We start from the raw sequence: 461,373 nt of genomic DNA on the forward strand, positions 1-461,373 counted from the left end.
GAACCGTGGTCCAGATATCCAGGTACGGTGAGGCGGTGATTTCCCGGGGAATCCACTGGAAGAGCCCTGAGACGTCCTTGAGGGGTTTCAATGAGGTGGAGACCACTACGAAGAGCGGGATCGCCACCCAGAGGGACAGGATGGTCAGGACTATGGTCCTGAGGATCCGGAAGTTGCGTGTCTCAATCATTGTCGGCTCCCTTGGGCAGCACCATGCGGATGTAGAAAGCGGAGGCAATGAACAGGGCGATCAGCAGCAGTACGCTCATTGCGCCGCCCAGACCGAAGTTCCAACTGCCGAAGGAGTTTTGGTAGATCAGTGGGGAAATAAGGGTGGCTTCCTTGGGAGACGTGGCTCCGAACAGGACGAACGGGACGTTGAACTGGTTGAAGGTCCACAGCGACATGACCATGAGCAGCACCCCGTTGGCCGGGCGGACCATGGGCAACGTGATGCGACGGAACTGCTGCCAGAGCGTAGCGCCGTCAATGGCCGCTGCCTCATAGACGTCAGTGGGAACGTTCTGCAGGGCAGCCATCAGCATGAGGAACGCGAAGGGCCACAACTGCCACACGTTCACAATCACCATGGCTCCGAAGGAGTTCTGGCCCAGCAGCCAGAAGGGGCGTTCGTCGCCGAAGAGGTGAAGGGTGTCCACCAGGATCTGGTTCACGGCACCATCGCGCTGGTTGAACATGAAAGCCCACGCGATGGTTCCGACATATGCCGGGAGTGCGTACGGGACCAGGAAGAACGTGCGAAGAAGTGCGCGTCCCCTGAAGTTGGAGGACAGGAAAACCGCGCCTGCCATGCCGAGCACCCAGGAGAAGCCGACCACCAGGATGGTGTACCCCAGCGTGCGGCCAACCGTGCTGAAGAAGGCCTGACCGATGGTGCTGTCCGGGTTGAGGCCGTTGATGAAGTTCTGCAGCCCTACGAACGGCGCGTTGAGCCAGTTGGTGAGGTTGAGCTGCGTCAGGGAGATGAACGCGATCCAGATGCCAAGGAGCATCGGTCCGATGTGGATCAGGAGCTCAAGGATCGCGGCCGGAAGGATCAAGCCGTAGGGGAGGAATGAGCGAAGCCGTTTACGTACCGGCGGTGTGCTTGCTGCCCGTTTTTGGCCGGGCTCGGGATCAACGGCAGCGGGGCTGCCTGCAGCGGCCGGGCCGCTGTCCAATGCTGAATGGGACATGGAAACTCCTTTGCCGGAGCGGGGACGCCACGTTGTGGTGGCGTCCCCGCTCATGAGGCTTGGTTACTGGGCCGCGGCCATCTGGTTGTTGGCGTCCTTGAGGGCCGCCCGGATGTCGTCTTCGGAAACAGTTCCCGTTGCCGCCTTGGCAAAGAGGTTCTTGATTGCCGTGCCGGTGAGGGTCTCCATCTGACCCTCTTTCGCGATCAGCGGCATGGGCAGGGAGTGGTTGGCCAGGGCGTCATTCTTGGCCTTCACTTCTTCGGTCTGGAAGGCAGGATCGCTCGAAGCCGCGGTGACTACGGGCAGCGAGGAGTAGGCCTTGTTGAGGGCAATCTGCTCTTCGTCGCTGGTCAGGAACGCGGCAAGCTTGATGGCGTTTGCCTTGTTGTCGCTGTTCTTGAAGACGCTGAGGTTGATACCGGCCACGTGGCTCTGTGTGCCACGCTCACCGGTAGCTCCGGCGGTCATCATGGGGATCGGGGCTACGCCCCAGTCCTTGAAGTCGCGCGCTGCGAAGTTCTTCAGCGGGCTCTGGTCAAACATCATGGCGGCCTTGCCGTTGATGAGGTTGTCCACCTTTTGGCTGCCCTGACTCAGTTCAGCGTCCGACGGCGACATCACCTTGTCCGTGGCCATCAAGTCCACGAACTGCTTGACTCCCTCAACCTGGGGATCGCTGTCGAAGGTGGGCTTTCCGCCAGCGTCGAACAAGGTGCCGCCGTTTTGCAGGCCACGAACGAACGCTTGGTGCGAGTTGGCGGAAACGGATGCTCCGGCTGCGGTGAAGCCCCACTGATCAGGCTTGCCGTCCCCGTTGGTGTCCTTGGTGAGCTTCTTGGCGTCAGCCACAAACTCGTCCCAGGTTGTGGGGGCCTTCTCGATGCCGGCTTCCTTGAACAGCTTGGTGTTGTAATACATGTTGTAGGCCAAACCGTAGAGCGGCACAGACGTCGGGGTCTTGCCTTCCGCGCCACCTGTCGACCAGCTGGTCTTCAGGAAGCGGTCCTTGCCGCCAACGGCCTCCAGCAGTTCACCTTCCACGGGCTCAAAAGCGCCCGTCTCCTGCAGGGTCACGGCCCACGTGTTTCCGATGTTGAGGACGTCGGGGCCGTCGCCACTTGTGACTGCTGTAAGAATGCGGTTGTAGAGGTCTGTCCAGCTGATGACTTCCAGCTGTACCTTTACTCCGGTTTTTTCCGTAAAGCGATCCAGGGTGGGCTTCAGCTTGGCCGCGGTGTCGTCCAGGCTGTTGCCTTGATCCGATGCCCAGTAGGTGATGGTGTCGCTGCTTGCTTGTGGGCTGCTACCGCCGCCACCGCAGGCGCTGAGACCCAGTGCCAAGGCTGCCGTCGCGGCAACCGCCGATAGGACTTTCAGGGGATTCTTCATGATGCTCCGGTTTTCTCGTCGTCGAGCTGGTGCTGGCTGAAACTAGGCTGAAAGGGTTGCTGCCGTGGGGTCCCAATCCTCGGGTAGGGCTGGAACCTGGGCGGCGGAGCTTTCCACATCCACGAAGGCGCGGTTGTCGATTGACTCTGCGATGGAGGCCATGGTGTCCAGGATGTGGAACGCAAGTTCACCCTGGGCGCGGTGTGGCCGGCCTTCACGGATGGCGCGGGCCATTTCCAGGACGCCCGCGCCACGGCTGGCAGTTGAGCCAATTGAAGGGACGGTTGTCCAATCGTCGGAACCGAGCGCGCAAATCCTGATGTCGCCGTCGAAGTTGTTCGGGTCCGGCAAAGCGATGGTGGCCTCGGAACCCGTGATCTCCACGAACCCTGCGCGCTTGAGCGGGGAATCGAAGCTGAAGATGCTCTGGGCAGACTCACCGTTCTCGAACTCCAGGATGGAGCTGACGTGCGTAGGGACCGTGACGTCGAACGTCTCGCCTGCCTTGGGACCCGAGCCGATCACGCGTGTTTCGCGGGACTTCGAACCGAAAGCGGCTACCTTGCGGATGCTGCCGAAGGTCTGCACGAGCGTGGTCAGGTAGTAGGGGCCGATGTCGAACAGGGGACCCGCGCCGTCCTGGAACAGGAATGCGGGGTTCGGGTGCCAGGATTCCGGGCCCGGGGACTGCATCAAGGTCAGTGCTGTCAGGGGAGTGCCGATGTCGCCGCGTTCAATCATCCGGCGGGCAGTTTGGAGGCCGGCGCCGAGGAACGTGTCCGGTGCGCAACCCAGCCTGAGGCCCGCTGCGTCCGCGGCCTTTAGCAAGCCCAAGCCACTTTCGCGGTCCAAGGAGAAGGGCTTTTCGCTCCAGACGTGCTTGCCTGCGTTGACAGCCTGCGTGGCAACTTCCACGTGGGCAGCGGGGATGGTCAGGTTGATGACAATCTCCACCTCGGGGTGGCCGAGGACAGCGTCGATGCCACCGTGCACGGGGATGCCGTACTCGTTGGCTCGGGTGGCTGCGGCCTCTTCGAACAAGTCACCGATCGCCACAACGCGAACATCGGGGAAGCTTGTGAGGTTGTCGAGGTACTGCTTGCTGATGACACCTGCGCCGATGATGCCGACGCCAACGGGCCCTGAACCTAAGGGGGTTGACATCAGAGAACCAAAGGCCGCTCCTGCTGCGTTGCTCATGCGGACACCTTCCCAGCGCTGAGGTAGTTGTAGCTGTCTTCCACGGCGTCGAACATGTCGCCTTGGAAGTCGTCCAGTTCCACGACCGCTGCTTCAAGTGATCCGGCAGCGTTCAAGACGTCCCAGATAGGCATCTGACCGGCACCAACGGCGAGCTGGCTCGACGGATCGGGGGTTACGGGACCGTCCTTGATGTGGATGAACTTGACCCGATCACCAAGCCGGGCCAGGAGTTCGGCGGGATTCTGACCACCGACTGCAGCCCAGTACGTGTCCAATTCAAGGACGACCTCGGGGTTGAGGTGGTCGGCCAAGTGTTCGATTGCCGTTTTGCCGTCAATGACGGACTCAACTTCCCACCAGTGGTTGTGATAACCGACGCGGACACCGTATTCGGATCCCTTGGCGGCAGCCGCGTTGAGCTGTTCCGCGGTTGCTTTGATGTCTTCGATCGTGTTCCAGCGCTCGATCGGGACATGCGGGTCAATAACAGTTCCGATGCCCAAGTGCTTTGCAGCAGCAAAGATTGCGTCCTGGTCATCGCTGAGCAAAGGAGCGTGGCCGGACGGACCGGTGAGGTTGTTCTCCGTCAATGCCTGCTTGAGTTCTTCGGCCTTGGCAACGAAACGGTATGGCTCAACCATGGTGAAGCCGATCTCGGCCAAGCGCTGGATGGTTCCCGCCAGATCCTCTTCAAGGGCCTTTCGGACCGTGTAGAGCTGGATCGAATATGACACTGTCTCTCCTCGTCGTTGTGGGTGGAGGCAAATTGATGCCGTTGATTTCCGGCATTCAAGGGGATTGATGTGCTGCTCCTCACAACCTAGGGGGACTTTTGCCGAGCGTCAAGCAAAAGTTGAAATATGGCCGACAAACTTCTGCCGCATGACACGCATAAGCAATCGTGCTTCACTAATGGCATGACCTCAGCACCCGGACACCACGGCGGAAAAGACGCCCCCGCGCAGGACGCCGGTAACCTTTCACGTGCCGGGGACCTCTTCCAGCTCCTGCGGGACGGCCAAGCCCGGACCCGTGCTGAACTTGCCCTCACCACAGGACTCGCCCGCTCCACCGTCGCCTCCCGCATTGACGCCCTGATCGGATCCGGCCTCGTAGGGCCCGCCGGGGAGGCCACATCAAGTGGCGGAAGGCCGCCGTCGCGCTTTGCCTTCAACCCCGCCGCCCGCGTGGTCCTGGCCGTCGACGTCGGAGCGACCCACGTGATTGTGGCCGTCACCGACCTTGGTGGAAGTGTCCTGGCCGAACGCAGGCTGACGCAGGAAGTCGCCGCGGGTCCTGATGTTGTCCTTGGCCAGGTCATCAACGCCGGACGTGCGCTGCTGACCGAAGCCGGTCGTGAACTTGGCGACCTCGCCGGCATTGGCATCGGACTGCCCGGCCCCGTGGAACACGCGACCGGACGGCCGGTCAAGCCGCCCATCATGCCTGGCTGGGACGGATTCGACGTCGTTCCTTATGTCCAGCGCTCGCTGCCGGTTCCCGTGCTGGTGGACAACGACGTCAACATCATGGCGCTCGGCGAACGCACGGCATACTGGCCCGACCACGAGAATTTCCTGTTCATCAAAGTGGCCACTGGCATCGGCGCAGGCATCATCAGCAGTGGTCAGCTACAGCGCGGCGCCAATGGCACTGCCGGCGACCTCGGCCACGTACGGGTGCCCCGTGGCGACGACGTCCTCTGCCGCTGCGGCAACTACGGGTGCCTCGAAGCGCTCGCCTCAGGTCCCGCCGTCGCCCGCCAGCTCAAGGCTCAAGGTCTCGAAGCCGCCACGGGCGCAGATGTCCTACGGCTGGTGGGCGAAGGAAATTTGCAGGCCATCCAGGCGCTGCGGCAGGCGGGACGGGACGTCGGCGATGTGCTGGCCACCGTGGTTAACCTGCTCAATCCGTCCATGATTATCATCGGCGGCAGCGTGGGAGAGGCCGGCGAACACCTCGTTGCCGGCATTCGCGAGGTTGTCTACCGTCGTTCACTGCCGTTGGCCACTACGCACCTTCGGATCGGTATTTCCATGGCCGGTGATCGCGCCGCAATCCTGGGCGCCAGCCAGATGGTGACGCAGTACGTGCTCTCGCCGGCAGTGATTGAAGCCACGCTCCAAGCCACGGGATAGAGGCCTTTTGTGACGGGATGGCCGGTGAGGGCGTGATAGCAATGAAGGTGATGAAAACGTTTCCCGCAGCCCTCCCGCGCACAGCATGAACCAGTTCCTCGCCAAAGTTCCAAGGGGTTGGTTGATCCTCGCGTGCATCGGCCTGATCGCGCTCAACATGCGCGGGCCGTTCGTAGCAGTGGCCCCCGTGGTGGGTTCGCTGCAGGCCGACCTGGGATTCTCACCTGTTGAACTCGGCCTGTTGACCGGCATCCCTGTGCTCTGTTTTTCGCTGGCCTCGCCGTTGGCCTCCTTGGCTGGCCGGCGCCTCGGTGCCGAATTCGCGGTGATGCTTACGCTGCTTGGCGTACTGGCCGGCGTCGTGATCCGGTCCAGCGGCGGTGGCGTGCCGGTGATGGTGGGGACGGTCATCATTGGCGTGGCTATTACGATCGGCAATATCGCCGTGCCGCTCATCATCCGCCGGGACTTTGCCCCACGGCGCCAAGCCACCGCGATGGGCGTCTATACGGCCGCCTTGAATATCGGATCGTTCCTTACATCCGTGGCTACTGCGCCGCTCGCTGAATGGTTGGGCTGGCGGCTTTCCCTGGCCGCGAGTGCCCTTCTGGCGTTGGCAGCCATCCTGTTCTGGATCCCGACTGTTGGATTCCGGCGCGCGCTGGTTCCGGCTGCGGTTCCTGCGCCCGATCGCTCTGCATCCGCTGCGGTTGCTGGAGTGGGCTGGCTCACCGTGGGCCTGACGATTGGCTTCGCGGGCCAGGCGTTCTCCTACTACGGCATCACGGCGTGGCTGCCGACCTTCCTGTCCGACGAGCTCGGCATGGGCGCCGCCGAGGCCGGAGCCGGATCATCACTGTTCCAGATCTTCGCGATAGTGGGCGGGCTGGGCGTGCCACTCTTGGCCCGCTTTGCGAGTACGACGACGGTGGCCGTCACCTTGAGTGCGTTATGGCTGACGGTTCCCGTGGGCTTGCTGCTGGCACCCGGTTTGTGGTGGATGTGGTCTTCGATGGGCGGCGTTGCGCAGGGTGGCGGCATCACGGTCGTGTTCATCGCCATCATCAAGTTCGCGCACTCCCAGGCGGCCGCGGGGAAGATGTCCGCAGTTGTGCAGGGTGTGGGCTACTTGGTTGCAGCCTTGGCGCCAACGGTCATCGGCTACGTCCACGCTGTGTCCAGCGGCTGGACCGTGCCGCTGCTGGTGATCCTGGGTTCGGTGCTCGCGTTCTGCGTGTGCATTACATTGTCCGTGCGCTGGGTGGCCCGGCAGCGGTAGGTGCGGGCCGGCGTCGGGGTGTGCCGTGGTGTTGCGCCCGTTTCGGGGGTGCGCTGCGGAATGTGCCGTGCGCACGGCATGGTGTGCAGCGGATCATCGAAATGGAACGAGCTGGCAGCGGTAGGTGGGGGCCGCCGTCGTGGTGTGTCCGATGCGCTTGCCCGTTTCGGGGGCTGGCTGCGCATTAGACGGTAGGAAGCGTCTTGTGTGCAGCAAGCCATCGAATGGGTCGGCCTTTCGCCGTGCCTGCCCGATTCGGGGGTGCGCTGCCGAACGTGCCGTGCGCACGGCATGGTGCGCAGCCAACCATCGAAACGGAGCGAGCGAACCGTCGAGGTGGCATGGAGAAGCCCCGCTGCTGGGCTGCCTCCCCGACCATCGGGGTCACTTGTTGCGAAGAGTGCAGGCAGCCCAGCGTCGGGGCTTGGTTTGTCGCTACCTTTTCAGGTCAGTAGCCCTAGGCGGCGACGAGTTCCTCTTCCGTGGCCTCTTCTCGGGCCTCGGTGAGGAAACGGGCGTAGGCCGGGATGGTCAGGAAGGTGGGGAATTCCTCGGCCAGGGTGACTTCTTCGAAGATGGCGCGGGCGTCGGCGAAGCGGTCTCCGTCGAAGCGTTCCAGCCGGGCGAATTCCTCGTCCAGCATGTCCTGAACCCATTCTCGGCTGATGATGTCGCCGTGATCGGTGATGGCGTGTGAGTGGATCCACTGCCAGAGCTGGGACCGGGAGATCTCGGCGGTGGCGGCGTCTTCCATGAGGTTGTGGATGGCCACGGCTCCGTTGCCGCGGAGCCAGGACTCGATGTAGCGGATGCCTACTTCGATGTTCAGGCGTACGCCGGCTTCGGTGATGGTTCCCTCGGTGCTGGCGATGTCGATCAGGGCGCGGTCGTCGGGGGTGACGTCCTCGCGGGAGCGCTCCAGCTGGTTGGGGCGGTCGCCGAGAACTGAGTCAAAAACTTCGCGGCAGACCGGCACGAGATCCGGGTGGGCCACCCATGAACCGTCGAAGCCGTCGTTGGCTTCACGGGTTTTGTCCGCACGGACCTTCTCGAACGATGCCTGGTTGGCGGCTTCGTCCTTGCGGTTGGGAACAGCGGCAGCCATCCCACCGATCGCCATGGCCCCGCGGCGGTGGCAGGCCCGCACGAGTTGTTCGGTGTAGGCACGCATGAACGGCTGGGTCATGGTCACCTGGCCGCGGTCCGGGAGCACGAAACGCGGTCCGCGGGTGCGGAAGTTCTTGATCAGGGAGAAGATGTAGTCCCAGCGACCGGCATTCAGGCCCGAGGCGTGATCGCGGAGTTCGTACAGGATCTCCTCCATCTCAAACGCGGCCGTGATGGTTTCGATCAGGACCGTGGCGCGGATGGTGCCCTGCGGAATGCCTAGCAGGTCCTGCGCCAGGACGAAGATGTCGTTCCACAGGCGAGCTTCGAGGTGGTTCTCGATCTTAGGCAGGTAGAAGTACGGTCCCTTGCCTTGGGCCAGCAGGCGGCGGGCGTTGTGGAAGAAGAACAGCCCGAAGTCCACGATGCCACCGGCGATCGGCTTTCCGTCGATCAGCATGTGCTTCTCGGGAAGGTGCCAGCCACGCGGACGGACCACGATGGTGGGCAGGTCCTCGGCAGCCTTGAGCTTGTACTCCTTGCCCTCCGGGGACGTGAAATCAATGCGACGCTCCAAAGCATCGGTCAGGTTCAGCTGGCCCTGGATGACGTTGCGCCACGTCGGCGTCGAGGAGTCTTCCATGTCAGCGAGCCAGACCTTCGCACCCGAGTTCAGGGCGTTGATGGTCATCTTCTTGTCCACCGGACCCGTGATCTCCACGCGGCGGTCCTCCAAACCCGGAGCCGGCGGAGCAACGCGCCAGGAAGGATCGTTGCGGATGCCCTCGGTCTGCGGGAGGAAACGGGGATCCTGGCCGGAAGAAATCTGGTTCCGGCGGGCATGCCGGGCCTGCATCAGCTCCTGACGACGATCGGCCGTAGCCCGGTGCAACTTGCCGATGAACTCAAGGGCGTCCGGCGTCAAAACCTCGTTCTGACGGCAAATGGGCTGAGCCGTGATCGTGATGCCATTAATAGTGAAGTTGTCAGTGAAGCTGTTCATTTCAAAACTCCTAAGAAAAGGTTCGACGGCGGCACTTGCCTGGGTTGGTGGGGCCGGGAAGAGAAATCCTCCGCGTGCTATTCCCCGTCCCGGCCGCATGGCCTCGCGGGGCTCGGCCGACGTCCGGGACAGGGCCCCTTTTACGCACGCTTCCGGATTCCCCTTCCCGGCCGATGGCGGTGAGTGCCGCCGTCGTGCCCTGTGGTGAGCGAAGCGAACAGCTCACCTGGGCGTGTTGGTTAATGGAACTGGCCCTCTTCGGTCGATCCGACCAATGCGAGGGTGGATGCGTTCGGGTTGAGCGCAGTAGCGATATCGTCGAAGTAGCCGGTGCCGACTTCGCGCTGGTGCTTGGTGGCGGTGTAGCCGCGGGACTCGGAGGCGAATTCCTTTTCCTGGAGTTCGACGTAGGCGCTCATGCCTTCACGGGCGTAGCCGTGGGCGAGATCGAACATCGAGTAGTTCAGGGCGTGGAAGCCGGCCAGGGTGATGAACTGGAACGTGAAGCCCATGGCACCGAGTTCGCGCTGGAACTTGGCGATGGTGGTGTCGTCCAGGTGCTTGCGCCAGTTGAAGGACGGGGAGCAGTTGTAGGAGAGCATCTGGTCTGGGAAGTCGGCCTTGACCGATTCGGCGAACTTGCGGGCAAGCTCCAGGTCCGGGGTGCCCGTCTCCATCCAGATGAGGTCGGAGTACGGCGCGTAGGCCTTGGCGCGGGCGATGCAGGGTTCGATGCCGTTGCGGACCTTGTAGAAGCCCTCGGCCGTACGTTCACCAGTGATGAATTCCTGGTCGCGCTCGTCGACGTCGGAGGTGATTAGCGTTGCTGCTTCGGCGTCGGTGCGGGCGATAACGACGGTTGGAGTGCCGGCGACGTCGGCCGCGAGGCGGGCTGCGTTGAGGGTCCGGATGTGCTGCTGGGTGGGGATCAGGACCTTGCCGCCCAGGTGGCCGCACTTCTTTTCCGATGCCAGCTGGTCTTCCCAGTGAACACCCGAAGCTCCGGCGGTGATCATGGACTTCATGAGTTCGTAGGCGTTGAGCGGGCCACCGAAGCCGGCTTCGGCGTCGGCGACGATCGGGACGAGCCAGTCTTCAACCGTCTTGGCGCCCTCGGCGTATTCGATCTGGTCTGCGCGGAGCAGCGCGTTGTTGATGCGGCGGACAACCTGGGGTACCGAGTTGGCCGGGTACAGGGACTGGTCCGGGTAGGTCTGGCCCGAGAGGTTTGCATCAGCGGCGACCTGCCATCCGGAAAGGTAGATGGCGCGGAGGCCGGCCTTGACCTGCTGAACGGCCTGGTTGCCGGTCAAGGCACCGAGGGCGTTGGTGTAGCCGCCGGTGGGAGCTTCCTCGGTCAGCTGCTTCCAGAGCTTTTCCGAACCGCGACGGGCCAGGGTGTGCTCTTCGGAGACGCGACCACGGAGGCGGACAACGTCGGTGGCCGAGTAATCACGGGTGACGCCTTCCCAACGCGGGTTGGCGGACCATTCAAGTTCCAGCGCTGCTGCCTGCTGCTCTGCAGTCTGTGCCGATTCTGCTGGTTCAAATGATGCGGTCATTGCATTCTCCTAATATCCAAGCGGGGCTCCCCGGGCCGGCCTCCGCTGCGCCGTTGCTGCATCGGCCGGCTCACCCGGGGTCTGTATTTCCTTTTCGTAAGACCTACTTTTCTGCACTTACAACAGGCTTTCTAGAGGAAAACTATGGAAAGAAATGCACTTCTTCGCGTATTCTCAAGAAATGTCCCCTGTGAGCTGGAATCGCGAAGTCGCGCCGCCGTCGTCGTCCACGACGTCCCCCGAACTGGACGTCATTAGCCTCGGCCGCCGCGTGCGCCATCTGCGCAAGCAAGCCGGCCTGACGCTGGACGACTTGAGTGCCGCCGTCGGGACTGCGCCAAGCCAGTTAAGCCTGATCGAAAACGGTAAACGCGAACCCAAATTGGGACTCCTTCAGCAGCTTGCCGCGGCCCTCAACGTGAGCATCGATCAGCTTCTGGGGGCCGAGCCGCCCAGCCGCCGCGCGGCCCTGGAAATCGAGCTGGAACGATACCAACGTGGACCCCTGTACGAGTCGCTGAATCTGCCGAAAATCCGCATCAGCTCGCGGCTTCCGCTGGATGTGCTGGAGTCGCAAGTGGGGCTGCTTCAGGAGCTCGAGCGCAAGCTAAATGAGCAGGTCGCGACGCCGGAAGAAGCGCGCCGCGCGAACGGCGAGTTGCGTGCCATGATGCGCGAGCGCGGTAACTATTTCCCGGAGTATGAGGCCGAGGCACAGAAGGTGCTCAAAGGGGTCGGCTACACCACTGGGCCGCTCAGCCAGCATGTCATTGCGGACATCGCGGAGAACCTCGGATTTTCGTTGCACCACGTGGGCGATTTGCCCCATTCCACACGGTCCGTGACGGATTTGAAGAACCGCAGAATTTACCTAACGCAGAACCAGCGCCAGGATCACGATCCGCGTTCGGTGCTGCTGCAGGCGCTTGGCCATTATGTCCTGGGGCATGAAACTCCGCGGAACTACGGCGATTTTCTGGCACAGCGAGTGGCCACCAACTACTTCGCCGCGGCTCTGCTGTTGCCCGAGCATGCCACCGTTGAATTCCTCCAAAAAGCCAAGGCAGCGAAAGAAATCGCTGTGGAGGACATCCGCGACGCCTTCGCTGTGTCCTACGAGACCGCCGCCCACCGCTTCACCAACCTGGCCACCAAGCACCTGGGCATCACCACGCACTTCCAGAAGACACACCAGTCAGGCATCATCTACAAGGCCTACGAGAACGACGGCGTGACCTTTCCGCAGGATCACACGGGCGCCATCGAGGGGCAGCCGTCGTGCAAGGCCTGGACGTCGCGGGCAGTGTTCGACGTGCCGGACAAGTTCAGCGCGTACAGCCAATACACGGACACGCCCTCCGGTACTTACTGGTGCACGGCCAGGACCGAGCGCTCTGCCGCTGGTGAGTTTTCCTTGAGTATTGGGGTGCCGTATAAGCATGTGAAATGGTTCCGTGGGCGCGAGACCACTGCCCGTGCTACCTCGACCTGCCCTGACCCGAACTGCTGCAAGCGGCCACCTGCCTCACTCGCGAACGAGTGGTCCGGCAACGCCTGGCCGTCGGCGCGGGCTCATTCGCATCTGCTGGCTGCCATGCCTCCGGGTGCGTTCCCCGGCGTGGACGAGACCGAGGTGTACAGCTTCCTGGCGGCCCACTCCGAGCGCTGATGCTCTCTCACGTCCTGCCTGCTTTTCCCCGATGCTCGGTCACATCCTGCGGGTTTTTCCCCGATGCTCGGTCACATCCTGCGGGTTTTTCCCCGATGCTCGGTCACATCCTGCGGGTTTTTCCCCGATGCTCGGTCACTTCCCGACCGTTTTGGCGGGATGTTCTCTCACCTGCTGGCGACATCACCGTCACGTGATGCGGCAAGCAACTGCTCGGTGTGCTCCCATAGCTGCCTGCACAAGTTTGGATCATCTGCCGGGTGAACTGGCGTGAGGCGCTTCGTGTTCCGCCTTGTGTAGTAGCCGCCGCTTATTCCTGAGAATGTGGAGTCGCTGGCCAGTTTGATGATGAGGCCTGCGCCGCGTTCGGGATCCCCAATATGAAGATGAGCGAGGATCTTCTCCAGCAGGGGGGCGAACCTGAGTTCCCGCCCTAGGCCCGTAACGTTGAAACCAGGGTCTACGCAGTTGGCACTGACTCCGGTCCACTCCAGACGTCGGGCCAATTCCAACGTGAACATGATGTCCAAAAGTTTGCTTTTCCCATACACCGCAGAAGAGCCTCGCGCGGAAAAAGGGGCAGTATCGGTGAGATCCCCAGGGAGAGCCAGGGATCCATGCCGACGTGACGCCTCCGAGGCGACATTCACGATCCGGGCATTCGGTGTGGCTTTGAGGGAGGGAAGCAGTGCCTGCGTAAGTATCCACGGTGCCAAGTAGTTGACGGCCATCATCTCCGGAAACCCATCCGCCGTGATGCGCTGCTCGAAGGCGTGGAGGCCAGCGTTGTTTATCAGGACGTCGATCTGGTGGTACCGCTCTGCCATCTGACGGCCGACGCGTCGGACATCTCCCGTGCGCGAGAAGTCCGCTGTGAAGAAATCCACTGAAGTCCCAGGTGCCGAGAGTTCGATTTCGGCCGAGACTGCCGCAGCGCGCTCGGCATCCCGGGTAGTCAGCGCCAGACGGGCGCCCCGTCTGGCCAATTCGATGGCTACGATGCGGCCCAAGCCGCTTGTTGCTCCTGTCATGACAATCAGAGGTGTGGAACGCAAAGGTTTCTCCTTCGGCAGGGCTTCGAGGCGGCTGGGATATAGTGGGGATTTCCTAACCATAAGGAGTTAATGGGGAAATGTCCATCAGTTCCAGTGTTCCCAACGACGACAAGAATTCAGGCCGCCGCGATCTCGAACTCGCCCTCGGCTCAGAATTGAGCGCCCTTCTGAGCGCATCAAGGGTTCTTACCGAGCGGAGTGCTGCGGCATTTCACCCGGATCTCCAGCCTGCTGCGTTTCACCTCGCTCGATGGCTCTTCTCTTACGGGCCGGCAAAGCCAAGCACCCTGGCAGAGTCCGTTGGGATGGACCGAAGTTCCACCAGCAGCCTGATCCGGTCCATGAAAGCACTCAACCTGCTCAAGGGCACGCCCGACCCCAGTGACAAGAGAGCCGTCATCGTGTCGCTCACTTCTGAAGGAGAGGCCCGGGTAAAGAAAGCCCTGGATTTGCGTGGAACTTCGTTTTTCGACCGAATCAAGGACTGGAACGACACCGACGTCGAGACCCTCGCCAGACTACTCCACGCCTTTAATCACCCATCCGGCAAGAGCTCAGCAGAAGATTGGTAGCGCTCGCTATAGGAGTGATGTGAGAGAGCATCGGCCGGAACGGGGCGGGATGTGAGAGAGCACCGGCCGCAACGGGCCGGGATGTGAGAGAGCACCGGCCGCAACGGGCCGGGATGTGAGAGAGCGTCCGGGAGAAGGCATCAGGATGTGAGATAGCGTCCGGGAAAAGGCATCAGGATGTGAGAGAACGTCGGCTAGTGAACCAGTCGCGCCACGAGCACTGCCGCAGCCTCAACGACGTCGTCGGCCTGCCGCTTGGATGAACTCAAGGCGACCTCGTGTCCGGCCAGAGTAATCATGTCCGTGATGACAGCGACCGTGAGCTTTCCCAGGGTGTCGTCGCTGGCTCCCAGCAGCACGGAGTTTTGCCGGACCCACTCGCGTCCACGTTCACGTCGCAGTACCTCGAATCCCGGGGGAGTGTCGCCCTCGATGAACACCCGCTCCAATGCGCGGTGTGTCCAGGTGTAGTCGAAGTAGCTGCGGCTGCCCACGTTGAACAGTGCCAACGGATCGTTTTCGCCTGACTTCCTGGCCTTTGCTACAGCCGCGGCGACGAGCCTCTCATGTTCATTTTGATAGTCGTCCCAGAGCGCCAGGAAGAGTTCGGTCTTGCCGCCGAAATGGTGATAGAGGCTGCCAACACTTGACCCGGAACGGGCTACGACGTCGGAAATGCTGGCATCGGTGAAGCCGTGCTCACAGAAAACTTCCCTGGCCGCATCCAGGAGGTTTCTTCGGGTGGCGGCTGTCCGGGTCCATTGCCACGAGCCGGCATGGACTGCCGCGTCGGAGGTTTTGCGAACCAAGGATGCTCCCTTCGCCGCGACATGCTGTTTGCCGGAGTGTCGTCGGGCTTCTTTCTGGAATCGTACCTTCACCGGATCTGAAAGTTACAGCAATCAAACCCCTTGACCGTCAATCAAGTAAAGGAAACAATCTTAGAAGCTCGTTCTAGAAATATGTGTTGCGGTATGTATCCGAATGCTGCGATTTTTGACGTCAAACGCCCCGAAACCCGGGTGCCGTTTTCACCGTCGCGCTGCAACTGGTTGAATCGCTATGAGAGAGCGCCAACTGGTCGCACGCCAAACAAAGCCAGAGAGGAACGCGGCCTGATGTCCGTTTCAAGCAAGTCGTCCGGGATCACGTCGAACAGGTGGTTCAAACCCGTCGTCGTTACCGCCATAGCTTTGGTGGTGGCGCTGGTCCTGGTGCTTATCGCGCAGTGGCTCCGGACGATGCAACCCGTCCAGCAGTTCCTGGTGGACTACCCCGGACACTCAGCGATCCCCGAAGGCACCCCCACAGGCTTCCCGGCCTGGCTCGGCTGGCAGCACTTCCTGAACATGTTCTTCCTGGTCCTGATCATCCGCTCTGGGTGGCAGGTCCGGACCACCACAAGGCCGCCGGCGTATTGGACCCGGAACAACAAAGGCTTCATCAAGACCAAGAACGCACCGGGCAAGATCAGCCTTGATCTCTGGTTTCACCTCACGCTGGATGCCTTGTGGGTGTTGAATGGCATCATTTTCATCGTCCTGCTGTTCGCGACCGGCCAATGGCTGCGGATCATCCCCACCAACTGGGACGTCTTCCCCAACGCTCTTTCCGCAGCACTGCAGTACGCCTCGCTGAACTGGCCCATTGAAAACGGCTGGAACAACTACAACAGCCTTCAGCTCCTGACGTACTTCGTCACCGTCTTCATCGCCGCCCCGCTGGCCATCATCACGGGCTTGCGGATGTCCGGTGCGTGGCCGAAAAAGGCGGCGATCAACAAGTACTACCCGATCGAGCTCGCCCGCCAGGTCCACTTCCCGGTGATGATCTACTTCGTGGCGTTCGTGATCGTCCACGTCACCTTGGTCCTGGCCACCGGCGCGCTGAACAACCTGAACCACATGTACGCCTCGAACAACGATTACAGCTGGTGGGGCTTCGGCATTTTCGCCGCCTCAATCGTCTTCACGGCGGCCGCCTGGTTCCTTGCCCGCCCGCTGTTCCTGCGACCGGTCGCCTCGCTGATGGGCAAGGTCTCGCGCTAGCGGGGTCCGCCCTGCCATAGGGCATCAAACGGAGCACCCGAGGACACGCGGTTCTTGATGCCGGCTGTTACGAACGCCTTGGCGGTGCGGGCAGCTTCCAGTGGCGTGACGCCCTTGGCCAATTCAGCAGTCACGGCAGCAGCCAGGGAGCAACCGGCACCCGACACAGCCACGTCGCCAACCTTAGGACTGCGCAGGACTTCCAGCGTCTCGCCGTCGTAGTAAACGTCGACGGCGTCAGGGCCTTCCAGCCGCACCCCACCCTTGGCGAGGACTGCTGCGCCGCTGATCTCGTGAATGCGAATGGCAGCGGCTTTCAACGATTCTTCGTCCGTGATGCTCAGTCCGGACAATGACTCGGCCTCGAAGTGATTCGGGGTGACGAAGGTAGCCAGAGGCAGGATCTGCGCTTTCAAGGCCTGGTCAGTATCCAAGGCGTGGCCCGGCTCCTGTCCCTTGCAGATCAGGACAGGGTCAAGGACCACATTCGCGAAAGAGCCGCCGGCCAACGCCTTCTCCACTGTGCTGATGGTTGCCGGGCTGCCGAGCATGCCAATCTTCACCGTGTCCAAAACCGAGGGGGCGCCGGAAGCGGGACCGTAGGCCGCCGTCGTCGCTTCCAATTGGTCGGCGATGACCTCCTGGTCAACCGGCACGAAGCGGTGGTTCCAGCTGTCCTGGGGGTTGAAGGAAACGATGCATGTGAGGTTCGCGATGCCGAAAACCCCCAGTTCCTGGAAGGTCTTGAGGTCGGCCTGCGCGCCGGCGCCGCCGGTCGCTTCGGAGCCGGCGATGGTCAGTGCAATGGCAGGGGCAACGGCTGAAGTCATGTCTTCCATCTTGCCAGCTGCCTGGCGGGGCGCCGATTTCGTGCCGGCGCCGTTAGCGACTGGAAATGCAAAGTCCCTCAGCCGTGCAAGCGGCGGTAAGCTGCCTCGGCGGCTGGGTGAAGGGGCACGCCGGCGGTGTTGATGAGCGTCTCAGGGCTGAGGAACTGCACGCCGGTGCTCGTCTTCGGCACCAGGTCCTGTGCCTTCTCTGCCAACAGTCTCACGGCCTCCGAAACCACGTGATCGGCCAGGTCGCTGCGGCAAAGGAGCAGGTTCGCTACGCCCACGGTCCAGGTGGCAGCTGCGTCCCCGTAGCTCTTGGCGGGGATCAGGACGCGATCATAGAAAACGCCATATTGTTCGCGCATGGCCTTGATGTGCTCGGAGAGGTCGATCAGTCGGAGGCCAATGTCATTGGCAGTGGATGCGATGGCAGCGGTTGGCACACCGCCAGACCAGAAGAGGGCGTCAATGGAACGGTCGCGTAACGCCGCCAACCCTTGGTTCAAGCCGAGGTTTACCTGCTTGAGGCCCATGCTGGCCGGCGCCGCGGAGAGGATGCGCGGAACGGTCAGTGACGTCCCGGAGCCCACCTCGCCAACACCGGCTGTCTTCCCAGCCAGGTCGGCGAAGGAGCGCAGACCGCTGTCCTCCCGCACGATGCAGTGAACGTAGTTTTGGTAAACCTTTCCGAGCGCCACAAGATTCCCGCCGGGTTGTCGGGTGGCCGCAGCCTGGGCAGCTGCGTCCGCGAGCGCGACGGCGAACGTTGCCTCTCCGGACAACACCCGGCGGATGTTCTCCAGACTCCCGCCAGTGGTCAGTGGCACGGCCGTTTCGGCTACACCCTCGCGTTGAAGCAATTCCGCGAACAACGTTGCGAATTCCAAGTAAAAGCCACCTGGTTCACCGCCGGCGACCGTTAGCTTTTGCGGCTTCTCCTCGGGGGTGCAAGCGGTCCAGACCGGCAGCAGTAGCCCAGCCAAACCAGCTGACAGTCCGGCTCTGAGCACAGCCCGCCTTGGCATGGTCCTGCTACTCATCCGGGCCTCCGGGAGGCTGCCGGAATTCAAGCCGTGCCGTCAATCCGTGTGGTTGTCTTCCCTCGAGCACAAGCTCACCGCCGTTCGCATGCGCCAAACGGTCCACGATCGTCATGCCCAAACCGTTTCCTGCGATCTTGCTGTGCTGCGGCGCCCGCCAAAACCGCGTTGTGGACGCGGTGCGTTGCTCGGCGGAAAGCCCGGGACCGTCGTCGGAAATCTCAACGGCGACCCCTCCTGGCGTCCGCTTCATTGCCACCGTGATCCGGGCGGCGGGGGCGTACTTGATGGCGTTGGCCAGAAGCTCACCCACCATGTGTGCCAGCTCGTCCGGATTGCAGGCGAGGTGGAGCGGTTGCTCCGGCTGCGCCAGCATGATCGTCGAGCCAGCGCGTTCAGCAGCCGGCATCGCCCGCTCCACTTCTCCCTGCAGGACGGGGAAGGGGTCGATGACGGTGTGGTGTTTGTGCTCAGCTTCCTGCTGCACGCGCGCCGAGCCCTCGAAGGCGCGGTGTTCCGCCGTCGCCAGCTTCAGCACGCCGTCGAGAATTGCCTCCACGCGCTCAAGCTCAGCAACTACGCCGGCTGCCGCGGCTTTTTCTGGCTCGGACTTCAGTGCCAGCTGCAGCAGATCGATCCGGAGCCGCAAGGCACCCACTGGATTCCGTAGTTCGTGCGATGTGTCGGCGATGAGTTGGCGCTGCGAATCGATGCTCTCGGTGACAGTGTTGGCCATCGCGGTGAACGAACGGCTCAGCTCCCTCAGCTCGGGTGGGCCGGCGTCGGGAAGATGGGTCGTTTTGCCCGTCGTCTCAAGTTCGTGAACGGCTTTGCTCAGACGATGGACCGGCCGCAGGACCCAGCCGGTGAGGCGGGCCGCTGCCAGGAGGAGGAGCGCACCGAGCGCCACCGCGGCAAGCCCGACGACGAGCCACCGTTCCCGTAGTTTCTGCCGGGCCGCTTCGGGGTTGACTTCAAGGACGGCCTCACCAAGTACCTGGCTGGCTGTGCCGAAGGACCTTGAGATAACCTCCGTCCCGGATCCGAAGGGCCTGAGCGGGCTGAGCGTGGTGTCGCTGAGGTTCAAGCTGGCCCGGTTCAGTGCGTCACGGACTTCGGCACGGTCCTCGTTGAGGCTGCCCGAGCGCACTGTCTGCTGTTGGAGGCGGATCAGGATCCCCTCGCTGTAGAGCTCTGAGTAGCGGTCCATTTCGCGTTGCAACTGGGTGGTGTCGTTGTCCACGGAAGCGTCGTTGGCGAGCTGGGCGAAGCGGTTCAGGGAGGTGACGCGGTTGATCTGGAGTTCCTGGGTGAGCTCCCGGCCTGCCGACGTCAGTATCACGCTGGAAACGGTGACCACTATGAGGACTGCGATCACGCTCAGGATGGCCAGGACACGGATTTTCACGGCTGCTCGACGCGGTAACCGACCCCGCGGACGTTGATGATGAAGCCGGGTAATTGGAGCTTGGACCGGAGGCCGGTGAGGTGCACATCCAGCGAGCGGGAATTTGCGAGGAAAGCATCACCCCAGAGGGCATCGAGGATCTGTTCCCTTGTCACTACTGATCCCGCATTCCTTGCCAGGAGGCTGAGGAGTTCGAACTCTGTTGCGGTCAGCGAGAGTTCCCTTTCGCCCACAGATGCCATCCTTCGGTCCAGATCCACATTGACGTCTCCCACCTGAACGTTGTGGGGCGCCGACTGCCCGGTACGGTTAGTACGGCGCGTCACTGCCTCGATCCTCGCCAGCAATTCCACGAGTTTCACAGGTTTGACCAGGTAGTCATCTGCCCCGGAACGAAGACCCAGGACCACGCTGCGCTCGTCGTCGCGCGCCGTGAGGATCAGGATGGGAATTTGCGTGACCTGACGCAGTTTCCGCAGGACGTCCAGGCCGTCCAAGTCCGGCAAACCGAGATCGAGCAGGATCACCTCGTGGTGCCGATGCCCCAGGAGTGCGTCCTCGCCGCGGGATACCCTGGTGGCTTTGTGGCCGGCGGATGCAACGGCAGCGCTCAAAGCGGACGCCATCGCGTCGTCATCCTCGACGATGAGCACGTGCACTGTGTGATCCTTTGCCGCTTGGTTGGTTGGTGGGTCTGTGCCCGATGGTTGGGCGGGGTTGGTTGACGTTGATGGTTGATGGTTGATGGTTGGAGGCCCGATGGTCCGTCTTGGAGATTACTCCCTTCCTCCCCGATCCGCCTTCCAGCGCCGGCGCGCCCCCGGTTCCCAACCCGCCGTCGTACGCTCTCTCACGTCGTGCGCCGTTTGGCAGGACGTTCTCTCACGTCCTGCGCCGTTTGGCGGAACGTTCTCTCACGTCGTGCACCGTTTGGCGTGCGGTCGTATGGTTTTGTGAGACAGCTTGATGGGAGCTTCAGTTCAGATGACCACGCCCAGAAGAAAATACGATGCCGCTTTCCGTGAGGATGCTGTGCGGCTTGTTTTGTCCACGAACCGGTCGGTGAAACAGGTCGCCGAGGAGATCGGGGTGAAGGAAAGCACGCTGGGGAACTGGCTGCACAGGCATCGAGAGAGCCACCAGGGCGCCGCGCCGGTCCTGCCTGAAGAACGGGGGCCGGTGCCGTGGGACGAGCACCGGAAGGCACTGGCCGAAAATGAGCGGTTGAAGGCCGAGGTCGAGTTCCTGGGAAAAGTCAGCGCCTTCTTTGCCGCGAAGCAAAAGTAGAGGACTTCTACGAGTTCATCGAAGCGGAGAAGGCCAACTATTCCGTGGTGTGGCTGTGCCGGGCGTTGAAGGTCTCCCGGGCCTCGTTCTACCGGTGGCGCGCCCCTGCCGGGCCCTCACCGCGTGCCGTGCGGCATGAGGATCTGGTCACCGCGGTTACCGGCCTGTACGAGAAGGAAAATGGCCGTGCCGGCCGTGACCAGCTGACGCTTTTGCTCAACGCGGCCGGGACCAAGGTCTCCGCCCCCACCGTCGGGGCGATCATGCGAGAAAAGGGCCTGCGGGCCATCCGAACCCGGGCCTGGAAGAGGACCACGGTCCAGGACCCGCAAGCCAAGACCGCCCACATCGAGAACCACATGCTCGATGAACAGGGCAAACGCGACTTCACCTCCGCAGTGCCCGGGACCCGTCTGGTCGGAGACATCACCTACCTGCGCACCGGCGAGGGCTGGCTTTATCTGGCCACCGTCATCGACCTGTTTTCGGGCATGGTCATCGGCTGGTCCATGGCTGCCCACATGCGGGCAAGCCTGTGCACCGCAGCCCTGCAGATGGCACGGAACCACGGCCGTTTCGCCGAGCATGGTGTGGTGTTCCACTCCGACCGTGGCACCCAATACACCTCTGACGAATTCCAAGAATGGTGCGGCCAGAACGGGGTCACCCAGTCCATGGGCAAGGTCGGGGTGTGCTGGGACAACGCGGTCGCCGAGAACTTCTTCTCCCACCTCAAAACCGAGTTCTACCACCACCACGGATTCGGCTCCAGACTCGCAGCCCGGACCGGAGTGATGGACTACATCGAAGGCTGGTACAACCGCCGCCGTCCCAACCGCAGGGCCGGCGGCATCCCACCGGCCGCCGCCCACGAAAACCACCACAACCGCGCCCAGGAACCCCTGGCCGCCTAACACCAACGAAACTGTCTCAAAAACTTGACGAGCGCAGGCGGAACGTTCTCTCACGTCGTGTGCCGTTTGCCGGAACGTTCTCTCACGTCCCGCGGCCGCCGGGTTAACGTTGCGAGGCCCGCTCTGCGCCCCTCGGAGTGACCAAAGAGCGCAGAACGGGCCTCACAAGCGGTAGGGTTAGGCCTTGGCGAGATCCTTCTTGTCCTCGTCGGCGTCGCGCGAATCAGAGCCTTTCGCGGCGAATGCGCTTCCCTGCTCGGCGTCCAAGTGCGTGGCCTTCTTGTTCTTCAGCGCGAAGATGTACACCAGCAGCGAGATGAAGATCGCGGCAGTCACGTACGTGAAGAACATGTCCACCTGCCCAGCCTTCTGCAGAGCGGCGCCTATCAGCGGGACCGTGCCACCGAACAGCGAGTTCGCGATCGCGTATCCAAGACCAACACCCAGGGCGCGGATCGATGCCGGGAAAAGCTCAGCCTTCACGAGCGCATTGATCGACGTGTAGCCACCCACCATCAGCAGACCGCCGAGCATGAGCAGGAACGCCATGAACGGATCCTTGGTTCCGGACAGCGTGGAGAGCAACGGCCACGTGAACAGTACGCCCGTGACCCCGAACCAGATGAGCAGCGGTTTGCGGCCAATCTTGTCCGAAATCAAGCCATAGACCGGCTGCAGCAGCATGAAGATGAACAAAGCCCAGAAGTTGATGACGGAGGTATCGGTCTTGGCGATGCCGGACGTATCATTCATGAACTTCAGGATGAAGTTGGTGTACGTGTAGAACGCCACCGTGCCACCGAGCGTGATGCCAATGCAGATGAGCAGCGGCTTCCAGTGCTTGGTGAACAGCAGCTTCATGGTCCCCGGCTGTGCCTCGCCTTCAACCTTCACGTGGGCGGCGCGGAGCTGATCGGCGGACAGAGTTTCTTCCATCGAGCGGCGAAGCCAGAGGACAACCAATGCAGCCACGCCACCGATCGCGAAAGGAATCCTCCAGCCCCAAGCAGTCAGGTCTTCCTTGCTCATGGTGTTCTGCAGGATCACGAGCACCAGGAGGGCCAGCATCTGCCCCCCAATGAGTGTTACGTACTGGAAGCTGGAGAAGAAGCCGCGGCGCTTGGCGGTGGCAGCCTCAGACATATAAGTGGCGCTGGTGCCGTATTCGCCGCCGACTGAGAAGCCCTGCACAACCCTGATGAAGACCAGCAGGATCAATGCCCAGAGCCCAATCACGTCCTGGGTTGGCAGTATCGCAATGGCGAAGGAACCGGCCGACATCATGGTCACACTGAGGGTCAGCGCAGCCTTGCGGCCCTTGCGGTCGGCGTAGCGGCCGAAGAACCAACTGCCGATTGGACGCATGAGGAACGACGTCGAGAAGACCGCCATAGCTTCGAGGCCAGCCTGCAGATCGTCCGAGGAGTTGAAGAAGTGCGACTGGAAATACGCCGCGAAAACCGTATAGACGTAGAGATCGAACCACTCCACGAGGTTGCCCGCGGAGCCTTTGAGGATGTTGCTCACGGCCTTGCGTGTCTGTGCGGCCTCGCTGAGGGGCGCAGCTTGTTGGGTGCTCATCAATGAACCTTCCTGGACGGCGCCTGCGATGGCAGCCGTGTCTTGCATGAGTTCGTTCTGTCCATGAAGCTCTTGCTCATGGCGTCCTTGCGCATGGCTCTTCGTCGACTAAGAAAGGTCCTCCATGGGTGAAGAGGACATAATCCAAACTATTGGTGATGCAGGGCACAGCCAACGCCGGAAGCGATTTCCTAACACTTCCTTAGGTTTCAAGCCCCTGAACGCCACGAACGCCCTGAACGTTCGACGGCGGTTTGCGGCTTTGCTTTGATCCCGCCTTTGCGCTGTGGTCCCTTCCGGATGTTCTCTCACATCCTGTGGCCTTTTGGCAGTTCCTCTGTCACGTCCTGATCGGTTTGGGCGGATGTTCTCTCACATGCTGACCGCTTTCGGCGGATGCTCTCTCACGTCCCGTTCGCTTGCTGCCCAAAAGAACGCACCGGGTTACTGTTCAGGCATGGCGACTTTTTCTCAGCCATCCCCAAGCCCCAGGCTCACGTTGAGGAGGCTATTCAGGAACCTGCCACTCCCGCCGGGCCAAGTGACCGGAATGACCGTGATGGTCCTTCTCGGAAGGGCTAGCCCGTGGTCGTTGCCGGGGTCCGACACGCTTCACCGGATGGTGGGTTCCGGGCTGCTGGTGATTGGCGGTGGGCTGAATGCCTGGGCCTTGGCCGAACGAGACCGCCGCTCGACGGGCAGTTTCGATTTGGAGAGGCCTGAGGAACTCGTGACAAGCGGCCCTTATGCATTGACCCGCCATCCTATGTACGTGGGGTGGTGGCTCATCCATTTGGGCGCGGGGACACTCGCCGGTTCATCATGGGTGGTGGTGACCCTGCCGGTCGGAATGCTCGTGGACCATTTGGGCGTGCTGCGTGAAGAGGCTGCGCTCTTGGAGGTCTTTGGACGCGCTTACACCGAATACTCGAAAAGGGTTGGCCGCTACCTCGGCACAAGATCACGACGCCGATGACTGCTGAGCACGTCGGATGTGAAAGAACATTGCCCGGAAAGCGTCGGGATGTGAGAGAACGTTGCCCGGAAGGCGGTGATTATGTGAGAGAAGGCAGGTCGTTGACGCGAACGATTTTCCAAACGGAAAGGCGCGCGATTCCTGCAGCGACGGCAATGCTCAAGGGAAAGGCCCATGCTGAGGGATTCCAAAACCCTCCGAAGGGGACACTCACAAGAGCCGGCGTCGCAAAGAAGGCAGCGACATGAATCCATTGATTTCGGATGCGTCGCAGCGCCAGTCCCAGCAGCGAGCCAACTGCAGCGGCGGCTCCCCATGTTGGCAGGGCACTGAAGGCGAACAAAACGACGCCCCATGCTGGGTTTGATAAGGCAAAGAGGACGCCAAAGACAAGGTGTGACATCAAGATCCCGATGATCAGGGCCTTCCAGCCCAAAACCACAAGATCCTTTGGTCCGTAGATCCAGACTTCCGAACGGGCGGTCAGACTCATCACTTGCCCCCCGCGATCGCGTTGAGCGCGCCGCCCAGAGCTGGATAGGAGAAAGTGAAACCCGCATCGACTAACTTCCGGGGTTCGACCCACCGGCTCTTCAACACCAGTTCCGCCTGTGTCCGGATGAGGACAGCTCCGGCTTCGAGCAGCCAAGCTGGCGTCGGGAGCCCACACGGGACACCTATACTCTGCCGAATAAGCGACATCAGTTCGCGGTTATCCACGGCATATGGCGTTGCTGCGTTTACTGGACCAGTAAGTGCAGACTGCCCGTGGACAAATGCCACCGCGCGGAACAGATCCTCCACGTGAATCCAGCTGAACTTCTGCGTGCCCGCCCCCATACGCCCACCTAAACCAAGCCGGGCCAGATTTCGAAGAGGAGTCATCACGCCACCGCCCGGACCGAGAACGATCGCAATGCGAAGCGCCACCTTCCGGGTATCCGGAACATGCGCAGCAGCCAACTCGTCCTCCCACGCACGGGCCACGTCTACAGAGAACCCGCTGCCCAGCTCACCCGATGCTTCAGATTGTGGGCCGTCCTCCGCATGCCGATAGATCGTGCCAGTGCTGGCGTTGATCCACGTCCCAGGCGGGTAGGCGCATCGAGCAACGGCTCGGCCCAGGACACGAGTTGTCAAAACCCGGGAGTCCACGATCTCCCGGCGGTTCCGGTCGTTGTAGCGGCAATTCACGGATCGTCCGGCGAGGTTCACCAGCAGTTCGGCGCCGTTCAGCACCTTGGCGATGGCGCCGTCGTCGTTCCATGGAGCATCAGTTGAAGCATCCCGCCCGACCGTCCGAACTTGCCAACCCTCAGCAACAAAACGATGCCTGAAGTAGGTGCCGATGAACCCGGTAGCGCCCGCAAGTGCCACTGTCCGCTCCATCACGAGCCTTCCTTCACGCTGCGGACGAGTCCCAGAACGTCGTCGAATACCTTGCCGACGCCAGGAATCTTCGCCAGCGACAACCCCCTCGCTACCAAGGGCGCGGCACCGTCGATCAGTTTCCGTGTGCGGCGTTGGCCCTCGGATTTGTCGTAGACCCAGAAAAGGGCGACACCCATATATGCAAGCCACAGCAGCTCCGGTAGATCTTCACGCAGTTTCTTGGCGACGGCGGGGGAGGAACCGTCGACGGCGGACCGGAAGATCGCAAGCGAAGCCTCGCGGGCGGCGGTGGACGCCTCGCCAAATGGATTGACTGGCGACGTCGGCCGGATCGCCGTTGCGATGAAATCTGAGCCGAACTGGTGATAGGGCGCCATGACGTCGACGCCCGTGTGCAGCACGGCTTTCAGTCGACCGGCGAGATCGTGGACGTCGTTGAGAACCTGTGCCGCAACCTCCGCATGCTCGTTCTGGACTTGGATATACAGCTCCTGGACGAGCTCATCCTTCGATGCGAAGTAGTAGTAGGCATTGCCGACGGAAACTCCCGCCTCCTGTGCAATCGCGCGCATGGTGGTCTTCTCGAAGCCGATTTCGCGGAACATTTTCAGTGCGACGTCGGCTACAAGCTGCCGGGTCTGTTCGCTTTTCGTTGCCATGGCGCTGCTCCTCAAACCGAGTTTTGAACGTGTTCAATAACGAGTATAGCCGCAAATTTGAACATGTTCAGAAAACGTTCGGAAGGAAGCCGGTTGGATGTGAGAGAAGATCGGTGGGAACCGGTCAGGATGTGAGAGAAGATCGGTGGAAACGGGTCAGGATGTGAGAGAACGTTGGTGGGTGGGACAATAAAGCTGGTGTCGGGCTGAGCCCCACCAACAACAGTGCTAATACAGCCGGGTGCCTGAACCAACAGCGCCCGCGCGAACCACTACGAAATGGATGACCCATGCCCTCGCCTTCCGGCTCCAGCACCCTGAGCAAGCCTGCACCCCGCTTCGCTTCGATCGGATCCCCGTACTTTGGCATCATGCTCGCCATCATGGCCGTGGTGCTGATCCTGTCCAATATCGGCGCATCCAAGGGCGTCGTGCTTGGTCCGATCATCACCGATGGCGGATTCTTCCTGTTCCCCCTGGCCTACATCCTGGGCGACGTTATGAGTGAGGTCTACGGCTTCAAGGTGGCACGCAAGGCCATCATTACCTCCTTCGCTCTCTCAGCCTTCGCTTCACTCTGCTACTGGGTGATCATCGTGCTGCCTGGCTTCACGGATGAGTACGGAACCGCCAAGCAAGCGGCTATCGAAGGCGCACTCGGCCCCGTCCCGCAGATCGTGCTCGCTTCGCTTCTGGCCTTCCTGGCCGGCCAGACCATCAACTCGTGGATCTTAGTGAAAATGAAGGAGCGCACGGGCGAGAAGACCTTGTGGGCACGGCTCATGGGCTCATCCGTTGTGGGCGAATTCGTGGACACCTTGATCTTCTGCAGCATCGCGGCCTCGGTCATTGGCATCACTGACTTTGGCATGTTCGCCAACTACGTTCTAGTGGGCTTCGTCTACAAGACTGGCGTGGAGTTCCTGTTCGTGCCGATCACCGTGTTGGTGGTCGGCTATATCAAGAAGCGCGAGCCGAGCTACGGGCCGGTCGCAGCCTAAGGAACCCCGCGAGACCTGCCACGCCAACCGGAGCTACGAGTAGTACCGGCCCAGCGTCTCGGCCTTGAACTCGAAGAAATCCCCGGACTCGATGGCCAACCGCGCATCGTCCACCATCTTCACCACGAAGCGCTCGTTGTGGATGGAGATCAGCGTTGCCGAGAGCATTTCCTTGGCCTTGTACAGGTGGTGGATGTACGCGCGCGAATAGTTTCCGCACGTGTAGCAGTCGCAGCCATCCTGCAGCGGTCCGAAATCGGCCTTATAGCGGGCACCGGACAGATTGAACCGACCGGACGGGGTATAGAACGCGGAGTTCCGGGCCACGCGGGTGGGTGAGACGCAGTCGAACGTGTCGGCGCCGTTCTCGATTGCCGTGAAGATATCGTCCGGCTCGGAAATGCCCAGCAGGTGCCGCGGCTTGTTCTCAGGAAGTTCCTCATTGCACCACCGTACGATGGTGCCCAGGTTCTCCTTCTCCAAAGCACCGCCGATCCCGTACCCGTCAAACGGCATGGCCCCGAGGTCCTGGCAGGCCTTTCGACGGAGGTCCTCGTACTGCGCACCCTGAATCACCCCGAACAGCGCCTGGTACGGCTTTCCGGCCCGGGAAACAGTCAAGCGAGCATGCTCTTCCAAACACCTCAAAGCCCAGAGCCGCGTCCGTTCCAGCGATTCCTCCTGGTAGGCCCGCGAGTTTTGCAACGTGGTCAGCTCGTCGAACGCGAACATGATGTCAGCCCCAATCTGATGCTGGACCTGCATGGAGATCTCGGGGGAGAAGCGGTGCCGATCCCCGTTGAGGTGCGACTTGAACCACACGCCGTCGTCATCAATGTGTGCCAGTCGTTCCTTGCCGGGCGCCACCGCGTCATCAGGGCCGGACGTGTCCACATTCTTCATGTCGATGACCTTCTTGAACCCCGAACCCAGGCTCATCACCTGGAATCCGCCGGAATCCGTAAACGTGGGGCCGGACCAATTCATGAACGCGCCCAGCCCGCCGGCGGCGTCGAGGATCTCAGGGCCCGGCTGCAGGTACAGGTGGTAGGCGTTGGCCAGCACTGCCTGCGCACCGAGCCCGGCAATGGACTCGGGCAGCACGGCCTTGACTGTTGCTTTAGTTCCGACGGCGATGAACGCGGGCGTCTGGATGGTTCCGTGCGGGGTGGTGATGGTTCCGGTCCGGCCCAGGAAAGTGCCGCCGTTGGCGTCGAGCAAGGCGTCCGACGGCGAACACGTTTCGGTCAGGCGCTGGCCCACCGAAAACGAGAACTCGGATTGCCGTGAAGAAAGACCCGGCAAGGCAGTGGACGGAGGAGACGAGGGCAGGAAAGCGGAAGCTGGCACGCTAACAAGTGTGCCAGCTTTACCCCGGGTAACCTGCGGAACCCTTCCTACGAGCTGTAGTTCTCATCCTTCCACTTGTCCCAGGATGACCTGATGTCCGCCAAGGTGTGAGCCCCCAGATCGTACGTGGAGGCAATCACCATGGAACCGCCGTCGGGCCTTTTGTCAGGGATCGGCAGTTGCTCGGCAACGATCAGCAATCCATCGCCGTGCTCTGCGTAGCTGTGAACAGTGAGCCCCACCTGGTGCCGGCTCTTGAACCAGACCTTGCCCGAAATCTCTTCACCGGTGGAAAGTTTGAGCGAATACTCGTCGCCTACCGGCGGGAGGTCGCCAAGCCCCAGCTTTTCGATGGCGAGGCCACCACTTCCCGGAAGGGACACGAAGTGGGTGCGCCGCTGACCATGGGGGTGTCTCTCAAGGGCGAAACGGAGTTGTTGCAGGAACGTAAGCCAGCCCTGCGTGATGTCCTCGTCCCATTCCGCCCACTCGGAGTCATGGTCCAGCGCGGCGCGCGTGACTTTGACTTCGGTGCCGCCGGAAACGGGGTGGAGCTCAAACTCATCCCCGGCGTGGACAGTCAGTTTGGTGTGATCCGCATTTTCCACAACATCCGGGTGAAAGTAGATCTGTTTGATTTCATCGGCGAGGTCATCGGCTTCCCATCCGTGCCATTGAGCCACCAGGGAGGGTTCGCGCAGCATTGTCCAAACCTGCTGCGCGTCGGCATTAATCACAACGCTCAGATTGTTCGTCATGGCCCCGAATCTACCGCCGTTCGCGTCCGTAATACAGGTCTTGAAGTTTACAAGTGCCGGGACTAGGCGGGTAGGACAGGGCACTGCTCTTTCAGGCCCGCACAGCATCCAGTTCGACCCCGATGCGCCGGCCGAGTTCCTCTTCTCCGAGTGTCTCGGATCCACCGTGGGCACGCAGGAACAGCAACGACTCAAGGCGGAGGAACCGCCATTCGCGCTCGGCTTCGTGGTTGCCGTTATCGATCGCGCGGAAGATTTCCTTGTCGTACAAATTCGGTTCGTTCAGGGCGCGTTGGCGGACCTTCGCGGCGATTCGGGCCTTGAAGGGGTCTGTTTCCTCAGACTCATGGGCGCGCAGCAATTTCTCGTACACGGCCCCGCGTTCGGTTTGTCCACCCTCCCGGCAAATGAAGCTGGAGAGTGCCAGGGCGCGTTCGATCGACGCCCAGCGGTCGGGGTTGCCGTCAAAGGGAAGCACGTTCAGGAGATCCGCCACAGCCAGGGCGTTGTCCGGATCGCGCAGCACGATGCAAAGATCGAACGCCAGGTTACTGAGATCCCGGAGGCAGCTGCCGGATTTGGTGTTGATGCCCTTCGCCAGCCTTTCGGCGAGTACTTGAACGCCGTTTTTGCCCTTGTGATTGGCGACGGCGGCCCGCACCACGGCTTCTGGCGTCCCGTCCGGCTCGGGGATCAGCGCGAGCTCTTCGGGGACCGGCGTGGTAACCGCAGGCGGCGTTTCCGGGCGTGGGGGAACGACGACGGCGGAACCCGCTGCTGCGTCAGAGTCGCCTTCCAGCGAGGTGCTGGACTCCTCGCCATCTTCAGATTCAGGCTGGCGGACGGCGGCTTCGGGTGCGGCCGAGCCAGCCGAAGCTCCGTCACCCACTGGCACACTGGAGCCAACAGCGATCCGCACCGTCCCGCCGTCGACCCTTGTCACCAGCAGCAGCGCGGGAACGCCATAATCATCGTTCTGGACCTCGATACTGCCGATTTCCTCGGCGGGCCCGTCTCCGGGCAGGAACACAAAGTCTCCGGGTTGCAGGTCCCCAGCCTGCTTTTCGCGGTATTGCTGTGAGGCTGGGCTGTGAGTCATCGGAAGTCCTTTGGTTCTCTTGCGGTCCGCCGTCCAGTCTACAAACTCCAGCCGCCGCAGGACGCGGGACCCGCTAAAGGACGATGCCGAACTATAGGACTATGCCCGAACTAGAGGACGATGCCCGAGAAAGCCAGCGCCTGGCGGACGAGGTTGCCGCGACCGCCCTCGAACTCCTGTTGAACGTCGTCACTCAGGACTTCCTGCGGCGTCATCCACGTGAGTTCCAGGGCGTCCTGGCGCGGTTCGCATTCGCCGGTGACGGGGATGATAAAGACCAACGACACCGCGTGTTGACGGTCGTCGGTGAAGCCTGTCTGGGACGGCGCGGGGAAGTATTCGGCCACGGTGAAGGGAACAGGGCTGATGGGCAGCTGCGGGAATGCGAGGGGGCCAAGGTCCTTTTCCATGTGCCGCAACAGGGCCGCCCGGATGGTTTCACGGTAAAGCACGCGGCCGGAGACGAGGTAGCGAACCATGTTGCCGTCGGCGTCGCCCTGGAGGAGGGAACCGACTTCATTGACGTATCCGAGCGGATCCAGGCGAACGGGGACTGCCTCCACGTAGACCATGGGAAGGCGGCCGCGGGCTTCGAAGAGGTCTTCGTCGGAAAGCCAGCCTGGATACGGGTCGGGTGTACGTACGCTCATGGTTAAGTTCTACCGCATCCCCAGCCGAACTTCCTTGGCAGCAGCGCCGTGGCTGCGGGGTTACGCTCTCGGCTGTATTACGCGGCCGGGACTGGTGACTTCTCCACGACAACCGACGCCGGCGCCGCGCCGCTCACAGCATCCGGGTTGGCGACGTACAGGACGTCTTCGGTGATCCTGGCCTCGATGCCCGCAGCCTTGAGGCGCTCCAGCAGTGGTTCCAAATCGCCGTCGTACTCAAACGCGAGGTCCCCGTTGGTGGCGTCCGCACCGTGGATGACGCGCAGTATGCCGCCGTTCTTGGTGGTGAAGGTCGCCGATTCGTCGTCCTCCGTGCGTGGCCGGGCTCCGATGTTGCGCAAAACATTTGCGGAGAACGCCACCAAAGGGCTCACCCACGTCCCTGCCACCGTGAGTGCCGGGTCGGCATCAGTGGATGTGGCCCAGCTGCCATCTGCTGCCCGTCGCGCGGGGAAAGCAAAGAACTCGAAACCGTCATCGGCCGAGATCCGCACCGTGGGCCCGTAGGAGGCCTGATGAAGCTCTGCTTGGCTGCCCTCTTCCTCAGTACGGCGTGCGAACTCCTCCAAGTTCCCTACCTCGACACTGAAGATCGTGTAACCATCCAGTGGGTGGCCGTGCTCCAGCCGGCCCATCGCGAGGCGACCCGAGCCGGCGTCGAACTCTTGCCAGTCGCCGTCGTCCACCGTCTTCACCAAACCCAGCGCCTGCAGCAGCGTGGTCCACTGCTCAAAGTGCGATGTGTAGTGGATGGGGCGGGCTCGCAACATGGGTCCTCCTGGGCTGGCTTCGCTGGCACTCCGGCTTCTGACCTCCACACTATGCGGTCGGGTTTGCCGCAGAATGAATCCATGCCCATCGAGCTTGAAGAATTGATCGTCAAGGACGCGGCCGAATGGCGTGCGTGGCTTGAGGCGCACGCTGCCGACAGCCCAGGTGTGTGGCTTGTCCTGCACAAAAAAGGTGGGACCGTCACGGAGCTGGATTACGACGCCGCGCTGGACGAGGCGCTCTGTTTCGGCTGGATCGACGGCCAATCAAAAAGCCGCGACGCCTACAGCTACTTCCAGCGCATGACACCCCGGGGGCGCCGGAGCATCTGGTCAGCACGAAACGTCGGGCACATCGCCCGCTTGGACCAGGAAGGCAAGATGACCGCAGCGGGATGGGCCGCCGTCGACGCCGCCAAAGCCGATGGGCGTTGGGAAGCTGCCTACGCCGGTCCTGCGGATTCCGTGGTTCCTGATGATCTCGCCGCTGCCATCGCGGCTGTCCCGGAGGCGCAGGCCATGTTCGACGTCCTGACGTCCCAGAACCGCTTCGCCCTCATACACAGGACCAACCTTGTCAAAAGGGCAGACACGAGGGAGCGGAAGATCGCCGGTTTTGTGGAGATGCTTGCCCGGCACGAGGCGCCATACCCTCAGAAGAAACGCCCGGCTTCGGAGCCCAGGCAGGCTTCCCAGCCCGGATAGCTCAGGCCTCAGGCGCGAACGCCACTCCTTCACCCACGACGCGGAGGCTGAGCTCCGTGCCGGGCTTGGTGATGGACGCATTCCAGTGCCGGATGGTGATGATCTCGCCTCCGCCGGGGTAGCGGTGGCCATTTCCGGATAGGACGCCGTCCGCTGCGGTGTACGCGCCGAGCCTTATTCGAACAGTCGTTTCGGGACCGAAGTAGTCCGTGTCCACAACCACGCCTCGAATGGGGCCGTCGGGTGCGATGCGGATCTGCTCCGGGCGGAGCATGAGCTGCACCTTGCCCTGTGCTGGTGGCCGGCGGACGGGAATCCCGCCCAGGGAACAGGTGGCCAGGGACCCTTCCATCCAGGCATCCAGGATCACGGCGTCGCCGAGGAACTCTGCTGTGGCGCGGTCGGCTGGGCGCGTGTAGACGACAAAGGGGTTGCCGATCTGTGCCAGCTTTCCGCCGCGCATGATGGCAACTTGGTCGGCAAAGGAAAGAGCCTCGGCTTGGTCATGCGTTACAAGGATGGTTGTCACGCCTGCCGCATTGAGCACCTTGGCCACCGCTCGCCGCGTAGCTACGCGAAGCCCGGCGTCGAGTGCCGAGAACGGCTCATCCAACAGCATGAGCTCCGGTTCGCGGGCCAGGGCACGTGCCAGGGCAACGCGTTGTTGCTGCCCGCCGGACAACTGGTGCGGGCGCCGCTTCGCCATGGAGCCGTCCAACGACACCATTTCGAGCAGTTCCTGGACGCGGGAAGCAACGGCCCGGCGGCCGCCGTCGAGCTTTCCGGAATCCAAGCCAAAAGCGACGTTCTGTCCCACGGTCAGGTGTGGGAAAAGAGCCCCATCCTGGGCGACGTATCCCACCTGCCGTTTGTGCGCAGGGAACCACACACCATTGCCCGCAACCGTTGAGCCGTTCAGGGAAATAGTCCCGGTGTCTGGGTGCTCGAAGCCAGCGATCAAGCGAAGCAGCGTAGTTTTGCCCGAGCCGGAAGGACCAACAATGGCCGTGGTTCCGCCCTTGGCCACGGAAAGATTGACTCCCTTCAGCACAGCCTGGGAACCAAAATTCTTTGTGACCTCAGAGATGTCCAAGTGCGTGTTGGTGGTGGGCACAATGGACGGCGCCACGCGGGGTGACGGGAGCCTGGGTGGAGATTGTTCGGTCACTGTCCGGCCACTTTCTTGGACTGTTGGAAAAGAAGGTAGGTCATCGGGGCGGAAAGCACGATCATCAGCAGCGCATAGGGTGCGGCGCCTGTGTAGTCGATCTCGCTGCTCTTGCTCCAGAACTCTGTTGCCAGGGTGCGGGTTCCATTGGGCGAGAGCAGAAGGGTTGCCGTGAGTTCGTTGACGATGGCCAGGAAGACAAGCGCAGCCCCGCCTGCCGCCGCCGGTGCGGTGAGCCGCAAGGTCACCCTGAAGAAGGACACCAGCGGAGCTTTGCCAAGGGATTGAGCGGCTTCATCGAGCTCTTTGGGGGCCTGGGCCAGTCCGGAGCGGATGTTGACCAGCGCCCGTGGAAGGAAGAGGAGAACATAGGCGGCCACCAGCACGCTGGCACTTTGGTAGATGCCGGGAACTGCGCGGATGCTGACGGTGACGAAGGCGAGGCCCACCACGATTCCGGGCAGGGAGCTGGTGACGTAGTTGGACAGTTCAAGCATCTTGCTGAACCAGCTGGGATGCCGAACCGCCAAGTAGGCCATGGGAAAGGCAACGATCGTGGTAACTGCCGCGCCGGCAGCGCCGTACAGGAGGGTCTGCAGCAGCGCGGGCAGGAATTCGTCGGCGGCCCATACCTCGGCACCTCCGGCAGAAAGCCAGCGCAGGACGAACCAGACAGGAAGGCCAAACGCCAACCCTGTCAGGGCAAGCAAAGCGAGCTGCGCCGGAGCTTGGTATCCGCCCAGGGGCGCCCGAGTTGCTTTCGCTTGGGCGCCTGAGCCAATCCGCGCGTAGCGGGCGGTCCCTCGGCTCTTGACTTCGGCAAGGAGAAGAAGCAGGCAGAGGAAGACCAGGACGCTGGCCAGCATGTTTCCGGCGGCACCGTTGAACGTCGACTGGAACTGGACCATGATCGCCGTCGTGAAGGTATCAAAGCGGATCATTGCGAAAGCGCCATACTCGGCGAGGAGGTGCAAGGCGACCAGCAACGCACCTCCGGTCATTGCGATACGAAGCTGCGGGAGCACTACCCGGAAGAACACGGCCCAGGAACCAAGGCCAAGCGACGCGGCAGATTGTTCGATCGCCGGATCCAAGCGCCCCAGCGTGGCGGCGGCGGGAATGTAAACCAAAGGGAAATAGGAGAGGGTGGCGATCAGCACGCCGGACCAGATGCCCTCCATTGAAGGTACGGCCGATACCCATGCGTAGCTGTTGACGAAGGCGGGAATGGCAAGCGGTGCCGCCAGTGCAACTGCCCACCAGCGGCTCCCGCGTAGCTTGGTGCGCTCAACCAGCCAAGCGCCACCCACCCCAAGAATGAGGCACAACGGCACTGTCAGGACCATCAACATGACGGTGTTCAACAGCAGCTCGCCTACGCGGGGGCGAACAATGAGTTCGACGGCGGTGTCCCAGCCTGTCGCTGCCGTCATGAAGATGACGTAGCCCAGCGGCATCAGGGAAAACAGTGCGATCAACACCGCCAGCAACGACACCGTGGAAACGCCGAATGGCGGGCGAGGACGTTTGCCCTTGCCCGCCGTCGTCGTGCTCCCTGCCGACTGTGGAATGTCGGGAGCCGATAGATCAGTGCTCACAGAATTACAGGAGTCCTGCCTTGGTCATCAGATCGGTGACCTTTGTGGAGTTCAGCTTTGCAGGGTCAACGGTAGGTGCCTGCAGCTCCTTGATGGGCACAAGCTTGTCATTGGCATCCACCTGCGAGGCGATGGCGTACTCGAACGAGGTACCGGTCTTCAGGATTTCCTGGCCCTTCTTGCCGGTGATGAACTTCAGGAATGCCTGGGCATCCGCTGCCTTCTTGGACGACTTCAGGACACCGCCGCCGGAGACCGAGAGGAACGCGCCCGGATCCTGGTTCTTGAAGAAGTACGGTGTGACGTTCTTGGAGTTCTCGCCGGTCTTGGCCTGGTCGCCATAGTAGTAATAGTGGTAGATCAGGGCGGCGTCCACTTCACCGGCGTTGACGGCCTTCATGGCCGTGCTGTTGCCCTTGTAGGCTTTGAAGTTTTCCTTCATGCCCTTGAGCCACTCTTCCGTGGCGGCTTCGCCCTTAAGCTCGAGCAGCGCTGCGACGATCGCCTGGAAGTCAGCACCGGACGGTGAAGCGGCCCACTTGCCCTTCCACTCCGGGTTCGCCAGGTCCAGCATCGACTTGGGCAGCTTGTCTTCGCTGATCTTGTTTTTGTCGTACACCAGGACGGTGGAGCGGGCTGCGATGCCGGTCCACTTGCCCGTGGAAGGACGGAATTCAGCGGGGACCTGATCCAACGTGGCCTTGTCCACGTCCGCAAACAGTCCTGCATTCTCAACCTGCGCCATTGCGGGGGAGTTCTCCGTCAGGAATACGTCTGCCGGAGAAGCAGCACCTTCCTGGACGATCTGGTTGGAAAGTTCGGTATCCGAGCCCTGCCGCATGGTGACCTTGATGCCGGTTTCCTTGGTGAAGGCGTCCACCCATTCCTGGGTCAGGCTCTCATGCTGCGCGTTGTACACCGTGATGCCATCGCCCGAAGCGGCCGCATCGGACGGTGAACCCGAGGCGGCAGGGGTGCCGGCATTGGAGCCACAGGCGGTGAGGCCAAGGGCGGCGGATGCGAGCAGGGCGATGCCCGCCAGCGCGTTTTTGGAGAGCTTCATAAGGGCTTCTTTCTGCGAACAAAGACACAGAGTGCCAAGCTTTGGGCTTGTTCCGTGTGAGCGGGAAGGTTTGGGGGAACCCGCTGAGAAAAGCGTAGGTTAGGCAAACCTATGCTTCCAAAGCCTGAAGGGCTTATGTGACAAGGATCACAACAATTACGGAACTATTGCGTGCCGTAATTGCTAGCTCGCCAACGTGGCTGCCGCCTCCAGCGTCATCCAGGCCTGCAGTTGGGTGGAAAGCTCGACGGCGGTCCCCGCCGGATACGTCTCACTCGCCGGGCGCAGGGGGTTGGGGGAGAAGGTGAGGCCTGGACTTTTCGGATCACTGCGGGACTCCGTGCGGCCGTCCCAGAAGGCCCCGGCTGTGCTGAATACGAGGCCCCTGGCTGCCTTGCGCGTGGTTTCCGGGAGACGCTGATCCCTCGCGGCGAGTGCAAGGTAGCGGATCAGGATGCCGGTAAAGAGGCCCCCATCCCCGGTTCCATCACCGTGAATTACTTGCGTGCCGGGCATCGTGAGCTCCCTTGCAACGGCCTCGATCAGATGGGCGGCGCGGTCCAGGTTCTCCACTCCGCCCAGTTCCAGGAGTGCCCCAAGGATTGGCCCTTGGTTGTAGGTGTAGATCGCATCTTCGAGGATTACTTGCCCCTTGCGCAGCCGTAATCCGTCGAGATAAAGGCCTCGATCGGGGTGAAGGAGCTTACCGTTCAGCCAATTCACCAGGGCTTGAGCCCTCTCACGATGATCGGTTCGTGCGAAGTAGAGGGCCACAGGGGCCGTTGCCGGGGTGTTCTTGAAGTCCCTCTTGGTACTCCAGAATGTTCCGCCACCCAGGTCGTCCGTGGAGGCTGAGTCGAATTGAAGCGTCAGCTTCCGGCGGATGTATGCATTCCGGCGACGTCCGGGCTTTCGCGTCTCCTCGGCCAGCTTTTCCAGCCGAAGCGTGGACAATGCCAGCCAGGCCATGTCGTCGTAGTAATTGTTGACGTACCGGAAGAAGTTTCTGAGCCGGATGGTGGTGACCAGCCGGGAAGCGAGCCGTCCCGCGCTCGGGCGGGAGTCGCCGTCGAACCTCGTTTTGGTGGCCAGTTCGCGGAGGCCAGTGTCCACCAGGCAGTCGACGTAGTGCGCCTGCCACCAGTAGTGCCATGGACCGAGAAGGCTGCGGATGCCCCTGGAGGGGGTGCTGATGGCGCCGATGTGGGTGCCTGGGAGGAAAAGCAGCCGTCGACCGAAGGCGCGTGTGACAGAACGAGCGGCCTCATCTGCGCGAATGGCCCACATTGCCGCCTCCGTTGCAGGTGGTTGCTGGCCGGCGGGATTGCTTTCGGTGGGCATGGAACCAGCCTATCGGGGGCCCAAGGTGCGCCGGATCACAATTCCAGTTAACATGCATTAACGGATTTGAGTTCTGCATCAAGGAGGATGGATGGACATCAAGGGCACGGTCGCGCTGGTCACCGGCGGGGCGTCAGGCTTGGGCGCGGCAACCGCTAAGCGTTTGTTCGACGGCGGAGCGTCGGTGGTGCTGGTGGACCTGCCAAATTCTGCCGGGGAGGATTACGCGGCGGAGTTGAACACCATTGGCTCGGCGGCTGGCTCGAACAGAGCTGGCTCGAATGCCGCGGGTTCCGCTGCTGGGGACTCAGTTCCACGGGCTGTCTTTGCCCCCGCAGACGTGACCAACGAAGCCCAGGTCCAGGCCGCCGTCGACGCCGCCGCTTCGCTGGGAACCCTGCGGATCGTAGTTAACTGCGCAGGCATTGCCACGCCGGGCAAGGTCCTGGGCCGTGAGGGTGTCCTGCCCCTCGAGGCATTCAACAAAGTCATCCAGATCAACCTCATTGGAACCTTCAACGTCATCCGCCTGGCAGCTGCGGCCATGGTGGAAAATGAGCCGGTCACTACCGAATTAGGCGGCCCGGAACGCGGAGTCATCATCAATACGGCGTCCGTCGCCGCTTTCGAAGGGCAGATCGGCCAGCCAGCCTATGCCGCATCCAAGGGTGCTGTTGCGGCGATGACACTGCCCCTGGCGCGCGAGTTCGCCCGCTCCCTGATCCGGGTTGCCACCATTGCCCCCGGCATCTTCGAGACTCCGATGATGGCCGGATTGCCGCAGGCGGCCCAGGAGTCGCTCGGCCAGCAAGTACCCCACCCTGCACGGCTCGGCCGTGCGCCCGAATACGCCAATCTTGCCGCCCACATCGTCGAGAATGCCATGCTGAACGGCGAGACGATCCGGCTGGACGGCGCCATCCGCATGGGCCTGAAATGATGGGGGACTACAGCGGAGGGCCGGCTCCCGCGGGTTCGGGGCGCTACATACCGGCGTCTGAGGCGGACCTGCCCACGGCCGACTTCTTCGACTTTGAGTCTCTCCTGAGTGTCCAGGAACAGCGGAAACTCAACGAGCTCCGCTCCTTCCTTGCCGCCGAGATCGCGCCCTACGCCGGACAGTGGTGGGATAAAGCTGAGTTCCCCGAACACATCCTGCCCAAGCTTGCGGCCCTTCGGCTCAGCGCTCCAGCCCAGCGCGGCTACACACACTTGTTCGCCGGGCTGGTCATTGCCGAGATGACACGGGTGGACACCTCCATCGCGACGTTCTTCATGGTCCACCACGATCTCTTCGTTGAATCGCTTTACGACTTTGGCAGCGACGCCCAGCAGGACAAATACCTCGACGACGCCTCAAACCTCCGCACCACAGGCGCCTTTGCGCTCACCGAACCAGAGCACGGATCCGACGTCGCGGGCGGTATGCAGACAACAGCACGCCGTGTGCAAAGGGCGGAGTCCGACGGCGGCGATTACTGGGTGATCAACGGCGCCAAGCGCTGGATCGGCAACGGGACGTTCTGCGACTACATGCTGGTGTGGGCCAAAGATGAAAGCGATGGCGCTGTACGGGCATTCATCGTTGACGCCTCGCTACCGGGTATCACCCGGAGCCGGATTGAGAACAAGATCGCCCTGCGGACAGTGCAGAATGCCGACATTCTCTTCGAAGACGTCCACGTCACGGAATCAGACCGTTTCGCAGGAATCAGCAGTTTCGCGGACACGAACCACCTCCTGCGCGGCTCACGGATCATGGTTGCCTGGCAGGCAGTCGGCCAGCAGTTGGCAGCCTTCGATGTCGCGCGGCAGTACGCGGTGGAACGACTGCAGTTCGGTAAACCCCTTGCCCGGTTCCAGCTGATCCAACAGCACCTGGTGGACATGCTCGGCAACGCCGTGGCCAGCATGGGAATGATGGTGCGGATCGCCCAACTTCAGGAGGGCATTTCCCGCGACGCGCAAGGTGCCCGGCACGGCGGTGCCGACATGTCACAGGTGGCTCTGGCAAAGGCCTACTGCAGTGCACGGATGCGTGAAAGTGTGGCCTTGGGACGCTCCATCCTGGGCGGAAACGGTATCGTCACCGACTACAAAATTGCCAAGATCTTCGCCGACGCTGAGGCCATCTTCACCTACGAGGGCTCATATGAGATCAACTCATTGATCGTGGGCCGTGCAGTAACTGGTGTCTCTGCCATCGTCTAGCCAGCCGCTGTCCGGGTTCCCGGCGCTTTACTCCTGAGGGATCTTTTCGCCAGCCTCAACGCGGACGTCGATGGAATTTCCGCGGACCGGCATCGGGCAGGTGCCATAAGGGGTAAAGGCGCTGGGGTAGTTGATGGCGCGGTTGAAATCGATCACCACAGATCCATCAGGGCGTGGGCGGGGAATGAAAACCTTCCGCCACTCGTCCGTGGTGTCGCCGTTGGTTTCATCATGGAAGGTCACGTTCAAAGCGCCGAGTTTCTCTTCCTCAGCATGAAGTCGGACTTCATGGGCAACGCCAGGAACCCGGAACACTACCTCCCCGACCGAACGATGAACGCCGTCCACCAAGGGGTTGGCCGTTCCGATGGGTACATCCACGGGCTGGTCATAGGGTTCGAACCGACCCTGAATCACCCAGTCCGGGTTGTATTCGTAGGTCGGAACCCCAGTGAAGTCCGTAAAAACAGGCGAGCCCGCATCTCTGGTCCGGATGGCATACTTGTCCGCGCGCATCGCAAGCTCCACCACCACCTGCTTGCCGTCTTCGCCGCCGTACTGCACCCACATCAGGGACTCTTCATCCTGCAGGGTTGCCGTCACGGTTCCATCAACGCTTTCGCCGGTCTCAACGAGGGTCAGGCCGTCCTCGCTGGTGGCCGTGAGGGCTGCAGCCCTGCCATCCGTTGACCACAGGCCCGGGGCAAACTCGACTTCTGCCGGCTCCGACTCGAGCCATTGAAACGACGTCAGCGTCAGCCACCCGTGGTCCGACGCCAGTGCTGCATTCCTAGACGTTCGGAACCGCTCCCAACGGGCAAGCTGGGCGTCTGTTGCAGTCGTGGGCGAGCTCATGATTCTCCTCGTCAGATGTGAGCCACGGTTGGGCGGCTTTGCAATCTCCTCAACTATGCGCCGCACCGGTGCATTCCCGGAAGCGTGCAGCATTGAGCGTGGAACCCCGACCATGCGTCCGGATGCGTGCAACCCTATGCGTGCAACGATGGGCCGCGCATCGTGTGGGCGGCCCATCGTTTGCTTGAGATCGCCATGCGCAGTGGAGCCTATGAGTCCTTGCTGTCTCGCATGGCTATCGGGATGTCAGTGGCCATCCTTTTGCTATTTAGTGCTGACGACGAGCCGATCGCCTGACGCCCAGGAAAGCGAGCAACGATCCCAAGGCCAACAGTGCAGCGGCTGCGTAGATGAAGGCTGGGCTTTGAGCGCCAGTAGTGGCCAGGGGTTCTGGTTCTGCAACTTCTGCGGGCTGAGTGGGCTGGTCAGTGGCTACAAGTACCGGACTTGTGGTGCTGGCGCTTGGGCTGGGTGTTGCGGTGCTGGGGCTCGGCGTCGGCGTGGGTGTTGTTGTCGGCTTGGGTGTTGCGGTGCTGGGGCTCGGCGTGGGTGTGGGTGTTGCGGTGGTGGGGCTCGGGCTGGGCGTGGGTGTTGTTGTCGGCGTGGGTGTCGGTGTGGGTGTTGCGGTGGTGGGGCTCGGCGTGGGTGTGGGTGTGGGTGTTGCTGTGCTGGGGCTCGGCGTGGGTGTGGGTGTGGGTGTTGCTGTGCTGGGGCTCGGCGTGGGTGTGGGTGTGGGTGTTGCTGTGCTGGGGCTCGGCGTCGGCGTCGGCGTCGGTGTCGGTGTGGGGCTTGCCGTTCCGTTGCCTGTTCCGTCAGCGCGCGTCCGCCGGGTCTCGGCCCCAACGGGGGTTTCCTCGCCTGCAATAGTCACGGTTCCGCTGTTGGTGTAGACGTCCAGCTTCTTGTCGGTCACTTTGGTGACGACGAACAGCTCCACCCGTTCGCCCTTGGGCAGGCCCGTCCATCGCACCGTTGCTTCTTGGGGAGTGCACTCGACAGTTGCGGGGTATCGCTCGTTGTCCATTGGCTCGGTGATGTTTCCGGAGCTGCTGACAACCTTGCCAACCCGTGGAGTGATGTGGTCACAATCGATTTCCATGCCAGCGGAAGGCGTGTCGGTGACAACGACGTCGTTTGATTCTGAAGGCATCGGAGGCATGTAAAAGATGGATTCAAGTTCAGTTTGGGGAGCGTCGGCCCACCACATGGACTTCCCCGCCGAAGTAGGGGGAGCGGGATCGCAGTCTTTGGTGCATGGACCATCGACATTCACAGGCACGCGTACCACTGTGGATCCCACGGTGAAGTTCAGTTCCGTCGTTTCGCCGGTGCCCGGCTGCACAGCATATTGCGTACTGAAATTGCACGTCCCACCCACATTGTTGGGATGGTCCGCCACGAAGTCGGTCAACGTGAAGACCACTTGTCCGGCATCGTTCGCTGCTGCCTTGGCGACCGTTACGCCGTCGGCGTTGTCAAGATCAAATGACGCGGCACCAAACCATCGAAGCTCTGGCGGTAGTTGGAGGTTGAAGGTATCGCCCGGTTGCGAGTTGTCAGGAACGGACCACTGACAGGTCAGGTCTACTTGGTCCCATTGGTTCGTAACTACTGAATCCGTGCTGATGGTGACCGCCGCACCCGGGATCACGGCAGCATTGGCTGGCCCTGCCGACCAGGCGAGCCCGAACGCTGTCACCACAACAGCCAGTAGCGCGGCCACCAAGGAGGCAGACTTTAGATGGAGCTGATTCTTCATGTGTTGGATGGTCCTTCGAATGCGGAAGCGTGTCTCGTCGCATGGTGAGTGGCGGCTCAACGCTGTTCGTGACGGCACCAACAGGCTTCACTCACATTGCCTCGGGAATGTAGTCCTGGGGCGCGGGCTCTGAAGAGGCATTTGCCAACGGGAAGAACTGCATGCGCGCGGGTCGCAGGGCTCCTTCGCCCAGGCTTTCCATGGCAGTCCTGCACTCCATCAGTTGCCCAAGGTTGTTCGCCGAGAGAGGTAACAGCACGTGGACAGCAGAATTCTTGTACATGGCAGTAGCACCTGTCCCGTGCAGCTGCCGTTGAACAGTTTCTCCGAGCCGCGCCAGCAGGGTCCAGCGATGACTGCGGCTCTCAAGGGGCTGGGGCAGTGACAGGATCGCAAGGGCGTAAGGGTGAGAACATGCCGTTCCAAAAATGGAGAGTTCGTGGATTTGTCGCTGGAAATGGGCTTGCGTGGCCAGGCCCGTCTCAACGTCCGTGCACGAAATCGCTGGTGCAGAATCGGCGGCCTCTGCCCATCCCTCAGCCAAGGATTGGAGAGCCTCTATATCCATGTTCCGGTCTGCCGCGAGGAAGAGGGCGCGGAAGTCCGTCATGGTTTCGCTGATTCCAACGCCGTTCCTAGCCCGCGCCGCGCCCAAGGATCTTGCGGTAGGAGGTGGAACATTGGCTCGAGTTGCCAGCGATGTCACCACCGTGCGGACCTCAGGCAGGAACCAGTCTGCGGGGAACCGCCAACCATTCTGATAACTGGTGGTCTGCCATCTGCGCATCAACAGGTGTCGGGAAAATGTACATTCGGCGAATGATTTTGTCCGGAACGATGTCATATCCGAATAGTGCGTCCGACTAAGGATTCATGACGAAAAGCGGTGGAAGGATCTCTTTGGTAAAGAGCCTATACAAATTCGCGTCATGACTTGAGCTTGATGCGCACTGCGTATATATGGGCACGATTTTATACGTTGTGGGGCTGCCTTAAATGGCATCCGGGACAGGTACTGACAACGCTTCCAGCGCGGGAGTTGAGAGCGATGGTCATCTTATCGGGTTGGTGCGGGGCGGTGACATGTCCGCATTCGACGAACTGTACGAACGCCACATGTCCGTCGCGTCCACAGTGGCCCGGCGAAACGTGGACAATCCAAGTGACGCCGAGGATGTTGTGGCCGAGGCTTTCCAAGCCGTATTGCAGAGCCTGGTTGCGGGACGGGGGCCGGACACCTTCTTCAGGGCGTATCTGCTGTCCACTGTCACCCGTCTGTCACATCATCGGAACCGGAAGGCCGGGAGGTCGCTGCCCAGTAGCGATGACGCAATTCTTGACCGTACGCTGCCGGATCCCGATGCTGTAGTCAAAGCCTTCGAATCCCATACGGTCGCAAAGGCATTTCGCGCCCTTCCCGAACGGTGGCAGGCCGTGCTGTGGTATCTGGACGTGGAAAGAATGAAGCCAGCGGCGGTGGCGCCGCTTCTGGGTCTGTCCGCGAATGCCGTGTCAGCACTGGCGCTTAGGGCACGGGAAGGCCTGAGGAGGCAATACCTGCAGGCCCATGTGGCGGAAGAACCGGACAGCGACTGCGCTGGATTCGCGTCGAAACTCGGTACCTTCATTCGAGGTGGACTTTCAAGGATTGCTGAACGCAAGATGCGTCAACACCTTAATGGTTGCTCGAAATGCACCGGCGCTCTCTCGGAACTAAAGGACGTTCAGGGAACCATGAGGGCTGTGCTTATTCCGCTGGTGACCGGCGTACCTCTCGCCACCTTGGCAGCCAAGGGTGCCGGACTGGGTTTCCTGGGAGGGCTGGTCCCCATCAAGGCAGCGATAGTGGTCCCGGCTATCGGGCAACCAGCGGTAATGGCCATGGTGGCGGTAGCAGGATTGGGCCTGGCTCTAGGCGCGGTTGGAATCGTTGGTCGCTTGACGCCGGATGTCCCCATGGAGCAGTTGGCCATTGAGACAAGTTCCTCCCATCAGGAGTCATTCGTAGGGACTCATGCCCCCACTCCCACAGCGACGCCGATGCCGAGCCTGCCATCGCCGGTGTCGCCAGCTGCGGTTGAGCCAGCGCCGTCAAGCGCCGGGCATGAGGGCTCAAACGCTGGGGCCGAACCCTTGGTCGCCGCCCCGGTACCTTCCGGCATGGAATCCCAGCCGCCCTCGCAACAATCTGTTCCTTCGCCGGACCCCGCCTCATCAGCGGCAACTGCCCTTCCCGCGTCACTTGTAGCGGTGACAGCCTCGGTGCGGATACCAAAGGACCATGGTTCCGGCATGACGGCCATGGAGGTGGACTTTGGGATCGGCGGTTCACAGTCCCTGGGACCGGCCAAAGCCGTGTTCTCTGTGGAGCCGGATGCACGGATCCAGGAGAGTTCATTGATTGCTCCGGAAGGGTGGTCGTGCTCGATGGAGGGGCGGACAGCCGTCACGTGCATTACAGGTTCGGCACGGCGGAGCGACCTCCATTTTCAGGTTTCAGCCCAGTCCAAGCGAAAAAAGGGCGCCGGTGTCCTGACATATTCCTTGAGTGGAAGTGGTCTTGAAGCTGGCGAATTTGTGCACAAATACTGACCCCGAATCACTGCTGGATACAGCGTCACGAACCTATTGCTCAGGCCACTACCTCAGAGGCGGTGCCCCGAGAGGGCAGTCGCCCATTTATCTGTGCAATTTAGGGGAAATATGAAAGCGACGTTGTTGGCCGCTGCGGGCTTGCTGGGCGCGTTGGCGGCGGTTTGGGCTTTGCTCCCGATCGGTCAAAACTGGTTCGTTCGCAGGTTCAGCTCGCCGCATGGCCTCCGATGGGCCATGGCAAGTTTGGGCGCCCTGTTGCTGCTGTCCCTGGTGGGATGCGCAATGGGGCCGACGCAGCGCCCATGGCTTGAGGTTGTAGTCCTGCTCGCAGGAGCCGGGTTGATTGTGGGCTTTCTTGTCGCGCCAGCCTTCAGGATTCACCATGGTGTGGCCATTCAGCCTCGAAGGGTGCTGGCCATAGGAGCGCACCCTGATGACCTGGAATTGGCTTGCGGTGCCACCCTCGCCAAATTGGCCGATGCCGGGCATGAAGTCCGAACCATGGTTATGAGCTCGGGGGGAAAGGGAGGAGACAGCGCCATCCGTCTCACCGAAGCCGCATCGGGCTCGGATTTCATGGGTGCGTCCAAGGTCCATGTCCACGACTTTACGGACACCAGCCTCGCGGAACATGGGGATGAAATGGTCCAAGCGATTGAAGCCGTGATGGCCGATTTTCGCCCTGACGTTGTGATTACCCATTCCCGTAACGACTACCACCAGGACCATCAGGCCGTACACAGTGCGACTATGCGGGCCGCCCGCCAGCACTCCTCCATCCTGTGCTTCGAGAGTCCTTCATCCACACGGCAGTTCGATCCCAGTGTCTTCGTGGATATCGCGGGGTATGTGGACGTGAAGATTCACGCCGTTGCCATGCACCGGAACCAAAAGGGCAAGCCGTATATGAGTGCAGAAAGAGTCCGCAGCCTCGCAGCGTTCAGGGGCTCGCAAGTGAAGACGACATATGCAGAGGGTTTCGAACCTGTTCGACTACTTGGCTCTGCCGTAGGGGAGTTCTGATGGTTCGGGTACTCGTAACAGGCGTTGGAGGGCCAGCTGGCTCCTCCTTGGCGGGTCAGCTGAGGGAACTGGGACATTGGGTCCTGGGCGTTGATATGCAACCGGTCCACGGTTCAGCGGCTGACATGGTCTCCTTGGTATCGGCCTCCAGTTCTCCCGACTACCTGTGGGAGTTGCGGGGACTCGTGGCCGCCCATGGCATCGAGCTCGTGGTGCCAACCGTCAGCGATGAACTCGTGCTGGTTTCCGAAGCCCGGCAAGGCTTCGCTCCTAATGTCGAGGTCCTCATTGCCGACCCCGCACCTGTTCGAATCGCGAATGACAAATTCTTCACCATGAGGTGCCTTGCCAATGCAGGCGTCGCTGTCCCCGATTTCGGGCTCCCCGGCGATTTCGCCTCTGTCAACCAGGCGATGGCGCGGTTAGGGGGGTCCCTGGTGGTTAAGCCCAGAATTTCGCGCGGTGGACGTGGGGTCCAGATCCTGGAAATGACTGCCGACGGCGGCCGGAACGCGGCCCGCGTCTGGTCCTCCTTGGACGATTCCTGGATCGTGCAACGATTCGCGCCTGGAACGGAGTACGCGCCCGTGGTCCTCCACAGCAGGCCGGAGCCGGGTCAGGACGATCTTGTGGTGGTGTTGGAGAAGACAGAACTCAAAGAGGGGCGGGTGGGTAACGCCGTGTCCGTCAGGAGGATTGAGGGAGCCGAGAGTGCCGACGTGGCTCAATTGGCTGATTCAGCCGTGACCGCGCTCGGATTGACTGGACCTATCGACGTGGACGTGCGCCGTCTGCAGGACGGAAGTCCGGTGGTACTGGAAATTAACGCGAGGTTTGGCGCAAACAGTGCGTTCGCCCCCGAACTCCTGGAGAACGTTCTTGGCCGATATGTGGCCGGTCGATTGACCGGAAGGCTTGCGTGACAGCTCTTGATGCTGCCCTGGCGTTTGTCCAGGTTGGAGGCGTGCTGATTCTCAGTTTCGGCGTTGTCAAAATTGTCTATGTGCCGCTGGCCTTGTATTTCAACCGGCTTTACCGTTCCAACTCTGCCAAGCATCGTTATTCAGTCATCACTGACCGGCCGTTGGTCTCGGTGATCGTGCCCGGCTACAACGAGGCCGTGGTGATCACCAGTTGCGTGGAGTCGATCCTTGCCAGCCGCTACCTTCGTCTGGAAGTGATTCTGGTGGACGACGGTTCCACTGATTCCACCGCCAGCATCATGGCCGGGCTTGCAGATCAATATGATCGGGTGCGATTTCTCTCCCAAACGAACGCGGGGAAGGGAGCTGCGCTCAACTATGGCATCGCTAAGGCCAATGGCGACATCCTGATGTTTGTCGATGCCGACGGAATTTTTGCCCCTGACACACTGATGCGCATGCTCGAGGGTTTTGATCACACCAAGGTGGGAGCGGTGTGCGGCGACGACCGGCCGGTTAACCTGAATCGCGTTCAAACGATGATGCTTGCCGTTCTAAGCCATGTCGGGACCGGCCTGGTCCGCAGAGCCTTGTCCTTGTTGCATTGCCTGCCAATCGTCTCCGGGAACATAGGTGCCTTCCGCCGTGACGTAGTCCAGCTGGTAGGCGGTTTTCACGAGGACACGCTCGGTGAGGACCTTGAGCTTACTTGGCGTGTCTATAAGGCCGGCTACCGGGTAAGGTTCCAGCCCTCAGCGCTGGTTTATGCCGAGTCGCCGTCAACGATGGGCGGGTTGTGGCGGCAGCGCGTTCGGTGGTCGCGGGGCTTGCTGCAGACCCTCCGGATGCATATCGGGATGCTTGGGCGGAGGCGTTACGGCTTGTTTGGCATGTTCCTTTTGTTCAACGCCATCACCATGGTGGTGATCCCTATGCTGCAACTAGCCATCTTGGCGGTGCTTCCTTTCCTGTACCTTGCTGGTTCGGGTCCCGTACCCGCTGAAGTCCTCGCCATTCTTGGTTGGTTGGGATTGTTTGTATCCCTCGCGCTGATCGTCTTCTCCATTGGCCTCAACAGGTCATGGAAGGATCTTCGTTTTCTGTGGACGTTGCCACTGTGGCCCCTGTACTCGGTATTCGTTGGACTGGCTTTAGCCAGCGCAATCGTCAAGGAGATCCGCGGTAGCCCTGCCGTGTGGAACAAGTTGCAACGGACCGGCGTGATCTCCGTAACTGCCGCCGAGGCCAGCCCCCGTTACGAGGCAGGGGTATGAAGGCTATTGGACCTCCGACGTTCGTTGCCAGGCTAACTGCCTCGTTGGTGGCCTCGATCCTCGTTGTTGCATTCTCGGGCGTCACCGCCTGCGCACGAGAACCGGAGCATCGTCCCGTGGACCGCATGGTAAATCTTGGCTTTGAGGACGTCGTCAACGAGGACACCTCGCACCTTGTTGACTTGGCGGAGCGATTGGACGCAGTGAACGCAACAGCTGTATCGATTTCCGTAGGACGCACAGACTGGACGGCTTTTCCCTGGTCCGGCCACGCAGAGGCCAGATCTTATGAGGTTTCCAGCACGAAAAGAGACTTCGTAGGGGAGTCGATCGCAGCTTTGGGGGTGGCGCATGACGGCAAGGAACGTGATGTGATCCTCACGATCGATGTCCTGTTGGACCGTGCGCTGAGTGAGGACCCCTCCCTGGCAGGACGAAATATCGCTGGAGAGCCATCCAAGTCCTTCGCCAGTGTGTCGTCCCTGCGGCACGGCAAGGCAGGCGCCCGCTTGGCTTCCTTGGCTGCCGCCGTCGCGAAGAAGTACCGGCCCACAGCCGTGAATCTCACGGAATTGATGTTCGATGATTTCACCTTTGGCAGTGAAGACTTCGATGACTTCAAAGCCACCACCGGTGAAGATGACTGGCCCCGGAACCACGAAGGCGGCATCGACCAGTCAGATGCCCGGATCAACACGTGGCGGAGCGAAGCCATGGCGGACATCGTGCGGAGGGTGGGAGCCGCCGTCGAACCCTATAGTGTACGACTGGAAATGGACGTCCGGTCGCCGCGGGATTCACCGTCGGCGGATCGCGCTGACAGCGGCCATGACTACGACCTCTTGCTCAAGCAGCTCTACCGGCTCCACGTTTGGGAGTACGTAGGACTCAATGCAGAGCGCTCGCCGCAGACGAAGGACCTCGCTGAAGCCCTGACCCGCCGCGCGGGCGACCGCATGTCGTTGTCTATCGGGCTGTGGTCCGATGACGGCACGATCTCTGCGGAAAGGTTCGGAACGGCCTTGCATGAGGCTGTTCGGGGCGGGGCCACATCCGTGTCGGTGACACCCGCAAGCCTCATGGACGCCGGGCATTGGGAGGTCTTGCGGAAAGCCTGGGCCCGGTAATTATGGGCTGTCCGGTGCTCACCCCGGGGGCGTACCCTGAGCGCATGGGCATGGAATCCGTGATGGCGGCAGTAGTGAGCCTTGCACTGATTGTGGGGTCGGTTTGGGCTGGCACACGGCTGGTGCAGAAGGGTGTTTCCGCGAAGGGGGCAACCGGCACACTCGGGAGTGTCCTCTCCATGATTGAACCAGCCACAGGTGCGCCGACCAAGATGGAGGCGGCGGCAGCACGCAAGGAAGTGCGGCAGCGAAGGCACGAGAAATTGGTGGCCGGCCCGGGCACCGCAGAGGCCGAACTGTTCGCCGGGAAGGTGGTCCTGCCGCCGTCGACGAGTAAAGCCGCTAAGCAGCAATCCGGTGACGCCAAAATCTGAGACGTATTCCCGCAGTAGAGTCCCGTGCGGGTAAGATCCCGTAGGAAACATTAGTAACCCGGCTCACAGTATCCAGCGCAGTGTACGAGCCAAACCAGATCCCGAAGGTAAGTATCTATGGTTCACACTGCCCATCAAGACACCGATCTCGCTGCAGAACTGCGGGCCGATGTGCGCCGCGTTTCCACCCTGTTGGGTGAGTCCCTGGTGCGCCAACACGGCCCGGAACTGCTGCAGCTCGTGGAGCAGGTCCGCCTGCTGACCAAGGAATCCAAAGAGGCCGCACGGGGCGGAGCCGACGCGACCGGTCCCTGGAGCGCGCACGACGTCGTTGCCCAGGTCCGCGAGTTGCTCGCCTCCCTGCCTCTGGACCAGGCGACGGATCTGGTTCGTGCCTTCGCGTTCTATTTCCACCTCAGCAATGCGGCCGAGCAGGTCCACCGCGTCCGTGGGCTTCGGACCAGGCAGGAGAAGGACGGCTGGCTTGCGAAGGCTGTCACGGAAATCGCCGGCCAAGCTGGGCCGCAGGTCCTTCAGGACGTTGTGAATGAGCTGGATGTTCGGCCCATTTTCACGGCACACCCCACCGAGGCCTCCCGACGTTCAGTGCTGGACAAGGTCCGCAAACTCTCCGACGTACTGGCCCAGCCCACTGAAGAGGGAACGTCTGCCCGACGCCGGCAGGATCGCCAGCTCTCGGAAATCATCGACCAAATGTGGCAGACGGATGAGCTTCGCCAGGTCCGGCCAACGCCCGTGGATGAAGCGCGTAACGCGATCTACTACCTGAACAGCATCCTCACCGATGCCATGCCAGAGATGCTGACTGACCTTTCCGAACTCCTCGCCGAGCACGGCGTGGTGCTGCCCGCTGCCAGCGCGCCACTGCGCTTCGGATCCTGGATCGGTGGCGACCGCGATGGAAACCCCAACGTCACTGCGGCCGTTACGCGCGAAATCCTGCAGTTGCAGAACCAGAACGCGGTGCGGATCAGTATCGCGTTGATCGACGAGCTGATCTCGGTCCTGTCCAACTCCACCGCCTTGTTCGGGGCCGACCAGGAGCTGTTGGACTCGATCGACGTGGATCTCAAGAACCTGCCCGGTCTGGACAAGCGCATCCTGGAGCTCAATGCCCAGGAGCCTTATCGACTCAAGCTCACGTGTATCAAAGCCAAGCTCATCAACACGGGCCGCCGAGTTTCCGCCTCGACCTACCACGAGCCCGGCCGCGACTACGCCACCACAAGTGAGCTGTTGGCCGAGTTCGGGCTGCTCGAAGAGTCGCTTCGCAACCACGCCGCGGGGCTTGTTGCTGACGGTGCCTTGGCCCGTGTCCGCCGTGCGATCGCCGCCTTTGGCCTTCACTTGGCAACTCTGGACATCCGTGAACATGCCGATTACCACCACGACGCCGTCGGACAGCTCGTGGACCGTCTTGGTACCGAGAAGCCGTATGCCTCCTTGACCCGCGAGGAACGTTTCGAATTCCTCGGTGCCGAGCTGGCCTCACGCCGTCCGCTCTCCGGCCATCCGATCAAGCTCGAAGGCACTGCGGACGGCACCTACGACGTCTTCCGGAGCATCCGCCAGGCCCTGCACACTTATGGTCCGGACGTCGTGGAAACGTACATCATTTCCATGACCCGGGGCGCCGATGACGTCCTGGCCGCCGCTGTGCTGGCACGCGAGGCCGGTTTGATTGACCTCTTCGGGGCCAAGCCGCATGCCAAGATTGGCTTTGCTCCACTGCTGGAAACCGTGGAGGAGCTCCGCGCCTCCGCTGAGATTGTGGATCAGTTGCTCTCTGATCCGTCCTACCGTGACTTGGTCCGTCTCCGCGGCGACGTCCAGGAAATCATGCTCGGGTACTCCGATTCCAACAAGGAATCCGGTGTCATGACCAGCCAGTGGGAGATCCACAAGACCCAGCGGAAGCTGCGTGATGTGGCTGCCAAGCACGGCGTGAGGGTCCGCTTGTTCCATGGCCGTGGTGGTTCCGTGGGCCGTGGCGGTGGTCCGACGTATGACGCCATCATGGCCCAGCCCAATGGTGTGCTTGAGGGCGAAATTAAGTTCACGGAGCAGGGCGAGGTCATCTCGGACAAGTACTCCCTTCCCGAGCTTGCCCGCGAGAACCTTGAGCTGTCCTTGGCAGCTGTCATGCAGGGTTCTGCCTTGCACCGGACTCCCCGTACGTCCGAAAACGAGCGCGAGCGCTACGCCAACGTCATGGAAACCATTTCCGATGCTGCCTTTGCGCGCTACCGGGCATTGATCGACGACGCCGATCTTCCGGCCTACTTCCTGGCGTCCACACCGGTGGAGCAGCTGGGTTCCTTGAACATCGGATCACGTCCCTCCAAGCGTCCCGATTCCGGGGCCGGCCTCGGTGGGCTCCGGGCCATCCCGTGGGTGTTCGGTTGGACGCAGTCGCGCCAGATCGTTCCAGGTTGGTTTGGCGTGGGCTCGGGTCTGAAGGCTGCACGCGAAGCCGGTGACGCTGACCAGCTCATGGAAATGATGGACCGTTGGCACTTCTTCCGTTCGGTGATTTCCAACGTCGAAATGACCTTGGCCAAGACGGACATGGAGATTGCGGGACACTACGTTTCTTCCTTGGTTCCTGAGGAGCTGCACCGCTTGTTCCACATGATCCGGGACGAGTACGAGCTCACAGTTGCCGAAATCGAGCGCCTGACCGGGGAGCTCGAGCTCCTTGATGCGCAGCCCACCCTGAAGCGATCGCTGGAAATCCGTGATCAGTACTTGGATCCGATCAGTTACCTGCAGGTGGAACTGCTTCGCCGCGTGCGCGAGGAATCGGTGTCCGGCGCGGAGATCGATGAACGGCTCCAGCGCGCCATGCTGATCACCGTCAACGGTGTAGCCGCCGGCCTGCGCAACACCGGCTAACGCTCTCTCACATCCGGCTGGTTTTTCCGGATCCTTCTCTCACATCCGGCCGGCTTTTCCGGAATGCTCTCTCGCCCCACGAAGCGTCAACGGGGCCGGGGAGCGTTCCGGCTTAAAGCAGCTGCGCCTGGGCGTTAAGGTTGTTGGATGCCGTCGTTCCAGACCAAGTTAAAGATCACTGGCCTCAAGCCTGGCAACCCTCCCGAATCGGTCATGGCGGCGGCCATCGAAGCTTTGGAAACCCGCCATCATGTGGAATCGAACCAGCTGGACATCGTGGGCGGTGTCCCGCAGCTCAGCCTCCGCTTCACCGTGAACGACCGCGACTATACCGGTGAGAACGACGAAGCCCGGACCTCGGCTGCCATGATGCGCGACGCCGTCGAACGCGTTGCGCTGACCGGGAGCCTTTACGTGCTGCGCCGTAGCCGTGGTCGCTGGGCGCCGATCTAGGCGAACGTCATTCCGGTTGGGGCACGTCGCCATCGAAGGGTTCATCCACTGGTGAGCGGCTCCCGCGCCGTCGTGTGACAATCAGTCCGACCACCACACCGATGACCAAGCCGACGCCCACCCCAATCAGTGAGCTGGCCCAGAATGGCAGTTTGGTCGCTGAGCCCGTGAAGTAGCCCAGGCCCACCTGCCACACGGCCCACAGCACGGCGCCCAATCCGGCGCAGAGGCTGAAACCACGGACTGAGACGTTGGCGATTCCGGCTGCGGACGAGGTTGCGAGCCTGCCGCCAGGGACGAAACGGGCGCCGATGATAGCCCCATAAGTGGAGGATCGGCCTGCCTTGGCGATTGCCTCATGGATTCCACGGTGGACTTTCCTGCCCCATGCCCAGCGATCCAGTACATGGCTCACCCGCCGCTTAAACAGTAAGTAGACAGCCATGTCTCCGAGCCAGGACGCGAAGGCCGCGAGCAGCAGGATGAGCCAGAAATTGGCGTGTCCGTCGGCTGCCAGAGCTCCACCGGTGATGACCACCATTTCGGACGGGATCGGCGGGAAGATGGCATCGCCCAGCACCATGGGAACGATCCACAAGTAAATTGCGGATCCCCACGTCTCGGGGGCGATGAAGTCCATTGGCACAAGGTACCGCACTTGCCGCTCCGGCCGCTCGGCGGGAGACTGGCGCAATGCAGATCGAAATCTTGCACGGGGACATCACCATGCGCGACGTCGATGCGATCGTCAACGCCGCCAACTCTTCACTGCTTGGTGGAGGGGGAGTGGATGGAGCGATCCATCGGGCCGCCGGGCCAGAACTGCTTGAGGCCTGTCGCGAGGTTCGTCGCAGCAAACTGCCGGACGGGCTGCCTGTTGGGGCCGCCGTCGTGACGCCCGGATTCGGGCTCCCGGCGCGCTGGGTGATTCATACCGTGGGCCCCAACCGGCACGCCGGGCAAACCGATCCCGCGCTGCTAGCCTCGTGCTTCCGCGAAAGCCTGAAAGCCGCTGTGGAGGTGGGTGCGCGGTCCGTCGCTTTTCCCGCGATCAGCGCCGGGATCTATGGTTGGGACGCCCGCGAGGTCGCCGAAGTAGCGCTCGACGCCGTGAGGTCGTTCTCATGTGAGTCTTCAGCTGGTGCCACGACCACCACCGGACTTGAGTTGGTGGAGTTCGTGCTGTTTTCGGAGGACACGACGGCGGTCTTCCGGTCTGTGTTTGAGTCCTGAGCCTCCGCTGGGCTGCTCCCGCTCAGGCAGGTCACCGGGATGACGAGCACGTTGAACACAGCACCTGTGGCGTCGTTGAGAGCAAGGTCAGCCGCGTGCTTCGCTGAGCTCCAGTTGGCTACGGTATTCCACGCGCTCCTTGGTGATGGGATCCACGAAAGTGATACCGCGGGCCAACAATTGAAGCGGCTTGCTGTAGTCGTCCGGGGCCTTGTCCAGCAGGTCCGGGTAGAAGGCGTCGTTGACGATGCCCAGACCCAGCGATGCCATGTGCACCCGGAGTTGGTGTGTCTTTCCGGTGTGCGGCTCCAGCCGGTACAGCGCGCGCTGGTGAGTCCCGGCGTCGAACGTTTTTGTCTGTTCAATACGCGTTTCGGCGTTCGGTTCGCCATCGATAACTTCGGCGAGCAGATAGCTGCGGGACTTGGTCATCCGGTTGCGGACCACCACCGGAAACTCGACGGCGGGATGGCCGTCAGCAGGCGCCGCGGCGGACACGCACTCGTATTCCTTCTGGACCTGTCGCTTCTCAAAGAGAACCTGGTACCGGCCGCGGGTCTCGGGGTTGGTTGAGAGCAGCAAAATGCCAGCGGTCATTCGGTCGAGGCGGTGCATGGGGATGAGGTCCGGCAGATTCAGCAGGTTCCGCAGACGGACCAACGCGGACTCTTGGATGTACGTGCCGCCGGGCGTCGTAGGCAGGAAATGCGGCTTGTCCACCACGAGGATGTGTTCGTCCTGATGCAGGATGTTGATTTCCACGGGTAGGCGGGTTTCCGGCGGAAGTGTGCGGTAGTACCAAATGAAGGTGTGGTCCTCGAGCTTGGTGCTCCTGTTCAGGCGCACACCGCCTTCGCCCACGATTTCGCCGGCGTCGAAACGGTCCTCGATGCCCTGGGGGTCGATATGTCCCCAGCGGTGCATCATGTAGTCCATCGCAGTAGCCCACGGCCCCTCGTCCGGGAGGCGCAGACGGGTCGCGTTTACGCCGTCGCGCACGGGAAGGGGGGATTGCATCACCGGACAATTCTACTGTGGCTCCCACAACGCAGCTCTAGCCGACGATAAAATAGTTCTTGACAATAAAAGTTGTCGGTGAGCATACTTGAAGCATGTTGGACATCGAAGTGATTGAGGACGCAGCGGCGGCAGAGGCCTCGTTGGACCCTATCCGCACACGCATACTTCAAGAGCTGGCGGAGCCGGGCTCGGCCACTCAACTGGCCGCCAAGGTGGGGTTGCCCCGGCAAAAGGTCAACTATCACCTCAAAGCTCTCGAGCGGCATGGCTTGGTGGAGCTTGTGGAAGAACGCCGGAAAGGCAACGTCACGGAGCGCGTTCTTCAGGCGACGGCGGCCTCGTACCTGATCTCGCCCGTCGCGTTGGCTTCGGTGGCCCCGGATCCGCAGCGTTTCTCCGACAGGTTCTCCGCCTTCTGGCTCCTGGCGCTCGCCTCCCGCACAGTCCAGGAAATGGGCAAGCTTATTTCCGGTGCGGCCGCTGCCAAGAAGAAGCTCGCAAGCTTCGCGATCGACGGCGAAATTACCTTCCGCTCAGCCGCAGAACGCGCCGCTTTCGCTGAAGAGCTCGGCGTGGCGGTCACGCGGCTCGTCGATAAGTACCACGACGGCGGTGCTGCCGCAGTGGCGGGCGGCGCACGAAAGCACCGGCTCGTCGTCGTACTTCATCCAACACTCAAGACACCGTCAACGGAAAAAACAGCAGAAAAGGAACAAGGCAATGACTGACAACCGGAAATTCGAGATCGTGGCGGACGCCGAACTGCCGTGCACTCCAGAGCGGGTGTGGCAGGCGGTTACCAAGGACACGGCGGCCTGGATGTTCCCCACGGATCAGTGGCCCGATGTGAAAACCGTCGAAGAATACCCCAGCCACCTTGTGTCGCGGATGGAGGGTCCCAATGGTTGGTTCAACCAATTGGAGCACGTCCTGGAGCCCGTCGAGGGCGGCCGCGCCAAGCTGCACTATGTCCACAGCGGCATCTTCGCCGACAACTGGGAAGAGCAGTACGACGGCGCCAGCAAGCACACGGAGTTTTACCTCCACACCCTGGGCCAGTACCTGCAGTATTTCGATGGGCAGCCCGTGGTCTTCACGGATATCCAAGCGCCGGCTTCTTCGCAGACTCCGGATGGATTCGTGCAGCTGAAAAGGGCTTTGCGCGTGGATGGCGTGTCAGCCGGTACCCCGTTTGACGTGGACGTCGACGGCGTGGGTCGGCTGAGTGGCGAGGTGGACTTCTCCAATGAGAACTTCCTGGGCCTGCGCACCTCCGACACGCTGCTCCGTTTCTTCGGCAGGAATGCTTTTGGTGCGCCGGTGGGCATGACCGTGCATGAATTCGGTGGCTCGGGGGACTCCGAGCTGACGGCGAAGGCGTGGGGTGCGTTCCTGGAGAAGGTGTACGCGTAGGGTCACCTTCCGGGCGTGCCCCAAGTAGGTAGCAGTAGATGCCGTTTTGAACGTTCAGAACGGCATCAACTGCTACCTACTTTTGGGCTTAAGGGGCCCAGGCGCGGGCGACTGCTTCGAGGGAGGCGTCATAGATCCCGGCCCAGTCCGTTTCGGGTTCATTCATCCGCGCCAGCTCCAGGCTGACGAGTCCGTGGACCTGCCCCCAAATGGCCATTGCAACGAGGGAGGGGTCCTCGGAACGGATCCTCCCGGACGATTGGGCGGCGACTACTGCGTCCACCAAGGGGAGCATCGAGGCTGAGGCGACCTCCGGCGTCGGGCTGCAATCCACATACGCGGCCAGCGCGCCGCTGAACATGAGCCGGTAAAGCGCCGGATGTTCCAAAGCCCAGACGCGGTACGCCCGGCCCAGGCCACGGAGTCCGTCTTTGGCCGCACGCTGCTGCGACTCCCCGAAGGAGCGAAAACCGTCGTCGACGGCGGCCGTCAAGAGTTGCGATTTCCCGCCGAAGAGCGAGTAAATCGCCGAGGTGGAGGTGTCTGCGGCCGCGGCGACGTCGCGGAGAGTGACACGAGCGGGACCTTCGCGGTCCACGAGCTCCGCGGTTACTTCCAGGAGCCGTTGCTGAACGTGCTGATCATGAACAATGGGTCTTGCCATGTCTCCAAGTGTTTCATAACATCGTTTCATAACAACGTTACGAAACTGGGAATCCAAGGTTTCCCAACCAAAGGAGCGACATGGCACAGGAGATCTTTACTGGACGCTTTACGGCCGATATCGGGCGCGAAACAATGACTGTCTTCCTGATCGGAATGCGGGCCAACCGCTGGTGGAAGATGGGCAAGGTGGCGCGGGTAGCATCAGCCATGCCCACGATGATGCGGCATCTTGCCGCCAATCCCGAGGCCGGGTTGCTCGGCAGCGAGCAATGGTTTGGGCGCACCACCATCCTGCTCAGCTATTGGGAAAGCCCCGAGCATCTGAGGCGCTTCGCAGCGGACCGTGATTCACCGCACCTGGGTCCGTGGCGGAAGTTCATGAAGGAAATCTCCGGCAGCGGGGACGTCGGGGTGTGGCACGAGACGTACCAGGTACCGGCGTCGGGCATTGAAGTGGTGTACAACGGCATGCCGCTTTTTGGCTTGGCTAAGGCCACCTCCCATGTTCCCGTCGGCCCCGGAAGCAACACGGCGAAACAGCGCATGGGTTCAGCTGCTGGCGTGGCGCCCAAGTAGCGGGTGAGCGGCTCTTAGGCGACTGCGACGGCGGGTGGCCGCCCGGCCTTGAGGGTCCGGCGGAGTTGGGGAGAGGCGTCGAGCTTGTCCTGGGCGGCGCGCAAGGCGCTCACGGCGAATTCGAGCTGCGCTGGTGGCAATGTATAGGGGACGCGTAGGTAATGCTCGAAGGCGCCACCCACTCCGAACCGCGGTCCGGCTGCCAAACGAAGCCCGAAATCCGGCGCCAGCACAGTGAGAGCAGTGCTGCAGGCTGTGGGCAGGCGGCACCAAGCCGTGAGTCCGCCGCGGGGCCTTTCCACCTCCCATTCCGGCAGGTGTTCGGCAAGCAGTGCGAGCAGGGACTCCCGGTTGTGACGCAGCTCGTGCAGGCGGGCATCGAGCGGTTCGGCGAATGACCTCACCAGTCGCGCGGCAGCCAACTGCTCAACCACGGGTCCACCGAGGTCCATGGTGGTCCTGGTCGCCACGAACCGGGTGATCATCGCTTCGTCCGCCCGGATCCAGCCCGTCCTGAGTCCGGCCCAATGCGACTTGCTGAGCGAGCCGATCGAAACGACCCTGGCACTGAAGGCTGACATCGGCGAGGTCTTGACGGCGTCGAGGTTCAATCCGCGCAATGTCTCGTCCACCACCAGCACGGTCCCGGCGGCAGCGGCCGCCCGGGCTAAACGGCGGCGCTGCAGATCGGACATGATGCGCCCTGTGGGGTTGTGGAAGTCAGGGACAAGGTAGGCCATTGCGGGGCGCTGCTGGTTCATCGTGGACACCATGGCATCAACGTCCCAAGCAGGGGAAGCGTGGGGTGGCAACCCGACAGGCAGCACTTTGCAGCCCGCCGCCCGTATGGCATCCAGGGCGTTTGGATAAGTGGGGTGTTCCACCAAAACCCTGTCCTGCTTTCCCACGAGGGTATGGAGAACTACGTTGAGGGCGTGCTGCGCACCGGATGTCACCAGGATCTGATCCGCGGTAGTGGGTACTCCTTCCGCGGCATACTTCTCCGCGATTGCCTGCCGCAGGGCTGGCACTCCAAGGGCGTCGTACCCGAAACCGGGGAGCAGCGCAGGCAATTCAGTGAGGGCATCAGCGAACGCCCGGTGGACAACTTCACCGGCCGCCGGAAGCGATGCGTATGCCAGGTCCAGGAGTCCTTCAGGCGCAGCAAGGCCCGGAACGCTCACAGGTGCGTCGCGGTGGGGGATGCTTGTCCGGCCGCGGCTGCCTTGGCCTGCGGTGAGGAAACCTTGTTCGCGAAGGCTCGCGTAGGCCGCAGTGACAGTGGTGCGGCTCAGGCCGAGCGTCTGCGCCAGCGCACGCTCACTGGGTAGTGCGACGTCCAGCGGAATGCGCCCATCCATCACCAGCAAACGCACGACGTCGGCCAGCTCGCGGTAGGCGGGCAGGGCGCCGCTACTCCAAGAGCCCAGGAGGCGGACGAGTGCGGTGGGGTTCAATGAGCCTGGCATAGGACCAGTATTCCAAACTGGCTATGGAATACAAGGCCAGTTTTCCGCGACCATGGATTCATGATGATCCGAAGAATCACGCAACTCCTGATCGGCCTGGCGATGTACGGCATCTCGCTGGCCATGTTCATCCGCGCCGGTCTTGGCCTTGACCCTTGGGACGTCTTCCACCAGGGCGTTTCGGAAAAGACCGGATTCAGCATCGGGGTTGTGGTGATCGCGGTCAGTTTCATCGTCCTCCTCCTCTGGATCCCCCTGCGGCAAATGCCCGGATTCGGAACCTTGGCAAACGCGGTCCTTGTGGGAGTCTTTGCTGATCTGGGCTTATGGCTGATCCCGGAGTTCTCACACCTGGGCGGACAAATTGCGATGCTGGCCGGCGCGGTGATCCTCAATGGGATCGCGTCCGCTTGCTACATCGGGGCACGCCTTGGCCCGGGAGCCCGTGATGGCCTGATGACGGGACTGGTTCGCCGGACTGGGTGGTCCGTCCGCCTTGTCCGGACGGGAATTGAAGTGGTGGTCCTTGCCGTGGGCTTCCTGCTGGGTGGGTCCGTCGGCGTCGGTACGGTGGTTTACGCGCTGGCAATTGGTCCGATCGTGCAGGTTCTCCTGCCGAAGTTCATGGTCCCGGAACGTGCCAAGGCTCCAACCCCGGCTGAAGCTACGGAAGCTGTGGAGGCCGCGCCGGCCGCCTGACGGCCAGCCGTCCCAACGCTACCCACGGACTACGGGAGTGGTTGGCATCTGGGACAGAAGTAGATGTCGCGCTCCTCGGTTCCATCTTGCGCTGCAAGGACGTCGCGGCGAATAGGCGTTCCGCAGCGCCTGCATGGCTGGCGTGCCCTGCCATAAACCCAGTAGCCGGGCCTCATCGCCCGGGGACCCAAGGTGGTCCGCAGGCCTGGACCGAGGTTCTCGCCCAGGAGTCTCTTGGCATCGTTGACGGTCTTGGCGAGATCCGGCACTGAGCCCACAGGCAACGCGGGGTGGATTCCGGAAAGGAAGCATGATTCGCAGCGGTAGATGTTGCCGATCCCGGCCAGCTTCCGCTGATCGAGGAGGGCGTAGCCGATGGGGACGTCGGGTTCAGCTTGGAGCCGGCGAAGGGCTTCTTCTTCATCCCAGTCAGGCCCGAGCAGATCAGGTCCCAGATGCCCCACGATTCGATCTTCCTCGCTGGTTGGCACCACCTCGAGGATGCCCAGTGAGAACCCGACCGCATCAGCGGAAGCCGTCCGCAGCACGCAACGCGCAGTGTGTCCTGGTTTTGTCCAGCGACCTCCCGGCGGGTAGACCATCCAACTCCCTTCCATCTTGAGATGGGAGTGGATGGTCAGCTCACGGGGTTTCCTGCTCGCGTCAGGTTCCTCATCCGCGGGTCCCACCAAACGCATGAGCAGGTGTTTGCCCCGGGGAATCACCTCGGTCATTGTCCAACCCGCAAGGTTCAGGGTGGCGAAACGCGGCACCCGGAAGTCTGAAGCTGTAATGACCTGCCCGGCCAAGGCCGCGTTGAGGCGCGCGGCTGCCCGCCAAATGGAATCTCCCTCAGGCACGGATCCGTAGCCCCTTCGGAGTTGAATACGCTCCGGCAGCCGCAAGCGCAGCAGCAATCGGCGTATCCAGGAGGTCGTGACCGTTGACCTTTTCCATGAAAAGCTTGTCCACTGCTCCGCGACGCACCACGTCCACCAAAGCTTCGGCAGCGACCGCCAGGACGGCGTCGTCATGGCTGAAGGTGAGAAGAGTCTTACCGCCGCGCTCAACATATAGGACCAACGCGCCGTCGACCATCACCACCAGCGCGCCGGCCTTCCGGCCGGGGCGGTGTCCGGAACCGGCGTCGACGGACAGTGCAGGCCAAGGCAACGCGGCGCCGTAAGGGTTGGCCGGATCCGTGGCTGCGAGTGCCAGTGCCGAGGGTTCTGACTTGGTGATGCGCGCATCTTCGGTGAAGGAACGGAGCCTGTCCACCGTTGCGGGGACGGCGAATTGGGCCGCTCCCAGATGCTCGATGAAGTAGCCACGGCGGCAACGCCCTGCTTCCTCGAGTCTTGCCAGGACTTTGTACATGAGCCCGAATCCGCCAATGATGTTCTCGGCCATGACCGATCCCCGTGTGACCACGCCATACCGATCCAGCAGAAGCTCGGCCGTGCCGCGTGCGTGGATGGTCGGGTCAAGTTCGGGCGAAGGCAGCGCGGACCAGCGTCCTACGGCTGACGGCGGGGCGGGAGCGGTGCCGGAGACGGAACCATAACGCCCGCCTGTAAGCCCGGGGGATCCCAGAAGGCCCGTACCGTGGGAGCGCCCCAACCTGCTCATTCTCGGGGCACGGGCTCGAGGTGCCTTGGCGACCTGCCGGTGAGCTGTACGTCCGCCGGCGATCATGGCCCGCACCGGAGCAAAGGTGTCGCCGGTGACGCGGCCGGCCCACACCAGGTCCCAGAGTGCCGAGACCACGGCGTCATCACTCAACACAGAGTCCATTCCGCCCGCCACCTCAGTGAGTTGGCGGAAGAAGTAGCCGCCACCTGCACCCAAGTAGTCCAGGAGCCGTTGTTGGGCGTCGCCGGGTTCGAAATCGGGGGCCGGATTGAGCGTCAGCTCGGCGGAGTCAGCCACGTGGAGGCTGATCCAGCCGTCGTTCCCAGGCAAGGCCCCAGCCCCGGCCCACAGCAACTCACCGGCGGCCATCAGTTCGTCCAACATGGCTGGTTTGTAGTCCGCCACGCGGCTCGAGAGCACCAATGGCTCCCATGCGGAAGCGGGGATGGGAACGCCTGAGAGTTGATCGACCGCCGTGATGATGCCATCGAGTCCGCGCAATGCCTGGCTCCGCGATTTCCCCGGTGCCGTCACGTTCTGCCAGGCCGGCAGGAACCGCCCATACGCGGCAGTGTCAACGGGCTCAACCTCTGCGCGCAAAGCAGCCAGCGAACGACGCCGGAGCTTCCGCAGGACCTCGGCATCACACCATTCGCTGGACGGCGGTGCGTCTGCGGACATGAGCTCTGGATTTGCCGCTTCCACCGTGCTGCTCTCCGTCGCCACGGCATGCGGCCGGAACTCACCCTCCACAACACGGCCATCGGCCGCGAGCCGCTTCAGTGCAGTATTGACGACGGCGACGCCAAGTCCCAGCCTGGACGCGGCCTCGGCTGCTGTGAACGGTCCGTGGGTGCGCGCATACCGTGAAACGAGGTCGCCCAGGGGATCGTGGACAGGCTCAATGAAGGCGAGCGGCACGCCCATGGGAAGGGGAACACCAATGGCGTCGCGCAGCCGGGCGGCATCTTCCACTGCCGCGAAACGCTCGACGCCGCCGATCGTTACCTTCAGCGCCCGGTTGGCTTTCTGGAGTGCGGCCAGGTGTGAACCGGCGTCCGACCCTTCTTCAAGACGCTCTGCCACTTCCTCGACGCTGAGTGGACCAAGGAGCCGGAGGAGGTCAGCGACACCTTCCATTCCGCGCACGCGACGGTCCGGCACCAGACGCTGCAGCTCGCGTTCCGTTGCATCGATGACCGCCGCGTCAAGAAGCTCGCGCAACTCCACCCTGCCCAAAAGCTCATTGAGCAGCGTGGAATCCAAAGCGAGGGCCGCCGCCCTACGCTCCGCCAAGGGGGAATCGCCCTCGTAGAGGAACTGTGCCACATAGCCAAACAACAGGGACTTCGCGAACGGCGACGGCTGCTGGGTAGTGGTCTCCACAATGCGCAGTTCGCGGCGCTCAACTGAGGCTGCAATGTCCTTGAGGGCGGGCAGATCGTAAACATCCTGCAAGCATTCCCGGACGGTTTCGAGCACGATGGGGAACGAAGGGTACTTCCGGGCGACGTCCAGTAATTGGGCAGAGCGTTGTCGTTGCTGCCACAGGGGTTGGCGCTTGGCGGGGTTTTGGCGTGGCAGGAGCAGCGCGCGGGCGGCACACTCACGGAACCGGGAGGCGAACAACGCGCTGCCCCCAACCTCGGCGGTGACGATCTGTTCGAGTTCTTCGGGATCGAAGAGGAACAGCTCGGCACCGGGTGGCTCGTCCTCCATCATGGGGACGCGAAGAACGATGCCGTCATCGGCGGCCATGGCGGAACCATCCAAGCCGTAGCGCTGCTGAAGGCGTTGACCAACGGCCAGAGCCCACGGCGCGTGAACAGGCATGCCGAAGGGGCTGTGCAGGACAACACGCCAGTCCCCGAGCTCATCATGGAAGCGTTCCACGACCAATGTTCGATCGCTGGGAACGATGTTTGTAGCCTGCTTCTGTTCTTCCAGATATTGCAGCAGGTTGCCCGCCGCAAAGGCGTCGAGCCCACTGGCTTGGCAGCGTTCCATGGCCGGCGCAGGATCGGCCGCGGAGAGTTCGCGGATGAAGGCCCCCAAAGCGCGGCCGAGATCAACCGGACGGCCGAGCGAATCGCCTTTCCAAAAGGGGAGCTTTCCCGGCTGGCCGAAAGCAGGGGAGACCAAAACGCGGTCGTGGGTGATGTCTTCGATTTTCCAGCTGGTGGCTCCGAGGGCAAAGATGTCGCCTACCCGAGATTCGTAGACCATTTCTTCGTCGAGCTCACCCACGCGGCGTCCACCTTTCGCGGCACGGGCGGAGGCGCTGGGGCCTTCACCATCGGCGTTGGCAGAGGACGAGGATCCTTCAACTTCCGTGCCGATGATGTACACGCCGAAGAGGCCTCTGTCCGGAATAGTGCCACCAGAGGTGACGGCAAGGCGCTGCGCCCCTGGCCTGCCCTCAATAGTTCCTGCATGCCGGTCCCAGATAATGCGTGGCCGAAGTTCTGCAAATTCGTCGGACGGATACCTGCCGGCAAGAAGATCCAGCGTGGCCTCAAATGCGGACCGGGGCAGGCTGGCAAAAGGCGCCGACCGGCGGACCGTGCTGAACCATTCCTCGACGTCGATGCTGCCCAGGGCCGTAGCGGCCACAGTTTGCTGGGCAAGGATGTCCAAAGGATTCGTGGGGATGCTTAGGCGCTCGATTTGGCCGCTTAGCATCCGTTCGACTGTGACGGTGGTGTGCAGGAGGTCAGCCCGGTGCTTGGGGAACAACACGCCCTCGGAGATCTCGCCCACCTGGTGTCCAGCACGCCCTACACGCTGCAGGCCGCTGGCTACCGATGGCGGTGACTCTACCTGAATGACCAGGTCCACGGCTCCCATATCGATGCCAAGTTCCAGAGATGAGGTGGCAACGACGCAGCGCAGCCTGCCTGACTTCAGGTCATCCTCGATCATGGCCCGCTGGTCCTTGGAGACCGAACCGTGGTGGGCGCGCGCCAAGACAGGATCTGCTCCGCTCGTGCTGCCGGCCTGGGTCATCATATGGGCCGGCGTCGCCGTGGACACGGGAGCGCCCGCTGACTTGGTGGCCGGCCCGGTGCCCCAGCTTCCCGAATCCTCTGCGTTGTCGGGAGCGCCCCACTCTCCTCCGGCCGCGGCCAGCATTTGCCGTTCGGCATAGATCTCGTTCAATCGGGCTGTCAGCCGTTCGGCCAGGCGGCGTGAGTTGGCGAAGACGATTGTGGACTGCTTGGAAAGGACAAGATCGACAATCTGTTCCTCAACATGGGGCCAGATGGATGCTTGGGGTTGAAGCCCGGAAGCAGGGCCGGAGTCAAAGGCGCCCGCAGCCCCTTGGAGGTCAGACATGTCCTCCACAGGCACAGTGACTGTGAGATTCCAGTTCTTCTTGGACGGCGGGGCCACAATTTCCACAGGGGCTTGGCCCGCCAGGAACTGGGCTACAAGCTCACGCGGCTGCACCGTAGCAGAGAGGCCAATCCGCTGGGCCGGCTTCGGTAGAAGAGCATCCAGCCTTTCCAGAGACACCGCAAGATGGGCCCCACGCTTGGTTCCTGCGACAGCGTGAACTTCGTCAATGATGATGGTGTCTACTTCGCTCAGCGTTTCCCTGGCACGGGACGTCAGCATCAAGAACAGGGACTCCGGCGTGGTGATCAGGATGTCCGGCGGGTTCGATAACAGCGAGCGGCGATCTGCCGCCGTCGTGTCTCCGGAACGGACGCCGACTGTCACCAGTGGTGCCGGGAGCCCTAATCGCTTGGCAGTTTGCGTTATCCCGATGAGCGGTGAGCGAAGGTTCCGCTCCACGTCAACACCCAGTGCTTTAAGGGGCGATATATAAAGGACGCGGGTGTTTGTCTTGGGACGCTTCGCGCGGCCCTTCCCGTCGGGGACGGACTCCAATCCGGGCAACGTATCCGACGGCGTGGAATGCAACCGGTCCAAGGCCCAAAGGAAAGCGGCGAGGGTCTTACCGGAACCAGTGGGGGCCACCACCAGGGCATGCGAGCCCGACGAGATAGCGTTCCACGCACCATCCTGGGCGGGAGTGGGCGCGGAAAAAGCGCCAAGGAACCACTCCCTGGTTGCCTGGCTGAAACGGCCTATGGCGCCGATGGACGCCTGCTGCTCCTGCATTCCTCCATCATGCCCCACGGCTCAGACAGAATAAGCCCGAGCCGTGTGCTGATGGTTAGACAGCCTGGAAGGCAGTGATGGTCAGGAGTTTGATGCCTGCGTTGCTGCAGGCATCGTGTTGCTCGGCGACGAACAGTGACGCTGTGTCGTTAGGCGGGTAGATGCGGTAACCAGCCGCCGGAACCTTGGTGCAATCGCCATAGTTTCCAGCCTGGGTGTAACGCAGTTCAGCCCACGCCGACTTCCCTGGGGCAAGCTCGATCTTGGTGACGGGCGTAGTGGTTTCACGGGTAGCGGGCTCACCGATAGGGGAGCCGTTGGCATCGGCCGTCAGGGAAACTCCGGCGAAGCCTTCCAAGGTGCAAGGCGTGGTTCCGGAGTTCGTCAGGATCAGTTTCTCGTAGATGCTCCCAGCAGCGCCGCCGCCGGTGGAATCAGTGGCGGCGGTGAGGGAACCGGCCTTGCATTGGCCTTCGGCCGCAGGCGCTGCGGAGGTCGCCGTTCCGGACGGCGAAGGCGAGTTGCTCGCGCTGGGAGAGGCCGACGTCGGAGATGCGGAAGAGGAGGTGGGAGGGGCGCTGCTGCTTCCAGCCGGGCTTGGGCTTGGCCCACAAGCAGCCAGGAGCAGCAGCGAGGCTGCGGCCGTCGTCGTCACAAGTCCAGTTTTGATGCGCTCAGTCCACATGGGCACCAGCCTTGCGCCGGGTGTGACGGGAGTCAATTGAGCCACGGCAAGGAAATTGGATTGGCGTCCGGATCGTAATCTTTCCGAACGCCAATCCTCTAAAGGTTCACGCTTTTACTTGGCGTCGTCCTTGACTGCTGCTGTCTTTGCTGACCGGCCGCGGAATAACGCGGCGCCGCCCAGGCCCAAACCAGCGATGCCGGCGATAAGGCCGGCCCAGCTGCGGGCCTGTGATCCATCGTCGGTTACCGATGACGCCTGCTCGGTGGACACCGTGCCTGCTGCGTGGTGGTCACCTTCGGCTTCGGCAGGTGTGATGGTGACGGACGGGGCCGGTGCTTTGAGCTCGTGCTCGTCTTGTCCATCCTTTGGGATCTCCGACCAGTCAGTCTGGCCCTGCTCGCAGGTCTGCAGCGTGGGGAAGTAGAGCGTCTTGCCCGCGGCGTCGGGCAGTTTGACCGAGAGAACCAAAGCATCACGAAGATGTGGGTCCAGTGGAGCCTTGGCTGTGTAGACGATCTGGCTGGTCCGCTTGGTGATGGTGGTGCCATCGTCCAGCTTCTTCGGTGCGGCTAACGTCTCCGTAACCTTCTCGACAGTCCAGTTTGGGTTGACCGTGGGCTGGGCATCGGTCAGTTCCTCGGGCAACGAGATAGCGACTTTTGTTGTGCCAAACGTGTCGCAGCCGTGGGGGATACCGAACGTCAACAGTGCGTACGAGTTGGCAGCAGTCTTGTTTGGATCGGCTGATACATGTGCGGATGCTCCGGCGAGGCCGGCCATCATCAGAACAGCGGTTCCGCCAGCGGCGGCGGTCGCGGACAGGGTGCGGCGGAGGGTGGACTTCTTCATGGGATTGCCTTTCGGGGGCGCCAGTGGCGGCGCTGGGTACGGGTTTGTGGCCCGTCACCAAAGGCGTCTGCTGAGTGCGTTGCGCTGGTGCCGGGCGGAATCAGGGAAGAACGACGACGGCGGGCGGGCCGCGGCGGCTGTCTTGCCTCAGGTTCCGCCACGGGCGGGGCAGGAAAACGTCAGGCGCGCCAACAGCGTTAGGGGAGGCGCCGGCGTCGGGCCTGAACAGAAGGGTGGGCAGCGCAACCAAAGGGCGCAGCCAGGCCGCCAACTGCCACAGGGCGGCCTCGCCCTTGGCCAGGATCACGGCAGAGCCAATCGTCGCCAGGATGTGGCCAGCGAACATCGCGGTGCCCAAAGTTGTGCCCAACTCATGCAGGTGGGGCGTCGCTGTATAGAGCAAGGGATTCAGAGATTCGGCAGCGTGGTGCGAGTTCCCTGGAGCTGTTGCCGTTACTGGACTCAAAGCCGTGAAGGCTTCGTGGAGCGCGAGCTGGCTGGTTCCAAGCAAGGCCGTCATGGCGGTGAAGTTGAGCTTGAAGCGCGTGGCCAGCGTTGCGGCCAATCCTGTCAATGCGACAAGTGCCAACAACACCACGGTAGTGGGTAGTTCCCCGCCGCCGATCACGTGAGCCCCAGCTGCAAGAAGCACTATGACGAGCGAGATCGCACCGGACCGCAACGCATGGAAGGGTGCCTTGGGCTGCGATGAGCGCACGGAGTCCTCCCTCGATCGTCTGGCTGGATACTGCCTGTTGTCAGCGTCTTGATTCTATCGGGAGTTCGGAGCCGGACTGGCCTCGGATGGGTGTCTATGTGGATACTTTGCGCGCGTGTGGGGATGCTGGCCCCGGGTTTATTGCTCTGAAAGTCGGCCCTTGGTACGCACAAACGTTGGTCCCGGTGGTTCCGGTATGCGGCTGAGATCCGCACCGGGCCGACGACGGCGGAGCTCAAGTTTCAGGCTTTCCTCGCCACGCGCCATAGCCCAGTGATGGTTGGCCGAGAACGCAGGCTTCAGGAGCCAGCTCAGCTTTCGCAGGAGTGGCTTCGCTGTGCTGACCCGCCAGTCGTAGGTGATGACGACTTCCGGACCGTCGGTTTCGAAAGTCCAGCGGCCCGTGCCGTTGAGGTCTCCCTCGGCTTTGAGCGCAAAGCCGTGCAGGGTAATGGGTTCGGTAACGGTGAGCCGCCAACGCAGGGTGTAGGGGAGCCAGCCTTTGGTGTGGAGGTCGAACGAGGCGCCTACGCCGTCCGGGTTGCCTTGCGCCACCGGCGTCACCTTGAGGTACACCGCGGGCCACCACTGTTTGAGGGTGGCCGCGTTACCGAGGACATCCACCACTTCCTCGCGCGTTCCGGCCACTCTCCAGACCGTCAGGAACTCGTAGTCGGTGCTTTTGCTGGTTCGTTGCATTGACCTGGCCATTGGTGCCTCCGCTGCTAATCGTACCGAGAGGTTGGTCTTGGCGCCTTAGCTTTCCAGAAGCGGCCCGATCTCACTTTTGGTGACACCGCTTGTGGTGAGTGCAAGGGCGGCTCGAGGTGGCAGATTCAGATTGTCATTCTCTGCCGACGATAGGCTTGGCGATTGTGTATATAGGTCATTTCGCCGCAGCTGCGGTGATTCTCGCGGTGGCGCCTGAAACGCCCGCCTTACCAATCGCCGTCGCAGTTGCGTGGCCGGACATTATTTGGCCTGCATTGGTCTTTGCTGGCAAAGAGTCGGTGAGAGTGGACCCCGACAATCCGTTGCAGTCCCGGGTTAAATTCACTTCATACCCTTACTCGCATTCGCTGGTCCTCGGTGGTGCGCTCAGCCTTGTGCCTGCACTGCTGGCTGGCGTGATCTACCAGAGTGTCCTTGTGGGTGTCCTGTTCTGGGTTGGCGTCCAGTCTCACTGGCTTCTGGATGTGGTGGTCCACCTCCGGGACCTTCCAGTTCTTGGCTGGGGGCGGAGTGATCGTCGGGTAGGTTTTGGTTTATGGAGCCGCCCCCGACTGGCATTCGTCCTGGAGTATGCGTTCTTTGCCCTAACTGTTCTTTTGGTGGCGCCTCCCTCGATGTTCGCCGGACTGCTCGGCGGAGGGTTGCTGCTTCATTTGTTCAATATCAACTCGTTCTTCGGCTTTACCAAGAAGAACCCAGTCGGCACGCCCCGACGCTTCGCTTTGCTTGCACTGGTGGGCTATGCCATTGCGATCATCTGGTTCACGATGTCCTGGCAGTAGCAGTTGCAATCGTCCACTGGACCCACTCAGTGAAAGGTTGAGGGACCTCTGAGGCGTTAGTCTGCTGGAATGGAATCCTGGCACCGTAACCGGCTGAGTGCGAACCAGGCCGGACTTCTAGAAAGCTGGCTGCCAGGTGTTCTTCTCCTCAAGGACCTCTCCTGGAATCTCGTAGATACGGCGGTCCTTGAGGTGGCGGACGATCACCATAAATACATCGTCAAAGCCGCGGGGCCGTTGAATCATCACATAGGACGTGAGATACAAGCCCACGTGGAGGGTACCGAAGCTGAATACGACACGGAAACGTATCAGCAAGCCGGGCGTCTAATGCGTGCGTTTCACGAGCAAGCCGCGCAGACTGACCCAGACTATGAGGCGGCAGCCGCTTCCAAAACGTTGTCTTGGCTGAGCACGCCCCATCGCATCGAAAGCTCTAGCGTTGAGAAAGTCCAGGCCATACTTGGCGCATATCAGCCGAAGCCTGTGGTGCTCGTCCCGACCCACGGTGACTGGCAACCACGCAACTGGCTAGTGGACGAGACCGAGCTGAGGATCATCGACTTTGGCCGCTACGGGTTCAGGCCAGCCGCCACTGACTTCTGTCGCCTGGCGGTGCAGCAATGGCGCTCCCATCCTCATTTGGAGACTGCCTTTTTTGAGGGGTACGGTTCAGATCCCAGAGACGGCGAGCTCTGGAACGTTGCGCTGCTGCGCGAGGCAGTAGCTACCGCCGCATGGGCATACCAGACCGGCCACCAACGGTTTGAGGAACAAGGTCATCGAATGCTTCGTGATGCGTTGGCCAAGTTCTAGATGACCTCACTTCCGGACCCACCCGGACTTTTCAATGGCCGCCAGGCCGGCCGCGACGATCTACCAAATTTGTTTGGTCATTCGGGCCTACCGCGAGTCTTTTCGGGCCCTGTCCTGCTGTCGTGAGACCAACCGAATGTGAATTAGATCACGCCAAAGAATAAAAGCACTAAGATATTTTGTATTAAGCCAGTTAGTTCTTGACCTTTAATCGCTAAGGAGATAGAACTGACGCAGTGCCATGATCTTCACCACATCCGGCACCTCGCCAGCCCCGCGCTTGTGGGGCAGGTTTATGGGCGAAGTGCGCTTGTCGTTGGTGTATGAAGTAGCTGGCAGGCCGAGCCTGCAATCCCGGAGTCTCGTCCATGGCAGTGGCCTTTTGAACCGCCGGTGGCTGGCGGATGCCCCACTTCGACACTGAATTCGAAGCCCTCCCAAGCTTAAGGATGTCCTGATGGAGATGAAGACCGAACTCAAGAAGCAGGAAGAGACAAGACCAAAATGGTGGGTACTTTTCCTCACTTGTGCGGCTGTAGTGCTCGATGGCTACGACACGGTCGCGCTGGGCGTATCCATACCGACAATTGCGAAAGAGTGGGGGGTTCAACCATCGTTCTTCACTCCTGCGCTCTCGCTGACCAGCGCCGGAGTCGCCCTGGGATATCTCGCTGTGGGGCGCCTCGTGGCAAAGCTGGGCACAAGGAACGTCATCTTTTCTGCCGTTGTGATCTTCACTCTTGGTTCGCTCATGACAGCGTGGTCGACTTCCATGGTGGAACTCACGATTCTGCGGTTTATAACGGGCCTAGGGTTGGGTGCCGTTCTTCCTGCTGCGGTATCCCATGCAACCGCAGTGAATCCCGCGCGTTTGCGTCAATCCATCGCAGTGGTCGTAATGACAGGCATCTCTTTCGGGGCACTCATTGCCGGGCTTACTGGCAGCGCTATCGTGGGGACCTTTGGGTGGGAATGGGTGTTCATTTTGGGTGCTATAGCCTCCGGGATTCTTCTGCCATTCTTGTGGTTCGGGCTGTCAGGTAGCGAAGCGCCAGACACGCTCAACAAAGCGCTCGAGGCTAAGCACCATGCCTCGGTTGCGCGCCTGTTCGATGCCTCCGTTCGAAGCAGAACTCTTCTCCTATGGGCCTTTTCCTTTCTCATATTCGCCGTGTTCTACGTGTTCTCGTCGTGGTTGCCGACCCTGCTCACCAGCTACGGCTTCAGCCCGGGTCTCGCACCACTGGGGTCAGCGGCTCTAGGCATCGGAAGCATCGTGGGTGCTGGCGTGCTCATTATCGGATCACGTCGATTCCGCATGACGTCCGTGCTGGCTGGAACCACGTCAGCAGCCATTATGTTTCTTGTTATTTCTGCTTTTCTCGGCCCCGACAAAACCCTGCTGCTGCTCGTCTTTGGTGGAGTCGGCCTGGGTCTCCAGGCTGGGATGATCGGCGCTACCGCGCTGGCAGTCACACTGTATCCGCAAGCAACAGTCACCGCCGGCGTCGGGTGGGCAGCTTCGCTGGGGCGACTCGGCTCCGTGGTTGGACCGATCTTCGGCGGGATCCTTATTGGATTCGGCGTAGATACCAGCTTCATAGTTCTTTCAGTGTGCGTGCCTGTGATGGTTGCTCTTGGGTTGGTCTTGGTTGTAGGGCGTATCTCTGCAACAAGAGCCGCTATTCCGAGGCCAACACACGAGGAGAAATCGAACCTGGCTTCACCTCGGATGTAGAGCACCTGTCCCTCACCGATACCCGCCATTTATGGGTGGGAGAATCGTCCCTCCGTCGACTGCGGCGTCCAGCTTAGTTCGGTCCAGCTTCCAAACGACCGTCTCACCTGAAGTGGGTCCGGTAAAAATGAAAACCGGCTGAGCATTGCCCTCCAGCCAGTCCAGGAGTTCAGGAGCCGCGAAGCCGTAGCCCTCGCTCAGCGGCCTTCCCTGAGTCAGAACGTACTCGGCGCCAGCGTTCCTTAACGACTGCAACGAGGGCAAAACCTCCCAACCTTCGTGTGGCATTAGTGCGAATTCACCGGTTACCGACGTCAACCCCACCTTGGAAGATCCGGGCAGTTCGGCGTTCATCCAATCTCGTGCGCGGACAAGCCCGTCGTCCACGACTGACCTTGCCTGTATGCCCAAACCGAGACTGAGAACTGCCACGACTGCCACGGCGGCAGTTGTGATCCTGCGAAGTCGGGGTCGCCACGAAACCACCATCGCCAGAGCCACCGGCGTTGAAACCAGGGCTGCAAGCACAACGCAGTATCCAAATTGTTCTTCTGCCGCCCCAAAGAACACTGAATAGATGCCCACGAAACCTGTGAAAAGCGAAAACAAGCCAATGACGCGCCGATTCGTCACCTGTGAGGTGGCGGCCACGGTACCGGCGAGAATCGATAGCCCCAGGAGCAGATAACTGGTGCCGAACCGGCCAGCCATGTCTATAAGCCGTTCTGTCAGGTTCACACCCGGAACTGAATTGAAGCCGGTCATTTGAACGGCTCCCATCATTCTTAGAACGCCCACCGACTTTTGTTCGATGAACTGCGGAAGCAGGCCGTTTGCTGCGATCACGCCTAGATAGATCAAATAGGGCACGGCGGAAACGACGAGGATTCGCAGAGCTGTAAGCAGTGGAACGGTTCTACGCCAGAACGTCGCGGCCACGAGCGGGACGACAGTGAACACAGCAGTCATGTCTTTGGTGACGATTGCCAGCCCGAAGACCAACCCGGCGCTGAGTTCAAGCCACAAGCGTGTGCGGTCCCACTTGCGGTCTATCAGGTGAAGGACGAGTAGCCATCCCGACAGTACAGCCAGGCCAGCTGGAGTCTCCATCATCAAGCGCCCGTCCATGCGGAGGACAAAGGGATCACTGGCCTGTATGACGGCAGCCACCGCAGCTGGTCCTACTCCGACCAGACGGCGCACCAACAGAAAGCAGACAACCACCGTCAATGCTCCGAGGACCGTGTTGACCCAGCGCAATTGCAAAGCCAGGTCCATGGGGTGGCCCTCAAGACCGAGCACGCGTATTACGAGCGCGTTCAGAGCGTACGAGGCCGGGGGATGAAGGAAAAAGGGGTTGCCGAGAATTGCTGGCATTTTCCCATCAGCAATTTCTCTGGCAAGGTCCGCGTAAGTAACCTCGTCGATAAATACATCATTCGCCCGCTGAACGCCGAACACCCGGAACAGCAGGGCCAGTAGTCCCACAAACACCGTGATCCACCAAGGATTTCGAAGCGACCTGGAAGACATGATGGCCAAGCTCCGCACTCGAAAATGGGGCGGAGATGCTTCGGCTTGATCCGGCGAGTTCATGACGCTCCTCAGCGTGGTTGGATGCGCTACATGCACGATTTTCAAAGGTAATGTATTTCTCTCGATTCAAACAATCGAGTTTTTTCCTTGCAGTTTGGTGGTGGTAAGCATTTAAAGATTTAGTCTCGATTTGATTAATTCTTTAGTTTTTCGCGTCACGAAATGAAAGTTAGGTTTAGCGGCCCCTGGACCGCTGCGAGGCTGGGTCCTTTTTGGCAGCCGTGCCCTTGAACATAAGACGCAGGCTGCTAAATTGTTCTCGATGGGGGCGCATCGGGTACTCCCTGGAATCTTCAGGGGTCCCACATGAGCATGCAGTTTCCGGAGTCAACTGCTCCATCAACCACAGAAGCCGGTGCACTGGAAGCGAAGAGATCCCGCAACGGGCGGACCGGCGTCGGCCTCTGTCTGATCTTTATCGGCCTGGCATGGGTACTGCTCTTGTGGCGCACGTATGGCGGAGCCAGTTCGGAAATTGCCGCTCTCAATGAGACTGAGCGAACAGAACTGATGATGGCTGATGCTCAGAACATCATTCTGACCGCTTTCCTGCTGGCCGTCGGAATCTGGAATGTTGCCACCCGGCGCAGCAACTCCAAAACTCCATTGGTAGCGGCACTGGTCCTGGTCGGACTAGAGCTCGTCCTCGACGTCGTAAGCGTTGTTGATACCGTAACTACCACAGGGGAGATGCCCAACGTCGTCAGCTTGATCTTTCGCGTCGCCATCCTCGCGCAAACCATCAGATTGCTGCGGTTCAAGCCGGTCAATCCGCTCCTATTGCAACTGCCGTAAGGTGCCGTCAGGAGTTCAAACCGCTGGCATGCCTCCTGCCCCCAGTCCACCAAAGAAAAGGCCCGGCAACCCTCATAAACACAGGGAAGCAGGGCCTTTCAAGTGGTGGTGACGGTGGGATTTGAAACCTCTCCTGCATCACCAGTAATACGGAAAGTTCCTAGAATTCCTCTCGATATCTTCCTATGTGAAGTGGAGCCCGAACCGATCTAGTTAGGCTGCCACAGCGGGAGAGTTTCCCACCCCTTCGGACAGCCCATGCTGTACTCCATATCCAGCACGGGGTGGCCTTCCTCCGTCAGCAGTTCGCTTGCTTTCGGGAACTTCTTAAGTTGCGTTCTCAGCGTCGCGGGCCACTGGCTGCCCGAGTCGCGGGACTTCAAGAGGTAGCTAAGAAGGGCCAGTGCGTCATAGAGGCGCTTCTCCCTTGGGAGTGCCGACAGATGCGCCAGCTCGGGGCCCACAGTTGCTGACGGCACCTTAAGTTCATAGGTGAGGATTCGATTCCATAGTCGATGATGGTGCGCGCACACATTTCGCAGCCCGTTCATCGCGAGAAGCCACTTGTGAAATCGTCTGCCGTCGGTCACGCCAAAGTACCTGGCTACAGCGGTCTTGTCGGAGTCAACCAACAAACTGAAGAGGCGAACAAGTGAACCAAAAGTCAGGATCTCGGTCGTCAGCCATATCGGGAGATCGTTGCCGTACTTGATGAGATGGTGGGCGACAAAATCTTCTTCTTTCCCCTGAGTCCGCGCCTCCCTGTAGGTCTTCAGCCAGTGGTCCCAACCCGCCTTGCCCTCGATATCCAGCGCAGTGCAGGCGCCAGTGTCCAAATGAGCGGCATTTAGGTGAGCGAACTGGGAGCGCTTCCCCAAGGTGTGAGCGATAGCGGCCCGGAAGGAGATTTCAAGATCCTGAAGTCCGTCAAGGCAGATTCTTCGTAAGTTCTGATCAAACTTGTATAGGGCTGAGGCATGTTCCAAACAAGTTCCGGGGAAAAAATCCTTGCCACGCATTTGATAGGGCGTTTCCTGCTCGGAGGCGGACGGCAGCGGCACTCGAAATGGATATGTGTACGCCTTCAGGCGAGAATAGCCGATGGTTCTTAGCGTGGTTTCCGCCGTCGACCTGTCGCCAACGTCCATGCCGCGACGCGAAAGAGTCGCTCTAAGTTCGCTGTATTGAAGGTGCGGCTTCTGGTAGGTCACACGCCATCCTAGAACGCTTGTTAAATGAAGACCGGCACTTATCAAGTCTTGATCTGCGAGCAGTCAAAGTCTGAAAGCGGTGCCGGTGTTTATGGACTTCACTATACACGACCCCCAGCCGGGGTGATGGCAGCATCAGAAGTAGCCCCAGGTAGGATCCTTCGAGGTTAGTCCTTCAACCCTCTACGAAGTTGAACAGGTTGTCAGGACAGGTGCGGGGTTATGACGTCAAGGGGATCCAACCAAAGCAAAAGGCCCCGCAACCCTCATAAACAAAGGGAAGCAGGGCCTTCTCAACTGGCGGTGACGGTGGGATTTGAACCCACGTTGGCTTTTACACCAAACAACATTTCGAGTGTTGCACCTTCGGCCGCTCGGACACGTCACCAACTGAAATAGGGTACCGGAGTTGGGGCCCGTTCCCCAAAACGAGCCACAAACGCGGCACACAGCAACACTGAGGAAACGCCGACAACCAACGCCAGCTTCCGCCCACCCCAACCCAGCGATAGATTCATAAGCATCATGACTATCTCGCGCGAACAAGAACACGAGGCCCAGGCCTACTGGGTCACTGAGTCGGGGCACGGTGAGCTGCGCCCGGAGGCCATACCAACGCCGGGCCCCAAGGAAGCCCTCGTCAGGACCCTTTACTCGGGCGTCAGCCGCGGCACGGAGCGCGTTGTGCATGAGGGGCGAGTCCCGGAGCGCGTGGCGGATCTGATGCATGCGCCGCATCAAGAAGGCGACTTCCCCGGCCCGGTCAAGTACGGCTACCTGTCCGTGGGCGTCGTAGAACAAGGCCCGGACAACTGGCTCGGCAAAACGGTTTTCAGTCTGCACCCGCACCAGGATTTCTATGTAGTCCCGACGAATCAACTCACAGCCATACCGGACGACGTGCCTGCCCGCCGTGCCGTTCTCACGGGCATCGTGGAGGTTGCTATCAATGCCCTTTGGGAAGCCGGGCCGAGGCTGGGAGACCGTGTCGCCGTCGTCGGGGGTGGCTTGGTGGGCGGCGTTCTGGCGACCATACTCCGAAAGTATCCGCTCGGCCGGCTGCAACTCGTGGATGCAGATACGGACAAGAGAGATCTCGCCGAAAAACTCAACATCAACTTCGCGCTCCCGGACGAAGCAGAGAACGATTGCGACATCGTTTTCCACTGCTCCGCATCCAACGAGGGACTCAAACTGAGCCTTCAACTTGCTGGCGACGATTCCGACGTGATCGAGCTTTCATGGTTCGCCGACAAGGAAGTCACCCTGCCGCTGGGCGAGGATTTCCACGCACGCAGGCTGACGATCCGCTCCAGCCAAGTGGGCGTGGTGGCCCTGCCGAGGAGACACAGAAGGACCAACGCCCAGCGCCTCGAACTCGCCGCGAACCAATTAAGAGATCCGGTGTTCGACGCGTTCCTGAGCAGCGAATGCCAATTTCAGAATCTGCCCACCAGCCTCGTTAAGTTGTTTGAAAAGCCTGGCGGCTTTTGCCATGTGGTCGCCTATCCAAAGCCGGAGGAGTAAGACATGTTCAGCCTGACCGTCCGACGCCATTTCATGATCGCCCACAGCCTTCCCCGCGAAGCCTTCGGCCCAGCGCAGGGCCTCCACGGTGCCACGTTCGTCGCCGAAGTGACCTTCCGCCGCACCGAGCTCAACGAGGACGCAATCGTCCTGGATATTGGCGCGGCAGGCGGCATTCTTGAGGAAATTCTTGAAGACCTGAACTACAAGAACCTCGACGAACACCCTGCGTTCAAGGGCAAGTTGTCCACCACGGAGGCGTTGGCGAAGCACATCGCCGACGCCGTTGCCACCCGGATCCAGAACACAGAGGATGGGCCGGCCCTCAGCGGTATCGACGTCGTCCTTCGCGAGAATCCGGACGCGTGGGCAGGATATTCACTGGAGCTCCCGGTCAAGTAAGTGCACATCCGCTTCCTGGTGCCGGGAAACGTCCGGCATGGTTCCGGCGGGAACAAGTACAACGCCAAACTCGCCGAGCACCTGATGGCCCTGGGCGTCGGGGTCGAGACAGTCATCGTCGACGGCGATTGGCCGGTTGGGAGCGCGGCAGACCGGCGCCGGTTCGCGGAAGTGCTCGACGGCGGCACCACAGTGATTGCCGACGGTTTGATTGCGAGCGGGGCCCCGGAAGAGGTGGCGGGCGCAGTGAGTGCAGGAACCAAGGTGTGGGTACTCTCTCATATGGCGCTGGCCGATCACCCGGATCTTGAAGCCCGGGCTCTGGCTGCAGCCTCAGGCGTTATCTGCCCCAGCGCCCACGCCGCCGCGGAACTGGAAAACAGGCATGGCCTCAAAAAAGTCGTGATCGCCCATCCCGGTGTTGAAGCGGCTGAAATTGCCAAGGGCTCGGAACCCCCGCACATCATCGCCCTCGCCGCGTTGCTGCCCAATAAGAGCCAATCAGAACTGGTGGAATCCCTCGCCACACTGAAGGACCTTCCGTGGACCGCGGCCCTGATCGGCACGGAACACGCTGACCCGGCGTACGCGACGAAGGTGAGGGCCGCCGTCGAGCGTCAAGGGCTCCAAAAGCGCATCACCATCACGGGCGAATTGACCGGAGAATTGTTGGAGGATCAGTGGCGCAAAGCCGATCTCAGCATCCTCATTTCGAAGTCCGAGGCGTTCGGGCTGGTGGTCACTGAATCATTGGCCCATGGCGTGCCGGTCGTTGTCCGGCAGGGGACCGGTGCCGTGGAAGCCCTCGGAAACACAGGAGCGGGGACGGCGCTTGACCTCACACATCCCAACAACCTTGCCAGCACCTTCCGGAGATGGCTCAGTGACCAAGAGCTCCAACAGAGCTGGCGCACTGCAGCAATCCAGGCCAGGGCCAACCTTCCCGGGTGGGACACCACGGCGGCAAAGGTTCTGAAAGCCCTCGGAACCGGCGAGGGTGCAGAATAGGGCCATGACGCCCAAAGTCCAGACCATTCCGGCCGCAACAACCCTCACCCCGGAACGCCTCCGCGCCTGGGCTTGGCACAAACAGGGTCTCGACGGGTCGCTCGCAGGAAAGACGTCCGAGGAAGTCCTCGATCACGCCGGATGGGCACGCTCGGTAGGCGGCGCCAATCCGTACCTCACCCTGTTTGCGAGGGCGGGAATCAGTCGGGAACAGGCCGACCGGGATGTCAAAGAACTCAAAATCCACGAACTCCCCACTGCCCGCGGCTGCACGTACGTACTGGGCCGGGCCGACTTTGCCTGGGGCCTGCAGATCGGCCGCGACGCCGCCGTTGCACCCTTCAAGGTACTGGCCAGACTCGGCGTGGAGCGCAGCGAGATCACCCTTCTCGAGGACCAAGTAGAGCACGCCCTGCAGGAGTCCAGCGATCCACTGGACCCCAAGCAGCTCAAGGACCAACTGGGCGATTCCGTCCGGAGCCTCGGGGAGGAAGGCAAGAAGAAGGGCGCCGCCACCACCCTGCCCACGGCCTTGGGCCTGCTCCAAGCCGACGGCCGCATCCGCCGGGTCCCCATCAACGGCCGCCTCGATCAGCAGCGCTACGCCTACACCAAGTGGGGCCTTGCCTCCAGCAAAATCGACGACGACGGCGCCCGCCGCCTCCTGCTGGAAAGGTACTTGCGCTGGACTGGCGGAGCGACTCTCAAGCAGAGCCAGTGGTTCACCGCGTTCACCGTCGCCCAGAGCAAAGCGGCGCTCGCCGGCGTCGGGGCCGTAGAAGTGCCCACAGCAAATGGTGACGTGCTGTGGATGCTGCCGGACGACGTCGAGCGCTTGGCCGACTTCCAAGAGCCGGGCGACGAGCAGATCCAATTGCTTGCCGGCACCGATTCACTGGTCCTCCACAGGCGGAATTCGGCTGACATGTTCGCCGAGGAGGACAAAGGAAAGAAGTTCCTGGACACCACGCTGGCGCTTCAGGCCGATCTCCCGGATCACCCCATTCTGGACCGGGGCAGAATCATCGGCCTGTGGCAGTACGATCCCGGCAAAGAATGCATCGCAGCCTGGACCTTTGCCAAGCCCACTGCAGCAGTCAGCAGGCGGATCGCTGAAATCGAAGCATGGATCCGCGACGAACTCGGCGATTTCAGGTCGTTCAGCCTGGACTCACCGGCGTCGCGCCAGCTACGGATCGACGCCCTCAACGAGGCCGCTGGTCTGTAACGCGCTCAGCCGGAAAGGCATTCAGCCCGAACCATACGGCCGGGTGATTGCTTCGAGGAAGTGCCCGTCCGGGTCGCTGAAGTAGATCCCGCGGCCGCCGTCGTTGTGGTTGATTTGTTGCGCACGGGAACGTGCGGGGTCGGCCCAATAGGGAATGTGTTCGGCCGTGATCCGCAAAAAGATCGCATCGAACTCCTCTTCGCTGACCAGGAAAGCGTAGTGCTGGGGCGCGATGGTTCCTGTGGCATCGAGGAAATCCAGAGTGACGCCGTTTTCCAAGGAAACAGTGACGAAGGACCACATGAGCTGTGGTGCGGGAAGCCCAAGGATGCGGGCCAGAAACGCAGCAGACGCGTGCTTGTCCGTGGCGTAGACGATGGTGTGGTTGAAAGCGATTGTCATGATTGGCTCCTTACATAGAGCTCAGGCGGGTGAGCGGTGCTCCGCTGCCGGCACACGATGTGTAGCGAAGAAGTCCCGGAGGAGCGTTGCGCATTCTTCCTCACGCACTCCTGCGTACACCTCCACCCAGTGGTTGAGCCGGCGCTCGCGGAGGATATCGAACACCGAACCTGCGGCCCCGGCTTTCTCATCCCACGCGCCAAACACGACGCGGGGAATCCGTGCCAGGACGATCGCCCCGGCGCACATGGCACACGGTTCAAGGGTTACCACCAAGGTGCAGTCCTCGAGCCGCCACCCGTCGCCGCCTTCGCCCAATTCGAGGGCATGGCGTTGCAGGGCAGCCGCGGCCTCGCGGATGGCGACGATCTCTGCGTGGGCGGTCGGGTCTCCGTGTGCTTCCCGTTCGTTGCGCCCTGAACCCAGCACACCGCCGTCGGGTCCTAGAACGACCGCGCCGATCGGCACGTCGTCCGTTTCCATCGCCAATCGGGCCTCGTCCAGGGCGAGGCCCATCCAAGCCATGTGTTCAGCGTGATACGGCTCCGTGGCGCTCATGTCTCAATGATAGTTTTGGACGATGCGCACACTCGTCGTGGACCACCCGCTGGTCGCTCACAAGCTCACCGTACTGCGGGATAAGAACACCCCTTCACCGGTCTTCCGGCAGCTCACTGAAGAACTCGTCACCCTCCTGGCCTACGAGGCCACCCGCGAGGTCAAGACACAGCCAGTGGAGATCGAGACTCCTGTCACAAAGACCATCGGCACGGCGTTCACCAAGCCGACGCCCTTGGTGGTTCCCATCCTGCGCGCTGGGCTTGGAATGCTTGAGGGCATGACCAAACTGGTCCCCACCGCTGAGGTCGGCTTCCTGGGCATGGCCCGCGACGAAGAGACACTGGACATCATCACCTACGCCGAGCGCCTCCCCGAGAACCTCACCGGACGTCAGATCTTCGTGCTGGACCCCATGCTTGCCACCGGCGGCACCTTGCGCGAAGCCATCAAGTTCCTCTTCAAACGCGGCGCCTCGGACGTTACGTGCATCTGCCTGCTGGCTGCTCCGGAAGGCCTCGCCAAGTTGGAGGAGGAGCTGCAGGACGCCAATGTGACCGTAGTCCTCGCTTCGATTGACGAGAAGCTCAATGACAAGTCATATATCGTTCCGGGCTTGGGCGACGCCGGCGACCGCCTCTACGGCGTGACCGGCTAATCCGTACGCCTCTACCGCTTTCCGGCGCACCCCGTTAGCCTGTGGCGCATGGACTGGAAACTTGAACTGGTGTTTGTCCCTGTGTCCGACGTGGATCGCGCGAAGGATTTCTACGTCAACAAAGTTGGTTTCAACGCCGATTTCGATGAGCGTCCCATGGACGGCATCCGCTTTGTGCAGTTGACGCCGCCGGGATCGGCTTGTTCCATCGCGATCGGGGAGGGCCTCAGCGATGCTCCTCCCGGGACAGCGCCATCCCTTCAAATAGTGGTGAGCGACATCAATAAAGCCCACGAACAGCTCAAGGCCAATGGCGTCGAGGTCAGCGATATCGATATCCAGGACTGGGGACACTTCGTCCATTTTGCGGACCCCGACGGCAATAAATGGGCTGTGCAGTACATTCCGCACCGGCCCAACGGCTAAGTCACAGTTCGCCGCAACCCCTGCATGGTGCGGCAGGATGGATGCATGAGCCATCCTGCCGAGCCAACCTCGCCTTCCGCACACGCCGAGCGATCGTCTACCCTAACGGTTCGTGCAGTCCTGTTCGACATGGACGGAACACTGGTTGATTCCACGGCGATCGTCGAGCAGGTATGGCTGGAGTTCGCCGAACGATACGGGCTCGACTACAACGAGATCCTGCGGACGTCCCACGGGGTGCAAGCGGGCGATACTGTGCGCCGTTATGCTCCGGCAGGAGCCGATCTTGAAGCTTTGACGGCCGAGCTGGGCGAGATGGAACGCACCAGGACCGACGGTGTGATTGCCCTTCCTGGCGCAGAAGCCCTGCTTGCATCATTGCCGGACTTGGCCATCGCGCTTGTCACGTCCGCTGACCGCATCCTTGCCGACATCCGGATGAAGGCTGCCGGACTTTCCATGCCATCGACTACCGTCACCGCCGAAGGCGTTACGCGGGGCAAGCCGCACCCGGAGGGGTACCTCAAAGCCGCAGAGTTGCTGGGCGCGGAACCGGCCGACGTCGTGGTTTTTGAGGACGCTCCGGCAGGTATCGCCGCAGCCCGCGCCGCCGGGATGCGAACCGTGGTGGTGGGCGACGCCGGAGGCGAGCTTGAGCCGGGCATGTGGCGGATCCCGGACTACTCAGCCGTAATGGTCACAGCAGTGAAAGACGACGACGGCGGTCACCTCATCACCTTCACGCTCTAGCACTGTTCGCCTTCGCTGTTCCAGCCGGTGAACCGGGAGTAGGCTGTGCGCATGTCTGCGTTGCCGGAGGCGTACGGTGCTGCACTGGAGCGGGCCATGGCGCACGCTACGGAGTGGCTTGCGTCAGTGCCCAGCCGTTCAGTCCGGCCCACGTCCGACGCCGACCAAGTTGCCGCGAGCCTTCTTTCGAGCCTTCCCGACGAAGCAACGGACGCGGCTGACGTAGTAGACGAGCTCGCCGCATTGGCGGAGCCCGGGTTGATGGCCATCCAGTCCGGACGCTTCTACGGCTGGGTCATGGGCGGGACGTTGCCCGCTGCCATGGCCGCAGACTGGCTTGTTTCGGCATGGGACCAAAACGCCGGACTCAGATTTGCAACTCCCGCTGCCGCTGCCATCGAAGAATCCGCAGCAGCTTGGCTCCTGGAACTATTGGATCTTCCGCGAGGGTCCGACGTCGGATTCACCACTGGCGCTACCACGGCCAACTTCGCGGGCCTGGCCGCCGGGCGCCAATACCTGATGGACGAGGCAGGATGGGACCTGGCGGACCTGGGCCTGACCGGCGCGCCGCTCATCACAACGTTTGCCGGCCGGGAACGGCACGCCGCCGTGGATCTCGCCCTGCGGTATCTGGGGCTGGGAGCGTGCGTGCCCGTGGACACGGACGATCAAGGCAGGATCCTGCCGGAAGCCCTTGCCGACGCCATGGACCAGCAACCCGGGCCTTCCCTCGTGTGCCTGCAGGCCGGCAACCTGCATTCCGGTGCGTTCGATCCGATGTCCGAAGCCATCGCGGTAGCCCATGACCGGGAGGCCTGGGTGCATGTGGATGGCGCCTTTGGGCTGTGGGCGGCAGTCAGCCCAAATCTGCGCGGGCGGCTGGCCGGAGTAGAGGCAGCCGATTCGTGGGCCACCGATGCCCACAAAACATTGAACGTTCCCTACGACTGCGGCTTGGCCATCGTCTCCCGGCCGGAAGCCCTTAGACGCGCCTTCAGCGTTCACACGAGTTACCTCATTGCAACGGAGACCGGACTGGGCGATCCGTTCGACAAAGTTCCGGAACTGTCCCGTAGGGCCCGCGGCATCCCGGTGTGGGCAGCGCTGCGACAGTTGGGCCGGTCCGGAGTCATAGCCATGGTGGACAGGCTTGCAGCAAACGCCCGCGCGCTGGCGGAGGGCCTCGCGGAGATCCCGGGTGTGGAAATTCTGAATGACGTCGTTTTCACGCAAGTGTCGGTCGCCTTCGGCAGTGACGACCGCACACACCGCATCACCCAGCGGCTCATGGCGGAAGGGATTGTATGGATGTCGGGTTCCTCATGGCGAGGACGTGACATCCTCCGGATTTCGGTAAGCAATTGGTCCACGGACGCAGGCGACGTCGCTGCCTCCATCGCAGCCGTTCGAGATGCGGCAGAGGCCGAACCGGAAGCATAGGCCGAACCGGAAGTATAGGCACAGTCCAGTTACGGGGCCGAGCGCGCCTTTTCCAAATATGCCATCAGCCCGGCCAACTGCTCAGCGCTCCAAGGCAGGCCGGCGCTAATTGCTTGGGTGTTTTCCTGCCAAGCCGCACGCGCTGCGGCCTTGGTGTCCTCACTGGAGTGGAACATGGAACCTATGCCGTCCCATGAACGCACCCATTCCTGGACGGAGGGGTCCGCGACGGGCCTGTTGGCTTCCACGTGCGCCAGTCCTTCTTCCACAAGGGCGGCCCACTGCTGCTTGGCGGCTTCGACTTTTTCTGCGCCGAGTTCTTCCCGCTTGTCCGCGAGTTGCTGGCGTTGTTCGGCTGTGAAGTTGTTTTCGAGCACGGTAATCATCTCCAACGTTGACATGAATTGTTCAGGGGTGGGCATGGCACGTCCGTCCATGCGTGACAACAGCTCGCCCAAACGGTTTTGGAGCGCTTGGAGTTGCCGGGCGTGCTCCTGCACATGGACCAGCTGCTGTTGGAGGAGGCCTCGAAGGGACTCCAGATCATCCTCGGGCGTTTGCAGCGCCTTGCCGATGGCAGCGAGCGGAAGCCCCAGCATCTGAAGCGATCTGATCCGGTATAGCCGGCGCAGGTCGCTCTCCGAATACCGGCGATGACCGGATGATGTCCTTTGGCTTGCGGACAGCAGCCCGATCTCGTCGTAGTGGTGGAGCGTCCGCACGCTGACGCCACATGCTGTGGCCAGTTCACCGATGCTCCACGGTCCGGTTCCTGTTGTTCCCGTCATGGGCACAACGCTAAGTCCTGACGTTACGTGAGGTGCAAGCCGTCGCCACCTGAAACGCGAAAACCGCCCCGTTCCCGCTGTCAGCTGCAGTAATCACTGCTGCGAACGGCGGAAAACGGGGCGGTAATCAGGCCCTGCACGTTTGAGCCCGCTGGGGTGGGCTCAAACCTGCTTATTGAGTTGGCTTAGTACCAGTTGTTGGCCAAGTGGAAGGCGAGGGCGGCCGAGGGGGAGCCGTAGCGTTCCTTGATGTAGTTCAGGCCCCACTTGATCTGGGTTTGGTAGTTGGTCTCCCAGTCGGCGCCGGCAGTTGCCATCTTGGAAGCTGGCAGAGACTGCACGATTCCGTAGGCGCCACTGGACGCGTTGGTCGCGGTGGTCCGCCAGTTGGATTCCTTCTCCCACAGTGTGTTCAGGGCAGTCATTTCACCCGGACCCCAGCCGTAGCTGGCGAGGATGCTGGCGGCGTAAGCTTTGGCAGCAGCGGGATCGTCCACGGCCTTGGGAACAGCTGCTGCGGCTGCGGCTGCAGCAGCGGCGGCATCGGCAGCCTGCTTGGCGGCTGCATCAGCGGCAGCCTTTTCGGCGGCGGCTTGTGCGGCTGCTGCCTGGTCGGCGGCGGCTTTTTCGGCCGCAGCCTTCTCAGCGGCAGCCTTCTCGGCAGCGGCCTGTGCAGCTGCTGCTGCCTGATCTGCAGCGGCCCTATCGGCGGCGCCCTTCTTGGCAGCAGCATCCAGGGACGCAGAGATTTCCGCTGATTTGTTGCTGACCTGGGCCGTGGCTTGCGTCTCGGATGCCTGGCTCGTTTCCGGGAGGTTGAATGCGGCGTTTGCGGCCTGGCCGAGCGATGCGACGCCCAATGCTGCGGCAACGACTCCTGCAACAACGGACATGCGCTGACCGGTCTTGCCGCGGCGGGCAGCGGTCTTCAGAACAGACTGCGATTTGGTCAGGGGAGCGTTGTGTTCGTCACGGTGACGCGCGGATGGGCGCGTCTGATCGTTGAATTCAGACATGTGTGATTACCTCTCAGCGCCTGCGGAGTTAGCTGTCGGGTTCGGATGAGGTCATCCGGCCGCGCGCGTAGCTGCGGCTTCACCCCAAGGGCAAGGAAAGTACTGTGCCCGGAGACTCTGGGTCCCCCGTCTCTGCCTCGAATGAGAACGGAACTCCGGGAAGTGGCAGAGCTCGGCGCATCCCGGGTGTGGGCCAACTATGGGCGACCCACCCTTTCGAAGGTACAGGAGGTTTCGGCTTAAGTCACATTTGGGTAACAGAGATCACGGTCACGGCGCGTCATGTTGCCTGATTCGTTATACGTGTTCGTTCGAAACTGACGGGAGTCTCAGAATGAACTCGGTGCACCCCGGCTTGGACGTTACTGCCACGCTTCCGCCGTGCGCTTGGACGATTGATTCGACGATTGACAAGCCCAATCCGGAGGTTCCTTCAGAGCCTGATCTCGCGGCGTCAGCGCGGGCAAAACGCGAGAAAACATGGCCCTGGAATTCAGGCGGAATGCCAGCCCCGTTGTCAGTGACCGTGACCACCGCGGTAGCGTCCGCGGAGAGCATGACGCCAGTGACCACTGTGGTGCCTGGATCGGTGTGCTTGCGGGCGTTGGACAGCAGATTGGCCAGCACCTGATGCAGCTGGGTTGCGTCCCCGCGTACCGTGATGGGCTCGTCGGGGAGTTGGAGCTTCCAGATGTGATCCGGTGCCATCACCTTTTCGTCGCTGACGGTCTCGATCACCAACTGGGTAAGGTCCACATCCGTGACCTTCAATGGCTGGCCTTCGTCCAACCGCGCCAACAGCAACAGGTCCTCCACAAGGGTGGTCATGCGTTCGGACTGGCTCTGGACGCGTGCCAGGGACTTCCGGCCGTCGTCCGTGAAGTTCTCCGTCATGCGGAGTAGTTCGGTATATCCACGAATGGCGGTCAGCGGCGTCCGCAGTTCGTGGGAGGCATCCGCAACGAACTGCCGGACCTTTGTTTCGCTCTCCTGACGGGCTTCCAAGGCCCTGGAAACGTTGTTGAGCATTTGGTTCAAAGCGTGGCCAACGCTGCCTACTTCTGTTCCAGGATGGGAGGCCGACGGCGGTACGCGCACAGCGAGTGCCACTTCACCGGCGTCGAGGGGAAGGCGCGATACTTTGGTTGCAACCTCCGATAGTTGCTCCAGCGGCCGCATGGTCCGGCGAATGATGACGGTACCGGCAAGGCCGATCAGCACCAGTCCGCCAAGGGAAACAAACACCATGGTCCATACCAGCGAGGCCTCGGCATTTTGCTTATCAGCCAACGGCAGGCCCGTCACAATCACGTCGCCGTAGGTGGTATTTACTGCCACCAGCCGGTAGTCGCCGTTGGACAATGAACGGTCCACAGGCCGGTTGTCACGGGGGAGTGAGAGCAGGACCTGCTTGTCTTCTGCCGAAAGTGCGACGCGGCGGCCATTCGAATTTAACAGGCCGGAGTTAATGACGGTGGAACCATCAATCCTCGCGTTGAGGGTACCGGCACCTTGGCCGCGGGCCTCCAGCGGATCCGGCCGCCCGCTTGAGGGAAAGTTCGACGGCGGCCTGCCGAAGTCATTCGCGCGGCTTGACGCCTGCTCTAGCTGCTTATCGAGTTGCTTGTTGAAGTACATGTCCATGGAGGCGTAACTCACCACTCCGACTGCCCCGCAAATCGCCACCAGCAAGGCCATGGCCACCAGGACCAATCGCGTGCGCAGATGCCAGGTGGTGGGATTGAGCCAGTTCCGCTGGGTCTTGCGGGTTACTCCTGAAAGGGTTGACAAGATTCAGTCCGCAGGCTTGATGACGTAGCCGGCGCCACGGATGGTGTGGATCATTGGCGGGTGGTTGGCTTCGATTTTCTTGCGCAGGTAGGAAATGTAGAGCTCCACGATGTTGGCCTGCCCGCCGAAGTCATAGTCCCAGACGCGGTCCAGGATCTGCGCCTTGCTGACCACGCGCTTGGGGTTCTCCATAAGGTAACGAAGCAGCTCGAACTGCGTTGCCGTGAGCTGGATGTCTTCGCCGGCGCGCGAGACTTCCCGTGTATCCACGTTCAGCGTGAGATCACCCACCACCAGTTCCGCCGTGTCCATGGCGGCAACGCCCGAACGTTGGACGAGCCTGTGCAGGCGAAGGAGGACTTCCTCCATGCTGAAGGGCTTGGTGACGTAGTCGTCCCCGCCGGCGGCAAGACCTACGATGCGGTCCTGGACAGCGTCCTTGGCCGTGAGAAAGAGCGCGGGCACTTCCGGCGCGAAGGTACGGATCCGGTTGAGGACCTCGACGCCGTCGAATCCTGGAAGCATCACGTCCAGCACCAGCACGTCAGGGCGGAAGTCCTTGGCAAGCTTCACGGCTTCTGGTCCGTCGGCTGCTACCGCGACGGACCAGCCTGCCATGCGAAGGCCCATGCTCATGAGCTCGGAGAGGCTGGGTTCGTCGTCCACCACCAAGGCGCGGATAGGAGAGCCGTCCGGGTGGGAAAGCTGGGGAAGGTTGTTCGTCATGGAGTGCGGGGATGCCATGGGACAACTCTCCATTCTTCTGGTTTGGCGAAGCTTTGCCGAGCCTGTGAGGACGCTGTGAGGTCAACACTAGCGACGTGGGAGTTCGGTGGAAGGCGTTGCGGGGCATGGCCGTCCCATGCGCGCCCTTTCTACGGCTTGTAGCAGATTTTGAGGGAAAAATTCGAGACGAGAGTGGCTTGCGATTGGACAGCAAGTGTTTCAGATCTTGAGATTCCGTCGTCTTGCGCCTGCCGGGAATCAGGAAGGGCATCATGCACCATTGGCCGAAGAAAATTCACCATAAGCCGAATATTTCTTATCGGAACCGAATGAAATGACGTTCATTTTCCGTAGTGAAAGAATTGTGATCTGCAGCACAATAGACCCTCTTGTCTCAAAATGTGGACGGTTAGGCGCTTTGTTACTTGCGTGTTGCCATTGTTACGTTGCACACTTCCAATGTGAACAAGAACTCAACAGCACCTGCAGCCGCAGCAATCTGGTCCAGCACACCCGCTGGCGACGAGACCCGCTGTTGTCGAATGCAAGCCTAACTTTCCACCCCAAAGAAGTTTCAGGCATTCGCCCCCTAGCCCAGCGTTGGGCGCCCTTCCCCAAACTCATTGCGGGGACAACCAGCATTCGAAGCCGCGATGACGGCTATTCACTTTTGAGGTAATCACTCCATGTCAGTTGCATCCGGTTACGTCCACATCTCCGTCCGAAACGCCAACAAGGCCGCTTCAAACGCAGGGCTCCGCCCCGGCTTCGGCAACCGTCCCGGCTACGCCCCCGCCCCCCAGGGCAACGGCCAGCAGGCTCCCGGCTACGTGCCACAGGGGTACAACCCCAACTCCTACGGCCAGTTGCGGGCAGTTCCCACCAACGAGCCAGCACCCATGACGGCGCCTACTCCTGTCATTGCGCAGTCTGACCGCCTTCGCCCCGTCGCCAACGACAACGTGGCCCGCGGTTTCGTGCTCTACATGGGCATCGACGAAGAGACAGCAGCAGCGGCAGGAACCTCCATCGCTAAGCTCGCCCAGGAAATCCGGGCCTACGCACAGTCCCTGGTCACCGGCGCTGAGAGCTACGCTGCAGTCGCCGTCGCACCGGCCGGGGCGCCCGGGTCCGCACTCGACGTCGTACGTTCCACTTTCGGTGACCCCACAGTCGCCGCCCGCCAGCGCACCGAGGCTGCCCGCCCGGCACCGCAGCAGGAAGCCCGCCCCTCCGGCGTGCTGATCGACCTCGCCCGCCGCGAAGTCCACCTCGACGGCGAGTCCCTGAACCTGACGTTCAAGGAATTCGAGCTCCTCAACTACCTCGTGGAAAATGGGACCCGCACGGTGGGCCGCGACGAACTGCTTGAGGGCCTGTGGCGCAACGCCGAAGAAGTACCGAACGAGCGCACCATCGACGTCCACATCCGCCGCCTCCGTTCCAAGCTGGGTCGCCTGGCCAACACGGTGCGCACCGTACGCGGCCAGGGCTACCGCTTCTACGAGCACCCCGAAGTTATCGTTTGGGCCGCTCCGGAATACTCGATCTAAGTAGCACCGCAGCCGAAAGCGCCTGTCCTGTAAGGGCGGGCGCTTTCGCTCTCGCGGGACGCTTCTGTCAGGTCGCGGGCGCTTTCGCTTTCGCGGGACGATCCCTTTGCGCCTGCGCTCATTCTTCGCGCGACAACGGCGCTTTCGGGATGCCCCGCTACGCTACAGCGCCCTCACTAAAGTGCCCCCGCTGCGCTACAGCGCCCGCACCATGCCCGGGCTTCCCTCTAGTGCTCCCGTGAGTATTGGCCTCCGCGGCGGATGGGGGTTTGCGGCTATAGGGTTGGTTCATGAGTGACCATCACATCAGGCGCCTGGTGATTATGCGGCATGCCAAAGCGGATTGGCCCATGGGGGTGCCGGACCATGAGCGTCCACTGGAGGAACGCGGACATCGTGAGGCTCCGTTGGCTGGGAGATGGTTGCTCAAGCATGGCGTGGTTCCAGACTTCATTCTGTGCTCGTCTGCGGTGAGGACCCGCCAAACCTGCACGTGGGTGTGCGATGAGCTGGGGGACAAAGCCCCGACGCCCAAGCTCGAGGACGGTTTGTACGCCGCTTCAGCGAACCGGATGTTGACCGTGATCAATCACGTCCCGGACACAGTTACCACCTTGATGGTGATCTCGCACATGCCCGGCGTCCAGGATCTGGCCATGCACCTCGCATCGCGCGACTCGGACCATGACGCTTACATGGACGCTGCCACACGGTACCCAACCAGTGCTTTGACGGTCCTGGAGACTGAGAAGTCATGGGCGGAGCTGGATGGGCAGGACGCCCGTCTGACGCACTTCAAGGTGCCACGCAAGTAGAAACGCCCAAGGTTAGCCCCGGAAGGATGGCTCAGCCCCGCACTGGTAGCTCGTGCTCTGCTGCCACCTCGCGCAGCAGTCGGACGGCATGCCGGATATTGGGGCTGGCGGTCATGGTCTTTCGGTACACGATTCCCACCGCCCGCTGCTGAATGGGGTTGACGACCGGCACGGCAATCACACCAGGTGGCAGGGGTGGCCTGCCCAGCCGAGGCACAAGCGCCACGGCCACGGCCTGCTCCACCATGGCGATATGGGTGGAGAAATCGGGATCGTAGACACGGATATCGGGGACCCGCCCAAGCCCGGCGAAGATCTGCAGAAGGGCTTCGTTGCAGATGGCACCCGCCGGCGTACTGACCCAAATTTCGTCCAGTAAGTCTTCACGCTCGACGACGGTCCGTCCTGCCAGCGGGTGGCCGCTGTTGACGAGGACGTCGGCTTGGTCCAGGCAAAGGTCCTCGTGCACCAGGTTCTCGGGAATGACCAGCGGTACGGAGTTCCAGTTGTGCACCACGGCCAGCTCAGCCTCGCCTGAGGCCACTCGTTGGACGGCCTCGCGTGGGTCCTCGGCAAGTACGCTGATCTCAAGTGCAGTATCGGTGGTCCCGATGCGTCCGAGCATAGGCCCCACCAAGCCACGGCAGGCAGTGGAGAATGCCACGAGCCGCAGCAGTCCCGAGGGCTTCGCGGGATCGGCGAGGAGAGTTGCCTGCAGTTCCTCGAGCTCGTCCATGATTCGCCGCCCGTAGCCAGCGAGGGCAAGGCCCCGTTCGGTAAGGAGTACACCACGGCCGTTCCGTTCCAGGACGGCTACGCCCGTTTGCTTCTCCAGCTTCTTGATCTGCTGGGAAACCGCTGACGGACTGTAGCCCATCACATCGGAAGCGGCCACTACCGATCCGTGCTGTTCCACAGCTACCAGAGCACGCAAGGCTGAAATGTCGATCATGAAGTAAATCTACGTGGTTTCATGCTGAATTCAACGCTGGTGCTTAAACCAGTCAAGTGCCAGAGTGATTCTTGTGAACCTTCGCCACTCCGCCCTCGCCGTCCTCGTCGCTGTCCTCTGGGGCGTGAACTTTGTCGCCATAGACTTGGGCCTCCACGCCAACGGTCGTGATGTCCCGCCGCTGCTTTTCGTCGCCTTCCGATTCCTTCTTGTCGTATTTCCGTTCATCCTGTTCATCCGCAAACCTGATGTGAGCTGGAAGGCGATCATCGGCGTCGGGCTTTTCATGAGTGCCGGTCAGTTCGGTTTGCTGTACCTGGGCATGGCGCTGGGGATGCCGGCGGGCCTGGCCTCGCTGGTTCTCCAGGCCCAGGTGCTGTTCACGATCCTGCTCGCCGCGAAGTTCCTGGGAGAGAGGCCCAGCCGCCGCCAAATGGCAGGCGTGGTGCTGGGTATCGCAGGCCTGGGAGTGGTGGCACTGGGACGAAGTGCCGTGGCGCCTGTCCTTCCGCTCATGATTGTGCTGGCGGCGGCGCTGTCCTGGGCAATCGGAAACGTAGTGGCGCGGCACTCGAAAGCGGCGTCGGGCCTTGGCTTGGTGGTGTGGTCGGGGGCCGTGGTGCCGCTCCCTTTGGCGGGATTGTCACTTGTGGTGGACGGTCCGGACACCGTGTGGGCGACCATCACGGACCTCCAAATGCCCACCATCCTGAGCGCCATCTACACGGCGGTTTTCGCCTCGCTTATTGGATACGGCATCTGGAACCGGCTCTTGACGCTCTACCCGAGTTCCGACGTCGTGCCTTTCACGCTGTTGGTTCCGGTGGTCGGCATGACGGCTGCCTGGCTGGTCCTGAACGAGATTCCCACCGTTGCCGAGATCATGGGCGGCCTGATCCTGCTGCTCGGTGTTGCCACTGCAGTCCTGGGAGCTGGGCGGAAGCGTCCTGAAGTGACCGTTGTGAGGCCGGCTCTGCGCGTCTAATCGTTCGGGAGGCACGCAGAGCGGGCCCCGCAACGCTGGGGTTTGGAGATCGCTAGCGCTTGGAGGCGGGTTTGCGTTGAGACGGAACGCCCGACGTCGGACGCTTGGCTGTCGCCGACGGAGTGCGTGGCGTTGCGGGACGCTTCGCGGAAGAGGCCTTGGCGGCGCTCGAAGGTCGAGCCGTCGAGGTAGCTGGGCGTTTGGCAGGCGCGGCTGGACGTGAGCCGGCAGCTCGTTTAGTTGCCGTTGTGGTCCTTTTGGCCATCGGCGCGGGTTGCCTGGGTCGCCTGGAACCAAACGATGGCCAGACCGCCCCCAGGAACAGCACAGCCAGGGTTCCCACCCCAGCCACGGCGGCCAGATAGAAGTAGATGTCGGAGTCCTCGGTACTTACGGCACTTCCCATGGCGTTGGCGTCCTGGTTGAACGCGAGGCCCCACATGCGCAGGAACGCGATGCTGAAGCCGATGAACAAGCTGGTGCCTGCAGCGCCAAGGAGAACCACGAGGTATCGGCGCCGGTTGAAGACCTGCACTATCGATGCCAAATAGCAGGTCAGCACCGCTCCCAGAAACAGATACAGGACCAGTTCTTCAAGGACCACGGCTGCGAGGACCAAGAGCCCGAGCGACATAAAAGCGGTTACCACCGCAAGCTTTCCGCTGTTCCCCATGTGACGCATGAGTCTAATCATCGCCGACCAGCGGGCCACGCCACGCCGTCGTAGATTGCAGTTGGATACCGTTGCCGACGGTCACCTACTTGATGACGTACCCATGCATGATGGTCATGACGGCGGCCACACTCTGTTCGCGGGTGCGTTCCGGGTTGTAGGTTTGCCGGTCGAGTCCCACCACGAAAATGGCTCCAAAAATGGCCGCCTCCAGACTGCCGCGGGCGATGGACTCGTCCACCTTGTATCCGGAGGCCACACGTTCCACCGCAGAGCCGATGACGGCGAGGAGTTCTGCCCGGAGTTCGGCGAACACAGCACTCCACTCGCCCGGCGTCCGCCAGTTTTCGCTGACCCACAGACGAGCGAAGGACGGGTATTCGTCCATGAATTCCATGGCCTGGCCCACCATGTTCTTCATGGATTCCAGGGGATCGCTGGCTTGGCCTTCGATTGCCTGGAGGCGGACCAGCATAATGTCCACGCCGTGCCGCAGCAGCTGCGCGATCAGGTCCGATTTACTGCCGAAGTTATAGTAAACCGTACCCTTGGACACGCCGGCCGCGGCCGCGATCTCATCCACGGTCACACCTGCAGCGCCACGTTCGCCGATCAGCTCCATGGACGCTTCGAAGAGGCGCTGTTTGGTGGCGTTGGTCCGGCCGGGGCGCAGCTTTTTCTCGGCGTTTCCTGCCGCGGCCCCCAGCTCTGAAGGGGCCGGCTCGGTGGTGCTCATACTGCGATCTCCGGCTTCAGCGTCTTGAGGGTCCACATCTTGTGTTTGCGGACAGCGAGAGTGGACAGCGCCGCTCCCAGCAAAGTGTATCCAAGCAGGCCCAGGACTGTTGGCCAGATCATGTTGAGTTCCCCGCCGTAGATCAGGTGCCGCATTCCCGTGACCACGTAGCCCATGGGTAGGACTTCGTGCACTACGTGAAGTGGCATGGGAGTGGTCTGCCAGGGGAACGTTCCGCCCGAGGACACCAGCTGCAGGACCAGCAGGATCAGCACCACGAACTTGCCCGGAGTCCCCATGAGCGCCACGATGCCCTGGATGATCGCACTGAACGCCATCACGGCGGCAAGCATGAACAACCACATGCCTACGGGGTGGGCGGCGTTCAAGCCGAGGCCCAGATTCACCACGAGGGTCAGGATGGTGGCCTGCAGGACCGAGACAACGAAGAACGGAAGCCAGCCCCCCACCGCGATTTTCCAGGCGCGTGCGTTGGATGCCAGCGCGCGCTGGGTGATGGGGCGCATGGCCTGCACCAACAGGAACACACCGATCCACAAGGCCAGCGTCAGGAAGAAGGGTGCCAGGCCGGCGCCATAAGAACCTGCCTTCGCCTGCGATACGTTGTCCACGGCGACGGGATCGGCGATCACTTTGGAAACATTGCTCTTCTGTTCATCGTTCGGGTTGGGGATTTCTCCGGCACCCTTGGCGAGTTCTGTGGCCAGTGTGTGAGAGCCATCGGAGGCCTTCACCGCGCCAGTGGCAAGCTGTCCGGCGCCGTCGTTGAGTTGATGGGCGCCGTCGTCGAGCTTTATGGCGCCATCCAGTGCGCTCTGCTGGCCGGCGGCCAGCGCGGACGCCCCGGTTTTCAACTGTCCGGCTCCGGCCGCTGCCTGCGATATCGCGTCTGTCAACGTTGGTGTAGCCGCGGCAAGCTTCGATGCGCCGGCGCTCACGGCAGCTGAGCCGTCCGAGAGCTGCTGGATCTTGGCGGCGTCGCCCGCGATCTTGGCCTTGGCGTCCGTAACCGGGCCGGAGGTTGCAGTGGAGTCGAAATCGGCCAGGACCTTGTCAGCCTGCTCCTGGGTGAGCACGCCAGCACTCAGCAGCCGTGCAGTGGACTCGACAACGCGATTGCGAAGGCCTTTGTCTGCGGCGTCAAGCTGCCCGACGACGTCCTGGACTTTCGCATTCAGCTCCGCGTTCCCGGCGGCTACTTGCGCGGCGCCGTCGGCGAGTTTCTGCGAATCGGCAGGCAGGGTGGAGGTCTTGCTCTTCAGTTCGTTCAGTCCTGAACTTAACTGGCTGGCGCCTGTGTTCAGCTGGACGGCTCCGTCTCGCAGTTTCGTTTGTCCCGCCACCAGCTGGTCTGCTCCGGTCACCAATTGGGTGGTGCCATCATGCAGCGTAGCTGCGCCGTCGCTGAGCTGGCCCACCCCCGTGGCGAGCTGGGACGCCCCGTCCGATGCCTTCACGATGGAGGCGTGGATGGTGCCGAAGCCGGTGAGGAGCTGGTTGGCTGTTTCCTCGCCCACCTCCTTGGCGACCGTTGAGTGCACGGCTGTGGTGAGCTTGTCCACGATGGTGCTCAGGAGGTAATTGTTGGCGTCGTTGGTGGTGACATGGAGCATTGCCTGGTTGGCGGCGTCGAAACTGCCGGGGGAGACCAGGTTGGCGGAGAAGTCCTTGGGGATGCGCAGCGCGAAGGCGTATTCGCCTGAACGGACGCCGGCATCCGCCGCTTCCGCGCTGGAAACCTGCTTCCAGTTGAAGACGTGGCCATCCACCAAGCTGTCGGCAACCTTCTTGCCGGCCTGCAGCTCGGCGCCATCCTTCGACGTTGCCCCCGTGTCCTCTACTACCAAGGCGGCGTCGATCTGGTTCAGGTTTCCGTACGGATCCCAGTTGGCGTAGAGATACACCGCGCCGTAGAGCAGCGGCACCATGGTCAGGGCCAGGATGGTCAGCTTCGGCAGGAGCCCGCCGGTCATGCGCTTGAGTTCGGAGCGGGCGAGCCGCAGAACAGTCACTTTGCAGTCCTTTGGAGGTCTTGGAATTCAGGCTCGGTTGCTTCGTCTTGAATCTCGCGGGCCGCAATTGGGGTCGGTGTCGCCTGCGCGTTGATCGCCTTTGCCGGCTCGGCGGACACTTCAGCAGCTTCTGGTTCCGGTGGGTGGGCGACCGAGTTGCCAATTACCGCTGCAGGGCCAGCCCAGTTCTGCGGGAGGGCACCGACGACGGCGACGACGGCAAGCGGCCGCCCGGCGTCGGACGCCAATGCCTCAAGCCGGGGCAGCCATGCTGCGGGATCGGCGCTGTGGCGATCGGGGGAGTCGACCACGAGGAGGTCCGTTGCCGGATCCGCCAAAGCGAGGGAAGTCAGGAGCTCGAGCCGGCGGCTGGCGGAAAGCTGTTCAATCCAGAGGCCGGCGATGTCCTCAAAGCTGTTGATCTTCAGCCACGGCTTGCTGAGCAGCGCGCCACGGTAACGGCGGGGGATGAGGGAGAGGTCCTCGGTGACGAGGTCGCGAACACTTAGATGCTGTTCAGGCTCATTGACGCCGGGCGAGTCCACCAAGGCGCTCGCCAGCCGGATCTTCTTGGTCTTGCTGTTGTTGTCCCAACTGAGGACGCCGTTGCTGGGTTTCATGCGGCCACTGAGTGCCAAGGCCAAGGCGGTCCGCTGATCCTGGCCTTCGCCAGCCACGAGCAAGAGTTCGCCACGACGGGCCTGGAGTGACGTTGCCGGAAGGAGATCGTCCCGGCGGCCGTTGATCTGGAGTTGCTGTACGGACAGCACAATGAGCCTTTCGCAGAAATGGTGTCTGCTGAAAGTCTAACTGAACTGACTGGTCAGTTCAAATAGGAGTTAAAGGCCGTACTTCTCCAAGAGACGTAACCACACCTCGCTGATGGTGGGATAGGACGGTACCGCGTGCCACAACCTGTCCAAGGGGACTTCGCCGACGATCGCGATGGTGGCGGAGTGGAGCAGTTCCGCGACCCCGGGACCGATGAACGTGGCACCCAGAATGACTTTGCGGTCCTCGTCCACCACGATCTGCGCCCACCCTTTGTAATCGGGGGAATAGAGCTGGGATCCGGAGACATTGATGGGCAACTCCACTCCGGTGACATGCTTGCCTTGGAGCAGGGCCTGTTCAAGGCTCGGGCCCACCGATGCCACTTCCGGATCCGTGAAGACGACGCTTGGAATGGCGTGCTCGTTGGCTGTGTGGGCCCACGCGCTCCAAGGTTTGGGGGCGCCGGAGAGTTTACCGTTTGCCCTTGCGACGATTGCATCACCGGTTGCCCGGGCTTCATACTTTCCCTGGTGCGTGAGCAAGACTTTGCCCGCGGCATCGCCTGCCGCGTACAACCACAGTCCGCTGGTACCATCGCTTGCCGGACCCTCCACCAGCCCACTGGCGTCCGTGGTGAGCCGGAGTGGTTTCCCGTTCTGCGGTTCAACGCCCACATTTTCCAAACCCAAATTGGCCAACGCTGGATGCCGGCCAGATGCGACCAGGAGTTTGTCGGCCGTGACGGCCTCGCCGTTGAACGTGACTGACACCGAGCCGTCGTCGTTCTTTTCCACTTTGTCCACATCAGTGTGGAGATGGACTGTTACCCCATCAGCCCGCAGCCCGGCCAGGACCAGGTCGGCCGCCTCTTCGGAGTAGCTGCTCAGAAGTCGACCACGAGCAATGAGTGTCACCACCGAACCAAGTCGGGCAAAAGCCTGGGCCAATTCGACGCCGGCCACTCCGCCTCCGAGCACCGCGAACCGCTGGGGGGATGACTTTTGCGGCAGTGGCGCCCCGGGTGGTCCAGAAGGGTACGTCCTTGAGGCCCTCAACATCCGGGATGGTAGGGGTTGAGCCCGTGGCCACAACTACGGCATGGTGCGCTTTGAGCGCATAGCTGTTGCCGTCGAGCCCGTCCACCTGGACCTCGCGCGGTCCTGTGATGCGCCCCCGCCCACGGATCAGTTCGATGCCGGCACTATCCAGCCACTCGACCTGGCTCCCGTCTTGCCAATTGTTCGTAAACCAGTCCCGGTGTTTCAGGGCCGACTGTGCGTCAATAACTCCCGTGACCGCTTCCGAAGCCCCGGGAATTCCTTGCGCCGCGTGGAGAACACTCCCCGGTCGAAGGAGTGCTTTGGAAGGAATGCACGCCCAGTACGAGCATTCGCCGCCCACCAATTCGCTTTCCACAATCACTGCCGTCAGTCCGCCACGAACCACCCTGTCCGCCACGTTTTCCCCGACGGCGCCCGCGCCGATCACAATTACGTCGAATTCACGGGAGCTCTCGGCATTCATGGGAGAAGCCTACAACTGCTACCTCTGCGTTGTGAGGCCCGGGCGGCGTGGGCCCTGGTATGGCTTTGGGGCGCAGAGTAGGCGCCGCAAGTCAGGGCTACGCGTGCATCGCGCCCTTGAACCAGCCCGTAATCGTGGCTGGGTGTGTGATCGCGGTCCCGACAACAACGGCAAACGCTCCGGCGTCGAGGGCCTGCCGTGCATGGGCCGGGGTCTGGATGCGGCCTTCTGCGATGAGTGGCTTACCCAAGTCGGCGGAAGCGATCTGCTTCAGCAAATCCAGATCCGGACCGTCGGTCTTCGGGCGCTCGCCGGTATAGCCGGACAGGGTGGTTCCGATCAGGTCTGCGCCGGCTTCAACAGCTGCCACGGCGTCATCGAAGGAACCGCAGTCCGCCATGACCAAGGCGTGGGACTCGGCGTGGATGCCAGCAACGGTGGCTCCCAGCGACAAACCATCGGGGCGAGCCCGGCGCGTTCCGTCAATCGCCACAATATGCGCGCCCGCGTTCGCTACGGCAAGCGCGTGCCGGAGCGTGGGGGTGATGAAGACGCCATCGTGACCGTCCTTCCAGAGGCCGACGACGGGAACTTCGACGGCGGCACGAGTGAACTGTACGTCGGCCAACCCTTGGACTCGGATCGCCGCAGCACCGCCGATGACTGCTGATGCCGCCACCTGTCCCGTAGTTCGCGGATCACGCATCGGCTCGCCCGGGTAGGCCTGGCAGGAGACGATCAGCTGGGAACGGAGGGCTTCGAGGCCTTCGAGGGTCAGGATCATGTTGTCTCTTTCTTCTAAAGGACGAGTTTCGCGGCACCAACGATGGCCGCGGTGTTGCCAAGGGTTGCCCGGACCACGGGGACCTCGGCAAGAGGCACCAGTAGCTCTTGGCGGAGGGCGGCTTCCATGGGCTCCCACCAGAGCCCACCGGCGTCCGCCAGTCCACCTGAAATGACTACGGTTTCAGGGTCAAGAATGTTGATGAGTCCGCCCACGGCTTGACCTGCGGCGGCCGCCCCGAGATTAATGGCACGCAAGGCAGCGGCTCGGCTGACAGTGGCGGCAGCACTGCCGTCGGGCACGCCAGCAGGAGCACCGGAAGCCAGCACGAACACGCCACGCGTATCCGCCGCCTCGCGTGAAGAACCACCAAATCGCAGGTACGACTCGTGAATGGCGGGCCCCGAAGCCACGGCCTCGACGTGCCCGGCATGGCCGCATACACATGGCAGCGGAGCCGCATCAAATGTGGCGTAGGGCGAGGCAAAATGCCCAACATGACCGCCAACAGAGTGATGCCCCAGAACAGGAGCGCCATCCACCACGAAGCTGCCGCCAACGCCTGTCCCGAACGCCACCATCAGAGAAGTGGACGTTCCAGCTGCGGCACCAAGCCAAGCTTCTCCGAGAGCATGAGCATGCACGTCGTTGACGGCCCGGACCGCCGAAGGAGACAGGGAAAGCCGGGAGGACAGCCCCGAAACAAGAGAAGTCCCGGCCCAGCCAAGAATGGCATCGGTCGCCGAAACAACAGCCCCGGAAGCAGCGTTGATGACACCCGCAGAACCGATGCCGACGCCGGAAACCGAAATTCCGGCGTCGGCAGCACGCTCCACCAAGCCCGCGATCAGCGCAGCGGTGGCGTCGAGGATCGCTTCGCCACCGGCCCGGTTCAACGTCGGAATGGTCTCCGAGAAGAGCACTTCACCAAAGCCGGAAACAACCCCGGCGGCGGTTTTGGTGCCGCCGAGGTCAACGCCGATCACGTGGGGCATGGAAGCGGTCATGGAAAACCTAGACCAGCCCGTTCCGCTCCAGGATTTCACGGATCAGCGCCGTCTCATCGGAGTTCAGGGACAGCATGGGCTCGCTCATCGTGTTGGACTCAATGACGCCCATGACCTGCAGCGCGGTCTTGAACGCTCCCAGCCCAGCGGCGCCGCCGGAGACACGGCCGTTGGGCGTGTAGACGATCTCGAAGACGTCGGCCAAACGGTCCTGCTCCAGGGCCGCACCCGCCCAGTCGCCAGCCTGCGCGGCGTCGAACAGCCGGCGGTAGCCCGCCGGATCAACGTTGCCAAGGCCCGGAACAACACCCTGGGCGCCACCAAGGAGGGCGCCGTCCACCACAACTTCGTGACCGGTGAAGATGTCGAAGTTGGGAATGTCCTTGGCCGCCAGGAGCAGCTGGCGGAACGAAACGTCGTCGCCGGAGGAGTCCTTCACGCCGGCGATGACACCATCACGGCCCAGGCGGACCAAGAGGTCCGTTGGCAGTTTGAAGTGGGTTCGGACGGGGACGTCGTAAGCGAAGATTGGCTTCTCGACGGCTGCGTGGATGCTGCGAAAATGAGTTTCAGTCTCCGCGGCGTTGCCGATGGCGTAGTACATGGAGGTCACCACGATCGCGTCAGCGCCCAGGTCCACCACTTTTCGGGCCTCCTCGATCACCCGGTTGGTGGTTTGCTCGTTGGCGCCGACGATCAGCGGGACCGCTCCGGCGTTGGCGTCGGCGATGGTGGAGACCACCAGCTCACGCTCATCATTGGTGAGGTAGGGGACTTCCCCGGAGGAGCCGAGGACGAAAAGTCCGGACACACCGCCGTCGATCAGGTGCTTGGTGACGTTCTTCAGCGACGCAGTGTCGATGCTGCCGTCGGAGTGGCGTGGTGTGATGACCGGGGGAATGACGCCCTGGAACTGAGTGGACACAGAAATCTCCGTTGTTGGTAGCTGGTGAGGGGAAAACTAGATGTGGAGAAGGCTCGGCGCGGCGCCCAGCAGCTTCTTGGTGTAATCGTTTCCGGGGTTGTCGAAGACCTGTGCGGCTGTGCCTTGCTCGACGATTTTGCCGAAGTACATGACGCAGATGCGGTCCGAAACATAGCGGACGGTTTGGATGTCGTGAGAGATGAACACCATGCCCAGGTTCAGCTGGGTCTTCAGATCCGACAACAGGTTCAGGACCTGCGCCCGGACGGAAACGTCCAGGGCCGACGTCGGCTCATCCGCCACGATGATGTCCGGATCGAGCGCCAGTGCCCGGGCGATCGCCACACGCTGGCGCTGACCACCGGAAACCTGCGACGGCGTCACGTCGGCTGCCGACTGCGGCAAGCCAACCAGCGCCAACAGTTCCTTGACCTTGCCAGCGCGGTTCGCCGCGTTCCCGATGCCGTGGATCTGAAGGGGGTCGGTGAGGATGTCCTGGATGGTCATGCGCGGGTTGAGCGCCGTAGCCGGGTCCTGGAAGACCACGGAGACCGAGCGGCCAAACTGCTTGCGCATGGCAGCGTTGCGCTTGATGGCCGGCTTTCCGTGGAACAAAACCTTGCCCGACGTCGGCGGCTGAAGTCCCACGAGAACTGATGCGAGGGTGGACTTGCCACAGCCGGACTCACCAACGATGCCCACGGTTTCGCCGCGGCTGATGGTGAAGTCCACTCCGTCAACAGCTTTGACGATGTTTGGACGGAACAGGCCACCTGTCCGTGCATGGTGATAGACCCTGACGTCCTTGAGCTCGATGACCGGCTTGGAGCCTGATTCGCTCATTTTGCGTCCTCCTTCAAGTGGCTGGCCCAATAGTGATCCGCAGCGTCGCCATTGGGAGACGGGACGGTGGTGAGGACGAGCTTTTGGTGGGGGTCGGCGTCAGCCCTGAGTGAGCGGGCCGCGAAGCGGTCGCCCGAAGCAAAGTCGCGTGGTGAAGGAACTGTGCCGGGGATCTGGTGCAGCCGGACGGCGTCGGCCTCTATGGAGAGGACGGCACCCAACAAGCCACGGGTGTACTCGTGCTTGGGATTCTGCAGAAGCTCGGAAGCCTGTGCGGATTCCACCACTTGGCCGGCGTACATGACTGTGATGCGGTGAGCCAGGGAGGCCACCAAGGCGAGGTCGTGGCTGACGAATACCATGGCAAAACCGAGTTGATCACGGAGTTCGTTGAGCAGATCCACCACCTGTTTTTGCACGGTGACATCCAGGGCAGTGGTGGGCTCATCAGCAACGACGATCTTCGGCGAGCGGGACAGGGCCATGGCAATCAGCACGCGTTGGCGCTGGCCACCGGAAAGCTCGTGCGGGTAGCTGGCGAGGGTCCTGACAGGGTCCAGTTTCACCATTTCCAGCAGCTCAGCAGGAGTCTTCCGACCGCCGCGTTTAGTGAGCTGCTCCAGCTGGTCCTTGATCTTCATGGACGGGTTTAGGGAGCTCAACGCGTCTTGGTAGACCATGGCGATCTGCTCACCGCGCAGGCCCTCATAGGCCTTGGGGTTGCTGTGCTGGGTCTTTGCGTCGAGGAGTTCCTTGCCATCAAACAGGATGGAACCGGTGACATGGGCTGTCTTGGGCAGAAGGCCCATCACAGCGAGTGAGGTGATCGACTTGCCACAACCCGACTCACCCACCAGGCCCATGGTTTCGCCTTCGCGGACGGTGAAGGAGACGTTGTCCACGATCGCGGTTTCGCCGAAGCGGCCCGGGAAACGGATGGACAGGTTCTTCACTTCAAGGACATTCCGCGCGCCTGCTGGCACCTGGGGGAGGCGGTCCGTGCGCTTGGCCTCAATGGCTGCCAGCAGTTCCAGTTCGCGGTCCAGCAGGAGGTGCGGGTTGGGGGCTGCAACGTTCACATCGGTGAGAAGAGCTGACTTGCCGAAGACTTCGGTGACGGTGCGATCGGAAGCCGGACGAACGCCGTCGAGCTCGTGTTCCTCAACCACCGACGGCTGGGCGACAGAGGTGGCAACCTCGGTGTCCACGGCCAGAACTGCGGCAGAGCCGTCATCGTCCTTAACCGCCGGGGCCTGACGCAACTTCGGGTTCACCATGGCGTCGGTGAGGCCCTCCGCGAGGATGTTCAGGGACAGGACGGTCAACAGAATTGTCAGGCCAGCGAACGTGGTGGCCCACCAGCCACCGGAAAGAACCAGATTGCGGCCGTAGGAGATCACGTTGCCCCAAGAGGGGGCGGGATCCTGAACGCCCGCGCCCAGGAAGGAGAGCGAGGCTTCCAGGATGATGGCGTCGGCCACCATCACTGTGGCGAACACCAGCACCGGAGCGGCAGTGTTGCGGACGATGTGCTTGACCAGGATGTAGAAGCGCCCGGCACCGATGACGCGTTCAGCACGGACGTAGTCTTCGCCGTATTGTGCGAGCACGTTGGCGCGGACCACGCGGGCAAGCTGGGGTGTGTAGATGATGGCGATCGCGATGATGATGGTGGGAACCGAGTTGCCAAAGGCAGCCAACAATACGGCTGCAAGGGCGATACCCGGGAACGCCATGAGGATGTCCATGAGCCGCATGATGATCTCGTTCACGGACTTGCTGGACGTCGCCGCGAAGGAGCCCAGGAGAGCACCGGCGAGGATGGCTAGACCAACCGCGCCGAGGCCGATCAAAAGTGACGACTGTGCGCCGAAGAGCAGGCGCGAGAAAATGTCGCGGCCTAGGCGGTCAGTGCCGAAGAAGTGCTCGGCGCCCGGCGGCGTGGCCGGGATGAATGTCTCAAGGGGATCATGCGGAGCGATGACTGGCGCGAAGACGGCCGCGAAGACAATCAAGATGAGGAAGAGTAGGGCAATGCGGGAGCCCCAGGGCAGGGCCTTGAAACGGATGCCCGGTGCACTTAGCCGTTCTGCGAGCTTGCTGCGCATGAGCTATACCGTCCTGATTCGGGGGTTGATGAGCAGGTAGAGAAGGTCAACCACGATGTTCACCAGAACAAAGGTGACCGAGATGGTGAGCACCACGCCCTGGACCAGATTGACGTCCAGGTTGGTGATGCCATTGAGGATCAGCTGGCCCATGCCGGGTAGGGCGAAGATCATTTCAATCACGACGGCGCCACCCAGCAGATAGCCCACGCGGAGTCCCAGCACTGTCACCGGGGTGACGAGCGCGTTGCGGAGAACATTCTTGGAAACGACTTCGCGGTAGGGGACACCGTTGCCGATGGCTGTGCGGACGTAGTCGCGGTCAAGCTCTTCGACCATTGAGGTCCGGACCACGCGGATCAGCGATGCCGATACCGGGATGCCCAGTGCCAGGGCCGGGAGGGCCATCGAGTTCAGCCAACCGCCAAAGCCGGATTCCGGCGTCGCAATTCCGCCTGACGGAAACATCGGGTTGGCGCCGAGTGCGAACCACTGGATGAGCAGGATACCTAGCCAGAACGACGGCGTGGCGATAGCGGCGATTGAGAAGACCCGGATCAACTGGTCCTGCCACTTGTCGCGGTAGAGGGCACCGAGGATTCCGAAAGCCAGGGACAGAACAATTGCGATAATGACGCCCAGGAAGGTCAGCTGGAGCGTCAGGGGGAACGCAGAGCCGATCATTGATGCGACCGACTTTGCCGGCGGGGTTGTGACGCCGAGATCGAACTGCAGCAGCTTCCCCAGGAAGCGGAAGTATTGCAGGACCAGGGGATCGTTCAGGCCATTTTCCTGGCGGTACTGCTGCTTGGCTTCTTCGCTGGCACCGTCACCGAGGGCGGAGCTGGCTTGGTCGCCGGGGGCGGCCTGCAGGACGAGGAAGACGAGCAACGTAATGCCCAGGATCATCAATGGCAATGCTGCAAGCCTGCGGCCAAGCAGACGCAATATGGTGACCAATTTGTTCTCCGGTTGGTTGGGGGTGCTGCTGGTTGTGGGGCCTGCTCTGCGCGCTACTGTGGGGATTTAGGCCGCAAAGCAGGCCTCGCAACTCAGGTTTCTAGGCGGTACGTCCGACGTCGATGAACGACAATCCGGTGGTGGGCAGCGGCTGGAAGCCCTTGAGCTTTTTCTCGTCCCAGGCGCTGGGAAGCTGGCGGTGAAGGACGGGGTACAGGGGGACCTCGTCGGAGACCATGTCCACGATTTCGGCCACGACCTTCTTGGCGTCGTCGCCGGAGGCCTGCGACCCCTTGTTCATGAGTTCCTGCAGCTTGGAACGTTCAGGAGTGGTCCAGAAGGCGCGCTTCTCCATCCACGTGGCACCGGAGTAGAACCAGCTCAGCAGGAGGTCAGCATCATTGCCGAACACGGATGGATCGCCCGGAGCCGCAACCACTGTGTAGTCACCCTTACCCACGCGGTCGCTGTAAAGGGCACCGGACTGGAGGCTCTTCACCGTTACCTTGACGCCTGGGATCTTGTTCCAGGACTCAAGGATCAGCGGTGCAACATCCTTGACCCACGCGGTGTCCGTGGTGAGGAGTTCGAACTCGAGGCTGTTGACGCCCGCTTGCTTGAGCAGTTCTTCAGCCTTTTTTGTGTCAAAACCGTAGACGTTCTTGGCCTTGACGTAATCCGGGTGGCCTTCCTGGAAGTAGGAGCTGGCGGCCTTGGCGTTGCCGAACAGGGCCTTCTTGATGATGGCCTCCTTGTCCAGGCCATAGTGCAGTGCCTGGCGGACCAGTTTGTTGTCGAACGGGGCCTTGGCGCAGTTGAACATGAGGAACAGCAGGCCGAAGGACTGGACTGATTCCACCTTGACCTTGGACTTCAGGCCGTCGACGTCCAGGTACGGAACGTCCTCGATGGCCTGGACGCGGCCGGATTGGACAGCAGTAACACGGGCCGCAGCGTCCGAAAGAAGGAGCCAGGTCATGCCCTTGGCCAGGGCAGGCTTGGGGCCGTTGTAGTCTGCGAACGCTTCGAAGACGATCTTGTCGTCCTTGACGGCGGAGACCAGTTTGTAAGGACCGGAGCCGATTGGCTTGGCGTCGAAGGCCTTTAGATCGCTGGCGAGTGCCTTGGGGACCACCTTGACCACCGAAATTCGCGGCCCGAAGCCCGGGAAGGCGTACTTGAGCGTGAATTCCACCGTCTTGGCGTCCAGAGGCTTGACGTCCTGAATGAAGGGGATGAACTGGGAGAACAACGACTTGTTCGCGGGGTCCATGACGCGGGTAAAGGAAAAGGCCACGTCTTCGGTGGTGACAGGGGAGCCGTCGTGGAACTTGGCGCCGTCGCGAATGGTCACCTGATAGGTGGTGTCGTTGATTTTCTTTGGATCTGACGCTGCCAGGGCGTTGTAGGGCTGGCGCGTGGCCGGGTGCAGCTCAATGAGGCCTTCGAAGATGTGGAGGTTGGCTGCCATCGGTGTGGCTCCCGAAGAGCTCAGCGGGTCAAAGCCTGTGGAGAGGGCGTAGGAGATGCCTGCCTCGATGATGAGGTCCTTGTTCACGACCGCGGTGTTTGCTGCGTTCCCCGTGGTGGTGCTGGCAGCGCCGCCGCACGCAGAAAGGGTCGCCGTGAACGCGGCGGCTGCACCAACTGCGCCGCTCAGCTTGAGGAAATTGCGGCGGCTGGCGTCATTGACCAGCGGCAGGCTGTTGATGGTCTTGCTCATAAAGGTGCCTCACCATTCGACTGTCGTGGGTTATCGGATGTAGGACGTCCGATGCTCGTATTGAAACTGTAAGTGTGGTCACAAGGGGACGTCAAGTGAGAGATGGATCACGGTGAGGCTGCCTGGGAAGCTGGAGCCTCGCGGGCTCCTCGCCGCCCGGGCGCCAGAAGGCGGAATTCTCAAGAAATTCCGAAGACATACCTATCAAGGAGGTGGGACATCCGATATTGTATGTTGCGAGTCACTCATTCTGCGGTGGGCATTAAGCTCGCCTCAATATTAACACCGCACTCCTTCGCATCCGAGGTTCATAGGCCTCTGCGAGAGGAGTGCATCGGCAAGGAGAGCCCATGACAACTTCCGGTGTCGTTCCGCAAGCGCGGTTCAGTGCACAGGCCCGGCTGCGTGCATTGCAGTCGGACATTATGGAACTCATCCTTGAGCGGGAGCTCGAGGCGGGTGACCCGTTGCCCACGGAGAGCGAACTTTCAATTGCCCTCGGTGTGGGGCGCAATACGTTGCGTGAGTCCCTGAAAGTGCTGCAGGCCCTGGGTGTGATCGAGATCCGCCATGGCTTCGGGATGTTCGTGGCGCCCAGCAATTTCGAGGCCTTGGCTGATGGCCTGACATTCCGGGGCCGGCTTTCCCTCCGGCACCAGGGACTTGAAGCCTTGCAGTTAGTGGACGTGCGGCAGGCCTTGGAGTCCGGGCTGATCGGCTCCTCCATCGATGTGATGACCAAGGAGCAGCTGGCGTCCATCGAGGAATCTGTGAAGCAAATGGAAGAACTCGCCGCCGCCGGCGAGAACTTCGTGGCCGCCGACGCCGAGTTCCACCGCCGGCTGTTCGAACCCCTTAACAACGAGCTGCTGATCAACCTGATGGGGGTCTTCTGGAAGGTATACCGGAAGATCCACGTAGAGATCGGCGCCGGTAACGAGGATCTGGCTAAGACGGCAGCCATCCATCGCAATATCTATACCGCCGTTGCAGCGGGAGACAAGGTGCTCTCGGCCGAGCTGCTCAACCGTCACTTCGACGGCATCCGACGCCGCATCAGCGAGGCCGTGGGGGAGTAAGCGTCCGCACCAACGCAAGGGCCGCCGTCGTACTTTTCGGAAAGTACGACGGCGGCCCTGTCCGTTTCTGCGCGCGGCTCACCTGCTGCTGCGGCCACCCAAGTAAGTCGCAGTTGAGCGCGTTTTCAGCCCTCAAAACGCGCAGTGCTGCTACGTAGTTGGGCTAACCCGGGCAAAACGGCGTAAAACAAAAGACCCGCACCGGCGAACCGGTGCGGGTCTCTATCTGTGCGCCCAAAGGGATTCGAACCCCTGACCTTCTGTTCCGTAGACAGACGCTCTATCCAGCTGAGCTATGGGCGCATTTCGTGTGATTCTCGGCGGTCTGTTTCTCTGACCCCCTCGAACCTCAATAAACTTTACAGAAGTTCATGTGAAGTTCCAAATCGAAAAGCTGTAATCTAGACAACTAGACCGGTCTATGTGACCTTCCTCACTTAAATCGCGCCTCTCTGAAACTGGAACCTTGAATTCTAGGGGTTTTTCGTTTCGTCCCCACTGGACATCTGACGTCTGACAGGGGATTGGTCTGGTCCGGGACCCCTATCGTTTAGGACACACCACTGAACCCGAGGAAGGGAACCGCAATGGGCGATCTGGCGCGACTGCCGCTGCTTGAGAAGGCACCTACTACGCATGCACGCCTGCTGGCCTGGGTTGAGGAAGTAGCCGAGCTGACTCAGCCGGACCGCATCCACTGGGTTGATGGCAGCGAAGCAGAGAACAAGAAGCTGACCGACGAACTTGTCGAGGCCGGCACCCTGAAGAGGCTGAACCCGGAAACGTTCCCGAATTCCTTCGCGGCGTTCTCTGACCCGGCCGACGTTGCCCGTGTAGAGGAGCAGACCTTCATCTGCTCCGAGAACGAGCGCGACGCAGGCTTCACCAACAACTGGATGGCCCCGGCGGAGATGAAGCAGAAGCTGCGCGGCCTGTTCGCCGGCTCCATGCGCGGCCGCACCATGTACGTCATTCCGTTCGTCATGGGCCACCTGGATGCAGAGGACCCGAAGTTCGGCGTTGAGATCACTGACTCCGCCTACGTTGTAGCTTCCATGCGCATCATGGCCCGCATTGGCACGGACGTCCTGGACCGCATCACGCAAACAGATGCATTCTTTGTTCCGGCCCTCCACTCGCTGGGCGCTCCGCTGGAAGCCGGCCAGGCCGACGTCGCGTGGCCGTGCAACACGGACAAGTGGATCGTCCACTTCCCCGAAGAGCGCTCCATCTGGTCTTTCGGTTCCGGCTACGGCGGAAACGCCCTGCTGGGCAAGAAGTGCTACGCACTGCGTATCGCCTCCGTGATGGCCCGCGACGAAGGCTGGCTGGCCGAGCACATGCTCATCCTCAAGCTGACCTCGCCGGAGCAGAAGACTTACTACGTCTCCGCTGCCTTCCCGTCTGCTTGCGGCAAGACCAACCTCGCCCTGCTGGATCCCACCATCAAGGGCTGGAAGGTGGAGACCCTCGGTGACGACATCACCTGGATGCGTTTCGGCAAGGAAGGCGAGCTCCGCGCCGTCAACCCTGAGGCCGGCTTGTTCGGCGTCGCGCCAGGCACCGGTTGGGGCACCAACCCCAACGCCATGCGTGCCATCGCCAAGGGCAACAGCATCTTCACCAATGTTGCGCTGACCGATGACGGCGGCGTGTGGTGGGAAGGTATGACCGAGGAAACTCCGGCGCACCTGACCGACTGGCGCGGCGAGTCCTGGACTCCGGACTCCGACGCCCCGGCTGCACACCCGAACTCCCGCTTCTGCACGCCGATCGACCAGATCGACATGCTGGCCGAAGAGTACTTCAGCCCGGACGGCGTGGAGTTGTCCGCGATCCTGTTCGGCGGCCGCCGCAAGACCACCATCCCGCTGGTCACCGAGGCCCGCGACTGGTCCAACGGTATCTTCATGGGTGCCACGCTTTCCTCGGAAACCACGGCCGCTGCAGCTGGCGCCGTCGGTGTTGTCCGCCGCGATCCCATGGCAATGCTGCCGTTCATCGGCTACGACGCAGGTGACTACCTGAACCACTGGGTAAACCTGTCCGCCAAGGCAAACCCGGAGCGTCTGCCCAAGATCTTCCTGGTCAACTGGTTCCGCCGCACGGCTGAAGGCGGCTTCGCCTGGCCTGGCTTCGGAGACAACGCGCGTGTGCTCAAGTGGGCCATCGAACGCCTCGAAGGCAAGGCTGACGCTGTGGAGACTCCGATCGGTTTCGTTCCGACCGGCGAGTCCATCGACCTTGAAGGCCTGGACATGACCCCGGCAGAAGTTGAGTCGGCTGTTCGTGTGGACCCTGAGGAGTGGGCAACTGAGCTCGCGTCCATCGAGGAATGGTTCGCCAACTTCGGCGAGTCGCTCCCGGCGGCACTTCAGTCCGAGCTGGCCGGTCTGAAGACCCGTCTGGGCTAGACCTCTTAGGAACAACGGCGTTCTTAAGCGAACGACGGCGGCCCGTCACCTTTTGGATGAAAGGTGGCGGGCCGCCGTCGTGCTTCTGGCGCTTTTACAGTGTTTGCGGCTCTGCCTTAGTTCGCGAGCCACACGTCGGGGCCGAAAACTTCGTAGTGGATCCGGGTGGCCGGAATCCCGGCCTCGATTGCTTCGTCGCGAATTTTCTTCATGAAGGGCAACGGCCCGCAGAGGTACAGGGAAGCGTCTGCCGGCATGTCGACTTCCCTCAGGGACATGAAGCCTGCCTTGGCGCGGTGCACTTCGTTGCTGGGCTGCGGCGACTCGAGCCAGAGCTGCAGTTCGGCGTCAATGCTTGCGGCGTCTGCAGTCATTTGGCCGCTCAAGGCCCAACTTTCCATGGAGCGTTCGGCGTGCAGGACAAGAACCTGGCGATCGGTGCAGGCCTCAGCCAGAGAACGCAGGATCGAGGCCGTCGGCGTGCACCCGATGCCCGCTGATGCGAGCACAACCGGCCCCTCGCCGTCCTTGAGGGTGATCTCGCCGTAGGGGTTGGAGATTTCGAGTACATCGCCAGGCTCGACGGCGGTATGCAGGGCGGTGGACACCTCACCACCGTCGTTTAGCTTGGTGGTGAAGATCCGGCTGGTGCCGGCGTCGCCTGACAATGAATACTGCCGCACTTGGCGCAAGCCGTCAGGGAGGGCAACCTTGACGCTCACATACTGGCCGGCCAGGGCCGGTGTTACCGGAGTGTCGTCGGCAGGTTCCAAGGTGAATGTCATGGCGTCCTTGCCAGCCGGTACCTTGGAAACCACGCGCCAGGGCATCCACATTTTATTGTTTGACTGGGAGGCATAGAGGTCCTTTTCGAGCTTGATCAGGGCGTCTGCCATAAGCCAGTAAACCTCGGTCCATGCCTCGGCGATTTCCGGTGTAATGACGTCTGACAGGTCGGCCGCGATTGCTGCGAAGAGGTGCTCGTAGACCACTCCGTACTGCTCTTCGGCGATGCCCAGTGAGGCGTGCTTGTGGGCGATCCGGGCCAGGACCTTTTCCGGGAGGGTGCCCGGGTTGTTCACCAGATGGGTGGCGAAGGCGGCGATGCTCCCGGCGAGTGCCTGTTGCTGATCACCCGAGCGCTGGTTGGAGCGGCTGAAGAGTCCATCGAGCAACTCGGGGTGCGCTGCAAAGAGACGCGTGTAGAAATCGGCGGTGATGTCACCAATACGCGAGCCCACCAGCGGAAGAGTGGCATCAATAATGGGGCGGGATTTTTCCGAGAGCATGGTTCTCCTGAGGTAGGGGCCCGGCTGGGTCATTCGGACCGTCACAATACAAGCATTTCGAATGCCTATATTTACATCTCAATTTCTACTCCTTGTAGAAAAGATGTGCAAATCGAAGCGCAGGCCTGCTCGGACGACCGGTCAGGGCAGGGGTGCGGGGGACCTGAATTCGGGCCGGAGGCCAATTGTTTGGAAGACCGGATTCATCTGCCGGGCATGAGGGAGGGATGAGATGACGACGGTGTCCAGCTCGCGATAGAACGCTTCGCGGGCCCGATTCATTGCGTGACGGAGACCGCACTCTGTGATGAGGGGGCAGTCATGGGTGGGGGACTGGCATTCCGCCGGATCCTGCCGGCTGTCCAGATGGCGAAGGAGTTGGCCAACGGTCGCTTGTCTCCCCGCTTCATTAAGGCGCGAGCCACCCAGCCGGCCTCGTTCCACATCAATCAATCCAAGGCTTCGCAATCGGACCATGGCCTTGCTGACGTGGTTGTACGGAGTTCCCACGGCGTCGGCCACAGCCTGGGTTGTCAGCAAGGTGCCCTCAGGGGCGGACGCCAACACCATAACGGCGCGGAGGCTGACATCTGCGAACGCGTTGATTTTCATGGGATCAGCCTACGTAGTCAGGTCTAGTCCACCCAGAGCGAGGGCTCGTGGGTGTCAGGCTCAAGGGCGCCGAAGTCGAACCCTTCAGTTGTGTGGACGTAGGGGATGACGGCCGCCATGACGCCGCCATCCCGGTGCTCGGCAGTGCCGTGGATGCCATCCGAGCCGTGCTCGGGAAGCGCGACATCACTTGCGATGGCCACGGCCCGGTAATCGTTCCGTCCCTGGCGAAGTAATTCCTCGACATCCGTCAACATTGCCCCCGCGTCAATGTGACCGTCTTCGTCCGGCTCTCCTGGAGAAACCATGACAATCCGCACCTCACCCTCATGTGAAAGCGTGATGCCAAAGGGGAGAAAGCCGCCGTTCTGCAGTATGTGCTCCTGGGCAGTTCCCAGTGCAGTACCCAGAATCTCCCGGAGTTCACGCTCCTGGAGGGTCTCGGTGGAATCGGCGTCGTCGATGGGCTGCTCGCTCATGTTTGCCGGTCCCTATGCCCGGACCAGAGCCAGGACGCGGTCGCGGATTTTTTCCATGGTGGGCAGGTCTTTGGCTTCGGCGTTCAAACGGAGGAAGGGCTCGGTGTTGGAGGGGCGCAGGTTGAACCACCAGCTGCCGTCCTTGGCACTGAAGGTGCTGCCGTCCATGTGGTCGATCTCGACGTCATCGTTCTGGAAATCAAGGCGGACCCGCTCGATCGCGCCTGCTTTGTCGTCGATCTCGGAGTTGATTTCACCGGAGGAAACGTAAGGCTCGTACTGACGCCCGAGTTCGGAGAGGGGACCGTCCTGCTCGCCCAGGGCTGCCAGGACATGCATGGCGGCGAGCATTCCGGTGTCCGCGTTCCAGAAATCCCGGAAGTAGAAGTGAGCAGAGTGCTCCCCGCCGAACACGGCACCTTCTTCGGCCATGACGGCTTTGATGAAGGAGTGCCCGACGCGCGTCCGGACCGCCCGGCCGCCGTCCTTGGCCACGAGTTCGGGAACGGCCTTGGAGGTGAGCAAGTTGTGGATGATCACCGGGGTCTGTTCCCCGGAAGCCTGGGCGCGGGCGATCTCCCTGCGCGCGACCATGCCAGTGATTGCCGACGGCGAGACGGGCTCGCCCTTTTCATCGATCACGAAGCAGCGGTCAGCGTCGCCGTCGAAGGCAAGGCCGATGTCGGCGCCGTGCTTGATCACGGCCGCCTGGAGGTCGCGGAGGTTTTCCGGTTCCAGCGGGTTGGCCGGGTGATTCGGGAACGAGCCGTCCAGTTCGAAATAGAGCGGGATGATCTCGAACGGCAGGGCCGGGAGGAGTTTGTTGCCGAGCACCGCCGGGGTGGTCAGCCCGGCCATACCGTTGCCCGCGTCCACGACGATCTTCAACGGACGGGAACCGGAAAGGTCCACGAGCTGGCGCAGGTATTCGGAGTAGTCCTTCAGCACGTCCCGAACACCGATCTGCCCGCGCGTAGCCGCGGCGGGGATGCTGCCTTCGTTCAGGTACTGCTCGGCGAGGGCCTGGATTTCCTTCAGGCCGCTCTCGGAGGAAATCGGTTGAGCCCCGGCCTTGGCCATTTTGATGCCGTTGTACTCGGCGGGGTTGTGGCTGGCGGTGAATGTGGCACCGGCTGCGTTCAGGGCACCGCAGGCATAGTAGAGCTCGTCGGTGGAGATCAGGTCCAGCAACTGGACGTTGGCGCCGCGGCTGGCAGCACCGTTCGCGAAGGCCTGGCTGAACTCCGGCGAGGACGGGCGCATGTCTCCGCCAACAAGGACAGTTTCACCCTCAAGGCCCAGAACGTCGATGAAGGCAGCACCGACTGCCTCGACGATTTCAGCCGTGATGGATTCCCCCACGATGCCCCGGACGTCGTACGCCTTGAAGGAAGCCGAGAGGTCGAAGTTCTTGTTCTGCTCGCTAGTCACGGGCTCAATCCTACTGTGGCAGCGCAATTGAGCATGAACCGGGGAAGCTGCTATGTGGAAAGCCAGTCCGGTGACGGTCAGTTTTCCACATAGCCGCGACCACCGGTTCTGGCTGTCAGGGGCTGCTGGAATACTGGATCCATGGCCAACAACTCCCCAAATGCTGCTGTTTCCGTGGAATCCCCTACCCGCCAGAAGGCTTTGGCTTGTCTTCGAGAGCTTGTGGGGCATCCGGAAGCAGACTTCCATGACGGCCAGTTCGAGGCCATTGAGGCATTGGTGGACGCCGGGCGCCGTGCGTTGGTGGTTCAACGCACGGGTTGGGGAAAATCCGCCGTCTACTTCGTCTCCTCATTGTTGCTGCGCCAACGGGGTGCGGGTCCCACGCTGATCGTGTCTCCTCTTCTCGCGCTGATGCGGGACCAAGTGGCAGCGGCCGCACGGGCGGGAGTCCGGGCAGTGGCCATCAACTCGGCCAACGCGCTTGAGTGGGATACTGTCCTGGCCCAGTTGGCAGCTGACCAGGTAGACGTTCTCCTCGTGTCGCCCGAGCGCCTCACCAATCCCTCGTTCAGGGAGAACCAGTTGCCCGAGCTGATCCGGAGGACCGGATTGCTCGTTATTGATGAGGCCCACTGCATCTCCGATTGGGGCCACGACTTCAGACCCGATTACCGGCGCATCGCGGATCTCATTGCCCAACTGCCCGAGTCGGTTCCAGTCCTCGCCACCACGGCTACCGCCAACTCCCGTGTGGTTCACGATATTGAGGAACAACTCGGAGACGGAGTGTTGACCATCCGGGGTGCACTGGGCCGCGAGTCACTGCGGCTCGGCGTTCTCAACTTGTCCGACTCCCGGGATCGCCTGGGCTGGCTGCTGACGCACCTGGCGGACCTCCCTGGCAGCGGAATCATTTACACGCTGACCGTCTCAGCCGCAGAGGACACTGCCCGGCTTCTTTCCGAGGCTGGACACAATGTCTTGTCCTACACCGGCCGCACGGATCCTGCCGATCGGGAGCGGGCAGAGCAACTCCTCAAGGACAACCAGGTCAAGGCGCTTGTGGCCACCTCGGCATTAGGGATGGGATTCGACAAACCCGACCTTGGGTTCGTGATTCACCTCGGAGCGCCGTCCTCGCCGGTTGCCTATTACCAACAGGTTGGCCGAGCTGGCCGAGGCGCAGCCAACGCCGACGTCCTGTTGCTTCCAGGCTCCGAGGACCGGGAAATATGGCAGTATTTTGCCACCGCATCCATGCCCTCAGCAGAAAAGGCCGACGCCGTCTTGAGGGTGCTTGGTGAGGCGAATTCGGCCATGTCCACGGTGGCGCTGGAAGCCCGCGTGGACCTTCGGCGCACGCCTCTGGAACTCCTCCTCAAGGTCCTGGCCGTTGACGGGGCAGTTGAACGCGTGGGCGGCGGTTGGCGGGCGACCGGACGGTCATGGAGCTACGATGCAGAGCGATACGCGCGTATTGCGGAAGCGCGGGTGGATGAGCAGGATTCCATGGTGGTTTACCAGGACACCGCAGGTTGTCGCATGGAGTACATCACCTCGGTGCTCGACGACGAGACCGCCGCCCCTTGCGGCCGTTGTGACAACTGTGCTGGACGCTGGTTCCCAGTGGACATCGCAGCTGCCGCGGTTGATGCAGCAGGCCAGACGCTTCGTCGAGCCGGGATCGCCGTGGAACCGCGGCTCCAGTGGCCCAGCGGGATGGACAGGCTGGGTGTGGGAGTCAAAGGCAAGATCAAGCCGGACGAAAGCATTTCCGAAGGCCGTGTCCTGGCAAGGCTGACAGACCTGGGTTGGGGTGGTGCGCTCCGCGAGCTCTTTGCCGCCGGAGCACCCGATAGGGCCGTGGACCCCGCTATGCTGCAGGCCTGCGTTCAGGTGCTGCGCGAATGGTCGGGGGCCGACGGTGGAACTGCCTGGAGCGGGGTGGGGCGCCCGGCAGCCGTTGTCAGCATTCCCTCAAGGAGCAAGCCACAACTTGTGGACTCCCTGGCGCAGGGAATCGCGGGCATAGGGCGGATGCCATACCTGGGTCAACTGCAGCCAGAGCACGGTGGTCCCACAGGATCACGTGGCGGCAACAGCGCTTACAGGCTCGCGGGAGTATGGGACCGTTTGGCCGTCGGCCCGGAACTGGCACAGGCCCTGGCAGGCATTGGTGACCAGCCAGTGCTCTTGGTGGATGACCTCATCGACAGCCGCTGGACAGTGACCGTTGCGGCGAGGGCGCTCAGGCGGTCCGGAGTAGGTGCCGTGCTACCGCTCGCCCTGGCCCAGGCGGGGTAAGGCGCGCAGGCGGGATAGCGCGGAGGCGGGGTACGGTGCGAGCGGGAAACGCTCAACCGGGATAGTGCTTCAAGGCAAGGCAGTGCGCTGAAAAGCGTCATGTTGTGAACGCTCCCACCGTGCCTCTATAGGATCGAGCAAACACGCCCGCCTGCTGCTGCGGGCCACCAGACAAGACTTGGACCGGAGCCATGAGCACAAACCCGAGCAACACCGACGTCGAAGCGGCCAATGAAACAAGTTGGCGCCCGCGCTTGGCGCTGCTGGTGGCGGCAACGTTCTTCATGGAGTTTCTCGACGGAACTATCCTCACCACGGCCATCCCCAGCATTGCGGCCGATTTCCGGGTGGCGCCTGCTGATATCAACATCACGATGACCGCCTATTTAGTGACGGTGGCTATGGGGATCCCGTTGAGCAGTTGGCTTGCCGAGCGGTTCGGCGCCCGCAGGATATTCTGCCTGGCGATATCGGTGTTCACTATTGCCTCCCTTTTCTGCGCAGTAAGCACCGACTTGACCATGCTGACGTTGAGTCGGGTGGCGCAGGGCGTGGGCGGCGCCATGATGGTTCCTGTGGGCACTCTGGTGGTTTTGCGGGGCACGCCCAAATCCGAGCTTCTCTGCGCCACCGCCTATTTGGTATGGCCAGGCCTCCTTGCCCCCGTTTTGGCTCCCATGGTTGGCGGCGCGCTCACCACTTTCCTGTCGTGGCACTGGATCTTCATCATTAACGTGCCCCTCGGCCTGGCTGCCTTCATTGCGGCACTGAGGTTGGTTCCGCGGACTCAATTTGATGCCAACCGCCGACTTGACTGGTTTGGCCTGTTGCTGACTACCTTGGGCGTGGGTTCCCTTGTGGTGGGACTGGAGACGCTGGGTGGACACGCATCCAATGTGCTGGCTGGTGTGGTGGTGACTGCCGGCGTGGTGTCCCTGGCTGGCGCCGTCTGGTGGATGAGCAAAGCAAGGGTTCCGCTGTTCAACCTCAGCGTATTTGGAACCAGGACTTTCAGGGCGACATCCACGGGCGGGTTCATTTACCGGCTCACCATCAGCTCGGTTCCGTTCCTGCTGCCTCTCATGTTTCAGGATGGATTTGGCTGGGATCCCTTGAAGGCCGGAGTTATGGTCGCCGCAGTCTTCGTGGGCAACATCGGGATCAAGCCGGCCACCACACCCCTGATAAGGCGCTTCGGGTTTAAGCCGGTGCTCGTCTTTGCATCGTTCGCGTCAGCCGTGACGTTTGCCTTGTGTGCGTTCCTTAATGCCCAAACACCCGAGCCCCTGATTTTCGCTCTGTTGCTGCTCAGCGGTGCCTTCCGATCCATCGGATTCTCCGCTTACGCCTCCGTGCAGTATGCCGATATCGTCCCGGGGCAGCTGCCCTCGGCAAACGCTATCTCCGCCACGCTCGTACAGTTGGCGGCTGCGGCAGGTATCGCCGTGGGGGCCTTGTTCCTGAGGCTGTTCGAGACAACGGATGTGCTCGGGGCGGACCACGTGGCGGCCTACAAGGGGGCCTTCATAGCCATGGCTGTCCTCATGCTGGTCAGCACAGTGGACAGCCTGACCCTGCACCGACACGCTGGCGCGGAAGTCAGCCACGGAGCCAAGCGGGGGTGACCTGGCGCAGCTACCCCCTGGAGTTAGTCCGCGAGGGTAGCAACCGCAGCGTCCACAGAATTGACAACGGAAAGTCGGTCCCGTTCCCCGCCACAACGAGATCACTGCCAAGAAATTCATCGAGCAAATTGGAGAATGACATGAAGCTCAGCGCGAAAGCTCAGCGCTCCGGCGGCCGGTGGGCAATCGAGGTACCCGAAATTCAGGGCCTCTACACGCAGGCAAAGCGCCTGGAACAGGTGGAAACGATGGTCAAAGACGCGGCAGCGCTGATGACGGGTCGTCCAGAAACAGACTTCGTCGTGGAAGTAATCCCCGAAGTCGACAAGTCGACGATGGAAGCAGTGGAGGCTGCCAACGAGTACGCCAAACAGGCTGCGGAAATGCAACGGAAGGCCACTGAGCAGGCCCGCTTTGCCGCGACCGCGATGAAGGCCTCAGGAATGACCGTTCGCGACATCGGGTCCATCATGGGAGTCTCTTTCCAACGGGCGAGCCAGATCCTCAAAGGCTCGTAGCTGGCCGGATTGGGCAGCGCTTCGACGCCGTGCATGGCGTCGTGTGAGGAATGTTGCATTGCCGTAACACGCGTTTTCAACTACTGTCAGGATCTAACGAGACGAGGTGAACGATGAGCGATATCAGCGATTGGGATGACGATCACAAGCACTCGCACACATCCTCATGCGACCACCAGCGCGCTCGCTCTCTGGACGTTGGCCCGGCGCGGGAAACCCCTGAGCAGTATGCGGAGAGAGTCGATACCATTACCAACGACCCTCACCGCATCGAGAAGCGCAAGCACATAGCTGCAGCTCTCACCGTACCGCGTCGCCGCTAGACCTTTGCTTGAACTAGTCGAAGCCGAGCATAAGCATCGTCAGTTCCTACACCTATTCTGGTGCGGTCCCATACCTTTTCGTGAAGCGAAACATCGCCGAACACCGCATCCAGAGCAGTACGCGATCGAAGTCCAATCCATCGTTCGCAACCTTCGCCCCCGTGCGAAGTATCCGGAGAGAATGCACATCTGCTACCTGGATGAGTATGAACTCGTGAAATCCGTCGCCTGGGCCAGGTTCGTAGGGTCTACGGATGGACACCATCGTGCATCGTTCTACGTACTCGCCACACACCTGCTGTTCACTCGGCAGGGCGCCGGACAACAGACGTACACGCACGTGATAGGCGATCTTATTGAGCTGGCGCAAGACGCGTCGGACTTCAAGTCTCTGACTGTCACTGCACTCGTTCATCCGGACAATGTCGCATGTAGGACGCTTCTTACACACAATCATTGGGTGCATTCGGACATGGACGTGGACGGGCTGCACGAGGAGTGGGCCCTCGTCGTGAAGGTCCAAGACTAGCCCTGGCGAGCCATTCGTTCACTGGTCCGCCTAAGGGTCACACCGCATACAGGTGTGCATTGGTGGTGGTCGCGTCGATGCTCACCTTGAGGCTGGTTAGATCATTGGGGATCGTGGCGGGGTGCCTGAGCTGGAGCGTGCCACGGGCCGGGATCGTGTGGGTTTTCGTGGACTCGCCCACCATCGATGTCACAGTTGCTCCAGCAGCGCCCGTCACCGTGGCCGTGAGCTCGCGCGTGGATCCGGGTATGTTCTGCCGGTACTGCGGGTACAAGATGGTTGCCGAGTAGGGGTTGCCTGAGGTTGCGGTGAGGATGTCGTCACGGTGACTTGTGGAGCTGTCAGCCACGGCAAGCCCGGACTTCGTCAGGACCATGACGTGGCCGGCGTCGCGCGCTGCATCGAGGTAGTCCATGGTTGCTGTGAAGTCAGCCAGAGACATATACCCGGGGGAGCCGATGTTGTTGGAGTGCCACATCATCACGACGCCGACCTTCCAGTCCCGTGATCGGTCAATCAGCGTTTTGGCTGCGGTGAGGGTGTAGGAATCGACGCTGTAGTGGATTTGGCCGTCTCGGAGGACGCCGTCGATGGGTCGGTAGTAGGAATCCATGAAGTACCCGGAGGCGAGTGCGTGATATGCCGAGATGAGTGACCCTGCGTACGTGTCGGTCCAACCGGCGATGGTGTCCGAAGGCATGTACCCGTCGTAGGACATGGCCGAGCCGCCTGGGGGTGCGAAACAGTCGATCGGAATGCGTGGCATTTTTACCCGGAGTGTCTGCAGGGCGCCGATCAGGGTGGTTTCGATGGCTGCGTCGCCTGTTGCATTGAGATGGTTGGAGCCGTGATTCCACACTTCGCCGCCGCTCTCGATGCAGTATTTTTGCATTGTCGTGAACTCGGACGGATCAATCGGTGTCCCACAGATCGACTCTGAGGTTGAGACGCGAGTGAACGGAAGTCCACGCTTTACTAGTTCCGGTAGGACCCTGGTACGAAATTCCACTGGGGCGTCGTCGAAGCGGAGGGCAATAGCACCGTTACCGTTGGTGCCTATCCGGCCACCTTTGCGAGCAGTTAGCCGCTGTTGAAGGATCGAACGACGAATGGGACCGGGATCGTTGGAACCAACGCCGTCGGCTGGCGCCCACGCCTGATCTGCACCGGCGAGGGTGCGGGCTCGTTTGAACTCAATCGGTGCGACGTCGCCATCCTCCATTGAGGTGAACGTTTGAATGCTTCCGTCGCCGACGGGGAACTTCACGAAGATTCCGGGCCGTTCGCGTGGCAGACCTAGCGCGCGGGCGACCACTACATTGGACACGACGTAGACGCCGGGGGCAATCGTGGCGAGGTCGGCGGTCGAGGTGAGTGCGGTGTCGTGCCAGAATATTGAGCTGGGCACCTCTGTCCATGCTGACGTGAGACCGCTGAGTCGGGACTGAAGGAACAGTCTGGTGCCAGACACTTCAATGGACTGGTAGATGCGAGTGAGCGCACCCGAACTACCCACCGACACCGTAGTAAGAGCGCCAGGGCGAGAACTGGGCAGACCTAGCCTCTCGGCGATCCTTCCATTGGTAACCCCATAGACACCAGACTTGAGGGCGTCCATGTCGTCTGTGGCTGCCAGCGTCCGCTGGTAAAACGACGCGCCAGCGAGCAAAGCAGCAAGCGCCGCATTCATTGCCATGGCAAGAGCATTGACATCGCCAGCATCAGGTCCACGTTCGGCTCAATGATTGGCAGGCTGTAGGGCGGCAAAGATGAAGTCACGTTGGTCCTTCCAGGGGCATGACAAAGGCCCCGACTGGTGATCGGAGCCTATCAAGACGTGAGAGTCTCGTGTCAGATAGTGGTGTCGAACTGTTGGTGTGTCTGTGGCAGAGGCTCAAGAGCCTGCCGCTCTTGGTCTGTCAGCCCGTATGGAACTGCCTTGTTGTACCGCTCAAGTGGTGTGAGTGGTCCGTGTGGGTGCCACGCCCGTGGTACCGCTTGATTATGGGAGGTTTCGCGGAGCAGGGGGTCTTAAACGCAAAAGGTCCCGGTTCGAAAACCGGGACCAATTCGCGGAGACGGGGGGATTTGAACCCCCGGTGGAGTTGTGCCCCACACTTCATTAGCAGTGAAGCCCATTCGGCCGCTCTGGCACGTCTCCATTTGCTATTGCTAGCCCACCAAGGATACGCAGAACGTGCCGTCCAGTGCAAAACCGCCTTCGATAAGCTGCCCATTTCGATGCCTCGCTGCCGGACATGCCGTTCGCACGGCATAGCGTGCAGCGAGCCATCGAAATGGAACGTCAGTTGCTCCCGGCCAGCACACGCCAGAGGAAGTGGTTGCTTCGCGCTTGGAGTGCGGCGGCCTGCCTGTTGTCCGAGGCGCCCGCATGCCCGCCCTCGAGTGCCTCGTGGAACCAGACATTCGGGATACCCATTGCCTGCATCCGCGCTGCCATCTTTCGGGCTTGGACGGGGCCTACCCGATCATCCGAGGTCGCAGTCCAAATGAAGGTTTCGGGGTACTCGACGCCGTCATGAAGCAGGTGATATGGCGAGAAGGTGCGGATGAACTCCCACTGCTCGGGCACGTCGGGGTCTCCATATTCCGCGATCCATGAATATCCTGCGGAGAGTTTGGTGTAGCGGCGCATGTCCAGCAATGGCACGCCGCAGGACACCGCACCGAACAATTCGGGGTACTGGGTCAGCATGTTGCCCACCAACAGCCCGCCATTTGAGCCGCCCACGCAACCGAGTCGACGGCGGCTGGTCACGCCGCGGGAGATCAGGTCCTGTGCCACGGCGGCAAAGTCTTCGTAGGCGCGGTGCCGCCTTTCCTGCAGCGCGGCCCGGTGCCATGAGGGTCCGTATTCGCCGCCGCCACGGATGTTCGCCACAACATATACGCCGCCGCGTGTGTGCGAGCCGGGACCGTCAGCCAAGGCAGCAGCGGAAGTGCGGCGCTCCAGCCAAGCCCTGCCAATGGTGCCACTGTAGGCGGGGGTGCGTGAAACTTCGAAGCCGCCATAGCCGGAAAGCTGCGTAGGATTCTGTCCATCGAGGACCAGGTTCTTGGATGCCACCTGGAAGTAGGGGACTTTGGTCCCATCCGCCGAGACCGCGAAATGTTGTTGGACCTCATAGTCACCATCGTTGAAGAACGACGGGGAACGCTTTACCACCGCATGCTGGCTCGCCACGCCTGCAGTCGGGTTGCCGGATGAAGCCACGCCGGATGAAGGAACCTCGCCAGCGCTGAGGGTGCCGCGGGTGAGGGTAGTGGGCGTAGTGAAACCCGTGGCGACCAACCAGTAGTCATTTCCCGCCCCGAAATCGTCTTCGTCGTCCACGGCATACGCATTGACGTCGTGAAGCGGCGGGCACGCGTCCAGTACGGTGGCGACCCAGCCGGCGTCGGAATCCACACGGGAAGGGTCCAGCACCCTGATTTCGGAAGAGACGTCGCGCAGGAGGTTGAGCAGCAGATAGTCCTTGGTCCAACTCCATGACTGCAGCGACGTGTGATCATCGGGGGTAAACAGCACCACAAATTGCCGCGATCCAGCCAAGTAGCCCTCGAAGTCCGCGGCGAGCAAGGAACCGGCTGGGTAGGTAACGCCGGAAACGTCCCAGTCCTTCTGAGGACGGAACATCAGCCACTCTCGGTGGGCGCTGATGTTCACGTCGGTGGGCGCGTCGATCGCAACCCACGAGTCGTCGCGAAGCAGCCACGTATTGCGGTTGTAGAAGTCGATGTAATCTACGGCGAAGGTCCGTTCGAAGCCCGGGGTTGAGTCGTGGGCCACGATGGCCAGCATGTGGTCTTCGGGGATGTCGAAGATCCGCTCGGCCTGGGCAAGGGATTGGCCGCGACGCAGTTTCACGCCGGTCCGGGCGTACGAGGAGGTGGTTGCAGGCAACCCCTCTGCCGTACTGGAGACCAGCAGCGTGTCCGCATCCAGCCAACTCACGTTGCCTTTTGCCGTGGGCAGATCGAATCCGCCAGCGGCAGGGTCAACAAAGGTGCGGGATTCGACGTCGAACTCGCGGTGACGGTTGGCGTCACCACCATCGGGGGACAGCGAAAGCATCGCGAAGCGGTACGTGCCCCCGTCCAAAGGACGGAGGAACCCGGCTCCATGAAACACCCACTCGACGCCTTCCGCGGCGGCGAGGGCATCGATATCCAGCAGTATGTCCCATTCGGGTGCCTCGGAAACGTAGCTCTCCCAGGTTGTTCGCCGCCAAAGACCCTTGGGGTGCTCCTGGTCCTTCCAGAAGTTGTAGTAGTAATCGCCGCGCTTGTTCACCATGGCAATCCGGTCCGTCGAGTCCAGGACCTCCAGAATGCCGGCTTCAACCGCTGCGTAGTCTGTGTCCTCCAGCAAATCCTCGGTTCGCGCGTTTTGTTCGCGGACCCAGGCCAGCTGTTCTTCGCCGTGAATGTCCTCCAACCACACGTTCTCATCCGTGGGTTCGGGTGCAATGGTCGCAGCATGGCGAGGCCCGGACTTGGTCTCCGGATCCGTGTCATTGTCAGGAAGGGGCGTCTGATCAGCTTCTGTGGTGGTCATCGCCCCATCCAAGCAACACTTTTCAACTGGAAGCAAGTCACGCAGAAGTTAGGCTTGAGCGTGGCTAAATCGCAAATCAATCGTGTTGCCCTCATTGGGGCCGGCCCCCGGGGCACAAGTGTCCTTGAGCGGTTGCTCGCGAATTGGGCTGCGGGGGCCACCAGCCGCGCAAACCGGACCGATACACAGTCCCGCACACTGCACATCCACGTTGTGGATCCTTTTCCTGCCGCGTCAGGCCATGTGTGGCAGCCGGAGCAGTCCAGGCTGTACCTGATGAACACGCAGGCGTTCTATCCGACGCTCATCCCTGAAGACCCCAAGCTCGCGCCGCCCCTCGCAGGCGGTTCCTTCGACCAGTGGCGCGCTGCCCGACGTCGTGATGGAGAGGGCCTGGACGATGCCGAAAAGGCGGAGTTGGCCACACTCGAGTCCCACGATTTTCCCAGCCGGGCGCTCTACGGACGGTACCTGCGGCAGACTTTGGCAGAGCTGCTTCAGCGAATACCCGACGGCGTGGAGGTCACCTTCCATGACACGTCGGCCGTAGCGGCACGCCCGGTCCCGGCCAGCTCAGGCATCACAACTGGGCAAGCGTTCGACGTCGAACTCGCCGACGGCTCTACGCTCACCGTCGGCTCCGTGGTCCTCGCGCTGGGGCATATCGAGTCCCGTTTGAATCCCGAGCAGCGTTCGTTCCAACGGGCGGCCGATGAACACGGCCTCCTCTATTTCCCGCCTGCACCGCCGGCCGACGTCGACTGGCAGCGGGTGCCGGATAACGAGCCCGTCCTGGTGCGTGGGATGGGACTGAATTTCTTCGATGTCATGGGCCAGCTGACTGAGGGGCGCGGGGGCAAGTTCGTCGAAGCCGGCGTACCGGGAGCCGGAGTTCTCGAGTACCGGCCCTCTGGCAGGGAACCCCGGATCATCGCAGCGTCCCGGCGGGGCACCCCGTATCGGGCAAAGGCCGGCCTGACAGGGTATTACCCCCGCAGCATCACCATGCGTTATCTGACTGAGGCAGCGGTGGACCGTTTCAGAGCAGCCGGTATCCAGCCCGGATTCGACCATGATCTTTGGCCACTGCTGCACCGCGACGCCCTGTGGGCCTATTACTCCACCCTGGCAAGGTCGCAGCCTGCCGCTATTCGCGATGCGGCGCAGTTCCTCGCAGACCTCGTGGATGCTTTGCAGCCCCACGCCCACACCACTGCCAAGTGGGAAAGCGATGTCGCAGCCTTGGTGGACAAGCATGTGGTTGCCTCCCGCCGACTCAATGTCCGCGGGCTCGCTGCGCCGTTGGCCGGCCGGACGTTCGCGTCCCGCCGGGAACTGGATCTGGCCGTAACGGCATATCTTGACGACGATGCACGACGCTCCGCACTGGGCGAAGCGGATCCCGTGAAAATGGCAATTGGCGCCCTGCACACTGGCAGGGCGATCCTGAAGTCCGTTGTGGCTGATGGTGGTATCACGGACGAATCGTGGGTCGCTGAATTGCGCGGATGGTTCGAATCGTTCGTCGAAGGCCTTGCAAGCGGGGCGCCGGCACTGCGTTCGGAGCAGCTGGCTGCTTTGGCGCGTGCCGGCGTCGTTGGTTTCGTTGGGCCGGACCCGAAATTCAGTGTGGATAGAAGCGCCAAGGTTTTCCGGGCGGTCTCGCCGTGGGTCCACGACAAGCCAGCCGAGGCGCCCACTTTAATTGAAGCGATGTCGCCGGCCAACCGGGTGGGCATGAATATTTCTCCGCTCCTGGAACAACTCATGGCCGACGGCCTTGTCCGAACCAAAATCATGATGAGCGCCGAGGGTACGCCGGTGCAGACAACCGGACTGGATGTGGAACCGCACCCGTATCGGCCTGTGGCGTCCAACGGCTCTGTGACCCGGGGGATGTATGTTTTGGGCCTGCAATTGTCGGCCACCCAGTGGGGAACAGCCATTGCCGCGGAGGCGCGTCCAGCGACAGGGAAGGCCTTCGCCAGCGGCCAGCGAACCCTGCGGGATGCGGACGAAATCGCTAGTAGCATTCTGGAAAGCTAGCTGCTTTTGCTGCACATCTGGTTCGCTATAAGGAGTTCCAAGCGCGGCTCGAGAAGGACGCCAAGCGCGCGGAGGAACCCGAGCTGGCTAAGAAGTAACGGGCCCTGCGCGGATCCTGCCGGCTGCGTCTGGTCGGGAGGCAGCCGGCAGGAACCGGGCGTTCAGTGGTTTAGCTGGCTGGCGTCATATTCTGGATCACCTTGAAGACGGCACCTGTAGGGTCCGACAACGTGGCCAACCGTCCAAAGGGAGTATCTTCTGCAGCTTCCATAACGGTAGCGCCCAGGGCTGTGGCCTGTTCCACGGTGGCGTCGGTATCGTCAACCGCGAAATACACGCTCCACATGGACGGAACCTGCTCCGGAAGGAAACCGCCAGCGTCCATAATGCCGGCCTTGGCATCGTCACCAGCGCCCAGAGTGGTGTAGCGGAACTCCGGGGTATCGCTCATGACCGCAGTATCCCAACCGAAGACGTTTTGGTAGAAGCTGACGGCCGACTCGTAGTCCTTCGCGAGTAGCTCGTGCCATGCCGGGGCACCGGACTCTGCGGCGACCTCATAGCCCTTCATTTCACCGAACTGCCAGGCTCCGATTGAGGCACCTGAAGAGTCGCCATACATGGCCATGCTGCCCTGTTCGGGAACATCCATGGGCTCGAGGTAGACCTGGCCTCCGTTGGCGGCAGCGGCCTCGGTGGTGGCTTTGATGTCGTCTGTGCGCAAGTAGGTTGACCACACATCCGGCATGGCACCCATGTCTTCCTGCTTCTGCATGATGCCCGCAACCATGCGCCCATCTTTGGAAGCTGTGATGTAGCCGCCGTACTTCTCCTGATCGCCCGTCTGGTAAGTCCAGCCAAAGAGTGCGCTGTAGAAGGACTTGGCTTTTTCCGTATCGGATGTCATCAGATCAATCCAGCACGGTGCGCCGGTGGTGATGTCAGGCGTAGGCATAAGTGAGGCTCCTGTGTTTGCTCCGCGGCGAAAGCCACGGCTGTTTGTCGGCGGTTGTGAGGACAAGCAGAACACTATGCGGGGGCTATGACAGTTTCAATGATTTTCTGGGTGTCAGTTCTCAGATCCGGATGAGAGTCCAACATCTGGCCCCGGTTTTAAGCCAAAAATGCCCCGGGTTCGTGAACCCGGGGCATCTGCTGGCGGAAGGTAAGGGATTTGAACCCTTGGTACGGGGTTACCGCACACTGGTTTTCAAGACCAGCTCCTTAGGCCGCTCGGACAACCTTCCCTGCCTAGTAGTGTTTCATAGGGAGTTGGCTGTTCCAAAACATCACGTGCTCCAGTCCCTGCCCCGGGCCTGGATGTACAAGCAAGAAACCGGGAGTTCGTCATGAAAGCCGTCTTTATTTCCGAACCAGGCGGACCCGAAGTCCTCGAAGTCCGTGACGTACCGGCACCGGTGCCGGGCGAGGGCGAAGTACTGATCGACGTCGTAGCTGCTGGCCTCAACCGTGCCGACGTCCAGCAACGCCGTGGCTTCTACCCACCACCGCCAGGGGCCTCGGAAATTCCCGGACTGGAGGTATCCGGCCGCATCGCCGCGTTCGGGCCAGGAGTCACCAAAGCCTTCTCAGTGGGAGACAAAGTAGTGGCGCTGTTGTCGGGCGGGGGATATGCCCAGCAGGTCGCCGTGCCCGCAGAGCAAGTACTGCGACTTCCCGACGGCGTAGACCTGGTCACCGCTGCGGCACTGCCCGAGGTGGCGGCAACCGTGTACTCGAACCTCGTCATGACGGCCCAGCTACAACCCGGGGAGACTGTGCTCATCCACGGCGCCACCGGCGGCATCGGCACCATGGCCATCCAGCTCGCCAAGGCGTACGGGGCAAAGGTAGCCACCACCGCCGGCTCTGACGAAAAAGTTGGCACAGCAAAGGCCTTCCTCGGTGCCGACATCGCCATCAATTACAACGAGGAAGACTTCCCTGAAAGCCTCAAGGCTCAAAACGGAGGCAAAGGCGCGGACGTGATCCTCGACGTCGTGGGCGCCAAGTACCTGCAACAGAACATCGAAGCCCTCGCCGACTACGGCAGGCTGATCGTCATCGGCCTGCAGGGCGGAAGCAAAGCCGAGATAAATCTGGGGCAACTGCTCAGCAAGCGCGCCGCTGTGATCGGCACGGCTCTTCGGCCCCGGCCGGTGGCCGAAAAGGGCATCATCATGTCCGCCGTACGGGAGTCCGTGTGGCCCATGCTCGCAGATGGCCGCATCAAGCCTCTGGTGGCCAAATCATTTCCGCTGGATCGGGTCCGCGAGGCACATGAATACTTTGATTCCGGAGAGCACGTAGGAAAGGTCCTCCTGCTCCTCTAACAGTCACAGCAGCCCCTTCCACGCAGGACGTCCGCCAACCACCCCCAGTAGCGAGGAGCCTCATGTCCATCCGGCACAGTCTGCTTGCCCTGCTTCAGGACCAGCCCCGGTATGGCTATGAGCTGCGCGTGGAATTCGAGGACCGCACGGGTGCTGCCTGGCCACTGAACATCGGTCAGGTGTACACCACGCTGGACCGGCTTGAGCGCGATGGCCTTGTCAGCAAAGACGGCGACGACGGCGGCGGCCACGTGGTTTACAGCATCACTGACGCCGGGGTCGAGGAAGTTGCGGCCTGGTTTGAGGGAGCCGTTGACCGCGACAACCCGCCGAGGAATGAAATTGCGATCAAGCTTGCGCTCGCCGTGACACTGCCGGGCGTGGACGCCTCGGCTGTCATCCAGTCCCAACGCGAAGTTTCCGTTCGCGCCCTGCAGGAACATACGCAAACGCGGAAGGCCGTCTCAGCCAACCAACGCTCCTCAGACACCGCATGGCTCCTGGTGCTCGATTCCCTGATCTTTCAAGCCGAGGCGGAAGTGCGCTGGCTGGATCTTTGCGAGGCGCGCATGGTTCAGTCGCAGGGCAACAGAGGGCTCAGTTAGTACGCCCACCGCAGGGGTACTACCGCTTATCGCAGGACCATGGGCGTTCCGGTGTCACCTGCACGTTCTGTATGTCCTCTTTGTTAGCGTGCCCTGACTGTTCAGCGCACCCGCGGCCACCACCGCAGCAGTTCTCAAGGAGGAGACACGGGCATGACCCCTGACCATACAGAACCTGACCAAACGGAACTTGACCGAACAGAACTTGATCGAACAGAAGAAGTGAAGGGCGCCGATCGTACGCTGCCCCCAACCGCCGTGGACGAGTCTGTTCTGGAGGCCGATGACCGAAGGTGGACTCCGGCGAGGATCGCAATCTGGGCGGCGATTTCCCTGCTGGGGGCCGTGGCCTGGTTCATGCTGGCATTGGTCCGCGGAGAGACCGTCAATGCCATCTGGTTTGTTTTCGCAGCCGTGTGCACCTACCTGATCGGCTACCGCTTCTACTCGAAGGTTATTGAACGGTATCTCCTCAAGCCCAATGACCGCCGCGCCACTCCGGCCGAATACAAGGCCGACGGCAAGGACTACGTCCGTACTGACCGCAACGTCTTGTTTGGTCACCACTTTGCCGCCATTGCAGGCGCGGGACCGTTGGTGGGTCCGATCATTGCAGCACAGATGGGCTATCTCCCCGGCACTATCTGGATCATCATAGGCGTCGTTCTTGCCGGTGCGGTGCAGGACTACCTGGTCATGTTCTTCTCCATGCGCCGTGGTGGCCGCTCGCTGGGCCAGATGGCCCGTGAGGAACTCGGTGTCATTGGTGGAACTGCGGCGCTCGTGGCAACGCTGCTCATCATGATCATCATCGTGGCCATTCTTGCCTTGGTGGTGGTCAACGCCCTGGGTGAAAGCCCGTGGGGCGTGTTCTCGGTGGGCATGACAATTCCCATTGCACTCTTCATGGGCGTCTACCTGCGTTATCTTCGTCCGGGCAAGGTCATGGAAGTCTCCATCATTGGCTTCGTTCTCCTGATGGCAGCCATTATTGGTGGCGGTGCCGTGGCTGGCACCGAATGGGGCGCGGCCTTCTTCCACCTGGACAAGGTCACCATCGCCTGGGGCCTCATCGTCTACGGTTTCATCGCGGCCATCCTGCCTGTGTGGTTGCTCCTTGCGCCGCGTGACTACTTGTCTACGTTCATGAAAATCGGCGTGATCGTGATGCTCGCTGTCGCCATCATCGTGGTTCGCCCGGAAATCAGCGTCCCGGCGTTCAGTGAGTTCGCTGGCCGTGAGAACGGCCCGGTCTTCTCCGGGGCGCTCTTCCCGTTCCTCTTCGTCACCATCGCCTGTGGTGCCTTGTCCGGTTTCCATGCACTCATCTCGTCGGGAACCACTCCCAAACTGATCGAGAAGGAACGTCAGACCCGCTTCATCGGCTACGGCGGCATGTTGATGGAATCCTTCGTGGCCATCATGGCGCTGGTAGCTGCCATTTCGATCGATCGCGGCATCTACTTCGCCATGAACGCGCCACTGGCACTTACGGGTGGCACGGTGGAATCCGCTGCGCAGTGGGTGAACAGCCTTGGCCTGGCCAACGTCAACATCACTCCTGACCTTTTGGCGCAGACTGCCAAGGACGTGGGAGAAGAGAGCATCATCTCGCGTTCGGGTGGGGCCCCTACCTTGGCGGTCGGCCTGGCCCACATCATGCAACAGTTCATTGGTGGGCCGGCAATGATGGCCTTCTGGTACCACTTCGCCATCATGTTTGAGGCACTCTTCATTCTGACGGCCGTTGACGCCGGAACCCGCGTGGCGCGCTTCATGCTGCAGGACTCCATCGGCAACTTCGTGCCCAAGTTCAAGGAGCCCGCCTGGCGTCCGGGCGCTTGGCTGTGCACGGCCATCATGGTGGGAGCCTGGGGCGCCGTACTGTTGCTGGGCGTGACGGATCCACTGGGCGGCATCAATACGTTCTTCCCCTTGTTCGGCATCGCAAACCAGCTCCTGGCCGCAATTGCCCTGGCGGTGTGCATGGCCATCGCGGCCAAGCGCGGGGCCTTCCGTTACCTGTGGATCGTGGCGGTCCCCTTGGCCTTCGCGGCCGTCGTCACCATTACGGCCAGCTTCCACAAGATCTTCTCGCCGGTTCCGGCAGTGGGCTACTTCGCCAACAACCAGGCATTTGCGAAAGCCCTGGCAGATGGCAAAACGCAGTTCGGGACGGCAAAGACTGTCGCAGCCATGGAAGCGGTGGTCCGCAATACTGCGATTCAAGGCGTGCTTTCGGTCATCTTTGTCGCTTTGAGCATCATTGTGATCATCACTGCAGTGGTGGCGACAGTCAGGGCTTTCCGTGCCGGTGGCGGGAAGGACCACGAGGATCCGGCCTTGCCGTCCAAGGTCTTTGCCCCTGCCGGGCTGATCCCGACCTCCGCAGAGAAGGAGTTGCTCGCTGAATGGGACGCCTTGCCGGCCGGGCAACGGACAAAAAAGGCGGGGCATCACTCATGATTTCCATGGCAAAGGGCTTTAAGGGCTTTCGAGGTTTTGCCGCGTACATGAGCTCACTCATGGGCGCAGACGCTTACCGGAAGTACCTTGAGCACTTCAGGTCCACGGGCCACTCCGGTCCTGCCATGACAGAACGCGAGTTCTGGCGGGACCGGATGGACCGGCAGGACAGCAATCCCCAGGGCCGATGCTGCTGAAGTTTCGCTACGAACGAAGTCCAAAATCCGGTCCTGGACCCTGGTTCCCGTAAACCGCATGAGAGTATGAACGGATGAGCGATCTGAACGACATTCAGCCCACGGATGAGGCTTCGGACGACACCCCCGTGGAGGGAACCACCTTGGAGGAGGGCACAGTCGCGCCCGGCGAACAGCAGCCTGGCAAGGGAGTCCCTGTCAAGGATGGCAAGCCCAGGGGCGCGAACCTCCAGGAACTCGTTGACGAACCGGCCAAGGTAATGAGGATCGGGACCATGATCCGCCAGCTCCTTGAAGAGGTGAAGAGTGCGCCGCTGGACGATGCCGCCCGGGGCAGGCTGGCAGAGATTCACGAGCGCTCCATCAAGGAACTCGAGGATGGATTGGCTCCGGAGCTCATCGAAGAGCTGGAACGCATCAGTCTTCCTTTCCCCGATGAGAAGGCACCATCGGATGCAGAGCTTCGTATCGCCCAGGCCCAGCTTGTCGGCTGGTTGGAGGGCCTGTTCCATGGCATCCAGGCTGCTGTAGCGGCACAGCAGGCCGCCAAGGCACAGATGCAACTGCGTCAGCTTCCCCCGGGAACTGTCATTGCGCCTGGTATTGTCATCGGCGAAAATGGTCAACCCCAGCGGGCCGCTGCACCGGGTGCGCCCGGCGCCGTGCCCCAGGGCCGGCCCGAAGATCCGGACCATGGCCCGGGCCAGTACCTCTGAGCTTGACTGTGGGTTTCTTTGGGGCCGTCCGGCAAGGGCGGAAGGACGATCTTGAGCTGGGTAAGGGGCTCTGGCGCCGCGCCCACGATCGCTTTCACCGCGGATTGGACCGGTACCACCAGGTCCTTGAGGGCGTCGAAGACGACCAGCTCTACAACGAGCTCGTGGAGATCGCGAATGAGCTGGCTGAGTTGTCTCCTCGTGTAAGGATCATCTGTGTCGAAGCCCAAAAGAGGGCGCCGAGCGATGGCTTGGACGTTCCTGGTTCACTCGCCGGTGTTCACCGCGCTCTGTCCAAGGCTGGAAATTCCTTGGCCACTACGGCAGAAGCGGCAGCCATGCTTCGGCTCGCCGTTGGACCCGTACCGGTGGGCGCATTGTCCGTTAGGCGCCGGGCAGAGTCGGTCTTCGAGCAGGTGGCCGACGCCGAACGCCAACTGCAGGCGCAAGGGATCCAATAAAGGAAGCGTTTGCAAATACTGGCGCTCGCCTGTATTTGCAGATTGCAAGCAGTTAAGCGGATAGCTGATCTCTGTAATATTTGGTGCCTCAGGCAACCCTTTGCTGGCAGGATGGCACACATGACTTCGTCACCAACACTTACTTTCAACGACGGCAACACCATCCCCCAACTCGGCTACGGGGTGTGGCAAGTTGAAGACGATGTAGCCGAAAAAGTTGTCCGGCAGGCATTCGAAGCGGGCTTCCGCCACATCGACACCGCAAAGATTTACGGGAACGAGTCTGGTGTAGGCCGCGCCATTGCTTCCTCTGGCCTTTCTGCCGAAGAAATCTTCATTACGACCAAGCTGTGGAACGCCGACCAAGGCTATGAGTCCACGCTGGCCGCTTTCCAAGAATCCATGGACCGCTTGGGCCTTGAGACCCTGGATCTCTACCTCATCCACTGGCAGCAGCCCAAGCAGGACAAGTTCGTGGATACCTGGAAGGCCCTCATTGAGCTGAAGAAGCGCGGCCGGGTCAGGTCCATCGGTGTTTCTAACTTCACGGTTGAGGGACTGCAGCGCATCATCGATGAAACCGGGGTTGTTCCGGCCATCAACCAGGTGGAACTTCACCCGTTCTTCAACCAGGCCGAACTGCGCGCGTTCAACGCCTCCAAGGGCATCCTGACGCAGGCTTGGTCGCCGCTTGGCCAAGGTGGGGAATTGTTGGAGAACGCCACAATGGCCCAAATCGCAGCCAAGCATGACGCCACCCCGGCCCAGGTAGTCATAGCTTGGCACCTGGCCATCGGCAACGTCGTGATCCCCAAGTCCGTTACGGAGTCCCGTATCCCGGAGAACTTCGCCGCCTTGGACGTCAAACTGAACGAGGCCGACGTCGAGGCAATCAATGGCTTGGACCGCGGTGCCGAAGGCCGCATCGGCCCCGACCCGGCGGTTTCCGACTTCGCCTAAGCCCGAAGCCTGAACCAGGTGCCCCGCTCCCTTACCTGGGGCGGGGCACCTGCCGTTAACGCGCGACGTCGGTACTCGCCTGGCCGCGCGCGGCACCTCAAATCCGCGTCAGCAAGCCGGGCGGTTGAGCACGTCGCTGGACACTCGTTGTTTGAGGAGTGAGCCATCAGGACCGGTCTGCAACTTCCGGTCTTCCACCATGACAGTTCCGCGGAGTACGGTCATGCTTGGCCACGCCGCCACCTGGTAGCCCTCCCACGGCGTGTAGTCCGCCTCGTGGAGGTCGGATGCGGTGATCCGACGGTCCACGGTGGTGTCCAGAACTGCCAGGTCCGCGTCGCTGCCAATGGCAATCACGCCCTTTTGTGGGTAGAGGCCGAGGATCTTCGCGGCATTGGCAGAGGTGATGTCAACGAAACGTGTCAGGTCCAAGCCACGCTTTGAGACGCCCTCTGTGTACGCCACTGCCATGCGCATCTCCACACCGGCGTGACCCCCGGTTGCGTCCAGGATCGTCTTTCCGCGCGTCTTGACGTCGAGGTCTGTGCAGACGCCGTCAGTCGCCAGCGTGCTGAGCGAGCCCTCCAACAGCGACTCCCACATCGAATCCCGGTCTGTTTCAGACTTCAACGATGGATAGGTGTGATAGATGGCGCCGTTCTTCTGCCGGTAATCCTCAGCGGTGAAGTAGGCGTAGTGCGGAAGGATCTCTCCATAAACAGCTTGGCCGCGTCCCCGGGCCTCGCGGATTGCATCAACGCCCTCACGGGCACTGACATGCATCAAATAGATCGGGGCCCCAACATGATGAGCCAGCGTGATGGCGCGCTGGAACGAGAGCTTCTCGGACAAGTTGTTGTGGGCATGGTGCATGTACTCGATGCCGATCTTGCCCTCGCGCTGCAACTTCTTGTAGGAGTACATAACGATGTCATCGTCCTCGGCGTGCACGGCAAGCATGGCTCCAGCAGCCGCGGTCTGCTCCATCAACCCCCACATGTTGCCCAGATCGGTTTTCTGTTTGGGCCGCGTCGGCGTCGTATTCGTCATCCACACCTTGTAACTGCCATGGCCCCCAGCTACCGCGTCGGGGATCTGCTCCAGGACCTCGAAGGGGATTTCGGGCTCCTTGAATGTTCCGTGCAGCGCGTAGTCCGTGTAGGTGGAACCGGCCCATTCGGCCGATTTCCGAGCGAACGACTCAGATAGTTCGTCGCCTGGCTTCCAGTGGGCGAAGTCCACCAGTGTGGTTGTGCCGCCATAGATGGCGCCCTCGCTCACGCGGTCAGGGCCGAAGCACATGATGCCGCTCTCGGCCGCGGTGGGAAGCACCGAGTTGGTGTGTACGTGTGGGTCGACGCCGCCGGGAACCACCAGCTGACCTTTGAGGTCCACTACCCGCCGGGCTTTGTCGGGCGTGCCAACTCCGGTGGCGCGCAGGGACACGATCTTGCCTTGGGCTATGCCGATGTCAAGGCGTTCGGCACCCGAGGGCGTGACGACCAATCCATTGGTCAGGAGGAGATCAAACATGAGAGGCCTGCGCATTCGTAGTGTCGGGAGTTTCCAAGGAGAAGGGTTCAGTGCTGAAATAGCGGGAGGCCAGCGTGACCTTGGCCGAGACCCGGGCGTTGACCAGCTGTGAAACGGACACGTCCGCGGCGGCGCTCAGCAGCATTGCGGTCTTCTCCCGCGACCATTGCCTGTCGGTTTGGAGCAGTTCCAGCATGTCGTCCAAGGCGAGCCTCGCCGCCTCATCCAGAGTGTCGCCGTCGCCAATTGTGATGACTGAACCGCCGCTGAGGACCACCGGCCGCTGGCTGCCGGTGGCCGATTTCGCTGCAGCTGGAAGTGTGGAGCGGGGAACGACTGTGCAGGAGAGCCGCACGCTGCCTTCGACCTCGACCGCCGTCAGTGAGCACTCGCCATCACCCTGCGCGGCGTGCAGGTCACCGGCGTACAGCATCGCCTCGGCTACTTGGACAGGGATCACGACGGCGGAACCTGCTGTTACGTCCTTGCAGTCCATATTGCCGCCATGGATTCCCACGGTGCTGGAGTTCGGGCCGGCGCCCACAGGTGCCACTCCGATTTTCCCCACCATGGGTCGGACAGGAATGGTTGTGTCCTCGTCGAACACAACATGCCCGTCCACGATCTCCACTACGTGGCCTGCCCGCCCGAGGCCATCAGTGAACCCGCCGCGTCCTGGCAGCGTCACCATCGCACCGCGACGGTCGATCCTGATTTCGTGAATGTCTATTCGCAAAATATCGCCCGGATTCACTCCGCGGACGGCGATCGGACCCGTGACAGGGATAGAGAGCTTTTCGTACTCCCCGGTCTCTTCGAAGAGGTCTCCGGTGAGCAGGCTGCGCGCTTCCAGCCAGAAATGCTCGCCTTGGTCGACGGTAAGTTCTGGTTCGGCTGCAGACTCAAAGAAGAGTGACGCGTTGCCAAATCCGACGCGCGGCACTTTCTGCAGCGTCTTCGTTTCGTTCATTGGTGCCTCCATTCAGGACGGGTAGACGGGGATAGCCCATTGCTGGTCCTGGGCGACCTGTCCTATCACTGCCCTCCGGTAAAGGTCCTGGAGGCTGCGGGTGAGGTCCCCGGCGGTTCCCTTGCCGATAGTGGTGCGGTCAACCGAGGCAACATGATTTACCTCTGCAGCACTGCCGCAGACAAAGACTTCGTCAGCTGAGTACAGTTCTGTGCGGTCGATGGGTCGGACGTCAACGTCCAGGCCCAATTCGGTCCGGGCAAGGTGCAGGACGCTGTCCCGCGTGATTCCCTCAAGGATGCTGTCGGTGACGGGGGGAGTGCATAACCTTCCGTGGCGGACCATGAAGACGTTGTAACCGGCGCCTTCAGCCACATGCCCGCTGTCGGTGAGAAGCAATGCCGCGTCATAGCCGTTTCGCTTGGCTTCCAACAGGGCCAGCCTCCCGTTCTGGTAATTGGCAATGGACTTGACCCTGGGTGGCATGGACCGATCGGAAAGGCGGGCCCAACTGCTGATTTGCACATCCAGGCCGGTAGCGCCGAAGTAGTTGCCCATGGGAATGGCTGCCATAAAGACTGTGGAGGGACCCGTGTCTTCCGGCTTGCCATCCTTGGAGTCGACGAATACCTGTGCCCGCATATGGAGATTGCCCCGCAGATCGTTGGCGCGAATGAGTCCAAGCAGCTGATCGCCTAGCTGGTCGATGTCCTGCGGGCCGTCAATTTCCACAACCCGCATGGAATCAATCAGCCGCTTCATATGGTCGGCCACCCTGAAGGCGTACAGTTGCTGATCCTCCTCGCTCCAATAGGCGCGGAAGCCCTCAAATACTCCGACGCCGTACTTCAGCGATGTGCTCAGCACATGGAGGCGGGCATCGGCATAGTCCACCAGCTCGCCGTCGTGGAGAAGGTACTTCACAGGCTGGGCTGGAGCTGGCTGCCGAGTGGCAACTGCGGCTGTTGCTTCTTGAAAGTCGTCCATTGTAGGTTCCGTTCCTCGTTCATCTGCGCTGGCGGCTTCATCTGCGCTGGCGGCGTCGACAGCAGCCAGCTTCATCTCAAGCGGCACTTAATCACTATATTGAAGTCACTTGGCGGCGGTGTCAATGATCCGCACGTGTCTTGTGGCGCACCTCTGGGCTCGCGTAGTCGAAGGAGTCGCAATCACCGAAGACTCTGCCATCCGGGCTCGCAGCGGCGCCAATCCGGCGATTTTCCAAAAAAGGAGTGCAATTCGTCACACTTGGCGCTACAGTCAAATTCAATAAAGTGATGAGACTTTGATATGAGGCTCTGGCCCGTCAAGGTCCGAACAGGAGCTGAACATGCACCAGCCACCGGTCCGCAGTCAGGACGATCTTCAATACATTGTGAGTGGGCTCAACCGGAGCAAGCCCGGGGATTGCCTCTCAACCACGCACGGACTCCGCGAGGAGGCTCCATGAGCATTCAAGGTCTTCCGCGCACATCGCCCGGCCTCCGAGTCACCGGGTGGGCCCGCCGGGGCCAGAACCTCTTGATGAACCGGTCCAGCACCATCATGGTTGCCCTCGCCGTAACCATCATTGTGGGGTTACCGCTGATGGCTATAGTGGCTCCGCTGCCGCACGACCCGCTACGTCCGGATACAGACGCCATTGGTATTGCACCCAACGGAACCCATTGGTTCGGAACTGATGGAAACGGCATGGATATTTTCTCCCGCACCATCGAGGCCGCGAAGCTTGACCTGCCAGTTGCGCTCGCCGCCACAGCGTTGTCGCTGGTGGTTGGCGTTCCTTTGGGTCTGTTCGCAACCAGCGGCAAGCTCGGCGATGTCATCATGCGCGTCATTGACGCCTTCGCAGCCCTTCCGATCATCGTGATCGCCGTGGTCTCCATCAAGCTCATGGGCGGCGGGCCCACGGATGTGGTCCTTGCGATCGCTATCGTGGCTGCGCCCAGATTTGTGCGACTTTCCCGCGCTGCGGCCCTGGCACTTCGGTCCGCACGCTATGTGGAGGCTGCGGCAGCGATTGGTTGTTCACCCATCCGCATCGCCTTCAACCACATCTTCCGCAACGCTTATGGTGTGGTCCTGGTGCAGGCAACGCTTACCGCTGCCAACGCGCTCGGAACCATTGCCGCATTGAACTTCCTTGGCGTAGGCGTGAAACCTCCCACACCCACGTGGGGGGCAATGATCAACGACGGTGTCAGCATGCTGATTCGCGGGGAATGGTGGGCTGCTGCCTTTCCCACCCTTGCGATGCTCCTGGCCATTGGTTCACTCAACGTGATCGCAGGGGGAATCGAAACCAAGATCGAGCGAGTGGAAAGGGCACGATGATGACAGGACTCCACGTACAGGACCTCGTGACCGAGTTCCACTCGCGGGGCGGCGTAACGCGGGCCCTGCACGGTATTTCCTTCGATGTCGGCGCCAACGAAGTCGTAGGCATCGTGGGCGAGTCGGGATCAGGGAAGTCCACTGTGGTGCGCTCGGTAATCAAGCTGCTGATGCCTCCCGGTCGTGTCATGGAAGGTACTGCCGAATTCCATGGCCAGGATCTGATCCGCTTACCGGAGCGTCAAATCCGCCATATCCGCGGCAAGGAGATCGGCTTCGTGGCGCAGAACCCCTTCAGCGCACTGAACCCCGTTGTCCGCATAGAGAAGCAGTTCGCGAACATTGCCAAGGCCCACGGGCTGAAAGCGGACGGTGAATTACGTGGCCGTGCGCTCGAATTGTTGGCTTCCTCCGGCGTCAACGAACCCGAACGCGTTATTCGTGGCTATGCGCACGAACTCAGTGGCGGCATGGCACAGCGCGTCGTCATCGCCATGGCGCTGTACCTCAACCCGCGCCTGGTCATTGCCGACGAACCGACGACGGCGCTGGACCTCACTGTGCAGCGGCAAGTGCTGGACACGCTCACGAGGTTGACGAAGGGGAGTGGCCGATCGATGTTGATCGTCACCCACGATCTTGGAGTGGTGGCCAACTACTGCGATCGCGTCCTCGTGATGTACCGCGGCCGGATTGTTGAACATGGTCCTGTGTCCGAGGTTTTTGTCCACCCAAAGGATCCTTACACCGTGTCCCTGCTTGATTCTGTCGTGCAGCCGAAAGCCGCTGTACAGCCGAAAGCCGCTGCGACTCCCACAGCAGAGCCAGGAGCCGAGAGGCCTGACGGCACACAGCCGAAGAGTGCCGACATAACGAAACCCACCGTTCTCTCCCCGTCCAGGAGTGCCTAGCCATGCCCATCATCGAACTGAAGGATGTTCGGAAAACGTTCCGAAGCCCCCAAGGGCAGCTTGTCACGGCGGTGGACGGAGTTTCACTTGCCGTCGAACGGGGCGAAACCTTGGGGATCATTGGTGAAAGCGGCTCCGGCAAGTCCACGCTGGGCCGCCTGATTCTTAGGCTCATTGAAGCAGATTCCGGAACCATCCTCCTGGAAGACGAGGACATCCGGGGCTTGTCGAAAGCACAGCTGAGGAAACGACGCCGGCGCTGGCAGATAGTCTTCCAAGAGCCTTTCGCGTCACTGAACCCCCGTTTGACGATCCGCCAGATTGTCGAGGAGCCTCTGATCGTTGCAAAGACATACGGCTCGCGGGCTGAACGTCTGCGCCGTGTCACGGAAACGCTCGAAGAAGTGGGATTGTCTCAGGAATTCCTCAGCAGGCGTCCCGCGAACCTCAGTGGTGGCCAGCAGCAACGGGTGGGAATCGCCCGCTGCCTGGTGACTGACCCGACGTTGATAGTCCTGGATGAACCGACGTCCTCGCTGGACCTGACGATCCGGGCATCAATCCTGCGCATGCTGGCCAAGCTCCAAGTGGCCAGGGGATTGACCTACGTCTTCGTGTCCCACGACATCGATACAGTCCGGCACTTTTGTACGAGCGTGGCTGTAATGCATCGAGGACGGTTCGTCGAGACGGGTTCCACGGATGACGTTCTTTCAAATCCCCAAGAGTCCTACACCCAGACCCTGATGTCCGCGGCGATGCCTCCCATTCCCTATAACCCAGGAGCCAAGGAGGCCATGGCATGATCCGCTACATCCTCTCCCGACTTGTTATTGCGTTCCTGCTCCTGTTGGGGCTCATTAGCCTGAGCTTTGGCCTGGTTTCCTTGCTCCCCGGCAACCCGGCGGTGGCCCTCCTCGGCGAGTATGCCACTGAAGCTGATATCGCCCGCATCAATGCCCAGCTTGGGTTGGACCAGCCATTTTGGGAACGCTACTTCCACTACATTGGCCGTACTTTGAGTGGGGACCTGGGGAATTCGTTCTTCACGGGAAGCTCCGTTTCGAGTGAGATCTGGACACGGTTGCCCAACACGCTTGTCTATCTTGTGCCTGGGCTTTTGCTTGCCCTGCTCATAGGCATGGGAATGGGCACCCTTGCGGCCTACCGATATGGGCGCCCGGCAGACAAAGCATTCACTGCCGGCGTTTCTGTCCTGATGGCCATGCCGGAGTTTGTCCTGGCGCTCCTTCTCCTCTTTATCTTCTACCAACAACTCCATTTGGCCCCCGCACCCTTGGGTATGTTGTCCAGCTCCGATATCCCTCCCCCCAAAGTCACGGGATCTTTGGCGCTGGATGCCATGCTCGCCGGGCAATGGGGGACCCTGCAGTCCATTTTCAGCAGGGCGGTGCTGCCGATCATTACCATGGGGTTGTTTTTTGCGGCTCCTTTTGGAAAGACCGTTCGGACAGGTCTCCTTCAAGTGCTCAACTCACCGCAGATCGAGTTTGCGAGGGCGTGCGGATTGAAGCCGCTGCAGGTATTCCGTTACGCGCTCAGCGACGTGCGCGGGGCTTTGATGACCTACATGGTGCTGTTGTTCGCTGCTGCACTGAGCGGCGCGGCAATTGTGGAAAGTGTCTTCTCCTGGCCAGGCGTTGGTGGCTGGTCATTGGACGGAGTGCTTAAGGGCGATGTACCCGTCATCCAAGGATTTGTGCTGATCATGGGTGCCACGAGCCTCCTTGGGTACGTGCTGCTGGACACCCTTATCACGCTCCTCGATCCGAGGACTCGAAACAACGTCGTCCACGGGGTAAAGCGTCCCTCGAAGCTGGGCCCTGCTGCGCAGCCAGCGGTGGAGCCCGTTGTGCAACAGGGCTAGCCCAAGAAAATCCTTGACAAAACCTTCAGATTCAATAGATTGAAGATATGTTCACTTCATTGCATACAGACAAGTTGACGGTCCTCGGCGGAAACATCCCGCTCGACGGCCGCGTGAGCTGGGTTCCAGAAGGTGCAACAGGCTTCCAGCCGTCGAACGCTTACCTCCTGACCGAAGGAACTTCCCGCCTTCTGGTTGATTCAGGTTTGGCTGTCCACAGCGAAGAGATCCTCGAGGACCTGGCGGAGCTTATTGGTGAAGGCGGGGGAGTATCCATCTTCTTCACCCGGAGCGAGATGGATTGTGTGTCCAACCTCGAACCGATCGCCGGGCGGTTCGACATCGAGCGGCTCTTCACTGGCGGGGTAATCAACCCCTTCGATGCCTTCGATGACCTGAGCCGGATGGCACTTCGAGGCAGGCGCCACCAGATCGACGCACACAGGACCGAAGAGGGTGACTCCCTTGCCCGGGCTGCCGAGATCGAGATAGCGCCCGGTCGCGTGCTCCAAGTGGAATCGCCCCTGCTGCGCCTCCTTCCCACATTCTGGGGCTGGGACGAGGAGACAGGCACGCTGTTCACCTCGGATACCTTCACGCACGGTGTTATGGATCGGCCCGACGGGCAGCGCATCATCGACTCCACCGTGGAGGACACCACCACGGTGGAACAGGTGGCCGGACACTTGTATGCGAAGTACGAGTGGATCCCGCGCTCCACATGCGAACCCCTGAGGGAATGGCTGCAGGAAAAGTTCCAAACCTTGGACCCCGAGATCATTGCCCCTTCCCGCGGTTGCGTTCTCAAGGGCCGCGACGTGGTGCGGCGGCATTTGGATTTCATGCTCGACGCCCTCACCCCGCAGTTGGTTTAGGAGAGAATCATGGAAGAACAACTCGTAGAAACGATGAGCAGCGACCTCCCACGCAGCGTCGCGAAGGGCGTCACGTGGATGAGTTCCTGCCTCCCGTTCCACTTGGCCGACCGCGTAATCCACGGCCATAACTCCACCTACTTGGTCCAGGGAGAACACTCGTCCATCCTGGTCGATACTGGCAACCCGTCCAGCTGGCCGATCATTTCAAGCACTCTGGACGAGCTGCTGGATGGACGCGAGCTGACGTACGTTTTCCCCACGCACCCTGAGCTTCCCCACACCGGAAACCTGCCCAGGCTGGTGGAGAAGTATCCGAACATCCAGGTGGTGGGCGACACCCGCGACTACCACTTGTTCTACCCGCAGATCGTTCCGAATCTCCACGCAAAGGTGCCTGGCGACAAAGTGGATCTGGGTGGGCAGGAGTTTGTGGTTGTGGAGGCCCTCATCCGGGACCTGCCCAACACGCAATGGGGATTTGCCCCTGGAGCAGGCGTGCTCTTCACTGCGGACGGCTTCTGTTACATGCACCGTCCCGAACTCGACGACGAAGACCCAGTACACCTCCCCGGCGAATGCGGTTTGACCACCGGCGAACTGCAGGTTCCCATCGCCGTCGAGAACGCCGCCTTCTTCACCGGAAGCGCCCTTTATTGGGCGCGCTTCGCAAACGACGCAGACGCAGTTTACGATCGCGTTCTTCATCTTATTGATGAACTCGGCGTCACCTCCGTGGCCCCCACCCACGGCAACTTCATCAGCAACATCCGCGACGTGGAGCCCATCATTCGGGCGGGCCACAAGCGGGCATACCGCTACGAGACTGCACAGTCGTAGCTTCCCCCCAATAAACGGAGCCACCTTCATGAAAAGTCTGCGTTTGCTCACCGGAGGCGCTGCAATTGCCCTCACCACATCCCTTGTTGCCTGCGGAGGTCCAGCCCCGCAAACTGCAGCTACCAAATCCATAGAAAACGTTGTTGTTGCCGTGGGCGCCCTGCCTGACAGCCTGACGCCGGCGCCTTGGGGAGGCAGCGCCTCGCACGTAGTGCTCAGTGGACTCGGCTCGCAACTCCTCGAATACAAGATGGGAACAAGCGACGGCAAGTCGTGCCCCGCGCCGTCCACAGAAGTATCGGGTCGCCTGGCCGAAAGCGCCAAACCAAGCCCTGATGGAACGGGCGTGATTGTCACCCTTCGCAAGCTGACGAGTCAGTTTGGAAACACCCTGTCGGCCGAGGACGTCCGATGGAGTTTCGACATCGGCATGAAGCGTCAGCCGGTTATGAAGGGGACGCTGAAGAGCAGCGGCTTCAATGTTGACAACCTGGTCAAGGTGATCGACGAGCACACTTTCCAGCTGAACACCACCGGACTTACCTCTTACACAGAAGAATCATTGCAAAACAACCTCTTCTACATCCACGACAGCACGGAAGCAAAGAAGCATGCGACGGCGGATGACCCCACCGCCAACGCCTGGCTTTCGAAGAACCTCGCCGATTACAGCGGCTGGAAGCTGGAAGAATTTACTCCCGGTGCATCCCTGACCGTGACGGCGGATCCTCAGTGGGAGGGCACTCGCGGCACCGTGAAGCGTGTATCCGTCAAGGCTGTCCAGAGCACCGCTACCCGCAGCCAGCTGGTCGAAACCGGTGAAGTTCAGGTAGCCAATGGCTTTGAATACGACCAGTACAAGTCACTGGAGAAGTCTCCGGGCGTGACTGTCATGAACTGCCCCAGCCAGACCCGCGACACCATGATGATCAACACGAAGACCGGTCCACTTGCCGATCCCAAGGTTCGGCACGCAGTCTCCATGGCTATCGACCGCGAAGCACTGATCAAGGGTGCCTACGCAGGCTTCGGTGAACCCGCAAAATCGATCTTCCCCAATGTTGACGAATCTGCGATCTACAAGTTCAACAAGGACGAAGCCAAGAAGCTGCTCAGCGAGGCCGGATACGGCAATGGCTTCCCGATGACCCTCAGCTACAGCGTTACGCGTCCGGGGCCTGTAGCGGCCAAGTCCGCGGTCCTGATCCAGTCCATGCTCAAGGAAGTCGGCATCGACGTCCAGTTGCAGAATGTGGCCAGCTCCACCGACTTCTCGACGGCGCTCATCGATGGCCGTTACCAGGCAGTGCTGTACTCGGAGCCGATCGTCATTGCCGATCCCGCCTTCTACAGCTACGCGTTCTACGGCAGTGCCGCCCCCAGCAACAGCACCGGCTGGTCCAACCCTGAATTCGATAAGGCACGCAGCGAACTCGCAGCAACTCCGGACCAGGAAACGGAGAAGCGTGATGGCCTCCTGAAGAAGATGGCCGGGCTGGTGGATGAGGGCGCAGCCATTCTGTCGCTCGTCGAGACCAGGGGAGTGCTGGTCACGAGGGAAGGTCTCACAGGCGCGGTTCCACTGACCAATGGCCAAATCTACTTCAATTCCCTGGGCCGCTAGGCCGCCAGTAGTTACGTGTGGTGCCGGTCGGTCGCCGTCGAAACCCGGCCGGCATCACCTTACAGAAGAAGGACTTCCGATGATTGAAATTTGCGGAAAGCAGGTCCGCGACACCCTGCAGGAGTTACTGGATCCAGCCACTACGGCCCTAGTGGTTATCGATATGCAGGAAGGGGCTGTCTACGCCGGCGGCGCCATCGGCGATTCCGGCCACGACCTGAGCATGATGCCTTCCGTGGCCAAGCGCTGCGGCAGGGCAATTGAGTCGGCCCGGAAGAACGGTGTTCCGATCTTCCACATCCGGGTCGAAAACCTTCCCGACGGCGCCAGCTCGCCTCCAGCGTGGCTGCGGGCTTTGTACACGGCTGCCAACGGGCGGCCGATCGATCTTGGCAGGCTCAGCCTCAAGGGCGATCCGGCTACGGAGTTTTGCGCCGAATGCATGCCCGAAGAGGGCGAAGTCATCATCACAAAGCGCCGCCCAAGCGCATTTGTAGGCACGGAATTGGCCCTCCTTCTCCGGAGCCAGGGCATTGAATCGGTCGCTCTGGTGGGTGTCTCCACAGGCGGTTGCGTCGAGGCTACCCTGCGGGACGCGGTTCACAACGATTTCTACGCAGTCCTGATCGAGGACGCTGTGGGCGCGTACGACACCGTGGTCCACGACGCTGCGCTGACTGTCATGAGGGCCCGCCACGATGTCTGCACACTGGACCAGGCCATTGAGGTTTGGGACTCGGCCGGCGCCGGCTCCTGATTCGACTGACGAGAATCATGGAGAGGAGAAGCCGTTGAATCCAGGCACAGCCCAGCGTGCGGTGGCCACCGACGCGCACCGCCTCATTGGAGACCGAGTTCACCGTTTGGCAGCAAACATCGTCCTGGACGAAAACGTGAGTTGGTGTCCGCCCGGGACCCGGACCATCCAGCCCGTGAATTGCTACCTCATTAAGGGAGACAACGGCTCAGTGCTGGTGGATACGGGTATCCGGCTACATGAAGCTGAAATCATCCAGCAGTTGGACTCACTCCTGGAACAGGGCGAACGGCTGGCTGTGGTGCTGACACGAACAGAAATGGAATGTTGCCTGAACCTTCCGGCCATCGAAGCACGGTTCAACGTCGAATCGGTCTGGTACACGGGCGGAATTACGGTGCCGAGGATGAGTGCGTCACCGCAGCGCATCATGGTCAATCCTGGAACCTCGCGTGAGGTGGAGGTTATCGATGGCCTGACGTTGGAGTTCGTGTCGCCGTTGATGCGGCTGCTGCCGACGCTTTGGATCTTCGATCCAGTCTCCAAGGTGCTCCTGACCTCGGACGGTTTCACCCATCGTTACCCGGGCAGCTCGACTGCTGAGGCGGGGCTGCAGAAATTCCAATGGTTTGCCCAGGCGGATACGAGGGACATTGCAGGGGACGTTGAAGAAGTAATCCTTCGGCGACAGGTTGCGGCCATCGGCCCCGGGTACGGGGAGCCGATCGTCGGCGCAGGCGAATCTGCCTCCGAGGCCGGCGCCCTGGCCGAGGCGATCAGGAAGGTGGGTCTTCAGTGAGTGCCGACGTTCCGGGCGCGGAGCCAACCAAGGGCCGCGTCATCGCAGAAGGGGTGTATTGGCTGGGCGGATGCCTGTCCGCCAGCGCCGAGGGACAGGAAGTCCACTACCACGTTTCGTCTTATCTGGTGATGGGCTCCGAAGCATCCATCCTGGTGGACACGGGAGATCCCGCGCATCGGGATACCGTCCTGGCCGAACTGGAGAATGCGCTTGGAAGCAGATCACTGGACTACGTCTTCCCAACGCATCCGGAAATCCCGCATGCTGGCAATCTTCCGGTTCTGTTGGAACGTTATCCGTCGGCTGTCGTCGTTGGGGACGTTCGTGATTATGCACTTCATTTCCCCGAGTATGCAGACCGTCTGACGGCCAAGCATGCTGGGGAGTCGGTCGCCCTCGGGGACAGGGAGTTCCACTTCCTTCCGGCCTACATTCGTGACCTGGAGAACACTCTCTGGGGTTACGACTCCGGTGCGGGGATCATGTTCGTTTCCGATGGCTTTTCCTACATCCACGACATACCAGGACCGGATGAGGACGATGAACCCGTGCATCTGCCCGGGCAGTGCCGTTTGCTCTCCACCGAAATGCCCGAACCGCCGTCCGTGGAACAGGCGGCGTATGGTACGGGCCGTGCCCTCTACTGGACCAAGTTCGTTGATGTGGGCACGGCGTTCCGAAGCATCGAGGAAGCCCTGGAGGACTACCCAACCAGCTTGATAGGGCCTGCCCACGGAAACGTCATTGACGACGTCCAGGGCATGCTCACGACATCGCTGGCTGCCCATCGCAAGGTTTACGAAGGGCGGAGGCTCTAAATGAACCCCCGTCACTATGATCAGCAAGGAGAGAGTCAATGCGGGACCTGATTGGATATGGGGAGAACCCCCCGATTGTCACTTGGCCTCATGGCGCCAAGGTTGCCGTCTCCTTGGTGCTGAACTACGAGGAAGGCGCTGAAAGTTCCATCGAAGCCGGTGATGAGCGGGACGAGGACGTTTCGATCTTTGGAGGGTGGTCCTCTGATCCCTCGCGGCGCAGCCTTATGAAGGAGTCCTTCTTCGAATACGGCAGCCGCGTCGGCATTTGGCGGTACCTGGGAATGTTGCGGGAGTACCACGTACCAGCAACTGTCATGGCTTGCGGAGCTGCCCTGGAACGGAACCCGGACGCGGCGCTGGCTATTGTCCGGGACGGTCATGAGATCTGTGCCCACGGCTACAAGTGGCGCGGAACCGTGGGAATGGAGCCGGATGAAGAGCGGCGCGAAATACGGAAGTCTTTGGCCGCCGTCGAGGCTGTGTCCGGAGTACGGCCGGTGGGCTGGTATGTCCGTGAGGGCATCACCGAGAACACGCGGACCATCCTGGCGGAGGAAGGCGTCCTTTACGATTCCAATTCCTACGCAGACGACCTTCCCTACTATGTGAAGGCCGGCACCCACAATCACTTGGTGGTGCCATATTCGGGTGACACGAACGATGCCCGCTTCTGGGGCAACGGGAGCCTGGGGACCGCGGAGGACTTCTTCAACGTGCTGAAGGACTCTCTGGACTGCCTGCTGATTGAGGGCGAAACCGTGCCCAAGATGATGTCCGTCGGGCTGCATTTGAGGATCGGCGGCCGGCCCAGCGTCGCCCACGGGGTGCGCCGTTTTCTGGAGTACGCCCTTGCCAAAGAGGGAGTCTGGTTCGCCACCCGCGAGGAGATCGCACGCTGGTGGATGGAGCACCCGCCTGTTGAGGCCAACGCCAGTTCGGCCGAGGCTGCTTTCGAGGGGGCGGCGTGATGGGAACAGGAGACGGGCAAACAGCCACGGTCAACATCGATCGCCTGGTGCACAACGTCCACGAGCAAGGCTTTACTGCCCTGGACAAGATAGGACTCAACGGTCAGCGCGACCAAGGCCTGGTCAGCACGCTCATTTCCCGGGACCTCAGTGGTTCTGATGATTTGTGCGTCAGCTGGGGTCGGATCCTTCCCGGTCAGCACCATCTATGCCACCATCACCCGGACGCGTCAGAGTTCTACGTTGTCCTTAGCGGAACCCCGATCGTCCATCTTGGCGACACCACGTACCGGGCAAAACCGGGCGATGGCATTTACATCCCACGCGGAACTACGCACGGACTTACCAACGATGGCTCGGAAAACGTGGAACTCGTTGTTGGCGTGAGCAAGCCTGCTGACTGGCAATTCGTCCCGGATGAGTGAGGAGGATCCACACGTGACCCAGGAACAGTCTTCGATCCTTAAACGCAGCGTTGGCATCATTACCGCCGATCCCACTCCCACTTTGCTGGCCCTCCTGGCGCACGCCGACGTGGACTTCCTGGTCCTCGATGCTGAACAGACAGGGATTTCCGTCGGGCAGTGCCGCGATGCAGTGCAGCGCCTGGCTGGCTCCGGGGTGCACGTGGCAGTGCGGGTACCGGATTTGGAACCGAACACCCTGGTGGCTTTCGCCAACACCGGTGTAGCCGAGATCGTCCTTCCGCAGGTCCGGACGGTGGACCAACTCGAACAGGCCTACGAGGCCACGAGGTATGCGCCCCTGGGATCGCGCCCCCACCAAGTAACACCCGCTTCGTCATTTGGCATGGACTATTCTTCCTCTCCGTTGCTCACCGTCTTGTTCGAGACAGCGGAAGCTGTGGAACGCGTCAAGGAGTTCGTTGACAGTGTCGCGTTTGGCGGAGGCTGGGTGGGGCCGACTGACCTGGGGGCGGACCTCCGTCGACTGGGAGAAGAGCGCCCTGAAGCCTTGCAGGAAGCCATCCAGCATGTGGTGGACATTGTTGCAGGGGCCGGTTACAGCATCGGAGTTCCGGCGCCGGCAATGGCCGCAGCGGCGACTGTTTTTCGCCGTGGCGCTGACCGTTGTGCCGTTTATTGGGAGAAAGAGGTTGCTTCCATGTTGACCGGTTACGCCGGGTTGCGGGCGGCGTGAGCAACTTTGCCAGGGCCGCTGGGGCCGTTGAATCCAGTGTCTTTAAAAAGGCATCCAAGCCAAATCATCTTCGATATACTGACGCAAAACCGAGGACTAATGAAGGAGTCGTCGTGGACGGTACGGACACAGCACAAGGCGAAGTAACCGAGTCCCTGGAACGCGACTTCTGGATTGCCCATCTTGGGGCCATGATCAAGCAGCAGCGACTCGGCCGCTTCACGGTGGAGGAGCTTGCTGAACGCGCAGGTGTCAGCGCGGGGCTCATCAGTCAGATCGAGCGCGGAATCGGCAATCCTTCCTTTGCGACGCTTCTTCGTTTGGCGAACTCGCTGGACCTTCCGCTGGCAAGCATGTTCATGGACCCCAATGAGGGCCAGGACCACATGCTGGTACGCCGGGCGGACAGGCGGCGAATCGAAATTCCTTCCCAGGGCATCATCATGGAGCTGATCGTTCCGGATTCAGAGCGAAAGCTGGGTGTCATCAGCATGACCATTCCGGCCAACTTCGAGGGCGCACACGTTCCGCATTCCCATGAGGGCGAGGAGTGTGTCATTCTGCAAGCAGGCACCCTGGTGGCGACCATCGGGGGCCAGGATTTTGTCCTTGAAGCGGGCGATAGCCTCACATACGACGCTTCCTTGCCACACTGGTGGAGCAACCAAACGAATTCGGCCGCAGTCATGCTCGCGATATCCACACCACCCTCGCTCGGCAAAGCGCACTGATCGTGGGCGTTCCTGGCCCGGCGACCAGGCTTGGCATCCTGGTCCCATCGAGCAATTCGAATGCAGAAACGCTCACAGCCTCGATCGTTGCGGAACAGCCCGACCTTGGAGTGCACTACACACGCTTCCGTCTGCCTCCAAGTCTTGATGATCCAGTTGATCTGGGCGTCCTTGGAGAGGCTCCTTCCTTGTTGAACGACGCCGAGCTGCAAGGCGTTGCTTTCCACGGCACTTCCGGCTCCTGGACGGGTATCGCCGGCGATCAGGATCTATGTGCCGGGCTCAAGTCCATGTGCGGGGCGCCGGCCACCACAGCCTCCTTGGCCGTCGTCGAGGCCCTTGCTGCATTGCAGGCAACACGCATCGGCCTCGTTTTTCCGGGGCCCGGAGGTATCGCGTCGCTGATTCAGGAGGAGTATGCCGCGCACGGCATTGACGTTAAGGGTATTTCGGTTCCAGAAGTTGTGATGACCAACCCGGAAATAGCCAGGCTTGACCAGTCCGGAGTGGTGGGGCTGATGAGGCCCGCCTTCACTCGGGACGTGGATGCCGTGGTGTGTATTGGAACCAACCTTCGCTCGGGATACTTCGTGGCCGGTCTCGAGCAGGAGTTCGGCATTCCCGTGGTGGACAGTGCTATCGCGACCATATGGCATCTGCTCCGCGTCGCCGGAGTCGCCCGCGCCATCCCGGGATGGGGAGCGCTGCTGGCTTTGGAGTAGAAGCGGCCTCGAAGCCAGCTTCGCGGTACTCCACTTAGGTGACCCTACGACGTCGGAGGTCCGCCCGCCGTCGTCTGCTCCGCCGTCGTAACCCGCAGCCAGGCATTGACGATGTCCTGCCGGGTCGCGAACCAGACATCTTTCTGCTGTGCATAGGTTATGAATCGCTCAAGCGCCACTGCATACGCCGGCCGTCCGATGAGCCGCGGGTGGAGGCCCACGCTCATCACGGAGGGGCCGCCGCGGGGGTCTTCGAGCAGCATGTCCAAGGCAGCGATCAGATGATTGCCGAACGCCGTCGCGGTGGGAAATTGCTTGAACAGCCCGGAATCGTTGGTGTCGCCTGCGTATGGCAGCACGGGAAGACGCGGGTTTCCATGACCGCTGCCCCAGTGCGGCAGGTCGTCGTTGAAGCTGTTCGATTCGTAGGTGAACCCGGTGGTGGCGAGCACCTGGCGCGTCCCCGGCTTGAGTCCATCACGCGAGTACCAGCTCGTGGGAGCCAGGCCTGTGCTGGCCTCTATCGCATTCTTGGAGGCGACGATCAGGCGCTGCTCCGCTTCGTCGTCGAGGTCTGTGTGAGTGTCCCACTGGTGCCCGTGATCTGCGATCTCATGTCCGTCGCGGACCAATGCGGCAGCGATTGGAGGGTTGAGTTGCAACGCTACTGCACAGCAGAATGCGGTGGCGCGGACGCTATGCTTCCGCAGGATCCTTAGTAAGCGCCAGATCCCAGCCCTGGAGCCGTATTCGAACGCCGATTCCAAGGTGATGTTCCGTTCCGCTGATGCCTGGGCGGGAATCCAATGTGCCGCAAGATCATTGGCCTTGTCGCCGCGGGCGATGCTGCGCTCAGCACCCTCTTCAACATTGATCACCAAGGAAACCGCCACCTTGGCATTGCCCGGCCAGCGGAATTGTGGCGGAGTTTCGCCATATCCGATGAAATCCCGCTGCGTGGGCATCTGTGCCATTGGCTTCTCCGTTCGGGGGTTCCGGCGCCGCAGCCTTACGGCTATAGTGAAGCAAACTTCGATATGATGAAACTAGTCGAGAGGGGCGGAAATGTCTACGCTCATTCGCGGGGGCACGGTCATTACGGCCTCCGGCGAGACAGTCATCGACGGCGGAGCAGTAGTCATCCGTGATGGCCGGATTGCAGATGTGCTCCGCCGCTGGGATGCAGGACAAGCATTTGACGGCGATGTCATCGACGCGTCCGGCTGCGTCGTCATGCCAGGTCTCATCAATATCCACACCCACGGAGTGACGCCCGGCCCGCTGTTCCCGAGTGCGGCAGCGGCACTGCCCGCCGAGCGATGGATGGCGAATCTCGACAGGCACCTTCTAGCCGGAACCACCACTGTCCTTAGCCTGTGTGGTTTCGCTTCGATGGACGATGTCCGCGAAGCCGACAAGCGGCATGCCGTGCACGTTCGCGGAGCGACGACGCATTTGCCACATTGCTTGCGGGCCGCTGAATTGGCGGACGGGAAGGGTCTTACCACGGAGGCGGGGGAACTCACCGTTGAGGGGATGCTCGACGACGGTGCTATCGCCATCGGGGAGCTGGGCGGTGGCCAAACTTTGGGTGGGGGTGGGCAAGACCTCGTCTACATCCCGGCAGCCATCCAAAAATCCTCCGGCATTCGAGTCAGTATCGATCAAGCCCGTCGCATAAAAGAAGCAGTCCTGGGCAGGTTTATCGATATCCGTGCCTTCGATCCGGCCGAGCTGGCCGGGGCGGCCAGGGACGCAGGACTGGCGGATGCCTTCACAGCTACCCAATTGGCCAAGCTCGTCAGGGACACGGTGATGCCATCATTTGTCCCCGCCATAGAAGGGATCCGGGAGGGCGTCCGCGCAGCATCAAAGTTTGGCGTTCCGGCCATCGTCCACAGCGCATCAGCCACTGCCAGCGTCTTAAGGGAATTGATGGTCGAACTTGAGGGAACTGGAGCCACGCTCATCGCTGCCCACGCGAACCACCCTTCCCACACGCCGGCCGAGGCCCACGAACTGGCTGTCCTGGGCAACAAAATGGGTTGGCCTGCCGAGGCTTCGGTGTTTGACCTTCTGCACCGCAGGCGAACGATTAAGACGCGTGAGCACTGGGACTTGCTGCTTCAGGAGCCCGGACTGATCTCAGTCATCGGGACCGATTATGGACACGACGGCGATCATGACGAGCTAATTTCTGCCGTCCAGGACATCGCGGCGCGTGGACATCGTTCCTTGGCTGGTGCCGTTGCCATGGCCACCTCGGCTGTGGCTGACCTCGTCCCGGGTATCGCGCCCGGAAGTGGGCGTCTTGAGGCCGGGAGAGCCGGAGATGTAGTTGTCGCCAATGCCGAGGATTTCCGCGATGTACGCGTTGTCCTGGTGGACGGCGTCAGCGTGGTCCGCAATGGGCAGCTCACCCCGGAGGCCCACCGATGAGTGGGCCTTTCAAGAGGGCGCTCCCGCTAAGCAGTCACCATCTGGCCATCCTCCGTGATCTGGTTGGATCTTCAATTGCCCAGCAGGACCTTCCAGCGCTGGAGAGCGCGTACCGCGACTTCCGGACCGGGATGGATTCCTTGAAGGCTGCCTTTGAACAGCAAATTCTTCTGGAAAAGGAGACTGGCGCAAAACGGGAGGCGAATCCTTGACCGAAGCATGGGAGCTCGGCATCGCGGAAGCAGCAGTACTCATCCGTGGCCGCCATTTATCGGCAGTTGAACTGCTCGACTCTGTTCTGGACCGTGCCCGGGCCACGGAGGAGTATGCCCAAGCCTGGGCGCATATAGACGAACGCGGCGCGCGTGAAGCGGCCCGCATCGCCGATCACCTGGCCGTCGGAGGCCAGTTCGCAGGCAGCCTTCACGGGATTCCCCTTGGAGTGAAGGACGTCATCGACGTCCGGGGAATGCCGACGGAGGCCGGCTCCGAAAGCCTCCGCGGGAATATCGCCCTGGACGACGCCGGAGTGGTACGGCGACTCCGTGGCAACGGAGCCGTGATCCTCGGAAAGCTTCAAACACACGAGTTCGCTTTCGGACAAGGAACTCCACCGTCACGAAACCCTTGGGATCCTGACCGATATGCAGGCGGCTCATCCGTTGGGTCGGGCGTAGCCGTGGCTGTGGGATCCATTCCCGGAGCGCTGGGAACCGACACCGGTGGCTCCGTCCGAAACCCGGCTGCCGTCAATGGTCTGGTAGGGCTGAAGCCAAGCAACGGCGTCGTGTCTTCCTCCGGCATCCTTCACGTAAGCCACACCATGGACCAAGTGGGACCTATTGCCCGGAGCGTCGAAGACTGCGTCGCGCTGCTGGACGGCATGGTGGAACCACACGGGACCGCCCTGCTGGGGGGACTCGTGTCAGCGCAAATCCGGGACGCTACTGCCCCGGTCAGGCTTGGGGTTGATCGCAGAATGTGGTCGGAATGGGGAGTTACGGCGGAAGTCAGGGAGGCTGTGGAAGGAGCTTTGGGCATACTCAGGGACCTTAAATTCGAGGTCGTGGAACTTCCGCTTCCCGAGCTTGACCTGGCGCTGCATGCCAGCGTGGCAATCTCTCTTTCCGAAGCTGCCCAGCATCACCGCGCCAGGCTGGGAAGCGCGGCGGAACGATACTTGCCCGCCACGCGCATCATGATCGAAACAGGTGCACTGGCTTCGGAGGAGGACATTCATCTCGCGTGGCAGGTTAGGGAGCACCTCCGGTCGTTTTTGCCGCGGGCCATGGCACGGGCCGGGGTGCAGGCAGTGGTGTCACCTACCCTTCCGGCGATCGCCCCCTTGGCCCAGGCGATGTCCTCTGAACTCACAGGCTCTCCAGACGAGGGTTCCCTATCCGCAGCCCTTCGCATGCTGTCAGCTGCAAACCTGACCGGCATACCGGGGGTTAGTATTCCCTGCGGCTTCGTCAACGGGCAGCCCGTTGGCCTGCACATTATGGGACCGGAACACGCCGATGCCACAGTGCTCGCGATCGCCCAGGCCTATGAGCGCGCCACCCAATGGAAGGGGTTTGTGCCGGTCCACACGCTGCCACAAACCGTTGCGTAGGCATCTGACAGTCGGAGTGTGCTTGGCTGATGACACGCAAATTCCCTGAGGACCCGGAAACGGGCTGAGGACGCTTGGATTTCGGGGGCGTCAGCCCGTTGGTGTGGCGCGCACTAATACGGGTGTCGCCAGCGAAAATAACGAGAACCCCCGGAAATCCTTTGATTTCCAGGGGTTCTCAACCGAGCTTCCTATCAGAATCGAACTGATGACCTTTTCATTACGAGTGAAACGCTCTACCGACTGAGCTAAGGAAGCACCGCGTTCATCACCGGTTTCCCGGGCGATCACGCAAGACATAACTGTAATAGAGGCACCGCGCCCGGGTCAAAACGAGGGCGGTGGCGGCCGTTGCGGGGATGTTCACCTGCACGTCGGGCCGGGTTCAGGCGGCCTTCTCTCCGCCGCCGGAGGCTGGGAAATCAACGATGGCCGGTTACATCCAGCCACGGAAACCAGCCGAAGGAGCCGCTCTATGACCGCGGATGCAATGACCAGGGACACCAACAACACTCCCACCCGGCTGCGGCTGGCTGTGGTGGACATGGTGGGGACAACCATTACTGACGAGGGGCGCACGGAGCGGGCCCTGTCCCGTGCCTTGGCCGAGCACGGCGTAGAACCCGGCAGCAGCCGCTTCGAGAGCATGCTCGGCTACGCGCGCGACACCATGGGCTTTTCGAAAATGGCCGTCTTCGGGGACCTTTTTGGCGACCCCACAGTGGCCGAGAGCGCAAACAAGGTCTTCGAGAAGGCTTACGACGAGTTGATTGAAGATGGTGGTATCCGCGCGATTCCAGGCGCGGAGGACGCCATTATCTGGATGCGGGAGTCCGGCATGCAGGTTTGCCTCGCCACAGGCTTTGGCCGCCACACGCAGAACATGGTCCTCGAATCACTGGGGTGGATGGGCTTGGCTGACCTCAGCTTGTGCCCGGCAGATGCCGGACGGGGCCGGCCCTACCCGGACATGATCCTGACGGCGTTGCTCGCCTTGGACTTGGACGATGTCCGTGAGGTCGCCGTGATCGGAGACACCAGCTCAGACATGCTCTCAGGAGTCCGCTCGGGCGCATCGCTGATCGCCGGCGTCCTTACGGGCTCCCATTCGGAGGCGACGCTCCGCGCAGCGGGGGCCACCGTCGTCGTGGATTCCATCAAGCAGCTCCCGCTCCTGCTGGAGAAACGCGAAGCCAGGCACCTCTAACGGCACGGCTTAGGTCAACGCGGACCTAGCACTGGAGCCCGTCCTGCGGCAGTTTGCCGTCAACAAAGTAATCGTCGACGGCGGTGCTGACGCACGAGTTCGAGCGACCGTAGGCTGTGTGGCCCTCGCCTTCCCATGTGACCAGCGCGGCGTTTTCAAGCTGTTTGCGTAGGGACTGTGCCCACTCGAGGGGAGTGGCCGGGTCTCCAGTGGTGCCGATAACGACGATAGGGGCGGAGCCCTTGTAGTCCACCGGGGCAGGTGTGCGGGTGTTTTTGTACGGCCAGTCCTTGCAGGTGACCCCGCCGTAGGCGAAGAATGCGCCGAAAGTTGGAGATTCCTGCTTGAGCCGGGCTTCCTCGGCCCTCATCCCGGCGGTATCGGTGACCATCGGGTAGTCGAGGCAGTTGATGGCCTGGAACGCGAATGCGGAGTTTGAACTGTAAGTACCATTGGCCTCGCGGTCCGCGCCGAGATCGGCAATGCGCATCATCTGGGAGACGTCACCGGAGAAGGCACTGTCCAGAGCCTGGGTTAACGCGGGCCAGCTTTGGTTGTCGTAGAGCGGGAGGAAGAGCCCGTTGACGAACTCGGTCCCGGTCACGAGCCTCCCGTCCTTGGCTGTTTGGGGGTTCTGGTCCACTGCGTTGATGAGATCCCTGATTTCCTGGACCCCGTTGTCAACGGACCCACTGAGGGGGCAGTCCTTTTGACCAAGGCAGTCGTCAACGTACGTGCGGAGGGCCTTTTCAAAGGCTTTTGCCTGCCCCGCAGTCAGTTCCTCATTGCTGATGGACGGATCAACGGCACCGTCCAATACCAGGTGCCCGACGTTCTCTGGGAACAGCGACGCGTACGTGGAGCCGAGGAAAGTGCCGTAGGAATAGCCAAGGTAATTGAGCTTGGCATCGTTGACAACGGCACGCAGGACGTCCAGGTCCTTGGCAGCACTGACGGTATCAATGTGCTCCAGGACGGGTCCGGTCTTCTCTACGCACTTCTCAGCCAGGGACTTGTTGAAGGCCAAAGCGGCGGCCAGGCCCTCGTCAGTGTCCTCCCGGAATACTTTCGCGCGGGCGGCATCGCGTTCTGCGTCTGACAGGCACGTGACCGGAGCAGACCGCTTTACGCCGCGGGGGTCGAAGCCCACCATGTCGAAGTTGCCGCGGAGTTTTTCGGTGAAGTGGGTGTTTCCCGCGTCCTTGACGAAATCGACACCCGAGCCGCCCGGACCTCCGGGATTGACCAGGATGGAGCCCTTCTTGGTGCCAGTGCTGGGCAATTTAATGGCGGACAGCGTGATCTCGGCGGAGTCCGGATTGCCGTAATCCAAGGGAACCTTGACCTCAGCACACTGGAAGCCGTCCTCACACGAGCTCCATTTCACGGACTGTGAGTAGTACTTTTCGAGGCCTTTAGGCGCGGACGCTGCAATGGACGGGTCGACGGTGCTGGTGCTCGGCTTCGCAGTTGGTGTTGGAAGGAACGGCAAGGAGCAGGCACTGAGCACCAGCACGGAAGCAAGGGCCAAACAGAGGGCCGCGAAACCCCGCCGGCCACCCCCGGCCGCAGCAGGCTGGACAGACCGGTCCCTTGAGGGGGTACCGGCGGGCCGGCGAGGTGCGGACTTCATGGATTCTCCTATTGCTGGATGAGGCTCGTCGCCATGGACTCGACCGCCAACAGCGGTGCAACGTTGGTGGTGGTAATGCGGACACGGGCCTTGTTGATCGCGTCCATCCGGGCGAGGGTCGCTTCCGGGGTGGAGCGGGCGGCGTATTCTTCAAGATCGCTCTTGAGCTCAACGTTGACCAGCTCTACGGCGTTCCCCAATTGGATGATCAGGACGTCCCGGTAGAAGGACAACAGATCTGTCAGCGTGCGGTCCAGCGAGTCCGTGATGGAGCGCTTGGCACGGCGCTTTTGGTCGTCCTCAAGCTGCCTCACCTGGCTTCGCATGGACGGTGGCAGTGTGCCCGACTCCGGTGCACCAAGGCTTGCCAGGAGCGCGATTTTTTCGGCGGCGTCGCGCTCATCATTGGAGCTGTTGGCTTCATCGGTGGCGATTTTGACGAGCTTCTCCGCCATCATCACCGCTGCCGTAACCCCACGGAGCCCAAGCGGGATGCGAACCGTTTCGAGACGGCGTTCGCGGGCGTCCGCATCCCGGGCCAGGCGGCGGGCAATCCCGATGTGGCCTTGGGCGGCACGCGCTGCCCGGTCCGCGAGTTCGGGATCAATGCCGTCGCGCCTCACGAGCAGTGCGGCGACGTCGGAGGCTGGCGGAAGGCGCAGACTAACGGGACGGCAGCGCGAACGGATGGTGACCAATACGTCTGCGGGCGATGGGGCGCACAGCATCCAAATGGTACGCGGAGTTGGTTCTTCGATGGCCTTCAACAGGACGTTGGTGGTTCGTTCCGCCATGCGGTCCGCGTCCTCAACGATGATGATCCGCCAACGGCCAGTGGCGGGGCGGTCACCAGCCTTTGAAACAAGTTCGCGGGCCTCGTCAATGGTGATGGTGACCTTTTCGGTCCGCACGAACGTGACATCAGAATGGGTCTCGCCGAGGATCGTGTGGCATGCGGCGCACTCGCCGCAGCCCCGCAAAGTGACGTCGTCCTGCTCGCAGTTCAGCGCGGCAGCGAAAGCCTTGGCAGCATTGGAACGGCCCGAGCCCGGAGGGCCGGTAAAGAGCCAGGCGTGAGTGAGGCCGGATTCGCCCTGGGCTGCCTGCTTCAGCTGGGCAACCACCGGCGCCTGGCCTTGGAGGTCGTCCCAAACGCTCACAGGTGGTTCCCTGAAACGCGTTCGCCCAGCCCGCGCTCAGCCAGCAAGGCCTCCACCCGTTCAAGGATCTGCGCCGCCAGCGAGGCAATGTCGGACTTGGCCGGCAGCACCAGGTAACCCGAGGGAGCAGCGGCTGCGAGGTCGAGGAAGGCATGGCGGATGGTGGCATGGAACGCGTCGGGTTCGGATTCCAAACGATCCTCAGCAGCCGCGCCGGCGGTGCGGCGTTCGCGGCCGTCGGAGGGCTCGACGTCGAGCAGTACAGTCAGGTCCGGATGCAGGCCTTCCGTGGCCCATTCGTTAAGGGACAACACACCCTCTGCTCCAAGCCCACGGCCAGCACCTTGATAGGCAACAGACGAATCAATGTAGCGGTCCGTGATGACCACCCGCCCTGCTGCAAGCGCCGGGCGGATCACCTGGCTGGCGTGCGCTGCACGCGCCGCGGCGAACATCAGGGCCTCCGTGCGGGCATCGATGGTGCCGTGGCCATGGTCCAGGACAAGGGAGCGCAGCTTTTCTCCAATGGGAGTCCCGCCCGGTTCGCGGGTGCGCACCACGGACAGGCCCCGTGATTCGAGGGCGTCGCAGAGCCGGGCAGCCTGGGTGGACTTGCCGGCTCCATCTCCGCCTTCGAACGCGATGAAAAGACCGGGGCTCTGAATACTCACTTGTCTAGCCTACCGATCAGGGGCAAACCGTAACGGCTTTCATCCACAGGCTCGCCCACGACTACCCTGAAACCATGAGCCTTTCCGATCAGCGTGCTGCCGATTTGTCCCCGGAAACCGTTGTGGTGGCTGCGGGCCGCCCCGAGCGTAAACACGATGAACCGGTGAATCCGCCCATCGTCCTGTCCTCCACATACTTTGGAACTGGTTCTCTTGGCGACGGCGATCGTGGCTATGGGCGCTACGCCAACCCCACCTGGGACCCGTTCGAGGACGCCCTGGGCAAGCTGGAAGGCGCTGCCCTGCCCGGCTTGCTCTATGCATCCGGGCTTGCTGCCGTCAGCTCGGCCCTCTCCTTGGTACCTGCCGGTGGCGTTGTTGTCATGCCATCACACAGCTACTCGGGCTCGTTGGTCATGGCGACCGAACTTGCGGAGAAGGGCTTCCTGGACCTCCGGATTGTGGACATTACGGACACGGACGCAGTGAAGGCCTTGATCAGCCCGGCAGATGGCAAAGCCGCGGACCTGCTCTGGCTGGAAAGCCCCACCAACCCCATGCTCGGAATTGCCGATGTCCGGGCGCTCACCGACGCCGCCCACGCTGTGGGCGCGATCGTGGTCACGGACAATACTTTCTCCACGCCGTTGGTGCAGCAGCCGCTTAGCCTGGGCTCCGACGTCGTGCTTCACTCGGTGACCAAATACCTGGCGGGCCATTCCGACGTCGTCCTGGGCGCCTTGGTGACTTCCAACCCGGAACTGCGGGCCACGCTCCTTCACCACCGCATCATCCACGGCGGCATCGCCGGCCCGTTCGAAGCATGGCTGGCGCTCCGGGGACTCCGCACGCTTGCGCTGCGGATCGAACGTTCGCAAGCATCCGCGGCAGTGCTGGCCGAGCGCCTCAGCACCCATCCGAGGGTCGAGTCCATCCGCTATCCGGGCCTACCCGCGGATCCGGGGCATGAGCGCGCCAAGGACCAGATGAAGGGCTTCGGTTCCATCCTCTGCATCCAGATCGCCGGAGACGATGCCCGCAGCGGCGCCGAAGCGGCCGACGACTTGGTCCGTGCGCTTCAGCTCTGGCTCCCGGCGACATCCTTGGGCGGGGTTGAGTCGCTGATCGAACGTCGACGCCGGCACGCAGCTGAGCCGGTCAGTGTGCCGGAGAACCTGGTCCGTTTGAGCGTCGGGATCGAGAACGTGGAAGATCTCTGGTCCGACCTTGAGCAAGCACTGAAGTCGCTGGACAGTTAGGCTAAGGGGCGTGGACGGAAAATTCTTGATCGCGATTGTCACCAACGCGGTCTACTTCATCCTTGGCTTGGTGGCCGTTGTCCTTGAACTGTGGGCTTTTGTGGATTGCCTGCGCCACCGGCCCACGCTGTTCGTGGCCGCATCCAAGCGCACCAAGACGTTCTGGTTGGCCCTTACCGGCGTTGCCTTTGCCATCGGCGCGCTGACCCTGTTGAGCGGTGGAAGCGGCCTCGGCCTGTTCGGCATCGCCGCGGTGACGGCTTCCTGTGTGTACCTTGCGGACGTCCGTCCAGCAGTCCGGGAAGCAGGCAGCGGCGGCAACCGCAACGTCGGTCCTTACGGCCCCTGGTAAACAGCCCTCGGCGCAACCGCGTCCCAGTCCACCGTAACTTCACCCAGGCGCCACCGCGACGGACCATGCTGAAGCGGCCATCCGGCGTCGCGCAGTAAGCGGCACATTCCTGTCCAGCGCTGCCGGTTGCCGAACGATGCCAGCGGCGCCGCTTCCAGCCAGGCCTTGTCCATGGCCTGCAGGAATGTATGGATGGGTTCGCCAGGCACATTGCGGTGGATAAGGGCCTTAGGCAGCCTCTCGGCCACTTCCGACGGCAGCTCGAAATTGCCAAACCGCACTGAGAAACTGAGGCTCCGGGGCCCTGCCGGATCCAGTGCCACCCACGTGACGCACCGACCGATCTCATCGCAGGTGCCATCAATGAACAGGCCGCCCGGAGCCAAACGGGATTGAACCAGCCGCCAGATCCCGGCCACGTCGGCTTCCTCATACTGACGGAGCACGTTGAAGGCCCGCACAACTATGGGGTCACCGGGAACCGGCAGTTCGAAACCACCCACGTGGAAGCTGAGCCCGGGACGTTCAAGCACCTTAGCGGTTCGCACCCTGTCAGGCTCGATCTCGATCCCGCAGACGCGCACATCCGAGCGGACGGCCTGAAGACGCTCAAAAAGTTCGACGGCGGTAGCCGGCGAGGCGCCATAGCCCAGGTCCACAACCAAAGGGTCGACGGCGGCGCGGAGCCGCCACGCCTGCGGACCGGCGAGCCACCGATCGAGGCGGCGCATACGGTTGGGATTGGTGGTGCCGCGGGTGACGTTGCCAACAGGCTTCCCACTTCGACTTCGGGAAGTACTGACCCGTTCCGCTTTTTGCACCACGGTCCCCACTTTATCCTGCAACGCGGGGTCACTTATGGCCCGTTCGGAGCCGTCTAATGGGCCATAAGTGACCTCGCGTTGAGAAACGTAACGCCCGGCAAGGCACAGGACCCCTCGGCTAGGATGAAAACCATGACTTACAAGCTGATTCTGCTGCGCCACGGCCACAGCGACTGGAACGCCAAGAACCTGTTCACCGGCTGGGTGGACGTAGACCTGAACGACCAAGGCCGCGAAGAAGCAGTGCGCGGTGGGGAACTCCTGGTTGAGAACAACATCCTCCCGGACATCCTCTACACCTCGCTCCTGAAGCGGGCCATCAACACTGCCAACATGGCACTGGACAAGGCCGACCGCGGCTGGATCCCCGTCAAGCGCGACTGGCGACTCAACGAGCGCCACTATGGTGCGCTGCAGGGCAAGGACAAGGCCCAGACCCTCGCCGAGTTCGGCGAAGAGCAGTTCATGGAATGGCGCCGCAGCTACGACACCCCGCCGCCGCCCCTGTCCGACGACAGCGAATTCTCGCAGGCACACGACGTCCGCTACAAGGACCTCGGTGACGCCCTTCCGCGCACCGAATGCCTCAAGGACGTCCTTGTCCGCCTCCTCCCGTACTGGGAATCGGACATCAAGGAAGACCTCAAGGCTGGCAAGACCGTCCTGGTCACCGCGCACGGCAACTCCCTGCGCGCCCTGGTCAAGCACCTTGATGGCATCAGCGATGACGCCATTGCAGGATTGAACATCCCCACGGGCATCCCGCTGGTCTACGAACTGGACGAGGACTTCCAGCCGATCAACCCGGGCGGCACGTACCTGGACCCCGAGGCTGCGGCAGATGCGATTCTGGCTGTAGCCAACCAGGGCAAGAAGTAGGTTCTCCGCTACTGCCGCGGCGGCTGCTCGGTCGTTCCTCCCTTGGACGCAGCTCGCCCGCGGCACCAGCTACGAAGCGGTTTTAATCGACGACGGCGGCCGGTCACCTTAGGTGACCGGCCGCCGTCGCTGTTTACGTTGCAGGGAAGCTGCTAGAAACCCTCAGGCTGCCATTCGCCGGTCACCAGGTACGTGACCTTGCGGGCAACGGAGACGCCGTGGTCGGCGAAGCGCTCGAAGTAGCGGCTGGCCAGGGCCACATCCACGGTGGTGGAAGCAGTCTCGTTCCAGTCAGGGGAGGCGATCGCCTTGAAGACGCTGAGGTGGAGGTCGTCCACGGCGATGTTGATCTTGAGGATGTCGCGGGCCACCTCGAGGTTGCGGGTCTGGAGGAGTTCGATGACCTTGGCCGTGATGTCGATGTCGTGCTGGGCCATCGCTTTGAAGGTCTGGGTCAGCAACGCCGGGATGACGGTGGCGGGGTAGCGGAGGCGGGCCAGCTGCGCTACGTGTCGGGCGAGGTCACCCATCCGCTCCAGCGATGCGCTCATGCGGAGCGAACCAACAATCATGCGGAGGTCGCTGGCAACGGGACCCTGCAATGCCAGGATGTCGATGGCACGTTCGTCGAGGCTGTTCTGCAGGAAGTCGATGCGTGCGTCTGCAGCGATGACGTCCTGGGCAAGATCGACGTCGGCGCCTTCGAAGGCCGTAGTGGCCTTCGTGATTGCTTCGTGAACCAGTTTGGAAATCTCGACGAGGTCGTCACCGACCTGGGTGAGCTCCTCCTGAAAAACCTTGCGCACTAAGGCGTCCTTTCCTTGGAAATCCCGTCCTATGGTGGGGTGCGGATTTCAAATACCATTGGCAGTCCAACCAGTAACTGTGTCAGGAGCCAGTGAACGGTTGCGCACCTTTAGATGAACGTTAGTTGAACCGCCCCCGTTTGGCACCGGATCAACACTTTGGCGAGATTCAAGAGCATAAGCTGGACACGTGGATCCGTTGCTTATAGGTGTCGTTGCAGGCTTGGTTGGCCTGTCACTGGGCGTCTTTGGCATGCTCGCTTTCAGGATCAGCGAGCGGCAGCGCAGGATCGTGGACCTGGACGTTACCGAGCCACTGCTTCCGGAAGGTGCAGCGGAGGTGCTTGCCGTCGTCGGCCGCGCGTTTGTGGTGGTCGATGCGATCGATGGCGTGGTCCGCGCGAGTCCGGCAGCGTACGCCTACGGACTGGTCCGCGGCCACACAGTGGTTCACAAGCAGCTCCTGGACATGACCGCAAAGGTCCGTCGCGATGGCGTGATCCTGGAGCAGCAGTACGAACTTCCCCGCGGCCCGCTCGGCAAGGGCACCATCGTGGTCCAAGTGCGGGCAGCCATGTTGGGTTGGGAGTACATCGTGCTCCTGGCCGACGACCGTACCGAGATCACCCGCACGGAGGAGATCCGCAACGACTTCGTGGCCAACGTTTCCCACGAACTCAAGACGCCGGTGGGTGCTATTTCGCTGTTGGCTGAGGCCCTGGAAGCCTCGCCTGACGATGAGGAAGCAGTTCGCCGCTTCGCCAAACGCATGCATAAAGAATCCGGACGCCTCGCCGCGCTGGTCCAGGACATCATTGAGCTTTCCCGTCTTCAGGGTGCAAATGTTGCCCAACAGGGCCACACGGTGGACATCAACACTGTGATTACCGAGGCAGTGGACCGCTCGCAGCTCCCGGCCGAGAGCAAGAATATCCAGATCCTGGTGGGTGGCCATTCAGATTCCCTGGTGTTCGGTGACAGGGACCTGCTGGTCACCGCCCTGCGCAACCTGATCGACAACGCCATCCGCTACTCGCCGGAGAACACCCGGGTGGGCGTTGGAGTCCGGACGCGGGAGGGGGTCGTGGCTATTTCAGTCACGGACCAGGGCGAGGGCCTCACCCCGGAGGACCAGGAACGCGTCTTCGAACGCTTCTACCGGGTGGACGCTGCACGCTCCCGGCACACCGGCGGCACCGGCCTCGGCCTCAGCATCGTTAAGCATGTTGTGTCCAACCATGGTGGCGAGGTCACCGTGTGGTCCCAGCCTGGTCAAGGCTCAACGTTCACCATCCGCTTGCCCGAGATGGAAGGCCAGGACGACGACGCCGGCCTCCCGGCTCATGCTGCGTCCACTGCTGAGTCCCCGGAGCTACCAGCGGGGGGTGCCGCCGTCGAAACCCACCACGCGACTCAGCAACCGCATCACGCGAATTAACCGCATCACGCGAATCAACCGCATTACGGGAATCAACAAGGGGCGCCGGCGGCGCCCAAGAGCAAGGAGCCAGCGCTTGAGCAGGATTTTGATAGTGGAGGACGAAGAGTCCTTCAGCGACCCCCTGTCCTACCTTTTGGGCAAAGAGGGTTTCGACGTCGAGGTAGTGGATAACGGCACCGACGCCTTGGTGGAATTCGACCGGAATGGGGCCGACCTCGTCCTGCTGGATCTCCAGCTGCCTGGAACGCCGGGCACGGAGGTGTGCCGTCAACTGCGCCAGCGTTCCAGCGTGCCGGTGATCATGCTGACCGCCAAGGACTCGGAGATCGACAAAGTGGTTGGCCTGGAGCTGGGTGCAGACGATTACGTCACCAAGCCGTACTCCTCACGCGAACTCGTAGCGCGGGTGCGTGCAGTGCTCCGCAGGCAGGGTGAACCCGAAGAGCTGATCACCTCCACCGTGCAGGCCGGACCCGTCCGCATGGATATTGAGCGCCACGTGGTGAGCGTAAACGGCGAACAGGTATCACTGCCGTTGAAGGAATTTGAACTCCTTGAAATGCTGCTCCGCAATTCCGGGCGTGTGCTCACCCGGGGCCAGCTGATCGACCGCGTGTGGGGTTCAGACTACGTAGGCGATACCAAGACCCTTGATGTCCACGTAAAGCGCCTGCGCAGCAAGATTGAGCCGGATCCGTCCGTTCCGAGGTACCTGGTGACGGTGCGTGGACTGGGCTACAAGTTCGAGCCGTAAAGCTAAGTCAGTCGGCATTTAGCCAGCAGACTGTCAAGACAACAACAAGGAAGGGTTCCGCCGAAGCGGAACCCTTCCTTGTTGTCTTTGCTTGTAGCCAGCCTGCTAGTGGCCGGCAGCTGCAGATTCGGTGGCGGTCGGCGTTGCAGTCGACGTTGCCGTGGAAGTCGAAGACGGAGTTGCCGAGGCGCTCGAGGAGGGCAAGTATTCCTTGTACTCAGGGAGCGTGCCATCAACTACGGGAACGTTGATTTTTGCGGTGTCCGAACCGCTGCGAATGGTTACCGGGCTCAGTCCACCGGGCTTGGTGCCGGCGGAGCTAAGGACCGCAGCGTCGGATTCGCTATTCAGGTACGTCTCCGAGTTCGCCTTAACGGGAATCTCCGTCTGGGCCCCATTTGCACCACTGATGGTCAGGGTTGCATCCGAGTTGGACTTGTTGAACACTGCGCCGATCACGCGGCCGGGCTGGTTCTCGCCGGAGGCGACGATCAGCATGTTGCGCAACTGCAGCTGGCCGAGATCTGCTCTGATCCCGTCCGATGCTGAGTACTGGTGGGAAGTCTGCTGGGCGTTGACGAAGCCGCAGCCGGTAACGGACAGAAGACCGACGCCGATTGCAGCCGCCGCAATTGCCAGCTTGCCGCGCTGGACAGGGTTCATCGCAGTAATGCGCACGACACCTACTCCTCAAGAGTCATTGGAACACTTTTCAGCCATAGCCTATCGGCAAAGCGGCCGAAATAAGGATTCGAGAAGGCATTGTGGCGAACGCGACCGGGAAGATCCGACGCGCAGCTTGCTTCCGTGAAGCATCTTTCGGGGCTCACGTCAAGGGGTATCGTGAGCTCGTTTGGGGCCTATTTCCCTTTATTGGCGCGGCTGGAGGCCCCGTCGGGTGCCAGTCGTATGCCTTAATCGTGATAGACTAGTCTGCGGGAAAGGGGAAAGTCCACATGGTTTTTGAGGTCGGCGAGACAGTAGTTTACCCTCACCACGGTGCAGCAAAAATTGAGGAAATCAAGATGCGCACCATCAAGGGCGAAGAGAAGATGTATCTCAAGCTCAAGGTGGCTCAGGGTGATCTGACCATTGAAGTTCCAGCAGAGAACGTTGACCTTGTTGGGGTCAGGGACGTAGTGGGCAAAGAAGGCTTGGAGCACGTATTTGACGTTCTCCGCGCCGAGTTCACTGAGGAGCCTACCAACTGGTCACGTCGTTACAAGGCAAACCTGGAGAAGCTTGCTTCGGGCGATGTCATCAAGGTGGCGGAGGTCGTTCGCGATCTTTGGCGTCGTGATCATGATCGCGGCCTTTCCGCAGGTGAGAAGCGCATGCTGGCCAAGGCGCGGCAGATTCTGATTTCAGAACTGGCCCTGGCTGAGAAGACGGACGAAGAGAAGGCAGCAAGCGTTCTTGACGAGGTCTTGGCTTCCTAAGAATTGATACCCGGTGGTGCGAAAGCGCCGCCGGGTTTCTTTTTGCCGCAAAGTAACCGCAGCAGCGGAATTACCCGGCATGTGGGTTTTCCATGCACATTCCGCATAACCTTGGGCGCATGAGTATTCCTTCCAAACGCGCTGTTACGGCGGTGATCGTGGTGGCTGCCGGCTCGGGCGAGCGCCTCGGCTACGGCATGCCCAAAGCCAAAGTTCCTCTCGGTGGTGAAACCATCCTGATGCACGCCCTTCGTGGCGTTGTCGCTGCCGATGTTGCGCGCCAGATCTGCGTTGCAGTGCCCAAGGGGGATGCGGAACTCCGCCAACTGATTGCCGGGTTCACCGTTGAACTGGTAGATGGTGGCCCTGAAATAACCGTCGTCGACGGCGGGTCCACCCGTGCTGACTCCGTCCGCGCTGCTTTGGCTGCTTTGGAAGACGGCACCGAAGCCGTGCTCGTCCATGACGCAGCCCGCGCACTGACCCCCGAGCGCGTATTCCAGCGCGTAGCCGATGCTTTGGCCTCCGGCGCCAAGGCCGTCATTCCGGCCATGCCTGTGGTGGACACCATCAAGACCGTGGCCCAGACCAGTGCTTCGGACTCCGGCATCGCCCCGGAAGTTGTCACGGGAACAGCACCCCGGGAACAGCTCAGGGCAGTTCAGACGCCGCAGGGCTTCGACCTCGCAACGTTGCGCCGCGCGCACGACGCTGCCGAGCTCTTTGATGACAAGCAGGCCGCCGCAGTCACGGATGACGCCATGCTGGTTGAGCTTCTGGGCGTTCCGGTCCACGCAGTCCGCGGGGCCAGCCAGTCGCTGAAGATCACTACGCCCCTGGATCTCATCATTGCCGAAGGCCTCTTGGAGGGCCCTCTCGGAATGCGCTGGGTGGAAGGCTGATGGCGGCTCCGCAAGCTGCAGGCCTTCCCGGACACTCGGTCCTGCCTCGTACCGGAATCGGCGTCGACGTGCACGCATTCGCACCGGAGGACGATCCCCAGCCGCTCTGGTTGGGTGGCCTCTTTTGGGAAGGCGAGCAGGGGCTGTCAGGACATTCCGACGGCGATTGCGTCGCCCATGCGGCTGCCGACGCCCTGTTTTCCGCGTGTGGAATTGGTGACCTTGGCACCCATTTCGGCACTGACCGCCCCGAGTTCGCCGGTGCCTCCGGGGTAAAGCTCCTCGGTGAGGCTGCGCGGATAGTCAGGGCCGCAGGGTTCGAGATCGGCAATGTCGCCGTCCAATTCGTAGCCAACCGCCCCAAGTTCGGCCCCCGCCGCGAAGAATCCCAAAGGATCCTGACCGAAGCCGCGAACGCACCAGTCAGCGTCACAGCCACCACCAGCGATGGTTTGGGATTTACTGGCCGCGGTGAAGGAATTTCTGCAATTGCCACCGCCCTCGTCTACCCCGTCCAAGGAGAAACCCAGCCCGGTTCCACTGAAGGTGGGCTGAATGACTAAGGTGCGTTCCGGCGTCGTGCGTTCCGCCCTACTCTTGTCCGCGAGCGTGGCTGCTGCGCTCCTGCTCGGCGGCTGTGCAGGGACGCCGAAGATGGATGTGAAGGCCAGTTGCGAGTTCCTCAACAACGACACCTTCAAGCCCGACGGCAACCAACAGCAGCAGTCCAAGCAGATCGCTGCCCACTATCACGAGATCGCGGACAAGCTGGCTCCGGAAATCGGCGATCCCATCAAGGAGATGGCCGCCATCATGGACAAAGCCGCCGCTTCCTCGCTGGGAGCAACCACTCAGGAACAGCAACAACAGCTGACCGTGCATTTCAACAAAATCGGCGAGTACTGCAAGTAGGCAGGTCACGCCGCGTCATCGGCTAATCTGGAGCGGTGACCCTGCGCTTCTATGACACCGCCTCCGCCGAAGTCCGCGACTTCGTTCCCCTCGAACAGGGCAAGGCCAGCGTGTACTACTGCGGGGCTACTGTCCAGGGCATGCCGCACGTTGGGCACGTCAGGTCGGCAATCGCGTTTGATCAGCTGACGCGCTGGCTCGAATTCCGTGGCCTTCGCGTCACAGTAGTCCGCAACGTCACGGACATCGACGACAAAATCCTGGCCAAGTCCGAGCAATCCTTCGGCCCCGAGTGGGCTGCCGAGCCGACGGCGCGGAAAGACGAGGAGTGGTGGGCTTTGGCTTACCGCTATGAGCAGGAATTCGAGAACGCCTACGAATCCCTCGGCGTCCAGCGGCCGACGTACGAGCCCCGTGCCACCGGGCACATTCCGGAAATGCACGCGCTGATCCAGCGGCTGATCGACCGCGGCCATGCCTACCCCGCACTGGACGACTCGGGAGACGTCTATTTCGACGTCCGCTCCTGGAGCAAGTACGGTTCGCTGACGCGGCAGAACATTGATGACATGCAGGGAGCGCCCGACGCCGACCCCCGCGGCAAGCGCGATGCGCGCGACTTCGCGCTGTGGAAGGGTTACAAGGACGGCGAACCCGTCACCGCCAAATGGGAATCCCCTTGGGGAGCGGGACGACCCGGATGGCACCTCGAATGCTCCGCCATGGTCACCAAATACCTGGGCACGCGCTTCGACATCCATGGTGGGGGACTGGACCTCCGATTCCCGCATCACGAGAACGAGATGGCCCAGTCCCAGGCTGCAGGCGACGAATTCGCCAATTTCTGGATGCACAACGGCATGGTGACCTACGAGGGCGAAAAGATGTCCAAGTCCATCGGCAACACGGTGAGTCCTGCGGAAATGCTTGAGTTGGCCTCGCCCCGGGTGGTTCGCTATTACCTCGGGCAGGCGCACTACCGGTCCGTACTGGACTATCGGCCTACGTCACTGCAGGAAGCAGCCGCCGCCGTCGAACGCATTGATGGCTTCATTGCCAAGGCCGCCGCGAAGGTGGGGCAGCAGGTCAGTGAGCCGACGAGCTACACCGAGGGTGCCCAGGCCGCGATGCCCACCGCCTTCGTGGCCGCTATGGACGACGACCTCAATGTCCCTCAGGCGCTGGGTGTCCTGCACGAGACTGTTCGGGCTGGCAACACGGCCTTGGCCGCCGGCGACCTGGACGCCGTCAAGGACGCCCTCTCCAGCGTCCACGCCATGACAAATGTCCTTGGCCTGGATTCCGTGAAGCGCCCGGAGGCCGTGCAAAGCCGCGAACATGCGGCCCTGGAGATTTTGGTGGAAGCACAACTCGAGGCCCGCGCCGCCGCCAGAGCACACAAGGACTGGGCCGCGTCCGACGCCATCCGCGACACGCTCGCGGCCGCCGGGGTCGTCGTCGAAGATGGTGCGGAAGGCGCTACCTGGAGCCTGAAACGCGACTGACAAACCGACGCCACCGCCGAATTGCATTGGGTCAGTAGACTGGAATGCAGACTCATTAATTTCAAGCAAGGTGGACAGAATGGCCAACCACGGTCGCCCGGGTGCAATCCGCAAGAGCAAGAAGGGCCCCTCCACGGGTACCGGAGGCCACGGTCGCAAGGCCCTCGAAGGCAAGGGGCCCACCCCCAAGGCCGAGGAACGGACCTACCACAAGGCGTACAAGAACAAGCAGCTTTCCGAGCGTTCGGCCGCCAAACGCGGTCCGGCACGCCCGGGTACCGGCGCCCGCTCCGGCCCCAAGGGTCGCGCAACTGAAGAGCTGGTCACCGGCCGCAACTCGGTCGTGGAAGCGCTGCGCGCCGGCATCCCTGCCAAGGCCCTGCACGTCGCCATCCGCATCGAAATGGATGACCGCGTCAAGGAGTCCCTCAAGCTTGCAGCCGAACGCGGTATCCCGCTCCTCGAAACCGGCAAGCCCGAACTGGACCGCATGACCGAGGACGCCGTCCACCAGGGCCTGGTCCTGCAGATCCCGCCGTACGAGTACGAAGACGCTTACGACCTCGCCGAGACCACCATCGCCAAGTGGAAGAAGGGGCACATCTCCAACGCCCCGATCTTCGTTGCCCTCGACGGCATCACCGATCCCCGCAACCTCGGCGCGATTATCCGCTCAGTCTCCGCGTTCAGTGGCCACGGAGTCATCGTCCCCGAGCGCCGGTCCGTCGGCGTCACGGCATCGGCATGGAAGACCAGTGCCGGCGCAGCAGTCCGCGTACCCGTGGCCCGCGCGTCCAACCTGAACAACGCCCTCAAGCAGTTCAAGAACATGGGCATCTATGTGCTCGGACTGGACGGCGACGGCGACGTCTCACTGCCCGACCTCACGGTAGCCACCGAGCCCGTTTGCATCGTGGTCGGCTCAGAAGGCAAGGGCCTGAGCCGGCTCGTCCGCGAAAACTGCGACCAGATCGTCTCGATCCCGATCGACTCCGCCATGGAGTCGCTCAACGCATCCATGGCTGTGGGTATCTCGCTGTACGAGGTGTCGAGGCAGCGCGCCAGCTAGTCCCCGAGGCGCCGCAAGCGAGTCAGCGAGGCGGCGCAAGCGCCATCCTCCGCGTGCTGCTCCTTCGTCGCTTTGACGCACGCTTCCGGATGCCGCTTGCGCCGCCTTTGGATCCTCTCTCACATCCCGCGGGTTTTTTACGGATGCTCGTTCACATCCCGCGGCTTTTTTACGGATGCTCGTTCACATCCCGCGCGTTTTTTACGGATGCTCGTTCACTTCCTGACCGTTTTCGGCAAGCGCTCTCTCACGTCGTCATCGTGGGGGAGCGTTTGCTGTTCTTCAGGAAAGGAGCACGACGTCGGTACCTGGCGCGGGCGGACCGGTCACCCTTTGGGCGGATGTGAGAGAGCATCGGCCAGAAGGTATCCGGATGTGAGAGAAGATCCGCCCAGAAGCCGCAGGATGTGAGAGAACGTCAGAAGTCGCGGCGGTTGGCCAGGACCGGGAGCTTCTGGCGGGCTTCTTCCACGACGGCGGGGTCGAGGTCGGCGAAGAGGAGCCCAGGTTCGCCGTCGAGGGCTTCCAGGACTTGCCCGAAGGGGGACACGACGGCGGAGTACCCCACTCCCGTTGGCGCGGCACCCTTGACCTCAACACCTTGCGTAGCAGGATCTCCTTGGCCACAGGCAAGCACGAACGTGGTGGTGTCCACCGCCCGGGCGCGGGACAGGAGCTGCCATTGATCGGCCTTGCCCGGTCCGGCTCCCCACGATGCCGCCACGATGTTCACCACGGCACCACGCAACGCGTTGGCTGTGAACAGTGCCGGGAAACGGATGTCGTAGCAGGTGGCCAAACCAAAGGTGACGCCGCCGACGTCGAACGTCACTGGGTGTGTTCCCGCCTCAACCGTGTCCGACTCCGCGAAGCCGAACGCGTCGAAGAGGTGGATCTTGTCGTAGCTGGTCTCCACGCCGGGGCCTGTGACCATGAGAGTGTTCCGCACGCGGCGCCCGCCGGAATCCGAAGCGGAGCCGGGCGTGAACATGCCGGCCACGATCACCAGCTGCAATTCGTTGGCGAGCTCGCGCACCCCGCTTGCCCAGGGGCCGTCAAGAGGTTCGGCGATATCCAGCAGGGAGTTACCGAACGCGCGCATCATTGCTTCGGGGAAAACAACAAGCTCCGCGCCGCCATCCTTGGCGCGGCGGGCGTACTCTTCCAGAAGCCGCAGATTGTCAGCCAGGTCCCGTCCGGTGATGACTTGAGCGAGTGCAACGCGCACGATTGAACCTCCAGTTCTGTCAGTCCCAGTATGGCAAGGCTGCAGTCAACCTACAGCCGCAGCGACATATTCGGGGGAGCCGATACGAATGTGCTGTTGCCCCGGCAAAGCGTTCCAGCACGTGAGCGGCCCGGAACTACGACCGCGGCCGGTACGTACCGGAAATTTGACGTGGTGCGCGCCGTCACACGGGAGGCTGACTCAGCACTCATCCTGTATGGAACTAAACTTGCAAGCAATGGTTATGCCTATTTTGGACCCAGCAGCCGCCCTGGATGCATCGCGCCCCAGGCCCTTCGGACTGAGCAAGCCCCAGCCCGACTTCTTTGATGCAGTCACCCAGCAGACAGACAACGTGAACGTTGCAGTGTTTGCACCCGACCTGGAACGCGTTGAAGTGGCGTACCAGGCACCGGGTGATGGTTGGCGGGTTCACACCCTTCCCAACCTGGAGGATGGTGTGCACTTTGGCATCGTCAGCGGCATGCCGCCGGGCACACGCTACGGTTTCCGCGCCGCTCCAGCTGAGGGCGGGCTGCCGATGTCAGTACCGGCACTGGATGTTGATGACGACGGCGAACAGTCACTGTTGCTGGATCCCTATGGTCGCGCTGTGGATCAGCGGGGCGAATTCCTCACGAGTGTCCATATGGCATCGGATTTTGACTGGGGCGACGACGCGCCGCCGCGGACACCCATGCGTACGTCGGTGATCTACGAGGCCCACGTACGTGGTCAGACGATGCTCCACCCGGACATCCCGGAGCACCTCCGCGGCACCTATGCCGGGATGGCACACCCCGTGATGATCCAGCATCTGACCGAGCTTGGAATCACTGCCGTGCAACTCCTGCCCATCCACTTCCACCTGGACGAGTCCCACCTCCAGGACCTGGGCATGACGAACTACTGGGGATACAACACTGCTGCCTTCTTCGCCCCTCACTCCGACTACGCTACGGAGGCTGCGCGGAACGCAGGCCCCCACGCTGTGCAGGACGAGCTCAAGGGCATGATCAAGTTGCTCCACGCGGCCGGCATCGAGGTCCTTCTGGACGTGGTCTACAACCACACCGCGGAAGCCGGACCGGACGGGCCCGCGTTGAGTTTCCGTGGCCTCGCGGAGAAGCGCTACTACCGGCACGATGCACATGGGCGCTATCTGGATACCACTGGATGCGGCAACACCTTGGATTTCAGCGATCCCGTGGTGGTGGACCTGGCGTTGGATTCCCTGAGGTACTGGGTGAATGATTTCCACGTGGACGGCTTCCGCTTTGACCTCGCCGTGACCTTGTGCCGGGACGCTGGCAACCAATTCGATCCCAACCATCCCTTCCTGCGGGCCATTGCCGAGGATCCGGTGCTGTCAGAGGTCAAGCTCATTGCCGAGCCCTGGGATGTGGGTTACGGCGGCTGGCAGACAGGGCGGTTCCCGCAGGGATGGTCCGATTGGAACGACCATTTCCGCGACGGCGTCCGGCGCTTCTGGCTCTCCGATCGCGCTGCCATGGAGGCTGGCGGCCAAGGCGGCTCAGTCGCGTCGTTGGCTGAATTGATGGCAGGTTCGGCGAGCCTGTTTGCGCCCTCCGGCCGCACGCGCTTGGCCTCGGTCAACTTCATCACGGCACACGACGGCTTCACGCTCAAGGACTTGGTGAGCTACGACCGCAAGCACAACGAAGCCAACGGTGAGCAGAACAGGGACGGCCACGGAGACAACCGCAGCTACAACCATGGCTTTGAAGGCCGCAGCGAGAACGAGGAAATCGTGGCGGCCCGGGCGCTGTCCGTCCGGAATCTGATGGCTACCTTATTGTTGTCCATTGGCGTTCCCATGATCACCGCTGGTGATGAGATCGGGCGCACGCAGCACGGCAACAACAATGCTTACTGCCAGGACAATCCCACGGCGTGGTTGGACTGGAGCCGGACCCAGGAAGCCAACGCCATGTTCCAGACCACCAGGGAGCTTGTGAGGCTCCGCCGCTGGTTCCTGCGCCACCAGCCCGAGAGCTTCCCGGCCCACGCGAACGATTCCAACCTGCAGTGGTTCGACGACAAGGGAAAGCGCATGACGCCCGCGCGCTGGAATGATCCCAACGCGCGCTCCATCCAGCTCCTGATGGGTCACGAGGACAGCGAAATCCGTGGCTTGATCGTGGTGAACGGCAGCAACCAGGACGTGAAGATGGTGCTTCCCGAGATCCTCAGCGAAACGGGCATCGGCAAGCGCATGTTCGAGCTCCGGTTCACAACCTCGGTGCTGCATGAACGCCGGAAGGGTGCCCTGGTGGCGTCGGGCGAGCGGGATATCCTGCAAGCCAACACCATCAACATTTACCGCACCTAGGAGTCCCCGCATGAAACGGAGCAGCAGCAAACTGCTGGCCTTCGCAGCCCTGGTGATTGCCGTCGTCGCGCTTGTGGTCGCAATGGTGGGCGGAGGCCCATTGACAGCCCCTCAAGGAGCGTTCAGCACACAAACCACGACGGCGGAGCCTGGCTCCGTGTCAACGCCGCCGTCCGTGGCAAACCCCTCTGCGCTGCCCACCATCAACGCCTCGCAGCTGCCCAAGGAAGGGCAACAGACGCTTGCCCTGATCGCGAAAGGCGGCCCGTACCCGTACCGGGAAGACGACGGAAACTTCGGCAACTTCGAAGGACTCTTGCCCAAGAAATCCAGCGGCTTCTACAAGGAATACACAGTCGAAACACCTGGTGCGTCCAACCGAGGCGCCCGCCGAATCATTGTTGGCAAGGACACGGCGAAGTACTACACCGCTGACCACTACGATTCGTTCAAGTTCATCGTCGAAGGCAAGTAGGAACCCATGAAGATCTATTCCGCAGACACCTGGACCCTCGAAGAACTTCAGGAGCAGATTTCCGACGCCGGCCGCAGGACCGTGATGGTCCCCCCGGCAGCAACAAAGCAGTCAGTCCTGGAAGTCTTCGCCCAGGTCCTGGACTTCCCGGAGTACTACGGCGTGAACCTGGACGCCCTCAATGACTCCCTGCATGACTTCGCCGACGCCCTGTCCGACGACGGCGGCACTCCCGTCACGATGATCTGGCAAGTCCCAGCGGCCTACCGAACGGACCGCTCCTTCGGCGTGGTCTGCGAAATCCTCCAAGACGCCGAACGCTACGCAGGCCGCGACCTCGCAGTCATCGCCGTCTTCGAAAATTAAAGAACGAAAGACCGCACACTCCTGCAAGGACCTCCGAGGACCCGAAGGACACGAGGCGCCACAAAAGTGGAACTGACCGCGAACCGGCTACACCCATTGGCGCCCTTTTGGGCGACCGTGACCCGGGAGCGTGCGTCAAAAGCGAGGAACGAGCTAGCACGCCGAGGGTTACGGCCGCCCAACGGGCGAAGCAAGGATCAGGCGTTCGCGATCAACCCCAGCTCGGCTTTTGAGGCCAGCGCCGAGTGCTTCGGGAACACGCGGACGGTGTAGCCGAAGGAGCCTGAGCGGTTGATGACCAGGTCGCCGTGGAAGAGGTGGCGTCCGCCGCCGAGGTTCTCCAGGGAGTCCAGTTCCGCTACGACGATATCCTCAAGCTCGTCGGATTCCTCGGCGCGTCCGAAGGCTACTTCCACGGAGACGTCGTCGGGTGTCAGGTTGTGAAGTGCCACGTAGGCGTTGACCTGCAGGGTGTCGCCGACCTGGGGTTCTTCGGAGACCCCGACGGAGTCGACGTGTTCCACGACGACCTCGGGCCAGGCGCTGCGGACCTTGGAGGTCCAGGCCGCGAGTTCCTTGGCTTCCTTGAAGGATTCAGCGGTGGCCCGACGCCCGGCTACTGCTGCGGGGCAGTAGAGGTTGTTGACGTAGTCGTGGAGCATGCGTTCGGCTGAGACTGCCGGACCCAGGTTCGCCAGGGTGTGCTTGATCATGGACACCCAGTGGGTGGGCACGGTTTCGCGGCTGGATTCGGAGGGTCCTGCTGCCCCGGCGCCTTGGGCCACGGTGGTCCCGTAGAAGCGCGGTGCTACCTGGGTTTCCAGCAGCTCATAGAGTGCGGAAGCCTCGATGTCGTCGCGTTCATCTGCGGATGCGCCGTTGTTGGCTGTGGGGATCGCCCAGCCGTTTTCGCCGTCGTACATTTCGTCCCACCAGCCGTCCAGGACGGAGAGGTTGAGTGAGCCGTTGATGGCTGCTTTCATCCCGGATGTGCCGCAGGCTTCCAGCGGCCGCAGTGGGTTGTTGAGCCAGACGTCGCAGCCGGGGAAGAGGGTGCGGGCCATAGCGATGTCGTAGTTCGGGAGGAACACGATCCGGTGGCGCACTTCGGGGTCGTCGGTGAACCGGACGAGGTCCTGGATCATTTTCTTGCCGGCGTCGTCTGCGGGGTGGGATTTGCCTGCGATAACCAACTGGATGGGGTGCTTGGGGTCCAGGAGGAGGGCCTTCAGACGCGCGGGGTCGCGCAGCATGAGCGTGAGTCGCTTGTAGGTGGGCACGCGTCGGGCGAAGCCGATGGTCAGCACGTCCGGATCCAGTACGTTGTCCGTCCAGCCAAGCTCGGCGTCGGCGGCGCCGCGTGTCTTCCACGAGGCGCGCAGCCTGCGTCGGACGTCTTCGACGAGCTGGGTGCGCAGTTGCTTGCGGAGGCCCCAGACGTCCTCGTCACTGACGTTGTAGGCGAGGTCCCAGCGGCCCAGGGCTTCGGCTTCTGGACCGAATTGTTGCCGTGCCAGGGTCGATATCCGCGGGTCCACCCAGGTGGGAACGTGGACGCCGTTGGTCACGGACGTGATGGGGATCTCGGAGTGGTCGAAACCGGGCCACAGACCGGAGAACATTTCCCGCGAAACCACGCCGTGCAGCTTGGCTACGCCGTTGGCGCGCTGGGCGAGGCGCAGGCCCATGACTGCCATGTTGAAGACGGAAGGGTTGCCGCCGTCGTAGTTTTCCCGGCCGAGTTCCAGGATCCGGTCCACAGGCACAGCAGGGGCGAGCCCGGCTTCGAAGAAGTGCTTGATCTGGAGGGTCTCGAAACGGTCGATCCCTGCCGGTACGGGGGTGTGCGTGGTGAAGACGGTGGATGCACGGCCTGCAGCGAGGGCTTCGTCCCAGGTGAGGGGATCAGTCGCGTCGGACATCGCTTCCTGGATGCGTTCGATTCCCAGGAATCCTGCGTGGCCTTCGTTCGTGTGGAAGACTTCCGGTGCGGGTGTGCCCGTCAGTTCCTGGTAGACGCGCAGGGCCTTGACGCCGCCCATGCCCAGCAACAGTTCCTGTTGGAGGCGGTGATCGCCGCCACCGCCGTACAGGCGGTCGGTGATGCCGCGCGCGGCTTCGTCGTTGGAGGGGACGTTGGAGTCCAGCAGCAGCAGCGGAACGCGTCCGACGTCGGCACGCCAAACATGAGCGTGCAGCTCGCGGCCGTTGGGAAGCGGAAGCGAAATGTGCACCGGCTTGCCCGGAACGCCGTCCTTGGAGGGCTGGCGCAGAAGCGTCAGCGGCAGGCCGTCCGGGTCCAGGACCGGGTACGTTTCCTGCTGCCAGGCGTCACGGGACAGCGACTGCTTGAAGTAGCCGGCCTGGTAAAGGAGCCCGACGCCGATCAACGGCACCCCGAGGTCCGATGCGGCTTTGAGGTGGTCACCGGCAAGGATGCCCAGGCCACCGGAGTACTGGGGGAGAACCTCGGTGATGCCGAATTCCGGCGAGAAGTAAGCGATGCAGGCCGGGGCTTCATCACCCAAGCCCTGGTACCAGCGGGGCTCGCTGAGGTAGCGGTCCAAATCGGCTGCAGCTTCCTGCACCCGGTTTACGACTTCGCCGTTGCTGGCCAGGTCCTGCAGCTGCTCCCTGCTGATGGACCCCAGGAGGGCGATGGGGTCGTGCTGCGCGGCCTCCCAGAGAGCCGGGTTAAGGCTCGCAAAAAGTTCCCTGGTGGGCCGGTGCCAGGACCAGCGCAAGTTGGTCGCCAAGCGGGCCAGGGGCCGAATGGGCTCAGGGAGGACGGTACGGACTGTAAATCTTCGAATTGCCTTCACGAGCGCCACACTAACGGACTCACATGGCAGTCGGAACTTGTTTGGGTTTCTTTTAGGTAAAAGTCATCTTGCGTCGTGAAGATGGCTCGTGTGCTTAGCATTCTTGGATTTTTGTCGCTAACGTCGTGGTTGTGACGAATACCTCGCGAACCATGACCGCTTTGAAATCCAAGACGAAAACGGACATCACCGCCGGACTTCGCTTCGGCCGGTTCCCCATCACGGCCGTCCAGCCGGTGGTTGAGGGTGGCCGGTTCCCCGCGAAGGCCCTTCCGGGTGAGGATCTCGCCATCGGGGCGACCGTCTTTCGTGAAGGACATGATCAACTCGGCGTCTCCGCCGTCCTGCTCGATCCCAAGGGCAAGGAGCGCCAGCGGGTCCGCATGGCACCGGCCAAGGATGAGCGCTGGAAAGGCCTGGACCGCTGGGAGGGTTTGCTGTCGCCGTCCGGCACGGGCGCGTGGTCTTTCGTCATTGAGGCTTGGCACGACCGTTATGGAACGTGGCACCACAACGCTGAAGTCAAAGTGGGCGCCGGCATTGACGTCGAGTTGATGCTCGCAGAGGGCGCCGCCCTCCTTTCGGAAGCAGCCGACGACGACGCCGGCCGCACCGCGGCGGAGAAGCGCACCCTGCGTGCCGCTTCAGTCGTCCTCGCCGACACCACCAAATCTGCCGAGGAGCGCCTTGGCGCCGGTTTCAGCCCAGAGGTGCTGACCGCCGTCGGACGCGTTCCGATCCGTGAGCTGGTGACGGTTTCGGAGCCGTTCCCGCTGCAGGTGGAACGTGACCTCGCGGGTCGTGGTTCCTGGTACGAGTTCTTTCCCCGCTCCGAGGGCGCGGTTTTGGATCACGCCTCAGGTATCTGGACCTCGGGCAACTTCCGCACCGCAGCCAAGCGCCTGGAGGCGGTTGCGGAGATGGGCTTCGATGTCATCTATCTGCCGCCGATCCACCCGATCGGTTTCCAGCACCGCAAGGGCCGCAACAACACGCTGACACCGGGCCCCCAGGACCCGGGTTCGCCGTGGGCCATTGGTTCCAAGGACGGTGGCCATGATGCCATTCACCCGGATTTGGGCACTTTTGAAGATTTTGACGCTTTTGTTGCCCACGCCCGCGAGCTCGGACTCGAAGTTGCACTGGACCTGGCGTTGCAGGCAGCCCCCGACCACCCCTGGGTGACGTCAAACCCGGAATGGTTCACCACCCGTGTGGATGGGTCGATCGCCTATGCCGAAAACCCGCCAAAGAAATACCAGGATATTTATCCCCTGAACTTCGATAACGATCCCGCAGGCCTTTCCAAGGAAATCCTGAGGATCGTCCAGTTGTGGATCAGCCATGGCGTGAAGATTTTCCGCGTGGACAATCCGCACACAAAGCCTGTCTGGTTCTGGGAATGGTTGATTGGAAAGATCAACAAAAAGAACCCAGAGGTAGTTTTCCTGGCCGAGGCTTTCACTCGTCCACCCATGATGCACGCATTGGGCAGGGCAGGGTTCCAGCAGTCCTACACCTACTTCACCTGGCGGAACACCAAGACTGAACTGGAGCAGTATTTCCATGAGGTCAGCCACGAGAGCGCAGCTTTCTTCCGGCCCAACTTCTTTGTAAACACGCCGGACATCCTCACGGAGTACCTCCAGTACGGTGGTCCCGCGGCCTTCCGCATCCGGGCTGTCCTGGCTGCCACGGCGAGCCCGCTCTGGGGCGTGTACGCCGGCTACGAGCTGTACGAACACCTTGCACGGCCAGGTGCGGAAGAGTACATCGATAACGAAAAGTACGAGTACAAGGCAAGGGACTGGGAAGGCGCTGCGGCGTCGGGCCGCACGCTCGCGCCGTACATCACCAGGCTCAACACCATCCGCAAGGACCACCTTGCCCTGGGCGACCTGCAGAACCTGACGTTGCACAGCAGCACGGATGACGCAACGATCGTCTACTCCAAGCACAAGACGCTGCCGGATGGCACGAAGGACACCTTGATCATCGTGGTCAACGTGGATCCGCACAGCGCCCGCGAAAGCACGGTCTCCCTGGACTTGGCGGCCCTGCAGCTGGACCCTGCGGACTTCAACGAGGACGGCCGGTTCCTGGTGGATGACTTGATCAGCGGGCAGAGCTGGTGGTGGGGTGAACACAACTACGTCAGGCTCGACGCACACGTGGAGCCCGCACACATCCTGAGCATCCGGAGGCAGCCTTAGTGAGTTTTTCTCCGCAAAACCCCAGCCAGTACTTCACTCCGAAGAACACCTTCGAGCTGAATGCCCCCGGTCTCCAGCATGATCCACACTGGTACCGCAAGGCAGTCTTCTACGAAGTACTGGTGCGGGCCTTTGCGGATGCCAACGGGGATGGCTCCGGTGACTTCCACGGCTTGATCGAGAAACTGGACTATCTTCAGTGGCTGGGCGTTGACTGCCTCTGGTTGCCACCGTTCTTCCATTCACCGTTGCGTGACGGCGGCTATGACATTGCCGACTACACCTCGGTGCTGGACGAGTTTGGCACCATCAGCGACTTCAAGCGCCTCGTGGCGGAAGCACACGCCCGCGGCGTCAGGGTGATCATCGACCTCCCGCTGAACCACACCTCGGACCAGCACCCGTGGTTCCAGGAATCCCGGAAGGACCCCACAGGTCCCTACGGCGATTTCTATGTCTGGAGCGATACGGATGAGAAATACCAGGATGCGCGCATCATCTTCGTGGACACGGAGGAATCCAACTGGACCTTCGACCCCATCCGGCGCCAATTTTTCTGGCACCGCTTCTTCAGCCACCAGCCGGACCTGAACTTCGAGAACCCCAAAGTCATCGAGGCGCTCTATGACGTAATCCGGTTCTGGCTGGACCAGGGAATCGATGGCTTCCGCGCCGACGCCGTTCCGTACCTCTTCGAGGAGGAAGGGACCAACTGCGAGAACCTGCCGGCCACCCACGCTTTCCTGCAAGATCTGCGGCGGATGGTGGATGCCAATTACCCCGGACGCGTGATCATCGCCGAGGCAAACCAGCCACCCCAGGAGGTGGTGGAGTACTTCGGCACCGACGAAGCCCCGGAATGCCACATGGCCTTCCACTTTCCGATCATGCCCCGGCTTTACTACGCCCTCCGGGACCAGAAAGCGGCTCCGATCATCCAGACCCTGCGGGAAACTCCGGAGATTCCCAAGGGCGCCCAATGGGGGACCTTCCTGCGGAACCACGACGAACTCACGCTGGAGATGGTCAGCGCGGACGATCGCGCCGCCATGCTTGGCTGGTACGCACCGGACCCCAGGATGCGCGCCAACATTGGTATTCGGCGGAGGCTGGCTCCGCTGCTGGACAATTCCCGGGCTGAGATTGAGCTCATTAACGCTCTGTTGCTCTCCCTGCCGGGTAGCCCCTTCCTCTATTACGGGGACGAGATCGGCATGGGGGATAACATTTGGCTCGATGACCGCGACGCCGTCCGCACACCCATGCAATGGAACCCGGACAGGAACGCGGGTTTCTCGGGGGCGGACCCGGGCAAGCTGTACCTGCCGGTGATCCAGTCCCTGGTCTACAACTACAGCATGGCCAACGTTGAAGCAGAGGCTGCGCATTCAGGCTCACTGCTGCGATGGACCCGGCAGATCCTCAGCGTGCGAAGGAACCACCCTGTGTTCGGCCTGGGAGGTTTCCGCCACATCGAAGCGGACAACGAGGTTGTTCTGGCCTATGTCCGGGAACTGCCAGCGGGCAATCCTGAAGGCGAGGACGCAGAGACGATTCTGTGCGTCTTCAACCTTTCTCAGCATCCCGTGGCCGCCACGCTGGATCTGCCCGAATTCGCGGGCAGAGGCTTCCGCGACATTTTCGGTGGCCAAACATTCCCGCCTGTGGGGGACAACGGCCAACTGACGGTCATGCTGGGTAGCCACAACTTCTATTGGCTGCGGCTGCGCTCTGCGTTTTCCAACCCCTCATCGCCATTTACCCAGGCGATTCCCGTGGTGTCGACCAAAGGATGAGATGAAAAAGGGAACACTTGACCCCTCGATCGAAAGTCTTCTCCGGAGCTGGCTTCCCACCAAACGCTGGTTCCCGGTGAAGAGTCCCGACTTTGCGCTGGAGCGTGTTGGCGGCTTCAACCTCCCATACCCGGAAGGTAGCGCCGGATTGCAGGTTGAACTGCTCGCCGTCACGTATCGGACGGCCGACGGCGGTCCCCGGACCGACGTTGTCCAGGTCCCGTTGAGCTTCAGAAGCCAGCCGTTGCCGGAGGCCCCCACAGCTTTGCTGGGGGAGGTCACGGACCCGGAACAAGGGCTGCGACTGGTGTACGACGCCGTCTACGACCCCGAGTTCATTACGGCGTGGTTGGATCTCATGCGGCGCGAGGGCGCCGTGGGTGACGGTCTTGCCGCGGGCCATCTCACGCGTGGCCGCGTGGCCCTTCCGGAAGGGCCCACCTCGGTCCGCGTGCTTTCCGGGGAACAGTCCAACACGTCCGTCATCATTGACGACGGCGGTTCAATGGCGATCGTGAAGATCTTCCGCGTGCTGGCGGCCGGCAGGAATCCCGAAGTGGAGCTGGGTGCCGCGCTGACAGCGGCGGGGACCACCGAGGTCCCGGCCACGCTCGGCTGGATCACGGGTTCCTGGGAGGGCCAGGGCCCAGGCGGTCCGGCCACTGGCGAGCTCACGGTTGCCCATGAATTCCTGCTGGGTGGACTGGATGCATGGAGGCTGGCTGTCGAAGCCGCTGCAGCAGGTGCCGATTTCACCAAAGAGGCCCACGAACTCGGTGCTGCAACAGCAACGGTCCACGCCAGGCTCGCGGAAACTTTCGGCACACTGGATGGCCAAACGCAGGGCGCCGACATTATTGCGACCCTGGCCCGTCGCGTCCGCCAGTCATGGGCGGAAGCGGCTTCCGCCGTCGGGCCTTATGAGGCCAATCTCGAAGAGCTGCTTGCCACGCTGCATCCCCGCGATGTGGGTCAGCTGCAGCGCGTCCACGGCGACCTCCACCTTGGCCAGATCCTCAAGGTTCCCGGAAAGAATGGGGCACCGGGTCGGTGGGCCATCCTGGACTTCGAAGGCGAGCCCCTCAGGACCATTAACGAGCGCAACACTCCCGATCTCCCCTTGCGGGATGTTGTGGGAATGCTTCGCTCCTTCGACTACGCGGCAGGAGCCGCTGTTCGTGAGAACGCCGAAGCCAAGGTGCCCTCGACATGGGCGGACGACTGCTCCACCGCGTTCCTGGCTGGTTACAGCGAAGTCATGCCGGGAACCATTGACCGCCGCTCGCCACTCTTTGTGGCATTGTGGCTGGACAAGGCCTTATATGAGGTGGTCTATGAGTTGCGGAACCGGCCGGACTGGCTGTCCATTCCGGTCAACGCATCACGGCAAATCCTCGACAACACGAGCCGCGGCAAGCACGCCGCGGCTACAGCGGAAGGTAATGAAATGACAGGCTCTGCACGCACCGAACGGCCCCGAGTTCCCCTGCATGTGGACTCCGAGACCTTGGCCCGCGTGGCAGCTGGAGCCCACCACGCACCACACTCCGTGCTCGGCGCCCACCTGGACGATCACGGCCACGTCACCATCCGGACCGTGAAGCACCTCGCCAAGTCGGTAACGGTGGTGACGGAGGCCGGACGCACTGCCATGGAGCACGAAGCCAACGGCATTTGGGCCGTCGTCCTGGATCCGCTTCAGCACGGCCATGTGCCGGACTATCGTCTGGAAGTGGTGTACGACGCCGAACCGGTCACCATTGATGATCCGTACCACTACCTGCCTACCGTGGGTGAGGTGGACCTGCACCTGATTGGCGAAGGCCGGCACGAGCGTCTCTGGGATGTCCTTGGCGCCCACATCCAGCACTACCGCTCTTCACTGAGTGAAGTAGACGGCGTTTCCTTTGCTGTCTGGGCCCCGAACGCCCAGGCGGTCCGGGTCAAGGGTGATTTCAACGGCTGGGATGGCCGTAGCCACGCAATGCGTTCCCTCGGCTCGTCCGGTGTTTGGGAAGTCTTCATTCCGGGGGTTGTAGCAGGGGCGTGCTACAAATACGAGATCCTGAGCAAGACCGGGCACTGGCTGGAAAAGGCTGACCCCTTGGCCTTCGGCACGGAAGTTCCGCCACTGACCGCATCCCGCGTGGTGGACTCCAGCTACCGCTTCAAGGACGCCGAGTGGATGACTGCGCGCGCAGAAAAGGACCCGCACAACTCACCCATGAGTGTCTACGAAGTGCACCTGGGATCCTGGCGCCTTGGCTTGGGCTACAAGGAGCTGGCCAAGGAACTGGTTGACTACGTGAAGTGGCTCGGTTTCACCCATGTGGAATTCATGCCCGTGGCAGAGCACCCCTTCGGTGGTTCCTGGGGCTACCAGGTCACGTCCTACTTTGCCCCGACATCCAGGTTCGGGCACCCCGACGAGTTCCGTTTCCTTGTGGACTCCCTGCATCAGGCAGGCATCGGTGTCCTGCTGGACTGGGTCCCGGCTCACTTCCCCAAGGATTCGTGGGCGCTGGCTCGCTTTGACGGCGAGGCACTGTACGAGCACTCAGATCCCAACCTGGGCGAACACCCGGACTGGGGCACACTGATCTTCGACTTCGGGCGCACCGAGGTGCGGAACTTCCTCGTTGCCAACGCACTGTATTGGCTCGAAGAATTCCACATCGATGGACTTCGCGTGGACGCTGTGGCCTCCATGATCTACCTCGACTACTCCCGCGAGGAAGGGCAGTGGCGTCCCAACAAGTTCGGTGGCCGCGAGAACCTCGAGGCAATTTCCTTCATGCAGGAGGTGAACGCCACCGTCTACAAGACGCACCCTGGCGCGGTCACCATTGCCGAGGAATCCACCGCATTCCCCGGTGTCACGGCACCCACCAACCACGGTGGGCTCGGCTTTGGCATCAAATGGAACATGGGGTGGATGCACGACTCCCTGAAATACATCTCCGAAGACCCCATCAACCGCCGCTGGCACCACGGCACCATTACGTTCTCCATGGTTTACGCCTTCTCGGAGAACTTCCTCCTGCCCATCAGCCACGATGAAGTAGTCCACGGCAAGGGATCGATGCTTCGCAAGATGCCCGGTGACCGTTGGCAGCAACTGGCAAACCTCCGCGCCTTCTTCGCCTACCAGTGGGCACACCCGGGTAAGCAACTCATTTTCATGGGTACCGAATTCGGCCAGGAAGCGGAGTGGTCCGAGCAGTACGGACTCGACTGGTTCCTTGCTGACATCCCGGCGCATCGTGGACTCCAACTCCTTGTCCGCGACCTTAACGGCCTCTACAAGTCAACGCCTGCACTGCATATCCGCGACAACGAACCTGCCGGCTTCCAGTGGATCAACGGCGGAGACGCCGACCACAACGTGCTGACCTTCATTCGCTGGGACCACGATGGCAAGCCGTTGGTGTGCGCAGTCAACTTCTCCGGGGGCCCGCACAACGATTACATTCTGGGAGTGCCGGAAGCAGGGGAGTGGGTTGAAGTCCTGAACACCGATTCCGAGACTTACGGTGGCTCGGGCGTCATCAACGCTGGAACGCTGAAAGCCACCTCACCTGGAACGGACGGCCAGCCGGCGGCATTGACCGTAACACTCCCGCCGCTTGGCGCGTCCTGGTTCACGCTGGCTGAGTAGTTCTTCAAGCCGAACAGTTCTTCAAGGCCAGGGAGGGTCCGGGGCAACAATGCTCCGGACGCTCCCTGACTGCGTCCGGGGGTTGTTGGGTTTGGGTGCTTAGCCGGGTTTCCGGGGTAGTTGTGGCGCCAAGGTGCCCCTCTTTGAGTGGCTTTGCCATCTCGGCTGAGTAGGGGTATAGTTAGTACCCGCGCTGGTCCCCGAGTGGAGATCGCCAAGCTGACAAGAAACCGCAAGGAAAAATCAAGTCAAGCTTGCCGATTTGACTCCGAGAGATCCAGCCGGTAAGTTTGAAAAGTTGCTCCGGAGCGATCCAGCGAAGGCTGGTGGTACTGCTTTGGAATAGTGACCTGTTGTTTGAGAACTCAATAGTGTGCCAAGTTTGTTGATGCCGATTGTTTTATTGATTGGTTGAAATTATGGCCGGGCCTCTGCGCACCCCCGTGTGTGGTGGTTTGGTTTTCAGCTGGTTTCGAATTTTGTGCAGCCGTGCCTGTCGTTATTTCCGGTGGGTGTGGTTGTGTCTGTTTGATTTGTTTTACTTCAACGGAGAGTTTGATCCTGGCTCAGGATGAACGCTGGCGGCGTGCTTAACACATGCAAGTCGAACGATGATCCCAGCTTGCTGGGGGATTAGTGGCGAACGGGTGAGTAACACGTGAGTAACCTGCCCTTGACTCTGGGATAAGCCTGGGAAACTGGGTCTAATACCGGATATGACTCCTCATCGCATGGTGGGGGGTGGAAAGCTTTTGTGGTTTTGGATGGACTCGCGGCCTATCAGCTTGTTGGTGGGGTAATGGCCTACCAAGGCGACGACGGGTAGCCGGCCTGAGAGGGTGACCGGCCACACTGGGACTGAGACACGGCCCAGACTCCTACGGGAGGCAGCAGTGGGGAATATTGCACAATGGGCGAAAGCCTGATGCAGCGACGCCGCGTGAGGGATGACGGCCTTCGGGTTGTAAACCTCTTTCAGTAGGGAAGAAGCGAAAGTGACGGTACCTGCAGAAGAAGCGCCGGCTAACTACGTGCCAGCAGCCGCGGTAATACGTAGGGCGCAAGCGTTATCCGGAATTATTGGGCGTAAAGAGCTCGTAGGCGGTTTGTCGCGTCTGCTGTGAAAGACCGGGGCTCAACTCCGGTTCTGCAGTGGGTACGGGCAGACTAGAGTGCAGTAGGGGAGACTGGAATTCCTGGTGTAGCGGTGAAATGCGCAGATATCAGGAGGAACACCGATGGCGAAGGCAGGTCTCTGGGCTGTAACTGACGCTGAGGAGCGAAAGCATGGGGAGCGAACAGGATTAGATACCCTGGTAGTCCATGCCGTAAACGTTGGGCACTAGGTGTGGGGGACATTCCACGTTTTCCGCGCCGTAGCTAACGCATTAAGTGCCCCGCCTGGGGAGTACGGCCGCAAGGCTAAAACTCAAAGGAATTGACGGGGGCCCGCACAAGCGGCGGAGCATGCGGATTAATTCGATGCAACGCGAAGAACCTTACCAAGGCTTGACATGAACCGGAAAGACCTGGAAACAGGTGCCCCGCTTGCGGTCGGTTTACAGGTGGTGCATGGTTGTCGTCAGCTCGTGTCGTGAGATGTTGGGTTAAGTCCCGCAACGAGCGCAACCCTCGTTCTATGTTGCCAGCGCGTGATGGCGGGGACTCATAGGAGACTGCCGGGGTCAACTCGGAGGAAGGTGGGGACGACGTCAAATCATCATGCCCCTTATGTCTTGGGCTTCACGCATGCTACAATGGCCGGTACAAAGGGTTGCGATACTGTGAGGTGGAGCTAATCCCAAAAAGCCGGTCTCAGTTCGGATTGGGGTCTGCAACTCGACCCCATGAAGTCGGAGTCGCTAGTAATCGCAGATCAGCAACGCTGCGGTGAATACGTTCCCGGGCCTTGTACACACCGCCCGTCAAGTCACGAAAGTTGGTAACACCCGAAGCCGGTGGCCTAACCCTTGTGGGGGGAGCCGTCGAAGGTGGGACCGGCGATTGGGACTAAGTCGTAACAAGGTAGCCGTACCGGAAGGTGCGGCTGGATCACCTCCTTTCTAAGGAGCTGCTAACAACTGTGTTGTTCGCCTGCATGGGCGGATGACGGGTTGTCAGTGTTGCCCATTGCGCAGGCGTCTGTTCTGCGGTGGGTGCTCATGGGTGGAAACATCAACGAATCAAACTTGTTTGGCATGGCCTTTACCGGTTGTGTCCTGGTGTTAGTACGGCGACCCGCGAGGGTTGTTTGGAAAGCTGCCGGGGCGTGGTTGGTGGGGTTGTGTTTGGCGCACTGTTGGGTCCTGAGGCAACAGGACCTTTTTGCAGCAATGCATTGGGGGCACTTCTGGTGTTTCTTTTGTTCCTGCTTCCGGTACTCCTTTTCCGCTGTTGTGGTGGGGGTCTGGTTGATGGGGTTGTTGTTTGAGAACTACATAGTGGACGCGAGCATCTGGAACACACACTTGTGTGTGTTCTTACAGCAATTTCTTATGAATGAACCTGGCCCTTTGTGGTCATGGTTCTCTCGAATGGATGATGCATCGTCAAACGAGAGTTTGACGTGTGTGTGGTCAAGTTTTTAAGGGCACACGGTGGATGCCTTGGCATTAGGAGCCGAAGAAGGACGTAGGAATCTGCGATAAGCCTGGGGGAGTTGATAACCGAGCGTTGATCCCAGGATGTCCGAATGGGGAAACCCCGCACAACGCTGTTAAAGGTGATTGTGTGACCCGCATCTGAACACATAGGGTGCGTGGGGGGAACGCGGGGAAGTGAAACATCTCAGTACCCGCAGGAAGAGAAAACAAGAGTGATTCCGTTAGTAGTGGCGAGCGAACGCGGATCAGGCTAAACCGTTTCCATGTGTGATAGCCGGCGGGCGTTGCATGGGCGGGGTTGTGGGACTTTCCGTACTGGTTCTGCCGGACTGGTGGGGTGTGTAGTGCAGGCATAGGTGAACGGTCTTGAAAGGCCGGCCAGAGAGGGTGTGAGCCCCGTAACCGTAATGTTGTGTACCGCCTGGAGAGGATCCCAAGTAGCACGGGGCCCGAGAAATCCCGTGCGAATCTGTCAGGACCACCTGATAAGCCTAAATACTTCCTAATGACCGATAGCGGACCAGTACCGTGAGGGAAAGGTGAAAAGTACCCCGGGAGGGGAGTGAAACAGTACCTGAAACCGTGTGCTTACAATCCGTCGGAGCCAGTCTGATTCTGGTGACGGCGTGCCTTTTGAAGAATGAGCCTGCGAGTTAGTGTTACGTCGCGAGGTTAACCCGTGTGGGGTAGCCGTAGCGAAAGCGAGTCTGAACAGGGCGAGTGTAGTGGCGTGATCTAGACCCGAAGCGGAGTGATCTACCCATGGCCAGGTTGAAGCGACGGTAAGACGTCGTGGAGGACCGAACCCACTTCAGTTGAAAATGGAGGGGATGAGCTGTGGGTAGGGGTGAAAGGCCAATCAAACTCCGTGATAGCTGGTTCTCCCCGAAATGCATTTAGGTGCAGCGTTGCGTGTTTCTTGCCGGAGGTAGAGCTACTGGATGGCCGATGGGCCCTACAAGGTTACTGACGTCAGCCAAACTCCGAATGCCGGTAAGTGAGAGCGCAGCAGTGAGACTGTGGGGGATAAGCTTCATAGTCGAGAGGGAAACAGCCCAGACCACCAACTAAGGCCCCTAAGCGTGTGCTAAGTGGGAAAGGATGTGGAGTTGCGAAGACAACCAGGAGGTTGGCTTAGAAGCAGCCATCCTTGAAAGAGTGCGTAATAGCTCACTGGTCAAGTGATTCCGCGCCGACAATGTAGCGGGGCTCAAGTACACCGCCGAAGTTGTGGATTTCACACAGTGCCCTAGCCTTCGTGGTTCAGGGGTGTGGAGTGGTAGGGGAGCGTCGTGTGGGCAGTGAAGTCGCGGTGGAAACCAGCGGTGGAGCCTACACGAGTGAGAATGCAGGCATGAGTAGCGAAAGACGGGTGAGAAACCCGTCCGCCGAATGATCAAGGGTTCCAGGGTCAAGCTAATCTGCCCTGGGTAAGTCGGGACCTAAGGCGAGGCCGACAGGCGTAGTCGATGGACAACGGGTTGATATTCCCGTACCGGCGAAAAACCGCCCATGCCAAGCGGGGGATACTAACCGCCCGGAGCCTGCCCTATCACCCTTGTGGTGTGTGGGTTTTGGCCGAGCGCGGGATCTGATCCCGGGAGGTAAGCGTATTAACAGGTGTGACGCAGGAAGGTAGCCGGGCCGGGCGATGGTTGCCCCGGTCCAAGGATGTAGGGTCAGGGATAGGCAAATCCGTTCCTGTGTGTTTCGAGCACGATCCTGAGATCTGATGGGACCCCCGCATGGGGGGATCCGGTGATCCTATGCTGCCTAGAAAAGCATCGACGCGAGGTTTTAGCCGCCCGTACCCCAAACCGACACAGGTGATCAGGTAGAGAATACCAAGGCGATCGAGAGAATTATGGTTAAGGAACTCGGCAAAATGCCCCCGTAACTTCGGGAGAAGGGGGGCCTGCCCCGTGATACAGACTTGCTCTGTGGAGCGGGTGTGGGCCGCAGAGACCAGGGGGAAGCGACTGTTTACTAAAAACACAGGTCCGTGCGAAGTCGCAAGACGATGTATACGGACTGACTCCTGCCCGGTGCTGGAAGGTTAAGAGGACCGGTTAGCCCGTAAGGGCGAAGCTGAGAATTTAAGCCCCAGTAAACGGCGGTGGTAACTATAACCATCCTAAGGTAGCGAAATTCCTTGTCGGGTAAGTTCCGACCTGCACGAATGGAGTAACGACTTCCCCGCTGTCTCAACCATAAACTCGGCGAAATTGCAGTACGAGTAAAGATGCTCGTTACGCGCAGCAGGACGGAAAGACCCCGAGACCTTTACTATAGTTTGGTATTGGTGTTCGGAGTGGCTTGTGTAGGATAGGTGGGAGACGTTGAAGCCCGGACGCCAGTTCGGGTGGAGTCATCGTTGAAATACCACTCTGGTCACTTTGGACATCTAACTTCGGCCCGTGATCCGGGTCAGGGACAGTGCCTGATGGGTAGTTTAACTGGGGCGGTTGCCTCCTAAAAAGTAACGGAGGCGCCCAAAGGTTCCCTCAGCCTGGTTGGCAATCAGGTGTCGAGTGTAAGTGCACAAGGGAGCTTGACTGTGAGAGAGACATCTCAAGCAGGGACGAAAGTCGGGACTAGTGATCCGGCGGTACATTGTGGAATGGCCGTCGCTCAACGGATAAAAGGTACCTCGGGGATAACAGGCTGATCTTGCCCAAGAGTCCATATCGACGGCATGGTTTGGCACCTCGATGTCGGCTCGTCGCATCCTGGGGCTGGAGTAGGTCCCAAGGGTTGGGCTGTTCGCCCATTAAAGCGGTACGCGAGCTGGGTTTAGAACGTCGTGAGACAGTTCGGTCCCTATCCGCTGCGCGCGCAGGAAATTTGAGAAGGGCTGTCCTTAGTACGAGAGGACCGGGACGGACGAACCTCTGGTGTGTCAGTTGTACTGCCAAGTGCATCGCTGATTAGCTACGTTCGGATGGGATAACCGCTGAAAGCATCTAAGCGGGAAGCTCGCTTCAAGATGAGATTTCCATACACAATTTGTGTGAGAGGCCCCCAGCCAGACCACTGGGTTGATAGGCCGGATGTGGAAGCGAGGACTAAAGACTCGTGAAGCTGACCGGTACTAATAGGCCAACAACTTACACCACACACAACACTGCACGCGTCCACTATGTGGTTCCCGAACAACAAAACCCGTTGCTTCCAGGAACAAAAACCACAACTAAATACACAACACCACAGGACCCTCACACCGAGGGAACACACATGTTGTAACCACAAAGCTTCCCACCCCAAACCGGCACCAAACCGGCACGGGGGTTCGGGTAACAGGGTTACGGCGGTCATAGCGTGGGGGAAACGCCCGGTCCCATTCCGAACCCGGAAGCTAAGACCCACAGCGCCGATGGTACTGCACCCGGGAGGGTGTGGGAGAGTAGGACACCGCCGGACACACATTAGGTCGAGACCCCCCAACCCACCACGGGTCGGGGGGTCTCCCGCATTAACGGCACGATCACCAAACCAGAACCAGGCAAGCCCCGACCACCACGGCCGGGGCTTCCCCTATTTAAGCCCGGTTTAGCCGTTCCAGAACCCGTTGAGTTGGTCCGCGAGGGCCCGGCCTTGCTCGTAACCGGCCTGTGCAGCCGCCGGACGCATGGAGACATCCATCGCATTGGCCCCGAACATGTGCTCGGAGCTGCTGTCGGGAATGACCGTTTCTACCCTGCTGCCGCCGGCACGTAATTCGGCGACCTGTGTTTCGAGGTGCAGGCCCCACTCCAGCGGAGTCCGCGTTCTGCCCCCAAATGGTGACAGAACCAGGACGCGTGCGTATCCGGATGCCAAGTCGGCATTCTCGGCGTTGGATCGGTATCCGCCGTCAATGTATCGGTCGTCCCCGATGCCGTAGGCGAACCCACTGGCGCAGCTGGCTGCTACAGCATCCACCAGTTCCACTCCGCTGTGACGGTCGAATTGGACCGCGTTACCCGTCCTGGCATCCACGGCAGTGATCAGCACTTTTCGTTGCGGCCATTGCAAACTTGGCAGCCGGGAGGCGACGGTTTCCCGCCACTGTCTTTGCCTTGATTCGTCCGCTGTAGCCGCCAACTCGAGCGCTGCAGCGCCCATCCGGCGACGCATATCGGCAGGATCCGTAGAGGCCTCAATGATCTTCTGTGTTCTTTCCAAATGGTCCACCACTTGCCGCGCTGGGCCAGATTGTGCTGGCTGCGGCTGCATTGGACCGGACTGCGTTGGACTGGTCTGCGTTGAATTGGCTTGCGGCGGCCGCTGCCGTTGTGGCTGGGGTGGTGCGGCAAGGACAGCTGCATATAGTTCTGAAGGACTCGCGCCAGCTATCTGTGCCGCTGCGGTGGAGCCGGCCGATGTGCCGACCGTCAAGTCGGATTTGGTCACATCCATGCCGGCGTCGAACATTCCGGCGATGACGCCGATCAGCCAGGCATTGCCCGTGGATCCGCCGCCACCAAGCACCAGCGCCCGCTCGGCTGAACGCCCAGGAATCGCGGCGGAATTATCCTGTGGTTGATTCTGGGGGGACGATGGCTGCCCGGAAGTGGTCGTCGATGTGACGGGCTGCGTTGGAAATGGTGTTGTGTTCATGGGAGTCGCCTTTCGCGAATTGCCTCTGTGGCGCTCCCGCTGGCGACTAGATCAGTCGCTAGATCGTGTACTGCGGGGGAGCACCCATTGCGGATACTGCGTTCATGGGTCTCACCTCCTGTTGTTAGATCACGATCAACGGGACTCTAACACCGCGCCAATGGGCTGCGCAACCAAGCCATCCCCCAGCACTCCGGGCTGGACATGGTTGCCGGAAGAAATGCGCGTTTCCGCACCGGTACAGTTGAGGGTCATGGACAGTATTTTCAGTCATCCCGAGCCGGAGCCCGAGCCGTCGTCACAAGACACCAATGACCTTGAACCCCTGGTGCTGACAGTGGTGGTGCCAACCAGCGTTTCTCATGCCTTTTTGGGCTTTACGGACCATCCTCATCTGTGGTGGCCCCTCGAAGAGGAGAGTGTGTTCGGCGCGGGATCGCACGTTGAGTTCGAGGAGAATCTGATCCTGGAGACGGCCGAGGATGGACGCACTTCGGTGTGGGGAACCATCGATGACTGGCAGCCGCCGTTGTCCTTCCATGCGAGCTGGTATCCGGCGAGCACGCCCCTCTGGTCCACGGAAATTAGGGTCTCGTTCCGTGCGGTAGAGGGTGGCACGGAGGTCCGGTTGGTGCATGACGGTTGGGAAGGTGCAGAGGATCCTGCTGCCAGCCGGGCATCGTATGCGGAAGGTTGGCCTCGAGTCCTGGATCGCTACGTACGGTTCATGGGCGGGACAGTTGCCTAGGGTCAGGCGACTTCGTGCTGAAGACTGGTGTCTGCTGAGGAAAGTCCGGCTGGAAATGCTTACGGATACGCCCATGGCTTATGTCGAAGGCCTGGAGGCCGCCCGGCGGCAAACGGATGCGCAGTGGCAGGAACGGGCTGCGGCTATGGCCGGCGATTCCAGCGTGACGTTGGTAGCTGACGGCGGCGTGGATGGAAGCCCGTTCTGTGGGCTGATGAGGGTTGTCCTGAAGCATCCTCAAGACCCGCAGAGGCCACTTCAAGCCATGCTGATAAGTGTCTATGTTGCCCCCGAACATCGAGGTTTGGGGTTGGCCGATGAACTCCTCCACCAGGCGTGCGAGGCCGCCCGGATGGACTTGGGTGCCAAGCTCCTGGAGTTGGGCGTCCACGAGGACAATACGAGGGCGTTGGCTTTCTACCGGCGGCACGGTTTCAACACCACTGGGGACAGCCGACCATATCCCCAGGACACGTCCAAGCAGGAACTCGTCATGGAAAAGGTCCTGGAGCAGTAGCCGTTGGTTTAGGCAGTAGTCCCTGTTTCTGGAACGAGCGACATCCTAGGCGGCGTCGTTCTTGGGCACGGCCGTGCTCGAACGAACCACGAGCTTGGTGGGGTGTTCAGTATCGGCAGGTTCAAGGACCAGGCCATTGTTGATGGCGCCCAGCAAGGTGCGCACGGCCAGTGCTCCTTGTCCCTTCGCGTCCTGGTCAATCGTGGTGAGGCCCATGACCCTCCCGAGGTCGTGTCCATCGATGCCGATGACCGAGAGGTCCTCCGGAATCCGAAGGCCGAAGTCACGCGCAGCAAGAATGGTGCCAATGGCCATCTCGTCTGATGCAGCAAACACCGCTGTCGGCCGCTCAGGCGCGCCCCCCAGCAATTGCCGGGCAGCGGCGTAAGCGCCTTCGATAGTGAAGTCAGCGGAAACGATCCATTCGGGCCGAACCTGGCAGTCGGCGTCGTTCATTGCTTTCTCGAAACCACCGCGCCGTGTCCCGGGAAGCTGGAAGTCCTGCTCGTAGGCTTCTTCGCCGGTCATGTGGGCGATCTTGGTGTGACCCAGGCCGATGAGGTGGTTTGTGGCTTGCTGTGCAATCGCGGAATCATCGATCCGGATGGTAGAAGCACCCGGAAGGGGGCCGCCGATTCCAACGATCGGACGGTGCACCGCGAGGAGTTGCTGCATCTCGTCTTCGCTGAGTTCCAAGGAGACGGCGATGACCGCGTCCACGCGCTTGCGCAGCAGGAAGTCGTTGAACACGCTGTGCCGGTGTTGGGGGTCTTCGCCGATGTTGTAGAGGGTGAGGTCGTATCCGGCACTCAGGAGCGCAGCGGAGGCACCCTCGATCACCGCTGAATAGAACCAGCGGTGGACCGAGGGCACCACCAGGCCAACGTTGTGCGTACGGCCCGAGGCCAGGCTGGAGGCGTGATAGGAGAGCACGAAACCGAGCTCGGCTGCGGCTGCACGTGCGCGTTCCCGGCTGGCGGGGGAGACGTTGCCTTTGCCGCTGAGCGCGCGTGAAACTGTGGCAACGGAGAGCCCCGATCGCTCGGCTACGTCCTTGATGCCGGTCATGCTGCTCCTCGGTGGGAAAGTTAGCTGGTTGTGAGCCAGATGCTCTCCCCCGAGCTTAGTAGACCCGCGCTAAGTAGATCCGTGCCCTGCAGATCGGAGCCCAGGGCAAGGGCACCGTCTGCCGTTGAACTGCGAAGGATTACCTTGCCCTCGGGAAGCGACAGGGGCTCGTTGCCCACGTTCATGATCACCAGGGTGTCGTCGTTGAGGTATGCGAGCGAGGACTCGGTGCAGTAATCCTCCACCCAGGCCAGGGAACCTTGGCCCAACCGACGTTCGGCGCGTTGGGCAAGCATTTCCCGGTAAAGGTTAAGGTGCGACGCCGGATCCTCCTGCTGCTTGTCCCTCGCCAATGACCCCCAGGACTCCGGTTGCGGCAGCCAAGGTTCATGGCCGTCGCCGAAACCGGCATGCAACTCCGAAGAACGCCACGGCAAGGGCACGCGGCAGCCATCGCGGCCTATCCTTTCTCCGCCAGTCCGGGCGAAGGTGGGGTCCTGGCGCATGCTCCCGGGAATGCTGGTGGAGTCAGGCAGCCCAAGCTCTTCCCCTTGGTACAGGTAGGCGCCACCGGGGAGGCCAAGCATGAACATTGTGGCCGCGGCAGCCCGCCGTCGTCCGAGTTCTTCATTGGGCTGTACGTCGTCGGCGCCGATACCGTCGCCATCGCGGGGACCAGGCCCGTCATAACCGAATCGGGTGGCGTGCCGGACGACGTCGTGGTTGGACAGCACCCACGTGCTCGGTGCGCCAACCGCGTCCAGCGAGACCAGAGAATCGGTGATGATATGGCGGAGGCGGTTCACGTCCAGACCAGCGTGCAGGTACGGGAAATTGAAGGCCTGGTGCATCTCGTCAGGCCGGACCCACTGAGCCAGCCGGGGCAGGGGATCGACATTGGCTTCGGCGCAGAGGATCCGGTCGGGGCCATATTCCTCCAGGATGGAGCGCCAGCGCCGGTAGATATCGTGCAGCGCGGGCTGTCCGAACATGGGAGCCTCGTGGCCGGGGAAGCCGTACGAGCTGTTGCCATCCGCGCGTCCACCCCAGTTGGGCAGGCCGGCTGCCTTGACCAGTGCGTGGGCAACATCCACCCGGAAACCGGAAATTCCCCGGTCCAGCCAGAAGCGGAGGACCCGCTCAAACTCGGCGTGCACAGCATCGTTGTCCCAGTTGAAATCCGGTTGCGAGGAATCAAAGAGGTGCAGGTACCACTGCCCGGGCCGGCCATCCGGTTCCACGATGCGGGTCCAGGCGGGGCCACCGAAATGGGACTGCCAGTTGTTGGGAGGCTCGCTTCCGTCAGGTCCTTGGCCGTCCCGGAAGATAAACATGTCACGCTCGCGGCTGTTCGCCGGAGCCGCGAGTGCGGCCTGGAAGGCGGCGTGTTGGTCCGAGCAGTGGTTGGGAACGAGATCTGCAATGACCCGCAGGTGCAGCCGGTTGGTTTCGTAGATCAGGGCGTCGAAGTCCGCGAGGCTTCCAAACAGCGGATCGACATCGCAATAGTCGCTGACGTCATAACCCGCGTCCCGCTGCGGTGAGCGGTAGAACGGCGAGAGCCAGACGGCATCAACGCCCAGTTCGGTGAGCTGGGCGAGTTCGTGCGTGATACCCGCGAGGTCGCCGATTCCGTCGCCATTGAGGTCCCGGAAGGACCGCGGATAAATCTGGTAGATGACCGCGGAGCGCCACCATCCGTGAGCCGCGGAGGCCGAGTGGACGGGCGTCAATGTAGCGAAAGCTGCAGAGGGCGCGGACGCCTCAACTGGGAGCAATGAATCAACAGACATGAACACATGGTAGAAGACCACGCACCCGATTGGAAACGCTTACAGTGAAAATGACCCTCCCATGACAACGTTACGGAGTGTCGTGGTTTAACAACTCGCATTTAGACATGTACGCTGTGGAAGCGCTTGCAGTTGTGAGCCGCATCACCGACGCTGCCGCTGGGCCTGGAGCCCCCGCCGTCGAAGCACATAAGGAAAGGGACACCAATGAAGGTGCACAACACCCTCGCGACTCAGACCACCCGCCGCGTCTTCGCTACCGGCGCGATCTCCGTGGTCGCAGCCCTGGCCCTGAGCGCCTGTGGCGGCACTGCCTCCACCGCTCCCAGCTCGGAAGCCGCAAAGCAGGACCTCAAAGCAGCCGGCGCCGGCACCATCACTATGTGGGTGGACGCCGAACGATCGCCGGCGTTGAAGGACATCACCGAAAAGTTCAAGTCCGACACCGGCATCGAAGTCAAGCTCGTAGTGAAGGACTTCGCTGCCGTCCGCGATGACTTCATCACTCAGGTTCCTACCGGCCAAGGCCCCGATCTGATCGTTGGACCGCACGACTGGATTGGAAAGTTCGTTCAAAACGGTGTGATCGCACCGGTGGAACTGGGCGACAAAGCCAGCCAGTTCCAGGATTCCTCCATCAAGGCCATGACCTACAACGGCGCCGTCTATGGCGTCCCGTACGCCATCGAGAACATTGCCCTCCTCCGCAACACCAGCATCGTGGACAGCAAGGCGAACACCCTGGATGAGGTAGTGGCCAACGGCAAGAAGGCCGTTGCAGAGGGCAAAGCCACGTTCCCGTTCCTGGTGGGCATGGATCCCAAGCAGGGCGATCCGTACCACCTGTACCCGTTGCAGTCCTCCATGGGTTCGCAGGTTTTCGGTAAGAACGCCGACGGCGGTTACGATGCCAAGCAGCTTCTCATCGGTGACGCTGCCGGCGTCGAATTCGCCAAGAAGCTGGCGGCCTGGGGCGACGCCGGTGAGAAAATCATCAACTCCAACATCACCGGCGACATCGCCAAGGAGAAGTTCCTTGCCGGAGAATCCCCGTACTTCCTGACGGGCCCATGGAACGTGCCGGACGTTCAGAAGAAGGGCATCAAGTTCGCAGTTGATGAGCTGCCCACGGCCGGTGGCGAAGCTGCCCAGCCATTCATTGGCGTCAACGGGTTCTTCATCAGCGCCAAGAGTGCCAATGCCCTGGCCACCAATGAATTCGTCACCAACTACCTCACCTCCGAGTCCGCTCAGGACTCCATGTACACGGCAGGCGGTCGCCCGCCGGCACTCAAGGCATCCTTTGAGAAGGCAGCCAGCGATCCCGTCGTGGAGGCCTTCGGCAAGATCGGCGCCACGGGCGTGCCCATGCCGGCCATCCCCGAAATGAGCGCCGTCTGGGCTGACTGGGGCGCCACGGAACTGGCCATCATCAAGGGCCAGGGCGATCCCGCTGAAGCGTGGACCAAGATGGCCGCGAGCATCAAGTCCAAGATCGGCGGCTGACGCCGCAACCGGTGATTCCCCCCGGTCTGCCCGGGGCCGGACGGTGCCCGCCGTCCAGCCCCGGCCCCACCGTCCGGCCCGTGCCCGCCGCAAACTGCTTTACTCCAAGGATCCAAAATGCCAAAGCCAGATCTCCACGAACTGCCAGCCAGCACAGCGAGTACGACGCGGGTGCAGCCGCCTCGCGCTGCTGCCCACCAGAACGCTGTTCACCAGAACGCTGCCCGCCTCAATGTACGAAGCGGCCGCCGGGGCCCCGACTCCCTCAAGGGCACCATCCTTAAGATCGTGCTGTTGGGCCTGGTGGATGCCTTTGCTGTGTACGTGCTGATGATGCTGTTCCTGAGCCAATCGTGGGCAGCGCTGGTTGTGTCCTCACTGGTGGTCCTGGCTATTAATTGGATCTATTTGCGCAAGGGCGGGCTGCCGGCGAAGTATCTGGCTCCGGGTGTGCTGTTCCTGCTGGTGTTCCAGGTCCTGGTGGTGTTCTTCAGCGGTTACATCGCCTTCACCAATTACGGCGACGGGCACAACAGCACCAAGGAAGACGCCATCGCGGCCATCCAGTTGACGGCTCAGAAGCGCGTCCCGGATTCCCCCGCATACAAGGCAGCAGTGCTGACCAAGGGCGGCACGTTCTACCTGTTGTTTACGGACCCCTCCGGCAAAGCTCAGATAGGCAGCACCGAGGAGCCACTCTCTGAGGTCTCCGGGGCGGGAAAGGATTCCACCGGCAAGGCCAACTCCTTGCCTGGCTACGAAACACTGAAGTTCCAGGAGATCGTGGCCAACCAGCAGGAAATCCTGAAGATTACCGTTCCCGTTTCAGAGGATCCCGCTGATGGGACCCTGCGCACCGCGGATGGCAGCACGGCCTACCAGTTCAAGCCAGCACTGAGCTACGACGCCGCCACCGATACCTTCACTGACAGCGAGACCGGCAAGGCCTACCGCGACAGTGGCAAGGGCGCCTTCGCGGACGCCAACGGAGAGACGTTGGCCACCGGCTGGAAGATCGACGTCGGCATGGATAACTTCGCCCGGGCCTTCACCGATCCGAGCCTGCGCGGTCCACTCCTGGGCGTGATCCTTTGGACGTTCACCTTCTCCGTAGCGTCCGTTGCCCTGACCTTCGCCGTGGGGCTTTTCCTGGCCATCACCTTCAACCGTGAGGATCTCCGCGGCAAAAAGGTTTACCGGATCCTGATGATTTTGCCCTACGCTTTCCCGGCGTTCCTGTCCGGTTTGGTGTGGTCGGGCATCCTCAACCCCGAGTTCGGCTGGCTCAACCAGACCCTGCTGGGCGGGGCGAACATTGGCTGGCTCACGGACCCAGTCCTGGCCAAGGTCAGTGTGCTGGTGGTCAATGTGTGGCTCGGATTCCCGTACATGTTTCTCGTTTGCACCGGGGCACTTCAATCCTTGCCAACAGAAATTGATGAGGCTGCCCGCATGGATGGAGCGTCCCCTTGGCGCGTCTTCCGCTCCATCAAGCTGCCGCTGCTGCTGGTCTCGGTGGCGCCCCTGCTGATCTCCTCCTTTGCGTTCAACTTCAACAACTTCAATGTCATCTACATGTTGACCGGCGGCGGGCCTCGCTTTGCAGACACCGATCGCGATATCGGAGCCACGGACATCCTGATCACGTTGGTCTACAAGGTGGCGTTCGGCCAAGGCACCGGTCGCGACTACGGACTGGCCAGCGCGCTCGCCATCATCATCTTCGTCATCGTGGCCACGATTTCGGCCATCAGCTTCAAGCAGACCAAAGCACTCGAGGACGTGAACTAATGAGCGAGGCACAGGTACGCACCCTCCCCACCATTGAACAGGCTCACGTTGGCGGTCCCGCACCGTTGGTGCCAAAGCGGCGTCCCTTTGGGGTTTGGTTCAAAGACAAAGGCTGGCGGCACGCCGTCGGCATCGTAACCACCATCTTTGCCGTGTTCCCGCTGCTCTATGTTTTGTCGGCAGCACTGGACTCCAACGGCACCTTGGTAGGCTCCAACGGTCTGTTCTCCAGGTTTGATACCGGCAACTTCACGGCGCTCTTCAACGATCCGAGCCGTCCCTTCGGGCGCTGGTTCCTCAATACCCTGGTGGTGGGCCTGGTGACGTCCGCCGCCACAGTCTTTCTGGGGGCGATGGCCGCCTACGCGTTCTCCCGCATGCGCTTCAAGGGCCGCCGGGTAGGACTGTTGACCCTGCTCCTGCTGCAGATGTTCCCGCAACTGCTGGCCGTCGTCGCGATCTTCCTCCTCCTCAGCGGTATCTCGCAGGTGATCCCGGCCCTGGGCCTTGGCAGCCAGCTGGGGCTCATCATGGTGTACCTGGGCGGGGCGCTGGGCGTGAACACATACCTTATGTACGGGTTCTTCAACACGGTCCCGCAGTCCCTGGACGAAGCTGCAAAGATCGATGGCGCCAGCCACATCCAGATCTTCTTCGGCATTATTCTGCGCCTGGTCACTCCCATCCTGGCGGTTGTTGGGCTGCTGGCATTCATCGGTATCTCCAGCGAGTTCGTGATCGCCAGCGTTGTCCTGACCGATCCTGACAGCCAGACACTCGCCGTCGGGCTCTATTCCTACGTGGCACAGCAGCGTTCCGAGAATTGGGGCGTCTTCGCCGCCGGCGCTGTTATCGCCGCTATCCCGGTCATGGCGCTGTTCCTCTTCCTGCAGAAGTACATCGTCAGCGGACTTACGGCCGGCTCAGTGAAAGGATGACCATGACGCTTGTCATTCCACATCACGACGGATCCGCTCTTCATGTTTCGGGTCCTGCTCCCGGACGGATTTCCCTGGGCAATATTGTTCGGCTCCGGCTGCGGGTTCCGCAGGAGTGGGGTTCCGCGTCCCGCGTTTGGGTCCGTTCCTTGCAGGACGGCGAACCACGCTACGACGCCGCGATCCGGCTCGGCACCATTGATGGCTGGGACTGGTGGGAAGCAGCCATGCTGGTGGCCAATCCTGTGGCCAAATACCGCTTCCTCCTGGAAATCGAAGCAACCAGCCGTGTCGGAACCACGTCCGGTGCTCCCACCAGCAGCGCAAGTGGGCGGCACTACTGGAACCTCAACGCCCAAGGACTTTTCAACAGGGACGTTTCTGATTCAGCGGACTTTCGCCTGACCACATTTGCCCCGGCACCGCATTGGCTGCATCGGGCCACGATGTACCAGGTGTTTCCGGACCGCTTCGCCCGCTCTGCCCAGGCCGATGAGCACCCGCTATCGGACTGGGCTGTGGGCAGCTCGTGGGACGAGCCAGTGGTGGCTACGGGGCGGGAAACGCCCATTCAGTTTTACGGCGGCGACCTGCCCGGAATTACGGACAAGCTGGACCATCTCCAGGAACTGGGCGTCGATGTTCTTTACCTGACGCCGTTCTTCCCTGCCCGTTCCAACCACCGCTACGACGCCTCTACCTTCGACTCCGTGGACCCTCTCCTTGGCGGGAACCAAGCGCTGGTGGAGCTGGTAGAGGCGGCGCATTCCCGGGGTATTCGTGTGATGGGCGACCTCACCGCCAATCACACTGGCGATGCACACGACTGGTTCGTGAAGGCGCTCGCCGATCCCGGCTCAGAGGAAGCGGGCTATTACTACTTCAACGAGGACCATTCGACGTACGAGTCGTGGTGGGGTGTGGCGTCGCTGCCCAAACTCAACTGGTCCTCGGATGCCCTCCGGCGGCGTTTCGTGACGGACGACGATTCAGTGGTTGGCCGCTGGCTCAAGCCGCCCTTCAACCTGGATGGCTGGAGGATAGACGTCGGCAATATGACCGGGCGCCTTGGCTCCGTGGACCTGAATCACGAGGTTTCACGGCTTATCGCGGAGCGGGTCCGTGAAATCAACCCGGATGCGGCTTTGTTGGCCGAGTCCACCTCCGACGCCGCGCCGGACTTCACGGGTGAGCACTGGCACGGTGCGATGACGTACTCCAACCTCACCCGGCCATTGTGGTCCTGGCTTGCGGGGGATGCGCCGCACGTAAACTTGTTCGGCTCGCCCCAGGCTGGGCCTAACAAGATCGAGGCCGAAGACTTCCTGGCCACGCATCAGGACCTCGTAGCCGGATTTAACTGGGGTGTGCGAAATAACACCATGAATGCGCTCAACACGCATGACACCGCACGTGCAGCGACAGTAATGATCGACGGCGGCCAGGAGGTTGGCGCTGTGCTCACCTTCACCCTGCCCGGCATTCCCGTCTTGTTCGCGGGAGATGAGTTCGGCCTTGAAGGTTTCAATGGCGAGGACTCCAGGACGCCCATGCCGTGGGGTTGGCAGGAAGAAAAATCCGGCCGCCCGCCTGTCAAGGATCTGCTTTCCTTCTACTCTGCGCTGGGCCAGATCAGGCGTGAGCTGCCAGCCCTGACCGAAGGTGGGGTGCGCTGGATCCACGCCGAAGGAGATGCTTTGGTATTCGTGCGTGAAACGGCCGATTCCGCAGTCCTGGTCATGGCGGCCCGCGACTCGGCGCAGTTCCCCGTGGACAACGCCGTCCTTTCCACGGCTCAACTCGAATCGCTGTCCGCCGCACCGGTGCACTGCTTTGGGAACATCTCGACGAGCCGGGGGATAGGGGGCGATGTGCTTCTGTGCGCCGACGGGATTTCAGCTGGCATCTGGACCCTGCCAGGAACCGATGTTCCCACGGTGGCGGGGCCCGCTGACTAGACTGGGAGCACTGAAAACTCTGCGAAGACTGCCGATTTGGCGTGTCCGCGGAGCTCATGTGTGAAGGGACCACCTTGTCGGACGAAACGGCTATGGCCGGAACAACAGAGGAAAGCATCAAAGGCCGCACAGTCGGCCGCCAGGAAGCTGACCAGCAAACGGACGCGAGCCAGAGCGCCTTCTTGCAGAGCTTGGCCGCCGGACTGCGGCCAGGCCAGATCGCGGAAGATGAAGCCACCCGCACGGTCTACTCCGTAGATCAAGGGCCATTGCTGGAACGGCACTTGCCGCTCGCCGTGGTCTGGGCCGAATCCGTGGAAGACGTTCAACACATCGTTCGCACTTGTGCTGCCCACCAGGTGCCAATCGTCGCGCGTGGGGCCGGGACGGGTGTCTCGGGAGGCGCGCACGCCACCCAAGGCTGCATCGTACTCAGCCTGGAACGGATGAACCGCATCCTGGACCTCAACCCCGACGACGAGACCGCCGTCGTCGAACCTGGCGTCATCAACGCCGACCTGAATGCCGCAGCCACCGAACACGGGCTCATGTATGCGCCGGATCCGGCGAGCTACAAGATGTCCACCATCGGTGGCAACGTAGCCACAAACGCAGGTGGTCTGCGCTGTGCGAAGTACGGTGTGACACGGGATTCCGTGCTGGCCTTGGACGTTGTGTTGTCCAACGGATCACTGCTCCACACTGGGCACCAGACCTTCAAAGGCGTTGCCGGATACGACCTCACGGCGCTGCTGGTGGGCTCCGAAGGAACACTCGGAATCGTCGTGAGCGTGACGGTCCGCCTGAAGTACCTTCCCCGCGAAGTCCACACCATCGCGGCGTTCTACCAGGACTTCCGCAGCGCCGCCGCAGGCGTCCTGGCAGTAGGCAAAGCCCGGGTCCAGCCAGCCATCATGGAGCTCCTGGACAATGGAACACTCATACAGCTCGATGAGATGAACGGCTCAGACCTGCAAACCCGCGGCAAATCCCTGCTGCTGATCCAAACAGACGGCTTTGGAGCAGCCGCCGAGGCCGACGTCGTACGTCAAGTACTTGCCGAAGGCGGCGCCACCGTCACTACCGAAGCCAGCGAAGAAGCCGAAATGCTCGTCGAACTACGCCGCAACAGCCGCGGCGTGGAAATGGACGACGAATTCAGGGTAGGAGAGGACATCGCTGTTCCACGCTCCCGGCTGGTGGACTTCGTCGCCGAACTCGAAGCCATGGCCGACCGCTTCCAAGTCAGCCTCAAAGTGGTGGCCCACGCCGGAGACGGAAACCTCCACCCCACCTTCTGGATGGACCGGGTAGACCCCGCCACGGATGCCGACGCCCTGGTACGTCTCAACGCTGCCCTAGATGAATCGATCCGGGTCGGCCTCGAAATGGGTGGCACGATTACCGGCGAGCACGGCGTGGGGCAGTACAAGCTCCGATGGTTGGGACTGGAGCAACCTGAGCCCGTGCGGGAATTGCAGCGGCGGATCAAGGAGCTGTTCGATCCTGCGGGGATTCTGAATCCGGGGAAGGCTATCTAGCCGCGATTCATCCCCTAACGGACTATTCACCCTCGCATGCGGGGGTGAATAGTCCGTTAGACGGGGTTCGGCCACTGTTGGCGGGCTATGCTCCGGCGTATCCTCTGCGATATGACCAACTCAACGTCTGGCGACAACACCCCCAATACCCCCGCCACTGAAGTCCTGGAGACCAACGAATGCTGGGAACTCCTCCGTGGAGTTTCCGTGGGTCGGCTTGCCGTGTGGGTGGATAATCACCCGGACATCTTTCCGGTGAATTACAAGGTGGACCACGGGACCATGGTTTTCCGCACGGGGGAGGGCACCAAGCTTCATGCCGCCCTTGGTGACGCTCCCGTTGCGATCGAGGCTGACGGTGTGGATGCGGAAACCGGAGTGGCCTGGAGCGTGGTGGTCAAAGGGCAAGCTTCCGCCGTGAAGCTGACGCAGGATGTGCTGGATACCATTGGCCTCCTCCTGTTTCCTTGGGAAGCGGGGCAAAAGGACCAGTTCATCCGCATTGTTCCATCAGACGTATCCGGGCGCCGCTTCAAGGTGACGCCGCCCGCGACCTGGTGGACCCCGCTGGATGATGCACCAACCGCCAGGGGCGAGTAACGCTCAACGCCGAAAGCCACTCTTGCCGGTTACTCAGGCCGTCGTACAATCAGGCGACGAACAAGTCAGGCGACGAACAACCGCGGGTCCAATGATGCCTTGAACCGCCCTCCGACGAGCTGTTTCCACCCGTGTATGCTCGGTTGGAACGCTGACCGGCGCCGGCCGGCGAATGGAGCGGACGCTGGCATGAAGGGAAGTTTGACAGTGGCTGAGGCGACGCCGGAAACCGGGAATGGCCGCGATGACGAGGCCCGCGCGGAACAGGTCTACCAACTGGTGTTGGAGGGGATCGTCACGGGCACCTTCGCGCAGGGTGGGCGCCTGCGCGAACGGGAACTGTCCGACATGTACGGCGTCTCACGGATCCCGGTCCGTGAAGCCATTCAACGCCTGGAGCAGGACGGCTTCGTGGCCACCTTCCCGCGCCGCGGCGCCGTGGTCCGGCAACTCACACTCACCGACGTCAACGAGCTCTTCGACGTTCGCCTTTGCCTGGAAACGTTCGCCGCGAGGATGGCTGCCACCCGCGTTGCCGAAGGCCATTCCGCAGGTCGGCTCGAGGAACTGATGGAAGCCTCCAATGCCGCCATCGACGAGGACCGCGCAGACGACGTCACTCTGATCAGTGCCGAGCTGCACGCCGAGATCGTGCGTCTCTCCGGCAACAGGCTGCTGATTGAGTCCGTGAAGCCGCTCTTCGGCCGCATGCGCTGGATTTTCGGATTGGCACACAACCGCAGCAACGAACTCCAACGGGACGAACACAAAGAGCTGTGCAACGCCATCCTGAAAGGCCGGCCGGACCTGGCCTACTCACTGGCGTACACGCACATTGAGCTCGGCCGGGAACCCGTCCTGGCAGGCCTCGCGGAGACTCTGGAGCCCTGAGTTAGTCGTCCGCGTCCGGGTACTCGTCCACTTCGTCGTACCGGCCTGACTCCTCCACCTCAGCCTCAAGGATTTTGAGCATCTCGGTGTCGGGGTTCAACATGATGGCAGCCTCGTCCCTGCGGTGCTGCAACACGGTGTCCAGATAGGACTGCACGGTCTCCGCGAGCGGGATGTAGCGATCCTGCTTCTGGCTCATGTACCAGCGGTGCTCCAGGACCTCGTGCACAACTTCGGCCGGTTCCAACTTGCCGGCAAGGTGCCGGGGAATAGACCGCACGATCGGCTCGAAGATCTGGCTGACCCAGGCGTGGGCGCTGATTTCCTCGTCCAGGTCAGGGTTGTTGTCCGCCCTGAACTGGTCCATATCGTTCAGCAGCCGGCGGGCCTGGTTCTCCTGGGCGTCCAACCCGGTGAGGCGCAGCAAGCGCCTTTGGTGATGGCCGGCGTCGACGACTTTTGGCTGCAGCTGGATGGTTGAACCATCCGCCGTGGTCTTGATGGCATATTCCTCGACGTCGAAGCCGAGCTCGTTGAGACGGCGGATGCGGGCTCCCACGCGCCAGCGCTCGCCGAGTTCAAAGGATTCCTTCTCCGTCAGCTCAGCCCAGAGCCTGCGGTAGCTGTCCATGATGAGTTCACTCGTGGCCACGGGATCGACCTTTTCCTCGATGAGCCCGCCGTCCAGGAGGTCCATGAGCTCACCGGCGATGTTGACGCGGGCGATCTCCAGATCGTACTCGCGCTGGCCCATGGACAGGTCAGGGTAGAGCTCGCCAGTTTCGGCATCCACGAGGTAGGCGGCAAAGGCACCGGCGTCGCGACGGAACAGCGTGTTGGAAAGAGAGACGTCGCCCCAGTAGAAGCCAATCAGGTGCAAGCGGACAAGCAGCAACGCCTGGGCATCGATGAGGCGCGTCAACGTGTCCTTGCGCAGCATCTGCGAGAAAAGTGCCCGGTAGGGCATGGAGAATTTCAAGTGCCGGGTGACCAATACCGGGTTCAGGGGTTTGCCGTCGGCAGTGGTCCGGCCCGTGATGACTGCCACCGGCTCAACACACGGAACATCCAGGCGTGCCAGCTTCCGGAGCATGTGGTACTCGTGGCGGGCAACGTGCTCGGATGTTTCCTTGATGGCAATGACCGATCCACCCAAGTGCGCGAAACGCACGATGTGCCGGGAAATACCGCGGGGGAGGGCAGCGAGGTTCTCGGCCGGCCAGTCCTCAAGCGCAATGTGCCAAGGCAGGTCCAATAGCTCCGGATCAGCTGCGGCGGCGGTGATGTTAAGGGACCCGATGACGCTGGCGGGCGGAGCGGTATCCTGCGCGCTGGCCGCTTCAGTCCTGGGGAGCTTGCCGATCTGCCCGTAGTCGGTCGGTTCGTCGTGCCACTGGGCTTCGTTTTGCTCGCTCATGCTTCAATTGTTCCGTACTCGCCGGTGTTGGCGTTCATTGCTGCGGGAAAGGGAAACTCAGATAGGGCGGACCATTCGACGTCGGGTGCTGCCTGGAACGTGACGCCCTGCCTCGTGAGGCGCTCACCCAAGGCGCCCAGCCGACGTCGGAAGTCACCAAGGTCCCGCACGTCCTGGGCCGACCACGCCACTTCCGCCAAGGAAACCGCCCTGGGGTACAGGAGCCAGTAGGCCTGCTGGTTGTTGCGGACGGTCTCGGTCCACAGCGGACCTTCGACACCAAGGATCCTATTGTCCTGCAGGCCGCCCTGGGCGGGATTCCAGTCGTAGTACTCGGACCAGGTGAACGGCCCGCCGTCCACCCACTCAAGGCCGATGGGACTGGTTGCTTCATACTTCTGGTCCAGGTAGGTGTTTGCCGCTGGGGACATGATCATCAAGGACCCCATGGACTCTGCCTTCTGAACCAAAGGGGGGAGGTCGCCGAACCAGTACTGCACGACGTCGCCCTCACGGAGGTCCACGGAGGCGTACTCGTTCCAGCCGACCACTTTCTTGCCGGTTTCATCGGCAATCCGCACGAACTCCTGCGTCATGCTGACATAGTGCTCGTGGTCCGTTACCAAAGCTTCGTCGCCCCCGATGTGCAGGTAGGGGCCGATAGTCATCGCTGCCAATTGTTCAAGGACTTCCCTGACAAACTCATACGTCACAGGAAGGGCCACATCCAGCGTGGACCAGCCCACTGCTGCCGAAGTGCTCATACTTGCGGCACGGCCGTCCGGGTTGAGCTGCGGTATGGCTGCAAGGGCCGCATTGACGTGGCCAGGCAGATCGATTTCCGGGACCACCAGGACGTTCCTCGCAGCGGCGTATTCCTGGATTTGCCTGTAGTCCTGTTGGGTGTAGAACCCATCCCGGCCACGGACTGGTACCGCAGTGGGGAACTCCACGGCGCCTGCTCCGCCGATTTCCGTGAGCTTCCCATAATCCAGGCCCGATGGATTAGCCTTGGGTGTCCGGATTTCGATACGCCAGGCCTGGTCATCCGTAAGGTGCAGGTGCAGGGCATTGAGCTTGAACTGGGTCATGACATCTATCTGCTCCTTCACCTCTTGGACCGTGAAGAAGTTCCGGGCGACGTCGAGCATGAGTCCGCGATACGCGAATCTGGGTGCGTCCTTAATCTCGACGGCGGGAACCACCCAGGTGCCGACGGTCCTGGTGTCCGATTCGTCCGCGCCGGTGATGGAGTGTTCAATGGCGGGCGGGATCAGCTGACGGAGCGTTTGGACTGCGTTGAAGAGGCCGGCAGGGGTTGTTGCCGTGAGGCGTGCACGGTCGACGGTGACCATCAGCTGGTACGCTTCCGGACCGCCGTCGAGCGTTTCCATGAAGTCCAGGGAGATGTCGCCCGCATTCGGCGTCTCGACGATGGGGAGAGCGAAACCTGTGCCGCGGCGAAGCAGCACAGCCAGTTGCTCTGCGACCGGGACGGCAGCTTGGCCCGCCGCGATCCGGGCAGTGGGTGCAAGCGTGAAGGCCTGACCGTCCGAGGGTGCGATGTGCGCGGGGCGGGGGATCAGGTTATCCGTGGTGTTCATGCAGTTCTTTCTGCGGAAAGGTTAACGCGAGAGCGGCCCGACCGGGAAGGGTCGGGCCGCTGTCACACTGCGGATTTTTGCCGGTGGATTAGTCGCCCAGGCGGAGTCCGGTCTTGGTGTCGAACAGGTGCACGTGGCCGGACTGCGGACGAACGAAGATGGACTCGCCCTTCATCGGGGGGCGGCGACCGTCAACGCGGGCAACGATGTCGTGGCTCTTGCCATCCAGGATGGTGTGGCCGTAGACGTAGGCATCGGCGCCGAGTTCTTCGACGACGTCAACCTCAACCTGCAGGCCTTCGCCGTTGCCGACCGTCTCGAGGTCTTCCGGACGTGAACCAACGGTAACCGTCTGTCCGTGTGCTTCTTCGAGGACGTCGCGCTTGACCGGGTAAACCGTGCCACCGAACTGGACGCCGCCGTCGACGACCGGCAGTTCCAGCAGGTTCATGGCAGGGGAGCCGATGAAGCCTGCAACGAAGACGTTCTGCGGGCGGTCGTACAGGTTGCGCGGGGTGTCAACCTGCTGGAGGAGACCGTCCTTGAGCACTGCCACGCGGTCACCCATGGTCATGGCCTCAACCTGGTCGTGCGTCACGTAAACCGTGGTGACGCCGAGGCGGCGGGTCAGGGATGCGATCTGCGTACGGGTCTGGACACGGAGCTTGGCGTCGAGGTTGGACAGCGGCTCGTCCATGAGGAAGACCTGGGGGTTACGGACGATTGCACGGCCCATGGCAACACGCTGGCGCTGACCACCGGAGAGTGCCTTCGGCTTGCGGTCCAGGTATGCCTCAAGGTCAAGAAGCTTGGCGGCTTCGCGAACACGCTCGGCGCGCTCTTCCTTGGAGACGCCTGCAATCTTCAGTGCGAAGCCCATGTTGTCCGCAACAGTCATGTGCGGGTAAAGAGCGTAGTTCTGGAAGACCATTGCGATGTCGCGGTCCTTCGGCGGAACATCCGTGACGTCGCGGTCACCGATCAGAATGCGGCCGGCGTTCACATCCTCAAGTCCTGCGAGCATGCGCAGGGAGGTGGACTTACCGCAACCGGAGGGTCCAACGAGGACCAGGAATTCGCCATCGGCGATGTCGATGTTGAGTTTATCGACGGCGGGCTTATCTGTGCCCGGGTACAGACGCGTAGCGTTATCAAAAGTAACTGTAGCCACAGTTATCAATCCCTTCACCGGCAGGTACGTGCCGGACGATCCGTAGTGAATGGTTCATTTTCTTCAGTTGAACTCCCCGGCCGTGGGCCGGGGAGGATCGTGTGACGTCGCACGGTACTGTGCGTCACATCACGTCCTAGAGTATGTCAGACTTTTGGACTTACTGCCCAAATGTTACGAAGGTCACATGTGACGTTGATCCTGCTTCATGCTTCGGCGGTGACACGGCGGCGCTCTCGCAGCAGCGCTTCCAGCAATTCCGCAACCTGCACTGGAGCTTCCACACGGTACTGCGCCTGGGTGAAATCCAGTCCCACTTTGATGCCGACGTCGTCGCCCATGAGCCTGCCGAAGGCATCCTCATCGGTCACGTCGTCCCCAGCGAACAACATGGCCGTGGCACCGGTCGCCTGACGGAGGAACTCCACTGCCTCGCCCTTGGAGGCCTTGACCACGGATACCTCCAGCACCCGTTTGCCGGTCTTCACGTACACGCCAGGATGCTCGCGCAGCACCCGCGTCGCGGCTTCGACGGCGTCTTCCGCGACGTCGTCATCGGCCATCCTTGTGTGAAGGACGACGCCGGCGGGCTTGTCTTCGAGCAGCGTTCCAGGAGCAATGTTCACGATTTCGGCCAGGACTTCGCGTACGGCAGCCAACTTGCTGCGCTGATCCTCATCCAGTTCCAGGCCGAGGGAACCTTCGCCCAGCCAAACTTCAGCTCCGTGGCTGCCGATCAGCAGCGTGTCCACAGGAGGTGAGGCGACCAGCCGCAAACTGTCCAAGGCGCGGCCTGAGATGAGTGCCGTCGTCGTGCGTGGCAGTTCGGCGACGGCTTCCAAAGCCGCGGCAGCCCTGGGCAGGGGCCGTGCATCCTCTGCGCGGTCCACGATCGGGGAGAGCGTGCCGTCGAAGTCCAAGGCCACCAGGAGATGTTCGGTGCCGGAAATGCGCCGGATGGCGTCCAACAGTTCCGGGGACAGAGAAAGGTTCTCAGCTGTCATCGCGCACTACCTTCTCCTCGAGGGCGGCCAGGAACTCCGCTGACCAATGATCGACGTCGTGGTCCAGGATCTGCTTTCGCATCAGCTTCATGCGGCGGCGGGCTTCCTTGGGGGATAGGTTGACCGCCCGGAGAATGGCGGACTTGAGGCCGTCGATGTCATGCGGGTTGATCAGGAGCGCCTGCTTCAATTGGTCGGCAGCGCCTGCGAATTCGCTCAGGACCAGTGCGCCGTCGTCCTCGGAACGCGCCGTCACATATTCCTTGGCCACCAGGTTCATTCCGTCGCGCAGCGCCGTGACCAACATGACGTCCGCGGCGAGGTAGAGCGCCACCATCTCCTCAACCGGGTAGCTGTGGTGCAGGTAGCGGACGGCAGTGTTCTGGATGGTGTCGTAGGTGCCATTGATATGGCCGACCGTGCCCTCGATTTCTTCACGCAGAAGCCGGTACTGCTCCACGCGTTCACGGCTGGGGCTCGCTACCTGTATGAGGGTGGCGTCCTCCACCTTGATGCTGCCCTCGCGCAGGAGTTCCTCGAAGGCCTTCAGGCGGTGGCCGATGCCCTTGGTGTAGTCCAGGCGGTCCACGCCAAGAAGGATGGTCTTCGGATTGCCAAGGTCCTTGCGGATCTGCTTGGCCCTCTCGATGATGTCCGGCCTCCCGGCCAACTCCCGGATCTGGTCAACATCGATGGAAATAGGGAAGGCCTGCGCCCGGGCAATGTGGGTGACCTCGCCGTCAGGGCCCTTTACATGCACTTGCTGCTGCTTGACGCTGGCGCCCAGGAAGCGGCGGGCAGAGCGCATGAAGTTGCCAGCGTCGCTGGGACGCTGGAAGCCCAGCAGGTCCGCACCCAGAAGGCCATCAATGATCTCACGGCGCCACGGCAGCTGCGCGAAGATCTCCGGAGGCGGGAAGGGAATGTGGTTGAAGAAGCCGATCTTCAGGTCCGGCCGTGCCTCGCGGAGCATGCGGGGAACCAACTGGAGCTGGTAGTCCTGGACCCACACCGTTGCGCCGTCCGCGGCATGGCGGACGACGGCGTCGGCGAACTTTTTATTTACCTGGCGGTACGCATCCCACCACGTACGGTGGAATTCCGGCGGGGCGATGACATCGTGGTACAGCGGCCAGATGGTCGCGTTGGAGAAGCCCTCGTAATAAAGCTCGACCTCGTGGCTGCTTAACTGGACCGGGACAAGATCCATCGCTTCGTGGCTGAAAGGACGGACAGTTTCATCCGGAGCGCCGTGCCAACCCACCCACGCGCCGTCGGACTTTGTCATCATCGGTGCAAGCGCAGTAACCAGGCCGCCTGGCGAGCGTCGCCACCCACCGCCACCATCGCCGTCACCATCGCTGTTGCACCGGTCGACAGGCAGGCGGTTGGACACCACCATGAAGTCGAACTTGCTCGCCGTTGGCTTCCTGGTGGGAGAGGCCCTAACGCCGTCTTCCATCTTGAGTTTTTCGCTTGCCAAATCCTGCATTACTGCTCCCTGGGGTTGCTGTGACTCACCTCCCAGCCTACCGGCGGAATCATAGACTGCAGTTGATCGTTCAACGACCGGGCAAGCATGTCAGCGGCAGAGCTCCTAGTTGGCTCCCGTAAACTGACCCCGTTGCCCCAAGCTATGCACTACCGACGTCGAGTAATCCGAGGAACTGATGAGCCCCGCAAACGAACCCCGCCTCTCCAAGGCTGAACGCACCGCCCAGGCACGGGAGAAAGCGCGCGAAATCCGCGAAGCGCAGCTGAAAAAGGAAAAGCGCAACAAGCTCCTGATCGGTTGGGGCATCGTCGTTGCGGTCGTGGCGATCCTGGCCGTCATCGCGCTGGTGGTGACCACCAGCATTCAGCAAAGCGCCCCGATCGCCGATCAGGGACCTACTCCCGCGAATGGCAACGTGCACGGCGGCGTAACATTGCTGGCCAACACCGACGTCGTAAAGTCCGATGCCTCGTCCGTGAACGTGGCGGATGTGCCTTCGGCTCCGGCAACCAAGCCCGCAACCGTGACTGTTCCTGGTGGTGAGCCCGAGGCCGGCAAGCCCGTCAAGGTGATCGCTTACGTCGACTTCATCTGCCCCGTCTGCAAGCGGTTCGAGACAACCTACGGGGAGTCGCTCACCAAGCTGCGCAACGACGGCAAGATTTCCCTCGAGTACCGCCCGCTCGGCTTCCTGGACCAGCAGTCCACCACCAACTACTCCTCGCGTGCAGCAAATGCTGCTGCATGCGTAGTGAACTCTTCACCTGAGAAGTACGCCGACTTCTTCAACCTCCTCTACGAACGCCAGCCGGCCGAAGGCAGTGCCGGTATCTCGGACAACGATCTCAAGTCCATGGCAAAGGAAGTTGGCGCGGCGAACATCGACTCCTGCATCGACAGCAAGCAGTACCGCCCCTATGTAAAGGTCGCCACGCAAGAAGCGGCAGCCATCGGCATCACGGGCACCCCCACCGTGTTCATCGACGGCAAGCAGTGGGACGGATCCACCGACCTGAACGCTGAGATCCAGACCGCGGTTGACGCCAAGGGCTAGGTTTCAGGAATTTACGACGGCGGTTGGTCACCTCGGGTTTGTGCCTTGCGTTCAACCCGGGTGGGCGGCCGCCGTCGTGATTTCCGCGAAGGGGAGTCTCTGGGCTAACCTTATCTAGCGTCGTTTTCGGCGCATGCCTCCTTAGCTCAGTTGGCCAGAGCACCGCTCTTGTAAAGCGGGGGTCGTCGGTTCGAATCCGACAGGGGGCTCCACCAACCCCTCGATTCCGGCGATTTTGTTCGGGGCGAGGGGTTTCTTGTTTTCCGGGAGGGCGCTGCGCGGACCACTATTTGGCGCTGCTCGTTTCTGCCACAGTAAAGGGCCGGGGACACCCAAATCAGGGCGTCCCCAGCCCTTTGCCGTGGCTCCGAAGTATTTGCGCGTCGTCAGAGTCCCTGTCCTATGGCACCTCCCCCTGGGGCACAGGTGTCCTGCGTTGTCGTTCACGCTGACCCTGCCGAAGCGCCAGCAGCGGAAACAGGAGGACAGAGAGCATGCCGGCCCCAACGAGTGCTGACGAGATTCCGCTTGAGATGAACCCCTGATCCCGGCCAATGGCGGTGACGGCAACGATAATCGGCAGGCCGGTTGCCCCGAAAAGCATGATCGCCCGTTTCTCCGCGAAAGTGGACCTGGGCGGGGCAGCAAGCATCGACGGCAGGCCGCGGATGATCAGCAGGAGGAGCAGGAACAGAGGGAGCAGCACCAGTGCCATGGCGCTGGACGTGAGTGCGCCGAGATCGAAATCTATGCCCGTATCGATGAAGAAGATGGGCACCAGGAATCCGAACGCGACGGCGTCGAGTTTGGTCTCAATCACCTTCCGATCCCGTTCGGGTGCGCGCGCAATGGCCACCTTCCAGAGGACGCCCGCCGCGAATGCCCCCAGCAACATATCCAGTCCCAGGACCATGCTCAGCACGACGAGCACGGTCAGGATGAACATGATGGAGCGGACAGCGAACTGGCCGCTCGTGTGGAGGGTCCTGGTGACCTGCGAGTGGAACAGCGTGTGCTGTGCCCTGGAGGCCAGGAAAATCGCAATGCCGGCAAGGAGCACAAATCCGAGCAGCACTGCCGTAGCCGGTCCCAGCTCCCTGCCGCTGAAGAACAGCGAGATTGCTATCAGGGGACCAAACTCGCCAGCTGCGCCCAATGCCGTGACGGCGGTCCCCATCGGGGATTTTGATTCACCGGAGTCGCGAAGAATGGGCAGCAATGCTCCCAACGCCGTGGAGCACAGCGCCACCCCGATGATGACCGCTGCCTCCGGTGTGGGGGCCAGGAGAAAGCCTGCGCCAACGCCCGCGGCCAACGAGATCACCCAGCCAGCGGAGGCACGGATGGCGGGACGGCCCCGGATATCGGCGAAGTCAATCTCATTGCCGGCCACAAAGAAGAGCATCGCCAGCCCGAAATCAGCCAGCGTATCCGTGAACTGGGTAGATTCGATCCACCCCAACACGCTGGGACCCAGCAGGATTCCGAGGACGATCTCGAACACCACCAGCGGCACCTTGACCGCCCGGTCAAGGAAGCGCACCGCAAGGGGTGCCGTCACAGCCAGGAGAGCGATCAGAACCAAGGATGTAGACAAGCCCTGCATCAGCGGTACCTCCGGTACCTCGGCCGCTTTTGAAGGACTCGGCCGCTTCGAAGGAAAAGTAATCCAAAGCTACCGCCACACCTTCGATGACGCCATGACACTGGTCTTTCTGTAGCTGGGCAGAGTTATCCACATGCAGGAAGAAGCGCACGACGGCGGGTCCCGGCCCGCGTTAGTCTGGTTACCTCGGCTGAAGCAAGCGGCCGCAACACCCACTGTGCGGAGTCGTTTTCCAATGTCCGATGATCCAGACCTGGGCGCCCTTGCGGCGTCTTCCTTTTCCCTGCCTAGGCTGCGAGACGGTCAACTCGCGGCCATGAATGCCCTCGCATCCGGCCGCGACGTCCTGGCCGTAATGCCCACTGGGTACGGTAAATCAGCCACCTACCAAGTAGCAGCCATGTACCTCTACAACCAAACGGGACGCCCCGCCGTCGTGGTTTCTCCGTTGATTGCTTTGCAGGAGGACCAGCTGGATGGGCTGAACGGGCAGTTGGGTGACGGCGTTGCTGTAGCCATCAACTCCTCCCGTAGTGACTCGGAGGTGGAGGACGCCTGGGAGGCAGCGGAGTCGGGCAAAGCGACTTTCCTGTTTCTTGCCCCGGAGCAGTTGGCCAAACAGGAGACTGTGGACCGCATCGCCAAACTGGACATCACGATGTTCGTGGTGGACGAGGCCCACTGCGTCTCTTCCTGGGGTCATGATTTCCGCCCCGACTACCTCGACCTGGGAAATGTCCGCGAACGATTGGGAAACCCTCCGGCGGCAGCCCTTACCGCTACAGCCTCACCGCCCGTGCGTGACGAGATTCTTGAACGGCTGGGGATGAAAGATCCGCTGGTCCTGGTCCGTGGCTTTGACCGGCCCAACATCAGCCTTGACGTGGTCCGCCACCAAGAAGACAAAGGCAAGCGAAAAGCAGTCCTGGAGCAAGTTGCCACTCTGGCCAAGGGAGGCGAGCGGGGGCTCCTGTACGCCGCCACCCGCAAGGACACCGAAAAGTACGCCGCCAAACTGGCAAAGGAAGGACTCCGCGCCGAGGCATACCACGCGGGCCGGTCGGACGCCGACCGGGAGCGCATCCATGAGCGGTTCCTGGACGATCAGCTGGACGTCGTGGTTGCCACAACCGCTTTCGGCATGGGTATCAACAAACCCAAAGTGCGGTTCGTCGTCCATGCTGACATTCCGGAATCATTGGATGCCTATTACCAGGAAATTGGCCGTTCCGGACGCGACGGGAAACCGGCCACAGCCACACTGCATTACCGCGAAGAGGATCTTGGCCTGCGGAAGTTCTTCGGTACGCATTCACCGGACCCGGATTCGCTCCTGGCAGTACTGAAGATCCTGAAAGCCGCAGGCGCTCCCGCCCCCAAGGGCGCACTCGCGGAGTTGACCGGATTCCCTGTCCGACGCCTCACCGGGCTCGTCAACCAGTTGGAGGAAGCCGGCGCTGTCACTACAGGCAAGCGCGGCATTCGGCTGGCATCCAAAGCCAAACTTTCGGCGCTCGTAGCCCGCGCCGTCGAACTGGCCGAGGCCCGACAGCGCGTCGACCAGTCCCGGCTCACCATGATGCGTGCGTACGCGGAGACGGACAGTTGCCGCCGGCAGTTCCTGCTGGGTTATTTCGGTGAGGAACTTTCGGAGCCGTGCGGCAATTGTGATGCGTGCGCCGCTGCTTCCAACGCCGGCAATGATTTCAGCAGTACAGAGGAAGAGCGCGGAGACGAACAGCATACTGGCGAAAGGGATCCATTCCCTCTGCAATCCGCTGTGATTCACAAGGAATGGGGTCCGGGACTGGTGATGAGGCATGAGGACGACGTCATCACCGTGTTGTTCGAGCAAGAGGGCTACAAGACGCTCTCCCGCAGGGCAGTTGTGGAACATGAACTTCTGAAGCCTGCTTAGATCCTGTGAGGCTCAACGTTTCAGGTGTTGAGCTCCAGCATCAGGGCGGGCAATTCGTCGGCGAGTTCGCGTGCAAGGAATCCGAGCGGGCCAAGCTTGCTGGCCAAGCGGTCGGCCGCGGCGGCGTGGAGGTGGGTTCCCCAGCAGACAGCCTGTGCGTCGCTGGTTCCACGCGCCCGGAGACCGGTGATGGCGCCGGCCAGTACATCTCCACTGCCTGAGGTACCCAAGCCTCCGTACCCGGTGGTGATCTTCCAAAGGTCCGGCTCCCCAGGCGTGTCCCCAGACGGACGTGCAATCACGCCCTGGCAGCTCACCACCGCGCCGTACTGTTCGGCGACGGCGCCAACGTCATTTTCCAAGTGGTTTACGTCCCGTCCCAGCAGGATCCCGGCCTCTGTCGGATTAGGGGTGAGAATCAGTCGGCCCCGCCAAGGTTCCAGCCTCTCCTTTATCTTCACCAGCCCGCCGAGGGCGTAGGCGTCGAGGACAATGGCCGGCCCTTCGCCTCCAAGCTCCTCCCGCTCCAACAACCTGGTGAGCAATTCCCCGGCCAGATCTGAATCATCCAGGCCGGGCCCGACCAACACGGCATCTGCCCTTTCCAAATACCTTGAGATCAGGTCCAACCCCTCACCGGTAACGGAACCATCGGCGGTCTCCGGCAAGCCCACCGCTCCACACTCCGGGAAAGCTACTCCCACCTGCACGGCCACGGACTCGGCGACAGCCAAGGTAATCTTTCCCGCCCCGGCGCGCAGGGCGGCGATGCCGGCCAGGATGGTGGCGCCTGGAGTGGTTCGCGCCCCGCCGATGATCAGCACAGCGCCGCGAGAGTACTTATCTTCCCCAGGAGCTGGCAGAGGCCAATCACGCAGAAGGGATGGCGTCACTTGCGTGGGGCCGCTGGTGCCGTTGGAATCACTGTGGGTGGACACTGGCATCTCCGGCATGCTCCGTAACCGTGACGCCCTGTTCGGTGAGATGGTCGGCCACATTGAAGCTCTCGAGCGTCCACGGTCCAGCACCAGACGGGCGCACGTACCGGGTAATCGAGGCGTTGAGCACAGTTGCACTGGCCGCGAGGTCCAGGATCTCCCGTTCGGACATCCCCTCCAGGACGTATCGGACCAGCAGGATCACCGCATCATGGCAAACGAGCATCACGCGGTGTCCCCGTCCCAGACTGTTCAGCTCGTCCAGGACGGACCGCAGACGAAGCGCGACGTCAGCCCAGGATTCACCTCCCGGGGGCCGGTAGTACAGCTTGCCCAACCAAAGGCGACGTTCTGCCTCGTCGGGGTAACGCGTTTCCACGCCTATGCGGGTAAGTCTGTCCAAAATGCCCAATTCCCGGTCCCGCAGGCGTTCATCCGTATGGACTTTCAGGGGCCAGCCAGCTGTTTGGACGGCAATTTCCGCTGTCTGAAGGGCGCGCGCATAGGGGGAGGAGACTACCGTGTCCGGGCGGATCTCCTCCGGAATCCTGGCCAGCGCCGTTCCCAGTGCCTTGGCCTGATCCTGGCCTGTACCCGAGAGGTTGACGTCCGGGTCCCGGGCGGGGACGTCAATGACCTCAGCCCGTGCCAGGCGAGCTTCCGTCGCGGCCACGTTGCCTTCGCTTTCTCCATGCCGGACCAGCAGCAATTCAACAGCCCCGGCCTCCTGCACCGCCTCTGTCAGGCCGTCGTCGTTCAAGAAAACCAACTCCTTCGCGCGCCTTGCCGAATGCAGAACACTACCCACTGCGTACCCAACGGACCAGAGAATAAACGCACGACGGCGGCCTTCCGCTCCCGCGCTGGCGGCCACCCGGCGTCGAAATTTTGTGGACAGGCGAAGAGCGTCAAGCACTGTTGTCCGGACCCACGGTGAAGTAAGTTGCTGGCATGGAGGACACATACCAAGTCATTGTTGTGGGTGCCGGATTTGCAGGTGTTGCGGCAGCCAAAAAACTAGGCCGGAAGGGCGTCCGCGTCCTGCTGATTGACTCGAATAACTACCATCAGTTCCAACCGCTCCTTTATCAATTGGCTACATCCCAGATTGGGGTTTCAGCCATTACGCGCCCACTGCGCTCCGTTTTCCGCCGCTACAAGACCGTCAAAGTCCTGACTGCGAGCATTGCCTCTATTGATGCTGCGCAACGGTCAGTCACCACAGCCGATGGCGTGACTTTGCGGACGGAGATCCTGGTCATTGCGGTAGGTGCCGTTCCCAATTTCTTCAACACCCCCGGCGCCGAGCAACATGCTTTCCCGCTGTACTCCGTTACGGACGCCACCAGGCTGGGCACCGCCATTACGCGGCTACTTGATCAGGCCGATAGAACTTCGGACGGTCTTGTTGATGTCGTAGTGGTCGGAGGAGGTCCCACCGGCGTGGAAACCGCCGGGGCCATGGCTGAAAACGTGAAGTATATGGTCCGCAAATACTTCTCTCCTGAGCTCGCTGCGCGCTGCCGTGTACACCTGGTGGATTTGGTTCCGAGAGTGTTGAACATGTTTTCCACGAAGTCCCAGCGCTACGCCACCGAACGTCTTCAGAAAGTGGGCGTCCAGTTGCACATGGGGGTGGGCGTTACCGAGGTGCGAAGCGATGGTGTGGCCCTGGCAGATGGAAGCTTCGTCCCCGCGCAGATCGTTGTATGGGCAGGCGGGTTGAAAGCTGGGGATCTCATCGCCAGTTCCGGGCTGACGCAGGGGAAAGGTGGACGTGTGGATGTTCGCCCAGACCTGACTGCCCCGGACGTGGATGGCGTGTACGTGATTGGGGATGCAGCGAACATCACCGATTCCACAGGCGCAAAGTTGCCCCAGCTCGGCTCCGTGGCCCAACAGGCCGGAAAATGGGCAGCCAGCAACATCCTCGCCGACCTTACTGGGGGTAGCCGTACTCCCTTCCACTACGTCGACAAAGGCTATATGGCCATGGTTGGACGTGGTGCTGCTGTGGCAGAACTTGGCCGCAAGCGAATCCAGTTGCAGGGCCTTTTCGCTTTCTTGTCCTGGCTCCTGGTTCACTTGGCCCTGTTGTCCGGGGTACAGCAGAAGGTCCGTGCCCTGTTTTCCTGGCTCAACGGGTACCTCCTGCACAGCCCCGCGCAGGTTGTGGTCAGCGGTCCAACCGAGAAGGAGCTCGCTGGCGTAAGTCGTCCCGAGGTACCTCCGGCCACAACCCGGCCAAGTCTGGAAAAGGAATAGGCTCAGCCGGGGATGTAACGGGACTTGTGAATGTGATGGGCCACTAAGCCCCACGCCATCAGAAGGAAGCCGCAGTATCCCAAGGGGGACGGACTAATCGGTATGGCCAACAGCATCAGCAGCACGCCAAGTGCTACTCCAAAGACGTGGCGGGCCTGGGGTTCATAAGGGCGGCGCGCAGGGATTCCTGTTTCCAGTTGCCGGGCGAAGTCCGGGTCCTGGATGAAAAGTTCCCGTTCGAGTTGCTGCAGCACCCTGCGCTCCCTTTCGTTTAGATGCATGGTTGTCCCTCCCATGTAGCGCTAAGGCTCCTCGGTGCGATCGGTGAGCCAGCCGGTTCCGTCCAGGAAATCCAGCGGCACAACAAGCTAAGCATGCTTACTAAATGCTCCGCAAGGAAAATTTTCCGAACGGTCATTCCGGCCACCGTCGACCTTGAGGACTGACTACGATGGCAAGTAGGAACCCCACTCAAGGAGCACAATGTCACTGAAAGACCGCCTCAAAGCAGACGTCGTAGGCCACATGAAGGCGGGCAACAAGACAGCGCTCACCACTGTGCGGAACGTCCTGGGTGAGATCACCACCCGGGAGAAGTCGGGCAAAACACCCGTCGAGTTGGACGACGCGCAGGTTACGTCACTGCTTCAAAAGGAAGCTGCCAAGCGTCGGGATACCGCGCGCATCTACACCGAAGCCGGGGAAGCAAGCAGGGCAGCCGCGGAAGTTGCGGAGGCTGAGATCATCGAGGCATACCTCCCCAAGCCACTAAGCCGGGAAGAAGTGGAAGGCATCGTCGACGAAGCCATCGCGGCCTTGAAAGCCGACGGGCAGGAACTCTCAATGCGTTCCATCGGCGCCGTCATGAAGCCGGTCACTGCCAAGGTTGCAGGACGCTTCGACGGCAAGACCGTAAGCGAGATTGTGCGAGGTCGCCTGAGCTAGGACGGGCGGCTGGCTCACCCTTAGCGAGTCAGCCGATCCCAAGCAGCCATCGCAAAGTGTCGGCATTGCGCACGGCGTTACCACCGCCATCGTTGTTGAAATAGGCGTACACGTCCTTGCCTGAGCCGTTCCACTCACGGATCCGATCCGCCCACCAGCGAAGATCCTCCTCCGAATACGAGCCGCCATAGAGGTGCTCAGGATCTGGTCCGTGAAGCCGGACGTAAACGAACGGCGCGGTGGCGCGGAGGATGCACGGCAGATGGGCACCGCTCATGATGCAGTAGGCGGCCTCGTGGCGTTCAAGTAATCCGTATACGTCAGGGTGGTCCCAGCTTTCGTGCCGGAACTCCACCGCCACGCGAATCCAGTGGGGTAGGGCTGCCAGGAAGTAGTCGAGGCGGGCATCATCACGGGCAAAATCAGGAGGAAGCTGGACAAGCAGCACGGCTCGTTTGTCACCCAGCTCGTGCCAGCAGCGGGTAATGCGTTCCACCCACACCTCAGGGCTGTACAGCTTTTTCCCATGCGTGAGACCGCGGGGTGCCTTGACCGACATCGCAAATCCAGCAGGCAGGCGATCGTGCCAGCTTTTGAACGCGGTGTCCCGTGGCCAGCGGTAAAAACTTGCGTTGAGCTCAACCGTGTCAAAACGCGCCACGTAATGCGCCAGGCGCTTGGCCGTGGGCAGGCCCGGCGGGTAGAGCACATTTTCCCAGTGGTCGTAGCTCCAGCCCGAGGTACCGATGCGGATACTCATGCTCTGGATGCTAGTCCTCGTGAACGCTCTTGCCGGGTCATGTCATGCGTCGGGTCGGACGCCAAGCACTACGTCGTAAGCCTCTACGCGGCGGTCCTTCACTGTGGTGGGCGACTCCAAATGGACGGCGCCCGAGGGAAGAATTCCTGCGCCCCCGTACCTCTCCATCACTTGCCACTGCGCCACCACATCCTCGCCAGCGTGGTCGGCGGGAAGCTTGGGCCAGAATGTGAAGCCTCCCGAATCCAGCAGAGCCTGCTTGTTGTAAAGGACGCATCCCCCAAGCCAAGCCACCCTGTAGGGCACCCATTCGCCTGGAGTCAGGGAAAGATCGGCGCTGAGATGGCTCAGATTGGCGGCATTATGAAGGGGCCAGCGGCCAAAGCCTGGAGTGTTCGGTCGAACCAGCTCCGCCGTTACAGGACCCTCCCATCGCTCAAATGCGGCGGTCTCCTCGGGTCTCCTGTCATCCAGATACGAGAGCCCCTGCGGTGCCATGCCTACGAAACCGCAGCCAAGTTCATCCAATGCGTGGTTCAACCGCTCAAGGACACCCGGTTCGAGCCAGACGTCATCATCGAGAAACAGGCACCGGTCCGCTGTTGATTGCTCGAGTAGAAACTGCCGATGCTCAGCCAACCCGCGCCGTGGCATATGACGGAGCAGCCTGACCGGTCGCCCTTGCGCCCGGAGCACCCGAACCATTCCAGCGACGGCAGGATGGTCCCAGTCCGGAGTGTTGGAGGATTGGTCGCTGACCACCACGCTAAAGGAGGGTTCGGATTGTGCAGCCAACCCGGCAAGTGCAACCGCCACTTCGGCCGGGCGGTTGCAGGTAGGGATGAGCACGTCCACAGCCACCGTGTCGGGGGTGTCCAGAGGCCACGCCCAATGCTCGGATGATCTCCTGCTCACAGCACACCTCCTGCCGTCAGGATCGGCATGGATTACGAAGGGTATGCCCGTATCTGTACCCATCCGGGTGGGATCTATTCCTGGCCGGCGGCGCCAGTTACCACCCATTTAGGATTGGATGGCGGCCCTGGCAATCAAAGCCTGGAGGTCTTCGGCAACCTTGGCTACTTCGCGCTGTCTGGTGTTCCGCGTCGACTTGGCTGCGTGGGGGGAGGGTCGCGTGGCGCGGGGAGAAATGCGTGTACGGGCTTCAGGACGGAACACGCCATCGCGTCCAATCCTTGGATCACGAACGGGTGCGTCGACGGTGACGCGGCCCTGGAGGGGGTCGTGGAAGAGTGGGAGATTCATGGTCCATTCCGGGTGACAGGATGTGAACCTTGATCCTGCCACATGCCCGAGCGCCGCGAAATGGACGGTTGCCTACCTGCGCTTCGGAAGACTGTGCACATGTCCATGCTGGCGTCATTCAGCCTATGGCCCGACTAATGGTCGCTATTACAACCACTGAGGCCGATAATGCCATGAGCATTATTCGCTCACTTTGACGATGCCCGGACTGGAACTAGCCCCACAGAGCCTTCTTCAGCAATGCCCTGAGTTGAGCGTTCTCCTCTTCGCTTAACGGGGCGAGCTGGGTTTGCTCGCATACCTCAAGGGCGGCGCGGGCCTTCGTGTGGATCCGACGGCCCTCGGCTGTGGAGACGATGATCTTGGCGCGCCTGTCTTGTTTTCCCTGTGCGCGCTCAACCAGGCCCCGGTGCTCCAGATCGTCCACGAGGCTCACAACCTGACTGGGGTCAAGGCTGAGGAAATCGGCGAGTTCGCGCTGGGTCGGTTCGAGTCCGCTGCAGGCGAGCGTCAGTACTGAAAAGGACCTTTCCCGCAGTCCAAAGTCGCTGAGCGCACGGTTATTCAGGACTGACCCTGTGGCGTGGAGCTTGGCGAGCAGCAGGCCGACGTCGTTCCCAATCTTCGCTGCCGCGAGGCGCGGTGTTTCGACGTTGGTGCTTTGCGGGCCCATGACAACTCCAATAATAAATAAAAACAATCGTTGACTTTTTCAATGATCCGTAATCTCATTGATCATGACAAGGATCTCACGGGGTAGTGGGATCGGCCCCACCGGCTCCGGCCGGTTACTGCATGCGAAGGAGCACGCCATGAGCTTGAACGGCAAGGTTGCAATCGTCACGGGGAGCGGACAGGGTCTTGGACTCGCTTACGCACGTGAACTCGCCCGCCAGGGTGCCGCCGTCGTGGTCAATGACGTGAACGCCGGGACCGCCGCAGAAGCAGTTGCGCTGATTGAGGCCGACGGCGGCCGGGCCACCGCCGTCGTGGTTCCGGTGGGCACCACGGATGCTGCGAAGGCGCTGGTCGCTGGAGCTGTTGAGGCCTTTGGACGGCTGGACATCCTGGTCACCAACGCTGGCATCCTGCGGGACAAGAGCCTGTTGAAGATGACCGACGAGGACTTCGACCTGGTCATCAACGTCCACTTGAAGGGCACGTTCACGTGCGTGCGTGAGGCGTTCGCGTACTTCAAGGAAAACAACGTTTCGGGCCGCATCGTCACCATTGGTTCGCCCACGGGCCAGCGAGGGAACTTCGGCCAGACCAACTACGCCGCGGCCAAGGCCGGGATCGTGGGCATGGTCCGGACGTGGGCCCTTGAAATGAAAAAGGCGGGAGTCACAGTGAACAGTGTGATCCCGGTGGCTGCCACTGCAATGACGAAGACCGTTCCCTACTTCCAGAAGGCCGTGGACGCCGAGGAACGCGGCGAGGCCATGCCGTCCTTCTTCCGTCACGACCTCGGATTCGGCACCGCCGACGACGTCGCTGGGCTTATTGCCTTCCTCGCCTCGGACGAAGCTTCCGGGATTACCGGGCAGGCGATCGGCGCCGGCGGTGACCGGCTGCAGGTCTGGACGCACCCGACGGCGGCCAGCACCAAATACCGCGACGGCGGTTGGAGCTATGAGGCGCTCCGCGAAAACGCGGGGTCCCTCTTTGGAGCGGACGTCCTGCAGAGCTACGGTGAGGAATTCCTGCCGCTGCCTGAAGAACTCCAGCCCGAGCCTGCGGCTGTAACTGCTTAGGGCCCCGCTGATCATGGCCGACCGTTACGAACTTGGCATCGACGCATCCACAGTGGATGCGATCGACATGCACGTCCATGTGGAGGTGGACAGTTGTGGGCACGGATCCCTGCCGGACGCGCTGACTGAGGCGTCGGCGAAGTACTTCAAGTCCGAGGATCGGACACCGTCCCTGGACCGGATCGCGGAGGTGTACCGCGAACTGAACATGGCCGCCGTCGTCTTTACGGTCGACGCACGGACCCAGCTCAAGCATGAGCCCAACAGCATCCCGGAACTGATTGCCGGTGCTGCCCGGAACAATGATGTGCTGATTCCGTTCGGCAGCGTGGACCCCCGTACGGGGGAGGACGCGATCACCGGTGCGAAGCATCAGGCCATTGAGCTTGGCGCCCGCGGTTTCAAGTTCCACCCCTCGTTGCAGGGCTTCGATCCGTCCAGTGAACAGTTCTACCCTCTCTGGGAAACGCTCCAGGAACTTGGGCTGCCCTGTATTTTCCATACCGGGCAGAACGGCATGGGCGCGGGGCTCCCCGGCGGGTATGGCATCAAGTTGGCATTCTCGAATCCCCTGCTGCTCGACTCTGTGGCCGCGGACTTCCCAGGCTTGCAGATCATTATGGCCCACCCCTCGGTGCCGTGGCAGGAGGAGGCGAACTCGATTGCGACGCACAAGTCCAACGTGTTCATCGACCTTTCCGGGTGGTCGCCCAAATACTTCCCGGAGTCGCTGGTCCGGCTGTCCAATTCTGTGCTGCAGGACAAGGTGCTGTTCGGAACGGACTTCCCGCTGATCACCCCGCAAAAATGGCTCGGAGCGTTCGCCGACCTGCCACTGAAGGACGAAGTCCGGCCGAAGATCCTCAAGGGCAACGCCGTCCGGCTGCTCGGGCTGGGTGGCTGAGATGACGGCGAGTGCTGTGGAACAGCGGCTCTACTCCGCAGCGGACTGGTATGACGCCGAGTCACTGTTGTCTGCTGACGAGCGTCAGGTGCTATCCCGGTTGCGGGACTTCCTGGACATCGAGGCCAAGCCCCTGCTGGCTGAGTATTGGGAACGGGGCGAGTTCCCGGAGCAGTTGGCGCAGCCCCTGATCGACCTGAACCTCATGGAACCTTTTGCGTCGCCTGCGCGTGGGATCTACCACGGCTTCCGGATCTTCGAGCTCGCACGTTCGGACGCTTCGTTGGCCACCTGGTACACGGCCCAGGCCGGGCTCTTCCGGACCGCGATCCAAGTGGGTGCCTCTGAGGAGCAGCAGCGCGAATGGCTACCCAAGGTCATCGAATTCTCGCTCAAAGGCGTGTTCTCCCTGACCGAACCGGACCACGGCTCGGACATCGCCGGCGGACTCTCCACTACAGCCCGTTTCGAAGCAGTCGCCGACGGCGGCGCTGGCCCCGATGGCGGAGCTGACGACGGCGGCTATTGGGTTCTGGACGGGGTCAAGCGGTGGATCGGGGGAGCCTCCACAGCTGACATGCTGTGCGTGTTCGCCCGTGACATCGCAGATGGGCAGATCAAGTCGTTCCTCGTGGACCGGGCCGCGCCAGGCGTCACCGTGGAGAAGATCCATGGCAAGACGGCGCTGAGAATGATGCAGAACGCACACATTACCCTCGAACGCGTGCGGGTTCCTGAGGCCATGCGCCTGCAGAACGTGAACTCGTTTAAGGACGTCGCCGCCATGCTCCGGGCTATGCGTTCGGATGTTGCATGGATCGCCACCGGCATCCAAGCTGGAGCGTTCGAAGCAGCTTTGGCCTACGTCAACGAACGTCAACAGTTCGGCCGTTCCCTAGGCTCCTTCCAGCTGATCCAGGAAAAGCTTGCCAGGATGCTGGGCAATATCACGGCGTCCATCTCGCTCGTGATCCGGTTGACCGAACAGCAAGCCCTCGGTATGTACAGGGACCAGGACTCGGCCTTGGCAAAGATGCAGACCAGCCTGATGATGCGCGAAACCGTCGCGTTGGCCCGCGAAGTGGTGGGCGGTAACGGCATCACGCTCGCCGCCGACGTCGCGCGTTTCCACGCCGATGCGGAAGCCGTCTATTCCTACGAGGGCACCCACGATATCAACGCCCTCATCGTCGGCCGCGCCCTTACCGGCGTCAGCGCCTTTACGCACTAACAGACACCTCAACCAACAGACACCTCACCAAGGAGGCAACAATGCCCAATCTCGTCGTCGATTTCGACACCCTGCTCACCATGTCGGGAAAGGATCTCGGCACTACCGATTACCGCGAGATCACCCAGCAGCAGATCAACCTGTTTGCTGACGCCACCGACGATCAGCAGTGGATCCACGTCGATCCTGAGCGCGCCAAGGACGGCCCCTTCGGCGCCCCGATCGCCCACGGATTCCTCACCCTGTCCCTGATCATCCCGTTCTGGGGCGAGCTGTTCGACGTCGACGGCGTCACCACCAAGGTCAACTACGGCCTGGACAAAGTCCGCTTCACTTCACCGGTGAAGGTCGGCTCGAAGGTCCGCATGAACGGCAGCATCGGCGAGGTCACCGAAGTCAAGGGCGGCGCCCAGATCAAAGTCAACGCCACCATCGAGATCGAAGGCCAGGAACGCCCCGCCGTCGTAGCCGAATTCCTGGCCCGCTTCTACAAGTAAACCCCTTTCAATAGACCCACCCCTCCTCTCCCAAGGAACAGCCATGTCAGGACACACTGCACTCGCCACTCCGAGCACGGCCGCGAAGCGCAAAGAAGCGCGTACGGTCATTTTGTCCAGCTATCTGGGCAGCACCATCGAGTTCTACGACTTCCTGCTGTACGCAACTGCCGCTGCGGTCGCTTTCCCCAAAGTCTTCTTCGCGGGCACTGATGAGTGGGTTGGCGTCGTAGCCGCCTACGCTACTTTCGCCGCCGGCTATGTTGCGCGGCCCCTGGGTGGCATCATCTTCGGCCACTTCGGAGACCGGATCGGCCGGAAGGGAATGCTCATCGTCTCCATGGCGATGATGGGCATCGCCTCTACCCTGATCGGCCTGATCCCTGGCGCGAGCATCATAGGCCCGTGGGGAGCTGTGATCCTGGTGGTCCTGCGCGTGTGCCAAGGTATCGCCGTCGGCGGTGAATGGGGTGGGGCTGCGCTGATGGCGTTGGAACACTCCGACCCCAAGCGGCGCGGTTTCGCAGCATCGTTCGTCAACGCGGGCGCGCCAACAGGGGCGGTACTGGGCACTATGGTCATGGGTATCTTCTCGGCGCTTCCGCAGGATGCGTTCCTGGCATGGGGATGGCGCGTGCCATTCCTGTTGTCCTTCGTGCTGCTAATCGTCGGCATGTTCGTGCGACTGCGGGTCTCCGAGAGCCCCATCTTTGCTGAAGCCGTGGCCAAGGAGGGGGCCCAAAGCACCAAACGCAAGATCCCGTTGCTGGAAGTGCTGCGTCGCCCGAAGGCCCTCATCATGATCATGTTCGCAGGTGCCGCCGGCTTCGGCCTCCAAGTTGTGCTGCCTACCTTCTCGATCACGTATGCAGTCTCCAAGGGCGCACCGCAGCAAGGCGTTCTTTATGCCTTCGCAGGAGCCTCCGCCATCTCCATCGTGTTTGTGCTCCTGGGCGGCAGAATGTCGGACCGCTTCGGGCGCAGGCCAATCATGGTCACAGGGTTGACACTCTTTATCCTCTACCTGTTCCCGATGTTCGGCATGCTCAGCTCCGGCAACATCGCCTTGATCTTCCTGGCTTTTACGGTGGCACTCATTCTGCACTCGTCCCTGTACGGGCCACTTGCAGCATTCGTCTCCGAGCAGTTCGGAACCACCAACAGATACACGGGTGCCGCCGTCGGCTACCAGTTGGCGACCTTGATCGGTGCGGGTTTCACCCCGGGCATCGTGGCTGGCCTTTACAAGGATTCTGCACAGAGCATTCTCCCCGTGGTGGTCTTCCTCTCCGTCATGTCGCTCGTCTCGATTGTGTTCATCCTGCTAACGCGGGAATCTAAGAACAACGACCTCACCTCGGTCAGTTAGGAGCACCGCACCATGGACAACAACGGAGTTGGATCCTGGCTGCACCGTCGCCGTGCCAAGTCGGGTCCCAAAACGGCCCTCGTTTCCGGGGATCGCATCCTGAGTTACACGGAGCTCGCCGACCGCACCGATTGCCTCGCCAACGCTCTGAACGAAAGAGGTGTGGTCATGGGCGACAGAGTGGCATACCTCGGTGAGAACCATTCGTCGTTTGTTGAGACCTTCTTCGCTTGCGGGCTGCTGGGTGCGATTTTCGTCCCGCTGAACACCCGCCTCGCCGCCCCTGAGCTGCAGTTCCAACTTCAGGATTCAGGAGCACGGGTCCTGATCAGCGCCGGGGCGCTTGAAGCGGTGGCCGCTGCCTCGGTGGAGGACACTGCGGTGACACACCGGCTTGTAGTGCTGCCCGACGCCGGAACCCAAGCTGCCGCGGTCAAGCCGCCATCCGGCGTCGAAAGTTATGACGAGGTACTTTCAGCGGCAGCCGGGACTCTGCTTGATGTAGCCGTGAGCCTGGACGACCCGGCGATGATCCTCTACACCTCCGGAACCACGGGCAAGCCCAAAGGCGCACTCCTCACGCACGGAAACATCACATGGAACTGTTTCAACACCGTGGTGGACATGGACCTGAGCAAGAACGACGTCGCGCTGATGATTTCACCCCTGTTTCACGTTGCCTCCCTGGATATGGGCCTGCTGCCGATGCTGCTCAAAGGTGCCACAGTGGTGCTCGAAACCAAGTTCGACGCCGGCCGCGTCCTCAAACTGATCGGGCAGCACAAAGTCACCACGCTCAATGGCGTGCCCACCACGTTCCAGATGCTCTGCGACCATCCCGAATGGTCGACGGCGGACCTCACTTCCCTGGACAAGCTCACCTGTGGAGGGTCTGCTGTTCCACAGCGCGTGTTGGACGCGTATGAGGAGCGGGGCATTGGTTTCACGAGTTGCTACGGCATGACCGAGACTGCCCCAGGCGCCACGATGCTCCCAGCCTCGAGGTCCAAGGAGAAAGCCGGTTCCGCAGGCCTGCCGCACTTCTTCACCGACGTCCGGATTGCCGACCCGATGGGTGGGCTCGCTCTTCCCGGTGCAGTGGGGGAGATCCAGATTTCCGGGCCAAATGTCATCAACGAGTATTGGAACAGGCCTGAAGCCACGGCTGATAGTTACTCTGATTCGCTGTGGTTCCGTTCAGGGGACATGGGCTTCCAGGACGACGAAGGCTTCTTGTTCGTCTCGGACCGCATCAAGGACATGATCATTTCCGGGGGCGAGAACATCTATCCGGCCGAAGTGGAAGCCGTGATCGCGGAACTCCCGGAGGTGGGAAGTGTTGCGGTCATTGGGGTCGCCGACCCCAAATGGGGCGAGGTTCCCCGCGCCATCGTGACACTGCTGGAAGGTGCTTCCCTGACCGAGGAGCAGCTGCGCTCGCATCTTGAAGGACGGCTTGCCCGCTACAAGATCCCCAAGTCCGTGGTTTTCGTTGAGGAAATGCCGCGGACTGCCAGCGGGAAGATTCGCAAGGTGGAGCTCAAGAAGCAGTTCGCGTCCTGAGCCCGGATGTTCTCTCACGTCCTGCGGTGTTTTGCCGAACGTTCTCTCACGTCCAGCGGTGTTTTGGCGGTTCTTCTCTCACGTCCCGCGGTGTTTTGCCGAACGTTCTCTCACGTCCTGCCGCTGATCCATGGCGGGGTTACTTTTGCTCCGGGATCCAATACGGCGCGTCTACGCCGGCGCCGGTGAGGTTATCGCAGCGAACAAGTTGCGTGCCGATCCGTTCGAGGAGGCAGTTGACGTAGATTGTGGGGGTTTTGTCCTCGGGGACGTCCGCGGTTGCCTGCCCTTGGGACAGAAAAACGAACGGGACGAAGAGTAGGGCGAGGCAAAGACGCCGGGCTGGGCTAACAGGTTCACGCATGGCAAGGTTCCTTTGAGTGGTGCTTGTGGGTAACTTCACTCTGCGTCGTGCCCTCATACCGGGGCATCCGGACTTCACCCTTAAACTCACCGTAAATACCCTCGGATCTACCCCATGGGTCAGCAAGGTGCGAAGCTTGAACGGTGGCTACTAGGGCCAAATCCAACGGAGCTGATCTGGTGGGCCGGGAGGATGAACTGGCTGAACTCGAGGGTATGGTCGACGCCGTGCGCGCTGGAGCGTCCAGGACGTTTATCGTGTCCGGCGACGCGGGTGTAGGCAAGACGGCATTGGTAGGGCAGATCTGTGCCACGGCTTCCCTGGATGTACTTGTTCTCAGTGGGGCAGCACTGCCGCTGACGACACTTAAAGTGCCATTTCAGGCCCTCCGTTCGGCCTTCCACGGTGCAGCCCAGCTGGGGACGCCAGTGCCCTTCGGCAGTAACGCAATGGTCGAAGCACGGGTGGAAAGTCCGCTTTTCGTTGACGAGTGGCTGACCACGCTCAGCAGTTCCAGACCCGTGCTCCTGGTGATCGATGATCTTCAGTGGTCCGACCCACAAACACTGGATATCCTGATGTTCCTCATCGCGGGGCCCGCAGACCGTTCGTTGGGCATTGTGGCCACTGTCCGTTCGGACATCCCGACGGAAAACCAGCCTCTTGAGCGATGGATGACGGACATCCGCCGGCTGCCGAGCGTGGAACTCGTGACACTTCGGCCTCTGGACAGGCCGGCAACTGCTACCCAAATCTCCCGGCTGCTGGGTGTGCCTCCGCCCCAGTCCCTGGTTACGGAGGTATACGCGCACTCCGCCGGAAACCCTTACTTCACCCGACTCCTGATCGAGGGCATGAGAGCCAACGGCAGGCGGTTCGAGGACGGCTTTCCGCCGGATCTAAGGGGTGCCGTCCTCAGATCCTGGAAGGGCCTACCTAAAGCTGCGCAACAACTGACTCGGATTCTGGCTATTGCCGGACGATCGGTAGACGCTGCTGAACTACGCACGGTTGCCAGGGGAACTATCGCCCAGGAAACAGTTTTGCCTATGCTGCAGACAGCTGCGACCGCGGGGATCGTGGACCTGCTGCCAGACGGCACTTACTGGTTTCACCATCCACTCATCGCGGAGATGCTCGAGCAGGGCATGGACGGCGAGGAGAGGCGCTCTTGGCATTCAGCTTTTGCCGATGCTTATGAGAACTCCTTGTCATTGGGACCACAGCGTACTTCCGGGACGATCGCCTCCTTGGCCGAACACCACTACCACGCTGAACGATGGGCGTCCGCCTATCAATGGACCGTTCGTGCAGCCACGGAATATGTCCACCTCGGAAACTGGGGTGATGCCCTGCGAATGTTCCGTCGGGCAGTGGAGCTCACGGACAAAGCGGGCATGGTGCCGGAGATTCTCCGTGAACTCTGGGAGCAGGTCAGGAATGCCGCATTCCGCTCCGGTGACCAGAAAGCTGAACTGGAAGCTTTGGAATCATTGATCTCACTCACCAAACCCACCGCCCAACCCTTGGAGACTGCTGCTTGGCTGGTGAGGCGGATGCACCTGTCGATGTCCACGGGAAGGTCTTTCTTTGATCTGGCGGAGATGGAGCGGGCGGTTCAGCTTTCTGCGGCTCATCCTCAAAGCTGGCAGCACGCGCTGGTTTTGGCAGAGTATACGCACGCTGCGCTGTGGCTTGACCGCGATGCCGGAGCCGAAGGCGCGGCACAGGCGCTTACGCTTGCCCGCCTGACAGGAAACCCCATACCCATGTCCTACGCGCTGACAGCCGCTGCAATGGTGGAGCTCTTCGCCAGGCACCCGGAGGAGGCTTTCAGCCTGGCAAAATCCGCAGCGGACGAGGCGCTCCGAGCCAAGGATTACTGGGGGTACCTCCATGCCGTGGCTTGGCTGGCCAACTCCCAGGAGAGCTGGATCAGCCAAGAGTACGCGGACGTTCTCCACATCGCCCGCGAGGAACTTGCCAGACACGAGGCTCCCCACTCCTACATCTCCAAGATCGCAGCGGATGAAGCCGGCAGCTTCCTCGGAATTGGCTCCTGGCGCGAGGCGCAGACGGCCTTGCGTATCGCCATCAGCCTGGACCCTGGTCCAATGGGGGATGTGAGCGCCCGATTGACGGCGGCACGGCTGGATGCATTGCAAGGACGGACGCAGGATGCTTTTGTCCATTTAGCCCGCGCTGGAGAAGTGAATGACAACACTGAGGCCTATCTCAACCTCAACTTCGCGGCGATCCGTTCAGAGGTCCATGCTCTTGCCGGCCAGCCGGAGGCCTCGCTCGAAGCTGCCATGACTGGCGCCCTGCGCCCCGGACCACCACCTACCATGTGCGAGTGGTTGCTGCCCTTGGCGGCCAGGGCTCTCGCCGATCTCGTCCAAAATGCCAAGGACGAAGGAACGCCAACCGCTGGATTTCTGTCCGAAGTGGTTCAACTTGAAGAGCGCTTTCCTCATGTTTTCAACGAGCCTGGAGAACAATCGGAGCTGTATCAACGCCAAGTATTTGCCTTCGAAAGCCTCTATGCCGCGGAACTTGGCCGTGCACGGGGAGATCACGCCAATGCCGATGCTTGGATTCACACTGCTGATGCCTGCAGGGACGCTTCCCTGGCTTGGGAACATGCCTATGCATGCCAACGCGCCGCCGAATCGCTCCTCCTGCAGGGCCACAGCGCCAAGGCCCAAGCCTCGCAGATCCTCCGCAGGGGACTTCAACTGGCGCGCGATCTTCAAGCCGTTCCCGTGCAGAGGGTTTTGGAGCAACTCGCTGACCAAGCCAAGATCTCGCTAACGCCCATCACACGGCCCAACCCTGAAGTCAGCAACCGCCATGGGTTGACGGCACGCGAGGCAACCATCCTCGACTATGTCGTTGCAGGCAGAACCTACAGGGAGATTGCTGAATCGTTGTTTATCAGCGAGAAAACGGTGAGTTCGCACATTTCCAGTCTTCTGCGGAAAACCGGCGCCTCCAATAAGTTTGATCTGGCACGGCTGGAGCGTAAGAAATCTGACGGATGACGTACGACGACGGCGCGTGGCTAGTGCCGCCGTCGAACCTCAATGGGAGTTCCATGAGAGAACATAGGCCAGAAAGGGCGGATATGTGAGAGAGCATGCCTCAAAATCGGCAGTTATGTGAGAGAACGTTGGGTTAAAAGGGTTGGTATGTGAGAGAGGGATTGGTGCGACATAATCCGCCACCGAACTAAATCCCGGTTAATTTTGTCCATTGACCTGCATAAATACCGCGGAGAGCACTACGATGAGCAACGACTCATCACTGAGTTTGGTCTCATTGCATCATTCACACCTAACCCCGGGGGAACACCGTGAGTTACCAGCAACAGCCACAGCACACCCAGCCGTATGGCGCACAGACCGGCGAACCGCCGCTGTGGGCTCCCTACTATGGCGCACCCATTGGCGCCGCTGTAAAGCGTTTCTTCAAGAAGTACACCGCCTTCACGGGCCGTGCGAGCCGCAGCGAATACTGGTGGGTGGCCCTCGCTTTGGGTGTCATCGGCCTCGTGCTTGAGTTCATTTTCCTTGGCCTGGGCACTGCTGGCGCAACCGTTTCAGCTGACGGAACATTAGTGCCTGGAGGTGGCTTTGTCGTGGGCATAATTTTGCTCGTCATTTTCGGCCTGGCAACGATCATTCCGTCCATTGCGCTGATCGTCCGCCGTCTGCACGATGGCAACTTCAGCGGCTGGCTCGCCCTCATCGGTCTGGTTCCCTTCGTGGGTGGACTGGGCCTGCTGGTACTGATGCTCCTGCCGTCCAACCCGGCCGGCCAGCGTTTCGACCAGCCCAGCGGTTTCTAGCAGCTCATGCACCCATAAGCACCATCTAAAAGGGGCGGCACGCCAAGTGCCGCCCCTTTTCATTCCCCAACGCAGAGGTCCCTAACGAGGAGTTCCCATGTCCACGAACACAACTCCGAAAAACATCAGACGTTGCGCCGTCATAGGCGGCGGGATTATCGGCGTGGCTGTGGCCCGGGAACTGGCCAACAAACTCGACGGCGTCCAGGTCACGGTTTACGAGAAGGAAGACCAGCTCGCCAAGCACCAGACCGGCCACAACTCTGGTGTAGTCCATGCGGGCCTGTACTACGAGCCTGGCGAGTTGAAGGCAACGCTGTGCCGCAGGGGAGTTGCCCTCCTTCAGGAATTCTGCGCCGCCAAAGATCTGCCGTACGAGGCCTGCGGGAAGTTGGTGATCGCCCAGACCCCCGAAGAATCGAAGCGACTGGAGGACATCTTCGCGCGGGCAACGGCCAATGGGGTGCCGGGCGCACGCATGCTGCGCGGCGACCAAATACACGAGGTGGAGCCGAACGCCGTCGGGCTTTCTGCTTTGCACTCGCCGGAAACGGCGATCGTGGACTACAGGGCCATCACGAATGCGCTCGCCGACGACGTCCGTGAGGCGGGCGGGCAAATCCGGCTTGGACAGGAAGTCGCCTCACTGGAACAGCAGGGGATCGGCGTTGTGGTCCAAACGAAGGACGGAGGCGAGCACTACGACCTTGTGGTGGCCTGCGCCGGGCTTCAATCGGACCGGTTGGCGAAAGCGACCGGGGAGTCCGCAACGCCGCGAATCGTTCCCTTCTTTGGGCAATACTTCCTCCTCGGGAAGGAAACCCGCGCACAAGTGAGGGGCTTGATTTATCCTGTGCCGGACCCCAAGCATCCGTTCCTTGGCGTGCACCTGACCAAAAGGATCGATGGCGAAATGATGCTGGGCCCCAACGCATTCATCTCCTTGGGACGCGAGGCCTATTCCTGGAAGGACGTCGATCTGCGGGACGTTCTGAATTACGCGCTGTTTCCAGGCTTCTGGAATTTTGCCCGCCAGAATGTGCCGTCGGCGGTTCGCGAATTCCAGACCGTCGTCAGTAAGAAGAAGTTCATCAAGGAGGCCGTACGCTTTGTTCCCTCATTGGAGGGTGCCACTATTCTTCCCGGCACACGCGGTGTCCGTGCCCAAGCCATGAACGCTGACGGTTCACTGGTGGATGATTTTGTGATTTCACGACGCCGGGACACGGTTTTGGTGCGGAATGCACCGTCGCCGGGGGCTACGTCGTCGATGGCGATTGCGGAGTACATCGTGCAGCAGGCCTTGCGGGACTAAGCAGGCTTTGCAGGACTAAGCCCAGCAAAGGGGGAGTTAACAAGCCCGTGACGCCGCAGAAACCAGCCCCACATGACGCCCGGATAACTTTGCCGCATGAAAGCATCCTGGTTGGCTAAACAATGCGCGAAGATCGGCTCCAAGATCGGCCAATGGATTGAGGCCGCATACGTCCTGGATTGCGTGGAACCGGCAAACGATCCCGGCGACCGAGGGGGTCACGGCCGGCCCGCCGATTGGACGTGGCTTCCGGCGCTTAGTGGGGTCACGGTTGCCAGTGCGCAGGCCATTCAATCCCACTCGGGAATGACCCGTCGTAACCCCTGAAGGTTGGCTTGAAAGCTGCTGAATGTTGTTTTGGGCACACTTTTCGTCCAACGCGGATGCTATGCCCTAAACTGCTTCACTGAGGTGCCTGAAATGGCACTATGCAGCAACGAAAGCGAACCCAATGGCTACTGATTACGACGCGCCCCGCAAGACAGAAGAAGAGACTCCCGCGGACTCGCTTGAGGCTCTTCAGGCGTCCCGCGGCACCGGTGCCCAGACTGCAGTCATCGACATCGACGAAAACGACACCGCGGAAGGCATCGACCTCCCGGGCGCCGATCTTTCCGGTGAAGAACTGACCGTTGTGGTGGTACCTGAACAGTCTGACGAATTCACGTGTTCTTCCTGCTTCCTGGTCCGCCACAGGTCCCAGGTTGCCTTGGAAAAGAATGGCCTCAAGTACTGCAAGGACTGCGAAGGCTGATCCCAGGCACTGCAAAACGTTCGAGCCCCGTCAGGCCAGAGAATGGTCGGAAGGGGCTTTTGCGTGTCCGCGGCGCTTTGTAACGCCCAGGTATCGTTATCTTCGATTACGAACCTAGGCATGGAGACCCGCAATAGAGTCCCTGAACAGGCACAAATGTCCTTTTCCATGACTCTCTTGTGACCACTCTGGAGTCGATTTAACGGTTGTGCGCCGAAGCGGCCACAACCCATCCAAACCGCCCAACGCGCTCCTACTGTTGAAGTATCAACTTCGCCTGAAGGGGGCACAAAAAATGAGGAAATTTGGAGCGGGTTTGGCAGCAGTCCTTGCGGCTGCCGGACTCGGTCTGGTGGCACCGGGGCCAGCCTCGGCATCATCATATTGCGGGATCATGTGGGGCTCGCTGGCCAAGGCCGACGCCGACATGAGCTCTGCCAACGTCACCAACGTACGTACGGGCCAGCAGACCTGTTACGACCGCCTGGTGATCGACATGACCGGCAAGGTGGCCGGCTATTCAGTGCAGTATGTCCCGGTTGTGGTTCAGGATGCTACCGGCTATCCCATCCCGGTGCTTGGTGATGCTGACCTGCAAGTGGTGGTGACGGCGCCGTCGTACAACCAGAACAACCAGCCCACGTACGAGCCGGCGGCAAAGGCGGAACTGTCCAACGTGTCCGGTTACCAGACGTTCCGACAGGTAGTTTTCGCGGGCAGCTTTGAGGGAACCACGAGCATCGGTTTGGGTGTCCGTGCCCGGCTTCCGTTCCGCGTCTTCACTTTGGACGGGCCCGACGGCGGTTCGCGCCTTGTGGTGGACGTCGCCCACCGTTGGTGAATTGAGGGAAGTCCGCCAAAACCTACGAAAGCTGCCAGTTCGCCCGGATCATTCCGGCGAACTGGCAGCTTTCCAGCGATTTCTGGCTAACGAGCTACTCGGGCACCACCAGGGCAGGGGTGTCCTTGCGGATGGTCTCTCCGCGGAAGAAGCCGGGACGGACGCGGGACATGATGAGCATGAATACCGCACCCAGGGCAAGGATTCCGATGCCGAGCACGAACACGAGCCCCACTCCGAAGATTTCCGAGCCACTTCCAAACTCCGGGGCCCAGCTGTCTACAGCGGTCTGCAGGAAGACAACGAACAGGCCGACCCCACCCAGCAGCGGGCAGAGGAGACGCAGGAAGAAGTTGCGGGCACTGGAGAACACGCTGTTCCGGAAGTACCAAACACACGCGATGGCCGTGAGCCCATAGTAGAAGCAGATCATCAAGCCAAGGGCCAGGATGGTGTCGTTGAGGACGTTTTCACTGATCACGTGCATCACGGCGTAGAAGCCGGCAGACAGGACGCCGGCCGCGACGGTGGCGAAGCCCGGCGTCGAGAACTTCTTGCTCATGTGGCTGAACCGCTCCGGCAGGGCGCCGTAGTGCGCCATGGCCAGCAGGCTGCGTGACGGCGAGGTGAACGTGGACTGCAGCGATGCGGCCGAGCTGGACAGGACCGCGAGGGACATGAGGATCGCGAACGGACCCATGACCGGTGACGCGAGGGCCGTGAACACGTTGGCGTGGTTTTCCTCGTTGTTCAGGCCGATTCCAGTGTCTCCGACGCCTGCGAACATCATGGTGGCGATGGTGACCAGGAGGTAGATGCCCAGCACGATGATGGCGGTCAGGGTGCCTGCGAGGCCGGCGGTCTTCTTTCCGTTGGCGGTTTCCTCGTTCACTGTGAGGCAGACATCCCAGCCCCAGTAAACGAAGATCGACAGGGAGATGCCGGCGGCGATCTGGCCGAAGGTCTCGATCTTGGTGACATCGAACCAGTCCCAGCTGAACGGAATGGCGGTCTCGGAGGTGGACCAGTTGGCGAACGCCATGGCCACGAAGAGGCCAAGGACCAGCAGCTGGAAGCCCACCAGCCCATACTGGACGATCTTGGTGGTGTGCAGGCCGCGATAGCTGACCCACACCGCCAAGGCAACGAAGATGAAGCATGTGGCAACGTTCAGGACCTTGTTCGAGGCGAGGTCCGCGAGCTCGGGGGAGCCCGTAACCTGTGCCAGGAAGAGGTAGAAGAAGTCCACTGCGACGCCGGCCAGGTTGGACAGGACGATGATGTTGGCTGCGAGCAGGCCCCAGCCACCCATCCAGCCCACCCACGGACCGAAAGCTTTCGTGACCCATGTGAAGGTGGTGCCGCTGTCCGGGGAATCTGCGTTGAGTTCCCGATATGCCAGTGACACCAGGATCATCGGAATGAACCCGATAAGGAAGATCACGGGCAGTTGCAGCCCGGCTTCGTTGACGGTTGGACCGAGCGCGCTGGTAAGCGTATACGCCGGGGCGATGGTTGAAATGCCAAGAACGACGACGGCGAGGAGCCCCAACTGCCCCGTCTTCAGTCCCTTGCCGCTGATCTCGTGCGACGTGCCGGCCGGGCTGCTGCCTGAGGCCGTGCTACGGATTGTCTGGCTCATGAAAGGCCCTTTCTAGATGGCCGTAGGCTGCTGCTGCGTAATGCAGTGGATGCCGCCGCCCCGGGCAAAGAGCTCCCGCGCGTCAACACTGACTACGCGGCGTCCGGGGTAGGCGTCGGCGAGGATGCGGAGTGCTTTCTCGTCCATGGGGTCATTGAAACTGCATGCGATGACCCCTCCGTTGACCACGAGGTGGTTGATGTAGCTGTAGTCCACATACCCTTCGTCGTCGGTAAGGGTTTCCGGGGCGGGAACTTCGATGATGTTCCAGTCCCGGCCTGCTGCGTCATGGGTGGTGCGCAGGAAGTCGATGATTTCCCGGGAGACGTTGTAGTCCGGGTGTTCGGGGTTCTGCTGGGAGTGGACCAACAGGGTGCCGGGGCTCGGGATCGCTGCCACAATGTCCACGTGGCCGCGGGTACCGAATTTCTCCGAGTCACGGGTGAGGCCGCGGGGCAGCCAGACCACATGGGTGGCGCCGATGGTGCGGGCCAGTTCCCCCTCGATGTCCGCCTTGGTCAGGCCCGGGTTGCGGCCTTGGTCAAGTTGTACGGTCTCGGTGACCAGGACTGTGCCTTCGCCATCAACCTGGATGCCGCCACCTTCGTTGACGATGCCTGACGGGATGTGGTGGGCATCGGCGCGAGCGCTGATCTCCGCTGCGATGAGGGAATCCTTGTCCCATGTGGCCCAATCCTGGCCACCCCAACCGTTGAAGATCCAGTCCACGGCACCCAGCTGCTTGTTGGCATCAAGCACGAAGGACGGCCCGATGTCGCGCATCCAGGCATCATTGAGTTCAGCGGTCAGTACCTCGACGCGAGGGTCGAGGTAACGCGCGGCGGTGTCGACGTCGTCGGGGTGTACCACCATGGTGACCGGCTCGAACTCAAGGATGGCGTTGGCAACGGCAGCCCACGTGGACCGCGCAGCGTGAGCTTCTTCCGCGGTGTCACCCAAGGTGTAGCCACCAGTGGGGAAGGCCATCCAGACGCGGTCCTGGGGAGCGGTCTCGGACGGCATCCGCCAGGCGCTCATGCGGACACAGCCTGGTATGGCGTGGCCTCGGCTGTGGAGCCCAGCGGGGCGTTGGGGTTGACGGGTTCCGTGAGGCGGCCGTACGTTTCCGGGCGGCGGGTGGCCAGGAACGGGAAGAGCGTGAGCCAATCCTTGCGCTGGTCCAGGTCGAGATCGGCCACCAGGACGGCGGATTCGTCGCGGGGTGCCTGGACCAGGATGCGGCCGTAGGGATCGGAGATGAAGGATGAACCGTAGAAGTTCAGGGTGCCCTCGCTGCCGTAGCGGTTGGGGGCGATCATGAAGAGGCCGTTGGCGATGCCGTTGCCCACGATGACCTGCTGCCAGAGCGGTTGAGTGTCGAAGTCGGGGTGGTCCGGCTCGGAACCAATGGCAGTGGGGTAGACCAGGATTTCGGCCCCACCCAGGGAGTACATACGGGCGAGCTCCGGGAACCATTCATCCCAGCAGGTGGGCATGCCAAGGCGTGCGCCGCCGAGTTCGGCAGGGGCGTGGACCGCATAGGCGTCCTCGGCGGCCGGGCCTTTGCGGAAGAACTTGTCCTCGTAATATCCGGCCGTGACGGGGATGTGCAGCTTGTGGGTGCGGGCCACGAGCTCGCCAGCGGGGGAGACGAGGATTGCGGTATTAAGTCCCAAGCCGTCGTCCGTGCCGTCCGGGTTCTCAGCACGCTGGTAGAGCGATGCGTGCACCGAGACGCCATACGTCCTGGCAGCCGCCGCGGCGAACGTGAAGGTGGGGCCCGTCAGCAGGTCTTCGGTGATGTCTGAGGGGCGTATACCTGCGGCCGGGTTGTTCTCCGGCCGGGTGTCTGCGGGGTAGCGGGAGAGCGTCAGTTCAGGCAGGAAAACAACACTGGCTCCCAGCTTGGCTGCGCGTTCGATTCCCTCGTTCAGATCGGCGTGCAGGACTGCTTCATCAGCGTGCCAGCGGTGCTGAACGACGCCGACCCGCAGCGGGGTGCGGGTGGACGGCTCGGTGCGGGCCAGGGAAGTCGGTGCTTCGAGGCGGGTAATTTCAATCATGGGGGCATGTACTCCGGTGAGACGACAGTCACTAAATGAATAGCGTTCATTTAGTATGGCGGTAGTCACGGCTGGATGCAAGGGGCAAAAATGAATTCCCTTCATTTCCTGCCCTTAGGAGGCGACTATCTCTTGGGCCGCGCCCTGACATGCATGCGCTCGCCTTGCTGCCCAAAGAGGGTAAGGAGCTCCACGGGTTCCTTAGTGGCGCTGGCGAACCAGTGCGGCGTCCGCGTATCAAACTCCGCCGCCTCACCTGCCTTGAGAATGAAGTCGTTTTCACCCAGGACAAGCCGGAGTTTGCCGTTGAGGATGTACATCCAGTCATAGCCCTCATGCGATTGGGGATCGGGGACTTCCTTGCCCGTGCCCCCCGGCAGGACCATCTTGAACGCCTGGATGCCCCCCGCTCGTCGTGTCAGCGGCAAGGCTGTGCCCCACTCGTGCACATGCGGCTTGAGGTGAATCCGCGGATCACCGGTTTCGGGGGCGTCGATGAGTTCTTCGAGGGGGATTTGGTGAAGCCGGGCAATGGGCAGGAGTAGTTCGAGGGTGGGCTTCCGTTGCCCCGACTCCAATCGGGAGAGCGTGCTGACCGAAATACCCGTGGCTGCCGAGGCCTCCGCCAGCGTCACATTGCGTTGGGTCCGCAGCGCTCGCAGGCGAGGGCCGACGGCGTCGAGCATTTTGCTGAAATCCGGAGTCATGGCTTCAGTTTGCCATATCAGCAAAATTTGTTGCTGCTTTCGGCATCTCCGGTTGAGCATTGAACCAGGCCGTTGTGAGAACAAAGCGAACAGGAGGCAAAAATGGAACAACAGTACGACGTCGTCATTGTGGGAGGTGGCTCAGCTGGGTTAAGTGCCGCCGTCACGCTGGGTAGGGCGTTGCGGTCCGTGCTGGTCATCGACGCCGGGGAGCCGCGGAACGCCCCTGCTGCAGGAGTGCACGGCTTCCTTTCCCGGGACGGGCTCAGCCCCAAGGAGCTCTTGGCGCTTGGCAGGGCGGAAGTTCTGCACTACGGCGGCCACATTGCTTCGGGCGTGGCTGTAGCGGCGCGTTCGACGCCGGATCCCACCAACGCTTCCGAACCCGCCTTTGAGGTGGACCTGGCTGATGGTCGGACTGTCGGGGCGCGTCGGATACTGGTGGCCACGGGCCTGACTGACATCCTTCCGGACGTGAAGGGCATCCGGGAGCGCTGGGGCAGGGACGTCCTGCACTGCCCGTACTGCCATGGTTGGGAGGTGCGGAACAAAGCAATCGGCATCCTCGGTTCCGTGCCGATGGCTCTGCACCAGACCCTGTTGTTCCGGCAGTGGAGCCCCGACGTCACGCTGTTCCTGAACGACGTCGTTGAACCGACTGAAGAGCAGTGGGAACAACTGGCGGCGAGGTCCATCAGTGTGGTGGAAGGCAAGGTTCAGTCATTGGAAGTCACGGACGATGCGCTGAGTGGCGTCGTGCTGGAATCCGGGACGGTGATACCCGTTGAAGCGGTGGTGGCTGGTCCCCGGATGGAGGCCCGATCCAGGGTGCTCGAATCTTTGGGCATTGAGGCCGTGGAACACCCCCAAGGCGTGGGACTTCATTTTGAAGCGGTTGCGCCGGGGGGAGCCACATTGGTGCCGGGCGTTTGGATAGCCGGCAACGTCACTGATCTCACTGGCCAGGTAGTGGCCGCAGCGGCGGCAGGAAACATGTCCGGTGCAGTCATCAACGCGGATCTCATGATGGCCGAAACCAAGCTGGCTGTGGCGTCGGCGGCCCGCCGCGATGAACGCCTTGTTTCACCGTGAGTTGCATTAAATAACAGTCGACTTACGGCCCTCGTGCGAGGACGATTAAGGGACAGCCACTAAGGAGGTTGGGTATGTGCTACTCGTACTATGAGGGCTATGAGAGGCGCTCGAAGAAGGACTCCGTGCGCACGCCTGAGATGCACAAGCCTGAGACGAGCAAGGATCAGGCACCTGAGGCCCCTGCCGAGAAGAGCCCGCAGACAGAAGGAACGTTGTGGACTTTCCTGGCCCGTCGTCGCAGGGAATTTGAGGTTTCAGAACCGAAGATCGACCGCATCCGCGAGAAGGTCTAGGCGTCGGTCCGGGCAAAGAACCCCGCTTAACGGACAATTCACCACCGCTCGCGGCGGTGAATTGTCCGTTAAGCGGGGTTTCCTTTACTTCGGGACGTCCAGGAATTCGAGGGCGGCGGTAACCAGTGCTTCCGTGCCAAGGGTCAGTGTTGGCTGGATGATCGGGGCAAAGAAGGGCGAATGGTTCGATGGAACGTCCTCCGGCAGGCGACCCGTCGTCGCCCAATCTTGAAAGTGGGTGGCCTCGATCCCGCCCAGGAACCAAAAAACCAAGGGCGCGCCCGCCGCCGTCGCGAGTTGCCCTACGTCTTCACTGCCTGAGACGGGGCCCGGGTCTATGATCCTTGCCGCCCCAAACCTATCGGAGAATGCTGAAGCCACCCTTCCCGCGGCCGATTCATCATTGACGGTTAACGGGAAGCGCTCCTCATAGTGGAAGTCGGGTTCCTTGAGGGAGCCTGAGGCGGCGGACTCACTTCGAACGATGCGCTCGATCGAGTTCAGGACTTTCTCCCGGGTGGGCTCGCTGAAGGATCGGATGCTGAGGCCAAGCGTTGCGGTCTCGGGAATGATGTTGTTCTTGGTTCCCGAATGGATTTGCCCAACCGTAACTACGGTGGAATCGCTGGCGGCGAGTTCGCGGGACACCACTCCCTGCAGGCGCATGATGGTTGCCGCGGCCATGAGCACTGGATCAATGGTGGTTTCAGGCCGGGAACCGTGGCCGCCGCGCCCATGCAAAGTCACGTTGAGGGAATCCGCTGAGGCCATGGCCACGCCGGGACGGATACCGAACCATCCGGCAGGAAAGGGCGCCACATGCTGGCCGAGGACCACGTCCGGTTTGGGGACCAGGTCAAAGAGCCCATCCGCCACCATTGCCTGGGCACCGCCGCCCCATTCTTCGGCTGGCTGGAAGACGGCGATCAGCGTACCCTGCCAGTCCTGCCGCTTTACCGCCAGAGCTTCCACTGCTCCCAGGAGGCAGCTGACATGTACATCGTGTCCGCACGCATGCATGACCGGCACCTCACGGCCTTCATGATCGACGCCGACTGCCGTACTTGCGTAGTCCAATCCGGTGGCTTCTTTGACGGGCAACGCGTCCATATCGGCACGAAGCATGACCACAGGTCCGGGGCCATTGTCCAGGACTCCTACGACCCCCGTCTTCCCGACGCTGCGGTGGACCAACAATCCCAAGGCCTCAAGGTGTCCGCTGATGATCCCGCCGGTTCTGAGTTCTTGAAAGGAAAGCTCCGGGTTCGAGTGGAGGTCACGGTAGAGGGCTTCAAGATCAATGCTCATGGGGAATTTTCCTTAACAGGTAGACGCCGCAGGGTCCGGCCAGTGTACCGAGGTCACCAGAGGGCAAACTTGATGCATGGAATCTTCACAAGAGATCACAACCCAACGCTCGACGGTCGAGGATTGGACCAAGGCTCTGGCGGAGTCCACTGGATCACCTGGTGGAGGCGCAGGGACCGGCGTGATGCTCGCTGTTGCAGCATCCCTGACGTCAATGGTTGCCGGTTACACGGAGGCCCCCGATGATCTGCTGGCCGAGCTGCACGCGCGGGCCCGCTCTCTCCGCGAAACCGCCCTGAAGTTGGCTGACGACGACGCGGCGGCGTCGAAGGCTTTCGGCGCGGCCTTCCGGCTTGATCCGGGCGCGGAGCGCGAGGATGCAATCCACCGTGCATCCGTCAACGCAGCCAAGGCGTCCGCGGTCCTTGGAGACCATGCCATCGAAGCCATCGAGGACCTGGGATGGCTGGCTGCCAACGGGAACCCGGCGCTCATTGCTGACGTGGTGGTGGGGTTCGGTGCCCTCAGGGCGGCCATCGCAGGAGCCCGCACCAACGTGAGCTTTGATCTTGGGTCGCTCAGATCCGCAGGCGCGTCGCTGGACGAGATCAAGGAACAGCACCCTGAATTGTGGGCCACGGTAGGCCGGCTCAGCGATGCCCTGGACCGGATTGACCAGCTGGTGGCCGCCGTAGATGCCAAGGCTGCACCTACGGACGGCCACTGATTCCCGCGGCCCCTACTGCGCTTTGGGCACCCTGCGGAGCACGACGGCGGCAAGCACTGCCGCGCCAGCCATCAATACCAGCCCAATCGCCGCAGTGATGTGGACGCCGGACTCGAAGGCTACCCGGGCGGCGGCTGTCAGCGCATCCGATAGCGGAGCGGGTAGGGCCGCAGCAGCATCCACTGCGCCCGCCAGGGTTTCACCCGACTTCCCGGCCGCCTGCGTGGACAACCCTTCCGGGATAACGAGGTTGTGTTGGTAGGACGCGGTGAGGATAGAGCCCAGCACGGCCGTTCCCAGGAGCGAACCCAGCTCGTAGCCGGTTTCGGAAATTGCGGACGCCGCTCCGGATTTGTCGGCTGGCACCGAGCCAAGGATGAGGTCGTTGGAGATAGTCTCCGCTGCGCCCACACCGACGGCCAGGATTGTCAAAGCTGACAAGAGGAATACGGGTCCACTGCCGTGGTCACCCACAGCCACCACCAAATAGCCCGCAGCGCTGAGGGTAAGTCCGCCGGCCACCACGAATCCTGGCCGGACGCGCTTTACCAGCGGGACCACTACCAGGCCGGCGATGACCGTTGCCAGGAGCGCCGGAATCATTGCAATGCCCGCTTCCATGGGGGACTGGCCCTCAACAAGTTGCAGGTGCTGGGCGAAGAAGTAGATGAAGCCCGTCATGGAGAACAGGGACAGGACGTTCGCCACGATTGCGGTACTGAACACTTTGTTCTTGAACAAAGAGACGTCCAGCATAGGGCTATGGATCCGCCGCTGGCGCCGGACAAACAGAACTCCCATCACCAGGCCGAAGACCATAAAGGCCGCTGCCGACGCACCGAATCCGTGGACAGCGAATTCCTTGATGCCGTACACGAACGGAGCCATGGTGATCACGGACAGCGCGATGCTGGGCACGTCCACACGGCCGGGATTGGCGTCCTTGGATTCGGGAATGAGGACCCTGCCGAAGGCGAGGAGGGGCAGGAGGAGGAAGGTCGCTACCAGGAAGACCGCACCCCACCAGAAGTGTTCCACCAACCAGCCACCAAAGATCGGGCCAAGGGCGGCGCCACCAGAGAATCCGGCAGCCCATACGGCGATCGCGAGCCGCCGACGGTTCGGATCAGCAAAGATGTTCCGGATCAAGGACAGCGTTGAAGGCATCAACATCGCGCCAAATACGCCAAGTGCGGCGCGGCCGGCAATCAGCCATTCCGCGGAAGGCGCGAATGCTGTAGCAGCCGAAATCGCGGCGAAGCCCGTGCTGCCGATCAGCAGCAGCCGCCGTCGTCCGATCCTGTCGCCGAGGTTGCCCATGGAAACCAGCAGCGCCGCCAACACGAGCGGGTAGGCGTCAATGACCCATAGGAGCTGCACGCCACCCATATCCAGGGAGCGGGCAATTGCCGGCAGGGCGAACGTGAGCGCGGTGTTATCGACGGCCACCAGCAGCACCGGGAACATCAGGAGTGCCAGGGCCGTCCAATCGCGCCACGGTGCTGCCTGACCCGTCAAGGTACGAGTGGAGCGGGGCGCTTGGGTTGAGGACGGCGTGAACATAAAGGTTACTGTACCGTCTAGACGGTACAGTTTCAAATTCAGCACCGCCAACCCCGTAGGGAATGATGTAGTCATGCCACGAAAGCCAGTTGCCAGGGATGCAGTCCTTGATGCCTACGAAGCCCTCCTTATCGAAGTGGGGGAGCGGGCTGCCACGCTTGACGCAGTCGCCAAGCGGGCAGGGGTCTCCAAGGGCGGACTGCTTTACCACTTCCCCAACAAGGAATCGCTGATCAGCGCTCTGTTGGAGCGCTTGGATGAGTTGGCCCAGGCAGACATCGAAAAAATGAAGACGGCGCCAGATGGCAGCGCTGCTTACTTCATCCGGACCTCACTGTGGGCCGGAACTCCCATGGATCGGGCATTCGTTGCTGCCACGAGACTGGCCGAAGTTGCCCATGAGGAGACCCGCCACAGGTTTGCCGGAATCCAGCAGCAGTGGTTGGACGTCCTGGCTGAGGATGTTGGTCCGGAGGTTGCCAAGGCTGTCAGTTACATGGGCGACGGCCTGTATTTCAACGCCATGTTCGAGGGTGGCCGGGAAGGCGGCAAGGCCGGGCGGGAGGCCGACGTCGAGATCCTGCTGGGAGTCCTGGACCGGCTCCGCAAGTAGCGGGTCATCCATTTGCGGCGACGCCCCCAACGTAGGACAATTGAGCCTTGTGGTGCGCCTTTACTGGGGCACGCAAACAATTGAATATGCCTTTGATCTGCGGCGGGAGAGTCCTGCAAGCAAGTGATGCGGGCGCCGTAGGAGCAAACCCTCCCCAGGAATCTCTCAGGCCCACGCACCGCCGCGGCGAGGCAACTCTGGAAAGTAGCAGGCCTTTTGCCGCGTCCTTTGGCGCGGAAAAGATGCTGTGCTCACCGACGGTGCAAGCGATGGTTGTGCAAGCAACACGCGGAAACTCTCAGGTCCAATACAGAGCGGGGAGGAACCCAGCCACTGTGGCGTACCCAAACGCCGCCCAAGTAATGGAGTTCCTTCGTGACGGTTAGTTCAGCCTCCACCACCTTCGTCGATCGGCACATTGGCGCCCGCCGCCAGGCCGACATTGACACCATGCTCAAGACGGTCGGCTACGACACCGTTGATTCGCTGGTTGATACGGCCGTTCCCAACGACATCCGCCAGGACGTTGCCCTCACGCTCGAAAACGCGCTCAGCGAAGTTGAGGTGCTGGCTGAGCTGCGCAAGCTTGCGTCCAAGAACAAAACTGCCGTCCAGATGATCGGCCAGGGCTACTACGACACCGTCACGCCGCCGGTTATCCGCAGGAACATCCTCGAATCGCCAGCCTGGTACACCGCCTACACGCCCTACCAGCCGGAAATCTCGCAGGGCCGGCTCGAAGCCCTCCTGAACTTCCAGACCATGGTCCAGGACCTCGTGGGCCTGCCGATCGCCAACGCCTCCCTGCTGGACGAAGCAACCGCCGTTGCAGAGGCCGTGCTCATGATGCGCCGTGCCAACAAAAACAAGGCAGCCCATGATGGGAAGACCGTCCTCGACGCCGACTGCCTCCCCCAGACCATTGCCATCGTCAAGGGCCGCGCTGAGGCCCTCGGCTTCGAGGTTGAGGTTGCTGACCTTTCGCTCGGTCTCCCGGAGGGCGTCATCAACGGCGTCGTCCTGCAGCAGCCCGGCGTTTCGGGCCGCGTGTTTGATCACTCCGCCGTCATCGCTGAGGCCAAGGAACGCGGTGCACTGGTCACGGTCGCAGCAGACTTGCTCTCCCTGACGCTCATCACCCCTCCGGGCGAGCAAGGTGCGGACATCGCCGTCGGTTCCGCCCAGCGCCTCGGCGTTCCGCTGTTCTTCGGCGGCCCGCACGCCGCGTACATGGCCGTCCAGAAGGGTCTCGAGCGTTCCATGCCGGGCCGTCTGGTGGGTGTTTCCAAGGACGACGCCGGTGTCCCCGCCTACCGCTTGGCGCTGCAGACCCGCGAGCAGCACATCCGCCGCGAGAAGGCCACGTCCAACATTTGTACCGCGCAGGCGTTGCTCGCGATCGTCGCCTCCATGTACGCGGTCTACCACGGCCCGGAAGGCCTGAAGGCAATCGCCGAAACCGCCCACGGTCACGCCCGCACCCTTGCAGCGTCGCTGAAGGCTGCCGGCGTCGAGGTCCTTCACACTTCCTTCTTTGACACCATCACAGTCCGCATCCCCGGCAAAGCGGCTGAGATCGTGGCCGCCGCCGAGGCCAAGGGCATCAACCTGCGCGGCATTGACGTTGATCTGGTGGGCATCTCTGTTGACGAGACGACAACGACGGCGGTTGTCGCCGACGTCGCGGCGGTCTTCGGCGCTTCGGTGCTCGAATCAGCAGAAGATTTCGCGCTGGAATCTTCCGTGGAGCGCTCAAGCGACTTCATGCAGCACCCCGTATTCAACACGCACCGCTCCGAAACCCAGCTCCTGCGCTACATCCGCAAGCTCTCGGACCGTGACCTTGCACTGGATCGCACCATGATTCCGTTGGGTTCCTGCACCATGAAGCTCAACGCAACCGCCGAGATGGAAGCCATTTCGTGGCCGGAGTTCGCCTCGATCCACCCGTTCGCTCCGGATTCCCAGACAGAGGGCTGGCGCGAGCTGATCACCGATCTTGAGTCCCAACTAACTGAGATCACCGGCTACGATCAGGTCTCCATCCAGCCCAACGCCGGTTCCCAGGGTGAGCTCGCCGGCCTGCTCGCGATCCGTGGTTACCACCTGTCCCGTGGCGACGAGCAGCGAAATGTTTGCCTGATCCCTGCTTCTGCGCACGGCACCAACGCGGCTTCCGCAGTTCTGGCTGGCATGAAGGTTGTTGTGGTCGCCACCGCTCCTGATGGCACCATCGACCACGTGGACCTCAAGGCCAAGATCGAAGCAAACCGGGACGCACTCTCGGCCATCATGATCACCTACCCATCCACGCACGGCGTGTACGACGCCGACGTCCGGGAAGTCTGCGACGCCATCCACGAAGCCGGCGGACAGGTCTACATTGACGGTGCAAACCTCAACGCCCTCGTTGGACTCGCACAACCGGGCAAGTTCGGCGGCGACGTCTCGCACCTGAACCTGCACAAGACGTTCTGCATCCCGCACGGCGGTGGCGGACCGGGTGTTGGCCCGGTTGCGGCCAAGGCCCACCTGGCACCGTTCATGCCCGGTGATGCTGCTTCGTGGACCGAAGGCAACGACGTCCCGATTTCGGCCTCCCGTTTCGGCTCGGCCGGCGTGCTCCCGATTTCCTGGGCTTACGTGAAGCTCATGGGTGGCCAGGGGCTCACCGAAGCCACCAAGTCCGCGCTGCTGGCAGCGAACTACATCGCTTCCCGCCTCAACGAGCACTTCCCCGTCCTTTACACAGGCGAGGGCGGGCTTGTGGCCCACGAATGCATCCTGGACCTCCGCGAGCTGACTGCACGCACAGGCGTCACTGCTGAGGACGTGGCCAAGCGACTCATCGACTTCGGCTTCCACGCTCCCACCTTGGCGTTCCCTGTTGCCGGAACCCTCATGGTGGAGCCCACGGAGTCCGAGGACCTCGTGGAGATCGACCGCTTCATCGAGGCCATGATCACCATCCGTGCCGAAATCGAGCAGGTCGCCACCGGCGATTTCACTGTTGAGAACTCGCCGCTGCGCAAGGCACCCCACACGGCTGCCGCCGTCGTAAGTTCTGACTGGGACCGCGCATACCCGCGTGAGCAGGCCGCGTTCCCCGTCCACCACCTCAAGCAGGACAAGTACTTCCCGCCCGTTGGCCGCATCGACGGTGCAGCAGGAGACCGCAACCTGGTCTGCTCTTGCCCGCCGATCGAAGACTTCGAAAACTAAAGGACGCCCTGCAAATGAACGAGAACTACACCGCTCTCTACGAAGAGCACAAGAAACTGGGCGCGTCCTTCACCGACTTCGGCGGCTGGCAGATGCCCCTTAAGTACTCGTCCGAGTTGGCCGAGCACCACGCAGTCCGCAAGTCCGCTGGCTTGTTCGACCTCTCCCACATGGGCGAAGTCTGGGTCACCGGACCGGACGCGGCGGCGTTCCTGGACTACGCTCTGGTAGGCAAGATTTCCGCCATGGCCGAAGGCAAAGCCAAGTACTCGCTGATCTGCCAGGAAGACGGCGGCATCATCGACGACCTCATCACCTACCGTCGCCCCTCTCCCGAAGAAGGCCAGGACAAGTTCCTGGTGGTCCCCAACGCGGGCAACGCTGCGGTTGTGGCGGCGGCACTGCTGGAGCGCGCGGGTGGTTTTGACGTGGTTGTGGAGGACGCCTCTTCCGAGACGTCGCTCATCGCCGTCCAGGGTCCGCGCGCCGAAGCCATTTTGCTGCGCCTTGTGCCCGCAGAGCAGCACGCCTTGGTCGCCGAACTGAAGTACTACGCCGCAGTTGAGGTGCCGTTCACGTTCGACGGCGGCACTCAGGACCTGCTCCTCGCGCGCACCGGCTACACCGGTGAAGACGGCTTCGAGATCTTTGTGTCCAACGACTCCGCTGCTAACCTCTGGCAGGCCATCACCGACGCCGCTGAAGAAGGCGAGCTCGTCCCCGCAGGCCTGGCTTCCCGCGACTCCCTGCGCCTGGAAGCCGGCATGCCGCTCTATGGCAACGAACTGTCCCGCGAAGGCAACCCCTTCGCGGCAGGGCTCGGTCCCGTCGTCGCACTTTCCAAGGAAGGCGACTTCGTCGGCAAGGACGCACTCGCTGCCCTCAAAGCAGCCGGAGCCGGCTCCACCAGTGGACGCAAGCTCGTGGGCCTCAAGGGCCTGGGACGCCGCGCTGGTCGAGGCCACTACCCGGTCCTCAAAGACGGCGCAGTGGTAGGCGAAGTCACCTCCGGCCAGCCCAGCCCGACGCTTGGCTACCCGGTAGCATTGGCCTACGTCGACGTCGAGCATGCCGAAATTGGAACTGCGTTGGACATCGACCTGCGGGGCAAGAGCGAGCCGTTCGAAGTTGTCGCATTGCCGTTCTACAAGCGCCAGAAGTAAGCGGGGGTTGTCCCGACGGGTCGCCTTTTGGCCCGTCGGGTCCGGCGACCTCTGCATGCTCGGTCGCGAAAGCGCCCGCTGAGCGGACGCGACGCTCCCTTAGACGCATGCTGCCGGTCACCGGACCCGAAGGGGCTGCGCACATCACCAGGACGCGCGGCCACTCTGGCGCCCCTCGAACCGCTGAATGCTGGGGGAGTGGCCACCTGCCGAAGGTGATTCGGCTGGATCACCTTGCCCGCAGGACATGGCTCCGTTCGACTTGGCGCCACGGCGCAAGGCTGGCTCCGCGCGATGGTTCGGATCCAAGTATGTTTTGGGTTCTCGCCAGGGAGGGCGGGCCGACGGCGGGGGAGCGGGTTCCGGGAGCGGGCGTCCAAGGGAGCGGCACGTCCGCTCAGCGGGCGTCCTCGCGACCGAGCCCGCGGAGGAACCCGGTTCCACGCCCCCAACCCAGCCAAGACTGCCGCACACGCAGCACAAAGATTTTGCCAACCAAAGAATAGGAAAACAGAATGCCCAAAGTAGCGCCCGAACTTCAGTACTCCGACGAGCACGAGTGGGTTTCCCGCGGAGAGGGGAACCTGGTGTCCGTCGGGATTTCCGAGGTTGCCACCGACGCGCTGGGTGACATCGTGTACGTTGACCTGCCCGAGGTTGGCTCCGCCGTGACTGCTGGCGAGACCTGTGGCGAGGTTGAGTCCACAAAGAGCGTTTCGGACCTGTACTCGCCGGTCACTGGTGAGGTCACCGAGATCAACGACGCCGTCGTGGGCGATCCGGCCCTGATCAACAACGACCCCTATGGTGCCGGCTGGTTGTTCAAGGTCGCCGCTGAGTCCGAGGGCTCGCTGCTCTCGGCCGAAGAGTACGCCTCCAAGAATGGCGGAGATCTGGCGTAAGGTCACTTTCGGGCCCGTCGGGGCCGGCATCCTCTGCGGCCTCGGTCGCTTGGGCGCCCGCTGGGCGGACGCGAAGCTCCCTTAGACGGTCGCTGCCGGACGCCGGTCCCGAAGGGGCCAGCGTTCAGGCGCCACCGTATCGTGGGGTTGGGATGCTCGCTTAGACGCCCGCTGCCGGACGCCGGTTCCAAGGCGCCCGTTCCTCGGCGGGGGTGAGGGATTGGGATGCTCGCTTAGACGCCCGCTGCCGGACGCCGGTCCCAAAGGGGCCCGTTCCTGGGCGCGCGGTGAGGGGTTGCCAGTCCGTTTCGGGGGTTCGCTGCCGGAGATGCCGTGCGCACGGCATATTTGGCAGCGAACCCCCGAAATGGCCACTGGAGCCCGCGGAGGACGTTGGCCCGAAGCGCCCATACAGCGCCCACTGTGGCGTAGCGTGGGATTGTAGGAACTAAATAATTCGCGACGCCGGGTTGCCGCCACAAGGGGCCGCCCGGCGTCGTTGTTCGGTCGCTTCCGCCACGAGCGGGGGAGACCATCCGCCAGGACCATCTGGCGGACCGTTTCAAACTGTATTAAGGAATCCCGACCATGGCTGTTGGTGTTTTCGATTTGTTCACCGTGGGTATTGGCCCGTCGAGTTCGCATACTGTGGGGCCGATGCGGGCTGCCGCGGTGTTTGCCGGTGAGCTGCGTGAGTCCGCCGTGCTGGACCAGGTGGCGTCTTTGCGCGTTGATTTGTATGGCTCTTTGGCTGCGACCGGCCGTGGGCACGGGACCATGACGGCCACGCTGCTGGGCCTCGAGGGTTACCACCCCGAGTTGATCCTGCCCGAGGAAGTGGAGGAGCGGCTCGCGTCGATCGCTGAGACGGGTGTGCTGAATCTGGCCGGAGCCGGTGAAGCGGGTGCCGGGGTTCAGTTGCCATATGCCGTGGAGGACATGATCCTGCATCCGTTGACCGTGTTGCCGCGGCATACGAATGGGATGAAGTTTGCCGTGGCTGATGCTGAGGGCAACGTGCTGCGGGAGGCGACGTTTTTCTCGGTGGGTGGCGGGTTCATTGTCCGGGAGGGTGAGGAGGACGCGGCCCGGGCGGAGTTGGAGGAGACGAAGGCGGAGTTGCCGTTGCCGTTCCGGACGGCTGCTGAGTTGATGGGCCGGTGCTCCTCGAAGGGCCTGGGGATCAGCGACATCATGTTCATCAACGAGCGTGCGTCCCGGTCGGAGGAGGAGATCCGGGAGGGTCTGCTGCATATCTGGCATGTGATGGAGGCGTGTGTTGAGACGTCGTTGAAGCGTGAGGGTGTGTTGCCCGGGGGTTTGAGGGTCCGTCGTCGTGCTCCTGATTGGTTGGAGCGGTTGTTGAAGGAAGACAAGGACCGCGACGATCCGAAGTATTGGCAGGAGTGGGTGAACCTGATCGCGTTGGCTGTTAATGAGGAGAACGCCACGGGCGGGCGGGTGGTGACGGCGCCGACGAACGGCGCGGCGGGGATCATCCCGGCGGTGTTGTATTACGCGTTGAATTATGCCCCGGGCATGGATCAGGCCACTCAAAAGGACAGGGATGATGTGGTGGTGAAGTTCCTGCTCGCCGCGGGTGCGGTGGGTGTGTTGTATAAGGAGCAGGCGTCCATTTCGGGTGCTGAGGTGGGCTGCCAGGGTGAGGTGGGGTCGGCGTCGTCGATGGCTGCTGCCGGGTTGGCCGAGGTGATGGGTGGTACGCCGGGGCAGGTGGAGAACGCGGCGGAGATCGCGATGGAACACAACCTGGGGCTCACGTGTGATCCGATCGGGGGGTTGGTGCAGATTCCGTGTATTGAGCGGAACGCGATTGCTGCGGCGAAGGCGATCAACGCGGCGAAGATGGCGTTGTGGGGTGATGGAACGCACCGGGTGTCGCTGGATGAGGTGATCGTGACGATGCGTGAGACCGGCAAGGACATGTCCTCCAAGTACAAGGAAACAGCGATGGGCGGCCTGGCCGTGAACGTCGTCGAATGCTGAGTCTGTTTACTGTCGGTCCCTAGTGCCATGCTGTATCCATGAGCGGGGGATACGACAGGGATTTTTTGCGGGCACGCCTTGAACTGCCCAGTCCGTCGGCAACGACGATTCTTCTGGACTACACGCATTTCTCCGTGCGCTTCCGGGTTGCCCGGAAGCTCGCGGCGATCGTGGGGGTCAACATCAGTGGCCGCGAGCTGAGCCCGCTGGCCCGGGAGGGAACCTGGCATTTCGATAGCAGGATCCCTAAGGAACAGCAGGCCGGCCCGGACGTCTACAAAAACAACGCGTTCGATCGTGGGCACTTGGTCCGTCGCCTGGATCCCGTGTGGGGCGATCCGGCCACGGCCAAAACGGCCAACCAGGAGACCTTCGTATTTACCAATGCCGCACCGCAGGTGGACGACTTCAACCAAGGCAAGGAACTGTGGGTGGGGCTCGAGGACCACGTGCTGGGTCACGCGGATGCGTATGACGCCAAGCTCTCCGTGTTCACCGGGCCAGTACTTCTCGACGACGACCTCCCGTACAGGGGCGTACAGGTTCCGCGGAAGTTCTGGAAAATTGCCGTATGGACCAACGACGCCAAGCTCGGCGCCGCCGGCTTTGTACTGGATCAATCGCCGTTACTGGGCAAAGTTGAACTGAAAAAGGCGATCGACCAGCGGCTCCTTGAAGGTGAGCCACCCCCGCTGGGGCCGTACCGGACTTTCCAGGTCCCTATCGCGCAGATCGCAGACCTGACCGGACTGAGCCTCAGTAGGCTCGCCAACGCGGACCGTCTGGTGAAGGGCCAGCGCGAACTCGGGAAGGAACCGAAAGCCATCAAGTTGGAGAGCGCTGAGCAGATCCGGCTGTAAGGGCGCGTTGGACCGGGACGGACGTCCCCTTTATATGTGTCGTGGCCAGGAGCTTCGTGACGCCCAAACATGACTATTTCTGATAAATCCCTAATGTTTCACCATTGAATTCCCGATAAACTGCCCCGTTTGATGTTCCCTCGCAAGATGATTATTTTTAGCATCAATACAGTTTCAATCGGAGCTGGGGGCCGGGAGGCAAAATGGCACGGTATCCACTGAGTCTGCTCGTGTTGGTAGTTGCATTGGCCGGATGCAGCGCCAATTCGCAGCCTGGCGGAGTGGATGCCGCGTCCTTGCCATCCGTGGACCGAGCAGCATATGCCGGCGTGCATGCAAAACTGGATCCGGCTACGGCGACCATTTCCTTGCCCATGGATGCGTACGAAGCGACGCCCGACGAATCAATGGTCATAACTGCGGCCAACATGTATGTCATCGAGGATTGCATGAAAAACGCCGGTGTCACCATGCCAGAGAAGCACGGTGATCTGACGGTTAAAGCCGACCAGTCGTATGGCGTTTGGGTTCCCGAACTTGCGGCGAAGTACGGATATGACAAGGCAATCATCCGTACCGTCCCAGGTATTTACGATTCCAGGACGAGGGAATCAGCGGACGCAAATGTCAAGAAGTACTTTGAATGCGATAACGCCACGACCTCGAATCAGATACCTCCATTCCGAAGCAGAATCGCCGGTGCGGACTCATTGCTAACAAACATTAGCAATGACTCAAATGCATTATCTGAGCGGGATCCTGACTGGAGGGAATCACGCGACGACTGGATTGCTTGCCTCAAAGATGCCGGAATTTCAATGCGACAGGACTCACCTGATGCGTGGGTGCCTTCGTACCCTTCGGACAAGCAAGGCGAAATCAGGACAGCTGTTCAAGACGCGAATTGCAAGCAGGAAACCAAGGTAATGCAACGCATCTCGGATATCCGGGCGCAGTATCAATCTGCCCTGATCGCCGCCAACCAAGCTGCCATGAACAGGCTCGCGGATGATAAGACCGAGGCTTTGGCCAAAGCGAGGACGATTCTCCGGCAACATGGCAAGGGCGCCGCTTGATGCCGTTGCAGCAAGACGCAGTAGTTAAGGTCCCACGTGTTCCGCGACTCCGGCGGATCATTGGCTTCTTGGTCATAGTTATGGCAGGAATGGCAGGTTCCTTCCTTGCCGGAAGCTACATAAAGTCACCCCAGTCTGCGACCCTCGACTCCATCAACACTCCAATCAAGGTGACCGCCACAGTGGAGCGTAGGACTTTGGCGAGCACTTTGATCATCCCCGGGAGCATGACCCCGGGAACGTCGGTGGGCATCGCAGCATCAGTACCGCCAGGGACTGAACGCGCCGTCATAACGCGCATGCTGGTTGCTGTTGGCGACACGCTAAAGCCCGGGACAATCGTTGCGACTGTGTCCGGGCGCCCTCTCATTGTCATATCAACGTCCGTCCCGTTGTATCGGGACCTGAAAGATGGTGACAACGGTCAAGACGTTTCCGCCTTGCAGAATTGGCTTCAATCCATAGGGTATCGGCCCAACATGACTGGAATATTTGATAAGTCCACCCAAGAATCCGTGGCGGCTTTGTACCGTGACGTTGATCAGTCAGCCCCAAAATCCGACGACAAGAAGGCCATGGTCCGGTGGAGGGAGTTTGTTCAAATTCCTGGTGATGAGGGCTCTGTGACGAGCATTGCTGCTTCAGGAGCCGTGCTGACGGACGATCTTTTGGTGGCTACAGCGCAAACTGCCCCGGACGTGGCCGTGGGACGGGCGTCAATTACACAGGCTGAAGCTCTCACAGTTGGCCAGGCCGTTGCGCTCGAAGCCAGTGGGTACAGCGCCCAGGGCGTCATTCAGAGCATCGGGGTTTTCGACCAAGGCAATCCGGAAAAGGGGACGCTTCCAGGAATGGACATCATCGCATCTGTTCCGGACGATCCCAACAAACCAAAGCCGGGTCAGCCAGTCTCTGTCAGCGTGAAGGAGCCGGTCCAAGAGACCCTGGCAGTTCCCCTGACCGCCATCAAACAGGATGACATCGGGACGTATGTGACCGTGCCAAGTTCGAAAAAGGACGCTGGTGAGGATACTTCGGCGGAAAGAATCGACGTGACGGTGACAGGGCAGCGCGATGGCTGGGCTGCCTTGGCCGAGACTTCGAAGCTGGAGCCTGGAACCACGGTCGACGTATCGTGAACCTGCCTGCGCAAAGGCCCGGCAGGATTCCCCTGCTCCGGTTGGAAGGCATCGGGCGCTCCTATGCAGGAGCCGATGTGCCTACTGCGGCCCTTCAAGACGTCAATCTTGAGATCTGTGAGGGTGAATTCGTTGCGATCATTGGTCCCTCAGGATCCGGCAAATCAACGCTACTGAACATTCTTGGACTGTTGGACCGTGCATCAGAAGGCACGTACTCGATCAACGGTGCAGTCGTATCACTGATGGCCGAGAAGCAGCGTGACTGGTTGCGATCGCGGATGTTTGGGTTTGTCTTCCAAGCCTCGCACGTGATCTTGGATGAATCGTCCGCACGGAACGCAGCGCTCGGCCTTCGTGTGCAAGGTGTCCGCCACCTGGACCGGGAGTTGGAAGTAACGCAGGCCCTGCTGCGCGTTGGGTTGCTGCACAGGACAAGCGTGCTCGGCAAGAACCTCTCTGGAGGGGAGAGGCAACGTCTTGCCTTGGCTCGTGCTCTCGCGACCAAGCCCAGGATCCTGTTCGCAGACGAACCCACAGGCAACCTGGACAGTGTCAATACCCAGAGCGTCATCGCGGATCTCAAGGCGTTGAATCGAACCGGGGTGACAGTCGTCGTCATTACGCATGATCCGATCGTCGCCGCCGCAGCAGCCCGCCGGATCGTCATCGACGACGGACGACTGGCAAAGCCCGACGCGCCGGGTTCCCCTGCCTCGACAGCTGTTCACGAGCCCATGGTTGGGCGCCCGGATCCAACTGAAGTTTTCTCCCCAGCCCCACTGGGGAGACGGCTCAATCTCTTGATGGATGACGTCTATGATGCATTGGCATCCCTTACCTCCAGGGCAGGCAAGGCACTGCTGCTCATTCTGGCGTTCATGCTGGGATCGGGCGGACTGGTTGCCTCAGTAGGCCTTAGCCAAAGTGCCTCCGCGCAGGTTTCCGAGCGCGTGGCCGAAGCCGCATTGGATGAAGTGCAAGCCTCAAGAAGCCCATCTGGGGTCCAACCCACGAACGCTGACATCGCAGCCTTGCGAGGTCAGAAGAGGAAAATAGAGAATCTTCACGGAGTGGTCGCGGTTGGTTTGCGAGTGGAGTTGGCGACTTCTGAATTTCGGCCCACACGCTTTCAGCCAAATAGGGGAATCCAGGAGGACGACTTCGCAGGGTCACTCCTGGCCGTGGACTCGACGTTCCTCGACATTAGCCAGGCCGTAGTTGAGCCTGCTTCTGCGTTATCTCTTCTGGACAATTCCTTCGGAAAGCCCGTAGCAATATTGGGACAAGATACGGCCGTCCGTTTAGGGATTCCTTCTGCGGGTCCGGGCCAGAAAATTTGGATCGGTGGGCAGTCCGTTCCAGTCGTGGGCATACTGCGCCAAGCCGGAAGGAACCCGGTTCTCGCAGACAGCATCATCCTGGGGATCAGCGCCTACCCATCCGCTGCTTCTGACAACCCTGTATTTGTGATCCGCACTCTCCCTGGATTTCCAGCACCATTGGCCGACGTGATTCCTTTGGCCCTCGACGCAGCTCATCCGGAGCACTTCACCGTCAACACGGTGGCAGACCTTCGTTCGCTCCGCAAAGGAGTCAACAACGACCTGGGCGTGTTGATCAGTGTCATCTCGTGGGTGTTGCTGGCACTCGCCTGTCTTAGCGCTGCTACGTCGATGTATCTGACTGTGCAAACGCGAAGATCGGAGATCGCTCTGCGGAGAGCCCTCGGTACGAGTCGCTTCAGCATTGGCCGGATGTTTATCTTTGAGGGTTTGCTGGTGGGATTGGGCGGTGGACTGGCTGGCGGAGCGGTCGGAGTGCTGGGAGTTCTGACCTTTTGCCTGGGCCAAGGGTGGACACCGGTTCTGGGGCCTGAATCAGTGTGGACCGGAGTTGCCGCTGGCGCAGCTACTGGTGTTCTTTCAGCGTTGTATCCAGCCATTGCGGCGTCCAAAGCGGATCCGGCTCAGGCTATTCGCGCCTAGTTCGAGCGGGCAACTCACCCAGAGTCGGGCTATTTTCCTCGGCCCGATAGACTTGAGGCTGCATGTCCGCATGCGCACCCAGCTTTTGAACACTGCACCAAACCCCTGAGATTGGACACGGCCACCTTGCGAGAATTTACCGCCCGCTTTGCCACCGCCGAGGAAATCGATAACTGGGACAAGCACGTCACAGCCAACCCCAATGGCGGCAACATGCTGCAGTCGGACGCCTATGCGGCAGTCAAGGATGGCAACGGCTGGCTGGTCCGCCGGCTCGTCATCGAGGCCGCTGACTACGCCAGCTACAACCTGCTTCTTGAGAAGAAGTTCCCCGTCCTTGGCCGGCTCTGGTACCTCATCAAGGGACCGGACGCAGCCGAGGTAAGCGACATCAAGCCTATGCTGAACGCCGTCGCCGCCTTGGCGAAGGAACAGAAGATGAACGTCTTCACCATCAAGATAGAGCCCGACGTCGTGGAGTCACCTGAGGTGTCCGGCCAGCTGAAGGCGGCAGGCTTGGTTAAGGCCCCGAACATCCAATCCAACGATTCCACCGCACTCCTGGACATCTCCGCGCCCGCCAATGAAGTGCTGCGGAGCATTTCATCGCGGGCCCGCAACGCTGTCCGCAGGGCAGAACGTGAAGGATGCGAGGTTCTCCCCGCCGAGCCTGGCGAGGAGACCTACCGCAAGCTCTACGCACTGATGCAGGACACAGTGAACGCCAAGGGTGCCATGCCGTTGCGGAGCTACGAGTACTACTCCCGTTTCTGGCACGAATTCTGCAGCCGTGGCCAGGGACACTTCTTCTTTGTCTACGAGGACGGCGCACCCAGCGTCGGTGCCTTTGTTATCAACTATGGCTCCAAGGCAACTTACAAGGATGGCGGCTCCACCCAGAACCGCAAGCAGTACGGTGACTCGCATTTGGTCCAGTGGGCAGCTATCCAGCGGATGCAGGATCTGGGCTGCGTTGAGTACGATTTCTGCGGCACGCCGCCTGCCGCCCGGATCAAGGACAAGACACACCCGCTGTTCGGCATGGGTTTGTTCAAAACGAGTTTCACCAAGACCGTGACGGACTTCGTGGGTTGCTACGACCTCGTCCTCGGACCAATCCGCCATAAGCTCTGGCTCAAGGGTGCAGAGCGCATCTTCCGCCGGCTGGAAACTATGCGCACAGGCGGACAATTCTACTAAAGAACCGGCACCAACCCAACACTTCAGGCCCGCCCCGGCCACCAACGGGTGCAAATCTATCTAGGTGAGGTAATTTCTTTGACTCCGATTGAGGCTGGAACCGGCATGGAATTCGTGATTCTCAGTGACGCTGATTTCGAGACATTCGCCAAGGGGCACCCACAAGGCAGCTTCATCCAGTCCGTGGATCTGGCGCGTTTCCAACGTGCCCGCGGCCAGGAAGTGGAGCTCTTTGGCGTGACCCGCGGTGGCAGCCTGATCGCTGCCGGAAAGCTCGTCTACACCACCAATCGCTTTGGCTACAAGGTCTGCGACTGCGCAAAGGGACCACTGCTGGACTACAACGACGCCGAAGCGGTGCGGTTCGTCGTCGAGCAGTTGAAGAAGCATGCGGCCTCGAAGAAGGCCGCTGAGCTGCGGATCTCACCCAACGTCAAGTACATCGCCCGCGACGAGGACGGTGCCGAGCACCCGGAGGTTGAGGACAACCGTCCACTGCTGAAGGAGCTGGCAGGATTGGGCTTCAAGCACCAGGGCTTTGACATGAATTTCGCAAACATCAACTGGATGTTCGTCAAGAAGCTGGACGGAATCGCCGATTCCGAAGAGCTCATCATGGGCATGAACTACCGCACGCGCAAGGCCATCCGGAAGGCCGAAAAGAACGGCGTTTACCTGGAGCAGGCCACGCTGGAAACCCTGGACGACTTTTACAACGCGCTGAGCACTGCCGGCGACGAAAAGGGTTTCACCTACCGCGAGCGTGAGTACTACGAGCAACTGCTCCGTAATACCTCGGATGAGTTCACCAAGCTCATGATGGCCAAGATCAACATCCCCGAATACCGGGCCTCCATCACTGAGCGCCTGGATGCCGAAGCCAAAACTCTCGCGGACCTCAAGCGCGACGTCGAGGAAACCGGCAGCAAGAAGAAGGCCAACCGCATCAAGGTAGTCCAGGACCTTGTGGACAGCTACGAGCGAAGCCTCAAGGACATCGAACGCTTTCCCGACTCGGTTGGAGTGGCTACGGTTGCGGCGATCCACTTCGCTTGCTCCGGGGATGAAATCGTGTGCGTGATCGGCGGCACTGTCCAGGACTACATCTACTTCAACGGAGCTACGTCGCTGTACTGGGGCATGCTGTTGCACGCGCTGAACAATGGCTACTCGCGTTACAACTTCTACGGCACGTTCGGCATCCAGGGCCAGGATGAAACCGGCCACGGCGGCTACGAATTCAAGAAGGGCTTCGGCGGCGAGGTGGTCCAGCTGGTTGGAGACTTCGTGGCACCGGTGAATCTGCCGGTCTTCACCGCTTACCAGGCGGTCAGGAAGCTTGCAGCTGCCGCCAAGACGGTTCTGGCAAAATTGCCGGAGCCCGGAAACCTGCTGAGGAAATTCCGGGGGAAGAACTAATCAACCAAAGCCTAAGGAGGAACGCTGCGTGACTGAACGCCCTGAGGGCTCCGGCGGCAGGCCTCACACTGACGGCTTGCCCAAGACCCAGCCGATGCGGCCATCGCAAATCCGGCAGAATGCCAATGCCAAACGCATGCTGATGCGCTTGGTGCAAGGCGATAGCCCACCTACAGCCCCCATGAACATTGTGGACCGGCTCGCGGGCAGTCCCTACGCCAACCCCACTATCCAGGTGGTGGGCGTCGACGCCTCGGCGCGTAAGACCATCGACTTCGCCTTGCACCTGGCCGAAGTCATGTTCCGCTACGGCGCAGGTGCCCTTGAAGTTGAGACCAGCATGATTGCCGTTACCGCCGCCCTTGGCTTGAAGAACGTTGAAGTGGACATCACCAACCAGTCGGTGGCCATCAACTATGCGCCAAAGGACCAGACCCCCATCACGTTGTTACGGGTGGTGCGCTCGTGGACCAACAACTACGCGGGACTTGCCCAGGTCCATCAACTGGTCACGGACATCGTGGCCGGGGGAGTGGGCCGTGACGAAGCCGTCCGTCGATTGAATGACATCGTCCGCAGCGCCAAGCCTTTCCCTCGATGGATGGTCACGGTTGCCTTCGCTGTGTTCGCGGCGGTGTTCGTGGGCGTCCTGGGTGGTGGTCCGGGCGCTTCAGCCCTCGCCTTTGGCTCCAACTTGCTGATCAGTTTGGTTGCCCGGCAACTCAGCCGCTGGCGCACCCCCGACTTCTTCATCACCATGGCATGCTCGTTCCTGGTCACGTTTATCGCCCTGATGCTGCGGTGGGCGGGTGCGGACATCGCTCCATCCATTGTGGTTGCGGGTGGAATCCTGTTGTTGCTTCCAACGGGCAGGCTTGTATCTTCCGTGCAGGACGCCATCAACGGCTTCCCGGTCACGGCGGCCGGACGATTCCTCTCCACGCTGCTCACCTTCGGCGCGATCGTCGCTGGTATCGCCGTCGCCGTCGTCGTCGGGACCCTCATGGGCAGCGAAGTCCTGGACGTCACCAAAACATTCCCCGATGCGTATCCTTTGTGGGGCCAAGCCATTCTGATCGCCATCGCCGTAGTGGCTATCGGCGTCACCGAGCAGACACAGATGCGCCTGTTACTCCCGACGGCGGCAGTCGGCTTGGTCGGCTTCTTCGTCTTGTGGGCGGCTACCACTGCGGGGTTCGGCGACCGCTTGTCGCCGGCAGTATCGGCTGTGGCCATCGGCCTGTTGGCTCGGGTAGTGGCACTGAAACTTGGCGCTCCCCAGCTTGTAGTGGCTGTTCCGGCCGCGCTCATCCTGCTGCCCGGCCTGACTATATTCCGTTCAATGTATGTATTGACCATTGAGGAAGCGGACATTCTTCAGGGCGCCGGAGGCATGCTGAATGCAGGTGCGATTGTCCTGGGAGTGGCAGCAGGAATCGTCCTCGGTGACAACCTGGCCAGGCCGCTCACGAAGGGCCTATCCAGCAACGAGCGCCGCAGGGTACGGCGCCGCTAGATCTGCGCTGGCCGCTGGATCTGACTAAATCTGTCCTACGGGAAGCTTCTTCTCGGCCTGGAAAACTTCTTCTACCCGGCCCTGAGCCCAGTAACCGGAGAGCGAAACCTGCGAACGCTCCAGGCCGCGCTCGGCGAAGAAGATCTGCCGGAGGCCCTTCATGTAGCCCCGTTCGCCATGCGCAAAGACATCTACGCGGCCGGGCAGCCACTGCATTTCACGAAGCGCCTCAAGCAGCAGTTCGCTTGATCCGGCCGGCACTCCGTTGCGCTGGAGCCAACGGAGTTCCAGTCCGGCAGGAGCAGAGATAGGCAGGATGTCCTCGGCGCTGTCCACCTCAAGGAACGCGTATCCGCGGGCTTCCGGAGCGAGAGTCTCTATGCAGGCTGCGATGGCTGGAATCGCGGCGTCATCTCCGGCGAAGAGGTGCCAATCGGCGTCGGGCGCAGGATTGTAGGCGCCGCCGGGGCCGGTAAAAATCAGAGTGTCCCCAGGTTCCGCTGCCGCTGCCCAAGGCCCTGCCAGGCCCTCGTCGCCATGGACTACGAAGTCAATCGCCAGTTCCCGTTCTTCCAGGTCCACCCAGCGGATGGTGTAAGTCCGGGTGTGCGGCCATTGCTCTCGTGGCATCGTCTCGCGGATGGCCCACAGGTCCAGTGGAAGTTGGTAATCAACGCCGGGCTGGGGAAAAACGATCTTGACGTACCGGTCCACGTATTCGTTGTTCACGTAGTCGCTGAACCCTGGCCCGCCGGCGACGATCCGCACCATGTGAGGCGAGAGCCATTCTTTGCGCAGGACCCTCAGGTTGACCTGCGGGCGTGTGGTCCGGGTGGCGGATGAAGATACGGGGAGAGCAGCCATATAGGCAAGCCTAAGCTAATTCGCGGGGTGCCAGTTGGGTATGAGTCGAAGGTTACAAGATGGGTAGTTCCCAATCGACGGGCTCTGCGCCCTGTGACGCCAACAGCTGGTTCGTTCGGCTGAACGGCTTGGAACCAAAGAAGCCACGTGATGCCGAAAGGGGACTCGGGTGCACCGAAGTGATTGCCGGTGTGCCATCCAGCAGCGGCATGACCGCTTCGGCGTCCTTCCCCCACAGAATCGCTACCAGGGGACTCCGGCGTCCCGCGCCGTCGGTGCGATGGGCTACCGCACTGACAGCCGCCGTCGTGATTGCCTCCCAGCCTTTGCCGCGGTGTGAGCCAGCGCTTCCGGCTGCGACACTCAGGACACGGTTCAGCAGCAGGACGCCTTGGTCCGTCCAGGCCGTGAGGTCGCCATGGATGCGCGGCGGGAGCCCGAGGTCGTCGTGGAGTTCACGATAAATATTTGCCAGGCTCCGGGGGATCGGCCGCGTATGCCGCGAAACGGCAAAGGAAAGCCCGACGGCGTGTCCGGGGGTTGGGTAGGGATCCTGGCCAAGGATGAGTACTTTGACGTCAGCCAATGGTCGGCGGAAAGCCCGGAGAAGGTTGGTAGCTGCAGGAAGGACGTGGATCCCTTGGGCAGCCTGAGCCGCAACAAAGGCCAAAGCCTCACGGAGTTGGCCTTCCACGGGTCGCAACGCGTCCGCCCAGTCCACGGCCATCAGCTCTTCCAAGGGTTGGTCAACAAGCTCCTCGAAGCCCCGATCGGCAACGCCGGCGGGTTCCAGGTCAAACAGTGCATCCTCACCAGTCACCCTGTCATTGTCTCCTCCAGAGCATCGGCGGTGCGAATGACAGCGTTGTTATTCGCCCGTAACATGGGGGTAGGACATTTTCCCCCAACCAGCGTCAAGGAGTGTGCCGTGGCAGAACCAGCACCGGAACCAATGGCGCCGCAGTCTACCGGTTTCGCACTTGAAGACCTGGCAGCCGAGACCCGCAGCGACTCACCTCTAAGTGACCGTGATCAGCAAATGTTGGCCTTGGAACGGCAATGGTGGAAGTACGCCGGCGCCAAGGAACAGGCGATCCGTGAGCTCTTCAATCTCTCCGCCACGCACTATTACCAGATCCTGAACGCACTTATCGATACCGAAGATGCGTTGGCCCACGATCCCATGCTGGTGAAGAGATTGCGTAGACTACGTACGTCGCGCCAACGTGCGCGGACAGCGCGCCGTTTGGGGTCCGACGCGTAAATCGCCCGGCTGATCGTCAGCAGCAACCAGCAAGGACAAGGCTTCACCATGACCAAATTTGCCAAGGATGAATTCGACCGGGTCCCACAGAACAGCTCCCGGCAGGGGGTGCACCGTGACGCCCAAGAGACAGTCCGCCCCAATTTGTGGCCGGTCTTGACAGTAGGGGCCGTCGCCCTGGTGCTGGGACTCGTAGCTTTCCTGATACTTCCGCGGCTTGGCCTGGTGGCCCCCAGCGCGTCCACAAGCGTCTCGACGCCGGCGCCCCAGCAGAGCGAAACCTCCCCTTCTGCTGCACCTACCGAATCAAGCAACGCACCCATCGCTTCCGGCGAGCCGAGCCCGGGAACCACGCCTTCAGGCGAAGCTTCGGCAACTCCTTCTGCTGCGCCGGTGGACAAGTCCGTTGCAGTGGCTGTCTACAACGGCACGGCTACGGCTGGGCTTGCCAGTCGCGTCGCGGGCCTGGTCCAAGGCGATGGTTGGGCTTTGGGATCTGTGGGGAACTGGGGCGGCCTGCCGCAACAGTCTTCCGTGGTCTTTTACAACGTCCCTGGACAGAAGGCGAATGCAGAAGCACTGGGCAAACTCCTCGGTATCACCGCGGTTGTTGAGTCTCCTGAAATACAGCAGCCTCTAGTGGTTGTTGTGGGACCTGGCTACCGGTAATTTCGCTGAATCCCGCCCGTTTTTCTGTGGTTTCAGCCTCGAAAGCTGCAACTCGGTTAAGCCTCAATAACAAAAGCCATGGTCAGCCCCTCGGCAGCAGCGCGCGGATAGTGACTGTGGTTACAGTGGATTGATTCCGGTCCGGAGATCCCGGCAACCGGTCTTGGCTACTGTGAAAGTGTGGGCATCATGGCTTTGGGAACCGTCAAATGGTTCAATGCCGAAAAAGGGTACGGCTTCATCACTGTGGATGACTCCGGCGACGACGTCTTCGTGCACTGGTCCGCTATTCAGATGGAAGGCTTCCGTGCCCTCGAGGAAGGCCAGCGGGTGGAGTTCGAATTAGGCGAAGGCCAGAAGGGTCCGCAGGCCGAAAGCGTCCGCGTTGCATAGTCCCTTCGGCCGTCACGTCAGCTAACGGCTGAAACCCCTTTGTTTATAGCGCAAAGTGGCGCTTCTGCTTGCACTCTCCCCGGTCGAGTGCTAATTATTGATTTAGCACTCCTACGCTTCGACTGCTAACTCCGGCCCGGCCTACGCCGGCGGCGGATGGCTCTCGGAACGTCAGGGGGATCAAGAAACACCTTGGTGGGGTGAGGTCCGGAGCGCGCGGCATACAGAGGCCGCAAGCAAAGGACCGTCCGTCGCGGGCACCCCATCTGACAGGTTCCTTCTTAACGACTGTCCCGAAAGGACTACCGCCGTTATGGCCAAGATCATTGCATTTGATGAAGAGGCACGCCGCGGCCTCGAGCGGGGCCTGAACATCCTCGCCGACGCCGTCAAGGTCACCCTCGGCCCGCGTGGACGCAACGTCGTCCTCGAAAAGAAGTGGGGCGCCCCCACGATCACCAACGATGGTGTTTCCATCGCCAAGGAGATCGAGCTGGACGACCCTTACGAGAAGATCGGCGCTGAGCTGGTCAAGGAAGTTGCCAAGAAGACGGATGACGTCGCTGGCGACGGTACCACCACCGCTACGGTTCTCGCCCAGGCACTGGTCAAGGAAGGCCTGCGCAACGTTGCCGCCGGCGCCGACCCCCTGTCCCTGAAGCGCGGTATCGAGAAGGCTGTTGAGGCAGTCATCAAAGAACTGCTCGCCTCTGCCAAGGAAATCGAAACCAAGGAAGAGATCGCGGCCACGGCTTCCATCTCCGCCGGTGACCCGGAAATCGGCAGCCTCATTGCCGAAGCCCTGGACAAGGTGGGCAAGGAAGGCGTCATCACGGTCGAGGAATCCAACACCTTCGGCCTGGAGCTCGAACTCACCGAAGGCATGCGCTTCGACAAGGGTTACATCTCCGCTTACTTCGTCACCGACGCTGAGCGCCAGGAAACGGTCCTCGAAGACCCGTACATCCTGATCGTGAACTCCAAGATCTCCAACGTGAAGGAACTCGTCACGGTTCTGGAGAAGGTCATGCAGTCCAACAAGCCGCTGCTGATCATCGCCGAAGACATCGAGGGCGAGGCCCTGGCCACCCTGATCGTCAACAAGATCCGTGGCACCTTCAAGTCTGTAGCCGTCAAGGCTCCGGGCTTCGGTGACCGCCGCAAGGCGCAGCTCGCCGACATCGCCATCCTCACCGGTGGCCAGGTCATCTCCGAAGAAGTTGGCCTCAAGCTCGAAAACGCAGGCCTGGAACTCCTCGGCACCGCCCGCAAGGTTGTTGTCACCAAGGACGAGACCACCATCGTTGAAGGTGCCGGCGACGCCGAGCAGATCGCGGGCCGTGTGGCCCAGATCCGCGCCGAGATCGAAAACTCCGATTCCGACTACGACCGCGAGAAGCTGCAGGAACGCCTGGCCAAGCTGGCCGGCGGCGTTGCAGTCATCAAGGCCGGTGCCGCAACCGAAGTTGAGCTCAAGGAACGCAAGCACCGCATTGAGGACGCAGTCCGCAACGCCAAGGCTGCAGTTGAAGAAGGCATCGTCGCCGGTGGTGGCGTTGCCCTCATCCAGGCTGGTGCGAAGGCATTCGCCAACCTCACCCTCCAGGGTGACGAAGCAACTGGTGCCAACATCGTCAAGGTTGCCATCGACGCTCCGCTGAAGCAGATCGCCTTCAACGCTGGCCTCGAGCCGGGCGTTGTTGCTGACAAGGTTCGCGGCCTGCCTTCCGGCCACGGCCTGAACGCTGCCACGGGTGTCTACGAAGACCTGCTTGCTGCCGGCGTCAACGACCCCGTAAAGGTCACCCGCTCGGCTCTCCAGAACGCTGCTTCCATCGCTGGTCTCTTCCTGACCACCGAGGCTGTAGTTGCCGACAAGCCTGAGAAGAACGCTCCGGCTGCCGGTGGCGACGACATGGGCGGCATGGGCGGCTTCTAAGCCTCCTAAGGTGTAGCGTCACGCTTCAGAGCAAACGACGGCGGTTCTCACCATTTGGTGGGGGCCGCCGTCTTGCTGTATCGCCCAAGTGAGTAGCAGATCAGGTCGGTCTGACTGCTCAGAACGACATGTGCTGCTACCAGTTGGGTGCTAGCACGCTTTCAGTGTCTGTGTGGTCTGGCAGGATTGAAGGCATGACGATTATTGCTGCCGCCGATGGCTCTGCCCTCGGCAATCCTGGGCCGGCCGGTTGGGCCTGGTATGTTGACGACTCCTGTTGGCGCGCAGGAGGTTGGCCCCACGGCACCAACAACATGGGCGAGCTCATGGCTGTCCTGGACCTGTTCCGTTCCACTGCCCACGTACCGCAGGAGGAACTGCTGATCCTTTGCGACAGCCAGTACGTCATCAACTGCATCACCAAGTGGATGCCCGGGTGGAAGCGGAAAGGCTGGCGCAAGGCCGACGGGAAGCCCGTCCTGAACGTTGACCTCCTGAAGGACATCGACCAAGCAATCGTCGGGCGCAAATACACATTTGAATGGGTCAAGGGCCACGCCGGCCACGACCTCAACGAGGCAGCAGACGAGCGCGCACGCGCCGTAGCCACCGCCTTCCAGCAGGGCACCGCAGCTCCAAGCGGACCGGGCTTTACAGGCTCCGACGAGGCCCTCGCCGCGCCTCTTCCTGTCCCGGCCAGAGCCGGTCGCAGCTTCCAATCCCACTCCGAACCCACGTTGTTTGGGGAGTCGGGTATCTTCGGTCAGCCGGATCTTTTCAGTGAACTGGACGAGGATACGTCCGCCCAGGAATTGCCTGCAGAGGAAATCGTGGTCGCCTTGGAGCGCGAGCTCCTACGCCCGGATGTGCGCACTGACATCGGCAGGATTGGAGTATTGCTTCATCCCGACTTTGCTGAGATTGGCATCTCCGGTCGCTTCTGGACCCGGGACGCCATGATGGTTGCCCTTGAGGAGGACCCTGGGGAGCCCATTGAGTTGGAAGTTCTAAGCGCCGATCGCCTGAGTGAGAACACTATCCTGCTGAACTACCGCAGCTTCGCGCATTCAGGTTCGGCCCTCCGCAGTTCCGTTTGGCTTTTGGACCGAGGCCAGTGGCGGCTCCGATTCCACCAGGGCACCCCCGAAAACTGACCCGACGGAAACACTGCACATCAATTCACAGCACAGGAGACAGAAAGCTTGGTGACCTGCGGGGCGGCTGCACAGGGGGAAGACAGCCGGCCCCGCAGGAGCTTATGTGAAGCAGGACCTCGAATGTGCCTTGAGCGTGCAGCCCCTAGTAGGCGAACCGCTGGGTGTTGCCCTGCTCCACTTCGAGGTAGCTTGCTGCGGCCGACGCTAAAGCCATGTTGATGGAAGCCAGCGAGGCCTCGACCTTGTTTTGCGTCAGGGACCATTCAAGGACAAGCGACTGGAAGTTGGTGGCGGCTGAGCCTCTCCACGTGGCTTGAAGCTCGTCCAGTCCGTGTTTCATGGCCTGCACGTCCGTGCAGATGCGATCAACGGTTGCTTTGACGTTGGACGACTTGAGCTGAAGGAGCTCCGTGTCGACGGAAATGACGCTCATGGGTGATGCCTTTCGACGATGATGTTCCGCTGCTCGCGGTGGTGTGCGTGGCCACAACATCGAGCCTAGGCAAGCGCCTGGGGCCGGGAAACAACCATTCGTCGCTATGTGGATAACAGCTCTTTTGATGAGCCCTTACGTGGGTAATGCCGCCTGGGGGGAACACCGGCGTTACTGGGATATTAGCTCCGCGGGCTCCTCGCGGAACGGGAGGCTGACCACCAAAGTTGCGCCGCCGCCGTCGGTCTCTTTCACCCGGACGCTGCCTCCATGCGAGCCAACGATGGCAGCCACAATGGCCAGACCGAGGCCACTGCCGCCTGTCTCGCGGGTGCGCGAGGTATCGGCCCGGTAGAAGCGTTCAAAGATTTTGTTGGTCTCGGCATCTGGAATACCGGCTCCGTGATCTCGGATTTCGATGACCGAGAAGGCGCCTTCAGGAGTGGTCCGAACACCAACTGCGAGTTCTATAGGGGTGCCCTCTGGCGTGTAGCGCAGGGCGTTGCCCACGAGGTTGCCGATGACCTGCCGGAGCTTTGCCTCATCGCCCTGAACAGGGGCTGGCGTCGGGGAGGATCCATCGAGTCCGATGAGCGTGATGTTCCGGTTGCCGGACGAGGCTTTGGTATCCACCACGGCGTCGTGCGCCAACAACTGCAGATCCACCGGCTTGAGTTGCAACGGCCGTTGCTCGTCCAGCCGGGCCAAGAGGAGGAGGTCCTCCACCATGGAACCCATGCGTTTGGCTTCGCTTTCGATTCTGCCCATGGCCGTGGCGACGTCTTCGGGGGTGGCCAGCGCGCCGTGGCGGTAAAGCTCTGAGAAACCTCGAATGGTGACCAATGGAGTCCGGAGTTCATGGGAAGCATCGGCGGCGAAGCGGCGCATCCGGGCTTCAGAAGCGGCGCGCGCCGCGAAGGAAGCCTCGATGTGGGCCAACATTGCGTTCAGCGAAGCGCCAAGCCGACCCACCTCTGTATGGGGGTTGTCGATTTCCACGCGTCGGGAGAGGTCACCTGCCGCGATGGCTGCTGCTGTCTTCTCCACGCGGGCCAGGGGCCTGAAGGATCGTGCCACAGTCCATGTAGCAATGAAGAACGCCAGAACCAGGGTCAGCAGGCCAACGCCCACCACAACAAGTACGGCGTGTTCCATGACTTTGTCCACGGGCGTCAGCGGCAGGCCGATAATCACCACGCCGTTCTGCCCGTTGGCGACGACGCCCACGGCGACGACACGCCAGTTGCTACCGGCGGTGCCACTCACTTGGAAGGGGGCATTGCCGCGTGCCTTGGCCTCGGCAGGAGTGATGTTCGCGATCGCCGGACGGTCACTTTGCAGGCCGCCGAACTGATACGGCGAAAGCCCCGGAACGTACAGGGTCAGCGAGTAGTCAGTGGGTACGGCGGGGTTCGGCTCCGACAGCTTGTCGAATGACTGCTGGTCCTGGGCCAGCGCGACGGCGGCCTTGAGTTTGTCGTCTACCTGGCCTTGCAGGTAGCTCTTGACGAGCGTCAGCGTGCCGGCGCCCGTCGCGGCCAGAGCGAGGAGGAGCAGCCCCATGATGATGGCGACCAGCTGCGACCTCAGGGACGCCGATTTCCAGCGTTGCAGCAAGGTCAGCGCTTCTCTGCCGTTCGCAGCACGTAGCCCACTCCGCGCTTGGTTTGGATGAGGGCTGCAGCATCGGGGTCGATGTCCACCTTGCGGCGTAGATAGGAGATGTACGACTCAACGATGGAGGCGTCACCGTTGAAGTCGTATTCCCAAACGTGGTCAAGGATCTGTGCCTTGGAGAGAACGCGGTTGGGGTTCAGCATGAGGTAGCGCAGGAGCTTGAACTCAGTGGGAGACAGCTCAATGACTGTGCCACCGCGTCGGACCTCATGGGCGTCGTCGTCGAGTTCGAGGTCGTCCACGCGGATCACCGCGTCGTCATCCTCAAGGGGCTGGGTCCGGCGCAGTACGGCGCGGATGCGGGCAACTACTTCGTCCAGGCTGAATGGCTTGGTGACGTAGTCGTCGCCGCCCACAGTCAGGCCTGTGACCTTGTCCTCGGTGTCGTCCTTCGCCGTGAGGAACAGGACGGGGAAGTGTTTGCCTGCGGCCCGGAGGCGACGCGTTACTGTGAAGCCGTCCATGTCGGGCAGCATGACGTCCAGGACTGCGAGATCGGGGGAGTGAAGGTCGGCGGCGGCCAGGGCTTCGCGACCATTGGATGCGGCAACGACCTCGAAACCTGCAAAACGCAGGGACGTGGAGAGAAGCTCGCGGATGTTGGGTTCGTCGTCGACGACAAGGAGCTTGGCTTCGGGGCCGTTCTTTTTCATGACACCCATGATGCTCCCAGTTTCTGTGAGTTATCTGGATGCTTTATGGGAGCGGACTGCGTGCCGCCTCAGGCTCCGAGAACGAGCCCAGCGCCGAGGGCTCCCATGGTCACGGCGATCCCTCCGTCCAGGATTCTCCACGACTTGGGCCGGGCGAAGAAGCCCCGCAGGAATCTGGCACCGAACCCCAGGGAGCAGAACCAGAGGATGCTTCCCAGCATCGCTCCGGCGCCGAACCACCATTGCAAAGCAGTGCCTTGGGCGCTGGCGAGCGAACCAATAAGTGCGATGTCCAGGTAGACGTGCGGGTTGAGCCACGTCAGCGCCAGTACGGTGGTGAGGACCGCGGCGAGGCCACGTTTGGCGTCGCCATCGGGGGAGGGCGTATCCGAAGAAACGAGCACCTGCGGGCGAAGGGCCCGACGAGCCGCAAGCACCCCATAAGTCACCAGGAATGCGGCCCCCACAAAGCGCAGAACCACGACGGCGGCAGGAGCGGCCGCGATCAGTGCACCCGTGCCAAGCACCCCCGCGGCGATAAGGAGGGCGTCTGAAAGGGCGCAGACCGCTACAACCGCGCCTATATGTTTGCCAAGAATTCCTTGCCGAAGGACGAAGGCGTTTTGCGCGCCGATGGCAACGATTAGGCCTAAGCCCGTAGCAAGGCCGAGGCCTGTGGAGTTGAAGATGTCAGAGAAAGTCACCGTTCCAAATTATGGTCCGCAAAGCATTTAGGACAGCTAATGTTTTTGATGTGCCGTAAGATTTTCTTATGCCACAGTTTCCCTCTGAACAGTTGTTAACGTTCGCCACCGTACTTTCGGAAGGCACGTTGGATGCGGCAGCCCGTCGGCTGCACATCACGCCGTCGGCAGTGTCCCAACGCCTGAAGGCGCTTGAGCAATCATCCGGAAGGGTCCTGCTCCAACGGAGTAATCCCGCGCAGGCCACCGAAGCCGGCGAAGTGGTGCTTCGCCTTGCCCGCCAGGTTGCCCAGCTGGAAGCAGACGCAGGCGTGGAGTTGGGTTTGGGCACGGACGGTCCGCAGCTCGCTGTGCCAATCGTGGTGAATGCAGACTCGCTTGCGGTCTGGTTCCTGCAAGCACTTGCCCGTGTGCCCAGCGATCTCAACATCACCTTTGACTTGCACCGTGACGACGAACAACACTCCACCTCAATGCTGCGTTCGGGGACCGTCATGGCTGCAGTCACGGCCACCCCGGAACCGGTGCAGGGCTGCCGTGTTGAGAGCCTCGGAGTCATGCGCTACCGGGCAGTGGCAGCTCCAGCCTTTGTGGATCGTTGGTTCGCGGATGGGGTGGACGGCGGCAGGCTCAACATGGCACCGGCCGTGGATTTCGACCGAAAGGACACCTATCAGTGGGCTTTCGTGGAATCGTGGCCGGGTGCTTCACAAGCACAACAGAAGGGGCCGCGACACTACGTGCCAGCGTCACAGGACTTCGGCGATGCCATTCGCTTGGGCTTGGGCTGGGGATTGATTCCGGAAGTTCAATGCGGGCCCGACATTGCCGACGCGCGCTTGATTGAACTCGCTCCCGAGCGTCCCTTTGATGTTCCGCTCTACTGGCAGCGCTGGAAGACGGCGTCAAGAGTGCTCGATGTCCTTAGCTCCACAGTCCGGGAAGTCTCTGCCGAGTACCTTCGGACGCCCTAGTACAGTCCGTTGTCAGAAACCCACTGGGCCAGGGCAAAAGATCCGAACACGCCCACGGATGCTCCTAAAAATGTCAGTGCCCCATTCCACACTGGAAACATGGCAAAAGAAGCAGCCCCCATCAGCATTCATCACAATGAAAAAGCCGCGGACGTCGAGTTCCACGTGACGTACCTGGATACAGACTCGGGCCACATCAGGCGTGAGGAATTTCCGGACCTGACCTCAGCCGAGCGCTTCGCGAGCGCGCAGCTCCACGACGCCGATTGCTGGGCCGTAGTGGATCACGTTGCAATCCAGCACGCCAGCCGCATGGTTGCCTGAGGACGTCCGCCCGCCAGCCGACCTATCCCGCCAGCCGTCCTATTCAGGCCGGTTGTGGAAATGGCCGCCGTGGACGAAGTCAGATGACACGCCTTCGTACTTCAGCAGCATCATCATTCCTTCTGCAGCATGGTCCAGGTTGTGGCAGTGATCCATCCAAATACCCGGATTGTTCGCGTGCAGCAGTAGCTCCCACACGTCGCCCGGCAGCACGTCTACGGTGTCAAGGATCAGTGGCGATCCACGGGGGGCAACCCCGTTCCTGCTGAGCACTTGAACGTGGTGTCCGTGAGGATGCATGGGATGAGGGTCAGCGGTGCGGTTAACGATCGTCATTTTTACGGTGTCCCCTTCGGCCACCTCAATGGATGGCACCAGGGGATAGGATGCGCCGTTCACCGTAAACGCGTAGCGCGGAACTCCGTCAACAAAACGGAATTGCCGGTCCAACACCAACACTTCCTCCCGGACATTTTCTGCGGGTGCCGGTGTTCCAGCCAAAGGTTCGCCGTAGTCCAACAGATCCAGTAGAGGAGTGGAGGCAAAGACGCCAGGCTGCGCTTTCTCGGGGACGTCGGGCGCCTTCTGCTGGGCGTCGTCTGCTTTCGCTGCGGCATCGCCTTCGGCAGCATCTGCATTCACCCCGTCCGGGCTGGATGGGGCCACCACGACGACGGCGCTGGCCGCCGAGTCAGAGCGGAGCGTCACCTGGGATTCGGGCATAGTGAACGTGACGTCCATCCGTGCTCCTGCCCCAATCCGCAATAGCTTCCCTGTCACCTCCTGCGGCTGGTTCACGTCCGTTCCGTCCACGGCCGCAACCTTGAACGCTGTTCCGTCCAGAAGGTAGCGCTGCGGCAGGGAATCAGTGTTGATGAGGCGTACCCGAACGCTCGAGCCCGGGACGGCCGCGTACACACTGTTACGGTCTGAGGAGCCCAGCAACCCCAGACCGCCGAGGTCGTGTCCTGCCACCACAATGTCAGTATCTGCGCGAGGCAGTGTGGGGTTGTGCACGACGAATGTGCCGTAGAGGCCCTTGCGGACACCTTCGGCTGAGTCCTGGTGCGTGTGGTACCAATATGTGCCGGCTTGGGCAGCAAGGAAGCGGTAGGTCATGGACTGACCGGGCATTACGGCGTCCTGTGTTGCCCCGGCCACGCCGTCCATGGCGTTGGGGACGTCGTAACCATGCCAGTGCAGGGTCACGCCAGCACTCACATCCTGGTTCTTTAGCTCAACTTCCATGACCTCGCCCAGTTGTGCTTCGATGCCGGGCCCGGGGAGGCTGCCAAAGGTCCACGCATCAGTGGACTCCCCGGAGGGCAAGGTTATGTGTTCCGTGCGGGCAGTGAGTTCGTAGTGCCGGACCACGGCGTTGTCAGGGATCTCTCCCACCAGGCTTGTTACCTGAGTTGTGGCCACCACTGGTGCAGCGGTGACACCTCCGTGATGACCGACGGCGGCCGCAATCACCGCGCCATCGGCGGACCGGCTACCCAGCCACGCAAAGACTCCCGAGCCCAAAGCGGTGCAGGCCATGAGTCCGGCAACTGCAGCAGCCGCCGTCGTGCGCCTGTGAACCAGGCCTCGGCCGGGTGCGGGGCTGCCGCCGGGAAGGGCGGGCGGAGCGGGAGGAGCTGGCGGAGTGGGCGGAACCTGGAACACAGGGAACAGCGCCAGCCTGGCTATCATCACGGTCCCTGCTACCAGGAACAAGAGAACCGCCAGCGTCCACGGGGCGGGGAATGGGCCGAGGACGAACATCAGGGCAAGTGAGGCAATTGCCGAAGCGGCGGCCGACACGATGGCGAGAACCGCCCATTCGTGGGTTCGGCCAGGGAGTCCGGGTTGCTCCCGCGAAGATGGTGGGCCGGTGTTCCGCCTCCTCAGCAAATACGGAACACCGGCCATCGCGGCCCAAGCCGCGGGGATGGCGGTCAAAGGCAGGCTGATGGTTGTGCGTTCGCTGGCAAACCACCAACTGCCGGCCACCAAAGCTGGGAGCAAGGCATAGCGCGCTGCCGTCATAAGAACGGCTAAGCCCAGCAGAAGAAGAGCCAAGTCGACAACGCGTGGCCTGGCTGGCCCCCTGCCAAAAGAAATGACCATCCAAGCGGCGACAATCCAGGCGCCGGCGGCAAGGATAGCCAGCACCAGGTCGACGGCCAGTAGCTGTGAGATGTTCACAGCCGCCGCTTATCAAGCTGTAGCGGAAGAGGCGGAAGCATCCGATGCTGCTGCCTTGGGTGGAAGGGGTTGGGGATTGAGTGCAAGGGCGCGGGCACGTCTGAACAACCAGTAGGACATGAAGATAATCAGCAGTCCTGTGACGGGGTGGATGGAAGCCACCCACGACCCGGAGGGCGTGATGAAATCCTCCGATGAGCCAGTGAGCATGCCACCGATGATGAAGATGAACAACTGAACCCACGTCATGAGAAAGATGCCGGCGGCGAGCCAAATAGTGCGGGACCCGGCCTTGGCGATAGCCGCGACAATGACAGCCAACAACGCCGAATAGCGCAGCACGAATTGGCCGTTGATTACGTGATAAACGCCCGCTTCGCGCTGGGCTTCAATGGTGTTTTGGAAATGGAAGTAGCCCGCGAAAAAGAGCTGGGCAAGTCCCGATAGCAGGATGATCGCCGCCAGGACCAGGAGGGTTTTACGCATAGGGAGTCCTCTGGTAAAAAATCACAGATTCTTCAAGGCCTTCGAATCGCCGGCACCCTGGCTGCGGGCTACCCCCACTGCCGACGACTGGCCGCCGGGCTGCCTGGACCAAGGGCAACTCTAAAGGGCGGAGAGCTTCACTTGGAATCCTAAAATTGCTGGAGATAAATAGCAATGCCCTGGCGATTATTCGTCGGTGGCAGCATCCTTGCCCACGTCCTTGGCGTCCATGATCCGGTAGGCATATCCCTGTTCAGCCAGGAAACGCTGGCGCTTGGCGGCGAAGTCCTGATCCAAAGTATCGCGGGCCACAAGGGAGTAGAACCGCGCGGAACGGCCGTCTTGCTTGGGCCTCAGCAGGCGCCCCAGGCGTTGCGCCTCCTCCTGGCGGGACCCGAAGGAGCCCGAAACCTGGATGGCTACTGAAGCTTCCGGGAGGTCGATGGAGAAGTTGGCAACCTTGGACACTACGAGCGTCTGGATCTCGCCCTTGCGAAAGGCATCAAAAAGCTTCTGCCGGGCTTTGACGGTGGTTTCACCCTTGATCAGGGGAGCATCCAGCCGCTCCGCGATCTCGTCCAGTTGGTCAATGTACTGGCCGATGACCAGCAGTTGCTCACCCTTGTGCGCCGCCACGAGCTGCTCAACCAGTTGGGTCTTTGTCTCGGAGGTCGCACACAGGCGGTATTTGTCGGCGTCATCAGCCATGGCGTAGGCCACGCGTTCGTCGCGGGGTAAATCGACGCGTACCTCAACGCAATCCGCCGGTGCGATGTAGCCCTGCGCTTCGATGTCCTTCCACGGAGCGTCGTAGCGCTTGGGTCCAATCAGGCTGAAGACTTCGCCTTCCCTGCCATCCTCGCGCACCAGTGTGGCCGTCAGGCCGAGCCTTCGCCTGGCCTGCAGGTCCGCCGTCATCCGGAAGATCGGGGCGGGCAACAAGTGCACCTCGTCATAGATGATCAGGCCCCAGTCATGACCGTCCACGAGTTCAAGGTGCGGGTAAAGTCCACCGCGCTTGGTGGTGAGGACCTGGTAGGTGGCAATAGTTACAGGCCTGACTTCCTTGACTGCACCGGAGTATTCGCCGATCTCATCTTCGGTCAGGGACGTCCGCTTGAGCAGCTCGTCTTTCCACTGACGTGCCGAAACCGTGTTCGTGACCAGGATCAGTGTTGTGGTGGAGGACGTCGCCATCGCGGCCGCGCCCACCAGGGTCTTTCCTGCACCACAAGGAAGAACGACGACGCCGCTGCCGCCGGCCCAGAAGTTCTCCGTGGCGAGCTTCTGATAGGGGCGCAACTGCCAGCCAGTTTCGTCGAGCAAGATCAGGTGGGGTTGCCCGTTGACGTACCCGGCAAGGTCCTCGGCCGGCCATCCCAACTTCAGGAGCAACTGCTTGAGCTGGCCTCGCTGCGAGGAGTGAACCACCACAGTCTCACCATCGATCCTGGGCCCAAGGAGTGGGGCGATCTTCTTGGCACGGATGACTTCCTCCAGCACGGGGTAGTCGTCAGTACGCATTACCAAACCGTGCTGTGGATCTTTTTCGAGGCGAAGCCTGCCGTAGCGCGACATGGTCTCTTCGATATCAATCAACAATGCATGGGGGACCGGGAAACGGGAGTACTTCAGCAACGTATCCAGCACCTGCTCGGCGTCTAGTCCCGCAGCCCGCGCGTTCCAGAGCCCAAGGGGTGTCAGCCGGTAGCTGTGCATGTGCTCGGGAGCGCGCTCAAGTTCAGCAAATGCCGCAATGGCGTGCCTGGCCTCTGTAGCGAGCTCGTGATCGACTTCCAGCAGAATGGTTTTATCGCTTTGTACTATCAGTGGACCGTCGGTCACTCTTGAATCCTCACTTGTGCAGTTCTCCTGCTGGTTCTACATCGATGATCCGGTGGATGGACAGCACACGTTCTGTTTCCTTGCCAGGATCGAAGACCCTGACGCGGCCACCGGAGACGGATACAGGAACCACGGTTTCGGTGTTCGCATTCCCCAGGCTGTCCACCACGTTCATGGTGACCGCCTGTTTGAGCCGGATGGCCTTCTGCAGCGTTTCCAGGCCGAGCTGCGTGGAGGCTTCGCCTGTCGCATCAGCCGGGACGGCGCGGTGCTGCCGTAACACCGAAAGCTGGGCTTCGACGTCGTCGTCCGGTGGGGCCGTCCGCGGAGCCGTGTAGACCGGACGCGCGCTGCCGGGCACTGCCGCTGTTCGTTTAAAGCGCACGACGGCGGGTTCCGCCTCCTGGACAGCAGGTGAGAGTCCCAGCTCGCGCAGCACACGTGCAGTCTCCTTGGGGCTGGCAGAGGACGTCAGGACGGTGGGGGCGATCCGAACAAGGCTCAGCGCAGACGTCCGGGCCTCGTGCAACAGGTCGGTGATGGCGGATTCGTCGTCGCTCTGGATGAAGCTGGCACTGGAACCGATTCGCAAACGTCCGTGTCGGGACGCTGTGTCCTGCACCAGGTACGCCAGAGGTTGGGGCACGTCTGTGGCTGAATGCTCGCGGAGGAACGACAACAGCGATTCCGCATCCTGTCCGGCGTCGAGGGCCCTGCGGATAGTTGCCGTGGAAAAACGGTAGATCGACGCCGGGCCCTGGCCCTCGGCGTCGGCCATGAGCAGCAGCGTTTCGCTGAGTTCGGGGGCGAGGTAACCGGGCGCTACTGCTGTGAGGTCCGCCTGAAGGAGGATGTGGTTGACCGCGGCCGGCAGGTGTTCACCGAGGAGGGTCATCGCCTCCTCCGGATGGCCGAGCGCGATGGCAGATCCCAACTGGGTGAAGGCCCCGGACCCCATCAAGCCCAACAAGGTGGCTTCTTCCAGGATCCCCCTCACCAGGGAGCTGAACCGGCGGGACATGCGGGGCTGCGCCCATTCCGCCCGTTGCAGCACCGCGCGCGCGTCGAGGACAGGTGCTTTGCCATCCGGAGCTGCGGCCTCAACCGTCAGTTCATTGAGGATCTCCAGGATCCTGCGCCTGACCACTGGAGCATCGGGCCTTTGAGCCTCCGCGGACAATGCATTGATGGTGCTGCCGGCGGAACCTGGATGGGATGGCGAGCCGGACGTCGCTCCCGGGAGGGGCTGGCCCACCATGGAAGGTGCCCGCTCGCTGGCCAACCAGGCGTTCACCAGCCAGAGCCACTGTTCCTGTCGCGGCAGGGAGAGCCATTCCAACTGTGGCGGCTGGATCCACGTGGAACTGTCAACGTCCAGCCGCACAAGGCCGGCCAGCGCGCAGAACTCCAGCAGGAGGGCAGTTTCGTGGACGCCGCAGCGGATGGATTCAGCCAGGCGCCGGAGCTCACGCACGCCTACGCCGCCGCTCCGGAGGGTTGCCAGCGGCTGCTCACGGACTGCGAACAGCACCTCGCTGGTGAGCCGTAGAGTCTCGGCGATGGCGCCCATCGCGGCGTTTCGCCGGAGGGCAGCACTCGTGTGGCCCAGTTCTGGAACCGGAGGGCTCAGGGTGAAGTCGTCAACGATCGCACCACCCCGCAGGGCGATGCCCACACTGTGTGGCAATTCGACGTGGCCGGCATCCAGGGGAACCAACATGCCGCGGGCCAGCAGCCAATCGACAGGCCCGACGTCGGCGCTTTCGTGGGTCACGGAGGCCCGCCGTTGAGCCTGGGGGACTGCGCCCATGGCCCAACTGCCGAACTTGTCCAGCAAGCCAACGGTCCTTTCGGGCGCCGTGGCCAGAATAGCGCGCACATTCTCGGGGCTTGACGTCCAGCGTTGCAGGGACAAGGCGGCGTCCATGGGAGTGCTGGCAGGGTGGATGTCCAAGCCACAGTGATGGAGCTCGGCTACGAGCTGAACCACCCGTTGGGCGAAAGCCGGCTGCAACCTGACCAACTCCGTGTAACTTCGGCCCAGGCCGGCCGGATAGATGCCGATCACGTCCTTCAGGCTTCCAACGGGAAGGTAGAACCGTTGCCGGGAATTCGGTTGTGAATTTGATGCCGCCGGCGGATCGGCCCGGTGAATCAACGCCAACTCCTGAAGTTTGGCGAGGATCGGTTCCAGTGCAGAGAGAGTGGACCCTGCAATGACCTTCTTCAGTCCGGCAGCGGAAACACTGTGACCGGTATCGGCATTCGTGCACAGATGGAGCGTCTCCAGAACCTGCATTTCAGGCTTTGTGAGTCGCTCCAACGCCCGTTGGACGCTGACTCGCGCACTTGCCCGGGCTGCCAAGGCAGCGAAGTCCGGGGCCATGGGAGAAATCAGGTCCGGCCGCGCGGCAAACAAGGCCCGCAGCGAGTTATCGCTGCGCGCTTCCAATTCCTTGCTGAGCGCGCGAATAAGGGACATCAATCCAACGTTACCGCCACAGGGCCGCTCGTGCGTGGCCAAGGCAAAGCCGTCCCGGTTGATTCGCTGTTGACGCCGCCTGGTTCGCTGTTGCCGACGCTTGATTAGCTATTGCCGGCGCCGTTGACGGACGGCATCCAACACCAGGACCACGGCAAGCATGAAGGCAACCGGCAGCCCATAAAGGGCGGTGGACGTGATCCACACTGGTGCCACTCCACCGTTGAAGGCGATAGCCATGACCGCACCGACCGCAGCCAGGGAAAGGACGGCGATCACGGCGGCAACGATCATCAGGGGGCGGCGGTAACCCGGGGAAGTCATGCGCCTAACGCTAGCAGCAGGGCCACACGAACCAGGCCTGTGGGCTCCTCGGCGGCCGGCATCGCGGCCCCTGCCGCAGCCAGGGTGCAGGAAAGGATCAGGAAAGGTGCAGCAACGGGTGCAGCAAGGCGCCGCAAAGCGGCGGCAAAGCATGAATAGCTGGTCCGGCAGGATAACCTTGAAGTAACAGACCAACACGGACCGTGCTGTCTCCCTCGATCCCGCAAATCCCTGCGGATGCGGTGGCGGCGCGACGTGTCTCCAAAGCAAGAACGAAGAAGGTTGATTACGTGCCCACCGGCAAGGTCAAGTGGTATGACAAGGAAAAAGGCTTCGGATTCCTCGCGGCTGAGGACGGCCAGGAGGTATTCCTGCCCAAGACATCGCTGCCCGCAGGCGTAACCGAGCTCAAAGCCGGTACGCGTGTGGAATTTGGCGTGGCCGATGGCCGTCGCGGTGCCCAGGCATTGGGCCTTCGGGTCCTGGACAAGACGCCCTCCATCGCCAAGGCCAAGCGCATGAACGCCAAGGACCTGGCGCCTTTGGTGCAGGACCTCGTGACCGTGCTGGATAACTTGTCCGGTACTTTATCTTCCGGCAAGTACCCGGAGGGCAACAAGGCCAAGGCTATCGGTATGGCGCTGCGCAAGGTTGCCGACGAGCTGGAAGCCTAGGAACTGCCATGACTTCGGAATCCGCACAGGATACACAGGCAGGAAGGGACGCGCAGGCCAGCCCTGGGGTCGTCACTGACGCCGCCCCACTTCCTGTCGCCGGGGAGAATCCTGTCAACGGGGGGAATCCTGTCAACGGGCAAGCCCCTGAAAACAGCGACACCCCTGCGCGGAAGCCGGTCGCAGCGAAGCAGCGGGCCGGCATCCCCGTGTGGCGCGTTGGCAAGCCGGATGCGTTCCTGGCTGCCGCCGTCGACGTCGCGCGGGAAGCGGTGGAGACTATCGCGAACCCGGGCGAGGTGGGTGCCCACATCGGCGCAAAGTCCGAGGGCGACCGCGTGGTCACGCATTTGTTCGAGTCGAAGCTTGCGGGATATGGCGGGTGGCAGTGGTATGCCGTGATCACCCGCAATTGCCGGTCAAAGATCGTCACAGTCAGCGAGCTTGGCCTCCTGCCTTCTGAGGATTCCATCCTGGCCCCGGAATGGGTTCCCTGGGCAAAGCGTGTCCGCCCGGAGGACGAGACGCCCCTGGTGGAGGAGACGGTAGAGGAAGTGACCGAGGAATCCGTGCAGGCTGCGGAAGACGACGCCGCCGAAGCATCCGATGCTGAAGCCGAGGCGGCCGACGAAGAGGACGACGACGCCGTCGCCCGCTTAGGGGATTAACGGCAACGGCGCCGTCCGGGAACAATCCCGACGACGCCGTTTCCTGCCTTTCGCGGAAAGTCGCGGCAGTTAGTTCTTGAGTTTTTTATTTCTTGAGCTCGCCCACGACATAGTCGATGCTGGCGAGCAGGGCTGAGACGTCGTCCGGTTCGATAGCGACGAAAGTGGCGATGCGGAGCTGGTTTCGCCCAAGCTTGCGGTACGGCTCAGTGTCCACCACGCCGTTGGCCCGCAGGATCTTGGCGATTGCCGTTGCATCGATGGAGTCGTCGAAGTCGATGGTGGCGATCACGTTGGAACGGTCCTCAGCCTTTGCGACGAACGGTGTGGCGTACTCGGAAGCCTCGGCCCAGGAGTAGATGCGGCTGGCAGAGTCTGCTGTGCGCTTGCTGGCGAAGTCCAGACCACCATTGCTGTTGAGCCACTGCACCTGTGCGTCCAGAGTCACCAGCGTGGACAGCGAAGGTGTGTTGTACGTCTGGTTGAGTTTGGAGTTCTCGATTGCGGTCTGCAGGTCCAGGAAGTCCGGAATCCAGCGGTCGCTGGCCTTGATGCGGGCGGCGCGCTCCAACGCCGCGGGGGAGAACAGGCCGAGCCACAGGCCGCCGTCAGAGGCGAAGTTCTTCTGCGGGGCGAAGTAGTAGACATCCGATTCGGCGACGTCCACGTCCAGCCCGCCGGCGGCAGAGGTAGCGTCCACCAGGACGAGCGATCCGGCGTCGGCGCCCTCTATTCGCTTGACGGGGGCTGCAACACCGGTTGATGTCTCGTTCTGGGGCCAGGCGTAGACGTCAACGCCGGCCTCTGCCTGGGAGGCCGGTCGCGTGCCGGGCTCTGACTTGATGATGGAGGATGCATCGAGGAAGGGGGCCTTGTTGGTGGCCGCAGCAAACTTGGAACCGAACTCGCCGAAGGAAAGGTGCTGGGCCTTTTTCTCAACCAGGCCGAAAGCCGCTACGTCCCAGAACGCTGTGGAACCGCCTACGCCGAGGACAACCTCGTAGCCCTCAGGTGCACGGAAGAACTGGCTGAGTCCTTCGCGCACCGAACCCACCAGGTTCTTGACCGGTGCCTGACGGTGTGACGTGCCAAGTATGGTGGTCGACGCGTCAGACAGGGCCTGGACCTGTTCCGGGCGCACCTTGGACGGTCCCGCGCCGAAGCGTCCGTCCTTGGGCAGCAGGTCGGCGGGAATAGTGATGCTGTTGTCGCTCACGTGTGGCTCCAATGGGTATCGGTTAGAGAGGGGGAGGTGGGCAGGTGGCATCGGCTGCCCCTTCGACTCCCTCATTCTGCCTGACCGGACCCACCGTCAGGAATCTGCGGTTGTCATAGTCCGCCACGTGGAATGCCGGAGCACCATGGGCATTGCGACCCAGGGAAAAATTATCCAGACTAATTCCAAATAAGCTAGGCTTGGGTTGACGTTCCTGAGGTGTCGGTTGCACACCATCCACCTTGGAGGGGACGCGGTACGGTGGAGATTACGCAAGAAATGCGTTCGAGGAGAGCTGAGCTGGATGACGGATCTGATCGATACCACTGAGATGTATCTTCGGACCATTTTGGAGCTTGAAGAAGAGAACATCGTGGCTCTTCGCGCACGCATTGCGGAGCGTCTGCGGCACTCGGGTCCCACGGTTTCCCAGACCATTGGACGCATGGAGCGCGATGGCCTGGTCATTGTTTCCAACGACCGCCACCTGGAACTGACCGAAGTCGGGCGCAAGCGGGCCACCGAAGTCATGCGGAAGCACCGCCTTGCCGAGAGGCTCCTGGCGGACGTCATTGGTCTGGACTGGGCATACGTTCATGACGAAGCGTGTCGCTGGGAACACGTCATGAGTGAACGGGTGGAACGGCGCCTGTATGAGTTGTTGGAGCACCCCACCGAGTCGCCGTATGGCAACCCCATCCCGGGTTTGGAGGCGCTTGGCGGCCTCGCCAACCAGCCCCTTGCCCGCTTGGACGTGAACCTGCTGCATGCCATGGACGGGTACGCTGCCGATTCCCGCGTAGTAGTCAGCCGGCTTGCTGAACCCATCCAGGTTGAGCCCGAACTCCTCACCCAGCTCGATGAAGGCGGAATTCGTCCAGGCGCAACTGTCTCCTTGGAACGGGTGGGGGAGTACATCTCCGTCCGCGTTCCCGGTATTGAAGGAGCACTGGAGCTGCCTCCCGAGGTAGCTGCGCACGTCTTCGTCGCTGTCAGCTGACCCTAAAGCGTGTCAGATCTCACTTTGGGGCGGCTGGCGCGCGTGTGACCTGCGGATTCCTGCGACTGGTGATATGGGGGCGTCCACAACACGGTCGTTTGGGAAGATAACGAATTTATTACTGCGGGCTTTAATCGCCTATAGTTATCTACTAGCGTCGATACCAAAGCGTTACCTGATCTGGAGCCGAGCTCTGCCAGCAGATCAGGTGTGTCATCAACTACTGGCAGAGGCGGGGGAACCACAAGCGGCTGCCTAAAGAAGCAGCCTTGGGGTGAAGTCCGCAGCAGAAGTGCCTACTAACGCAAGTCCTTCCGGGGATACCTGTGTGCCGTTTGCGCTTCGTGCGGACCGGGTCTTTGAACTCTCTGACCCGAATCCGACAGCTAACTTCGCAGGCTTTCCAGAGAGGAACAGAGTTTGACATCGCAGAACGTCAGGGGCCGTCGCCGCGCGTCCGGCCCCGCTGCTGAGCTGCGGCCAGCCCGCGCCGCAATGGAGATCCGGCCACGCGACACCCCGCGTCAGGTGCGCCGCCGCAAGAGCCCATTGCGCCAGGTAGCCGACTTCGCCGCAGCCAGTGGTGTCGGGCAGAAGGCCGGCGTCGCGCTTGCCGCCACCGGACTTGCCCTGACTGTAGGCCTGCCTGCCACAAGCCCCGTCATGGCCACATCCGAATCCGGCCAGGCCGAGGCGGCCCTCTCCGTACCGGGTGGCAGCCAACCCGAAGTTTCTGCGGCAGCCTCTGCCAAAATCGATTTCACTCGCGCAGCAGTCGCTACCGCCGCTGATCCTGACGGCAAGCTCAAGCAGTTGCTGAGCGCCCAGTCGGCGGGGAGCATCCAGCGCGCATCCTCACTTGGCACGCTGGGAAGCCCTCTGGACAAGCTGGTCACGGCATCGCCGTTTGGCTACCGCGTCAGCCCCCTTACAGGCGGCACCGGTGACTTCCACCGCGGCCAGGACTTCGTAGCCCAGTGCGGTACTGCCGTTCACGCCGCAGCCGCAGGCAAGGTCACGTTCGCAGGCTGGCATGAGTACGGCGGAGGCAACCGCGTCGTGATTGACCACGGCAACGGCCTCGAGACCACGTACAACCACCTGTCGTCCTTCAACGTCAAGGTGGGCCAGACTGTCAGCCGTGGCGATACTGTCGCGCTGAGCGGCACTACAGGCGCATCTACGGGTTGCCACCTCCACTTCGAGGTCCAGGTAAACGGTGAAGTCGTAGACCCCATGGGCTGGCTCTGAGCCAGTTGATGGTTGTCTATCGCATTCATGACACGCCCGTGACCTGAATGTGACATTCACGAATATCTGTTGTACCGTCTAAAGCGCATCGGCTTTTTAGGGGGCCGATGCACTTGAGTGGATTGCCTAGCTCTGCCACCACTCGAGGTCCGTTCGCAAAAATCGTCTGGCAGGGGCGGGGGAACCAATTTTGGCCTTCGAATCAGAAGGCCTTGGGGTTAAGTCGCAAAAGCTTCCTTGAAGCCGCGCGGCCGGATGACTCCCATCCGAATCCGACAGCTCACCTCGCAGGCATTGGGAGAGGCTACCTTCGTGTCATCACGCACTACCCCTGCGCGCCATCGCGCCGAATTGGTTCGTACGAACCCGTTGAACACCCTTTCCAAGGCTGTCTCAACCAATGCAGGCACCGTAGGCCGCCAAGCCGCCGTTCTGGCCGCAGCCTCGGGACTTGTTCTCAGCGTTGGACTCCCGGCCCAGGCCGCTGACACCGACGTTTCCAAGTCGGAATCCTCCAGCACCCAGCAGTTGGTCGCCACCGCAGTTGTTACCGCTGAGCCCACGGCAACCGTTTCCTTCGAAAGCCCCGTTGTGGCTACCAAGGAAGCCCCCAAGGTTCAGCGCGCCTCCCAGCGCACGCAGGCAGCCGAAGGCCAGACGGGCGACACCCTCGCTGCCCTGTCCTCCACGGCCAAGGATGCCGCATCCAGCGCGGCAGCTTCCGGACTCGCAGCAATTGCCTACACCGGCATTGGCCACCCCTATGTCTGGGGCGGCACTTCCCCCAACGGCTGGGACTGCTCTGGATTTGCCCAGTGGGTCTACGCCCAGGCCGGCATCAGCATCCCCCGGGTCAATGCCTGGACGGCCATGAAGCCCACCAGCACGCCGGCCCCCGGCGACCTCGTCATGCAGAACGGCGGAGCCCACGTGGGCATCTACGTCGGCAACGGCATGATGATCAGCGCGCTGAACCCCAGCCAGGGGACGCTCCTGACCCCGGTCGCAGCCACCGGCACATCCTCGTTCTTCACCCTCCGCTAGGAAAATCCCATTCGGGGTAAGCCAGCATGCCCCCCAAGTGCTGGCCGCCCATAACCCGCGTGCGTCCCCACCGTGCGCGGATACGAAAAGAGAGTAATCATGACCAGTGCAAACAAGGTTGCACGGCATAGAGCTGAGGCCCCCAAGACCAGCTCACTTGCCGTCATTGCCAAAGCTGTCAGCGACAACGCCGGTGGCGTTGGCCGTCAGGCAGCAGTGATCGCAGCTGCATCAGGCCTTGTGCTGACCAGCGGCGTGGCTGCAAATGCTGCGGATACCAATGTCCAGCGCGAATCCACGTCTGCGTCCGCCCTTGACGTGCAGTCGGTTGCCCAGGCCACCATTGCTGCCGATTCCAGCGTTGCCATCTCCTACGAGCGCCCCGTGGTCAAGACTGTCGAAGCCCCGGCTCCCGTCGTCGAGAAGGCACCTGCCAAGGAAGCTCCGGCTGCCGGCGGCACCGCTACTCTGGCGGTCAACACTGATACCTCCGCGGCCAAGGCGCCTGCTGCATCCAGCGGCCTCGGTGCAGCTATCGCTGCAGCGGCCTACGCACAGCTCGGTGTCACACAGGACTGCACCATGCTGGTGACCAACTCGCTGGCCGCCGTCGGTATTCACTTCCACGATTGGCCGGCCGGCTACCTCTCCCTCGGCCGCACGGTCAGTGCGGCTGAAGCGCAGCCCGGCGACCTCGCTTACTACGCCAACGGTGGCTACGGCGGAATGGCACACATCGCTGTTTACGTCGGCAACGGCATGGCAGTCCACGGTGGATGGAACGGATCCACCACGGCACTGTTCAGCGTGAACGTTGGCTCCGGCCCCGTTTTCATCCGCGTCAACGGCTGATCAAATACTCCACGGAACACCCCGCAGGCTCCTGCCGGCGGGGTGTTCTGCTTTAACGAGCAAGGTGTCCCGCACATGAACTTTCGCCAACACCGCAGGTGAAACGGCAGAAAAATTCGTTGATATGGCATATGAGTGCTTACCCTTGTGTTGTCGATCCACAGCCCGTACAAGCAGAGGGCAGCCGGCCCTCGTGCCCCTGACGGGTGCGGCCGTGAAGAGGTACGTGCATGCGCACACTCGTTCTGAATGCTGGATATGAACCGCTGGCGGTAGTAACCTTCCGCCGGGCGCTGGTCCTTGTGCTGACTGGAAAAGCTAGCGTGGTGGCCGAAGGCGACGAGCCTGTCGTCGGGCCACAGGAGATTCTCGGAAGACCATCCGTGATTCTTCTCAATCGCTACATCCGGCCCCGGTACAACAAGATCACTGCCGTGAGCCGCCGCGGGGTACTCCGCCGCGACGGCCATCGCTGCGCCTATTGCGGGAAAACAGCGCACACCATAGACCACGTCCACCCCAAATCCAGGGGCGGCGCGGATTCCTGGGAAAACCTGGTTGCGGCGTGTTTGAAATGCAACAACGCCAAGAGTGACCACACGCTCGCCGAGATGGGTTGGAAACTTCGTTTCAAACCTGGCGTGCCCACAGGAACCATGTGGCAGATCAAAGAACTCGAGAAACCTGCGCCGGACTGGGATCCGTTCCTGTTGCCGGAATCCGCCGCCTGATCGATTTCTGTTGCCCTCCCGCCGTCCGGGTACTCTGGGCGGATGGAGTTCAACGCTGTGATTCTGGCGGGTGGCAGGGCCACCCGCCTCGGTGGCGTGCCCAAGCCCGGATTAACGTTCGACGGCGCCAGCCTCCTTTCGCATGCCCTGCAGGCGGCGCGGGGAGCCTCCGCTGTGGTGGTGGTTGGTCCAGACACCTCTGGTATCGGCGGCGTCCTGCCTGATGGAGTTCTTAGCGCCCGGGAGGAGCCGGCCTTTGCCGGCCCTGCCGCCGCCATTGCTGCCGGTCTGGCGGCCTTTCACCACAATGGGGAGCCAGCGCCGTGGACGCTCGTCCTGGCATGCGACATGCCGCACGCCGCCAGGGGCATTGAGCCCCTATGGGAAGGACTGCGTGCGCATCCTGAAGTGGAAGGCGCAATGGCCGTTTCAGCCGACGGCCGGCAACAGCCCCTCCTGGGCATCTACAGCACCCGGGCTTTGGAAAGGGAAGTTGCGGCAGCTTCGGCGTTAACGAACTCTTCAGTGTTCCGGCTGCTTGCTAGGCTGAACCTGCTGGCCGTTACTGTTCCCGATGGGTCTACCGATGATGTGGACACGTGGGAGGACGCTGAGGCCTTGGGCATACACGACGAGCAGGAGGCGGACATGAAGAGCCAGGAAGAGACGCTCGAGGACTGGTGCCGCACACTGTTGCAGGCCTTTGAGCTTGAGGGCGTTGAAGTGGACATCAATGAAGTCCTTGCCGTGGCAGGAGTTGCAGCCCACTCCGTGGTGCGGCCTGCTGCGCCACTGACAACGTTCATCGCAGGTTACGCTGCGGGCATGGCCAGGGGGATCGGGCAAGCCGCGGACGACACCGCCATGAGCGCTGCCCTGGATCTGGCCCGCCAGGTTGCCAAGCAATACCTGGAGCCCGGGACTGAGGCGGAATGACCGAGGCCCCCGGACAGGGCCACCACCACGCGGCACACACATGGCATGAGGCCCGGCAGCGTGCCTTTGACGTCGCCGCTCCCATCCCGCCAAGCCCAGTGCCGTTGAAGGCTGCCTTGGGAAGGACATTGGCCTCGGATGCAGTGGCCATTCAGGACATGCCGCACTATGCGTCCTCCGCCATGGACGGCTGGGCTGTCAACGGAACGGGTCCATGGATTCTTGTTGAGCCCGGCCACAGACTTGCTCCCCATCAGGCCAGTCCCATCGTCACCGGAGGACTCATTCCGCCCGGCGCCAAGGCCGTTCTGCGCACCGAAAGCGGCGTTATTACCACGGACGACGACGGCCTTCCGATCCTTGCGCTCGGCGGCTTGGCGAAGCCGGGGGAGCCACGCAATGGCCAGCACATCCGCAAAGCTGCCGAGGAAGCCGCAGAAGGGGACGTGCTGCTCAAAGCCGGTACCGTCCTGAATCCTGCGCACATTGCCTTGGCTGCCCTGGCGGGCCTCGATGAGTTGGAAGTCCTGGGGAAACCCTTGGTGCGATTCCTCCTGACGGGCTCGGAAGTGGTGACGCAAGGGGTTCCCCTACCGGGGAAGGTCCGGGATACCTTCGGACCTCAGCTAGGCGCTGTCGTCGAACTCCTTGGTGGCATCGCAGGAGAGCAACTCAAGGTTGGCGACAACTACGACGACTGGCTTGCGGCTTTGCAGGACACCGAGCCTGAACCCGCGGAACCATATGCAGCACCGGAGCCGCCGGCCGACGTCGTTATTACTACAGGCGGTACCGGACGCTCAGGGACGGACCATTTCAGGAGGGCCGTGGCTGAACTGGGCGGCCGGCTGCTGATCGATGGCATTGCCATGCGCCCCGGCCACCCGGCCGTGTTGGCGGAGCTTCCGGACGGACGCTTCGTGCTGGGCCTGCCCGGGAATCCGCTGGCTGCCATGATGGCATTGTTCACGGTTGGGGGCCCGCTGCTCGCAGCGCTTGGCCACGGGAAGCTGGAGGACGTTGGCGAGGTTCCCAGCGGTGCAATGATCGACGCCGATCCTGGACGGACGCGCCTGATGCCTTTCAAACTGGTCTACGGATTGGCATCGCCCGCGCAGCATGCCGGCCCGGGGATGATGCGTGGGCTGGCGGGAGCAGATGGCGTCTTGGTGGTGCCGCCGCATGGTGTCCAGATGGGCGAACTGGTCCCGGCCTTTCCCTTGCCGTGGGGTAAACCTTTGCCCGCACCCAAGGCCGCTGAAGGAAAACCACGCAAGTCGCCGGCCCGGCAACAAAAGAAGGCCCCGTCCGGTCCTGTTGACTGGAGCGCGTTGGAAGCCTAGGGGTCGCCGGGTGGACGCAGGTGGCAACTGGGTGCCCGGGCTTGCAATGATGGACCCATGAACAGGCATGCTCCCGAACAGGACATCAATGAAGATGACCTGCAAATCCACCCGCCCAAGAAGGCTGCGGCAGGCCTCAAGGCTGTCACTGTCGCCCTTGAAAGGGGCTACTCCCAGGCAGGAGTAGCCCGCACGGTCCGCTCCATGCTCAGGGTCAACCAGCATGACGGCTTTGATTGTCCGGGCTGCGCCTGGCCGGAATCCATCACGGGACGTCGCAGTCCCGCGGAATTCTGTGAGAACGGCGCCAAGGCAATCGCTGAGGAAAGCACCACACGGACAGTGGGGGCAGATTTCTGGGCAGCACATTCCATCGCCGATCTTGAAGACAAGACCGAATACTGGTTGGGGAGCCAAGGGCGAATCGCCGAGCCTGTAGTCCTCAAACCGGGGGATACCCACTATTCCCCGATCAGCTGGACTGAAGCCTTTGCCTTGATCGGGGAGCATATCAATGCCACCACACCTGATCGCTGCGTTTTCTACACCTCCGGCCGGACGGCCAACGAGACCGCGTTCATGTACCAGTTGTTCGCCCGCAGCCTGGGCACCAACAACCTGCCGGACTGCTCCAACATGTGCCATGAGTCCTCGGGCAGCGCGCTGAACCCGACCATCGGGATCGGCAAGGGAACGGTCTCGCTGGAAGACATCCACCACGCCGAACTGGTGTTCGTGGTGGGCCAGAACCCCGGAACCAACCATCCGCGCATGCTGTCCGCTTTGCGTGACTGCAAGAACAACGGCGGAAAGATCGTTGCAGTGAACCCGCTTCCGGAAGCGGGACTGCTGAACTTCAAGGACCCCCAGTCGCTCAATGGCGTGATCGGCGGCGGCACTACTATCGCGGACGAATTCCTCAAGATCAAGGTCGGTGGCGACCTCGCTCTGTTCCAGGCCCTGGGCCACCTGCTCCTGGAGGAAGAGAAACTGAACCCGGGGACGATCGTCGATAAGTCATTTATCGGGAAGCAGACCGAAGGCTTCGAAGCGTACGCCAAGGCGCGGTCCCAGCTGGACTGGGACGAAACCGAGCGCGCAACAGGTCTGTCCCGCGAGGAGATCGTCACTGTGGCGGGGCTGATGGCCAAATCAAAGGCGACCATTATTTGCTGGGCGCTGGGCTTGACCCAGCAGCCGCACTCCGTGGATACGCTGAAGGAGATCATCAACCTGCTCCTGCTCCAAGGCAACTTCGGCAAGCGGGGAGCCGGGGCCTGCCCGGTGCGTGGCCACTCCAACGTCCAGGGCGATCGCACCATGGGTATTTGGGAGAAGCCGGGCGAAACGTTCCTTGCTGCGCTGGACAAGGAGTTTGGATTCCAGATGCCTCGCGAGCATGGATATGACTCCGTGGAGACCCAGCACGCCCTGGAAAAGGGGGAAGTAGATGTCTTCGTGTCCATGGGTGGAAATTTTGCTGCAGCCGGATCTGACACCGCAGCGCTGGAAGCCGGGCTCAAGACTGCTGGACTGACTGTGCACATCTCCACCAAGCCGAACCGTGCCCACGTGGTGCACGGGAAGACATCCCTGATCCTGCCCACATTGGGGCGCACGGACACGGACGACAAACACCCCAAGGGCAAGCAGTTCCTGTCGGTGGAGGATTCAATGTCCGTCATCCACAAGACGCAGGGCAGGCTGGCTCCGATCTCCGAGCACCTCCTGAGCGAACCGGTCATCGTTGCCCGGATGGCGCAGGCGACACTCGGGGATGATCACGGAGTGGACTGGCGCGCCATGGCAGAGGACTATGACGTGATCCGGGACCACATCTCACGTGTCATCCCGGGGTTCGAGGACTTCAACGCCAGGGTCCGGACGAAGAACGGCTTTGTCCTGCCGAACCCGCCACGGGATACCCGTACCTTCGCAACTGACATCGGCAAAGCACGGTTCTCCGTCAGTCCGCTTGAGTATCTTGAAGCTCCAGAGGGCCACTTGATCCTGCAGACGGTACGCAGCCACGATCAATACAACACCACGTTCTATGGCCTGGATGACCGCTACCGTGGGGTCTCGGACGCCAGAAGGGTGATCCTGGTCCACGAGGAAGACCTCGCTGGCCTGGGCTTCAAGGACCGTGACCTGGTGGACGTCATTTCCACTTTTGCCGGCACTGAGCGGCGAGCCAATAAGTTCCGGCTGATCGCGTACCCCACGGCCAAGGGCTGCGCTGCCGCATACTTCCCGGAAGCTAACGCCCTGGTCCACCGCGAACTTGTGGCCCGGGAATCCAACACGCCCGGCTACAAGGCGATGACTGTACGGTTCGTGAAACACCCCGAGGAGAACGGATCCTGACATGGGACGCGTGACCCAGCGCCGAAAGCTGCATAAGTTCGTCCTGGACGGATCGCCCCAGGCCCTGGAACACCCTGTCCGATACAAGGAAGACATCCTCGCGGTCGAAGAGCCCCTGGAAATCCGTCTTGGTGAAATGTCGTTCTCGGTGACCATGCGGACCCCTGGAGACGACTTCGATCTGGTGGCGGGATTCCTTGTGTCGGAGGGCATCATCTGGGAGCCGGGGCAACTGGTCTCCGAGCGTTTCTGCGCGGGGGAGGACGAGGAAGGCGTGCAGACCTTCAACGTCGTGGACGCACAGCTGCGGCCCGACGTCGAACGTCCGGACACCGGCCGTAACGTCTACACCTCAAGCTCCTGCGGCATTTGCGGCACCGACTCGATCGACGCCGTCCGGAAGTCCTCGCGGCACAGTCCCCAGGACGATGAGGTCACGGTCCCCGTAAAGGCGCTTGCTGCCCTCCCGGACCGGTTGCGTGAGGCGCAGGCGGTTTTCGCCAAAACAGGTGGCGTCCATGCCGCGGGCCTTTTCAGGATTCACGACGACGGTACTTCCGAGCTGCTGTGCCTGCGGGAAGACGTGGGCCGGCACAACGCCGTGGACAAAGTGGTGGGTTGGGCTTTGCGGGCCGGCAAGCTGCCATTGAAAGGAACGGTTCTTCAGGTATCCGGCCGGGCATCTTTCGAGCTCGTCCAGAAAGCTGCCATGGCGGGCATTCCCGTCCTTGCGGCCGTCAGCGCTCCCTCCAGCCTCGCGGCCGAGCTCGCGGACGAAACAGGTATCACGTTGGTGGGCTTCAGCCGTGGGTCGAGCCTGAACGTGTACGCGGGCAGGGACCGGATCGTGGGAGAAGAGGCTGGCTAGCGCCGCTATTCCCTGTGGATAGTCCTCGTTCACTTGGCTATTGAGCTGGAACAACGTAGATTTTATCCATCGATTGGAATCGCTGTGTCCTCGAATAACGCCGTCCATAAAGTGCCGGCTCGCCCGCCAGCCATGACGCTTTGCCACCAGCCAATGCCTAAGGGGATTTAATTGCACGACGATCGCCGGATCACTGAACAGCGTCTCGATCGATTCGTTCGGGAACGTCTTCTTCCGGCCATTTACGGCAGGTCCGTCCCACTGCAGCTCAGCAGCTGGGATGCGCCTGGAGAACCCGTGCCCGCAGCCGAGGCCATGCGCCAGCTCTTCACGCCCCAGGAGCCGGGCGCACCTTGGGGTAAGCCGTGGAGCACTAAATGGCTCCGCCTGCAGGGTGAAGTTCCAGAAGGCTGGGGTTCTGCCGAGGGGACGGCGGTGGAAATCATCGTGGACCTTGGCTTCAACAGCGACGTGCCGGGGTTCCAGTGTGAAGGCACAGCCTGGCGCGCCGATGCCAGCATCATCAAGGCCATCTCCCCACGTAACTACCACGTTCCGCTGAAGCTGCTCGGTGGCGGATTGTCCGTGGATTTCTATGTGGAAGCAGCAGCCAACCCGGATGTGTCGCAGGGTTGGTCATTTGCGCCTACTCCTTTGGGGGACAAGGCGACATCCGGAGACGAACCCCGGTATCGCCTCGGCCGGATTGCCATTGCCGAACTCAACGAGACGGTGTGGGAACTGAACCAGGACGTGTGGACACTGAGTGGTCTCATGCACGAGCTCCCCATGGAGCTGCCGCGCCGCCACGAAATCCTGCGGGCCCTGGAACGGATGCTGGACATCATGGACCCGGACGATGTTGCGGGAACGGCTGCCGCAGGCCGCGAGGCACTGGCAGAGGTACTGAGCCGGCCCGCCTATGCTTCGGCCCACGAACTCGTGGCTACCGGTCATGCGCACATCGACTCCGCTTGGTTGTGGCCTGTCCGTGAAACCATCCGCAAGTGTGCCCGTACATTCTCCAATGTCGTGGCTCTCATGGACGAGAACCCCGACTTCGTCTTCTCGTGTTCCTCGGCCCAGCAGATGGCCTGGATCAAGGAATTCTTCCCTGAGCTTTTTGTCCGCATCCGGGAAAAGGTCAGGGCCGGGCAGTTCGTTCCCGTCGGTGGCATGTGGGTTGAATCGGACACCAACATGCCCGGTGGCGAGGCCATGGCGCGCCAGTTCGTGGAAGGCAAGAGTTTCTTCCTGAAGGAATTCGACGTGGAGTGCCAGGAAGCCTGGCTGCCCGATTCGTTCGGCTACTCCGGCGCACTCCCACAAATCGTTAAATCTGCAGGTTTGCGATGGTTCCTTACGCAGAAGATTTCCTGGAACAAGGTGAACCGGATGCCGCACCACACGTTCACGTGGGAAGGCATCGATGGCACCCGGTTGTTCACCCATTTCCCGCCGGTAGACACGTATAACGCAGAGCTCCATGCCCGCGAGCTTGCGCATGCGGAACGCAACTACCGTGAGCACGGGCGCGGCACAATGTCACTGGTTCCCTTCGGTTATGGCGACGGCGGTGGTGGTCCCACACGCGAGATGGTGGCCGCTGCACACCGCACGGCAGATCTCGAGGGTTCACCCAAGGTCAGGTTGGGCACGGCCAAGGACTTCTTCACGGCGGCCGAAGCCGAGTATCGCAACCTCCCGGTGTGGGTGGGCGAGATGTACCTGGAGATGCACCGCGGAACGTACACCAGCCAAGCGAAGACCAAGCGGGGCAACCGGCGCAGCGAGCACCTGCTGCGTGAGGCAGAACTGTGGTGCTCCACGGCTGCAGTGCGACTGGGCGACGCCTATGCCTTTCCCGAAGCGGAGCTCAAGAGGCTCTGGCGGTTGGTGCTCCTCCAGCAATTCCACGACATCCTGCCGGGCAGTTCCATCGCCTGGGTCCACCAGGATGCCGAGCGGAACTACGAGGCAATCGCCCGCGATCTCGAGGCCATCATCACCCAGGCTGCTCAGGCACTTGTCGGCCAGGGAGACAGGCAGTTCCTGCTCAACGCGGCCCCACACAAGCGGGCTGGCGTGCCGGCACTCGCCGCTGCGGAAGCCGTGAAGCCGGACGCAGTTGTTGATGCCGGCGAAAAGGATGGCGGCTACGTCCTGGACAACGGAATCATCCGAGCCGTGGTGGACAGTGATGGCTTGTTGACCTCGCTTACGGATCATTCCTCTGGCCGTGAGGCGATTGCCCCCGATCAGCCCGGCAACCTGCTTGAGCTGTTCAGGGATACTCCCAATGAATGGGACGCCTGGGACATCGAGGAGTTCTACCGTCGCAACGTCACCAAGCTGACGGAGGCGGAAACCATCGATCTTGAGCGTACGGCGGCAGGCGCCGTCGTGGTGGTCAAGCGTACGGTTGGTGCCTCCACCATCACGCAACGGATAACGCTCGACGCCGGTGCGGAGTCGCTGGGGATCGCCACCACAGTGGACTGGCGGGAACGCGAAAAGATGCTCAAGATCGCCTTCCCACTGGATGTCCGGGCGGACCGCTCGGCCTCCGAGACCCAGTTCGGCCATGTGTTCCGGCCGACCCACACGAACACATCATGGGATGCTGCGAAGTTTGAGATCTGCGCACATCGCTGGATCCACGTTGCCGAGCCAGGTTATGGCGTGGCGGTCAGCAACTCCTCCAGCTATGGGCACGACGTCACCAGGGCTGTCCGCGGAGACGGGGGGACGACGACCACCGTCCGTGTCTCGCTGTTGCGCTCCGCCAGGTTCCCGGACCCTGAAGCGGACCGCGGCGAGCACACACTTGAACTGTCCATCAGGCCTGGAGCGGGGATCGGGGATGCCGTGGAGGAGGGCTACCGGACCAACCTGAAGGCCCGCTATGTCACGGGCAGCAAGCCAGTGGAACCGCTTGTGTCCGTATCCAACCCTGCCTTGGCAGTGGAGGCAGTGAAGCTGGCCGAGGATGGCTCCGGAGACGTCATTGTGCGTCTTTACGAATCCTTGGGACAACGCTCAGCCGGCGTTGTCAGGGCCAACTTTGAAGCTCATGGCGTCCAGGCCGCGGACCTGCTGGAACGGCCGGTAGAGGCCCCTGGAGTGACTGTGGGGCAGGCAGCAGCTGAGCTGGTCCTGCGCCCGTTCCAATTGGTCACGTTGCGGTTCGCCCGATAACGGCTGGCCAGCACCAAGAGGACCCGCGCCACGAGGTTTAGACGTCGTGCTGCAGCCGCTTTACGAACAGCTTGGTCCGTTCCTGCCGGGGTGCGCGCAGCACCTCGGCAGCAGGGCCGCGCTCCACCACAACGCCGCCGTCCATGAAGATGACCTCGTCTGCCACGTGCTGGGCAAAGGCCAACTCATGGGTCACGATCACCATGGTCCAGCCTTCCTCAGCGAGTTCCTTGATGACGCCCAGAACGTCACCGACGAGCTCGGGATCCAATGCCGACGTGGGCTCGTCGAACAACAGCAGTTGGGGCTGGAGCGCCAAAGCACGGACAATGCCCACGCGCTGCTGTTGTCCGCCTGAGAGCTCAAACGGATAAGCGTCCCGCTTGTCAGCCAGGCCCACCCGCTCCAGCAATCGCTCGGCTTCGGCGATGGCCTCTGCCTTGGGCCGCTTCTGGACTTGGACGGGGCCTTCAATGATGTTCTTCAGGACCGTCATGTGCGGGAACAAGTTGTAGTGCTGGAACACCATGGCGCTGCGGTCCCTCAGCGCTGCGATCTCCTTCTTGCCCACTTTGGCGCCGAAATCGATGGAGAGGCCATCAGAGGTCTCGCTCCCCGAGCCGGAGCCGGAGCCGGAAGCCGAGCGCGGACCACGACCGGTGCCGCCAAAGGTGACGGTACCGGCGTCGGGGATTTCAAGGCCGTTGAGCGAACGCAAAACAGTGGTCTTGCCCGAACCCGACGGCCCGATCAGGGCCACCACCTGGCCGCGCCGGATGTCGATATCGATGTCGCGCAGAACCACGTTGCTGCCGAAGGCTTTGGCGAGGTTCCGGGCCTTCAGGACTGAGGTGACGCGCGGTTCGCGCTGTTGAGGTGCATCAGTGGGCGACATAGCGGTCCAATCTCCTTTCCACGGCGGATTGCGCAGTGGAAAGGATCAGGCAGATGACCCAGTAAACCAGGGCTGCCTGCAAGTACAGGGCCATGAACTCCTGGCTGAACGCAGCGATTTGCTGGGCATTGCGGAAAAGTTCAGTAACCAGGATGAGGGAAGCGAGCGAGGTGTCCTTCACCAGGGAAATGAAGGTGTTGGACAACGGTGGAACGGACACCCGTGCCGCTTGCGGAAGGATAATCCGCACCAGCGTTTGGGGGTGGGACATTCCGATGGTGTGGCCGGCTTCCCACTGTCCCTTGGGGACGGAAAGAATTGCGGCCCTGATGATCTCGGCTGCGTAGCCGCCCACGTTCAAGGAGAACGCGATGATGGCGCTCGGCCAGGGATCCAGCCGGATACCAATGCTGGGAAGGCCGAAGAAGATCACAAACAGCTGCACCAGCAGGGGAGTTCCGCGGATGACCGAGACGTAGAAACGACCTATGCCGGACAGCAGCCAATTCGAGCTCAGCCGCAACAGCGCCACCACCAAGGCCAGCACCAGGCCAAACGCAAAGGAGGCCAGGGTAAGGGGGATGGTGCCCGTTACGGCCCCCGTGATGATTGGCCCGAAGGAACTCCAAATGAGGTCCCAGTTCATTTATTTGGTGACATCCGCACCGAAGTACTTTTCGGAGATCTTTACCAGGGTTCCATCTGCCCGAAGATCATCCAGCGCCTTGTCTACAGCCTTGGTCAGCTCGGTGGAACCCTTGCGGAACACCAGTGCACTCTCGGTCTTGTCCGGTGCTTCGGCGGCCACCTTCAAACCGGAATCCGGGGTGGTTTTCGCGTAGTCCAAGTAGGTGAGTTTGTCGTTGACGGTAGCGTCCACGCGTCCCTGCTGTACGAGGGTGGCAGACTGGGCCCAGCCTTCAACGGCCTGAACGTTGGCGCCGGCCTCCACGGCCATTTTGTAGAAGTTGCTGGTCAGCGACTGCGCGGTGGTCTTGCCCTTGAGGTCAGCGAAGCTGTTGATGTTGGAATTGTCCTTCTTGGTCACCACAACGCCGGTAGAGACGGTGTAGGGCTTGGAGAACTCGTACTTGGCTTTGCGCTCATCATTGATGGAGATCTGGTTGGCGATGGTATCGAACCGCTTGGCGTCCAGACCCGCGAAGATCCCATCGAATTGCGTCTCCTGGAAGCTCGCCTTCACGCCCAGCTTTTCAGCAACGGCCTTGGCGATCTCAACGTCGAAGCCCGTCAGTTCACCAGCGCCCTCGGCGTGGAAGCTGAACGGGCGGTAGGTTCCTTCCGTTGCGATGACGAGTTCGCCCTTGGATTTCACGTCGGACAAGGATGTATCGCCACCGGACTGGGCTGGAGTGGAACCGCCACCGCAGGCAGACAGTGCAATGGCGGCGGCGGCCAGGGTAGCGGCGAAAAGAGAACGGCGGGAGCGAAGGCTGGTCATGGAGCCATCTTAGTCACGGGCCACCACGGATTCCCGGCAGGAAAGGCTTGGAGGCCTGCGGAAAGGGTGGTTAAAAAGGCTGAGTGGGGGCGGTCCCCAACAGCCCGCCACCACTCATCCCCCCAATTGTGATCACGTGGGCGCCACATTCACCGGAAACCCGTTCTCTGATTCCGGTGCCAGGCTGCAACCGCGTTCACACATTCATGATTGTGCCACGATCTAATGGTTTTGTGAAAGTCTTACGCTGTGCGTCTTGCTTTCCGCCGCGCAAACGCCTTGGAAAACCAGATCCCGGCGAGCCCAATGGCCGTCGCCAGCACGGCGGAGTAGTTGATCAGGGAACGCAGCCACAGGTGCACCAGCGGGATCAGTGGGAAGAGTTGGGACACCAAAAGCAACGCCAGCCCAACGAACAGGAGGGCCGAGGCGGCACGCAGCAAGGCGGGGTAGCGGCCCATGATGGTGCGCCAGATCGCCGGCAGCAAACAGGCTGATACGTATCCAGGATAAAAGCGGCCCAGAGCCGCGTAGGCCTCCATTGAAGGTCCCCAGGTCAGTCCTGTCATTCCCGCCGTGGAGCCGCGGGTGTCCGTGATGACAAAGAAGAACGTGGTCAACGCCACCGTGATTCCGAGGACTGTCAGCCCCCAAGGGCCACGAATGGCCCGTTCCGCTGACCTGGAAGCGAAACCCATGGCAATTTTGATGCCCATCAGCAGGAACGTGCCGTACAGCAGGAACCGCAGGATCAGGTTGGTGACGTTAACCCCGCCAAGAAGGGCATCGATGGCGAGGTATGGCGCCTCGATGCTGAGAAGGATATCCAGGGTGATCAGCGCGAAAATGTAGAAGACCACCCGGTTCTCACCCCTGAGCAGGCTCGGAATCCGCGCGATGGTAATCGCCAGGCACACCAGCAGCGTTGCCCAAGGCAGGACAGCCGTCATCCGAGATTCTCCCAAATTCGTTCAGTTCGTTCGTGGTCTTGTTCTTGGCGGCGCAAGGTCTTGCCCAGCGCCTGAAGCCTCTCACCGGCGAGGGTCACCAGCTCGCCCAAGGTCATCTGGTCAAGGGCCTCCTGCCGCCCGTTGGGGGACCAACCGGCCTCCGCCTCCGTGATCAGCCCTCCAGCAACCAGCCCGCCCGCTGGTCCGACGCCGGCAGCCCGCGACGTCGCGATGGCCAACTCGGGAGGAAGCCTGTTGGCGGTCAGGTGGGCGGAGAAGTTCTGTGGCGCGATGCCGGTGGCTTCGCTGACCCGGTGCCGCAACTCGCCGTCGTCGATTGCATCCACCCAGTTGCGAACCGCGGTGGGGTGCGGTGTTGGCGACAGTCCTGTGACGGAGACGGACCCCGGTTCACTGCGTTCCACCACCGCGCGCAGCAAATCCATGGTGGCAATCTGGCTCACCAGTTCATCCGGCGTGGGCGGGACGGGGTCGCCTCGAAGATCTGCGTAGAGGTCAAACGTGGCAAGGGCTTGCACGGGATTCACGTGATAGCCCCGGCTGATGCTGACCAACGTTGACTCTGCCACCTTGCCCCGGACCAACTGTTGGGCCAGCGTTGTCCGTTTTATCCCGGAAATCCTGCAGACGTCCGCTGTGCTGGCGTTGGGTGCAACGCCGTGAAGCCAGCGTTGGAACGCCTTGGACGGTAAGGGCATGGAGCGCTTTCTGGGATATTTCAAACGGCAAGTCCGGCATCACCCACAGGGGAACCGAAGCAAAGGGTACGGATTGATTTTACGCCGACGCCACATTGAATTATGCTTGATGCTTGAACCCGTTGGTCCGTACACCCCCCAAGTCCGGACCAGCGGGTTTTTCCATGCCCGTGGGAATCACGGGTGGTGAGGCCGCGTTTCGTAAGTGAACCCGCGCTTGTTTTACCGTGCTGGTGATGTAGACGCGAGCGCCGTGGTGGCGCTGCGAGAGGAATAGAGAATGACTGCAACACTGGTGGCCAAGGATCTTGCCGGTGGTCACGGCCACCGCACGCTCTTTTCAAAGCTTTCCCTCACCGTTGCTCCCGGCGATGTGGTGGGCGTGGTGGGTGCGAACGGCGCGGGCAAATCGACGCTCCTGCGCATCCTTTCCGGCGTGGACCAGCCGCAGGAGGGGACCGTCAACCTGGCCCCGTCGGACGCCTTTGTGGGCTGGCTGCCACAGGAACATGAGCGTACCGTGGGCGAAACCATCGGGGCCTACATCGCGCGCCGCACGGGGTGCGCCCGGGCCACTGCCGAGATGGAAGCCACCGCGGAGGCCCTCGGTTCCGGGGCTCCCGGAGCGGATGACGCATACTCCCTGGCCTTTGACCGCTGGATGGCATCCGGCGCTGCAGACCTCGAGGACCGGATTCCGGCCGTGCTGGCAGACCTTGGCCTGGAGCTTGGTACCGATGCCCTCATGACCGGGCTCTCCGGCGGGCAGGCTGCCCGGGTTGCTTTGGGTGCACTGCTGCTCAGCCGCTTCGATGTTGTCCTTCTTGATGAACCCACCAATGATCTGGACCTTGATGGCCTGGCCCGGCTGGAGGCTTTCGTGCAGGGCCTGCGCGGAGGAGTGGTTCTGGTTTCCCACGACCGTGAGTTCCTGGCCCGCTGCGTCACCACCGTTGTGGAACTGGACCTCGCCCAGAATTCAGTGGCTGTCTACGACGGCGGCTACGAAGCGTTCCTCGAGGAACGTGCGGTCGCCAAGCGCCACGCCCGCGAACGTTACGAAGATTTTGCCAACACCAAGGCCGATCTTGTGTCCCGCGCACGGACCCAGCGCGAGTGGAGCTCCCAGGGCGTCCGCAATGCGATGAAGAAGAATCCAGACAACGACAAAATCCGCAGGGCCGCGAGCACCGAGTCCTCCGAAAAGCAGGCACAGAAGGTCCGCCAGATGGAGTCGCGCATCGCCCGCCTCACCGAGGTAGAGGAACCGCGCAAGGAATGGCAACTGCAGTTCAGCATCGGCCAGGCGCCCCGCTCAAGTGCCGTCGTCGCAACCCTTCGTGACGTCGTGGTCCATCAAGGCGACTTCACGCTGGGACCAGTCAACCTCCAGCTCAACGGCGGTGAGCGCATCGGGATCACCGGGCCCAACGGCGCCGGCAAATCCACTCTCCTGCGCTTGCTGCTCGGCACCCGGAAACCGGACGACGGCGAAGCCTCCATGGGCGCGTCTGTCGCCATCGGCGAAATCGACCAGGCCCGCGGACTGCTCGACGGCGGACGGCAGCTGGGCGACGCCGTCGAAGCTGTGCTGGTGGATTGGAACAGTGCGGACGTTCGCACGCTCCTTGCCAAGTTCGGCTTGAAAGCGGACCACACTTCGCGGACCGTCGATTCGTTGTCCCCGGGAGAACGAACCCGTGCTGCGCTGGCCCTCCTGCAGGCCCGTGGCGTGAACCTGCTGGTGCTGGACGAACCCACCAACCATCTTGACCTCCCCGCGATCGAGCAACTTGAAGAGGCGCTGGAAAGCTACGAAGGCGCCCTCCTGCTGGTCACCCACGACCGGCGTTTGCTTCAGAATGTTCGGCTCGATTCGCGTTGGCACCTGGAAAATGGCCGTGTCCAGGAGCTTCACCACACCCTCGGCCAGGAGAAGTAACCATGAGTATGGACCGCGTAGCGTGGAGCTCGCTTTACAACATCACCACAGCTAAGAGCGGTTCACAGCCGTTCTCCAAGGAAACGCTGAAGCGCGTGCTGGGCTTTGCCGCGCCGCACAAGGCCAAGCTCATCGCCTTCGTCATTGCCTCGATCGCGGGTGCCTTCCTCGCCGTCGCCACGCCAGTGCTCGCGGGGCAAGTGGTTGACGCCATCATTGCCAAGGCGGATGTGGCCACGGTCATCTGGCTGGCCGTACTCATCGCGATTGTGGCTGTCGGCGAGGCTGGGGTTGGCCTGGTGACGCGATGGTTGTCCTCCACCATTGGCGAGGGCGTCATCGTGGACCTGCGCACCCGCGTGTTCGACCATGTGCAGCGCATGCCCATCGCTTTCTTCACCCGGACCCGGACAGGCGCGCTGGTCAGCCGCCTGAACAACGACGTCATCGGGGCACAGTCTGCCTTCGCCGGCACGTTGTCCGGTGTGGTCAGCAACGTTGTGGCGCTCGCCCTGACCCTGGTGGTCATGCTCAACACGTCCTGGCTGGTCACTGTCCTGGCCATGGTGTTGCTGCCAATCTTCCTGATACCAGCCCGGCGTATGGGATCCAAGCTGGCCGACCTCCGACGCGAGGCGGCCGCGCATAACGCTGCCATGGGTACGCAGATGACCGAAAGGTTCTCCGCTCCCGGCGCCACACTCGTGAAACTCTTCGGCAGGCCGGACGAGGAATCCCAGGAGTTCGCTGCCCGCGCCGGCCGGGTGCGTGACATCGGCATCCGAACCGCCATGCTGCAGTTCACCTTCGTCACGGCGCTGACTTTGGTCTCGGCACTGGCCCTGGCCCTCGTTTATGGACTGGGCGGCTGGCTTGCACTTGGTGGCCAACTGGCACCTGGCGACGTAGTGGTCCTGGCCCTCCTCCTGACCCGTCTCTACGCTCCGCTGACCGCCCTCTCCAACGCGCGTGTGGAAATCATGAGCGCACTTGTCAGCTTCGAGCGGGTCTTCGAGATCCTGGATCTGCAGCCCCTCATCACGGAAAAGCCGGACGCCGTAGCCGTTCCATCCGGACCCGTCGCCGTGGAATTCCACGACGTCCGCTTCTCCTACCCGTCGGCTGACAAAGTGTCCCTTGCCTCCTTGGAAGACGTGTCCACGCTGGACACGCGTGGCGGCGAGGAAGTCCTGCATGGTGTCAGCTTCCGTGTTGAGCCAGGCCAAACCGTCGCCTTGGTGGGCTCCTCCGGCGCAGGAAAGTCCACAGTGGCCCAACTTTTGTCGCGCCTCTACGACGTCGACTCCGGAGCCGTGCGCCTTGGCGGGCAGGGACCTGGTACCGGCGTGGATGTCCGGGACCTCGGCTTTGACTCACTGCGCGACACGCTGGGCATGGTGACCCAGGACGGCCACCTGTTCCACGAAACCATTGCATCCAACCTGCGCCTGGCCCGGCCGGATGCCACGGAAGAAGACATGTGGGAGGTGCTCCGGCGTGCACGCCTGGAACCCATGATTCGGTCTCTTCCGGATGGCCTGGAAACAGTCGTCGGCGAGCGCGGGTACCGGCTCTCCGGTGGCGAACGGCAACGGCTCACCATCGCGCGTTTGCTCATCAAGCAGCCTCGCGTCGTCATTCTTGATGAGGCGACCGCCGCGCTGGACTCCACTAACGAAGCCGCCGTCCAGGCGGCCTTGGGGGAAGCGCTCGAGGGGCGTACCGCCGTCGTGATTGCGCACAGGTTGTCCACGATCCGTGCAGCGGACGTGATCCTGGTGGTAGAGGACGGCAGGATCGTGGAGCGTGGCACTCACACCGAACTGCTTGTTGCCGATGGCCGCTATGCGGAGTTGTACCGGACCCAGTTCGCGGAAGCCACGGCGGTGGCTGAGGAAGCAGTTCCGGAACTCTAACGCTGTCCGTAACTAGCTCGCATTAGTGGTTGTTCTGAGCCCTCAGAACAACCACTAATGCCAGCTACTTGGGCGGGGTGAGCAAAGGCAGCACGTGATCCGTCAGGAGCGGTGCGAGGTCCCCGGGTAGGGGTGCCGTGAGGTCCAACCAACGGATCTCGGCGATCTCGGCCGAAGGGTGCGCTTCCCAAATCCCAGGAGCGGTGAAGACCGTGGCTTCGATGTTGGTCGCGGCCTCGTTGGCGGCCACTGCGAGCCAAGCGCCCAGGGGTTCGAGGTCTTCGGGAGCAACCTCGATGCCTACTTCCTCGAACAATTCCCTGGCTGCAGCTTCTGCCGCGGTTTCGCCAGCCTCGGGTTTGCCGCCTGGATGCATGAATTTGTCCGTGCCGCGCTTGCGGACGGTCAGGAGCTGGCCCTCCTTGTTATAAACGCACACGGCGCTGACCACGATCACATCAGTAACGCTCACGCTTGCCTCCCACTGTTGATTCGGACAAGGTGTTCACTCGGACCAGATGCGATTCCAGCAGCAGATCCTTGGCCGGACCGCGGACATCCCACGTGAAACGGAACGCGTCCGGGCCTTCCCAGGTGTAGTTCACGTAGTAGTCGTCGGGATCGCACCAGTGTTTGTCCTGGTTGGCTTGCTCCGCAAAACTCATCACATGGAATGGCTGGCCATCGGGGAAGAAAACGTCCATGGAATCCGCTTCAGGGCCAGGCTTGAGGAGATATTCGCGGAACGCCGGGCCAGTGTGCGTGGGCCAGTGCATGGTTCCGTCTTCGCGGTAGTGAAGGCCGCCGTCGGGCTCTTCCGTGTAACGCACGACGCCGGTAAAGGTTCCGCGGGTGCCGGAGGCCCGGTCCAACAGAGTCCGCTCCACATTCCACGTGCCGGCCAAATAGGCACGCAAGTCCTGGATGGGCTGCTGGTGGTTCAAGTGCCCTCGATTGGAATCGAACCAACGACACCGGCTTTAGGAGAGCCGTGCTCTATCCACTGAGCTACGAGGGCCTGCGTGTCCATGGCCCGGAGTACCGTTACGACAGCTCCATGGCCGGACACGACTACAAGCATACAAGCTGCCGGGCCAGTGCCCGAACCGGGCTAGGCTGGCGGTCATGAGAGGGCATACGACAGCACGGGAAACCACCGGCACGTTCCTTCCGGACGTTCGCGCTACGCGCGCAAACATCGGCGCCTGGGCCCAGCTGAGCGTGGTCCAGTATTTCGTTGCAGAGTCTGCCGTCATCGAGGCTTGGGCCGGTCCGCAACCGTACAGCAGGGCCACCGGGTTCATCAGCGACCTGGGCGCAGTATCGTGCGGCGACTACGAGGACCGGGCAGTGTGCTCCCCTTTGCATGTGCTGATGAACGCCTCTTTTGTTGTCCAGGGCCTGGCATTGATCCTTGGTGCGGTGTTCCTGACCGCAGGGCTTTTGTGCGTGGCAGCGCGTCCGGGTGTGCATGCCCAGCGCTTCCACACCGCCACAGCCGATGACGAGCCCCGGACCCGGGTCCTGGCCAAGCCATGGATCATGGCTGTGGCCATTCGCATACTGACAGGTGTTTCCGGCCTCGGGACGGTCATCGTTGGACTGGTGCCCGAAGACGTCGGCTCCCCATGGCATTTTTCCGGCGCACTGATGTTCTTCATCGGCGGCGGCTTCGCCTTGCTTCTGCTGGGCATCCTTTGGTTCCGGCAGACGCCGATGAGCTGGTTCATAGCTGCCTGCGGCTCCCTCTGTATCGGGGCGCTCATCGTTGGCGGGATCACGGGAATGGACGTGCCGCAGCCCGGAACACTGGAACGGCTGATGGGCTACCCCGTCACCATTGGCTTGGCAACTGCCGGCCTGGTCATCGCCCAGCGCGTGCACACGGTACGAAAGGCGGCGAAGGCCCTGCGGTAATTCAGGCATGGGGACAGCGGCCGGGCCAATGAACGGGTGCGCCTGCCGGGCTGCGGGACTATTCTGACGCTATGACGACGGCGGCTGGTCCGCGCGGCGGCGACCGGGGACTTCTGCCTGACCTCGCCGGCCGGCGCGAGCTGATTGGGGGTTGGGCCGCGATCACCCTCATCCACTATTTCGCGGTGGAAGCCACTGCGATGGCTGTGTGGCAAGGCAATCCAGGTTATGACCGGCGCGCCCACGTCATCAGTGATCTTGGCGCTGCTCACTGTGGTCCCTTCAACGGTTACGAGGTGTGCTCGCCGCTTAACTGGCTCATGAATGCCTCGTTCGTGCTCCAAGGGGTTGCCATGGTGCTTGGGGCAGCGCTGCTGAGCTCGGCTGTCCTCTCTGTGGCGGCTGAGCCTGGCGCCCGGGTCATCCGGCCAAGGATGGCATCAAGCGTCGCGTCACCCGACGCCTTTCCGTGGCTTGCAGCCGGGGCCGTCAGGGTGCTGATCCTCGTGGCGGGCATAGGGCAGGCGATGGTTGGCCTGATCCCCGAAGACACCGACCTCGCCCTGCATCTGACCGGTGCGGGACTGTACTTCATCGCCGGACCGCTGTCGTTGGTGATACTGGGCCTGATATGGCTAGGGCACACGCAGATGTCATGGATAGTTCTGCTGTTCGGGGTTGTATCCCTGGGAACCACCATCTACGTGCTTGCGGTGCAGTTGCGCGTCGAGGAGCCCGGCGCCATCGAGCGCACCATGGCGTATCCGATCATCCTGGGGTTGTCCTTGGTAGGGCTGGTAGTGGCTCACCGCGTCACAAGGGAACGGAAAGCTGTCAGGGCTGTTTCGCGTTCTTCAGTCCGAGGAACACCGCCGCCACGCCGCACAGCAGGCTGATAAGGAACAGCACCCACGACGCAATGGTGACGGCGGAAGCCAGGGCAACCGAACCGGCGTCGGGCGTTTCCGCAGCCAGCATGGAATCAATGGTGACATTGGACCACAAGTGAGCCACAGCAAAAAGCAAGGGAGCGGCCCACATTGCCCAGCGCCACGATTTGCGTGCAACGTTGATGCCGATCAGCAGGAGCCAACTGAAACCGAAGATCAGCGGAAAGAGCGTGCCGGCAGTCTTATGGACGTAATTCAACTGACCGCGCGCGGCTTCGTCCATCGCGGCGCGAAGCTGGGCGACGTAGTCCTGGGAGAACCCACCGATCAGCGAATCCGGCATTGCCAGGCCGCCTGAAAGCTGCGTCATCTGGTTCAGCGTCAGCAAGTGCAGGTACCAGAACAGGAACAGGCTGGCCACTATGCCTGCAATCACAATGAGCTTGGAATTGCTCTGCGCCTTCTCTGGGGTCCGCCGCGTGGTGGGATTGATCACGGGTGGGAGGGTGTGATCGGGGACCACCGCCTTGGCTCCGTGCTTCTTGATGCGCTGCGCTGGTGTCTTGGCCATGTCATTCATTATCCCGCCACATAAGCTGGGACCATGACCACCGGCAGGCACACCGCAACTGAACTCGATCCATCACTTGATGACTACCAATTGGCCAGCGCACTGGTCCGCGAGGCAGGCCAACTGGCGCTGCTCATGCGGATGGGCGGGCTGCAGGGCACGCGCAAGACGTCAGTGTCCGACGTCGTCACGGCAGCCGATCATGCGGCCGAGGCGTATGTCCTGGAACAGTTGCAACGCTGCCGCCCCGAAGATGGCATCCTTGGCGAAGAAGGCACCTCTGTTGCCGGGACGAGTGGCCGGACCTGGGTTATCGATCCGGTGGATGGAACATACAACTTCCTGCACGGATCCACATACTGGTGCTCGGCCATTGCCCTCAAACGCGACGATTCAGACCCCTCAGATCACCGAGTCAATCCAGTTGCGGATCCTGACGTGCTGCTTGGGGCCATCTACCAGCCCGAACTGGACAAGCTGTGGCTCGGCGGGGACGAGCATCCGGCAAGCCTGAACGGCGAACCTATTTCAGGTTCCGGAGACCTCCCTGTTGGCCAAATCTGTGCAGCAACCTACATCCACCCCACCTGGTTGGCGGACCCCCGCACTGCAATGCCCTGGCATGCCGCAGCTGTCTCCGCCGCATCGCTGCGCATGTTCGGTTCAGGCTCGTGCGACCTCGGCCGCGTGGCTGATGGCGAGCTCGGCTGCTGGTTCCAGCACAGCTGCCCTGAGTGGGATTGGCTCCCCGGCAAGGCGATCGTCCGCGCTGCGGGTGGGGACACCGCCGTCGTGCAGGTCAACGGTCTTAACTGGTTCATCGCAGGAGGCCCGACGGCGGTCCGCGAGCTGAGCGGGGCCCTCACCTCTGTACCGCAGTTTGCGTAGTTCTTGATCGCCGGGGCCGTGCTCTCTTTGGGGTGGCCCTTGAGTGTCAGAGGCACCGCCTAGACTGGTAGTCACCATGGATATGTTGTTCGACCCCTACGCAGACGGCCCCTTCAACGCAGGCTCCAAAGCCGCAATCAAGGCTGCCCCGGAGCTCTCGCACGCGGGCGGCGGCGCTTCCCGCGCCCGCTTCGGTGAGGGCAGTGGTGGGTCCAGCAGTGGAACAAACGACGCTCCTGCTCCCGGTGGTTGGGGCAACCAAGGGACTGGAAGGCTTCCGTCCGCCGACGCCCTCCTCCAGGGCCTGAACCCCCAGCAGGAAGAAGCTGTGAAGCACGCCGGCAGCCCGTTGCTGATCGTTGCGGGTGCAGGCTCAGGCAAGACCCGCGTGCTGAGTAACCGGATCGCCTACCTCATTGCCACCAAGCGTGCCCACCACGGCGAAATCCTGGCCATCACGTTTACCAACAAGGCCGCCGCGGAGATGCGCGAGCGTATCGAGGCCTTGGTGGGTGGCCGGGCCAAGAGCATGTGGATCTCCACGTTCCACTCCTCCTGTGTGCGCATCCTTCGCCGCGAGGCTGCCAATGTTGGCCTGAACTCGAACTTCTCCATCTATGACTCCGCGGATTCCCTGCGACTGATCACCCTTGTGTCCAAGAATCTGGATCTGGACCCCAAGAAGTTCCCGCCCAAGGCCATCCAGCACAAGATTTCCGCACTCAAGAACGAGCTAATCGACGCCGACTCCTACGTCTCCTCGGCAAACCACAACGACCCCTTCGAACAAGCCGTGGCAGAGGTCTTCAAGGGCTACACCCAGCGCCTGCGGCAAGCCAATGCCATGGACTTCGATGACCTCATCGCGGAGACCGTCTACATGTTCCGGGCGTTCCCCGCCCTCGCGGAGTCCTACCGGCGCCGGTTCCGGCATGTGCTGGTCGATGAGTACCAGGACACCAACCACGCCCAGTACGCGCTGGTCAGGGAAATCGTTGGCCTTGGCACTGATACCGACGTCGAGCCCAGCGAACTCACGGTGGTCGGAGACTCCGATCAGTCCATCTACGCTTTCCGTGGCGCGGACATCCGCAACATCGTGGAGTTTGAAGCCGATTACCCCAATGCGCGCACCATCAAGCTTGAGCAAAACTACCGTTCCACGCAGAACATCCTCACCGCCGCCAACTCCGTGATTTCCCGGAACCCCAACCGCCAGGAAAAGCGGCTGTGGACGGCAGAGGGCGATGGCGAGAAGATCGTCGGCTACGTAGGAGAAAACGAGCACGACGAAGCCCAGTTCATCGCCAAGGAAATCGACCGGCTTCAGGACGAGGAAGGGCTGCGCCCCGGCGACGTCGCCATTTTCTATCGCACCAACGCCCAGTCACGGTCCATTGAAGACGTGCTGGTGCGGGTGGGCCTGCCGTACAAAGTGGTGGGCGGCACCCGGTTCTACGAGCGCAAGGAAATCAAAGACGCCCTGGCGTACCTGCGCGTCCTGGTAAACCCCGACGACGACGTCAACCTCCGCCGTGTCCTGAACGAACCAAAGCGGGGGATCGGCGACCGTGCCGAAGGTGCAGTCGCTGCCTTGGCTGAACGCGAGCGGACGTCCTTCATGACCGCGGCCCGCCGTGCTGACCAGGCGCCAGGCATGGCAACGCGTTCTGTGAACGCAGTCCTCGGCTTTGTGAAGCTGCTGGACGACCTCGCTGAAGTGGCTTCCGGATCCGGTGCTTCCGCTGCCCTGGAGGCCGTGCTTGAGCAGACCGGATATCTCGAGGGCCTGCGCGCCAGCAACGATCCTCAGGACGAGTCCCGGGTGGAGAACCTCGCGGAATTGGTGGCCGTGGTCCGCGAGTACGAACGCGACAACCCGGACGGTTCGCTGGGCGAGTTCCTGGAGCAGGTTTCCCTGGTGGCTGACGCTGATCAAATTCCTGATGCTCCCGGCGGAGACATTGACGCCGCGGTGGCCGAAGCCAAGCGCATGGGCGTTGTCACGCTCATGACGTTGCACACCGCCAAGGGCCTGGAGTTCCCGGTGGTCTTCCTCACCGGCATGGAACACGGTATTTTCCCGCATCAGCGTTCGGCCACGGACCCCAAGGAACTGGCCGAAGAACGCCGCCTGGCCTACGTGGGACTTACCCGTGCACGCAAACGGCTCTATGTCACGCGCTCCGAGGTCCGCAGCATGTGGGGCCAAAGCCAGTACAACCCCGCCAGCCAGTTCCTGGAGGAGATTCCCTCCGAGCTGGTGGACTGGAAACGTGAAGGCATGAGCCGGCAAGCGGCAGGTGGTGGTTGGGGAAATGCTCCAATCGGCTCCAACCGCTACGGCGGCTCTTTCTGGGGAGCAGGCACGTCCCGCGGCGTTGCCGCCAGCCCAACCGCAGGTTTCGACGCCGACGTTCCGGCCGCCGTCGCACGCAACAGGGTGCAGCCGCAAAAGGAAGTCATTTCAGTGGTGGTGGGGGACAAGGTCAACCACACAAGCTTCGGCAACGGGGTTGTGCTGGGGGTCGAGGGCTCGGGTGACAAGACCGTCGCCAAGGTGAAGTTCGACGTCGGTGAGAAGCGCCTGCTGTTGCGGTACGCGCCCCTGACCAAACTGGATGCCTGACCGAGGCTCAACTGCAGGCATGGCCGCCGCCTCGTTGACGTCTTGCCGGGTTTGTTGCCATGAGTTCAGGCCACCCCTAGACTGACGGGGCGTTGCACTGGGGCCGGCGTCGATTGTTTTGCCTTCCTTGCAGCGCCAACAAATGTTGCATTCCTGTGGGGGAGGACGCGCGTGGGCGCAATGGCTGGGCGGCATAGTTATGCCGGTAAATCTCTGAGGTTCTCGCTTGCTGTGCTCCTCGTTGGCGGCTTCGCCGGGGGCCTCGCCCTGCAGGACGCAGAGCCGGGAACGGCTGCTGATCTGCCCGCTCCGAGTAGCGTCCCCACTGCAAACCCGGCCGCCACGCCCAGCGCCAGCGCGAGTCCCAGCGCCAGTGCCAGTCCCACCGCCAGCGCGAGTCCCAGCGCCAGCGCGAGTCCCAGCGCCAGCGCGAGTCCCTCGGGCGGCGCGACAAACACGCCCAGCCCGACACCAACTGCGAGCCCTACCGAAACCCAACCACCCGCCGTCGAAAAAGTCGCCGTTGAGGCGGCAGCCCCGCTGTCGGTAAGGCTCAGCGAGGACCGCGCGTTCGTGGGCAAACCGTTTGAGGCTGAGTTGCAGGTTACCGGCGGGACCGGCCCATATACCGCTACGGCGACGGATATCCCAGCAGGTTTGGTTTTTGACCCGGTGACCCTGAGCTTCAGCGGTACTCCTACTGAGCTGTACAGCCCATCTCTGACGGTCACTGTTTCGGACTCCTCGGATCCCCGGCAAACCCTGACCGAACAGATATACATCGACATCAAAAGCTACTATCCGCCGAGCGTTTACGTGTCGGACGGAGAGCTGCTGCCGGGTATGGGCACGTTCGACGACGGTGTGGTGGGGTGGTACTACCAAGAGTTCCTCGACTATTACGGGTTGGACCGTGCGAACACCTCGATCTCAATAGTTTCCGGGCAACTTCCCCCGGGCCTGGAACTTCGCGAGTCATCGGTTTCCGGAGTGCCAACCACTCCGGGTACCTATGGATTTACTCTCCATATCCAGGACCGTTTCGGCTTCTCGGACAAGACATCCAGAATCATCGTCCATGCCTTGGGAATGCAAACCACTGGTTTTGACGTTCCGCCGGCTGTGTTAGGTGAGTCGTATTCGGCCAAGATTGCACAAGCAACCGGGGGAGTAGCACCTTATGTCTACGGCTATTCCACGCGGAGGTACTTTGCGGGCGGATTGAGCTCGAGTGATCCGTCTCCGGAGGGCCTGACGGTGGATACGAACGGGTACCTCACGGGGATACCCACGCGTGTTGGCTCTTTCCGGATTGCCGTGTGGGTCCGCGACGCGGACCAGCTGACGCAGCGCATTTTCTGGACAACCGTGACTGTTCTCGAAACGCGGCCTCCGGTCGTCGAGCAGCCGCCCGCGGTAAGTCCACCGGCGGCAGTGGAGGCTCCAGCAGCTCCAGCACCTCCGGCCGCGGTGACTCCGACAGGAGCGGTGGCGTCGACGTCGGGCGCTGAACTCGCCGAAACCGGACTGCAGTCCGGAAGCCTGAAAACCACTCTGGGGGCCGCCGTGGGCCTGCTGGTTGTGGGCGCTGGGCTGATTGTCCTGAACAGCTTCCGTCGGCGGGCGAAGCAGTCCGGTTTGAGGTCACCGGCATAATTGGTGCCATGCGACGGACTGTATTGGGGATTCTTGCCGCCTTGCTGATGGTATTGGCCACGGGCTGCTCCTTCGCCACCAAGGACCCTGACTATGTCCCGCCGGCGCCGTTGCCTCCGCTGGAACAGCTCAAACAGGTCCCCGTTACCGAGCAGACCGCCCTGGCTGCAGGCGAGGGCGTCACCGCGTTTGTGACGCCGGACCGCAACATCGTGTGCGCCATGACGTCTTCCAAGGGCGCGCACCTCAACGTGCCGTACGAGGCCAACTCGTATTCTGATGCGGCCAACAACAAGTTCGCCGTGGTGCCCGTGGTGCACTGCGAATTGGCGAAGTATGCCAAACCGGAGATCGATGACATCGCCGATGACTGCGCCGGCACAGGCCTGGGCTACCTTGGCGGCACGGTTCTCCTTTCTCCGGATAAGGCCGTCTATGGCTCGTGTCGTTCCGGCGTAACACAAATGGAGTCAGAGTTCGGGCCCAAAGGTAGCCGGAGCGGCCCCATTTCCAAGCTGCGCGAGCTGGCCGACGGGCAGAACATCGAGCGCAACGGCCTGCGGTGCTCGGCCTATAACGACGGCGTAGCCTGCGGAAATGTCTCCGGTGGCGTGGCGTTCTTTGTCAGCCGGGAGGGCTACCAGCTAATTTCCGACGGCGGCAAAACGGTCCGCGGGAACCTGAAACCGGCGTCGTGATCGCCGTCGAACAGACGATGAGCGGCCAAAAAACCGCGTCATTCTGCGGGTTTTCTACAGCCGATAGAAGTGTAAGGTTACTCACTTAACAGGTAGTGTGTAGCTGGCGGGACTCCTCAAAGGGCTAAAGTTCCGAGAGGACCTTACGCAATGTGACCGGCTTCAATCCCGGTTGTTTACCGCGTACTTTCCGCAGCTGGCTATCGCGGTCATCGCGGTTCCCGGCTGAACAGAAAACTACTTCGACGTAGAAGGACACTAAACCGTGGACCTGTTTGAATATCAGGCGCGCGATATGTTCGAAGCGCACGGTGTACCCGTGCTCGCCGGCATCGTGGCGCACACTCCTGAAGAAGCAAAGGCAGCTGCCGAGAAGATCGGCGGCGTTACTGTCGTAAAGGCACAGGTTAAGGTTGGTGGCCGCGGCAAGGCTGGCGGCGTCAAGGTTGCCAAGACCGCCGAAGAGGCGCTTGAGCACTCCACCAACATCCTGGGCATGGACATCAAGGGCCACACCGTCAACAAGGTGATGATCGCCCAGGGTGCGGACATCGCCGAGGAATTCTACTTCTCGGTCCTCCTGGACCGCGCAAACCGCAACTACCTGGCCATGTGCTCGGTTGAAGGCGGAATGGAAATTGAGCAGCTGGCTGTTGAGCGTCCCGAGGCCCTGGCCAAGATCGCCATCGACCCCGCTGTGGGCATTGACCAGGCCAAGGCTGACGAGATCGTCGCAGCTGCAGGCTTCGCTGAAGAACTGCGCGGCAAAGTGGCCGACGTCATTCTGAAGCTCTGGGACGTTTTCAAGAAGGAAGACGCAACCCTGGTTGAGGTCAACCCGTTGGTCCGCACCGGCGCAGGCGACATCATTGCCCTCGACGGCAAGGTTACCCTCGACGAAAACGCCGACTTCCGCCACGTGCACCACGCACTGCTCGAGGACAAGGAGTCAGCTGACCCGCTCGAGGCCAAGGCAAAGGCGCAGGACCTCAACTACGTCAAGCTGGACGGCGAAGTAGGCATCATCGGCAACGGCGCCGGTCTTGTGATGTCCACCCTGGACGTCGTTGCATACGCTGGCGAAAACCACGGCAACGTCAAGCCTGCCAACTTCCTGGACATCGGTGGTGGAGCATCCGCCGAGGTCATGGCGAACGGCCTGGACGTCATCCTGGGCGACTCCCAGGTCAAGAGCGTGTTCGTGAACGTCTTCGGTGGCATCACCGCTTGTGACGCTGTGGCAAAGGGCATCGTGGGTGCACTTGCTGAGCTCGGATCCGCTGCGAACAAGCCGCTGGTCGTTCGCCTCGATGGCAACAACGTCGAGGAAGGCCGCCGCATCCTGACCGAGGCCAACCACCCGCTGGTTACTCTGGCCGCCACCATGGACGAGGGCGCCGACAAGGCCGCCGAGCTCGCCAACGCAGCTAAGTAAAGGGACGCGACAATGTCTATCTACCTCAACAAAGACTCCAAGGTCATCGTTCAGGGCATCACCGGCGGTGAAGGCACCAAGCACACCGCACTGATGCTCAAGGCCGGCACCAACATTGTTGGTGGCGTCAACGCCCGCAAGGCCGGCACCACGGTCCTGCACGGCGACAAGGAAATCACCGTCTTTGGCACCGTCAAGGAAGCCATCGCTGAAACCGGCGCAGACGTCTCCATCGTCTTCGTTCCGCCGGCATTCACCAAGGATGCAGTGGTTGAAGCCATCGAAGCCGGCATCGGCCTCGTTGTAGTCATCACTGAAGGCGTTCCGGTTCAGGACTCCGCCGAATTCTGGGCACTCGCCCAGTCCAAGGTTGACGCCGACGGCAACCAGGTCACCCGCATCATCGGGCCGAACTGCCCCGGCATCATCACCCCGGGCGAAGCCCTGGTTGGCATCACCCCGGCGAACATCACGGGCAAGGGCCCCATCGGCCTCGTGTCCAAGTCCGGTACCTTGACCTACCAGATGATGTACGAACTCCGCGACCTCGGCTTCTCCACCGCCATCGGTATTGGTGGCGACCCCATCATCGGCACCACGCACATCGACGCCCTGGCTGCGTTTGAGGCTGACCCGGAGACCAAGGCGATCGTCATGATCGGCGAAATCGGTGGCGATGCTGAAGAGCGCGCTGCTGACTTCATCAAGGCCAACGTCACTAAGCCGGTTGTTGGCTACGTTGCAGGCTTCACCGCTCCTGAGGGCAAGACCATGGGCCACGCCGGCGCCATCGTCTCCGGCTCCGCAGGTACCGCACAGGCCAAGAAGGAAGCTCTCGAAGCTGCAGGCGTGAAGGTCGGCAAGACGCCGTCCGAAACCGCTAAGCTGCTGCGCGAGGTTTTCGCAACGCTCTAGTACCAAAACAACGCGGGGTCACTTATGGCCCATTCCTGAACGTGGAATGGGCTCAAAGTGACCCCGCGTTGCTCTTTAAAGCACGACGGCGGTCCCGCCCTTTCCACACGGAAGGTGCGGGGTCGCCGTCGTGCTTTAACGCGGAGCCCCTGTACCTTCATGCCCTTTGTTTGTTAGTATGTCAGGACAAACTACTTCGAAGGAGCGCGCAAGATGCCACTGGTAAGAATCGACGTCAATCAGGGTCGGTCGGCGGCGGAATTGGCCGCCATTAGCCGGGCCATCCACGATGCAATCGTCTCCGAGTATGAAATCCCCGAGCGCGACTACTTCCACATCATTACCGAACACCCGGAGGCCCAGATCGTGGCCCAGGATGCGGGGCTGGGCTTTGAGCGCAGCCCTGGAGTGCTGATGATCCAGATCTTCACGCAGGGCGGGCGAAGCCAGATGGCCAAGAGCTCGCTCTTCGAGGCTATGGCCGAAGCGCTTGGCGAGGTTGGTATCAAGGGCGAGGATGTCTTCATTGGCTACATGGAGAACTCGCCTGGCGACTGGTCTTTCGGCTTCGGGCGGAGCCAATATGTCACTGGAGAATTGGCCATCCCGCGCAAGTAGATGCAGTCCGTGTCATGTTGTAAATATGTCAGTACAAACCTTTGACAGGACATGAAATCTGGGGCAAAGTAGTCATGTGGCCCCGCTCACTGAGGGGTGGCAAGGCATTGGGGCCCAGCGCTCAAAGGTTCAGAGTTCACAAGAGAAAGGTCAACGATTATCGTGACCCACGAACTGCTTACGATCGGGCGCATCAGCGTTGATATCTACCCGAACGATATTGGGGTGGATCTGGAGGATGTGAGGTCCTTTGGCAAGTATTTGGGAGGTTCCCCCTCCAACGTGGCCGTCGCTGCTGCGCGCCACGGTCGCCGTGCCGGTGTGATTACCCGCACGGGCGATGACGCATTCGGAAAGTATCTGCACCGGGAACTGCACAAGTTCAATGTTGACGATTCGTTTGTCTCCCCGGTGAAGGAGTACCCGACGGCGGTGACTTTCTGTGCCATCAAGCCGCCTGAGGATTTCCCGTTGTACTTCTACGGACGTTTCCCCACGGCGCCGGACCTGCAGATCAAAGCCGAAGAACTCGATCTTGAGGCCATCAAGGACGCGGGCATTTTCTGGTCCACGGTGACTGGCCTGTGTCAGGAACCCAGCCGAAGTGCTCACCTCGCCGCCCACGAAGCCCGGCCCCGGACTGGTTTGAAGGAAGGCCAGTTCACCATCCTGGACCTGGACTACCGGCCGATGTTCTGGGGCTCGGAAGAGGAAGCCCGCGCGGAAGTCGCCAAAATCCTCCCGCACGTTACGGTCGCGATCGGCAACGATAAGGAATGCGCTGTTGCGGTAGGGGAGGGGACGCCGGACGAGCAGGCAGACCGCCTGCTGGCCGCCGGTGTCGAGATCGCCGTTGTGAAGCTCGGCCCCGAAGGCGTCATGGCCAAGACCCGCACCGAGCGTGTTGTCTCGGCCCCTGTGCCGGTGGAAACCGTCAACGGCCTGGGCGCCGGTGATTCCTTCGGTGGGGCTTTCTGCCATGGGCTGCTGTCCGGTTGGCCGCTGTCCGAGGTCCTGGATTACGCCAACGCTTCCGGTGCAATCGTCGCCTCCCGGCTTTCCTGCGCGGATGCGATGCCGACGCCGGATGAGGTCACCTCGCTGCTCGCTGAACGCGGACGGCGGATCCCGGGAGCTTCCCCCGCCGCGGCCACTGCGCCTGCAGCACCCACGTTCGCAGAAGGAGCAGTCCGTTGAGCCTGAATGACGATCCCCGCCGGTATGAGCACTTGAGCCGCATCCGGCTGGAGGACCCGGAGGCCGTCGCACGCGCGGCTGCCACCCGACGTCGCCACCCGGGCTTGAAGCATGGCGTCCAGAATTTCATTGTTGCAGCGGACCATCCAGCCCGTGGCGCCCTGTCAGTTGGGCCCGAGCCGATGGCGATGGCCGATCGCCGTGACCTGCTGGACCGGTTGCAGATCGCCCTCGCGAACCCGGCCGTGGATGGCATCCTTGCCTCACCGGACATCATGGATGACCTCCTGCTGCTGGGTGCTTTGGACGGCAAGCTCATCTTCGGCTCGATGAACCGTGGTGGCCTGGCTGGTCTGGTCAACGAGTTCGATGACCGGTTCACCGGCCACACAGCCGCTGCGTTGCAGGCACTGGGTGCCGATGGCGGGAAGATGCTTACGCGTATCTGTCTGGGAGATCCGGATACCGTGGCCACGCTTGAAGCGACCGCCAAGGCCATCGATTCGTTGGCCGAACGTAAGCTCATCGCCATGGTGGAGCCGTTCCTGTCGGTGCGGGACGCCCATGGCAAGGTCCGCAACGATCTTCGCGCGGACGCCGTGATCAAATCCGTCGGCATCGCCGAGGGCCTGGGTTCCACCAGTGCCTACACCTGGATGAAACTGCCGGTGGTGGCTGACATGGAGCGCGTCATGGCCTCCACCACGCTTCCCACGGTGTTGTTGGGCGGTGATCCTGACGGCTCCCAGGACGAGGTCTTCGCCAGTTGGCAGGCCGCCCTCGCGCTCCCGGGCGTCCGCGGCCTCACGGTGGGCCGGACGCTGCTCTACCCGCACGACGGCGATGTGGCAGGTGCCGTAGCGACGGCCGCCTCGCTGCTGAACAGTGCTGGGCCTGTGACCGGGCCTGCGACCGGCCCCGCGCCAGCTGCGGGGGAGCCCACCTCGTCTGACCGTATTCCAGTGAAAGTATCGGAGTAGCCCCGCCATGCGGACCTCAACAGGAACAGTAACCCGTCGGATGACCGTGGCCCAGGCCGTGGTCGAGTTCCTCTCCAAGCAGTACACGGTGGATTCCATCAACGGGGTGGACTATCGCGAGCGCCTGATCCCGGGCATGTTCGGTATCTTCGGGCACGGCAACGTTGCCGGCGTTGGCCAGGCTTTGAAGCAGTACCAGGCAGCGGACCCGTCCATCATGCCGTACTACCAGGGCCGCAATGAGCAGGCCCAGGCGCACCAGGCCGTGGGGTACGCGCGGCACACGCGCCGGCGCCAGACGTTCGCGATCAGCACGTCCATCGGTCCGGGTTCCTCGAATCTGCTCACCGGTGCTGCGTTGGCCACGACCAACCGGTTGCCGGTGCTGCTGCTCCCGAGCGACACGTTCGCCACCCGGGCAGCGGATCCTGTGCTGCAGCAGTTGGAGCTGCCGTACGCCTACGACATCACGGTCAATGATGCGTTCCGTCCGCTCTCGAAGTTCTTTGACCGGGTGTCGCGTCCGGAGCAGTTGTTCTCGGCCTTCCACCACGGCCTGCGCGTGTTGACGGACCCGGCCGAGACCGGAGCGGTGACCATTTCCTTGCCGCAGGACGTCCAGGCCGAGGCTTTGGACGTTCCGGAAGAATTCCTGGCCGAGCGTGAGTGGCGGATCCGCCGTCCCGAGGCCGAGGACGAGGACATTCGCCGCGCCGTCGAGGCCATCCGTGCCGCGAAGCGCCCCCTGATCATTGCCGGCGGCGGGGTGCTCTACGCCTACGCCAACGAGGAACTCGCCAGGTTCGCTGAGCTGACCGGCATTCCCGTGGGGAACACGCAGGCCGGAGTTGGGGTCCTGCCGTGGGACCACAAGCATTCCCTGGGTGCCATCGGGTCCACGGGCACGACGGCGGCCAACGCCATCGCCGCCGAGGCGGACCTGGTCATCGGGATCGGCACCCGGTACGAGGACTTCACCACCGCGTCCCGCACGGCGTTCCAGAACCCGGACGTGCGCTTTGTGAACATCAACGTCGCCCCGATCGATGCCTACAAGCACGGGACCACCATTCCGGTCGTCGCCGACGCCCGCAAGGCCCTGGTGAAACTGAATCAGGCACTGGGCGGCTACCGTGTGGGTGCTGATCTTGAAGAAAAGGTCGCGGCGGAGAAGAAACGCTGGAACGCGATCGTGGACGAAGCGTTTGATACCCGGTTCACGCCGTTGCCGGCGCAGAACGAGATCATCGGCGCCACGAACAAGGCCATGGATGACCAGGACGTTGTCATCTGCGCCGCGGGTTCCCTGCCGGGTGACCTGCACAAAATGTGGCGGGTCCGGGACCCGTTCGGCTACCACGTGGAATATGCGTACTCCTGCATGGGCTACGAAATCCCGGGCGGGTTGGGCGTGAAGCGCGCAGCACTGGCCGAAGCCGCTGCCGGCGGTCCCAACAGGGATGTCGTGGTGATGGTGGGGGACGGGTCCTACCTGATGATGCACACCGAACTGGTCACCGCCGTCGCCGAACGCATCAAACTGATCGTGGTCCTCATCCAGAACCACGGCTACGCTTCCATCGGTTCGCTGTCCGAGTCGCTCGGTTCCCAGCGTTTCGGGACGCAGTACCGGGTCCTGGACAAGGAACAGCACAGTTTCGACGCCGGTGAGCACCTGCCGATCGATCTGGCCACCAACGCCGAGTCCCTCGGCGCCAAGGTCATCCGGATCGAACCAGGCGAGAACGTCATCCAAGCCCTTGGCGCTGCCATCAAGGAAGCCAAGGCAGCCCCGGAAACCGGCCCGATCGTCATCCACGTCGAGTCCGATCCTCTGCTGGACGCGCCCAGCTCCGAATCCTGGTGGGACGTTCCCGTCTCCCAGATCTCCGAGCTCGAATCCACCCAACAGGCCTACACGACGTATACCGAGCACAAGAACCGCCAGCGCAAGCTGCTCGGCTGATTCCCCACACATAGCCCCCGCCTCTAAAGCCACAGCTTTCAAAGCCACAGACCAAAGGAAGTCCGCATGTCGACGACGACCACACTGACCACCATTAACCACTTCATCAACGGCGCCGAAACCGCAGGCGAAGGCGAACGCACCCAGCCCGTCTACAACCCGGCCACGGGGCAGGTGTCCGCCGAGTTGCGCCTGGCCAACGAGGCTGACCTGAACACTGCGGTGGCCGCGGCGAAGAAAGCTGCCCAGTCCTGGGGCGATATTTCCCTGGCGAAGCGCACGGGGGTGTTGTTCAAGTTCCGTGAGCTGGTGGCCGCGCACGTGGATGAGCTGGCCGAGTTGATCACGGCCGAGCACGGCAAGGTCCTTTCCGACGCGAAGGGCGAGATCGGCCGTGGCCTGGAAGTGATCGAGTTCGCCTGCGGCATTCCGCAGCTGCTCAAGGGTGACTACTCGGACCAGGTCTCCACCGGCATCGACGTGTTCTCCTTCCGCGAGCCCCTCGGCGTGGTGGCAGGTATCACCCCGTTCAACTTCCCCGTCATGGTGCCGTTGTGGATGGCGCCGATGGCCATCGCGACGGGTAACGCGTTCATCCTCAAGCCCTCCGAGCGTGACCCCTCCGCGTCCATGCTCCTCGCGAACCTCTGGAAGCAGGCCGGCCTGCCTGACGGAGTGTTCCAGGTCCTGCACGGCGGGAAGGAAACGGTCGACGGGCTCCTGACCCACCCGGACGTGGACGGCATCTCCTTTGTTGGGTCGACCCCGATCGCGCAGTACGTGCATGAGACCGCCACGAAGCACGGCAAGCGGGTCCAGGCCTTGGGCGGGGCGAAGAACCACGCGATCGTGATGCCCGACGCGGACCTGGACAACGCCGCGGACCACCTCGCGGCAGCTGCTTTCGGCTCCGCGGGGGAGCGGTGCATGGCGATCTCCGTCGCGGTCGCCGTCGGGGACGCCGCGGACCTGATCGTGAAGAAAGTCCAGGAACGCGCCCTGGCCATCAAGGTGGCCAACGGCACCGAACCCGGTGCGGACATGGGCCCGGTCATCACCCCGGCCTCCAAGGAACGCATCGAACGGATCGTCACCGAAGCCGAAACCGCCGGCGCGGCCATGGTCGTGGACGGCCGGGACCTGGTGGTCCCCGGCCACGAAGAAGGCTTCTGGGTCGGCCCGACCGTGATTGATCATGTCAGCACCGAAATGACCGCGTACACGGAGGAAATCTTCGGACCGGTCCTGGTGGTGGTCCGTGTGGCGGACCTGGAGGAAGGGATCGCGTTGATCAACGCCAACCCTTACGGCAACGGCACCGCGATCTTCACCTCTTCGGGCGCCGCAGCCCGGAAATTCCAGCGCTCCGTCACCGTGGGCATGGTCGGGATCAACGTGCCCCTGCCCGTCCCCGTGGCCTACCACTCCTTCGGCGGGTGGAAGAACTCCCTCTTCGGCGACAAACACATCTACGGCCCCGAAGGCGTCTCCTTCTACACCCGCGGCAAGGTCATCACCTCCCGCTGGCCCGAACCCACCCACGCCTCCGGCGCCTCCTACAACTTCCCCTCCAACTAACCCCAGGTTCTGGCCCTAGAGAAAGACACCGCTGTCATGACTGACGTCGAGAACAAGCTCATCATCGGCACCGCCCCCGACTCCTGGGGCGTGTGGTTTGCCGATGACCCCCAGCAGACTCCGTGGGAACGGTTCCTGGATGAGGTTGCTGAATCCGGCTACAAATGGATTGAACTGGGTCCGTACGGCTACCTGCCGAACGACCCCACCCGCCTGGCAGAAGAGCTCAAGCAGCGCGACCTGAAGGTTACGGCAGGAACGGTCTTCACGGCCTTCCACCGCGGCGCCAAGCAGTATGACGAAGCCTGGGAGCCGGCACGCAAGGTGGCCGAACTGACTGCGGCCATGGGTGGCGAACACATTGTGGTTATCCCCGCGATGTGGCGGGACGACGTCACGGGCGAGGCCGTAGAGAACGGCGAACTGACCGACGAGCAGTGGGCTGATCTCTTCGCAGGCCACAACCGGATGGGCAAGGTCCTGTTGGAGGACTTTGGCCTGCACCAGCAGTTCCACTCCCACGCTGACTCCCACGTTGGCGCGCAGCAGGACATCGAAACCCTCTTGGCGGCAACGGATCCGCGGTACCTGAACCTTTGCCTGGATACAGGCCACGCGGAGTACTGTGGCGCTTCCAGCTTGGAGCTCATCAAGAATTACCCGGACCGGATCGGCTACCTGCACCTGAAGCAGATCAACCCGGAGATCCTGGCGGAGGTCAACGAGAAGAACATGACCTGGGCTGCGGCGAACCTGGCCGGCGTCATGACCGAACCGCCGAACGGCCTCCCGGACCTGCGCGCCGTCATCGAAGCTGTGGAAGGCCTCAACCGGCCGATCTTCGGCATCGTGGAGCAGGACATGTACCCGGTAGCGTTCGATGTACCGATGCCCATCGCCAAGCGAACCCGCAACTACTTGCTTTCCTGCGGCTCCCGCACGCGGGTCCAGTAACAAGAACCAACCTCACGAAGGATAGAAAAGTGACAAAGATTCTCCGCGTTGCCGTCATCGGCGCAGGCCGCATGGGTGCGGACCACATCAAGCGCCTCAGCACCCGCATCCACGGCGCTGAAGTAGCCGCCGTCGTCGATGTTGACCTTGCCCGCGCGCAGGCTGCCGTTGAAGGGATCGACGGCGCCGTGGCGCTGTCCAGTGCCGATGAGGCGCTGAACAATGGTGACGTCAACGCCGTCCTGATCGCCACGCCGGGCTTCCTGCACGAGGAAATCCTGTACAAGGCGTTGGAGAAGGACTTCCCGATTCTCTGTGAGAAGCCGCTGACGCCGGATGCAGAAAGCGCGTGGAAGGTTGTCCAGGCTGAACTGGCATTGGGCCACAAGCGCATTCAGGTGGGTTTCATGCGCCGTTTCGATGCCGAGTACTCGGCGCTGGGTTCGATCATCCGCAACAGTGAATTGGGGGAGCTGTTGATGTTGCACCACCAGCACCGCAACCCCAGCACACCTGAAGGCTTCACCAACGAGATGCTGATCAACGACTCCGTGGTCCATGAGTTCGATGCCATCCGTTACTTCACCGGCGAGGAAATCACGTCCGTGCAGGTCCGCTTGGGGAAGCCTACGCGCAACGCCCCGAATGGCCAGCACGATCCCCAGCATGTGCTGCTCGAAACCGAGTCCGGCGTGTTGGCCGACGTCGAGATTTACGTCAACGCCAAGTTCGGCTACCAGGTTGCCACGCAGGCGTCCTTCGAGGACGGCATTGTCAGCATCGGCGGGGACAGCGGCCCTTACATCCAGTCCGCTGGCAAGTGGGGCGGCAGCGTCACTCCGGGATTCGAGGAGCGCTTCGGTGCAGCGTACGACGTCGAGGTGCAGGCTTGGGTGGATGCCGCCCTTCGCGGCGAAATCGGTGGTCCCACCGCCTGGGACGGTTATGCCACCGCTGCCTGCTGCGAGGCCGGCGTCGAGGCGCAGAAGTCTGGCGAAAAGGTCAAGGTCCAGTTGAACACCAAGCCGGATCTCTACAAGTAGGGACACTGATATGAAGATTGCCCTTGATCCCACTCCGTTCCATCACAGCCATACGCTGCTTGAGTTCCCGCGTGTGGCAGCTGATCTCGGATATAAGTACCTTCAGATGACCCCGCATGCGGACCTCATCCCGTTCTTCAACCACCCCAAGGCTGACGATGAGCTTGTGGCCAAGCTGAAGGCAGCGTGCAAGGATGCCGGCGTCGAAATCGCCTCCATCTTGCCCGTCCTGCGGTGGTCCGGACCCGATGAGGACGCCCGGGAAGCTGGGGTCCGCTACTGGAAGCGGGCCATCCAGATCGCGGTCGACCTCGGGGTACAGACCATGAACACGGAGTTCAGTGGCCGTCCGGAGAAGGCCGAGGAGTCTGAACGCGCGTTCTACCGCTCCATGGAGGAACTCCTGCCGATCATCGAGCGCGAAGACATGGATGTGCTCATTGATCCCCATCCGGACGACTTCGTGGAGGACGGACTGGCCGCGCTGCGCGTGATCCGGGGCGTGAACTCCCCGAACATCGGCATGGTCTACGTTGCCTCGCATACTTTCCATATGGGCAACAAGCCGTTGGAGATCATGCATGCCGCCGGCGACAAGCTCCGGCTGGTGCACGTCTCCGACACGATGAACCACCATGCCTCACACGGCCTCAGGTACATCACCAACCCGCCGGGCAACGCTGTACGCGTCCACCAGCACCTCAAAATCGGTGACGGGGACGTGAACTGGGACGAGTTCTTCGGTGGCTTGAAGGAGATCGGATTCCTGGATAAAGAGAACACCGTCATGGTTTCTTCTGTGTTCGCAGAGGACGACAATGCCGAGGACGTTTCCAGGTACCAGCTCAAGACGATGAACGACTACATCGCCGGGACAAAATAGGTAGTTTGTGTACGGCTAAGGCCCCCTGGACGTCATCCAGGGGGCCTTTCGCTGTGCACAGGCTCGGGAGGTTAGGCGCCGAACGGGAGCCTGGGGTCCACGTCCTGGCCGTCCCAGGTCTGGCGGATCCAGCCGTGGTGGGGGTCATCGCTGATGAGCCAGTCGCGGACGCGTCCGGGCCCTGCCATGACGTTCAGGTAGTAGAGGTCATAGCCCGGAGCTGCCATCGCCGGTCCGTGCCAGCCGTAGGGGACCAGGACTACGTCACCGGTGCGGACCTCAGCCGAAACATCAATGGGCCGGTCATCGGAGGCGTAGACGCGGGCGTAGCCGATTGCGTCTGAGTCCGCCGGGGCAGGCGAATCCGGGGCAACGCGCGATTCGAAGTAGTAGATCTCCTCCAGGCTGGTCTCGCCTTCCTTCTCCTCATCGTGCTTGTGGGGAGGGTAGGAGGACCAATTGCCGGCAGGGGTGATGACCTCGCAAACAATGAAGCGATCGGCTTCCAGCGCGGCCGGCGTGCCGAAGTTGTGGACCTGCCGGGAGCAGTTGCCCGCCCCACGCAGCTCGACGGGGGTCTCGGCTGCCGTGACCAGACGGGTGGGGTACCCGGCCTTGGCCGGTGCGGTCGCGACTGCCACCCTGCCGCCGTCGTGCGAGCTGATGGTGACTGCCTTATCGATACCCGTGTACAGGACGTCACTCGGCCCGTGGAAAACCGATTGCCGGCCCGCGAGGCTGTACGCGTCGTCGTCGACCGTGACGGTAAACGAACCGCTCAACGGAACCACAATGCGCTCTTCCGCAGCTGCAGGAAGTTCGACGGCGGTACCAGCCTCAAGCGTCGCAACCTTCAGTCCCGTATGGGCCCAGCCGTCGATCGCGAGAGTGGAATCGGAAGTGCCGAGCGAGATGTCCCACTTGCCGTCGGTGGCGGTTCCCAGCGGGTAGACCCAGTTGGCCATAAGTATGTGTCCTTGCGTTAGCGCTGTACGAGTGTCATTTCAAAGCTGTAGGAATCGGCGCGGTAGACGTGGTGGCCCGTTTCAACCATGCGTCCCGTGTCGTCCACCGCGGTGCGCTCCATGGTCACAAGCGCCGAACCTACTTCGGCTTCGAGGAGCGGAGCCTGGTAGTCGTTGGCGATCATGGCGCCGATGCGCTGGGATGCCAACCGAAAATTCACGCCGCCGCGACGAAGGATGGAATAGAGTCCCTCACTGGAGAGCTGGGCTTCGTCCATGCTGGTGATGTCGTCACGGACCCAGTTCTCCATGAGTGCAAGGGGCTTGCCGCCAACCTTGCGCAGGCGGGTGAAGTGGTAGACCTTTGACCCGGGCGGCAGCTGAAGTGCGGTGAGGGTGGCGGCGTCGGCCTCCACGTGGGAGAAGCTGAGCACATCCGTGGTGGGTTTCTTGCCGTTATTGCTCAGGTCATCGTAAAGGCTGGAGAGCTCCAGCGGCCGCCGGACCTGGCTTGAAACAACCTGCGTGCCAACGCCGCGTTTACGGACCAGGAGGCCGGAGCGGACCAGTTCGTCCATGGCCTTTCGCATAGTGGGGCGAGACAGGTTCAGCTGCGCTGCAAGGTCGATTTCGTTGTCCAACCTGCTGCCCGGTTCCAGGACGCCGCTGTGGATGGCGGCTTCGATTCCCTGGACCACTTGGTGATAGAGCGGCACCGGAGACGAACGGTCGATGCTGAGGCTGAGTTGGTTCGCCACGGGTTTCTCCTAGCCTGCGGAAGCCCGGCCGGGGAAGCGGTATCCCGGCCGGATGGATGAGTATGTCCGCTCATGTTCTCTTGATAGGACATACTGCCTTTTTCTGATAATAGCAGCCGGGCTGTGCTGGTCAAGGAAGTGGGTCCAGGCTCTGTCGCGGCGTCATCTACTCGAGGAACTTACGTAAAAACATCCTAATGTCAGGACAAACTATTGACAAAGTGTGAGACGAGTCACCATGATCGAGGTAGCAGGCGATCCGGGCACGAGTCCCCGGACGCCCGAAGCTGACATCAAAGGAGATAACGGTGGCAAAATTCTCGTGGCGCAAAGCGGCGGTCGTCGCAGCAGTGGTTCCATTGGTGGCCCTGAGCGCCTGTTCGAGCCAGGGCGGCAAACCGGCTGATTCCGGGGGAGGTGCAGCTGCCGGACAAGCAGCCAGCACTGCACGCATCAAGGTGGCCCTCATTACGCACGCAGCGGCGGGTGACACCTTCTGGGATATTGTCCGCAAGGGTGCAGAGGAAGCATCAAGCAAGGACAACGTGGAACTCCTGTACACCAGCGATCCCGAAGCCGGGCGCCAGGCACAGCTTGTTCAGCAGGCCATCGACCAGAAGGTTGACGGCATTGCGGTCACACTGGCAACTCCGGACGCCCTGAAGGATGTGCTGAAGAAAGCCACCGCTGCGGGTATCCCAGTTGTGAGCCTCAACGCTGGTGAATCCGTTTCCAGCCAGCTGGGTGCTTTCACCCACTTCGGCTCCAACGAGCAGCTTGCAGGTGAGGCGGTGGGCACCCGGCTGGCTTCAGAGGGCTACAAGCACCCCGTTTGCGTCATCCAGCAGCAGGGCCACGTGGGTCTGGAAGCGCGCTGCGCCGGCGTGAAAGCCAAGGTTCCGGCAACGGAAATCCTCTACGTCGACGGCAAGGACATGACCGCGGTCCAGTCAACGGCCACGGCTAAACTCCAGGCATCCAAAGATGCTGATGTGATCATCGGTCTCGGCGCCCCCATCACCCTCACCTTGCTCAAGTCCGTTACTGACGCCAGCAGTTCGGCCAAGGTGGCCAGCTTCGACCTCAATGCCGATCTCGCCCAGAAGATCGTAGACGGCCAAGTGATCTTCACCGTTGACCAGCAGCCATGGCTTCAGGGCTACATGTCAGTTGACGCCCTGTGGCAGGCAAAGCGCGGCGGCTTCAAGATCGGCGGCGGCCAGCCTGTCCTGACCGGACCCACCATCGTGGACAAGTCCAATGCTTCCGACGTCCTCAAATTCGCCCAGCAGGGCGTCCGCTAGATCCCGGCATCAGGCTGCGCGGTGGGGAACCGCCGCGCAGCCTGAACAACAAGGAGTCATTCCCATGGCAAACACAGCAACCCTGCCGCCGGCGACATCGCCTGGTGATGAACGGGTAGGCCGCCGTAGTCCGGTCCAAAAGTTCCTGGCGAGGCCCGAGGTCGGTGCACTGGTCGGAGCAGTAGTCCTCTTCATTTTCTTCGCCTCGGTTTCCCAGACGTTCACCCAGCCGAACGCGCTCGCCACCGTGCTTTACGGGTCCTCAACCATTGGCATCATGGCGGTAGGGGTTTCCCTGCTGATGATCGGTGGTGAGTTTGACCTTTCCACCGGTGTGGCTGTGATCTCCTCCGCCCTGACCGCCTCGCTCTTCAGCTGGAACTTCTCAATGAATGCCTGGGTTGGTGTCACGTTGGCACTGGTTGTTTCGCTGGGCATTGGATTCATCAACGGCTGGATTCTCGTCAAGACCAAACTTCCAAGCTTCATCGTCACCCTGGCGACCTTCCTCATGCTGACGGGCCTGAACCTGGCACTGACCCGCCTCATCGGCGGCAGCGTCTCCTCGCCGTCGATCTCCAAACTGGACGGGTTCGAATCGGCACGAGCGGTGTTCGCCTCCTCCATCAGCATCGGCGGCGTGGAAGTCAAGATCACAGTCTTCTTCTGGATCATCCTGGTAGCAGTGGCCTCGTGGATCCTGTTGCGCACCCGGGTTGGCAACTGGATCTTCGCAGTGGGCGGCGACGCCAATGCTGCCCGCGCAGTTGGCGTCCCTGTGACCAAGACCAAGATCGGCCTCTTCATGGCCGTTGGTTTCTGCGGCTGGATCCTGGGCATGCACAACCTCTTTGCCTTCGATGCTGTGCAGTCCGGCGAAGGTGTTGGCAACGAGTTCCTCTACATCATTGCTGCCGTCATCGGTGGATGCCTCCTGACGGGCGGCTACGGCTCGGCAGTGGGTGGCGCAATCGGTGCTTTCATCTTTGGCATGGCCAACAAGGGCATCGTGTACGCACAATGGAATCCGGACTGGTTCAAGTTCTTCCTGGGCTTGATGCTCCTGCTGGCCACCATCGTGAACCTGATCGTCAAGCGCCGGGCAGAGCTCAAGTAAGGGGCCGGAACAATGAACGCACAACAGATCGACCAGCAGACACTGCTGAAAAACGAGAAGGACCCGTTGACGCACACACCCGTGCACCTGCTTTCGCTCGAGGGAGTAGGCAAGCACTACGGCAACATCATCGCCCTGCGCGATGTAACCATGGCTGTGGATAATGGCCGGGTCACCTGCGTCCTGGGCGACAATGGCGCCGGCAAGTCAACGCTGATCAAGATCATCGCAGGTCTGCACCAGCACGACGAAGGCACCTTGCACGTGATGGGCGATGCCAGAAAGTTCAATTCGCCCAGGGACGCCCTCGACGCCGGTATCGCCACCGTGTACCAAGACCTGGCCGTGGTCCCGCTGATGCCCATCTGGCGTAACTTCTTCCTTGGCTCGGAACTGATCAGCGGATTCGGTCCGTTCAAGAGCATGGATGTCCAGAAGATGAAGGACATCACGCTGAAGGAGCTGGCCGAGATGGGAATCGACCTCCGCGATGTTGACCAGCCCATCGGTCAGCTCTCGGGCGGCGAGCGCCAGTGTGTCGCCATTGCCCGGGCCGTGTACTTCGGCGCGAAGGTGCTGATCCTGGATGAGCCCACAGCCGCCCTTGGCGTGAAGCAGTCCGGCGTGGTGCTTCGGTACATCCTGCAGGCTCGCGACCGCGGCCTCGGCGTAATCTTCATTACCCACAACCCGCACCACGCCTTCCCTGTTGGTGACCGCTTCCTGCTGCTCAAGCGCGGCAAGTCGATCGGCTACTACGACAAGAAGGACATCACCTTGGATGAGTTGACGGCCCAAATGGCTGGCGGCGCCGAACTGGCGGAGTTGGCCCATGAGCTGGAGCAGCTCGGCGGGCACTCCGATGCGCTCGAGGAGGTTAAGGCCGAAGTGGCGGGTGTGGCTGACGCTGCACCGGAGGGTGTCACCAAGCGGCACTAGGCTTGTTCGGCTGTGTACTGCCCGGAGCGCCTGATGGCTCCGGGCAGATTCGTTTCGAGTACCTCTAGTGAGCGGCCCCCTGCAGCGTCCGCCTCTACCGAACCGCCGACGTCGTGCCGCGGAGTACCAGCGTCGGCTCGATGAGCTTCCGCTCCGGCTCCAACGTCGCATCGTCGATGCGGGCCAGCAGCCTGCGTGCTGCATCTACGCCCACAAGATCGCTTCGGTTATCGATGGACGTAAGGTCCAAGAAGCGCGACTTCGCTAAAGGGGAGTTGTCGTACCCGATCACCGAAATATCGTGGGGCACGGAAAGCCCACGGGCTTTGATGGCGGCGAAAGCGCCCAGCGCCATGGTGTCGTTGGCGGCGAAGATCGCAGTAGTGCCGGGATGGTGGTCCAGTAGCCAGCAAGCGGCTCCGTACCCGTCTTCTTCGGACGTTCCTTCAGTCTCACCGATGACGACCTCGACGCCGGCAGCCTGCAACGCGCGTTGGTAACCGGCGCGCCGGTGTGCTGACGCGCCGTCGGACCCCGAAAGGTGGCCGATGCGGCTGTGGCCCAACCCCAGCAGGTGGTCCGCTGCCATGCTGCCCCCGCGGTCGTCGTCGTTGGTTATCAGGTCCGCGCCTGTCGGGACGCCGTTCCGCCATCCGGCAACCACGGTGGGGACCCACGTTCCAGCGAGCATGGGTTCGCTGGGCTCGGCGGCCAGGACCAAGGCGTCCACGTGCATGGCCAGCAGGCCGTCTGTGGCTTCCTTGATGCGGTTCGCGCCAGGCCTGGAGTCCGCGAGCATGACATGGTAGCCAAGATCCGAAAGGACGGATTCCATACCCCGGAGGAGATCGACGAACCAGGGGTTGCGGTAATCGTCGATGACCAGGCCGATGCTCTTGGTGCGGTGGCTGGCAAGAGTGGTGGCAGCCCGGCTGGGCCGGTAGCCCAAATCGTGTATCGCCTTTTGGACGGCTTGCCTACGCTTTTCGCTGATCCTCGCCGGGTCCTTGAGGAACAAGGAAACCAACGACGGCGAGACTCCGGCCTGGGTAGCGACGTCGTAGAGGGTGGGGCGTCGGGTCTGTGCGTTGTTCAACGGAATCGGTGTGCCTTTCGTGTCTGACCTTGAGGATAGTCGGTTAAGGATTGACAGGACATATAGACATAGTTACGATCGAGCCCAGTGCAAAATTGTAGCGCTACAGAATGCCGTTCATGCCTCATGGCACGGCGAAATTTCAAAGGAGAAATCAATGGCTGAAAGCCTCGGCGTCGCCGTCATCGGTGCAGGGATGGCGGGCAAAGCCCATGCTGCCGCGTACCGCACGGCATCTGCCCTCTACAGCCCGGTACTGCCACAGCTCCGCCTCGTCTCGATCGGCGACGTGAATGCAGAATTTGGTTCCCTGGCTGCTCGACGCTTCGGCTACGAGCGCAACGACACGTCCTGGCAGGCAATCGCCGAGGCCGATGACATTGACGTGGTGAGCGTGGTCATCGCCAACTCCCTCCACCGCGAAGTCGTGGAAGGCCTGCTCGCGGCCGGCAAGCACGTGCTGTGCGAGAAGCCGCTCAGCGATACCCTGGCCGATGCCCGCGCCATGGCCTACGCCGCCCGGCAAGCAGAGGCACATGGAACGCTTGCCCGCATCGGCTTCACCTTTCGCCGGACTCCGGGCATCGCCTACATCCGTGACCTGATCCAGAACGGCGTTCTCGGGAACGTCCTGCACTTCAGTGGCCGATACTGGACTGACTACGGCTTCAGCCCCTCGGCTCCCATGAGCTGGAGATACAAGGGCGGGCCCGGCTCCGGTGCGCTGGCCGACGTCGGAAGTCACCTGACGTACGTATCCGAATTCCTGTGCGGCGACATCAAGTCCATCAGCGGTGGCCGGCTCGCCACGGCGATTGCCAAGCGCCCTCTTCCGCTGAGTGCCGTGATGGGTCACGATCACGTGGCCGTCAGCGACACGTTCGAAGCGGTGGAGAATGACGACTACGCAGCATTCAACGCAGAGTTCACCAACGGCGCCGGAAGCTTCGAGGTCTCCCGCGTTGCAGCCGGCCACGCCAACAGCCTCCAGTTCGAGGTCTTCTGCGAGAATGGCGCGGCCAAGTTCGATCAGCGCCGCCCGTCCGAAATTCAGCTTTTCCTCAATGACGGTTCAGGTAACGAGAACGGTTACCGCCAGGTCATCCTCGGCCCGGGCCACCCATATATCGCCGGCGGCCTCGCAATGGACGCCCCGGAAGTTGGCTTTGGCCAGAACGATGCATTCGGCTATCAGGCCCGCGCGTTCCTCGAAGAAGTTGCCGGGCTCAGCGCAGAAGCATCCTTGCCCCGTTGCGCCACCTTCGATGAAGGCGTACGCAACATGGAACTCCTCAATGCAGTCACCGAATCCAGCCTGAACAACGGAAAGAAGATCACGCTATGAAGCTCGGCGTCTACAACGCGATCCTGCACGACCGCCCGCTTCCCGAAGCGCTGAAGGTCATCGCTGATCTTGGTCTCACTGGGATCGAGATCAACACTGGCGGGTTCCTGCCCGCCGTGCACGTCCCCACTTTTGACCAGATTCTGGAGAGCGACGCAGCGCGCGACGACTATCTGGCGATCTTCGAGGGCACCGGCGTTTCCATCGCTGGCCTGAACTGCAATGGCAATCCGCTGCATCCCAAGCGCGAAATCGGTGAGAAGCATGCCGAAGACATCCGCCGCTCCATTCGCCTGGCCCATCGCCTCGGCCAGAACCGGATTGTGACCATGTCCGGTCTGCCGGGTGGCGAGCTTGGGGCGACCACCGTCAACTGGGTAGTCAACGCCTGGAACTCCGCGGCCCTGGACGTGCTGGATTACCAGTGGGATGTGGCCGCTGCGTTCTGGAAGGAAACGGACCGCCTTGCTGCTGATCACGGCGTCAAGGTGGCGCTGGAACTGCACCCGCAGAACCTCGTCTTCAACACCGCTGATGTCTACAAACTCATCGAGCTCACCGGTGCCACCCATGTTGGTGTCGAACTCGATGCTTCCCACCTGTTCTGGCAGCAGATGGACCCCGTGGCTGTCGTCCGCGAACTTGGCTCGCTGGTGTTCCAGGCAGCTGCGAAGGACGTCCGCGTGAACAAGGACAACGCTGCGCTGTACGGAGTTTTGGACAACAGCTTCCGACGGCTTTCACCCGAGGAAAACCGCACCAACCTGGGCGGCGACGAGTGGGCCAACGGATGGCCCAAGAACTCGGCCTGGGACTTCGTTGCCTTGGGCCGTGGACACGATATGGCCTTTTGGACAGAGTTCCTCCGGGCGCTCCATGAGGTTGATCCCAACATGCTGGTGAACATCGAACACGAGGACGTTTCCCTGGGTCGCATTGAAGGACTTGAAGTGGCGGCTCAGGTCCTTAAGGATGCTGACGCGGCACTGGAAGCGTCACTGAACGCTTCTACCGCTAGTGCCATTTGACAGGACAAACTGACAAGGTTTAGTGTCGCCTCAAGAATCCCTCTTAAGACTCAACTTCTGCTGCACTGACGGAGACAGATAATGATGAAGCAAGTGACCCTCGGCCTTGTGGGTGTTGGCCGGATCGGTGTAATGCACGCCAAGAACATCAGTGCGCTCAACCAAGTCCTGAACCCGGAGGGGGTCCAGGTCCAACTCAAGCTGACCGATGTTGCCGGCGAACACGCCCGTTCCGTGGCCGCTGAATGTGGAGCGGAATTCCTGGGTTCAGTGGCGGAGCTGATCTCCTCGGGTGTGGATGGACTGGTGATCGCCACCGGCACGGCGACACACCCGGACCTCATCCGCGCCGGTGTGGATGCTGGGATTCCCGTGTTCTGCGAGAAGCCGGTGGCTGTGAATGTCGCCCAGTCCCTGCCGGTCCTTGAGTACATCCGGGAGAAGGGTGGAACCGTGCAGATCGGCCACCAACGCCGCTTCGACGCCGGCTACCTGGAAGCCAAGCGGGCCTACGAAGCCGGAGAATTGGGCTGGATCCACTCCGTCCGTGCCCTCACATGCGACATGACACCGCCGCCGGTCCAATTCCTGGCAACCTCAGGCGGTCTGTTCCGGGACTGCTCCGTGCACGATTTCGACATCCTTCGGTGGCTCACGGGCAAGGAAATCGTGGAGGTCTACGCCAAGGGCTCCAACAATGGCGACCCCGCAATCGGTGAGGTGGGTGACGTAGATACCGCCTTGGCAGTAGTAACTTTCGACGACGGCACGGTAGGCACGGTCTCAGCCAGCCGTTACAACGGGGCCGGGCACGATGTCCGCCTGGAACTCCAGGGCTCGGATGGCTCCGTGGTGGTTGGCATGGACGAACAGATGGCTGTCCGCTCGGCCGAGCCAGGGGTTGCGTTCCCGTCCGGCAACTCCCACAAGACCTTTGCCGAACGCTTCGACCAGGCGTACCGCTCTGAGATGGCCGCATTTGTTGAATTGGTCCTCGGGGAACGCAAGAATCCGTGCACCCCCGAGGACGCTGTCGCTGCTTCCAAGGTGGCCGACGCCGCCCAGGAATCCCTCGAAACCGGCGTCCCCGTCCGCGTCGCCCCCTGATCTTCTCTCACATCCTGCGGCTTTTTCCCCGATCCTCTCTCACATCCTGCGGGATTGCCGGCGTTCCTGCGCTCGTCAAGTTTTTGAGACAGTTTCGTTGGTGTTAGGCGGCCAGGGGTTCCTGGGCGCGGTTGTGGTGGTTTTCGTGGGCGGCGGCCGGTGGGATGCCGCCGGCCCTGCGGTTGGGACGGCGGCGGTTGTACCAGCCTTCGATGTAGTCCATCACTCCGGTCCGGGCTGCGAGTCTGGAGCCGAATCCGTGGTGGTGGTAGAACTCGGTTTTGAGGTGGGAGAAGAAGTTCTCGGCGACCGCGTTGTCCCAGCACACCCCGACCTTGCCCATGGACTGGGTGACCCCGTTCTGGCCGCACCATTCTTGGAATTCGTCAGAGGTGTATTGGGTGCCACGGTCGGAGTGGAACACCACACCATGCTCGGCGAAACGGCCGTGGTTCCGTGCCATCTGCAGGGCTGCGGTGCACAGGCTTGCCCGCATGTGGGCAGCCATGGACCAGCCGATGACCATGCCCGAAAACAGGTCGATGACGGTGGCCAGATAAAGCCAGCCCTCGCCGGTGCGCAGGTAGGTGATGTCTCCGACCAGACGGGTCCCGGGCACTGCGGAGGTGAAGTCGCGTTTGCCCTGTTCATCGAGCATGTGGTTCTCGATGTGGGCGGTCTTGGCTTGCGGGTCCTGGACCGTGGTCCTCTTCCAGGCCCGGGTTCGGATGGCCCGCAGGCCCTTTTCTCGCATGATCGCCCCGACGGTGGGGGCGGAGACCTTGGTCCCGGCCGCGTTGAGCAAAAGCGTCAGCTGGTCACGGCCGGCACGGCCATTTTCCTTCTCGTACAGGCCGGTAACCGCGGTGACCAGATCCTCATGCCGCACGGCACGCGGTGAGGGCCCGGCAGGGGCGCGCCACCGGTAGAACGAGGCCCGGGAGACCTTCAACGCCCGGCACAGCCACACCACGGAATAGTTGGCCTTCTCCGCTTCGATGAACTCGTAGAAGTCCTCTACTTTTGCTTCGCGGCAAAGAAGGCGCTGACTTTTCCCAGGAACTCGACCTCGGCCTTCAACCGCTCATTTTCGGCCAGTGCCTTCCGGTGCTCGTCCCACGGCACCGGCCCCCGTTCTTCAGGCAGGACCGGCGCGGCGCCCTGGTGGCTCTCTCGATGCCTGTGCAGCCAGTTCCCCAGCGTGCTTTCCTTCACCCCGATCTCCTCGGCGACCTGTTTCACCGACCGGTTCGTGGACAAAACAAGCCGCACAGCATCCTCACGGAAAGCGGCATCGTATTTTCTTCTGGGCGTGGTCATCTGAACTGAAGCTCCCATCAAGCTGTCTCACAAAACCATACGACCGCATCCTCTCTCCCTTGCTTCAGGAAAGCCACGACGTCGGCACCTGACCTGAGTGCCGACGTCGGGACCTGCCGCGCGGGACGTGAGAGAGGATCGGGCGAAAGGGGCCTCGATGTGAGAGAGGATCGGCCGAAAGGGGCCTCGATGTGAGAGAGGATCGGTCAGGTAGCTGCTCTCAAGGTGGCCGACGCCGTCCAGGAGTCCCTCGAAACCGGCGTTCCCGTTTCCCGTCCGCGTCGCCCCCTGATCTTCTCTCACATCCTGCGGCTTTTTTCCCGATGTTCTCTCACATCCTGATGGATTGGCGGCGTTCGTCTCTCCCTTGCTTCAGGAAAGCCACGACGTCGGCACCTGACCTGAGTTCGGACGTCGGAACCTGTCGCCCCGGCGGTGAGAGAGGATCGGGCGGGAGGGGCGTCGATGTGAGAGAGGATCGGGCGGGAGGGGCGTCGATGTGAGAGAAGATCGGGCGGAACGTGCCTCGATGTGAGAGAGGATCGGACATAGCTGACGCGGGCCGGATGAGTCTGGGGGAAAACTCCGACCCGCGCCAGGTCTATGGGGGCCGATCAGGCGATGACCTTCATGGCCTGCCAACCCGAGCCGAGGCTAACGGGCGGAACGTTGCTGAGCGTTCCGCTTCCCGATCCGGGATAGAGCCACAAAGTGTCTCCGATACGGCCTACGACGTCGTTCTTACCGTCGCCGTCAAGGTCCCGTGGCCCGGCCAGCGCAGTGCGGGTTCCCCAGCCCGTCCCGATCTGCGTCCATTGCAGCCAGCCCCCGGAACCATTGCCCGGATATAGCCATAATGCGCCTGTATCAGTGCGCCGCGCCAGTACATCTGCCTTGCCGTCACCATTGAAATCGCCGCTGCTGAAGATGGAGTTCATGACGCCCCAACCCCAGCCGACGGTATAGGGGGTCCGCTGTCCTCCAGCACCATTTCCTTCATACAAACGGAGGTCGCCGTTGCTGCGACGTGCCATGAGATCGGGAATACCGTCACCACTGAAATCCCCTGGTGAGAAGAGCTGCGTCATGGTGCTCCAACCGATGCTGACCTGCTTCCGTGCACCAAAGCTGCCAGCTCCATCACCTGGGTAGAACCACAGGACGTCGCCGGATCGTGCCAGGACGTCGGGCTTCCCGTCGCTGTTGAAATCGCCCGGGGTGATGGTGTCCGTGTTGGCTGACCAGGCGGGTGCAGGCAAGGCGAGTTGCCGTGGGCCGAGTCCACCTGCGCCGTTGCCGGGATACAGGTACAGGTTCCCGGCGGTATCAGCCGCCAGGACGTCAGCGCGGCCGTCACCGTTGAAGTCATGGGCCGACGGCGGTCCGGCTGCCGGAACGGTGTACGTCTGGGTAGCCACAGCCGAAGTGTTGCCCGCGGTATCGACGCCTATGTATTTGAGCGTCAGCGTGGAGCTGCCCATCACAATCGGGCTGGTGTACTTGATGTTCGTAGCAGACTCCGTGGCCGTGGGGGTGCTGCCGTTCGTCGTGTAATAGATGGCCGCCCCAGGCTCGTTGGCTGTCAGCGTGATCGTGGCGCCGCTGGCCAAGGCCCGTGAGGTGGGATTGGCCGTCACAACAGGAGCCGTCGTGTCCGGCGGAATCGTGTAGGTCTGTGTTGCGACGTCGGAGGTGTTTCCAGCCGTGTCCTTCGCGAAGTACTTCAGGGTCATGGGGCCGGGCCCATTGAACGTAATTGGCGCGGTATACACCAGGCCGGCCGTGAGGGGATCAGTGCCGTCTGTGGTGTAACGGATTTCCGCTGGTTCGTTGGCGGACAAGGTGATGGTGGTACCTGTTGCGTAGGCCCCGCCTGCAGGGTTGGCCGTCACGACGGGCTTGGTGACGTCAGGGCCCGTGGAGTACGTCTGGGTGGCCACGACCGAGGAATTGTTGGCGCCGTCAACGGCGAAGTACTTCAGGGTCATCGGGCCATTCAGCGGGATGGGGCTGGCGTACTTGCTGCTCGCCGTCGTGGGGTTGCTGCCGTCCGTGGTGTAGTAGATCGTCGCCGTCTCATTGGCAGTGAGGGTGATGGATTGACCCACAGCGTATGTTCCACCCGGAGGCGTCGCAGTGACCACGGGGGCAACGTTGTCCGTTCCCAGGTACGCCTCAAACTCGGCCAGACCGGCGTTCGTGGTGGTGGAGCTTACTGAGGTGATGTTCAAACGCACAGAGCTCACGGTCTTTGCCGGGAAGTTGATGGTGAGTCCGGAGCCATTATTGGGAAGGGCAGGGACTGTCACTGTGCTTCCGTCCGAGAACAACAGGTTTCCTCCGGTGACTTGGTCCGAGAGGAGCGGCCGGTCGAACAAGGTCACCGAGTTGATGGTCCTTGTGGGGGAGAAGTTGTATTGAATCCAACTGCCTGCCTTTTCGCCGGCTGTTACCCACTCACGGGTTGCGTCCATGGGGGCGCCCCAGTCGTACCCATCCCGGGCCTTCTCCGGACTCTGGGCTGCTGCTTTCTGGGATGACGCCGTGACGGTGGTCCCTGCCGACTTAGCGGCGTTGCCCACCCACTCAATGGCTGTGATGTATTGCCGCTTCAGCCACTCGTCGTAGGGGGAATCGGGGCAACCTTCGCCGGGACTGCTGCAGATATACATGTCGAAATCCGCGAATCGCACGAAGGTGTCCACCTTCGCAGTGAGTTCAGCACCCGTCACATTCTGGGGGTACTCGTCAATCACGTATGCATCGTAGGCCAGGGAAGTATGGGGCCCGGTGTAACTGCGCGTAGCCAACTGGGCGAATTTGGCAGTTGCCCAATGGTCGCTGTGGTCGTAGGGGTTGTTAAAGTTGCCGGTCCAATCCTGTGTACGGAACGTGGTCGGTTGGAAGTTGGCCACCAGCCGGTTCAGCGCCGTCTGGAACTGTGACTTGGTGAACGTGGCGGCATTGTCCACGGGCCTGATGGAGGAAAGCCGTCCATCCCAGAGTTTGAGGATGCTCTGATCGTTGTACGCCGCACTGCCATCACCATTCGGGAAACCATCGGGCAGCCGCATGAACACTACCGAGATGTTTGGTGCGCCATTGAGGGTTTGCATAGTGAGCGGCCGATTGGGAACGCCTGCGTCCGAGGTCGTCCAGGAATCAGACACCCCTGCCATCTTGGAGTAACTGGCCCTGATTCCGGCTTCCAGGCCCTTCCAGTACGAAGCGCCCTCGCCGGCCTCGCCCGCAGTGGTAAACACCGTTTGGACGCAGCGTTTGGCTTGGATATCCCTCATGAAATCGGGGCTCAGGAAAATCAGGTCATCGTCCGTGTGGGCAACGATCTGCATGGCCCCGCCGGTTCCGGCACACGGCGGTACGGCTGACACCGCAGGGGCACCCGAAAATGCGACGAGTCCCGCGAAGGCCAGAGCCGGACTAAAGATAAAACCCAGAAGGCTGAAAAAATGGGATTGCCGATTCGGACGACGGACGTGTTTTGGACGGTCCACAACCATGCTCCTTTGAGCAGATGTTGGGCCCCCCAGCCGGCAAACTTACGACGCCCATAGGGACGTCATTCGAATGGAGTTATGCGCTATCCGAGCTCTCAGAGGAACGGAAAGCGATGCAGTGAGCGCTACTGTACTCCTCCGGGCCGGGCCTGAACAGGGTTCCGGCACACTTCCACGAACGCTTTAAAAGGCGCCAACCGCTCCGCATCCGGAAGCTGGGAAGCTTCCGGATGCCACTGCACTGAGGCCACCCAGCGGGAAGGGTCTTCAAGCGCTTCCACAGTGCCGTCGTCGGCGATCGCCGTCACCACCAGGCCTTCACCCACCCTGTCCACCGCCTGATGATGCCCCGAAGCGATCTTGATGGAAGTCCCTTCCGGAGCACCATAGAGCGCGGCGGTCTTCGAACCGGGTACCAGCACGACGTCGTGCCACGCCCACTCGTTGGCCGCGGGGTCATCGGGATTCAAGCCGTTGTGGTTGACGGCCGACGGTGCCATGTCCTGGATCAGCGTCCCGCCGTAGAGCACGTTCAGCAACTGGTGGCCGCGGCAAATCCCCAGCAGCGGAAGGCCGGCGTCGATCGTGGCCCGCGCGACGTCGATGTCCAAGTGATCCTGTTCCGGGTTGACGTCATATACCGAGTCCTCCGGGTCCTGGCCGTAAAGACGCGGTTCCAGGTCCCCGCCGCCGGGCAGCAGCACGCCGTCGAGCGTTTTCATGACCGAGGCCAGACGCCCGGCGCTGTCGGCCGAAACGGGGGTCAGCAACACCGGCTGCGCACCCGCTTCACCGAGCAGATCCACAATAAAGGTGAACAGTTGGTTGGCTTCGCCCACGCGGGCGTCGGGATTGTCCGAGCTGCTAAGGCGGACCGGAACTCCGATACGCGGCCGGGCGAAAGCGCCGTCATCTGAAGTCTTCATGCTTCATCATGCAACGGAACATCGCCCTGCGCGTAAACGGGACTCAGGCCGTTCGGCACTACTACGCTGATGCCATGAATCCCTCCGGTGCCTTGAACCCAAGTCCACGGACGCTCGACGTCGAAAGCATCGTCCATTTCGACAAACTGGTTACTTCCGGGGCCGGGTCCATGCACGGCTGGCACGCACAGTCCCTGGACCTTCGCGGACGTTCACGGGAACTAAAAATGATGGACCCGCAGGGCGCTATCTTCCTGGGATGCACTTTCGACGACGGCATCGAGGAGAGCCTTCGAAGCCGCGGCGCGCTCATCTTTCCCAAGATGCGCGGCGTACCGTTCAACCCGTACCGCGGCACCCTCTACACAGCAAGGGAACTCTACGAGGACATTTCCACTACCGAGTATGAAGCCACCCTGGACGCAAGGATTTATGAGTGGAGCATCCTTCCAGGCAAACGGGCAAGCCTGGACGCGACGCTCGCCGCAGCCCTCCACGACCACGCCATTGGCGATGCCCTGGACGAACTGCTGCAAGACGGTGAGTTATCCGGTACCAAGCTGGTAGGCGTCATGGGAGGACACGCCGCCCAGCGCGGAACCAAGGAATTCGACGACGCCGCGCGGCTGGGTCGCTTGCTCGCGCAAGCCGGATTCACGGTAGCCACCGGCGGTGGCCCCGGTGCGATGGAAGCAGCCAACATGGGCGCCTACCTCAGCGGACTGCCCGACGCCGATTCCACCGCAGCCCTGCAAACGCTCGCTTCCATCCCCGGGTTCAGGCCCTCGGTGACGGCTTGGGCGCGGCAAGCAGCCGCCGTCGTCGAACGTTACCCGGAAGGCACCGCGACGCTCGGCATACCCACGTGGTTCTACGGCCACGAGCCACCAAACCTGTTCGCAACCCACATCGCGAAGTACTTCGCCAACGCGATCCGGGAAGCGATCCTCCTGGAGCTTTGCAACGGTGGGATCGTGTTCCTGCCGGGTTCCGCCGGAACCGTGCAGGAGATCTTCCAGGACGCCTGCGAAAACTATTACGGCGCCCCCGAAACCATCACTCCCATGGTCCTGGTGGGCCGCGATCATTGGGAACAGACCTACCCGGCGTGGCCGATGCTGCGGAGCCTCGCTGCCGGGAGGCCCATGGCGGAGAGGATCTTCCTGGTGGACACTGTGGAGGATGCGCTCGCAGTCGTGGCCGCGGGCTAGAAGTTGCTGGAAGGGCTAGAAATCCTTACTGCAGGGGCCGGAGCCGAGTTGGGCAAGGCCCGTCTTGTCCCCGGCGGCGTACTCGCGAACCCACGAGGCTTGGTCGTACATCAGTTGGCGGGGGTCATCCACATGGTCCAAACCAAGAACGTGTCCGAGTTCGTGCATGATCACGGCCGTGCCCACTTCCTTGCCCTGGGGTGAGTCCATGATCCCGGCGAACTGGGGTGCATCCAACGATACCGAGCCAGTCACGTAAGCCTTATAGCCGTTGCTCAGGCCGATGGAAGAGCTTCCGCCCAAGCCGACCGTTTGCCCGGTCAGCCTCGGCACCTGCTCTGGTGTAGTCCAGGCAATGAGCACAGGCGCCCAGCGGTCACCGTAAGTCGTCGGCTGGTAGCCGGCCCTGTTGGTGGTGGGTAATTCGGACGTCGGACCGTCATAAATGAAGTGCAGCCCGGAGGCGAGGCTGGCCTGCCGGACGGCGTCCTCCACCATCGAATACCAGCTTGTTGGGGCCAGGTCCGAGTTCACCACGTAGTGGATCGGCCTGCAAGGGGAGTATGCCAGGGGAGTTCCGTCTGCTTTGACGGCCAGGAATTTGTAGGAAGTGCTGGTTCGCTGCAATGGCGCCGGCGTCCCCAGTGGCGCGTCGGCTTCTTCAAAGCCGGGCAGTGGATCCTGACGCTGGCCAAAGGGAACCAGCCCGGGGTGCGGCGCCTGGCTCTGCGTCGTGGAATCGGACCAGAACCTTTGAAGTTCGCCGCTGAAGTAGGCGCCGGCGCAGACCAAACCGAGGATGCCGAACAGGAACAGGATGGCCGCGATGCTGCTGTGTTTGATGGGCGGTCTGGGCGGCGGCATGGCATGCTGCTGATAAGGCGGCGGGGGATAGGGGTCAGGCCTCTCTGGCGACCCATAAGGTTCCATCGAACCCCCTCACGGGACGGCCCAATCGGACGGTGAGCGCCGCCGTCGGCCGCTTCCGTCAGGATAGAACCGATGGCGCGGTGAGTCCATGGCGGTGAGGCCAAGCTTCGGAGCTTCAGATGTCCTTGCGGCAAGGAGCCGAGGCCAGGAGGTGGAGGCCGTTCAGGTCGCCGGCGGCCAATCCGTCAGGGGCGCCGATCTCCGGGTACATCAGCTGAATGGGATCATCAACATGATCCAAACCCATGACGTGCCCCAGTTCGTGCTGCATGACGGCCAGCACGTAGTCCGAACCACCCTCCTCGGCAAGGAGCTCCATTACTTGCGGGGTGTCGAGCTCCAGGCTGCCCGTGATGTAGCTCTTGGGACCGTTGTTGAGCGAGTACATGGTGCTGCCGCCCGTACCGATGACGGTCTCAGCCAGCGCCGGAGCCGTCTCAGGTGTGGTCCATGAAATCAGCAAGGGCGCCCACCGGTCGCCGTACTTGGACGGTTGGTACGGTTCGCGTTTCGCTGTGGGGAGTTCGTCGGTGCTGCCATCGTTGACGAACTGGATCCCGGATGCCGCAGAAATATTGGCGATTGCGGTGGTAAGCAGTGCATCCGTACCCTCAGGCGCAGTGGCGTCGTTTACTACGTAGTGCAAGGGTCGGCACGGCGAGTACCCAACCGGGGTGCCGTCGTCGTTGGTTGCAAGGAACTTGTATGAATTGCTGGCGTTAGCTGGTGGCAGTGGCGACGCCAGCGGGGCGTCCGCCTCCTCGATTCCTGGCGGCGGCGCGTCCAAGGCACGGGCCGGGGTCTGCTGGATCGGCTCGCTCTTGGGCGAATTGGGCAGGGCCACGCCCGGAAACAGCCCGACGATTCGCGGATCGCCGTGGAGCAAACCGCTGACAAGGACAGCCACGACGGCGGCGACACCGGCCATGAGGACGCCACGAAGAATTCGGAGGGTTGTGCCCGCACGGCGGTGTTTTGGCGCGCGCAACGGCGGCTGCTCCGAATCCACGGTTCTCCATTCCCTACGCCCCGGTCACGCGGGGCCGCGCGGAGGACGAACCAACATTACCGCCTAGACGATCATCGTTCCGAACGCGAGGCCAAGCGCGTAGGTGGCTGCCGCAGCACCCAGGCCGATCGCCAACTGCCGGAAGCCACGGCTCAGCGGTGAGGTCCCGGACAACAGCCCGACGACGGCGCCAGTCGCCAGGAGCGCGATGCCCACCAGAACACCGGCTACTACCAGTGCCGCCACACCCGTCATGCCGAAAATGAACGGAAGGATGGGCACGATGGCACCAGAGGCGAAGAAGCAGAAGCTGGACATCGCGGCACCCCACGCAGACCCCACGGTTTCGTGGTCGTCAGCGGGTTGCTCCTTCTCCGGTTGCAAGGAAAGGCTCGGATCGCAGTCGCAACTGAAGAGTCCCATGCGTTCGGCGGCGCGGTGCTCGGCGGCCTCGCGGGTCATGCCCCTGGCCAGGTAGACCAGCACGAGCTCGTTGTGCTCGATGTCCAGAGAAGGGGCGGCAGTGAGGGTAGCCTGCGTGGGCAGCGTGGCGTTGAGCAACTCCCGTTGCGAGCGGACCGAAACGTACTCACCGGCGCCCATGGACAGGGCACCGGCCAGCAAACCGGCCACGCCACTCATGAGGACCACAGGGCTGGGAACGCCCGTTGCGGCCATGCCCATGACCAGTGAAAGGTTGCTCACCAGGCCATCGTTGGCCCCAAAAACGGCGGCACGGAAAGTACCCGAAAGCCTGTTGCGGCCACGGGTGGCAAGACCCCGAACAACTTCTTCGTGGATTTGTTCGTCGGCAACCATGGCCGGGGTCGCGGCAGGCTCGGCACCGTAAGGGGAGCGGCCTTCCGCGCGCTGCGCCAACGCGAGCACGAAGACGGAACCGAAGTGCCGTGCCAGGAAGCCAAGTAGCTGGCTACGGGTGGAGGCACCCTTCGGCATTCCAGCATGCTCTCCGAGCAGCTTGAGCCAGTGTGCCTCATGCCTTCCCTCGGCCTCGGCCAAGGCGAGCAGGATCTGGCGTTCCTCGCCGTCACGACGCTGGGCGAGCTCCCGGTAGACGGCGGCTTCGGCACGCTCATCGGCCAGGTATTGACGCCAGCGCCTGATGTCCGCAGGCGTGGGCGGGGCTGGTTGGGGCGGTGTTCCGGATCCGCGGGCGGGGTCCGGAGCGGGGCTCGACGAACCGTGGGATTCCTGGTGCTTTTGCACTTTCTCTCCTGTGCTGGGTGGGGTAGTTGCGGCCCCATTGCAACGCCCACTGTACCGCTTATTGGCGCGGATTTTTGGCCGGTATTCCTTAGCGGGAATGTTCGGCGTGCCTTAATTTTGGGCGCGATCCACGCATGCCTTGACCCTCTTCAAGCACAGTGCTCAGATGGAAGGACAGGGGCGGGGGCCCTCCCCGTACTCGTCTCAGCAGGCTGCTTGCCAGCCCACCAGACGGAGGTTGCAGCATGGACACCACCGAACCGCACGCCAACCACCCGGAGCGGGAGACCATCGAGTCCGACCCCGCGTACGACTACAGCGAAGACCAGGAAGTCGACGAACCCTGGGTGGAGGAAATCGACGTCCCGGATGACGACGAGCGGGTTGTTCCCCTGGATGAAACCGAAGAATTCCGTGGGGAAGAAGACGAAGAATTCTAAGCGTCCTCCAAGTGGGTCCTGCAACTCGGGAACCCAAGGTAAAGCGCAACGGCGACGCTGCCCCGAAAAGGGGCGGCGCCGCCGTCGAGCATTACTTGGGGCTGGGCCGTTCAGCTGGCGTTGTGGCTGCTGACGGGGTGGGCTTCCAGGGGCAATTCGTCAGAGACTGCCCCGGCCACGCGCTTGTCCCAAGCCGCCCGAACTTCGGGTTCGGTGGGCGGCGTGAGGAGGGAAATCACGACGTATGCCACGAACGAGGCAGCCAGGCCGTAGTAGATGGGTTCGTTGGCGTAGACGCCGTCGACGCTCGGGATGAGTCCAGTGGCGAACAGAATCAGCAAGGCCAGAGTCAAAATGGAGCCCACTGCCATGGACCAGGCAGCAGCGATACCGGTTCCGCGCTTCCAGACGAGGCCGCCCAGAATCGCGACCAGGAGGCCGCCCACCAGGATGTCGTAGGCAATGGTGAGGGCAACCACCACGTCCTGCGCGGCCATGGAGATCAGCACCGCAACGATGCCAAGGCCAAGAACCCAGTAACGGTTGGCCTTGACGTCGTGCTCAGGGTTTTCGGTGTCGTCGGTGTTGATGGTCTTGCCGAACCAGCTGGCCACGAACGGAACAACATCTGCGCGAGCCACGGTGGCGGCGGCAATCAGGGCACCTGAAGCGGTGGACATCATGGCTGCAACAGCTGCGGCCATGACAAGGCCGCCGATGCCGATGGGCAGGATGTTCGTTGCCACTTCGGCATACACCACGTCCTTGCCAAGGCTTGCCACATCGATGTTGGGGAGTGCTACCCGGGCAGCCAGGCCGATCAAGGCGCCAGCCACACCGTAGAGGATGCAGTAAACGCCGGCCGTCGCTCCGCCCCAGCGTGCAACCTTGGGAGTTTTGGCGGTGAAGACGCGCTGCCAGATATCCTGGCCGATCAGGAGTCCGAGTGTGTAGACGACGAAGTACGTGATGATCGTCTGGACACCGATTCCGTCAATCTGGAAGAAGCTGGCATCGACGCGTTCACGGATGCCGTCGAGTCCTCCGGCTGCGTTCATGACGAAGGGGAGCATCAGGAAGAAGATGCCCACGGTCTTGATGATGAACTGGACCTGGTCGGCAAGGGTGATGGACCACATGCCACCGATGGTCGAGTAAACAAGCACAATTGCACCGCCGACGGCGATCGCCATCCAGCGCGGCCAATCGAAGAGGACGACAAAGATGGTGGCATAGGCGCCGGTGGACGTGGCGCAGAGCATGAGGGTGTACGCCAGCATCACGATGCCGGAGGTCTGCGTGGCCTTGCTGCCGTAGCGAAGGCTCAGCATTTGGGAGACCGTGTAGATCTTCAGGCGCTGGATGGTGCCAGCGAAGAGCAGGCTCAGGAGGAGGACGCCGGCGCCGATTGCGACGACCAGCCACATCCCCGAAATGCCGAATTTGTAACCCAAGCCGACGCCGCCGACGGTGGATGCGCCACCGAGGACAACTGCGGCCATGGTTCCGGTGTAAAGGAAGGGGCCCAGACGGCGGCCGGCCACGAGGAAGTCGCTGTTGTTCTTGGTGCGGGACTTGCCCCACCAACCGAATGCAAGCATGGCAAGCAGGTACACCACCACAATGGCGATGTTTATGAACGATGAGTCCATGAGTGGCTCCTTGGAGCTGGTGCACGGAGGTTGGGGTTTTCGACGATACTCCTGGGAATCGCCGAAGTCTCCGTGCTGATGATGGGAGATTGGGTTCGTGTTGTGTGCCTCACAGACAACACTTGTTGCCTATGAGGATATGTTGTGATCGGAGTAACAGTCAAGGGGCTTTGGTCATCGTTGGGCTGTTTGTGGCTCTCACTGCCCGGGATCCCGCTACTATTGCTGCAATGACAGGGCCCAATGACAGGCCTGAAAGGTTCGTGAATGAAGGCTCTCCCCGTTGAACCAAGCAACGTTCCCGTTGCCATTGGTTCCAGAATCCGCGCAGCCCGTCAGGCGCAGCGCCTCACCATCGAACAAGTGGCGGACGCCACGGGGCTGACCAAGGGCTTCCTCAGCCGTGTCGAGAGAGACCTGACATCGCCGTCGGTCGCTTCCCTCGTAACCCTTTGCCAGGTCTTGTCGGTGTCGGTAGGAGACTTGTTCGCAGCTCCGGAAACGCACCTCACCAGGCGCGACGACGGTCCACGGATTTCCCTGGGTGGCCAGGGCATTGTGGAGCGCTTGCTAACTGCCCGCTCGGAGCGGCGCCTGCAGATCCTTCAGGCCACCATCGAACCGCGGGGCCGTGGAGAGAACGAGCTCTACGCCGTGGACTGCGACGTAGACGTCCTCCACGTGGTCAAGGGACGCATCAAACTCATCCTGACCAACGAGGAGTATGACCTCGAAGAAGGCGACACGCTCTCCTTCCCGGGCAGGGAACCCCATACCTGGGTCAATCCCACGGACGAAACCGTCGAGGTGCTCTGGATTTTGGTGCCGGCAGCGAGCCGCTAGATCTTCCAAGCCCACGAAGCAACGAGGCGCTGTTAGCCCACGTGGACCCAGGGCCGGCGGGTGATGTCCGGCTCAGCTTCACGCAGTACCTCGCGGGTCACCGGCGCGATCTCGCCCTCACCGAAGAATAGGAACTTGCTGAGGTTGGAGATCGGGTTGCCCTCGGTCCAGCGGAAGTAGATGTGCGGCATGAAGCCGGTCACGTCGCGGATGTGAAGCAAGACGGCGGCAAGTGTGTTGGGCACGTTGTTGCTGTGGACTTCCAGGATCTTGAACCCGTGCCGGAGTTTGCCAACCACCTGGAGTTCCTGCTCGAAGTCTGAGCTGTCGTCAACGATGATCTCGATGAACACCGCATCGCAATCCAGTGGCAGGTGGTTGGCCTGTTGCGCGTGCTGGAGCTTCTCGCGGTACCGCCCGGCGCTGAGGTGCTTTGGTTCATGGGCGATGATCCGGACCGGTCCGTCGACGTTGTTCGCGGTGAATTCGAGTGCAGTCTGGTCCATCTTGATATGCGTGGCACGGAGCTCGAAGGCACGCCGGATCCGGGAAATGAAGCTCACCACCATGATGCCCAGAATGAACAGCGCGGCGATCTTCAGGCCGTCCGGACGCTCGATCGAGTTGACCACGGTGGTGTAGATGAAGACCAAGGACACGAGGCCGAAGCCGATGACCTGTGCCCGCTGCTTCTTTCGCCGGGCGGACAGTGTCACGGCGATGGAGGCGGAGGTTATCAAGACGAGTACACCAGTGGCATAGGCGCCACCCTGCGCATTGACGTCGGCTTGGAAAATGATCGTCACGATAAAGGCGATGACTGTGAAGACCAGGACGAGTGGGCGCAGTGCGCGGACCCACGCTGGAGCCATGCCGTAGCGCGGCAGGTACCTGGGGACCAGGTTCAGCAGGCCGGCCATGGCCGAAGCGCCGGCGAACCACAGGATAGCGATGGTACTGACGTCGTACACTGTGCCGAATCCGTCGCCCAGGAACTTGTGGGCGAGGAAAGCCAAGGCGCGCCCATCAGCCTTTTCGCCGGGTTCGAATTCTGCGGCTGGGATCAGCATGACGGTGGTGAAGCTGGATGTGATGAGGAACGAGCTCATGATGATGGCGGCGGTGGTCAGGAGCTTGTGGGCGCCCTTGATCCGGCCGGCCGGGTTGGCCTCAGTGTCGGATGCATGGCCCTTGATCTGTGGCATGACTGCGACGCCGGTCTCGAACCCCGAGAGGCCAAGGGCCAATCGTGGGAATACCAGCAGCGCAAGGGCAATCATCAGGATGGGATCGCCGTGGGATGTGTTCAGCGCCGTCCACCAGTCAGAGATCACCCGGGACTCTGTGAACACGTGGCCTATGGAGACGATGACCACCACAAGGTTCAGGGCCAGAAACGCGGCGACCAGGACGACGGCCACGTTGATGGCTTCTTTGAATCCGCGCAGGAAGACGATGCCTAGTCCTGCAATCAGGGCCAGGGTGATGACAACCTGCTGGCCTTCCAGGAAATGCGGAGCAAAGGGGTTCTCAATGAGGTGCGCAGTCGCGTCGGCGGCGGAGAGGGTGATGGTGATCATGAAGTCCGTGGCCGCAAAGCCGAGGAGTGCCAGGACGAACAACTTGCCTCCCCATCGAGGAAGCAGGCGCTCGAGCATGGCAATGGAACCCTCGCCCCGGGGACTTTCCCTGGCAACGCGACGGTATACAGGCAGTGCACCGGCCAAGGTGACGAAGACCAGGAGCAGCGTGGCCAACGGCGACAGCAAGCCGGCAGCCAGGGCAGCGATTGCAGGCTGGTAGCCCAGAGTCGAGAAGTAGTCCAGGCCCGTCAGGCACATGACCTTCCACCAAGCTTGCGGTTTGTGAGCTTCCGCTGGCTGTCCGTGCGGACCCTGCCGCTTGCCCGAGGTATCCGGCATTCCTTCCAGCAGCCACGATTTGAGGTGGAATGCCTTTTTGAGTCGGTCTGCAGGATCGGCCGGCGGCCTGGTCAGGGTAGTCACGTTGTCCTTTCGGGCAGCAGTGTGCTGCTTAGGCAAGGAGCGTATGGCCACCGTCAGCGGCTCAACCCCGGTTTTTATGGAATCTTTACGCCTCATGTGACCGGCATCTCAGATGAGCTCACCAGCAAAGGGGACTTGTAAACAGGTGATGCTTATTAGGAAACTTTGAGTGTATGATGGGTGTCACAGTTAGTGATTCATCTCGACCTATCCACTAAGGAGTGGCGCATTTTGGAAGAGCTCCGTATTGAAGCCAACGGGAACCTCGGTCCCATCGATTCATCCCGCATCCCGCGCTACGCCGGTGCCGCCACCTACGCCCGCCTGCCCCGCTTGGACCAGGTATCCAAAGCTGACGTCACGGTTGTTGGCGTACCTTTCGATTCCGGCGTTTCCTACCGTCCCGGCGCCCGCTTCGGCGCGAACCATGTGCGTGAGGCCAGCCGCCTGCTGCGCCCGTACAACCCTGCCTGGGATGTCAGCCCGTTCGAGAACATCCAGGTGGCAGATGCTGGCGACATGGCGGTGAACCCGTTCAACATCAACGAGGCCATCGAGACAATCCAGCAGAACGCCCTGGACCTCACGGCCAACGGCAGCAAGCTCGTCACCCTGGGTGGCGACCACACCATCGCCCTTCCGCTCCTGAGGGCAGCAGCAGAGCGCGCCGGTGAGCCGGTGGCCATGCTCCACTTCGACGCACACCTGGACACCTGGGACACCTACTTCGGCGCTGAATACACGCACGGCACGCCGTTCCGCCGCGCAGTGGAAGAAGGCATCCTGGACACGGAGGCCATCAGCCACGTGGGTACCCGCGGTCCGCTGTATGGCAAGAAAGACCTCGACGACGACCACCGGTTTGGCTTCGGAATCGTCACCTCCGCTGACGTCTACTACCAGGGCGTCCTGGAGACAGTGGCCAAGATCCGCGACCGCATCGGAAGCCGTCCGCTGTACATCTCGGTGGACATCGACGTCCTGGATCCTGCACACGCGCCCGGCACCGGTACCCCCGAAGCCGGCGGCATCACCAGCCGTGAACTGCTCGAGATCATCCGTGGTTTCCGTGGCATGAACCTCGTCGGTGCTGACATCGTGGAAGTTGCCCCGGCTTATGACCACGCCGAAATCACTGGCGTTGCCGGCAGCCACGTTGCTTATGAACTGGTAACCCTCATGGCGGACAACGCGGTTGCAGGCGACCGCCACGGCGCGCCGAACGGCTACGCCCAGCAGGCCCTCGGAGCACGCATGGCAGAACTCGCCCAGGCAACCGGCACGGCTGGAGAGACGCGATGATCGATTTCGATCCGGGCACTGCCGCGCCCACCAAGGGCACTGATCAGCGCAACGGTGGGGACCTCGTCGTCGAGACCCTCGAAGCGCTTGGCGCGAAGACTGTCTTTGGTATCCCGGGCCAGCACGCCTTGGGTCTCTTTGACGCCATGGGCCGCGGCAACCTGCACTTCGTGTCTTCACGAGTGGAGAACAATTCGGCATTCGCAGCTGATGGCTACTCCCGCGCCACTGGCGAAGTGGGCGTACTGTTCCTATCCACCGGTCCCGGCGCGCTGACCTCCCTTGCTGGTTTGCAGGAGGCCTACGCCACCGGTGTTCCGATGGTGGTTGTTGCCAGCCAGATTCCGCTTGAGGGCCTGGGCGCTCGCCGCAAGGGCATGCTGCATCAATTGGATGACCAGAAGGCTTCGGCTGCGAACGTCACCAAGAGCCAGCGCCTGATCCAGCACGCCTCTGGAATCCCATCGGCCATCCAGGACGCCTGGACCGAGGCGATTTCATCTCCGCAGGGTCCGGTGTGGATCGAGATTCCGCATAACGTCCTGCTGGATCCGATCATGGTCCCGCCGGTGGAGGACGCACTCGCCGAGGCCGCAGACAACCCTCCACGCGTCGAGCTGATCCGCGAGGCCGTGAAGTGGCTTTCGACGGCGGAACGTCCGGCGATCATCGCAGGCGGCGGTACGCGCCGTGGCCGGGCTGAGAAGTCGCTGCTCTCCATTGCCGAGCAGCTGCGCGCACCGGTGATCTGCACCCCTGGCGGCAACGGAGCGTTTCCGTGGAAGCATGAGTTGTCCTTGCAGTCGTGGATCGAGGACCGGTACATGACCGATGTCCTGGAAGATGCAGACGTACTCATCGTCATCGGTTCGTCCCTGGGTGAAGTGACGTCCAACTACTTCACGTTCGAGCCCCGCGGCCGCATCATCCAGATCGATGCCGAACCCCGCGTCCTCGAATCCAACCGGCCAGGCCTGGGCATCCGCGCCGACGCCGGGCAGGCGCTCGCAGCCCTGGACGAAGCTCTCGCAGCAGCCGGTGCCGCTGACACGGTGACGCGTTCCTGGCACGGCACCGCACCTGAGGACCTGGTGAAGGAGTCCCTGGCCAAGGTGAAGGCCCGCTTGGAATCACAGGACCTGGCCAAGGAACTGAAGTTCATGGCCGACATCCGCGAGGCTGTCCCGGCTGATATGCAGACGTTCTGGGACATGACCATCTCCGCGTACTGGGGCTGGAGCTGCTGGGATGCTCGCGAGGGCCAGTTCCATTCCGCGCAGGGTGCTGGTGGCCTCGGCTACGGTTTCCCGGCAGCCATCGGCGGCGCCGTGGGATTGGAAACCACGGGCAAACCCAGCAGGGTTCTGGCTGTATCCGGTGACGGTTCCTCCATGTACTCAATCTCCGAACTTGCCACGGCGAAGCAGCACAACATCCCGGTCACCTGGCTGATCGTGGACGACGGCGGCTACGGCATCCTCCGCGAATACATGGTGGGCGCTTTCGGCAAGGCCACGGCCACCGAGCTTGCACGACCAGACTTCGTCAAGCTGGCCGAGTCCTTCGGCGTGCCGGCCCTCCGGGTGGCCCCGGAGGAAGTGGGGGACGCTCTCAAGGAGTCCTTCGAAGCTGACGGCCCCAACGTCGTCGTGGTTGAGACGCTGCTGAAGATGTTCGGCCCCACCCACCTGGACCACTAAACCGCCGTAGTCAGTCAGCCCCCGCACGTTTCCGTGCGGGGGCTGACTGCGTTTAACATCCAGTTGCTGATCTGCGCCGAGTTCGCCGGGAATCTTGCGAGTTCGCCCGGAAGTCTCGGACGTTCTGGCATTGTTCCCGCGTTTTCGACGGCGGGACCTCCCAGGACCTCCGGGACCGCTTGGCTTCTTTAGTTTCCCAAAGCAATCATTATGGGTTATAGTTGCTTTAGGCAAACAAAAAAGGGGTGTTTTCCATGTCCGTCGGTTCTGCCACAGCAACCGATCTTGTGCATCAAATATTCGACCTCCAGCGCACTCTGCGCTGCGTGGTAACCGCCCACATGGCCCGCGTTCCCGACGTCGGGATGGCGGTCCAAGGCGTCATGCGCTTTATCGGCGAGGGGGAGACCCGGGCAACAGCACTGGCTGCCCGCCTGGGCGTCAGCGCGCCGGTCCTGAGCAGGCATGTGGCCGAACTGGAGGAACTTGGCTTCGTCGCCAGGCGGCCTGATCCGGCGGACGGCAGGGCCCAGCTCCTTGCCCTGACGGAGGATGGCGCGGCGAAGCTGCGCGACTTCGAAGAACAACGCAGCGTGAGGCTGCGGGATTACCTGGCGGATTGGAGCGAGGCTGACGCCCTCGAGGCCTCCCAGGTCATCAACAAACTCACCACGTCCCTCAAGGACTCAATCCGGGCAACGGCGGCCGGCTCCACTACGACGACTCACACAGCTTAGGAGCCACGCATGGCCACACCAATTCAGAATGCCGCCCTGGGGAATACCGCAGCACCCATGACCCACCGGCAAATCATGGAAGCCCTCACAGGTCTTCTCGCTGCCTTCTTCACCGCGATCCTCAGCAGCACAATCGTCGCCAATGCGCTGCCAACCATCATGTCCGAACTCAAGGGCACGCAAACTGACTTCGCCTGGGTCATCACCGCCGCTTTGCTGGCGAACGCAGCCACTACACCCATCTGGGGAAAGCTCGCTGACCTCTTCGACAAGAAGCTCCTGGTTCAGCTGAGCATCATTATTTTCGTGGCGGGCTCCGTCATGGCCGGCTTGTCCGAGACGATTCCGCTGCTGCTTACTGCGCGTGTCATTCAAGGCATCGCCATGGGTGGCCTCACCGCCCTGGCCCAGGCAATCATCGGTTCCATGATCCCGCCGCGGGATCGTGGTAAGTACTCCGGCTACATGGGTGCCGTGATGGCGGTGGGCACTGCCGGCGGCCCGCTGCTGGGTGGTTTCATTGTGGACAGCCCGCTCGGCTGGCGCTGGACCTTCTTCGTCTGCGTGCCACTGGCTGTGATTGCGCTCATTTTGCTTCAGGTGACCCTGAAGATCCAGCACATCAAGCGTCCTGCCAAGATCGACTGGCTCGGCTCCATCCTGCTGACCTCCGGCGTAAGCCTGCTCCTGATCTGGGTTTCCTTCGCCGGCAACCCGGACTACTACGACTGGTTCTCCTGGCAGTCAGCCCTCATGGTGGGCGGCGGCGTAGTGCTGCTGGCGTTGCTGGTGCTGGTGGAAACCAAGGTTGCCCAGCCGATCATTCCGCTCAAGATCATCTCCGAGCGCACCACCGCACTTGCCATCATCGCGTCGATCGCGGTCGGTATCGCCATGTTCGGATCCTCTACGTTCCTCGGCCAGTACTTCCAGGTTGCCCGTGGAGCCACACCCACTGAGGCTGGCCTGTTGACGCTGCCAATGATCGCCGGCAACCTCATTGGTTCTGTGGCATCGGGCGTCCTGATCAGCCGCTTTGGCAAATGGAAGCGGTTCCTGATCGCAGGCTCCGTGCTCCTGATCGGCGGCCTCGCCTTCGCCGGCACCATGGACCACACCACTGAACTGTGGATCGTTGCCATCTACACCGGTGTGTTCGGCCTCGGCTTGGGCATGCTCATGCAGAACCTGGTGCTCGCCGTGCAGAACACGGTCCAGGCCAAGGACATTGGAACGGCCAGTGCCTCGGTGGCCTTCTTCCGCTCTGTGGGTGGCGCAATCGGTGTGTCCGTCCTTGGTGCCATCATGTCCAACCACGTGAAGGACCTGGCAGTTGAAGGCATGGCCGCCGCCGGTATTCCGGTCCAAGGTGGAGGGTCCGGTGCCAGTATGGACCTGGCCGATATGCCTGCTCCCATCGCGGACATCATGCGCGCCGCTTACGGGGACGCCACCGCACAGATCTTCCTGATCTCCGCGATCATCAGCGTAGTGGCACTCCTGGCCGTGCTGTTCATCAAGGAACGCCCGCTGCGGCGCACTGTCGACGCGGCGCCGGAGAAGGAACTCGTGGCGACGGCGTCCGGAGATGCTGCCATGTCCCTGGATACCACTTCCCTGGATACAGCCGATTCCCCAGTCGGCCAGATCGGAACGTCCGACGACGGCGCACGCCACGTGGGTGCCGAGCCCGCCGTTTCAGGGGGTGCCCGTCAGGTTCCGGTGGGGGAGCGCCAAGGCCCGGCCACGGACTCCGGATCCGATCTTGACCTCGAATTTGCGCGGATCCTGACCCAGGAACGCCCCCAGGCAACTGCCGACGTCAAGGAATTGCAGGAACAACTGTCCCGCACCCAGTACGTCCTGGCCGAACAGCAATTGCAGCTGAGTCGCGCGAACGTTGAACTGCAGGCACGTTTGCGGGAGCAGCAGACGGTCGCCGAGCAGCAGGCCCATACCGCGGAAAAGCTCGCCGCCCTCCGCAAGGAGCTCAAGCGTGAACGCAGGCAGCAGGAACGCATGGCGTTGATCCTCCTCCAAGGCGTAGAAGCACGTTCGGACCACGGCAAGCACGCGGGCTAACCATCACAGATCCTGCCCTCGTTCGAAATTGCTGACGTACTACGCGTGGTGTGGCGAACGAGGGCGGGACAGGAAGCGCCGGCTGGGTGACCAGCCGGCGTTTTTGTTGCCTGCTGCGGTTGGTCCGGCCTGCCGCGGCTGTGGTGCCTGCGCCAGCGGGAGCACATCCGACACGGGAAATACTCCGCTGGGATGATCTTTTCCCTAGGTTGTTTCGCCGAGGCAACGGATTTCGTAGAGTAGGGAGGCTAATACTGTCAGCCCCTGCTGCAAAACTTCTCTTACTTCATTCACGCACTCTTTCTAAGGACCCGTGGGCATGCTTGTCACCCTTATACGGCGCTACTCCAAGCCGTATTTGCCGCAGATAGTGGCCGTCCTCATATTCCAGTTGGCGTCCACCATTGCCACGCTCTACCTCCCAAGCCTCAACGCCAAAATCATTGACGAGGGAGTCTCCCGCGGCGACACTGATTTCATTTGGCGGACCGGCGCGCTGATGCTCGCCGTCGCACTCGGCCAGGTACTCACCGCCGTCGCAGCCGTCTACTTCGGTGCCCGGACGGCCATGGCGATCGGCCGGGACCTCCGGCGCAGCGTCTACCGTCAAGTGAGCAGCTTCTCGGCACAGGACGTGAACCGTTTCGGTGCTCCTACGCTGATCACCCGCGGCACCAACGATGTCCAGCAGGTCCAGATGCTGGTGCTGATGGGCCTGAACTTCATGGTTTCCACACCCATCATGTGCGTGGGTGGCATCATCATGGCCCTCCGCGAGGACCTCAGTTTGTCCTGGTTGGTCTGGGTTTCCGTGCCCCTCCTTGTGGCAGTCGTGGGCTACCTCGTGGTGCGGTTGATGCCGTTGTTCCGTTCCATGCAAACCAAGATCGATGCCATCAACGGTGTGCTGCGCGAGCAAATCATTGGTATCCGGGTTGTCCGCGCCTTCGTGCGCGAACCTTATGAAGCCAAGCGTTTCGGTGACGCCAACCAGGACCTTACCGCCGTGTCCGTGAAGATCGGCAATCTCTTTGTCCTGATGTTCCCGGCCATCGGCATGATCCTGCACCTGTCTACTGCGGCGGTGCTGTGGTTCGGTGGCCAGCGTGTGGACTCCGGTGACATGCAGGTAGGGTCCCTCACGGCCTTCCTTCAGTACCTCCTGCAGATCCTGATGGCAGTCATGATGGGAACCTTCATGGCAATGATGATTCCCCGTGCTTCCGTCTGTGCAGACCGCATCGGCGAGGTGCTGGACGTGGAGCCTTCCATCCACAACCCGAGTTCCCCCGTGGTTCCGGCCGAAAAGAAGGGCCACGTGGAGTTCCGCGATGTCACCTTCAAGTACCCCGGAGCCGAGGCGCCGGTGCTGAGCAACATTTCCTTCACCGCTGAGCCGGGCAAGACCCTGGCGATCATTGGTTCCACCGGCGCAGGCAAGACCACCCTGGTCTCCCTGCTCCCGCGGCTTTACGATGTCGCCTCAGGTGATGTCCTGCTCGACGGCGTCCCAGTCACCGAACTGGACGCGTCGGAGATCACCAGCCGCGTCTCGGCCGTGCCGCAGAAGCCGTATCTTTTCTCCGGGACCATCGAGCACAACCTGCGCTTTGGCAAGCCCGAGGCCACCGACGAGGAACTCTGGGAGGCGCTGGAGACCGCGCAGGCCAAGGGCTTTGTTGAGGAAAAGTCATCCGGCCTGAACCGGCGGATCGCCCAGGGCGGCACCAATGTGTCCGGCGGCCAGCGCCAGCGCCTTTCCATTGCAAGGGCCCTGGTCACCAAGCCGAATGTCTATCTGTTTGACGATTCTTTCTCAGCCTTGGACGTTGCCACAGATGCCAGGCTCCGGAAGGCCTTGAAGGCCAAGACACGTGACGCCACGGTCATCATCGTTGCCCAACGCGTCTCGACCATTGCCGATGCGGACGAGATCCTGGTCCTGGATAACGGCCGGATTGTGGATCGCGGAACGCACGATGAACTGCTGGAAACCTCGCCTACGTACCAGGAAATCGTTGAATCCCAGCTGAGTGTAGAGGAAGTCGCATGAGCGAGCAGAACCAGCAGAAGAAGCGTGGCTGGGCTGCCAAGGCAGAGGCCGCGAAGAATGCCAAGGCTTTTGACGAGGCGGCCGAGGCAGACGTGGCAACCGAGGCACTTGATGACGACGACTTCGTAGAGGAGGAGTACGTCCCTTCGGAAGCCGATGGCGGCATGTTCGGCGATGTTCCGGCCAAGAAAGCCAAGGAGTTCTGGCCATCGGCAAAGCGACTCATGGGCTTGTTGAAGCCTGAGAGTGTTGGCGTCTACATCGTGATCGGCCTTGTGGTGGTCTCGGTGGTCCTGAATGTGATCGCGCCCAAGATTCTGGGCAGCGCGATGGACGTGATCTTCGGCGGCGTCATGGGCAAGCAGCTACCGCCCGGCGTCTCCCAGGAACAGTTCGTCGAGCTCATGCGCCAGCAAGGCCAAGAGAACTTTGCGGACATGGTCTCCAAGATGCAACTCACAAACGGGATCGATTTCCCCAAGCTGACGTTCCTTATTTCGACCGTGCTCCTGATGTACTTTGTGGCCAACATCTTCCTGTGGGCGCAGGGCTGGCTGCTCAACAGGATCGTCATGCGCGTCATCAAGCAACTCCGTAATGACGTCCAGGCAAAGCTCAACAGGCTCCCGCTGAACTACTTTGACACCCGCCAGCGCGGTGACATCCTCTCCCGCGTTACGAACGACGTCGACAACGTCCAGCAAGGATTGCAGCAGGCGTTCGCACAGTTGGTCAGCTCGGTGCTTACCGTCCTGGGCATCACGGTGATGATGTTCATCGTGTCCTGGGAACTGGCACTGATCGCCCTGATCGCACTGCCGCTCTCCGGTGTCATGGCGGGCGTCATTGGTGCCAGGAGCCAGAAGCTCTTCGCTGCACAGTGGAAGAACACAGGCTCGCTGAACGGCCAGATCGAAGAATCATTCTCCGGGCATGACCTGGTCAAGGTGTTTGGCCGTGACGCTGACATGCTGGTGCGCTTCGATGAACGCAATGAGGCCTTGTACAAGGCGTCGTTCGGTGCCCAGTTTGTTTCCGGCGTAATTTTCCCGGCCATGAACTTCGTGTCCTACCTGTCCTACGTCGGTATTGCGGTGGTGGGCGGCTTGCGGGTTGCTTCAGGTTCGATGAGCCTTGGTGACGCCACAGCCTTCATCCAGTACTCGCGTGAATTCACCCAGCCGCTGGGCCAGATCGCTGGCATGGCCAACATGCTGCAGTCCGGTGTGGCCTCGGCCGAGCGTGTTTTCGAATTCCTCGACGCCGACGAAGAAGTTGAAGAGACCGGTACCCGCCACCTGCCGGCCAAGACCGACGGCCACGTGGAATTCGAGCATGTCTCCTTCAGCTACGTGGAGGACAAGCCCCTCATCGAGGACCTGTCCTTCAGTGCGGAGCCTGGGCACACTGTGGCGATCGTCGGACCCACGGGGGCTGGAAAGACCACCTTGGTGAACCTGGTAATGCGCTTCTACGAGCTCAATGCCGGACGCATCACCTTGGACGGCGTGGACATCAAGGATCTCAGCCGCTCCGAGCTGCGCTCCAAGGTGGGCATGGTGTTGCAGGATGCCTGGCTCTTCGGGGGGACCATCTACGACAACATCAAGTACGGAAACCTGGACGCCACTGAGGAACAAATCATGGAGGCGGCAAAGGCCACTTATGTGGACCGGTTTGTACGGGCCTTGCCGGACGGTTACCAGACGATCATCGACGAAGAAGGCAACAACGTCAGCGCAGGTGAGAAGCAGCTCATCACCATCGCACGTGCGTTCGTCTCCGATCCATCGCTGTTGATCCTTGATGAAGCTACGAGCTCGGTGGATACCCGTACTGAGCTGCTGCTGCAGAAGGCCATGGCCGCCCTCCGCACGGACCGGACCAGCTTCGTCATCGCCCACCGGTTGTCCACCATCCGCGACGCCGATACCATCCTGGTGATGGAGAACGGACGAATCGTGGAGCAGGGCAACCACAACCAGCTGCTGGTGCTCCAAGGCGCTTACTACCGCCTGTACATGTCCCAGTTTGCCGGTGAGGAAGAGACCGCCGTGGACGATTCGACGGCGGTGCACAGCTGAGCGCGCATTCCCTAAGTACTGGGTTGCACGCCCGGGACTCCGTGGAACCCCAGCGCATTGAGGTACTCGTACCCATGCGCTGGGGTGACATGGATGCGTACGGGCATATCAACAATGTGCAGATCGTTCGGATGTTGGAAGAAGCCCGAATCGCGGCTTTCGGGCCACCCAGGGGTGCTGGCCTTCCAGGCGTAGAACCGCCGGCGGCCCTCTTCAATGATGTTGAAGAGGGCACCATGACGCTGGTTGTTGAGCACAAAGTCCGGTACGTGCGGACCTTGGAATACCGCAACATCCCGGCGGTGGTGGAGATTTGGGTTGGTGCCATCAAGGGGGCCAGCTTTGATCTTCACTACGTCATCAAGGACCCCGTCACACGGGAAGACTGCGTCAAGGCCGTTACACACCTGGCCTTCGTTGCGGAAGCTACTGGCAGGGTCCTGAGGCTCACTCCGGACCAGAAGGAAAAGCTGGAGCGTTACCGCGCGTAGAGTTTCACCATGAAACTTGAAATCGCCGTGGTGAGCGCTGCGGGTGCCGGTACGGCCGCATCCGAAGGTGCCGATCGGATTGAGCTCTGCAGCAGCCTGGAACTTGGTGGCATCACGCCAAGCCAGGGACTCATGGAAGCCAGCATTGAACACGTTGCCGGTCGCCTTGAGATCCATCCGCTGGTGCGATGCCGTCCTGGCGATTTCCACTACTCCGCCTCGGATGTGGACACCATGGTGCACGAAGTACGTCACCTGCTGGCTCAGGGCGCCCACGGCGTAGTCGTGGGCGCCCTGACCGCAGAAGGCGACATCGATGTTCACGCGGTCCAACGACTCGTGGATTCTGCCCGGCAGGCCAACCCTGAAGCGCAGTTGACTTTCCACCGCGCGATTGACCAATCACGGGACCTGTTGGCGACCCTTGATCAACTGCTGGAACTCGGTTTCACCCGTGTACTCACGTCTGGCCACGAGGCCTCTGCAGGTGCAGGCCTTGCCAACCTCTCCGAGATGGTGGAGCGGGCCGGGGGAGCCTTGGAGATCATGGCAGGAGGCGGACTCAACCTTGGCGACATCCCGGCGATGCACGCGGCCGGCCTCTCAGCTGTTCATATGTCCGCCAAGAGAACCGTCTCCACATTGGGTCAACGAACCATATCCCTTGGCGCGCAGGACGGTGCCGACCCCACTGCCTATACCGTCACCGATCGGGAAACGGTCCGCATGGCGAGGGCAGAGATCAACGCGCTGGAACTCGGTGCTCCCCCCGAATAGCTTCCACTACCGAGCTCAACCGCCCCTCGAGCTCAACCGCCCCACATTGCCTGGTTCAGGGGAGTTACCGTCAGGCTCTCCAGCCGTGCCGTGCCTCCTTCGGAGAAAGCCGAGATGTGGGTCGCCCCGGCGCTGGGAAAGACTTGGTCCGTGATGGTGGTCAGACCGTCCTGGGCGAAGAGCTCCACTGATGCACGGTCCACGTACAGGCGCAGGCGAAGCCGGCCATTGATCAACTCCACCCGCGGGTCCTCTACTGAACTGAAGGCTGCATGGAATCCCTCATTGCCCGAGTTGGTCCTGTCGACGGCAAGCCGTTTCGTGGACGGAGCATAGCCAATCCGGGTTGCTTCGGTTCCGTTGTCGAGGACTTTCAGGCCAAACGCCGACGCCGTTCCGGGCGAGAACTCTGCGTCAATCTGGACCACATCTCCTGTGATGGGAAGTGTGGTTGTTCCCGGCGAGATGTCGTGGGCTGGCGCACTGTATGCGGCCGCCGTGTTCTTCAACGCATCGGCTTGGGACACCACCTGCTGCCGGAGCCGCGGACCCGCGGGGGTCTGGGTTAGTACCACTTCACGCGGCAACGCCATGGTCCCCCGCCACGTGGTGGTGGGAGTGTCCTGGCCGTAGTCCCAGTTGTTCATCCAGCCCAGCATGATCCGGTTGCCGCCGGGAGCATTGTTGAAGGACACCGTGGCGTAGTAGTCCCTGCCCCAGTCCAGCCAATCGTGCTGCTCGAGGTGGGAGGCATCCGAGGAAACGAATTCGTCCGCGAGGATGTGTCCCCAGCCGCCGCGGTTGTTGTCTACGATCTTGATGGTGGCTTGGCTGCCTTTGTAGGCGCTGACGTCCCAGGCTTTCCACTCCAGATGTTCGGAGTCGTTGCCGGTGGCGGTACGGACTGTTTGACCATTGACCACAAGGTTCACGGTGGTTTCAGCACTCCTGGGCTTCGCCGGTTCCGAACCCAACACCATGTTGTCCAGCGTCAGGTGCCCCCATGGCCCGGTTGCGTTGTCCACAATCCGGATGCGGGCGATCTGGCCGTACCAGGGTGAAACGTTCCAGTTCTGCCAGTTCAGGTCGCCCGAATTCGTGCCCGTTGAGGTACGCACCGGCACGCCTCCCACCAGCAGGTCAACCTGGAGTTCTCCGTTGGTGCGGCTGCCGCCGCCCAGAAGGAAGCCGATGTTGGTGTTGGTCAGGTAAAACTCGGGGGAGGTGATGGTGCCGACGTTGTTGTCCTGGTACGGGCCGCCTTCGAACGTGTTGATCCGTTTCCCGATGGCGAATTCACCGCCCGACGTCGAGGGGTTCAGCGCCGCCTGGAAGTCGCCGGTGAGCTGCCAGCCGGCTTGTGTGAGCGTCCCGGAGTAGTCGAAGCCGTCGAACAGCAGGTAGACCGGCGGGGCCTGGTTTCCCGACTGCTTGCCGGCTTCCTGCGGGTGTTTTCCGCCGCCGGCGAGGAAGTTGAGGTAGTCCTTGTCCAGCGTGAAAGGTGCTGATTCCATGGTGCCTACGGGTGCATCTCCACCATGGAAGCCGTTAATCAGCCCGGCTCCGATGCTGCCAGAAACCGCCATTTGTCCTGAGAGACTTCCCGAGGCGGGGGCGCTTCCCCAAGGCCCGGAACTGTTTGACGGATCGTTCTGGACGTTCCACCCGGTGTAATTGCCACCGTTAAAGCCGGCAAGGACGTTTCCGGGAGGAAGTTGGCTGGCGGGATCGATGTTCTCGGCAGTGAAGGACGTGCCGTTGAAGGTTCCGACGAAGTATTGTCCGCCGCTGCCGCCGGCGACGGCTCCGGGGTTGATGTTCACAGAGAGGACCCACTTGACGTTGTTTGGGTCTCCATCGACGGCGAGTGGGAACAGATCAGGGCATTCCCACTGCCCTCCGGTCGCATTTGCCGGACCGAAGTCATCCAGGTAGTTCCATTGCTTCAGGTCGTTGCTCTTATATAAGAGGACACGGTGTTCGTCGGCTTCAACGGCTGCCATGACCCAGTAGTCCGGCCCGGTGGGGGAGTCGTACCAGAAGACTTTGGGGTCTCGGAAGCTGGAAGTGTTCCTGTTCAGGACCGGGTTGTTGCCGTATTTGGTCCAGGTCTGTCCGTCGTCAGTGCTGAAGGCCAGTGACTGTGCTTGTTTACCCGCGAGGGTGGGGTGGGCCCCGGTGTAATTGCTTGTGTAGATGGCTACCAACGGCGGATTTTGGAGAGTCCCGAGTCCGCTGGTGTTCTGGGTGTCCACCACCACGGATCCGGAGAAGATTTCCTCGATCACCTGTCCGGATCCGTTGAAACCCCGTGGAATGGCGAGTGGTTGTTCCTCCCAGTGGATCAGGTCGGTGGAGGAAGCGTGGCCCCAGCTCATGTCTCCCCAACGTGTTCCGTTGGGGTTGTACTGGTAATACATGTGGTACTTCCCGTTGTGGAACACGAGTCCGTTGGGATCGTTCATCCAGTTCGCTTCCGGCGTGTAGTGCAGGTACGGCCGGTATTGCTGGGTGGCCGGATCCGGGTCGGTGGCCTGGGCGGTGGTGGCCACGGAGAATGAGGCAGCGGTGAGTGCCACGGCCGCCCCAATCGACATTAAGGCTTTGGTGCGTCTTGTCATCGTTGACAGACCTTTCGTCAAGGGCTTGCGTTGCAGGATGACGACGGCGGACCCGCCTTGTCGGGCGACGCCCGCCGTCGTCGTTACTTATGCCGTGCTGTTGCGACTGTTACGTCGTGCGGTTACGGCGTTGCCCTGAACGCGTAGTTGGACGCGTACCTCACCACCTGGTTGCTATCGCCGCTGTCCAGAACCTTGGACCCGGAAGTCGAAGCATCCAGGACGACCGTGTGCACCGCAATGGCCGAGACGGTGTTGTTGGTGGCGATGTAATTGTTGTTTCCGGAAGCCACCAGGATGATAGTGGGCGTCTGCCCCGATGGCGTGACCGACCCCGAAACGACGTCGTAGCTGAAGTGGTTTCCAGTAACCGTGTTGTTGCTGCCCGCTATGTGCACCAGTCCGAAGAGATCATCCAAGCCGTTGTTGTAAGGCTTGAGGGGATCGAACGGTTCCATCTGGCGCAGGAAGTGATTGGCTCCAACGAGGTTTTCCGTGCAGCTTCCTTCGAAATTCACCATGCCGGGGTAGAAGGCATGGAAGCGGTTGGACGTAATGGAAGAGCGCGTGCAGTCCTTGAAGTGCACGCTGCTCTTGCCCCGGGGGAAGACGTTGTTGCCCGTGACCAACAGGCCCATGTGTCCCTCGGCGAAGATCGAGAATCCCACGAAGCCGGCGCCAATGAGGTTGTCGGTGACTTTCGAGGCCTGGCCGGATCCTGTCAGTTCAACGCATGATCCACATTCAGCAAGGAAGTTGCTGCTGACGCTCAGGGCATCGGTATCCCTCACCACAAGCCCATGCTCGAGGTAAACCATTCCCATGCGTTCCACCCGGCAGGAATCGTTGGCGGAATCGAAGCGGATGCCGGTTTTGCCGTTGGTGTAGTCGTTTTCGTTGGAGCCGAAGGACACACCGTCGAGGCAGAAGTTCTCGAACACCACCCCGCTGATCCGTGGATCGCCTGTGCGGTAGACCCGGAAGGCGTCCGTGTTCCCGTCGGTGTTTTCCACCCGCACGCGGCTGGCGCCGGGGTTGATCTCGTGCCAGCCCGAGGTGTTGCCGGCGTTGTAGCGGATGCTCAGCGAGGTGAAGCCATGGCCCGATCCACGAATGGTCAGGAAGCTGATGTCCACATTCACCCTGGTCTTCAAGGAGTAGTCTCCCGGTGGAATGTAGATCACGGCACCGGGTTTGGACGCCTGGCTGGTCTGCTGGCTCTTGATGTCAGCGATGATGCTGTTGATGATGAGCCCGATGTCGTTGTACGGGGTGGCGGACGGATTCCCTGGCACGCTCCAGGTGGTGACGTCGTAGACGGTGGTCAAAGCTGGTTCTCCTCACATCGTTGGGGGACTGAACTGTGCTGCTTCTCTTTAAGTGCGTCCGGAACCGCTGGCGCCGTGGTCTGCATGCTCGCTCGTGCCTCGCTTAGACGCATGCTGCGGCACGCCTCCGGCGGTTCCGGGCGGTTCTACAGACGGGTGGTTCTACAGTCGGCTGCTCTATAGACGGTCGCTTTACAGGACGCCGATCAAGTGGCGGTGCCCCTGTTGCCGGGGACCGGCGTCGAGCGCTGCTGCCACTTGTTCAGGTGCTGCGGCGGCAGCGTTGCCGGTGGCCGCTACAGCGAAGGCGACGGCCGCCGACGCCGTGAGGGCGCGGAGCACACTCCGTCGGCTGATGTCCGGGATGGGTTTCATACGTTCTCCTTTGAATGGGGGATCCCAACTGGGTAGGGCGGATGCCAAAGCCTTGAAACATCCGCCAAAATATGCCAAAACGGTTTAGCTACCTGCGTCGATGACTCTAGGGGTGGGCTGTCTGGCCCGTCAAGAGCCAAAACTGGCCAAAATGTGACGCTTGACATAGTTGGGAAATCGGGCCTATGGTGTTGCCAAGTCGTTTTGGCAAAACGATTCTCCATCCCCAAAGATTCTTTCAATCCCGTTCGAAGAGAAAGTCGACAGCGATGTCCACTCGAAAGACCATCTCCAGACTCGTCACACTCGGCGGCCTCTGCACTGCCGTCGCACTCGCAGCTACGGGTTGCGGTGCCGGGGGCCCCGCACCAACATCCGGAAGCGCATCCAGCACAGTCAACGTCCTGGTGGAAGCAGGAGGCCACGCCGAGCTCACAGGCGTTGCCCAGCAATGCAAGAAAGACACCGGCCTCGACGTCAACTTCGTCGAACTGCCCTATGACGGCATGTTCAACCGGCTCTCCAGTGAGTTCTCCTCCGGCAACGTTTCCTTCGACGTCGCGGCATTGGACTCCGTGTGGCTCCCCAGCTTCAAGGATGCAGTCCAGCCAATCGATGAACTGTTCACCGATGAAGCCAAGAAGGACATTTTCCCCGCCCTCGTGAAGGAAGCCAACGTTGACGGCCACTTCATCGGAATGCCGGCATGGACCAACGCAGAGATCATCCTGTACCGCAAGGATCTCTTCGAGGACGCCAAGAACAAGGCAGATTTCAAGGCAAAGTACGGCTACGACCTGGCAGCTCCCACCACGTGGAAGCAGTACCAGGACATCTCCGAATTCTTCACCAAGGACGGCATGTATGGCACGGACGTGAAGGGCGCCGTGGAAACGGAATGGCTTGCCCACGTCCTGCAGGCCGGCTCGCCGATGGTCCTTGATGCGAACAACAACGTGATCATCGATAACGCTGCCCACAAGGAAGCGCTCGACTTCTACGTCAGCCTCACCAAGGACGCCCCTCCGGGTGCTGCACAGGTTGACTGGGCCGCGGCACAGAACCTGTTCAACCAGGGCAAGACCGCCATGACCCGCTTCTGGGCCCACGCCTACCGGCAGATCCCCAAGGACTCTCCCGTTGCAGGCAAGGTGGGAGCTGCGGCGATGATTGGCGGCAGCGCCGGCGTCGCGGGTGTTCCGGGCCCGTGGTACCTGTCCGTACCCAAGGCGACCAAGAACGCGGATGCAGCCAAGAAGTTCATCAAGTGCGCGTACGACTACAACAGCATGGGTGTGGAATCCAGCCTCGGACTCGCCTCGCGCATCTCAGCGTTTGAGAAGTACCAGAACCAGCCGGGCTATGAGAGCTTCAAGCCGCTGATCGAAACCCTGAACGGCAAGGCAACCGCAACGCGTCCGGCAACAGCCAAGTGGCAGCAGATTGTGGACACCGTGCTGGTTCCGCTCCTGCAGAAGGCTGTAGCTGGCGGCGACTCCGCCACCCTCCTGGCTGACGCCAAGAAGCAGATCCAGGACCTCCTCAAGTAAAAGACTCCGCGGCCGGCACCAGCCGACTCAGCCGGTGCCGGCCGCGGTCCCAACAAACAGAAGAGAAAATCGTGCGTATCTCCGATCGCCGCTTCGCCCTATACCTGATGACCCCAGCGGCACTGTTCCTGGCCGTGTTTGTGGCCTACCCGCTGTTCCGCCTCGTCGCAGACAGCTTCTTCAAGATCTCGCCCATCGCGGGCGGCCCGCGTGACTTTGTCGGATTCCAAAACTACGCTGCAGCGTTCGCCTCCGAAGCCTTCATGGGTGCCGGCTGGCGAACCCTGGCTTACACAGTAGTGGTGGTGACGCTCGAGTTCGCGCTCGGCCTGGGGATGGCCCTCCTGTTCACCACGCTCGGACGCAAGTCCCAGATCTGGCGAACGGTCTTCCTTTACCCGCTGATGATTGCGCCGATCGTGGCCGGCCTGCTCTGGAAGTTCCTGATGATCGATAACTTCGGCCTCATCGGGACCATCCTGCATCAAGCAGGGATCCTCTCCAACCCCAACCAGATCGGCTGGCTCTCGGACCCGAACATCGTGCTGTTCTCGGTAGCCGTCCCGGACATCTGGCTCACGACGTCCTTCATGTGCCTGGTCCTGTTCGCCGGCCTCCAAAACATCCCCGGCGACCTCATCGAGGCAGCCCGCCTGGACGGCGCCAAGGCACCGGCGCTCCTGTTCCAGATCATCCTTCCGCTCCTCCGCCCGGTGATCGCCGTGGCACTGGTGGTCCGCGGAATCGATGCCGCCCGGGCCTTTGACACCATCCTCATCCAAACCAACGGCGGCCCGCAGTCCGCCTCCGAAACCATGAGCCTGCTGATCTACCGGACCATGATCCGCTTCGGCGATCCCGGCCTGGCCAGCGCCATGGGCACTATTTACCTGCTGGCGATGCTCGCCGTCGCATTCTTCGCGGTGGCCACCATCTGGCGGCCAGGAAAGGACAACTGATGAGCGCCGCAGAAACATCGCACGACGGCGGGACACCGGCTTCCGCTCCTGGCATCAGGCCGCGCCGGGCAGCAATGGTCGCCCGGCTCACAGCTGCCAAGCACACCCAAGCTGCCGAGCAGACGCAAGCAGCGAAGCAAACACCCGGTGACGCGACGGGCAAAACTGTGCTGCCGCCGTCGGGGGTTACTGAGCCAAGCGCCCCGCGCAAGCGTCGTGGTGTAAACCGCGAAGGCCTTGAGGCTGGACGTCGCAGCACGCGTACCATCCTGTGGATCCTGCTGGCCGCAGCCATGGTGCTGTACGGGTTCCCGTTCCTGTACCTGCTGTTTACGTCCTTCAAAACCCCGATCGATACCATCGCCGTTCCACCCACCATCCTTCCCAAGGAATGGACGCTGGAGAATTACGCGAACGCCCTGGGCCGCAGCGGTGTGTTGGCTTCCTTCATCAACAGCATCCAGACCGCGATCATCAGCACTCTGCTTTCCCTGGTGCTGGCTGTCCCGGCGGCTTACGGCATCACGCGCTACAAGACTCCGAGCGGCCGGGTGTTCATCATGGCCGCACTGGTCACCCGCATGGTGCCGCCGGTAGCAATCGGTATCCCGCTGGCATCCATGATGGCCTCGGCAGGGTTGGCGGATACGCCGATCGCATTGTCCATTGCCCACACCACCATTTCCTTGCCGCTCTCCATCTGGCTGATGTCCAGCTTCTTCGAGGCTGTTCCCCGCGACCTGGAAGAGGCAGCAACCGTGGATGGCTGCAGCAGGCTCGGTGCGCTCTGGCGGGTGGTGATCCCCGTGGTTTCCGGAGGCATCGCCGTCACCGCGATCTTCGCCTTCCTGGCCTCATGGAACGAGTTCCTCTTCGCGCTGCTGATGACCGCCATCCGCTCGCAGACCACTCCCGTGGTCATCGCGAACTTCCAGACCCAGTTCGGCCTGGACTGGGGATCCATGACGGCGCTGGCCGCCGTGTACTCGATCCCGGTCATCCTTCTCACTCTTCTTCTGCAGCGCAAGATCGTGGCGGGCATGACGCTCGGCGCAGTCAAGGGCTGAGAATCCGTCAAGGGCTGAGAAACCACACCACAAAAAGGGCAGAAGCTATGTCAAGCAACAACTACTACGACGTGACCACGTGGCCGGTCGGCAATCCGTCCGAGGACGTCGGTGAAGTGATCAACAGCATCATCGCCGACGTCAAGGCCCGGCAGGCAGCCAGTGATGTGAACAACGGAGGAAAGCCGGGAGCGGTGATCTACCTTCCGCCCGGCGACTACCACCTCCGTACGCAGGTGCTGATCGATATCAGCTTCCTCAGGATCGAGGGTTCGGGGCACGGCTTTACGTCTTCGAGCATCCGGTTCAACGTTCCCGAAGACGAATGGGCTGATCTGCATGAGCTGTGGCCCGGAGGAAGTCGCATCATTGTCGATCTTCCACTCGGTGTGGACGGGGAGAGCCCAGAGGGCGCGGACGAAGCCAAGGGAGCTGCGTTCTACGTTGAGCGAAGCGGGAGCCCCCGTATCAGCTCAGTGGAGTTCTCCAACTTCTGCATCGACGGCTTGCACTTCACCCCGGACGGCTCGGGGCTGCCGCCAGAGAACACGTATGTGAATGGCAAGACCGGCATCTATGTGGCGAGCGCCAATGATTCATTCCGCGTCACTGGGATGGGTTTCATCTACCTGGAGAACGCCCTCACGATCCACAACGCTGACGCGCTTTCCATTCACGATAACTTCATTGCTGAGTGCGGGAGCTGTATTGAGCTGCGTGGCTGGGGACAGGCGTCAAAGATTACCGACAATTTGATCGGAGCAGGTTTCAAGGGCCACTCGATCTATGCCAAGAGCCATGGCGGGCTCTTGATAACCGCGAACAACATCTTCCCCAGGGGTGCCAGCAGCATCCATTTGGACGGCGTCACGCGTTCAAGCGTCACCAACAACCGGCTGCATTCGTTCTACCCCGGGATGGTGGTTCTCGCAGCGAACAGTTCCGAGAACCTCGTGGCGACGAACCACTTCCTGCGTGACCATGAGCCTTGGACACCCTTCCTGGGAGTCGATAACGGGCTGGACGATCTTTACGGGCTTCTCTGCGTGAGCGGGAGCAACAACTCTGTGGTGGGCAACCACTTCTCCGAGGTCATCGACGCAGAGAGCATCCGTCCCTCAGGTGCGACGCCGGTCATCATCCGGTTGCTGGAGGGGGCTGGAAACTTCGTCTCCAACAACCACGTGGTGGCGATGGACGTTCACGCCACGTCCAGTGATTCCTGCTTCTCCGCCCAGGTGGACGCCCTGCTGACTACGGGCGCTTCTGACGGGCTCGCCGTTACGGCCGTCCTGGTCGATGCCGAATCTGCCCGGAATACGATCCTTGATTCCGGAACTGACGCCCAGGTCATTGCAGATAGGGCTGTTAACGCTTTGAGGGCTACACCGACAATCGGTTTCGAGGCGGCACATGTTGATTCGATCTCAGGATCAGCACCAACATCATGAGGACGTGGGGAACCAATGACGAATAGATCAGTGGGTATCAAGGATGTGGCGGCAGAGGCCGGGGTCTCTGTCACCACCGTCTCCCATGTCCTCAACGACGTCGCCTACGCCCGGGTTGGCGCAAGAACGAGGGAGCGGGTCCAGGAGGCTGCGCACCGCCTCGGATATGGTCCGAACCGCCTGGCCCAGGCCCTGCGGACACAACGTTCAGGGATGCTCGGGTTCATCAGCGAGGAAATCGCCACCACGCCGCATGCAGGCAGGATCATCCTGGGCGCAGAGGAAACTGCGAAACGCCGGGGCTACAACATCATGATCATCAACTCCACCAGCACCAGCTCCCAGGAGTCCAAGGAGAGCCAGGTGGCGGATCTGCTGGACCGGCAGGTGGATGGCATCCTGTACGCCACGATGTATCACCGGAAGCTGGCTGTCCCCAAGAACCTCGCGGGACTGCCTGCAGTCCTGGTGGACTCCGAAGACATCAGCCAAACTGTTTCCTCCGTCATCCCCGACGAAGTGGGCGGGGCAAGGTCCGCAGTGCAGACACTGATCGACGCCGGTCACACCCGGATCGGGATGCTCAACAACACCGACGACGTGCCCGCAACCCACTCCCGGTTGAGGGCTTTCAGGGAGACGTTGGCAGACGCCGGGCTGCCGTTCCACGAAGAACTGGTCCAGTCCGAGATCTCGGAGATGCCCGGTGGCTACCAGGCGGCGCTGCGGATGCTGAAATCCGAGAGCCGGCCAACGGCCGTGTTCTGCTACAACGACCGTATGGCCATGGGCGCCTACCGGGCCGCTGCGGAACTTGGCCTGCGGATTCCGGATGACATCTCCTTCGTCGGTTTCGACAACCAGGAACTCATTGCCGAAAACCTTTACCCGGCGCTGACAACAGTCGCCCTGCCGCACTACGAAATGGGTGCCTGGGCAACGGAAAACCTGATCGATGCCATCGAAGGGAAAACCGACTTGCAGCTGTTCGCCACCCACCCCACCGTTCTTCCATGCCCCATGGTTCTTCGCGATTCCGTCGCTTCCCTCCCGAAAGACCTCCGATGACTGAAACAACAACGCACCGTGCTGTTCCTGGCGAAGACGCCGCCTCAACGATGCGCCCAATACTTCACTACACGGCCAAGAACACCTGGCTGAACGATCCCAACGGACTGGTTTGGTACAACGGCGTCTACCATCTCTTCTACCAAAACAACCCCTTCGACAACGTCTGGGGCAACATGTCCTGGGGGCACGCCACCTCGACTGACCTCCTGCACTGGACTGAACACCCGGTTGCCATCGCCTGCGACGAGGAAGAAGACGTCTTTTCCGGCAGCATCGTGGTGGACCACGGCAATACATCGGGATTCGGCACAGACGAAGAGCCGGCGTTGGTGGCCATCTACACGAGCGCCTTCAAGGAAGGCTCGGCGCATCAGGGGACACAGGCCCAGTCCCTCGCGTTCTCCACGGATGGCGGCATGTCGTGGAGCAAATATGCAGGCAACCCGGTGCTTGGCCGCGGCTCGGCCCATTTCCGGGATCCCAAGGTGTTCCGCTACGAGGGATCTGCCGGGTCCTGTTGGGTGATGGTGGCCGTGGAGGCCCAGCATCAGCAGGTTGTCATGTACCGCTCGGAGAACCTGAAGGACTGGGAATACCTGAGTACTTTCGGCCCCGCGAACTCGGCGGAAGGCGAATGGGAATGCCCGGACCTCTTCCCGCTGCCCGTCGACGGCGACCCGGAGAACGTCAAGTGGGTCCTGGTGGTTAACGTCAATCCAGGTGCCGTGGCCGGTGGTTCCGGAGGACAGTACTTCGTGGGCCACTTCGATGGCTTGCAGTTCACTGCCGATCCTGATTCGCTCGTTTCACCCGGTGCCGACGGAACCATGGATCTCAGGCAATGCCTCTGGCTCGACTGGGGGCGTGACTACTACGCCGCGGTCTCTTTCAGCAATGTCCCGGAGAACCGCCGCATCATGATCGGCTGGATGAACAACTGGGACTATGCCAACTCCTTGCCAACGGCCCCGTGGCGCTCCGGCATGTCGCTTGCCCGCGAGGTTGAACTTGCAACCGTAGAGGGTTTGCCACGCCTGGTGCAGCGGCCTGTGCTTCCCCTGGAATCTGGAAAACCTGCCAGCATGCTCAAGGATGCCGAACTTCACGAATCCAAGGTGCAACTGCCCGACGCCGTGCCGGGGGCAGCCCAGCTGATCGAGGCTGAGATCCTGCCCGGCTCATGCCGGACCATTTCCTTCAGGCTGCTCGGTGCCCCGGATGGGAGCGCCGCGACAGTTCTCAGCTTTGACGCCGAGACGAGCCAGCTCACTCTGGACCGCCGCAACTCCGGAAACACCGGCTTCCACGAAAAGTTCGCGTCGGCAGAGTCTGCGCCAGTGAAGCTCGACGGCGGCGTGCTGAGGCTGCGTATTATCGTGGACCAATCAGTGGAGGTCTTCGCCCAAGACGGCAGAGTTGTCCTGAGCGATCTTGTTTTTCCCCTGCCCGGGAGCTTCGGCACCGAGCTGCGCGTGGAAGGCGGCACCGCCGTTGTGCGGAAACTGGTGGTCACCGATCTGAACTAACGGCCACGTCCTAACAGACAGGGCTGGATCGGCTCTCCCCAGGGGGCTCTAGCGCTGGCCATCCGGTTCGAGGAGACTGTGGGTGTGGACGTTGAATTCCTCACGAACGGATCCTGACATGGCTGTCACCTCACCTTCCAACGTCACGGTCACCAGCATTTCCCTGACGATGGCCGATATTGGTCCCCTGAACCCCTTGCCGGTGGTGGCCGCGGAACTCGATCAGCCTTATACGGTGGGCGAGGGCGTGCCGGAAGAGCTCCAGGCGGCGGCCCGCTACGGAGTAGTGCCCAACGTGTTCCCGTACCTCATGCAGGACGGTTACAGCCGGGAGGCGGCACCCAAGGAGCTGCCCGCCGTCGTGCTTGAGAACAGCAAACTCAGGGCGACGGTCATACCGTCGTTGGGCGGCCGTATCTGGGAATTGTTCGACAAAATGACGGGAAAGCAGCTCCTCCACACGCACGACGCGCCCCAGCTGGCCAACATCGCGCTGCGAAAGGCGTGGTTCGCGGGCGGCCTGGAGTGGAACATTGGCACGCGCGGCCACTCACCTACCAGTTGCGATCCACTTCACACCGCGATCGTCCACACCTCGGACGGAAAGCACATCCTCCGCGTGTGGGAGTTCGAGCGGCTCCGGGAAGTGGTCTTCCAAGTGGACATATGGTTGCCTGCCGAATCTGCCGTGCTGTTCGCGGCCGTGCGTATCCGCAACCCGAATGACCACGACGTTCCCATGTACTGGTGGAGCAACGCGGCCATTCCGGAGACGGACCGCACGCGCGTGATCGCCCCGGCCGACGAAGCATTTGGCAGCGACTACGCCACGGACATCACCCGTGTCCGGCCTACGGACCACAATGGCTACGACGGGACGTGGTTGGTCAACAGCCCGCACGCCGCCGATTTCTTCTTTGATATTGATCCTTCGGAACGTCGCTGGGTTGTGGCCGCGGACGACGACGGCGACGGGCTGGCGATGCTGTCCACCAGCCGGCTGAGGGGCAAGAAGCTCTTCGTCTGGGGACAAGGCCAAGGCGGCAAGCGGTGGCAACAGTGGTTGAGCCCCGGGGCCGGCCCTTACGCCGAGATCCAGGCCGGGTTGGCGAGAACCCAGTTTGAGCATTTGGCCATGCCTCCGCGTGCGGAATGGTCCTGGGTGGAGGCGTACGGCAATGGGCATCTGGACCCGGATACCGCCCACGGATCGAACTGGGATGCGGCCGTAGCCCATGCCGGCCGGCGGCTTGAGGAGCTCCTGGCACACGAGGACCTGGAAGCAATGCTGCCCGCCGCCATCAGCGATGCTGACGTCCCGCCGTCCACCATGGTGCTCCACGGCAGCGGTTGGGGCGTGGTGGAGCGGGCCCGCCGGCGTCGGGCGGGCAAGGGCTGGATTGACGAGAGCGGCACCCCGTTCGTCGATGAAAGCATCACAGCCGAGCAGGAACCATGGCTGGAACTGCTGAAGGGAAAAGCGTTCGACGGCGCGCCCAGCTTTGTTGCCGGAGCTGACTGGGAGGAGCTGCTGGAGGGACAGGAAACTCCTGAGGCGCGGTTCCATGTGGCCACGATGAGGCACGCCAGGCAAGATCTGGAGGGAGCCAAGGCAGCCTACCCCGAGGTGCTTGCTGCCGGCGGCGTTCGGCCAGGGACTTTGGCGCTCGCACATCGTGGATTGGGGCTGGCGTTACTGGCCGAGGGCGCGGATCGCGAGGGCCTGGATGAACTCAGAAGCGGTGCTCAAGCCGACTCCGCCAACACAGCGTTACTTACCGAGGCAGTGACACTCAGCATCCGCCATGATGATCCGGCCCAGGCGCTGGAACTGCTGGAGTCCGCACCCAGGGAGGGCACCGCCGTCGGGCGTTTGAGGTTCCTCAGGGCCCTGGCACTGGCCCGGGTGGGCAAGGCGGGCGAGGCAGCAGCCATCCTGCGCGAAGGGGTGGAGATACCGGACCTCCGCGAGGGAGAGGATGCCATCGCGGCGCTCTGGGAAGAAGTCTGTCCGGGCGAGGCTGTGCCGTTCAACTACCAATTTGGAATGCACTAGGGGGCTGGAACGGCAACGCATAGCAGGTTTTCGGCCCGTCAGGCCTCGGGCAGTAGGACCAGTTCGAAGAAGCCGCGCAGGGCTTTTGCTACATCTATGGCGTCAGGGGCCAACAGCCACTGGGTTTGAAGTCCGTCCCACAGGGCCACCAGGGACGTGGCTGCCCACGCTGGATCCACGCCGGGCCGGAGTTTGCCCTCCTGGGCCAAGGCCGAGAAAGAGCGCCTATAGCTTGCCCGTATGCGTTCGAAGCGTTCTGTGAAGTAATCACGGCCGGGATGGGCATTCGTGATCGATTCCGCGCACAGCACTGTGTAGAGCTCGATGACGCCGGGAATCTTCTCGTTATGGAGCGCCGTGCGAATCACGTCATCCACAAGCGACTCTTCCTCAGCGGAGGGATTCTCGCTTCCGGTCAGTTCGTCGCGCCACTCCAGGACGCCCATCAGAAGATCGCTTTTTGACGGGAAATAATGCAGGAGGCTGGTCTGGCTCATGCCCGCTTGGTTGGCAACGTCCTGCAGCGAGCCGCCCAAATACCCCTTCGCGGCAAACACGGCGTGGGCGGAGTCGAGAATCACTCGTCGCTTTTCCTTCGCCTTGGAATAGGGTCCCCGCTTGGCGCTCGCCGTGTCCTTTGTGGTCATGGCAAGCCAGTGTACAGCGGGCGGGGATTGGAATTCTGAAATTAGAGTAACTACTCGAAATTTGTGTTAGCGTGGTCACACCCAACCCTGCAGTGGACGCTTGAAGGAGCCACGTGGAATCGACATCCTCGGCCTTGTTTGCCGGTACTTCCTACATCACCCATCGTGGCCCCGGCTTCGGCAATCGGCTGCCAGCCCGCTCCTGGCTGCGGAGTGACGCGCCCACGATCCCACTCAACGGCTTGTGGAGATTCCGGTTGCTGCCCGGTGCGCCCGGAACGCCCGGCGGCAGGGGAGTCCTGCCCGCCGGCGAGCAGGTAGAAGGAGTCGCTGATGAAGGTCTGGACGATTCCGGTTGGGATGAAATCCCGGTTCCTTCCCACTGGGTCCTGGAAGGTGAGGGCCGCTATGGCCGCCCCATCTACACCAACGTCCAGTTCCCTTTTCCCACCGAGCCACCCCACGTGCCGGACGAGAATCCAACGGGCGACTACCGTCGGACCTTCACCATTCCTGCTGACTGGGCAAGTGCGGAGAGGATCGTCTTGCGCTTTGACGGGGTGGAATCCCGCTACAAAGTGTGGGTCAACGGCACAGTAATCGGCGTCGGCACGGGAAGCCGGCTTGCCCAGGAATTCGACGTCACCGAGGCAATCCGGCCCGGGGAAAACGTCCTCGCCGTCCGCGTCCATCAGTGGTCTGCTTCGAGCTACGTCGAGGACCAGGACCAGTGGTGGATGCCGGGCATCTTCCGCGACGTCACGCTTCAGGCCCGTCCTCAAGCAGGTATCGACGACGTCTGGTTGCGGACCCCATTTGAAGGCACCAGCGACTCCGGTTCAGGCATCATCGACGCCGAAATTGCCGCTGCTCCCGCTGCCTATCCTGTGCGCTTCCGCGTTCCCGAGCTCGATGTTGATGTCACGTGGGAAACTCCGGCGGATGTCGCCCCGGTGGCGATTGCCGCCGTCGAACCCTGGTCCGCGGAAGTGCCGCGACTGTACGCGGCGACGATCTCAAGCCAAGGTGAAACGGTCTCGTTGAAGATTGGCTTCCGTACCGTGGAGATCAAGGGAGACCAATTCCTGGTGAACGGGCGGCGGGTGGTGTTCCACGGCGTCAACCGGCACGAGACGCACCCGGACCGTGGCCGCGTCTTCGACGAAGATTTTGCCCGCGCCGATCTGGCCATGATGAAGCAGTTCAACGTCAATGCCATCCGCACCAGCCATTACCCGCCGCATCCGCGCCTGCTGGATCTCGCGGATGAAATGGGTTTTTGGGTGATCCTTGAATGCGATCTTGAAACACATGGCTTTGAGCGGCACCGCTGGGCCGGAAATCCCAGTGACGATCCCGCCTGGCGTGAGGCGTTGGTGGACAGGATGGAGCGCACCGTTGAGCGGGACAAGAACCACCCCTCAATCGTCATGTGGTCCTTGGGTAACGAGGCAGGAACAGGCGCCAACCTCGCGGCCATGTCCGCCTGGACCCACGCGCGAGACTCCAGCCGTCCCGTGCACTACGAGGGCGACTACACCGGCGCGTACACCGACGTCTACTCGCGCATGTACTCCTCCATCCCCGAAACCGAAGCCATTGGCCGCAACGATTCCGGCTCGCTCCTGCTCGGCTGCTCAGCCGCGGAATCGGCGCGCCAACGCAGCAAACCGTTCATCCTCTGCGAGTACGTGCATGCAATGGGCAACGGTCCCGGTGCGATCGACCAATATGAGGACCTGGTGGACCGCTACCCGCGGCTGCATGGAGGCTTCGTGTGGGAATGGCGGGACCACGGGATCCGCACCACCACCGCTGATGGCACAGAGTTCTTCGCCTACGGGGGCGACTTCGGTGAGGTTGTCCACGACGGCAATTTCGTCATGGACGGCATGGTTCTTTCGGATTCGACGCCCAGTCCGGGACTATTCGAGTTCAAACAGATCGTGGCGCCCCTCCGCTTGGGTTTCGAAACAGCCGTCACCGACGGCGTGACCCGCCCCTTGCTCACAGTCGCCAACCTGCGGCACTCGGCGGACGCGTCCGACGTCGTCCTTCGCTGGCGCACCGAAACGGACGGCGAGCCGACCGCGTCCGGAACGTTCGACGTCGTGACCTCCGCTGGCGGTCAACTCGCTGCCGGTGACTCCACAGTTATGGAGCTGCCGGAGTCGGCGGTGCGGGCACTCAGTAAGGTGAAGGCCGGCGAACAGTGGCTCACCGTTGAGGTTGCCCTGCGCAAGGACACCGCGTGGGCACCTGCTGGACATGTCATTTCCACTGCGCAGCTCGATTGCACTGCGCAGTTGGATTTCACTGCACCTGCTGCCAGGCGTCCCACTAAGGCCCCGCGACCACTGTCGTCGGCTGGGCGCGGGGAGACCGGGGCGGCCGGGGGCTTAACTCTGGGACCTGCCCAGTTCGAGGATGGGCGGCTCGTTGCCCTGGCTGGACTGCCGGTATCCGGCCCGCGCCTGGAGTTGTGGCGAGCACCAACGGACAATGATCGAGGTTCGAATTTCGGCAGCTACGACCTCGGCGACCCCTGGCTCAACAATGGCAACGGCGTCCCGGCTCCGTCCAATCAGAGTGTGTGGCTCAAGGCGGGTCTTGATAGGTTGACGGCCCGCGTCGAGAAAGTGGTGCAGGCCGACGACTGCGTGTTCGTCACCACCCGTTATGCCGCCGCGGACACCGCACATTCTGTTTCCGTGGACGAGCAGTGGCAGGTGTCCGGGGGAGAGCTGTGGCTGCGCTTGGACATTGCACCCAGCTCGGGTTGGAATATCGTGTGGCCTCGCCTGGGAGTGCGGTTTGACCTGCCCGGATCAGTGGACGGAGCCTCCTGGTTCGGGACAGGACCCCGGGAATCGTATCCCGACAGCATGCATGCTGCCCTGGTGGGCCGCTACTCGGCGGCAATCGACGAGCTCGGCGTGAATTATGCCCGGCCGCAGGAGACCGGGCACAGGAGTGCGGTCCGATCCTTGGAACTGCACAACGGTACGGATCCCTGGGTGACGTTCCACGCACTTCCCGATTCCAGGGATCGACTCCCTGGCTTCACCTTGTCCCGGCATACGGCGCAGGAGGTCACAGGCGCGGCCCATCCACATGAATTGCCGCAGAGCCGGAACAGCTTCCTCTACCTCGACGCAGCACAGCACGGACTGGGCTCCAGGGCCTGCGGACCCGACGTTTGGCCGGATTTCGCCCTCAAACCCGAAGCCCGAACCATGGTGTTCAGGATCGCGGCCGCCGGCTAGCAGGAATGCTCCCGCTCAGCAGGAATGGTGGCGGCTAGTAAGAATATGTCTGGCCTTCCGTCTGCTTTCACGCGGGCAGACGGAAGGTCGGACACGTCTTTGAGGACACGCTCAGGGCGTTGGAGTGGGCGTGGCCGTGATGGTTGGAGTCGGTGTGGGCCCGGTAGTCGGGGTCGTCGTGTTGGTTGGAGTCGGCGTTGGCCCTGTACTTGGGGTCGCCGTGATGGTTGCGGTGGGAGCGGCCGTGGCTGTCGGAGTGAGCGACGGCGTGGGTTCGGATGAGGGCGTTGGGGTAGCCGTGGGCGTCGCGGTAGGTTCACTGGTTGGAGTTGCCGTCGGCGCGGTCGTTGGGGTCGGCGTGGGCGAAGCGGTTGGAGTCGGCGTGGCCGTAGTGGTGGGGGTCGGGCTAGCCGTTGGGGTCGGCGTCGGCGTAGCAGTCGCAGTTGGTGTGGGCTCCGCCGTTGCAGTAGGCGTGGGCGTAACCGTTGGGGTCGTTGCAGGTTCGGGAGTCGACGGCGTGGCCGTCGCGGGGGCCGACGTCGCCTGCTCGCCAAGCGCGCCGCCGAGCGACCACACCGGAAGTTCGCCAACCGGCGTCGTTCCTGTTGCTGGTGAGTAGCTCGTGAGCCTGAGCAGATCCACGGACGACTCCCTATCCAACGGAATCAAGCTCCACGATGATGGGTTCACCAGCACGCCATTCACAATTGTTTCAAAATGAAGGTGGCATCCAGTCGACGAACCAGTGGAGCCGACCAATCCGATGACGTCCCCGGCTTGGACTACCTGCCCTTTGCGCACGGCGCTCGCCTGCAGGTGGTTGTACGTGGTGATAAGCCCGTTGCCGTGATCGATCTCGATTCGGTTGCCCCCGCCCCAGGCATGCCAGCCCACCTCGCGGACGTAGCCGTCGTCGGCAGAATGAACCGGGGTTCCACAGGGCGCCGCGAAGTCCTGCCCGGTATGAAATTCACCAGGGGCACCCGTGATGGGACTGGTGCGCAGCCCGAAGGGTGAGCTGGGGCGCAGATTCACCAGTGGGGACATTAAAGTGCCTGGTCCTGGCCGTACGTGAAGGGACTCAGCGCTGCCAACGGACGTTTGCCACGAGCCGCTGCCGCTGGAACAAGGGAATGTCAGCGGACCTTGGGAGCTCAGGAAACCCACGATCTTCTGGGCCAGCTCCCGGTACTTGGTGTAGTGGTCGGGATCCTGGTTGTGCTGTACCTGGTGGATGGCCAGGGTGGAAGGCAGAAGCTGCCAGTCCTTGATGCCCTTCAGAGCCAGGAAGAAACTGGTTGCGCTGATGAACGGATCCATGCGATCGGCATAAGAGCCCCATGCCCCGTTGGCCCGCTGTTGGAACAACCCGCGGGAGTCGGGGCCGGCGCTATCGCCGAAGTCCTTGTTTTCCAGGGAAGATTCGCCAAGCGCGGCCTGTACCCCAAGGATTTGGGCATCCGAGGGAAGGCCCAGTTTTTGGGCCGCCACCATGATGGCCGAAGCATTGTGGAGTTGGAGGTCCGAAGGAGCGGCGCTGGTGGACGCCACTCCAAATCCTGAGGTTGTTTGTTGACAGAGCGTCGTCCCGAGGGGTTTCGTAGGCGCAGGCTCAGACGTCCCCGATGAGTTGGCGCCCTGAACCGGTGTGTCATTCGTGGACCGGTTGGCTACGGACGACGCGTCTGTCGATGAGTTTGCCCGGATCTGTTGGATGGCCGAGGGCACCGTGGTGGCTGCTCCAGATTGGAAGCAGCCGAGCAGCACCGCTGCCGCAATAAGCGCTAACGGAAACCGGGCGCGAATACGCAGCCGCGTTGGGCCTTTGTCAGGAGGTTTGCTGTTCACAAATCCCGCTCCTGACATGAGGCCCCGCCCGGCGAAAAGCGTTGGAGGTCCACACCATTGTCTGGATCCGATCACTGCATGTTACGGGTACTGCATGTCTATGGGAATGACAGGCCCACGTCAAGACTTTGCGCCTTCGCAGTGCTCCAAATCCAGATGCTTGGCTAAGTCAAACAAGGTAAGTTGGCATGGTGACCCCCTCCGTGAAGCCTGCCATTGACCGCGCCCCCGGAATCTCCAAGGAGATCGAGGACGCGGCCTGGTATGTGCTGGGCCCGGCCCTCCAAGGAAGACCGTCAGCGCTGGACGGACGCACGCTGACGTGGACGGCAGACGCGGCCGGGGAGCTGCTTGAACGCCTTGAGCGCGGGGTGGAAGATTCCAAAGCCCCCATGATGACCAATCTCCGGCAAAACCTCGAAGGCGCGTCCCGCGAGGCCAAGCTGCTGGCAGTGGAGCTGCTCTTCCTTCAGTCCTTGCCGCTGGCCCACGAGGTCAAGTCCCTCAGGGTGAAGCGTGCCCGCGTGGCCGAAGCTGCCTCCTGGGTGGAACCGGCCATCGAGTTGCCGGAACAGCTCTACGAGGGCATGACGGACCACGGCGTGATCCGCGACCGTACCGCGGAGTTCAACTGGACCATTTGGGACCACCTGAAATGGCTGTGCCGCTTTGTTGCGCACGTGGACAGCCAGAGCACGGAAACCATCAACCAGTCCCTTGCCGATCCTTTGAAGTTCCATGAGCTTGCGGTCGGAACACCGGAGGACCAGCCGGCCCTGCGTCGCAGTATTGAGTATTTGGTGTGGCCCAGCTACTTCGAGCCCGTGGTGGCCGACGTGGAGCGCCGGGAGATTCGTGACGCTTTCGCTTCGCTCGTTGGTGGCGCCGGGGGCGATACCGAAGAGGACGTCACCGCGGACATCCATCGGATCCGGCTGCACCTGGACGAACAAGCCGGCCAGCGCATCGATTGGTACGCACGCCAGCTGGTCAGCCAATGGCGCAAGGTGGGAGACCCCGGCCGCAGATCCTGGTTGCTGCGTACGCATCACGACAACGCTGATTTGCTGGCCGCGTGGGTTGCTGAAGAGAAAGCCACGCTGGATGTCGAGCACCTTCGCTCGCTCACTGCCGGAGTCACTGCGGGCGTGGTCCAGCATGCCGTGGACGAGGACTACAAACACCTGGGCTACGTAGAGCGCGAGGACACTAAAACCGCGGTCTTCGCCTTCCTCACGGTAATGAAACCCGGCGACCTTACGCTCTACCAGAACGCCGGACGCGTTCGGGTGGGAGTCGTTCTTGGCGAGCCCGAACACCATGAGGACAACCGGCGTATCCGCCGCAAGGTCCGCTGGTTCGATGACAGCTACGCCATCACCGAACTTCCGCGCCATGCGCAGCGGCAATTGTCCACACCCGGCATCATCGTGGATGTCACCCGGGTTATTCAGGCGCTGCAGGAACTCCTGCCGGTAGAAGCCGAAACCGACGGCGAGGACGAAGCGCCGCCCACCGCCGTCGTCGAGGTTGTCCAGCAAGGTTTCCGGCCGTTGACGGAAGAGTTCGCGTCGTCCCTCCACATGGACCTCGAGCCGCTGAAGGAGATCGCCGAACTGCTCGAAGAGAACCGCCAATTGGTTCTTTATGGTCCGCCAGGGACCGGCAAAACGTACCTGGCCAAGCACCTCGCTGCCGAGCTGGCAGGGGACAGCACCGATGAACGAGTGAAGCTGGTGCAGTTCCATCCGTCGTATGCGTACGAAGATTTCTTTGAGGGCTACCGGCCGGACAAGACCGACGACGGACAGGTCTCCTTCAAGCTTGTGGCCGGGCCGTTGCGTCGGCTCGCGGAGGAAGCTGCCAAGCCGGAGAACGCGCACAAGCCGTACTTTCTGATCATCGATGAGATGAACCGTGCCAACCTGGCCAAGGTCTTCGGCGAGCTGTACTTCCTGCTCGAGTACCGTGACGACCGCATTTACCTGCAGTACAGCCCCAACGAGCCCTTCAGCCTGCCGGACAACCTGTACATCATCGGCACCATGAACACCGCTGACCGCTCCATCGCCATGATGGATGCCGCCATCCGTCGTCGTTTCGCCTTCATCGAACTCCATCCGAAGGTGGAACCGGTCAGGGGATCGCTGCGGCGCTTCCTTCAAGCGCGTGGTTTGGACACCCTCAACGCGGATCTCCTGGACGCTCTCAACGACGCCATCGACGACTGGGACCGCGACCTGATGATCGGGCCGTCCTACTTCATGAAGAACGCTGCCCAAAACCCCACAGGTCTGCGCCGCATCTGGAAGTACGAGCTCATGCCGTTGCTGGAGGAGCACTATCACGGGCAACTGAACCGCGCGCAGCTAGAGGAACGCTTCGGCCTGGACCAATTGCTGGGACGACTTGCTGCCCGCTAAGGACGTCCCGCCACGTCCGCGCCGGCCACCAGCAAGCGCCGGCAAGACGTCGGCGGCTGCCGGGACCCGGCACATCGTCATGGACGAGCTCTCACGCGGAGTCGTTGACAAACTCGACCCCCCAACGGCTGCGTTCATCAATGCCAGTGGGCTGGCCAAGGCCTCACCGATTGGCATGGGGCTCTACCGGATCGAACCCGTTGGCAAGGTCGGATCGGTAAGGACTTCCACTGTCCAGCTTGAGGTCCGCCCCAAAGACCGGCTTGGCCTGAGTCGTTTGCTTTTCCTCCTCAGCTACGCCGGTGATCAAGGGTTCCGCGACCACTCCGTGGAAGCCATTGAGCATCCAGATCTCTGGAGCGCCCTGGCCGAGTCGCTGGCCCAGCTGGCCGACCGCGCCCTGAGCCGCGGCGTCCTTCAGGGCTACCTCACCATCGATGAATCGCTCCGCACCGTCAAAGGCCGCATCCGCATCTCGGACCAGATCTCCCGCAGGCCCGGAATGATGGTGCCTTTGGAAGTGTCCTACGACGAATTCACTGAGGACATCGCCGAAAACCGCATCCTCCGCGCCGCCTTGGAACGGATGGGAAAGGTGCCCGGTGTCCGGGCCGACGTCCTGAGCCGCTTGCGCCAGCTCAAGGGAAAGCTCGACGCCGTCACCCGCCTTCAGTCCGGAGCTCCACTGCCGCCGTGGCGGGCCAACCGAATGAACCTCAGGTACCACGCCGTTCTGCGGCTCTCGGAGGTCATCCTGCGCAATGCCTCGGCCGAGGCCGGAGAAGGGAAGCAGCAGACGGCGTCCTTCGTGGTGGATATGGCACAAGTTTTCGAGGAGTTCGTGGGCACGGCCTTGCGCCACGCGATGAGTGCCTACCCAGGGGAGATGCGCCTCCAATATGGAGCGATGCTCAATGAGGCTGTCCGGGACTCTGATCGCCTGACCGTTCGCCCCGACGCCGTCCATTTCCTGGGCGGCAGGCCGGTGGTGGTCTACGACTCCAAGTACACAGCGGCAGGCGACGCCGGCGCTTCACTGAACGCGGACCATTACCAATTGCTGGCGTACTGCACCGCACTAAGGGTCCCGACTGCGTGGCTTGTCTATGCCGGGCCTGGGGAGATGAAGCTGCGCAGGATCCTGAACACGGACATTGACATCGTGGAGTATCCCCTGGACCTGTCACTGCCGCCGTCGGAGATCCTGGCCGCCGTGGCGGACCTTGCGGAACAATCCTGGGGCGAGGTTGTGCGTCAGGCTGTGGCGGGACGAACGGCGTCGGACTAGCCTGATAACTAAATCTTCACGGATGGAGGCATCATGGCTCGCAGGAAATCGTGGCGCGATATGAGCAAGGGCCAGCGGATCATGCTCATCGTCAGCGGAGCCATCAATATGGCCCTGCTCGGTGCGGCGCAGCGGAGCATCGGCAAGACCCCCGATTCCAGAATCAGGGGAAAGAAGGCGGTGTGGCGTGCTGTTTCGTTCATCAACTTCTTCGGACCGGTGAGCTACTTCCTCTTCGGCCGCCGTCGTGATGCCGCCGTAGCGGGGAGCGCGGGCGCAGCGCGTTAACGCTTAGGCGGGCATCTTCACGAGGAAGGTTGTGCCCCGGCCGGGTTCGCTTTCCAGTGTGATGGTTCCGCCATGCGCTTCGACGATCGCTTTGCTGATGGGCAGTCCAAGCCCGACGCCGGGAATGGTGCTGTTGCGTACGCCGCCGGCACGGAAGAACTTGGTGAACGCCTCGGACTGCTCTTCTTGGGTCATGCCCATGCCGGTATCGGACACACGGCAGAACACGAATTCCTGATCCTCCCACGCGGCTACTTCTACGTCTGCGCCCTGGGGGGAGTACTTGATGGCGTTTGATACCAGGTTGTCCAGGACCTGGGCTATGCGTGAGGAGTCCACATGGGCTTCCAAAGAGTCAGGGACATCCATGGACAACCGGATGCCCGCCTTGGCAGCGCGGGGACCGGCAGAACTCACACTTCCCCGCACCAGCTCAGCCACGTCCACTGTGTGCGGCTGAATGATCATGTGGCCCGACCGCACTGCCAACAAATCGGACACCAGGGTAAGCAACCTTTCGGCGTTCCGCCGGACGATATCCAGCTGCCTGCGCGAGGAAGTATCGAGGGACCGGGGATCATCCAGCAGAAGCTCCACATAACCAAGGATGGACGTCAGCGGCGTTCGGAATTCGTGGGAGACGTTGGCCACGAAGTCGTCCTTGGCGGCCAGGGCATTTACCAGGTCCGTGACGTCGCTGAAGACGACGACCGAGCCGGCGAAGTTCCCGGCGTCGTCAACCATGGGGCGGGCACTTGTGGTGAAGGCACGCTGCTCTGCTCCGGAACCAAGCCACACGAGCTGGTCTGTGAACCTTTCGCCCAGAACCGCGCGCCGGACTGGACGGCGGTCGACGGGCAACGGCGTGGTCCTGTCCTGGTCGAAGACGAGCAGCTGGGATTCGTTCGGATCGTCGTTGCCTGCAGGAGTTGCCAGGGAGTGCGTGTGTCTTTGGCGGCGGTTCATGAGGATGTCATGACCGTCGCCATCCACGGCCACCACACCCAGCGGCAGGGCTTCCATGACGGTGTTGAGCAGCCGTTCCTGTTTGGTTCTGATGTCCAGGGCTTTCTTTAGCTCCTCGTCCTTTTGCTCCAAGGCCCGCTGCTGGCGGACCATGCTTAGCGTCAGCACGCTCACGGACACGCCGATGCCAAGCATCAGGATGGGGAAGAGCAGGGGTTTAGTGAGGTCCCGCTCCGTTAGTGATCCATTGACGAACAAGGGGGCCCACACGATGCAAAGCGGACCCACGAATGACATGGCAATGGCCAGTCTTGGGTACAGGCCGGATGCACAGAGCCAAATGACGGGCAGGACCACCAGGACGCTGAGTCCCGTGAGCGATTCCTGCCCTCCTTCCCTGCCGAAGGAAATCGAGACCATGTCCAGGATCGGTATCGCCAGGAAGCTGGGGAACGGGAGCCGGTGCCAAGGCACAATGACGCACACCGCTAACAGGAATGCCTGACTCAGCAGGAAGAGGAGAAACAGGGGATTCTCGAGGGTGGCCGGGAAAAAGAGCCACACCAGAATCGCCGAAATGCAGACACAGACAGACAGCGGCAATTGGCTGAGAACCACCCTCATTCGCAGGGTGTGTTCGTGGAAAGAGCGCCGAAAAACCAGGAGTTTTTTCTTCTCCCCAAGATCCCAGGTGGTTGGGCGGGTCACGGCGCAACCACCGGGAATGCAGAAGAAAGTCGGTTCATGAGATCAGCCTAACCATAATGGTTATACTTCGAAGGGTTATCGAAGGGGCTGAGGGGCAGCGATGAGTGAAGTACGTGTGGGGCTGGTCATTGAAGATGACCAGGATATTCGCGAATTGGTGCGTGTGGTCCTTTCGCAAGCGGGGTTTGACGTCCATGTTGCATCCACTGGATCCGCAGGCGTTACATCAGCGCGCGAACTGAATCCAGACGTCATAACGCTGGATCTGGGCCTGCCCGATATTGATGGTTTCGAAGTGGCACGCCAGATCCGGAAATCCTCCGACGCCTACATCATCATGCTCACCGCCCGGGCGGAGGAACTGGACACCCTCATGGGCCTTGAGGCCGGCGGTGACGATTACCTCACCAAGCCGTTCCGGCCCCGCGAACTTCGCGCACGCGTCGAGGCCATGATGCGAAGGCCCCGCGCGTCGTCGGAGTCCAAGGCAGCCGTGGAAGAAACTGACCCGGAAATGAGCCACAACGGCCTTGCCGTTTCGGCAGGTTCCCGGACGGCAGTCCTGAACGGCAAGGAACTGAGGCTGACACGCACCGAATTCGACCTCCTGCTCGCCCTCCTTGAGACCGGCAGGATCGTGCGGACCAAGGCAGATCTGGCGCGGCGACTCCGCAACGAACCCTACGACGTCGGCAGTTACGTCAGCGACGCCGACGAACGTGCCGTTGAGGTACATATGGGCAACTTGCGCAAGAAACTTGGTGACAGCATCCAGAACCCGCGCTGGCTCGAGACCGTGCGCGGCGTTGGGTACCGACTGGCGCCGCTGGCTCAGGGCAACTGAGCTGCGTCACTGCGGACGGCTGGGGTGCCAGCCGCCTGGGCGCGATTCTGCGATGCTGTTCGGTTCGTGGTGGTACCTACGGCAATGGGTTTAGCCTTCGCACTCGATGCAGTATGAGTGGCCGTTGGCTTCGCGTGCCAATTGGGACCGGTGCCGGACCAAGAAGCAGGAGTAACAGGTGAATTCGTCCTCGGCCTGGGGAATGACCTGAACGATGAGTTCCTCGGAGACAATTTCACCGCCGGGCGTCAAGCCCTCATCGAACGCATCGGCCTCGTCCAATTCCGTGACGACGCTGCGGGCATCGGGTGCGTTGGCAGACTTAAGTGCCTCCAACGAGCGGTCCTGGGATTCCTTGACGTCGGAGCGGACTTCGTCGTAATCAGTTGCCACTTAGGTGATTCTCTTTCTGATGTTCGATTCTGACGACACTGCAACGCACACCATCGGGTTATTGTTCCCGGGGATAAAGATTCGCCGCGTCTTGACCGGATTCTCCCGCGCGGACCCAATTGCGCAACAAGCCGTTGCCCAATTGCCGGGGGGCATGTCGTCGTCCTTTTGGACAAGACAGACACTCGACGAAATGACGAATGTGCGCCGGAGCCCTGATTTGAGCCTTGCGGGAGGAGGGAAGAACCTCCTCCCGCAACATCGTTTGTTCGCTCTTCCGGCAGACCGCCGGACGTGGTGGCTCAGAACCGCCCGAGTCCAGCCGGGTGCTCGAAACCTATACGGGCGAATGCGCAGCCACGGATGCGCGTTCAACGGTAGGGCACGCAATCTTCACTGCGGAGTCGTTGGGTGCTTCGTCCAAGCCCAGCAGCATGCGTACTCCTGCCGCCCCGAGTTCGTAGTGCGGCAGTGACACTGTAGACAGCGGCGGCCGAAGGTGGGCTGCGATGACTTCCTGGTTGTCGAATCCGACCACGGCGATGTCGTCAGGGATGGACAGCCCGTGTTCCCGCAGTCCGTCGTAGAGTCCCATGGCCATGCGGTCGTTGTAGCAGTACACGGCGGTGACGTTGCGTTTGAGCAGCTCTTCGGTGGCGCCGTATCCGCCTTCCTGGTCGGGGTAGGCTTCCATGACCAGGTCAGGGTCAAACCCAATGCTCGCGGCAGCCAACGCGTCTTTGTAGCCCTGGAGCCGTCCGTCTTTTGCCGGTGCGGGGATCGTGGCATTGATGAAGGCGATGCGTCGGTGGCCGGCGTTGAGCAGGATCTGCGTCGCGGAGTGCCCGCCCTGTGCTTCGTCGGGGACGACAGCGCGGGCTGCCCCGGGCTCTGTAGCGAAGCAGTTGACGAGGACGAAGTCCGCCTCACGCAGGGTTTCCGGTATGTCAGTGGGCCGGTGGAACCATGTCGAGTACAGGATGCCGCGTACCTTGTATTCCAGCATCATGGCGATCGCGTCCTTTTCCAGGTCGCGGTTGCCCTCGGTGTTGGCGATCAGCAGGGCGTACCCGTGTTTCCATGCTTCGTCCTGCGCCCCGTGGATGATCTGGCCGGCGAAGGGGGTTGTGGCGACGCCGTCTGCGACCAGCCCGATGAACCGTGAGGTGCCGCTGACCAAGGTCTTGGCCATTGCATTGGGGCGGTATCCAAGCTGCCGGATTGCGTCCTGGACGCGTTGACGAGTCTTATCTGCAATGCGGGCATTCTTCTTCTGGTTGATGACCAGGGAGACCGTGGCAGTGGACACGCCGGCCGCTTCAGCAACTTCGCGGAGGGTAACCGGATGCGCGCGGCCTATTTTGACAGGAACGTCGGGGGTGGCCGCGTTGCCCGAATTTTTCTTCTGCGAAATCATTTGCCCTCCATCGGGAGTATATCCGGCTGTCATGGGCGTCACCCCTTCGTCGCCCCGCTCTCGAGGCCTTGGATCATCGCCTTGTTCAGCACGAGGAACACCAGCAGCAGGGGCGTGATCGTGACGCAGACCGCGGCAAAGGTGGCCGTCCAGTCGGTTTTTCCCATGGCTCCGATGTAGTTTTGCAGGCCCAGTGGGATCGTCTTGAGTCCCTCAGAGAGGACGAACGTGTTGGCGAAGATGAAATCGTTCCAGATGAAGATGCTGTTGACCAGAACGACTGTGACCACAGTATTCACGGAGAGCGGGAGGGTGATAAGCCCAAAGATCCGGTACGGGCCCGCGCCGTCCAGCGAGGCAGCCTCGTACGTCTCGCGAGGGATGTATTCAAAGAAGGAGGAGAAAAGGTAGATCGACATCGGAAGAGCGAATCCCGCCAGGGGAATGATCATCGATGGGTAGGTGTCGAGTAGGTTAACGGTCGAGTAGTCGATGAAAAGCGGTACCAGCGCGATCTGCACGGGCACGATGATGCCAATCAAAAACAAACTGCGGACGAACTTGCTGAACCGAAAGCCGAGGACCTGCAGGGCATAGGCCGCCATCATGCCCAGAAGCACGATCAGCAGGTTGGCGCCCATCGTGACAATGAAACTGTTGACGATGTTCATCCCGAGATTGCCGGTCTCAAACGCGCGGGCGTAGTTATCGAATGTGATCGCCTTGGGCAGGGCAAACGGGTCGCCCGTCGCGAAGTCATTTTCAGTGCGCAGACTGGTGATGAAAAGCCATGCGAGCGGGTAGACCTGCACGATGACGATGAGCGCGATGAGGACCTTTGACAGGGTGCCGTGCAGACTTCGTTTGCGCCTGCGCCACGCGGGCAGTGGTGGCCTGCTTTCTGATGTTGCAGGGGGCCTTGTGATCCGAGCTGCTTGCGCGGTCATGCGTCCGCCTTTCGTTTGAGCATGAGAAGGATGAGTCCGACGGCGACCAGGCACTCGGCGACGATAAATACCGAGATGGTGCTGGCGTAGCCGAAGTCAGTGCTGGTGAAAGCTGTCTTGTACATGTAGGTGGTCAGCAGTTCCGAGGACTGTCCAGGGCCGCCGTTGGTCATCAGATAGGGGATGTCGAATCCGCGCAGGCCGTAAGTGGTCGCCATGATAGTGGTGGTGATCCAGACGGGCCGGATGTGCGGGAAGCGGATCTTGGTGAACAGTTGCCACCGTGACGCACCGTCGAGGCGGGCGGCTTCCTCAAGTTCCTGCGGAACGGATAGCAAGGCCGCGTAAATGATGAGCATGTACAGGCCGGTGAAGCGCCAGCCTTCCGGTACCGATACTGCCGTGAGGACGGTGTTCACGTCTGAGAGCCATGCGTGTTCAAGGGTGCCGAGGCCGATCCACTGCAGCACCTGGTTGAGCAGACCCACCGGGTCGATCGAGTAGATCCGCACGAAGAGGAATGCGATAGCCACGGTGGAGATCACGGCCGGCAGCAGGTAAAGAGTCTTAATTAGTTCGCGGCCGCGGCGCAGAGAGGTGAGTAGGGTGGCGACAAGCAGCGCGCCGCCGAGCTGCAGGACCAGACAGATGAACAGGTAGCCGAGTGCATTGAAGAAGGAGCGCCAGAAGACGTCATCGCCGGTGAACATCCGTAGGTAGTTGGCGAGGCCGACGAACTCCATGTCGCTGATGCCGTTCCAGGAGAAGAAGCTGAGGAACAGGGACTGGAGGATGGGGAACAGTACGGCGGCGCCGTAGAGCAGCAGGGGTGGGAGCAGGAAAACCAGGACTGAGAGTCGGGACCTGTTGGGGAGCATGGTGGGGCCTTTCGGGTGGGGGCCCGAGGCCCCCACCGTTATCTGTTATTTGAAGAACTTCGGTGCGTTCTGCGCGATGGTGCTGTCCATCGTGCTGGTGAACTGTTCCGGCGTGATGTCGCCTTGGACGAGGAGCACGAGTTCTTGCTTGAGCCGTGAGTCGGTTGTCGGGTCCAGCTGGGTATCCCACGGCATGGCCTGCTGACCTCCCAGGTCGTTCGCCGTCTCGAGGGCCGTCTTGTACAGGGGAGTCGCATTGGCCGGGGTGGCGGTCTGCACGTTGGTCGTCGGTGAAAGAGCGCCGGTCGCCGCATACTCGGAAGGGTATTTCGTCAGGGCAAACTTGAGGAAGTCGCTGACGAGCGGGTCGTAGGTCTTGGCATTGACAGCCATGCCGATTCCGGACGGCGAGACGTATTCGTTGGCAGCGGTGACAGATCCTTCAGTCGTCGGGAGGGTGAGGAAATCAATATTGTCCCGAACTGCCGGGTTCAGCTTGTCAGTCGCCAGGCTTGGCAATTCCCACGTGCCGATGTTGTACATCGCTGCCTTCCCGGAGGTGAAAATGTTCTGGGCGTCGGAGTAGCCCTGGGACGAGAAGCCATCCTGGAAGCACTTGTTTTTGCCCAGGGCGGCCAGCCAGTCAACGGCCTTCTTCCCGGCAGCGTCAGAGAACTTCGCGTTGCCCTTCTTCAGCTTCTGGAGGAAGTCGGGACCCGCCGTCCTGAACGGCTGGTAGGCCATGTAGCGTTCCAGGGGCCACTGGTCCTGCCCGTCGATGGCGATCGGGGTGATTCCGGCGTTGCGCAGTGCGGTGCACATCGCGGGGATGTCGTCGAGCGACTTCGGTACCGGGACGCCAGCCTGCTGCAGTAGGGCCTTGTTGTACCAAATGAACTCCAGTTCGAATTGGAACGGGATCATGTACAGCGATCCGTCGTCGAATCGCTGGTAGTTCAGGGCGTTGGGCCGGTAGTTGTCATACACGCCCAGGTCTTTGAGCAGCTTTTCCGCGTCCACCATCTTGCCCTGCTTGGCGAGCTGTTGAGCGAACGGTGTAGCATCCGTGTCGAAAAGCTCGGGAAGCTTGTTCGCGGCGGCGAGGGTCTCGAGTTTCTGGATATATGAGGGGCGGTCGGGGGTGGTGATGAGGTTCAGCGAGAAGCCCGGGTGGTCCTTGGCATAGTCGTCCGCGACCTTCTTCATGATGTTGATTACTGCCCCGTCTGCGGGGCGGGAGAGCAGCCATGAGATTTCCCTCGGTTTGATCTCGCCGGTGGGCCTCACATTGGCGGGGCCGCCGGCCCCTCCGCCGGCGCAGGCGGCCAGGGACAGCGCAGCTATGGCTGCGACCGCAGCCGTGCGAATCAGTTTCTTCATGGAACAATCTCCTTTGATTTGAGCCGAAAGTGGTGGTGTTTAGTTGTCTGTGCGTTTACGTATCTGAAGTTCGGTAAGAGCAGTGGAGCCCTCCCCGGTGAAGATGCCGATCCGCCCCGCGGGCAAGTCGTAGATCCGGGTGCTGAGGGCGACCTGCCGATCAACAACGGCAACGCACAGGTCCCCGTCGACGATGACTTCCAGCGTGTGTTCGCCGGGAGGCAGGTGGCAGGGGCGTTCCAATTCGATGTCGAACGGGATGTCCCCGGAGACATGCCACTGCGCGTCGCCGGTGATCTTCCTTGGCCACCGGTCGAAAACCATGCGCCCGCGCTTCGGTTCCAGGCGCAGGACGTAGGACTGATCCCCGTCCGGGCTTGATCGGAGCAACAGCCCGCATTCGGTGGTGTTGGGGTCAATGTCCAGTACTGCCTTGGCGTAAAACTGGCTGGGCAGTTCTTCTTCGGACACGATGGCGGTGTACCCGTCCGGTATGTCCAGTCGTGTGGGCAGTTCGGTTGGCAGGGTTACCGGGACGTCTTCCCAGAAGCTGTCTACGAGTTCGTCGGCGAAGGAGAATCCCAGTGTTCCGTCGGGGTTCTGGCGTGCTTCCAGGACGGACATCGTGCCGGCCCACTGCCAGGGACCGTCGTCGGTGTTGCCTTCCTTGCTTGCGATCCATCCAAAGAAGAAGCGGCGACCATCGCGCTCTGCGGACTTGGATGCGTAGAAGGCGCGGCCGTCGACGCTGTCAAGATTGGGTACGGTCCACGGGCCGTCGGGACTCTTGGCCATTCGGTAGCGGGTTGTGAACGATTCGGAAAACTCGGAGTACACCATGTACCACCAGTCGCCCCAGGAGAAGACGTCGGGGCACTCATGGGTGATGTAGCGGCGCGGGTCCCAGAATGGTTCGGTGTGCTGCCACGTCATGAGATCAGTGGACACGCACTGTGCGATGACGCCTCGGCGCCGTTCCGGTCCGGCGGAGTGGCGTGCCGCCAGCAGCATCCTCCACTGGCCTTTGCTTTCATCGCGAAACACGAAGGGATCCCGCCAGTCACCGGACTCGTAGCCGTCCGGGGCGCCGAACGTGAGTTCCGGATGCTTTACCCAGCTCCGCATGTCATCCGTGCTCGTGGCATGCATGACCAGCTGCAGGGGCGCGCCGTCGGGGCCGAGGTTGCGGGGGTTCTGGCCGGTATAGAACAAGTGGTGGACGCCCGTGTCGTCGACGACAATGCTGCCTGTGTAGGCGTTGAAATCCACGTCGGATTCGCTGCCGTGATGCAGGGAAACGCCGTGGTTCTCAAACTCCGTGAGGTCCTTGGTGGTGACCAGATTCCAGGAAGTGCCGGGTTTCGGGTCCTTACGGTCTTCATGAAGGTAGAAGAGCCAGAACTCGCCGTCCTTTTCGAAGGGGATGAGGTCCCCAACCCATCCATTGGCGGGTTGGAAGAAGACTGAGCGTTTCATCTGCGCTGATGTCCATTCTGCTAAAGCGTTTGATCACTAGTAAGCTAGCGTTAATCCTTGGGGTGGTCAAGCGTTTTAGCAAAAGTTGTTTCGTGCCTTCTATGGTCTACTTTCGGGGCGGCGCATGGACCCCGATTCCACCAACGCCTGCGATGTGGCGGCAGTTCAGCACGGGTGGTCACGCAATGTGCTGCTGAACAAGATCATGAATAGAGCTGTGGAACGCACCGGGAATGCCACTTCGACCTTTGCGCGGCAACTTGCTGTGCAATCATCCGAGCTGGCCCAACAGCTTGCCAAGATCCCCACAACTTCGAATTCCTCGGCCTCTCCGGGGAAGTCGTCCAACGTGACCTGGAAAACGCTCTGACCACCAGCCGGATCACCGAAACTCTCCGGGAAGTCGGACCGGGGTTCTCCTTCGTCGGCGGGGCCTCCTGTTACCTCGCGAGAACGTCGACTTTGAGGGGCGCACAGGTATTCACGAGCCAGCTGAAGCCGTCAGCCGCGGCGAAGGCGAGTCCGCTTCCCGGGACTACTTCAAGGTGGTCCTCCTGAAACCTGTCACCAAATAGCATGAAGGCTCTGGCACTGTTGTCGCGTTTAGACATCCAACCGATGCCGTCAAACCCTGCGGAGTGAGCTGCCTGTGCCCATTTGCGCGTCTGTGGGTAGTTATCCATCGGGGTGTCTGTAAGTTGGGTGGCTTCGATTCCGAGCGCACGAAGGCCCAGTCCGAAAAATTCTGCGATCCGAACCTGCCGCTTCAATTCCAGTCCCGCCAAGACACTGTTGGCGTAAATGCTGCGGGGAAGCGTCGCCGGGGCACCAACAGGGATATCGTGCAACAGGGTCTCAGCCAAGGCAGCTTCCCGGGTTTCGGCCAGGTACAGGGCCGGGACCAGGGGGTCGCCGAAGAAGTGGAACCGGCCGGCGCCCTGGGGCCCGGGGTTGAACTGGTTGGGCCGGAATCGGTTGGAGTGGATACGGTGGAGGATGGTCCCAAGTGCCAAGATTCCAATGCGTGGCTCGAAGGGGTCGGGTGGCTCCGGGGTCGTGGGCCAGACGACCGTCACCAGATGGCCCCGAAGTGGGCCTCGGCCGCGGCGAGCAGTTGTTCCCGGTCGTTGAGATGGTCCACTGGCCGGCGCTGATCAGCGAATGCCGATGAAGGGGTTGCCATCCATAGGACCAGGTCTTCGTCCGGGACGTCGAGACCGCGGGTGAGCGCCACTAGCTCTGGAATGACAGGAAGGACGGTACCGCGCTGCAGATCGAATTGGAACTTCGGGTAGCGGATGGCGTGGCGACGGGGATACCCGATCAGCCTGCCGGCGGATCGCTGCGACGACGCGAAGTTCCGGTTGGTCGCCTTGGCGCCAAGGAGAGCTGCCGTCTCAGTGCTGCTTATCGACGGCAGTTCATTCTCGATCCGCCGCCACCAGTTCTCCTCCGCCTGCAGGCTGCGGACAAGTTCAGGAGAGGGCGTATCCGGATTGGACGCAATCGCGGCTCCCAGGGCGGAGATGCTGTTCGCTTCACTGAGAGCCCGTTTCAGGATCCATGCATCGACGCCGACGACCTCGGAGAATTCGTTGACGGTAGGCGGTGAGGATTTGGTGGCGAAAGAGCCGCCTGCATCACGCCGACTAGCGGCTATCGCCTTCTTTTTCAGGATCACGTCCCGCCGTGAGGTCACCATTTCTCCTCCTGACAATGACGATTGTTACAGATGACTCTAGCGTGTGTAGTGTCATCTGTGAAGAACCATAAGGTCAGTTACGGCGGCGGAAGCAACCCCATTCAATATTGGTGTTGGTTCACCGGGAGGCTGTGTTTTCGGGGGTCCATGGCTTGTGCTGGTGCGAGAGCCAAACCATTTCAGGGTTCAGGGAACGCACCAGCAGTTGGCCCTCAGTGCGGGGGTTATCGAGTTCCTCGAACCAAACTGCCGTGTCTCCAGCGATGACAGTAGGGCCTTCTTCTCCATCGATGACAACGATTTGTGAGCCCCTGGTGTGGCCTGGCGCCAAAAGGAGTCGTAGTCCGGGAAGCAGTTCCAACTCGCCGTCGACCGGAACGTAGTGCACCCCTGGTGGGTCCACCCATTCAGGGATGGTGTAGTCATTCTGATTGCGGGCGTCGTCGAGTTCCTGGCGCTGGACGTAGATGGGCTTGCCTGCGAAGAGGTGATTGCCCCCGCAGTGGTCGAAGTGCAGGTGCGTGTTGACGACGATGTCGATGCTGCTGATATCAAAGTCCTGCTCGTTCAGTGGGTAAACACGAGGGTCCATGTCGGCGACCGCGGGGTGAAGCTGAGTCATGCCGGTATCCACCAGCACGCGCCCGTCGGGGTGGTCAATGACGTGCACATAGACCGGCATGGGTTCGCCTTCGGGAACCAGCTCGGCCACTCGAATGGCCGTAACAGGGATTGCAGCGGCAGAATTCACTTCGTTACCTCAGTTCCAAAACTATGGCCATGACATGCTCGGGTCCAGACTCCCAGCCGATTAGCCGCCGTCGTTGTCGCTTTGATGAGCCCTGGCGACAAAGTGCTCAACCCGGCGGTCCGGGACCAGCCAGATCAGGGCCACAACGGTGAACATGGCGATCCCGAACAGGGGCTGGACCAGGGTGGCTGCGATGCCGGCCATGTAGATCACGGGGGACGCTTTGCCTTTCCAGTCCCGGCCGACAGCCCGGGCCAGGGCCCCGTCCTTGCCTTGGGCGGCGATCAGGCGACGTTCCAGGATGTAGTACGCGATCGCTGCACACAGCAGGTTGATTCCATACAACAGGACGGGCACCTGTGTGAAGCCGGACTCATCCATCCACCGTGTGGTGAAGGGGAAGAGCGACAGCCAGAACAGCAGGTGCAAATTGGCCCAGAGAATCCCGCCGTTCACTCGACTGGCCAGGTGGATCATGTGGTGGTGGTTGTTCCAGTAGATCCCGACATACACGAAGCTCAGAAGATAGCTGAAAAGGGTCGGCAGAACTGCGGCCACGCCCTGCCATGTTGGCGTTTCCGGGGTGTGCAGCTCCAGGACCATGATGGTGATGATGATGGCCAGCACGCCGTCACTGAACGCCTCGAGCCGGTTCTTGTTCACAGGACCCGGTCCCGTCGCACGTTGCACTGCGTTCGGCTCACCCTGTCATCAGCCATAGTCGGCTCCTCTGAAGGTCTGCAATGTAGGGCGACACGCACCCCGGTGGATAGAGTACACCCGGGCGGTGCAGTGGCCCGCCCGGTGTCCAAAAACCTTGGTGTCTGCCGGTGCAACGGGCACGCCCAGCTGAAGCGAACAAGAGGACCATTAGTGACAGAGCGTAAACGAGTCGTAACCTGGAACGATCCGGCCATTGGCGCGGCAGCCATGCCCGGCATGAGCGGCTTGGAATACCTGCACGCAATGATGGGCAAGAAACTGCCACCCCCACCGATGGGCGAACTACTGAACATGACCCTGGTGCATGCGGCACCGGGCACTGCCACCTTTACCTGTCACCCCGACGAGTCCCATTACAACCCAATCGGTTCGGTTCACGGCGGGCTCCTATGCACCCTGCTCGATTCAGCCCTTGGCTGCGCCGTGCAGACAACCCTTCCCAAAGGCCAGGGTTACACCTCCATAGAGATTAAGGTGAACTACCTTCGCTCGGTGCAGGCTGACAGCGGCCCACTGACCTGTGTAGGCGTTGTATCAAAGCCCGGCAATCGCGTTGCCTTCGCGGACGGCACTGTCACCGACGCTAGCGGCAAGCTCGTAGCTACTGCCACAGGCTCCCTACTCGTCTTCGCAATCGACTGATGTCAGATGAACATCTCACGCCCGGCGGGACTGTCCATGTGCCTTCGGTGCGCATCCTGCACGGCATAGCTCACGCAAGGCCCAGTTTCGCCTTGACTTCCTCCCAAGGCGCCGGGGCTTCGCCGGTGTCGGCCATTTCGGTCCGCGCCCCGTTTGCCGCCCGGATGTCTTCCAGGTCCTCGGCGGCTTCAATCAGCGTGGTGAGGTCTTCGGCGTCGATCATTGTCGCGACGCCGTGTCCACGGCGCAGCAGGTACCCCGCTTCATCGCTCACCCAGGCGGTATCGACTGCCTCCGAGAGGCCGCTTCGGGCGTCCGTCACTCTCATCTCACTCATGTCCTAACTCTAGGCATAATGAAATGTTCATAAGCGCCAAAAGCGCAAAACGTTGCTAAAGGATGTTCCGTAGCCGTGTCTCCGCTGGGCACTACCTGAGCGCCGGCAGCTTGAACACTCCAATCATGGATTGGTTATTCCTGGACATAGTGGCTCAGCCTTGTCCATCCCTAGACCCCGCGCATAGCTTGCCCTATGGTTGGGGCATCAACGGTCGTTGGCCGGGCGAAGCTCCGCTGCGGAGGTAAAACATGGGTATCATTTCTTCCGGTTTCCGTGGACGACGGTCCGAGAATGCTGCGTTGCCTCCGGGCCAGCATGAAACGCAGGACTTTCCCGTCCTGACCGCTGGACCTGCTCCGCTCATTCCCGCCGATGAATGGGAGTTCTTCATTACTGCGGAGGATGGCCAGCGGCTCTCGTGGTCCTGGGATGAGTTCATGGCCTTGCCGCAGGAGGAAATCACCCAAGACATTCATTGCGTGACCAGCTGGTCAAAACTGGGAACAACGTGGCGTGGAGTCTCGGTGGACACTCTTTTCGAAAATGTGGAGACCACGCGCGACTTCGCCACCGCCCATTCTTTTGGTGGTTACACAACAAATGTTCCGCTGTGGGATCTCCTGGGCGGTAAGGCGTGGGTGGCTTGGGAGTTCGATCACGAACCTCTTGAACGGGCGCATGGCGGTCCGGCGCGGCTGTTGGTGCCGCATTTGTATTTCTGGAAAAGCGCCAAGTGGGTTCATGGTTTGGAGCTGACCGACGAAGACATTCCCGGTTTCTGGGAGTCGAATGGATATCATCTTCACGGCAATCCGTGGCGTGAGGAGCGGTATTCGTGAGGCTTTTGCCGTGAGTTCTGTTTGGCGGGTCGCTGAGGTGGTGGGTGGGGAACTGGAAAACGCCACAGCCCGGACCATTAGGCTGCGCGTGGATGGTTTGATGGGATATCTGGCCGGGCAACATATTGATATCCGCCTCACCGCAGAGGACGGATACACAGCCATCCGGTCTTACTCGGTGGCATCCGCAAGTGCGGACGAGCATCTGGAAATCACCGTTGATGAACTGCCCGACGGCGAAGTGTCGCCTTACCTTGTCCGGGATCTGGCCGTGGGGGACCAGCTGGAAATCCGGGGACCAGTGGGCGGCTGGTTTGTCTGGCGGCCAGCCGATGCGAACCCGGTGCAGCTGATTGGGGGAGGGTCAGGTGTGGTGCCGCTGATGTCGATGATCCGTGCGCGTCAGGCGTCCAATAGCGCAGCCCCGTTCAGGTTGCTCTATTCCCTCAAGTCTCCGGATTCTTCGCTTTACCGCGACGAGCTGCACCGACTGGACCAGGAATCAGCCAAGCTGATGGTCGATTACGTCTACACGCGTTCGACGCCGGAGGGCTGGCCTGCAGCGCCAGGTCGCCTTACCTCCGAGAGCCTTTTGGGCAAGATCTTCCCAACAGAGGAGAAACCCGATGTTTTTGTTTGCGGCCAGACCGTCTTTGTGGAGACCGTTTCGGATTGGCTGGTAATGGCCGGATATCCGCCGGAGTCGATAAAGACCGAGCGGTTTGGCGGGACGGGAGGCATCCAGTGACCAGCACCGACGACTTTGCTGTTCCTGAGTCCGAAGACCAGGACATAGCAGCAGAACCCCATGACCCGATTCCATATGTGGACGGGAACGCCGCAGCCGGCGCCCTGTCCGAAGTGTTCCGTATCGACATCATCGCGGCGCTGGGACGCTGCAGGCATTGCGGTTCAGTCAGGGCTTTTGGCGAGACCATGGTCTTCACCGACGCGCCCGGAATTGTGGTCCGGTGCCGCGATTGCCAGGGCGTGCTGCTGCGATTGGTCCAAACACCAACCAAATACTGGCTGGATTTGAGCGGGCTCAGCTACTTGGAGATCGACCGCGAAGAGTAGACGCCAATCGCGCTGGCACCGCGAAGGGCGCCGCCTGACTGCCCAATTCTCCAAGACCTGAACTTGAGTCTATTTGTGAGGAGTGACGGTTGCGGCAACAGTCGCTTCAGGATCCTGGTTGTCTTGATCACGAGGATAACGAGTTCGAGCGGCAATGCCGTCGTCGGCGCATTCGTACGCCGCGGTCTGGCATCTCGCCTTCCTTCCGAACGCCTCAACCAGGCAGCGACAATGCCTTCGTGCCGAAAGCCGACAATCACGTCACACAGTTTGGCCCCTAACCCCCTAATGTGGTGAAGGACGTGCTCCATCTCAGTCAGATTGTGCGGTTCCTGATGAAGGCCGCCACTTGGTCCACTGTTTGTTCTCCGCGGGGAATGCGTCCCGCTGAGGTGAGAAGCCCGTGGGCGTATCCGGGAAGGTGCTGGAAAAGGACTTCCGTGCCGGCCCGGGCCAGTGCGGCGGCGTAGTTTGCGCCTTCATCAACCAGAGGGTCGTTGTCCACAGTGATCACATACGTTGGTGGCAGTCCTGCAGGGAGCTGGGCCATGGCGGGGCTGATATCCGGTGCCGAGCGGTCTGCACCATCCGGAAGATAGTGGTCCGCGAACCAGGCGATGGTGTCGGCAACCAGGGGAAACCCGTCGGTGACGCGGTTGTAGGACGGAGAGGACATGGTCAGATCCACCATGGGATACATGAGGACCTGGCACACGATGGGCAGAGGATCCGTCGTGATGGCGTTCTCGTTGGCCAGGACTGCGGCCAATTGCCCTCCCGCGCTGTCACCGACGAGCACAGCCTCGGTCACGTTCAGCCCGTGCTCGTTGCCGGTATCAAATAGCCAACGCATAGCGCTGCGGCTGTCCTCAATCGCCGCCGGGTAGGGGTGCTCCGGGGCAAGCCGGTAGTCCACTGCAACAACGGGCAGGTTGGTCAGGGAGGCCAATCGACGGCACAACCCATCATGAGTTGAGAGGCTCCCCATGACCCATCCCCCGCCGTGGAAAAACAGGACGGCGGGGGTGGGTCCTCCGGTGTGGCGGGGGTCATAGACCCGAACCTGGAATTCATTCACGTTGAAATCTGCGACCGACGACAGTGGGTCAGCGCTTAGTCCGTAGGCAGCACAGCTGCTCTCGTAGAGTTCGCGCACCTGCTGCACATTGTAGGAGTGAAACGGGCGCCCGCCGGAGGCGCGGAATTTTTGCAGAACCTCTGCAGCGTCCGGCGCTACAGGCCTGTCGCTGAACCGATCGATGCGTGTCACTTTCCCGGCCCGGATTCGGCCAGTTGCAGGTAGTCGTCGAGCCGGAGGTCGTGGGTGTGGGCGCGGTACTCTTCGACGGTTCCGGACCAGTTGTTGATAACCCGGCCGTCCTCGTTTTTGTACCAGGAGGAGCATTCGGAGGAGAAAGCAGACGTTTGGAGTTCTTCCTGAACGTATGCGTTGAACTTCTCCACTACTGCCCCGTCCACTTCCAGGAAGCGTGATTCATCGGCCGCGATGTACTGGACAGCCTGGGCGATGTAGCGGTGCTGGGCCTCCAGCATTGAAACTACCGAGTTGTGGTTGAGATTGGTGTTGGGGCCGTAAACCAGGAAGAGGTTGGGGAAGTTGTCCACTGTGATGCCCAGGTAGGCCTCCGGAGCGTTGCCCCACCGCTCGTCGAGGCCGATACCGTCGCGCCCTGAAACGCGCATGGATCCCATGAACGCGTGGCTCTTGAACCCGGTGGCGTAGATAATGACATCAAATTCGTGCTCGACGCCGTCGGCAGTGCGCAGGCCACGGGGAGTGAATTCCGTGATTTCCTCTGTCACGAGCTCTACGTTCTCGCGGGTCAGTGCGGGGTAGAAATCGTCGCTCCGCAGGATGCGCTTGCAACCGAAGTCGTAGTCGGGCGTGAGTTTGGCCCGCAGTTCCGGGTCGGAGACCTGGGTCTCGAGGTGCTGGCGGGCCAGTCCGACACCTTCCTCGGAAGCTGCGGTGTGGCGGCGGGTACGCTCGAATCCGGCTTCGCGGAATTCGTGGATTTCCTGACGCAGCTGGCGGTAGGTGTCCGGGTTTTCCTGGAAGCGGGCGCTCTCTTCCTCGGTGAAGATGTACTGGTCGCGGGGGAGGATGTAGTTTGCGGAGCGCTGGAAGACGGTCAGGTTCGATGCGATCTTGGCAACTTCGGGCACGTACTGAACGGCAGTAGCAGCGGAGCCGACGGAAGCGACGCGTTTGCCGGTCAGGTCAAGGTCGTGCCGCCACTTCGAGGAGTGGAAGGCCACCCCCTCAAAGGTTTCGGTGCCGGGGAAGTTGGGGATGTTTGGTTCGTTCAACTGGCCCCAGGCAGCCACCACCGAACGGGTCAGGAACTCCGAACCGTCGGCCGTGTGCACGGTCCAAAGACGGCGGTCCTGGTCCCATTCAGTCGCGGTGATGTTCTGGCCGAAGTGGATGTGCTTGCCGAGCCCGAATTCCTCAACCATGGAACGCAGGTAGCCTTGGAGTTCCTCCTGGCCGGCGAACATCCGAGTTACCTTGAGGTTCAGGAAGTAGCTGTAGCAATAGACAAGGGCCTGCGTGTCGCATGCGGCACCGGGATAGGTGTTCTCGCGCCATACGCCTCCCACATCGTTGCCGCGCTCGAGGATCAGGAAGTCCTCGATGCCGTCCTGGACGAACTGGGCTCCCTGGCCCAGGCCGCCGAAACCGGCACCGATGATGATTGCGCTGTAGATGTGGTCATTTGTGGAGGTCATGGTGTTCTCTCTTCGAAGCTGGAATGTGGGTGTCAGGAAAAGGTGATGATCTGGCGCAGTGCGTGGCCGCCGTCGAGCGTGTCCATGGCGCGGTTGATTTCTTCGAGCGGGATAGTGTCTGAGACCAGGCCTTCAACGGCCAGCTGGCCTGATCGCCAGAGCTGTTCGTAGATCGGGATGTCGTGTTCAGGGACTGCCGAGCCGAGGTAGCTGCCCACGATCGACCGGGCCTCTGCCGTCAAGGTAAGGGGGTCGATGGAGACCGACTGGCCCGGCGCCGGCAATCCCACGGTGACAGTGATGCCGCCGGGCTTTGTCAGTTCGATAGCAGCTTCCAGAGCACGCGGGTGTCCGGCAGCTTCAATGACGGCGTCAAACTTTTCGCCGCGTTCCAGGGCATCAGCTGAGGTCATCGCATCCGAAGCACCAAGATTCCGGGCGGCTTCCAGTTTGGCCGGCAACGTATCGACTCCAACGACGTGTTCAACTCCGGTGGCAATGGCCGTAATGAGTGCCGCCATGCCTACGCCGCCAAGACCGACGACGGCCACCCGGGCTGTCGGCGCTGGCTTGGCTACATTGAGGATGGCTCCTCCACCGGTGAGAAGCGCACATCCGAGCAAAGCAGCGATGTGCGCCGGGACGTCGGACCCGACCGGCACAACCGAGCGGCGGGAGACCACGGCGTGGGTGGCAAATGCCGAGACTCCAAGGTGGTGCTGGACTTCGCGGCCCCCACGGGAGAGTCTGCGGTTCCCGCCCAGCAGCGTCCCTTGCGTATTGGATGCAGTGCCCTGCTCGCACGGCGTTTTGCCGTTGGAGTTGCATCCCGAGCATTCACCGCACCGGGGGAGGAAGGTCATAACGACGCGCTGGCCCAAAGAGATGTCATTGACACCCTCGCCCAGTTCCTCAACGATGCCGGCCGCCTCATGCCCGAGCAGCATCGGCACCGGTCGAGGCCGGTTCCCGTTGACGACGGAGAGGTCAGAGTGGCACACGCCGGCCGCCTCGATGCGGACCAGGATCTCGCCCCTGCCAGGACCTTCGAGTTCAAGGTCTTGCACATGGATGGGACGGGTGTCCGCGTAAGGCTGGTTTGACCCAATGGATTCAAGTACGGCCCCGCGTATCGTCCTGGTGGCCGTGGCCGTGCTCGCGGATGACTTCGTATCTTCGATCGTCACGATTGTCCTCTCAGTGGTGCAGTAAAGCTGTGCACTTTCCATTGAGACTAGGCAGTCGGGAGGGCTGCGTCACGGTGCAGAAAGTCGATTTAGGCGCTTTCCTTTGTACGAAACGTCAAATGTGTGGAGGAGCCGGTGTATAGCCGCGATTAGGGGAGGCCCCTATGTATGCGGGATAGGCAGCTTCGTCAGGGGTCGCTTCATGCCGTCGCTAGTAGTTTCCGGCCTCTGGATCAGGCGGTGCCTTTAGTCGTTCCGGGTTGTCTGGGAGCGCCCTCTAAGGGCGAGCCATAGCTGGGCGGATACATCGGGATCATCCAGGTCAACCCCCAGTAGTTCCTTGGCCTGTGCGATTCGGTAACGGACCGAGTTCCGGTGCACTCCCAGTTCGCGCCCGGCAGCCTCAAATTGCCCACGGTGGGCTAGGTAGGAGCGGACCGTTTCAAGTAGCTGGCCGGTGTGGGAAGCCAATGCGTCCACCCATTCATCGGCCGGCAGGTCGAGGCCGTGACCAACGCGTATCAGCTGACCGGCGGGCGCAGAGGCAGCAACCTGGGCCAACTGCGCTCCGATTTCGTGAAGGCGCCGTAGCGGCATCGGACCACCCCAGGCACCGCGGACACCTTTCGGCAGCGTCGGATACGGGCTCGATGCTGCCTGAAGCACAAACACGACTCCTGAACGTTCGAGTACCAGCCCGGGCAGAGTCTGCTGGGCCGCCAGCTGTTCACTATCGGGCAAGACGGCGACGAAGGCTGTTTCCGGTAGCGGGTCAGAGTCCATCTGCTTTGCAAGGAACCGCGCCGCATCGTCATGTCCCTCCAGGACCAAGGCCGCGAGCATACCCTCAGCGCGTCGGCGCTCAGCCTCGGCCTTGCGCTGTCCGGCTGCTCTGGCAGCCAAGAGCGTGGATGCGGTGAGGAACAAGTGTCGCTCGGCAGCGGCCAGTTGCCCGCTTCTGCCTAACGCCAGATAGCCAGAGGCGGTCGGACCGTCCGATACCGGGTACAGGGAAGCCACACCTGACGCCAGCTGTATGTTCCCTGTGGCACCTCGACGCGCGTTCCGCAAGATGGCAGATTCCCGGGTGAGTTCGGCCAGCAGTCCCGGCGGGAGTTCAGCTCCGTTAGCGGCCGACGAAGGGAGCCTGTCGCCTTCGGGCAGGTATGCAACCCAGGTCCTTAGAGCGCGGGACAATTCCCTGACGATCTCCGGTTCCGCGTCATCCTGTGCAGAGGCACGCGTCAGTGCAACCTGAAGCCCTAGCAGAGCCGTGAGTTCGGCTTCGCCGCCCTGCCTGACAAGCTCCCAGTATGCCCGCGACACGGCAAGGAAGGGAGACTCGCGGGGAATAGTCAGGAGAGGAAGGCCAGCCTCAACGCAGGCCGCCCGCAGTTCGTCCGGCACCATGGCATGTCCTGAGCCCAGACCGAGACCCAGAGCGGCCACGCCGCCTTCCACCAGACGTTGCACATAGTTTTTGGACGCCTCTTGGCGCGCGTCTCCATCCAGGCCGGTGAGCTGCAGTCCGACAGTGAGGAGAAGTTCGCCGCCGTAGAGGAACATCGTGGGATCCTCCAGCTCCGAGACGTGCACTCCCGTTAGTTCAACCCGGGGAAGCGGAATGGGCCAGTAGGGCGCCAAGTCGCGCTTTGCAGCCTCAACAAGCCTTGCGAGGGTGATCATGGGTAAAGCATAGGCGACAGCCTTTTGTACGTTGAGACTGTTCCTTGATCATTTTTGAACAGATTATCCAACGACATCGCAACGGACTATCCCTATGGTGGAAAACACCACACGAGGAGAATCTATGACTGTCACATCAGAACTCGCCGCCAACCTGGCCAAAGATCCGGCCTCCGTTAAGGCCGCAGCACGCCGCTTGCTCACCGAGCTTCCGGGCCCGCGTTCCCGCGAGCTGGAAGCCGAACGCCGCCAGCACGTCACCAACGCATTTGGTATCACCCTGCCCGTGTTCATTGACCACGCCCAGGGCGCGCTGCTCGTAGACGTGGACGGGAACCATCTCATTGATTTCGCCTCAGGCATTGCCGTGACCAGCGTTGGCGCTGCAAACCCCAAGGTGGCCAAGCGCGCCGCCGCCCAGCTTGAGCGCTTCACCCACACCTGCTTCATGGTGACCGAATACGAGTCCTTCGTTGAAGTCTGCCGGTGGCTCAACGAGCACACCCCCGGCGACTTCGAGAAGCGGACCGCACTGTTCACCACCGGTGCGGAGGCTGTAGAAAACGCCATTAAGGTCGCCCGGGCAGCCACTCGCCGCCCCAACATTCTCGTCTTCGACGAGGCATACCACGGCCGCACCCAGCTCACAATGGCGATGACGGCCAAGGAGAACCCGTACCGGCTCAACTTCGGACCGCTGCCGGGCTCAGTCTTCCGCGGACCGACGGCGCCTGCCCACACTTCTCCTGACGGACCGGGGAAGGCACTGGAACAGATCGAGGCGCTTCTGGCAGAACACGGCGCGGAAACATTCGCCGCTATGGTCATCGAACCCATTCAGGGCGAGGGCGGCTTCATTGTCCAGGCCCCCGGGTTCCTGGAAGGCATTCGTGAAATCGCGACCCGCCACGGCATCGTACTGGTTATCGATGAGATCCAAGCGGGCATGGGCCGGACCGGCAAACTGTTCGCGTCCGAGCATGAAGGTATTGCCGGCGACATCACGCTGACCGCGAAAGCTCTTGGCGGTGGATTACCGCTTTCAGCCGCTACCGGCCGCGCCGAACTGATGAACGCTGTCCACACAGGTGGTCTCGGCGGGACCTACGCGGGCAACCCCGTAGCTTGTGAAGCCGCTTTGGCTGTCTTCGAACTCCTCGAAGACGGCAAGCTCCTGAAGAACGCCACAGCCATCGAAACCGCAGTCAGGCGCCGCCTGGAGCCGCTCGTCGAACTCGACGGCGTCGCAGACGTTCGCGGCAGGGGTGCAATGATGGCGATCGAATTCCGCGATTCCTCAGGGCCCCGTGGAGACCTTGCCACTGCGGCCGCGAAGGCAGCCAACGCTTATGGTGTCCTGACTCTTACGTGCGGGACCAACGGAAACATCATCCGGCTGCTGCCTCCGCTCGGGATCGAAGCGGACGTCCTCGACGAAGGCCTTGCAGTGTTGGAGGCATCCGTTCGGTCGGTATTGTCATGATTTTCCGGGGAAGGCGGCGGGGGCGGCGATGAGGTCGCGGGCGGGCTCTGGCGCACCACTGGCGGGGATCGTCGTCGCTGATTTCTCCCGCGTGCTCGCCGGTCCGCTCGCGACAATGACCCTGGCCGATCTCGGTGCCCGGGTCATCAAGGTTGAGCGCCCCGGAACCGGGGATGACACACGGCAGTGGGCGCCACCTTCCTCAGTGACAGGTGCGACGTACTTCGAAAGCGTCAATCGGAATAAGGAATCAGTCACCCTTGACCTGACCAACCCCGAGGACCTGGAGCTTGCCCGGGAACTGGCACGCCGCGCCGACGTCCTGGTGGAGAACTTCAAACCCGGAGGGCTCGCCAAGCTGGGCCTCGGATATGAGTCACTGGCTGAGGAGAACCCAGGCCTGGTGTACGCATCAATTTCGGGTTTTGGCTCGGAAGGCGGCCGTGATCTGCCCGGATACGACTTCATAGTGCAGGCCGTCGGCGGATTGATGAGTATTACCGGTGACCCGCGGGGCGACGCCTATAAAGTGGGCGTCGCCCTCGTTGATGTATTGACGGCGAAAGATGCCACGATCGGTATCCTCGCAGCCCTTTCCGAGCGAAATTCCACGGGTCGGGGCAGGCGGATCGAAGTCAATCTTCTATCGAGCCTCCAGGGCGCCCTTGCCAACCAGGGTCAGGCGTACCTCGGCGCCGGTGTTACTCCTGCGCGACTGGGCAATGACCACCCTTCCATCGTCCCTTATCAACTTCTTGCCACAGGTGATGACCCACTGGCCGTTGCCGTTGGTAACGACTCGCAGTTCGCCAAGCTCTGCCGCGCCATCGGCAATCCGGAGCTTGCCGCTGACCCCCGGTTTGTCACAAACTCTGCGCGGGTCCGCCATCGGCGGGAGCTTGTCAAACTGTTGGAAGCCGGGCTCGCAGGCGCTGGAGCGAAGGAATGGCAGGACCGGCTGGTATCTGTGGGAGTACCGGCCGGCCGCGTGGCCGGGATAGATGAAGGAATCGCATACGCCGAATCCTTGGGCCTGGAGCCGACCATTCATGTCCATGACGCCCGCGGGAACGTTACCGGCCGCCAGATCCGCCATCCGATCACCTGGACGCCGGCACTGCCGCCCCGGGCTCAGGCCCCACCAGCGCTCGGTGAGCACACCGTTGACGTGCTGGACTGGCTGCGGCAGGCCCAGACCAAGGCGTTCATCTCTACCCCTCAAAATTCCAGGCTTTCAGAAGTCGTTCATTCCCAGGAGGGACCACATCATGACTCTCGCCCCTAGTTCCGCCGAGATCGAGGCTGTTACCGCATTCGAGCCCTCCGACCTGATCTCCTTCGATACGCTCCTCACGGAGGAGGAAATCGCCTTGCGCGACCGGGTCCGGAATTATGTTCGGGAGGAAATCAAACCGAACATCGCCACCTGGTATGAAGAAGCGCGATTCCCGCTGGAAATCGTCCCTGATCTCGCCAAACTCGGCCTGCTCGGAATGCATTTGAAAGGCTACGGCTGCGCCGGGGGAAGCGCAGTGGACTACGGGTTGGCCGCAGCCGAACTCGAGGCCGGCGATTCGGGCATCCGCACTTTCGTTTCCGTCCAGGGTTCTCTGGCCATGTCAGCAATCTCGAAGCACGGTTCTGAAGAACAGAAAGAGGAATGGCTTCCCCAAATGGCGGCTGGCACCGCCATCGGATGCTTTGGCCTTACGGAACCCACCGCCGGTTCAGACCCCTCTGCCATGGCCACTTTTGCCCGCCGCGACGGCGAGGATTGGATATTGACCGGCTCCAAGCGGTGGATCGGACTCGCCAACGTGGCCCAGGTGGCAGTCATATGGGCTCAGACAGACCATGGCATACGCGGATTCATGGTGCCAACCCAGACTCGTGGCTTTACCGCCACCCCAATTCAGCCGAAGCTGTCAATGCGCGCTTCTGTCCAATGTGAAATCACCCTGGATGACGTACGGCTGCCTGGCGACGCGGTCTTGCCGAATGTCACTGGCCTCCGCGGCCCATTTACCTGCCTCAACGAGGCACGATACGGCATCGCCTGGGGCACCATGGGCGCCGCGCGCGACGCCTTCGAAATTGCCCTGGACTACTCCAAGAATCGGCTCCAGTTCGAACGGCCCTTGGCCGGTTACCAATTGACCCAGCAGAAACTCGTGAACATGGCGCTGGAGATCAACAAGGGCTTCCTTCTCGCTCTGCACCTCGGACGGCTAAAAGACGCAGGCAAACTGCAGAATCATCAGATCAGCGTGGGCAAGCTCAACAACTGCCGAGAAGCTATCGAAATTTGTCGTGAAGCACGCACAATCCTGGGCGGAAACGGTATAACCCTCGAACACTCGCCCCTTCGCCACGCGAACAACCTTGAATCCGTACGTACGTACGAAGGCACTGACGAGGTCCACACCCTCATCCTCGGCCAGAAGCTGACAGGCATTGGAGCGTTTCGGTAACTGCCGGCGTTTCTACGGCGAACCCGGCAGCGCGGCCCGGGTGCAACGGGGACCATGCAGCTGGGGCTCCTCATCGATGCAGACTGTGTGCCAGGCAACGGCAACTACCCTTGTCACCCCGTTTAATTTGCCGATTGGCATGCTCGTCTTGCCACCACCGTGTGGTCCAGACACACAGTCAAGCTGTTTCACCGAGGTCTCAATCGTTCTTGTTTTTGACCACTCCGTTTTGAAAGTTGTCACCCTCCAACGTAAACGCCGGGCCACCGCGCGTCCGAGACGGCACCAGAGGTCACGAAGCTGCTGGCGCCATCAGCGGACAAGTCCGCGACCCCGGTGATGCGGGACGTATAAAAAGGAGGATCGGGCTCATAGTCAATCTTTCGGTGCGCTTCATCGAAAGAGACGCCGGCTTCCAGGTCGGCCCAGACATCTGAGACGTGCGTGCCGTTCCCAAGGACGACCAGTCGAGGTATCCCCAGACATGGCTCAATAGTTGCACGGTCTAGCGTTGCGCCAGCCGCAGATGAACCTGGGCGACTATGTCTTTGGAACCACGGGTCGAACTCCACCACGCCAGGTTGGCGCGGTGGAGTTCGGATGCCGTGGGAACAAGAGTGCCGCCAAAAGGTCTACTACCTAATGGCCGGATCCAGATCTTCCTCGACTGGATCGATGGTCTCCCCTGAACTGGTCATTTGTGGCGGGGAGAGCCTGTACGCGCCGTAGTAGAAGCCTGCTGCCAACGCCATGGTAATTACGGGTGCGAGTTGGGCCGCGAGTGGCCATATCGTTTGCTCCGTAAGGGCAATTCCGGCTGCTGATGCAAGGACCCACGCGCCCGCTCCAGGGCTGACTGCCTTGAGGTTGGCCGGCCGGATGTCGGGGACGAGGGCCTGCTTTTTCCAGTTAAGGCCAATGAATACCAGTGCTATGGCAACCCAAGCTGTTACGAACACGCCTTGCCAGGCCAGTGCTTTGAGGAGGTAGCTCAGGACGTCGGTGAGCATCAGCAGGAAGGCCAGCGCCCCGCACACGATGACCCAGACAGAGCGTGGCAGGTTGAGCCTGAACACGCGGCTGGCGAAGGCTGACAGATTTTCTGAGGCCAGAAAGTAGTTTGCGGTGTTTATGCGGGTCTGTGAAATGAGGATAACGAGCAGCCCGGCAAACCCCAGTGAAGAAATGAACGCCTGGACCACTCCTGTTTCCGAGGCGTCCAGCTTCCAGGCGCTCATGATGTAAATTCCCACCAGCCCGTTGAGACCGAAGGTGAAGGCGTAGAAGACCCAGCCGAACGCCACTGTTCCTAGGAATTTCTCGTCGCGGTGACGTCCTAGTCTGGCGTAGTCGAAGGTGTACATCATCATGATGTAAACGCCCATGTAGATAAGGTATGAGGTCAGCCAGCCGGGTAGTGCCGAGGAAGAAGCCGCAGCACCGATCCAATCGGTGGGGGCGCCCTGAATCATGGTGGAGGCCACGACGACGGCGATCAGGCCTGCGAGGTAGAGCGGCAGGAGCAAACCATTGAGCTTGTCGAGCCAGTTCTGCACACCCCCCAGCGCCAGAGGAACAGCGTAGATGACCACGACCGCATACCAGATGACCATGCTGCCGCCGAAGTACTGCTGGAACGCGACGGCGATAATGGAGCCTTCAAAGACGGCGTAGTAGATGGCCGTGGCCGCAAAGATCAGCGACGCCAGCGCAGAGCCCACCAGACCAAAGAGGCTCCGTGAGAAAAGACTGACGGTCAGTCCGGTGCGGGCTGCGAAGCGTGAGAGCACCAAATTGATGGCACCGTACGTGACGATGGTCAGCACCATGCCGATGATGGTGTCGACCACCCCCACTGCCCCGGCGGAGGCTACTGCGACGTAGATCCAGAACATGGCGGAGAACACTGCCCACCAGGCCATCGTCAACGACCATTTGCCGGCCCGTTCAGTGGCAGGTAGAACGTAGTTTGAATAAGACAATTTCGTGCCTTTCAGATCTGTTCATGGAATGTGGATACAGCCGGGCCCGCGGACGCGATCAGCGCCGCGGGCCCAGTGTTGGTTGGATGGCGCTTAGTGCCAGTGGGACGCGGAACGCTTTTCCATGCTCTTGCGGAACTCTGACGTGGTCTCGGGAAACAGCTCTCCGGTTCCCCAGTCCAGGATGACGCCGTGGCGGCGGATCACGTCGAGCATGTCCACCTCTCCCGCCCGGTACTTCTGTGCCACGACGTCCGGGTCCGCCATCAACCATCCCGTGCGGTCAGCGCGGATCAGCTGGCGCAGCTCGGTGCTGGCTGGTTGATCGATCTCGAACTGGTCCAGTTCGCGGTCAATTTCGCGGATGACAACGCCGTAGTCTTTCGCGGCCCGCTCGATGGAAACGTACTCATCAATGACGTCTTCGAGGACTTCGGAGTAGGGGCGTTCCAGTGGATCGCCAAAGCCGCCCCCACCAGCGGATGGGCGTGTGAATGAGTCCCCGGAGTGCAGCGGAACCGCGGAGAAGTTGGAACCGAGGAACTTTTCCTGATCGGTGCCCTTGTTCATCCAGACACCGTGGGGGATCGATGGCAAGCCGCCTTCGATGCCCCAAGTGATGGAGCGTGCGCGGTCACAGCAGTAGCTCACTACGGTCTGCGTCGCGTCGACGAGGGTCCCGCCCTTTTCAATTCCGAGCCCACCGCGGAACCTGCCCGGGCCACCGGAGTCGGTTCCGATCTGGTGCACAGTGGTCAGGACCGGCGACAACCGCTCCTGACCTTCGATGGGTTGGACCGCCAAGCCGGGGCCGAAGACCGGGGCGGTGGCGCTGGCACCGTCCTTGGAGGCTCGGCCGCCCCAGCCGCCGGCCATCCAGTCGTACCACATGAAGTAGGGGCTATCGTCAGTGCGGCCGTCACGGCCGCCCACTAGGAGGTACTCGAGGTTGAACGCACATGCCATGGCCCGCTCGGGCATGATCTGGGACCATAGCTCGAATATGCCGTTCATGAGTTTTTCGTAAGGGCCGGAGCAGAAACCGGTGACGGCGTACGGCCAACCGGCGTTGACCACGGTGCCTTCCGGCCCAATTTCTGCTTCGACAGCCGCGTAGAAGCCGGAGTTCAGCGGTACGTCTGGGAAGAACGTCTTGGTGCCGGCGTAGATTGCCGAGTGAGTGGTGCCGTAGCCGGAGTTGAGGAAGGTTTCGACGGCGGGCGCGGAACCGGTCAGGTCGTAGTGGATGCCCTTGCCGTCCAGCGTCAGCTTGATCTTGATGGGCACCAGGCCTTCGCCCTTGCCAGGGTCGAAGTCGATGTAGTCTGTGGTCTCCCACACTCCCTGGGGCAGGGATTCCAGGCGGCGCAGGACGATCCGTTCAACGTAGTCCTGGGTTTCCTGCATTGCTGCCACAACTGTCGACTTCGAGTACTTGTCCACGAGCCGGAGGACTTCCCGTTCGCAAACGGCGGTGGCTTCTGACTGGGCGTGGAGGTCACCCATCGCCTGGCGGGGTGCACGGGTGTTGGAGACCAGGAGCTGGGCGACGTCGTGAAGGAAAACACCCTTGCTCCAGATCCGGACCGGGGTGATGCGCAGGCCTTCGCCGAAGTGTTCTTTGGCATTGACGTCGAATGAACCGGGAACGTTGCCACCGATGTCGGCCCAGTGGCCCTTGTTCTGTGCGAAGGCGATTACCTCCCCCTCGGAGAAGATCGGCCGGATGAAGCTGACGTCGTTGAAGTGCGTGCCGCCGCGGTAGGGGTCGTTGATGGCGAAAACGTCGCCAGGATGGATATCGTCCGTGAATTCGTCGATGACGGCCTTGCACTGGAAGTGCAGGGTACCGACATGGACGGCGATGTCGCCGCTGCCCTGCATGACGGTGTTTCCGTTCGCGTCGCAGAGTGCCGAGGAGAAGTCACGGGAGTAAATAACGAAGGAGTAGCAAGTCCTCAAGATCTGCTCGCTCATCAGGTCCACGCTGGTGACGAAGGCGTTTTTCAGCACCTCGAACGTCACAGGGTCAAGGCCCGATGCGTGCCGTGCACCTGCGTGCGCGACATGGAGATCTGGCGTTGTGATCACGTCGGTCATGATTAGGCTTCCTGCTCGTCTTTGAACTCTGTGAGGTAGATCCGGATATTAAGCCATTCATCGATCTCCGCGGTGGTGCGCGGAGGCACGACCGTTGTGGAGTCAAGTTGGTCGATGATGGCGGGACCGTCGAATGTCGTCCCGGCGCCAAGCTTGGTGCGGTCATAGACTGGCGTGTTGACCCATCCGTCCTCACCGAAGTACACCGGCCGGATTGAATCTGGCTTGCCCGGCCTGGCAACCCGCTTCGTCGCCGGAGCGAAGGAGGGCTTGGGCGTCTTGCCCACAGCGGAAAGCTGCAGCTGGTATATCTCCACGGGCTGGTCATCCTGTCGAAACGCAAATTCGCGCTCGTGCTGCTGGTGGAAGCTCTGGATCGCCTCTTCAAGGGCACCATCGCCAGTGCCCATGTTCACGGCCAAAGAACGCCACTGGCCCTGGTAGCGCATGGAGATGATCCGCTGCAAGATGGAATTCTCGGGGGCTACACCTTCATGGCGGAGCCGGGCCGTGGCCTCCGTCTCGAGCGTCCTGTACTGGCTCTCCAGATCCTCCGGATCAGCCTCAGCTGCGAGGGCCGTGTACATCGCGGACAAGTCGTGCCTGATGTCGACCAGGAGGCAGCCCAGCGCGGACGTGACGCCGGGGTTGGGCGGTACGACGACGGTAGGAATGTTCAGTTCCCTGGCCACCTCCACGCCGTGCAGGGCTCCGGCTCCGCCGAACGCGAGTAGCGCGAAGTCACGTGGATCGTAGCCGCGGCGGATGGAAATCAGCCGAACGGCGTCGGCCATGTTGGCGTTCGCGACCTGGAGGATGGCATGGGCCGCCTCCGCCTCGCTCATGTCCAGGGGCTCTGCGATGGCGCGCTTGATCGCAGCCTGTGAGAGGCCCCTGTCCAATGTCTTCGCACCGCCGGCCAGGGTAGATCCGAGCCTGTTCAGGACCACGTTGGCGTCGCAGTTGGTCGGCTCTTCACCACCCATGTTGTAGCAGGCCGGTCCGGGGTCAGCACCCGCGGACTGCGGGCCGTTGCGAAGCGAACCTGCAATGTCAATGTGCGCAATCGAGCCGCCGCCGGCGCCGATAGTGAGAACCTCGATGCTGGGGAAGACGATGGGGTGGCCATATTCGACCTGCCATTCCTTAGTGATGCGTAGCTCGCCGTCGGACACCAACGCGATATCGGTAGACGTGCCGCCCATATCCAGGCTCACCGCGTTTTCGAAACCGCATTGCTGGGCGATGTGTTTCGCCGCGATGGCACCGGCAGCGATTCCTGATGCTGCCAGGCGCACCGGATAGCGCTTGACCATGCGCGGGGTCATGGAACCGCCGCCGGAATGCAGGAGCAGCAGGTCACCCTCGTATCCGCCGGTTTTGAGCTCATCGGCCAGACGGCTGACATAGCCGGATACCAGGGGCCCGAGCACGGCATTGGAGACGGCTGTATTAAAGCGGTCGTGCTCGAATATTTCGGGGAGAATCTCGGCCGAAGTGGAGACAGTGGCGTCAGGAAGCTCCTCTTCCAGAATCTTCCGCATCCGAATTTCGTGCTCGGCATTCGCATAGGAGTTAATGAAACAGACTGCCACGGTCGTGACACCTCGCTTACGAAGCACCGAGGCCAGACGGCGGGCTTCTTCTTCGTCGAGGGGAGCGACTATGTTGCCAGCGTAGTCAATACGCTCGGTCACCTCGAACCTGTCGCGACGGCGGATGTAGGGTCCGGTTACGTCGTTGTACGCGTCCCAAAGGTCATCTTTCGTACCGTCCCGGATCTCGATGACGTCCCTAAAGCCCTTCGTGGTTACCATGGCAGCTGGCGGAAAATTCCGGGTAATCAACGCGTTTGTTGCTACCGTGGTGCCGTGCGAGAACAGCGACACGTCCGCCAGGTTGACCTCGGCACGTTCCACCCCGCTCAGAATGGCCAGCATGGGGTCCGCCGGTGTCGACGGAACTTTGGTGACACGCATGCGTTGTGTTTCTTCGTCGAAAATGCAGACGTCGGTAAATGTTCCCCCGACGTCAACGGCGACTCTGAGATTTGACATCTATGTTCCTCCAGGGTGCTGATTGGGTACCAACAACCATCCGCTGCGACGTGACCCCTGTCACTGGCGAAACTAAAATTAAGGAGCAGACACCTTTGTCAGAATTACAATCAGTATTCAGCCCGGCGCTCCGTCACGTTGACGTTAGGAGTCAAGATGCCCTCCGAGTCTCCCGTGACACTTTATGACGTGGTGTCAGAAGCTCCACTGGGCTTAACTCCTTTGATCCCGGGCAACCCGGTCGCTGTCATAACAGGAGCCCACACAAGCGACATCGAGGATCCGGCAGGCTGGCTGGAGCCGAACACGGTCCTGCTCACCACGGGATTGCCTTTCATAAACGCCGATAGGGACGGGCGGCTAGCCCTGAAACTTGTGGAAAATCTCGCGAAAGCCCGCGTAGCGGCCCTCTTTTTCGGCGTCGGGGTTTACTTTGATCAAGTGCCTGCCGTGCTGGTCACAGCATGCAAACAAGCCAATTTCCCCTTATACACGGTGGCGCTCGACGTTCCCTTCTACCGCATCGAAAACTTCATCAACCAGTCCCAAGCGTCTCCTGACGCCTACCTCCAAAAGCGGGCACTGTGGCTAAGTAATGATCTGCTGCAAAGCATCTCTGCTGAGAACCCCGTTCACGCTCTCATCGTCAGACTGGCCATGGCATGCCGGGGCGCGGCGGTGCTTTACGAGGACTCCGGACGAATCGTCGAATCCTCCGGGGACGGGCCCACCCACTTGATCTGGAAAGAGCTGCGTAACGGCACTAATGCGTCTGAGGTCTTTGTTATAGGGCAATGGGGAGTGATGTCCCGGCCACTGGTGCTTCGAGGCGACGGCTTTGTTGTTGCTGTGGCCAGCAGGAATCACCGCGTACTGAAGGATCTCGGAGAGCTACTGCTGGAAACGACGCAGCGACTTCTTGCGGCAGTGAATGGAATCGCTCAGTTCTCAGATTCGAGACAACGGCACGAAAACACGCAATTGCTGACCATGCTGCAAGACGGCGTGCCAGTGGCCCGCGAGTTCAGGCACTGGGAGCGGATGCGGGCATTCAGATTCACACCCTATGAGCCGCTACGAGCGGTTGTTGCTGCAAATCTCGAACAGCAGCCCATTAGCCCTTCCTTTACGGCACAACTATTGCGGGGAGCCGAAGCCAGCGGGCTCGGGCTTCTGCTGGCTGAGAATGGCAGGACCCCCGAGAGCCCACCAGGCTTTCATGCGGTGGTCTCCAACTCATCAGCCCTGGACGCCTGGCTGGAGTTGACGGGCAGGTCTGTTTTCGTCGGCCTGTCTGAGCCATACTCCGATCTTGCCAGGACGCCCGAGTCTTTCCGGGAAGCAGAAGCAGCAGCTGGAATTGCCCGCCGGCAAATCCAGGCAGCAACGACCAGCGCCTCCGGTGCTAACCGAGGAATCGTCCGGCTGGATGAAGTGGACCCGGCCACGTGGCTCCTTGCACGTCGGCTGTCTCCACAGGATAAAGCCAAGCTGAACAGGTTTGTTGAAGCTCTCAATCTCGACAGCGAACTGAAACAAACGGCCATCTGCTACCTGGTGAACGATCTGGACGTTGCCAAGGTGGCCGCCGTGCTGTTCGTCCACCCCAACACCGTTCGGTACCGATTGAAGAAGGTCGAAACTTTGGTGGGCGGGTCGCTCTCGAGTTCACGAACGATTGCAAACCTATACCTCGCCTTTCACGACGACATAGATGCCTGGAGCCACGCCAGTCATGAATTGCGCGATAGGTAGATGGACGGCCTCACGGAGCATCCGCATCCCAAGCTCACATCAGGTGTTACACAAAGCCCCGTCGTGGCGGATACAGTGACGGTATGGATGATAGTTCATGTTCCTCTGCGAAAACGCCGGCAAGTCGGGCCATCAGGTTGTGACTTCAGGGATGGACTCGTCCCCCTCCAGAGGAGCCAGGACGGCGATTTTTGCACAATTGTCCGGCGTCGGGCGTTCAGAGCAGGTTGCCCAACGGCTCACTGATGCGATCCTGCTGGGTGTTCTCGCTCCCGGGGACCGGCTGCCCAGTGAAGCCGAACTAGCACAACGATTCGGAGTGGCCCTGGTAACGGCGCGCGAGGCATTAAGCGCTATGCGCAATGCCGGCGTCGTGGAGACCCGACGCGGACGCGAAGGTGGAAGTTTCGTTCTGCCTGCGTTGCAGGCCCCGGAGGCATTGCGTTGGGCACGCCTGCGCAATCTGGCTCGTATTGACATCCAGGACAGTGCCACTTACTTCGCAGTTCTCAGCGCAGGCTGTTCCGAACGTGCCGCCGAGTTAGCATCGGACGAGGAATCCGAGCGCCTTAGGCTCTGGGTTGAAAATGCAGACTTCACTGCCAAGACCAGCGCTGCTCTTAATGCCGGCGGTTTCTACCTTGAAATCGCCGTAATGAGCCAGTCTCCGCGCCTTGTGCGGGAACAGATTCGCATGCAGTCCGAATTCGGTTCCCTTCTTTGGCTCGGCCTTGCCGACGAGGACCTGCGCCGGAACCTCGTCCACCAGAACGTACAGATTGCCGAAGCCATTTCGGCTCACGATCCTGAGCAGTCCCGTGCCCTGGTGCGCCGCCAACTGGGGGAACTGTCCGGTTGGTTGTTGGCCGCAAAAGAGAAAATTGAGCAACAGGAGGAGAGCGATGGCCATGAGGAACAACAGGCCACCGGCTGAACGCGGGAGCGAGTGCTCCGCTGGTATTGGCGCCCTCTTCGCAAACGTTTTCTCCCTGCTTGGAGCCTGGCGAACGTCTATCGAACAAGCAGGGAACGGCGAGTCAAATGTTCAAATCGACTCGCTGGTTTATTCCCTGGTGGAACCCGAGTTGACCGCTGAGAACCCTCTGTTGATCGGAGCTGGTTTTATTTCGGCTCCGAAAACGGGATTGGGGCAGGCTCTCCACTTTGCCTGGTGGTTGGGACCACTGCAGGAGAATCCCCTGCTAGGCACAACCACAACCCCCAGCAGGCTGGACCTGGCTTCGCGCGAGTACACGGAGTACCTGCGAGACTTCAGAGCTTTCGAGTGGTACCGCATTCCTGCAGCCACTAGATCTGGCCACATCACGGGCCCTTACGTGGACCATTTATGCACGTGTGACTACATACTAACCATCACTGTTCCTGTAGGAAGCTCGGAATCGGTGCAAGGTGTGGTCGGGGTAGACATCCTCGTCAGGCGGTTGGAGCAGGAGCTGATGCCGCTGCTTCGTAGGGCGGAAACGGCCGTGGCGCTCGTCAGTAGCAATGGCCGCGTCATTCTATCGGTTTCTCCTGCGCTGCGTGTCGGCTCCATGGTTTCAAGTACCAGCGCCGACGAGCACGGCTGGAAGGCCTTGGCGTGCCCAGGGACAGAGTTTTCGCTCCTGATGCAGAAAGAATAAATTGGTTTAACATCCCATTCCAGATGATTTAGGTGTAGTCTCACTTTACGCTGTGAAGTGCGTCACTGGCGCCAGAACGCGGCCCTCCTAAATTTCGACTCCTGGAAAGAAACACATGAGCGTGCGTGAGCTAAAAAACTTTGTCAACGGCAACTATGTGGAGTCTTCGGCGACCGAAAAGCTGGACATCATCAATCCAGCCACAGAGGAAGTCATCTCCCGAACCCCTATTTCCAACGAAAAGGACGTCGCTGCCGCCTATGCCGCAGCCTCGGCTGCCTTTGAAGCATGGGGAGAAACTACCCCCAGCGAGCGGCAACGAGCCCTGCTGCGCATTGCAGACGCCGTTGAGTCCCGCGCCGAGGAGTTCGCAGAGTTGGAATGTGCGGACACCGGCAAGCCCCGAGCCGGAATCATCTCTGATGAGATCGATGTCTTGATAGACCAGATCCGGTTCTTCGCTGGCGCCGCCCGGACATTGGAGGGACGTGCAGCGGCCGAGTATCTCGCGGACCACAGTTCCTATATCCGGCGTGAGCCAATAGGTGTCATCGGCCAGGTGGCGCCTTGGAACTATCCGCTGATGATGGCTACCTGGAAGGTCATCCCGGCCCTTGCCGCCGGGAACACGGTAGTCCTTAAGCCTTCGGATTCCACCCCGGGCTCCACCCTCCTGTTCGCCGAGCTAGCCAGCGAGTTCCTTCCGGCCGGGGCCTTCAACGTAGTTCTCGGCGACCGGAGCACCGGCCGTGCCTTGGTGGCGGCAAAAATTCCCGGGATGATCTCCATCACCGGCTCGGTTCGGGCAGGCATGGAAGTCGCTGGAGCTGCAGCCGCGGACGTCAAGCGTGTTCACTTGGAGCTCGGAGGAAAAGCGCCTGTCATCGTTTTCGAGGACGCGGATATTCCGGCAGCAGTGGAAGGAATTGTTCCGGCTGCGTTTTATAACGCAGGCCAGGATTGCACGGCGGCCACACGCCTGCTGGTGCACGAAAGCGTCCATGACGAGTTCGTGGCCGCATTCACCGCTGAAGTGGAGGAAAACGCCAAGACCGGCGGTCCGTTGGAGGAGGACATTTTATTCGGCCCGCTCAGCAGTGCCGAACACCTCAAGCGAGTTGCCGGCTTCATCAAGCGCCTGCCCGAACATGCTGTAATCGAAACAGGGGGCAATCGCCAAGGAACCGTGGGGTTCTTCCATGAGGCCACAGTAGTGTCCGGCTTAAGGCAGGACGACGAACTGGTGCAGGAAGAAGTTTTCGGGCCCATCGTGACTGTGCAGAAGTTCTCGACAGATTCCGAAGCCCTGAAGTTGGCCAACGACGTAGACTACGGCCTGGCATCGTCAGTCTGGACCCAGAACCACACACGGGCAATGCAGTTCGCAAAGAAGCTGGACTTCGGGTGCGTTTGGATCAACACCCATATCCCGCTCGTCGCCGAAATGCCTCACGGCGGCTTCAAGCAATCCGGCTATGGTAAAGACCTCTCAGTGTACGGTCTGGAAGAGTACACGCGAATCAAGCACGTCATGAGCTACATCGGAACCGATCACCGTGGGTAACGGGCAGGAGGCGCCCCAGGCGACGCCCAGTGGCATGGGTGATGGTGAGCATCTCGCAGTTTTGGGATACCAGGACACCTTCGAGCGGTCGATGTCCTTGTGGGCAAACTTCGCGCTCGGATTCACCTACCTTTCACCATTGGTTGGCGTCTACTCACTGTTCGCCATCGCCATGTCTACCGGCGGTCCGCCGTCGGTATTCTGGATCCTGATCGTCGGAGGAGGCCAGCTGCTGGTGGCTCTGGTGTTCGGTGAGGTGGTCTCGCAGTACCCCATCCACGGTGGTATTTATCCGTGGACCCGTCGGCTGTGGGGCCGACGGTATGCTTGGATGTCGGCCTGGATCTACATCTGGGCCATGATTGTCACCATCACCTCCGTAGCGCAGTTCGGCAGCGGGTTCCTGGCAAGCCTCTTTGACCTCGAATTGACTCGGGAGGCCACGCTGTGGCTATCGATCCTCCTGCTGGGCGTGGCGCTGGCCTTGAACTTCACCGGTACCAAGACCCTGGGCCGGGTGGCACGGATCGGCCTGGTCGCGGAATTGGTTGGAGTCATTGCCGTGGGTCTTTACCTCCTGATCTTCCAGCGTAAGCAGGAATTCGGTGTTTTCTTTGACTCCATGGGCGTCCAGGGGAATGAGAGCTACGCGACTGCTTTCGTGGGCGCCGCCCTGGCCGGGCTTTTCCTGTTCTACGGGTTCGAGGCCTGCGGTGATGTGGCCGAGGAAGTAAGCGATGCTGCGCGTCGTATCCCACGGGCGATGGTCATGACCATCTTCGTGGGTGGCATATCTGCACTATTCTCTTTTTGCGGCTACGTGCTCGCAGCACCGAACCTGCAGGAGATCGTGAACGGGGAGGACGCCGACCCGATCCCGGCCATCCTGGAGGCAGCACTGGGCCCCATCGGCGCCAAGGTGTTCCTGGTCATCGCCATTACCGCGTTCCTGTCGTGCGTCCTCAGCCTCCAGGCTGCGGCCAGCCGGCTTATTTTTTCCTTCGCCCGTGATGGAATGATGCCCGGACACAGGTGGCTGTCCAAGGTCTCCGGGACCGCCAAAGTGCCCACCAATGCGCTGATCGTGGCCTGCAGCATCCCGCTGCTGCTGTGCATCATCATCTATCTTGGCTCTGACGGCCTTCTGACACAGGTTACGTCCTTTGCGGTTCTCGGCATCTACGTAGCGTTCCAGTCCGTGGTGCTCGCATCCCTCCGGCAGAGGATCAAGGGCTGGCGTCCGGCTGGGCCGTTCAGCCTCGGGGCCGCCGGATTCGTCATCAATGTCGCCGCCCTCGCATACGGCGTGTTCGCCATGGTGCTGTTAGCTTTGCCCGGCAGCACGGGTGATTTCCTGTCCGATTGGACGGTCCTTACGGGATTGGCGATCGTCAGCGGAACCGGCCTTCTGTATCTGCTTGTGGCCCGTCCGGATGCAAAGTCCACGGCCCCCAGCGGTGACGCCCTCAGGGTCGCGGCACTGTTGCGTCAACACCAGGACAGAAAATTGGCCGATCACGTCGAATCCCCACTCGAAAAGTGAAATCCATGCCACAAAAGCCCTTTGACGTTCCATGTGAGGAAACGGCGTAGCCAGACGGAAGCCCGTCCAGTGCTGGACGGCGGACTTAGGTCCGCCGTCCAGCCTGCCGTCCACCAGCCCGTTGACGGTGAGTTCCGTGATGTTGGCCGATCCACTGGCCCAGGGTGTGACCTGGTGCCAGGAGGAGTCGTAGTCCGGGAAGCAGTTCCAACCAAACGAAGGCCATGACCAGCACCACTGGAGCGACGACAGCTTGCTCACCTCAAATCAGGGATTCTTGTAAGTGACCCAGGCACTGGCTCAGTCTCGTCAACCCTAGACCAGAGGTTCCCTATGGTTGGGGCATCAACGGTCGTTGGCCGGGGAAGCTGCGCTGCGGAGGTGCATCACGGGTAAGTGTTCCGCATCGACATCATCGCGGCGCTCGGACGCTGCACGCACTGTGGGTCAGTCAGGGCTTTTGGCGAGACCATGGTCTTCACCGACGCGCCCGGAATTGTGGTCCGGTGCCGCGATTGCCAGGGCGTGCTGCTGCGATTGGTCCAAACACCAACCAAATACTGGCTGGATTTGAGCGGGCTCAGCTACTTGGAGATCGACCGCGAAGAGTAGACGCCAATCGCGCTGGCACCGCGAAGGGCTGGCTACGTCTCTATTGATGACTTCTGCTGCTCGGCCATGATGCTCCCCAAATGGATCGAAAATTCGCAGGTGTTCCTGTCCAACCTAATGTGTACGGAGCCAGTTTTGTGCGTTCACGGCCCAGGGGTCCGTGGTCCGACCCCTGGGCAGCCGCTTCTGTCTTTGCGTCACTTTGCTGCCGTGGGCGCATTCTCGGCGAGCCGCTTGTTGAGCCGGTCGACCTCATCCAAGACTTCCGTTGCAGCCCAGGCCCGGTGGCGCTGGGATGTCCCGACCAAGCTGATGACTCCGGCCTCGGTGAGCCGTTCCAGAGCGCCGTACACCGACTTCTCAGCAACGCCGGCAGCGTAGGCGGCGCTGTGGGCCACAAACACGGGCCGCTCGAGCAGCCAGGGGATGATCTTCTCGTCGGCAGACCCCTTTCGGGGTTTCGCCATCTCCACCCACTGTGCAGGCAGGGCATCCAAGGCTGATACGGATTCACGTGCCGCATCCGAAGCGTGGAGAGCTGATTGAGCCAGATACAGGACGAAAGGGTCAACATCGCCGGTCCGGTAGTTGTTGATCAGGCTGAAGTACATGTCGACGTTGGCGACCATCGCCGAGGCAATGGGTGTGACGGTGTTCTTGGTGAGTCCGCGACGACGGGAGATCGCTCCGATTAGAGCACGCCCGATGCGTCCGTTGCCGTCTGTGAAGGGGTGAATGGACTCAAACTGGGCGTGAGCGATGGCGGCCTGAGCCATGATCGGGATGTCCTTGCGGTTGCAAAAGACCATTAGGTCTGCCATCAGGTCGGGAACGAGCTCCGGCGGGGGTGGGACGTGTAAAGCTCCGCGAGGCGAGTAATCGCTGCCACCGATCCAGTTCTGAACATCCCGCACCTTCCCGGCGTTTGGGCCGTCCACCGGATCGTCCTTCATGAGGGTGTGATGAGCCGCGAGCAGGTCCTTCAGCAGGATCTCGCCGGTGTGGCCCGCGGCGTTGATCATCGCCTGCACCGCGTCTGCAGCAGCAACCATGGATCGCGCGTTGTCACTGGCTTTTAGCCCGACCATGGCGCGCGCATAGTCCTCGCGGTTGGCGTTGACGTGCTCGATCTTGGAAGACGATACTGCTTCACTGCGCAGCAGGAAGCCGCTGATAGCGGCCATACGGGTGCTCGCTGTGACATCCAGGGAGGCAACCGCTACGGCCGCCTCTTCAAGGGCAACTATGGTTTCGCGGCTGGGGGAGTACCAGAGGTCGGAGATCCGGGGCGGCAGGGAGGCGACCACTTCCGTGAATTCGCGGTCCTCACGGGGTGGGCGGCCCGAGGATTTCCATAGCATGGTCTTGCTTCCATGCGCTGGCCAGGAATCGGTCATCGATTCTCCTAAGTCTGAACAAGACTGAGCTTATTCCGATTTTCGGGTCAAAGTACGAATAACGGCGTCATTGGTCATGGTTTGTGATCCAGTGGCGAGCAGCGCCAGGGGTACCGCCGACACGCTCCGGCGATTCTCGTCGTCGTCACGGTGGTGCTCGTGCTCGTTCTGGTGATGATGGTGGCGGCGGCGGTGAGGGTCGCGGCGGTGAAGACCTAAGTCACCTGCAGATAGAGGCCGCGGTTTCCTGACTCGGCGGGTAGGGCTGCTAAATCGTCGCGTGTTTAAGGTGCGTTAGCCGCCTAGCCGACTAGCCGGCGTCGTTATCGTTTTGATGAGCCCTGGCGACAAAGTGCTCAACCCGGCGGTCCGGGACCAGCCAGATCAGCGCCACAACCGTGAACATGGCGATCCCGAACAGGGGCTGGACCAGGGTGGCTGCGATGCCGGCCATATAGATCACGGGGGACGCTTTGCCTTTCCAGTCCCGGCCGACAGCCCGGGCCAGGGCCCCGTCCCTGCCTTGGGCGGCGATCAGGCGACGTTCCAGGATGTAGTACGCGATCGCTGCACACAGCAGGTTGATTCCATACAACAGGACGGGGACCTGCACGAAACCAGACTCATCCATCCACCGTGTGGTGAAGGGGATGAGCGACAGCCAGAACAGCAGGTGCAAATTGGCCCAGAGGATCCCGCCGTTCACTCGCCCGGCCAGGTGGATCATGTGGTGGTGGTTATTCCAGTAGATCCCGACATACACGAAGCTCAGAAGGTAGCTGAAGAGGGTCGGCAGAACTGCGGCCACGCCCTCCCACGTTGGCGCTTCCGGGGTGTGCAGCTCCAGGACCATGATGGTGATGATGATGGCCAGCACGCCGTCACTGAACGCCTCGAGCCGGTTCTTGTTCACAGGACTCGGTCCCGTCGCACGTGGCACTGCTTTCCGTTCGCCCTGTCATCAGCCATAGTCGGCTCCTCTGAAGGTCTGCAATGTAGGGCGACACGCACCCGGTGGATAGAGTACACCCGGTCGGGGGAGTGGCCCGCAAACCTAAGATGCCAGCACCAGGGTAGGCCGTCGAGGTGAAAACAGGGCGGGGCTACGATCTCGGATGACGCCTTCGCCGCTTTAGGTCCTGTCCCTACGGACGCACCTGGATGATGGTCTTCCCATTCCGGCGTGCGGAAGGGTTAAGGGCATTGAGCGCATCGTCTAATTCGCCGACGTTTCCGATGTTTGTCCGCAGTCGTCCGTCTCGGATTCGCTGGACGATTTCACTCAGCTGCGCGCCATCCGATTCGACAACGAAATCCACTGCCAGACCATCCGTAGGGCGGGCTTCAACCGGCCCGGTGATGCTCACCAGCGTTCCGCCGGGCCGGACCAGGGCCGCTGACTGCTTCTGGATGTCACCCCCGATCACATCGAATACCAGGTCAACCCCGCTGACGTCTTCCAAGGTGTCATTGGCGAGATCCACGAACTCGTGCGCTCCGAAATCAAGTGCCTTCTGTCGATCGGCAGTGCGTCCTGTGCCGATGACGTAGGCGCCGGCTTCACGTGCCAGCTGAGTCACCATCGTTCCGACTGCCCCGGCCGCGCCGTGCACCAGAAGGCTCTGCCCCGACTGGATGCGGCCATGGATAAACAACCCTTGCCATGCGGTCAGGCCAGAGATGGGCAGGCTCGCGCCAACTGTGAAGGCGACGTCCCCGGGCAGCGGCGCAAGGTTACGTGCCTCCATCGCCACATACTCCGCCAAGGTCCCATCTCGGTGCCAGTCCGCAAGGCCAAACACTCGTTGACCCACGGTCAGCCCTGTGGTGCCATAGCCGAGCGAGGTTACGACGCCGGCCACCTCGTGCCCAATGATGGAGGGTGTCCGATCCCGGCCGGCTCGATCAGCCCAGGTCGAGGGCCACCCAACCTCAGTCGGGACGAATCCCGCGGCATGAATCTCAACAATGACATCGTTTATCGATGCCGACGGCTGGGGCCGTTCCGCCATCCTCAGCCCGGCGATTCCGACGGACTGATCTGTCACAACAATGGCTTTCATCAAAAGCTCCCTCTACTCGATCCTGGCCTACACGGCGGTTTTACTTTTGTAGCTTTAGCAGCATCAATTTGTGGTACCAGAACGCGATCGCTGGGGAGACACGCTACGGCCAGCTACTGCAGGGTTTGCCTGCCTTGCGATAGTCCTACGTCACGGAGGCGTCGGTCAACGGGTCAGCGCCGCCTAACTGCCCACCCGCAAAGGCTCCGCCACCACCACAGGATGATCGCGGCCCGCGTCCTGGAAGAACTCATCCCCGAAGAAATCGTCCTCGAAGAACTCAGCGTTCGCCCTGATGTAATCTGCCCATTCGTCAGGGACATCGTCCGCATAGTAGATCGCCTCCACGGGGCACACGGGATCGCATGCCCCGCAGTCAACGCACTCGGACGGGTGGATGTAGAGCGAGCGTTCGCCCTCGTAGATGCAATCCACCGGGCACTCGTCAATGCACGCCTTGTCCTTCACATCCACGCAGGGCTGTGCGATCACGTAGCTCATGGCGCACTAAACACCGGTGTAGACGGTCTTGCCCCAGGTGTAGAAGTCCAGGGCGGACCTGCCTTGCTCGCGGAAGGTGTTGGTGGAGGAATCCTTCACACCGCCGAAGGGGACGTTCAGGTCCAGCCCGGCAGTTGGTCGGTTGATCTTCACCACGCCGGCCTGCGCGCGGGCAGCGAAGTCCGTGGCGAGGGCTAATGAGTCCGTGCAGATGCCCGCGGTGAGCCCGTAGCGTGAATCGTTGATTGCGGCGAGGCCAGCTTCATAGTCGGGCACCTCAAGAACGGCCACCACTGGACCGAAGATCTCTTCCGTCACGGCTGCGTCATCGAACGGCAGTCCGGTGAGAATCGCCGCCGGGAAGAACAGCGCGCCGCTGGGGTCGCCGTCGTACTGTCCGTGCAGGAGTGTGGCCCCGCGTTCGACGGCGGTACGCACCGCTGCCTGGTCCTGCTCGAATTGCTGCCTGCTTACCACAGCGCCCATCCGGGCGGCGCCATCAAGTCCGTCGCCGGTAGTGTAGGCGGCGGCCTCCTGAACCAAGGCCTCGAGGAAGGCGGAGCGGATGCCGGGCGTCACGTAGACGCGGGACGTCGCTGTGCACGCCTGGCCGGTCAGGCCGAATGCGCCAGCCGCTACTACCTGCGCAGCTTTGCGGGGGTCGGCGTCATCCAGCACGAGCACACCGTTCTTGCCGCCCATTTCGAGTTGGACCCGGGCGCGGCGGGCATTGAGGATCTCCTGCAGCCCAAGCCCAACATTGGTGGAACCCGTGAACGACAAGCCGGCGATGCGGGGATCGCGGGCCAGCGCATCACCCACCACGCGGCCCTTGCCGTGCACCACGTTGAACACGCCGGCGGGTAGTCCAGCGTCCTGCAGGGCGCGCGCCACGTGGTTGGTGGACAACGGAGTGAGCTCGGCCGGTTTGATCACCACGGCGTTACCGCTGATCAGGGCGGGCGCGGTTTTCCACGCCGGAATCGCGATGGGGAAGTTCCACGGGGTAATGAGTCCCACCACGCCCAACGGTTCCCGACGCGTCGTGACGGTGGTGTCCGGCAGGCCGCTGGGCAGGACTTCGCCGGTTGCTGCCCAGCCGAGTGAGCCGAAGAAGCGCAGCACGTCCGAGGCCCGCTTGACCTCACCCTTTGCCTCCGCGAGTGTCTTTCCTTCCTCACGGACCAGGTCCTCGGCGATGGCGTGTTGGCGCTCGTTGAGCAGGTTTCCGGCCGCGATGAGGATCGCGCCCCGAGCTGGTGCTGGAAGGGCCGCCCACGACGGCTGGGCTGCGGCGGCCGCACTGATGGCGGCGTCCACGTCCTGGACGGTGCCGCTGGGTGAGAGCGCCGCGACTTCGCCTGGCCGGGCCGGATTCATTCGCTGGGTGTCCGCGTCTCCGAGCCATTGGCCATTGATGAGGTGCTGGGCGGTGATCGTCTGCGGGTCGGTGATCGTCTGGGGGTCAACTGCTGTGGAAGTCATGATGTTCCTATCGGATTTAAGGGGGAGGCTAGAGGCTACGGATGAGACCGCCGTCGCACCTGAGTGCGACGCCGGTGATGTACGACGCCGGCGCGCTGCACAGGAAGGCGGCAGCGGCACCGAACTCGGCAGGTTCTCCATAACGTCGGGCGGGGATGGTCTTGCGGGATTCGAGCTGGATGTCTTCCAGCGTGGTGCCGCGGCGCTTGGCGGCGGCCTGGTCAAGTTGGGTGACCCGGTCGGTGGCGATGCGGCCTGGCAAGAGCAGGTTCACTGTGACATCGTCCAAGGCCACTTCGGCAGCGAGGGTCTTGAGGTAACCGGCCAGGGCAGCCCGTCCGGTGTTGGAGACGGCGAGGTTGGGGAGCGGGGCTGTCACACCGCTGGATCCGATAGCCAGGATCCGGCCCCATCGCCGTTCCCGCATTCCGGGAAGCACGTGAGAAACCAAGGCGTGCTGAGGTTTGACCAACAGATCAAACGCCGCTGCGATGTCATCGGAGCTCAGTGTGGCTGCGGCGCCGGGTTTGGGTCCTGGGCCGTTGAGGACCAGTATGTCGATGGGTCCCAAGTCCGCTACAGTCTGTTCGACTGCCGATTCGATGCCCTCGGGCGTGGTCAGGTCTGCCTCGATCGCCACGGCGTCGAAGCCCTTGGTGGAGATGCCCGCAGTACCAGTCCCGTACGCGGCCTGCAGTTCAGCGACGATCTCCTTTGCGCGGTCCCGACGACGGCCCACGATCGCCACGCGCACGCCTTCGGCAGCCAAAGCACGGGCAACGGCCAGTCCCAGACCGCCAGTGGATGCAGCCACTAAGGCTGTCTTGCCGGCAATTCCCAAATCCATCAGAAGCTCCTTACCGGTGCGGCGGCATTTTCGAGTGCGGCAGCTGCCTCACGAAGGTGCGTGCCCATACTCCCGCGCAGGGCTTCGGGAAAGCCCACTGCAGGGGCGCGAACACCGGAGTCCTTGATGAGGCCCCGTTCGTGCAGGCATTCCTTGCGAATAGCCAGCGCCACTTTCGCCTGCTGCTCAAAGTTGATCAGCGGCAGATACGGGAGCAGTTCGCGTTGGGCTGCTTCATAGCCATCCTGCTGCCATGCCCGCACACAGGCTATGAGGGCTTCGGGGTACGAGAAACCGGTCATGGCACCTGCTGCGCCGGCCATCAGTTCATCCAGCAGTCCCTGCCCGCCGAGGCCACCAAAGACCGAAACCCCGACGGCGGCACTCAGCTCCGCGATCGCGACGCTGGTGGGGGGTGCTTCGGCCTTGACGGCAATGACGAAGCCGCAGGCGGTTACTACGGAGATCAGGGCAGGCGTGGAGATACTGACGCCGCTCGCCAACGGGTAATCCTGAAGGACAACCTTGGCGCCAGTAGCCCGGTGGATGGCATCCAAATGCGCAATCAGCGTTTCAGGCTTGGCCGAGTTAGCCTGCACCATCACAGCTGCCAGGCGTTCTCCTGCAACGTCCTGGGCTGCCCGGACTTCCTCAATGGCGGGCCGGGTGGCCAGAGCGGTCACGCCCACAACCAACGGCAGCGCGGTGCATTCGACGGCGGTTTCCAGCACTTGCCGGCGTTCCTCAGCAGTCAGTGCGGCTGCTTCGCCGAAGACTCCCAACACGGTGAGTCCCGTGGCGCCGATGGCCTCGTAATGCTCCACGAGCTCGGACAAACTGTCCAGGTCCACGTCCAGCGTGCTGCCTTGGAAAGGTGTGGCAACAACGCCCCACACTCCCGGAGCCAAAGATTTACGGTGCTGCACTTCTCTGTCTAGGGATTCGGGTTTTAGGGATTCGGGCGCGACTGATGGCGGCATCGGTATCTCCTCTACTTCGTTCTAAATGGTTTTTGTTGGCGAGGCGGGTCAGTGGCAGGTCAAGTCACTGGTCGTGCCGGATCACTCAGCCGATCAACGCCCCGGCCAGATCGGCGCGCGCTTTTCCTGGAAAGCACGCACTCCTTCAGCGGAGTCTTCACTGTCCAGCGCCGCCATAAGAGCCGGCAGTCGCAGGCCGCGCGCTTCCTTGGCCGTCAGGTGGGAAGTCTGAGTGACCATCTGCTTCACGGCGCGGACCGAGGTGGGTGCGCACGCAAGGACCTGGTCCACCCAACGCTGCACAGCGGCGTCGAGCTCTTCAACAGGAACTACCTCGTTGACAAGACCCATGGATTGCATCTCGGCGGCGTCTGCCTTGCGGCCTGTCAGGAGCATCCCCATGGCCTGCGTATAGGGGATCCGCCGCACCAACTGGTGGATGCCGCCGTCGAGCGCTAATCGCCCAACGCGAGGTTCCGTCAAGCCGAACCTCGCGGTGTCGGCTGCCACCACGATGTCGGCACCCAGTACAATTTCCATCCCGCCACCCAGGGCGTAGCCATTGACCTTTGCGATGACCGGGATGTCCAAGCTGGTGCGTAGGCTGAGGCCACCGAATCCGTTGGGGTCCAGGCCGGCCCAATACTCCAGGCCGGTCTTGTCCACGGCCGACGCCGACATGTCGGCACCAACGCAGAAGGCACGGGACCCAGCACCGGTGATGACAACCGCACGCACGGACGGGTCCTGCTCAAGCTGGACCCAGATCTCGTTGAGCCGTGCATGGGTGGTGGCATCCACTGCATTGAGGACGTGTTGACGATCGATGACCACCGTTGCCACGTGGTTCTCGATGGTCAGAGTGACGGCATCAACCGGCGCCTCAACTGGTGCTTGAACTGCTGTCGCCGTCATCGCAACACACCCAGCTGCTGCAGGCGCTCGATCGCCTCTTGGTCGAAGCCGTTCTCCAGCAGGACCTCCACATTGTGCTCACCAAGTCGCGGTGCCGCCCGGCGGATGGTGGGCGGAGTAGCGGAGAGCCGGATGGGAGCGTTCAGCATACGGACAGTGCCGACGCCGGGGTGCTCTGCCTCCACGATCATCCCGTTGGCCTCTGTTTGCGCATCCGCCAGTGCCTGTTCCAGAGTGTGGACGGGAGCGTTGAGCAGCCCCTGCTCCTCAAGCTGGTGGGTCCAATACTCGGTGGTATTGGTGGCGATGCGCTCGCGGAAGATGGCCTGCAGCGCGGGCTTGTTCTTGAACTGCTGCTCCAGGTTGGCGAACTCGGGACGCTGGGTGAGGTCCTCGTCCAGGCCAAGCGCTTCAGAAATCCTGGCCAAGGGATCGGGCGTGAAACCACCCACCATGCACACGGCGCCGTCGGTGGTTTCGAAGACCCCGCTCAGCGGCATCGCTCCCCAGTTGACCTCGTAGCCACGGTTGAGCTGCATGCACGCTTCCTGCATCTGCAAGTGCAGCATGGAGTCGTACATGGTCACCTCCACCTTCTGGCCCACCCCTGATGCCTCGCGTGTGCGCAGCGCCAGAAGGATGCCCTGCATGAGGTGCATGCCGGTGATGTAGTCGCACAGGGTGGTGGGGTAGATGGAGGGCTTGGTGTCATCGGATTCCCGTCGCCACATCACCCCGGAATACGCTTGCGCGATCGCGTCCTGGCCACCTTTATGGGCGTAAGGCCCTTCCGGGCCAAAGCCCGTGCCAGAGGCCCAGATGATTCCCGGGTTCGCAGCTTTCAGGTCCTCGTAGCCGAAGCCCATCCGTTCCATGACTCCGGAGCGGAAGTTGCTGACCACTACGTCCGCATCAGCCATGAGCCGGTGCAGCACCTCGCGCCCTTCGTCCGTACGGGTGTCCACCGAAACGCTGCGCTTGTTCCGGTTGATGGACAGGAAAATCGGGTTATCCTGGCCGTCCTGGTCCGGGAAGGAATTGCGTGAAATGTCGCCGGCGCCGGGACGTTCCACCTTGATGATGTCTGCACCGTAGTCGCCAAGCAGCTGTGTGCAGGACGGACCCATGAACACTTGCGTGAAGTCCACGATCTTGATGCCGTCCAGCGGCAGCGGGGTAACTGCCGGAGCCGCGTTCGTGAGTGCCGACGTCGTGCTTTCAGTCTGGTCGAGGAGAACGGTGCTCATGCCGGCACCGCCTCGTTGGAGTCCACGGTAGCGTTCGACGACGGGACGTCGCCTGGGTCGGCACCATGCCGGCGCATGCCCTGCTGGATATCCAGCGCGGAGACATCGCGGACCAACATGTTGTTTTCCACGGCGAGGGCCGCTGCAACGCCGACGGCCTGTCCCATTGCCATGCAGGGCGGGATCTCGCGCGACATCTTCTGTGCCTCGGGGGTGGCGGAGTAGTGGCGGCCAGCGACCACGAGCTGGTCCACTTCCTTGGGGAGCAGCGAGCGGTACGGGTAGTAGTAGTCACGGCCGCGGGCAACGGTGTCCGCGAAGTGGCGGCGCTGGGTGACGTCGTCCTTGGTCATGACGTACTCGCCCTGCAGGAGGCGGGTCTGGCGGACGCCCATCTGGGAGGCGACGTCCAGCATGTAGCAGTTTTCGAAGCCGGGCAGGTTCGCGCGGACGTACTCCACGGCCTCGGAGATGCGGTCACGGGCTGCGAACTCCGCTGCAGTCATATCAGCCGGGTCAACGCCGTCGAAGCCGCTCATGTGCGGGGCGTTGCACCAGACGACGCCGTCGATGGGAGTCTTGAGCCACCAGAGTTCCCACGCGCCGCCGAGGAGACGCTTGATCTTGCGGTTGATGGCCCGCGCTTCCTTGGGGTTGGCCTGTTCGAAGGCTTCGGCGGCATTGGTGTCCACATTGCCAAGCCGGAAGACCAGCGTGGTGATGTAGTTGTCCTTGGCATAGCTGGCACCGGCGCGGGAGGCGACGTCGATGTCACCGGTGGTATCGATCACGACGTCGGCCATGAACGCTTGCGGGCCCAGTTTCGTTTCGCAGATGACTCCCTTGATCACGCCGCTGTCCACGATGGGACGGGAGAACCAGGAGTGCAGGCGGAGGTCCAAGCCGGCCTCGCGAACGAGGTCGTTGGAGACGCGCTTCCAGCCATCGGGATCGAAAGCCGCGGCGTAGCAGATGGGCTTGGGGTTGGTGTGCGAGTGGAAATCGAAGGTGCCGTAGCGGCCCCACTTGTTCCAGAGTTCTTCCGAGGTCTTGCGGTCATCGGCGGGCGGGACGATTGCCAGGCCCAGCTTCTGCAAGCGCTCCACGTACTCGGAGACGATGCCCGTGACGGTAATTTCCTGGCCGTTGATCATGTCATCGAGAACCAGGACCATACCGCCGGAAGCCAGGCCGCCCAGGGATGAGTACCGTTCCAGGAGGGTGACTTTGGCTCCTGAGCGGGCAGCGGTAACCGCCGCGGCGACGCCTGCGGGACCACCGCCAACTACCAGGACGTCGGATCGTGAGATGACAGGGGCGGTGAGGTCCGCCGTCGTAGTGCTGAGTTCAAGCGAGTTCATGGTGAGTCCTTACTTTCCGACGAAGATGCCGTTGGAGCGGCGCGCGGCGAGGTAGAAAACGATGCTGAGGATGGAGAGGACGGCCACGTAGACCGGGAAGATCCAAGTGAGGTTCAGGGACTGGAACCAAACCAGAAGGTAGGAGGCGGTGCCACCGAAAAGTGCCACTCCGATGCCGTAGCCCAGGGCGACGCCGGTGCCGCGGATGTTCTTGGGCATCAGTGAGGAGCTGACCACGTTGTAGAGGGTCATGTTCAGGACCAGGACGATCGAGCCGCCCAGGAGGACTGCTGCGAATCCGCCAATGCCCGGCTGGACGTACATCAGCATGAGGAACACGGACGGGATGGCGAGGATGCGGGTCACCAGGAACCAGCGGGACATTGCTTTGCCGTCGGCCAGCTTGCCGATGATCCAACTGCCTACTACGAGGATGATGGCCAGGATGGTGGTGAGGGCGAAGACCGCGGTGGGATCTTCCTTGAAACCGCTGCGGGCTGCGGTGGGAAGGCCAACGTTCCAGGCGTAGTTGTAGGCCTGTGCTGCACCCACCACGAAGATGATGGCAAGGACGGAGAGCCAGTGCTTACGGACTCCGGACCACACGGCACGCGGCGTGTTCGTGGCCATTTCCTCGGCCTTGAGGGTTTCCGGTAGGGAGCGGCGGAGGTAGAGAACCACAAAACCGAAAGCAGCGCCGATAATGAACGGTACGCGCCAGCCCCAGTCGGCCATGGCTGCGCCGCCGAGGACAAGACTGCAGAGGAAACTCACCAGCGAGGCCAGCAGGATGCCGATGTTCACGTAGAAGGACATAATGCCGGCCACGTAGCCTTCGCGGCCTTCCGGGGCGAGCTCAACGGCGTGGGAGGTGGAGAGTGGGGCTTCGATTCCTGTGGAGATACCCTGCAGAACGCGGCACACCAGAAGGATGATGCCGGCCCAGGCGCCAATGGTGGCGTAGTTGGGCGTGATGGCAATGATCAGCGTGGTGCCGGCCATGAGCATGATGGACAAGAGCATGACCCGACGTCGGCCGATTCGGTCTGCGAGCGTCCCGAGCAGTATGCCGCCCAAGGGCCGGAAGGCGAACCCGACGGCGAACACGGCCAGTGCGTTCAGTGTGGCGGAGAGTGGCTCTGTGTTGGGGAAGAAGTTCGGTCCAATGAAGGCTGACAGCAGGCCGAAGACCATCCAGTCGTACCATTCAAGGGCGTTGCCGAGGCCCAGGCCCAACAGGCCTTTGCGGACCTGGGGAGTGAACTTTGGGTTCTTTGTGGGGGAGGAGTGGCTGGTGCTTGGTGACGGGACGGCGTTGTCTGTCGTTTGGGTGTTGAGCATGGAAGTGTCCTTACGCTGACGCCCCGGAGGGCGTGGGAGGGTATGACGCAGGAACGCCTGTTGGAAGAGGCGCGTTGTGCGAAAGTGGCAAGGATTGTCTGCGGCCACGGTTCGTGTCCGGACAGTTAAGGGAAAACGCTGGCGCCGTTGATGGGCGGCCGTGTTACCACGCGTGTGGTGCGTTGACCCAGATGGCTACGCATACCTCTTCGTAGCTGTTTTTGTACCAGTGGGGGATCTCTGAGGAGTAGGTGATCGAGTCCCCCTCTTCAAGGCTGTAGCAGACGCCGTCCAGGTAGACGTCCTTACGGCCGGAGATGATGTAGCAGAACTCTTCACCGCTGTGGGTAAAAGGGGTTGCGCTGGTGTCGTGCCCTGGGGGCGTGCTGATCCACTGCGCTTCGATGCTTCCGTCGCGGTTGGGAGTCAGCAGTTCGTGTACGGCTTCGCCCACGGATTCGCGGGTGACGTTCTTCAGGTTGCGTCGCTCGGATCTGCGGACCACCGGTGAGGTGGACTGGTCCTGGCCTATGAAGAATCTCCCTACGGGGATGTCCAGACCGTGGGCCAATTGGGCCAGCGTGGTGAAGGAAGGGTTGGCCATTCCGCGTTCGATTTGGCTGACGATCGCCTGGCTGAGGCCGGTGATGTCCGAGAGCTGGGCGAGGGTCATGCCCTTTGCCTTGCGCATGGTGCGCACCTTGTTCCCCACAGTTGCCAGCAGTTCGCTGGTGGCTGGCGGTGCAGGAGTCTCGGTAGTCATTGCCGCATCCTTCGTTGGTGAGCTAACTCACACAACTATAGTGAAGATTTTTAGCGAGTCAATGGTTTTCTTTATTTTCGTGAAGATCTTTACGAAAGCGAGGGTTGGAGTTCGCAGATCGTTCCGAAAACGAAGGCCTCAATCAGCTCCACTTGCGGCCTCAGTTCCTGAAGATGCCCGGCGTTGGGGAGGAGCCTGATGCTGATCTCCAGTTCCGTGGCCAAGCGGCGCATGCAGATGGCGCCCACCATGTGGCTTGATGTCTTCAGGCTCAGCACGGCGTCCATGGCATCTTCCATGTCCAGGTTGTTCAGTGCGTGATGCAGGCGGTCAACCCGCCACGGCAGGAGATCTATGTAGTTGCGGACGAACCTGCTGACGATGGATCGGTCTCCGCCAAGTTCCGCCTGGAGTCCGATGAGGACGGTGGGATCAACCAGTGAGTCTGTGCACTCGTCATACTCAGACACCAAACCCCTCCCGCCTCCGAACAATAGATTCACGATTCAACAGTAGGCTCCGGGGAACTCTGGGGGCGTCGGAAAAGCAAAGCTTGATCCAATCTTGAGCGGACTCAGAGGGAGTCTTGATCGAAGCCCCCGAAAGTAAGTAAAGGAAATGGAGTAATCGCTGAATCGGGGGATCAAGGCGTGGGTAAAGGAATGGAAATCAGCATGAACGGTGGCGTTCGACCCTCGCTGGGTCTCATGGTCATCATCGTGTTGTGCCTGACGGTCCTGCTCGGTATTGGTGGAACGTCAGCGTATGCGTTGTGGGAGCAGGGCTCCCACGCCGGCAATGATCACTCAGACTCCGCTGGGACTTCTGGGACTGCCGGGAGTGTCGGCTCCAAGGCCCCGTAGGGCGGACTGCCCTCCACATACCCCTCCAAGAACGCTGTCAGCCGTTCTTCCAGGACTGAGCTGTCCCGCAGCTCGCACTCCCACACCGTCAGCACCTCCCAACCGGCAGAGCGCAGCTGTTTCCTCTGAGCGAGGTCGCGTTCACGGGTGCGCATGCGTTTGGTCTCCCAGAACTCCGCATTGGCCGTGGGGGAGTTCAGGCCAACCTTGCAATCATGGAAGTGCCAGAAGCAGCCGTTGACGAAAATGACCTTGCGACGGCTCGAGAACACCAAATCAGGCCGGCCCGGCAGCTTGGTCGCACCAGCTTGCCCGTGCAGCCGGTAGCGGTACCCCTTGGCATGCAGGAGTTTCCGGACCAGTAACTCGGGCTTGGTGTTTTTGCCCCTGATCCTGGACATGTTTCGGCTACGCTGCTCCGGTGTCAGCAAGTCCCGGCTCTCGCCCATAAAGTCCAGCCTACCCACCCAAACTTGCTAGTGGAGTGCGACGCTGACCGTCCGGGGAGCTTGGAAGGAGAGCAGCCGCAGCCATTCCGGGTTGGGGTCCAGGAGCCGGACCCCCTTGAGTGCCGCGGTAGTCTCCTGGACCACGACGGCGGCCTCCAGTTCGGCGAGCTTGGCACCAAGGCAGCGATGTATTCCTGAGCCGAAGGCCAGACCGTAAGGTGTGGGTCCCTGATGCTCAGTACCTTCCCCGGCAGGTTCCCCAGCGCCTTCCCCGGCTGCCCACGGAAAGCCGTGGTTCCCCGTCAGCTCCACCAGGATTTCTTCCCCCGCAAGGATGTGCTCACCGTTGAGCTCGGTATCGCGGGCGGCCACCCGGCGCCACGTAGGCACTGAAGATTCAGTGGCCAACACATGCCGAACAATGTCCCGGGCTTTGGCGCTGGAGGATGCCTCGTCCCAGGAAATTCCCCGGGAGCCCTCGGCAAGACGGAAGAGCGTGGTGCTGATGAGCTGCGTGGTGGTCTCCTGGCCGGCGATGAGCAGGAAGTAGCCCAAGGAACAGATCTCCGGGGTGCTGAGCCCGTGGTCTGCGAGTGCCCTGAACAGGTTTGGTTCCGGGGCGGCTACGGCTTCAAGCACCAGCTCCCGCAGCCACGCGTAGAAGTCCGCTGCAGTGTGGGCCAGCTCGAGCTGCCGTGCGGGATCCGGCCATCCCCAGAACAGTTCAAGGGAGTCCAGGCTCCACGCCTTCAATTGGGGGAGGTCGCGGACGGGAAGGCCGAGCATCTCCAGCATGATGACTGCCGGCGGATACGCGGCCACTGCCTGCACCAAATCAACGCTTCCTGCCGAGCTGAGGAGCTGGGCTGCGCCCGCGGCTGACTCCCGGGAGAGCTGCCTGATGCGCGGTTCCATGGCCGCAACTTTGGCGGGAGTGAAGAAGCCCGCCACTACCTTGCGGATAGCAGCATGTGAGGGGGAGTGGTTGCTGGCCAGAACAGGTGGAAGGGCGAAGCGTGCCTTCTGCAGGACGCGGAGGGCCTGACCGGTCAGGGGCGTCACGGCCAGGAGCGCGTTGGCTGGGCTGAAGTCGTCAGGCCTGTGGAGGACCTCGCGGACGGTATCAGGATCGCGCAACACCTTGTAGGGGCAGGTGGTGATGGTGCTCATGCCGGAACCCCTTGAAGCCAGGAGGCCGCCTGTTCTCGGAACACTTTGGGCTCCATTCCGGCGGCTTCGTGCCGGATGGCGCCCAGCAGGGGGACAGGCCAGTCGGAGATCGTGGCACGGTTGCTTCGTTCCACCGCACCGGGGACCGCGGGCCAGCTGCCAAGCACAACACCGACCACTGGCAGGCCCCTCCGATCGAGGGCTTCCAGCGTCAGCGCAGTATGGTTCAAAGTGCCCAACGACGGCCGCGCCACCACGGCGAAGCCAGCCGAATCGCCCAGGAGGGTTCCGAGGTCAGCCAGCGTCCCGCCGTCGTGGTCCAACTCAACCAGCACACCACCGGCGCCTTCTACAAGGACGTGGTCATGGGTGTTGGCCAGGGCGCGAATTCGCTGGGCATGCGAAGCAAGATGCGGCAGCACCACTTCGTCACAGGCAGCAGCGGGGACGGGGGCCAGCGGCTGTTCCAGCACGATGCCGGCCTCGGCGGTGAGCGGGCCGGCGAGCCGCACTACTTCCGCGCAGTCCGAATCGCCGTCGACGTTGCCGCTTTGGCACGGCTTGTAGACCGCCACCGAGCAGCCGCGTTGCTTAAGGGCTGTGGCGAGTGCCGCCGTCGTGATGGTCTTCCCGACGCCGGTATCGGTACCGGTCACCAGGATGATGCGGGGAAGTTTCATGAGGTTCGCTCCAGGATGCCGCGCAGCACTGCGCAGGCGTGGTCGAGGTCGGTGGGGGTGAGGTTGGCCCGGGCTGTGAGTCGCAGGCGGGAGATGCCGTCGGGCACTGAGGGCGGCCGGAAACAGCCCACCTGGACGCCGGCAGCGTACGCGGCGCGGCTCGCAGCCAAGGCGGCTTCCGCTGAAGGCATGCGGACGGATTGAACTGCTCCGGCAGAACGCTCGACGGCGGCTGCGCGTCCCAGCGCGGGTTGCAATTGGGCTGCGAGAGCGGCTGCGTTGTGGTGAACCGCTGCGGCGCGCCAGGGTTCCTGCTGGATGATTCCGACGGCGGCCATGGCAGCGGCCGCTGAGGGCGGGGCCAGCGCGGTGTCGAAAATGAAGCTCCGCGAACGGTTCACCAAGTGCTCCCGCAGCAAGCCTGAACTAAGCACGGCCCCGCCCTGACTGCCCAAGGCTTTGGACAGGGTGGCGGTGCGGACTACGCCCGGATGGTCCGCCAGGCTGGTGCCAGCCACCGCGCCGCGCCCTTGAAAGGCTCCAACGCCGGCAACTCCCAGGCTGTGGGCCTCGTCGATCAGCAGCACGGCGTCGTGCTCTTGGGCGAGGTTGAACACCTCTTGTAATGGAGCAGCGTCCCCGCCGACGCTGTAGATGGACTCCACCACAACAAGGGCTCGCGGCTGTGTACGTCCCTCCAGGAGGCGGGCCGCGTCCGCAGCGTCATTGTGCTTGAATTCCCGCACTTCGGAGCGGCTCAGCCTAAAACCGTCGATCAACGAGGCATGGCAGTGCTCGTCCGCCACAATCAACGTTCCGGGACCACCCAAAGCAGTGGTGACACCCAGATTGGCGAGGTAACCGGAGGAGAACACCAACGCAGCCTCCGCTCCTGTGAACAGGGCAAGGTGGTGCTCCAACTCAAGATGCAGCTCCGTGGTGCCGGTGACCAGCCGGGACGATGCAGCGCCAGTGCCCCAGCGCCTGATGGCATCCGTGGCAGCCTCCGCCAGTCGTGGATCCGTGGACAGGCCCAGGTAATCGTTGCTGGCGAGGTCGACCATCCGGCGCTGTCCGCCTTCTTTGCCCGGGGTGCCCCCTTTGCCCGCGGCGCCTTGCGGTCCGCGCACCATCGGCTTCCGGACCAGCCCACGGCGCTCGCGGACCTCTGCCTGTTGCTCCAGCCAGGCGGTCATGGAGACACTCATCCTCTGGCCTCCAGCCTGTCTGCAGTGATGGAGACTGCGGCCACCATTCCAGCAGTGATGGTCCTGATCTGGGAGGTTGAGCTGATGTACGGCGGCATCGTATAGACGAGGTTGCGGAAGGGGCGGACCCACACCCCGTGCTCGATCGCCGCCCGGGTCACTGCAGCGACGTCCACCGCGTCCGCCAACTCAATGACGCCCACGGCGCCGATGGTGCGGACGTCCATCACGCCGTCGAGCGCCAACGCAGGGGCCAGACCCTCCGCGAGCCCTTGGCCGATGCGGTCAACGTCCGCCCGCCAATCCCCGTCCCGCAGCAGTCCGAGGCTCGCATTGGCCACGGCGCACGCGAGCGGGTTGCCCATGAACGTGGGGCCGTGGAGCAGCGCACCCGCACCACCGCCAGAGACCACGCGGGCAAGCTCAGCTGTGCACAACGTTGCAGCCAGCGTCATGTACCCGCCCGTGAGGGCCTTGCCGACACACAGGATGTCCGGAACGACGCCGGCATGGTTCGCCGCGAACAATTCCCCGGTTCGACCAAAGCCCGTGGCGATCTCGTCCAGGATGAGCAACATCCCATGTTCGTCAGCCACCTCGCGCAGGATCCGCACGCACTCGGCCGGGTAGATGAACATCCCGCCCGCTCCCTGCAGGACAGGTTCCACGATGATGGCCGCGAGCTCATCGGAATGCTCACGGGCCAGCACCTCAACAGACGATCGCCACTCACTGATGTCTGTTGGCGTGGCGGTCGCCGCGGCTGGGGGACGCGGCGCGAACACGTTGCGCGCCAGCAAACCAGGGAACGCGGAATGCATACCGTCAAGGGGATCACAAACGCCCATCGCCGCGAACGTGTCGCCGTGATAGCCACCGCGGACCGTCAGGAAGCGCTGCCGTTGTGGACGCCCCGAGGCCGTCTGGAACTGCACAGCCAGCTTCAGCGCCACCTCCACCGAAATAGAACCGGAATCAGCCAGGAACACGCGCTCCAACTGGCGGCCAGGCTCGCCCGGTGCCAAAGCCAACAGGTTCTCCGCCAGGTCCACGGCAGGCTGATGTGTCAGTCCACCAAACATCACATGGCTGAAGGACCCCAGCTGACGCTGAATCGCGGCGTCCAGCACAGGATGGCGGTACCCATGGATCACCGACCACCACGACGACATAGCATCCAGCACCTCATGCGTGCGGCCGTCCTCGTCCCGCAGCCGCAGCGCCACGCCGTCGGCCGCTTCAACTTCCCAGAGCGGCAGCGTCCCGGACGCCGGAGCATAAGGATGCCAGAGGCTCGCCCGGTCCCGCTCAATCAGCGAACTCATCGGGACACGCGCCCATGACGTGAGCACTCCGCCGACCACCCCAGCGGCGTCACCTGAACCTTCATCCGGCGGCGGCACTGCGTGCAATAGCGGGGCGGCTCCATCGCCAACCGTTGATGGCAGCCCTGGTGCGGGTCCGACGTCGGGTGCTCGCCGTTGGTGCCTTTATCAGCGGTGCCTTGACTAACAGTCCCGCCGCAGTGCCCGCAGTATTCCGCCGTCGTGGCGCCTACCGCGGTCATAGCGTCTTCTGGAGTTCCTTGATGGGCATGTTGAGCTCCACCAGGAGGTTGAGGTCGGCGGTGGCGGGGCGGCCCAGGGTGGTGAGGTAGTTGCCCACGATCACTGCGTTGATGCCGCCGAGCAGGCCTTCGCGGGTGCCGAGGTCGCCGAGGGTCAGTTCGCGGCCGCCGGCGTAGCGGAGCACTGTGCGCGGCATGGCGAGCCGGAAGGCGGCGATGGCGCGGAGGGCGTCCTTGCCGTCCATGATGCCCTGGTTTTCCAGCGGTGTTCCCGGACGGGGATTGAGGAAGTTCAATGGGACCTCATGTGGTTCCAATGCGGCCAGCTGGGTGGCGAGTTCAGCCCGCTGCTCCAGGGTTTCGCCCATGCCGATCAGGGCGCCGCAGCACAATTCCATGCCGGCGGCCTTGACCATGTTGCAGGTGTCCAGACGTTCCTCATAGCTGTGCGTGGTCACGACCTCGGGGAAGTAGCTCCGGGCGGTTTCAAGGTTGTGGTTGTAGCGGTGGACGCCCCACTCCGCCAGCTGGTCAACCTGGCGCTGGGTCAACATCCCCAGGGAGCACGCGATGTTGATATCAACTTCCTCGTTGATGCGATCGATCGCGAACTTGATCTGGTTCATCAGCTTGATGTCGGGGCCACGCACAGCTGCGACGATGCAGAACTCGGTGGCACCGGTGGCGGCTGTTTCCTTGGCAGCCTTCACCAGCTCGGGGATATCCAGCCACACGCCTCTTACCGGGCTGTCAAAGAGGCCGGACTGGCTGCAGAAGTGGCAATCTTCGGGGCAGCCGCCGGTCTTGATGGAGATGATGCCCTCAACCTCGACGTCCTCGCCGCAGTGCTTCAGGCGGACCTCGTGGGCGAGCTGCATAGCAGCGGGAATCGCTTCGTCAGGAAGTTGGAGGATCTCCACAAGCTGGGCTTCGTTGAGGCCTTCACCGCGCTCAAGGACCTGCTCGCGTGCGATGTCCAGGATGGCGTAGGCAGCGACTGCTGGGGTTCGATGAGTTGTTTGGGTCGTCATGGACTTGACGGTATCCGCGGGCGCGCATCGCGATTTTGTGGGGTCCGTACAAAGGGGTGCTAGGGATTTTGGAGCGCCTTTATGGATCCTGGGCGAGACGGCTGGTGCAGAAGTTACAGCTGTGAAACATCGTTGTGACTGATTTGACCCGCTGCGTGACTAGCGTCGTTGGCGAAGCACCGACCACGAATTTCGAAAGTGAGCACGGATGAGCGACGTTCTGACAGACACCCAAAGAGCTACGACGGCGGGGAACGCCGATGCGATGAGCGCTGCGAAGGAGAGCCTGGAAGATTACACACTCCGGTTCGCCCCGCGCTCTTACCGGAAGTGGAGCGCCGGTGTGGTGGCGACCAGTGCCCTTGGCGGGATTGCCTACCTGGCTGACTTCTCCATCGGGGCCAACATCGGCATCGCCTACGGCACAGTGAATGCTATCTTCGGGATCATTGTGGCCGCGGTGATCATCTTCGCCACCGGCTTTCCGCTGGCGTATTACGCCGCCCGCTATAACATCGATCTTGACCTCATCACCCGTGGGTCAGGCTTTGGCTACTACGGGTCAGTGGTCACAAACATCATTTTCGCCACCTTCACCTTTATCTTCTTTGCCCTCGAAGGCTCCATCATGGCCCAGGGCCTGCAATTGGGGCTCGGTGTCCCGCAGTGGCTTGGCTACGCTGTTTCCACGATCATCATCATTCCGCTGGTGATCTACGGGATGAAGACGCTGGCTACTCTGCAAGTTTGGACCACGCCCTTGTGGTTGCTGCTCATGGTGGTTCCCGTTGGTTATTTGCTGCTGTCACACCCGGACAGCATCGACGCCTTCTTTGCATACACCGGGGCTTCGGGCGAGGGCGGCACCAATCTCGCGTCGGTGATGCTGGCTGCCGGCGTCTGCCTCTCCCTGATGGCCCAGATCGCAGAGCAGATCGATTACCTGCGCTTCATGCCACCCAAGACGGCAGAGAACAAGGGTGCTTGGTGGCGTGCCGTCATTCTTGCTGGACCCGGCTGGGTTATTTTCGGTGCCATCAAGCAGATTGTGGGCATGTTCATAGCCATCTACTTGATCGCCAGGCTCGATCCCGCCGCCTCCGTGCACGCCAACGAACCGGTCCACCAGTTCCTGGGCGTGTACCAGGAGATGATGCCGGCCTGGCTCGCGATGTCCCTGGCCGTTGTGTTGGTGGTTATTTCGCAGATCAAGATCAACGTCACCAACGCCTATTCCGGCTCGCTGGCCTGGACCAATTCGTTCACCCGCATCACCAAGACTTACCCCGGCCGGATGGTTTTCGTGGTGGTCAACCTGGTGATTGCGTTGATCCTCATGGAGTCGAACATGTTCGAGTTCCTCAACACGATCCTGGGGTTCTACGCGAACTGTGCCATGGCCTGGGTGGTCACAGTTGCCTCTGATATCGCGATCAACAAGTACCTGTTGAAGATCTCACCCAAGGTTCCTGAGTTCCGCCGAGGCATGCTCTACGCCGTCAACCCGGTCGGGTTCGTGTCCATGCTGGTGTCCGCAGGCATCTCCATCGCGGTCTTCTTTGGGGCTTTCGGCGTTGGAGTCCAACCGTATTCGCCGATCTTCGCCGTCGGCCTGGCTTTGGTACTTCCGCCGGTCCTGGCTTTGGCGACGCGTGGCCGCTACTACCTGCGCCGCACCGACGACGGAATTGATCTGCCCATGTTCGACGCCGACGGAAACCCCAGCGACGAGAAGCTCCTCTGCCACGTCACCGGCCTTGAGTTCGAACGCCCGGACATGCTCCGCTCAGGCCAGGACGGACCCGACGGCGAACCCCGCTTCATCTCTTCCCTCGCCTTGTCTACGGACAAGTCGGGCGCACTGGTGCTGCCAGCCCAGAAATAGCCCCCCTCACCCAAGTAGGTCGCAGCAGAGCGCGTTTTGAGTAGGCGATGTCAAGGGGTGCGTGCAACACGGCCGTGGTTAGGCTGCCTGTTCGAAGAGTAGCTGGTTGAGACGTTGTGCCGGGGTGTCCAGGTTCAGGGTGGGCCGTGGTCTGCGGTTCAAGGAGTCCTGGATCCGTTTGAGGTCCTTGGCGGTGTATTCGGACAGGTCCGTGCCTTTTTCGAACCAGTGGCGAAGTAGGCGGTTCGTGTTCTCGTTGGTTCCGCGCTGCCATGGTGAGTGGGGGTCGCAGAGGTAGACCGGAGCGTCCAGTTCCATGCGGATTTGTTCGTAGCCGGCAATTTCCGAACCGCGGTCCCAGGTGATGGTCCGGCGCAGGTGCTCGGGCAGGTCCTTCATTTGGGCGATCATTGCCGCGGTGACGGCGTCGGCGCCATGGTCCAGGGGTAAATGGAGGAGGATCGTGAACCGCGTACTGCGCTCGACCAGTGTGCCAATGGCGGATTTGCCGCGTGCTCCGATGATGAGATCACCTTCCCAGTGCCCTGGCACGGCGCGGTCGGCTACTTCAGCCGGTCGTTCGCTGATCTTCAGAGCATCGTTGAACCGGCCCCGGGTTTCGCCGTCCTGGGTCTTCTCACGAGGCACGCGGGCCTTGCGTTTGAGGCTCAAGTACTGAGAGAGGTCCTTGCGCAGTTGGCCGCGGGTCTGAACGTAAAGGCACTTGTAGATGGTCTCGTGGCTGATCTGCATGGATACATCATGGCCGTGTTCCTTGGCCAGGACATCGGAGATCAGCTTCGGACTCCACCCCTCTTCGAGGTTCTCGGCGATGAACGTCGACAACCCGGAGCTGATGATCTTGAACGGCTTGGGACGCAATGCCCGGGCAGCGGCCCGGGCATTGGCAGTCCCGGCATAGTAGAGACCGTCCGGGCCGCTGTTTCGGCGGATTTCCCGCCAAACAACACTCCGGTGACGCCCCAGCGTCGCGGCAATCCCGGCAACGCTCTTACGTTCCCGCAGACCGATCTGGATCTCTATCCGTTCATCCAGGCTCAACGGATGACCCGGGCCGGACGGGCTATCCGCCCGACCCGGACCCGCGATACCGCCTCCGCCTTTTCCCTTTATCAGCTCCATGGCACCAGCTTCATGCCACCACCTCGTGCCACCGCGCCTCGACACACCCACATCACCGGCAGCAACCGCCAACGCAGTGCCCGAGCAAACCAACGCTATGAAACGATCACGATCAACCTGACCAAACGAAAACCTTGTAACCAACGCAACCTCCACCGAAACCAGGAATGTTGCACTGACCATATGATTCCGCCGTACGCAAAACGCGCTCTGCTGCGACCTACTTGGGCTGGCGCTGCGCACGAATAGTCAGGATGCTTAGAATGAGGCATGGCACAGGATGAATGGAACGAAGAGACAGGGCCGACCGGAGAATCTGAGCAGGCCGAGGGATCCGGTCAGGCCGCGGAATCTGAGCAAGTCGAGTCAACAACCGACCTCGACGAAGACATCGCGATGGCTTTGGAAAACCACGTCCTTAACCCGGCGGAGGACCCTGAAGACGCGTCTGATCCACGAACCATGTATCCATCGGGGGAGTTCGAGCCGCAAACCCAGGACTATCCGGGCTGGACCGAGGCAATGATCCCGCGGCCGGACCACGGGGAGCATAGCTATGTGGGCCATCATCGCATGATGGGATTCCGGACCTTGATTACGGGCGGCGACAGCGGGATCGGGAAAGCCGTGGCCATTGCCTTCGCCCGTGAAGGTGCAGATGTGGCGTTCACGTATTTGCCGGAAGAGGAGCAGGACGCCGAATTGACGGTCCAGCTGATCGAGGCCGCGGGCAGCCGTGCCCTCGCGCTTCCAGGGGATCTGCGGGACGAGGAATTCTGTCAGGAAGTCATCGCCCAAACCCTCCAAGAATTCGATGGCCTGAACGTCCTGGTGAATAACGCAGGGTTCCAAATGACTACGAGCCAGGGGATCGAAGACCTTAGCAGCGAACAGTTCGACCGGACCTTTAAGAGCAATGTCTATGCACTCTTCTGGCTTATCAAAGCGGCCCTGCCGCACTTGCAGCCAGGGGCCTCGATCATCAACACCTCATCGATCCAGGGTTACCATCCGAGTCCCTCGCTGATCGATTACGCCGCCACCAAGGCCGCCATCAACAGCATGACGTTCTCGTTGGCAGAATCCCTGGGCCCCAAGGGAATCCGGGTCAATGCCGTAGCTCCCGGGCCGGTATGGACTCCCTTGCAGCCGCCAACCCAGCCGGAGGAGAAAATTGTAAAGTTCGGACAGGACACCCCTCTCGGAAGGGCAGGTCAGCCTGCTGAACTTGCCGCCACGTATGTCCTGCTGGCAACAGACGAGTCCAGCTACATTTCCGGATCGGTCATTGGAGTGACCGGCGGAAAGCACCTCGCCTAAGGCGCCAGCCACCGGTTCCCTCCGGTCAAGAGGATCTTCCAAGAAGTCAGGGCTTGAGCACCACCTTGATGCAGCCGTCCTGCTTCTTCTGGAATTTCTCGTACAAGTCAGGGGCGTCATCCAGACCACCTGTGTGGGTGACCAAATGCATGACTCCCAGCGGATCGGCGTCGTCCTCTACCAAGGGGAGCAGCTGGTCAGTCCAGCTGCGGACGTTGCATTGCCCCATGCGGAGTTGGACTTGCTTGTCGAACATGGTCATCAGTGGCATGGGGTCGGCCTGGCCGCCGTAGACGCCGCTGAGTGAAATAGTCCCGCCGCGCCGCACCAGATCCACTGCCGTGTGGAGGGCGGCAAGACGGTCCACGCTCATGGTCTCCATGGCTACCTGTGCCGGCTTATCAGGGAGCAGGGAAACGGCCCGATGCAGGAATGAGGCCACTGGTGAGCCGTGGGCTTCCATGCCCACGGCATCCACTACCGAGTCCGGACCACGGCCGAGGGTCTCCTCGCGGATCTGCGCGGCGACGTCCGGGCTGTAGTCCATGGTCTCCACTCCGTGTGCTTCCGCCATTGCCCGGCGCTCAGTAACTGGATCCACACCAATGACGCGGAAACCCTTGTGGACGCCAATTCTGGAGGCGAACTGGCCCACAGGACCCAGCCCCAGCACTGCCAAGGTGCCGCCCTCGGGGACGTTGGCGTATTCGACGGCCTGCCATGCAGTGGGAAGGATGTCCGAGAGGAACAGGTAGCGCTCGTCGGGGAGGTCGGAATCTACTTTGATGGGTCCGTAGTCTCCGAAAGGCACACGCAGATACTGTGCCTGGCCGCCTGGGACGGAGCCATAGAGTTCTGAGTATCCAAAGAGTGCAGCCCCCGTACCTTTGGCTTTGACTTGCGTGGTTTCGCATTGGGATTGAAGGCCTTGGTTGCACATGTAGCACCGGCCGCAGGAGATGTTGAAGGGCACCACAACGCGGTCGCCCTTCTGGAGCCGGTGGACCTCTGAGCCCACTTCTTCCACGATTCCCATGGGCTCATGGCCGATGACGTCGCCCTTGTGCATGTAAGGGCCCAGGACTTCGTAGAGGTGCAGGTCCGAGCCGCAAATGGCTGAAGATGTTATTCGGACAATGACATCGGTTGGTTCCTGGATGGTGGGATCGGGGACATCAATGACGCTCAATGAACGCCTGCCCTGCCACGTCACTGCTTTCACAATCGCTCTCCCTGCTTTGGGGGCTGGAGGTGTCCCGCGCTGCAGGAGACCATCCCAGCGAAGCAGAGTTGGCAGCGCCGCACAAGGTCTTCGGTAGCCTCGACAGCCCCTGATGCCGGGCCTACATTGAGGCTATGAGCGAAGAATCGAGCGAACCGGACCGACCGCTTTCCGAAACCCCAGCGCCTGCTGAAGCTTCAAAACCCGGCGTACCTGCCGACGTCGAGCATGAGGACAGCAGCCCCGGGACGGGTGACTTCACTACCGAAGTGGACCCAACCTTCATCCCTGATGAAAGCGGCGAGACGCCGGAGGAGAAACGCGCCAGGGAACATCCAGAGCCGACGGGTAGCTAAACGCGCTCCTAGGCAATCAAACAGCGGACGACGGCGGCCCTCCCTTGACTGCGTCGGTCACCTGCGTCCCCAATTTAGTAAGTAACCTGATAATTGGTGTTAAGCTGGTAGGAGATAACTGTCCACGTGATCAGAAAGCGTTTGGAACGAACACGGGATGGGTACAACTTTGGGTACTAAGCACAGCATGGGCTAGGGACGGCGCCCAAACAAAGCCGTTCACGAGGGAGGCAATCCACATGGATACGGGGCAACTGGTATTGATCATCGTGTTGGCCGTCGTCGTAGTCGCAGCTGTGATCATTGCGGTGGTAGTTGGGCGCAAGAAGAAGGCCGAAGTCAATCGCCGTCGCGCAGGGGAATTGCGCGAGAAGGCAGACCAGGAAGCCGTCGGCGCACATCAGGCGAAGGCCCAGTCGGCCCAAGCCGAGGCAGCGGCCGTTCAGGCAGAAGTCGAGGCCAACCGGCTCCGGCGCGAAGCAGACCGGCACGCGGAGAAGGCCCAAGAAGCCAGCGGGCGCGTTGAGGAGCACCTGCGCCACGCCGACAAAGTGGATCCCGATGTCAGGACTGGCCGCGACCGGGAGAACGATACGGATCGTGGACGTGACCGCGACATGGATACACGTGACATGGATACAAACGACGAACGGCTTACGCGGGATCGCTCGGCACGGGAAAGCGCCGTCAGGGAAGAGCCTTTACGAGAGCGTTCTACGCGGGAGGGCTCTACCCGGGACGATTCTGTGCGAGACGGTTCCAGGCGGGACGGAGATAGGAACGTGTAAGTTCCTACGGTGAAACGGAGGCAGGAAGTGAGCATCGTGGTAAGGCGACCGGGACAGGTGGTGCGCCCGATGGATTCAAGGCAGAACAGGCATGCAGTTGACGTCGTTCTTGGCCATTTGGGCGAGATCGGCCCAGCGGTAGCGGCCCTGCGCCGTGAATCGTCGCGGCTCGCTGAATGGGGAGAAGAACTGGCCCGAGTACGCCTCCGTGGCGGTAGCGTGTTTGCTGCCGGCAGCGATGGATCTGCGCACGAAGCCCAGAGATTCACCTCCGAACTCGCGGCTCACGACCCCCGGGATGGCTCTGCCTTCAAGGCCCTATCTGTCAGCAATAGCGCCAACGACGGGGCCCGCGGAAGCCTCAGTGACCAGATCCGAGGCTCGGTCCGTCGCGGCGACATCGTGGTGTTGCTCGCCGCCAAGGGAATCACGGATGATCTCCGGGAGGCCGCTGCCGCGGCGAAGGCTGCCGGAGCACGGGTGTGGGCGTTGACTGGCAGGGACTCGAAGGACCTTGCTCAAGCCGTCAATGAAGCCATCTGCATCGACACGGATCCACCCCATGCCGAAGAAGCGCACCTGGTTGCCGTCCTGGCTCTTTGCGAGTGCTTCGACGACTCCATGAGGCTGCGGGGCCAGGGCTAAGCCTGTGATCTGCCACTCAACCGGAATAGTTGCATACGCTGCACAGTTGCCCAGAGTGAACCCCGATTCATTCTGAAAGGAACTGCGCATGCTGTTTTCCCCCTTGGCCCTTGGTGAGCTGGAACTTCCCAACCGACTGGTGATGGCACCGCTGACCCGGCTGCGGGCTGGCGCTGATGGAATTCCGGGTTCACTGATCGCTGAGCACTACCGGCAACGCGCCTCCCTTGGGCTGATTGTCAGCGAGGGAACGTACCCGACGCCGGCCGGTCAGTCGTACCCGGGCCAGCCTGGCTTGGTCACGGACGCGCAGATTGCAGGCTGGAAGACGGTCACCGATGCCGTTCACTCTGAAGGCGGACGTATTTTTGCCCAGATCATGCACGGCGGCCGCGTGTCCCACGCGGATATCACGGGCGGCCACGAAATCGTGGGCCCGAGTGCCGTTGCAATCGACGGCGATGTCCGCACTCCGAACGGCAAGCAGGCATATCCGGTGCCGCGCGAGCTCCGCACGGACGAGCTCCCGGGAGTCATCCAGGAGATTGTGACCGCCTCGAAGAACGCCATTGAGGCAGGATTCGACGGCGTGGAACTCCACTCCGCCAACGGTTACCTGCTGCATGAATTCCTTGCACCCAACTCGAACGTCCGGACCGACAGTTATGGTGGCTCCCCGGAGAACCGCGCCCGCTTTGTGATCGAGACCGTCAATGCCGTGGTTGAAGCACTGGGCGCCAACCGCGTGGGCATCCGGATCTCCCCGGAACACAATGTGCAGGGCATCGCCGAAACGGATGCTGCCGACGTCCGAGCTACCTACGAAGTCCTGGTGGACACCATTGCGCCGCTCAACCTGGCGTACCTCAGCATCCTGCACCACAACCCGCAGGGCACCTTGGTCCAGGATCTTCGCCAGCGTTTCAATGGCACGTTCCTGGTGAACACCGGCTTCAGCGAAATCACTACTCGCGACGAAGCCCTGGCAATCGTCGCCGATGGCCTCGCCGATGCCGTTGTGGTGGGCCGTCCGGCCATTGCCAACCCGGACCTCGCCCGCCGCTGGCGTGAAAGCCTCCCGCTCAACGAGCCCGATGCCTCGACCTTCTATGGCGAGGGCGCCGAGGGTTACACGGACTACCCCTTCTACGCGAACTAAAGCGCAGCACCCCAGGCAAAATCCGACGTCGGCACTCACCGCAGTGCCGACGTCGTGGTTTAACGTGTGGCCACCCAAGTAAGTCGCAGTTGAGCGCATTTTGAGTGCTCAGAACGCGCTCAACTGCGACTTACTTGGGTAAGTCACGTCCTGCTTCCTATAGGATTTGTGGCATGTCTGAACCTTCGCCGGCTCTTCCCCGCCCGGGCTTTCCCGTCAGCCGCCAGGTGTTGGCCGATCACGTTTATGAAGCCCTCCTCGAGTGGCTCATGGATGGTCGGCTCGAACCCGGGGCCGCCGTCAGCATCGACGGAATGGCGCGGGAACTGGACGTTTCTCCGACCCCGGTGCGTGAAGCGTTGGCGCGACTGGAGCATACGGGCATGGTGCGGCGCGTGGCGTTGAAAGGGTATCGGGTAGCTCCCGTGTTCACACGCGAGGATTTCGCTGAACTCATGGAAGCCCGGCTTTCGATTGAGCCCGTGAATGCCCGCCTTGCGTGCGAGCGCATGACGTCGGAAGGCCTGGACGCCCTGAAGCAAGCGGTCGAGGATCTCAAGACTGCACCCCGGGGCGGCACGTTTGCTGAGTACCGAAGCTACCTTGAGGCTGACGAGCGCTTCCACCAATTGATCGCGGCGCAAGCGAGGAATCAGTTCCTGCTCGCCGCTTACAACACTTTGGGCGGGCAGATCCAGCGCTTCCGTTTGTTTGGGGGAGTGGGCATCACTGACGCGGAGCAGGCTATCGCCGAGCACCAAGCCGTCCTCGACGCGATGACGAGCGGGGACCCCGGGAAAGCGGCCGACGCAATGGTCAATCACGTGGAAAAGGTGCGGGGTCGGGCCATTGCTGACGCGCCGGAGGACTGAATACTGCTGCTTGATAAGGGCTCGTCGCTGGTGCGGCGGGCTTTTTTCATGCGCTGAGTGAGCCCCTTCACAGACATATGTAAGACATATAGGATCTAGGAAGTTTCGCGAAAAGGGTTGACAGCTTTGCTTGGATCGTAAATCCTATAGGAAACAGGATTCCACGAAGGAGTGATCATCATGGCGTATACCGCCGAGAATTGGCCCATCACCGCGGCCCTCCTGCAGTTCCCCGGGGCAGACGCTGCAGGACAACACGTGAACGACGCCGATGCTTCCGTTTGGGCTGCCGTCCTGCAGGAAGTGAAGGAGGCGGGCTTTGCCAACGCCGACCTCACGGACAGCTGGGTCCGTCCGGGTGATCTCAGCAACGAGCGTCTGACCGAGTTCAAGCAGACGGCTGACGAAGTGGGCATCGGAGTGCCGGTCATTTCCGCAATCCGCCGCAGCGTCATCCACCAGACGGACTGGGCCGACAACCTCGCCTACAGCCACCGCACCATCGACGCCGCTGCAGAGCTTGGCTGCGAGGTCGTGTCTTTTGGTCTTCACCAGGCCCTCACTCCGGAGCAGCAGAAGCAACTGTGGTTCTGGACGGTGGAGGGCTACAAGGATCCGGTAGAGGACAAGGAAATGTGGGGCAACGCCGTCTCCCGCCTTCGTGAACTTGGCAAGCATGCAGCAGAGGCGGGCATCCTCATCTCCCTGGAAATGTACGAGGACACCTACCTCGGCACCGCTGATTCATCCGTGCAACTGGTCCAGGACATCGGCTTGGACAACGTCGGCCTCAACCCGGACCTGGGCAACCTGATCCGCCTGCACCGTCCCATCGAGGACTGGCGCGAGATGGTGGCCAAGACCCTGCCGTACTCCAACTATTGGCACATGAAGAATTACATCCGCGACGAAGATGTGGCCCGTGACAGCTACATCACCATGCCCGCACCCATGGAAAGTGGCCTGATCAACTACCGCGAGGCATTCAAGTTCGCTCTCTCGGTCGGCTTCCAGGGCATCCTCTGCACTGAGCACTACGGTGGCGACGGACTCAGCGTCACGGCCAGCAACCAGGAATACCTGCGCCGCCACGTCCTGCCCAAGACCGAGGATTACAAACTCGGCAAGAGCGAAGTAGCTCAAGGACGCCAGGCACCGGTAAACCAGCTCGCAGGAGTCTAAGGAATGACACAGATTTTCGACAACCCGGCAGACTTTGCCGATGAAGCATTGGATGGCTTCGTTGCCGCCAACCGCGGCTATGTTGCCCGGGTGGATGGCGGCGTGGTCCGCTCCACCGAAGTACCTGCAGGGCAAGTGGCGTTGGTGGTCGGCGGCGGTTCCGGGCACTACCCGGCCTTTGCTGGACTGGTCGGCCCCGGGCTCGCAACGGGCTCGGCCTGCGGCAACATGTTCGCCTCCCCCGCAGCTGGCCAAGTGTACCGCGTGGCCAAAGCGGCCAATGCTGGAGGCGGAGTCCTGCTGAGCTACGGCAACTACGCTGGCGATGTCCTTCACTTCAGCCAGGCACAACTCCGCCTCAACGCCGAGGGCATCGAAACGCGCACTGTCACCGTCACGGACGACATCGCCAGCGCGCCGATCGATCAACTCGAGAAGCGCCGCGGCATCGCAGGCGACCTGACAGTCTTCAAGATCGCCGGCGCCGCCGCCGAAGCGGGACTGAACCTCGACGACGTCGAGCGTTTGGCCATCAAAACCAACTACCGCACTCGCTCGCTGGGCGTGGCCTTCGACGGCTGCACTCTTCCGGGTGCCAAGGATCCGCTGTTCCACGTTCCTGCCGGGCAGATGTCGCTGGGCCTCGGAATCCACGGTGAGCCCGGCATCTCCGAGCACCCGATGCCCACCGCGTCCGAGCTTGCGGAGCTTCTGGTTTCCAAGCTGCTCGCGGACAAGCCCGACGACGCCGGGGACCGCGTGGTGGCGATCGTGAACGGCCTGGGCACGGTGAAGTATGACGAGCTCTTCCTGTTGTTCGGCAAGGTCGAGAAGCTGCTCACCGCCGCTGGCCTTACCGTTGTTCAACCGGAATGCGGCGAACTGGTCACCAGTCTGGACATGTCCGGACTGTCCCTGACGCTGCTCTGGCTGGACGATGAACTCGAACAGTATTGGGCGGCGCCCGCGGATACCCCCGCTTTCCGCAAGGGCAGCATGGCACCCCGTGCAGCACGCGCCGAGGCAGCGATCGTCGACGCCGAAACCGCCGACGTCGAACAGGCCACCCCGGCGGCGGCGGAACTCGGGCGGCAGGCAGTGGCCATCCTCGCCCAGGTGCGTGACGTCGTCGTCGAACACGAAGACGAGCTCGGCAAGCTGGACGCTATCGCCGGCGATGGTGATCACGGAATCGGCATGCGCCGCGGCGTCGACGCTGCGGCTGCTGCTGGGGAAGCCGCATCCGGCTCTTCGGTAGCGCGAATCCTCCTCGCGGCCGGCGAAGCATGGAGCGAACGTGCCGGCGGAACTTCGGGCGCATTGTGGGGCTCGGCGGTCATTGCGGCCGGGCAGTCGCTCGGGAACCGTGAAACGTACAGCTCCTCGGATGCCGCCGACGCGGTGAATGCCTTCGTCCTGGCCATCACCGAACTCGGCAAGGCCGAGCCCGGAGACAAGACCATGGTGGACGCCCTCTTGCCGTTCCGGGATGCGTTCCTGACCGAGCTCGACGGCGGTGCGCCCGTGGATCGGGCACTGGCAGCAGCCGCTGCGGCTGCTGAATTGGCTGCCGCGCAGACCGCTGAACTTCGCCCGCTCAAGGGCCGGGCGCGCCCACTTGCCGAGAAGAGCCTCGGCCATCCGGATCCCGGCGCAGTCTCCTTTGGCCTGATCGCCACGAGGATCTCCCACCACATCGATTCACTACTGGCCAGCGCTGCTTCAGCGGCTCCGGCCGGAAACGGAGCCTGAGAATGAGCGATACACAAGGCTGGCGCATCGTCGTCGGCAATGACGAAGCCGGAGTGGAATACAAGCAAGCACTCCTGGCGCTGTTGGAATCCGACCCGCGCGTTGCATCTGTGACCGACGTCGGAGTGGGTGCCAACGATTCCACGGCGTATCCCCACATCGCCGTCGATGCCGCCCGCAAGGTAGCTGATGGTGAGTTCGATCGCGCCCTCCTGATCTGCGGCACCGGGCTGGGCGTGGCCATTGCGGCCAACAAGGTCCCCGGAATCCGTGCGGTTACGGCCCACGACAGCTACTCGGTGGAACGATCCGTACTGAGCAACAACGCGCAGGTCCTCACGCTCGGGCAGCGGGTGATTGGCTTGGAACTGGCCAAGAAGCTCGTAGGGGAGTGGCTCGGCCACCGCTTTGACCAAAACTCATCCTCCGCCGCCAAGGTGGACGCCATTTGCTCCTACGAGCCCAACTACACGAAGGCAGTTTGATCATGACCATTCCTGAAGCAACCGAAGGCACCGCGAAAAACGCAGCCCGGAAGATCGCCGTCGTCGGCTCCGGCTACATGGGCGGCGGCATCGCCCAGGTCCTGGCGCTCGGCGGGGCACGCGTGGCTTTGGCGGATGTGTCCGCCGAGATCGCGCAGAAGAACTTCGATCGCCTGCTGGTCGAATCCGATCAGTTCATCGCCGATGGGCTCTTTCCGGCGGGATCCACTGAAATCCTCAAGCAGAACCTGTGGGCTGCGAAGGACATCGAGGAAGCCGTTGCTGATGCCGACTTCATCGAGGAATGCGTTCCCGAGGTCCTGGAAATCAAGCACCAGACCCTGGCCCGGATCAGCGCCGCGGCCAAGCCGGATGCCCTGATTGGCTCCAACACGTCCACGATTTCCATTGCCGCCCTGGCAGAAGCCGTGACCAACCCGGAGCGGTTCCTGGGCATTCACTTCTCCAACCCGTCGCCGTTTATCCCCGGCGTGGAGGTCATTCCGCACGCCGGCACTGCCGCCGCCTCGGTAGCCGCTTCCCGCGAGCTGGTTCACGCGGCCGGTAAGCAGACTGCCGTCGTCAAGGACGTGACGGGTTTTGTGCTCAACCGCCTGCAGTACGCGCTGTTCCACGAGGCTGCGCAGCTGGTGGAGCAGGGCATCGCAACAGCGGACGACGTCGACACCCTGGTGCGTACGACGTTCGGCTTCCGTTTGCCGTTCTTTGGTCCGTTCGCGATCGCGGACATGGCCGGTTTGGATGTCTACAACTTCTGCTACAAGTCCCTGCAGACCGGCTTCCCGGAGCGGTTTGCAACGCCGAAGATCCTGTCGGACCTCGTGGAGGCAGGCAAGCTCGGCACCAAGACCGGTGCCGGTTTCCTCAACGTCCCGGCCGAGCGCACGCCGGAACTCATCGCGTATCGGAACAAGGCCTACGTCGCCATGCAAAAGCTCATTGAAGAGCTTGGCCCGGCACCCATCAACTAACCCTTTTTCAGGAGATCCTTCATGAGCACTTTCCCCTCTGAACGCACCGCCATCGTCACCGGCGCTGTTTCCGAGCGCGGCATCGGCCGCGCAACAGTGAACTACCTGGCCGCCCAAGGCTGGAACATCGGCATCATCGATCTTGACGACGCCGCCTGCAAGGCTGCAGCGAAGGAAGTTGCTGCAGAATACGGGGTCCAGGCCCACGGAGTCGGCGCGAACGTCGCCAGCGAAGCCGAAGTCCGGGCTGCGATCGATGAGCTGGAAGCCGAGCTGCCGCAGATCGTCGCCTTGGCCAATGTTGCCGGCGTCAGCTCACCCATCGGCTACCTGGAACTCGAACCTGCTGAGTGGGATCGCGTGCTGAGCATCAACCTCAACGGTGTCCACTACGCCACCCGCCGGGTGGCCGAATCCATGGTGAAGAACCGGATCGGCCGGATCGTGAACATCTCCTCGGTGTCGGCGCAGCGCGGTGGCGGAACGTTCTCCAAGACCCCCTACTCGGTGGCCAAAGCCGGTGTCATCGGCCTGACCCGTGCCACGGCCCGGGAACTGGGCGAATACGACATCACCGTCAACGCGATCTCGCCCGGCCCCATCGACACCGACATTATGGGCGGAACCCTGAGCCAGGAACGCAAGGACGAACTGACCAAGGACCTCGTGGTGAACCGTGTGGGCTCCACCAGGGACATCGCCGCCGCCATCGCCTTCCTCATCAGCGAGGACTCCGGATACATCTCCGGGCAGACGCTGAATGTGGATGGCGGTCTGTACATGCACTAGGGCTTCCCCGATATGAAGACCCTGACGATATGAAGGCCTGGACCAGAGAACGCAAGATCTACCTTGCCGTGGGCATCCTTGCCTGCGCAGTGGGCATGGTGCTCATTTTCTTCCCGCGCTGATGGCGCGCTGCGTTAGCCATCTCAACCCCAACTGATTGCTCAAAGAGGAGTTTCAATGTCCG

Annotated in this window: 398 protein-coding genes, 7 tRNA genes, 3 rRNA genes, 2 pseudogenes and 4 riboswitches (2 of these 414 only partly in view); of the genes and pseudogenes, 226 read left to right on the forward strand and 184 right to left on the reverse strand. The window is 61.8% G+C overall.

The window, feature by feature from the left end:
• The 5 genes from VUN82_03630 to VUN82_03650 all read right to left on the reverse strand — a co-directional run.
• A protein-coding gene (locus tag VUN82_03630) for a carbohydrate ABC transporter permease (GenBank protein XAS72961.1) crosses the window boundary here: on the reverse strand, window positions 1–190 show its start. It extends 650 nt beyond the left edge of the window; only the first 190 of its 840 coding nucleotides appear in the window; its start codon is at window positions 188–190; the stop codon falls past the left edge of the window.
• Window positions 183–1,196 (reverse strand): sugar ABC transporter permease, encoded by a 1,014-nt coding sequence (locus VUN82_03635; protein ID XAS72962.1) that lies wholly within the window; start codon window positions 1,194–1,196, stop codon window positions 183–185. Before VUN82_03635 ends, VUN82_03630 begins: the two co-directional genes overlap by 8 nt.
• A gap of 63 nt (window positions 1,197–1,259) precedes the next feature.
• Window positions 1,260–2,588 carry a sugar ABC transporter substrate-binding protein gene (locus VUN82_03640; GenBank protein ID XAS72963.1) on the reverse strand — a complete coding sequence of 443 codons (1,329 nt, stop codon included), beginning with the start codon at window positions 2,586–2,588 and terminating at the stop codon, window positions 1,260–1,262.
• Between the two features lie 42 nt (window positions 2,589–2,630).
• Window positions 2,631–3,752 carry a Gfo/Idh/MocA family oxidoreductase gene (locus VUN82_03645; GenBank protein XAS74595.1) on the reverse strand — a complete coding sequence of 374 codons (1,122 nt, stop codon included), beginning with the start codon at window positions 3,750–3,752 and terminating at the stop codon, window positions 2,631–2,633.
• Between the two features lie 32 nt (window positions 3,753–3,784).
• Window positions 3,785–4,525, reverse strand: coding sequence for a sugar phosphate isomerase/epimerase (locus tag VUN82_03650; protein XAS72964.1), 741 nt, complete (start codon window positions 4,523–4,525; stop codon window positions 3,785–3,787).
• Between the two features lie 183 nt (window positions 4,526–4,708).
• Between VUN82_03650 and VUN82_03655 the strand changes: the two genes are divergently transcribed.
• Both VUN82_03655 and VUN82_03660 read left to right on the forward strand, forming a co-directional pair.
• A complete protein-coding gene (locus VUN82_03655) occupies window positions 4,709–5,929 on the forward strand; it encodes an ROK family protein (protein ID XAS72965.1) in 1,221 nt (406 codons plus the stop codon).
• Between the two features lie 85 nt (window positions 5,930–6,014).
• The gene (locus VUN82_03660) at window positions 6,015–7,208 is read left to right on the forward strand and encodes an MFS transporter (GenBank protein ID XAS72966.1); all 1,194 of its coding nucleotides are present in this window, start codon (window positions 6,015–6,017) and stop codon (window positions 7,206–7,208) included.
• Window positions 7,209–7,665: 457 nt separating this feature from the next.
• Here VUN82_03660 and aceB read toward each other — a convergent pair whose 3' ends face one another.
• Both aceB and aceA read right to left on the reverse strand, forming a co-directional pair.
• Window positions 7,666–9,318, reverse strand: a complete 1,653-nt coding sequence (gene aceB, locus VUN82_03665; GenBank protein XAS72967.1) for a malate synthase A — start codon at window positions 9,316–9,318, stop codon at window positions 7,666–7,668.
• A gap of 239 nt (window positions 9,319–9,557) precedes the next feature.
• On the reverse strand, window positions 9,558–10,880 hold the full coding sequence (gene aceA, locus VUN82_03670; GenBank protein XAS72968.1) for an isocitrate lyase: 1,323 nt from the start codon (window positions 10,878–10,880) through the stop codon (window positions 9,558–9,560).
• A 154-nt stretch (window positions 10,881–11,034) separates the two neighbouring features.
• Here aceA and VUN82_03675 point away from each other — a divergent pair, with 154 nt between their 5' ends.
• Complete coding sequence (locus tag VUN82_03675; GenBank protein ID XAS72969.1) at window positions 11,035–12,549, forward strand: helix-turn-helix domain-containing protein; 1,515 nt, start codon at window positions 11,035–11,037, stop codon at window positions 12,547–12,549.
• 167 nt (window positions 12,550–12,716) lie between these two features.
• Here VUN82_03675 and VUN82_03680 read toward each other — a convergent pair whose 3' ends face one another.
• The gene (locus VUN82_03680) at window positions 12,717–13,604 is read right to left on the reverse strand and encodes an SDR family NAD(P)-dependent oxidoreductase (protein ID XAS72970.1); all 888 of its coding nucleotides are present in this window, start codon (window positions 13,602–13,604) and stop codon (window positions 12,717–12,719) included.
• A 77-nt stretch (window positions 13,605–13,681) separates the two neighbouring features.
• Between VUN82_03680 and VUN82_03685 the strand changes: the two genes are divergently transcribed.
• The gene (locus tag VUN82_03685; protein ID XAS72971.1) at window positions 13,682–14,176 is read left to right on the forward strand and encodes a MarR family transcriptional regulator; all 495 of its coding nucleotides are present in this window, start codon (window positions 13,682–13,684) and stop codon (window positions 14,174–14,176) included.
• 194 nt (window positions 14,177–14,370) lie between these two features.
• On the opposite strand, the gene VUN82_03690 is transcribed toward VUN82_03685, so the two are convergent.
• Window positions 14,371–14,985 (reverse strand): TetR/AcrR family transcriptional regulator, encoded by a 615-nt coding sequence (locus VUN82_03690; GenBank protein XAS72972.1) that lies wholly within the window; start codon window positions 14,983–14,985, stop codon window positions 14,371–14,373.
• A gap of 309 nt (window positions 14,986–15,294) precedes the next feature.
• Between VUN82_03690 and VUN82_03695 the strand changes: the two genes are divergently transcribed.
• Window positions 15,295–16,224 (forward strand): cytochrome b/b6 domain-containing protein, encoded by a 930-nt coding sequence (locus VUN82_03695; protein XAS72973.1) that lies wholly within the window; start codon window positions 15,295–15,297, stop codon window positions 16,222–16,224.
• Here the strand turns inward: VUN82_03695 and VUN82_03700 are convergent.
• The 4 genes from VUN82_03700 to VUN82_03715 all read right to left on the reverse strand — a co-directional run bounded on the left by VUN82_03700 (window position 16,221) and on the right by VUN82_03715 (window position 20,164).
• The gene (locus tag VUN82_03700) at window positions 16,221–17,063 is read right to left on the reverse strand and encodes a hydroxymethylpyrimidine/phosphomethylpyrimidine kinase (protein XAS72974.1); all 843 of its coding nucleotides are present in this window, start codon (window positions 17,061–17,063) and stop codon (window positions 16,221–16,223) included. The two genes, VUN82_03695 and VUN82_03700, sit on opposite strands and share 4 nt — an antisense overlap.
• Before the next feature lie 68 nt (window positions 17,064–17,131).
• The gene (locus tag VUN82_03705) at window positions 17,132–18,097 is read right to left on the reverse strand and encodes a TAXI family TRAP transporter solute-binding subunit (GenBank protein ID XAS72975.1); all 966 of its coding nucleotides are present in this window, start codon (window positions 18,095–18,097) and stop codon (window positions 17,132–17,134) included.
• Entirely contained in the window at window positions 18,090–19,505 is a 1,416-nt protein-coding gene (locus VUN82_03710; protein XAS72976.1) for a HAMP domain-containing sensor histidine kinase, read from the reverse strand. Before VUN82_03710 ends, VUN82_03705 begins: the two co-directional genes overlap by 8 nt.
• Complete coding sequence (locus VUN82_03715) at window positions 19,502–20,164, reverse strand: response regulator transcription factor (protein ID XAS72977.1); 663 nt, start codon at window positions 20,162–20,164, stop codon at window positions 19,502–19,504. The genes VUN82_03710 and VUN82_03715 overlap by 4 nt, the downstream gene beginning before the upstream one ends.
• A gap of 325 nt (window positions 20,165–20,489) precedes the next feature.
• Here VUN82_03715 and VUN82_03720 point away from each other — a divergent pair.
• A protein-coding gene (locus tag VUN82_03720; GenBank protein XAS72978.1) for an IS3 family transposase occupies window positions 20,490–21,706 on the forward strand; the annotation gives its coding sequence in 2 pieces (ribosomal slippage) (window positions 20,490–20,754 and window positions 20,754–21,706; 1,218 coding nt in all).
• A gap of 177 nt (window positions 21,707–21,883) precedes the next feature.
• Here the strand turns inward: VUN82_03720 and VUN82_03725 are convergent.
• Window positions 21,884–23,287, reverse strand: coding sequence for an MFS transporter (locus tag VUN82_03725; protein XAS72979.1), 1,404 nt, complete (start codon window positions 23,285–23,287; stop codon window positions 21,884–21,886).
• Window positions 23,288–23,837: 550 nt separating this feature from the next.
• On the opposite strand from VUN82_03725, the gene VUN82_03730 reads away from it, so the two are divergent.
• Window positions 23,838–24,263, forward strand: coding sequence for an isoprenylcysteine carboxylmethyltransferase family protein (locus VUN82_03730; protein XAS72980.1), 426 nt, complete (start codon window positions 23,838–23,840; stop codon window positions 24,261–24,263).
• A gap of 79 nt (window positions 24,264–24,342) precedes the next feature.
• Here VUN82_03730 and VUN82_03735 read toward each other — a convergent pair whose 3' ends face one another.
• From VUN82_03735 to VUN82_03745, 3 genes are read right to left on the reverse strand one after another with little or no spacing between them, the layout of a single operon-like run.
• Window positions 24,343–24,756 carry a hypothetical protein gene (locus VUN82_03735; protein XAS72981.1) on the reverse strand — a complete coding sequence of 138 codons (414 nt, stop codon included), beginning with the start codon at window positions 24,754–24,756 and terminating at the stop codon, window positions 24,343–24,345.
• Complete coding sequence (locus VUN82_03740; GenBank protein ID XAS72982.1) at window positions 24,756–25,655, reverse strand: TIGR01777 family oxidoreductase; 900 nt, start codon at window positions 25,653–25,655, stop codon at window positions 24,756–24,758. The genes VUN82_03735 and VUN82_03740 overlap by 1 nt, the downstream gene beginning before the upstream one ends.
• Entirely contained in the window at window positions 25,652–26,314 is a 663-nt protein-coding gene (locus VUN82_03745) for a TetR family transcriptional regulator (protein XAS72983.1), read from the reverse strand. The genes VUN82_03740 and VUN82_03745 overlap by 4 nt, the downstream gene beginning before the upstream one ends.
• Window positions 26,315–26,604: 290 nt before the next feature.
• Between VUN82_03745 and VUN82_03750 the strand changes: the two genes are divergently transcribed.
• The gene (locus VUN82_03750) at window positions 26,605–27,315 is read left to right on the forward strand and encodes a queuosine precursor transporter (protein ID XAS72984.1); all 711 of its coding nucleotides are present in this window, start codon (window positions 26,605–26,607) and stop codon (window positions 27,313–27,315) included.
• Window positions 27,316–27,348: 33 nt separating this feature from the next.
• On the opposite strand, the gene tgt is transcribed toward VUN82_03750, so the two are convergent.
• The 5 genes from tgt to VUN82_03775 all read right to left on the reverse strand — a co-directional run bounded on the left by tgt (window position 27,349) and on the right by VUN82_03775 (window position 31,963).
• The gene (tgt, locus tag VUN82_03755) at window positions 27,349–28,665 is read right to left on the reverse strand and encodes a tRNA guanosine(34) transglycosylase Tgt (protein XAS72985.1); all 1,317 of its coding nucleotides are present in this window, start codon (window positions 28,663–28,665) and stop codon (window positions 27,349–27,351) included.
• 47 nt (window positions 28,666–28,712) lie between these two features.
• Window positions 28,713–29,423, reverse strand: coding sequence for an SRPBCC domain-containing protein (locus VUN82_03760; protein ID XAS72986.1), 711 nt, complete (start codon window positions 29,421–29,423; stop codon window positions 28,713–28,715).
• A 91-nt stretch (window positions 29,424–29,514) separates the two neighbouring features.
• Window positions 29,515–30,522 carry a DUF6707 family protein gene (locus tag VUN82_03765; GenBank protein ID XAS72987.1) on the reverse strand — a complete coding sequence of 336 codons (1,008 nt, stop codon included), beginning with the start codon at window positions 30,520–30,522 and terminating at the stop codon, window positions 29,515–29,517.
• A 110-nt stretch (window positions 30,523–30,632) separates the two neighbouring features.
• The gene (locus VUN82_03770) at window positions 30,633–31,172 is read right to left on the reverse strand and encodes an NUDIX hydrolase family protein (GenBank protein XAS72988.1); all 540 of its coding nucleotides are present in this window, start codon (window positions 31,170–31,172) and stop codon (window positions 30,633–30,635) included.
• 77 nt (window positions 31,173–31,249) lie between these two features.
• Complete coding sequence (locus tag VUN82_03775) at window positions 31,250–31,963, reverse strand: hypothetical protein (protein XAS72989.1); 714 nt, start codon at window positions 31,961–31,963, stop codon at window positions 31,250–31,252.
• A gap of 81 nt (window positions 31,964–32,044) precedes the next feature.
• On the opposite strand from VUN82_03775, the gene VUN82_03780 reads away from it, so the two are divergent.
• Window positions 32,045–32,668: a YdeI/OmpD-associated family protein gene (locus VUN82_03780; GenBank protein ID XAS72990.1), complete on the forward strand. Its 624-nt coding sequence runs from the start codon at window positions 32,045–32,047 to the stop codon at window positions 32,666–32,668.
• A 1-nt stretch (window position 32,669) separates the two neighbouring features.
• On the opposite strand, the gene VUN82_03785 is transcribed toward VUN82_03780, so the two are convergent.
• The 4 genes from VUN82_03785 to VUN82_03800 all read right to left on the reverse strand — a co-directional run bounded on the left by VUN82_03785 (window position 32,670) and on the right by VUN82_03800 (window position 37,838).
• A complete protein-coding gene (locus VUN82_03785; GenBank protein ID XAS72991.1) occupies window positions 32,670–33,836 on the reverse strand; it encodes an ABC transporter ATP-binding protein in 1,167 nt (388 codons plus the stop codon).
• Window positions 33,833–35,434, reverse strand: coding sequence for an iron ABC transporter permease (locus tag VUN82_03790; GenBank protein ID XAS72992.1), 1,602 nt, complete (start codon window positions 35,432–35,434; stop codon window positions 33,833–33,835). Before VUN82_03790 ends, VUN82_03785 begins: the two co-directional genes overlap by 4 nt.
• 4 nt (window positions 35,435–35,438) lie before the next feature.
• A complete protein-coding gene (locus VUN82_03795; GenBank protein ID XAS72993.1) occupies window positions 35,439–36,497 on the reverse strand; it encodes an iron ABC transporter substrate-binding protein in 1,059 nt (352 codons plus the stop codon).
• A gap of 183 nt (window positions 36,498–36,680) precedes the next feature.
• Window positions 36,681–37,838, reverse strand: a complete 1,158-nt coding sequence (locus VUN82_03800; protein XAS72994.1) for a glycoside hydrolase family 76 protein — start codon at window positions 37,836–37,838, stop codon at window positions 36,681–36,683.
• A 91-nt stretch (window positions 37,839–37,929) separates the two neighbouring features.
• Between VUN82_03800 and VUN82_03805 the strand changes: the two genes are divergently transcribed.
• Window positions 37,930–38,778 carry an SDR family NAD(P)-dependent oxidoreductase gene (locus tag VUN82_03805; protein XAS72995.1) on the forward strand — a complete coding sequence of 283 codons (849 nt, stop codon included), beginning with the start codon at window positions 37,930–37,932 and terminating at the stop codon, window positions 38,776–38,778.
• Window positions 38,778–40,049, forward strand: coding sequence for an acyl-CoA dehydrogenase family protein (locus VUN82_03810; GenBank protein XAS74596.1), 1,272 nt, complete (start codon window positions 38,778–38,780; stop codon window positions 40,047–40,049). The genes VUN82_03805 and VUN82_03810 overlap by 1 nt, the downstream gene beginning before the upstream one ends.
• A gap of 27 nt (window positions 40,050–40,076) precedes the next feature.
• Here the strand turns inward: VUN82_03810 and VUN82_03815 are convergent, their stop codons facing one another.
• The 3 genes from VUN82_03815 to VUN82_03825 all read right to left on the reverse strand — a co-directional run bounded on the left by VUN82_03815 (window position 40,077) and on the right by VUN82_03825 (window position 43,450).
• Window positions 40,077–40,904 (reverse strand): DUF1684 domain-containing protein, encoded by an 828-nt coding sequence (locus VUN82_03815; GenBank protein ID XAS72996.1) that lies wholly within the window; start codon window positions 40,902–40,904, stop codon window positions 40,077–40,079.
• A 268-nt stretch (window positions 40,905–41,172) separates the two neighbouring features.
• Window positions 41,173–42,663: an Ig-like domain-containing protein gene (locus VUN82_03820; GenBank protein XAS72997.1), complete on the reverse strand. Its 1,491-nt coding sequence runs from the start codon at window positions 42,661–42,663 to the stop codon at window positions 41,173–41,175.
• A gap of 91 nt (window positions 42,664–42,754) precedes the next feature.
• Window positions 42,755–43,450, reverse strand: coding sequence for a hypothetical protein (locus VUN82_03825; protein ID XAS72998.1), 696 nt, complete (start codon window positions 43,448–43,450; stop codon window positions 42,755–42,757).
• A 209-nt stretch (window positions 43,451–43,659) separates the two neighbouring features.
• Here VUN82_03825 and VUN82_03830 point away from each other — a divergent pair, with 209 nt between their 5' ends.
• From VUN82_03830 to VUN82_03865, 8 genes are all read left to right on the forward strand, one after another.
• Window positions 43,660–45,255 (forward strand): sigma-70 family RNA polymerase sigma factor, encoded by a 1,596-nt coding sequence (locus tag VUN82_03830; GenBank protein XAS72999.1) that lies wholly within the window; start codon window positions 43,660–43,662, stop codon window positions 45,253–45,255.
• Window positions 45,256–45,366: 111 nt separating this feature from the next.
• Complete coding sequence (locus tag VUN82_03835) at window positions 45,367–46,281, forward strand: PIG-L deacetylase family protein (protein XAS73000.1); 915 nt, start codon at window positions 45,367–45,369, stop codon at window positions 46,279–46,281.
• Entirely contained in the window at window positions 46,281–47,204 is a 924-nt protein-coding gene (locus tag VUN82_03840) for an ATP-grasp domain-containing protein (protein ID XAS73001.1), read from the forward strand. Before VUN82_03835 ends, VUN82_03840 begins: the two co-directional genes overlap by 1 nt.
• Window positions 47,201–48,478, forward strand: coding sequence for a glycosyltransferase family 2 protein (locus tag VUN82_03845; GenBank protein ID XAS73002.1), 1,278 nt, complete (start codon window positions 47,201–47,203; stop codon window positions 48,476–48,478). The genes VUN82_03840 and VUN82_03845 overlap by 4 nt, the downstream gene beginning before the upstream one ends.
• Window positions 48,475–49,605 (forward strand): hypothetical protein, encoded by a 1,131-nt coding sequence (locus tag VUN82_03850; protein ID XAS73003.1) that lies wholly within the window; start codon window positions 48,475–48,477, stop codon window positions 49,603–49,605. The genes VUN82_03845 and VUN82_03850 overlap by 4 nt, the downstream gene beginning before the upstream one ends.
• 44 nt (window positions 49,606–49,649) lie before the next feature.
• On the forward strand, window positions 49,650–49,979 hold the full coding sequence (locus VUN82_03855) for a hypothetical protein (protein XAS73004.1): 330 nt from the start codon (window positions 49,650–49,652) through the stop codon (window positions 49,977–49,979).
• Between the two features lie 117 nt (window positions 49,980–50,096).
• Window positions 50,097–52,895: a phosphoenolpyruvate carboxylase gene (gene ppc / locus VUN82_03860; protein XAS73005.1), complete on the forward strand. Its 2,799-nt coding sequence runs from the start codon at window positions 50,097–50,099 to the stop codon at window positions 52,893–52,895.
• A gap of 147 nt (window positions 52,896–53,042) precedes the next feature.
• Window positions 53,043–53,348, forward strand: a complete 306-nt coding sequence (locus tag VUN82_03865; protein ID XAS73006.1) for a hypothetical protein — start codon at window positions 53,043–53,045, stop codon at window positions 53,346–53,348.
• A 7-nt stretch (window positions 53,349–53,355) separates the two neighbouring features.
• On the opposite strand, the gene VUN82_03870 is transcribed toward VUN82_03865, so the two are convergent.
• A complete protein-coding gene (locus VUN82_03870) occupies window positions 53,356–53,988 on the reverse strand; it encodes a VTT domain-containing protein (GenBank protein XAS73007.1) in 633 nt (210 codons plus the stop codon).
• Window positions 53,989–54,041: 53 nt separating this feature from the next.
• Between VUN82_03870 and VUN82_03875 the strand changes: the two genes are divergently transcribed.
• Window positions 54,042–54,581 (forward strand): O-acetyl-ADP-ribose deacetylase, encoded by a 540-nt coding sequence (locus VUN82_03875; protein ID XAS73008.1) that lies wholly within the window; start codon window positions 54,042–54,044, stop codon window positions 54,579–54,581.
• An 87-nt stretch (window positions 54,582–54,668) separates the two neighbouring features.
• Here VUN82_03875 and VUN82_03880 read toward each other — a convergent pair whose 3' ends face one another.
• The gene (locus VUN82_03880) at window positions 54,669–55,598 is read right to left on the reverse strand and encodes a pseudouridine synthase (GenBank protein ID XAS74597.1); all 930 of its coding nucleotides are present in this window, start codon (window positions 55,596–55,598) and stop codon (window positions 54,669–54,671) included.
• Window positions 55,599–55,693: 95 nt separating this feature from the next.
• On the opposite strand from VUN82_03880, the gene VUN82_03885 reads away from it, so the two are divergent.
• Window positions 55,694–56,329: a helix-turn-helix domain-containing protein gene (locus VUN82_03885; GenBank protein XAS73009.1), complete on the forward strand. Its 636-nt coding sequence runs from the start codon at window positions 55,694–55,696 to the stop codon at window positions 56,327–56,329.
• Window positions 56,322–57,014 carry an SRPBCC domain-containing protein gene (locus tag VUN82_03890; GenBank protein XAS73010.1) on the forward strand — a complete coding sequence of 231 codons (693 nt, stop codon included), beginning with the start codon at window positions 56,322–56,324 and terminating at the stop codon, window positions 57,012–57,014. The genes VUN82_03885 and VUN82_03890 overlap by 8 nt, the downstream gene beginning before the upstream one ends.
• A gap of 88 nt (window positions 57,015–57,102) precedes the next feature.
• Here VUN82_03890 and VUN82_03895 read toward each other — a convergent pair whose 3' ends face one another.
• A complete protein-coding gene (locus VUN82_03895; protein XAS73011.1) occupies window positions 57,103–57,678 on the reverse strand; it encodes a TetR-like C-terminal domain-containing protein in 576 nt (191 codons plus the stop codon).
• Between the two features lie 80 nt (window positions 57,679–57,758).
• On the opposite strand from VUN82_03895, the gene VUN82_03900 reads away from it, so the two are divergent.
• Window positions 57,759–58,256, forward strand: a complete 498-nt coding sequence (locus VUN82_03900) for a DUF4188 domain-containing protein (GenBank protein XAS73012.1) — start codon at window positions 57,759–57,761, stop codon at window positions 58,254–58,256.
• 14 nt (window positions 58,257–58,270) lie between these two features.
• On the opposite strand, the gene VUN82_03905 is transcribed toward VUN82_03900, so the two are convergent.
• On the reverse strand, window positions 58,271–59,725 hold the full coding sequence (locus tag VUN82_03905) for a PLP-dependent aminotransferase family protein (protein XAS73013.1): 1,455 nt from the start codon (window positions 59,723–59,725) through the stop codon (window positions 58,271–58,273).
• A 60-nt stretch (window positions 59,726–59,785) separates the two neighbouring features.
• Here VUN82_03905 and VUN82_03910 point away from each other — a divergent pair, with 60 nt between their 5' ends.
• Window positions 59,786–60,424, forward strand: a complete 639-nt coding sequence (locus tag VUN82_03910; protein XAS73014.1) for a hypothetical protein — start codon at window positions 59,786–59,788, stop codon at window positions 60,422–60,424.
• 29 nt (window positions 60,425–60,453) lie between these two features.
• Here VUN82_03910 and VUN82_03915 read toward each other — a convergent pair whose 3' ends face one another.
• The 6 genes from VUN82_03915 to VUN82_03940 all read right to left on the reverse strand — a co-directional run bounded on the left by VUN82_03915 (window position 60,454) and on the right by VUN82_03940 (window position 69,138).
• The gene (locus VUN82_03915) at window positions 60,454–61,284 is read right to left on the reverse strand and encodes a DNA-formamidopyrimidine glycosylase family protein (GenBank protein XAS73015.1); all 831 of its coding nucleotides are present in this window, start codon (window positions 61,282–61,284) and stop codon (window positions 60,454–60,456) included.
• Complete coding sequence (locus VUN82_03920) at window positions 61,277–66,184, reverse strand: ATP-dependent helicase (protein ID XAS73016.1); 4,908 nt, start codon at window positions 66,182–66,184, stop codon at window positions 61,277–61,279. Before VUN82_03920 ends, VUN82_03915 begins: the two co-directional genes overlap by 8 nt.
• 55 nt (window positions 66,185–66,239) lie before the next feature.
• Entirely contained in the window at window positions 66,240–66,869 is a 630-nt protein-coding gene (locus tag VUN82_03925) for a DUF4232 domain-containing protein (protein XAS74598.1), read from the reverse strand.
• 114 nt (window positions 66,870–66,983) lie between these two features.
• Window positions 66,984–67,721, reverse strand: a complete 738-nt coding sequence (locus VUN82_03930) for a YcnI family protein (GenBank protein ID XAS73017.1) — start codon at window positions 67,719–67,721, stop codon at window positions 66,984–66,986.
• Window positions 67,722–67,821: 100 nt separating this feature from the next.
• Window positions 67,822–68,439, reverse strand: coding sequence for a hypothetical protein (locus VUN82_03935; protein ID XAS73018.1), 618 nt, complete (start codon window positions 68,437–68,439; stop codon window positions 67,822–67,824).
• 138 nt (window positions 68,440–68,577) lie between these two features.
• Entirely contained in the window at window positions 68,578–69,138 is a 561-nt protein-coding gene (locus VUN82_03940) for an SRPBCC family protein (protein ID XAS73019.1), read from the reverse strand.
• Between the two features lie 176 nt (window positions 69,139–69,314).
• On the opposite strand from VUN82_03940, the gene VUN82_03945 reads away from it, so the two are divergent.
• The 3 genes from VUN82_03945 to VUN82_03955 all read left to right on the forward strand — a co-directional run bounded on the left by VUN82_03945 (window position 69,315) and on the right by VUN82_03955 (window position 72,507).
• Window positions 69,315–69,953: a hypothetical protein gene (locus VUN82_03945; protein XAS73020.1), complete on the forward strand. Its 639-nt coding sequence runs from the start codon at window positions 69,315–69,317 to the stop codon at window positions 69,951–69,953.
• Window positions 69,954–70,022: 69 nt separating this feature from the next.
• Window positions 70,023–70,769, forward strand: coding sequence for a phosphotransferase (locus VUN82_03950; protein XAS73021.1), 747 nt, complete (start codon window positions 70,023–70,025; stop codon window positions 70,767–70,769).
• A 457-nt stretch (window positions 70,770–71,226) separates the two neighbouring features.
• Entirely contained in the window at window positions 71,227–72,507 is a 1,281-nt protein-coding gene (locus VUN82_03955; GenBank protein ID XAS73022.1) for an MFS transporter, read from the forward strand.
• Between the two features lie 12 nt (window positions 72,508–72,519).
• On the opposite strand, the gene VUN82_03960 is transcribed toward VUN82_03955, so the two are convergent.
• The gene (locus tag VUN82_03960; GenBank protein XAS73023.1) at window positions 72,520–74,103 is read right to left on the reverse strand and encodes a glycosyltransferase family 39 protein; all 1,584 of its coding nucleotides are present in this window, start codon (window positions 74,101–74,103) and stop codon (window positions 72,520–72,522) included.
• A gap of 306 nt (window positions 74,104–74,409) precedes the next feature.
• Between VUN82_03960 and VUN82_03965 the strand changes: the two genes are divergently transcribed.
• Window positions 74,410–74,898 carry a hypothetical protein gene (locus VUN82_03965; protein XAS73024.1) on the forward strand — a complete coding sequence of 163 codons (489 nt, stop codon included), beginning with the start codon at window positions 74,410–74,412 and terminating at the stop codon, window positions 74,896–74,898.
• Window positions 74,899–75,107: 209 nt separating this feature from the next.
• On the opposite strand, the gene VUN82_03970 is transcribed toward VUN82_03965, so the two are convergent.
• The gene (locus VUN82_03970) at window positions 75,108–76,109 is read right to left on the reverse strand and encodes an Abi family protein (GenBank protein XAS73025.1); all 1,002 of its coding nucleotides are present in this window, start codon (window positions 76,107–76,109) and stop codon (window positions 75,108–75,110) included.
• Between the two features lie 298 nt (window positions 76,110–76,407).
• A tRNA-Ser gene (locus VUN82_03975) sits at window positions 76,408–76,497 on the reverse strand.
• A gap of 137 nt (window positions 76,498–76,634) precedes the next feature.
• Here VUN82_03975 and VUN82_03980 point away from each other — a divergent pair.
• The 4 genes from VUN82_03980 to VUN82_03995 are packed head-to-tail and all read left to right on the forward strand — an operon-like array spanning window position 76,635 to window position 80,274.
• Complete coding sequence (locus VUN82_03980; GenBank protein XAS73026.1) at window positions 76,635–77,636, forward strand: zinc-binding alcohol dehydrogenase; 1,002 nt, start codon at window positions 76,635–76,637, stop codon at window positions 77,634–77,636.
• A gap of 3 nt (window positions 77,637–77,639) precedes the next feature.
• A complete protein-coding gene (locus tag VUN82_03985; protein ID XAS73027.1) occupies window positions 77,640–78,038 on the forward strand; it encodes a 6-carboxytetrahydropterin synthase in 399 nt (132 codons plus the stop codon).
• Window positions 78,039–79,046, forward strand: a complete 1,008-nt coding sequence (locus tag VUN82_03990; protein XAS73028.1) for a glycosyltransferase — start codon at window positions 78,039–78,041, stop codon at window positions 79,044–79,046.
• A gap of 4 nt (window positions 79,047–79,050) precedes the next feature.
• Window positions 79,051–80,274: a crosslink repair DNA glycosylase YcaQ family protein gene (locus VUN82_03995; protein XAS73029.1), complete on the forward strand. Its 1,224-nt coding sequence runs from the start codon at window positions 79,051–79,053 to the stop codon at window positions 80,272–80,274.
• Between the two features lie 21 nt (window positions 80,275–80,295).
• Here the strand turns inward: VUN82_03995 and VUN82_04000 are convergent, their stop codons facing one another.
• Both VUN82_04000 and tadA read right to left on the reverse strand, forming a co-directional pair.
• Window positions 80,296–80,676 carry a VOC family protein gene (locus tag VUN82_04000; protein ID XAS73030.1) on the reverse strand — a complete coding sequence of 127 codons (381 nt, stop codon included), beginning with the start codon at window positions 80,674–80,676 and terminating at the stop codon, window positions 80,296–80,298.
• 21 nt (window positions 80,677–80,697) lie between these two features.
• On the reverse strand, window positions 80,698–81,234 hold the full coding sequence (gene tadA, locus VUN82_04005; GenBank protein ID XAS73031.1) for a tRNA adenosine(34) deaminase TadA: 537 nt from the start codon (window positions 81,232–81,234) through the stop codon (window positions 80,698–80,700).
• 22 nt (window positions 81,235–81,256) lie between these two features.
• Here tadA and upp point away from each other — a divergent pair, with 22 nt between their 5' ends.
• From upp to VUN82_04025, 4 genes are read left to right on the forward strand one after another with little or no spacing between them, the layout of a single operon-like run.
• Window positions 81,257–81,892: a uracil phosphoribosyltransferase gene (upp, locus tag VUN82_04010; GenBank protein ID XAS73032.1), complete on the forward strand. Its 636-nt coding sequence runs from the start codon at window positions 81,257–81,259 to the stop codon at window positions 81,890–81,892.
• A gap of 48 nt (window positions 81,893–81,940) precedes the next feature.
• Window positions 81,941–82,318: a VOC family protein gene (locus tag VUN82_04015; protein XAS73033.1), complete on the forward strand. Its 378-nt coding sequence runs from the start codon at window positions 81,941–81,943 to the stop codon at window positions 82,316–82,318.
• Window positions 82,319–82,363: 45 nt separating this feature from the next.
• Window positions 82,364–83,068, forward strand: a complete 705-nt coding sequence (locus VUN82_04020) for an HAD-IA family hydrolase (protein XAS73034.1) — start codon at window positions 82,364–82,366, stop codon at window positions 83,066–83,068.
• Window positions 83,069–83,119: 51 nt separating this feature from the next.
• Window positions 83,120–84,511 (forward strand): pyridoxal-dependent decarboxylase, encoded by a 1,392-nt coding sequence (locus VUN82_04025; GenBank protein ID XAS73035.1) that lies wholly within the window; start codon window positions 83,120–83,122, stop codon window positions 84,509–84,511.
• 29 nt (window positions 84,512–84,540) lie between these two features.
• Here the strand turns inward: VUN82_04025 and VUN82_04030 are convergent, their stop codons facing one another.
• From VUN82_04030 to VUN82_04045, 4 genes are all read right to left on the reverse strand, one after another.
• Window positions 84,541–85,299, reverse strand: a complete 759-nt coding sequence (locus VUN82_04030; GenBank protein ID XAS73036.1) for a MerR family transcriptional regulator — start codon at window positions 85,297–85,299, stop codon at window positions 84,541–84,543.
• Window positions 85,300–85,484: 185 nt separating this feature from the next.
• Window positions 85,485–86,315, reverse strand: coding sequence for a hypothetical protein (locus VUN82_04035; GenBank protein XAS73037.1), 831 nt, complete (start codon window positions 86,313–86,315; stop codon window positions 85,485–85,487).
• Between the two features lie 3 nt (window positions 86,316–86,318).
• Window positions 86,319–86,503: riboswitch (cyclic di-AMP (ydaO/yuaA leader) on the reverse strand.
• A gap of 109 nt (window positions 86,504–86,612) precedes the next feature.
• Entirely contained in the window at window positions 86,613–88,106 is a 1,494-nt protein-coding gene (locus tag VUN82_04040; protein XAS73038.1) for a HAMP domain-containing sensor histidine kinase, read from the reverse strand.
• Between the two features lie 3 nt (window positions 88,107–88,109).
• Complete coding sequence (locus tag VUN82_04045; GenBank protein XAS73039.1) at window positions 88,110–88,850, reverse strand: response regulator transcription factor; 741 nt, start codon at window positions 88,848–88,850, stop codon at window positions 88,110–88,112.
• 668 nt (window positions 88,851–89,518) lie between these two features.
• Here VUN82_04045 and VUN82_04050 point away from each other — a divergent pair.
• Both VUN82_04050 and VUN82_04055 read left to right on the forward strand, forming a co-directional pair.
• A complete protein-coding gene (locus VUN82_04050; protein XAS73040.1) occupies window positions 89,519–90,385 on the forward strand; it encodes a winged helix-turn-helix domain-containing protein in 867 nt (288 codons plus the stop codon).
• 290 nt (window positions 90,386–90,675) lie between these two features.
• Window positions 90,676–91,200 carry a histidine phosphatase family protein gene (locus VUN82_04055; protein XAS73041.1) on the forward strand — a complete coding sequence of 175 codons (525 nt, stop codon included), beginning with the start codon at window positions 90,676–90,678 and terminating at the stop codon, window positions 91,198–91,200.
• A gap of 31 nt (window positions 91,201–91,231) precedes the next feature.
• On the opposite strand, the gene VUN82_04060 is transcribed toward VUN82_04055, so the two are convergent.
• The gene (locus VUN82_04060) at window positions 91,232–92,152 is read right to left on the reverse strand and encodes a LysR family transcriptional regulator (GenBank protein XAS73042.1); all 921 of its coding nucleotides are present in this window, start codon (window positions 92,150–92,152) and stop codon (window positions 91,232–91,234) included.
• A 73-nt stretch (window positions 92,153–92,225) separates the two neighbouring features.
• Between VUN82_04060 and VUN82_04065 the strand changes: the two genes are divergently transcribed.
• On the forward strand, window positions 92,226–93,137 hold the full coding sequence (locus VUN82_04065) for an EamA family transporter (protein ID XAS74599.1): 912 nt from the start codon (window positions 92,226–92,228) through the stop codon (window positions 93,135–93,137).
• A 52-nt stretch (window positions 93,138–93,189) separates the two neighbouring features.
• Here the strand turns inward: VUN82_04065 and VUN82_04070 are convergent, their stop codons facing one another.
• From VUN82_04070 to VUN82_04125, 12 genes and pseudogenes are all read right to left on the reverse strand, one after another.
• Window positions 93,190–93,810 carry a hypothetical protein gene (locus VUN82_04070; protein XAS73043.1) on the reverse strand — a complete coding sequence of 207 codons (621 nt, stop codon included), beginning with the start codon at window positions 93,808–93,810 and terminating at the stop codon, window positions 93,190–93,192.
• A gap of 85 nt (window positions 93,811–93,895) precedes the next feature.
• Window positions 93,896–94,546 carry a TetR/AcrR family transcriptional regulator gene (locus VUN82_04075; protein XAS73044.1) on the reverse strand — a complete coding sequence of 217 codons (651 nt, stop codon included), beginning with the start codon at window positions 94,544–94,546 and terminating at the stop codon, window positions 93,896–93,898.
• Entirely contained in the window at window positions 94,543–96,579 is a 2,037-nt protein-coding gene (locus VUN82_04080) for a YhgE/Pip domain-containing protein (protein ID XAS73045.1), read from the reverse strand. The genes VUN82_04075 and VUN82_04080 overlap by 4 nt, the downstream gene beginning before the upstream one ends.
• Window positions 96,576–97,349, reverse strand: coding sequence for an ABC transporter ATP-binding protein (locus VUN82_04085; protein XAS73046.1), 774 nt, complete (start codon window positions 97,347–97,349; stop codon window positions 96,576–96,578). Before VUN82_04085 ends, VUN82_04080 begins: the two co-directional genes overlap by 4 nt.
• A gap of 69 nt (window positions 97,350–97,418) precedes the next feature.
• A pseudogene (locus tag VUN82_04090) lies at window positions 97,419–98,877 on the reverse strand (NAD(P)/FAD-dependent oxidoreductase).
• Window positions 98,878–98,974: 97 nt separating this feature from the next.
• Window positions 98,975–99,661 carry an N-acetylmannosamine-6-phosphate 2-epimerase gene (locus VUN82_04095; protein XAS73047.1) on the reverse strand — a complete coding sequence of 229 codons (687 nt, stop codon included), beginning with the start codon at window positions 99,659–99,661 and terminating at the stop codon, window positions 98,975–98,977.
• A gap of 14 nt (window positions 99,662–99,675) precedes the next feature.
• On the reverse strand, window positions 99,676–100,656 hold the full coding sequence (locus VUN82_04100) for an ROK family protein (protein ID XAS74600.1): 981 nt from the start codon (window positions 100,654–100,656) through the stop codon (window positions 99,676–99,678).
• 19 nt (window positions 100,657–100,675) lie between these two features.
• Entirely contained in the window at window positions 100,676–101,593 is a 918-nt protein-coding gene (locus VUN82_04105) for a dihydrodipicolinate synthase family protein (protein ID XAS73048.1), read from the reverse strand.
• A 36-nt stretch (window positions 101,594–101,629) separates the two neighbouring features.
• The gene (locus VUN82_04110; protein XAS73049.1) at window positions 101,630–102,436 is read right to left on the reverse strand and encodes an ATP-binding cassette domain-containing protein; all 807 of its coding nucleotides are present in this window, start codon (window positions 102,434–102,436) and stop codon (window positions 101,630–101,632) included.
• Window positions 102,433–104,544: a dipeptide/oligopeptide/nickel ABC transporter permease/ATP-binding protein gene (locus tag VUN82_04115; protein ID XAS73050.1), complete on the reverse strand. Its 2,112-nt coding sequence runs from the start codon at window positions 104,542–104,544 to the stop codon at window positions 102,433–102,435. Before VUN82_04115 ends, VUN82_04110 begins: the two co-directional genes overlap by 4 nt.
• Before the next feature lie 3 nt (window positions 104,545–104,547).
• Window positions 104,548–105,453: an ABC transporter permease gene (locus VUN82_04120; protein XAS74601.1), complete on the reverse strand. Its 906-nt coding sequence runs from the start codon at window positions 105,451–105,453 to the stop codon at window positions 104,548–104,550.
• A 151-nt stretch (window positions 105,454–105,604) separates the two neighbouring features.
• Window positions 105,605–107,227: an ABC transporter substrate-binding protein gene (locus VUN82_04125; GenBank protein ID XAS73051.1), complete on the reverse strand. Its 1,623-nt coding sequence runs from the start codon at window positions 107,225–107,227 to the stop codon at window positions 105,605–105,607.
• A 350-nt stretch (window positions 107,228–107,577) separates the two neighbouring features.
• On the opposite strand from VUN82_04125, the gene VUN82_04130 reads away from it, so the two are divergent.
• The gene (locus VUN82_04130) at window positions 107,578–108,306 is read left to right on the forward strand and encodes an FCD domain-containing protein (protein XAS73052.1); all 729 of its coding nucleotides are present in this window, start codon (window positions 107,578–107,580) and stop codon (window positions 108,304–108,306) included.
• 229 nt (window positions 108,307–108,535) lie between these two features.
• Here VUN82_04130 and VUN82_04135 read toward each other — a convergent pair.
• Window positions 108,536–108,609 (reverse strand) — tRNA-Arg (locus tag VUN82_04135).
• 284 nt (window positions 108,610–108,893) lie between these two features.
• Between VUN82_04135 and VUN82_04140 the strand changes: the two genes are divergently transcribed.
• On the forward strand, window positions 108,894–110,720 hold the full coding sequence (locus tag VUN82_04140) for a phosphoenolpyruvate carboxykinase (GTP) (GenBank protein ID XAS73053.1): 1,827 nt from the start codon (window positions 108,894–108,896) through the stop codon (window positions 110,718–110,720).
• A gap of 116 nt (window positions 110,721–110,836) precedes the next feature.
• Here VUN82_04140 and VUN82_04145 read toward each other — a convergent pair whose 3' ends face one another.
• The 4 genes from VUN82_04145 to VUN82_04160 form a co-directional block, all read right to left on the reverse strand.
• Complete coding sequence (locus VUN82_04145) at window positions 110,837–112,009, reverse strand: globin domain-containing protein (protein XAS73054.1); 1,173 nt, start codon at window positions 112,007–112,009, stop codon at window positions 110,837–110,839.
• Window positions 112,010–112,150: 141 nt separating this feature from the next.
• On the reverse strand, window positions 112,151–112,621 hold the full coding sequence (locus VUN82_04150) for an Rrf2 family transcriptional regulator (GenBank protein ID XAS73055.1): 471 nt from the start codon (window positions 112,619–112,621) through the stop codon (window positions 112,151–112,153).
• A gap of 23 nt (window positions 112,622–112,644) precedes the next feature.
• Window positions 112,645–113,100, reverse strand: coding sequence for a hypothetical protein (locus tag VUN82_04155; GenBank protein ID XAS73056.1), 456 nt, complete (start codon window positions 113,098–113,100; stop codon window positions 112,645–112,647).
• A 12-nt stretch (window positions 113,101–113,112) separates the two neighbouring features.
• Window positions 113,113–114,531, reverse strand: coding sequence for a phosphomannomutase/phosphoglucomutase (locus VUN82_04160; GenBank protein XAS73057.1), 1,419 nt, complete (start codon window positions 114,529–114,531; stop codon window positions 113,113–113,115).
• A 141-nt stretch (window positions 114,532–114,672) separates the two neighbouring features.
• Between VUN82_04160 and VUN82_04165 the strand changes: the two genes are divergently transcribed.
• The 5 genes from VUN82_04165 (at window position 114,673) to VUN82_04185 (ending at window position 119,833) form a co-directional block, all read left to right on the forward strand.
• Window positions 114,673–116,838: a RecQ family ATP-dependent DNA helicase gene (locus VUN82_04165; protein ID XAS73058.1), complete on the forward strand. Its 2,166-nt coding sequence runs from the start codon at window positions 114,673–114,675 to the stop codon at window positions 116,836–116,838.
• A gap of 191 nt (window positions 116,839–117,029) precedes the next feature.
• On the forward strand, window positions 117,030–118,463 hold the full coding sequence (locus VUN82_04170) for an MFS transporter (GenBank protein XAS73059.1): 1,434 nt from the start codon (window positions 117,030–117,032) through the stop codon (window positions 118,461–118,463).
• A gap of 140 nt (window positions 118,464–118,603) precedes the next feature.
• A complete protein-coding gene (locus VUN82_04175; protein XAS73060.1) occupies window positions 118,604–118,981 on the forward strand; it encodes a hypothetical protein in 378 nt (125 codons plus the stop codon).
• 113 nt (window positions 118,982–119,094) lie between these two features.
• A complete protein-coding gene (locus VUN82_04180) occupies window positions 119,095–119,304 on the forward strand; it encodes a hypothetical protein (GenBank protein XAS73061.1) in 210 nt (69 codons plus the stop codon).
• 181 nt (window positions 119,305–119,485) lie between these two features.
• Entirely contained in the window at window positions 119,486–119,833 is a 348-nt protein-coding gene (locus VUN82_04185; protein ID XAS73062.1) for a hypothetical protein, read from the forward strand.
• Window positions 119,834–119,870: 37 nt separating this feature from the next.
• On the opposite strand, the gene VUN82_04190 is transcribed toward VUN82_04185, so the two are convergent.
• The 3 genes from VUN82_04190 to VUN82_04200 all read right to left on the reverse strand — a co-directional run bounded on the left by VUN82_04190 (window position 119,871) and on the right by VUN82_04200 (window position 124,412).
• Window positions 119,871–121,529, reverse strand: a complete 1,659-nt coding sequence (locus tag VUN82_04190; protein ID XAS73063.1) for a polysaccharide deacetylase family protein — start codon at window positions 121,527–121,529, stop codon at window positions 119,871–119,873.
• A 377-nt stretch (window positions 121,530–121,906) separates the two neighbouring features.
• Window positions 121,907–121,994, reverse strand: a tRNA-Ser gene (locus VUN82_04195).
• Between the two features lie 144 nt (window positions 121,995–122,138).
• Entirely contained in the window at window positions 122,139–124,412 is a 2,274-nt protein-coding gene (locus VUN82_04200; protein ID XAS73064.1) for a prolyl oligopeptidase family serine peptidase, read from the reverse strand.
• A 60-nt stretch (window positions 124,413–124,472) separates the two neighbouring features.
• Between VUN82_04200 and VUN82_04205 the strand changes: the two genes are divergently transcribed.
• Window positions 124,473–126,458 carry an FAD/NAD(P)-binding protein gene (locus tag VUN82_04205; GenBank protein ID XAS73065.1) on the forward strand — a complete coding sequence of 662 codons (1,986 nt, stop codon included), beginning with the start codon at window positions 124,473–124,475 and terminating at the stop codon, window positions 126,456–126,458.
• Window positions 126,459–126,627: 169 nt separating this feature from the next.
• On the opposite strand, the gene VUN82_04210 is transcribed toward VUN82_04205, so the two are convergent.
• Together VUN82_04210 and VUN82_04215 are read right to left on the reverse strand one after the other, a co-directional pair.
• Window positions 126,628–127,413: a VOC family protein gene (locus tag VUN82_04210; GenBank protein ID XAS73066.1), complete on the reverse strand. Its 786-nt coding sequence runs from the start codon at window positions 127,411–127,413 to the stop codon at window positions 126,628–126,630.
• 201 nt (window positions 127,414–127,614) lie between these two features.
• Window positions 127,615–127,705, reverse strand: a tRNA-Ser gene (locus tag VUN82_04215).
• 102 nt (window positions 127,706–127,807) lie between these two features.
• Between VUN82_04215 and VUN82_04220 the strand changes: the two genes are divergently transcribed.
• From VUN82_04220 to VUN82_04250, 7 genes are all read left to right on the forward strand, one after another.
• The gene (locus tag VUN82_04220) at window positions 127,808–128,791 is read left to right on the forward strand and encodes an NAD(P)H-quinone oxidoreductase (GenBank protein XAS73067.1); all 984 of its coding nucleotides are present in this window, start codon (window positions 127,808–127,810) and stop codon (window positions 128,789–128,791) included.
• Window positions 128,792–128,853: 62 nt separating this feature from the next.
• Window positions 128,854–129,396 carry a PadR family transcriptional regulator gene (locus VUN82_04225; GenBank protein ID XAS73068.1) on the forward strand — a complete coding sequence of 181 codons (543 nt, stop codon included), beginning with the start codon at window positions 128,854–128,856 and terminating at the stop codon, window positions 129,394–129,396.
• Window positions 129,397–129,549: 153 nt separating this feature from the next.
• Window positions 129,550–131,862: a carbon starvation CstA family protein gene (locus VUN82_04230; protein XAS73069.1), complete on the forward strand. Its 2,313-nt coding sequence runs from the start codon at window positions 129,550–129,552 to the stop codon at window positions 131,860–131,862.
• Entirely contained in the window at window positions 131,859–132,059 is a 201-nt protein-coding gene (locus VUN82_04235; protein ID XAS73070.1) for a YbdD/YjiX family protein, read from the forward strand. Before VUN82_04230 ends, VUN82_04235 begins: the two co-directional genes overlap by 4 nt.
• 74 nt (window positions 132,060–132,133) lie before the next feature.
• Complete coding sequence (locus VUN82_04240; GenBank protein ID XAS73071.1) at window positions 132,134–132,775, forward strand: bacterial proteasome activator family protein; 642 nt, start codon at window positions 132,134–132,136, stop codon at window positions 132,773–132,775.
• An 8-nt stretch (window positions 132,776–132,783) separates the two neighbouring features.
• Entirely contained in the window at window positions 132,784–133,236 is a 453-nt protein-coding gene (locus tag VUN82_04245) for a hypothetical protein (protein XAS74602.1), read from the forward strand.
• 120 nt (window positions 133,237–133,356) lie between these two features.
• On the forward strand, window positions 133,357–134,196 hold the full coding sequence (locus VUN82_04250; GenBank protein XAS73072.1) for an aldo/keto reductase: 840 nt from the start codon (window positions 133,357–133,359) through the stop codon (window positions 134,194–134,196).
• Window positions 134,197–134,304: 108 nt separating this feature from the next.
• Here VUN82_04250 and VUN82_04255 read toward each other — a convergent pair whose 3' ends face one another.
• The 3 genes from VUN82_04255 to VUN82_04265 are packed head-to-tail and all read right to left on the reverse strand — an operon-like array spanning window position 134,305 to window position 137,773.
• Entirely contained in the window at window positions 134,305–135,729 is a 1,425-nt protein-coding gene (locus VUN82_04255) for an amidohydrolase family protein (GenBank protein XAS73073.1), read from the reverse strand.
• On the reverse strand, window positions 135,722–136,699 hold the full coding sequence (locus VUN82_04260; protein ID XAS73074.1) for an acetamidase/formamidase family protein: 978 nt from the start codon (window positions 136,697–136,699) through the stop codon (window positions 135,722–135,724). The genes VUN82_04255 and VUN82_04260 overlap by 8 nt, the downstream gene beginning before the upstream one ends.
• 12 nt (window positions 136,700–136,711) lie before the next feature.
• Entirely contained in the window at window positions 136,712–137,773 is a 1,062-nt protein-coding gene (locus VUN82_04265; protein XAS73075.1) for a branched-chain amino acid transaminase, read from the reverse strand.
• Between the two features lie 372 nt (window positions 137,774–138,145).
• Here VUN82_04265 and VUN82_04270 point away from each other — a divergent pair, with 372 nt between their 5' ends.
• The 15 genes from VUN82_04270 (at window position 138,146) to VUN82_04340 (ending at window position 151,133) form a co-directional block, all read left to right on the forward strand.
• On the forward strand, window positions 138,146–139,033 hold the full coding sequence (locus VUN82_04270) for an ABC transporter permease (GenBank protein XAS73076.1): 888 nt from the start codon (window positions 138,146–138,148) through the stop codon (window positions 139,031–139,033).
• Window positions 139,030–139,944 carry an ABC transporter ATP-binding protein gene (locus VUN82_04275; protein XAS73077.1) on the forward strand — a complete coding sequence of 305 codons (915 nt, stop codon included), beginning with the start codon at window positions 139,030–139,032 and terminating at the stop codon, window positions 139,942–139,944. Before VUN82_04270 ends, VUN82_04275 begins: the two co-directional genes overlap by 4 nt.
• A 2-nt stretch (window positions 139,945–139,946) precedes the next feature.
• Window positions 139,947–140,750: an ATP-binding cassette domain-containing protein gene (locus tag VUN82_04280; protein XAS73078.1), complete on the forward strand. Its 804-nt coding sequence runs from the start codon at window positions 139,947–139,949 to the stop codon at window positions 140,748–140,750.
• Window positions 140,747–141,832 carry an ABC transporter permease gene (locus VUN82_04285; GenBank protein ID XAS73079.1) on the forward strand — a complete coding sequence of 362 codons (1,086 nt, stop codon included), beginning with the start codon at window positions 140,747–140,749 and terminating at the stop codon, window positions 141,830–141,832. The genes VUN82_04280 and VUN82_04285 overlap by 4 nt, the downstream gene beginning before the upstream one ends.
• 47 nt (window positions 141,833–141,879) lie before the next feature.
• A complete protein-coding gene (locus tag VUN82_04290; protein XAS73080.1) occupies window positions 141,880–142,707 on the forward strand; it encodes a hypothetical protein in 828 nt (275 codons plus the stop codon).
• A 9-nt stretch (window positions 142,708–142,716) separates the two neighbouring features.
• Window positions 142,717–143,547 (forward strand): MBL fold metallo-hydrolase, encoded by an 831-nt coding sequence (locus tag VUN82_04295; GenBank protein ID XAS73081.1) that lies wholly within the window; start codon window positions 142,717–142,719, stop codon window positions 143,545–143,547.
• 28 nt (window positions 143,548–143,575) lie between these two features.
• Entirely contained in the window at window positions 143,576–145,171 is a 1,596-nt protein-coding gene (locus VUN82_04300; GenBank protein XAS73082.1) for an ABC transporter substrate-binding protein, read from the forward strand.
• 79 nt (window positions 145,172–145,250) lie between these two features.
• Window positions 145,251–145,928 (forward strand): isochorismatase family cysteine hydrolase, encoded by a 678-nt coding sequence (locus tag VUN82_04305; protein XAS73083.1) that lies wholly within the window; start codon window positions 145,251–145,253, stop codon window positions 145,926–145,928.
• 34 nt (window positions 145,929–145,962) lie between these two features.
• Window positions 145,963–146,727: an MBL fold metallo-hydrolase gene (locus VUN82_04310; protein ID XAS73084.1), complete on the forward strand. Its 765-nt coding sequence runs from the start codon at window positions 145,963–145,965 to the stop codon at window positions 146,725–146,727.
• On the forward strand, window positions 146,724–147,548 hold the full coding sequence (locus VUN82_04315) for an MBL fold metallo-hydrolase (protein XAS73085.1): 825 nt from the start codon (window positions 146,724–146,726) through the stop codon (window positions 147,546–147,548). Before VUN82_04310 ends, VUN82_04315 begins: the two co-directional genes overlap by 4 nt.
• A gap of 38 nt (window positions 147,549–147,586) precedes the next feature.
• Window positions 147,587–148,519: a polysaccharide deacetylase family protein gene (locus VUN82_04320; protein ID XAS73086.1), complete on the forward strand. Its 933-nt coding sequence runs from the start codon at window positions 147,587–147,589 to the stop codon at window positions 148,517–148,519.
• Complete coding sequence (locus tag VUN82_04325; GenBank protein ID XAS74603.1) at window positions 148,519–148,944, forward strand: cupin domain-containing protein; 426 nt, start codon at window positions 148,519–148,521, stop codon at window positions 148,942–148,944. The genes VUN82_04320 and VUN82_04325 overlap by 1 nt, the downstream gene beginning before the upstream one ends.
• Before the next feature lie 13 nt (window positions 148,945–148,957).
• Window positions 148,958–149,680 carry an aldolase/citrate lyase family protein gene (locus tag VUN82_04330; protein ID XAS73087.1) on the forward strand — a complete coding sequence of 241 codons (723 nt, stop codon included), beginning with the start codon at window positions 148,958–148,960 and terminating at the stop codon, window positions 149,678–149,680.
• A 113-nt stretch (window positions 149,681–149,793) separates the two neighbouring features.
• The gene (locus VUN82_04335) at window positions 149,794–150,411 is read left to right on the forward strand and encodes a cupin domain-containing protein (protein ID XAS73088.1); all 618 of its coding nucleotides are present in this window, start codon (window positions 149,794–149,796) and stop codon (window positions 150,409–150,411) included.
• Window positions 150,412–150,413: 2 nt separating this feature from the next.
• Complete coding sequence (locus VUN82_04340; protein XAS73089.1) at window positions 150,414–151,133, forward strand: hypothetical protein; 720 nt, start codon at window positions 150,414–150,416, stop codon at window positions 151,131–151,133.
• A 44-nt stretch (window positions 151,134–151,177) separates the two neighbouring features.
• Here the strand turns inward: VUN82_04340 and VUN82_04345 are convergent, their stop codons facing one another.
• Window positions 151,178–152,107 carry a polysaccharide deacetylase family protein gene (locus VUN82_04345; GenBank protein ID XAS73090.1) on the reverse strand — a complete coding sequence of 310 codons (930 nt, stop codon included), beginning with the start codon at window positions 152,105–152,107 and terminating at the stop codon, window positions 151,178–151,180.
• Between the two features lie 91 nt (window positions 152,108–152,198).
• Here VUN82_04345 and VUN82_04350 point away from each other — a divergent pair, with 91 nt between their 5' ends.
• Together VUN82_04350 and VUN82_04355 are read left to right on the forward strand one after the other, a co-directional pair.
• Entirely contained in the window at window positions 152,199–153,572 is a 1,374-nt protein-coding gene (locus VUN82_04350; GenBank protein XAS73091.1) for an amidohydrolase family protein, read from the forward strand.
• Between the two features lie 208 nt (window positions 153,573–153,780).
• Complete coding sequence (locus VUN82_04355; protein XAS73092.1) at window positions 153,781–155,187, forward strand: amidase; 1,407 nt, start codon at window positions 153,781–153,783, stop codon at window positions 155,185–155,187.
• Window positions 155,188–155,372: 185 nt separating this feature from the next.
• Here VUN82_04355 and VUN82_04360 read toward each other — a convergent pair.
• Window positions 155,373–155,445: transfer RNA gene (locus tag VUN82_04360), tRNA-Thr, on the reverse strand.
• Between the two features lie 217 nt (window positions 155,446–155,662).
• Here VUN82_04360 and VUN82_04365 point away from each other — a divergent pair.
• Window positions 155,663–156,394, forward strand: coding sequence for an HAD family hydrolase (locus VUN82_04365; GenBank protein ID XAS73093.1), 732 nt, complete (start codon window positions 155,663–155,665; stop codon window positions 156,392–156,394).
• A gap of 25 nt (window positions 156,395–156,419) precedes the next feature.
• Here VUN82_04365 and VUN82_04370 read toward each other — a convergent pair whose 3' ends face one another.
• Genes VUN82_04370 through tmk form a run of 3 tightly spaced genes read right to left on the reverse strand, consistent with a single transcriptional unit; the run spans window position 156,420 to window position 159,858 of the window.
• Window positions 156,420–158,027: an alpha/beta hydrolase gene (locus VUN82_04370; GenBank protein XAS73094.1), complete on the reverse strand. Its 1,608-nt coding sequence runs from the start codon at window positions 158,025–158,027 to the stop codon at window positions 156,420–156,422.
• An 8-nt stretch (window positions 158,028–158,035) separates the two neighbouring features.
• On the reverse strand, window positions 158,036–159,187 hold the full coding sequence (locus VUN82_04375) for a DNA polymerase III subunit delta' (protein ID XAS73095.1): 1,152 nt from the start codon (window positions 159,185–159,187) through the stop codon (window positions 158,036–158,038).
• Window positions 159,184–159,858: a dTMP kinase gene (tmk, locus tag VUN82_04380; protein ID XAS73096.1), complete on the reverse strand. Its 675-nt coding sequence runs from the start codon at window positions 159,856–159,858 to the stop codon at window positions 159,184–159,186. The genes VUN82_04375 and tmk overlap by 4 nt, the downstream gene beginning before the upstream one ends.
• 74 nt (window positions 159,859–159,932) lie before the next feature.
• Between tmk and VUN82_04385 the strand changes: the two genes are divergently transcribed.
• Both VUN82_04385 and VUN82_04390 read left to right on the forward strand, forming a co-directional pair.
• Window positions 159,933–161,117: an aminotransferase class I/II-fold pyridoxal phosphate-dependent enzyme gene (locus tag VUN82_04385; GenBank protein ID XAS73097.1), complete on the forward strand. Its 1,185-nt coding sequence runs from the start codon at window positions 159,933–159,935 to the stop codon at window positions 161,115–161,117.
• 10 nt (window positions 161,118–161,127) lie between these two features.
• A complete protein-coding gene (locus tag VUN82_04390; GenBank protein XAS73098.1) occupies window positions 161,128–161,469 on the forward strand; it encodes a DUF2516 family protein in 342 nt (113 codons plus the stop codon).
• Here the strand turns inward: VUN82_04390 and VUN82_04395 are convergent.
• Window positions 161,454–162,293 (reverse strand): class I SAM-dependent methyltransferase, encoded by an 840-nt coding sequence (locus VUN82_04395; protein XAS73099.1) that lies wholly within the window; start codon window positions 162,291–162,293, stop codon window positions 161,454–161,456. The genes VUN82_04390 and VUN82_04395 overlap by 16 nt on opposite strands.
• Before the next feature lie 132 nt (window positions 162,294–162,425).
• Here VUN82_04395 and VUN82_04400 point away from each other — a divergent pair, with 132 nt between their 5' ends.
• Window positions 162,426–163,172, forward strand: coding sequence for a phosphoglyceromutase (locus tag VUN82_04400; protein ID XAS73100.1), 747 nt, complete (start codon window positions 162,426–162,428; stop codon window positions 163,170–163,172).
• Window positions 163,173–163,324: 152 nt separating this feature from the next.
• Here the strand turns inward: VUN82_04400 and phoU are convergent, their stop codons facing one another.
• On the reverse strand, window positions 163,325–163,978 hold the full coding sequence (gene phoU / locus VUN82_04405) for a phosphate signaling complex protein PhoU (protein XAS73101.1): 654 nt from the start codon (window positions 163,976–163,978) through the stop codon (window positions 163,325–163,327).
• A 199-nt stretch (window positions 163,979–164,177) separates the two neighbouring features.
• On the opposite strand from phoU, the gene VUN82_04410 reads away from it, so the two are divergent.
• On the forward strand, window positions 164,178–165,416 hold the full coding sequence (locus VUN82_04410; protein ID XAS74604.1) for an ATP-binding protein: 1,239 nt from the start codon (window positions 164,178–164,180) through the stop codon (window positions 165,414–165,416).
• Between the two features lie 76 nt (window positions 165,417–165,492).
• A complete protein-coding gene (locus tag VUN82_04415) occupies window positions 165,493–166,173 on the forward strand; it encodes a response regulator transcription factor (protein ID XAS73102.1) in 681 nt (226 codons plus the stop codon).
• Between the two features lie 105 nt (window positions 166,174–166,278).
• Here VUN82_04415 and VUN82_04420 read toward each other — a convergent pair whose 3' ends face one another.
• On the reverse strand, window positions 166,279–166,836 hold the full coding sequence (locus VUN82_04420; protein XAS74605.1) for a hypothetical protein: 558 nt from the start codon (window positions 166,834–166,836) through the stop codon (window positions 166,279–166,281).
• A gap of 293 nt (window positions 166,837–167,129) precedes the next feature.
• On the opposite strand from VUN82_04420, the gene VUN82_04425 reads away from it, so the two are divergent.
• The 6 genes from VUN82_04425 (at window position 167,130) to rlmB (ending at window position 172,000) form a co-directional block, all read left to right on the forward strand.
• Window positions 167,130–167,612 (forward strand): CarD family transcriptional regulator, encoded by a 483-nt coding sequence (locus VUN82_04425; GenBank protein XAS73103.1) that lies wholly within the window; start codon window positions 167,130–167,132, stop codon window positions 167,610–167,612.
• A gap of 119 nt (window positions 167,613–167,731) precedes the next feature.
• The gene (ispD, locus tag VUN82_04430; protein XAS73104.1) at window positions 167,732–168,514 is read left to right on the forward strand and encodes a 2-C-methyl-D-erythritol 4-phosphate cytidylyltransferase; all 783 of its coding nucleotides are present in this window, start codon (window positions 167,732–167,734) and stop codon (window positions 168,512–168,514) included.
• On the forward strand, window positions 168,514–169,077 hold the full coding sequence (ispF, locus tag VUN82_04435) for a 2-C-methyl-D-erythritol 2,4-cyclodiphosphate synthase (protein XAS73105.1): 564 nt from the start codon (window positions 168,514–168,516) through the stop codon (window positions 169,075–169,077). Before ispD ends, ispF begins: the two co-directional genes overlap by 1 nt.
• Window positions 169,070–169,426 (forward strand): hypothetical protein, encoded by a 357-nt coding sequence (locus VUN82_04440; protein ID XAS73106.1) that lies wholly within the window; start codon window positions 169,070–169,072, stop codon window positions 169,424–169,426. The genes ispF and VUN82_04440 overlap by 8 nt, the downstream gene beginning before the upstream one ends.
• Window positions 169,427–169,461: 35 nt before the next feature.
• Complete coding sequence (gene cysS, locus VUN82_04445) at window positions 169,462–170,931, forward strand: cysteine--tRNA ligase (protein ID XAS73107.1); 1,470 nt, start codon at window positions 169,462–169,464, stop codon at window positions 170,929–170,931.
• 79 nt (window positions 170,932–171,010) lie between these two features.
• Window positions 171,011–172,000, forward strand: a complete 990-nt coding sequence (gene rlmB / locus VUN82_04450; protein XAS73108.1) for a 23S rRNA (guanosine(2251)-2'-O)-methyltransferase RlmB — start codon at window positions 171,011–171,013, stop codon at window positions 171,998–172,000.
• Window positions 172,001–172,418: 418 nt separating this feature from the next.
• On the opposite strand, the gene VUN82_04455 is transcribed toward rlmB, so the two are convergent.
• Window positions 172,419–173,228 (reverse strand): carbon-nitrogen hydrolase family protein, encoded by an 810-nt coding sequence (locus VUN82_04455; GenBank protein XAS73109.1) that lies wholly within the window; start codon window positions 173,226–173,228, stop codon window positions 172,419–172,421.
• Window positions 173,229–173,466: 238 nt separating this feature from the next.
• Here VUN82_04455 and glgX point away from each other — a divergent pair, with 238 nt between their 5' ends.
• From glgX to VUN82_04470, 3 genes are read left to right on the forward strand one after another with little or no spacing between them, the layout of a single operon-like run.
• The gene (gene glgX, locus VUN82_04460; protein ID XAS73110.1) at window positions 173,467–175,581 is read left to right on the forward strand and encodes a glycogen debranching protein GlgX; all 2,115 of its coding nucleotides are present in this window, start codon (window positions 173,467–173,469) and stop codon (window positions 175,579–175,581) included.
• A 10-nt stretch (window positions 175,582–175,591) separates the two neighbouring features.
• Window positions 175,592–176,056, forward strand: a complete 465-nt coding sequence (locus tag VUN82_04465; protein XAS73111.1) for a ribonuclease domain-containing protein — start codon at window positions 175,592–175,594, stop codon at window positions 176,054–176,056.
• A gap of 6 nt (window positions 176,057–176,062) precedes the next feature.
• Complete coding sequence (locus VUN82_04470; GenBank protein ID XAS73112.1) at window positions 176,063–176,422, forward strand: barstar family protein; 360 nt, start codon at window positions 176,063–176,065, stop codon at window positions 176,420–176,422.
• A 197-nt stretch (window positions 176,423–176,619) separates the two neighbouring features.
• Here VUN82_04470 and glgP read toward each other — a convergent pair whose 3' ends face one another.
• Window positions 176,620–179,244, reverse strand: coding sequence for an alpha-glucan family phosphorylase (glgP, locus tag VUN82_04475; protein XAS73113.1), 2,625 nt, complete (start codon window positions 179,242–179,244; stop codon window positions 176,620–176,622).
• A gap of 152 nt (window positions 179,245–179,396) precedes the next feature.
• Between glgP and VUN82_04480 the strand changes: the two genes are divergently transcribed.
• The 6 genes from VUN82_04480 to rrf all read left to right on the forward strand — a co-directional run bounded on the left by VUN82_04480 (window position 179,397) and on the right by rrf (window position 192,934).
• Window positions 179,397–181,457, forward strand: coding sequence for an alpha-1,4-glucan--maltose-1-phosphate maltosyltransferase (locus tag VUN82_04480; GenBank protein ID XAS74606.1), 2,061 nt, complete (start codon window positions 179,397–179,399; stop codon window positions 181,455–181,457).
• A complete protein-coding gene (treS, locus tag VUN82_04485; protein XAS73114.1) occupies window positions 181,457–183,253 on the forward strand; it encodes a maltose alpha-D-glucosyltransferase in 1,797 nt (598 codons plus the stop codon). The genes VUN82_04480 and treS overlap by 1 nt, the downstream gene beginning before the upstream one ends.
• Before the next feature lies 1 nt (window position 183,254).
• A complete protein-coding gene (locus tag VUN82_04490; GenBank protein ID XAS73115.1) occupies window positions 183,255–186,911 on the forward strand; it encodes a 1,4-alpha-glucan branching enzyme in 3,657 nt (1,218 codons plus the stop codon).
• A 543-nt stretch (window positions 186,912–187,454) separates the two neighbouring features.
• A 16S ribosomal RNA gene (locus VUN82_04495) occupies window positions 187,455–188,974 on the forward strand.
• Window positions 188,975–189,485: 511 nt separating this feature from the next.
• Window positions 189,486–192,630, forward strand: a 23S ribosomal RNA gene (locus VUN82_04500).
• A gap of 187 nt (window positions 192,631–192,817) precedes the next feature.
• Window positions 192,818–192,934: ribosomal RNA gene (gene rrf, locus VUN82_04505) — 5S ribosomal RNA — on the forward strand.
• Together the 16S, 23S and 5S rRNA genes form the textbook arrangement of a ribosomal RNA operon.
• Before the next feature lie 129 nt (window positions 192,935–193,063).
• On the opposite strand, the gene VUN82_04510 is transcribed toward rrf, so the two are convergent.
• On the reverse strand, window positions 193,064–194,113 hold the full coding sequence (locus VUN82_04510; protein ID XAS73116.1) for a patatin-like phospholipase family protein: 1,050 nt from the start codon (window positions 194,111–194,113) through the stop codon (window positions 193,064–193,066).
• Window positions 194,114–194,366: 253 nt separating this feature from the next.
• Here VUN82_04510 and VUN82_04515 point away from each other — a divergent pair, with 253 nt between their 5' ends.
• Window positions 194,367–194,861 (forward strand): SRPBCC domain-containing protein, encoded by a 495-nt coding sequence (locus tag VUN82_04515; protein XAS73117.1) that lies wholly within the window; start codon window positions 194,367–194,369, stop codon window positions 194,859–194,861.
• 73 nt (window positions 194,862–194,934) lie between these two features.
• The gene (locus VUN82_04520; protein ID XAS73118.1) at window positions 194,935–195,378 is read left to right on the forward strand and encodes an N-acetyltransferase; all 444 of its coding nucleotides are present in this window, start codon (window positions 194,935–194,937) and stop codon (window positions 195,376–195,378) included.
• A gap of 45 nt (window positions 195,379–195,423) precedes the next feature.
• Here the strand turns inward: VUN82_04520 and VUN82_04525 are convergent, their stop codons facing one another.
• Both VUN82_04525 and VUN82_04530 read right to left on the reverse strand, forming a co-directional pair.
• Entirely contained in the window at window positions 195,424–196,446 is a 1,023-nt protein-coding gene (locus VUN82_04525) for a LacI family DNA-binding transcriptional regulator (GenBank protein ID XAS73119.1), read from the reverse strand.
• 20 nt (window positions 196,447–196,466) lie between these two features.
• Window positions 196,467–198,239 (reverse strand): glycoside hydrolase family 13 protein, encoded by a 1,773-nt coding sequence (locus VUN82_04530; GenBank protein ID XAS73120.1) that lies wholly within the window; start codon window positions 198,237–198,239, stop codon window positions 196,467–196,469.
• Window positions 198,240–198,446: 207 nt separating this feature from the next.
• On the opposite strand from VUN82_04530, the gene VUN82_04535 reads away from it, so the two are divergent.
• From VUN82_04535 to VUN82_04565, 7 genes are all read left to right on the forward strand, one after another.
• Window positions 198,447–199,745, forward strand: coding sequence for a maltose ABC transporter substrate-binding protein (locus VUN82_04535; GenBank protein XAS73121.1), 1,299 nt, complete (start codon window positions 198,447–198,449; stop codon window positions 199,743–199,745).
• 117 nt (window positions 199,746–199,862) lie between these two features.
• The gene (locus VUN82_04540) at window positions 199,863–201,536 is read left to right on the forward strand and encodes an ABC transporter permease subunit (protein XAS73122.1); all 1,674 of its coding nucleotides are present in this window, start codon (window positions 199,863–199,865) and stop codon (window positions 201,534–201,536) included.
• Window positions 201,536–202,474 carry a sugar ABC transporter permease gene (locus VUN82_04545; GenBank protein XAS73123.1) on the forward strand — a complete coding sequence of 313 codons (939 nt, stop codon included), beginning with the start codon at window positions 201,536–201,538 and terminating at the stop codon, window positions 202,472–202,474. The genes VUN82_04540 and VUN82_04545 overlap by 1 nt, the downstream gene beginning before the upstream one ends.
• A 2-nt stretch (window positions 202,475–202,476) precedes the next feature.
• Complete coding sequence (locus tag VUN82_04550) at window positions 202,477–204,432, forward strand: glycoside hydrolase family 13 protein (GenBank protein XAS73124.1); 1,956 nt, start codon at window positions 202,477–202,479, stop codon at window positions 204,430–204,432.
• Between the two features lie 92 nt (window positions 204,433–204,524).
• A complete protein-coding gene (locus VUN82_04555) occupies window positions 204,525–205,973 on the forward strand; it encodes an FAD-linked oxidase C-terminal domain-containing protein (GenBank protein ID XAS73125.1) in 1,449 nt (482 codons plus the stop codon).
• 111 nt (window positions 205,974–206,084) lie between these two features.
• A complete protein-coding gene (locus VUN82_04560) occupies window positions 206,085–206,573 on the forward strand; it encodes a pyridoxamine 5'-phosphate oxidase family protein (protein ID XAS73126.1) in 489 nt (162 codons plus the stop codon).
• 189 nt (window positions 206,574–206,762) lie between these two features.
• Window positions 206,763–207,464: a GntR family transcriptional regulator gene (locus VUN82_04565; GenBank protein ID XAS73127.1), complete on the forward strand. Its 702-nt coding sequence runs from the start codon at window positions 206,763–206,765 to the stop codon at window positions 207,462–207,464.
• A gap of 1 nt (window position 207,465) precedes the next feature.
• Here VUN82_04565 and VUN82_04570 read toward each other — a convergent pair whose 3' ends face one another.
• The 5 genes from VUN82_04570 to VUN82_04590 all read right to left on the reverse strand — a co-directional run bounded on the left by VUN82_04570 (window position 207,466) and on the right by VUN82_04590 (window position 214,122).
• Entirely contained in the window at window positions 207,466–208,881 is a 1,416-nt protein-coding gene (locus tag VUN82_04570; GenBank protein XAS73128.1) for a DUF4032 domain-containing protein, read from the reverse strand.
• Window positions 208,878–210,485, reverse strand: coding sequence for a beta-N-acetylhexosaminidase (locus VUN82_04575; GenBank protein ID XAS73129.1), 1,608 nt, complete (start codon window positions 210,483–210,485; stop codon window positions 208,878–208,880). The genes VUN82_04570 and VUN82_04575 overlap by 4 nt, the downstream gene beginning before the upstream one ends.
• A gap of 88 nt (window positions 210,486–210,573) precedes the next feature.
• Window positions 210,574–211,656, reverse strand: coding sequence for a sn-glycerol-3-phosphate ABC transporter ATP-binding protein UgpC (ugpC, locus tag VUN82_04580; GenBank protein ID XAS73130.1), 1,083 nt, complete (start codon window positions 211,654–211,656; stop codon window positions 210,574–210,576).
• Between the two features lie 206 nt (window positions 211,657–211,862).
• Window positions 211,863–212,660 (reverse strand): trehalose-phosphatase, encoded by a 798-nt coding sequence (gene otsB / locus VUN82_04585; GenBank protein ID XAS73131.1) that lies wholly within the window; start codon window positions 212,658–212,660, stop codon window positions 211,863–211,865.
• Complete coding sequence (locus VUN82_04590; GenBank protein ID XAS74607.1) at window positions 212,650–214,122, reverse strand: trehalose-6-phosphate synthase; 1,473 nt, start codon at window positions 214,120–214,122, stop codon at window positions 212,650–212,652. The genes otsB and VUN82_04590 overlap by 11 nt, the downstream gene beginning before the upstream one ends.
• A 208-nt stretch (window positions 214,123–214,330) precedes the next feature.
• Here VUN82_04590 and VUN82_04595 point away from each other — a divergent pair, with 208 nt between their 5' ends.
• Both VUN82_04595 and VUN82_04600 read left to right on the forward strand, forming a co-directional pair.
• On the forward strand, window positions 214,331–215,209 hold the full coding sequence (locus VUN82_04595; GenBank protein ID XAS73132.1) for a thioredoxin domain-containing protein: 879 nt from the start codon (window positions 214,331–214,333) through the stop codon (window positions 215,207–215,209).
• 135 nt (window positions 215,210–215,344) lie between these two features.
• A tRNA-Thr gene (locus VUN82_04600) sits at window positions 215,345–215,421 on the forward strand.
• A gap of 188 nt (window positions 215,422–215,609) precedes the next feature.
• On the opposite strand, the gene VUN82_04605 is transcribed toward VUN82_04600, so the two are convergent.
• Window positions 215,610–216,815, reverse strand: a complete 1,206-nt coding sequence (locus VUN82_04605) for a cation:proton antiporter (protein ID XAS73133.1) — start codon at window positions 216,813–216,815, stop codon at window positions 215,610–215,612.
• A 235-nt stretch (window positions 216,816–217,050) separates the two neighbouring features.
• On the opposite strand from VUN82_04605, the gene VUN82_04610 reads away from it, so the two are divergent.
• Complete coding sequence (locus tag VUN82_04610; GenBank protein XAS73134.1) at window positions 217,051–218,733, forward strand: RecQ family ATP-dependent DNA helicase; 1,683 nt, start codon at window positions 217,051–217,053, stop codon at window positions 218,731–218,733.
• 20 nt (window positions 218,734–218,753) lie between these two features.
• On the opposite strand, the gene VUN82_04615 is transcribed toward VUN82_04610, so the two are convergent.
• Both VUN82_04615 and VUN82_04620 read right to left on the reverse strand, forming a co-directional pair.
• Window positions 218,754–219,677, reverse strand: a complete 924-nt coding sequence (locus VUN82_04615) for an NAD(P)H-hydrate dehydratase (protein ID XAS73135.1) — start codon at window positions 219,675–219,677, stop codon at window positions 218,754–218,756.
• The gene (locus VUN82_04620) at window positions 219,655–220,440 is read right to left on the reverse strand and encodes a histidine phosphatase family protein (GenBank protein XAS73136.1); all 786 of its coding nucleotides are present in this window, start codon (window positions 220,438–220,440) and stop codon (window positions 219,655–219,657) included. The genes VUN82_04615 and VUN82_04620 overlap by 23 nt, the downstream gene beginning before the upstream one ends.
• A 182-nt stretch (window positions 220,441–220,622) precedes the next feature.
• Here VUN82_04620 and VUN82_04625 point away from each other — a divergent pair, with 182 nt between their 5' ends.
• The gene (locus VUN82_04625) at window positions 220,623–221,936 is read left to right on the forward strand and encodes an FAD-dependent oxidoreductase (protein ID XAS73137.1); all 1,314 of its coding nucleotides are present in this window, start codon (window positions 220,623–220,625) and stop codon (window positions 221,934–221,936) included.
• 2 nt (window positions 221,937–221,938) lie between these two features.
• Here the strand turns inward: VUN82_04625 and VUN82_04630 are convergent, their stop codons facing one another.
• Entirely contained in the window at window positions 221,939–222,217 is a 279-nt protein-coding gene (locus tag VUN82_04630; protein XAS73138.1) for a DUF3040 domain-containing protein, read from the reverse strand.
• 202 nt (window positions 222,218–222,419) lie between these two features.
• Between VUN82_04630 and VUN82_04635 the strand changes: the two genes are divergently transcribed.
• Entirely contained in the window at window positions 222,420–222,881 is a 462-nt protein-coding gene (locus tag VUN82_04635; protein XAS73139.1) for a GatB/YqeY domain-containing protein, read from the forward strand.
• 28 nt (window positions 222,882–222,909) lie between these two features.
• Here the strand turns inward: VUN82_04635 and VUN82_04640 are convergent, their stop codons facing one another.
• From VUN82_04640 to VUN82_04655, 4 genes are all read right to left on the reverse strand, one after another.
• A complete protein-coding gene (locus tag VUN82_04640) occupies window positions 222,910–223,641 on the reverse strand; it encodes a DUF72 domain-containing protein (GenBank protein XAS73140.1) in 732 nt (243 codons plus the stop codon).
• Between the two features lie 42 nt (window positions 223,642–223,683).
• Window positions 223,684–224,556, reverse strand: a complete 873-nt coding sequence (locus VUN82_04645; GenBank protein ID XAS73141.1) for a glycosyltransferase family A protein — start codon at window positions 224,554–224,556, stop codon at window positions 223,684–223,686.
• 108 nt (window positions 224,557–224,664) lie between these two features.
• On the reverse strand, window positions 224,665–224,907 hold the full coding sequence (locus VUN82_04650) for a hypothetical protein (GenBank protein XAS73142.1): 243 nt from the start codon (window positions 224,905–224,907) through the stop codon (window positions 224,665–224,667).
• 214 nt (window positions 224,908–225,121) lie between these two features.
• On the reverse strand, window positions 225,122–225,580 hold the full coding sequence (locus VUN82_04655; GenBank protein ID XAS73143.1) for a MarR family winged helix-turn-helix transcriptional regulator: 459 nt from the start codon (window positions 225,578–225,580) through the stop codon (window positions 225,122–225,124).
• A gap of 139 nt (window positions 225,581–225,719) precedes the next feature.
• Here VUN82_04655 and VUN82_04660 point away from each other — a divergent pair, with 139 nt between their 5' ends.
• From VUN82_04660 to VUN82_04685, 6 genes are read left to right on the forward strand one after another with little or no spacing between them, the layout of a single operon-like run.
• Window positions 225,720–226,661: an SDR family NAD(P)-dependent oxidoreductase gene (locus VUN82_04660; protein XAS73144.1), complete on the forward strand. Its 942-nt coding sequence runs from the start codon at window positions 225,720–225,722 to the stop codon at window positions 226,659–226,661.
• Window positions 226,662–226,674: 13 nt separating this feature from the next.
• Window positions 226,675–227,565: an amidohydrolase family protein gene (locus tag VUN82_04665; protein ID XAS73145.1), complete on the forward strand. Its 891-nt coding sequence runs from the start codon at window positions 226,675–226,677 to the stop codon at window positions 227,563–227,565.
• 1 nt (window position 227,566) lies between these two features.
• A complete protein-coding gene (locus tag VUN82_04670; GenBank protein ID XAS73146.1) occupies window positions 227,567–228,796 on the forward strand; it encodes an acyl-CoA dehydrogenase family protein in 1,230 nt (409 codons plus the stop codon).
• Window positions 228,797–228,837: 41 nt separating this feature from the next.
• Window positions 228,838–229,293, forward strand: a complete 456-nt coding sequence (locus VUN82_04675) for a MaoC family dehydratase (protein ID XAS73147.1) — start codon at window positions 228,838–228,840, stop codon at window positions 229,291–229,293.
• Between the two features lie 43 nt (window positions 229,294–229,336).
• Window positions 229,337–230,662 (forward strand): MFS transporter, encoded by a 1,326-nt coding sequence (locus tag VUN82_04680; protein ID XAS73148.1) that lies wholly within the window; start codon window positions 229,337–229,339, stop codon window positions 230,660–230,662.
• A 12-nt stretch (window positions 230,663–230,674) separates the two neighbouring features.
• On the forward strand, window positions 230,675–232,225 hold the full coding sequence (locus tag VUN82_04685; GenBank protein XAS73149.1) for a long-chain fatty acid--CoA ligase: 1,551 nt from the start codon (window positions 230,675–230,677) through the stop codon (window positions 232,223–232,225).
• A 139-nt stretch (window positions 232,226–232,364) separates the two neighbouring features.
• On the opposite strand, the gene VUN82_04690 is transcribed toward VUN82_04685, so the two are convergent.
• Complete coding sequence (locus tag VUN82_04690; protein ID XAS73150.1) at window positions 232,365–232,589, reverse strand: hypothetical protein; 225 nt, start codon at window positions 232,587–232,589, stop codon at window positions 232,365–232,367.
• A gap of 143 nt (window positions 232,590–232,732) precedes the next feature.
• Between VUN82_04690 and VUN82_04695 the strand changes: the two genes are divergently transcribed.
• The 6 genes from VUN82_04695 to VUN82_04720 all read left to right on the forward strand — a co-directional run bounded on the left by VUN82_04695 (window position 232,733) and on the right by VUN82_04720 (window position 239,349).
• Complete coding sequence (locus tag VUN82_04695) at window positions 232,733–235,633, forward strand: AAA family ATPase (protein XAS73151.1); 2,901 nt, start codon at window positions 232,733–232,735, stop codon at window positions 235,631–235,633.
• Between the two features lie 311 nt (window positions 235,634–235,944).
• Entirely contained in the window at window positions 235,945–236,439 is a 495-nt protein-coding gene (locus tag VUN82_04700) for a DUF805 domain-containing protein (protein XAS73152.1), read from the forward strand.
• A gap of 97 nt (window positions 236,440–236,536) precedes the next feature.
• Window positions 236,537–237,754, forward strand: a complete 1,218-nt coding sequence (gene lhgO / locus VUN82_04705; protein ID XAS73153.1) for an L-2-hydroxyglutarate oxidase — start codon at window positions 236,537–236,539, stop codon at window positions 237,752–237,754.
• Window positions 237,755–237,850: 96 nt separating this feature from the next.
• Complete coding sequence (locus VUN82_04710) at window positions 237,851–238,081, forward strand: hypothetical protein (protein XAS73154.1); 231 nt, start codon at window positions 237,851–237,853, stop codon at window positions 238,079–238,081.
• A gap of 124 nt (window positions 238,082–238,205) precedes the next feature.
• Window positions 238,206–238,508: a DUF4193 domain-containing protein gene (locus VUN82_04715; GenBank protein ID XAS73155.1), complete on the forward strand. Its 303-nt coding sequence runs from the start codon at window positions 238,206–238,208 to the stop codon at window positions 238,506–238,508.
• Between the two features lie 295 nt (window positions 238,509–238,803).
• Window positions 238,804–239,349 carry a hypothetical protein gene (locus tag VUN82_04720; GenBank protein XAS73156.1) on the forward strand — a complete coding sequence of 182 codons (546 nt, stop codon included), beginning with the start codon at window positions 238,804–238,806 and terminating at the stop codon, window positions 239,347–239,349.
• A gap of 94 nt (window positions 239,350–239,443) precedes the next feature.
• On the opposite strand, the gene VUN82_04725 is transcribed toward VUN82_04720, so the two are convergent.
• From VUN82_04725 to VUN82_04740, 4 genes are all read right to left on the reverse strand, one after another.
• A complete protein-coding gene (locus VUN82_04725) occupies window positions 239,444–240,991 on the reverse strand; it encodes an APC family permease (GenBank protein ID XAS73157.1) in 1,548 nt (515 codons plus the stop codon).
• A gap of 12 nt (window positions 240,992–241,003) precedes the next feature.
• The gene (locus VUN82_04730) at window positions 241,004–242,029 is read right to left on the reverse strand and encodes an agmatine deiminase family protein (GenBank protein ID XAS73158.1); all 1,026 of its coding nucleotides are present in this window, start codon (window positions 242,027–242,029) and stop codon (window positions 241,004–241,006) included.
• On the reverse strand, window positions 242,026–243,054 hold the full coding sequence (locus VUN82_04735; GenBank protein XAS73159.1) for a nitrilase-related carbon-nitrogen hydrolase: 1,029 nt from the start codon (window positions 243,052–243,054) through the stop codon (window positions 242,026–242,028). Before VUN82_04735 ends, VUN82_04730 begins: the two co-directional genes overlap by 4 nt.
• Window positions 243,055–243,179: 125 nt before the next feature.
• Window positions 243,180–243,761: an XRE family transcriptional regulator gene (locus VUN82_04740; GenBank protein XAS73160.1), complete on the reverse strand. Its 582-nt coding sequence runs from the start codon at window positions 243,759–243,761 to the stop codon at window positions 243,180–243,182.
• 102 nt (window positions 243,762–243,863) lie between these two features.
• On the opposite strand from VUN82_04740, the gene VUN82_04745 reads away from it, so the two are divergent.
• Complete coding sequence (locus VUN82_04745; GenBank protein XAS73161.1) at window positions 243,864–244,853, forward strand: NAD(P)/FAD-dependent oxidoreductase; 990 nt, start codon at window positions 243,864–243,866, stop codon at window positions 244,851–244,853.
• A gap of 74 nt (window positions 244,854–244,927) precedes the next feature.
• Window positions 244,928–245,149, forward strand: coding sequence for a hypothetical protein (locus VUN82_04750; protein XAS73162.1), 222 nt, complete (start codon window positions 244,928–244,930; stop codon window positions 245,147–245,149).
• 84 nt (window positions 245,150–245,233) lie between these two features.
• On the opposite strand, the gene VUN82_04755 is transcribed toward VUN82_04750, so the two are convergent.
• Window positions 245,234–246,457, reverse strand: coding sequence for an amidohydrolase (locus VUN82_04755; protein ID XAS73163.1), 1,224 nt, complete (start codon window positions 246,455–246,457; stop codon window positions 245,234–245,236).
• Between the two features lie 76 nt (window positions 246,458–246,533).
• Between VUN82_04755 and VUN82_04760 the strand changes: the two genes are divergently transcribed.
• Window positions 246,534–247,184: a cyclodeaminase/cyclohydrolase family protein gene (locus VUN82_04760; GenBank protein ID XAS73164.1), complete on the forward strand. Its 651-nt coding sequence runs from the start codon at window positions 246,534–246,536 to the stop codon at window positions 247,182–247,184.
• A gap of 12 nt (window positions 247,185–247,196) precedes the next feature.
• On the opposite strand, the gene VUN82_04765 is transcribed toward VUN82_04760, so the two are convergent.
• Complete coding sequence (locus VUN82_04765) at window positions 247,197–248,747, reverse strand: MFS transporter (protein XAS73165.1); 1,551 nt, start codon at window positions 248,745–248,747, stop codon at window positions 247,197–247,199.
• 73 nt (window positions 248,748–248,820) lie between these two features.
• Between VUN82_04765 and VUN82_04770 the strand changes: the two genes are divergently transcribed.
• From VUN82_04770 to VUN82_04825, 12 genes are all read left to right on the forward strand, one after another.
• A complete protein-coding gene (locus VUN82_04770) occupies window positions 248,821–249,360 on the forward strand; it encodes a TetR/AcrR family transcriptional regulator (GenBank protein XAS73166.1) in 540 nt (179 codons plus the stop codon).
• A 93-nt stretch (window positions 249,361–249,453) separates the two neighbouring features.
• Window positions 249,454–249,551: riboswitch (glycine riboswitch) on the forward strand.
• A 184-nt stretch (window positions 249,552–249,735) separates the two neighbouring features.
• Window positions 249,736–252,582, forward strand: a complete 2,847-nt coding sequence (gene gcvP / locus VUN82_04775; protein ID XAS73167.1) for an aminomethyl-transferring glycine dehydrogenase — start codon at window positions 249,736–249,738, stop codon at window positions 252,580–252,582.
• Window positions 252,583–252,596: 14 nt separating this feature from the next.
• Window positions 252,597–253,745, forward strand: coding sequence for a glycine cleavage system aminomethyltransferase GcvT (gene gcvT / locus VUN82_04780; GenBank protein XAS73168.1), 1,149 nt, complete (start codon window positions 252,597–252,599; stop codon window positions 253,743–253,745).
• A gap of 515 nt (window positions 253,746–254,260) precedes the next feature.
• Window positions 254,261–254,647, forward strand: coding sequence for a glycine cleavage system protein GcvH (gene gcvH, locus VUN82_04785; protein XAS73169.1), 387 nt, complete (start codon window positions 254,261–254,263; stop codon window positions 254,645–254,647).
• 588 nt (window positions 254,648–255,235) lie between these two features.
• Window positions 255,236–256,654, forward strand: a complete 1,419-nt coding sequence (locus VUN82_04790) for an L-serine ammonia-lyase (protein ID XAS73170.1) — start codon at window positions 255,236–255,238, stop codon at window positions 256,652–256,654.
• Window positions 256,655–256,692: 38 nt separating this feature from the next.
• Window positions 256,693–257,514, forward strand: a complete 822-nt coding sequence (locus tag VUN82_04795; GenBank protein XAS73171.1) for a DNA/RNA non-specific endonuclease — start codon at window positions 256,693–256,695, stop codon at window positions 257,512–257,514.
• Between the two features lie 281 nt (window positions 257,515–257,795).
• The gene (locus tag VUN82_04800; protein ID XAS73172.1) at window positions 257,796–258,590 is read left to right on the forward strand and encodes a hypothetical protein; all 795 of its coding nucleotides are present in this window, start codon (window positions 257,796–257,798) and stop codon (window positions 258,588–258,590) included.
• Entirely contained in the window at window positions 258,590–259,729 is a 1,140-nt protein-coding gene (locus VUN82_04805; protein XAS73173.1) for a peptidoglycan-binding protein, read from the forward strand. Before VUN82_04800 ends, VUN82_04805 begins: the two co-directional genes overlap by 1 nt.
• Before the next feature lie 77 nt (window positions 259,730–259,806).
• Complete coding sequence (locus tag VUN82_04810) at window positions 259,807–261,717, forward strand: ATP-binding cassette domain-containing protein (GenBank protein XAS73174.1); 1,911 nt, start codon at window positions 259,807–259,809, stop codon at window positions 261,715–261,717.
• Between the two features lie 111 nt (window positions 261,718–261,828).
• Window positions 261,829–262,917, forward strand: coding sequence for a peptidoglycan bridge formation glycyltransferase FemA/FemB family protein (locus VUN82_04815; GenBank protein XAS73175.1), 1,089 nt, complete (start codon window positions 261,829–261,831; stop codon window positions 262,915–262,917).
• A gap of 105 nt (window positions 262,918–263,022) precedes the next feature.
• Entirely contained in the window at window positions 263,023–264,336 is a 1,314-nt protein-coding gene (locus VUN82_04820; GenBank protein ID XAS74608.1) for a peptidoglycan bridge formation glycyltransferase FemA/FemB family protein, read from the forward strand.
• Window positions 264,337–264,364: 28 nt separating this feature from the next.
• A complete protein-coding gene (locus VUN82_04825; GenBank protein ID XAS73176.1) occupies window positions 264,365–265,852 on the forward strand; it encodes a threonine/serine exporter family protein in 1,488 nt (495 codons plus the stop codon).
• Window positions 265,853–265,876: 24 nt separating this feature from the next.
• Here VUN82_04825 and VUN82_04830 read toward each other — a convergent pair whose 3' ends face one another.
• Window positions 265,877–266,716: a siderophore-interacting protein gene (locus tag VUN82_04830; GenBank protein ID XAS73177.1), complete on the reverse strand. Its 840-nt coding sequence runs from the start codon at window positions 266,714–266,716 to the stop codon at window positions 265,877–265,879.
• Between the two features lie 52 nt (window positions 266,717–266,768).
• Window positions 266,769–267,536: a uracil-DNA glycosylase gene (locus tag VUN82_04835; protein ID XAS73178.1), complete on the reverse strand. Its 768-nt coding sequence runs from the start codon at window positions 267,534–267,536 to the stop codon at window positions 266,769–266,771.
• A 132-nt stretch (window positions 267,537–267,668) separates the two neighbouring features.
• Between VUN82_04835 and VUN82_04840 the strand changes: the two genes are divergently transcribed.
• From VUN82_04840 to VUN82_04860, 5 genes are all read left to right on the forward strand, one after another.
• The gene (locus VUN82_04840; protein XAS74609.1) at window positions 267,669–267,980 is read left to right on the forward strand and encodes a DUF3263 domain-containing protein; all 312 of its coding nucleotides are present in this window, start codon (window positions 267,669–267,671) and stop codon (window positions 267,978–267,980) included.
• A gap of 48 nt (window positions 267,981–268,028) precedes the next feature.
• Window positions 268,029–268,649 (forward strand): LytR C-terminal domain-containing protein, encoded by a 621-nt coding sequence (locus VUN82_04845; protein ID XAS73179.1) that lies wholly within the window; start codon window positions 268,029–268,031, stop codon window positions 268,647–268,649.
• A 189-nt stretch (window positions 268,650–268,838) separates the two neighbouring features.
• On the forward strand, window positions 268,839–269,042 hold the full coding sequence (locus VUN82_04850) for a cold-shock protein (protein XAS73180.1): 204 nt from the start codon (window positions 268,839–268,841) through the stop codon (window positions 269,040–269,042).
• A 313-nt stretch (window positions 269,043–269,355) separates the two neighbouring features.
• Window positions 269,356–270,981 carry a chaperonin GroEL gene (gene groL, locus VUN82_04855; protein ID XAS73181.1) on the forward strand — a complete coding sequence of 542 codons (1,626 nt, stop codon included), beginning with the start codon at window positions 269,356–269,358 and terminating at the stop codon, window positions 270,979–270,981.
• A gap of 194 nt (window positions 270,982–271,175) precedes the next feature.
• Window positions 271,176–272,135: a ribonuclease HI family protein gene (locus VUN82_04860; GenBank protein ID XAS73182.1), complete on the forward strand. Its 960-nt coding sequence runs from the start codon at window positions 271,176–271,178 to the stop codon at window positions 272,133–272,135.
• Window positions 272,136–272,280: 145 nt separating this feature from the next.
• On the opposite strand, the gene VUN82_04865 is transcribed toward VUN82_04860, so the two are convergent.
• The 4 genes from VUN82_04865 to VUN82_04880 form a co-directional block, all read right to left on the reverse strand.
• Window positions 272,281–272,571 (reverse strand): WXG100 family type VII secretion target, encoded by a 291-nt coding sequence (locus VUN82_04865; GenBank protein XAS73183.1) that lies wholly within the window; start codon window positions 272,569–272,571, stop codon window positions 272,281–272,283.
• 171 nt (window positions 272,572–272,742) lie between these two features.
• Window positions 272,743–274,188, reverse strand: a complete 1,446-nt coding sequence (locus tag VUN82_04870) for a HAMP domain-containing sensor histidine kinase (GenBank protein ID XAS73184.1) — start codon at window positions 274,186–274,188, stop codon at window positions 272,743–272,745.
• A gap of 2 nt (window positions 274,189–274,190) precedes the next feature.
• Window positions 274,191–274,901, reverse strand: a complete 711-nt coding sequence (locus VUN82_04875) for a response regulator transcription factor (protein ID XAS73185.1) — start codon at window positions 274,899–274,901, stop codon at window positions 274,191–274,193.
• Window positions 274,902–274,969: 68 nt separating this feature from the next.
• The gene (locus VUN82_04880; GenBank protein ID XAS73186.1) at window positions 274,970–275,605 is read right to left on the reverse strand and encodes a LysE family transporter; all 636 of its coding nucleotides are present in this window, start codon (window positions 275,603–275,605) and stop codon (window positions 274,970–274,972) included.
• Between the two features lie 68 nt (window positions 275,606–275,673).
• Here VUN82_04880 and VUN82_04885 point away from each other — a divergent pair, with 68 nt between their 5' ends.
• Both VUN82_04885 and VUN82_04890 read left to right on the forward strand, forming a co-directional pair.
• A complete protein-coding gene (locus VUN82_04885) occupies window positions 275,674–276,579 on the forward strand; it encodes a LysR family transcriptional regulator ArgP (protein XAS73187.1) in 906 nt (301 codons plus the stop codon).
• 99 nt (window positions 276,580–276,678) lie between these two features.
• Window positions 276,679–276,903: a hypothetical protein gene (locus VUN82_04890; GenBank protein ID XAS73188.1), complete on the forward strand. Its 225-nt coding sequence runs from the start codon at window positions 276,679–276,681 to the stop codon at window positions 276,901–276,903.
• A gap of 39 nt (window positions 276,904–276,942) precedes the next feature.
• Here VUN82_04890 and VUN82_04895 read toward each other — a convergent pair whose 3' ends face one another.
• The 5 genes from VUN82_04895 to VUN82_04915 all read right to left on the reverse strand — a co-directional run bounded on the left by VUN82_04895 (window position 276,943) and on the right by VUN82_04915 (window position 284,230).
• Entirely contained in the window at window positions 276,943–279,093 is a 2,151-nt protein-coding gene (locus VUN82_04895) for a multicopper oxidase family protein (GenBank protein XAS73189.1), read from the reverse strand.
• A gap of 12 nt (window positions 279,094–279,105) precedes the next feature.
• Window positions 279,106–279,579 (reverse strand): hypothetical protein, encoded by a 474-nt coding sequence (locus tag VUN82_04900; GenBank protein XAS73190.1) that lies wholly within the window; start codon window positions 279,577–279,579, stop codon window positions 279,106–279,108.
• 186 nt (window positions 279,580–279,765) lie between these two features.
• Window positions 279,766–281,424 carry a DNA repair helicase XPB gene (locus VUN82_04905; GenBank protein XAS73191.1) on the reverse strand — a complete coding sequence of 553 codons (1,659 nt, stop codon included), beginning with the start codon at window positions 281,422–281,424 and terminating at the stop codon, window positions 279,766–279,768.
• Between the two features lie 10 nt (window positions 281,425–281,434).
• Window positions 281,435–283,906, reverse strand: coding sequence for a helicase-associated domain-containing protein (locus VUN82_04910; protein ID XAS73192.1), 2,472 nt, complete (start codon window positions 283,904–283,906; stop codon window positions 281,435–281,437).
• A 108-nt stretch (window positions 283,907–284,014) separates the two neighbouring features.
• Window positions 284,015–284,230, reverse strand: coding sequence for a hypothetical protein (locus tag VUN82_04915; protein XAS73193.1), 216 nt, complete (start codon window positions 284,228–284,230; stop codon window positions 284,015–284,017).
• 290 nt (window positions 284,231–284,520) lie between these two features.
• Between VUN82_04915 and VUN82_04920 the strand changes: the two genes are divergently transcribed.
• Window positions 284,521–284,904 (forward strand): cold shock domain-containing protein, encoded by a 384-nt coding sequence (locus VUN82_04920; protein ID XAS73194.1) that lies wholly within the window; start codon window positions 284,521–284,523, stop codon window positions 284,902–284,904.
• An 8-nt stretch (window positions 284,905–284,912) separates the two neighbouring features.
• Window positions 284,913–285,572, forward strand: coding sequence for a DUF3027 domain-containing protein (locus tag VUN82_04925; GenBank protein ID XAS73195.1), 660 nt, complete (start codon window positions 284,913–284,915; stop codon window positions 285,570–285,572).
• Window positions 285,573–285,657: 85 nt separating this feature from the next.
• On the opposite strand, the gene serC is transcribed toward VUN82_04925, so the two are convergent.
• Entirely contained in the window at window positions 285,658–286,788 is a 1,131-nt protein-coding gene (gene serC, locus VUN82_04930; protein XAS73196.1) for a phosphoserine transaminase, read from the reverse strand.
• Between the two features lie 304 nt (window positions 286,789–287,092).
• Here serC and VUN82_04935 point away from each other — a divergent pair, with 304 nt between their 5' ends.
• The 10 genes from VUN82_04935 (at window position 287,093) to VUN82_04980 (ending at window position 300,378) form a co-directional block, all read left to right on the forward strand.
• On the forward strand, window positions 287,093–287,788 hold the full coding sequence (locus tag VUN82_04935; GenBank protein XAS73197.1) for a metal-dependent transcriptional regulator: 696 nt from the start codon (window positions 287,093–287,095) through the stop codon (window positions 287,786–287,788).
• Between the two features lie 174 nt (window positions 287,789–287,962).
• Window positions 287,963–288,204: riboswitch (cyclic di-AMP (ydaO/yuaA leader) on the forward strand.
• Between the two features lie 4 nt (window positions 288,205–288,208).
• Complete coding sequence (locus VUN82_04940) at window positions 288,209–289,039, forward strand: M23 family metallopeptidase (GenBank protein XAS73198.1); 831 nt, start codon at window positions 288,209–288,211, stop codon at window positions 289,037–289,039.
• A 123-nt stretch (window positions 289,040–289,162) separates the two neighbouring features.
• Window positions 289,163–289,347, forward strand: a riboswitch (cyclic di-AMP (ydaO/yuaA leader).
• Window positions 289,348–289,351: 4 nt separating this feature from the next.
• Window positions 289,352–290,083, forward strand: a complete 732-nt coding sequence (locus tag VUN82_04945) for an NlpC/P60 family protein (GenBank protein XAS73199.1) — start codon at window positions 289,352–289,354, stop codon at window positions 290,081–290,083.
• A gap of 99 nt (window positions 290,084–290,182) precedes the next feature.
• Window positions 290,183–290,935 (forward strand): NlpC/P60 family protein, encoded by a 753-nt coding sequence (locus tag VUN82_04950; protein XAS73200.1) that lies wholly within the window; start codon window positions 290,183–290,185, stop codon window positions 290,933–290,935.
• A gap of 230 nt (window positions 290,936–291,165) precedes the next feature.
• Window positions 291,166–291,666, forward strand: coding sequence for an HNH endonuclease (locus tag VUN82_04955; GenBank protein ID XAS73201.1), 501 nt, complete (start codon window positions 291,166–291,168; stop codon window positions 291,664–291,666).
• Window positions 291,667–291,708: 42 nt separating this feature from the next.
• Entirely contained in the window at window positions 291,709–292,602 is an 894-nt protein-coding gene (locus VUN82_04960; protein ID XAS73202.1) for an NTP transferase domain-containing protein, read from the forward strand.
• Window positions 292,599–293,945: a molybdopterin molybdotransferase MoeA gene (locus VUN82_04965; GenBank protein ID XAS73203.1), complete on the forward strand. Its 1,347-nt coding sequence runs from the start codon at window positions 292,599–292,601 to the stop codon at window positions 293,943–293,945. The genes VUN82_04960 and VUN82_04965 overlap by 4 nt, the downstream gene beginning before the upstream one ends.
• Window positions 293,946–294,002: 57 nt before the next feature.
• Complete coding sequence (locus VUN82_04970) at window positions 294,003–296,312, forward strand: FdhF/YdeP family oxidoreductase (GenBank protein ID XAS73204.1); 2,310 nt, start codon at window positions 294,003–294,005, stop codon at window positions 296,310–296,312.
• 1 nt (window position 296,313) lies between these two features.
• Window positions 296,314–297,180 carry a formate dehydrogenase accessory sulfurtransferase FdhD gene (gene fdhD, locus VUN82_04975; GenBank protein ID XAS73205.1) on the forward strand — a complete coding sequence of 289 codons (867 nt, stop codon included), beginning with the start codon at window positions 296,314–296,316 and terminating at the stop codon, window positions 297,178–297,180.
• 171 nt (window positions 297,181–297,351) lie between these two features.
• The gene (locus VUN82_04980; protein XAS73206.1) at window positions 297,352–300,378 is read left to right on the forward strand and encodes a glycoside hydrolase family 38 C-terminal domain-containing protein; all 3,027 of its coding nucleotides are present in this window, start codon (window positions 297,352–297,354) and stop codon (window positions 300,376–300,378) included.
• A gap of 37 nt (window positions 300,379–300,415) precedes the next feature.
• Here the strand turns inward: VUN82_04980 and VUN82_04985 are convergent, their stop codons facing one another.
• From VUN82_04985 to VUN82_05005, 5 genes are all read right to left on the reverse strand, one after another.
• Window positions 300,416–301,273, reverse strand: a complete 858-nt coding sequence (locus VUN82_04985; GenBank protein ID XAS73207.1) for an amino acid ABC transporter ATP-binding protein — start codon at window positions 301,271–301,273, stop codon at window positions 300,416–300,418.
• Entirely contained in the window at window positions 301,260–301,919 is a 660-nt protein-coding gene (locus VUN82_04990) for an amino acid ABC transporter permease (protein XAS73208.1), read from the reverse strand. The genes VUN82_04985 and VUN82_04990 overlap by 14 nt, the downstream gene beginning before the upstream one ends.
• Complete coding sequence (locus VUN82_04995) at window positions 301,920–302,735, reverse strand: amino acid ABC transporter substrate-binding protein (protein ID XAS73209.1); 816 nt, start codon at window positions 302,733–302,735, stop codon at window positions 301,920–301,922.
• Window positions 302,736–302,977: 242 nt separating this feature from the next.
• Window positions 302,978–303,685 carry a hypothetical protein gene (locus VUN82_05000; GenBank protein ID XAS73210.1) on the reverse strand — a complete coding sequence of 236 codons (708 nt, stop codon included), beginning with the start codon at window positions 303,683–303,685 and terminating at the stop codon, window positions 302,978–302,980.
• On the reverse strand, window positions 303,682–304,404 hold the full coding sequence (locus VUN82_05005) for a hypothetical protein (protein ID XAS73211.1): 723 nt from the start codon (window positions 304,402–304,404) through the stop codon (window positions 303,682–303,684). The genes VUN82_05000 and VUN82_05005 overlap by 4 nt, the downstream gene beginning before the upstream one ends.
• A gap of 280 nt (window positions 304,405–304,684) precedes the next feature.
• Here VUN82_05005 and VUN82_05010 point away from each other — a divergent pair, with 280 nt between their 5' ends.
• Both VUN82_05010 and VUN82_05015 read left to right on the forward strand, forming a co-directional pair.
• Window positions 304,685–306,346, forward strand: coding sequence for an ABC-F family ATP-binding cassette domain-containing protein (locus tag VUN82_05010; protein XAS73212.1), 1,662 nt, complete (start codon window positions 304,685–304,687; stop codon window positions 306,344–306,346).
• A gap of 2 nt (window positions 306,347–306,348) precedes the next feature.
• Window positions 306,349–308,262 (forward strand): ABC transporter ATP-binding protein, encoded by a 1,914-nt coding sequence (locus tag VUN82_05015; protein XAS73213.1) that lies wholly within the window; start codon window positions 306,349–306,351, stop codon window positions 308,260–308,262.
• A 64-nt stretch (window positions 308,263–308,326) separates the two neighbouring features.
• Here VUN82_05015 and VUN82_05020 read toward each other — a convergent pair whose 3' ends face one another.
• The 3 genes from VUN82_05020 to VUN82_05030 form a co-directional block, all read right to left on the reverse strand.
• Window positions 308,327–308,734 carry an NUDIX domain-containing protein gene (locus VUN82_05020; protein ID XAS73214.1) on the reverse strand — a complete coding sequence of 136 codons (408 nt, stop codon included), beginning with the start codon at window positions 308,732–308,734 and terminating at the stop codon, window positions 308,327–308,329.
• Window positions 308,721–309,206 (reverse strand): DUF6314 family protein, encoded by a 486-nt coding sequence (locus tag VUN82_05025; GenBank protein XAS73215.1) that lies wholly within the window; start codon window positions 309,204–309,206, stop codon window positions 308,721–308,723. Before VUN82_05025 ends, VUN82_05020 begins: the two co-directional genes overlap by 14 nt.
• 1 nt (window position 309,207) lies before the next feature.
• Window positions 309,208–309,280 (reverse strand) — tRNA-Arg (locus VUN82_05030).
• A gap of 107 nt (window positions 309,281–309,387) precedes the next feature.
• On the opposite strand from VUN82_05030, the gene VUN82_05035 reads away from it, so the two are divergent.
• The gene (locus VUN82_05035) at window positions 309,388–310,179 is read left to right on the forward strand and encodes a hypothetical protein (protein ID XAS73216.1); all 792 of its coding nucleotides are present in this window, start codon (window positions 309,388–309,390) and stop codon (window positions 310,177–310,179) included.
• 71 nt (window positions 310,180–310,250) lie between these two features.
• Window positions 310,251–311,075, forward strand: a complete 825-nt coding sequence (locus tag VUN82_05040) for a hypothetical protein (GenBank protein XAS73217.1) — start codon at window positions 310,251–310,253, stop codon at window positions 311,073–311,075.
• Here VUN82_05040 and VUN82_05045 read toward each other — a convergent pair.
• Complete coding sequence (locus VUN82_05045) at window positions 311,014–311,640, reverse strand: hypothetical protein (GenBank protein ID XAS73218.1); 627 nt, start codon at window positions 311,638–311,640, stop codon at window positions 311,014–311,016. The genes VUN82_05040 and VUN82_05045 overlap by 62 nt on opposite strands.
• A gap of 33 nt (window positions 311,641–311,673) precedes the next feature.
• Here VUN82_05045 and VUN82_05050 point away from each other — a divergent pair, with 33 nt between their 5' ends.
• The 14 genes from VUN82_05050 (at window position 311,674) to VUN82_05115 (ending at window position 329,080) form a co-directional block, all read left to right on the forward strand.
• A complete protein-coding gene (locus VUN82_05050; GenBank protein XAS73219.1) occupies window positions 311,674–312,528 on the forward strand; it encodes an inositol monophosphatase family protein in 855 nt (284 codons plus the stop codon).
• Between the two features lie 76 nt (window positions 312,529–312,604).
• Entirely contained in the window at window positions 312,605–315,157 is a 2,553-nt protein-coding gene (pcrA, locus tag VUN82_05055) for a DNA helicase PcrA (GenBank protein ID XAS73220.1), read from the forward strand.
• Window positions 315,158–315,337: 180 nt separating this feature from the next.
• The gene (locus VUN82_05060) at window positions 315,338–316,813 is read left to right on the forward strand and encodes a putative Ig domain-containing protein (GenBank protein ID XAS74610.1); all 1,476 of its coding nucleotides are present in this window, start codon (window positions 315,338–315,340) and stop codon (window positions 316,811–316,813) included.
• A gap of 8 nt (window positions 316,814–316,821) precedes the next feature.
• Window positions 316,822–317,511 (forward strand): hypothetical protein, encoded by a 690-nt coding sequence (locus tag VUN82_05065; GenBank protein XAS73221.1) that lies wholly within the window; start codon window positions 316,822–316,824, stop codon window positions 317,509–317,511.
• Window positions 317,512–317,776: 265 nt separating this feature from the next.
• Window positions 317,777–318,946: an ADP-forming succinate--CoA ligase subunit beta gene (sucC, locus tag VUN82_05070; GenBank protein XAS73222.1), complete on the forward strand. Its 1,170-nt coding sequence runs from the start codon at window positions 317,777–317,779 to the stop codon at window positions 318,944–318,946.
• 12 nt (window positions 318,947–318,958) lie between these two features.
• On the forward strand, window positions 318,959–319,861 hold the full coding sequence (sucD, locus tag VUN82_05075) for a succinate--CoA ligase subunit alpha (GenBank protein ID XAS73223.1): 903 nt from the start codon (window positions 318,959–318,961) through the stop codon (window positions 319,859–319,861).
• Window positions 319,862–320,074: 213 nt separating this feature from the next.
• Window positions 320,075–320,479, forward strand: coding sequence for a tautomerase family protein (locus VUN82_05080; protein ID XAS73224.1), 405 nt, complete (start codon window positions 320,075–320,077; stop codon window positions 320,477–320,479).
• Window positions 320,480–320,641: 162 nt separating this feature from the next.
• Window positions 320,642–321,676 (forward strand): 5-dehydro-2-deoxygluconokinase, encoded by a 1,035-nt coding sequence (iolC, locus tag VUN82_05085; protein ID XAS73225.1) that lies wholly within the window; start codon window positions 320,642–320,644, stop codon window positions 321,674–321,676.
• Window positions 321,673–322,656: a deoxyribose-phosphate aldolase gene (locus VUN82_05090; protein XAS73226.1), complete on the forward strand. Its 984-nt coding sequence runs from the start codon at window positions 321,673–321,675 to the stop codon at window positions 322,654–322,656. Before iolC ends, VUN82_05090 begins: the two co-directional genes overlap by 4 nt.
• A gap of 40 nt (window positions 322,657–322,696) precedes the next feature.
• Complete coding sequence (gene iolD / locus VUN82_05095; protein XAS74611.1) at window positions 322,697–324,622, forward strand: 3D-(3,5/4)-trihydroxycyclohexane-1,2-dione acylhydrolase (decyclizing); 1,926 nt, start codon at window positions 322,697–322,699, stop codon at window positions 324,620–324,622.
• A gap of 66 nt (window positions 324,623–324,688) precedes the next feature.
• Window positions 324,689–326,200 carry a CoA-acylating methylmalonate-semialdehyde dehydrogenase gene (locus tag VUN82_05100; GenBank protein XAS73227.1) on the forward strand — a complete coding sequence of 504 codons (1,512 nt, stop codon included), beginning with the start codon at window positions 324,689–324,691 and terminating at the stop codon, window positions 326,198–326,200.
• 36 nt (window positions 326,201–326,236) lie between these two features.
• A complete protein-coding gene (locus VUN82_05105) occupies window positions 326,237–327,154 on the forward strand; it encodes a sugar phosphate isomerase/epimerase (GenBank protein ID XAS73228.1) in 918 nt (305 codons plus the stop codon).
• Window positions 327,155–327,183: 29 nt separating this feature from the next.
• Window positions 327,184–328,197 (forward strand): Gfo/Idh/MocA family oxidoreductase, encoded by a 1,014-nt coding sequence (locus VUN82_05110; protein XAS73229.1) that lies wholly within the window; start codon window positions 327,184–327,186, stop codon window positions 328,195–328,197.
• 10 nt (window positions 328,198–328,207) lie between these two features.
• Entirely contained in the window at window positions 328,208–329,080 is an 873-nt protein-coding gene (locus tag VUN82_05115; protein XAS73230.1) for a sugar phosphate isomerase/epimerase, read from the forward strand.
• Between the two features lie 71 nt (window positions 329,081–329,151).
• Here the strand turns inward: VUN82_05115 and iolB are convergent, their stop codons facing one another.
• Both iolB and VUN82_05125 read right to left on the reverse strand, forming a co-directional pair.
• Window positions 329,152–330,045: a 5-deoxy-glucuronate isomerase gene (gene iolB / locus VUN82_05120; protein XAS73231.1), complete on the reverse strand. Its 894-nt coding sequence runs from the start codon at window positions 330,043–330,045 to the stop codon at window positions 329,152–329,154.
• 17 nt (window positions 330,046–330,062) lie between these two features.
• A complete protein-coding gene (locus VUN82_05125) occupies window positions 330,063–330,803 on the reverse strand; it encodes a GntR family transcriptional regulator (protein ID XAS73232.1) in 741 nt (246 codons plus the stop codon).
• Window positions 330,804–331,111: 308 nt separating this feature from the next.
• Between VUN82_05125 and VUN82_05130 the strand changes: the two genes are divergently transcribed.
• From VUN82_05130 to VUN82_05140, 3 genes are all read left to right on the forward strand, one after another.
• A complete protein-coding gene (locus tag VUN82_05130; GenBank protein ID XAS73233.1) occupies window positions 331,112–332,107 on the forward strand; it encodes a substrate-binding domain-containing protein in 996 nt (331 codons plus the stop codon).
• Between the two features lie 64 nt (window positions 332,108–332,171).
• Window positions 332,172–333,224 carry an ABC transporter permease gene (locus VUN82_05135; protein ID XAS73234.1) on the forward strand — a complete coding sequence of 351 codons (1,053 nt, stop codon included), beginning with the start codon at window positions 332,172–332,174 and terminating at the stop codon, window positions 333,222–333,224.
• Between the two features lie 12 nt (window positions 333,225–333,236).
• Complete coding sequence (locus VUN82_05140) at window positions 333,237–334,163, forward strand: ATP-binding cassette domain-containing protein (protein ID XAS73235.1); 927 nt, start codon at window positions 333,237–333,239, stop codon at window positions 334,161–334,163.
• A 94-nt stretch (window positions 334,164–334,257) separates the two neighbouring features.
• Here VUN82_05140 and VUN82_05145 read toward each other — a convergent pair whose 3' ends face one another.
• The gene (locus tag VUN82_05145; GenBank protein XAS74612.1) at window positions 334,258–335,265 is read right to left on the reverse strand and encodes a LacI family DNA-binding transcriptional regulator; all 1,008 of its coding nucleotides are present in this window, start codon (window positions 335,263–335,265) and stop codon (window positions 334,258–334,260) included.
• A 151-nt stretch (window positions 335,266–335,416) separates the two neighbouring features.
• Between VUN82_05145 and VUN82_05150 the strand changes: the two genes are divergently transcribed.
• From VUN82_05150 to VUN82_05160, 3 genes are all read left to right on the forward strand, one after another.
• Window positions 335,417–336,604 (forward strand): Gfo/Idh/MocA family oxidoreductase, encoded by a 1,188-nt coding sequence (locus tag VUN82_05150; GenBank protein ID XAS73236.1) that lies wholly within the window; start codon window positions 335,417–335,419, stop codon window positions 336,602–336,604.
• Window positions 336,601–337,632 (forward strand): sugar phosphate isomerase/epimerase, encoded by a 1,032-nt coding sequence (locus tag VUN82_05155; GenBank protein ID XAS73237.1) that lies wholly within the window; start codon window positions 336,601–336,603, stop codon window positions 337,630–337,632. Before VUN82_05150 ends, VUN82_05155 begins: the two co-directional genes overlap by 4 nt.
• Before the next feature lie 84 nt (window positions 337,633–337,716).
• On the forward strand, window positions 337,717–338,739 hold the full coding sequence (locus VUN82_05160; protein XAS74613.1) for a Gfo/Idh/MocA family oxidoreductase: 1,023 nt from the start codon (window positions 337,717–337,719) through the stop codon (window positions 338,737–338,739).
• Window positions 338,740–338,842: 103 nt separating this feature from the next.
• Here VUN82_05160 and VUN82_05165 read toward each other — a convergent pair.
• From VUN82_05165 to VUN82_05175, 3 genes are all read right to left on the reverse strand, one after another.
• Window positions 338,843–340,059 (reverse strand): IS3 family transposase gene (locus tag VUN82_05165; protein ID XAS73238.1). Its coding sequence is split into 2 segments (ribosomal slippage): window positions 338,843–339,795 and window positions 339,795–340,059, totalling 1,218 coding nucleotides; the frame shifts between segments, so codons are not numbered across the junction.
• A 614-nt stretch (window positions 340,060–340,673) separates the two neighbouring features.
• Entirely contained in the window at window positions 340,674–343,412 is a 2,739-nt protein-coding gene (locus tag VUN82_05170; GenBank protein ID XAS73239.1) for a chitobiase/beta-hexosaminidase C-terminal domain-containing protein, read from the reverse strand.
• Window positions 343,413–343,702: 290 nt separating this feature from the next.
• Window positions 343,703–344,503, reverse strand: coding sequence for a gamma-glutamyl-gamma-aminobutyrate hydrolase family protein (locus tag VUN82_05175; GenBank protein XAS73240.1), 801 nt, complete (start codon window positions 344,501–344,503; stop codon window positions 343,703–343,705).
• Window positions 344,504–344,577: 74 nt separating this feature from the next.
• On the opposite strand from VUN82_05175, the gene VUN82_05180 reads away from it, so the two are divergent.
• Window positions 344,578–345,714: a Rossmann fold nucleotide-binding protein gene (locus VUN82_05180; protein ID XAS74614.1), complete on the forward strand. Its 1,137-nt coding sequence runs from the start codon at window positions 344,578–344,580 to the stop codon at window positions 345,712–345,714.
• A gap of 15 nt (window positions 345,715–345,729) precedes the next feature.
• Here VUN82_05180 and VUN82_05185 read toward each other — a convergent pair whose 3' ends face one another.
• The 3 genes from VUN82_05185 to VUN82_05195 form a co-directional block, all read right to left on the reverse strand.
• Complete coding sequence (locus VUN82_05185) at window positions 345,730–346,578, reverse strand: matrixin family metalloprotease (protein ID XAS73241.1); 849 nt, start codon at window positions 346,576–346,578, stop codon at window positions 345,730–345,732.
• A 181-nt stretch (window positions 346,579–346,759) separates the two neighbouring features.
• Entirely contained in the window at window positions 346,760–347,653 is an 894-nt protein-coding gene (locus VUN82_05190; protein ID XAS73242.1) for a matrixin family metalloprotease, read from the reverse strand.
• 63 nt (window positions 347,654–347,716) lie between these two features.
• Window positions 347,717–348,880: a VIT1/CCC1 transporter family protein gene (locus VUN82_05195; protein XAS73243.1), complete on the reverse strand. Its 1,164-nt coding sequence runs from the start codon at window positions 348,878–348,880 to the stop codon at window positions 347,717–347,719.
• Window positions 348,881–349,125: 245 nt separating this feature from the next.
• Between VUN82_05195 and VUN82_05200 the strand changes: the two genes are divergently transcribed.
• Window positions 349,126–349,320, forward strand: coding sequence for a hypothetical protein (locus tag VUN82_05200; GenBank protein XAS73244.1), 195 nt, complete (start codon window positions 349,126–349,128; stop codon window positions 349,318–349,320).
• 110 nt (window positions 349,321–349,430) lie between these two features.
• Here the strand turns inward: VUN82_05200 and VUN82_05205 are convergent, their stop codons facing one another.
• A complete protein-coding gene (locus VUN82_05205; protein ID XAS73245.1) occupies window positions 349,431–350,972 on the reverse strand; it encodes a sodium:solute symporter in 1,542 nt (513 codons plus the stop codon).
• A 267-nt stretch (window positions 350,973–351,239) separates the two neighbouring features.
• Here VUN82_05205 and VUN82_05210 point away from each other — a divergent pair, with 267 nt between their 5' ends.
• On the forward strand, window positions 351,240–351,815 hold the full coding sequence (locus VUN82_05210; GenBank protein ID XAS73246.1) for a cupin domain-containing protein: 576 nt from the start codon (window positions 351,240–351,242) through the stop codon (window positions 351,813–351,815).
• Window positions 351,816–351,847: 32 nt separating this feature from the next.
• On the opposite strand, the gene VUN82_05215 is transcribed toward VUN82_05210, so the two are convergent.
• Entirely contained in the window at window positions 351,848–353,821 is a 1,974-nt protein-coding gene (locus VUN82_05215; GenBank protein XAS73247.1) for an amino acid transporter, read from the reverse strand.
• A 231-nt stretch (window positions 353,822–354,052) separates the two neighbouring features.
• Between VUN82_05215 and speB the strand changes: the two genes are divergently transcribed.
• The 8 genes from speB to VUN82_05255 all read left to right on the forward strand — a co-directional run bounded on the left by speB (window position 354,053) and on the right by VUN82_05255 (window position 365,047).
• Complete coding sequence (gene speB, locus VUN82_05220; GenBank protein ID XAS73248.1) at window positions 354,053–355,123, forward strand: agmatinase; 1,071 nt, start codon at window positions 354,053–354,055, stop codon at window positions 355,121–355,123.
• The gene (locus tag VUN82_05225; GenBank protein ID XAS73249.1) at window positions 355,120–356,823 is read left to right on the forward strand and encodes a thiamine pyrophosphate-binding protein; all 1,704 of its coding nucleotides are present in this window, start codon (window positions 355,120–355,122) and stop codon (window positions 356,821–356,823) included. The genes speB and VUN82_05225 overlap by 4 nt, the downstream gene beginning before the upstream one ends.
• 254 nt (window positions 356,824–357,077) lie before the next feature.
• On the forward strand, window positions 357,078–357,560 hold the full coding sequence (locus VUN82_05230; GenBank protein ID XAS73250.1) for a MarR family transcriptional regulator: 483 nt from the start codon (window positions 357,078–357,080) through the stop codon (window positions 357,558–357,560).
• Window positions 357,561–357,569: 9 nt separating this feature from the next.
• Window positions 357,570–359,642 (forward strand): MFS transporter, encoded by a 2,073-nt coding sequence (locus VUN82_05235; GenBank protein XAS73251.1) that lies wholly within the window; start codon window positions 357,570–357,572, stop codon window positions 359,640–359,642.
• A 319-nt stretch (window positions 359,643–359,961) separates the two neighbouring features.
• On the forward strand, window positions 359,962–361,695 hold the full coding sequence (locus VUN82_05240; GenBank protein ID XAS73252.1) for an ABC transporter ATP-binding protein: 1,734 nt from the start codon (window positions 359,962–359,964) through the stop codon (window positions 361,693–361,695).
• Window positions 361,692–363,779, forward strand: a complete 2,088-nt coding sequence (locus tag VUN82_05245; protein ID XAS73253.1) for an ABC transporter ATP-binding protein — start codon at window positions 361,692–361,694, stop codon at window positions 363,777–363,779. The genes VUN82_05240 and VUN82_05245 overlap by 4 nt, the downstream gene beginning before the upstream one ends.
• A 74-nt stretch (window positions 363,780–363,853) precedes the next feature.
• On the forward strand, window positions 363,854–364,270 hold the full coding sequence (locus tag VUN82_05250) for a thioesterase family protein (protein ID XAS74615.1): 417 nt from the start codon (window positions 363,854–363,856) through the stop codon (window positions 364,268–364,270).
• 9 nt (window positions 364,271–364,279) lie between these two features.
• Window positions 364,280–365,047, forward strand: a complete 768-nt coding sequence (locus VUN82_05255; protein XAS73254.1) for a copper homeostasis protein CutC — start codon at window positions 364,280–364,282, stop codon at window positions 365,045–365,047.
• A gap of 32 nt (window positions 365,048–365,079) precedes the next feature.
• Here VUN82_05255 and VUN82_05260 read toward each other — a convergent pair whose 3' ends face one another.
• From VUN82_05260 to VUN82_05270, 3 genes are all read right to left on the reverse strand, one after another.
• A complete protein-coding gene (locus VUN82_05260; GenBank protein ID XAS73255.1) occupies window positions 365,080–367,668 on the reverse strand; it encodes a GH32 C-terminal domain-containing protein in 2,589 nt (862 codons plus the stop codon).
• 122 nt (window positions 367,669–367,790) lie between these two features.
• Window positions 367,791–368,996 carry a NosD domain-containing protein gene (locus VUN82_05265; GenBank protein XAS73256.1) on the reverse strand — a complete coding sequence of 402 codons (1,206 nt, stop codon included), beginning with the start codon at window positions 368,994–368,996 and terminating at the stop codon, window positions 367,791–367,793.
• A gap of 192 nt (window positions 368,997–369,188) precedes the next feature.
• Complete coding sequence (locus VUN82_05270) at window positions 369,189–369,371, reverse strand: hypothetical protein (protein XAS73257.1); 183 nt, start codon at window positions 369,369–369,371, stop codon at window positions 369,189–369,191.
• A 269-nt stretch (window positions 369,372–369,640) separates the two neighbouring features.
• Between VUN82_05270 and VUN82_05275 the strand changes: the two genes are divergently transcribed.
• The 7 genes from VUN82_05275 to VUN82_05305 all read left to right on the forward strand — a co-directional run bounded on the left by VUN82_05275 (window position 369,641) and on the right by VUN82_05305 (window position 379,051).
• A complete protein-coding gene (locus VUN82_05275) occupies window positions 369,641–370,921 on the forward strand; it encodes a sugar ABC transporter substrate-binding protein (GenBank protein XAS73258.1) in 1,281 nt (426 codons plus the stop codon).
• Window positions 370,922–370,992: 71 nt separating this feature from the next.
• Window positions 370,993–371,880, forward strand: coding sequence for a sugar ABC transporter permease (locus VUN82_05280; GenBank protein ID XAS73259.1), 888 nt, complete (start codon window positions 370,993–370,995; stop codon window positions 371,878–371,880).
• Between the two features lie 74 nt (window positions 371,881–371,954).
• On the forward strand, window positions 371,955–372,947 hold the full coding sequence (locus VUN82_05285) for a carbohydrate ABC transporter permease (GenBank protein XAS74616.1): 993 nt from the start codon (window positions 371,955–371,957) through the stop codon (window positions 372,945–372,947).
• Between the two features lie 47 nt (window positions 372,948–372,994).
• Window positions 372,995–374,398 carry a right-handed parallel beta-helix repeat-containing protein gene (locus VUN82_05290; protein XAS73260.1) on the forward strand — a complete coding sequence of 468 codons (1,404 nt, stop codon included), beginning with the start codon at window positions 372,995–372,997 and terminating at the stop codon, window positions 374,396–374,398.
• Between the two features lie 15 nt (window positions 374,399–374,413).
• Window positions 374,414–375,466, forward strand: coding sequence for a LacI family DNA-binding transcriptional regulator (locus tag VUN82_05295; protein ID XAS73261.1), 1,053 nt, complete (start codon window positions 374,414–374,416; stop codon window positions 375,464–375,466).
• On the forward strand, window positions 375,463–376,995 hold the full coding sequence (locus tag VUN82_05300) for a glycoside hydrolase family 32 protein (GenBank protein ID XAS73262.1): 1,533 nt from the start codon (window positions 375,463–375,465) through the stop codon (window positions 376,993–376,995). The genes VUN82_05295 and VUN82_05300 overlap by 4 nt, the downstream gene beginning before the upstream one ends.
• A gap of 118 nt (window positions 376,996–377,113) precedes the next feature.
• Window positions 377,114–379,051, forward strand: a complete 1,938-nt coding sequence (locus VUN82_05305; protein ID XAS73263.1) for a DUF5107 domain-containing protein — start codon at window positions 377,114–377,116, stop codon at window positions 379,049–379,051.
• Between the two features lie 38 nt (window positions 379,052–379,089).
• On the opposite strand, the gene VUN82_05310 is transcribed toward VUN82_05305, so the two are convergent.
• On the reverse strand, window positions 379,090–379,698 hold the full coding sequence (locus tag VUN82_05310; protein ID XAS73264.1) for a TetR/AcrR family transcriptional regulator: 609 nt from the start codon (window positions 379,696–379,698) through the stop codon (window positions 379,090–379,092).
• Window positions 379,699–379,811: 113 nt separating this feature from the next.
• Here VUN82_05310 and VUN82_05315 point away from each other — a divergent pair, with 113 nt between their 5' ends.
• Window positions 379,812–382,964, forward strand: coding sequence for a glycoside hydrolase family 2 TIM barrel-domain containing protein (locus VUN82_05315; protein ID XAS73265.1), 3,153 nt, complete (start codon window positions 379,812–379,814; stop codon window positions 382,962–382,964).
• Window positions 382,965–383,075: 111 nt separating this feature from the next.
• Here the strand turns inward: VUN82_05315 and VUN82_05320 are convergent, their stop codons facing one another.
• Window positions 383,076–384,515: a M23 family metallopeptidase gene (locus VUN82_05320; protein ID XAS73266.1), complete on the reverse strand. Its 1,440-nt coding sequence runs from the start codon at window positions 384,513–384,515 to the stop codon at window positions 383,076–383,078.
• 485 nt (window positions 384,516–385,000) lie between these two features.
• On the opposite strand from VUN82_05320, the gene VUN82_05325 reads away from it, so the two are divergent.
• The 3 genes from VUN82_05325 to VUN82_05335 all read left to right on the forward strand — a co-directional run bounded on the left by VUN82_05325 (window position 385,001) and on the right by VUN82_05335 (window position 388,811).
• Window positions 385,001–387,235 carry an AAA family ATPase gene (locus VUN82_05325; GenBank protein XAS73267.1) on the forward strand — a complete coding sequence of 745 codons (2,235 nt, stop codon included), beginning with the start codon at window positions 385,001–385,003 and terminating at the stop codon, window positions 387,233–387,235.
• Window positions 387,236–387,314: 79 nt separating this feature from the next.
• Window positions 387,315–388,523 carry a restriction endonuclease gene (locus VUN82_05330; protein ID XAS74617.1) on the forward strand — a complete coding sequence of 403 codons (1,209 nt, stop codon included), beginning with the start codon at window positions 387,315–387,317 and terminating at the stop codon, window positions 388,521–388,523.
• A 33-nt stretch (window positions 388,524–388,556) separates the two neighbouring features.
• On the forward strand, window positions 388,557–388,811 hold the full coding sequence (locus tag VUN82_05335) for a PLDc N-terminal domain-containing protein (protein ID XAS73268.1): 255 nt from the start codon (window positions 388,557–388,559) through the stop codon (window positions 388,809–388,811).
• Window positions 388,812–388,814: 3 nt separating this feature from the next.
• Here the strand turns inward: VUN82_05335 and VUN82_05340 are convergent, their stop codons facing one another.
• A complete protein-coding gene (locus VUN82_05340; protein XAS73269.1) occupies window positions 388,815–390,485 on the reverse strand; it encodes a PAS domain-containing sensor histidine kinase in 1,671 nt (556 codons plus the stop codon).
• Between the two features lie 100 nt (window positions 390,486–390,585).
• Here VUN82_05340 and VUN82_05345 point away from each other — a divergent pair, with 100 nt between their 5' ends.
• Entirely contained in the window at window positions 390,586–391,329 is a 744-nt protein-coding gene (locus tag VUN82_05345) for a response regulator transcription factor (protein XAS73270.1), read from the forward strand.
• Between the two features lie 90 nt (window positions 391,330–391,419).
• Here the strand turns inward: VUN82_05345 and VUN82_05350 are convergent, their stop codons facing one another.
• The 6 genes from VUN82_05350 to VUN82_05375 form a co-directional block, all read right to left on the reverse strand.
• On the reverse strand, window positions 391,420–391,722 hold the full coding sequence (locus VUN82_05350) for a DUF4193 domain-containing protein (protein ID XAS73271.1): 303 nt from the start codon (window positions 391,720–391,722) through the stop codon (window positions 391,420–391,422).
• A 337-nt stretch (window positions 391,723–392,059) separates the two neighbouring features.
• Window positions 392,060–393,139 (reverse strand): LacI family DNA-binding transcriptional regulator, encoded by a 1,080-nt coding sequence (locus VUN82_05355; GenBank protein ID XAS73272.1) that lies wholly within the window; start codon window positions 393,137–393,139, stop codon window positions 392,060–392,062.
• 38 nt (window positions 393,140–393,177) lie between these two features.
• Entirely contained in the window at window positions 393,178–394,086 is a 909-nt protein-coding gene (locus VUN82_05360) for a carbohydrate ABC transporter permease (GenBank protein ID XAS73273.1), read from the reverse strand.
• Window positions 394,083–394,964: a sugar ABC transporter permease gene (locus VUN82_05365; protein XAS73274.1), complete on the reverse strand. Its 882-nt coding sequence runs from the start codon at window positions 394,962–394,964 to the stop codon at window positions 394,083–394,085. Before VUN82_05365 ends, VUN82_05360 begins: the two co-directional genes overlap by 4 nt.
• 45 nt (window positions 394,965–395,009) lie before the next feature.
• Window positions 395,010–396,344: an extracellular solute-binding protein gene (locus VUN82_05370; GenBank protein ID XAS73275.1), complete on the reverse strand. Its 1,335-nt coding sequence runs from the start codon at window positions 396,342–396,344 to the stop codon at window positions 395,010–395,012.
• Between the two features lie 39 nt (window positions 396,345–396,383).
• Window positions 396,384–397,820: a GH32 C-terminal domain-containing protein gene (locus VUN82_05375; GenBank protein XAS73276.1), complete on the reverse strand. Its 1,437-nt coding sequence runs from the start codon at window positions 397,818–397,820 to the stop codon at window positions 396,384–396,386.
• A gap of 157 nt (window positions 397,821–397,977) precedes the next feature.
• On the opposite strand from VUN82_05375, the pseudogene VUN82_05380 reads away from it, so the two are divergent.
• Window positions 397,978–398,249: pseudogene (locus tag VUN82_05380) on the forward strand (DUF1016 domain-containing protein).
• An 11-nt stretch (window positions 398,250–398,260) separates the two neighbouring features.
• Here VUN82_05380 and VUN82_05385 read toward each other — a convergent pair.
• From VUN82_05385 to VUN82_05400, 4 genes are all read right to left on the reverse strand, one after another.
• Entirely contained in the window at window positions 398,261–398,833 is a 573-nt protein-coding gene (locus tag VUN82_05385; GenBank protein XAS73277.1) for an RES family NAD+ phosphorylase, read from the reverse strand.
• A gap of 59 nt (window positions 398,834–398,892) precedes the next feature.
• Window positions 398,893–399,522: a hypothetical protein gene (locus VUN82_05390; GenBank protein ID XAS73278.1), complete on the reverse strand. Its 630-nt coding sequence runs from the start codon at window positions 399,520–399,522 to the stop codon at window positions 398,893–398,895.
• 118 nt (window positions 399,523–399,640) lie between these two features.
• A complete protein-coding gene (locus tag VUN82_05395; protein XAS73279.1) occupies window positions 399,641–400,273 on the reverse strand; it encodes an MBL fold metallo-hydrolase in 633 nt (210 codons plus the stop codon).
• Between the two features lie 60 nt (window positions 400,274–400,333).
• Window positions 400,334–400,936, reverse strand: coding sequence for a TMEM175 family protein (locus VUN82_05400; protein XAS73280.1), 603 nt, complete (start codon window positions 400,934–400,936; stop codon window positions 400,334–400,336).
• Between the two features lie 210 nt (window positions 400,937–401,146).
• Between VUN82_05400 and VUN82_05405 the strand changes: the two genes are divergently transcribed.
• Window positions 401,147–401,638: a PaaI family thioesterase gene (locus tag VUN82_05405; GenBank protein ID XAS73281.1), complete on the forward strand. Its 492-nt coding sequence runs from the start codon at window positions 401,147–401,149 to the stop codon at window positions 401,636–401,638.
• 70 nt (window positions 401,639–401,708) lie between these two features.
• Here the strand turns inward: VUN82_05405 and VUN82_05410 are convergent, their stop codons facing one another.
• Complete coding sequence (locus VUN82_05410; protein XAS73282.1) at window positions 401,709–401,975, reverse strand: type II toxin-antitoxin system Phd/YefM family antitoxin; 267 nt, start codon at window positions 401,973–401,975, stop codon at window positions 401,709–401,711.
• Between the two features lie 251 nt (window positions 401,976–402,226).
• On the opposite strand from VUN82_05410, the gene VUN82_05415 reads away from it, so the two are divergent.
• From VUN82_05415 to VUN82_05425, 3 genes are read left to right on the forward strand one after another with little or no spacing between them, the layout of a single operon-like run.
• On the forward strand, window positions 402,227–402,817 hold the full coding sequence (locus VUN82_05415) for a molybdopterin-dependent oxidoreductase (GenBank protein ID XAS73283.1): 591 nt from the start codon (window positions 402,227–402,229) through the stop codon (window positions 402,815–402,817).
• A complete protein-coding gene (locus VUN82_05420; protein ID XAS73284.1) occupies window positions 402,768–403,565 on the forward strand; it encodes a ferredoxin reductase in 798 nt (265 codons plus the stop codon). The genes VUN82_05415 and VUN82_05420 overlap by 50 nt, the downstream gene beginning before the upstream one ends.
• Window positions 403,562–403,894, forward strand: coding sequence for a DUF6510 family protein (locus VUN82_05425; GenBank protein ID XAS73285.1), 333 nt, complete (start codon window positions 403,562–403,564; stop codon window positions 403,892–403,894). Before VUN82_05420 ends, VUN82_05425 begins: the two co-directional genes overlap by 4 nt.
• A 316-nt stretch (window positions 403,895–404,210) precedes the next feature.
• On the opposite strand, the gene VUN82_05430 is transcribed toward VUN82_05425, so the two are convergent.
• The 4 genes from VUN82_05430 to VUN82_05445 all read right to left on the reverse strand — a co-directional run bounded on the left by VUN82_05430 (window position 404,211) and on the right by VUN82_05445 (window position 409,521).
• Window positions 404,211–405,164 carry an alpha/beta hydrolase gene (locus tag VUN82_05430; GenBank protein ID XAS73286.1) on the reverse strand — a complete coding sequence of 318 codons (954 nt, stop codon included), beginning with the start codon at window positions 405,162–405,164 and terminating at the stop codon, window positions 404,211–404,213.
• Window positions 405,161–406,648, reverse strand: coding sequence for an NAD(P)/FAD-dependent oxidoreductase (locus tag VUN82_05435; protein ID XAS73287.1), 1,488 nt, complete (start codon window positions 406,646–406,648; stop codon window positions 405,161–405,163). The genes VUN82_05430 and VUN82_05435 overlap by 4 nt, the downstream gene beginning before the upstream one ends.
• A gap of 32 nt (window positions 406,649–406,680) precedes the next feature.
• The gene (locus VUN82_05440) at window positions 406,681–407,829 is read right to left on the reverse strand and encodes an alcohol dehydrogenase catalytic domain-containing protein (protein XAS74618.1); all 1,149 of its coding nucleotides are present in this window, start codon (window positions 407,827–407,829) and stop codon (window positions 406,681–406,683) included.
• Between the two features lie 252 nt (window positions 407,830–408,081).
• Entirely contained in the window at window positions 408,082–409,521 is a 1,440-nt protein-coding gene (locus VUN82_05445) for a PucR family transcriptional regulator (GenBank protein ID XAS73288.1), read from the reverse strand.
• A 124-nt stretch (window positions 409,522–409,645) separates the two neighbouring features.
• Between VUN82_05445 and VUN82_05450 the strand changes: the two genes are divergently transcribed.
• Genes VUN82_05450 through VUN82_05460 form a run of 3 tightly spaced genes read left to right on the forward strand, consistent with a single transcriptional unit; the run spans window position 409,646 to window position 413,475 of the window.
• A complete protein-coding gene (locus VUN82_05450; GenBank protein ID XAS73289.1) occupies window positions 409,646–411,004 on the forward strand; it encodes an aminotransferase class III-fold pyridoxal phosphate-dependent enzyme in 1,359 nt (452 codons plus the stop codon).
• A gap of 28 nt (window positions 411,005–411,032) precedes the next feature.
• The gene (locus VUN82_05455) at window positions 411,033–412,289 is read left to right on the forward strand and encodes a CoA transferase (protein ID XAS73290.1); all 1,257 of its coding nucleotides are present in this window, start codon (window positions 411,033–411,035) and stop codon (window positions 412,287–412,289) included.
• Window positions 412,273–413,475 carry an acyl-CoA dehydrogenase family protein gene (locus VUN82_05460; protein XAS73291.1) on the forward strand — a complete coding sequence of 401 codons (1,203 nt, stop codon included), beginning with the start codon at window positions 412,273–412,275 and terminating at the stop codon, window positions 413,473–413,475. The genes VUN82_05455 and VUN82_05460 overlap by 17 nt, the downstream gene beginning before the upstream one ends.
• A 635-nt stretch (window positions 413,476–414,110) precedes the next feature.
• On the opposite strand, the gene VUN82_05465 is transcribed toward VUN82_05460, so the two are convergent.
• From VUN82_05465 to VUN82_05475, 3 genes are all read right to left on the reverse strand, one after another.
• On the reverse strand, window positions 414,111–415,457 hold the full coding sequence (locus tag VUN82_05465; protein ID XAS73292.1) for a permease: 1,347 nt from the start codon (window positions 415,455–415,457) through the stop codon (window positions 414,111–414,113).
• Window positions 415,458–415,550: 93 nt separating this feature from the next.
• Window positions 415,551–417,557, reverse strand: coding sequence for a hydantoinase B/oxoprolinase family protein (locus VUN82_05470; protein ID XAS73293.1), 2,007 nt, complete (start codon window positions 417,555–417,557; stop codon window positions 415,551–415,553).
• 2 nt (window positions 417,558–417,559) lie between these two features.
• The gene (locus VUN82_05475) at window positions 417,560–419,614 is read right to left on the reverse strand and encodes a hydantoinase/oxoprolinase family protein (GenBank protein XAS73294.1); all 2,055 of its coding nucleotides are present in this window, start codon (window positions 419,612–419,614) and stop codon (window positions 417,560–417,562) included.
• A gap of 156 nt (window positions 419,615–419,770) precedes the next feature.
• Between VUN82_05475 and VUN82_05480 the strand changes: the two genes are divergently transcribed.
• The 6 genes from VUN82_05480 (at window position 419,771) to VUN82_05505 (ending at window position 426,731) form a co-directional block, all read left to right on the forward strand.
• Complete coding sequence (locus VUN82_05480) at window positions 419,771–421,369, forward strand: helix-turn-helix domain-containing protein (GenBank protein XAS73295.1); 1,599 nt, start codon at window positions 419,771–419,773, stop codon at window positions 421,367–421,369.
• A 151-nt stretch (window positions 421,370–421,520) separates the two neighbouring features.
• Window positions 421,521–422,303 (forward strand): GntR family transcriptional regulator, encoded by a 783-nt coding sequence (locus VUN82_05485; protein ID XAS73296.1) that lies wholly within the window; start codon window positions 421,521–421,523, stop codon window positions 422,301–422,303.
• Complete coding sequence (locus tag VUN82_05490) at window positions 422,278–423,012, forward strand: cache domain-containing protein (GenBank protein XAS73297.1); 735 nt, start codon at window positions 422,278–422,280, stop codon at window positions 423,010–423,012. The genes VUN82_05485 and VUN82_05490 overlap by 26 nt, the downstream gene beginning before the upstream one ends.
• Window positions 423,013–423,127: 115 nt before the next feature.
• Window positions 423,128–424,576, forward strand: a complete 1,449-nt coding sequence (locus VUN82_05495; GenBank protein XAS73298.1) for a gamma-aminobutyraldehyde dehydrogenase — start codon at window positions 423,128–423,130, stop codon at window positions 424,574–424,576.
• The gene (locus VUN82_05500; protein ID XAS73299.1) at window positions 424,569–426,119 is read left to right on the forward strand and encodes an amino acid permease; all 1,551 of its coding nucleotides are present in this window, start codon (window positions 424,569–424,571) and stop codon (window positions 426,117–426,119) included. Before VUN82_05495 ends, VUN82_05500 begins: the two co-directional genes overlap by 8 nt.
• A 396-nt stretch (window positions 426,120–426,515) precedes the next feature.
• Window positions 426,516–426,731, forward strand: coding sequence for a DUF6510 family protein (locus VUN82_05505; protein XAS73300.1), 216 nt, complete (start codon window positions 426,516–426,518; stop codon window positions 426,729–426,731).
• 197 nt (window positions 426,732–426,928) lie between these two features.
• On the opposite strand, the gene VUN82_05510 is transcribed toward VUN82_05505, so the two are convergent.
• From VUN82_05510 to bioB, 19 genes are all read right to left on the reverse strand, one after another.
• On the reverse strand, window positions 426,929–428,128 hold the full coding sequence (locus tag VUN82_05510; GenBank protein ID XAS73301.1) for a Fic family protein: 1,200 nt from the start codon (window positions 428,126–428,128) through the stop codon (window positions 426,929–426,931).
• Between the two features lie 310 nt (window positions 428,129–428,438).
• A complete protein-coding gene (locus tag VUN82_05515; protein ID XAS73302.1) occupies window positions 428,439–429,041 on the reverse strand; it encodes a TMEM175 family protein in 603 nt (200 codons plus the stop codon).
• 232 nt (window positions 429,042–429,273) lie between these two features.
• Entirely contained in the window at window positions 429,274–430,191 is a 918-nt protein-coding gene (locus tag VUN82_05520; protein XAS73303.1) for an NADP-dependent oxidoreductase, read from the reverse strand.
• 183 nt (window positions 430,192–430,374) lie between these two features.
• Complete coding sequence (gene fdxA / locus VUN82_05525; protein ID XAS73304.1) at window positions 430,375–430,692, reverse strand: ferredoxin; 318 nt, start codon at window positions 430,690–430,692, stop codon at window positions 430,375–430,377.
• Window positions 430,693–430,698: 6 nt separating this feature from the next.
• Entirely contained in the window at window positions 430,699–432,177 is a 1,479-nt protein-coding gene (locus VUN82_05530) for an aldehyde dehydrogenase family protein (protein ID XAS73305.1), read from the reverse strand.
• A 28-nt stretch (window positions 432,178–432,205) separates the two neighbouring features.
• A complete protein-coding gene (locus VUN82_05535; GenBank protein XAS73306.1) occupies window positions 432,206–433,024 on the reverse strand; it encodes an SDR family oxidoreductase in 819 nt (272 codons plus the stop codon).
• Window positions 433,024–434,004: a dihydrodipicolinate synthase family protein gene (locus VUN82_05540; protein XAS73307.1), complete on the reverse strand. Its 981-nt coding sequence runs from the start codon at window positions 434,002–434,004 to the stop codon at window positions 433,024–433,026. Before VUN82_05540 ends, VUN82_05535 begins: the two co-directional genes overlap by 1 nt.
• 93 nt (window positions 434,005–434,097) lie before the next feature.
• On the reverse strand, window positions 434,098–434,919 hold the full coding sequence (locus VUN82_05545) for an enoyl-CoA hydratase-related protein (GenBank protein ID XAS73308.1): 822 nt from the start codon (window positions 434,917–434,919) through the stop codon (window positions 434,098–434,100).
• Window positions 434,916–436,166 (reverse strand): CaiB/BaiF CoA-transferase family protein, encoded by a 1,251-nt coding sequence (locus tag VUN82_05550; protein ID XAS73309.1) that lies wholly within the window; start codon window positions 436,164–436,166, stop codon window positions 434,916–434,918. The genes VUN82_05545 and VUN82_05550 overlap by 4 nt, the downstream gene beginning before the upstream one ends.
• Window positions 436,163–437,527, reverse strand: a complete 1,365-nt coding sequence (locus VUN82_05555) for an FAD-dependent oxidoreductase (protein ID XAS73310.1) — start codon at window positions 437,525–437,527, stop codon at window positions 436,163–436,165. Before VUN82_05555 ends, VUN82_05550 begins: the two co-directional genes overlap by 4 nt.
• Before the next feature lie 9 nt (window positions 437,528–437,536).
• Entirely contained in the window at window positions 437,537–438,868 is a 1,332-nt protein-coding gene (locus VUN82_05560; GenBank protein ID XAS73311.1) for an MFS transporter, read from the reverse strand.
• 163 nt (window positions 438,869–439,031) lie between these two features.
• On the reverse strand, window positions 439,032–439,631 hold the full coding sequence (locus tag VUN82_05565) for an XRE family transcriptional regulator (GenBank protein XAS73312.1): 600 nt from the start codon (window positions 439,629–439,631) through the stop codon (window positions 439,032–439,034).
• Window positions 439,632–439,720: 89 nt separating this feature from the next.
• Complete coding sequence (locus tag VUN82_05570; GenBank protein ID XAS73313.1) at window positions 439,721–440,101, reverse strand: Hpt domain-containing protein; 381 nt, start codon at window positions 440,099–440,101, stop codon at window positions 439,721–439,723.
• Window positions 440,102–440,433: 332 nt separating this feature from the next.
• Window positions 440,434–440,943, reverse strand: a complete 510-nt coding sequence (locus VUN82_05575; GenBank protein XAS73314.1) for a very short patch repair endonuclease — start codon at window positions 440,941–440,943, stop codon at window positions 440,434–440,436.
• Between the two features lie 27 nt (window positions 440,944–440,970).
• Window positions 440,971–442,113 carry a cytochrome P450 gene (locus VUN82_05580; GenBank protein XAS73315.1) on the reverse strand — a complete coding sequence of 381 codons (1,143 nt, stop codon included), beginning with the start codon at window positions 442,111–442,113 and terminating at the stop codon, window positions 440,971–440,973.
• Window positions 442,110–442,793 carry a dethiobiotin synthase gene (bioD, locus tag VUN82_05585; GenBank protein XAS73316.1) on the reverse strand — a complete coding sequence of 228 codons (684 nt, stop codon included), beginning with the start codon at window positions 442,791–442,793 and terminating at the stop codon, window positions 442,110–442,112. The genes VUN82_05580 and bioD overlap by 4 nt, the downstream gene beginning before the upstream one ends.
• A complete protein-coding gene (locus tag VUN82_05590; protein XAS73317.1) occupies window positions 442,790–443,989 on the reverse strand; it encodes an 8-amino-7-oxononanoate synthase in 1,200 nt (399 codons plus the stop codon). Before VUN82_05590 ends, bioD begins: the two co-directional genes overlap by 4 nt.
• Window positions 443,990–443,997: 8 nt before the next feature.
• Window positions 443,998–445,326, reverse strand: a complete 1,329-nt coding sequence (bioA, locus tag VUN82_05595; protein XAS73318.1) for an adenosylmethionine--8-amino-7-oxononanoate transaminase — start codon at window positions 445,324–445,326, stop codon at window positions 443,998–444,000.
• Window positions 445,327–445,564: 238 nt separating this feature from the next.
• Window positions 445,565–446,599 carry a biotin synthase BioB gene (bioB, locus tag VUN82_05600; protein XAS73319.1) on the reverse strand — a complete coding sequence of 345 codons (1,035 nt, stop codon included), beginning with the start codon at window positions 446,597–446,599 and terminating at the stop codon, window positions 445,565–445,567.
• Window positions 446,600–446,807: 208 nt separating this feature from the next.
• Between bioB and VUN82_05605 the strand changes: the two genes are divergently transcribed.
• A complete protein-coding gene (locus VUN82_05605) occupies window positions 446,808–448,484 on the forward strand; it encodes a hypothetical protein (protein ID XAS73320.1) in 1,677 nt (558 codons plus the stop codon).
• Between the two features lie 78 nt (window positions 448,485–448,562).
• Here the strand turns inward: VUN82_05605 and VUN82_05610 are convergent, their stop codons facing one another.
• Window positions 448,563–449,771 (reverse strand): IS30 family transposase, encoded by a 1,209-nt coding sequence (locus VUN82_05610; GenBank protein ID XAS74619.1) that lies wholly within the window; start codon window positions 449,769–449,771, stop codon window positions 448,563–448,565.
• 252 nt (window positions 449,772–450,023) lie between these two features.
• On the opposite strand from VUN82_05610, the gene VUN82_05615 reads away from it, so the two are divergent.
• Window positions 450,024–450,947, forward strand: a complete 924-nt coding sequence (locus tag VUN82_05615; protein ID XAS74620.1) for an SDR family oxidoreductase — start codon at window positions 450,024–450,026, stop codon at window positions 450,945–450,947.
• 46 nt (window positions 450,948–450,993) lie between these two features.
• Here VUN82_05615 and VUN82_05620 read toward each other — a convergent pair whose 3' ends face one another.
• Window positions 450,994–452,169, reverse strand: a complete 1,176-nt coding sequence (locus tag VUN82_05620; GenBank protein XAS73321.1) for a zinc-dependent alcohol dehydrogenase — start codon at window positions 452,167–452,169, stop codon at window positions 450,994–450,996.
• Window positions 452,170–452,303: 134 nt separating this feature from the next.
• Here VUN82_05620 and VUN82_05625 point away from each other — a divergent pair, with 134 nt between their 5' ends.
• The 11 genes from VUN82_05625 to VUN82_05675 form a co-directional block, all read left to right on the forward strand.
• Window positions 452,304–452,525 carry a hypothetical protein gene (locus VUN82_05625; GenBank protein XAS73322.1) on the forward strand — a complete coding sequence of 74 codons (222 nt, stop codon included), beginning with the start codon at window positions 452,304–452,306 and terminating at the stop codon, window positions 452,523–452,525.
• A 239-nt stretch (window positions 452,526–452,764) separates the two neighbouring features.
• Window positions 452,765–453,313: a hypothetical protein gene (locus tag VUN82_05630; GenBank protein XAS73323.1), complete on the forward strand. Its 549-nt coding sequence runs from the start codon at window positions 452,765–452,767 to the stop codon at window positions 453,311–453,313.
• 69 nt (window positions 453,314–453,382) lie between these two features.
• Window positions 453,383–453,958: an SIS domain-containing protein gene (locus VUN82_05635; protein XAS73324.1), complete on the forward strand. Its 576-nt coding sequence runs from the start codon at window positions 453,383–453,385 to the stop codon at window positions 453,956–453,958.
• A gap of 88 nt (window positions 453,959–454,046) precedes the next feature.
• Window positions 454,047–455,117 (forward strand): alkene reductase, encoded by a 1,071-nt coding sequence (locus tag VUN82_05640; protein ID XAS73325.1) that lies wholly within the window; start codon window positions 454,047–454,049, stop codon window positions 455,115–455,117.
• Between the two features lie 173 nt (window positions 455,118–455,290).
• Window positions 455,291–455,989 (forward strand): GntR family transcriptional regulator, encoded by a 699-nt coding sequence (locus VUN82_05645; protein XAS73326.1) that lies wholly within the window; start codon window positions 455,291–455,293, stop codon window positions 455,987–455,989.
• Window positions 455,990–456,169: 180 nt separating this feature from the next.
• Complete coding sequence (locus VUN82_05650; protein XAS73327.1) at window positions 456,170–457,171, forward strand: sugar phosphate isomerase/epimerase family protein; 1,002 nt, start codon at window positions 456,170–456,172, stop codon at window positions 457,169–457,171.
• Window positions 457,172–457,174: 3 nt separating this feature from the next.
• Window positions 457,175–458,923, forward strand: a complete 1,749-nt coding sequence (gene dhaL, locus VUN82_05655; protein XAS73328.1) for a dihydroxyacetone kinase subunit DhaL — start codon at window positions 457,175–457,177, stop codon at window positions 458,921–458,923.
• A 2-nt stretch (window positions 458,924–458,925) separates the two neighbouring features.
• Window positions 458,926–459,408, forward strand: a complete 483-nt coding sequence (locus VUN82_05660) for a ribose-5-phosphate isomerase (protein XAS73329.1) — start codon at window positions 458,926–458,928, stop codon at window positions 459,406–459,408.
• Window positions 459,409–459,410: 2 nt separating this feature from the next.
• Window positions 459,411–460,400: a 3-hydroxyacyl-CoA dehydrogenase family protein gene (locus VUN82_05665; protein ID XAS73330.1), complete on the forward strand. Its 990-nt coding sequence runs from the start codon at window positions 459,411–459,413 to the stop codon at window positions 460,398–460,400.
• A 21-nt stretch (window positions 460,401–460,421) separates the two neighbouring features.
• Window positions 460,422–461,189, forward strand: coding sequence for an SDR family oxidoreductase (locus VUN82_05670; protein ID XAS73331.1), 768 nt, complete (start codon window positions 460,422–460,424; stop codon window positions 461,187–461,189).
• Window positions 461,190–461,366: 177 nt separating this feature from the next.
• Window positions 461,367–461,373, forward strand: the beginning of a protein-coding gene (locus VUN82_05675; protein XAS73332.1) for an MFS transporter. It continues 1,343 nt past the right edge of the window; the window shows 7 of its 1,350 coding nt (coding positions 1–7); it begins with the start codon at window positions 461,367–461,369; its stop codon lies off the right edge, out of view.

Source organism: Micrococcaceae bacterium Sec5.1 (assembly GCA_039636795.1).
Taxonomy (GTDB): Bacteria; Actinomycetota; Actinomycetes; order Actinomycetales; family Micrococcaceae; genus Arthrobacter.

Bases quoted from the DNA above. Each gene is read 5' to 3' on its own strand.
- VUN82_03635 (XAS72962.1), bottom strand. From the start codon at position 1,196: ATGTCCCATTCAGCATTGGACAGCGGCCCGGCCGCTGCAGGCAGCCCC.
- VUN82_03640 (XAS72963.1), bottom strand. From the start codon at position 2,588: ATGAAGAATCCCCTGAAAGTCCTATCGGCGGTTGCCGCGACGGCAGCC.
- VUN82_03645 (XAS74595.1), bottom strand. From the start codon at position 3,752: ATGTCAACCCCCTTAGGTTCAGGGCCCGTTGGCGTCGGCATCATCGGC.
- VUN82_03655 (XAS72965.1), top strand. From the start codon at position 4,709: ATGACCTCAGCACCCGGACACCACGGCGGAAAAGACGCCCCCGCGCAG.
- VUN82_03660 (XAS72966.1), top strand. From the start codon at position 6,015: ATGAACCAGTTCCTCGCCAAAGTTCCAAGGGGTTGGTTGATCCTCGCG.
- aceB (XAS72967.1), bottom strand. From the start codon at position 9,318: ATGAACAGCTTCACTGACAACTTCACTATTAATGGCATCACGATCACG.
- aceA (XAS72968.1), bottom strand. From the start codon at position 10,880: ATGACCGCATCATTTGAACCAGCAGAATCGGCACAGACTGCAGAGCAG.
- VUN82_03675 (XAS72969.1), top strand. From the start codon at position 11,035: ATGCACTTCTTCGCGTATTCTCAAGAAATGTCCCCTGTGAGCTGGAAT.
- VUN82_03685 (XAS72971.1), top strand. From the start codon at position 13,682: ATGTCCATCAGTTCCAGTGTTCCCAACGACGACAAGAATTCAGGCCGC.
- VUN82_03695 (XAS72973.1), top strand. From the start codon at position 15,295: ATGTCCGTTTCAAGCAAGTCGTCCGGGATCACGTCGAACAGGTGGTTC.
- VUN82_03700 (XAS72974.1), bottom strand. From the start codon at position 17,063: ATGGAAGACATGACTTCAGCCGTTGCCCCTGCCATTGCACTGACCATC.
- VUN82_03705 (XAS72975.1), bottom strand. From the start codon at position 18,097: ATGAGTAGCAGGACCATGCCAAGGCGGGCTGTGCTCAGAGCCGGACTG.
- VUN82_03725 (XAS72979.1), bottom strand. From the start codon at position 23,287: ATGAGCACCCAACAAGCTGCGCCCCTCAGCGAGGCCGCACAGACACGC.
- VUN82_03730 (XAS72980.1), top strand. From the start codon at position 23,838: ATGACCGTGATGGTCCTTCTCGGAAGGGCTAGCCCGTGGTCGTTGCCG.
- VUN82_03735 (XAS72981.1), bottom strand. From the start codon at position 24,756: ATGAGTCTGACCGCCCGTTCGGAAGTCTGGATCTACGGACCAAAGGAT.
- VUN82_03745 (XAS72983.1), bottom strand. From the start codon at position 26,314: ATGGCAACGAAAAGCGAACAGACCCGGCAGCTTGTAGCCGACGTCGCA.
- VUN82_03750 (XAS72984.1), top strand. From the start codon at position 26,605: ATGCCCTCGCCTTCCGGCTCCAGCACCCTGAGCAAGCCTGCACCCCGC.
- VUN82_03760 (XAS72986.1), bottom strand. From the start codon at position 29,423: ATGACGAACAATCTGAGCGTTGTGATTAATGCCGACGCGCAGCAGGTT.
- VUN82_03765 (XAS72987.1), bottom strand. From the start codon at position 30,522: ATGACTCACAGCCCAGCCTCACAGCAATACCGCGAAAAGCAGGCTGGG.
- VUN82_03770 (XAS72988.1), bottom strand. From the start codon at position 31,172: ATGAGCGTACGTACACCCGACCCGTATCCAGGCTGGCTTTCCGACGAA.
- VUN82_03775 (XAS72989.1), bottom strand. From the start codon at position 31,963: ATGTTGCGAGCCCGCCCCATCCACTACACATCGCACTTTGAGCAGTGG.
- VUN82_03780 (XAS72990.1), top strand. From the start codon at position 32,045: ATGCCCATCGAGCTTGAAGAATTGATCGTCAAGGACGCGGCCGAATGG.
- VUN82_03795 (XAS72993.1), bottom strand. From the start codon at position 36,497: ATGAAGCTCTCCAAAAACGCGCTGGCGGGCATCGCCCTGCTCGCATCC.
- VUN82_03800 (XAS72994.1), bottom strand. From the start codon at position 37,838: ATGCCCACCGAAAGCAATCCCGCCGGCCAGCAACCACCTGCAACGGAG.
- VUN82_03805 (XAS72995.1), top strand. From the start codon at position 37,930: ATGGACATCAAGGGCACGGTCGCGCTGGTCACCGGCGGGGCGTCAGGC.
- VUN82_03810 (XAS74596.1), top strand. From the start codon at position 38,778: ATGGGGGACTACAGCGGAGGGCCGGCTCCCGCGGGTTCGGGGCGCTAC.
- VUN82_03815 (XAS72996.1), bottom strand. From the start codon at position 40,904: ATGAGCTCGCCCACGACTGCAACAGACGCCCAGCTTGCCCGTTGGGAG.
- VUN82_03820 (XAS72997.1), bottom strand. From the start codon at position 42,663: ATGAAGAATCAGCTCCATCTAAAGTCTGCCTCCTTGGTGGCCGCGCTA.
- VUN82_03825 (XAS72998.1), bottom strand. From the start codon at position 43,450: ATGCGCAGATGGCAGACCACCAGTTATCAGAATGGTTGGCGGTTCCCC.
- VUN82_03830 (XAS72999.1), top strand. From the start codon at position 43,660: ATGGCATCCGGGACAGGTACTGACAACGCTTCCAGCGCGGGAGTTGAG.
- VUN82_03835 (XAS73000.1), top strand. From the start codon at position 45,367: ATGAAAGCGACGTTGTTGGCCGCTGCGGGCTTGCTGGGCGCGTTGGCG.
- VUN82_03840 (XAS73001.1), top strand. From the start codon at position 46,281: ATGGTTCGGGTACTCGTAACAGGCGTTGGAGGGCCAGCTGGCTCCTCC.
- VUN82_03850 (XAS73003.1), top strand. From the start codon at position 48,475: ATGAAGGCTATTGGACCTCCGACGTTCGTTGCCAGGCTAACTGCCTCG.
- VUN82_03855 (XAS73004.1), top strand. From the start codon at position 49,650: ATGGGCATGGAATCCGTGATGGCGGCAGTAGTGAGCCTTGCACTGATT.
- ppc (XAS73005.1), top strand. From the start codon at position 50,097: ATGGTTCACACTGCCCATCAAGACACCGATCTCGCTGCAGAACTGCGG.
- VUN82_03865 (XAS73006.1), top strand. From the start codon at position 53,043: ATGCCGTCGTTCCAGACCAAGTTAAAGATCACTGGCCTCAAGCCTGGC.
- VUN82_03870 (XAS73007.1), bottom strand. From the start codon at position 53,988: ATGGACTTCATCGCCCCCGAGACGTGGGGATCCGCAATTTACTTGTGG.
- VUN82_03875 (XAS73008.1), top strand. From the start codon at position 54,042: ATGCAGATCGAAATCTTGCACGGGGACATCACCATGCGCGACGTCGAT.
- VUN82_03880 (XAS74597.1), bottom strand. From the start codon at position 55,598: ATGCAATCCCCCCTTCCCGTGCGCGACGGCGTAAACGCGACCCGTCTG.
- VUN82_03885 (XAS73009.1), top strand. From the start codon at position 55,694: ATGTTGGACATCGAAGTGATTGAGGACGCAGCGGCGGCAGAGGCCTCG.
- VUN82_03890 (XAS73010.1), top strand. From the start codon at position 56,322: ATGACTGACAACCGGAAATTCGAGATCGTGGCGGACGCCGAACTGCCG.
- VUN82_03895 (XAS73011.1), bottom strand. From the start codon at position 57,678: ATGGCAAGACCCATTGTTCATGATCAGCACGTTCAGCAACGGCTCCTG.
- VUN82_03900 (XAS73012.1), top strand. From the start codon at position 57,759: ATGGCACAGGAGATCTTTACTGGACGCTTTACGGCCGATATCGGGCGC.
- VUN82_03905 (XAS73013.1), bottom strand. From the start codon at position 59,725: ATGCCAGGCTCATTGAACCCCACCGCACTCGTCCGCCTCCTGGGCTCT.
- VUN82_03910 (XAS73014.1), top strand. From the start codon at position 59,786: ATGATGATCCGAAGAATCACGCAACTCCTGATCGGCCTGGCGATGTAC.
- VUN82_03920 (XAS73016.1), bottom strand. From the start codon at position 66,184: ATGCAGGAGCAGCAGGCGTCCATCGGCGCCATAGGCCGTTTCAGCCAG.
- VUN82_03925 (XAS74598.1), bottom strand. From the start codon at position 66,869: ATGTGGACTGAGCGCATCAAAACTGGACTTGTGACGACGACGGCCGCA.
- VUN82_03930 (XAS73017.1), bottom strand. From the start codon at position 67,721: ATGAAGAAGTCCACCCTCCGCCGCACCCTGTCCGCGACCGCCGCCGCT.
- VUN82_03940 (XAS73019.1), bottom strand. From the start codon at position 69,138: ATGCAACGAACCAGCAAAAGCACCGACTACGAGTTCCTGACGGTCTGG.
- VUN82_03950 (XAS73021.1), top strand. From the start codon at position 70,023: ATGGAATCCTGGCACCGTAACCGGCTGAGTGCGAACCAGGCCGGACTT.
- VUN82_03955 (XAS73022.1), top strand. From the start codon at position 71,227: ATGGAGATGAAGACCGAACTCAAGAAGCAGGAAGAGACAAGACCAAAA.
- VUN82_03960 (XAS73023.1), bottom strand. From the start codon at position 74,103: ATGAACTCGCCGGATCAAGCCGAAGCATCTCCGCCCCATTTTCGAGTG.
- VUN82_03965 (XAS73024.1), top strand. From the start codon at position 74,410: ATGAGCATGCAGTTTCCGGAGTCAACTGCTCCATCAACCACAGAAGCC.
- VUN82_03980 (XAS73026.1), top strand. From the start codon at position 76,635: ATGACTATCTCGCGCGAACAAGAACACGAGGCCCAGGCCTACTGGGTC.
- VUN82_03985 (XAS73027.1), top strand. From the start codon at position 77,640: ATGTTCAGCCTGACCGTCCGACGCCATTTCATGATCGCCCACAGCCTT.
- VUN82_03995 (XAS73029.1), top strand. From the start codon at position 79,051: ATGACGCCCAAAGTCCAGACCATTCCGGCCGCAACAACCCTCACCCCG.
- VUN82_04000 (XAS73030.1), bottom strand. From the start codon at position 80,676: ATGACAATCGCTTTCAACCACACCATCGTCTACGCCACGGACAAGCAC.
- tadA (XAS73031.1), bottom strand. From the start codon at position 81,234: ATGAGCGCCACGGAGCCGTATCACGCTGAACACATGGCTTGGATGGGC.
- upp (XAS73032.1), top strand. From the start codon at position 81,257: ATGCGCACACTCGTCGTGGACCACCCGCTGGTCGCTCACAAGCTCACC.
- VUN82_04015 (XAS73033.1), top strand. From the start codon at position 81,941: ATGGACTGGAAACTTGAACTGGTGTTTGTCCCTGTGTCCGACGTGGAT.
- VUN82_04020 (XAS73034.1), top strand. From the start codon at position 82,364: ATGAGCCATCCTGCCGAGCCAACCTCGCCTTCCGCACACGCCGAGCGA.
- VUN82_04025 (XAS73035.1), top strand. From the start codon at position 83,120: ATGTCTGCGTTGCCGGAGGCGTACGGTGCTGCACTGGAGCGGGCCATG.
- VUN82_04030 (XAS73036.1), bottom strand. From the start codon at position 85,299: ATGACGGGAACAACAGGAACCGGACCGTGGAGCATCGGTGAACTGGCC.
- VUN82_04035 (XAS73037.1), bottom strand. From the start codon at position 86,315: ATGTCTGAATTCAACGATCAGACGCGCCCATCCGCGCGTCACCGTGAC.
- VUN82_04045 (XAS73039.1), bottom strand. From the start codon at position 88,850: ATGGCATCCCCGCACTCCATGACGAACAACCTTCCCCAGCTTTCCCAC.
- VUN82_04050 (XAS73040.1), top strand. From the start codon at position 89,519: ATGTCAGTTGCATCCGGTTACGTCCACATCTCCGTCCGAAACGCCAAC.
- VUN82_04055 (XAS73041.1), top strand. From the start codon at position 90,676: ATGAGTGACCATCACATCAGGCGCCTGGTGATTATGCGGCATGCCAAA.
- VUN82_04060 (XAS73042.1), bottom strand. From the start codon at position 92,152: ATGATCGACATTTCAGCCTTGCGTGCTCTGGTAGCTGTGGAACAGCAC.
- VUN82_04070 (XAS73043.1), bottom strand. From the start codon at position 93,810: ATGGGGAACAGCGGAAAGCTTGCGGTGGTAACCGCTTTTATGTCGCTC.
- VUN82_04075 (XAS73044.1), bottom strand. From the start codon at position 94,546: ATGAGCACCACCGAGCCGGCCCCTTCAGAGCTGGGGGCCGCGGCAGGA.
- VUN82_04095 (XAS73047.1), bottom strand. From the start codon at position 99,661: ATGATCCTGACCCTCGAAGGCCTCGAAGCCCTCCGTTCCCAGCTGATC.
- VUN82_04100 (XAS74600.1), bottom strand. From the start codon at position 100,656: ATGCCCCACGTGATCGGCGTTGACCTCGGCGGCACCAAAACCGCCGCC.
- VUN82_04110 (XAS73049.1), bottom strand. From the start codon at position 102,436: ATGAGCGAATCAGGCTCCAAGCCGGTCATCGAGCTCAAGGACGTCAGG.
- VUN82_04115 (XAS73050.1), bottom strand. From the start codon at position 104,544: ATGCGCAGCAAGCTCGCAGAACGGCTAAGTGCACCGGGCATCCGTTTC.
- VUN82_04120 (XAS74601.1), bottom strand. From the start codon at position 105,453: ATGATCCTGGGCATTACGTTGCTCGTCTTCCTCGTCCTGCAGGCCGCC.
- VUN82_04125 (XAS73051.1), bottom strand. From the start codon at position 107,227: ATGAGCAAGACCATCAACAGCCTGCCGCTGGTCAATGACGCCAGCCGC.
- VUN82_04130 (XAS73052.1), top strand. From the start codon at position 107,578: ATGACAACTTCCGGTGTCGTTCCGCAAGCGCGGTTCAGTGCACAGGCC.
- VUN82_04140 (XAS73053.1), top strand. From the start codon at position 108,894: ATGGGCGATCTGGCGCGACTGCCGCTGCTTGAGAAGGCACCTACTACG.
- VUN82_04145 (XAS73054.1), bottom strand. From the start codon at position 112,009: ATGCTCTCGGAAAAATCCCGCCCCATTATTGATGCCACTCTTCCGCTG.
- VUN82_04150 (XAS73055.1), bottom strand. From the start codon at position 112,621: ATGAAAATCAACGCGTTCGCAGATGTCAGCCTCCGCGCCGTTATGGTG.
- VUN82_04155 (XAS73056.1), bottom strand. From the start codon at position 113,100: ATGAGCGAGCAGCCCATCGACGACGCCGATTCCACCGAGACCCTCCAG.
- VUN82_04165 (XAS73058.1), top strand. From the start codon at position 114,673: ATGGCCAACAACTCCCCAAATGCTGCTGTTTCCGTGGAATCCCCTACC.
- VUN82_04170 (XAS73059.1), top strand. From the start codon at position 117,030: ATGAGCACAAACCCGAGCAACACCGACGTCGAAGCGGCCAATGAAACA.
- VUN82_04175 (XAS73060.1), top strand. From the start codon at position 118,604: ATGAAGCTCAGCGCGAAAGCTCAGCGCTCCGGCGGCCGGTGGGCAATC.
- VUN82_04180 (XAS73061.1), top strand. From the start codon at position 119,095: ATGAGCGATATCAGCGATTGGGATGACGATCACAAGCACTCGCACACA.
- VUN82_04185 (XAS73062.1), top strand. From the start codon at position 119,486: ATGCACATCTGCTACCTGGATGAGTATGAACTCGTGAAATCCGTCGCC.
- VUN82_04190 (XAS73063.1), bottom strand. From the start codon at position 121,529: ATGGCAATGAATGCGGCGCTTGCTGCTTTGCTCGCTGGCGCGTCGTTT.
- VUN82_04200 (XAS73064.1), bottom strand. From the start codon at position 124,412: ATGACCACCACAGAAGCTGATCAGACGCCCCTTCCTGACAATGACACG.
- VUN82_04210 (XAS73066.1), bottom strand. From the start codon at position 127,413: ATGCCTACGCCTGACATCACCACCGGCGCACCGTGCTGGATTGATCTG.
- VUN82_04220 (XAS73067.1), top strand. From the start codon at position 127,808: ATGAAAGCCGTCTTTATTTCCGAACCAGGCGGACCCGAAGTCCTCGAA.
- VUN82_04225 (XAS73068.1), top strand. From the start codon at position 128,854: ATGTCCATCCGGCACAGTCTGCTTGCCCTGCTTCAGGACCAGCCCCGG.
- VUN82_04230 (XAS73069.1), top strand. From the start codon at position 129,550: ATGACCCCTGACCATACAGAACCTGACCAAACGGAACTTGACCGAACA.
- VUN82_04235 (XAS73070.1), top strand. From the start codon at position 131,859: ATGATTTCCATGGCAAAGGGCTTTAAGGGCTTTCGAGGTTTTGCCGCG.
- VUN82_04240 (XAS73071.1), top strand. From the start codon at position 132,134: ATGAGCGATCTGAACGACATTCAGCCCACGGATGAGGCTTCGGACGAC.
- VUN82_04250 (XAS73072.1), top strand. From the start codon at position 133,357: ATGACTTCGTCACCAACACTTACTTTCAACGACGGCAACACCATCCCC.
- VUN82_04255 (XAS73073.1), bottom strand. From the start codon at position 135,729: ATGTTTGATCTCCTCCTGACCAATGGATTGGTCGTCACGCCCTCGGGT.
- VUN82_04260 (XAS73074.1), bottom strand. From the start codon at position 136,699: ATGAACGAAACGAAGACGCTGCAGAAAGTGCCGCGCGTCGGATTTGGC.
- VUN82_04270 (XAS73076.1), top strand. From the start codon at position 138,146: ATGAGCATTCAAGGTCTTCCGCGCACATCGCCCGGCCTCCGAGTCACC.
- VUN82_04275 (XAS73077.1), top strand. From the start codon at position 139,030: ATGATGACAGGACTCCACGTACAGGACCTCGTGACCGAGTTCCACTCG.
- VUN82_04280 (XAS73078.1), top strand. From the start codon at position 139,947: ATGCCCATCATCGAACTGAAGGATGTTCGGAAAACGTTCCGAAGCCCC.
- VUN82_04285 (XAS73079.1), top strand. From the start codon at position 140,747: ATGATCCGCTACATCCTCTCCCGACTTGTTATTGCGTTCCTGCTCCTG.
- VUN82_04290 (XAS73080.1), top strand. From the start codon at position 141,880: ATGTTCACTTCATTGCATACAGACAAGTTGACGGTCCTCGGCGGAAAC.
- VUN82_04295 (XAS73081.1), top strand. From the start codon at position 142,717: ATGGAAGAACAACTCGTAGAAACGATGAGCAGCGACCTCCCACGCAGC.
- VUN82_04300 (XAS73082.1), top strand. From the start codon at position 143,576: ATGAAAAGTCTGCGTTTGCTCACCGGAGGCGCTGCAATTGCCCTCACC.
- VUN82_04305 (XAS73083.1), top strand. From the start codon at position 145,251: ATGATTGAAATTTGCGGAAAGCAGGTCCGCGACACCCTGCAGGAGTTA.
- VUN82_04320 (XAS73086.1), top strand. From the start codon at position 147,587: ATGCGGGACCTGATTGGATATGGGGAGAACCCCCCGATTGTCACTTGG.
- VUN82_04325 (XAS74603.1), top strand. From the start codon at position 148,519: ATGGGAACAGGAGACGGGCAAACAGCCACGGTCAACATCGATCGCCTG.
- VUN82_04345 (XAS73090.1), bottom strand. From the start codon at position 152,107: ATGGCACAGATGCCCACGCAGCGGGATTTCATCGGATATGGCGAAACT.
- VUN82_04350 (XAS73091.1), top strand. From the start codon at position 152,199: ATGTCTACGCTCATTCGCGGGGGCACGGTCATTACGGCCTCCGGCGAG.
- VUN82_04365 (XAS73093.1), top strand. From the start codon at position 155,663: ATGACCGCGGATGCAATGACCAGGGACACCAACAACACTCCCACCCGG.
- VUN82_04370 (XAS73094.1), bottom strand. From the start codon at position 158,027: ATGAAGTCCGCACCTCGCCGGCCCGCCGGTACCCCCTCAAGGGACCGG.
- VUN82_04385 (XAS73097.1), top strand. From the start codon at position 159,933: ATGAGCCTTTCCGATCAGCGTGCTGCCGATTTGTCCCCGGAAACCGTT.
- VUN82_04400 (XAS73100.1), top strand. From the start codon at position 162,426: ATGACTTACAAGCTGATTCTGCTGCGCCACGGCCACAGCGACTGGAAC.
- VUN82_04420 (XAS74605.1), bottom strand. From the start codon at position 166,836: ATGAACCCTGTCCAGCGCGGCAAGCTGGCAATTGCGGCGGCTGCAATC.
- VUN82_04425 (XAS73103.1), top strand. From the start codon at position 167,130: ATGGTTTTTGAGGTCGGCGAGACAGTAGTTTACCCTCACCACGGTGCA.
- ispD (XAS73104.1), top strand. From the start codon at position 167,732: ATGAGTATTCCTTCCAAACGCGCTGTTACGGCGGTGATCGTGGTGGCT.
- ispF (XAS73105.1), top strand. From the start codon at position 168,514: ATGGCGGCTCCGCAAGCTGCAGGCCTTCCCGGACACTCGGTCCTGCCT.
- VUN82_04440 (XAS73106.1), top strand. From the start codon at position 169,070: ATGACTAAGGTGCGTTCCGGCGTCGTGCGTTCCGCCCTACTCTTGTCC.
- rlmB (XAS73108.1), top strand. From the start codon at position 171,011: ATGGCCAACCACGGTCGCCCGGGTGCAATCCGCAAGAGCAAGAAGGGC.
- glgX (XAS73110.1), top strand. From the start codon at position 173,467: ATGGTTATGCCTATTTTGGACCCAGCAGCCGCCCTGGATGCATCGCGC.
- VUN82_04465 (XAS73111.1), top strand. From the start codon at position 175,592: ATGAAACGGAGCAGCAGCAAACTGCTGGCCTTCGCAGCCCTGGTGATT.
- VUN82_04470 (XAS73112.1), top strand. From the start codon at position 176,063: ATGAAGATCTATTCCGCAGACACCTGGACCCTCGAAGAACTTCAGGAG.
- VUN82_04480 (XAS74606.1), top strand. From the start codon at position 179,397: ATGACCGCTTTGAAATCCAAGACGAAAACGGACATCACCGCCGGACTT.
- VUN82_04490 (XAS73115.1), top strand. From the start codon at position 183,255: ATGAAAAAGGGAACACTTGACCCCTCGATCGAAAGTCTTCTCCGGAGC.
- VUN82_04510 (XAS73116.1), bottom strand. From the start codon at position 194,113: ATGAACACAACACCATTTCCAACGCAGCCCGTCACATCGACGACCACT.
- VUN82_04515 (XAS73117.1), top strand. From the start codon at position 194,367: ATGGACAGTATTTTCAGTCATCCCGAGCCGGAGCCCGAGCCGTCGTCA.
- VUN82_04520 (XAS73118.1), top strand. From the start codon at position 194,935: ATGGCTTATGTCGAAGGCCTGGAGGCCGCCCGGCGGCAAACGGATGCG.
- VUN82_04525 (XAS73119.1), bottom strand. From the start codon at position 196,446: ATGACCGGCATCAAGGACGTAGCCGAGCGATCGGGGCTCTCCGTTGCC.
- VUN82_04530 (XAS73120.1), bottom strand. From the start codon at position 198,239: ATGTCTGTTGATTCATTGCTCCCAGTTGAGGCGTCCGCGCCCTCTGCA.
- VUN82_04535 (XAS73121.1), top strand. From the start codon at position 198,447: ATGAAGGTGCACAACACCCTCGCGACTCAGACCACCCGCCGCGTCTTC.
- VUN82_04540 (XAS73122.1), top strand. From the start codon at position 199,863: ATGCCAAAGCCAGATCTCCACGAACTGCCAGCCAGCACAGCGAGTACG.
- VUN82_04545 (XAS73123.1), top strand. From the start codon at position 201,536: ATGAGCGAGGCACAGGTACGCACCCTCCCCACCATTGAACAGGCTCAC.
- VUN82_04550 (XAS73124.1), top strand. From the start codon at position 202,477: ATGACGCTTGTCATTCCACATCACGACGGATCCGCTCTTCATGTTTCG.
- VUN82_04555 (XAS73125.1), top strand. From the start codon at position 204,525: ATGGCCGGAACAACAGAGGAAAGCATCAAAGGCCGCACAGTCGGCCGC.
- VUN82_04560 (XAS73126.1), top strand. From the start codon at position 206,085: ATGACCAACTCAACGTCTGGCGACAACACCCCCAATACCCCCGCCACT.
- VUN82_04565 (XAS73127.1), top strand. From the start codon at position 206,763: ATGAAGGGAAGTTTGACAGTGGCTGAGGCGACGCCGGAAACCGGGAAT.
- VUN82_04570 (XAS73128.1), bottom strand. From the start codon at position 208,881: ATGAGCGAGCAAAACGAAGCCCAGTGGCACGACGAACCGACCGACTAC.
- VUN82_04575 (XAS73129.1), bottom strand. From the start codon at position 210,485: ATGAACACCACGGATAACCTGATCCCCCGCCCCGCGCACATCGCACCC.
- otsB (XAS73131.1), bottom strand. From the start codon at position 212,660: ATGACAGCTGAGAACCTTTCTCTGTCCCCGGAACTGTTGGACGCCATC.
- VUN82_04590 (XAS74607.1), bottom strand. From the start codon at position 214,122: ATGGAAGACGGCGTTAGGGCCTCTCCCACCAGGAAGCCAACGGCGAGC.
- VUN82_04595 (XAS73132.1), top strand. From the start codon at position 214,331: ATGAGCCCCGCAAACGAACCCCGCCTCTCCAAGGCTGAACGCACCGCC.
- VUN82_04605 (XAS73133.1), bottom strand. From the start codon at position 216,815: ATGCAGGGCTTGTCTACATCCTTGGTTCTGATCGCTCTCCTGGCTGTG.
- VUN82_04610 (XAS73134.1), top strand. From the start codon at position 217,051: ATGTCCGATGATCCAGACCTGGGCGCCCTTGCGGCGTCTTCCTTTTCC.
- VUN82_04615 (XAS73135.1), bottom strand. From the start codon at position 219,677: ATGCCAGTGTCCACCCACAGTGATTCCAACGGCACCAGCGGCCCCACG.
- VUN82_04625 (XAS73137.1), top strand. From the start codon at position 220,623: ATGGAGGACACATACCAAGTCATTGTTGTGGGTGCCGGATTTGCAGGT.
- VUN82_04630 (XAS73138.1), bottom strand. From the start codon at position 222,217: ATGCATCTAAACGAAAGGGAGCGCAGGGTGCTGCAGCAACTCGAACGG.
- VUN82_04635 (XAS73139.1), top strand. From the start codon at position 222,420: ATGTCACTGAAAGACCGCCTCAAAGCAGACGTCGTAGGCCACATGAAG.
- VUN82_04640 (XAS73140.1), bottom strand. From the start codon at position 223,641: ATGAGTATCCGCATCGGTACCTCGGGCTGGAGCTACGACCACTGGGAA.
- VUN82_04650 (XAS73142.1), bottom strand. From the start codon at position 224,907: ATGAATCTCCCACTCTTCCACGACCCCCTCCAGGGCCGCGTCACCGTC.
- VUN82_04655 (XAS73143.1), bottom strand. From the start codon at position 225,580: ATGGGCCCGCAAAGCACCAACGTCGAAACACCGCGCCTCGCGGCAGCG.
- VUN82_04660 (XAS73144.1), top strand. From the start codon at position 225,720: ATGAGCTTGAACGGCAAGGTTGCAATCGTCACGGGGAGCGGACAGGGT.
- VUN82_04665 (XAS73145.1), top strand. From the start codon at position 226,675: ATGGCCGACCGTTACGAACTTGGCATCGACGCATCCACAGTGGATGCG.
- VUN82_04670 (XAS73146.1), top strand. From the start codon at position 227,567: ATGACGGCGAGTGCTGTGGAACAGCGGCTCTACTCCGCAGCGGACTGG.
- VUN82_04675 (XAS73147.1), top strand. From the start codon at position 228,838: ATGCCCAATCTCGTCGTCGATTTCGACACCCTGCTCACCATGTCGGGA.
- VUN82_04680 (XAS73148.1), top strand. From the start codon at position 229,337: ATGTCAGGACACACTGCACTCGCCACTCCGAGCACGGCCGCGAAGCGC.
- VUN82_04685 (XAS73149.1), top strand. From the start codon at position 230,675: ATGGACAACAACGGAGTTGGATCCTGGCTGCACCGTCGCCGTGCCAAG.
- VUN82_04690 (XAS73150.1), bottom strand. From the start codon at position 232,589: ATGCGTGAACCTGTTAGCCCAGCCCGGCGTCTTTGCCTCGCCCTACTC.
- lhgO (XAS73153.1), top strand. From the start codon at position 236,537: ATGTCCACGAACACAACTCCGAAAAACATCAGACGTTGCGCCGTCATA.
- VUN82_04710 (XAS73154.1), top strand. From the start codon at position 237,851: ATGAAAGCATCCTGGTTGGCTAAACAATGCGCGAAGATCGGCTCCAAG.
- VUN82_04715 (XAS73155.1), top strand. From the start codon at position 238,206: ATGGCTACTGATTACGACGCGCCCCGCAAGACAGAAGAAGAGACTCCC.
- VUN82_04720 (XAS73156.1), top strand. From the start codon at position 238,804: ATGAGGAAATTTGGAGCGGGTTTGGCAGCAGTCCTTGCGGCTGCCGGA.
- VUN82_04725 (XAS73157.1), bottom strand. From the start codon at position 240,991: ATGAGCCAGACAATCCGTAGCACGGCCTCAGGCAGCAGCCCGGCCGGC.
- VUN82_04730 (XAS73158.1), bottom strand. From the start codon at position 242,029: ATGAGCGCCTGGCGGATGCCGTCCGAGACCGCTCCCCAGGACCGCGTC.
- VUN82_04735 (XAS73159.1), bottom strand. From the start codon at position 243,054: ATGATTGAAATTACCCGCCTCGAAGCACCGACTTCCCTGGCCCGCACC.
- VUN82_04740 (XAS73160.1), bottom strand. From the start codon at position 243,761: ATGACTCCGGATTTCAGCAAAATGCTCGACGCCGTCGGCCCTCGCCTG.
- VUN82_04745 (XAS73161.1), top strand. From the start codon at position 243,864: ATGGAACAACAGTACGACGTCGTCATTGTGGGAGGTGGCTCAGCTGGG.
- VUN82_04750 (XAS73162.1), top strand. From the start codon at position 244,928: ATGTGCTACTCGTACTATGAGGGCTATGAGAGGCGCTCGAAGAAGGAC.
- VUN82_04755 (XAS73163.1), bottom strand. From the start codon at position 246,457: ATGAGCATTGATCTTGAAGCCCTCTACCGTGACCTCCACTCGAACCCG.
- VUN82_04760 (XAS73164.1), top strand. From the start codon at position 246,534: ATGGAATCTTCACAAGAGATCACAACCCAACGCTCGACGGTCGAGGAT.
- VUN82_04765 (XAS73165.1), bottom strand. From the start codon at position 248,747: ATGTTCACGCCGTCCTCAACCCAAGCGCCCCGCTCCACTCGTACCTTG.
- VUN82_04770 (XAS73166.1), top strand. From the start codon at position 248,821: ATGCCACGAAAGCCAGTTGCCAGGGATGCAGTCCTTGATGCCTACGAA.
- gcvT (XAS73168.1), top strand. From the start codon at position 252,597: ATGAACGAGAACTACACCGCTCTCTACGAAGAGCACAAGAAACTGGGC.
- gcvH (XAS73169.1), top strand. From the start codon at position 254,261: ATGCCCAAAGTAGCGCCCGAACTTCAGTACTCCGACGAGCACGAGTGG.
- VUN82_04790 (XAS73170.1), top strand. From the start codon at position 255,236: ATGGCTGTTGGTGTTTTCGATTTGTTCACCGTGGGTATTGGCCCGTCG.
- VUN82_04795 (XAS73171.1), top strand. From the start codon at position 256,693: ATGAGCGGGGGATACGACAGGGATTTTTTGCGGGCACGCCTTGAACTG.
- VUN82_04805 (XAS73173.1), top strand. From the start codon at position 258,590: ATGCCGTTGCAGCAAGACGCAGTAGTTAAGGTCCCACGTGTTCCGCGA.
- VUN82_04820 (XAS74608.1), top strand. From the start codon at position 263,023: ATGGAATTCGTGATTCTCAGTGACGCTGATTTCGAGACATTCGCCAAG.
- VUN82_04830 (XAS73177.1), bottom strand. From the start codon at position 266,716: ATGGCTGCTCTCCCCGTATCTTCATCCGCCACCCGGACCACACGCCCG.
- VUN82_04840 (XAS74609.1), top strand. From the start codon at position 267,669: ATGGCGCCGCAGTCTACCGGTTTCGCACTTGAAGACCTGGCAGCCGAG.
- VUN82_04845 (XAS73179.1), top strand. From the start codon at position 268,029: ATGACCAAATTTGCCAAGGATGAATTCGACCGGGTCCCACAGAACAGC.
- VUN82_04850 (XAS73180.1), top strand. From the start codon at position 268,839: ATGGCTTTGGGAACCGTCAAATGGTTCAATGCCGAAAAAGGGTACGGC.
- groL (XAS73181.1), top strand. From the start codon at position 269,356: ATGGCCAAGATCATTGCATTTGATGAAGAGGCACGCCGCGGCCTCGAG.
- VUN82_04860 (XAS73182.1), top strand. From the start codon at position 271,176: ATGACGATTATTGCTGCCGCCGATGGCTCTGCCCTCGGCAATCCTGGG.
- VUN82_04865 (XAS73183.1), bottom strand. From the start codon at position 272,571: ATGAGCGTCATTTCCGTCGACACGGAGCTCCTTCAGCTCAAGTCGTCC.
- VUN82_04875 (XAS73185.1), bottom strand. From the start codon at position 274,901: ATGAAAAAGAACGGCCCCGAAGCCAAGCTCCTTGTCGTCGACGACGAA.
- VUN82_04885 (XAS73187.1), top strand. From the start codon at position 275,674: ATGCCACAGTTTCCCTCTGAACAGTTGTTAACGTTCGCCACCGTACTT.
- VUN82_04890 (XAS73188.1), top strand. From the start codon at position 276,679: ATGGCAAAAGAAGCAGCCCCCATCAGCATTCATCACAATGAAAAAGCC.
- VUN82_04900 (XAS73190.1), bottom strand. From the start codon at position 279,579: ATGCGTAAAACCCTCCTGGTCCTGGCGGCGATCATCCTGCTATCGGGA.
- VUN82_04910 (XAS73192.1), bottom strand. From the start codon at position 283,906: ATGTCCCTTATTCGCGCGCTCAGCAAGGAATTGGAAGCGCGCAGCGAT.
- VUN82_04915 (XAS73193.1), bottom strand. From the start codon at position 284,230: ATGACTTCCCCGGGTTACCGCCGCCCCCTGATGATCGTTGCCGCCGTG.
- VUN82_04925 (XAS73195.1), top strand. From the start codon at position 284,913: ATGACTTCGGAATCCGCACAGGATACACAGGCAGGAAGGGACGCGCAG.
- VUN82_04935 (XAS73197.1), top strand. From the start codon at position 287,093: ATGACGGATCTGATCGATACCACTGAGATGTATCTTCGGACCATTTTG.
- VUN82_04950 (XAS73200.1), top strand. From the start codon at position 290,183: ATGACCAGTGCAAACAAGGTTGCACGGCATAGAGCTGAGGCCCCCAAG.
- VUN82_04955 (XAS73201.1), top strand. From the start codon at position 291,166: ATGCGCACACTCGTTCTGAATGCTGGATATGAACCGCTGGCGGTAGTA.
- VUN82_04960 (XAS73202.1), top strand. From the start codon at position 291,709: ATGGAGTTCAACGCTGTGATTCTGGCGGGTGGCAGGGCCACCCGCCTC.
- VUN82_04965 (XAS73203.1), top strand. From the start codon at position 292,599: ATGACCGAGGCCCCCGGACAGGGCCACCACCACGCGGCACACACATGG.
- VUN82_04970 (XAS73204.1), top strand. From the start codon at position 294,003: ATGAACAGGCATGCTCCCGAACAGGACATCAATGAAGATGACCTGCAA.
- fdhD (XAS73205.1), top strand. From the start codon at position 296,314: ATGGGACGCGTGACCCAGCGCCGAAAGCTGCATAAGTTCGTCCTGGAC.
- VUN82_04985 (XAS73207.1), bottom strand. From the start codon at position 301,273: ATGTCGCCCACTGATGCACCTCAACAGCGCGAACCGCGCGTCACCTCA.
- VUN82_04990 (XAS73208.1), bottom strand. From the start codon at position 301,919: ATGAACTGGGACCTCATTTGGAGTTCCTTCGGGCCAATCATCACGGGG.
- VUN82_04995 (XAS73209.1), bottom strand. From the start codon at position 302,735: ATGACCAGCCTTCGCTCCCGCCGTTCTCTTTTCGCCGCTACCCTGGCC.
- VUN82_05000 (XAS73210.1), bottom strand. From the start codon at position 303,685: ATGACGGCTGTCCTGCCTTGGGCAACGCTGCTGGTGTGCCTGGCGATT.
- VUN82_05005 (XAS73211.1), bottom strand. From the start codon at position 304,404: ATGCCCTTACCGTCCAAGGCGTTCCAACGCTGGCTTCACGGCGTTGCA.
- VUN82_05010 (XAS73212.1), top strand. From the start codon at position 304,685: ATGACTGCAACACTGGTGGCCAAGGATCTTGCCGGTGGTCACGGCCAC.
- VUN82_05015 (XAS73213.1), top strand. From the start codon at position 306,349: ATGAGTATGGACCGCGTAGCGTGGAGCTCGCTTTACAACATCACCACA.
- VUN82_05035 (XAS73216.1), top strand. From the start codon at position 309,388: ATGAGAGGGCATACGACAGCACGGGAAACCACCGGCACGTTCCTTCCG.
- VUN82_05040 (XAS73217.1), top strand. From the start codon at position 310,251: ATGACGACGGCGGCTGGTCCGCGCGGCGGCGACCGGGGACTTCTGCCT.
- VUN82_05045 (XAS73218.1), bottom strand. From the start codon at position 311,640: ATGGCCAAGACACCAGCGCAGCGCATCAAGAAGCACGGAGCCAAGGCG.
- VUN82_05050 (XAS73219.1), top strand. From the start codon at position 311,674: ATGACCACCGGCAGGCACACCGCAACTGAACTCGATCCATCACTTGAT.
- pcrA (XAS73220.1), top strand. From the start codon at position 312,605: ATGGATATGTTGTTCGACCCCTACGCAGACGGCCCCTTCAACGCAGGC.
- VUN82_05060 (XAS74610.1), top strand. From the start codon at position 315,338: ATGGCTGGGCGGCATAGTTATGCCGGTAAATCTCTGAGGTTCTCGCTT.
- VUN82_05065 (XAS73221.1), top strand. From the start codon at position 316,822: ATGCGACGGACTGTATTGGGGATTCTTGCCGCCTTGCTGATGGTATTG.
- sucD (XAS73223.1), top strand. From the start codon at position 318,959: ATGTCTATCTACCTCAACAAAGACTCCAAGGTCATCGTTCAGGGCATC.
- VUN82_05080 (XAS73224.1), top strand. From the start codon at position 320,075: ATGCCACTGGTAAGAATCGACGTCAATCAGGGTCGGTCGGCGGCGGAA.
- iolD (XAS74611.1), top strand. From the start codon at position 322,697: ATGACCGTGGCCCAGGCCGTGGTCGAGTTCCTCTCCAAGCAGTACACG.
- VUN82_05100 (XAS73227.1), top strand. From the start codon at position 324,689: ATGTCGACGACGACCACACTGACCACCATTAACCACTTCATCAACGGC.
- VUN82_05105 (XAS73228.1), top strand. From the start codon at position 326,237: ATGACTGACGTCGAGAACAAGCTCATCATCGGCACCGCCCCCGACTCC.
- VUN82_05115 (XAS73230.1), top strand. From the start codon at position 328,208: ATGAAGATTGCCCTTGATCCCACTCCGTTCCATCACAGCCATACGCTG.
- iolB (XAS73231.1), bottom strand. From the start codon at position 330,045: ATGGCCAACTGGGTCTACCCGCTGGGAACCGCCACCGACGGCAAGTGG.
- VUN82_05135 (XAS73234.1), top strand. From the start codon at position 332,172: ATGGCAAACACAGCAACCCTGCCGCCGGCGACATCGCCTGGTGATGAA.
- VUN82_05140 (XAS73235.1), top strand. From the start codon at position 333,237: ATGAACGCACAACAGATCGACCAGCAGACACTGCTGAAAAACGAGAAG.
- VUN82_05150 (XAS73236.1), top strand. From the start codon at position 335,417: ATGGCTGAAAGCCTCGGCGTCGCCGTCATCGGTGCAGGGATGGCGGGC.
- VUN82_05155 (XAS73237.1), top strand. From the start codon at position 336,601: ATGAAGCTCGGCGTCTACAACGCGATCCTGCACGACCGCCCGCTTCCC.
- VUN82_05160 (XAS74613.1), top strand. From the start codon at position 337,717: ATGAAGCAAGTGACCCTCGGCCTTGTGGGTGTTGGCCGGATCGGTGTA.
- VUN82_05170 (XAS73239.1), bottom strand. From the start codon at position 343,412: ATGCAGATCGTTGCCCACACGGACGATGACCTGATTTTCCTGAGCCCC.
- VUN82_05175 (XAS73240.1), bottom strand. From the start codon at position 344,503: ATGAAGACTTCAGATGACGGCGCTTTCGCCCGGCCGCGTATCGGAGTT.
- VUN82_05180 (XAS74614.1), top strand. From the start codon at position 344,578: ATGAATCCCTCCGGTGCCTTGAACCCAAGTCCACGGACGCTCGACGTC.
- VUN82_05185 (XAS73241.1), bottom strand. From the start codon at position 346,578: ATGCCGCCGCCCAGACCGCCCATCAAACACAGCAGCATCGCGGCCATC.
- VUN82_05200 (XAS73244.1), top strand. From the start codon at position 349,126: ATGGACACCACCGAACCGCACGCCAACCACCCGGAGCGGGAGACCATC.
- VUN82_05205 (XAS73245.1), bottom strand. From the start codon at position 350,972: ATGGACTCATCGTTCATAAACATCGCCATTGTGGTGGTGTACCTGCTT.
- VUN82_05210 (XAS73246.1), top strand. From the start codon at position 351,240: ATGAAGGCTCTCCCCGTTGAACCAAGCAACGTTCCCGTTGCCATTGGT.
- VUN82_05225 (XAS73249.1), top strand. From the start codon at position 355,120: ATGATCGATTTCGATCCGGGCACTGCCGCGCCCACCAAGGGCACTGAT.
- VUN82_05230 (XAS73250.1), top strand. From the start codon at position 357,078: ATGTCCGTCGGTTCTGCCACAGCAACCGATCTTGTGCATCAAATATTC.
- VUN82_05235 (XAS73251.1), top strand. From the start codon at position 357,570: ATGGCCACACCAATTCAGAATGCCGCCCTGGGGAATACCGCAGCACCC.
- VUN82_05240 (XAS73252.1), top strand. From the start codon at position 359,962: ATGCTTGTCACCCTTATACGGCGCTACTCCAAGCCGTATTTGCCGCAG.
- VUN82_05245 (XAS73253.1), top strand. From the start codon at position 361,692: ATGAGCGAGCAGAACCAGCAGAAGAAGCGTGGCTGGGCTGCCAAGGCA.
- VUN82_05250 (XAS74615.1), top strand. From the start codon at position 363,854: ATGCGCTGGGGTGACATGGATGCGTACGGGCATATCAACAATGTGCAG.
- VUN82_05255 (XAS73254.1), top strand. From the start codon at position 364,280: ATGAAACTTGAAATCGCCGTGGTGAGCGCTGCGGGTGCCGGTACGGCC.
- VUN82_05260 (XAS73255.1), bottom strand. From the start codon at position 367,668: ATGACAAGACGCACCAAAGCCTTAATGTCGATTGGGGCGGCCGTGGCA.
- VUN82_05270 (XAS73257.1), bottom strand. From the start codon at position 369,371: ATGAAACCCATCCCGGACATCAGCCGACGGAGTGTGCTCCGCGCCCTC.
- VUN82_05275 (XAS73258.1), top strand. From the start codon at position 369,641: ATGTCCACTCGAAAGACCATCTCCAGACTCGTCACACTCGGCGGCCTC.
- VUN82_05285 (XAS74616.1), top strand. From the start codon at position 371,955: ATGGTCGCCCGGCTCACAGCTGCCAAGCACACCCAAGCTGCCGAGCAG.
- VUN82_05290 (XAS73260.1), top strand. From the start codon at position 372,995: ATGTCAAGCAACAACTACTACGACGTGACCACGTGGCCGGTCGGCAAT.
- VUN82_05295 (XAS73261.1), top strand. From the start codon at position 374,414: ATGACGAATAGATCAGTGGGTATCAAGGATGTGGCGGCAGAGGCCGGG.
- VUN82_05300 (XAS73262.1), top strand. From the start codon at position 375,463: ATGACTGAAACAACAACGCACCGTGCTGTTCCTGGCGAAGACGCCGCC.
- VUN82_05305 (XAS73263.1), top strand. From the start codon at position 377,114: ATGGCTGTCACCTCACCTTCCAACGTCACGGTCACCAGCATTTCCCTG.
- VUN82_05310 (XAS73264.1), bottom strand. From the start codon at position 379,698: ATGACCACAAAGGACACGGCGAGCGCCAAGCGGGGACCCTATTCCAAG.
- VUN82_05325 (XAS73267.1), top strand. From the start codon at position 385,001: ATGGTGACCCCCTCCGTGAAGCCTGCCATTGACCGCGCCCCCGGAATC.
- VUN82_05330 (XAS74617.1), top strand. From the start codon at position 387,315: ATGGACGAGCTCTCACGCGGAGTCGTTGACAAACTCGACCCCCCAACG.
- VUN82_05335 (XAS73268.1), top strand. From the start codon at position 388,557: ATGGCTCGCAGGAAATCGTGGCGCGATATGAGCAAGGGCCAGCGGATC.
- VUN82_05345 (XAS73270.1), top strand. From the start codon at position 390,586: ATGAGTGAAGTACGTGTGGGGCTGGTCATTGAAGATGACCAGGATATT.
- VUN82_05355 (XAS73272.1), bottom strand. From the start codon at position 393,139: ATGATTTCGCAGAAGAAAAATTCGGGCAACGCGGCCACCCCCGACGTT.
- VUN82_05360 (XAS73273.1), bottom strand. From the start codon at position 394,086: ATGACCGCGCAAGCAGCTCGGATCACAAGGCCCCCTGCAACATCAGAA.
- VUN82_05365 (XAS73274.1), bottom strand. From the start codon at position 394,964: ATGCTCCCCAACAGGTCCCGACTCTCAGTCCTGGTTTTCCTGCTCCCA.
- VUN82_05370 (XAS73275.1), bottom strand. From the start codon at position 396,344: ATGAAGAAACTGATTCGCACGGCTGCGGTCGCAGCCATAGCTGCGCTG.
- VUN82_05375 (XAS73276.1), bottom strand. From the start codon at position 397,820: ATGAAACGCTCAGTCTTCTTCCAACCCGCCAATGGATGGGTTGGGGAC.
- VUN82_05390 (XAS73278.1), bottom strand. From the start codon at position 399,522: ATGGTGACCTCACGGCGGGACGTGATCCTGAAAAAGAAGGCGATAGCC.
- VUN82_05410 (XAS73282.1), bottom strand. From the start codon at position 401,975: ATGAGTGAGATGAGAGTGACGGACGCCCGAAGCGGCCTCTCGGAGGCA.
- VUN82_05415 (XAS73283.1), top strand. From the start codon at position 402,227: ATGGGTATCATTTCTTCCGGTTTCCGTGGACGACGGTCCGAGAATGCT.
- VUN82_05420 (XAS73284.1), top strand. From the start codon at position 402,768: ATGGATATCATCTTCACGGCAATCCGTGGCGTGAGGAGCGGTATTCGT.
- VUN82_05435 (XAS73287.1), bottom strand. From the start codon at position 406,648: ATGACCTCCACAAATGACCACATCTACAGCGCAATCATCATCGGTGCC.
- VUN82_05445 (XAS73288.1), bottom strand. From the start codon at position 409,521: ATGATCACCCTCGCAAGGCTTGTTGAGGCTGCAAAGCGCGACTTGGCG.
- VUN82_05450 (XAS73289.1), top strand. From the start codon at position 409,646: ATGACTGTCACATCAGAACTCGCCGCCAACCTGGCCAAAGATCCGGCC.
- VUN82_05455 (XAS73290.1), top strand. From the start codon at position 411,033: ATGAGGTCGCGGGCGGGCTCTGGCGCACCACTGGCGGGGATCGTCGTC.
- VUN82_05460 (XAS73291.1), top strand. From the start codon at position 412,273: ATGACTCTCGCCCCTAGTTCCGCCGAGATCGAGGCTGTTACCGCATTC.
- VUN82_05470 (XAS73293.1), bottom strand. From the start codon at position 417,557: ATGACCGACGTGATCACAACGCCAGATCTCCATGTCGCGCACGCAGGT.
- VUN82_05475 (XAS73294.1), bottom strand. From the start codon at position 419,614: ATGTCAAATCTCAGAGTCGCCGTTGACGTCGGGGGAACATTTACCGAC.
- VUN82_05480 (XAS73295.1), top strand. From the start codon at position 419,771: ATGCCCTCCGAGTCTCCCGTGACACTTTATGACGTGGTGTCAGAAGCT.
- VUN82_05485 (XAS73296.1), top strand. From the start codon at position 421,521: ATGGACTCGTCCCCCTCCAGAGGAGCCAGGACGGCGATTTTTGCACAA.
- VUN82_05490 (XAS73297.1), top strand. From the start codon at position 422,278: ATGAGGAACAACAGGCCACCGGCTGAACGCGGGAGCGAGTGCTCCGCT.
- VUN82_05495 (XAS73298.1), top strand. From the start codon at position 423,128: ATGAGCGTGCGTGAGCTAAAAAACTTTGTCAACGGCAACTATGTGGAG.
- VUN82_05510 (XAS73301.1), bottom strand. From the start codon at position 428,128: ATGACCGATTCCTGGCCAGCGCATGGAAGCAAGACCATGCTATGGAAA.
- VUN82_05520 (XAS73303.1), bottom strand. From the start codon at position 430,191: ATGAAAGCCATTGTTGTGACAGATCAGTCCGTCGGAATCGCCGGGCTG.
- fdxA (XAS73304.1), bottom strand. From the start codon at position 430,692: ATGAGCTACGTGATCGCACAGCCCTGCGTGGATGTGAAGGACAAGGCG.
- VUN82_05530 (XAS73305.1), bottom strand. From the start codon at position 432,177: ATGACTTCCACAGCAGTTGACCCCCAGACGATCACCGACCCGCAGACG.
- VUN82_05535 (XAS73306.1), bottom strand. From the start codon at position 433,024: ATGGATTTGGGAATTGCCGGCAAGACAGCCTTAGTGGCTGCATCCACT.
- VUN82_05540 (XAS73307.1), bottom strand. From the start codon at position 434,004: ATGCCGCCATCAGTCGCGCCCGAATCCCTAAAACCCGAATCCCTAGAC.
- VUN82_05545 (XAS73308.1), bottom strand. From the start codon at position 434,919: ATGACGGCGACAGCAGTTCAAGCACCAGTTGAGGCGCCGGTTGATGCC.
- VUN82_05550 (XAS73309.1), bottom strand. From the start codon at position 436,166: ATGAGCACCGTTCTCCTCGACCAGACTGAAAGCACGACGTCGGCACTC.
- VUN82_05555 (XAS73310.1), bottom strand. From the start codon at position 437,527: ATGAACTCGCTTGAACTCAGCACTACGACGGCGGACCTCACCGCCCCT.
- VUN82_05560 (XAS73311.1), bottom strand. From the start codon at position 438,868: ATGCTCAACACCCAAACGACAGACAACGCCGTCCCGTCACCAAGCACC.
- VUN82_05565 (XAS73312.1), bottom strand. From the start codon at position 439,631: ATGACTACCGAGACTCCTGCACCGCCAGCCACCAGCGAACTGCTGGCA.
- VUN82_05575 (XAS73314.1), bottom strand. From the start codon at position 440,943: ATGGGCGAGAGCCGGGACTTGCTGACACCGGAGCAGCGTAGCCGAAAC.
- VUN82_05580 (XAS73315.1), bottom strand. From the start codon at position 442,113: ATGAGCACCATCACCACCTGCCCCTACAAGGTGTTGCGCGATCCTGAT.
- bioD (XAS73316.1), bottom strand. From the start codon at position 442,793: ATGAAACTTCCCCGCATCATCCTGGTGACCGGTACCGATACCGGCGTC.
- VUN82_05590 (XAS73317.1), bottom strand. From the start codon at position 443,989: ATGACCGCCTGGCTGGAGCAACAGGCAGAGGTCCGCGAGCGCCGTGGG.
- bioA (XAS73318.1), bottom strand. From the start codon at position 445,326: ATGAGTTCGCTGATTGAGCGGGACCGGGCGAGCCTCTGGCATCCTTAT.
- bioB (XAS73319.1), bottom strand. From the start codon at position 446,599: ATGACGACCCAAACAACTCATCGAACCCCAGCAGTCGCTGCCTACGCC.
- VUN82_05605 (XAS73320.1), top strand. From the start codon at position 446,808: ATGAGCGACGTTCTGACAGACACCCAAAGAGCTACGACGGCGGGGAAC.
- VUN82_05615 (XAS74620.1), top strand. From the start codon at position 450,024: ATGGCTTTGGAAAACCACGTCCTTAACCCGGCGGAGGACCCTGAAGAC.
- VUN82_05625 (XAS73322.1), top strand. From the start codon at position 452,304: ATGAGCGAAGAATCGAGCGAACCGGACCGACCGCTTTCCGAAACCCCA.
- VUN82_05630 (XAS73323.1), top strand. From the start codon at position 452,765: ATGGATACGGGGCAACTGGTATTGATCATCGTGTTGGCCGTCGTCGTA.
- VUN82_05635 (XAS73324.1), top strand. From the start codon at position 453,383: ATGGATTCAAGGCAGAACAGGCATGCAGTTGACGTCGTTCTTGGCCAT.
- VUN82_05640 (XAS73325.1), top strand. From the start codon at position 454,047: ATGCTGTTTTCCCCCTTGGCCCTTGGTGAGCTGGAACTTCCCAACCGA.
- VUN82_05645 (XAS73326.1), top strand. From the start codon at position 455,291: ATGTCTGAACCTTCGCCGGCTCTTCCCCGCCCGGGCTTTCCCGTCAGC.
- VUN82_05650 (XAS73327.1), top strand. From the start codon at position 456,170: ATGGCGTATACCGCCGAGAATTGGCCCATCACCGCGGCCCTCCTGCAG.
- dhaL (XAS73328.1), top strand. From the start codon at position 457,175: ATGACACAGATTTTCGACAACCCGGCAGACTTTGCCGATGAAGCATTG.
- VUN82_05660 (XAS73329.1), top strand. From the start codon at position 458,926: ATGAGCGATACACAAGGCTGGCGCATCGTCGTCGGCAATGACGAAGCC.
- VUN82_05665 (XAS73330.1), top strand. From the start codon at position 459,411: ATGACCATTCCTGAAGCAACCGAAGGCACCGCGAAAAACGCAGCCCGG.
- VUN82_05670 (XAS73331.1), top strand. From the start codon at position 460,422: ATGAGCACTTTCCCCTCTGAACGCACCGCCATCGTCACCGGCGCTGTT.